Origin of the sequence: Mucilaginibacter terrenus (assembly GCF_003432065.1) — a bacterium.
GTDB classification, from domain to species: Bacteria; Bacteroidota; Bacteroidia; order Sphingobacteriales; family Sphingobacteriaceae; genus Mucilaginibacter; species Mucilaginibacter terrenus.
Window position 1 is genome coordinate 461,373 of record NZ_QWDE01000002.1, and the last position, 461,373, is coordinate 922,745.

400 protein-coding genes, 2 tRNA genes, 2 pseudogenes and 1 riboswitch (2 of these 405 running past the window's edge) are annotated in these 461,373 nt (G+C 44.4%); of the genes and pseudogenes, 207 read left to right on the forward strand and 197 right to left on the reverse strand.

Features of this window, described 5'->3' with window-relative positions; all coding sequences use genetic code 11:
- The 6 genes from DYU05_RS12715 to DYU05_RS12740 form a co-directional block, all read left to right on the forward strand.
- On the forward strand, positions 1 to 597 hold the 3' portion of the coding sequence (locus tag DYU05_RS12715; RefSeq protein ID WP_117383485.1) for an AI-2E family transporter. The gene continues 447 nt to the left of window position 1, outside the view; the window shows 597 of its 1,044 coding nt (coding positions 448-1,044); its start codon lies off the left edge, out of view; the stop codon is at positions 595 to 597.
- Positions 598 to 712: 115 nt separating this feature from the next.
- A complete protein-coding gene (locus DYU05_RS12720; RefSeq protein ID WP_117383486.1) occupies positions 713 to 979 on the forward strand; it encodes a YtxH domain-containing protein in 267 nt (88 codons plus the stop codon).
- Positions 980 to 1,024: 45 nt separating this feature from the next.
- On the forward strand, positions 1,025 to 1,363 hold the full coding sequence (locus DYU05_RS12725; protein ID WP_117383487.1) for a phage holin family protein: 339 nt from the start codon (positions 1,025 to 1,027) through the stop codon (positions 1,361 to 1,363).
- A gap of 5 nt (positions 1,364 to 1,368) precedes the next feature.
- A complete protein-coding gene (locus DYU05_RS12730) occupies positions 1,369 to 1,857 on the forward strand; it encodes a hypothetical protein (protein WP_117383488.1) in 489 nt (162 codons plus the stop codon).
- A 147-nt stretch (positions 1,858 to 2,004) separates the two neighbouring features.
- Positions 2,005 to 2,652 carry a tRNA (guanosine(46)-N7)-methyltransferase TrmB gene (gene trmB / locus DYU05_RS12735; RefSeq protein ID WP_117383489.1) on the forward strand — a complete coding sequence of 216 codons (648 nt, stop codon included), beginning with the start codon at positions 2,005 to 2,007 and terminating at the stop codon, positions 2,650 to 2,652.
- On the forward strand, positions 2,652 to 2,984 hold the full coding sequence (locus DYU05_RS12740; protein WP_117383490.1) for an MGMT family protein: 333 nt from the start codon (positions 2,652 to 2,654) through the stop codon (positions 2,982 to 2,984). The genes trmB and DYU05_RS12740 overlap by 1 nt, the downstream gene beginning before the upstream one ends.
- 15 nt (positions 2,985 to 2,999) lie before the next feature.
- On the opposite strand, the gene DYU05_RS12745 is transcribed toward DYU05_RS12740, so the two are convergent.
- The 3 genes from DYU05_RS12745 to DYU05_RS12755 all read right to left on the reverse strand — a co-directional run bounded on the left by DYU05_RS12745 (position 3,000) and on the right by DYU05_RS12755 (position 4,257).
- The gene (locus DYU05_RS12745; protein WP_133300225.1) at positions 3,000 to 3,404 is read right to left on the reverse strand and encodes a hypothetical protein; all 405 of its coding nucleotides are present in this window, start codon (positions 3,402 to 3,404) and stop codon (positions 3,000 to 3,002) included.
- Between the two features lie 113 nt (positions 3,405 to 3,517).
- On the reverse strand, positions 3,518 to 3,880 hold the full coding sequence (locus DYU05_RS12750) for a VOC family protein (protein WP_117383492.1): 363 nt from the start codon (positions 3,878 to 3,880) through the stop codon (positions 3,518 to 3,520).
- Complete coding sequence (locus tag DYU05_RS12755) at positions 3,877 to 4,257, reverse strand: VOC family protein (protein WP_117383493.1); 381 nt, start codon at positions 4,255 to 4,257, stop codon at positions 3,877 to 3,879. The genes DYU05_RS12750 and DYU05_RS12755 overlap by 4 nt, the downstream gene beginning before the upstream one ends.
- Before the next feature lie 104 nt (positions 4,258 to 4,361).
- Between DYU05_RS12755 and DYU05_RS12760 the strand changes: the two genes are divergently transcribed.
- From DYU05_RS12760 to DYU05_RS12780, 5 genes are all read left to right on the forward strand, one after another.
- A complete protein-coding gene (locus DYU05_RS12760) occupies positions 4,362 to 4,721 on the forward strand; it encodes a carboxymuconolactone decarboxylase family protein (protein WP_117383494.1) in 360 nt (119 codons plus the stop codon).
- 113 nt (positions 4,722 to 4,834) lie between these two features.
- The gene (locus DYU05_RS12765; RefSeq protein WP_117383495.1) at positions 4,835 to 5,389 is read left to right on the forward strand and encodes a DNA-3-methyladenine glycosylase I; all 555 of its coding nucleotides are present in this window, start codon (positions 4,835 to 4,837) and stop codon (positions 5,387 to 5,389) included.
- Between the two features lie 89 nt (positions 5,390 to 5,478).
- Positions 5,479 to 8,289 (forward strand): DNA polymerase I, encoded by a 2,811-nt coding sequence (polA, locus tag DYU05_RS12770; protein WP_117383496.1) that lies wholly within the window; start codon positions 5,479 to 5,481, stop codon positions 8,287 to 8,289.
- A gap of 171 nt (positions 8,290 to 8,460) precedes the next feature.
- A complete protein-coding gene (locus DYU05_RS12775; protein WP_117383497.1) occupies positions 8,461 to 9,885 on the forward strand; it encodes a glycogen synthase in 1,425 nt (474 codons plus the stop codon).
- The gene (locus DYU05_RS12780) at positions 9,882 to 11,144 is read left to right on the forward strand and encodes a glucose-1-phosphate adenylyltransferase (protein ID WP_117383498.1); all 1,263 of its coding nucleotides are present in this window, start codon (positions 9,882 to 9,884) and stop codon (positions 11,142 to 11,144) included. Before DYU05_RS12775 ends, DYU05_RS12780 begins: the two co-directional genes overlap by 4 nt.
- 32 nt (positions 11,145 to 11,176) lie before the next feature.
- Here the strand turns inward: DYU05_RS12780 and DYU05_RS12785 are convergent, their stop codons facing one another.
- From DYU05_RS12785 to DYU05_RS12795, 3 genes are all read right to left on the reverse strand, one after another.
- Entirely contained in the window at positions 11,177 to 11,854 is a 678-nt protein-coding gene (locus DYU05_RS12785) for a metal-dependent hydrolase (RefSeq protein WP_117383499.1), read from the reverse strand.
- Between the two features lie 32 nt (positions 11,855 to 11,886).
- Entirely contained in the window at positions 11,887 to 12,201 is a 315-nt protein-coding gene (locus DYU05_RS12790; RefSeq protein ID WP_117383500.1) for a YbaB/EbfC family nucleoid-associated protein, read from the reverse strand.
- Positions 12,202 to 12,295: 94 nt separating this feature from the next.
- Positions 12,296 to 13,504, reverse strand: a complete 1,209-nt coding sequence (locus DYU05_RS12795; RefSeq protein ID WP_117383501.1) for a serine hydrolase domain-containing protein — start codon at positions 13,502 to 13,504, stop codon at positions 12,296 to 12,298.
- Positions 13,505 to 13,618: 114 nt separating this feature from the next.
- On the opposite strand from DYU05_RS12795, the gene DYU05_RS12800 reads away from it, so the two are divergent.
- Entirely contained in the window at positions 13,619 to 14,635 is a 1,017-nt protein-coding gene (locus DYU05_RS12800; RefSeq protein ID WP_117383502.1) for a tetratricopeptide repeat protein, read from the forward strand.
- 369 nt (positions 14,636 to 15,004) lie between these two features.
- Here the strand turns inward: DYU05_RS12800 and DYU05_RS12805 are convergent, their stop codons facing one another.
- The 11 genes from DYU05_RS12805 to DYU05_RS12855 form a co-directional block, all read right to left on the reverse strand.
- The gene (locus DYU05_RS12805) at positions 15,005 to 15,499 is read right to left on the reverse strand and encodes a DUF3347 domain-containing protein (RefSeq protein WP_117383503.1); all 495 of its coding nucleotides are present in this window, start codon (positions 15,497 to 15,499) and stop codon (positions 15,005 to 15,007) included.
- Positions 15,496 to 15,942, reverse strand: a complete 447-nt coding sequence (locus tag DYU05_RS12810) for a low molecular weight protein-tyrosine-phosphatase (RefSeq protein WP_117383504.1) — start codon at positions 15,940 to 15,942, stop codon at positions 15,496 to 15,498. The genes DYU05_RS12805 and DYU05_RS12810 overlap by 4 nt, the downstream gene beginning before the upstream one ends.
- Before the next feature lie 78 nt (positions 15,943 to 16,020).
- On the reverse strand, positions 16,021 to 16,818 hold the full coding sequence (locus DYU05_RS12815; protein WP_117384000.1) for a S1/P1 nuclease: 798 nt from the start codon (positions 16,816 to 16,818) through the stop codon (positions 16,021 to 16,023).
- 1 nt (position 16,819) lies between these two features.
- The gene (locus DYU05_RS12820) at positions 16,820 to 17,353 is read right to left on the reverse strand and encodes a hypothetical protein (protein ID WP_117383505.1); all 534 of its coding nucleotides are present in this window, start codon (positions 17,351 to 17,353) and stop codon (positions 16,820 to 16,822) included.
- A 49-nt stretch (positions 17,354 to 17,402) separates the two neighbouring features.
- Positions 17,403 to 18,824 carry a class II fumarate hydratase gene (gene fumC / locus DYU05_RS12825; RefSeq protein ID WP_117383506.1) on the reverse strand — a complete coding sequence of 474 codons (1,422 nt, stop codon included), beginning with the start codon at positions 18,822 to 18,824 and terminating at the stop codon, positions 17,403 to 17,405.
- A gap of 162 nt (positions 18,825 to 18,986) precedes the next feature.
- Positions 18,987 to 19,373, reverse strand: coding sequence for a DUF5071 domain-containing protein (locus DYU05_RS12830; RefSeq protein WP_117383507.1), 387 nt, complete (start codon positions 19,371 to 19,373; stop codon positions 18,987 to 18,989).
- 75 nt (positions 19,374 to 19,448) lie between these two features.
- Positions 19,449 to 21,707: a GH92 family glycosyl hydrolase gene (locus DYU05_RS12835; RefSeq protein ID WP_117383508.1), complete on the reverse strand. Its 2,259-nt coding sequence runs from the start codon at positions 21,705 to 21,707 to the stop codon at positions 19,449 to 19,451.
- Between the two features lie 17 nt (positions 21,708 to 21,724).
- The gene (locus DYU05_RS12840; protein WP_117384001.1) at positions 21,725 to 23,800 is read right to left on the reverse strand and encodes an alpha-L-fucosidase; all 2,076 of its coding nucleotides are present in this window, start codon (positions 23,798 to 23,800) and stop codon (positions 21,725 to 21,727) included.
- A 4-nt stretch (positions 23,801 to 23,804) separates the two neighbouring features.
- On the reverse strand, positions 23,805 to 26,099 hold the full coding sequence (locus tag DYU05_RS12845) for a family 20 glycosylhydrolase (RefSeq protein WP_117383509.1): 2,295 nt from the start codon (positions 26,097 to 26,099) through the stop codon (positions 23,805 to 23,807).
- Positions 26,099 to 28,705 carry a glycoside hydrolase family 2 protein gene (locus tag DYU05_RS12850; protein WP_235854014.1) on the reverse strand — a complete coding sequence of 869 codons (2,607 nt, stop codon included), beginning with the start codon at positions 28,703 to 28,705 and terminating at the stop codon, positions 26,099 to 26,101. The genes DYU05_RS12845 and DYU05_RS12850 overlap by 1 nt, the downstream gene beginning before the upstream one ends.
- 89 nt (positions 28,706 to 28,794) lie before the next feature.
- On the reverse strand, positions 28,795 to 30,240 hold the full coding sequence (locus DYU05_RS12855; protein ID WP_117383511.1) for an alpha-L-fucosidase: 1,446 nt from the start codon (positions 30,238 to 30,240) through the stop codon (positions 28,795 to 28,797).
- A gap of 194 nt (positions 30,241 to 30,434) precedes the next feature.
- Here DYU05_RS12855 and DYU05_RS12860 point away from each other — a divergent pair, with 194 nt between their 5' ends.
- The 7 genes from DYU05_RS12860 to DYU05_RS12890 all read left to right on the forward strand — a co-directional run bounded on the left by DYU05_RS12860 (position 30,435) and on the right by DYU05_RS12890 (position 44,321).
- The gene (locus tag DYU05_RS12860; RefSeq protein WP_117383512.1) at positions 30,435 to 31,067 is read left to right on the forward strand and encodes an RNA polymerase sigma-70 factor; all 633 of its coding nucleotides are present in this window, start codon (positions 30,435 to 30,437) and stop codon (positions 31,065 to 31,067) included.
- Between the two features lie 50 nt (positions 31,068 to 31,117).
- A complete protein-coding gene (locus tag DYU05_RS12865; RefSeq protein WP_117383513.1) occupies positions 31,118 to 32,224 on the forward strand; it encodes a FecR family protein in 1,107 nt (368 codons plus the stop codon).
- Positions 32,225 to 32,460: 236 nt separating this feature from the next.
- A complete protein-coding gene (locus DYU05_RS12870) occupies positions 32,461 to 35,796 on the forward strand; it encodes a SusC/RagA family TonB-linked outer membrane protein (protein WP_205771874.1) in 3,336 nt (1,111 codons plus the stop codon).
- A gap of 4 nt (positions 35,797 to 35,800) precedes the next feature.
- Positions 35,801 to 37,393, forward strand: a complete 1,593-nt coding sequence (locus DYU05_RS12875) for a SusD/RagB family nutrient-binding outer membrane lipoprotein (protein WP_117383515.1) — start codon at positions 35,801 to 35,803, stop codon at positions 37,391 to 37,393.
- A 109-nt stretch (positions 37,394 to 37,502) separates the two neighbouring features.
- Positions 37,503 to 40,802 carry a VCBS repeat-containing protein gene (locus DYU05_RS12880; protein WP_117383516.1) on the forward strand — a complete coding sequence of 1,100 codons (3,300 nt, stop codon included), beginning with the start codon at positions 37,503 to 37,505 and terminating at the stop codon, positions 40,800 to 40,802.
- Positions 40,799 to 42,142, forward strand: a complete 1,344-nt coding sequence (locus DYU05_RS12885; RefSeq protein WP_117383517.1) for a vanadium-dependent haloperoxidase — start codon at positions 40,799 to 40,801, stop codon at positions 42,140 to 42,142. Before DYU05_RS12880 ends, DYU05_RS12885 begins: the two co-directional genes overlap by 4 nt.
- Before the next feature lie 13 nt (positions 42,143 to 42,155).
- A complete protein-coding gene (locus DYU05_RS12890; RefSeq protein WP_117383518.1) occupies positions 42,156 to 44,321 on the forward strand; it encodes a glycoside hydrolase family 3 N-terminal domain-containing protein in 2,166 nt (721 codons plus the stop codon).
- A gap of 272 nt (positions 44,322 to 44,593) precedes the next feature.
- Here DYU05_RS12890 and DYU05_RS12895 read toward each other — a convergent pair whose 3' ends face one another.
- From DYU05_RS12895 to DYU05_RS12985, 19 genes and pseudogenes are all read right to left on the reverse strand, one after another.
- Positions 44,594 to 45,610 (reverse strand): glycoside hydrolase family 16 protein, encoded by a 1,017-nt coding sequence (locus tag DYU05_RS12895; protein WP_235854015.1) that lies wholly within the window; start codon positions 45,608 to 45,610, stop codon positions 44,594 to 44,596.
- 194 nt (positions 45,611 to 45,804) lie between these two features.
- Positions 45,805 to 46,287: an ankyrin repeat domain-containing protein gene (locus tag DYU05_RS12900; RefSeq protein ID WP_117383519.1), complete on the reverse strand. Its 483-nt coding sequence runs from the start codon at positions 46,285 to 46,287 to the stop codon at positions 45,805 to 45,807.
- A 2-nt stretch (positions 46,288 to 46,289) separates the two neighbouring features.
- Positions 46,290 to 46,376: pseudogene (locus DYU05_RS21510) on the reverse strand (GH-E family nuclease); the annotation flags it as partial.
- A gap of 158 nt (positions 46,377 to 46,534) precedes the next feature.
- Positions 46,535 to 46,981 carry a hypothetical protein gene (locus tag DYU05_RS12910; protein ID WP_117383520.1) on the reverse strand — a complete coding sequence of 149 codons (447 nt, stop codon included), beginning with the start codon at positions 46,979 to 46,981 and terminating at the stop codon, positions 46,535 to 46,537.
- A gap of 500 nt (positions 46,982 to 47,481) precedes the next feature.
- Entirely contained in the window at positions 47,482 to 48,462 is a 981-nt protein-coding gene (locus tag DYU05_RS12915) for a YeiH family protein (RefSeq protein WP_117383521.1), read from the reverse strand.
- A gap of 67 nt (positions 48,463 to 48,529) precedes the next feature.
- Positions 48,530 to 49,156 (reverse strand): class I SAM-dependent methyltransferase, encoded by a 627-nt coding sequence (locus DYU05_RS12920; protein ID WP_117383522.1) that lies wholly within the window; start codon positions 49,154 to 49,156, stop codon positions 48,530 to 48,532.
- Positions 49,157 to 49,158: 2 nt separating this feature from the next.
- Positions 49,159 to 50,493, reverse strand: a complete 1,335-nt coding sequence (locus DYU05_RS12925; protein ID WP_117383523.1) for an MBL fold metallo-hydrolase — start codon at positions 50,491 to 50,493, stop codon at positions 49,159 to 49,161.
- An 11-nt stretch (positions 50,494 to 50,504) separates the two neighbouring features.
- Positions 50,505 to 50,915, reverse strand: coding sequence for a DUF6691 family protein (locus DYU05_RS12930; protein ID WP_117383524.1), 411 nt, complete (start codon positions 50,913 to 50,915; stop codon positions 50,505 to 50,507).
- On the reverse strand, positions 50,912 to 51,472 hold the full coding sequence (locus DYU05_RS12935) for a YeeE/YedE family protein (RefSeq protein WP_117383525.1): 561 nt from the start codon (positions 51,470 to 51,472) through the stop codon (positions 50,912 to 50,914). Before DYU05_RS12935 ends, DYU05_RS12930 begins: the two co-directional genes overlap by 4 nt.
- 1 nt (position 51,473) lies before the next feature.
- Positions 51,474 to 52,262 (reverse strand): sulfite exporter TauE/SafE family protein, encoded by a 789-nt coding sequence (locus DYU05_RS12940; protein ID WP_117383526.1) that lies wholly within the window; start codon positions 52,260 to 52,262, stop codon positions 51,474 to 51,476.
- A gap of 45 nt (positions 52,263 to 52,307) precedes the next feature.
- Positions 52,308 to 52,916 (reverse strand): Crp/Fnr family transcriptional regulator, encoded by a 609-nt coding sequence (locus tag DYU05_RS12945; RefSeq protein ID WP_117383527.1) that lies wholly within the window; start codon positions 52,914 to 52,916, stop codon positions 52,308 to 52,310.
- A 19-nt stretch (positions 52,917 to 52,935) separates the two neighbouring features.
- On the reverse strand, positions 52,936 to 53,832 hold the full coding sequence (locus DYU05_RS12950) for a LysR substrate-binding domain-containing protein (RefSeq protein WP_117383528.1): 897 nt from the start codon (positions 53,830 to 53,832) through the stop codon (positions 52,936 to 52,938).
- A 230-nt stretch (positions 53,833 to 54,062) separates the two neighbouring features.
- Positions 54,063 to 54,803, reverse strand: coding sequence for a substrate-binding domain-containing protein (locus DYU05_RS12955; RefSeq protein WP_117383529.1), 741 nt, complete (start codon positions 54,801 to 54,803; stop codon positions 54,063 to 54,065).
- Position 54,804: 1 nt separating this feature from the next.
- The gene (locus DYU05_RS12960) at positions 54,805 to 55,722 is read right to left on the reverse strand and encodes a molybdate ABC transporter substrate-binding protein (protein WP_117383530.1); all 918 of its coding nucleotides are present in this window, start codon (positions 55,720 to 55,722) and stop codon (positions 54,805 to 54,807) included.
- A 33-nt stretch (positions 55,723 to 55,755) separates the two neighbouring features.
- On the reverse strand, positions 55,756 to 56,214 hold the full coding sequence (locus tag DYU05_RS12965) for a DsrE family protein (protein ID WP_117383531.1): 459 nt from the start codon (positions 56,212 to 56,214) through the stop codon (positions 55,756 to 55,758).
- A 13-nt stretch (positions 56,215 to 56,227) separates the two neighbouring features.
- Entirely contained in the window at positions 56,228 to 57,274 is a 1,047-nt protein-coding gene (locus DYU05_RS12970; protein ID WP_229704640.1) for a c-type cytochrome, read from the reverse strand.
- Between the two features lie 152 nt (positions 57,275 to 57,426).
- Positions 57,427 to 57,939, reverse strand: coding sequence for a YidH family protein (locus DYU05_RS12975; protein WP_165852069.1), 513 nt, complete (start codon positions 57,937 to 57,939; stop codon positions 57,427 to 57,429).
- Positions 57,940 to 57,991: 52 nt separating this feature from the next.
- Positions 57,992 to 58,429 carry a helix-turn-helix domain-containing protein gene (locus tag DYU05_RS12980; RefSeq protein WP_133300226.1) on the reverse strand — a complete coding sequence of 146 codons (438 nt, stop codon included), beginning with the start codon at positions 58,427 to 58,429 and terminating at the stop codon, positions 57,992 to 57,994.
- A gap of 159 nt (positions 58,430 to 58,588) precedes the next feature.
- Positions 58,589 to 59,014 (reverse strand): MarR family winged helix-turn-helix transcriptional regulator, encoded by a 426-nt coding sequence (locus DYU05_RS12985; protein ID WP_117383535.1) that lies wholly within the window; start codon positions 59,012 to 59,014, stop codon positions 58,589 to 58,591.
- A gap of 653 nt (positions 59,015 to 59,667) precedes the next feature.
- On the opposite strand from DYU05_RS12985, the gene DYU05_RS12995 reads away from it, so the two are divergent.
- The 6 genes from DYU05_RS12995 (at position 59,668) to DYU05_RS13020 (ending at position 67,204) form a co-directional block, all read left to right on the forward strand.
- Positions 59,668 to 60,063 (forward strand): hypothetical protein, encoded by a 396-nt coding sequence (locus DYU05_RS12995; protein ID WP_133300227.1) that lies wholly within the window; start codon positions 59,668 to 59,670, stop codon positions 60,061 to 60,063.
- A 118-nt stretch (positions 60,064 to 60,181) separates the two neighbouring features.
- Entirely contained in the window at positions 60,182 to 61,573 is a 1,392-nt protein-coding gene (locus DYU05_RS13000) for a TolC family protein (RefSeq protein ID WP_117383538.1), read from the forward strand.
- 12 nt (positions 61,574 to 61,585) lie between these two features.
- On the forward strand, positions 61,586 to 64,819 hold the full coding sequence (locus DYU05_RS13005; protein ID WP_317127855.1) for an efflux RND transporter permease subunit: 3,234 nt from the start codon (positions 61,586 to 61,588) through the stop codon (positions 64,817 to 64,819).
- A gap of 4 nt (positions 64,820 to 64,823) precedes the next feature.
- Positions 64,824 to 65,906: an efflux RND transporter periplasmic adaptor subunit gene (locus tag DYU05_RS13010; protein ID WP_117383540.1), complete on the forward strand. Its 1,083-nt coding sequence runs from the start codon at positions 64,824 to 64,826 to the stop codon at positions 65,904 to 65,906.
- Between the two features lie 316 nt (positions 65,907 to 66,222).
- A complete protein-coding gene (locus tag DYU05_RS13015; RefSeq protein WP_117383541.1) occupies positions 66,223 to 66,585 on the forward strand; it encodes a response regulator in 363 nt (120 codons plus the stop codon).
- Positions 66,586 to 66,670: 85 nt separating this feature from the next.
- Positions 66,671 to 67,204, forward strand: coding sequence for a DUF892 family protein (locus DYU05_RS13020; protein ID WP_117383542.1), 534 nt, complete (start codon positions 66,671 to 66,673; stop codon positions 67,202 to 67,204).
- A 14-nt stretch (positions 67,205 to 67,218) separates the two neighbouring features.
- On the opposite strand, the pseudogene DYU05_RS13025 reads toward DYU05_RS13020, so the two are convergent.
- The 5 genes and pseudogenes from DYU05_RS13025 to DYU05_RS13045 form a co-directional block, all read right to left on the reverse strand.
- A pseudogene (locus DYU05_RS13025) lies at positions 67,219 to 68,316 on the reverse strand (ATP-binding protein).
- A 99-nt stretch (positions 68,317 to 68,415) separates the two neighbouring features.
- Complete coding sequence (locus tag DYU05_RS13030) at positions 68,416 to 70,113, reverse strand: ATP-binding protein (protein ID WP_117383543.1); 1,698 nt, start codon at positions 70,111 to 70,113, stop codon at positions 68,416 to 68,418.
- Between the two features lie 11 nt (positions 70,114 to 70,124).
- Complete coding sequence (locus DYU05_RS13035) at positions 70,125 to 70,565, reverse strand: response regulator (RefSeq protein WP_117383544.1); 441 nt, start codon at positions 70,563 to 70,565, stop codon at positions 70,125 to 70,127.
- 12 nt (positions 70,566 to 70,577) lie between these two features.
- A complete protein-coding gene (locus tag DYU05_RS13040; RefSeq protein ID WP_117383545.1) occupies positions 70,578 to 71,636 on the reverse strand; it encodes a sensor histidine kinase in 1,059 nt (352 codons plus the stop codon).
- A 264-nt stretch (positions 71,637 to 71,900) separates the two neighbouring features.
- Entirely contained in the window at positions 71,901 to 72,602 is a 702-nt protein-coding gene (locus DYU05_RS13045; RefSeq protein WP_117383546.1) for a sterol desaturase family protein, read from the reverse strand.
- 209 nt (positions 72,603 to 72,811) lie between these two features.
- Here DYU05_RS13045 and arsM point away from each other — a divergent pair, with 209 nt between their 5' ends.
- Together arsM and DYU05_RS13055 are read left to right on the forward strand one after the other, a co-directional pair.
- The gene (gene arsM / locus DYU05_RS13050; protein ID WP_117383547.1) at positions 72,812 to 73,783 is read left to right on the forward strand and encodes an arsenosugar biosynthesis arsenite methyltransferase ArsM; all 972 of its coding nucleotides are present in this window, start codon (positions 72,812 to 72,814) and stop codon (positions 73,781 to 73,783) included.
- A gap of 12 nt (positions 73,784 to 73,795) precedes the next feature.
- Complete coding sequence (locus tag DYU05_RS13055) at positions 73,796 to 74,785, forward strand: NAD-dependent epimerase/dehydratase family protein (protein ID WP_117383548.1); 990 nt, start codon at positions 73,796 to 73,798, stop codon at positions 74,783 to 74,785.
- On the opposite strand, the gene DYU05_RS13060 is transcribed toward DYU05_RS13055, so the two are convergent.
- Positions 74,769 to 75,362 carry a TlpA disulfide reductase family protein gene (locus DYU05_RS13060; RefSeq protein ID WP_394339611.1) on the reverse strand — a complete coding sequence of 198 codons (594 nt, stop codon included), beginning with the start codon at positions 75,360 to 75,362 and terminating at the stop codon, positions 74,769 to 74,771. The genes DYU05_RS13055 and DYU05_RS13060 overlap by 17 nt on opposite strands.
- On the opposite strand from DYU05_RS13060, the gene DYU05_RS13065 reads away from it, so the two are divergent.
- A complete protein-coding gene (locus tag DYU05_RS13065) occupies positions 75,318 to 76,010 on the forward strand; it encodes a TIGR04283 family arsenosugar biosynthesis glycosyltransferase (protein ID WP_117383550.1) in 693 nt (230 codons plus the stop codon). The two genes, DYU05_RS13060 and DYU05_RS13065, sit on opposite strands and share 45 nt — an antisense overlap.
- Here DYU05_RS13065 and DYU05_RS13070 read toward each other — a convergent pair.
- From DYU05_RS13070 to DYU05_RS13090, 5 genes are read right to left on the reverse strand one after another with little or no spacing between them, the layout of a single operon-like run.
- Complete coding sequence (locus tag DYU05_RS13070; protein WP_165852070.1) at positions 76,007 to 76,600, reverse strand: TIGR04282 family arsenosugar biosynthesis glycosyltransferase; 594 nt, start codon at positions 76,598 to 76,600, stop codon at positions 76,007 to 76,009. The genes DYU05_RS13065 and DYU05_RS13070 overlap by 4 nt on opposite strands.
- A 20-nt stretch (positions 76,601 to 76,620) precedes the next feature.
- Positions 76,621 to 77,283, reverse strand: coding sequence for an MIP/aquaporin family protein (locus DYU05_RS13075; RefSeq protein WP_205771876.1), 663 nt, complete (start codon positions 77,281 to 77,283; stop codon positions 76,621 to 76,623).
- An 11-nt stretch (positions 77,284 to 77,294) separates the two neighbouring features.
- Entirely contained in the window at positions 77,295 to 78,344 is a 1,050-nt protein-coding gene (arsS, locus tag DYU05_RS13080; RefSeq protein ID WP_235854017.1) for an arsenosugar biosynthesis radical SAM (seleno)protein ArsS, read from the reverse strand.
- On the reverse strand, positions 78,344 to 78,679 hold the full coding sequence (locus tag DYU05_RS13085; RefSeq protein ID WP_117383553.1) for an arsenosugar biosynthesis-associated peroxidase-like protein: 336 nt from the start codon (positions 78,677 to 78,679) through the stop codon (positions 78,344 to 78,346). Before DYU05_RS13085 ends, arsS begins: the two co-directional genes overlap by 1 nt.
- Positions 78,672 to 79,469 (reverse strand): DUF547 domain-containing protein, encoded by a 798-nt coding sequence (locus tag DYU05_RS13090; RefSeq protein WP_117383554.1) that lies wholly within the window; start codon positions 79,467 to 79,469, stop codon positions 78,672 to 78,674. The genes DYU05_RS13085 and DYU05_RS13090 overlap by 8 nt, the downstream gene beginning before the upstream one ends.
- A 39-nt stretch (positions 79,470 to 79,508) precedes the next feature.
- Between DYU05_RS13090 and DYU05_RS13095 the strand changes: the two genes are divergently transcribed.
- Positions 79,509 to 79,775, forward strand: a complete 267-nt coding sequence (locus DYU05_RS13095) for a hypothetical protein (protein WP_117383555.1) — start codon at positions 79,509 to 79,511, stop codon at positions 79,773 to 79,775.
- A 109-nt stretch (positions 79,776 to 79,884) separates the two neighbouring features.
- Here DYU05_RS13095 and DYU05_RS13100 read toward each other — a convergent pair whose 3' ends face one another.
- The 19 genes from DYU05_RS13100 to DYU05_RS13185 form a co-directional block, all read right to left on the reverse strand.
- On the reverse strand, positions 79,885 to 80,286 hold the full coding sequence (locus DYU05_RS13100) for a GlcG/HbpS family heme-binding protein (RefSeq protein ID WP_117383556.1): 402 nt from the start codon (positions 80,284 to 80,286) through the stop codon (positions 79,885 to 79,887).
- Between the two features lie 13 nt (positions 80,287 to 80,299).
- On the reverse strand, positions 80,300 to 80,593 hold the full coding sequence (locus DYU05_RS13105) for a putative quinol monooxygenase (RefSeq protein ID WP_117383557.1): 294 nt from the start codon (positions 80,591 to 80,593) through the stop codon (positions 80,300 to 80,302).
- A gap of 83 nt (positions 80,594 to 80,676) precedes the next feature.
- Positions 80,677 to 81,519, reverse strand: a complete 843-nt coding sequence (locus DYU05_RS13110) for a helix-turn-helix domain-containing protein (RefSeq protein WP_117383558.1) — start codon at positions 81,517 to 81,519, stop codon at positions 80,677 to 80,679.
- A 164-nt stretch (positions 81,520 to 81,683) separates the two neighbouring features.
- Positions 81,684 to 82,901: an efflux RND transporter periplasmic adaptor subunit gene (locus tag DYU05_RS13115; RefSeq protein WP_165852071.1), complete on the reverse strand. Its 1,218-nt coding sequence runs from the start codon at positions 82,899 to 82,901 to the stop codon at positions 81,684 to 81,686.
- Entirely contained in the window at positions 82,894 to 84,150 is a 1,257-nt protein-coding gene (locus tag DYU05_RS13120) for an HlyD family efflux transporter periplasmic adaptor subunit (protein WP_165852072.1), read from the reverse strand. The genes DYU05_RS13115 and DYU05_RS13120 overlap by 8 nt, the downstream gene beginning before the upstream one ends.
- On the reverse strand, positions 84,137 to 85,366 hold the full coding sequence (locus DYU05_RS13125) for a TolC family protein (RefSeq protein WP_117383561.1): 1,230 nt from the start codon (positions 85,364 to 85,366) through the stop codon (positions 84,137 to 84,139). The genes DYU05_RS13120 and DYU05_RS13125 overlap by 14 nt, the downstream gene beginning before the upstream one ends.
- A 4-nt stretch (positions 85,367 to 85,370) precedes the next feature.
- The gene (locus tag DYU05_RS13130; protein WP_117383562.1) at positions 85,371 to 87,263 is read right to left on the reverse strand and encodes an efflux RND transporter permease subunit; all 1,893 of its coding nucleotides are present in this window, start codon (positions 87,261 to 87,263) and stop codon (positions 85,371 to 85,373) included.
- Complete coding sequence (locus DYU05_RS13135) at positions 87,260 to 88,534, reverse strand: efflux RND transporter permease subunit (protein ID WP_117383563.1); 1,275 nt, start codon at positions 88,532 to 88,534, stop codon at positions 87,260 to 87,262. The genes DYU05_RS13130 and DYU05_RS13135 overlap by 4 nt, the downstream gene beginning before the upstream one ends.
- A gap of 49 nt (positions 88,535 to 88,583) precedes the next feature.
- Complete coding sequence (locus DYU05_RS13140; RefSeq protein ID WP_117383564.1) at positions 88,584 to 88,832, reverse strand: heavy metal-binding domain-containing protein; 249 nt, start codon at positions 88,830 to 88,832, stop codon at positions 88,584 to 88,586.
- A gap of 119 nt (positions 88,833 to 88,951) precedes the next feature.
- On the reverse strand, positions 88,952 to 89,320 hold the full coding sequence (locus tag DYU05_RS21550) for an HYC_CC_PP family protein (protein ID WP_449406638.1): 369 nt from the start codon (positions 89,318 to 89,320) through the stop codon (positions 88,952 to 88,954).
- A 341-nt stretch (positions 89,321 to 89,661) separates the two neighbouring features.
- Positions 89,662 to 89,991, reverse strand: coding sequence for a hypothetical protein (locus DYU05_RS20915; protein WP_133300228.1), 330 nt, complete (start codon positions 89,989 to 89,991; stop codon positions 89,662 to 89,664).
- 127 nt (positions 89,992 to 90,118) lie between these two features.
- Entirely contained in the window at positions 90,119 to 92,197 is a 2,079-nt protein-coding gene (locus DYU05_RS13150; protein ID WP_117383566.1) for a copper-translocating P-type ATPase, read from the reverse strand.
- Between the two features lie 12 nt (positions 92,198 to 92,209).
- Complete coding sequence (locus tag DYU05_RS13155; protein WP_235854018.1) at positions 92,210 to 94,759, reverse strand: multicopper oxidase domain-containing protein; 2,550 nt, start codon at positions 94,757 to 94,759, stop codon at positions 92,210 to 92,212.
- A 90-nt stretch (positions 94,760 to 94,849) separates the two neighbouring features.
- On the reverse strand, positions 94,850 to 95,350 hold the full coding sequence (locus tag DYU05_RS13160; RefSeq protein ID WP_117383568.1) for a DUF3347 domain-containing protein: 501 nt from the start codon (positions 95,348 to 95,350) through the stop codon (positions 94,850 to 94,852).
- Between the two features lie 72 nt (positions 95,351 to 95,422).
- Positions 95,423 to 95,815 (reverse strand): hypothetical protein, encoded by a 393-nt coding sequence (locus DYU05_RS13165; protein WP_117383569.1) that lies wholly within the window; start codon positions 95,813 to 95,815, stop codon positions 95,423 to 95,425.
- Positions 95,816 to 95,883: 68 nt separating this feature from the next.
- Positions 95,884 to 96,336 (reverse strand): DUF305 domain-containing protein, encoded by a 453-nt coding sequence (locus tag DYU05_RS13170; RefSeq protein WP_117383570.1) that lies wholly within the window; start codon positions 96,334 to 96,336, stop codon positions 95,884 to 95,886.
- A 52-nt stretch (positions 96,337 to 96,388) separates the two neighbouring features.
- Positions 96,389 to 96,910, reverse strand: a complete 522-nt coding sequence (locus tag DYU05_RS13175; protein ID WP_235854019.1) for a helix-turn-helix domain-containing protein — start codon at positions 96,908 to 96,910, stop codon at positions 96,389 to 96,391.
- A 65-nt stretch (positions 96,911 to 96,975) separates the two neighbouring features.
- A complete protein-coding gene (locus DYU05_RS13180) occupies positions 96,976 to 97,188 on the reverse strand; it encodes a heavy-metal-associated domain-containing protein (RefSeq protein WP_117383572.1) in 213 nt (70 codons plus the stop codon).
- Between the two features lie 18 nt (positions 97,189 to 97,206).
- The gene (locus DYU05_RS13185) at positions 97,207 to 99,441 is read right to left on the reverse strand and encodes a heavy metal translocating P-type ATPase (protein ID WP_117383573.1); all 2,235 of its coding nucleotides are present in this window, start codon (positions 99,439 to 99,441) and stop codon (positions 97,207 to 97,209) included.
- Positions 99,442 to 99,760: 319 nt separating this feature from the next.
- Here DYU05_RS13185 and DYU05_RS13190 point away from each other — a divergent pair, with 319 nt between their 5' ends.
- Positions 99,761 to 100,342, forward strand: coding sequence for a TylF/MycF/NovP-related O-methyltransferase (locus DYU05_RS13190; RefSeq protein ID WP_165852073.1), 582 nt, complete (start codon positions 99,761 to 99,763; stop codon positions 100,340 to 100,342).
- Positions 100,343 to 100,345: 3 nt separating this feature from the next.
- On the opposite strand, the gene DYU05_RS13195 is transcribed toward DYU05_RS13190, so the two are convergent.
- The 3 genes from DYU05_RS13195 to DYU05_RS13205 form a co-directional block, all read right to left on the reverse strand.
- Positions 100,346 to 101,395: a hypothetical protein gene (locus DYU05_RS13195; RefSeq protein ID WP_133300229.1), complete on the reverse strand. Its 1,050-nt coding sequence runs from the start codon at positions 101,393 to 101,395 to the stop codon at positions 100,346 to 100,348.
- 318 nt (positions 101,396 to 101,713) lie between these two features.
- Complete coding sequence (locus tag DYU05_RS13200) at positions 101,714 to 102,961, reverse strand: MFS transporter (protein ID WP_117383576.1); 1,248 nt, start codon at positions 102,959 to 102,961, stop codon at positions 101,714 to 101,716.
- Positions 102,962 to 103,005: 44 nt separating this feature from the next.
- Entirely contained in the window at positions 103,006 to 103,482 is a 477-nt protein-coding gene (locus DYU05_RS13205) for a rhodanese-like domain-containing protein (RefSeq protein WP_117383577.1), read from the reverse strand.
- A 48-nt stretch (positions 103,483 to 103,530) separates the two neighbouring features.
- Here DYU05_RS13205 and DYU05_RS13210 point away from each other — a divergent pair, with 48 nt between their 5' ends.
- Positions 103,531 to 104,151, forward strand: a complete 621-nt coding sequence (locus DYU05_RS13210; protein WP_117383578.1) for a class I SAM-dependent methyltransferase — start codon at positions 103,531 to 103,533, stop codon at positions 104,149 to 104,151.
- Between the two features lie 3 nt (positions 104,152 to 104,154).
- Here the strand turns inward: DYU05_RS13210 and selD are convergent, their stop codons facing one another.
- From selD to DYU05_RS13260, 11 genes are all read right to left on the reverse strand, one after another.
- Complete coding sequence (selD, locus tag DYU05_RS13215) at positions 104,155 to 105,195, reverse strand: selenide, water dikinase SelD (RefSeq protein ID WP_117383579.1); 1,041 nt, start codon at positions 105,193 to 105,195, stop codon at positions 104,155 to 104,157.
- Positions 105,195 to 106,229, reverse strand: coding sequence for a tRNA 2-selenouridine(34) synthase MnmH (gene mnmH, locus DYU05_RS13220; RefSeq protein WP_117383580.1), 1,035 nt, complete (start codon positions 106,227 to 106,229; stop codon positions 105,195 to 105,197). Before mnmH ends, selD begins: the two co-directional genes overlap by 1 nt.
- 450 nt (positions 106,230 to 106,679) lie before the next feature.
- Positions 106,680 to 106,895 (reverse strand): GDCCVxC domain-containing (seleno)protein, encoded by a 216-nt coding sequence (locus DYU05_RS21465; RefSeq protein WP_117383581.1) that lies wholly within the window; start codon positions 106,893 to 106,895, stop codon positions 106,680 to 106,682.
- A gap of 24 nt (positions 106,896 to 106,919) precedes the next feature.
- Positions 106,920 to 107,258 carry a YnfA family protein gene (locus DYU05_RS13230; protein WP_117383582.1) on the reverse strand — a complete coding sequence of 113 codons (339 nt, stop codon included), beginning with the start codon at positions 107,256 to 107,258 and terminating at the stop codon, positions 106,920 to 106,922.
- 71 nt (positions 107,259 to 107,329) lie between these two features.
- Positions 107,330 to 109,384 carry a heavy metal translocating P-type ATPase gene (locus tag DYU05_RS13235; protein ID WP_117383583.1) on the reverse strand — a complete coding sequence of 685 codons (2,055 nt, stop codon included), beginning with the start codon at positions 109,382 to 109,384 and terminating at the stop codon, positions 107,330 to 107,332.
- A gap of 100 nt (positions 109,385 to 109,484) precedes the next feature.
- Entirely contained in the window at positions 109,485 to 110,816 is a 1,332-nt protein-coding gene (rseP, locus tag DYU05_RS13240) for an RIP metalloprotease RseP (RefSeq protein ID WP_117383584.1), read from the reverse strand.
- Positions 110,817 to 110,854: 38 nt separating this feature from the next.
- Positions 110,855 to 111,277 carry a Fur family transcriptional regulator gene (locus DYU05_RS13245; RefSeq protein WP_117383585.1) on the reverse strand — a complete coding sequence of 141 codons (423 nt, stop codon included), beginning with the start codon at positions 111,275 to 111,277 and terminating at the stop codon, positions 110,855 to 110,857.
- A 3-nt stretch (positions 111,278 to 111,280) separates the two neighbouring features.
- Positions 111,281 to 112,456, reverse strand: coding sequence for an efflux RND transporter periplasmic adaptor subunit (locus tag DYU05_RS13250; RefSeq protein WP_117383586.1), 1,176 nt, complete (start codon positions 112,454 to 112,456; stop codon positions 111,281 to 111,283).
- A 10-nt stretch (positions 112,457 to 112,466) separates the two neighbouring features.
- Positions 112,467 to 116,801, reverse strand: a complete 4,335-nt coding sequence (locus DYU05_RS13255) for a CusA/CzcA family heavy metal efflux RND transporter (RefSeq protein WP_117383587.1) — start codon at positions 116,799 to 116,801, stop codon at positions 112,467 to 112,469.
- 82 nt (positions 116,802 to 116,883) lie between these two features.
- Positions 116,884 to 117,255: a DUF6660 family protein gene (locus DYU05_RS20920; protein WP_133300230.1), complete on the reverse strand. Its 372-nt coding sequence runs from the start codon at positions 117,253 to 117,255 to the stop codon at positions 116,884 to 116,886.
- Between the two features lie 4 nt (positions 117,256 to 117,259).
- On the reverse strand, positions 117,260 to 117,511 hold the full coding sequence (locus DYU05_RS13260) for a hypothetical protein (protein WP_117383588.1): 252 nt from the start codon (positions 117,509 to 117,511) through the stop codon (positions 117,260 to 117,262).
- A gap of 173 nt (positions 117,512 to 117,684) precedes the next feature.
- On the opposite strand from DYU05_RS13260, the gene DYU05_RS13265 reads away from it, so the two are divergent.
- From DYU05_RS13265 to DYU05_RS13305, 10 genes are all read left to right on the forward strand, one after another.
- Positions 117,685 to 117,900, forward strand: coding sequence for a hypothetical protein (locus DYU05_RS13265; RefSeq protein WP_117383589.1), 216 nt, complete (start codon positions 117,685 to 117,687; stop codon positions 117,898 to 117,900).
- Between the two features lies 1 nt (position 117,901).
- The gene (locus tag DYU05_RS13270) at positions 117,902 to 118,678 is read left to right on the forward strand and encodes a DUF4099 domain-containing protein (RefSeq protein ID WP_117383590.1); all 777 of its coding nucleotides are present in this window, start codon (positions 117,902 to 117,904) and stop codon (positions 118,676 to 118,678) included.
- Entirely contained in the window at positions 118,678 to 119,271 is a 594-nt protein-coding gene (locus DYU05_RS13275) for a hypothetical protein (protein WP_117383591.1), read from the forward strand. The genes DYU05_RS13270 and DYU05_RS13275 overlap by 1 nt, the downstream gene beginning before the upstream one ends.
- Positions 119,258 to 119,713, forward strand: a complete 456-nt coding sequence (locus DYU05_RS13280; protein WP_117383592.1) for a PH domain-containing protein — start codon at positions 119,258 to 119,260, stop codon at positions 119,711 to 119,713. The genes DYU05_RS13275 and DYU05_RS13280 overlap by 14 nt, the downstream gene beginning before the upstream one ends.
- A gap of 52 nt (positions 119,714 to 119,765) precedes the next feature.
- A complete protein-coding gene (locus tag DYU05_RS13285; RefSeq protein WP_117383593.1) occupies positions 119,766 to 119,996 on the forward strand; it encodes a hypothetical protein in 231 nt (76 codons plus the stop codon).
- A 250-nt stretch (positions 119,997 to 120,246) separates the two neighbouring features.
- Complete coding sequence (locus tag DYU05_RS13290; protein ID WP_117383594.1) at positions 120,247 to 121,197, forward strand: hypothetical protein; 951 nt, start codon at positions 120,247 to 120,249, stop codon at positions 121,195 to 121,197.
- Between the two features lie 135 nt (positions 121,198 to 121,332).
- Positions 121,333 to 121,515 (forward strand): hypothetical protein, encoded by a 183-nt coding sequence (locus DYU05_RS13295; protein ID WP_117383595.1) that lies wholly within the window; start codon positions 121,333 to 121,335, stop codon positions 121,513 to 121,515.
- Between the two features lie 70 nt (positions 121,516 to 121,585).
- Positions 121,586 to 122,719 carry a hypothetical protein gene (locus DYU05_RS13300; RefSeq protein WP_117383596.1) on the forward strand — a complete coding sequence of 378 codons (1,134 nt, stop codon included), beginning with the start codon at positions 121,586 to 121,588 and terminating at the stop codon, positions 122,717 to 122,719.
- 194 nt (positions 122,720 to 122,913) lie between these two features.
- Positions 122,914 to 123,078 (forward strand): hypothetical protein, encoded by a 165-nt coding sequence (locus DYU05_RS21140; RefSeq protein WP_165852074.1) that lies wholly within the window; start codon positions 122,914 to 122,916, stop codon positions 123,076 to 123,078.
- A 43-nt stretch (positions 123,079 to 123,121) separates the two neighbouring features.
- Positions 123,122 to 124,687 carry a recombinase family protein gene (locus tag DYU05_RS13305; protein ID WP_117384004.1) on the forward strand — a complete coding sequence of 522 codons (1,566 nt, stop codon included), beginning with the start codon at positions 123,122 to 123,124 and terminating at the stop codon, positions 124,685 to 124,687.
- On the opposite strand, the gene DYU05_RS13310 is transcribed toward DYU05_RS13305, so the two are convergent.
- A tRNA-Glu gene (locus tag DYU05_RS13310) sits at positions 124,650 to 124,721 on the reverse strand. The two genes, DYU05_RS13305 and DYU05_RS13310, sit on opposite strands and share 38 nt — an antisense overlap.
- A gap of 214 nt (positions 124,722 to 124,935) precedes the next feature.
- Here DYU05_RS13310 and DYU05_RS13315 point away from each other — a divergent pair.
- The 21 genes from DYU05_RS13315 (at position 124,936) to hisS (ending at position 145,337) form a co-directional block, all read left to right on the forward strand.
- Positions 124,936 to 125,217 carry a DUF427 domain-containing protein gene (locus tag DYU05_RS13315; protein WP_117383597.1) on the forward strand — a complete coding sequence of 94 codons (282 nt, stop codon included), beginning with the start codon at positions 124,936 to 124,938 and terminating at the stop codon, positions 125,215 to 125,217.
- Positions 125,217 to 126,605 (forward strand): mercuric reductase, encoded by a 1,389-nt coding sequence (locus DYU05_RS13320; RefSeq protein WP_117383598.1) that lies wholly within the window; start codon positions 125,217 to 125,219, stop codon positions 126,603 to 126,605. Before DYU05_RS13315 ends, DYU05_RS13320 begins: the two co-directional genes overlap by 1 nt.
- Before the next feature lie 5 nt (positions 126,606 to 126,610).
- The gene (locus DYU05_RS13325) at positions 126,611 to 127,567 is read left to right on the forward strand and encodes an ABC transporter ATP-binding protein (protein WP_117383599.1); all 957 of its coding nucleotides are present in this window, start codon (positions 126,611 to 126,613) and stop codon (positions 127,565 to 127,567) included.
- Complete coding sequence (locus DYU05_RS13330) at positions 127,564 to 129,132, forward strand: ABC transporter permease/substrate-binding protein (RefSeq protein WP_117383600.1); 1,569 nt, start codon at positions 127,564 to 127,566, stop codon at positions 129,130 to 129,132. Before DYU05_RS13325 ends, DYU05_RS13330 begins: the two co-directional genes overlap by 4 nt.
- Positions 129,133 to 129,136: 4 nt before the next feature.
- On the forward strand, positions 129,137 to 130,291 hold the full coding sequence (gene egtB / locus DYU05_RS13335) for an ergothioneine biosynthesis protein EgtB (RefSeq protein WP_117383601.1): 1,155 nt from the start codon (positions 129,137 to 129,139) through the stop codon (positions 130,289 to 130,291).
- A 17-nt stretch (positions 130,292 to 130,308) separates the two neighbouring features.
- The gene (locus DYU05_RS13340) at positions 130,309 to 131,301 is read left to right on the forward strand and encodes an L-histidine N(alpha)-methyltransferase (protein WP_117383602.1); all 993 of its coding nucleotides are present in this window, start codon (positions 130,309 to 130,311) and stop codon (positions 131,299 to 131,301) included.
- A 78-nt stretch (positions 131,302 to 131,379) separates the two neighbouring features.
- On the forward strand, positions 131,380 to 132,951 hold the full coding sequence (locus tag DYU05_RS13345; protein ID WP_117383603.1) for a hypothetical protein: 1,572 nt from the start codon (positions 131,380 to 131,382) through the stop codon (positions 132,949 to 132,951).
- A gap of 7 nt (positions 132,952 to 132,958) precedes the next feature.
- Positions 132,959 to 133,510 (forward strand): hypothetical protein, encoded by a 552-nt coding sequence (locus DYU05_RS13350; protein WP_133300231.1) that lies wholly within the window; start codon positions 132,959 to 132,961, stop codon positions 133,508 to 133,510.
- A gap of 310 nt (positions 133,511 to 133,820) precedes the next feature.
- On the forward strand, positions 133,821 to 134,102 hold the full coding sequence (locus tag DYU05_RS20925; RefSeq protein ID WP_165852075.1) for a hypothetical protein: 282 nt from the start codon (positions 133,821 to 133,823) through the stop codon (positions 134,100 to 134,102).
- Positions 134,103 to 134,690: 588 nt separating this feature from the next.
- The gene (locus DYU05_RS13365; protein WP_117383607.1) at positions 134,691 to 134,900 is read left to right on the forward strand and encodes a hypothetical protein; all 210 of its coding nucleotides are present in this window, start codon (positions 134,691 to 134,693) and stop codon (positions 134,898 to 134,900) included.
- Between the two features lie 49 nt (positions 134,901 to 134,949).
- Entirely contained in the window at positions 134,950 to 135,891 is a 942-nt protein-coding gene (locus tag DYU05_RS13370) for an SPFH domain-containing protein (RefSeq protein WP_117383608.1), read from the forward strand.
- Between the two features lie 22 nt (positions 135,892 to 135,913).
- Positions 135,914 to 136,471: a DUF922 domain-containing protein gene (locus DYU05_RS13375; protein ID WP_117383609.1), complete on the forward strand. Its 558-nt coding sequence runs from the start codon at positions 135,914 to 135,916 to the stop codon at positions 136,469 to 136,471.
- Positions 136,472 to 136,524: 53 nt separating this feature from the next.
- The gene (locus tag DYU05_RS13380) at positions 136,525 to 137,283 is read left to right on the forward strand and encodes a UDP-2,3-diacylglucosamine diphosphatase (RefSeq protein WP_117383610.1); all 759 of its coding nucleotides are present in this window, start codon (positions 136,525 to 136,527) and stop codon (positions 137,281 to 137,283) included.
- 123 nt (positions 137,284 to 137,406) lie between these two features.
- A complete protein-coding gene (prfA, locus tag DYU05_RS13385) occupies positions 137,407 to 138,480 on the forward strand; it encodes a peptide chain release factor 1 (protein WP_117383611.1) in 1,074 nt (357 codons plus the stop codon).
- Between the two features lie 173 nt (positions 138,481 to 138,653).
- Complete coding sequence (locus DYU05_RS13390) at positions 138,654 to 139,577, forward strand: FAD:protein FMN transferase (protein WP_117383612.1); 924 nt, start codon at positions 138,654 to 138,656, stop codon at positions 139,575 to 139,577.
- Positions 139,578 to 139,714: 137 nt separating this feature from the next.
- Positions 139,715 to 140,047, forward strand: a complete 333-nt coding sequence (locus DYU05_RS13395) for a hypothetical protein (protein WP_133300233.1) — start codon at positions 139,715 to 139,717, stop codon at positions 140,045 to 140,047.
- 21 nt (positions 140,048 to 140,068) lie between these two features.
- A complete protein-coding gene (locus DYU05_RS13400; RefSeq protein ID WP_117383614.1) occupies positions 140,069 to 140,977 on the forward strand; it encodes a hypothetical protein in 909 nt (302 codons plus the stop codon).
- 6 nt (positions 140,978 to 140,983) lie between these two features.
- Positions 140,984 to 141,661: a response regulator transcription factor gene (locus DYU05_RS13405; RefSeq protein WP_117383615.1), complete on the forward strand. Its 678-nt coding sequence runs from the start codon at positions 140,984 to 140,986 to the stop codon at positions 141,659 to 141,661.
- Between the two features lie 9 nt (positions 141,662 to 141,670).
- A complete protein-coding gene (locus tag DYU05_RS13410) occupies positions 141,671 to 142,999 on the forward strand; it encodes a sensor histidine kinase (RefSeq protein WP_133300234.1) in 1,329 nt (442 codons plus the stop codon).
- Between the two features lie 204 nt (positions 143,000 to 143,203).
- Positions 143,204 to 143,881 (forward strand): OmpA family protein, encoded by a 678-nt coding sequence (locus DYU05_RS13415; RefSeq protein ID WP_117383617.1) that lies wholly within the window; start codon positions 143,204 to 143,206, stop codon positions 143,879 to 143,881.
- A gap of 82 nt (positions 143,882 to 143,963) precedes the next feature.
- Positions 143,964 to 145,337, forward strand: a complete 1,374-nt coding sequence (gene hisS / locus DYU05_RS13420) for a histidine--tRNA ligase (RefSeq protein ID WP_117383618.1) — start codon at positions 143,964 to 143,966, stop codon at positions 145,335 to 145,337.
- Positions 145,338 to 145,341: 4 nt separating this feature from the next.
- Here hisS and DYU05_RS13425 read toward each other — a convergent pair whose 3' ends face one another.
- The 3 genes from DYU05_RS13425 to DYU05_RS13435 all read right to left on the reverse strand — a co-directional run bounded on the left by DYU05_RS13425 (position 145,342) and on the right by DYU05_RS13435 (position 149,899).
- On the reverse strand, positions 145,342 to 147,195 hold the full coding sequence (locus DYU05_RS13425) for a sensor histidine kinase (RefSeq protein ID WP_117383619.1): 1,854 nt from the start codon (positions 147,193 to 147,195) through the stop codon (positions 145,342 to 145,344).
- Between the two features lie 112 nt (positions 147,196 to 147,307).
- The gene (locus tag DYU05_RS13430) at positions 147,308 to 148,507 is read right to left on the reverse strand and encodes a DUF1501 domain-containing protein (protein WP_117383620.1); all 1,200 of its coding nucleotides are present in this window, start codon (positions 148,505 to 148,507) and stop codon (positions 147,308 to 147,310) included.
- A 15-nt stretch (positions 148,508 to 148,522) separates the two neighbouring features.
- On the reverse strand, positions 148,523 to 149,899 hold the full coding sequence (locus DYU05_RS13435; protein WP_117383621.1) for a DUF1800 domain-containing protein: 1,377 nt from the start codon (positions 149,897 to 149,899) through the stop codon (positions 148,523 to 148,525).
- Positions 149,900 to 150,016: 117 nt separating this feature from the next.
- Between DYU05_RS13435 and DYU05_RS13440 the strand changes: the two genes are divergently transcribed.
- From DYU05_RS13440 to DYU05_RS13465, 6 genes are all read left to right on the forward strand, one after another.
- A complete protein-coding gene (locus DYU05_RS13440) occupies positions 150,017 to 151,993 on the forward strand; it encodes a DUF3857 domain-containing protein (RefSeq protein WP_117383622.1) in 1,977 nt (658 codons plus the stop codon).
- A 52-nt stretch (positions 151,994 to 152,045) separates the two neighbouring features.
- Positions 152,046 to 153,929 carry a DUF3857 domain-containing protein gene (locus tag DYU05_RS13445; RefSeq protein ID WP_165852076.1) on the forward strand — a complete coding sequence of 628 codons (1,884 nt, stop codon included), beginning with the start codon at positions 152,046 to 152,048 and terminating at the stop codon, positions 153,927 to 153,929.
- 11 nt (positions 153,930 to 153,940) lie between these two features.
- Complete coding sequence (gene aat / locus DYU05_RS13450; RefSeq protein WP_117383624.1) at positions 153,941 to 154,585, forward strand: leucyl/phenylalanyl-tRNA--protein transferase; 645 nt, start codon at positions 153,941 to 153,943, stop codon at positions 154,583 to 154,585.
- An 11-nt stretch (positions 154,586 to 154,596) separates the two neighbouring features.
- Complete coding sequence (ruvC, locus tag DYU05_RS13455; protein ID WP_117383625.1) at positions 154,597 to 155,184, forward strand: crossover junction endodeoxyribonuclease RuvC; 588 nt, start codon at positions 154,597 to 154,599, stop codon at positions 155,182 to 155,184.
- 116 nt (positions 155,185 to 155,300) lie between these two features.
- A complete protein-coding gene (locus DYU05_RS13460; RefSeq protein WP_205771878.1) occupies positions 155,301 to 157,769 on the forward strand; it encodes a TonB-dependent receptor in 2,469 nt (822 codons plus the stop codon).
- Positions 157,770 to 157,771: 2 nt separating this feature from the next.
- Positions 157,772 to 158,935, forward strand: coding sequence for a PepSY-associated TM helix domain-containing protein (locus tag DYU05_RS13465; protein ID WP_117383627.1), 1,164 nt, complete (start codon positions 157,772 to 157,774; stop codon positions 158,933 to 158,935).
- Between the two features lie 26 nt (positions 158,936 to 158,961).
- Here the strand turns inward: DYU05_RS13465 and DYU05_RS13470 are convergent, their stop codons facing one another.
- The 6 genes from DYU05_RS13470 to DYU05_RS13495 all read right to left on the reverse strand — a co-directional run bounded on the left by DYU05_RS13470 (position 158,962) and on the right by DYU05_RS13495 (position 164,449).
- Positions 158,962 to 159,975, reverse strand: coding sequence for a ferredoxin--NADP reductase (locus DYU05_RS13470; RefSeq protein WP_117383628.1), 1,014 nt, complete (start codon positions 159,973 to 159,975; stop codon positions 158,962 to 158,964).
- Between the two features lie 6 nt (positions 159,976 to 159,981).
- Entirely contained in the window at positions 159,982 to 160,977 is a 996-nt protein-coding gene (locus DYU05_RS13475) for a zinc-binding dehydrogenase (protein ID WP_117383629.1), read from the reverse strand.
- An 80-nt stretch (positions 160,978 to 161,057) separates the two neighbouring features.
- Entirely contained in the window at positions 161,058 to 161,669 is a 612-nt protein-coding gene (locus DYU05_RS13480) for a superoxide dismutase (RefSeq protein WP_117383630.1), read from the reverse strand.
- A gap of 98 nt (positions 161,670 to 161,767) precedes the next feature.
- Positions 161,768 to 162,235, reverse strand: a complete 468-nt coding sequence (locus DYU05_RS13485; protein WP_117383631.1) for a nucleoside deaminase — start codon at positions 162,233 to 162,235, stop codon at positions 161,768 to 161,770.
- Positions 162,236 to 162,571, reverse strand: a complete 336-nt coding sequence (locus DYU05_RS13490; RefSeq protein ID WP_117383632.1) for a tRNA-binding protein — start codon at positions 162,569 to 162,571, stop codon at positions 162,236 to 162,238.
- 51 nt (positions 162,572 to 162,622) lie between these two features.
- Positions 162,623 to 164,449: an FAD-dependent oxidoreductase gene (locus DYU05_RS13495; RefSeq protein WP_117383633.1), complete on the reverse strand. Its 1,827-nt coding sequence runs from the start codon at positions 164,447 to 164,449 to the stop codon at positions 162,623 to 162,625.
- Between the two features lie 88 nt (positions 164,450 to 164,537).
- Here DYU05_RS13495 and DYU05_RS13500 point away from each other — a divergent pair, with 88 nt between their 5' ends.
- A complete protein-coding gene (locus DYU05_RS13500) occupies positions 164,538 to 165,074 on the forward strand; it encodes a YfiT family bacillithiol transferase (RefSeq protein WP_117383634.1) in 537 nt (178 codons plus the stop codon).
- 255 nt (positions 165,075 to 165,329) lie between these two features.
- Here DYU05_RS13500 and DYU05_RS13505 read toward each other — a convergent pair whose 3' ends face one another.
- The 4 genes from DYU05_RS13505 to DYU05_RS13520 are packed head-to-tail and all read right to left on the reverse strand — an operon-like array spanning position 165,330 to position 168,522.
- The gene (locus DYU05_RS13505) at positions 165,330 to 166,748 is read right to left on the reverse strand and encodes a hypothetical protein (protein ID WP_117383635.1); all 1,419 of its coding nucleotides are present in this window, start codon (positions 166,746 to 166,748) and stop codon (positions 165,330 to 165,332) included.
- A 5-nt stretch (positions 166,749 to 166,753) separates the two neighbouring features.
- Positions 166,754 to 167,551, reverse strand: a complete 798-nt coding sequence (locus DYU05_RS13510; protein ID WP_117383636.1) for a hypothetical protein — start codon at positions 167,549 to 167,551, stop codon at positions 166,754 to 166,756.
- Positions 167,552 to 167,572: 21 nt separating this feature from the next.
- A complete protein-coding gene (locus DYU05_RS13515) occupies positions 167,573 to 168,073 on the reverse strand; it encodes a heavy-metal-associated domain-containing protein (protein WP_117383637.1) in 501 nt (166 codons plus the stop codon).
- A gap of 56 nt (positions 168,074 to 168,129) precedes the next feature.
- Complete coding sequence (locus DYU05_RS13520) at positions 168,130 to 168,522, reverse strand: HYC_CC_PP family protein (protein WP_117383638.1); 393 nt, start codon at positions 168,520 to 168,522, stop codon at positions 168,130 to 168,132.
- Positions 168,523 to 168,741: 219 nt separating this feature from the next.
- Here DYU05_RS13520 and DYU05_RS13525 point away from each other — a divergent pair, with 219 nt between their 5' ends.
- From DYU05_RS13525 to DYU05_RS13555, 8 genes are all read left to right on the forward strand, one after another.
- Positions 168,742 to 169,713: an aldo/keto reductase gene (locus tag DYU05_RS13525; RefSeq protein ID WP_117383639.1), complete on the forward strand. Its 972-nt coding sequence runs from the start codon at positions 168,742 to 168,744 to the stop codon at positions 169,711 to 169,713.
- A gap of 4 nt (positions 169,714 to 169,717) precedes the next feature.
- Positions 169,718 to 170,530, forward strand: coding sequence for a helix-turn-helix domain-containing protein (locus DYU05_RS13530; RefSeq protein ID WP_117383640.1), 813 nt, complete (start codon positions 169,718 to 169,720; stop codon positions 170,528 to 170,530).
- A 154-nt stretch (positions 170,531 to 170,684) separates the two neighbouring features.
- Complete coding sequence (locus DYU05_RS21145; protein WP_165852077.1) at positions 170,685 to 170,852, forward strand: hypothetical protein; 168 nt, start codon at positions 170,685 to 170,687, stop codon at positions 170,850 to 170,852.
- 14 nt (positions 170,853 to 170,866) lie between these two features.
- Positions 170,867 to 172,039, forward strand: a complete 1,173-nt coding sequence (locus tag DYU05_RS13535; RefSeq protein ID WP_117383641.1) for a glycosyltransferase family 4 protein — start codon at positions 170,867 to 170,869, stop codon at positions 172,037 to 172,039.
- Positions 172,040 to 172,168: 129 nt separating this feature from the next.
- Complete coding sequence (locus DYU05_RS13540; protein ID WP_235854020.1) at positions 172,169 to 174,958, forward strand: TonB-dependent receptor; 2,790 nt, start codon at positions 172,169 to 172,171, stop codon at positions 174,956 to 174,958.
- A gap of 115 nt (positions 174,959 to 175,073) precedes the next feature.
- On the forward strand, positions 175,074 to 176,522 hold the full coding sequence (locus tag DYU05_RS13545; RefSeq protein ID WP_117384006.1) for a hypothetical protein: 1,449 nt from the start codon (positions 175,074 to 175,076) through the stop codon (positions 176,520 to 176,522).
- Positions 176,523 to 176,690: 168 nt separating this feature from the next.
- A complete protein-coding gene (locus DYU05_RS13550) occupies positions 176,691 to 178,031 on the forward strand; it encodes a histidine-type phosphatase (RefSeq protein ID WP_117383642.1) in 1,341 nt (446 codons plus the stop codon).
- A 105-nt stretch (positions 178,032 to 178,136) separates the two neighbouring features.
- Positions 178,137 to 179,399: a glycoside hydrolase family 27 protein gene (locus DYU05_RS13555; protein ID WP_117383643.1), complete on the forward strand. Its 1,263-nt coding sequence runs from the start codon at positions 178,137 to 178,139 to the stop codon at positions 179,397 to 179,399.
- A gap of 10 nt (positions 179,400 to 179,409) precedes the next feature.
- On the opposite strand, the gene DYU05_RS13560 is transcribed toward DYU05_RS13555, so the two are convergent.
- A complete protein-coding gene (locus DYU05_RS13560; RefSeq protein WP_205771879.1) occupies positions 179,410 to 180,405 on the reverse strand; it encodes a sugar phosphate isomerase/epimerase family protein in 996 nt (331 codons plus the stop codon).
- A gap of 122 nt (positions 180,406 to 180,527) precedes the next feature.
- Here DYU05_RS13560 and DYU05_RS13565 point away from each other — a divergent pair, with 122 nt between their 5' ends.
- Entirely contained in the window at positions 180,528 to 181,304 is a 777-nt protein-coding gene (locus tag DYU05_RS13565) for an NUDIX hydrolase (protein ID WP_117383645.1), read from the forward strand.
- Between the two features lie 2 nt (positions 181,305 to 181,306).
- Here the strand turns inward: DYU05_RS13565 and DYU05_RS13570 are convergent, their stop codons facing one another.
- The 3 genes from DYU05_RS13570 to DYU05_RS13580 all read right to left on the reverse strand — a co-directional run bounded on the left by DYU05_RS13570 (position 181,307) and on the right by DYU05_RS13580 (position 186,539).
- A complete protein-coding gene (locus tag DYU05_RS13570) occupies positions 181,307 to 182,206 on the reverse strand; it encodes a metallophosphoesterase family protein (RefSeq protein WP_117383646.1) in 900 nt (299 codons plus the stop codon).
- Between the two features lie 9 nt (positions 182,207 to 182,215).
- A complete protein-coding gene (locus DYU05_RS13575) occupies positions 182,216 to 184,114 on the reverse strand; it encodes an alkaline phosphatase (protein WP_117383647.1) in 1,899 nt (632 codons plus the stop codon).
- A 109-nt stretch (positions 184,115 to 184,223) separates the two neighbouring features.
- The gene (locus tag DYU05_RS13580) at positions 184,224 to 186,539 is read right to left on the reverse strand and encodes a family 20 glycosylhydrolase (RefSeq protein WP_117383648.1); all 2,316 of its coding nucleotides are present in this window, start codon (positions 186,537 to 186,539) and stop codon (positions 184,224 to 184,226) included.
- A 111-nt stretch (positions 186,540 to 186,650) separates the two neighbouring features.
- Here DYU05_RS13580 and DYU05_RS13585 point away from each other — a divergent pair, with 111 nt between their 5' ends.
- On the forward strand, positions 186,651 to 187,517 hold the full coding sequence (locus DYU05_RS13585; RefSeq protein WP_117383649.1) for a PfkB family carbohydrate kinase: 867 nt from the start codon (positions 186,651 to 186,653) through the stop codon (positions 187,515 to 187,517).
- A 34-nt stretch (positions 187,518 to 187,551) separates the two neighbouring features.
- Entirely contained in the window at positions 187,552 to 189,393 is a 1,842-nt protein-coding gene (locus DYU05_RS13590; RefSeq protein ID WP_205771881.1) for an ABC transporter ATP-binding protein, read from the forward strand.
- A 12-nt stretch (positions 189,394 to 189,405) separates the two neighbouring features.
- On the opposite strand, the gene DYU05_RS13595 is transcribed toward DYU05_RS13590, so the two are convergent.
- From DYU05_RS13595 to DYU05_RS13640, 11 genes are all read right to left on the reverse strand, one after another.
- Complete coding sequence (locus tag DYU05_RS13595) at positions 189,406 to 189,684, reverse strand: hypothetical protein (RefSeq protein WP_117383650.1); 279 nt, start codon at positions 189,682 to 189,684, stop codon at positions 189,406 to 189,408.
- Positions 189,685 to 189,686: 2 nt separating this feature from the next.
- On the reverse strand, positions 189,687 to 191,756 hold the full coding sequence (locus DYU05_RS13600; protein ID WP_117383651.1) for a prolyl oligopeptidase family serine peptidase: 2,070 nt from the start codon (positions 191,754 to 191,756) through the stop codon (positions 189,687 to 189,689).
- 79 nt (positions 191,757 to 191,835) lie between these two features.
- Positions 191,836 to 193,113 (reverse strand): MFS transporter, encoded by a 1,278-nt coding sequence (locus tag DYU05_RS13605; RefSeq protein ID WP_117383652.1) that lies wholly within the window; start codon positions 193,111 to 193,113, stop codon positions 191,836 to 191,838.
- Positions 193,114 to 193,116: 3 nt separating this feature from the next.
- Complete coding sequence (locus DYU05_RS13610) at positions 193,117 to 193,341, reverse strand: hypothetical protein (protein WP_117383653.1); 225 nt, start codon at positions 193,339 to 193,341, stop codon at positions 193,117 to 193,119.
- 2 nt (positions 193,342 to 193,343) lie between these two features.
- A complete protein-coding gene (locus tag DYU05_RS13615; protein WP_235854021.1) occupies positions 193,344 to 193,967 on the reverse strand; it encodes a TetR/AcrR family transcriptional regulator in 624 nt (207 codons plus the stop codon).
- Between the two features lie 704 nt (positions 193,968 to 194,671).
- Positions 194,672 to 195,985 (reverse strand): MFS transporter, encoded by a 1,314-nt coding sequence (locus DYU05_RS13620; RefSeq protein WP_235854022.1) that lies wholly within the window; start codon positions 195,983 to 195,985, stop codon positions 194,672 to 194,674.
- Between the two features lie 69 nt (positions 195,986 to 196,054).
- Positions 196,055 to 197,434, reverse strand: coding sequence for a M20/M25/M40 family metallo-hydrolase (locus DYU05_RS13625; protein WP_117383654.1), 1,380 nt, complete (start codon positions 197,432 to 197,434; stop codon positions 196,055 to 196,057).
- A 44-nt stretch (positions 197,435 to 197,478) separates the two neighbouring features.
- On the reverse strand, positions 197,479 to 199,587 hold the full coding sequence (recG, locus tag DYU05_RS13630) for an ATP-dependent DNA helicase RecG (protein WP_117383655.1): 2,109 nt from the start codon (positions 199,585 to 199,587) through the stop codon (positions 197,479 to 197,481).
- 10 nt (positions 199,588 to 199,597) lie between these two features.
- Positions 199,598 to 199,978, reverse strand: a complete 381-nt coding sequence (locus DYU05_RS13635) for a RidA family protein (protein ID WP_117383656.1) — start codon at positions 199,976 to 199,978, stop codon at positions 199,598 to 199,600.
- Between the two features lie 12 nt (positions 199,979 to 199,990).
- A complete protein-coding gene (locus DYU05_RS21150) occupies positions 199,991 to 200,137 on the reverse strand; it encodes a DUF6728 family protein (protein ID WP_165852078.1) in 147 nt (48 codons plus the stop codon).
- A gap of 72 nt (positions 200,138 to 200,209) precedes the next feature.
- A complete protein-coding gene (locus DYU05_RS13640) occupies positions 200,210 to 201,550 on the reverse strand; it encodes an OmpA family protein (protein WP_317127856.1) in 1,341 nt (446 codons plus the stop codon).
- Positions 201,551 to 201,797: 247 nt separating this feature from the next.
- Here DYU05_RS13640 and DYU05_RS13645 point away from each other — a divergent pair, with 247 nt between their 5' ends.
- Complete coding sequence (locus tag DYU05_RS13645) at positions 201,798 to 203,093, forward strand: aminopeptidase P N-terminal domain-containing protein (protein WP_117383658.1); 1,296 nt, start codon at positions 201,798 to 201,800, stop codon at positions 203,091 to 203,093.
- Here the strand turns inward: DYU05_RS13645 and meaB are convergent.
- On the reverse strand, positions 203,081 to 203,968 hold the full coding sequence (gene meaB, locus DYU05_RS13650) for a methylmalonyl Co-A mutase-associated GTPase MeaB (RefSeq protein WP_117383659.1): 888 nt from the start codon (positions 203,966 to 203,968) through the stop codon (positions 203,081 to 203,083). The genes DYU05_RS13645 and meaB overlap by 13 nt on opposite strands.
- 81 nt (positions 203,969 to 204,049) lie before the next feature.
- On the opposite strand from meaB, the gene DYU05_RS13655 reads away from it, so the two are divergent.
- From DYU05_RS13655 to DYU05_RS13665, 3 genes are all read left to right on the forward strand, one after another.
- Positions 204,050 to 205,003 carry a glycosyl transferase family 90 gene (locus DYU05_RS13655; protein WP_117383660.1) on the forward strand — a complete coding sequence of 318 codons (954 nt, stop codon included), beginning with the start codon at positions 204,050 to 204,052 and terminating at the stop codon, positions 205,001 to 205,003.
- Positions 204,996 to 205,973 (forward strand): glycosyltransferase family 9 protein, encoded by a 978-nt coding sequence (locus DYU05_RS13660; protein WP_235854023.1) that lies wholly within the window; start codon positions 204,996 to 204,998, stop codon positions 205,971 to 205,973. Before DYU05_RS13655 ends, DYU05_RS13660 begins: the two co-directional genes overlap by 8 nt.
- A gap of 70 nt (positions 205,974 to 206,043) precedes the next feature.
- Positions 206,044 to 207,876, forward strand: coding sequence for an ABC transporter ATP-binding protein (locus DYU05_RS13665; RefSeq protein ID WP_117383661.1), 1,833 nt, complete (start codon positions 206,044 to 206,046; stop codon positions 207,874 to 207,876).
- Here DYU05_RS13665 and DYU05_RS13670 read toward each other — a convergent pair.
- From DYU05_RS13670 to DYU05_RS13685, 4 genes are all read right to left on the reverse strand, one after another.
- Entirely contained in the window at positions 207,873 to 209,120 is a 1,248-nt protein-coding gene (locus DYU05_RS13670; protein ID WP_117383662.1) for a glycosyltransferase family 4 protein, read from the reverse strand. The genes DYU05_RS13665 and DYU05_RS13670 overlap by 4 nt on opposite strands.
- A gap of 8 nt (positions 209,121 to 209,128) precedes the next feature.
- Positions 209,129 to 209,788, reverse strand: a complete 660-nt coding sequence (locus DYU05_RS13675) for a glycosyltransferase (protein WP_117383663.1) — start codon at positions 209,786 to 209,788, stop codon at positions 209,129 to 209,131.
- A 13-nt stretch (positions 209,789 to 209,801) separates the two neighbouring features.
- Positions 209,802 to 210,866 carry a glycosyltransferase family 4 protein gene (locus DYU05_RS13680; RefSeq protein WP_117383664.1) on the reverse strand — a complete coding sequence of 355 codons (1,065 nt, stop codon included), beginning with the start codon at positions 210,864 to 210,866 and terminating at the stop codon, positions 209,802 to 209,804.
- A 113-nt stretch (positions 210,867 to 210,979) separates the two neighbouring features.
- Complete coding sequence (locus DYU05_RS13685) at positions 210,980 to 211,666, reverse strand: porin family protein (protein ID WP_117383665.1); 687 nt, start codon at positions 211,664 to 211,666, stop codon at positions 210,980 to 210,982.
- Between the two features lie 185 nt (positions 211,667 to 211,851).
- Between DYU05_RS13685 and DYU05_RS13690 the strand changes: the two genes are divergently transcribed.
- Entirely contained in the window at positions 211,852 to 213,570 is a 1,719-nt protein-coding gene (locus DYU05_RS13690) for a glycoside hydrolase family 3 protein (RefSeq protein ID WP_117383666.1), read from the forward strand.
- Positions 213,571 to 213,577: 7 nt separating this feature from the next.
- Here the strand turns inward: DYU05_RS13690 and metF are convergent, their stop codons facing one another.
- The 5 genes from metF to murQ all read right to left on the reverse strand — a co-directional run bounded on the left by metF (position 213,578) and on the right by murQ (position 221,132).
- Positions 213,578 to 214,534, reverse strand: a complete 957-nt coding sequence (gene metF, locus DYU05_RS13695) for a methylenetetrahydrofolate reductase [NAD(P)H] (protein ID WP_117383667.1) — start codon at positions 214,532 to 214,534, stop codon at positions 213,578 to 213,580.
- Positions 214,535 to 218,254 carry a methionine synthase gene (gene metH, locus DYU05_RS13700; protein WP_117384011.1) on the reverse strand — a complete coding sequence of 1,240 codons (3,720 nt, stop codon included), beginning with the start codon at positions 218,252 to 218,254 and terminating at the stop codon, positions 214,535 to 214,537.
- 129 nt (positions 218,255 to 218,383) lie between these two features.
- Positions 218,384 to 218,494: riboswitch (SAM riboswitch) on the reverse strand.
- A gap of 355 nt (positions 218,495 to 218,849) precedes the next feature.
- Positions 218,850 to 219,587 (reverse strand): Bax inhibitor-1/YccA family protein, encoded by a 738-nt coding sequence (locus DYU05_RS13705; RefSeq protein WP_117383668.1) that lies wholly within the window; start codon positions 219,585 to 219,587, stop codon positions 218,850 to 218,852.
- 91 nt (positions 219,588 to 219,678) lie between these two features.
- Positions 219,679 to 220,245: a hypothetical protein gene (locus DYU05_RS13710; protein WP_117383669.1), complete on the reverse strand. Its 567-nt coding sequence runs from the start codon at positions 220,243 to 220,245 to the stop codon at positions 219,679 to 219,681.
- An 83-nt stretch (positions 220,246 to 220,328) separates the two neighbouring features.
- Positions 220,329 to 221,132: an N-acetylmuramic acid 6-phosphate etherase gene (gene murQ / locus DYU05_RS13715; RefSeq protein WP_117383670.1), complete on the reverse strand. Its 804-nt coding sequence runs from the start codon at positions 221,130 to 221,132 to the stop codon at positions 220,329 to 220,331.
- Positions 221,133 to 221,238: 106 nt separating this feature from the next.
- Here murQ and DYU05_RS13720 point away from each other — a divergent pair, with 106 nt between their 5' ends.
- The gene (locus DYU05_RS13720) at positions 221,239 to 222,819 is read left to right on the forward strand and encodes a S41 family peptidase (protein WP_117383671.1); all 1,581 of its coding nucleotides are present in this window, start codon (positions 221,239 to 221,241) and stop codon (positions 222,817 to 222,819) included.
- A 75-nt stretch (positions 222,820 to 222,894) separates the two neighbouring features.
- On the opposite strand, the gene DYU05_RS13725 is transcribed toward DYU05_RS13720, so the two are convergent.
- Together DYU05_RS13725 and amaB are read right to left on the reverse strand one after the other, a co-directional pair.
- The gene (locus DYU05_RS13725; RefSeq protein ID WP_117383672.1) at positions 222,895 to 224,535 is read right to left on the reverse strand and encodes a S8 family serine peptidase; all 1,641 of its coding nucleotides are present in this window, start codon (positions 224,533 to 224,535) and stop codon (positions 222,895 to 222,897) included.
- 20 nt (positions 224,536 to 224,555) lie between these two features.
- The gene (gene amaB / locus DYU05_RS13730) at positions 224,556 to 226,097 is read right to left on the reverse strand and encodes an L-piperidine-6-carboxylate dehydrogenase (RefSeq protein WP_117383673.1); all 1,542 of its coding nucleotides are present in this window, start codon (positions 226,095 to 226,097) and stop codon (positions 224,556 to 224,558) included.
- A gap of 233 nt (positions 226,098 to 226,330) precedes the next feature.
- Here amaB and DYU05_RS13735 point away from each other — a divergent pair, with 233 nt between their 5' ends.
- From DYU05_RS13735 to DYU05_RS13745, 3 genes are all read left to right on the forward strand, one after another.
- A complete protein-coding gene (locus DYU05_RS13735; RefSeq protein WP_117383674.1) occupies positions 226,331 to 227,734 on the forward strand; it encodes a tetratricopeptide repeat protein in 1,404 nt (467 codons plus the stop codon).
- 177 nt (positions 227,735 to 227,911) lie between these two features.
- A complete protein-coding gene (locus DYU05_RS13740; RefSeq protein WP_117383675.1) occupies positions 227,912 to 228,676 on the forward strand; it encodes a phosphosulfolactate synthase in 765 nt (254 codons plus the stop codon).
- A 46-nt stretch (positions 228,677 to 228,722) separates the two neighbouring features.
- Entirely contained in the window at positions 228,723 to 228,962 is a 240-nt protein-coding gene (locus DYU05_RS13745) for a hypothetical protein (RefSeq protein WP_117383676.1), read from the forward strand.
- Positions 228,963 to 228,970: 8 nt separating this feature from the next.
- On the opposite strand, the gene DYU05_RS13750 is transcribed toward DYU05_RS13745, so the two are convergent.
- From DYU05_RS13750 to DYU05_RS13785, 9 genes are all read right to left on the reverse strand, one after another.
- Entirely contained in the window at positions 228,971 to 229,771 is an 801-nt protein-coding gene (locus DYU05_RS13750) for a carboxylesterase family protein (RefSeq protein ID WP_117383677.1), read from the reverse strand.
- A gap of 227 nt (positions 229,772 to 229,998) precedes the next feature.
- Positions 229,999 to 231,348: a glucoamylase family protein gene (locus DYU05_RS21235; protein ID WP_205771883.1), complete on the reverse strand. Its 1,350-nt coding sequence runs from the start codon at positions 231,346 to 231,348 to the stop codon at positions 229,999 to 230,001.
- Between the two features lie 12 nt (positions 231,349 to 231,360).
- Complete coding sequence (locus DYU05_RS21240) at positions 231,361 to 233,031, reverse strand: glucoamylase family protein (RefSeq protein ID WP_205771885.1); 1,671 nt, start codon at positions 233,029 to 233,031, stop codon at positions 231,361 to 231,363.
- Positions 233,032 to 233,124: 93 nt separating this feature from the next.
- A complete protein-coding gene (locus DYU05_RS13760) occupies positions 233,125 to 234,042 on the reverse strand; it encodes a LamG-like jellyroll fold domain-containing protein (protein ID WP_117383678.1) in 918 nt (305 codons plus the stop codon).
- A gap of 16 nt (positions 234,043 to 234,058) precedes the next feature.
- Positions 234,059 to 235,525 (reverse strand): RagB/SusD family nutrient uptake outer membrane protein, encoded by a 1,467-nt coding sequence (locus DYU05_RS13765; RefSeq protein WP_117383679.1) that lies wholly within the window; start codon positions 235,523 to 235,525, stop codon positions 234,059 to 234,061.
- An 18-nt stretch (positions 235,526 to 235,543) separates the two neighbouring features.
- On the reverse strand, positions 235,544 to 238,543 hold the full coding sequence (locus tag DYU05_RS13770) for a SusC/RagA family TonB-linked outer membrane protein (protein ID WP_117383680.1): 3,000 nt from the start codon (positions 238,541 to 238,543) through the stop codon (positions 235,544 to 235,546).
- Between the two features lie 263 nt (positions 238,544 to 238,806).
- Positions 238,807 to 241,695 carry a ligand-binding sensor domain-containing protein gene (locus tag DYU05_RS13775; protein WP_117383681.1) on the reverse strand — a complete coding sequence of 963 codons (2,889 nt, stop codon included), beginning with the start codon at positions 241,693 to 241,695 and terminating at the stop codon, positions 238,807 to 238,809.
- A 99-nt stretch (positions 241,696 to 241,794) separates the two neighbouring features.
- Complete coding sequence (gene trhO / locus DYU05_RS13780; protein WP_117383682.1) at positions 241,795 to 242,760, reverse strand: oxygen-dependent tRNA uridine(34) hydroxylase TrhO; 966 nt, start codon at positions 242,758 to 242,760, stop codon at positions 241,795 to 241,797.
- A gap of 141 nt (positions 242,761 to 242,901) precedes the next feature.
- On the reverse strand, positions 242,902 to 245,379 hold the full coding sequence (locus tag DYU05_RS13785) for a DUF5686 family protein (RefSeq protein WP_165852079.1): 2,478 nt from the start codon (positions 245,377 to 245,379) through the stop codon (positions 242,902 to 242,904).
- Between the two features lie 124 nt (positions 245,380 to 245,503).
- On the opposite strand from DYU05_RS13785, the gene kbl reads away from it, so the two are divergent.
- The 6 genes from kbl to DYU05_RS13815 all read left to right on the forward strand — a co-directional run bounded on the left by kbl (position 245,504) and on the right by DYU05_RS13815 (position 252,433).
- Positions 245,504 to 246,694, forward strand: a complete 1,191-nt coding sequence (gene kbl / locus DYU05_RS13790) for a glycine C-acetyltransferase (protein WP_117383684.1) — start codon at positions 245,504 to 245,506, stop codon at positions 246,692 to 246,694.
- Positions 246,695 to 246,735: 41 nt separating this feature from the next.
- On the forward strand, positions 246,736 to 247,770 hold the full coding sequence (gene pheS / locus DYU05_RS13795) for a phenylalanine--tRNA ligase subunit alpha (protein WP_117383685.1): 1,035 nt from the start codon (positions 246,736 to 246,738) through the stop codon (positions 247,768 to 247,770).
- Entirely contained in the window at positions 247,767 to 248,180 is a 414-nt protein-coding gene (locus DYU05_RS13800) for a Rieske (2Fe-2S) protein (RefSeq protein ID WP_117383686.1), read from the forward strand. The genes pheS and DYU05_RS13800 overlap by 4 nt, the downstream gene beginning before the upstream one ends.
- Before the next feature lie 3 nt (positions 248,181 to 248,183).
- Entirely contained in the window at positions 248,184 to 248,765 is a 582-nt protein-coding gene (locus DYU05_RS13805; protein ID WP_117383687.1) for a TetR/AcrR family transcriptional regulator, read from the forward strand.
- 377 nt (positions 248,766 to 249,142) lie between these two features.
- Positions 249,143 to 250,570 (forward strand): 23S rRNA (uracil(1939)-C(5))-methyltransferase RlmD, encoded by a 1,428-nt coding sequence (rlmD, locus tag DYU05_RS13810; RefSeq protein ID WP_117383688.1) that lies wholly within the window; start codon positions 249,143 to 249,145, stop codon positions 250,568 to 250,570.
- A 72-nt stretch (positions 250,571 to 250,642) separates the two neighbouring features.
- Complete coding sequence (locus tag DYU05_RS13815) at positions 250,643 to 252,433, forward strand: ATP-binding protein (RefSeq protein ID WP_117383689.1); 1,791 nt, start codon at positions 250,643 to 250,645, stop codon at positions 252,431 to 252,433.
- Here the strand turns inward: DYU05_RS13815 and DYU05_RS13820 are convergent, their stop codons facing one another.
- Positions 252,434 to 253,414, reverse strand: a complete 981-nt coding sequence (locus tag DYU05_RS13820; protein ID WP_117383690.1) for an NAD-dependent epimerase/dehydratase family protein — start codon at positions 253,412 to 253,414, stop codon at positions 252,434 to 252,436. It abuts the gene before it with no gap.
- 88 nt (positions 253,415 to 253,502) lie between these two features.
- Here DYU05_RS13820 and DYU05_RS13825 point away from each other — a divergent pair, with 88 nt between their 5' ends.
- From DYU05_RS13825 to DYU05_RS13835, 3 genes are all read left to right on the forward strand, one after another.
- Positions 253,503 to 254,684, forward strand: coding sequence for a formimidoylglutamase (locus DYU05_RS13825; RefSeq protein ID WP_117383691.1), 1,182 nt, complete (start codon positions 253,503 to 253,505; stop codon positions 254,682 to 254,684).
- A gap of 50 nt (positions 254,685 to 254,734) precedes the next feature.
- Complete coding sequence (locus DYU05_RS13830) at positions 254,735 to 255,910, forward strand: TlpA disulfide reductase family protein (protein WP_117383692.1); 1,176 nt, start codon at positions 254,735 to 254,737, stop codon at positions 255,908 to 255,910.
- 152 nt (positions 255,911 to 256,062) lie between these two features.
- Positions 256,063 to 257,190: a TlpA disulfide reductase family protein gene (locus tag DYU05_RS13835; protein ID WP_117383693.1), complete on the forward strand. Its 1,128-nt coding sequence runs from the start codon at positions 256,063 to 256,065 to the stop codon at positions 257,188 to 257,190.
- A gap of 119 nt (positions 257,191 to 257,309) precedes the next feature.
- Here DYU05_RS13835 and purD read toward each other — a convergent pair whose 3' ends face one another.
- The gene (gene purD, locus DYU05_RS13840) at positions 257,310 to 258,584 is read right to left on the reverse strand and encodes a phosphoribosylamine--glycine ligase (RefSeq protein WP_117383694.1); all 1,275 of its coding nucleotides are present in this window, start codon (positions 258,582 to 258,584) and stop codon (positions 257,310 to 257,312) included.
- Between the two features lie 208 nt (positions 258,585 to 258,792).
- Here purD and secA point away from each other — a divergent pair, with 208 nt between their 5' ends.
- From secA to DYU05_RS13865, 4 genes are read left to right on the forward strand one after another with little or no spacing between them, the layout of a single operon-like run.
- Positions 258,793 to 262,098: a preprotein translocase subunit SecA gene (secA, locus tag DYU05_RS13850; RefSeq protein ID WP_117383696.1), complete on the forward strand. Its 3,306-nt coding sequence runs from the start codon at positions 258,793 to 258,795 to the stop codon at positions 262,096 to 262,098.
- Positions 262,099 to 262,140: 42 nt separating this feature from the next.
- A complete protein-coding gene (locus DYU05_RS13855) occupies positions 262,141 to 262,605 on the forward strand; it encodes an SPOR domain-containing protein (protein ID WP_117383697.1) in 465 nt (154 codons plus the stop codon).
- Complete coding sequence (locus tag DYU05_RS13860; RefSeq protein ID WP_117383698.1) at positions 262,598 to 263,782, forward strand: M20 metallopeptidase family protein; 1,185 nt, start codon at positions 262,598 to 262,600, stop codon at positions 263,780 to 263,782. Before DYU05_RS13855 ends, DYU05_RS13860 begins: the two co-directional genes overlap by 8 nt.
- 36 nt (positions 263,783 to 263,818) lie before the next feature.
- Positions 263,819 to 264,760, forward strand: a complete 942-nt coding sequence (locus tag DYU05_RS13865; RefSeq protein ID WP_117383699.1) for a hypothetical protein — start codon at positions 263,819 to 263,821, stop codon at positions 264,758 to 264,760.
- Positions 264,761 to 264,908: 148 nt separating this feature from the next.
- On the opposite strand, the gene asnS is transcribed toward DYU05_RS13865, so the two are convergent.
- Positions 264,909 to 266,804 (reverse strand): asparagine--tRNA ligase, encoded by a 1,896-nt coding sequence (gene asnS, locus DYU05_RS21335; protein ID WP_235854024.1) that lies wholly within the window; start codon positions 266,802 to 266,804, stop codon positions 264,909 to 264,911.
- 267 nt (positions 266,805 to 267,071) lie between these two features.
- Here asnS and DYU05_RS13880 point away from each other — a divergent pair, with 267 nt between their 5' ends.
- The 4 genes from DYU05_RS13880 to DYU05_RS13895 all read left to right on the forward strand — a co-directional run bounded on the left by DYU05_RS13880 (position 267,072) and on the right by DYU05_RS13895 (position 271,364).
- Positions 267,072 to 267,929, forward strand: a complete 858-nt coding sequence (locus tag DYU05_RS13880; RefSeq protein ID WP_117383700.1) for a DMT family transporter — start codon at positions 267,072 to 267,074, stop codon at positions 267,927 to 267,929.
- Positions 267,930 to 268,006: 77 nt separating this feature from the next.
- Positions 268,007 to 269,926, forward strand: a complete 1,920-nt coding sequence (dnaG, locus tag DYU05_RS13885) for a DNA primase (protein ID WP_117383701.1) — start codon at positions 268,007 to 268,009, stop codon at positions 269,924 to 269,926.
- Positions 269,926 to 270,294 (forward strand): YraN family protein, encoded by a 369-nt coding sequence (locus DYU05_RS13890; RefSeq protein WP_117383702.1) that lies wholly within the window; start codon positions 269,926 to 269,928, stop codon positions 270,292 to 270,294. Before dnaG ends, DYU05_RS13890 begins: the two co-directional genes overlap by 1 nt.
- Positions 270,295 to 270,296: 2 nt before the next feature.
- On the forward strand, positions 270,297 to 271,364 hold the full coding sequence (locus DYU05_RS13895; RefSeq protein ID WP_165852080.1) for a glutaminyl-peptide cyclotransferase: 1,068 nt from the start codon (positions 270,297 to 270,299) through the stop codon (positions 271,362 to 271,364).
- A 12-nt stretch (positions 271,365 to 271,376) separates the two neighbouring features.
- Here DYU05_RS13895 and DYU05_RS13900 read toward each other — a convergent pair whose 3' ends face one another.
- Positions 271,377 to 272,246: a CPBP family intramembrane glutamic endopeptidase gene (locus DYU05_RS13900; RefSeq protein ID WP_117383704.1), complete on the reverse strand. Its 870-nt coding sequence runs from the start codon at positions 272,244 to 272,246 to the stop codon at positions 271,377 to 271,379.
- 241 nt (positions 272,247 to 272,487) lie between these two features.
- Here DYU05_RS13900 and DYU05_RS13905 point away from each other — a divergent pair, with 241 nt between their 5' ends.
- Positions 272,488 to 272,793 carry a GIY-YIG nuclease family protein gene (locus DYU05_RS13905; RefSeq protein ID WP_117383705.1) on the forward strand — a complete coding sequence of 102 codons (306 nt, stop codon included), beginning with the start codon at positions 272,488 to 272,490 and terminating at the stop codon, positions 272,791 to 272,793.
- 522 nt (positions 272,794 to 273,315) lie between these two features.
- On the opposite strand, the gene pgi is transcribed toward DYU05_RS13905, so the two are convergent.
- Entirely contained in the window at positions 273,316 to 274,962 is a 1,647-nt protein-coding gene (pgi, locus tag DYU05_RS13910; protein ID WP_117383706.1) for a glucose-6-phosphate isomerase, read from the reverse strand.
- A 262-nt stretch (positions 274,963 to 275,224) separates the two neighbouring features.
- On the opposite strand from pgi, the gene DYU05_RS13915 reads away from it, so the two are divergent.
- The 3 genes from DYU05_RS13915 (at position 275,225) to DYU05_RS13925 (ending at position 278,087) form a co-directional block, all read left to right on the forward strand.
- The gene (locus DYU05_RS13915) at positions 275,225 to 275,662 is read left to right on the forward strand and encodes a hypothetical protein (protein WP_117383707.1); all 438 of its coding nucleotides are present in this window, start codon (positions 275,225 to 275,227) and stop codon (positions 275,660 to 275,662) included.
- Between the two features lie 87 nt (positions 275,663 to 275,749).
- Positions 275,750 to 276,839 (forward strand): peptide chain release factor 2 gene (gene prfB, locus DYU05_RS13920; protein WP_117383708.1). Its coding sequence is split into 2 segments (ribosomal slippage): positions 275,750 to 275,809 and positions 275,811 to 276,839, totalling 1,089 coding nucleotides; the frame shifts between segments, so codons are not numbered across the junction.
- 336 nt (positions 276,840 to 277,175) lie between these two features.
- The gene (locus DYU05_RS13925) at positions 277,176 to 278,087 is read left to right on the forward strand and encodes an alpha/beta hydrolase (RefSeq protein ID WP_117383709.1); all 912 of its coding nucleotides are present in this window, start codon (positions 277,176 to 277,178) and stop codon (positions 278,085 to 278,087) included.
- A gap of 1 nt (position 278,088) precedes the next feature.
- On the opposite strand, the gene DYU05_RS13930 is transcribed toward DYU05_RS13925, so the two are convergent.
- On the reverse strand, positions 278,089 to 278,958 hold the full coding sequence (locus DYU05_RS13930; protein ID WP_117383710.1) for a transglutaminase-like domain-containing protein: 870 nt from the start codon (positions 278,956 to 278,958) through the stop codon (positions 278,089 to 278,091).
- A 52-nt stretch (positions 278,959 to 279,010) separates the two neighbouring features.
- Here DYU05_RS13930 and DYU05_RS13935 point away from each other — a divergent pair, with 52 nt between their 5' ends.
- A complete protein-coding gene (locus DYU05_RS13935) occupies positions 279,011 to 279,799 on the forward strand; it encodes an O-methyltransferase (protein ID WP_117384012.1) in 789 nt (262 codons plus the stop codon).
- Positions 279,800 to 280,029: 230 nt separating this feature from the next.
- Here DYU05_RS13935 and DYU05_RS13940 read toward each other — a convergent pair whose 3' ends face one another.
- On the reverse strand, positions 280,030 to 281,166 hold the full coding sequence (locus DYU05_RS13940) for a BamA/TamA family outer membrane protein (RefSeq protein ID WP_117383711.1): 1,137 nt from the start codon (positions 281,164 to 281,166) through the stop codon (positions 280,030 to 280,032).
- A gap of 112 nt (positions 281,167 to 281,278) precedes the next feature.
- Here DYU05_RS13940 and DYU05_RS13945 point away from each other — a divergent pair, with 112 nt between their 5' ends.
- The 19 genes from DYU05_RS13945 (at position 281,279) to DYU05_RS14035 (ending at position 300,825) form a co-directional block, all read left to right on the forward strand.
- Positions 281,279 to 282,259: a deoxyhypusine synthase family protein gene (locus DYU05_RS13945; RefSeq protein WP_117383712.1), complete on the forward strand. Its 981-nt coding sequence runs from the start codon at positions 281,279 to 281,281 to the stop codon at positions 282,257 to 282,259.
- Between the two features lie 254 nt (positions 282,260 to 282,513).
- Positions 282,514 to 283,791, forward strand: coding sequence for a c-type cytochrome (locus tag DYU05_RS13950; protein ID WP_117383713.1), 1,278 nt, complete (start codon positions 282,514 to 282,516; stop codon positions 283,789 to 283,791).
- 51 nt (positions 283,792 to 283,842) lie between these two features.
- Positions 283,843 to 286,887 (forward strand): TAT-variant-translocated molybdopterin oxidoreductase, encoded by a 3,045-nt coding sequence (locus DYU05_RS13955; RefSeq protein ID WP_117383714.1) that lies wholly within the window; start codon positions 283,843 to 283,845, stop codon positions 286,885 to 286,887.
- A gap of 23 nt (positions 286,888 to 286,910) precedes the next feature.
- Entirely contained in the window at positions 286,911 to 288,383 is a 1,473-nt protein-coding gene (gene nrfD, locus DYU05_RS13960; RefSeq protein WP_117383715.1) for an NrfD/PsrC family molybdoenzyme membrane anchor subunit, read from the forward strand.
- Positions 288,384 to 288,385: 2 nt separating this feature from the next.
- Complete coding sequence (locus DYU05_RS13965) at positions 288,386 to 288,922, forward strand: DUF3341 domain-containing protein (protein ID WP_117383716.1); 537 nt, start codon at positions 288,386 to 288,388, stop codon at positions 288,920 to 288,922.
- Entirely contained in the window at positions 288,915 to 289,490 is a 576-nt protein-coding gene (locus DYU05_RS13970; RefSeq protein WP_317127857.1) for a c-type cytochrome, read from the forward strand. The genes DYU05_RS13965 and DYU05_RS13970 overlap by 8 nt, the downstream gene beginning before the upstream one ends.
- A gap of 15 nt (positions 289,491 to 289,505) precedes the next feature.
- Positions 289,506 to 290,777, forward strand: coding sequence for a quinol:cytochrome C oxidoreductase (locus tag DYU05_RS13975; protein ID WP_117383718.1), 1,272 nt, complete (start codon positions 289,506 to 289,508; stop codon positions 290,775 to 290,777).
- 48 nt (positions 290,778 to 290,825) lie between these two features.
- Complete coding sequence (locus tag DYU05_RS13980) at positions 290,826 to 292,022, forward strand: cytochrome c oxidase subunit II (protein ID WP_117383719.1); 1,197 nt, start codon at positions 290,826 to 290,828, stop codon at positions 292,020 to 292,022.
- Between the two features lie 18 nt (positions 292,023 to 292,040).
- Positions 292,041 to 293,933 carry a cytochrome c oxidase subunit I gene (locus DYU05_RS13985; protein ID WP_117383720.1) on the forward strand — a complete coding sequence of 631 codons (1,893 nt, stop codon included), beginning with the start codon at positions 292,041 to 292,043 and terminating at the stop codon, positions 293,931 to 293,933.
- A gap of 146 nt (positions 293,934 to 294,079) precedes the next feature.
- Positions 294,080 to 295,144, forward strand: a complete 1,065-nt coding sequence (locus DYU05_RS13990; protein ID WP_117383721.1) for a COX15/CtaA family protein — start codon at positions 294,080 to 294,082, stop codon at positions 295,142 to 295,144.
- On the forward strand, positions 295,141 to 296,022 hold the full coding sequence (gene cyoE / locus DYU05_RS13995) for a heme o synthase (RefSeq protein WP_117383722.1): 882 nt from the start codon (positions 295,141 to 295,143) through the stop codon (positions 296,020 to 296,022). The genes DYU05_RS13990 and cyoE overlap by 4 nt, the downstream gene beginning before the upstream one ends.
- A 2-nt stretch (positions 296,023 to 296,024) precedes the next feature.
- Positions 296,025 to 296,603 carry a cytochrome c oxidase subunit 3 gene (locus DYU05_RS14000; protein ID WP_117384013.1) on the forward strand — a complete coding sequence of 193 codons (579 nt, stop codon included), beginning with the start codon at positions 296,025 to 296,027 and terminating at the stop codon, positions 296,601 to 296,603.
- A gap of 6 nt (positions 296,604 to 296,609) precedes the next feature.
- Positions 296,610 to 297,320 (forward strand): cytochrome c oxidase subunit 3, encoded by a 711-nt coding sequence (locus DYU05_RS14005; RefSeq protein WP_117383723.1) that lies wholly within the window; start codon positions 296,610 to 296,612, stop codon positions 297,318 to 297,320.
- Positions 297,321 to 297,341: 21 nt separating this feature from the next.
- Positions 297,342 to 297,695, forward strand: a complete 354-nt coding sequence (locus DYU05_RS14010; RefSeq protein ID WP_117383724.1) for a cytochrome C oxidase subunit IV family protein — start codon at positions 297,342 to 297,344, stop codon at positions 297,693 to 297,695.
- On the forward strand, positions 297,688 to 298,386 hold the full coding sequence (locus DYU05_RS14015; RefSeq protein WP_117383725.1) for an SCO family protein: 699 nt from the start codon (positions 297,688 to 297,690) through the stop codon (positions 298,384 to 298,386). The genes DYU05_RS14010 and DYU05_RS14015 overlap by 8 nt, the downstream gene beginning before the upstream one ends.
- 41 nt (positions 298,387 to 298,427) lie before the next feature.
- Positions 298,428 to 299,003, forward strand: a complete 576-nt coding sequence (locus DYU05_RS14020; RefSeq protein WP_117383726.1) for a DUF420 domain-containing protein — start codon at positions 298,428 to 298,430, stop codon at positions 299,001 to 299,003.
- A 10-nt stretch (positions 299,004 to 299,013) separates the two neighbouring features.
- On the forward strand, positions 299,014 to 299,289 hold the full coding sequence (locus tag DYU05_RS14025; RefSeq protein ID WP_117383727.1) for a hypothetical protein: 276 nt from the start codon (positions 299,014 to 299,016) through the stop codon (positions 299,287 to 299,289).
- A gap of 34 nt (positions 299,290 to 299,323) precedes the next feature.
- The gene (locus DYU05_RS14030; protein ID WP_117383728.1) at positions 299,324 to 299,986 is read left to right on the forward strand and encodes a DUF2461 domain-containing protein; all 663 of its coding nucleotides are present in this window, start codon (positions 299,324 to 299,326) and stop codon (positions 299,984 to 299,986) included.
- Between the two features lie 11 nt (positions 299,987 to 299,997).
- Entirely contained in the window at positions 299,998 to 300,825 is an 828-nt protein-coding gene (locus tag DYU05_RS14035; RefSeq protein ID WP_117383729.1) for an OmpA/MotB family protein, read from the forward strand.
- 6 nt (positions 300,826 to 300,831) lie between these two features.
- On the opposite strand, the gene DYU05_RS14040 is transcribed toward DYU05_RS14035, so the two are convergent.
- Positions 300,832 to 301,734, reverse strand: coding sequence for a hypothetical protein (locus tag DYU05_RS14040; protein ID WP_133300235.1), 903 nt, complete (start codon positions 301,732 to 301,734; stop codon positions 300,832 to 300,834).
- A gap of 248 nt (positions 301,735 to 301,982) precedes the next feature.
- On the opposite strand from DYU05_RS14040, the gene DYU05_RS14045 reads away from it, so the two are divergent.
- The 5 genes from DYU05_RS14045 to DYU05_RS14065 are packed head-to-tail and all read left to right on the forward strand — an operon-like array spanning position 301,983 to position 305,810.
- Positions 301,983 to 302,624, forward strand: coding sequence for an RNA polymerase sigma factor (locus DYU05_RS14045; RefSeq protein ID WP_117383731.1), 642 nt, complete (start codon positions 301,983 to 301,985; stop codon positions 302,622 to 302,624).
- Positions 302,621 to 303,844, forward strand: a complete 1,224-nt coding sequence (locus tag DYU05_RS14050; protein WP_117383732.1) for a hypothetical protein — start codon at positions 302,621 to 302,623, stop codon at positions 303,842 to 303,844. The genes DYU05_RS14045 and DYU05_RS14050 overlap by 4 nt, the downstream gene beginning before the upstream one ends.
- A 4-nt stretch (positions 303,845 to 303,848) precedes the next feature.
- Positions 303,849 to 304,391, forward strand: coding sequence for a YceI family protein (locus tag DYU05_RS14055; protein ID WP_117383733.1), 543 nt, complete (start codon positions 303,849 to 303,851; stop codon positions 304,389 to 304,391).
- Between the two features lie 25 nt (positions 304,392 to 304,416).
- Positions 304,417 to 305,367, forward strand: coding sequence for a DUF5777 family beta-barrel protein (locus DYU05_RS14060; RefSeq protein WP_117383734.1), 951 nt, complete (start codon positions 304,417 to 304,419; stop codon positions 305,365 to 305,367).
- A gap of 14 nt (positions 305,368 to 305,381) precedes the next feature.
- Positions 305,382 to 305,810: a QcrA and Rieske domain-containing protein gene (locus DYU05_RS14065; protein ID WP_117383735.1), complete on the forward strand. Its 429-nt coding sequence runs from the start codon at positions 305,382 to 305,384 to the stop codon at positions 305,808 to 305,810.
- Positions 305,811 to 305,852: 42 nt separating this feature from the next.
- Here DYU05_RS14065 and DYU05_RS14070 read toward each other — a convergent pair whose 3' ends face one another.
- On the reverse strand, positions 305,853 to 307,856 hold the full coding sequence (locus tag DYU05_RS14070; protein WP_117383736.1) for a beta-L-arabinofuranosidase domain-containing protein: 2,004 nt from the start codon (positions 307,854 to 307,856) through the stop codon (positions 305,853 to 305,855).
- Positions 307,857 to 308,000: 144 nt separating this feature from the next.
- On the opposite strand from DYU05_RS14070, the gene DYU05_RS14075 reads away from it, so the two are divergent.
- Positions 308,001 to 308,639 carry an START domain-containing protein gene (locus tag DYU05_RS14075; protein WP_117383737.1) on the forward strand — a complete coding sequence of 213 codons (639 nt, stop codon included), beginning with the start codon at positions 308,001 to 308,003 and terminating at the stop codon, positions 308,637 to 308,639.
- Positions 308,640 to 308,663: 24 nt separating this feature from the next.
- Here the strand turns inward: DYU05_RS14075 and DYU05_RS14080 are convergent, their stop codons facing one another.
- Positions 308,664 to 310,268 (reverse strand): PAS domain S-box protein, encoded by a 1,605-nt coding sequence (locus tag DYU05_RS14080; protein WP_117383738.1) that lies wholly within the window; start codon positions 310,266 to 310,268, stop codon positions 308,664 to 308,666.
- Positions 310,269 to 310,436: 168 nt separating this feature from the next.
- Here DYU05_RS14080 and DYU05_RS14085 point away from each other — a divergent pair, with 168 nt between their 5' ends.
- Together DYU05_RS14085 and DYU05_RS14090 are read left to right on the forward strand one after the other, a co-directional pair.
- Entirely contained in the window at positions 310,437 to 312,047 is a 1,611-nt protein-coding gene (locus tag DYU05_RS14085; RefSeq protein WP_117383739.1) for a GH35 family beta-galactosidase, read from the forward strand.
- Positions 312,048 to 312,440: 393 nt separating this feature from the next.
- Complete coding sequence (locus DYU05_RS14090; protein ID WP_117383740.1) at positions 312,441 to 313,262, forward strand: alpha/beta fold hydrolase; 822 nt, start codon at positions 312,441 to 312,443, stop codon at positions 313,260 to 313,262.
- A 200-nt stretch (positions 313,263 to 313,462) separates the two neighbouring features.
- On the opposite strand, the gene yiaA is transcribed toward DYU05_RS14090, so the two are convergent.
- Positions 313,463 to 313,930, reverse strand: a complete 468-nt coding sequence (yiaA, locus tag DYU05_RS14095; protein ID WP_117383741.1) for an inner membrane protein YiaA — start codon at positions 313,928 to 313,930, stop codon at positions 313,463 to 313,465.
- Between the two features lie 238 nt (positions 313,931 to 314,168).
- Between yiaA and DYU05_RS14100 the strand changes: the two genes are divergently transcribed.
- Positions 314,169 to 315,563, forward strand: coding sequence for a hypothetical protein (locus DYU05_RS14100; protein ID WP_235854025.1), 1,395 nt, complete (start codon positions 314,169 to 314,171; stop codon positions 315,561 to 315,563).
- 87 nt (positions 315,564 to 315,650) lie between these two features.
- Here DYU05_RS14100 and DYU05_RS14105 read toward each other — a convergent pair.
- Positions 315,651 to 315,724 (reverse strand) — tRNA-Met (locus DYU05_RS14105).
- Between the two features lie 104 nt (positions 315,725 to 315,828).
- Between DYU05_RS14105 and DYU05_RS14110 the strand changes: the two genes are divergently transcribed.
- The 3 genes from DYU05_RS14110 to DYU05_RS14120 all read left to right on the forward strand — a co-directional run bounded on the left by DYU05_RS14110 (position 315,829) and on the right by DYU05_RS14120 (position 319,023).
- Complete coding sequence (locus DYU05_RS14110; RefSeq protein ID WP_117383743.1) at positions 315,829 to 316,209, forward strand: START-like domain-containing protein; 381 nt, start codon at positions 315,829 to 315,831, stop codon at positions 316,207 to 316,209.
- A 90-nt stretch (positions 316,210 to 316,299) separates the two neighbouring features.
- Positions 316,300 to 317,724: an LptF/LptG family permease gene (locus tag DYU05_RS14115; protein WP_117383744.1), complete on the forward strand. Its 1,425-nt coding sequence runs from the start codon at positions 316,300 to 316,302 to the stop codon at positions 317,722 to 317,724.
- Between the two features lie 93 nt (positions 317,725 to 317,817).
- Entirely contained in the window at positions 317,818 to 319,023 is a 1,206-nt protein-coding gene (locus DYU05_RS14120) for a bifunctional 3,4-dihydroxy-2-butanone-4-phosphate synthase/GTP cyclohydrolase II (protein ID WP_117383745.1), read from the forward strand.
- Here DYU05_RS14120 and DYU05_RS14125 read toward each other — a convergent pair.
- Entirely contained in the window at positions 319,020 to 323,411 is a 4,392-nt protein-coding gene (locus DYU05_RS14125) for a translocation/assembly module TamB domain-containing protein (RefSeq protein WP_133300236.1), read from the reverse strand. The genes DYU05_RS14120 and DYU05_RS14125 overlap by 4 nt on opposite strands.
- A 206-nt stretch (positions 323,412 to 323,617) precedes the next feature.
- Between DYU05_RS14125 and tsaD the strand changes: the two genes are divergently transcribed.
- From tsaD to DYU05_RS14150, 4 genes are all read left to right on the forward strand, one after another.
- A complete protein-coding gene (gene tsaD / locus DYU05_RS14130) occupies positions 323,618 to 324,619 on the forward strand; it encodes a tRNA (adenosine(37)-N6)-threonylcarbamoyltransferase complex transferase subunit TsaD (RefSeq protein WP_117383747.1) in 1,002 nt (333 codons plus the stop codon).
- A gap of 12 nt (positions 324,620 to 324,631) precedes the next feature.
- Positions 324,632 to 324,823, forward strand: coding sequence for a hypothetical protein (locus DYU05_RS14135; protein WP_117383748.1), 192 nt, complete (start codon positions 324,632 to 324,634; stop codon positions 324,821 to 324,823).
- A 393-nt stretch (positions 324,824 to 325,216) separates the two neighbouring features.
- On the forward strand, positions 325,217 to 327,046 hold the full coding sequence (locus DYU05_RS14140) for a DEAD/DEAH box helicase (RefSeq protein WP_117383749.1): 1,830 nt from the start codon (positions 325,217 to 325,219) through the stop codon (positions 327,044 to 327,046).
- 348 nt (positions 327,047 to 327,394) lie between these two features.
- A complete protein-coding gene (locus DYU05_RS14150) occupies positions 327,395 to 329,872 on the forward strand; it encodes an FG-GAP-like repeat-containing protein (protein WP_262511262.1) in 2,478 nt (825 codons plus the stop codon).
- Here DYU05_RS14150 and DYU05_RS14155 read toward each other — a convergent pair.
- From DYU05_RS14155 to DYU05_RS14175, 5 genes are all read right to left on the reverse strand, one after another.
- Positions 329,866 to 330,195 carry a hypothetical protein gene (locus DYU05_RS14155; RefSeq protein WP_133300237.1) on the reverse strand — a complete coding sequence of 110 codons (330 nt, stop codon included), beginning with the start codon at positions 330,193 to 330,195 and terminating at the stop codon, positions 329,866 to 329,868. The genes DYU05_RS14150 and DYU05_RS14155 overlap by 7 nt on opposite strands.
- A gap of 45 nt (positions 330,196 to 330,240) precedes the next feature.
- Entirely contained in the window at positions 330,241 to 330,579 is a 339-nt protein-coding gene (locus tag DYU05_RS14160) for a hypothetical protein (protein WP_117383752.1), read from the reverse strand.
- Positions 330,580 to 330,605: 26 nt separating this feature from the next.
- The gene (locus DYU05_RS14165) at positions 330,606 to 331,613 is read right to left on the reverse strand and encodes an NAD(P)H-dependent glycerol-3-phosphate dehydrogenase (protein WP_117383753.1); all 1,008 of its coding nucleotides are present in this window, start codon (positions 331,611 to 331,613) and stop codon (positions 330,606 to 330,608) included.
- A 173-nt stretch (positions 331,614 to 331,786) separates the two neighbouring features.
- Positions 331,787 to 333,130 carry an efflux RND transporter periplasmic adaptor subunit gene (locus tag DYU05_RS14170; RefSeq protein WP_117383754.1) on the reverse strand — a complete coding sequence of 448 codons (1,344 nt, stop codon included), beginning with the start codon at positions 333,128 to 333,130 and terminating at the stop codon, positions 331,787 to 331,789.
- A gap of 31 nt (positions 333,131 to 333,161) precedes the next feature.
- Entirely contained in the window at positions 333,162 to 334,604 is a 1,443-nt protein-coding gene (locus tag DYU05_RS14175; RefSeq protein WP_235854026.1) for a TolC family protein, read from the reverse strand.
- An 85-nt stretch (positions 334,605 to 334,689) separates the two neighbouring features.
- On the opposite strand from DYU05_RS14175, the gene DYU05_RS14180 reads away from it, so the two are divergent.
- The 4 genes from DYU05_RS14180 to DYU05_RS14195 all read left to right on the forward strand — a co-directional run bounded on the left by DYU05_RS14180 (position 334,690) and on the right by DYU05_RS14195 (position 339,844).
- Complete coding sequence (locus tag DYU05_RS14180) at positions 334,690 to 335,313, forward strand: polysaccharide deacetylase family protein (protein WP_117383756.1); 624 nt, start codon at positions 334,690 to 334,692, stop codon at positions 335,311 to 335,313.
- Positions 335,314 to 335,367: 54 nt separating this feature from the next.
- Positions 335,368 to 336,177: an alpha/beta hydrolase gene (locus tag DYU05_RS14185; RefSeq protein ID WP_117383757.1), complete on the forward strand. Its 810-nt coding sequence runs from the start codon at positions 335,368 to 335,370 to the stop codon at positions 336,175 to 336,177.
- A 70-nt stretch (positions 336,178 to 336,247) separates the two neighbouring features.
- On the forward strand, positions 336,248 to 337,357 hold the full coding sequence (locus DYU05_RS14190; RefSeq protein WP_205771887.1) for a PQQ-dependent sugar dehydrogenase: 1,110 nt from the start codon (positions 336,248 to 336,250) through the stop codon (positions 337,355 to 337,357).
- A 219-nt stretch (positions 337,358 to 337,576) separates the two neighbouring features.
- Entirely contained in the window at positions 337,577 to 339,844 is a 2,268-nt protein-coding gene (locus DYU05_RS14195) for an aconitate hydratase (RefSeq protein ID WP_117383758.1), read from the forward strand.
- Between the two features lie 310 nt (positions 339,845 to 340,154).
- Here DYU05_RS14195 and DYU05_RS14200 read toward each other — a convergent pair whose 3' ends face one another.
- From DYU05_RS14200 to DYU05_RS14220, 5 genes are all read right to left on the reverse strand, one after another.
- A complete protein-coding gene (locus tag DYU05_RS14200) occupies positions 340,155 to 341,114 on the reverse strand; it encodes a Gfo/Idh/MocA family protein (protein WP_117383759.1) in 960 nt (319 codons plus the stop codon).
- Between the two features lie 84 nt (positions 341,115 to 341,198).
- Entirely contained in the window at positions 341,199 to 342,263 is a 1,065-nt protein-coding gene (locus tag DYU05_RS14205; protein ID WP_117383760.1) for a hypothetical protein, read from the reverse strand.
- A 99-nt stretch (positions 342,264 to 342,362) separates the two neighbouring features.
- Positions 342,363 to 343,250 carry a class I SAM-dependent methyltransferase gene (locus DYU05_RS14210; protein ID WP_117383761.1) on the reverse strand — a complete coding sequence of 296 codons (888 nt, stop codon included), beginning with the start codon at positions 343,248 to 343,250 and terminating at the stop codon, positions 342,363 to 342,365.
- Positions 343,251 to 343,359: 109 nt separating this feature from the next.
- Complete coding sequence (locus DYU05_RS14215; RefSeq protein WP_117383762.1) at positions 343,360 to 344,112, reverse strand: ABC transporter ATP-binding protein; 753 nt, start codon at positions 344,110 to 344,112, stop codon at positions 343,360 to 343,362.
- Positions 344,109 to 344,840 (reverse strand): MlaE family ABC transporter permease, encoded by a 732-nt coding sequence (locus tag DYU05_RS14220; RefSeq protein WP_117383763.1) that lies wholly within the window; start codon positions 344,838 to 344,840, stop codon positions 344,109 to 344,111. The genes DYU05_RS14215 and DYU05_RS14220 overlap by 4 nt, the downstream gene beginning before the upstream one ends.
- A 120-nt stretch (positions 344,841 to 344,960) precedes the next feature.
- Between DYU05_RS14220 and DYU05_RS14225 the strand changes: the two genes are divergently transcribed.
- The 6 genes from DYU05_RS14225 to DYU05_RS14250 all read left to right on the forward strand — a co-directional run bounded on the left by DYU05_RS14225 (position 344,961) and on the right by DYU05_RS14250 (position 351,770).
- Complete coding sequence (locus DYU05_RS14225) at positions 344,961 to 345,665, forward strand: SDR family oxidoreductase (RefSeq protein ID WP_117383764.1); 705 nt, start codon at positions 344,961 to 344,963, stop codon at positions 345,663 to 345,665.
- 26 nt (positions 345,666 to 345,691) lie between these two features.
- Positions 345,692 to 346,306 (forward strand): PspC domain-containing protein, encoded by a 615-nt coding sequence (locus DYU05_RS14230; protein ID WP_117383765.1) that lies wholly within the window; start codon positions 345,692 to 345,694, stop codon positions 346,304 to 346,306.
- Positions 346,307 to 346,308: 2 nt separating this feature from the next.
- A complete protein-coding gene (locus DYU05_RS14235; RefSeq protein WP_117383766.1) occupies positions 346,309 to 347,280 on the forward strand; it encodes a LiaI-LiaF-like domain-containing protein in 972 nt (323 codons plus the stop codon).
- 65 nt (positions 347,281 to 347,345) lie between these two features.
- A complete protein-coding gene (locus DYU05_RS14240; protein WP_117383767.1) occupies positions 347,346 to 347,990 on the forward strand; it encodes an RDD family protein in 645 nt (214 codons plus the stop codon).
- 157 nt (positions 347,991 to 348,147) lie between these two features.
- Positions 348,148 to 349,104: a GLPGLI family protein gene (locus tag DYU05_RS14245; RefSeq protein ID WP_117383768.1), complete on the forward strand. Its 957-nt coding sequence runs from the start codon at positions 348,148 to 348,150 to the stop codon at positions 349,102 to 349,104.
- Positions 349,101 to 351,770 (forward strand): TonB-dependent receptor, encoded by a 2,670-nt coding sequence (locus DYU05_RS14250; RefSeq protein WP_133300238.1) that lies wholly within the window; start codon positions 349,101 to 349,103, stop codon positions 351,768 to 351,770. Before DYU05_RS14245 ends, DYU05_RS14250 begins: the two co-directional genes overlap by 4 nt.
- A gap of 317 nt (positions 351,771 to 352,087) precedes the next feature.
- On the opposite strand, the gene DYU05_RS14255 is transcribed toward DYU05_RS14250, so the two are convergent.
- The 4 genes from DYU05_RS14255 to DYU05_RS14270 all read right to left on the reverse strand — a co-directional run bounded on the left by DYU05_RS14255 (position 352,088) and on the right by DYU05_RS14270 (position 356,443).
- Positions 352,088 to 353,425: a TldD/PmbA family protein gene (locus tag DYU05_RS14255; RefSeq protein WP_117383770.1), complete on the reverse strand. Its 1,338-nt coding sequence runs from the start codon at positions 353,423 to 353,425 to the stop codon at positions 352,088 to 352,090.
- Positions 353,426 to 353,427: 2 nt separating this feature from the next.
- A complete protein-coding gene (locus DYU05_RS14260; RefSeq protein WP_117383771.1) occupies positions 353,428 to 355,062 on the reverse strand; it encodes a TldD/PmbA family protein in 1,635 nt (544 codons plus the stop codon).
- A 70-nt stretch (positions 355,063 to 355,132) separates the two neighbouring features.
- Entirely contained in the window at positions 355,133 to 355,789 is a 657-nt protein-coding gene (locus tag DYU05_RS14265; protein WP_133300239.1) for an RDD family protein, read from the reverse strand.
- 27 nt (positions 355,790 to 355,816) lie between these two features.
- Positions 355,817 to 356,443: a DUF4159 domain-containing protein gene (locus tag DYU05_RS14270; RefSeq protein WP_117383773.1), complete on the reverse strand. Its 627-nt coding sequence runs from the start codon at positions 356,441 to 356,443 to the stop codon at positions 355,817 to 355,819.
- Positions 356,444 to 356,701: 258 nt separating this feature from the next.
- On the opposite strand from DYU05_RS14270, the gene DYU05_RS14275 reads away from it, so the two are divergent.
- From DYU05_RS14275 to DYU05_RS14310, 8 genes are all read left to right on the forward strand, one after another.
- Positions 356,702 to 357,697 (forward strand): AAA family ATPase, encoded by a 996-nt coding sequence (locus DYU05_RS14275; protein WP_117383774.1) that lies wholly within the window; start codon positions 356,702 to 356,704, stop codon positions 357,695 to 357,697.
- A 91-nt stretch (positions 357,698 to 357,788) separates the two neighbouring features.
- Entirely contained in the window at positions 357,789 to 358,670 is an 882-nt protein-coding gene (locus DYU05_RS14280; RefSeq protein ID WP_235854027.1) for a DUF58 domain-containing protein, read from the forward strand.
- Between the two features lie 70 nt (positions 358,671 to 358,740).
- Positions 358,741 to 360,222 (forward strand): BatA domain-containing protein, encoded by a 1,482-nt coding sequence (locus DYU05_RS14285; RefSeq protein ID WP_117383775.1) that lies wholly within the window; start codon positions 358,741 to 358,743, stop codon positions 360,220 to 360,222.
- Positions 360,215 to 362,320 carry a DUF4175 family protein gene (locus tag DYU05_RS14290; RefSeq protein WP_117383776.1) on the forward strand — a complete coding sequence of 702 codons (2,106 nt, stop codon included), beginning with the start codon at positions 360,215 to 360,217 and terminating at the stop codon, positions 362,318 to 362,320. Before DYU05_RS14285 ends, DYU05_RS14290 begins: the two co-directional genes overlap by 8 nt.
- Positions 362,320 to 364,095, forward strand: a complete 1,776-nt coding sequence (locus DYU05_RS14295) for a hypothetical protein (RefSeq protein WP_117383777.1) — start codon at positions 362,320 to 362,322, stop codon at positions 364,093 to 364,095. The genes DYU05_RS14290 and DYU05_RS14295 overlap by 1 nt, the downstream gene beginning before the upstream one ends.
- A gap of 37 nt (positions 364,096 to 364,132) precedes the next feature.
- The gene (locus DYU05_RS14300) at positions 364,133 to 365,770 is read left to right on the forward strand and encodes a TldD/PmbA family protein (protein ID WP_117383778.1); all 1,638 of its coding nucleotides are present in this window, start codon (positions 364,133 to 364,135) and stop codon (positions 365,768 to 365,770) included.
- A 2-nt stretch (positions 365,771 to 365,772) separates the two neighbouring features.
- Positions 365,773 to 367,104, forward strand: a complete 1,332-nt coding sequence (locus DYU05_RS14305; RefSeq protein ID WP_117383779.1) for a TldD/PmbA family protein — start codon at positions 365,773 to 365,775, stop codon at positions 367,102 to 367,104.
- Between the two features lie 64 nt (positions 367,105 to 367,168).
- Positions 367,169 to 368,173 carry a phosphotransferase enzyme family protein gene (locus DYU05_RS14310; protein WP_117383780.1) on the forward strand — a complete coding sequence of 335 codons (1,005 nt, stop codon included), beginning with the start codon at positions 367,169 to 367,171 and terminating at the stop codon, positions 368,171 to 368,173.
- Here DYU05_RS14310 and DYU05_RS14315 read toward each other — a convergent pair.
- Entirely contained in the window at positions 368,156 to 368,965 is an 810-nt protein-coding gene (locus DYU05_RS14315) for a hypothetical protein (RefSeq protein ID WP_117383781.1), read from the reverse strand. The genes DYU05_RS14310 and DYU05_RS14315 overlap by 18 nt on opposite strands.
- Positions 368,966 to 369,064: 99 nt before the next feature.
- Here DYU05_RS14315 and DYU05_RS14320 point away from each other — a divergent pair, with 99 nt between their 5' ends.
- Genes DYU05_RS14320 through ispG form a run of 3 tightly spaced genes read left to right on the forward strand, consistent with a single transcriptional unit; the run spans position 369,065 to position 372,791 of the window.
- On the forward strand, positions 369,065 to 369,841 hold the full coding sequence (locus DYU05_RS14320) for an SDR family NAD(P)-dependent oxidoreductase (RefSeq protein ID WP_117383782.1): 777 nt from the start codon (positions 369,065 to 369,067) through the stop codon (positions 369,839 to 369,841).
- Positions 369,842 to 369,848: 7 nt separating this feature from the next.
- The gene (locus tag DYU05_RS14325) at positions 369,849 to 370,706 is read left to right on the forward strand and encodes an NAD(P)-dependent oxidoreductase (protein WP_117383783.1); all 858 of its coding nucleotides are present in this window, start codon (positions 369,849 to 369,851) and stop codon (positions 370,704 to 370,706) included.
- Positions 370,707 to 370,763: 57 nt separating this feature from the next.
- Positions 370,764 to 372,791, forward strand: coding sequence for a (E)-4-hydroxy-3-methylbut-2-enyl-diphosphate synthase (gene ispG / locus DYU05_RS14330; protein ID WP_117383784.1), 2,028 nt, complete (start codon positions 370,764 to 370,766; stop codon positions 372,789 to 372,791).
- A gap of 58 nt (positions 372,792 to 372,849) precedes the next feature.
- On the opposite strand, the gene DYU05_RS14335 is transcribed toward ispG, so the two are convergent.
- Positions 372,850 to 373,143, reverse strand: a complete 294-nt coding sequence (locus DYU05_RS14335; RefSeq protein ID WP_117383785.1) for a hypothetical protein — start codon at positions 373,141 to 373,143, stop codon at positions 372,850 to 372,852.
- 236 nt (positions 373,144 to 373,379) lie between these two features.
- On the opposite strand from DYU05_RS14335, the gene DYU05_RS14340 reads away from it, so the two are divergent.
- The gene (locus tag DYU05_RS14340) at positions 373,380 to 374,519 is read left to right on the forward strand and encodes a sensor histidine kinase (RefSeq protein ID WP_165852081.1); all 1,140 of its coding nucleotides are present in this window, start codon (positions 373,380 to 373,382) and stop codon (positions 374,517 to 374,519) included.
- Positions 374,516 to 375,241, forward strand: a complete 726-nt coding sequence (locus tag DYU05_RS14345; RefSeq protein WP_117383787.1) for a LytR/AlgR family response regulator transcription factor — start codon at positions 374,516 to 374,518, stop codon at positions 375,239 to 375,241. The genes DYU05_RS14340 and DYU05_RS14345 overlap by 4 nt, the downstream gene beginning before the upstream one ends.
- A 32-nt stretch (positions 375,242 to 375,273) precedes the next feature.
- Here DYU05_RS14345 and DYU05_RS14350 read toward each other — a convergent pair whose 3' ends face one another.
- Positions 375,274 to 376,500 (reverse strand): multidrug effflux MFS transporter, encoded by a 1,227-nt coding sequence (locus tag DYU05_RS14350; RefSeq protein WP_117383788.1) that lies wholly within the window; start codon positions 376,498 to 376,500, stop codon positions 375,274 to 375,276.
- Between the two features lie 169 nt (positions 376,501 to 376,669).
- Here DYU05_RS14350 and DYU05_RS14355 point away from each other — a divergent pair, with 169 nt between their 5' ends.
- The 3 genes from DYU05_RS14355 to DYU05_RS14365 all read left to right on the forward strand — a co-directional run bounded on the left by DYU05_RS14355 (position 376,670) and on the right by DYU05_RS14365 (position 379,190).
- Positions 376,670 to 377,980 carry a gluconate:H+ symporter gene (locus tag DYU05_RS14355; RefSeq protein WP_117383789.1) on the forward strand — a complete coding sequence of 437 codons (1,311 nt, stop codon included), beginning with the start codon at positions 376,670 to 376,672 and terminating at the stop codon, positions 377,978 to 377,980.
- A gap of 8 nt (positions 377,981 to 377,988) precedes the next feature.
- On the forward strand, positions 377,989 to 378,789 hold the full coding sequence (locus tag DYU05_RS14360; RefSeq protein WP_117383790.1) for an alpha/beta fold hydrolase: 801 nt from the start codon (positions 377,989 to 377,991) through the stop codon (positions 378,787 to 378,789).
- Between the two features lie 92 nt (positions 378,790 to 378,881).
- Positions 378,882 to 379,190 carry a YMGG-like glycine zipper-containing protein gene (locus DYU05_RS14365; RefSeq protein ID WP_117383791.1) on the forward strand — a complete coding sequence of 103 codons (309 nt, stop codon included), beginning with the start codon at positions 378,882 to 378,884 and terminating at the stop codon, positions 379,188 to 379,190.
- A 71-nt stretch (positions 379,191 to 379,261) separates the two neighbouring features.
- Here DYU05_RS14365 and DYU05_RS14370 read toward each other — a convergent pair whose 3' ends face one another.
- Entirely contained in the window at positions 379,262 to 381,115 is a 1,854-nt protein-coding gene (locus DYU05_RS14370) for a PAS domain-containing sensor histidine kinase (protein WP_117383792.1), read from the reverse strand.
- A gap of 183 nt (positions 381,116 to 381,298) precedes the next feature.
- On the opposite strand from DYU05_RS14370, the gene DYU05_RS14375 reads away from it, so the two are divergent.
- Both DYU05_RS14375 and DYU05_RS14380 read left to right on the forward strand, forming a co-directional pair.
- Positions 381,299 to 381,661: a response regulator gene (locus tag DYU05_RS14375; protein ID WP_117383793.1), complete on the forward strand. Its 363-nt coding sequence runs from the start codon at positions 381,299 to 381,301 to the stop codon at positions 381,659 to 381,661.
- A 30-nt stretch (positions 381,662 to 381,691) separates the two neighbouring features.
- Positions 381,692 to 382,720, forward strand: coding sequence for an alpha/beta fold hydrolase (locus DYU05_RS14380; protein ID WP_117383794.1), 1,029 nt, complete (start codon positions 381,692 to 381,694; stop codon positions 382,718 to 382,720).
- Between the two features lie 63 nt (positions 382,721 to 382,783).
- Here DYU05_RS14380 and dnaK read toward each other — a convergent pair whose 3' ends face one another.
- A complete protein-coding gene (gene dnaK, locus DYU05_RS14385) occupies positions 382,784 to 384,688 on the reverse strand; it encodes a molecular chaperone DnaK (RefSeq protein WP_117383795.1) in 1,905 nt (634 codons plus the stop codon).
- 302 nt (positions 384,689 to 384,990) lie between these two features.
- On the opposite strand from dnaK, the gene DYU05_RS14390 reads away from it, so the two are divergent.
- Entirely contained in the window at positions 384,991 to 386,529 is a 1,539-nt protein-coding gene (locus tag DYU05_RS14390; protein ID WP_117383796.1) for an alpha-N-arabinofuranosidase, read from the forward strand.
- A 291-nt stretch (positions 386,530 to 386,820) separates the two neighbouring features.
- Complete coding sequence (locus tag DYU05_RS14395; protein WP_165852082.1) at positions 386,821 to 389,010, forward strand: response regulator; 2,190 nt, start codon at positions 386,821 to 386,823, stop codon at positions 389,008 to 389,010.
- Positions 389,011 to 389,019: 9 nt separating this feature from the next.
- On the opposite strand, the gene DYU05_RS21160 is transcribed toward DYU05_RS14395, so the two are convergent.
- The 3 genes from DYU05_RS21160 to DYU05_RS14405 all read right to left on the reverse strand — a co-directional run bounded on the left by DYU05_RS21160 (position 389,020) and on the right by DYU05_RS14405 (position 390,594).
- Entirely contained in the window at positions 389,020 to 389,181 is a 162-nt protein-coding gene (locus tag DYU05_RS21160; RefSeq protein ID WP_165852083.1) for a hypothetical protein, read from the reverse strand.
- 446 nt (positions 389,182 to 389,627) lie between these two features.
- Positions 389,628 to 390,128, reverse strand: a complete 501-nt coding sequence (locus DYU05_RS14400) for a hypothetical protein (RefSeq protein WP_117383798.1) — start codon at positions 390,126 to 390,128, stop codon at positions 389,628 to 389,630.
- The gene (locus DYU05_RS14405) at positions 390,103 to 390,594 is read right to left on the reverse strand and encodes a hypothetical protein (protein ID WP_117383799.1); all 492 of its coding nucleotides are present in this window, start codon (positions 390,592 to 390,594) and stop codon (positions 390,103 to 390,105) included. Before DYU05_RS14405 ends, DYU05_RS14400 begins: the two co-directional genes overlap by 26 nt.
- A gap of 200 nt (positions 390,595 to 390,794) precedes the next feature.
- On the opposite strand from DYU05_RS14405, the gene DYU05_RS14410 reads away from it, so the two are divergent.
- Positions 390,795 to 391,496, forward strand: coding sequence for a hypothetical protein (locus DYU05_RS14410; protein ID WP_117383800.1), 702 nt, complete (start codon positions 390,795 to 390,797; stop codon positions 391,494 to 391,496).
- An 11-nt stretch (positions 391,497 to 391,507) separates the two neighbouring features.
- Here the strand turns inward: DYU05_RS14410 and DYU05_RS14415 are convergent, their stop codons facing one another.
- Genes DYU05_RS14415 through DYU05_RS14425 form a run of 3 tightly spaced genes read right to left on the reverse strand, consistent with a single transcriptional unit; the run spans position 391,508 to position 394,020 of the window.
- The gene (locus tag DYU05_RS14415) at positions 391,508 to 392,497 is read right to left on the reverse strand and encodes an MlaD family protein (protein ID WP_117383801.1); all 990 of its coding nucleotides are present in this window, start codon (positions 392,495 to 392,497) and stop codon (positions 391,508 to 391,510) included.
- Positions 392,498 to 392,515: 18 nt separating this feature from the next.
- A complete protein-coding gene (locus tag DYU05_RS14420) occupies positions 392,516 to 393,289 on the reverse strand; it encodes an ABC transporter ATP-binding protein (protein WP_117383802.1) in 774 nt (257 codons plus the stop codon).
- A 2-nt stretch (positions 393,290 to 393,291) separates the two neighbouring features.
- On the reverse strand, positions 393,292 to 394,020 hold the full coding sequence (locus DYU05_RS14425) for an MlaE family ABC transporter permease (protein ID WP_235854032.1): 729 nt from the start codon (positions 394,018 to 394,020) through the stop codon (positions 393,292 to 393,294).
- Positions 394,021 to 394,349: 329 nt separating this feature from the next.
- Between DYU05_RS14425 and DYU05_RS14430 the strand changes: the two genes are divergently transcribed.
- Entirely contained in the window at positions 394,350 to 394,619 is a 270-nt protein-coding gene (locus DYU05_RS14430) for a hypothetical protein (RefSeq protein WP_117383804.1), read from the forward strand.
- Here the strand turns inward: DYU05_RS14430 and DYU05_RS14435 are convergent.
- The 9 genes from DYU05_RS14435 to DYU05_RS14475 form a co-directional block, all read right to left on the reverse strand.
- Complete coding sequence (locus DYU05_RS14435; protein ID WP_117383805.1) at positions 394,616 to 395,767, reverse strand: MFS transporter; 1,152 nt, start codon at positions 395,765 to 395,767, stop codon at positions 394,616 to 394,618. The genes DYU05_RS14430 and DYU05_RS14435 overlap by 4 nt on opposite strands.
- A 114-nt stretch (positions 395,768 to 395,881) precedes the next feature.
- On the reverse strand, positions 395,882 to 396,490 hold the full coding sequence (locus DYU05_RS14440; RefSeq protein ID WP_117383806.1) for a hypothetical protein: 609 nt from the start codon (positions 396,488 to 396,490) through the stop codon (positions 395,882 to 395,884).
- 108 nt (positions 396,491 to 396,598) lie between these two features.
- Positions 396,599 to 397,303 carry a DsbA family oxidoreductase gene (locus DYU05_RS14445; RefSeq protein WP_117383807.1) on the reverse strand — a complete coding sequence of 235 codons (705 nt, stop codon included), beginning with the start codon at positions 397,301 to 397,303 and terminating at the stop codon, positions 396,599 to 396,601.
- 78 nt (positions 397,304 to 397,381) lie between these two features.
- Entirely contained in the window at positions 397,382 to 397,594 is a 213-nt protein-coding gene (locus DYU05_RS14450; RefSeq protein ID WP_117383808.1) for a heavy metal-binding domain-containing protein, read from the reverse strand.
- A 4-nt stretch (positions 397,595 to 397,598) separates the two neighbouring features.
- The gene (locus DYU05_RS14455) at positions 397,599 to 399,032 is read right to left on the reverse strand and encodes a PepSY domain-containing protein (protein WP_117383809.1); all 1,434 of its coding nucleotides are present in this window, start codon (positions 399,030 to 399,032) and stop codon (positions 397,599 to 397,601) included.
- A 1-nt stretch (position 399,033) separates the two neighbouring features.
- Entirely contained in the window at positions 399,034 to 401,382 is a 2,349-nt protein-coding gene (locus DYU05_RS14460; protein ID WP_117383810.1) for a TonB-dependent receptor, read from the reverse strand.
- A 121-nt stretch (positions 401,383 to 401,503) separates the two neighbouring features.
- Entirely contained in the window at positions 401,504 to 401,875 is a 372-nt protein-coding gene (locus DYU05_RS14465) for a hypothetical protein (RefSeq protein WP_117383811.1), read from the reverse strand.
- A 113-nt stretch (positions 401,876 to 401,988) separates the two neighbouring features.
- Positions 401,989 to 402,351 (reverse strand): glycoside hydrolase, encoded by a 363-nt coding sequence (locus DYU05_RS14470; protein ID WP_117383812.1) that lies wholly within the window; start codon positions 402,349 to 402,351, stop codon positions 401,989 to 401,991.
- An 83-nt stretch (positions 402,352 to 402,434) separates the two neighbouring features.
- A complete protein-coding gene (locus DYU05_RS14475; protein WP_117383813.1) occupies positions 402,435 to 402,845 on the reverse strand; it encodes a hypothetical protein in 411 nt (136 codons plus the stop codon).
- Between the two features lie 252 nt (positions 402,846 to 403,097).
- On the opposite strand from DYU05_RS14475, the gene DYU05_RS14480 reads away from it, so the two are divergent.
- The 6 genes from DYU05_RS14480 (at position 403,098) to DYU05_RS14505 (ending at position 410,966) form a co-directional block, all read left to right on the forward strand.
- A complete protein-coding gene (locus DYU05_RS14480) occupies positions 403,098 to 405,128 on the forward strand; it encodes a glycoside hydrolase family 127 protein (RefSeq protein WP_117383814.1) in 2,031 nt (676 codons plus the stop codon).
- Positions 405,129 to 405,165: 37 nt separating this feature from the next.
- Positions 405,166 to 406,113, forward strand: a complete 948-nt coding sequence (locus tag DYU05_RS14485; RefSeq protein WP_117383815.1) for a dihydrodipicolinate synthase family protein — start codon at positions 405,166 to 405,168, stop codon at positions 406,111 to 406,113.
- Positions 406,114 to 406,115: 2 nt separating this feature from the next.
- Positions 406,116 to 407,687 (forward strand): aldehyde dehydrogenase (NADP(+)), encoded by a 1,572-nt coding sequence (locus DYU05_RS14490; RefSeq protein ID WP_117383816.1) that lies wholly within the window; start codon positions 406,116 to 406,118, stop codon positions 407,685 to 407,687.
- 36 nt (positions 407,688 to 407,723) lie between these two features.
- The gene (locus tag DYU05_RS14495) at positions 407,724 to 408,725 is read left to right on the forward strand and encodes a 4-hydroxyproline epimerase (RefSeq protein ID WP_117383817.1); all 1,002 of its coding nucleotides are present in this window, start codon (positions 407,724 to 407,726) and stop codon (positions 408,723 to 408,725) included.
- Between the two features lie 69 nt (positions 408,726 to 408,794).
- Entirely contained in the window at positions 408,795 to 410,039 is a 1,245-nt protein-coding gene (locus DYU05_RS14500; RefSeq protein ID WP_117383818.1) for an NAD(P)/FAD-dependent oxidoreductase, read from the forward strand.
- A gap of 45 nt (positions 410,040 to 410,084) precedes the next feature.
- Positions 410,085 to 410,966: an AraC family transcriptional regulator gene (locus tag DYU05_RS14505; RefSeq protein WP_117383819.1), complete on the forward strand. Its 882-nt coding sequence runs from the start codon at positions 410,085 to 410,087 to the stop codon at positions 410,964 to 410,966.
- Position 410,967: 1 nt separating this feature from the next.
- On the opposite strand, the gene DYU05_RS14510 is transcribed toward DYU05_RS14505, so the two are convergent.
- Together DYU05_RS14510 and DYU05_RS14515 are read right to left on the reverse strand one after the other, a co-directional pair.
- Complete coding sequence (locus tag DYU05_RS14510) at positions 410,968 to 411,906, reverse strand: hypothetical protein (protein WP_117383820.1); 939 nt, start codon at positions 411,904 to 411,906, stop codon at positions 410,968 to 410,970.
- A gap of 386 nt (positions 411,907 to 412,292) precedes the next feature.
- Complete coding sequence (locus DYU05_RS14515) at positions 412,293 to 413,309, reverse strand: fatty acid desaturase (RefSeq protein ID WP_117383821.1); 1,017 nt, start codon at positions 413,307 to 413,309, stop codon at positions 412,293 to 412,295.
- Between the two features lie 193 nt (positions 413,310 to 413,502).
- On the opposite strand from DYU05_RS14515, the gene DYU05_RS14520 reads away from it, so the two are divergent.
- From DYU05_RS14520 to DYU05_RS14560, 9 genes are all read left to right on the forward strand, one after another.
- Positions 413,503 to 413,916 carry an EamA family transporter gene (locus DYU05_RS14520; protein WP_117383822.1) on the forward strand — a complete coding sequence of 138 codons (414 nt, stop codon included), beginning with the start codon at positions 413,503 to 413,505 and terminating at the stop codon, positions 413,914 to 413,916.
- A gap of 154 nt (positions 413,917 to 414,070) precedes the next feature.
- A complete protein-coding gene (locus tag DYU05_RS14525; protein WP_165852084.1) occupies positions 414,071 to 416,548 on the forward strand; it encodes a TonB-dependent receptor domain-containing protein in 2,478 nt (825 codons plus the stop codon).
- Positions 416,549 to 416,669: 121 nt separating this feature from the next.
- Positions 416,670 to 416,858, forward strand: coding sequence for a hypothetical protein (locus DYU05_RS14530; protein WP_117383824.1), 189 nt, complete (start codon positions 416,670 to 416,672; stop codon positions 416,856 to 416,858).
- A 156-nt stretch (positions 416,859 to 417,014) separates the two neighbouring features.
- Positions 417,015 to 419,426: a TonB-dependent receptor plug domain-containing protein gene (locus tag DYU05_RS14535; RefSeq protein ID WP_117383825.1), complete on the forward strand. Its 2,412-nt coding sequence runs from the start codon at positions 417,015 to 417,017 to the stop codon at positions 419,424 to 419,426.
- A gap of 242 nt (positions 419,427 to 419,668) precedes the next feature.
- Positions 419,669 to 420,187, forward strand: coding sequence for a DUF2911 domain-containing protein (locus DYU05_RS14540; RefSeq protein WP_117383826.1), 519 nt, complete (start codon positions 419,669 to 419,671; stop codon positions 420,185 to 420,187).
- A 92-nt stretch (positions 420,188 to 420,279) separates the two neighbouring features.
- Positions 420,280 to 421,362 (forward strand): DUF3810 domain-containing protein, encoded by a 1,083-nt coding sequence (locus tag DYU05_RS14545; RefSeq protein WP_117383827.1) that lies wholly within the window; start codon positions 420,280 to 420,282, stop codon positions 421,360 to 421,362.
- A gap of 776 nt (positions 421,363 to 422,138) precedes the next feature.
- Positions 422,139 to 424,337: a penicillin acylase family protein gene (locus DYU05_RS14550; protein WP_117383828.1), complete on the forward strand. Its 2,199-nt coding sequence runs from the start codon at positions 422,139 to 422,141 to the stop codon at positions 424,335 to 424,337.
- Between the two features lie 44 nt (positions 424,338 to 424,381).
- Complete coding sequence (locus DYU05_RS14555) at positions 424,382 to 426,283, forward strand: DUF3857 domain-containing protein (RefSeq protein ID WP_133300240.1); 1,902 nt, start codon at positions 424,382 to 424,384, stop codon at positions 426,281 to 426,283.
- Between the two features lie 69 nt (positions 426,284 to 426,352).
- Positions 426,353 to 426,838: a hypothetical protein gene (locus DYU05_RS14560; RefSeq protein ID WP_117383830.1), complete on the forward strand. Its 486-nt coding sequence runs from the start codon at positions 426,353 to 426,355 to the stop codon at positions 426,836 to 426,838.
- 72 nt (positions 426,839 to 426,910) lie between these two features.
- On the opposite strand, the gene lepB is transcribed toward DYU05_RS14560, so the two are convergent.
- The 5 genes from lepB to DYU05_RS14585 are packed head-to-tail and all read right to left on the reverse strand — an operon-like array spanning position 426,911 to position 431,259.
- Positions 426,911 to 428,041, reverse strand: a complete 1,131-nt coding sequence (gene lepB / locus DYU05_RS14565; protein WP_117383831.1) for a signal peptidase I — start codon at positions 428,039 to 428,041, stop codon at positions 426,911 to 426,913.
- Between the two features lie 34 nt (positions 428,042 to 428,075).
- A complete protein-coding gene (gene dapB / locus DYU05_RS14570) occupies positions 428,076 to 428,822 on the reverse strand; it encodes a 4-hydroxy-tetrahydrodipicolinate reductase (protein ID WP_117383832.1) in 747 nt (248 codons plus the stop codon).
- Between the two features lie 21 nt (positions 428,823 to 428,843).
- A complete protein-coding gene (locus tag DYU05_RS14575) occupies positions 428,844 to 429,536 on the reverse strand; it encodes a DUF5683 domain-containing protein (RefSeq protein ID WP_117383833.1) in 693 nt (230 codons plus the stop codon).
- 2 nt (positions 429,537 to 429,538) lie between these two features.
- Positions 429,539 to 430,447, reverse strand: a complete 909-nt coding sequence (locus DYU05_RS14580) for a ParB/RepB/Spo0J family partition protein (RefSeq protein ID WP_117383834.1) — start codon at positions 430,445 to 430,447, stop codon at positions 429,539 to 429,541.
- A gap of 8 nt (positions 430,448 to 430,455) precedes the next feature.
- Positions 430,456 to 431,259 carry a ParA family protein gene (locus tag DYU05_RS14585; RefSeq protein ID WP_117383835.1) on the reverse strand — a complete coding sequence of 268 codons (804 nt, stop codon included), beginning with the start codon at positions 431,257 to 431,259 and terminating at the stop codon, positions 430,456 to 430,458.
- 241 nt (positions 431,260 to 431,500) lie between these two features.
- Here DYU05_RS14585 and DYU05_RS14590 point away from each other — a divergent pair, with 241 nt between their 5' ends.
- Positions 431,501 to 432,022 carry an NADPH-dependent FMN reductase gene (locus tag DYU05_RS14590; protein ID WP_117383836.1) on the forward strand — a complete coding sequence of 174 codons (522 nt, stop codon included), beginning with the start codon at positions 431,501 to 431,503 and terminating at the stop codon, positions 432,020 to 432,022.
- Positions 432,023 to 432,029: 7 nt separating this feature from the next.
- Here the strand turns inward: DYU05_RS14590 and DYU05_RS14595 are convergent, their stop codons facing one another.
- Complete coding sequence (locus DYU05_RS14595) at positions 432,030 to 434,009, reverse strand: gliding motility-associated C-terminal domain-containing protein (protein WP_117383837.1); 1,980 nt, start codon at positions 434,007 to 434,009, stop codon at positions 432,030 to 432,032.
- A gap of 124 nt (positions 434,010 to 434,133) precedes the next feature.
- On the opposite strand from DYU05_RS14595, the gene DYU05_RS14600 reads away from it, so the two are divergent.
- The 3 genes from DYU05_RS14600 to DYU05_RS14610 all read left to right on the forward strand — a co-directional run bounded on the left by DYU05_RS14600 (position 434,134) and on the right by DYU05_RS14610 (position 438,725).
- Positions 434,134 to 435,453, forward strand: a complete 1,320-nt coding sequence (locus DYU05_RS14600) for a PQQ-dependent sugar dehydrogenase (RefSeq protein ID WP_117383838.1) — start codon at positions 434,134 to 434,136, stop codon at positions 435,451 to 435,453.
- A 65-nt stretch (positions 435,454 to 435,518) separates the two neighbouring features.
- On the forward strand, positions 435,519 to 437,597 hold the full coding sequence (locus DYU05_RS14605) for a TonB-dependent receptor (RefSeq protein ID WP_117383839.1): 2,079 nt from the start codon (positions 435,519 to 435,521) through the stop codon (positions 437,595 to 437,597).
- A gap of 66 nt (positions 437,598 to 437,663) precedes the next feature.
- The gene (locus DYU05_RS14610; protein WP_117383840.1) at positions 437,664 to 438,725 is read left to right on the forward strand and encodes a proline iminopeptidase-family hydrolase; all 1,062 of its coding nucleotides are present in this window, start codon (positions 437,664 to 437,666) and stop codon (positions 438,723 to 438,725) included.
- A 36-nt stretch (positions 438,726 to 438,761) separates the two neighbouring features.
- On the opposite strand, the gene DYU05_RS14615 is transcribed toward DYU05_RS14610, so the two are convergent.
- Entirely contained in the window at positions 438,762 to 441,320 is a 2,559-nt protein-coding gene (locus tag DYU05_RS14615) for a family 20 glycosylhydrolase (RefSeq protein ID WP_117383841.1), read from the reverse strand.
- An 80-nt stretch (positions 441,321 to 441,400) separates the two neighbouring features.
- Entirely contained in the window at positions 441,401 to 442,327 is a 927-nt protein-coding gene (locus DYU05_RS14620) for a cobalamin-binding protein (protein ID WP_117383842.1), read from the reverse strand.
- A gap of 180 nt (positions 442,328 to 442,507) precedes the next feature.
- Between DYU05_RS14620 and DYU05_RS14625 the strand changes: the two genes are divergently transcribed.
- Positions 442,508 to 444,139: an ATP-binding protein gene (locus DYU05_RS14625; protein ID WP_117383843.1), complete on the forward strand. Its 1,632-nt coding sequence runs from the start codon at positions 442,508 to 442,510 to the stop codon at positions 444,137 to 444,139.
- A 76-nt stretch (positions 444,140 to 444,215) separates the two neighbouring features.
- Entirely contained in the window at positions 444,216 to 444,842 is a 627-nt protein-coding gene (locus tag DYU05_RS14630) for a LysE family translocator (RefSeq protein WP_117383844.1), read from the forward strand.
- 293 nt (positions 444,843 to 445,135) lie between these two features.
- Here DYU05_RS14630 and DYU05_RS14635 read toward each other — a convergent pair whose 3' ends face one another.
- Positions 445,136 to 446,200, reverse strand: coding sequence for a DUF2157 domain-containing protein (locus DYU05_RS14635; RefSeq protein WP_117383845.1), 1,065 nt, complete (start codon positions 446,198 to 446,200; stop codon positions 445,136 to 445,138).
- Positions 446,201 to 446,470: 270 nt separating this feature from the next.
- Here DYU05_RS14635 and DYU05_RS14640 point away from each other — a divergent pair, with 270 nt between their 5' ends.
- The 5 genes from DYU05_RS14640 to DYU05_RS14660 all read left to right on the forward strand — a co-directional run bounded on the left by DYU05_RS14640 (position 446,471) and on the right by DYU05_RS14660 (position 449,418).
- A complete protein-coding gene (locus tag DYU05_RS14640; protein ID WP_117383846.1) occupies positions 446,471 to 446,668 on the forward strand; it encodes a hypothetical protein in 198 nt (65 codons plus the stop codon).
- 257 nt (positions 446,669 to 446,925) lie between these two features.
- Positions 446,926 to 447,684, forward strand: coding sequence for an endonuclease III (nth, locus tag DYU05_RS14645; protein ID WP_117383847.1), 759 nt, complete (start codon positions 446,926 to 446,928; stop codon positions 447,682 to 447,684).
- A 111-nt stretch (positions 447,685 to 447,795) separates the two neighbouring features.
- On the forward strand, positions 447,796 to 448,803 hold the full coding sequence (recA, locus tag DYU05_RS14650) for a recombinase RecA (RefSeq protein ID WP_117383848.1): 1,008 nt from the start codon (positions 447,796 to 447,798) through the stop codon (positions 448,801 to 448,803).
- 74 nt (positions 448,804 to 448,877) lie between these two features.
- The gene (locus DYU05_RS14655) at positions 448,878 to 449,129 is read left to right on the forward strand and encodes a hypothetical protein (protein ID WP_117383849.1); all 252 of its coding nucleotides are present in this window, start codon (positions 448,878 to 448,880) and stop codon (positions 449,127 to 449,129) included.
- Positions 449,122 to 449,418 carry a type II toxin-antitoxin system RelE/ParE family toxin gene (locus DYU05_RS14660; RefSeq protein WP_117383850.1) on the forward strand — a complete coding sequence of 99 codons (297 nt, stop codon included), beginning with the start codon at positions 449,122 to 449,124 and terminating at the stop codon, positions 449,416 to 449,418. The genes DYU05_RS14655 and DYU05_RS14660 overlap by 8 nt, the downstream gene beginning before the upstream one ends.
- A 71-nt stretch (positions 449,419 to 449,489) precedes the next feature.
- Here the strand turns inward: DYU05_RS14660 and DYU05_RS14665 are convergent, their stop codons facing one another.
- On the reverse strand, positions 449,490 to 449,957 hold the full coding sequence (locus DYU05_RS14665) for a DUF4293 domain-containing protein (RefSeq protein ID WP_117383851.1): 468 nt from the start codon (positions 449,955 to 449,957) through the stop codon (positions 449,490 to 449,492).
- Positions 449,958 to 449,987: 30 nt separating this feature from the next.
- Here DYU05_RS14665 and truA point away from each other — a divergent pair, with 30 nt between their 5' ends.
- Together truA and DYU05_RS14675 are read left to right on the forward strand one after the other, a co-directional pair.
- Complete coding sequence (gene truA, locus DYU05_RS14670) at positions 449,988 to 450,884, forward strand: tRNA pseudouridine(38-40) synthase TruA (RefSeq protein WP_117383852.1); 897 nt, start codon at positions 449,988 to 449,990, stop codon at positions 450,882 to 450,884.
- 112 nt (positions 450,885 to 450,996) lie between these two features.
- Positions 450,997 to 452,751 (forward strand): ABC transporter ATP-binding protein, encoded by a 1,755-nt coding sequence (locus DYU05_RS14675; protein ID WP_117384017.1) that lies wholly within the window; start codon positions 450,997 to 450,999, stop codon positions 452,749 to 452,751.
- Here DYU05_RS14675 and DYU05_RS14680 read toward each other — a convergent pair whose 3' ends face one another.
- Both DYU05_RS14680 and uvrA read right to left on the reverse strand, forming a co-directional pair.
- Positions 452,752 to 453,003, reverse strand: coding sequence for a hypothetical protein (locus DYU05_RS14680; RefSeq protein ID WP_117383853.1), 252 nt, complete (start codon positions 453,001 to 453,003; stop codon positions 452,752 to 452,754).
- A 193-nt stretch (positions 453,004 to 453,196) separates the two neighbouring features.
- Entirely contained in the window at positions 453,197 to 456,022 is a 2,826-nt protein-coding gene (uvrA, locus tag DYU05_RS14685; protein ID WP_205771888.1) for an excinuclease ABC subunit UvrA, read from the reverse strand.
- A gap of 369 nt (positions 456,023 to 456,391) precedes the next feature.
- Between uvrA and DYU05_RS14695 the strand changes: the two genes are divergently transcribed.
- Positions 456,392 to 456,976 (forward strand): RNA polymerase sigma factor, encoded by a 585-nt coding sequence (locus tag DYU05_RS14695; protein WP_117383855.1) that lies wholly within the window; start codon positions 456,392 to 456,394, stop codon positions 456,974 to 456,976.
- Positions 456,977 to 457,063: 87 nt separating this feature from the next.
- Here the strand turns inward: DYU05_RS14695 and DYU05_RS14700 are convergent, their stop codons facing one another.
- The 6 genes from DYU05_RS14700 to DYU05_RS14725 all read right to left on the reverse strand — a co-directional run.
- On the reverse strand, positions 457,064 to 458,014 hold the full coding sequence (locus DYU05_RS14700) for a bifunctional riboflavin kinase/FAD synthetase (RefSeq protein ID WP_117383856.1): 951 nt from the start codon (positions 458,012 to 458,014) through the stop codon (positions 457,064 to 457,066).
- A gap of 54 nt (positions 458,015 to 458,068) precedes the next feature.
- Positions 458,069 to 458,785 (reverse strand): tRNA pseudouridine(55) synthase TruB, encoded by a 717-nt coding sequence (gene truB, locus DYU05_RS14705; RefSeq protein ID WP_117383857.1) that lies wholly within the window; start codon positions 458,783 to 458,785, stop codon positions 458,069 to 458,071.
- 152 nt (positions 458,786 to 458,937) lie between these two features.
- Entirely contained in the window at positions 458,938 to 459,738 is an 801-nt protein-coding gene (locus DYU05_RS14710; protein WP_117383858.1) for an undecaprenyl-diphosphate phosphatase, read from the reverse strand.
- 6 nt (positions 459,739 to 459,744) lie between these two features.
- The gene (locus tag DYU05_RS14715; RefSeq protein ID WP_117383859.1) at positions 459,745 to 460,014 is read right to left on the reverse strand and encodes a DUF3098 domain-containing protein; all 270 of its coding nucleotides are present in this window, start codon (positions 460,012 to 460,014) and stop codon (positions 459,745 to 459,747) included.
- Between the two features lie 46 nt (positions 460,015 to 460,060).
- Positions 460,061 to 460,939 carry a cell division protein FtsX gene (locus DYU05_RS14720; protein ID WP_117383860.1) on the reverse strand — a complete coding sequence of 293 codons (879 nt, stop codon included), beginning with the start codon at positions 460,937 to 460,939 and terminating at the stop codon, positions 460,061 to 460,063.
- Between the two features lie 163 nt (positions 460,940 to 461,102).
- Positions 461,103 to 461,373, reverse strand: partial view of an MBL fold metallo-hydrolase gene (locus DYU05_RS14725; RefSeq protein WP_117383861.1) — the end only. 626 nt of this gene lie beyond the right edge of the window; the window shows 271 of its 897 coding nt (coding positions 627-897); its start codon lies off the right edge, out of view — the gene reads right to left on this strand; the stop codon is at positions 461,103 to 461,105.

Here is a 461,373-nt window from a genome sequence, read left to right on the forward strand (position 1 = left end):
TTGCTCGTGATGTACTTTTTAATGTACTTTATGTTTGTGCAGATGCGCGCTTTTGAGACAGGACTGCTTAAGTACGCTCCTTTCCGTGAGCAGCATGCACTTAAATTTGCACAGGCACTTCGTGACTCTACGTATTCAAATGTTTTAGGCCAGGGTATTATTGCTTTAACGCAGGGTACCCTGTTAGCTATGGGCTTTTACGCTTTTCAGATACCTGATGCTATATTTTGGGGCTTTGTGGGGGTGTTCCTGTCCTTCCTGCCGGTGGTTGGTGCCCCCACAATGTGTATACCGGCCAGCCTTATATTCTTTGCGAACGGACAAAACTTTAAGGGCATATTATTGCTTGCTTACGGCTTGTTGTTTATAGGCAATGTGGATAATGTATTAAGAGTAATCATAAATAAACGGGTGGGTAATACGCACCCTATTATTTCTATCATTGGGGTATTTATCGGCTTGCCGCTATTTGGTATTCTTGGCCTTGTTTTTGGGCCCTTATTGTTATCGTATTTTTTATTATTGCTGGAAATATACGAAACAAACCGCATGGCGGCAGACCGGCTTGAGCGCATACGAACAGGCCCGGAGCTGTAACATTTTGTGCCGGCCAGCGTTTATAAGGTAATTACCAATTAAGCCAAATGTGTTCTTGCCTCACTTTTATTTAATAATTAATAAAACAAATATTCAACTTAAAAATTAATACAATATGAACGATAACACAAAAGTAGTTGTTGCATTGCTTGCCGGTTTAGCAGCAGGAGCAGCGCTTGGAATTTTACTCGCTCCAGACAGCGGAACAGAAACACGTGATAAGCTTTCTGAATCATTAAAGAATCTTGGCGACTCCATTAAAGAGACCGCTACAAAAGAGATTGACAACCTTGTGAACCTTAAGAGCAGGGTGGTTGATAACATCAAAGGAAAGATCAAATCTACCGAGGATGAATACCAGGATGACCTGGAACACGCTTAAGAATAGACATTTTACGGTATAAAGGCCGCTGGCAAAAAAATTGGTATGGAACAACAAAAAGAGGCTGCGCGCCCGATAATTGAACAGTTAAAAGAATACGTAGAAACACGGCTGAAGCTGTTAAAGTTAGAGGCTATTGAAAAAAGCACATCAGTAATAGCAAATGTTGTTGTTGATCTGGTGGTGGTGATAAGCCTGATGCTAACATTTTTGTTTGCCAGCTTTACACTTGCGCTATTCCTCGGGGAAGTATTCCATTCATACTGGAAAGGCTTTGGTTGCGTAGCGCTTATCTATTTGCTTTTGGCCGTAGTTTTGATTGTTGCTAAGAAGCCTATTGAAAGGCCGATTGTTAATATTTTAGTTAGAAAGTTATTCCGTTAGTACCTATGAGCATCCTCATCAATAATGTCAACGACCTTAAGGTTGAAATATCACGGCTCAAGAATCTGGAGCATGAGCAAGCTATAGCGTTGCGTGCACGTTTTCACAGTCCGGCTGCTATAATGCATACTGTAATGACTCTGTTTCCAAAGTCGGCAACGGCAGATGGTATAAAAAGTGCCGGGTTCTTCAACCAGGATTTTCTTAGCCTGATTTCTCGCATAGCATTGCCTTTAACCTTAAATAAAACTTTGTTTAAGCACTCTAACTTCCTTGTGAAAACGTTGGTAGGGATAGTATCACAAAAGGCATCTAACTACATTAGCGAAGATTCTGCTAAAGGCGTTTGGGAGAAGGCAAAAGGGTTCTTTAGTAAACTTACCAAGAAGAAAGAGGACAAGCCGCATAAAGAGATTATACCAGCCTATGCTAAGTACTACAAAGAGGGCGAAGCCCTTAACCATCAGGGTGAACCTGGTGAGTACAGCAGCTAGGTAGTTTTACATAATATTCGCCCTGTTGTGAAACACGGTTTAAAGGGATAGGCTTTTTGCTTATCCCTTTTTGTTTAAGAACTTGTTTGTGAGCAGCATTAGGCGAGTGGTAAGTAATTATTATCAAAATCTGTATTTTTGCCGCTCATGGGAAAAGATAAGTTAAGGCGATTTGCTGAGATAGCAACGTTTAATAATGTATTGCAGCTGGACGAAGGCAAACCTTTAAAAGGAAACTGGGCGCAGGAGTTTTTTAAAAATACTAATCCTGTAGTGCTGGAACTGGCCTGCGGTAAAGGCGAATATACCGTGAACCTGGCTAAAATGTTCCCCAGCAAAAACTTTATAGGTATAGACTATAAAGGCAATCGTTTATGGCGAGGAGCCAAAACAGCACTGGAAGAAGGTGTGAACAACGTTGGCTTTTTGCGCATACAAATTGAAACCTTGCTGGACTATTTTGCACTTGCAGAGATAGATGAAATATGGATCACCTTTCCCGATCCTCAGCCACAAATTAGCCGGGAAAAGAAAAGACTTACTGCACCGCGCTTCTTGGCTAAATATAAAGAGCTGCTAAAGCCAGGCGGCTTTGTAAATCTTAAAACGGATAACGACGGTCTTTACGCCTACACTGTGGAGAAAGCGACTGAACTCGGGCTACCCGTTGATGTAACTACTGATGATTTATATAACTCGCCATATGCGAATGAAGTGCTGTCGATAAAAACTTATTACGAAAAGAAGTACCTGCAGCATAATAAAAACATTAATTACATTAAGTTCTCGTTTTAATGCCCCAAAACAACTTTTACGATGATGTTTACCAGGTGGTCAGGCTTATACCCAGCGGGCGGGTTACGTCCTACGGTGCTATCGCTGCTTATCTTGGATCTAAGCAATCATCGCGGGTTGTAGGTTATGCAATGATGGCTTGCGGAACTGCCCAGCCTCCGGTACCCGCGCATAGGGTAGTAAACAGGCAGGGCTTGCTTACAGGCAAGTTTCATTTTGGTGGTGACACAATGGAACAGCTACTAGCGCATGAAGGCATCAAAGTAATAGACAATCAGGTTCAGAATTTTAAGGAGATTTTCTGGGACCCTGCAACTGAGCTGAACCTTTAACACCTGGGGAAGTTTTTAGGAGATAGTCCTCGCGCCGCGCAGTCTGGCAGATCCTCTGAATCGTTTTGGTGAGCTAAGTCCACCCGTATAATCTGTCACCAGGTATAATACCAGCAGCACCACTCCAAAAGTCAGGAAAAACGCTTTGTCGCGTTCATCATAGCGCAACTCTGTAAAGCATAATATCAAAACAATAACGCTTAGCGCCAATTCGATGGTGCCATGCAGCTTCATAGAAATAAAACGAAAAATACCGGCGTTGTTATTTGTGCAGGCAGTAATAAACAGGTGCGCAAAGCCGAGCAGGTAAACGTATTTTGCGGTATGTTCGGGCAAAACAAACGTGGTTGGTGCTATCCACAAGAATAAAACTAGGCAGTAGTCGATAATGCCATGCATCGCGGGCGATATTATCTTCATCTTAAATAGTTTAACAGAAATACTGTATTGTATTAATGCAGGTACTATTATATAAGATGAAAAGTAGCACTTAGTTTTAGAGCTTAGTGTAAAACGTACAACGTGTGGTGGTGCTATAGTATTTGCAGCAGTTCCATGCGGTTGCCAAACGGGTCTATAAAAGCAAATCGTTCACGCTCGGGTATTACCGGCTCCTCAACTATTTCCACACCGTTTGCTTCCAGGTGAGTTCTTGCAGCTTTAATGTCTGCCACCTCCATTGCCGTATGCCGTATAGTGCGAGATAGCGCAGGCTCTACACCAATATGCAGCTGTGCATCGCCGATATCAAACCAATACCCGGCAGACGAAAACAGATCGTCCGGTCTATAGATTTGTTTCAACCCTAATACACCAGCATAGAATTCCCGCGCCTCTTCCAGGCGTTCTGGTGAAACACAAACGTGGAAGTGATCTACGCGCTTAAAGGTAATCATGCGCCATGTTCTGCAAAAGTTATAACGTAGTTGTTGTTGTCCAATATCGAAAACTCTGTAGCGCCATAGAATGTTTTTTCCAGGCCCTTTAACACGGTTACTTTATCCTTAATCTGCTCAAAGTAGCTGTTTATATCCTTAAGTATAATATAAAGCAGTAGCGATCCGCCATCTGTACGGCTTATCTGTGGCAGGTCTTCTCCAAGGCTTTCATAGGTTTGGAGCATTATAGTTACTCCACCATGGCTAAGCATTGCCCACACCAAATCGGTGCCGTCTTCGGGTACGCTCATGGTTAGTTCAAAGCCAAGTGTTTGGTAGAATGCTACAGAGGCGTTAATGTCTGTTACAAAAATGTTAGGTGATAAGGATTCCATAATGTTAGAAGAAAAGGTTTGCTAATATTTTTGGTAAATCTAAAAACTTTAATTTAGATGCCAACACGAATGTTGTAATTTGCACAACGCAAACACACATTAATATGGGTAAGTTAATAAATGAATTTGAAGGCTATCGTACCAAAATGAACGATAGGATAATGGAAACTGCTAACACCAACATAAAGCGTTTTTTTGCGCTGGATACTACCAGCTATGCAGATGGCGCTCTTAATGTAAAAACCAAAGAGATGCTTGGGCTGGTAGCTTCAATGGTGCTCCGCTGCGATGATTGCATTAAATATCACCTCGGCAAATGCCACGAAGCCGGCGTGAACAGTGAAGAAATGAACGAAATATTTATGATAGCCAACCTGGTGGGCGGTTCCATAGTAATACCACACTATCGCAGGGCGGTTGAGTATTGGGATGAGTTGAATGGTGCGGTAGAAGAAAGTAAGTAAATAAATGCCAACCCGGCATTGCGAGCGTTAGCGCGGCAATCATCTAAATAAGCTGGCAAACCATTCTGTCGAAGATTGCTTCGTACCTCGCAATGACGTTATAATCTATATAGATGTCAACTCAAGAACCAACCCGCTGTAGCTGGTGCGGCACCTACCCGCTTTACATGCAATACCATGATGAGGAGTGGGGTAGAACCACTCACGATGAAAAGGTGTTCTTTGAATTTTTAACGCTTGAAGCTGCTCAGGCAGGTCTTAGCTGGATAACCATATTGCGGAGGCGGGAGAATTATCGTACAGCCTTTGCCAATTTTGACGTTCAAAAAGTGGCATTGTTTGATGATACAGATAGAGCACGCTTGTTAAACGATGCAGGCATTATCCGTAACCGCCTGAAGGTAGATTCTGCCATACGCAATGCGCAACTATTCATACAGGTGCAGCAGGAGTTTGGATCGTTTAATAATTACCTGTACAGCTTTATGCCCGAAGGCAAGCCTATTACCACTTATAATGGCCCGCAGGTAAGTACGTCCGAGTCTGACGCGATAAGTAAAGATATGAAAAAGCGTGGCTTTAAATTTTTTGGCACTACCATTTGCTATGCATTTATGCAGGCAACAGGTATGGTAAACGACCATATTCCGGAATGCGCTTTCAGATAATTTCGTTCGTGCTGAACTGCAATAATCGTATTTTTGAAAACACTAACAATCGTGCCTCTCAGTAAACCTGATGAACCGATGCGTATCTTATGAAAAAACTGTTTCTATTAGATGGTATGGCGCTTATTTACAGGGCGCATTTTGCTTTAAGTAAAAACCCGCGTTTTACCTCAGGTGGGTTTAACACGTCGGCAGTAATGGGATTTACAAACACGTTACTGGATGTCCTGCGTAAAGAAAAACCCACCCACATGGCCGTAGTGTTTGATACCGATGCACCTACCGACCGCCATACCGAATATGAAGCATATAAAGCGCACCGTGAGGCCATGCCGGAGGACTTGTCCAAAGCGTTGCCATACATATTTAAAGTGGTGCTGGGCTTTAATATCCCTTTGATTACATCAGACGGCTACGAGGCCGACGACATTATAGGCACGCTCGCAAAAAAGGCCGAGGCAAAAGGCTACCAGGTGTATTGCATGACCCCTGATAAAGACTTTGCACAATTGGTGTCTGAGAACATCCACATTTACAAGCCTGCCCGTATGGGTAACGATATGGAGATATTGGGTGTTAAGGAAGTACTTGCCAAATGGGAGATAGAACGGCCGGAGCAGGTGATTGATATACTTGGGCTTTGGGGAGATGCCGTAGATGGTATTCCGGGTATCCCGGGTGTGGGTGAGAAGACAGCAAAGACGCTCATCAAACAATATGGTTCCGTTGAAGAGATAATTGCCCACAGCCACGAGCTTAAAGGCAAGCTGCGCGAGAATGTAGAAAAGTATGCCGAGCAGGGCTTAATGTCTAAGCGATTAGCGACCATCAATCTTAACTCTCCTGTAGAGTTGGACGAAGCCGGGCTGGAAATGTGCGCGCCCAGCAAGGATCTGCTGGAGCCCTTATTTGCTGAGTTGGAGTTCCGTACGCTGGGCCGTCGGGTATTCGGCGACGACTTTAGCATTACGGAAACCCGTGCCGTTTCGGTGCAGACAGATTTGTTTGGCAACCCAACTGCCGAGGGCCGAACCACGCTTAATGTGGATGTCCAGGACATTTATGAAGCACCGGCACAGGCAGAGGCAAAAAATATTAATAATACCGAGCATGAGTACATCCTGGTAGATACGTTTGAAAAACGCGCTGAGCTCATCAATATATTAAAACAGGAGAAAAGCATTTGCTTTGATACCGAGACCACCGGTACCGATGCCAATCATTGCGAACTGGTGGGTTTGTCATTCGCTATCAAACACCATCATGGCTGGTACGTGCCTGTACCGCATGACGAATCAGAGACCAAAAAGATAGTCGCCGAGTTTAAGCCGTTATTTGAGAATGAGGCAATAAGTAAAATAGGGCAGAACCTGAAGTTTGACATCCTGATGCTGAAGTGGTATGATGTGGAAATGAAGGGCGATCTGTTTGATACTATGATGGCGCACTACGTGATAGACCCGGACACCCGCCACAACATGGATGTACTGAGCGAGAACTACCTCAACTACACGCCTGTTTCCATTACCGAGCTGATTGGTCCTAAGGGCAAGAACCAGGGCAACATGCGTGATGTGGAGATTGAAAAGATAAAAGACTACGCTGCAGAAGATGCCGACGTTACCCTGCAGCTACGGGACGTATTCGCGCCCAAGATAACAGCGGTAGGAGCAGATAAGCTTCTACACGAGATTGAGAACCCGTTGATATATGTGTTAGCAGATGTTGAGCACGAGGGAGTGCGCATTGACCATGACACGCTGCGCGAGTTTTCTAAAGAGCTGGAGACCGACCTGGGCCGTTTAGAAAAAACGGTATATGAAAAAGCGGGTGTGCGTTTCAACATAGCATCGCCAAAGCAATTGGGCGAAGTATTATTTGAAAAGCTGATGCTTGATCCAAAGGCGAAAAAGACCAAAACAGGGCAATACCAAACCGGAGAGGACGTGCTGCTGGCGCTTGCTTCTAAAAGCGACATTGTGCGGGACATATTGGATTTCCGCCAGCTGCAAAAGCTAAAATCTACCTATGTGGATGCATTGCCAACAATGGTTAATCCAAAAACAGGTCGGGTACATACCAGCTATAACCAGGCAGTTGCCGCGACTGGCAGGTTAAGCTCCAATAACCCTAACCTTCAAAACATACCCATCCGTACAGAACGTGGCCGCGAGGTACGCAAGGCCTTCATTCCGCGGGATGAGAACCACAGCATAGTTTCTGCGGATTATTCGCAGATCGAGCTTCGCATTATAGCCGAAATAAGCAAAGACGAGAATATGCGGTCGGCTTTTACCAACAATATCGACATCCACACCGCCACCGCTGCCAAAGTATATGGCGTAGGATTAGATGAGGTAGACAGCACGCAGCGCCGGAATGCCAAAGCAGTAAACTTTGGTATCATCTACGGGCAATCAGCGTTTGGATTGTCACAGAACCTGGGCATACCCCGCAAAGAGGCTGCAGAGATCATAGAGAACTACTTTGCCCAATACCCCGGCATAAAACAATACATGGCCGACACCATGAACTTTGCACGCGAGAACGGCTACGTAACTACCCTGATGGGCCGCCGGAGATACTTACGCGATATCAACTCTGCCAATCAAACTGTTCGCGGTTTTGCCGAACGAAATGCCATCAACGCTCCTATTCAGGGCTCAGCAGCCGACATGATCAAGATAGCCATGATCAACATACACCGGGAATTTAAATCCCGCAAGCTGGATGCACGCATGACCATGCAGGTGCATGACGAATTGGTGTTTGACGTGCCTAATCACGAAATTGAGATCGTAAAGCCCATCATACTGGAAAACATGAAGAACGCCATTAAAACCGAAGTGCCAATAATGGTAGAGATAGGTACGGGAGCAAACTGGTTAGAGGCGCATTAACATTTTTGCCATTTCGCAATAATGCGGGGAGAGACTTTATAGAAAATATCAATTCGGCAATTACGGGTTTACTTTCATTAAATTCTTACATCGTTCCAAACACATTTTTAGAATAATGTGTTTGTTCATGTGGGGAAATGTTTAGTACCTTAACCACTATATAGTCCTTAAATGAGAATCTACCACCTTAGTGCCGAATGTTATCCTATAGCTAAAGTTGGCGGGCTTGCAGATGTTGTTGGCGCGTTACCCAAGTACCAAAATCAGGCAGGGCTAAACGCCGCCGTGGTTATACCGTACTACAACCGCAAGTTCGTACACGAGAATACTTTCGAGGTGGTTTTCCAAGGACTTACATTACTGGGCGACCGGCGCATATACTTTGAAATTGTAAAGGAAACCACCGATAAACTCGGGTTCGAGCTTTTCATGATTAAGGTACCCGGCCTGCTGGATAGGGAGAACATCTACAGCTACCCTGATGAAAGGGAGCAGTTTCTGGCTTTTCAGATCTGTTTTCTGGACTGGATAAACTGGAGCGGGCAAACGCCGGATGTGGTACACTGCCACGATCACCACACCGGGCTGGTCCCGTTCCTGATGTACCATTCGGCGCTATACCGCAGGCTGGCGCATATACCAACCGTTTTTACCATTCATAACGGACAATACCATGGGGCATTTGGCTGGGAAAAGCTGAACTACCTGCCGGAAATAGATGCATTAAAGACAGGCTTACTGGAATGGGCAGGCGGAATAAACCCCCTGGCCTGCGCCGTAAAATGCTGCTGGAAGTATACGACGGTATCTCCCAACTATCTGCACGAACTAACCATAAACTCTAACGGGCTTGAGTATTTATTCTGGGTGGAAAGAGCGAAAGGCGTCGGCATCGTTAATGGGATTGATACCGACGTGTGGAACACGGAAAGTGACCCCATGGTGCTGAATCATTTTAATACGTCCTCTGTTGATAAAGGCAAGAAAGCTAATAAGAAAGAACTTTGTGACAGGTTTAACCTCGATATAAACAAACCGCTTGTTGTATTCATAGGCAGGCTGGTAGTAGAAAAAGGTGCCGACCTACTGCCCGAAGCTATCGAACGCAGCATAAGGCAGCACCCTAATGGCATAAACTTCCTGATACTGGGTACAGGTGACAAAGAAACGGAATTAGCCATGCAGGCGCTTAAGGGTGAGTTTCCGCAGAACTGTAATGTATTTATAGGGTACGATGAAGCTTTGGCGCACGTAATATATGCAGGCGCCGATTTCCTGCTTATGCCATCGCGGGTAGAACCGTGTGGCCTTAACCAGCTATACGCTATACGCTACGGCACCATACCTGTTGTACGTACCACTGGTGGTCTTAAAGATACTGTAATTGATTTAGACGAAGCTGGTGGCTATGGCATACGTTTTGAAAATGCCACAGCAGACGATATTACATATTCCATGGCGCGAGCTGTGGAGCTTTACCAGGACACAAAAAAAATGCAGCTGCTGCGAAAGCGGATGATGGGCCTCGACTTTTCGTGGGGGCGCTCGGCTCAAGAATATATAAATCTGTATAACAGTTTAATCCCTCAACCATGACATCGAAAGTGATCAGCATTGTACTTGGCGGAGGCCAGGGCAGCCGTTTAGCACCACTAACACAAACACGCTCAAAACCGGCTGTACCAATTGCCGGCAAATACCGTTTGGTAGATATCCCAATCTCCAACTGCCTGCACTCCAACATCAACAGGATATTTGTACTCACACAATTCAACTCGGCATCGCTTAATAAGCATATTAAGAACACGTATCACTTCAGCACGTTCAGTACTGCTTTTGTTGATATACTCGCTGCTGAGCAAACGCCGACCAGTGCGGGTTGGTTCCAGGGAACTGCTGATGCTGTAAGGCAAAGCTTACATCACCTGGCCGTGCATGAGTTTGATTACGTGCTTATCCTTTCCGGCGATCAACTGTACCAGATGGATTTTGAGGAAATGATACAGCAGCACGTAGAATCTAAAGCTGATATATCTATTGCTACAATACCGGTACACGAGCGCGATGTGCCCGGGTTTGGTATCCTGAAAACCGATGCCGAAAATAACATTACGGCTTTCATTGAAAAACCCAAGACCGGCTTTGAGGAATGGGTGTCAGAAGTTAGTCCTGAAATGAAGGAGAAGGGCCGTTTATACCTGGCATCAATGGGTATTTACATCTTTAACCGCAAATTGCTGTACGAATTGCTGGAAAGTAACGACCAGACCGATTTTGGTAAGGAGATTATTCCGCAATCTATACAGGGGCATAAAGTAGTGAGCTACCAGTACGAAGGTTACTGGACAGATATAGGTACCATTCCATCGTTCTTTGAAGCTAACCTCGGCTTAACGGACGATATACCAGAGTTTAACCTTTTCGATAAGAACCACATCTATACCAGGGCGCGCATGCTGCCGCCAACAAAGGTATCGGGTACACACTTAGAGAAGTCGATAATTGCCGATGGCTGCATTATTAACGCCAGCCTAATCAATCGCTCTATTGTTGGTATACGTACCCGCATAGGGCTTTATACCAGCATTGAGAACTGTTATATAATGGGAAGCGATAATTACCAAACCCTTGAGGAAATCGCTGCAGCGAAAGAAGCTGGTGTTCCTGCAATGGGTATTGGCGACAGGTGTACCATTAAGAATGCTATAATTGACAAGAACACTTACATAGGAGATGACGTCAAGATCAACTGCAATAAAAAACTTCCTGACGGAGATTACCCAACTTATACCGTGGTAGATGGTATAGTAATCATTAAGAAAAGAGCGGTGATCCCGAGCGGAACCGTTATTTAAACATAATAGAAAGGCCCCATGAGGGGCCTTTTTTACAACTCAATGCTTTCGCCTATTGCTGGTAGCTTAAGGTTGAGGCCTGCTTTAATAAACTTTTCCTGCACCTCGTCCTTATTAATTTCTATTACCGGGAAAGAATCATAGTGAACGCCTACAATATCCTTGCAATTGATAAAAGACGCAGCCTTAATGGCATCATCGGCACCCATTGTATAGTTATCGCCAATTGGCAGGATAGCCCAATCCAGGTTTTCGTCTTCCAGTAGCTTCATGTCATAAGTAAGCGCGGTATCTCCCGCAAAGTAAACCTTCTGCCCGTTAAACGTAATTACAAAACCTGCAGGGTTACCACCATTGCTGCCATCAGGTAAGGCACTGGAGTGTACGGCATTTACCATTTTAACGCGGCCAAATTCAAAATTGAATGCGCCGCCAATGTTCATGCCGTGAGCGTTATCAATACCTTGTTTGCCCAGCCAGCCAGCTATTTCGGCAATGCAAATAACCTTTGCTCCGCTTTGTTTTTGTACCTGTGTCAGGTCGCCAACATGGTCGCCGTGCCCATGCGATACCAGGATGTAATCTGGTTTCAATGCGCTTACATCAATATTTTTAGCCAAAGGATTTTGGCTGATAAACGGATCGAATAATAATTTGGTGCCGTTTGCCTCAAGTTCAAGGCAAGACTGACCGTAGTAAGTAAGTTTCATAGGTAATATGCTTTATAATACGATTGCCCAATCTATTTGCCAAACAGGCTTCCCAAGCCGCCCATGCCACCAAACATGTTGTTTGCCATGGATGCCATTTCGCTCTGGCTTACATTTTCTGCCTGCTCCAGCGCTTTATTAACAGCAATAGCCATTAGTTCTTCCAGTTCTTCCTTGTCGGCCTCTTTAAGAAAAGCCTCGTCTATGGTAATGGACTGAATAACTTTATTGGCATTAGCAGTAACGGTTATTTTGCCACCTTCAGCGGTGCCGGTTACACTTATGGTATCCAGGCGCTGTTTCATTTCGCCGGCTTTTTGCTGTGCTTCTAATATTTTGTCGAACATAGGTATTAAGTTAGTAGTTTATAAAGTTGATCAAGTGATTGGTTGTTCATTATTAATCAGTGTTAAAATAATTTACTACCAACCATTACTATCATCAATCCTCAGCCGTATCGCCGGCGCCATTGTAAGCACCTTTGCGCACTACCGGCATGCCCGTCATTTTAAACAGATCATCCAGGTGCAGCAGGCTGCCGTTTACCAAATTACCTAACAAAACAATGGTAACATCGTTTTTAAGATCGCGTAAATAAATGTGGCGAAAACCGTGCCACCAGCCGGTGTGGTAGACTACCTTTTCGTTAGGTGCTTCAAATATCCTCCAGCCGTAGCCGTAATTGAAGTGCCCGCGTATCATGGGGTTATGTGCTGTATAGGCTGAATCCTGGGTAGCGGGTTTCATGAGCTTGCCCGCGCGCAATGCCTGGTCAAATACATAAAGGTCACCTACGGTGCTGTAAATACCCTTATCGCCAACAGGGCCGTCCAAAAAGTTTTGAGCTACAGAGTACTTCCAGCTATTGCGGTCGTGCCCAACAACGTCCACAGGTATTTTATCATATACTGCTTTAGAGTAAACCGCTGTATGGGTCATGCCTGCAGGTTTAAAAATGTTCTGCATCATGTAATCGGCGTAACTTTGGCCGGTAACCTTTTCTATAATAGATCCCAGCACCATAAAGTTGGAGTTGTTGTACAGGAACCTAACGTTTGGTTTGTTAAAACGTGCCGGTTTGTACTGCGCTATCATAGCCATTGCTTCCTTGTTGGAAACGCCCTTGCGCTGGTCGCGATGCTCGCTCCGGAAAACGCCGTCAATAAAGTAAACGTAATTCATCATGCCCGAGCGGTGCGTAAGCAGCAAGCGAATAGTTACACCTTCATATGGGAAGTCCGGAAAGAAATCTCTTACATCCTGATCAAGCTTTATTTTGCCGCGTTCCCATAGCTGCATAATGGCGGTACCCGTCATGGTTTTAGTAACGGATGCCAGCTCGAATTTCGAGTCTAGTTTAAGGCTATCACGGGTAAGGTGGTTAGCCCAGCCATAAGAACCTTCATATAATATCTTTCCTTTTTTAGCGACCAGAACATTGCCATTAAAGCCACTTACCTTATGCAGGTGTTCCATAAAGGCAGCTATCTTTTTGTCGCCGTCTTTAGGGTCGTATTTTAAAAACTTAGCCGGATCAAATGGTTTTTCGGGATTGATGCCGTTCTTTTTATCAGCCGAGCCTGATGAGCAGGAAGTGATTAAGAATAAGGGAATTAAGAACGACAGTGTGCTTTTAAGAACAACATTCATATGCAAAACAGATCCAAGGGTAAATGCCGGGCGAAAATTAGAAATTATATAGGAGGTAAAAGAGAATTTTTTGAGTAATGTTTCAACATTATTAAAAGCGAGTTAAATTAGCGCATGAAAATCTACCGTTTATTGTTATTGGCTGTTGTGTTTATTGCAACAAGCTCTACTGGATTCTCCCAGGGTAAAACTGATAGTGTTTCAATATTTATAAAGCAGGGTATTGAATTAGGAAATCAGAAGGAATACTCTGGTGCAGTAGCAAAATACAAGGCAGCACTATCGCTGCAGCCGGAGAATGCACAAGCAAATTACCAAATGGCCTTCGTCCTCTTTTCATCGGGCAGGAGTGCGGATGCGGTAACTTATATTCATAATGCTATCAAGGGCAGTACCGACAGCAAGTTTGCTGCTGCCGCATATAGCTTACAGGGTAGCATCTATGGTAATTTAAACCGTTCTGAGGAATCTATTGCCGCCTACAAAAACGCCATAGCTGCGGACAGCTCCAACCAGCGGATCTACTATAACCTGGGCATTGCTTACTTTAAAGCAAAGGAGTATGCCGCGGCCGAACAGCAGTTTGCAGATGCGCTGAAGCGCGACATAAAAGATGCAGGCAGCGCAAGAATGTACGCCCTTGCTACTTTTCATCAGAATAAACGAACTGAAGCTATACTGGGTTTTTGCTACTTTTTATCGCTTGAACCTACGGGAGTACGCAGTACGGAAGCTTTCGGTAACCTGCAGAACATTTTACAAGGTGGCGCACTTAAACCGGAGCGGGGTTACAAAGCAGTTGCTACACCCTACATCACCTATCAAAATGGACTGATTGTAAAAGCTCTAAGCGTTTTCAAAACAAGGAAGTACGCCTCGCAGGCAGACCTGTTGGCTGCGCAGTTGGATGCCGTTATAACAAAGCTTGCTGCAGCACCGCGGGATAAGCACTACTTTTGGCACAGCCTGGCAGATCATTTCGGCAAGGTTAATGCTGCCGTGCACATGCCGGCGTTTGCGCGGTACATCAGCCAGGAGGCCCTAACGGAGAGTGCGAGATGGATAGCTACTAACGCCCCAAAGGTGGCTTCTTTAAACACGTGGTTAGCAGGGAATCACCCATCTATTTAATGGTGTTAACGCCTGAGACAAACGCTGGTATTTGGTGGAGAGAGCCAGAGGCGTGGGCAGTGGCTTTGCGTTCACTTTACCGGTGTAGTGTTCAAAAGTGTTCAGCTTTTTTTGTGCCGAAGCTGTTTTTTTGGCAATTTGAACACTTGTACGCTTATCCTCAAAAAAGTGCTATATCAGCATCAAAATGGCTGATTTTGCCTGGAAATCTTTACCTGAACCTTCAAAAACCACACCGATTTGAGCCGCTATTTTAAAATAAATTTGCATTTAATAAATCGGCCGTTTTAGAGATTTAGCTCCTGAACGCGCCAAAAAAGAAGCGGCTGTCCCCAAGAGAACAGCCGCTTCTTTTATATCTGTGGAGAGTTATTTTGATGCCGGATTTAGGGTTGCTTTTACAGTGCCGCACTCCAGCATTTCGTCGCCGTAATAAGGGTTGCGTATCTCTTCCGTTTCGCTTAGCCATGAAGCCTTTTTCATAGGGCAATACTGCTGGTAAAGCGGGCTGCTGTTGGTCTTGAGGGCGGACAACAACGCGTACATGTTTTTAGATAAGCTTGAGAAATGTTCACGCTGACGTGCAAGCACACTACTCTCGCTAATATGGCGACTGTCTAATTTCAACTTGTCAGCATACTTGCTGTATAGTAATTGCTGCGCAGGCTTTAAATCCGCCGGTTTAACTGAAAGGGTATTCAGCAACTCCTTAGAGCGGGTTTTAGCAAGCGCTGCATTGCTGCCTACAAGAGCGTTCTTCAATGCTATGTAAGATGTAATTACTTTGTCTGTACCGCTCACTTGCTGAGCGCTGGCAGCAAGGCTGCTAAAAACTATTACAAAACCGAGGAATAATGCTTTCATATCTGTTTGTCTTTATATTGCCTGATGATCTCTTTACACCCCGCCTCAATCAATTTATAAACTGGGGCAAACTGGGTGTCATCATAATACGGATCGGGTACTATATTATTGCCTAACAGCAGTTTTACTTTCTCACGATCTTCGGGACTGCGGGCTTTTGCCAGTATATCGGCCAGGTTACTGCGGTCCATCACCAGTATCAGGTCAAAGTCGTCAAAATCGCGCACGTTGAATAAGCGGCATACTTGTTTGCTAATGTCCACACCCTGCGCCAGGGCAGCTGCTATAGAGCGCCTGTCGGGCGGGCGGCCAACATGCCAGTCACCCGTGCCTGCCGAGTCAACTTCCCAGTCGAGTCCTGCTTTTTGTGCCTCATGGCGCATTATGCCTTCCGCAAGTGGCGAACGGCAGATATTGCCAAGGCAAACCATTAGTATTTTCATTGTTTCAGTATGAATGGTTGATTATGTTGATTAAGTGAGTAGTTAAACAACTATTCACCTAATCAACTACTCTCTTAATCAACCAAAAAGTTGGTTTAATACGCCAGCAAGCCTTACGCCGCCTTTTAAAAGCTGTTGGTTAAGCACGCCTATAAACTTAAAGTTGTAATTGTAACCGCTTACTTTGTCTTTGCCTTCTACATCAGCATAAATCTTTTCTGCCAGCTGGCTCGATTCAAATAGCCATTGACTTACCGGTGCTGCCTGCAATTCGGCGCGTTGCTTGGCCGTAGTGTGGTTTATCCAGGCTACGTACTCAGTAAAGCTCAACTGCTGCATATCTATCAGTTGGGAATCCCATATCGAGTGCAAATTGGTTGGCTGCGGGTTGTTGTTCCAGGTAAGTTTTACATCATTACCACCCTTGTCTGCAGTGTGTGCAGTGTGCATTGGCTGGTGAACGTCTTCAACAATATGTATCAGCATACGCAGGTACAGCACCTTGCTGGTTTTTGACAGGTTCTTTTTCTTTAGTTCGCCTATTAAAAAGTTCATCTTGGTATAAGCATCGGTAGTGGTATCGGCTTTCAGGTATGCCTGCATTTCGGGGTAGGTCATACGTTTATCAAAATCGACATAGTGCCATACCGAAAGGTAATTATAGGCCGGGTCAGACTTAATAAAATCGGCCCAATTGCTTGTCATGGCAATGCTTTCGTCACCCAGGATGGCTTTGATAGCGGCACGTGCCTTTGGCGTTAAGTAGCTGTCGGCTATTTGCCCGCATATACGGTGGCCGTTTGTTCCCCATGCCATGGTTTGTACAGGCAGGTACATGATGGCAATTGCAAGTAAAAAGATCCTGATCGATTTCATTTTAAAGTGGTTTTGGAATACAAGTATTTCGTTTAATGAGTCTGGCATTGAAAGGAAGTACGCTGGCCAGCGGTGCAAACCGCACAATTGAGTCTGTTTGTTTTTTTACTTTGAAGGCTTCCTGGTAGTTGCCGTACCGGAAACAACCGCCTTCTACCTTGTAGCTAAAGTTGGGGTTGCAAAACAAGCCCTTTAGTATCAGTGTATCGTGTTTTTGCTGGTAAATGCCTTTGGCAAACTCGGCCCAATGGCCGTTTTTTATGCAAGTGTCTGCACCTGCAACAGCCTTTGAGAATGAATTCATGCTTACAAAAAACGAATCACAGCTAAACTTCAGCCTGTAGGCCGTTGCGGTAACCAGCTGTTTTTGGAGGGCTGATGTATCCTGCAGCCATTCGCCCTGTAGGTACTGCTGCCCCTGCTCCTGGTAATCGGGGTTGAATTTGCAGCCCGGGAAGCTTAAAGCGGAAAGCAGAAGGCAAAAAGCCAGAGTTAAAAGAAAAGGCGAGCGGAAAAAGACGAAACGCTTTTGCATGGTATATCAAAAAGCCCCTTCTTTAATAAACCAGAAGGGGCTATGTGCATTATTGCTCCCCCTTTAGGGGGCTGGGGGGTAAACTGCCTATCATATCTTCAGGACGCACCCACTGGTCAAACTGCTCGCTGGTGAGTAAGCCCAGGCCTATTGCAGCTTCGCGAAGTGATGTGCCTTCTTTAAGCGCTGTTTTGGCGATTTTAGCAGCGTTCTCGTAACCTATGTGCGGGTTAAGCGCAGTTACCAGCATCAAAGAATTTTCCAGGTGTTTTTTAATGCCTTCGTAGTTCGGCTCAATGCCTACCGCGCAATGATCGTTAAAAGATACGCAGGCATCACCTATCAGCCTTGCCGACTGTAAAAAGTTAGCGGCCATAACCGGCTTAAATACGTTCAGTTCATAGTGGCCGTTAGAGCCTCCTATAGATATAGCCACATCGTTACCCATTACCTGCGCGGCAACCATAGTAACCGCTTCGTTTTGGGTTGGATTTACTTTGCCAGGCATAATAGATGAGCCCGGTTCATTATCCGGTATGTGTATCTCGCCGATGCCTGAACGCGGACCAGAGGCCAGCATCCTGATATCGTTAGCAATCTTCATTAAAGAAACCGCTATCTGCTTCAGCGCGCCATGGCTTTCTACAATAGCGTCGTGGGCAGCCAGTGCCTCAAACTTATTTTCGGCGGTGATAAATGGCAGGCCTGTAAACTCGGCAATGTACTGCGCTACTTTAACATCATAACCTTTAGGGGTATTAATGCCTGTGCCCACAGCGGTGCCGCCAAGGGCAAGTTCGCTCAGGTGGTCCAGCGTGTTGCGCAGGGCCTTCAAACCGTGATTTAATTGTGATACGTAACCGGAGAACTCCTGGCCCAAAGTAAGCGGGGTGGCGTCCATCAGGTGGGTACGGCCAATCTTTACTACGCTCTTGAACGCTTCGCTTTTAGCCTGCAGGGTGTCGCGCAGTTTTTCAATACCGGGGATGGTTACATCCATCAGTATCTTGTATGCTGCAATGTGCATTGCAGTAGGGTAGGTATCGTTTGAGGACTGTGATTTGTTCACATCATCATTCGGGTGGATAAAGGTTTTGCCCTCGCCCAGGGTGTTACCCTGTAGTACGTGAGAGCGGTTAGCAACCACTTCGTTCACGTTCATGTTTGATTGTGTGCCCGAGCCTGTTTGCCAGATCACCAGCGGGAACTCACTATCTAAAGCGCCTGTCAATATCTCGTCGCAAACCTGTGCTATCAGGTCGCGTTTCTCGGCAGTTAGTACGCCAAGGTCAGTATTGGTGTAGGCGGCTGCCTTTTTAAGGTAGGCAAAGGCATCTATAATTTCCTTTGGCATTGATGCCTCCGGGCCTATTTTAAAGTTGTTGCGGCTGCGCTCGGTTTGTGCGCCCCAGTATTTGTCGGCCGGTACCTGTACCGCGCCCATGGTGTCATATTCGGTTCTGAAACTCATAACGATAGTATGTTTTTGCAGCGGCAAAGTTATGGTTTTATGCGAAGTATGCTAAAGCCGAAAGGGTAATCTTTTTGGTACATTTTGGATGGCTGATTAGCAACGTGAATAACATATGCTTTATACAAGCACTGCCCCTTTTGTCACCACCAAATGTTTTTACTACACTTTGATGTTAAGCTTATTCAAGAGATCCCTTGCGACCTCATCTACTGTATCGTCAGCTTCCATAGCGGTTGGAGTTACGGCAATTATTTTTAGTGTATTAATGATATCATCAGGAAGTTTGCCTGGATAATAGTCTAACAAATTTAGAATGATCCAGTACTTCCACATGGTATCATCAGAATCTAAAACAGCTAATAGGTCTTGAGTTATTTCATTTAGGTGTGGCCTCAGATAAACGGCTATCGGTGGTGCAACAGGCCAATGCATATCTTGAAGCCATTCCAATAGTTTTGGGACATCATTCCTGATTGTGTCGAATGGTAAGCTATGAAGATACTGGGTTGCCCGCATATCTCTTGGATTATTAGGTATATAGTTCATTAACGTTCATTCTTTACTAATATAACCTATTAAATCAATTGAGCAAACCGCTTGGCTAATATTGCTCATTAGCGCCTAATAAACTGACTTCGGCCGGCTTGCAACGGATGTTCCAAAGCTTGTTGGCTTACCTGCCATGGTAATTACCAGTTCGCCGCCAGCAGCCAGCTCCCGGTGAGGAAGGTAGTTAAAGGTGTAGGGCTTGCCGTTGAGTGTAATACTTGCAATATATTTGTTTGCAGCGCTGTTGTTCTTAACCAATACATGGAACTTTTTACCTGCGGGTAAATTTATAGTTGCCTCATTAACGGTTGGGCTGCCAAACACGTACATGCCGTTAGCCGGGTTTACCGGATAAAAGCCTAAAGCTGATAATACATACCACGCCGACATCTGCCCTACATCCTCGTTGCCAATAACGCCATCAGTTTTGGTGGTGTAAAAGTTATTTAGGATAAAGCGCACTTTGTCTGCCGATTTCCACGGCTGGCCCACATAGGCATACAGGTAAGTAATATGGTGGCTTGGCTCGTTACCGTGCGCATATTGGCCAATCAGCCCCGAAATGTCTGGCGAGTGCTCTTTGCCCAGGTCGCCCTGCGCAATGAACAGCGAGTCGAGTTTTGTTATAAACTGCTTTTCGCCGCCCTGTAAGGCTATCAGCCCTTCTACGTCATGCGGCACCAGCCAGGTGTACTGCCAGGCATTACCTTCGGTAAAATCATCCTGCTCATGGCGCGATTCAAACGGGTTAAAAGGCGTGCGCCACTGCGTTGCAGACACCCTGCCCCGCATAAAGCCGGTTTGCTTATCAAAGTAGTTCTGGTAATTTTTGGCACGTTTGCTAAAGTATTCGTAATCGGCCTGCTTGCCCATTTTGCGCGCCATTTGCGCAATGCACCAGTCGTTTATAGAATATTCAAGCCCCATAGCAACGTTTTCGCGTGTGCTGTCTGCCGGTATAAAGCCCAGCTCTTTCACAAATTTAAGACCGCGCATATTTTGCATTTGAGTGGTTTTCACCGCCTCGTAAGCAAGGTTAGCATCAAAGCCTTTAAATCCTTTTAAATAAGCATCGGCAACTACAGCAACGGCGCTGTTGCCCACCATCGTGTTGGTTTCGTTAGCCATTAAATGCCATACGGGCAGCCTGCCCTGCTGCTGGTAAATAGCCAGCATGGTGTTGATCATATCGCTTACACGCTCCGGCTCCATAATGGTATACAGCGGATTGGCCGAGCGGTAGGTGTCCCACAAAGAAAAGGTAGTTAGATTTTTAAAGTTTGCCGCCTTGTGCACCTGTTTGTCGGTACCCCAATAGTCGCCATTTACATCATTAAAGGTAGACGGCGCTATCATGGTGTGGTACATGGCCGTATAGAACTTTTTCAGCTGCGAAAGCGAATCTGCCTTAATGGTAATCTTGTGCAGCTCTTTGTTCCAGGTAGCAGTAGCTGCTGCAGAAACTTTGTTAAAATCCCATCCGGGTATTTCACTGTTGATGTTGAGCAGCGCATTTGCCGTGCTCACGGGAGAGATACCCACTTTAGCGTAAACTACTTCGCCCTTTGTGGTAACAAAGCTTAGCGCACCTTTTACCTTCTTACCTGTAAGCATGGTGCCTTTGACGAGGGCTGTACTGTCGTAAACCGCAAAGTTGTTGATGGCTTTGGAGAAAACGGCTGTGAAGTAAATGCGCTGATCGCGTGCCCAGCCGCGTGAGTAACGATAACCCTCAATGGTGTGGTCATTCACTTGTTTTATATAGGTTTCCGTAGCGCGGTCGGCAATGCCTTCTGCAAGATCTATAATGATGTGCGCATCAGCAGCCTGCGGGAAAGTATACTTGTGCATTCCTACGCGGCTTGTTGCGGTAAGTTCTGCCTTGATGCCATAGCGCTTAAGCTTTACACTATAGTAGCCGGGACGGATCACCTCATCCTGGTGACTGAACAAAGAGAAATAGCCATTCTGCGGATCTTTTAACGTTCCCTTGCTCACGATCACCTGGCCGGTCGTTGGCATAAAAGAAACATCGCCCAGGTCGCCGATACCGGTGCCGCTCAGGTGCGTGTGCTGAAAGCCAACTATGGTAGAATCGGACACATGATAACCCGAACACCAATCCCAGCCCTGCGACAATTGTGTTGGCCCAAGCTGTACTGCGCCAAAAGGCAGGTTTGCCCCAACAAATACGTGACCGTGAAAGCCGGTGCCTATTGTTTGGTCTACATAGCGCGTAAGGTCAGTGTTAGCCGTAGCTTTTTTTACCTGTGCCGATACCTGGTTACTTAAAAACGCGAGTGCTATAAATGCTATAAGCTTGTTCTTCATTGGAGTGCTAAAATGTTCTACCGTACGCCTAATTCTGCTATGCTGATGCCTTCACCGCTGATTAGTTTGGAAGCTGTAAATTTAATATATCTGGCTTTTACGGCAGCGCGCAAAGGTACAACCTGTTCTACAGGGTTCGATTTGATGTTTGAAAATTCGCCGGTAGCCACGTCCTGCCAGGTATTGCTATCAGTACTTACGGCAAAGGTGTAGCCGGTAACCATTCCGGAAGTATTTTTGTCCTGCCTTGGTAGGTAGGTAAATGAACTGATATTACGCTCTTCTCCCATATCTACAACAAACGTGTTTGATGGAGCGGTAACGTAACTACTTTCGTTTTCGTCGATAGCGGCGGCTGCATTATCTGCTTTGGTTATTGCCTGCCATTTTTCTTTTGCAAAGCCGAACCGGGCTACGGTGCTTTCGCTCTTGCCTGTCCCTTCAAATGCGGCGGCCCTTACCTCGCCGCCGGCAGTCAACATAAAAGGTTTATTAAAAACATTGGATGAAATAGTTGGCGCAGAACCATCTGTTGTATAATGGATGCTGCTCACCGGTGCCTCGGTGTAGATGTTTACTTCGCCCTGCTTGTTACGCCTAATCACAGGTGCGACTAAATGTACAGGCTCTTTAAACAGGCCGAAGTCGCTTATTGCAACTGCCACAGGCGATTTGGTGATCCTCAGCCTTAATTTACTTGTAGTAATGTTGTAGGGTAAGCGCACCAACCGGTTAGCACCAATGCTGGGCACCGCTGCAATTTCTTTCCAGGCGCCGTTAATCCATGCGTCGAAGGCTGCGCCCTCTATCCGCTGGCCGAGTTTTATGTTTTCGCGTATGCGGATTACATTGAATGTTTTTGCGGTACGGAGGTCAATCTCCAATGTCGGCGTGGTAACTTTGTCATCCGTAGCCCAGTAGCTGTAGCGGCTGTTGTCAGTCAAAAACGTTGTGCCAAATTTAGCAGCACTGTTGCCGCGTACATTACTTGGCTTAAACGCTGCGCCTTTTGCCAGGTTAACGGCAAATGTCGCTTTTATAATGCCGCCGAAATCTTTAAGTATCTTAACGTCTTCGTTAGCTATTACACCATCTTTATTTGGCGACAGGCCAAGATCCAGGCAGGCGCCGCGGCCAACGCTCTTGTAATACAGGTCTGCCAGCGTATAAGCCGAGCGTGATTGCCCATCCTGCGATTCGTGATAGAACCAACCGCGGCGTAAGGGTACATCACATTCGGCAGGCATCCAGTACTTACCGTTTCGTGTGCCTTCAGTTCCCTCGTAATCTTTAACAAAACCGTTTGCAGGTACCTTGCCTTCTTCCGGTGCGTGCGGCGTGTAGGTTGCCCAATAAGTTTCACCAGCGTGACCTTCTTCATTACCCACCCAGCGTACATCAGGACCAACATCGCCGAATATAGACGCGCCCGGCTGCATTTTACGGGTAATGCCCCAGGTGGTGTCCCAGCCATAGTAGGTAGAGCGGTCTATCTTGCGCACCTCACGTGTGCCGCCGTAGTAACCGTCGCCGCCGTTGGCGCCGTCATGCCACGACATAAACAACGGGCCATAGTTTTTGTACAGTTCACGCAGTTGCTCGCGGTAAACTTTAGTTACATATTCGGGCTTGCCGTATAACGGGTTGTTCCTGTCCCACGGAGAGCAGTAAACGGCCATTTTCATGCCTAACTTGTTGCAGGCTTCTTGGTATTCCTTCAAGATGTCGCCTTTGCCGTTCTTGTAAGGGCTTTTGCTAATGTTGTGATCTGTAGTTTTTGTTGGCCACAGGCAAAAGCCGTCATGGTGTTTTGCTACTACAACAATACCCTTAAAACCGCCTGCTTTAGCAGCGCTCACTATCTGCATAGCGCTAAAGTTCTTGGGGTTGAATATGGCAGGATCTTCGTCGCCAAAGCCCCACTCTTTATCTGTATAAGTGGCCATGCTGAAATGCACTATGCAGTACATATCCGTTTCCTGCCATTTTAGCTGGCGTTGTGTTGGTAATACGCCATAAGGCTTTGGCGCCTGCTGCGCCGTTACGTTTAAACCAGCCGTCAGCAGAGCGGCAAATAAAAGACTTTTCTTCATTTGGTTAGTGTTGAAACCATGTTGACGGAACCGGCGCCGGCGCGCTGCCATTTACGCTATATTTTAATCCTAATGCAAAGCCACCTCCACCTTCAATAAAGTCGAGCGAGAAGGGCTGCAGACCTTTACTCAAGGCTACCTGGCCGTTCTTTTCAATTGCAGAGTGGTTGCCGTCGTTATCTACCACCATACGGTCGGCTATTTTTAGCACGCCGCCATCGTCGCAATTAAGATAAAAGGTATAAACGCCGGTTGAGGGTACATTGATGTAGCCCCGGTAGGTTATGGCAAATGACGGCGCGGTAACGGATGACGGTACTGCGATGGTGTTTGTAGTAAAGGTACTATCCGGCTTAGCCTTGCTGATAAGGCTGGTCTGTTTAAAGAAGGCCTTGTAATAAGTAGCTGTTAAACCGGGAACCGTTGCTGCGGCATTTTGTGCTGCGGCGTAAGGTTGCTTTTTGTAATTGAGGGTGTAAATATCGCCGCGTGAGCCTGATGGTGTAAAGGCTGCCACCTTTATGGTTTGCGGAGCTGTGATGATCAACTGATTGTTAAGGATGCGTGATGATGCCAAAGGCAGACTGCCATCTGTAGTATACCGTAGCTGCATTTCCTCCATTGGCTTTTTGATGCTCAATGTGTCTTTATCGGTAAATACATTTTCAGTAACCATGTTCGGCAGATCAGGCAAGCGGTAATGTACGTTAAGCTTATCTAATCGTTTGTAATGGATGGCAAGGCGCTTCAGATAGGAGTCATATCTGTCCGTATTGCTCGTCCATAGCCTTTCTGCAAGCGCGGTCATTCTTGGCATGTACATGTAATCGGCCCTTTGCTCGGTTGGGATGCGCTCACTCCAAAGGTTGGCCTGTGCGCCAATTATCGCTTTTGCTTCCTGCGCGTTCAACTTGGCAGGGATAGGGTTAAAATAATATACTTTTGAAACGGAATACTGGTCGGGCTGATTATCAAAATACAATGGCTCGCCAGGTGTCATAATCACCGTATTGCCGTTCTTAGCTGCCTTTACAGGTGCATCGGGCACCCAGCCCCGCCAGTACATGATAATAGCTGTCGGACTGATGCCGCCTTCAATTATCTCATCCCAGCCGATCAATTTGCGGCCTTTGGAATTGAAGTATTTCTCCATCCTGTTGATAAAATAGCTGTGCAGCCCGGGCAGATCTTTAATGCCCTCTTTTGCCATAAAGGCTTTTACCGCGTCGGATTTAGCCCAGTCGGTACGATCAACCTCATCGCCTCCAATGTGGATGTATTTGGATGGGAAAATAGCCATAATCTCATCGTATACATTCTGCGCAAACTCGTAAGTGCTCTCGTTTGCCGGGCAGATGGGTTTGGAGAACAGCTCGCCAAACTTGTTTTCGCCATTGCAGGTAAGGAAAGGGTAGGAGTTGATAGCCGCCATCATGTGACCGGGCATGTCTATTTCCGGAATAATATCGATGTGTTTTGCCGCTGCGTAGGCTACAAGGTCTTTTAGCTGTTGTTGCGTATAGAAGCCACCGTAAAGTGTTTTCCCGTTCTTATGGATGATGTGTTTCGGGTCGATCGCAAAATCAGGATTGTCTTTTGCCAGTTTCATGCAAGCCGAGTCCTGATTGTTGAAAGTTCTCCAGGCTCCTTCAGAGGTAAGCTTGGGGTATTTTTTGATCTCTACGCGCCAGCCCTGATCATCTGTAAGGTGTAAATGAAACTTGTTCATTTTATAGAGTGCCATTACGTCAATGAACTTGCGCAGGTAGTTTATGGAGAAAAAATGGCGGGAAACATCCAGGTGCATGCCACGCCAGGCGTAAGCAGGTTGGTCTGTAATGGTTAAAGATTGTAAACTAAGCTGTTTTACTTTTTCCCGATTGCCCTCTATGTTGACCGGCAAAAGTTGTCTTATTGTCTCCACAGCACGGAAAGCCCCTGTTGGCGTGCGGGCAGCTATTACAACATTTTGTTGGTCAATGGTTAGTTTATAACCTTCGTCTTCAGTAATCGCGGCATCGTACTTAAATGAAATTATATTACCAGCGGTTGAGGAGGCCTTCTGCAAAGCAATTCCAAGTCCCTGTTTCATCAGTTTGTTGAACTGCACCACCTCATTGCTGAATTTGCTGTCCGCTGATATACGTGTCGCCGCTGTAATGACAAATGTGCCGCTGCCGGCAGCAAGCGAAGTTGGATAGGGAATGATAGGGTACCGTGCATCCTGTGCTTTCAACGGTCCGTTAATTAAGCAGACGCTAATTATTACAATAGCAGCCTTGTAAAAAGGTATTTTCATCAGTTGGCTATATTGATAAGATGTGGGTTATTACCCGCGGTGTTCCACCCGTCTACGGTTACAGCAAGTTTATTCTTGCCTTTATTTGGGTAATCTATAATTATTTTCTTCTCTTCGCCGGGTAACACGGATATATAATTGTTGTTATAAAACGCAGGCAGTACCCTTTCTTTGGTCCCGGCATCTACCAGCGAAATGCGGTTAAAGAACGATATAACTGCGTTCTGTTTATTATGAAGTGTAACTTCTACCTGGCATGGCTTTACATAGCGTGCCGTTGCGGTCAGTTCGTCTTCCTTCATCTTTTGCAGGCCACTGTAATCGCCGTTTTTGTCAGCCATCCAGTACAAGTTCTCTGATAGTACTTTTTTATCAGTGTCTAACAACTGTAACGACAGGAAAGCGCCTTCTTTTGCAGCCATTTGGTCCATTGCGTTTTTAACGGATAGCACCCGCTTGGTTGATGCGGGTACAATGTCGCAAAAAACCTGCGTTATCAGCTTTTCTTTTCCGGCCATGTCATAAGCCTTTACCACCAGCATCATGTTGCGCATTGGTTTATAACCGTTGTTAGCCAGCGAGATCATGCCATTTACAGGATTGTACATTACATGCAATGGTTCGCTGCCATTGTGAAGGCCGTACAGGCAAGCATTCGGGTCAAGATAATAATCGTACATCTGCCCGCGCATGGCCGTCCACGGGTTTTGTGTTTTCCAGATAATAAAGCCTGTATACCAGTCCCACATATGCGAAGTAAATCCTTCAGCCAAGCCGCGGTATTGGTCGTAGTTTACCAGCTGGGCTTTTTTGGCGAAATCAGCAGCGCTTTTAACTTTTCCGTACTTGTTAATGCTGGTATCATAACCAATGTATTTGTGATAATCCCAAACGCTGTCCGTCTTGCTTTTGCGTGATGACTCGTCATACTCCGGTGCTATCATGTTTTTTGCCGGGATGAAGCGCTTAAGCGATTCATCGTCGTTTATGCCCACTGAACCCACCTCCGAGTTGAAAGGATAAGTTTTAAACTCCCAGAAAACAGATAACGGCTGTATGCCATAAGGGCCATCGCCATTGCCGCCTAAGGTGTTGCGCGACATTTCTTCCGAGTTGGAGTAATCTACAAACCAGCGGGTGTTATCCAGCCTTGGCAAAATGTCTTCTTTAAGCGCTACCAGGATGTCCTCAGGCGGTGTGATCTCGTTGCCGCCGCACCAGATAGCCAAGGAGGCATGATTGCGTACCATCTTGATCTGGTCTTCTGCAGAACGCAGGAACAAGCCATGATCATCGGGGTATTTGCGTCGGGTCCATTGGTCATCCTTTTTCATAGGATCTATCCAGCGGCCATTGCAGTCTCCCGATCCCCATAGGTCCTGGAAAACCAGTATGCCATAGCGGTCGCAAGCGTCATAAAACTCAGGGCGTTCTATCATAGCGCCACCCCAAACGCGTATGAGGTTCAGGTTCATATCACGATGAAAACGTACCTCGGCATCATAACGGAGATCTGACAGGCGCAGCATGGCATCAGATATTACCCAGTTGCCGCCTTTGATAAACACGCGCTGGCCGTTGACAGCAACTTCGCGGCTGCCGGTATGGTCATTCCAACTGGTTTGTATCTCTCGTACGCCAACTTTAATTGTTTGCTGGTCTGACGGCGCTTTACCTGCCGGAGTAAACCTTACTTTAACATTGTATAAGTTTTGCGGGCCATAGCCGTTGGGCCACCAAAGTTTGGGATTTTGCAAGGTGTAGTCCGGCAGTTTGATTGTTGCCGTAGAGTTGGGCTTTAGCGCCACACTTCTGCTGACAACCGTTCCATCGATCTCATAGCTTAAAGTACCGCTTACAATGGCGGAAGTGGGGTTGCTTAGCTCTGTTTCCAGCCTGATAGTGGCCGGTTTTTGTGGGCCTTCCGGTTGCCTGATGCCCGGAACATTGGTGATTACATGTGTGTCGTTAATGCGTATGGCGCCTGTTTTATGTATGGTTACTTTGTCCCATATGCCGGTGTTGCGGTCGCGAACAGGTTGTATCCAGTCCCAACCGGCGGTGTATTGCAGGCCTACGTTGCGCGCAATTGTACCATCGCCCCCCTGGCCGCCATTGGCATTGCCTACAACATCTGGTGGGTGTACCAGTACCGCCAGTTTATTGTTACCGCTTTTACTTAGATATGGCGTGATGTTGAAGGAAAACCGCAGAAACATGCCTTTCTGCACGCCTTTATTAAGCTTATGCCCGTTCAGGAAAATGTCGCAGCTGTAATTAACCCCGCGGAAGTCGAGGTATACCTGGTTGCCTGCAGCAGCAGTTTCCTTAAACTCTTTTACAAACCAATAGGTGTAATAGTCGGCTCCTGTTTTGTAGATGTCAGGAATGTACTCATTGTTCATCCCATAAAATGGGTCAGGGACTTTCTTATTGTTCAGGAGAGTTGTAAGCACTGTTCCTGGAACTGTCGCAGGCATCCAATTGGCTGTGTTTATTGCCGCGGTTGATAACCTGGTTCCGTCAGCACTTACCTCTTTTACCGGCGCGCATTTCCAGCCGGAGTTTAGTTCGTAACCGGATTGGGCTTGGGCACTGTTTGACAAGAAAATTATGGTGATTAAAGAGCTGATTAAAGCACTAAAGTACGTCCCGCGGGTGTTGTTATACATTATGACTAAAAGAGTTTGGAATATTAATAAGACATTTTAAAAACGGCAGCCTGTGTAAGGTTGTTTTTGGCTTGTAAGTTAGCCGGTATCGAAATGTTAACAACCCCGTTAGTTAGCTTCCACTTTAATTTTTGCTTGCTGCCAAGCAGTGTGACAGCTTTTATTTTGCTGATATCTTTTAAGTGCAGCGTAATAGTGGAGGGTAGCTCAACGACATCCCTTGTTGAGCTATAGAATGCATAAAGGGTGTTGTTGTTTAAAGCTTTAGTATAGTATACATTACCTTCGGAATATGGCGCTACAGAAGTAGAGTTGTAAATGCCTTCTCCGTTTATCTTCATCCAGTCACCAATTTGCTGAAGCCGGCTGTAAGCAACCGGATCCCAGTCGCCATCAGGCCCTGGGCCGATATTCATGAGCAGGTTACCACCCCGGGACACTATCTTGATCAGCAGGTTTATTACTTCATTAGCGGTTTTGTATTTGTCTCCCGGCACATAGCTCCAGGAGTTGCCCATGGTGATGCAGCTTTCCCATGGGTGGTCTAGTGGTTCGTTGGGCACCTGCTGTTCAGGGGTAGTATAGTTCTCATACTGCCCGGCTACTGTACGGTCTACCACTATTAAGCCTGGCTGTTTTTGCCTTGCCATAGCAGCTATCCTGGGCATATCTATATCCTGGTTAAAAGTTATTGCTTTTTGCCAGTCTACGGTTGTATCTATCGTGCTTTTGGGGCGTACCCACCCACCATCCAGCCAAAGTATATCTACCTTGCCATAGTCTGTCATTAACTCACCAATTTGGTTGTAGGTAAAGTCTTTAAACTTCTGCCATTTCTCGGGGTGCTTTGCGGGGGCATAATTCACATTGCGGTCTTTCGGCGGGAAGTAAGGCCACCAGTAATCTTCCGAGTGCCAGTCGGGCTTGGAAAAATATGCGCCTATCATAAAGTTATCTTTGGAAAAAGCCTTGAAGATCTCTTTGGTGACGTTGCTTTTAGGGTTTGACGAGAAGGCAGTTTTGGCACTTGTTACCTTATAGTCGGTTTGTTTAGTATCAAACATCGAAAAACCGTCATGGTGTTTGGTGGTAAACACCACATATTTCATTCCTGCATATTTAGCAGCTTTCACCCACTTTTCCGGATCAAATTTCACGGGGTTAAAAGTGGTTTGTAAATTTTCGTAGGCTTTTTTGTAGGTGTTATAATCGGAGCTGTAAGGGCCTTTGCGTTGTGTCCAGCCTTCATCCTCCGGGCAAATGCTCCAGCTTTCTACTACTCCCCATTGGCTGTAAGTTCCCCAATGCATAAATAACCCAAACTTTAGTCCCTGCCATTTTTTTAGGTTAGCTTTTACCAGGGGATCAGTTGGGGCTACATAGCCTTTAGACATTTGATGTTCCTGGGCCAGAGCGTTTCCGGTACAAAAAACCAGCATCAGCAAAAATAAGAATTGAGTTTTTTTCATGATTAGTAGTGAGGGAGCGAACACTGTTATTGACAATCCAGGCGGCTGTTTTGCCTACAAGCAATTTTAAAATATTTTAAAATGTTTAATCTCTTGTTGCTGTTTTTATAAAAGTTAAATAATTTTATCCTTTTTGTTATGGAATTGTTACATTGCATTTTAATTGTACCAAACACATTTAACTGCTGTATATCTTGAAAATAAACAGACCTGATATTTCAGAATTATGGATGCAAGTTTGTTCGACTGATGACCTTAAGGCTTTCGAATACATCTTTCATACACTGAACACCAAGCTGATAAAATTCTGTATATTTTACGTTAAACAAAAAGAAGCTGCAGAGGACATAGTGTCCGATGTGTTTATCAGGTGTTGGGAGGGAAGGAAAAATCTTGCTGATATCACCAGCCTCGAAACATACCTTTTTGTTGCAGTAAAAAACCAGTCGTTAAATTACATAAAAAAATATTCAAGTATCCACCTGGTTCAGGCGGAGGAGTCTGACGGTGTGGAGTTGGTGAATACCAACGACCCTGAAAAGGAACTGGAGCGCAAAGAACTTCATTTTATCCTGGATAGGGCTATTTCGTCTTTACCGCCACAGGCTTGCCTGGTTTTCCGCCTGATTAAGGAGGATGGTCTCCGGTACAAAGAAGTAGCAGAGATATTGAACATTTCTCCACGTACAGTTCAAACACAGCTTTTCAGGGCAATCAAAAAGCTGAGCTTAATATTGGTGTCACATCAAACATTTGCAAAACGCCTGTCAAAGAAGGGGGTCATAATTGATGCAGGTGCAAATGTTGACCATCAAAACATTTCTTAAATTTTTTTTCAAAGACTGTAGGCAATTTTCATCGTGAAAGTGTCTTAACTATGATCACGCTTGATGATCAGCAAATGGTTAACGAAAGATTCACTGAACTTCTTACTAAAAAGCTTACAGACGAACTTGATGAGAGTGAGCTGAAAGAATTTCATCAATTTTTGGCGGAAAGCCAGGTTAACAAAGAGCAATATAAATTTTTCAAGTCGTACTGGGTTCAGGATCAGGAGCAATATTCAAACTCCGATCTTATGTTTCAGCGTATTAAAAGTAAAATTACATTACCTGAACAGGCTGCCGACGAGATAGTTGAGGAGCCAACTGGCCGCAATGTGTTGGCTATGTGGATACGCGTAGTAGCGGCGGCTTTTATAGTAGCTGTGGGCGGCGGCTTATTATATTACATGATGGATCGTGGCCCGGGAAATGATTATGCCACGCTGCAACTTACCGAAACGCCTACCCGGGTTAAATCTAAACTGGTCTTAAGCGACGGATCTGAAGTAACGCTGAACTCTCAGACAGAACTTAGATACCCTGCCGAATTTAAAGGTAAAACCAGGGAAGTATTTTTGAGCGGGGAAGCATTCTTTGATGTAAAGAAAGACGCCCAGCACCCTTTCATCGTCCATGCAGGTAACATGAGCATAAAGGTTTTAGGTACCGCGTTTAATATAAGATCTTACAAAAACGATGCTGCCAGTGAAACTACGCTTATCAGAGGCGCTATTGAAGTAACACTTACAGACAGGCCTAACGACCGGATAATTTTAAAGCCTAACGAAAAACTTGTTCTTAAAAGCACGCCGCTTACAAAGGTAGCCCACAAAAAGCATAAGGTGTCTGTAAATCCTGATAGTGTAAATACCAGCTACGCCCTTACATCGTTAACCTACTTGCGGGCAAATGACAGCACTGTGGTAGAAACATCATGGGTGAACAACAAGCTTGTTTTTAAAGACAAGGAGTTTAGCGGTATTGCTACCCAGATGGAACGCTGGTATGGAATTAAGATTAAGTTTAAAAATGATGATGCAAAGGATTATCACTTTACAGGGGTCTTTGAGAAAGAAACCGTTTTCCAGGCGCTTAAAGCCCTGCAAATGATAGAGCCATTTACATACAAGCAGAAAAATAATACGATATATATTTATTAACCCTCTAATTGATTTTTAGCCGCCTATGGATTAAAGAAAGCTTTACAAAATAATAAACGGGGATCACCAATGGTAACCCCCGCTAAGATGAAGATCTGTTTAGTTTATTAACGCAACTTTCTCTGGTACAGAATTTTGCTTTTAACCAATCACCTTTAATTAATAAAAGTATGAAATATTTTAAACACCCTAAGGGTGTAAGAGATAAATATTGGCTATTAAAGTCCATATTGATAATGAAATTGACATTTATTTTAATAGTAGCTTTTACACTACAGTCGGTAGCGAATGTTTACTCACAGCAGAAGGTAACGTTAAACGTTCGTTCTGCTGATTTTACGAAGGTTATAAACGCCATTCAAAAGCAAACCAACTACCATTTCGTTTTCAGCGAAAGAAAGATCGCGGGAACCAAAAAGGTTTCGATGAAGGTTGAGAATGAAGATGTTAACGTTGTATTAGACCAATTACTGGACGGAACCGATCTTAAATTTACTCAGCTGGAAAACAACCTTATTGTAATTACTACAAAAGGCGAAGTTGTGAACGCTGCTGTTTTAACCGGTAAAGTAGTTGACGAGAATGGTTTGGGACTGCCAGGCGTTACTGTGAAAATTAAAGGAACATCAAACGGTACAGTAACTGATGCGAGCGGTGTTTTCTCTATTAACGCGCCCGACAATGCCGTTTTGGTATTCTCTTTCCTTGGTTATGAAAGCCAGGAAGTAGCCGTTGCTGGTAAGACTAACATCACTGTTAAACTTGCACTTGCAAGCAAGGGCCTAAATGAGGTTGTTGTTACCGCTTTGGGTATCACAAAAGATCAAAAGAAACTGGGATATTCTGTATCTACAGTAAACGGTGATCAGCTTAACAAAGCGAAAGAAACCAACGTTGCCTTGTCATTACAGGGCCGTGTTGCGGGCTTAAGCGTAGGTGCATCAAACGGTGGCCCGGGCTCATCTGCAAGGGTGTTGTTACGTGGTTTAACCAGCTTTTCTGCAGGCAGCCCATTATATGTTATTAATGGTGTGCCTATGGATAACACTCAGCGTGGCGCAGCCGGCGAGTGGGGCGGTGCCGATTATGGTGACGGTATTTCTAACATCAACCCCGACGACATCGAATCGATGACTGTTCTTAAAGGCCAGTCTGCTTCTGCACTTTACGGTTCACGCGCAGTAAATGGCGTTATTTTGATCACCACCAAATCAGGCAAGAAAAACTCTCCGTTTGGTGTTGAATTCAATACAAACGTTCAGTTTGACAAACCGGTTGATAATACCGATTACCAGCAGGTTTACGGCCAGGGTATACAAGGTGTTAAACCAACCACACTTGATGCGGCACGTAACTCAGGTAGCCTTGCATGGGGTTCTAAAATGGACGGATCTGACGTTATGCAGATTGACGGACAGATGCACAAGTACTCTCCGGTAAATAACTATATTGATTTTTACCGTACAGCACCAAGCTTTACCAACACGGCATCTTTTACCGGTGGTAACGAAACCGGATCTTTCCGCCTGTCAGCATCTGACTTGCGCGCAAACTCAATGGTGCCAAACAGCTACCTGGACAGGAAGACCTTCAACTTTAACGGTGGTCAACAAGTAACTAAAAAGCTGAACATTAATGTAGTTGCCAACTACGTTATTGAAAACTCAAAAAATCGGTCAGGCTTAAGTGACGGTCCGGGTAACCCTAACAACGTACAGTTCTTAGCACCAAACCAGGACCAGGCTACATTGGCTCCGGGTACTACTGCTACCGGTAAAGAATTAACATTTACTGACGACAGCTATGTAACCAACCCTTATTTTGCAGCTTACAATTTCGTTTCAAACGTAAACAGAACCCGTTTGATCTCTGCGTTATCTGCCAAATACGATTTCACAAACTGGCTTTACTTACAAGGACGTGTTGGTTACGATGATACCAATGATAAAAGAGTAAACATTGAACCAACCGGAACAGGTTACCGTAACGACAACGGTACCATGAATACTACCAACACGCACATTAACGAGTTTAATGCTGACGTTTTGGTTAACGCTAAACGCCCGATTGTTAAAGACCTGTTAAACTTAGACCTGTCTGTAGGTGGTAACATTCGTAAAAGCCTTCTCGAAGGAAACTTTATCAATGGCCAAAACGGGTTCATTATACCTTACTTCTACAGCTTAACCAACTTCAGCAGCCGTGATTCAGGTCCGCTGGTTGATCCGGCAAGCAAGAAGCAGGTTAACTCAGCTTATTACTCAGCAGATTTCTCAATTAAAGATTACCTGGTAATCAGCACAACCGGCCGTTACGATTACTATAGCAGTATATCAAAGGCTATTGGCCCGGGCATATTCTCACCATCGGTTTCTGGTAGCTTCATTTTCTCCGAGCTGCACCACATGAACGGTGTCGATCTGGGTAAAGTAAGGTTATCATTCGCGCAAACCAGTAATGATGCACTTGCTTTTGCTAATACTGTTTACTACAGCTTAAATAACTCTATTAACGGTACCCCGGCAGCAAGCTTCAGCAGCCAGTTGCCTAACTTATTCCTGAAACCATTTACGCTGAAAGAAATTGAAGCCGGTTTGGAAATGAAGTTCTGGGGAGACAGGTTTGGTTTCGACGTTACTTATTTTTCACGTAAAACCAATAATGAGATCATCAACGGTAACCTGGATTGGTCTGCTGGTTATACTAACCGCTATATAGGTACAGGTTCTACTCAAAACCGCGGTGTTGAGGTTGAGCTTCACGGTACTCCGGTAAGGAAATCAGGCTTCAGCTGGACTCCATCTTTCAACTTTACTTACGTAAAGAACAAGATCCTGCAAACTGATGGTATAACCAATAACAACATCGGTTTTGGTACTTTCCGCCCTGGTGCAAGTTCAGGTATTGCTGTTACTTCTTTAGTAGTAGGCTTAGCCGGGCCACAGATATTAGCTACCGATTACAAGCGTGATGCTGCCGGTAACATAGTATTTGACGCTTCGGGTCTTCCACAACGTGGCGATCTGAAAGCTCAGGGTTCAACCATCCCTAAAATCTACGGTGGTTTCAACAACACATTCAACTACAAACAATTCAATTTAGGTTTCCTTGTTGATTACAGGTTTGGCAATAAAGTGCTTTCGGCTACTGAAAACTATAGCATTTTCAGAGGCTTGAACAAACTTACGCTTGACGGCCGCGAAGGCGGTGTAGTAGGTGTAGGTGTTACCGAGTCTGGTACACCAAACACTACCAGTGCATCTGCACAAAGCTACTACCAGGCCCTGTCACGCAACGTTGGCGCGGTATCTGTTTTAGACGGCAGCTTTATCAAGTTACGCCAGATAACCTTAGGCTATACCTTCAACTCTACTTTCCTGAGAGGTACGCCGTTTAGCAGCATAGGTGTATCGGCAGTTGGCCGTAACCTTTGGACAATTATGAAACATACAGACAACATTGATCCGGAGTCTGGATTTTCAGCTGATCCAAGATATGCAGGTATAGAAGGCACCAGCTTGCCTTTTGCCAGGACTTATGGTTTAAACGTAAACTTTAAATTCAAAAACTAAACAGATGAAAAAACGATATATTTTTGGCTTCCTGGTAGCGGGTGCTACGTTCATGGCAAGCTGTACTAAAAACTTTGAGGAGATAAACACGCAGCCGGACAAAACAACCGACGCCCTTATCAATCCAAACTACTTTATGTCGCAAGCGCAAATCACATTTTCGCAAACCGGCTATGATCAGTTACTTTTCCAGAGCATGTGGACACAGTCTCTTGCTTCAACCTTCAGCTACTACAGCAACGGCGATAAGTATGTATATGGCGGCGGCGGGACCGGTTATTTCAACCGTACCTGGAACCGCGGATACAGCGCCCTTACTTTAGTTGACGAGATGAAAACGCTTATAAAAGATAAGCCTGAATACGCTAATCTTGACGCATGCGGCACTATTTTACGTGCAATGTTCATCCAGCGTATCACTGACTTGCATGGCGACGTGCCGTATTCACAGGAAGGGCAGGCAAAAAGCGGCGTGTTTGAACCAGTTTTCGACAAACAGCAGGATATTTACACCGCAATACTTACCCAGTTAGAACAGGCAACAGCTGCGCTTGATGTATCTAAACCAGGCCCTACTGCCGATATATTCTACGGTGGTAACGTTGCACAGTGGAAACGTTTAGGTTACTCTTTGATGTTAAAGGCAGCTATGCGTTTAACAAAGGTTGACCCTGCTACAGCTAAAACTTGGGCTGAAAAGGCTTACGCCGGCGGTACCATGAGCAGCATTGCTGATAACGCCAGAACAAATTCAACTACTAACGGTAACACCAGCAGCAACTCTGATGCATTACTGGTTACAGATGACTTTAGGGAAGTTCGTTGGGGTAAAACTTTGATCGACTTCATGAAGTCAACTAATGACCCGCGTATATCTGCTATTGCAGAGATTACCACAGGCAATGGACGTGTTGCCAATGAAGACCGTACTGTAGCTGGCAACAATACTGCTGCTTTGCAAATAGGTATGCCTAATGGTTATGATCTGCTTGGTGGCAGCACCGACATTTCTAAAGCGCCAGGCTACCCTGGGGCAACCCCTGCTGCATCAGCAACGGATGCTCCTGCGCCACTCGGCAAATATTCGCGCCCGCGTTTGCAGGTTTATGCAGACAGGGTAAGTGCTAACTTTATTTACACTTACGGCGAGTCTGAGTTGCTTTTAGCTGAGGCTGCTACCAGGGGCTGGAACACAGGTTCTGCTGCTACGCATTATGCTAATGCGCTAGCTGCTGATATGGCTACACTTGCGCAGTACAACCCATCAGCGGCAGCAACTGTAAATGCTGCAGACATTACTGCTTATGTAACGGCACACCCTTTGGTGTCTGCTAATGCCTTACAGCAAATAAACATGGAGTATTACGTAGCAACATCAACTACTTTCGACTTCAACGAAACATTTGCAAACTGGAGAAGGTCAGGATTTCCTGTGTTGACACCGGTAACATACACTGGCCAGTTCATCAGCGGACAGATTCCGCGCAGGATGCCTTACCCAACCACACTTATACAGACCAATGGTACCAACTATGCCAATGCTGTTAAAAACCAGGGTGCAGATAATTTTGCTACCCGTGTATGGTGGGATAAATAATGATAAACACCTAAATATAAAAAGTAGGCTTAGGCCTCCTTTTTATATTTTACTAAATTACTGCTCTGTTATTTCCCCTGATCTATTGACATAAGTAACAGCAAGACTTATGAAGCTATTTGGCCGATACTTACTAATATTTAAACACACCTGCATTGCAGTGCTTTGCTTACCTGCTTTAACAGTTGTTGCACAGCAGCCTTTGTTCAGGTTGTTGCCGGCTGCACAAACCGGCATTAAGTTCTCTAACGATATTGTAGAGAAGGAATCTCTCAACGTACTCTCTTACGAATACTTTTACAATGGTGGCGGTGTTGCCACAGGTGATATCAACAACGACGGCCTGCCCGATCTGTTCTTTACCGCCAACATGAAACCCAACAAACTTTACCTCAATTTAGGAGGCCTTAAGTTTAAAGATATCACTAAGGATGCTTCTCCGCTTATGGAAGGCCGCCCTGCCGGATGGAAGACCGGCGTTACCATGGCCGATGTAAACGGCGATGGCTTACTGGATATTTACGTTTGCTATTCCGGCAAAACGGATGATGATACCCGCCGCAACCAGCTGTTCATCAATAAGGGTAATAACAAGTTTAGCGAAGAGGCGAAGGCTTACGGACTGGACGAACCCGGCTATAGCACACAAGCGGCATTTTTCGACTACGATAATGATGGTGACCTGGATATGTTCCTCCTGAACCATAATATCAAAAAAATTGACAATATGGAGCTTGCCCGTTTTAAGAACGAGACGGATAAGCTGGCCAGCAACAAACTTTACCGCAATGATGACGGGCACTTTACCGATGTTTCTTCTGTCGCCGGCATTATACAAAACCCCCTCACATTTGGCCTGGGCATTGCTATTGCCGACATCAACAAGGACGGCTGGCCCGACATTTATGTAACTAACGATTACAACGAACCTGATTATATATATATTAACACCCACCACGGTAAGTTTGCCGAGCGCTCTAAAGAGATGGTACGGCACATGTCGCACTTCTCGATGGGAGTAGATATTGCTGACTTTAACAATGATGGCAACCCGGATATCCTGACGTTAGATATGATGCCAGCAGACAATCACCGTCAAAAATCTCTTCAGCTAGAGGAGAATTACGAGTCTTTTGAGCTGATGCAAAACCAAGGGCTGTACAAGCAGTACATGCGCAATATGCTGCAGCTGAACAACGGCGACGGAACCTTCAGCGAGATAGCGCAACTTGCCGGCCTGTCAAACACCGATTGGAGCTGGTGCCCTTTGATCGCCGATCTGGATAATGATGGCTACAAAGACATCTTCATCAGCAATGGCTACCTGCGCGATTATACCAATAAAGATTTCCTGCGTTACTGGGGCGATTATAAGATCAAGAAAGCTATGGCGGCGGAGCCGTTCCTGCTGATGGACCTGATACAAGCCATGCCATCTACAGCACTGCCAAACTACGTGTTCCGCAACAACCACGATCTTACGTTCAGCAATAAGCAGGCGGAGTGGGGTCTTGGTCAGGCTGGTATCTCTAGCGGGGCAGTATATGCCGATCTGGATAATGATGGCGATCTGGACCTGGTGATAAACAACATCAACCAGCCTGCATCAATTTACCAAAACACCGCTGCTGACGCAAATAAGTCTGGCTACCTCGCTGTAAAACTTCAGGGTAAAGGCAAAAACACCAATGCTATTGGCGCCAAGGTTTACGTGTATGCCGCAGGCAATAAGCAATACCAGGAAGTAAATCCCGGTCGTGGTTATCTTTCCAGCGTATCAACCAATCTAAACTTTGGTTTGAGTACGGCTACGATAGCAGATTCAGTGCGCGTTATATGGCCAGACCAATCATCGCAGCTGCTAAAAAGTGTAAAAGGCGGGCAACTGCTCACCCTAAAATACGAAAAGGAAAAGCCATATATCGAACCTGCCAACGCTGTTACATCAGTTTTCAGACCGCAGCCTGCGGCAATAGACTTTAAGCCCGAAGAAACAACTATAAACGATTTTAAGCGCCAGTTACTGATGTTGTTCATGTACTCGCGTACGGCACCGGTTATAGCCAAGGCAGATGTAAATGGTGACGGGCTGGAAGACTTGTTCATCACCGGCGAAAAGGACAGCCCTGGCAGGCTTTACGTTCAGCAGAGCGGCGGTAAGTTTACATCGCAAGACATTATCAGAGGGCGTACAGAAAACATCGGCACTACAGCCGCTGCGGTGTTCTTTGATGCAAATGGCGATGGTAAGCCCGACCTCTATCTGGCTAAAGGAGGATACTCCCTTTATGAGCCAAATACAGCCGACCTGCAGGACGAGATTTACATCAACGAGGGTGGCAATCGCCTTGTACTTTCGCCCGGCGCGCTGCCCGTCTTAAGTGCAAATAGCAAGGGATGTGTTAGTCCTGCGGATTTTGACGGTGACGGAGACACAGACTTGTTTGTAGGCGGCCGGGTGATCCCGGGCAGGTACCCGGAAACGCCGGAAAGTTATTTGCTGGTGAACGATGGTAAAGGCAAGTTCACCAAAGCACCTATTTCTTTCGATAAGGCAGGCATGGTCACTGATGCGCAATGGATAGACCTTAACGGCGATAACCGGAAGGACCTGGTGCTATGCGGCGAGTTTATGCCGATTACGGTATCCATCAACACCAAAGATGGCTTTATTAACGAAACTGAAAACTACTTTACTAATTCGCAAAAAGGTTTTTGGTTTAAAATGGCCTTTGCCGATGTCAATGGCGACGGCAAACCCGACCTTATTGCCGGGAATTTAGGGCTGAATACCCAGGTTCGTGCATCTGTTACCGAACCGGCAGAAATGTATTACGCCGACTTTGATAAGAATGGCTCAATAGATCCTTTCTTCAACTTTTATCTTCAGGGCAAAAGTTACCCATTTGTAAGCCGCGACGAACTTAACGAGCAGATCTATCCTATGCGCAGGAGATTTTCATCTTACAAGGCTTACGCCGATGCAACTATCAACGAGGTGTTCACGCCGGAAGAACTGAGCGGTGCGAGCAAGCTAACTGTTACTGAAACCAGGACGACCTTGTTCATCAACCAAAACGGCAAGTTTGTACCAGTTGCACTCCCAACGCAGGCACAGTTTGCGCCTGTTTCACAAATACTGGTGAATGATTTTGACCATGATGGTAAAGCAGATGTGATGCTATTAGGCAACCATACCGATAATCGCCTTAAATTAGGCAGTATAGATGCCAACTACGGCTGCCTGCTAAAAGGAGATGGTAAAGGCGGGTTTACGGTTGTAGAGCAAGCTGCGGCAGGTCTCTCCATTACGGGCGATGTTAAGTCGGCAATCCAGGTGAAAATAAATGGCATAAGCCAACTACTAATAGGTACCAGTGATGGTTCACTAAGATTTTACAAGCAATGAAGGTCCTGAAGATATATTTCGCCATTGCCTGCTTGTTTGCTGGCCACATTGCTAAGGCGCAGCAGCCTAAAAAAAGTGCTTACCCGGATTACTTACAACCTGACCATGCCGTGAATGCCGTTACTATGGTAATGGTGCATGATGTAGTAAGTCCTCCGGTAGCTGCCCGATATTACGCTTACGCCATGCTTGGCGCGTACAATATTGTTGCGGCAAATAATAGTGACATACCGGCCCTCGGTAGCATTATAAAGAGTTATACTGCAGGCCCACTTTCTCCCGCAGGTAAAAAATACGACCATAAAATAGCTGCGTATTACAGCATACTTGAAACATCTAAATTGCTGCTGCCCTCCGGATTTATGCTGAAGGACGATGAGGATGCCTTTATCCAGCTTTTACAAAAAACAGGTGTCGATCAGCAGATAATCACCAGCTCCGTTAAAGTAGCCGAAGATGCTTCCGCGGCAGTACTGGCTTTTTCTAAAACAGATAACTATGGTAAGCTAAGCGCCCTGAAACGTTATACACCATCTAAAGAGGACGGAAAGTGGTATCCTACGCCGCCGGCATATATGGAAGCCGTTGAACCCAACTGGAAGACCATCCGTACGCTGGTGATAGATTCGGCTCAGCAATATAAGCCCGCACCACTTACGCCTTTTAGCAAAGATACCACATCGACATTTTATAAGCAGGTAATCGCAGTCTACCAAGCATCTAAGCAGCTTACAACAGAACAGATAAACCAGGCGCTGTTTTGGGATTGCAATCCTTTCGCGGTAACTACATCAGGCCACATGGCCATTGGTTATAAAAAAATAAGCCCGGGCGGGCACTGGATGCACATAGCCGGGCTGGTAGCCAAACAGGCAAACCTCAGTTTTGATCAGTCGATCCAATTGATATCCCTTGAGGGAATTACCCTTATGGATGCTTTCATCAGCTGCTGGGAAGAGAAGTTTGCCAGCAACCGCATACGGCCCGAAACTTTTATAAACCGCTATATGGATGTTAAGTGGCAGCCGGTGCTGCAAACGCCACCATTCCCGGAGTATACCAGCGGCCATGCTGTAATATCAAATGCATCGGCAGAGTTGTTAACCTACTTCCTGGGCGATAACTTTGCTTACATAGATAATACCGAAGTACCTTTTGGAAGCAGCCAGCGTGATTTCAGATCTTTCAGGCAGGCTGCCGCGGAGGCTTCTATGTCGCGCTTTTACGGTGGCATCCACTATATGGATAGTATAGAGAAGGGAAATAAGCAAGGTAAAGATGTAGCAAATGCTATCATTGCAAGAATAAAGAAAGCAGGCATTCGCCCATTCACTAAGTAAAACATACAGTCATATGAGATTTACTACCCCGAAGAAAATATTATTAACCATTGCTGTTAGTGTTGCGCTGCTGCCACTAAAGTCATCCGCTCAAAACGCTTTCCGGAACGCTGCTTTGCCAATAGATACCAGGGTTAAAGAGCTATTATCTACACTAACGCTTGATGAAAAAGTGTCGCTTCTTGGCTACCGCAGCCAGGCTGTGCCGCGCTTAGGTATACCGGCCTACAATTGGTGGAACGAAGGCTTACATGGTGTAGCGCGCGCGGGTGAAGCAACTGTATTCCCGCAGGCAATTGCACTGGCGGCTACTTTCAACGAGAAGCTGGTACAATCTGTATCAGACGTGATATCTACTGAGGCAAGGGCGAAATATAATCTCTCCACCGCCCGTGACAGGCACCTGCAATACATGGGGCTTACTTTTTGGACACCAAACATCAACATCTTCCGCGACCCGAGATGGGGCAGGGGGCAGGAGACATATGGAGAAGATCCTTTTTTAACCGCGCATATTGGTGCTGCCTTTGTCACCGGTTTACAGGGGACTGATCCGCTGCATCTTAAAACCGCATCAGCTGCCAAGCACTTTGTTGCACACAGCGGCCCGGAGGCTACGCGTGATTATTTTAACGCCATTGTTGATGAAAAGGATTTGCGTGAAACCTATATGTATGCCTTTCATTACCTGGTAAATTCCGGTGTGGAGTCTATCATGACGGCGTACAACAGGGTTAACGGTGTACCTAATTCTGTAAACAAGTATTTAATAGGAGATATCCTGCGTAAAGACTGGGGTTTTAAAGGGCACGTGGTTACCGACTGTGGTGCGCTCGACGATGTGTTCCTGACGCATAAAACCATTCCTAATGCCACCGAAACAGCTGCCGCGGCCATAAAGGCAGGAATCGACCTGGATTGTTCATCGGTGCTGCAGCGCGATGTGCTTAACGCTATTAAGAAGAAGCTACTAACCGAGAAAGAGGTAGATGTTGCGCTTGGCTATATATTGAAAACCCAGTTCAAACTCGGCTTTTTTGATGAGGCAGCAAAAAGCCCTTACTATGCGTACCGAGCAGATAGCATCCACTCTGCGCCGCACATTGCATTGGCACGTACAGCTGCGCAGCAAAGCATGGTGCTGTTAAAGAACAATAACAACATACTTCCACTAAAGCAGGATAGTTTCTCCAGCATAATGGTGCTGGGGCCTAATGCAGCTTCTATAGACGCTATGGTGGGCAGCTACCATGGGGTAAGCAGCAAAATAGTGAACTTTGTTGAAGGCATAACTGCTGCCGTTGATCCGGCAACACGCGTTGAATACGACTTGGGCTGCGACTACCGCGATACCACGCACTTTGGAGGTATCTGGGGTGCTGGCAATGCCGATCTGACCATTGCAGTGTTGGGCTTGTCGCCGGTACTGGAGGGTGAAGCGGGTGATGCTTTCCTGGCAGAAAATGGCGGCGACAAAAAAGACCTGAGCTTGCCTGCCAGCGAAATAGCTTTTATGAAAGCGCTGCGTAAAGGTGTTACAAAGCCAATTATAGCAGTGATAACTGCCGGCAGCGATGTGGATGTATCGGCAATAGCCGAATATGCTGATGCCATTGTGTTTGCCTGGTACCCGGGAGAGCAGGGCGGCAATGCCTTAGCAGATATCGTTTTTGGCAAGGTGAGCCCATCCGGTAAGCTGCCACTTACCTTCTACAAATCAGTAAACGATCTGCCGGCATACCAAAGTTATAGCATGAAAGGACGTACTTACCGGTACTTTGACGGGCCAGTACAGTACCCGTTTGGCTTTGGGTTGAGTTACACAACCTTCGCCTATGAAATGGCCCAGCGCCCAAAGACGCAGTACACAGCTAAGGATAGCATCACCTTTACAGTAAAAGTAAGCAATAACGGCTCAATGAATGCAGATGAGGTGGTGCAGGCTTACGTAAAATACCCGGCCATAGACCGCATGCCCGTTAAAGAACTTAAAGGTTTTAAGCGCGTGTCGATTGATAAAGGTGATTCGCAAACTGTAAACATAACCATCCCGGTAAAGGAACTACAGAAGTGGGATCTTGCCAAACATCAGTGGAAACTCTACCCCGGCGAATACCAGCTGGTGATAGGTGGTTCATCTGCCGATGAGAAGGTAGTGGAAAAGTTCCGGATAAAATAGTATTTGCAGGCGTTTTGCCGGGGCTAATTGTCGTGAAAATCTTAGAAAGAAGTGTCCCGCCCAGGGTGTCCCAACTAAGTTAGCTAAAATGCTTGGAATATAGGTTATTTACCTGATAACGATATTGTTATTGGCTTTTGGTTGAACTGTTACTACTGTCCCGAAGTGTCCCGCCTGCTTCTGTCAACAAACTGATAAATAGCACATTAACAGTTTTGAGTGTCCCGGGTGTCCCGCTTTTTAACCGGGACACTTGCGCGTTTATTTGTGGGCTATTGTTTCTGGTAAACCCTCACGTAATCTACCTCAAATTTCTTCGGGAACTTCGTTGAACTTGGGTCACCACCATTGTCGCCTCCTACAGAAAGGTTAAGCAGGATATAATGCGGCTGATCAAAGGGGTTTATTTGGGTGCCGTCATTATTAACCAGCTCTTTCAATGCGACGCGGTTCAACAACTCGTCGTCAACATAAAGGCTGATCTCGGTTGAATCCCAATCCATTCGCCATACATGAAATTTCTTGCTCCAGTCAGGGTCATTAAAGGTGCTGAGCTCCTTTTTCTGGCTGAACCACTTTGGCTGGTAAGCTGTAGACGTACCTGTGGCGATATTGGCAAGCAGCATATTGCGGTAGTACTCCATAATGTCTATCTCACCATTGCTGGGCCATTCGCCATTTACACCCAGCGTCCAGAAGGCAGGCCATAAGCCAGGATCAGTATCTATTTTTCCCCGCATTACAAACCTTCCATATTTCCAGCTGTGCAGTCCGCGCGTATTTAAACTTGATGAGGTGTAATTAATGGTTTCAGGAGCAGCGCGCCAATCTTTACTTTCCGGGTTATAGTTTGGGTTTGGAAAGTTGGCCCTGCGTGCTTCAATTATCAATTTACCTTTTTTGCAGGTGGCGTTATCCGGCTGGTACCATTGTAGTTCGTGGTTGCGCACCAAACCATGTTCAAAGTTCCAGTTGGCGGTATCCGGAGCACCCTTTTTATCGAACTCGTCCGCCCAAACCAGTTGGTAGCCGCCTGTAGTTTCTTCAGACTGGCTCAGAGCAGGCAAATGACTTCCAACCATAAGCACAATAATTAAACAAAGATTCTTAAACATGTCTATTAATTGACGGCAATATAGCCGTTTTGTCCCGATATCAATAAGGTTGCCGTAATCGGCTATAAACAAAAAAGCCGCTCTACTTTCGTAAAGCGGCTTTAGTAGCCCGTAGGGGGAAATAACTTTAGGCGACTTTTGTATGCTTTGAGTGTTTTTGATATCAGTAAACATGTTTTGGCTTTATAGCGCGTAATCTGATTTTACCTATTTATCGCCCACCAGGAACTCCCTAATATTTACAGTGTAATCGCTTTTAATAGCGAATCTTACCAAAACCAGTTCTGTGTTAACTTCCAAACTTGCTGGCAAAGATAAGCCTACATCACAGCACGCTGCGGCGCGCATGCGCCAGCGAGGGGGTAGAATTACAAATCGAATATTTTTTCTAAATTTTTGTAGCTTGCTATTTTAACTATATCTAGCGGACTTTTAGCGACGTTATTTTGATGGTGTTTATCAGCGCCGTGACTGATAAAGAGCTCGATTAATTCTCTTCGGTCGTTCCGTCCCTTATCATTGAAAACAGCCGTCCACAATGGTTGATTCCCATAGTTGTCAGCTATTGATAAACTCGCATTGTTAGATAGTAAAATTTTTGCTATTTCTATTCGATTATATTCTGCAGTATAATGTAAGCATGTTTTACCATCCTTATTCTGAAGATTTGCATTGGCCCCCAATTTGATCAAATGGTGTGTCATTATATCGTAACCATGATATACCGCTAAGTGTAGTGCTGTTGATCCATTGTTGTTTAAAACATTAATGTTTGTAGGTATTAAACTTTCTAAGGTGATACTTGAAATTTCATTGCGTTCAACGTATTCGAAAAAGTTTATTGGATTCATATTTATTTTTTTGCCTTTTTCTTAGCTTCAAAACTATGAGACATATTTGCACGTGGACTTTCTGGTTGGTAATGATCTGAATTATTAAATTCTTTTTAAAACTGTCATTTTCAAGTTTATTTGCATTGTGACTTGTAACTACAGGTGTGAATCAGACGCCAGTGCGCTTGTAGCACACACGGCACGCGTGCGCCAGCGAGGGGATGCGGCAAGTTGCTGCAAGCGCTGCATAGTCGTGCCAAATAAACTATTTCGATATCAACCATTTTGTTCCAGAGTATATTCGCTGTCCGTTTTGATTAAAAAAACTAAAATCAGTAGGCTGCTTAGTTTTTATATTAAATCCAATTTTAACCAAACAGCTTTTATCTATTTGTTCCATGTTTTGGGAAACTTCATCTAAATCAAAGTCGCTGGTAGAATTATAGAAGCATACTAAGTCTATCGGTTTGTCTTTTTTTACTGTATCAATATAATTTTTTGCAAGGTTAACCATCATAATGCTATCAACACAATTTTTTGAAACGTTTTTTAAGAGCACATTGTGCATATAACTTATTCCAGTAGGCCCGTCTCCTTTCAAGGTAGATATGGTATGAAGTTCCTCAATTTCGCAATTTGCCTTGCATGAGATTATTAATGCAATTGCATTTAATGCGATTAAATACTTTTTCAATAAATTGATTTTTATCATTTTTTTCTTTCAGTTTTTATATTCCACATGAACGGCTTGTAAATGTCTGATATCTTAGGATTGAATTTCCAAGAATTGTGCTGAAGTCAATACATAGAGGGTAATCCGGGCAATATACTGTTTGCATCCTCTGTACCAGCACCAAAAATATCCCAAACAGTATATTGAACTATTATATGTTTTGATGAAATCATTTGGATTTGAGCACTTATTTGTTTAGTCCCCCCATTACAGAATGCATATAAAGAGATTTGTTCAAATTAGGCGGCACCACCAAAATTTACCTATAGCGAGACCCATAAAGCAAAAACGCCGATCTCTTGTAAGAAATCGACGTTTTTAGTAGCCCGTAGGGGAATAATCTCGAACCATTTTCTTAAAGATTTGAAGCGATTAGCAGGATAATTTGATTTTTAAAAAATCCCAAGGGGAAGTGCATAGAACCCAGTTTGGCGTAATAAATACAGATGAAATTTGTGGGCTGTACCACCACTCATCAGTTAGGCCAAGTGCATCACGGCATACAAAGCGGCACAGGAAATGGCGATCCAAAGCACGACTCCCTGGAACAGAGGTTTGAACCCAACTGATACCAATACTTTTCTGGATAAACCTGCACCAATTAAAAACAGGGTAAGTGTTAAACCAGCCTTAGCGATCATGATCATATAAGGGCTGATCAATTTAGTAGCAGGGATGTAAGTGTTGGCGATCATGGCCAGAACAAACAAACCGATGAAGTAAGGAATGCTGATTTTTTTTGATTTGTTTTTGAAAATGAAAGTCGACATAAACGCCACCGGGATGATCCATAAAGCGCGGGCCAATTTAACGGTGGTGGCTACTTCCAAAGCATGTGGTCCGTATTTGCTCGCGGCACCTACTACTGAACTGGTATCATGGATGGCAATCGCGCACCATAAGCCAAATTGCGTTTGTGACAGGTTAAAATGATGACCGATCATCGGGAAAATAAACAAAGCTATCGAGTTCAGTATGAACACACAGCCAAGGGCGACTGATATTTGCTTTTCTTCAGCCTTGATCACCGGTGAGATTGCGGCAATGGCACTACCACCACAGATGGCGGTACCGGCAGAGATCAGATAAGAGGTTTTCTTTTCAATATTTAACCACTTGCCCATGAAATAACCGAAAATCAAGGTTCCGGTGATCGAAGCAATTGTGAATAAAACCCCTTCTTTTCCGGCTTGCATGGCACTATGCACATTCATGCCGAAACCTAAACCAACTACAGAAATCTGCAATAATAGATGCGTAGCTTTATGATTGAGATGCAAGTAAGGATGCCCTGTAAATTGGGCGATCACTAAACCCATCAATAAGGCGATAGCCGGACTGATAAACGGGGTTAGACATAAGGTTACACAAATTATAAAAATAATCTTACGGCTGTTTTCATTCAAATTGATCAGTAGTCCGGCAGTTTTAGAAGTTAATGGATGTTGTTGAGTATGCATAATCTTGTCTTTTGATGCTCAAAGATCCATCATTCTTACAAGTCATTTTTATCATAAAAAGCGATGATCAATAACCAAAAGTTATTGTTTTTTGAAACGTACAATATAGAAATTGCTGTAAAGTAAGGACGGGAGTCGGGTGTTCTTTCTCAAAGCAATTTATCTTTGTGAAATAAAGGCCGAACACATCGAAGAGCGTTGATTCAGAAAACTGATGTACGGGCAAATTGCTGCACTTCTCAGGTCCGTCTAACGCAAATGTACTGACTATCAAATAGCCTTTCACTTTTAGATTTCTGTTTACAATATCTAAATATATATGCCGGTCTTGTAGGTCTGTCAGGAAATGAAATGTAGCGCGGTCATGCCAGAGATCAAATTTTTCAGATCCGGTAAACAGGAGCATATCCCTTATGATCCATTTAACTAAAGCGGCTCTTGGCCCTAAACGCAATTTTGCCCTTTCAATCGCTGCTGCTGATATGTCGAGCACTGTAATATTGGTATAACCCAATGCTAACAAATGATCAGCTAACAAACTGTCGCCACCACCAATATCAATGATGGCAGCATTTTTACATAATTTGAGACTGGCAATAATATTCAACGACGTTTCGGGTGCGGGTTCATACCAACTCACTTCGGTCAGCGATTTGGTTTGGTAAACCTTTTCCCAATGTTCTTTTTTATCCATTGCTATAAAAAATCTTTAATGGCTTCGCCCAGGTCATAGACTTTTGCTTTATTGCCAAAAGCATTGTTAATGATACTGCTGCCAGCCGCGCTGCGATAGCCACCCGCGCAATGTACAATTATGGGTTTATTAAAGGGTATTTCCGAAACTCTTTCCCTTAATTCGGGAAGCGGTATATGGATGGCATTTTTAAATACCGGGTGTTCCTTCACTTCTCCAGTATTCCTAATGTCAACAATGGTATATTCTGTTTGATTCGTTGAAAACCTACGTAAATCAGTAGTATCCATTATTGCTGTTCCTGCCTGAAAAACAAATGCCCGCTCTATAAAATGCTCATAGCCAATCTTCGCGCAGCGCAAAATCAGGCTTTCGAGAATTTGCTCATTTTCTGCAACCAGGTAAAAAGCTTCCTCCGGTGCAATAATGCTCCCCAGCCAGGTTTCAAACTTGCCGCCATTTTGCAGGTTAATCGACCCCGGAAGATGCCCTTTTTTAAATTCTTTTTCAGCCCGTGTGTCAATGATATAAATACTGCTGTTTAATACTTCAGGATGGCCAGTCGGAACATTTGCAATTTCCTGCGCCAGGTTTCCTGCGCCGTGTTTATTTAATTCTACATCAAACGGGAAATATTTTGGTACAAAGGGCTGATCCTGCAAAAGCATAGATATAAACTCCGATTCAGTCATATTTTGTAACGACCAGTTACTCAATTTTTCAGCGCCAATGGTACTGCTGTTGGCTTCACTTAATGCCTTACCACAGAGTGTTCCAGCCCCATGCGCAGGGTAAACAATTACTTCATTGTCCAGCACCATTAATTTTTCCCGGAGTGAATGATACATTTTTGCTGCCAATTCTTCCCTTTTAGCTGTTAGATTACCTGCACTTTCACGCAGGTCTGGCCTGCCGCAATCACCGATGAATAAGGTGTCACCTGTAAATACCGCTTTGTCTTTACCATCGTGTGTTAATACGATAGAGATACTATCGGGAGAGTGGCCGGACGTGTTTAACGCTTTTAATGTGATCTTGCCAAAACTGATACTATTCCCGTCATCAAAAGTTTGATGCGGGTAAACTGCGCCTACTAATGCAGAACAAAAAATAGTCGCGCCAGTGGTTTGATGCAATTCTAAATGCCCGCTTACAAAATCGGCATGCGGATGCGTTTCAATTACGCCGATAATCCTCGCTCCATTATTCTCAGCGTAAGCCAAATATTGACTTACATCCCTTGATGGATCTATCAAAACTATCTGGCGGTCACATTCACTCAAAATGGCATAGGAATAGTGCGATAGCCCTTTATCTTCAAATTGTTCGATTTTCATTTTATCTATTATTAATGAGGCAATTTCTCCCTTAATAAACCATAAGTCCAAGTTCCCGCAATCGCGCTTAACAGCGTAACTATAATTACGAAGAAGCCGCTGCCGATCTCGGCGAAAAGCGGTCCCGGACAAGCTCCGGTTATTGCCCAGCCTAAACCGAAAATCAATCCACCGTAGACATTACCCCAATGAAATGTTTTGTCAGCAATAACAATTTTTTCTCCGTGTATGGTCGTTAACTGAAACCGTTTGATGAGCTGAATTGAAATGATGCCTACGACTATGGCGCTACCGATGATCCCATACATATGGAAGGCTTGTAAGCGGAACATTTCCTGTATCCGGAACCAGGAGATCACTTCGGATTTGACGAGGATAATACCGAAGAGCATCCCTACTACTAAGAATTTGACATTTTTCATAACTGTAATAAATAAGGTAAAATGAACCAGGTCATCACAAATCCGCCGATCATAAAGCAACAGGTTGCCACTAAAGATGGCCACTGTAAAGAAGATATCCCCATGATGGCATGGCCTGAAGTGCAGCCTCCCGCATACCGGGTTCCGAAACCAACCAGGAAACCACCCACAACAATAAAAATAAATCCACGCAGGGTGAACAGCTGACTAAAGCTGAATATATCCTGCGGCAATAAACCGCTAAAATCCTTGACACCTTCCTGCTGCAGCAGCGCTGTCGTATGTGGATTGATATTTACCTGCCCGGCGTTTGACAGCAGGTAGGTAGCAATAAAGCCGCCTATAATAATTCCGGCTGCAAAAAAAAGATTCCAGCTCTCCTTTTTCCAGTCATACTTAAAGAATGAAATATTGGCGGAGATGCAGGCAGCGCAGACCTGTCTAAGCGTTCCGGAAATACCAAACGTTTTATTACCTAAAAGTAATAAAGCTGGTACGATCAACCCGATCAGGGGACCTGCCACATACCAGGGCCAGGGTTGTTTAATGATATCCATATTATTTTGTTAAAGTTGTGATCAATATAAATATGCCCATCAGCAACACAAACCCGCCAAAAGCAGGCTTTAGTTTTGTTTCGCTTATATATTTGGTTAAATAGCTGCCCGTTATAATTCCGGCTATGGCAAATGCTGAAAACAGCAATAAGAATTTATAATCGATTGGGGCATGCCGGCTTACGTCACCCAATACGCCTAACAATGAACTGATGGTCATTACCATTAAGGATGTGCCCACGGCTTTTTTCATGGACAAACCGGCAAACAAAACCAGCGATGGAATGATTAAAAAGCCACCGCCCACGCCTACAAAACCGGTGATGATGCCAACTATAATACTTTGGATCACCAATTTGGTATAGCTCAACTGTGAGTCGGAAACTAAAATTTCTTTTTTCTTCCTGATCATCGAAATGGAAGCGGCCAACATTAACATCGCGAAAACAAGCATTAATAAGACTGGCTTGGTAAGTTCAAACGAACCAATATTGAGCAAATGATGCGGCACAGCAGGCATCACCCATTTACGCATGATGAATACAGCTATTAATGATGGAATACCAAATACAAAAGCTATTTTAAAATTCATGTTACCTTTGCGGTAATGGCTTAGCGCACCTGCCGAGCTGGTTATACCAACCACAAAAAGCGAATAAGTGGTTGCTATCACGGGGTCTATCTTAAAGCAATAAACCAGGATGGGCACGGTTAAGATAGAGCCGCCACCGCCAATGAGACCTAATGATAAGCCGATCAAAATTGCCAATGCGTATCCTGCTATTTCCATGGAAACAAAAATAGCGCTTGCGCAGCTAACGGTTGGTGACCTATGTTACAGAGGGATATTTAAAGAGATCTTATTTCTGGAAAGCGTAATTAATTCCTGTTTTTCCATTTGTTTCAACAGTCGGGAAACTACCTCGCGCGTGGTACCTAACTCTTCGGCCAGTTGTTGATGGGTTATACTAAACTCATTCGATCCGTAAACATTCGCTTTTCTTTTCAGCAAGGAAACGATCCGGTCGTCTAACTTTTGAAAGGCAACCGCATTGATCACCTCGAGCAATTCTTCAAAACGCTTATGATAAAGTTTAAAGATAAAGTCGGCCCATTCCGGATATACCTTGATCCATTCACTGGCTTTGGCTATAGGTAGCATCAATACTTCGGAATCTTCTTCCACCACCAATTTGACTTTGCTGGTATCTTCATGTATCCCGGCTAAAAAAGACATAATGCAGCTTTCGCCTGGTTTGATATAGTAAAGCAATATTTCGCGGCCATCTTCATCTTCGCGCATTACACGCATGCTGCCGGATAGCACCACCGGAATGGATCGGATATAACTATTCGATTGCATCATCACCGTTTCGGCCGGCAGGGTTTTCAGCTGGCTGTTGGCACGTAAATCCTCTTCTAAAATAGTTCCAAATAATTTCATCGTGATAAAGATATGATGATCAAATCGCTTTATAGCTTTTCGTAAAACGCATGAATAATTCTGCCAGTGACGCTGGTTGGCCGTGCGGCTGGATAAAATAAAACGGGCGTTCAATGGTTAGGTCTTTAATATCTATTATTTTGAGGGAATTGGTTTTTAACTCGTTTAAAATGGATTGTACCGAAAGGAAAGCAAAGCAATTGCTGTGCATTAAATAAGATTTGATGCTTTCGGTTCCACCCAATTGCATTTCTGTTTGAAGATCGGCAATTTTGATATCAAAGGGTTTTAAGGCGTGGGCAATAACATCCAGCGTACCTGATCCCGGCTCGCGTAATAACAGCGGCAAACTTTTTAACTCTTCCGGTTTAATAGCATCTTTTTTGATCGTGTTATTTTTGATACTACACACCAACACCAGTTCATCTGCGATAAACTCCTGGTATTTAATCTGTGGGTTTCGGTGTATTCCTTCTACAATACCGAGGTCAATTTCCTTGTTTAACAGTGCCTGCTCTATTTGCTCAGTGTTGCCGGTAACCAAGTTGACTTGCACATCTTTGAATCTTTGATGAAACTGGGCTAAAACCGGTGGTATAACATACTGGGAAACGGTATTGCTGCCACCAATACGTAACGTACCCATATGTTGTTTCACCAACAAGTTCATGTCAAACTCCAATTCTTTGTAAATAGCTAAGAGTTTGTCTGCATATTGCAGTAACATATCACCCGCCGGGGTCAATATTATTTTTTTATTGCCACTCCGTTCAAAAAGGCTGGTTTTATATTCCGCTTCCAGTTCCTTAATGTGCTTGGTAACCGCGGGCTGGCTGATATACAATTCAGCTGAAGCTTTGGTGAAATTGAGCCGTTTGGCAACAGTATAAAATACCTGGAGGCGGAAGTCTAACATAATCTTAAAAATAGTATAGCAAAAGGAAATATCATAAATGCAAAAGCTGCTATGTATATGCTTACATTAATGATCTTTTCTCCTAAAGCAAAGGTTTGTTCTGAAAATTGGTAATGTGTTAAATTTTGTAAAGTTTTCATGATCTGTTTGATTTGTTGTTCAAAAATCAATCATGAAATCGCACTGTTTTCATCACCATTATAGATGATTGATAATGTAAAGTTATTGATTTATTCCCAACCCCATTTTTTAAATATCGTGTGACCTTCCGTACTTTTTAGGAACTGAACAAATTGTTTAGCCTGCGCAACATGCTTGCTGTTAGTAGTTATTGCTACCGGCGTACCCCGGTATAAACGCAATGATATCGGTAATTCTACTGTTTGAGTGATCGTTTTCAAATTTTCATGCCAAGATGCATAAGTGATCCAGGCGTCATAGGTATTATCTTTTTTCCAGGCCTCTATACCTAAAGCAGTATTGGCGAATGATCCTGCGATATTTTGTTGGATACTTCCGATTAAATCCTCTTTTCCGGCGACATCTTCCCACAATCCAAACTGCCCTGCGCCGTTCACATCTAAAATATGAACCCCTGGCCTCGTCAGGTCTTTCAGCGTTGCAATATGTTTAGGGTTTCCCGGTCTGACCAAAATGGCAGCTTTTCTTTTGTACAACTCTACTCTTGTACTGGCATCAACCATGCCCGGATGGGCCTGAATAAACTGCGTAAGCATATACTCGGCACCACCATAAATTACATCGGCATTTTGCCCGGCCTGCGCCAACCATTTAGGCTCTGGACCTCCCGCCACAATTACCGGGATGCCAGTTTTTGTAGTAAACACTTTAGCACAATCCTGCATGGCGGATAGCGGGCCACCAGGGCCATAAACATGCAGGGTATCGGTTTGGGCGAAAACTGACAGGCAACCTATGGTGGCGATCAGCAATAACATATATTTTCTCATCTTATTTAGTTGTAAATCCGTATTTGCGGTAAATCGCTTTGGCCGTCGGGCTGATCAAAAAATCCATAAAATCTTTCGCTGCCTGTGAATGCGGTGCATTTTTCATTTGCCCGGCAACGTAAGTGGCGTTGATGTTTTCTTTAGCAGGTATCTCTACCAGGTCTGTAGGGTGTTTGATCATCATTTGATAATAAGCCTCACTATACCATACGGGTGCCGCATCCGATTGGTTGTATAAAATGCGCATGGGTGTTTGGCGGTGGTGGATCTGCGTAAGGTAGGTAGTGCTATCCTTGACTTTGTCTTCCATGATCGTTTTACGCAAAGTTTCTGTTCCGGCTAATACATAGGCTTCTTCAATGCGCTTTCCAATACCTTCCCATTCCGGGTTCGGCATACTGACCCGTACATCCGCACGGCCCAGGTCTTTCAGTCCTTTTACATTTTTTGGATTGCCCTTCTGAACCATAATGGCCAAACGGTTATAAGCATAAGGTTCTGTTCTGCTGAAATATTCCGGCATCTGGTCGGTGCGGCTTTTACCAGCGGTATAAACATCCGGTTTTAAAGTGATGCGCATGTTGGCGATGGTGATGGAGCCACCGATGATCTGCTTGGCTAAAATTCCCGGCGGTAAAGTTTCCGCAAAAATGCGCTGGTATTGCGGGTGTTCCTTTTTAAAAGCTGCCATCAGGTCGTCTATGCACATGAACTGGTTCCCGGCAAAGAATACGACTAACTGCGGATCGATAATGTCGCCGAACAGATCGGGTACGTTATCTACGCCGGGCACGGTAAACATGACCTTACTTTCCGGCGGGGTATTCCACGGCGGATCAAAGCGGTGATCCTGTGCTTTTACCTGGCCACCCAGGGCGATTATTATGGCTATTGTGGATATTATCTGAAGATATTTCATGAGCTGTTATTTAAACTGAATTGGTGATATGGATTACGGGTGTACGGTCGCCCATCCTTCGTATTGACGGATAATGATCTCGCCATTGCCGCTGGGCACATAGGAAATAAAAGGGAAAAGATCGGCCTTGTCTATTTTACGTTCCCTGATCGTGTTGTTGCACTGTGCTAAGATTACCCCTTTGGCCTGCAGATCTTTCAAAGCCTGTTCGTAAGCACCGTTTTTCATAAATACGGCTACGCCATCACCAAAAGCGACCAGTTCGACATGCAGTTTACCTTTCAGCCGTGGATCTTCAATCGCGTTGTCGATATTACGCAGCGTCCCTTTGATCCTTTTCTCATCATTAGAGTTAAGGATGTATAAAGCATTATAATGTTTAAGTTTAGCTTCGGCACCGGTAAAGGTGGCTGGATCTGTTTGTTGCGCTGTGGCAGGTTTTACAAAAGCGATCAGCGCGAATGCTGCGAGTAGGAAAGCGTACTTTTTCATGTTTTCTATTTGTTTATGATTTTTTACTGGTTAATTCTTTTTGTGCGTCTTTGATGGGTTTAAAAGGACCGAGTTTGTGCTGCTTTTCGCTGAAGCCATCGGCATAAGGGCCAAACGGAAAATCGAGAGGTTTTTTCTTCAGGTCGGTCCAATCCCTGTGCTGGTCTTTATGCGGCCGGGGTTGTGTATTGATAAAGGCAGATACGTTCCAGGCTTCTTCATCTGTTAGTTGCGGGCTTTGATAGGTTGCTCCGAAAGGCATGTTGTTTTTGACAAATCCGGCAAGGTTGGTTAAGCGGTACATCCCGGCACCATCATTATAACTATGCTTCCCCCATAGTGGCGGGTTGGCATAGGTCTTTTTATCTGCGTTCAAAAGGCCTTCACCATTGGAGCCGTGGCAGCTCTGGCATTTCATTACAAATACCTCTTTACCTTTTGCAGGGTCGGCCGCATGATCCATGAAAGCAATTTTTTCAGTTGCACTGCCAAATAGCTTCTGGCCTTTCTTTACACTCTTGCCGATCCATTTCATATAGGCCAATATGGATTGTACTTCTTTACCTGCGGTATCGGGCACCTTGCCCGCTAAACTGCGTTCAAAGCATTCTGCAATGCGTTCCGAAGCTGGTTCAACCTTGCCGCTTCGGCCGCTCATCTTGGGGTAGCTGCTGATGAACCCGGCATAATCGTTACCGAAAAGTTTCGTACCGCCTGCCAGGTGGCAATTCTGGCAATTCATCCCGTTGGTGATCATGGCTACACTTCCTTTAGGCCCGAAGTATTGGGCGGTATGCGCGATCAGCTCCCGGCCGTACCGAATGGCATCACCTGCTTTGCCTGCCGGAATGGTACTTTCGTCAGGAGCTTTCCAGGCATCAGCCGAAATAGACCGCGGCGTAGTACCGGCGGAGGATTCAGTGGACGGGATAGTAGTACTAACGGGCGCTGTTGCTTCTATTACCGCCGGGCTGTTTGACCCCATGTTTGACAGGGAAACGATGACAATAACCATACAGGCGACCGCGATACAACTGATGTAGATTGTATAACGTGACATTTTAATTATCGTTTTAACGAGCTCTTTTTCTAAATCCGGGTCTTCCATTGTTGCTGTCCTCTTTGATTGATATATCAAAGGTACAGTCAAAATAGCTGCTTGTGATATCGCAAAACGTGATGTTCAATAACCAAAAGTTATGATTGACGATATTAAATACTTGGTAAAAGATAATAAATCAATAAAGCACTAATAACCAAAATGGAGGCTGTCAGGAAAACGGATAATAAAAAAGATGGTTTATAAGCGTGATCCAGCAATTGCTTTTCAGTTGAACGGTAGCGGAAAAATGACAGTAATGCCATAGCGGCACCAATGGCGACCAACAAGATACCGATCTCAGAGGAATACCCTTTGGTTGGTAAAACCACTTTACCGGGTAAAATCAAAGCGAGCTGCCGGATGAACAGGCTGAATTTAACCACCACAAAGCCGAAACCCATTAAAGCAATGCTTGTCCTGATCCAGGCTAAAAAAGTCCGTTCATTAGCCAGATGGTCACCGGGGTTGGCAACTGGCTTATCAATGTTATTTTGAGTAGTCATATCCACACTTAAAGTTATACAACCTTCATTATTAAAATTTGTTCCGTCAGGAGACTGGTGCGATACAAGCACTTTGTTCAATAACCTCGAATTGCAACAATTAATTTGATGGGCTACCATGTATATATCTTACGGATTACCGAAATCTAACTCAACGCAGGTTAGAAGCTTTTTATGGCTTTTTAAATTCATAACCAAGCAGTTTGCTTTTGAGGCTTACCTCTATCTGAACCATCTCCTTTTTAAACAAACTTAATCTGGATTCCCCAAGTTTTTCTTCTATGATCTTTTCAGCGGCGCTAACCGCCTCATGAATCTGAGGCATGACTTTTTTACCATTTTCGGCCAGCGAAAAAAGATACTCGTTCCTGCATTCGGGATCTTCCGTAGCAAGCAGGTAACCTATGTCCAGCAGCTCTTTTAGCATTGGCATCAGACTTCTCCGGTCAACTTCCATAAAATCTACAAGTTGCCTTTGTTTCATGCACCCCGCGCTGCCGGAAATAAATAACATTGCCTCAGCCATATATTCTGTGTGCGGTGGCGGAAGGTGTAAAGCAAGCACTTTTACATATAGCTTGCTTAATCTTCTGAGATCTTTAGCAATCATAAATTAATTTTTTATAGTATACGAGCGATCATTTATGAAAATAAACCACAGCATCCGATAATAATCACCCGGCATAATGCGTCAGTAAAGCTGCCTACTGTATACGTGCTCAGGGACTTCGACAGAAGTGATTACTTCTAACGCTCCTGTCGCTTACAGCTAAAGTGCGATGTCAACTAAGTTTGACTGCATCTTAAAAAGTGTTTCATAAAAATGATCCAAATGCGTTTTGTCGACTTGCTTGTTGATCATATGATTTACTTGCTCTATAGCTTCCTGTATCTTGGGTACACTTTCTTTACCCCTGTTGGTCAGATAGATAAAATGAGCCCTCCGGTCCGCTACATTTTGTTCCGTATAAACAAAGCCGTTTTTGGTCATCCCTTCAATGAGCACCGCAATACGCGACTTATCTACCTGAAATAATTCAGCAAGCTCCTTGTGGGTTGGAGTATGCTGCGTGGAGGCCAATAAAAGGATGATCTCTGCGTAATGTTCGAGGCGAAGATCAGGCAGGACTTTAACGATGGCACGGCTGTATAGCCTGCTTAAACGACGCAGGCTTTTCGATAATAAAATTTGCATAATAAATTCTTTTAGACAAACAGATTGAAACTTGACCGGAATGGACAGTTTGTTAAACGCTTATTACTAAAAGAATCAAATACGAAGGGCGAGCCGGAAAGGGAAAGTGGCCGAAAGGTAATGTGGTATCGGGGTAGGTGGCCTTAGTTGCCTTCCTGTCCGGGGAATTAAAAACAAGATCAAAAACACTCCGGCCAGTTGAACAAATAGGCTCTGCATATTTTGATCTTTATTTAAAACAGACTTGTCCGTACGGTGCATCATACTGGATGCCTGAGCGCTGAAATTATCCGGTTTCCTTTTGAAGATAGAATTGTAGCGTACTTGCGACTTATTTGAAACCAAGTGATGGTTAGGTAGCAAAAGAATATGGGTAAGCACGATAAATAAGTACGCCGTAGTCAGCAACAGCACACTCATTTTTTTACGATCTGGTACCCTCATAAACAAATATAAGTAATTTGGTTTATTTAATTCAAATCGCAAGGCCAGTCTTGAAGTGTTCTATAACTTTGCATTACTTTTCAGGTAATGGGCTTCAAGCGTGCAAAGTCCTCCACTGTAAGAATACCAACAAATAAAATTCAATTGCAACAATAATTTTGCAAAAAAACCTTTATTGTTTTGAGATATTTGCATACCAATATTTAAAGGTGAAAAAAAAGCAGGCCACATTTCCCAGGAATATCTTAGTGCTCGCGCTTGTGTCGATGTATTTTTTCACAGCATCTACCCACATTTTTTTTATTCCCTGCCTGACCCAAGGTACGCACCATGCGGCACTTTCCCATAATTCTATTTTTAAAAGAAAGCTGGAATATCGTTCGGCTGCCGGCAACCAGCTGAGTTTTATTCAGCGGCCTGATAAATCGATCTTCGAAGAGCGTAAAGCGGTATCGGATTCCATCAAATCCTTTTTAAGCTTTTTTACTATCCTGGCGTTTATCCCGCTGGTCTGGAAGCTCAAGCCTAAGTTGGCTGCTGAATTGTCCGGCAATATTTATCCACCAATTCATTCGTATTTATCTCTTTGCATGATCAGGATCTGATCGATACCACTTCTGCAATAGTGCCGTACCAGGCCTGTTACGCAATTTACATGCTTTTGTTTAAGGTATTGCCGGTATAATCGGCACTCACCATTTATTTCATTTCCGAAAAATTAATATGCAAAGTTCAAAAAGACAGCTAATTGTCGTCATTTGCCTTTTTATTGCAGGGCATACTTACGCTCAGCAAACAAATCCGCCGGTCAAATTAAAAGACCTGTTAAACCGGGTAAACGAAAAAGCACCCTCGCTCCTCACGGACTCTGCTGCCATTACGATCAGGCAAGCCCAGGCTACAGAAATCCGCAGCAACTGGCTCCCCAATCTTAAACTGAATTACCAGGCGGATATAGGCAGCAATAATAATGATGCCGGGCCTTACTTTGGCTTTGGTATCATCCCCTCTAATTCACGCGGCGTGAGGACTGAAAGCAACACCAGCGCGGTATTGACCAATCTGGGCATTGCAGCCCTCGACTGGGAGGTGTATAATTTTGGAGCCTACGGCGCCCAAAACAAAGTTGCTAAATCAGATATAAATGTTGAACAGAACAAGTTCGCACAATCTAAATACCAGTTGCAGGCTTATACCATCGGCAGCTACCTGCAATTAATGCGCCTGCAAGATCTCCTTGCTATTCAAAACAGGAATATCCAGCGCAATGAGCAGATCAGGCGCTCCATTCAATCACTTGCCAAAAGCGGGATTCGTCCGGGTGTTGATACGAGTATCGCCGAAGCCGAGCTTTCCAAAGCACGACTGAATTATATCGAACTGGACAACCAGCTAAAAAGAGTTCAATTACAGCTATCAGCCATCAGCGGAATGCCCTATCAAAGCATCATCCCGGACACTGCCGCTGAAAGCCATATGATCGGCCAGGCAGTAGCACCTGGAATGCTGAGCGCAGACACGGCCAACAACCCTTTGATCAACTACTATAAGTCGATCTATCAGGGCAGCCTTGACCGCGAAGACCTTGTAAGGAAACAGTACAATCCGAAGATCTTGCTGGAAGCAGCCGTTTGGGGCCGTGGCTCCAGTATAGATGCCAATGATAATTTCAACAGCCTGTCTACCGGCTGGGGGTTCAACCGAAACAATTACCTGGTCGGGGTGGGTATTTCCTATAACCTGTTTGACATCCGGCGCAAACAGCTCAAACTCCGCACCCAAAAGGCAGCGACAGAGTATGCGCGAAAACAACTGGATGAACAAAGGAGTACGTTGGCGCTAAATGTAAACCAGGCAGATGTGGAACTGAATACCGCTAAGCAACGTTTACAGGAAATCCCGAACCAGTTGAAGGCCGCCAATGCCGGTTACAGACAAAAGCTATCCTTATATAAGAGTGGCTTGACGGATATTATTGAACTGAATGCCGCTTTAAATATTTTATACCGGGCGGAAACTGATTATGTACAAGCCAAATCTGCTTACACTAATGCTTTGTTCCAGAAAGCCGTGACAGGCAACCAAGTCAATTCAGTTTTAAACCTTTTAAATTAATTAACTATGTCAATGGTCACATCTGCACTCAAAAGGCCGATCACCGTGGTGGTGATCACCATGAGCCTTTTAATATTTGCAGTGCTTAGTGCAATAAAAATACCGATAGATATTTTTCCGCAGTTAAACCTGCCTACTATCTATGTTATTGAATCCTATGGGGGCATGTCGCCCCAGCAGATGGAGGGCTTTTTCTCCACTCGTCTGCAGGATCAGTTCCTGTATGTTAATGGTGTTAAAACCATTACCAGTAAGAATATTCAGGGTTTAACGATGCTGAAACTGAGCTTTTACGAAAACGTAAACATGGCCGAAGCCCAGGCGCAGGTTGCCTTACAGGTAAACCGTGCCATGAAGTTCTTTCCACCGGGTGCTTTGCCGCCCCAGGTGGTACGATATGATGCATCATCCCTGCCGGTCGGCCAGCTGGTCTTATCCGCTCCCGGCCGTAGCTTAAAGGAGATTTACGATATGGCCGCTACCCGTATCCGTCCGATGTTCGCCTCGGTGCCCGGCCTGTCCGCGCCGCCGCCATTTGGTGCCAACTCGCGGTCAATCACTGTTAGCGTAGATCCTAATAAAATGCGCAGTTATGACCTGACCCCTGACCAGGTGGTAGAGGCACTGGCTAAATTCAACGCTATGTCGCCTTCGGGTAACCTCCGTATTAATAATACTATGTTTACAACGACAATCAACTCCCTGGTGAAAAAGTCAGAAGAGTTTGGTGATATTCCTATAAAAACCAAAAACGGGGTCTCGGTTTTAGTAAAAGACGTCGCTCGCGTAGCGGATGCAGCTGACATTACGGTAGATTATGCATTGATCAACGGGAAACGCTCGGTTTATATCCCGGTGGTTAAAACCGCCGATGCCTCTACATGGTCGGTAGTTCAAAGCCTTAAAAGCAAGATTCCGGAAATGCAAAGCTTGCTGCCGGATGATGTGAAGATCTCCTACGAATTTGACCAGTCTATCTTCGTAATCAATGCCGTAAAAAGTTTAATAACTGAAGGCGGTTTAGGTGCCTTACTTACAGGTTTGATGGTATTACTGTTTCTGCGCGACTGGCGCAGCAGCCTGATCGTAGTGATCACGATCCCGGTGTCGATTTTATTAGGCGTGTTCCTGTTGGGAATGTTCGGTCAAACCATCAATATAATGACCTTGAGCGGGCTGGCACTGGCCATCGGTATCCTCGTCGACCAGGCGACGGTAACGATTGAGAACATTCACCAGCATTTGGAAATGGGAAAATCAAAAAAACTGGCTATCTATGATGCCTGTGAAGAGATAGCGTTTCCACTACTCCTCATTCTACTTTGCATCCTGGCTGTATTTGCTCCATCCTTCCTGATGAATGGCGTACCTAAGGCTATGTTCCTGCCCTTATCAATGTCCATCGGTTTGACGATGATCGTTTCTTATGTTTTGGCACAAACCCTGGTACCGATATTAAGCAATTGGCTGATCAAAGCTGAGCAGTACCAGCACTATGTGCATGGCAAACTCCACGCTCATGCAGGCGAATCTTTAAATAAAAAAGAAGAAGCACAGGTTAACAATCACCTGAAAGAAGAACAGGATCATCCTGAAGACAACGACTTTTTCGAAAAAGTCAAAATGCGGTTCATGGGAATCATTACACGGTGGATGCCGAATAAAAAACTGATCGTACCTATCTATATCGTGGCCGTTATCGTGCTGGCCGGTGTCGGGTTTGTGGTCATCGGGAAAGACATGATGCCGAAGCTGAATAACGGGCAATTCCTGATCCGTATCAAAGCGCCCGACGGTACCCGTTTGGAACGCACGGAAGATAAATTTAAAGAGGTCCTGAACATTATCGATAAAACGGTAGACCATCATATCGCTATCAGTTCGGGTTATGTGGGTATCGTACCCAGCAGCTACGGTACCAGTAACCTATACATTTTTAATACCGGTACGCATGAGGCGGTATTGCAGGTGAACCTGGATGAACATTACAAGGTGAATATGGATGAGCTGAAGGACGCGTTGCGGAAAAACATCTCCCATCAGTTACCCGATCTGCGCATCACCTTCGAGCCCATCGATATGACGGAAAAGATCATGAGCCAGGGCGCAGCTACACCTATCGAGATCCGCGTAGCCGGCAAAGACATGACGCAGATTGAGGCCTATGCCAATAAAGCCGTGGCCAAATTAAAGCAGATCAGTTACCTGCGGGATGTGCAGATAGTTCAGCCCCTGCGCATACCTGTTGTAGCCATTACGCTCGACCGCCAAAAGGTGTCGCAATTTGGATTGAACGTGACTGATATTGCGCGCTCCGTTACTGCCAGTACCTCCTCCAGCCGCTTTACAGAAAAGAACCAATGGCTGGATGAAAAGGCCGCCTATACCTACCAGGTGCAGGTACAGATACCCGAGTACGTGATGAATACGATGGATGAGCTAAAAGAGATCCCGCTGTTAAAGGGGCAAAGCACCCCGACACTTGCAGATGTGGCCAATTTCAAGGTGATCTATTCGCCGGGTGAATATGACCGCTCGGGTCCGCGCCGCTTTTTAACGGTAAGTGCCAATATCTATAAACAAGATCTGGGCACCGCTACTGCCGATGTACAAAAGGCGATGACCTCACTGGGCGCACCGCCAAAAGGCTTGGTCGCCGAATTGAAAGGCATGTCGAGCTTGCTGACCGAAACCATGGGTAGTTTGCAAAGCGGTTTAGCCTTCGCGGTACTGGTGATCTTCCTGCTGTTGGCAGCTAATTACCAGTCATTCAAGCTTTCTTTAACCGTCCTCTCTACTGTTCCGGCGGTAATATTAGGTTCACTGACCGCTTTATTGCTCACCGGTTCTACGCTTAACCTGCAATCCTACATGGGGATGATCATGTCTACGGGAGTGTCCGTGGCAAACGCGATCCTGATCGTAACGAATGGTGAAAAACTGCGCCTGGAATTTAGAGATGCTACCCGCGCATCTATTACGAGCGCAGCTATCCGTTTGCGGCCTATTCTTATGACCAGTTTTGCCATGATGGCAGGCATGGTGCCGATGGCATCAGGTATGGGCGAGGCAGGTGAACAAACCGCGCCGCTGGGCCGGGCCGTGATCGGCGGCTTATTTGCTTCGACGCTTGCCGCCCTGTTCATTCTACCATTGGTATTTGCCTGGGTACAGGACAAGACCACTTATGAATCACCGTCATTAATGCCGGAAGAGACCACTGCTATTCAAACTTCAACGATATAAATACATGAAAACGAAAATAATCATCTTAGGCGCTGCAGCCTGTTTTTTAGCAGCCTGCTCCGGTAATGAAAAGCCGGTAGACCTGACCGGAGCGAAAGCAAGCGGTAACAAGAAATATGAGACCGGTACGATCACCGAAAAAGCTTTATCCAGCTACGCAAGGTTACCCGGACAACTAAATCCATATAACGAGGTTAACCTGTTTCCCAAAGCAAACGGTTTTGTAAAGCAGATCTTCGTTGACCGGGGTTCGCAAGTCACGAAAGGACAATTGTTAATAACCCTGGAAGCACCTGAAATGGAGTCGCAGCTACAGGCGTCTAATTCGCGCTATTTACAGGCGCAGGAAACGGCTAATGCCAGCAAGGAAAAGTATAACCGCTTGAAACAAGCCGCTGCTGAACCGGGTTCGGTATCCCCGCTGGACCTGGACAATGCCGTATCCAGGATGAAATCGGACATGGCCATTGCTAATGCTGAACGGTCCAATATGGAATCCGTTAAAACTATGCAAGGTTATCTTAAGATCTATGCGCCGTTTGACGGCACTATCGTACAGCGGAATGTATCGCCGGGTGCGTTGGTGGCGCCGGGCAAAGGCACAGACCAGCCAATGCTGGTTTTGCAGGATACCCGAAAACTGCGCTTGGAAGTAGCCATCCCAGAAGATTATGTTGATAAGGTCGACCTCAAACAAGCCGTTACCTTTACATTCAATGCGATGCCAGGCAAGAAACATACCGCGAAGATCAGCCGTTCGGCTAATGCCCTGGGCAATATGCGTTCTGAGGCAATAGAGATCGATGTTCTTAATAAGAACGGACAACTGAAACCGGGTATGTACGCGGAGGTTAATATCCCGATGCTTTCCGGTGCCAAGTCATTACTCGTGCCAAATACCGCAATTGTGCGATCTACCGAGCGGGAATATGTGATTACGGTGAGAGACGGTAAGGCGAAACTGGTCGATATCAAAGAAGGACTTGCAGGCAAAGACTCTACGGAAGTTTTCGGCGCTTTGGTGCCGTCTGACCGTATTGTTACCAAAGCCGGCGACGATATTAAAGACGGTACGGTTATCAATTAACTATCTAACCAACATGACCGATTAGCGCGGCCATGTTGGTTTTTAATTTTAAACACGGATAATGTGATAGTGCCCCTAATAATCAAATTCGCTAACTCCACAACTCATCCCCATATAATCATGCAATATTATAAACATGATTGTGGGCTATATTCCAAAATATCTGCAATTTAGTAAGTTGCGTAGAGCGCCTGAAGAAGTGGTTATTTACCAACCAACTGTTATTTTACAGATTTTAAGTTTTTAAACGTATCGTCAGGCGATAGTAATTAAATCAGAATCGGAACAAGTTTTGTTATGTTGTTTGAAAAGTGCTATGTCTAAAAGAATACTCGTAATTGATGATGACGAGGATATTCTGGAAATCCTGAATATCGTTTTCCGGGAAGAAGGTTATGATGTCGTATTGTCAAATACGGGGGAAGCCGCACAGCATATCCATATCATTCACCCTGACATCATCTTACTGGATGTTCGCATTGAAGGTTCCGCAAAGAGAGGTAACGAAATATGCGCGGAAATTAAACAGAAGTATAGAGAAAAAAAAATGCCGGTCATTTTGGTATCAGCGGAAACAGATCTGGAGATGCTGGCTAATGAATGCGGCGCGGATTTTTACATCAATAAACCTTTCGACATTTTTCAAATGCTTTCTCACGTTAAAAAGTTTCTTGTTTGAAGTTCCTATATAGTTGAAAGAGTAACTGATTTCGCTTTATTAACATTTGGCGGGATTATTTATATTTGACGTTTAAGCTGATCCGATGGAAGAAAATCCCAAAAATCCGAACCTCGATAATAAAATTAGTTTTGGCCCGAAAAAAATAAAAAAGTTTTTCGTTAATAATCTGGATAAGATCTACGCGGCTAAAACACACCTGGTAAGCCACCTACCGCAAATATCGAACGAAGCACACTTTTCCGATCTCCGCCATGCAATACTGGAAACCATAGAGGACGTTGAAAAGCAAATAGCGAGAATGGAAATTGTTTACAATATGCTGGATGCTGAAATAACACAAGGCAACTGTAGCGGATTAGCCGGACTTGTAGATGATGCTTTTGCTGATATTAAACTACACAGTTCCGAGCCCGAACTTCGGGATTTATCCATCGCGTTTTATATGCAAAACATTGAAAGCATGGAAATGGCATCTTTCCAGGTTTTACAAATGGCCGCCGTTAAGTTGAAAAACAAACAGATCAAGCAATTGATCAAAGAAAATTATGATGAAGCTAAAGCAGACCGTACCTTGTTGCTGCTGATTACCGCTAAATATATTATCTCCAAAGAATAATTTGAACCTGTTGTTTATAAAGGAAGTGTGAATTTAAAAGTACTTCCTTTTCCGATCTCGCTTTCCACCCAAATCTTCCCGCCGTGCTTTTGAATGATCTCGGAGCATAAGTAAAGACCGATACCAAAGCCAGCGATCTTTTCTGTCTCTTTACTTTCTACGCGGTAATGGGGCAAAAAAAGCTAATCAATGTCTTCCTGTGCTATACCAAGACCATGATCTGTCACATTTACCTCAACGGCTTCGTCGTGTACGACACAAGCTATTTCAATTGGGGCAGATTTATCAGAATATTTGGCGGCGTTGCTTAACAGGTTTACCAGTACTTGCTCTATTTTATCACGGTCGGCATTGATGTGGATTAAATTACAGGGAGCCATAGCAATGCTGTGGGTAGACGTGATGAACAAAGTCTCTTCAACTACTTCATTGATCAGTTCGTTCAATATAAATTCAATCTTATTCAGGTGGATCTTTCCGGCCTCTGCACCTGACAGGTTAAGCAGGCTATTGATCATGTTGAGCATTTTCCTAACCTGCTTGTCTACTTTGGATAAAGCCCCGATGGTGAAGTTATCTTTCTGCTTTTTAGCCCAGTTATTCAACATCTGAACATAAGCCTTCAAGGCGGTAAGCGGTGTTTTCAGCTCATGGCTTGCCATACCTATAAATTTACTTCTGCGGAGGTCATTCTGTTTTTGTTCAGTAATGTCCATTACAATTCCGGAAAAATAACTAATACTAACGTCCTGAGTGCTGAACCCGCCGGTAACGCTTAACCATCTGTTTTTATGATCGCGACGACCGTTTACGAGGTATTCTACGTAAAGATTATGCTGGTTTTTAAAGGCGTTTTCAAACGCTTTTAGAACGCTTTCTCTTTGTTTATCTGCCACTTGCGACATAGCATCTTCAAAGGACATTTCCTCTTCAGGTAAGAACCCGAATAATTCTTTAGTGCGTTTTGAAGGTAAAAAGTTTCTCGTGGCTACATCAATGATCCAGGTACCGACATTGGCGGATTCAAGGGCGACCTGCGCTATATCTAAAGCCTGAAAGGAGGGATTAGGATTATTATCTTTCGAAAATTCACTTTCGGCAATATTATTCATTGTTGTAATCTAATAGGTTTCCTGGTATAAAAATACTTGTTTTCTGACAACCTACCAGGCGAACCAGGAACTTGGTATAGGACACAATTATAAAAACGATTACAAAATCGGCAATGTAAACCAAAAGGCGCTCCCTATGCCGATTACACTGTCTACTCCAATTGTCCCGTTATGTTTTTTAATGATTTCGGAACATATGTAAAGTCCAAGCCCCAAACCTGTATAGCTGTTCCCACTGTGATCAACCCTGTAATAACGGTCAAATAGTGATGGTAGGTTTTCCGCTGGGATGCCATCGCCCTTATCAATGACTGAAACTTTCACTATTTCGGCAAACCGCTCAACGCGAACTATAATTTCTTTTGATTCAGGCGCATATTTAATAGCGTTAGTAACAAAATTAGTGACAACCTGCTCGATGCGGGAAAAGTCTGCATATATCTCTAATATGGCATCACCCTCAACTTTACATTTAAAGGCGCTATCTCTAAGCAGGGTATCACAACACTCAGTTATTGCGGTTAACAAATTATATTTTTGGGTGCTAATTTGAAGTTGACTTTCATTTACGCTGCTTGTATTTAATAGATCATTAATAAGCGTGTATACTTTATCTAAACTTTTATTAGCCTGCATGATCAGCTTAGCTAGCATGACCGGAGAAGGATTACTTTTCATCCTGTCTAATAATTGCAGGGAGGCCCTGAGACTGGTAATGGGGGTTTTTAGCTCGTGACTGGCAATGTTTATAAAATCGTCTTTTTGCTGCTGCATTAATCGCAATTCCTGTATATCAGTAGCAGTACCGACCCATTGCAGTAATTTACCTTCTCTATTTTTTATAGGCATCAAACGGATAAGATGCCATCTGTAAACGCCATCTGCGCGTTTGCCACGTATTTGGAATTCACCGCCTTCAAGGTTTTTGTGGAGATTGTTAAACTGATTTAAGCACGATTCCAAGTCCTCCGGATGAATTACTTTTACAAATCCATCTACCCTGCTTTGCGTAATGTCCAATCCAGTATAATCGTACCACCGCTGATTATAAAAGTCAACTTTACCTTTGGTCGTGATTGTCCAAGCGATTTGTGGAATAGTTTCCATCATGTTGCGGAAACGACTTTCGCTTTCTGCTAATGCTTTAGTGCGTGAGGCAACCCGGTTCTCCAGTTCCAAATTTAATTGAGATAACTCCTGATTGACCGATCTGACCTTTTCTTTCTCTTCAATGAGCAATTCATTCGACCTGATTAAACGCTGTGCGCTCTTCTCTTTTTCTTCGTTTTGAAAAAGGAGTTCACGATTGGCACTCACCAACTCGGTTGCCTGCGTTTTTAATTTTTCATCAGCGAGTAATTTTTCCAGTCTTATTTCAGTGTCCTTCAATGCACGCTGTATTTTTGCAGGAAGCGCGAAGAGGTTGTTTTTTGAGACAAAATCTGTTACGCCGCTATTTATAAGGCTAACAGCATTTTCTTCTCCGATAATACCGGAAACTACAATAAATGGGAGCAACGGGCGAACGCTTTGTTTGATATCAAAGGCAGTAACCGCGTCGAATGATGGAAGGGCGAAGTCTGAAAGGATAAGATCGGGATTAAAGCTTTCAAGGGCCTGCTCATAATCTATACGGTTTTGAACAACTTTGGAGGTAAAACGGATACCTGACCTTTTCAACTCACGGCAAAGCAGATCAGCATCCGAATCATTATCTTCAAGAATCAGAATTTTAGGATCGGTTATCATTGCGGCTATCTTTTCAGATGCGAGTATTTTATCAACATTTACAGGCATTTTTTACTTGTCTAATGCGCCGGCTGGCTCAGGATCATCCAGTATAAACCGATTTCCTTAATTGCGTTAAAAAAGTTGTCGCTATCTACCGGTTTAACGATATAACTATTAGCACCGAGTTCAAAGCATTTTTCTATATCCGGGCCTTCATTTGATGAAGTGAGCATAACCACTGGAATTGATTTGAGATCCGGGTCTGATTTAACGGTTTCCAGTACCTGGATACCTGATACTTTTGGCATTTTAAGGTCAAGCAGAACGAGTTTTGGGTATTGCTTGTTACTACGTCCCGCATAAATACCCCGGCAATATAAAAAATCAAGTGCCGCCGCACCATCTACAACATGGTGAAGTTTATTGGAAAAACCACTTTTGGAAAGTGCCCTTATCGTTAATATAGCATCATCAGAGCTATCCTCCACAAATAAAATTTCAACATCATCATAATTCATATATACTATTCTTTAAATTAATTTTGGTAAAGTAAAATAAAAGCAGGTACCTTCATTTAAAACCGATTCCGCCCAAACTTTACCTCTGTGCCTGTTTACGATCTTCTGCACAATGGCCAGCCCAATTCCGGTTCCTTCAAATTCTTCCTGCGAATGTAAGCGCTGAAATACGCCAAATAATTTATCATAGTACTGCATGTCGAACCCCGCACCGTAATCCCGCACAGAATAAACAACCATACTGTCATTCTCGTAAGCACTGATTTCTATTCGAGTTATTGGCTTATGCCTGGAATATTTAACTGCATTCGAAATTAAGTTAACCCACACTTGCTTAATTAAGGACTTATCTCCTTTAGCAGACAGGAGATCACTTATAATGAAGACAGGAACATTCTCCCCTTCATCAAAAATCAACTCGTCCCTTACAGTTTGTACAAGATCATTCATCGATACTTCAGAAACGGTAACCTGTTTTCTTCCCAGTTTAGAGAAAGCAAGCAGATCATCAATGAGCACCCCCATTTTTTTGGAGTTGTTTATGATAGATAGTAAAATTTTGTTCCCCTCGTCATCAAGCCTATCGGCATAGTCTTCAGCAAGTATCCTGGTATAGCCGTTAATGGCTCTAATCGGAGCTCGTAAATCATGAGATACCGAATATGAAAATGAACCTAACTCTTTGTTAACTGCTTCTAACTCGGCGGTACGATCAATTACCTTTTGCTCTAATTCTTCATTCAATTTACGAATATCATCCTCCGCCTTTTTTAACTCTCGATTCGCTGTTATAAGTTCATATGCCCGCTTTTCCTTTTCTGAATTTTGAAAAGCCAGCTCCTTATTGGCAATAATCAATTCTGCCGCACGGCGTTCTTTTTCTTCATTTTGAAAAGCAAGCTCTTTATTTGCAACAACCAATTCAGCTGCGCGTAGCTCTTTCTCTTCATTTTGAAAGCGAAGTTCTTTGTTAGCAATAATTAGTTCGGCTGCACGGTCTTCTTTTTCCTGATGTTGAAAAGCTATTTCTCTGTTGGCAATAGATAATTCATCTGAAGCGGTTTTTTTCATACCCTAAACTTGCAATCTTTAAAAATGATTATTTACAGGATAATAGCGGTGGAAAAGCCCCTGATATATAAGCTTATAAAGCTAACATAATATCCCGGTTATCATTCTAAACGTCACAACCAATGTCAATAATTGCATATTAGTACACTAACTTGATGAGGGATACAGCGAAATTCTATAAAGAGACTAATTTAAAGTGATCAGCTTTTTTAACTAAGAGTTTAGACATGCCGAAAACGGTAGATGCATTACAGCCCCCCAATATTACAAACCAAACTTAATAACACCAAGTGGCTTTTTCCTATAGCTTTTAAAAATCCGATCCCAAAGAGGGAATATCGAACCATAGTTGGAATTCGTCTCAACAATAATATTCGAGTGATGTATCCGGTGCATTAAGGGGCTAATGATTAATTTTCTCAAAACAAAATCTACCCTTTCATTGACCTTGATATTGGAGTGTACCAGCAAAACAACGGGAAAAAACAAAATTCCGTAGGCAAACAAGCCCGTCACAGTTGCACCTATCAATGTGAGAAATATCGCTTTCGCGATCACAGAGAAAAAAAGCTCTACCGTATGAAAACGGACTGCAGTTGTCGTATTCATACTTTCATCTTCATGATGAAATTTGTGAAATCTCCAAAGCATGGGTATCCGATGATTGACGCGGTGCCACCAGTACACAAAAAGGTCAATACAAAGTATTTGAAAAACAACGGACAGTAAGTTAGGTAATTTGGAGAAAGGAATCATCCCAAAATGGTTTGCGGAAGCATATACCATCAGCTTTTGTAAATAATATCCGCTTAAAAATGAAAACAGAAGGTTAACCAAACCCACCATGATGTTTTTCAAATCATGATTAGTTTTCAATAACTCTTGTCGTTGCGGAAAGAGATATTCCACAAGATAGGTTAGCAAAAACACAAAGCCAACTGCCACTGGCTGTAAAATATTATTCATGCAGAATAAATGTTTTGTCTCATAAAATCAAATGGTTCATGGAATTATTTTAAACTTCATAAATCCATTTTTAAGGTATATCTTCAATTCTTAAATTTACGATGAAATACTATTAAAGGGTTTTATTAGCTTAAAAACAGGACTGTATTTTGTAATTTAAAAAGCCGCCCTCTAATAAACAACGTATATCTTTTATAATTAAACGAACCATGGATAATTATCTTGATGAAACGGTCAACTTATATCGCAATGCCGCATTAAAACCTGATGTTGGCCTTTGCTGTACCACAACTCCTATGAACTCCTTTCCTGGCTTGGAGATACCTAAGATCATGCAGGAAATGAATTATGGATGCGGCTCCATAGTTAGCGCTAATGACCTGGCTAACGAACCAAAGATCCTGTATGTAGGTGTAGGAGGCGGTATGGAACTGTTGCAGTTTTCTTATTTCAACAGAAACGCGCAAGGTGTGATCGGGGTAGATATTGTGGACGAAATGCTTCAAAGCTGCGCTGCCAACCTGATTGAAGCTGAGCACATGAACCCGTGGTTTAAAAAAGAATTTATTGATCTGCGTAAGGGTTCTGCCTTGGCGTTACCTGTAGCGGATAATTCTATAGACGTAGCCGGGCAAAACTGCCTGTTTAATATTTTTAAGGAGAGTGACCTCAAACAAGCATTAACCGAAATATACCGGGTATTAAAACCAGGTGGTAGATTAGTGATGTCTGATCCGGTGTGCAACCAGCCCATGAATGAAGCATTACGTAACGACGACAGGTTAAGGGCTTTATGCCTTACCGGTTCGTTAACATTAAATGACTATATCAAAAGCATAACTGACATCGGCTTTGGAACCATAGAAATAAGAGCTAAAAGGCCATACCGCATTTTGGCTCCCGGACAATACCCTACTGAGGAATTGCTTTACATTGAGAGCGTGGAAGTCTGTGCCATTAAAGACTCTATGCCTGCCGATGGCCCTTGTGTATTTACCGGTAAAGCGGCTATCTATTATGGTGAAAAGGAATATTTTGATGATGAAAAAGGCCATGTTTTAATGCCTAACCAGCCTTTAGCTGTTTGTGATAAAACAGCCGGGAACTTAGCAGCATTGAATCGTGATGATATTTTTATATCAAACTCCACGTGGTTTTATGACGGTGGTGGCTGCTGCTAATTAATCCATCCGATGAAAATATTTATCACGGGCGTTACCGGTTACATCGGGCAAAAACTGGCCTTACAGCTGGCGGGTGACGGGCATACTATACATGCGCTTGTCCGTGATCAACAAAAAGGTAAATCGTTATTAGATCATCCTAATATCCTCTTATTTACCGGAGATATTTTAGATCCTGATTCCCTGCTAAGTGCTATGGCTGGTTGTGAGCAGGTTTATCACCTGGCTGCATTGGCCTCGGTGTGGCATCGGGATCCCCAAAGCTTTCATATCATCAATGTTAAAGGCCTTCAAAACGTTTTAGATGCCTGTTTGCAATTGGGTATTACAAACGTCCTATTCACATCTACTGCGGGGGTTGTGGGAGATTCAGTAGATGGTAAACCCGTGTGCGAATTGACCAACCCTAACCCCAAACTGGAAACCTTGTATGAGCAAAGCAAGGTGGAAGCCGAAAAGCTTCTGAAAAGCTATATTCCTAAAGGTATCCGTGGTATCATTGTTAACCCCAGCCGGGTTTATGGCCCAGGCATATTAACCGAGAGTAACGGCTTTACCCGTTTGATGAAAATGTATATTAACGGACAATGGAAGATCAAACCCTGCAACGGCAAAAGCATTGGCAATTACGTTTACATAGATGATACGATCAACGGGCTGATAGCCGCGATGGAAAAAGCAAAGCCCGGTGAGCGTTATTTATTAGGTGGCGTTAATGCCACCTACAATGACTTTTTCGGCTTGGTAGATGAGTTAACAGGGGTAAAGAGGAAAATGTACAATGTTCCCTTGCGGGTGATGCTGTTCCTGTCGCGTGTACAGGTGATGATGGCTCAATTGTTTGGAAAACAACCGATGATCACCCCCCCGTTTGTACGCAAATACAACAAAGATTGGATCGTTAGCTCTCAAAAAGCAGAACAGGAAATAGGCTATACAATAATGCCTTTACGCGAAGGTGTAAGCAAAACGCTCGACTGGCTTAATCAACCTGTTTAATAGCCGTAGCCAGTTCATCATAAGTATATGCCGCTTCGTGAAATCTTTTTTTTCCGTTCTTTACAATTAAGGTTCCCGGTAATGCGCCGGACCAGTCAGGGCTTATTTTTTCATTATATGAATTTGGTGCTTCGTTCAGCAGGTAAATTTCGCCGGTTAATTGATGTGTTTTAACAAAGGGTTGAACGCCGCTTTCCAGTTTAGATTTCAAGTCAGTGCTGATTAGGATCACTTTAACAGGCCTGCCCTTTACCGATGCCTTAAATTTTTCAAACTCGGGCAGTTCTTTTACGCATGGTTTGCACCACGTTGCCCAAAAGTTGACCAAGTAAATGGTGTCTTTCCCTTGTTTCATCCGGCTTTCTAATTGGGAAACTGAAATGAGTTTAACCTGTTGGGCTTTTAAACTTACTGATAACAGCAAGCAAAAGGCAATCGTATATAGAGTTTTATTTGTCATGACTTTAATTAACTTTAACGGGCACTGATTGATATACGTACATTTTAACCGATTAGATGCGTGAATTAAACGATGAAGATAAGCATTATCATTCCTGTTTTTAATGAAGCTGAACATATCGGCAAACTGGTGGACTACCTAACGCGCTTTGGTAAAGGTAGTTTGGCAGAGATCATAGTTGTAGATGGCGGCAGCAGTGATCATACTTTGTTAATGGCAAATAGTTCCGGCGCAAAGGGCGTTATTAGCCCTCAAAAAGGCCGTGCAGCACAAATGAATTTTGGCGCTTCGCTGGCTAAGGGCGACTTGCTTTACTTCGTTCACGCAGACACCTTACCGCCAGAGACTTACGTAACAGACATTACAAACGCGGTAAAAGCCGGATATGATCTGGGTAGGTATCTTTCTACCTATGATAGCAAAAGCTGGCTGCTCAAGTTAAATGCTGTGCTGAGCCGGCTGGATACGTTCGGCGGTATGGGTGGGGATCAAACCTTGTTTATCACTAAAGATCTGTTTCAAAAGACTGGCGGTTTCGACGGCACCATGAAAATTATGGAAGAGTTTGAGTTTTGCGCCCGCGCCCGCAAACAGGGTAAGTACAAAATTATCAAGAAGCCCGTATTGATTTCCGCCCGAAAATATGATACCAATGGCTGGCTTACGGTTCAAAAAGCCAACTTCACTATCGTCAAAATGTATCAGAAGGGAGCCAGCCAGGAAAGCATGGTATCAAAATATAAAGAAATGCTGAACTACCGCTAAAGGGATATTCCGTTCAATTCCAGATCGGCAGCTTCGTCGACATCATGCAATTTTTCAAGTAAGCTATGGTTCAGTTTCAATTGGCTTATTGTCGAAATCGTCTGGGTAGCGACCTGATCCGTACTCCAGTCCTTATGCGTGAACAATTCAGGAATATAATGGTTGCAGCCTAACAGGTAATAGCCGCCATCAAAAGTAGGCCCAACAACCACATCGTTATCATTCAGCGCGTCTATCCCTTGCTCCAATACGTGTGTCTGTAATTGATAGCAATCACTACCGATGATCATCACCCTTTCAAAACCCTGGTCAAATAATTCTTTGAACGCGTTGGACATCCTCGCGCCAAGATGCTCACCAAATTGCTGCCTTTTGGTATAACCGGGTAAAGTCCATATATCATGTTCTATGACCTGATCTGTGTAATAGATAAATTTTCGGCAGTTTAATGGAATCGTGATCTGCCGGGTATGGCCTAATAATAAATTGTAAACAGACAATGCTTTTTCATTTCCTATTCCTTTTGCCAAACGGGTTTTAACTTTCCCTAACTCCGGGTGCCTGACAAATATAATTAGCGCTGTCCTCATTAAGTTGTTAAACTCAGTCATTATGCTATCGTTTTAAGTTCAGGCGGTTGTTTAAAAAAATAACGCCAGCATGGCACAGCGAGTGCGGCTCCGGCAACGGGCGCTAATATGTAAATCCATAACGTGCTTAAATTCCCAGCGATTAGCGCAGGGCCAAAAGACCGGGCAGGATTCATAGATGCGCCGCAAATAGGCCCCGCGAAAAGCGCCTCGAATAAAACCACACCGCCAATGGCAAGTCCTGCAAACATACCCTGCTCTTTACTTCCTGTGGCTACGTTGATAATTACAAGCATTAGAATAAAGGTAAGTATGAGTTCCAAAATAAATGACTGTGCATTCGAGCCGGAAGGCACGGTCCAGCCCAGATCTGTATTTTGTGGGAAAAGAAATTTTAAGGTTAAACTGGCAAATGTTGCCCCCGTAAGCTGACTAATAATATAAGGTATAAGAGATTTAGCCGGAAAGCGTTTGGCCAGCGTAAACGCAATGCTTACCGCCGGATTCATATGCGCACCCGAAACGCTACCCAATGCATAGATCATGCTCATTACCACCAGGCCAAAGGTAACTGCAACTCCTAAATGGGTGACAGTATGTACCTGTTCATCAATAACGACCGCACCTGTGCCGCAAAAAACCATAATATAAGTGCCTATGAACTCGGCCAGGTATTTTTTCATTCGGCCAATATTTATTCAGCTACTGCACCGCCGCAACTCGAACCTGCCCCAGCCGTACAACCGTAGCAGTGTTGTTTCAAAATGATCTCACGATTTTGTAATAAACTCAAATCAAAATCTGCGAGGTGCTGTGATGTGGCAGGGGTAACTTTTAAGTCAAGCATCTGATTAAAATCACAATCATATAAAAAGCCGTCCCAGCCTACCGAAATGGTATTTCGGCACATCACATTGGCCACTGCTGCGGGATTAAATGCAGCAATAAGCTTATCCATGTATTTATCGTAGTTACCGGTCGTCAACAAGTAATCCAGATACCTGCTGATGGGCATATTGGTTATGGCAAAAAGGCTATTGAAACTAATGTTGTATTTCTTCATTAGTTCGAACTTATATTCTTTTTCAAGCGCATCCTGCGATGGTGGCAGAAAAGCACCTGCCGGGTTATAAACCAAATTTAACGTTAGGCCGGTATCTTGCATCCCGTATCCAACTGCATTTAACATTTGAAGCGCCTTAATAGAATCTTCAAAAACACCGTCCCCACGTTGTTTATCCGTTCTGTCCTGGGTGAAGCTGGGTAGTGAAGAAACCACTTCTATCTGATGGAGCTTGAAGAACTCCGGCAGATCATGAAAACGCTTATTGGCCAATATAATGGTAAGGTTGCAGCGGACAATAATATGCTTCCCCAATGCTTTGATCTGCTCCACAAACCACCTGAAATCAGGATTTAATTCGGGTGCGCCACCTGTCAGGTCAACAATTTTGATAGGCGAATTAGCTAAAACATTTAAACAAAGTTGCATCGTCTCCCGCGTCATGATCTCCTTGCGGTCTGGCCCGGCATCCACATGGCAGTGCTTGCAAACCTGGTTACACATCTTACCCATGTTCACCTGGAAAATATCTACACCACCGGCTAACAGTGGAAACATACCGGTTGCAGCAACTTTATCTTTGAACGAAGCATGCTTATGCGTGGGGCTATGTTCCAGAATATCCAGCTGATAAGAACTATTAGCTAAAGGGTTTTGCAGGACTTTTAAGGATTTGATCATTACATGCTGATTTCTTTCACCTTGTTCATCATCTGTACACCGTGTACCAGTACTGCACCTCCTTTAATGGCCGAGGCTACATGCACCGCTTCCATCATTTGCGCTTCGCTAAAACCCTTCTCATAGGCATCGCTGCTGTAAGCATCAATACAATAGGGACATTGAACGGCATGGGCTACCGCCAAAGCGATCAAAGATTTTTCTTTGGCAGTTAGTGCGCCGTCTTTAAATACTTCCCCATAATAGGAAAAGAATTTGTCGGCCATTTCTTTCTGATAATCTCCTATATTCCCAAATTTGCCGAGGTCTTCAGCGTTGTAATAATGATCAGCCATTGTTTTCAGATTTATAATTATTCAAATATAAACTCCAGTCGTACTTTTTAAAATGGATAGTTGGTTTGGTACCTTCGGGTATGATCTTATTATTGATTAAGATCTCCAGCATACCTTTTTTTCCGCCAAAATCGTGACGGAACCAGCCCATCAATGCAGGCACATCAACGGTATTAGCCGCTTTACTATAGGTTACCTCGCCTTTTAAATAGGTTTTAACCGCAACATTCAGTTGTTTGTCGATTTGTTCCGGCTCATAAAAAGCGATGGGCGGACAGCTTTTAGCTCCGCAGTTTAAAGCGAAATGAATGCGGTAATCCAGTTTTGCAACCCTAAACTTTTTTTCAAACCCCGAAGGGAAAAGTTTACCCAGGTAGCCCTCGCTCCATTTTACCTTGCTATGGCGTAATATCCCATGCTCGATCAGGTCAAGGCTTAATTCCTGACCGGCGATGTAGATTTGTTTACTGGAAAAAAAGGAACCGCGCGCTTTATACTGATCCGGATCTTTCTTCAAGATTACTTGTGTAAAACCGTTATACAGGTTTAACCAGAATGCCAGTTTTTCATGATCATTATTCAACTGCTCCGCTAAAATATTTGGATCTGAATTTTTTAAAGTATCAATAAATGCTGCGGTACTATCTCCTGTTTTGGCAGCATATAGGAAATTTTGTGACAGCTTGATATAGTCTGTGGCTTTGACATTTTTGGTTTGCGCACTGACCGATACCCCGAAAAGGATGAAAAGCAACATCAAAGCAGATCTGAACGAATGTTTCAAAAGCATATATAAATTACGTAATTTAATTTCTTATGGCTTTATTAAATGGAAATAAGAATTAATATAAAAACGAAAGTCATTAATTGGCATGGTGTAATATCGCGGAATAGTACCGTTGAAATATACCAGTCTATCTGCCTTCCTCTATTTGACTATTTTACGCGTCATATTGATCCGCGGCTATTGGAGCGGCGCGACAGAAATTATCCTAAGGGGCAGGCTGCTTATTTTCTTTCGCTGGTATTTGGTGTATTTGTTTGCTCACGGATTTATATGAGCGGTGCTGAATTAAAGGCTATAACAACAGCCTAACATGAAGACACAAAGCGTATGGGATCAACTCCCATACGCTTATTTTAAAGGATCGGCTATGTAAAGAGATTAACAAACTGCCGAAATGGATTTGTTCCAATAAATGTAACTATTGAACAACAGCTGCACCCGCCACAGCCACCTTGTAGTCGTCTTCTACCGTACTACCGGATACGCCGATAGCGCCTATAACTTCACCTTCCGTATTTTTGATCACCACACCACCGGGAAAAGTAATGAGGCCACCGTTGGAATGCTCGATATTATAAAGTGGCTGGCCGGGTTGAACCAGCGCGCTTAGCGCGGCGGTATCCATAGTAAACCACGCGGCAGTTTTTGCTTTTTTGAAGGAAATATCTACCGAGCCTAACCAGGCTCCGTCCATACGGGCAAATGCAACCAGGTTACTTCCTGGATCTACCACGCATATATCCATTTTTGTGTTGATCTCAGCTGCTTTAATCTTGGCGGCTGCTATGGCCGCTTCTGCCTGTGCTAATGTAATGTTCATGTATAGTTTTATATTATTTAATTGCTAAAAGGTCTACTTTCTCTATGATGGGATCTTTGGCTAAAAGTTCGGCCGCGTTGGCCATTAAGGCTTCAGCAATCTTCCCATCTAAATGGGCTTGCCTGCCTTCTTCGGTCTCAAAGGTGTCAAATATGCCAAAGGTTGACGGACCTAATTGCAGGGCATACCATCGTACCGTATCCGGTTCGGCTTCGGCCAGTGGTAAAGCGCTTTTCAAAAATGCCAGGACGTCTTGTTCTTTACCGGGTTTGGCTTCTACCCGTGCTAATAATGCGAATTTTTCCATGATGATGTTTTTTATGATACAAAGTAAACATCATCACATTAAAACTGTGTGGAAACTCCGGTTCAAAAACTTACGAAAAAAGGTCAATCTTCGATCACCTGGCTTGGGCTTTTACCAAATTGCGCTTTGTAGGCTGTACTGAAATGAGAGAGATTTTTATACCCGGAACTATTGGCCAATTCGGACGGCTTCGTTTTTCCGGATGCTAACAATTGCTTTGACCGCTCCAGCCTTTTGGTTTTAAACCAATTACCCGGCGTTTTCCCGAAGACCTCTATGAAATGCCTTTTAAAGGTAGATAAACTCATATTGCATAAAAAAGCCAGTTCTTCCGTGCGTAGGTTGGTGTATTTATTCGCTTCGATGGTGTTTTTAAAAGACAGGTCGCTGTCATTTTGAAGCGTATTCAATAAGAATGGACGCATCGTATCCTTATACCTGTCCAACAGGTAAATCATAATCTCCTCAAATTTTACTTCCAGCAGCTCTTGTGAAAGTGCCCGGTGAAGTTTAAAATGAACGGAAAGTGAGTTAATAAATGCTTTTACAAAATCGTCCTGTTCTACAGTAAAGTATGGCGTTGGTGGGTTTGGCCCTTTCACAGGCGGGCTGATCAATTCCTTTTTTAATAACAGGTTGGTGAGTTTCGCTTTGGAGAAAAAGATCAGGATGCTTTTATAATTTTCAGAGCCATAGCACTTTTCTGTCATCAGGTAGTTACCCTGCGCAATCATCAGCGCTTTGGTATTATCAAGGTGAATGGCCGAACCGGCATCGTAAATATCCTTTTGCCCCTGTATCAGAAAACTGATCACATACTGGTCGATGGTCACCTTACTGCGGTTCATGATATCTTTGATATCATAGTTATAGACCGACAGGTCACCGGCATTTTCCCCGAACAAATTTTGTGGTAATTTTGTCATTGGCCTAAAAACGTAATAGTGCTCAAATATATACAAACCGTACTAAAAGTTATTGGACTATCCCTTTTGATGGGAGAGTATCGCGTTATTTGAAAAAGTTTCTACCTCGGCCCCTAAATACTTTGGCCATTTCTAAATAAAGTTTATTAGGAAAGCGTTAACACTTACATTTTCATTCCAGCCATATTATCGCCGGTTCCATTCTTAAATATAGCCTCACTATTCAACAAATAAGCACCGTTGGTCACCACGATATCCCCTTTATTCAAGCCCGATAGTATAGCTACATAGTTCTGATTGCCATTACCGGGTTTGATCATTCTCGGTGAGAAACTACCATCCGTATTTTTAACCCAAACCCTGCTGCCTTTTCCATCCGTTAAAACAGCTGATGCCGGAACTGCTAATGATTTGTTAGCTGTGCTTCCTATGGTTAAATATGCCAGCATACCCGGTCTGATCGCGCCTTGCATATTAGAAATACTGATTCTGACCAGATCTACTTTGGATGCATCTGATAATTCAGGGTTTATAAATTCAACCTTTCCTGCGATGACCTGCCGACCAAGATCGGGAAACGATACGTTTACCCGGTCATTGACCTTGTAATTATTGGCTTCATTAGCGTAAAGTTGAGCCTCTACCCATAAATTGTTCAAAGACTGCGTTTTTAAAACAGTCATTCCCTCCGTTACATAGTCCCCCTCGTGGACAGCGATATCGCTTACGGTGCCGCTCACCTTGCTCAATATCACTGTTGAAGCAGATACTTTACCTGAGGCTGCTAAGCTATTGATCTGCGATGCTGACAAACCCCATAACTGCAATTTGCTTTCTGCCGCGTTGATCAGTTGCTTGTAATCCACATCCGGGTTATGCAGCAATTTTTGTTGCTGTTTAGCTAATAAGTATTCTTTTTCAGCTTCCTGGAGGTTTTCGCTGTAAATGGAATAAACAGGTTGGCCGATGGCTATCTTTTCGCTAATTGCCCTGACGAACAATTGCTGAACCCTACCGGCTGATCTCGCGCTCAGTTCCTGTGCGCCGGTCTCATCAGTGGTCACGGTTCCGTTAAGCGTTTTTTCGTTACCTGTATTTTGTTCCTTTACGGTATCTGTCTGAATGGCTGCCAGTTGAATCTGCGTTGCGGTCAGTATGATTTTATCGGTGGCCATATCGCCCATCGTACCGGTCAATTCAACTTTAATGAGTTTCATTGCGCAAATGGGGCAATTACCGTCATGGTCTTCATGAACCTGCGGGTGCATGGAACAGGTATAATAAGCTTTCGCTGTTGTTTTCGCCGCCATAACCTGCGGCTTCGGTTTGCAGGCTGACATAGCCAGCATAAACACTGTTATCCATATTTTGATCTTATTCATGGCCATTTGTTTTAATGAAGCTTTCACTGTCTGATAAATATTGCGCATTGGATGCCAGGCTATCGGTCGATGATAACCCTTTAGTGATCTGTATCTCCTTGTTATTTTTGATCCCGGTGTAAACCTGTTGCGCTTTATACAAGCTACCTTGTTTGAGCCAGACTATTTGCGTCTGTCCCAAGTTAAGTAAGGCAGATCGCGGTATCCATAAACCATTTGTTTCGCCGGTTTGAATGACCGCTTTAATCAGGCTGTTCACTTTTAATTCATGATCCATATTGTCGAGGTAAACCCTGATGCTCGTGGCCTTATCGCCCTCCTGTAGGGTTGGCTCGATAAAGTTGACTTTCCCGACAATCGTTTTGCCTGGCATGTCCGGCAAGTTGATCTGCACCTGTTGATTAAGTTTTAAACTTGAAACCTGTGAGCGATCTATTTTAATAATAGCCCAAAGCATGTGCGGGTTGACCACGTTGAATAAGGTTTGCCCTTTTTCTACATACATCCCCTCTTTAATAGTCAACGGGAGGTTGTTAGCAAAATCCGCAGTCGTTTTATTTTCTGTACTACCCGCCATTTGGCTATGTGCTACGTCATGTACATGACCTTCGTAAAGACTATAAACCGGCAGGCTATAAAACGCTTTACCTGTTTTAATGACCTGTTCTAGTTGTGTCAGCGTCATGCCTGATAGCAGCAGTTTTTGACGAGCCGCGTTGATCAGCCCCGTTTCCTGTGCGGAGTTTTTGCTAACGAATAGCAGATCCTGCTGCGCGGTTAACAGGTCAGGGCTGTAAATATCAAAGATGCGCTGCCCTGCGTGGATCTCCTGGAATGCGTATTTGATATACAGTTTTTCGATCCGGCCTGAAAAACGGGAGGCGATATTATTAAATGTCCGGGTATCAAAATCCAGGTAGCCGTCGCCGGAAATTTCGGTAGCAACCGTCCTTTGTTCCGGCATAACATATCCTACTGACGAAATAACATTGCTGTTTACCGGTTGCAAAACCGTATTCAGCTTGATGCCTGCACCTTCGCTGGCCTGGCCTGATTTCTTAACCAGGTTCATCCCGCAAATGGGGCAACTGCCCGGATGGTCTTCCATGATCTGCGGGTGCATCGGGCAGGTGTATTTGACATCGCTTTTTGCCTGAACCGCAACTGGCGCAGGTTTGGGATTTGAGCAGGCTGTTAAAAAAATCACCACAATGCCTAAGCCCATGAGTACAATCTTAATGTTTTTCATATTCCCTTTCATAAGCAACCTGTAAGGTTAAAAGTTCCTGGAGGCGATCTAAGGCCTCCATCCTTGCCGTTTGTAACCCTTTAATACCATCCAAAACGGATGGGAGATCGCCGGTATTCTGATCGTAGGCCAGCAAGGCTGTTTTATAGCCGTTTTGCAGGGCGGGTATGATATTGAGATCGAAGTTCTTCAACTGTCTTTTCTTACTGCCTATGTTCGCCCTTAAACCGCTTAATTGCCCCTGCGCCTGGTTAAGCATATCGGATCTTCTCTGCTGCAATTCTTCCACTTCGTAGCGGATACCTTTCAGGTTGGCTTTGTATTCTTTGGATGCCCATGGAACAATGGGTATGGTGACCGAAGCCATTAAGATATATTGATTGGGAAAGCCCCCATAACTGATCATGTGCGCTGCTTGTATACCGAAATCCGGCTTACGTTTGCTGTATTCCACCTGCGCATTCATTTGCTGTAGTTCTATACTACGGCTTATACCTTTAATATCGCTTCGCTGATAGGCAAGGGTAGCGGTATCGGTTATAACACCTTCGTAATCTTTTAATACGATACCCGTGTCCACGAGAAAAACGGTTTGCTTATCCCGGTTCATTAGCGTGTTCAGCATAATGTTCCGCTGGCTGATCTCATTATTTAGTTGCTCTCTCGTGTTATCCAATGCAAAGAGTTCGGCTTTTGCCTTATAAATATTAGGCAGCTTTTCTTTTCCGTAGATCAGCCGGATATTGGCATCTTTGAGCATATACTCCAACAAGCCTTTTGTGTTCTCCAATAAGGCCAGTTTCTTTTCCAGCACCACGCGCTCGTAATAGTATTGCTTCGCCTGGGCGATGAGTTGACTTTTTTGATAGTTTTTATCTTCCGCTGTTACTTTGGACATTCCCTTCATATAATCTTGCTTTGCACGCAGTTTAGCCGGGTTGGTAAACATTTGCTCTGCCTGAATCATAAAAGAACCGCCATTGGGATTGATCTGGTAAGGCGTTTGGTATTGCCCCGCGCTGATCTTTGGCGCATCGAAGCTTTTAGCACCGGTAGCGTAAGCGTCCTGCGCGCTGATCTTGGCATCGTAAGCCTGTAAAGCAGGATTACTGGCTACCCTAACTAAAACGCTGTCTAATGGCAGGGTTTGTGCCGGGGCCGTAAGGCCGGCAATACAAGCAAGCAGGGTCAATATGATTTGATTTCTTGTTTTCATGTTTTTATTCCTTTACCTCCAATACTTCCAGTTTACCGTATTTCTTTAACTCGTATTCCTTCACCATTAAAAAGATGAGCGGCGTTACGAGCAAAATATGGGTGGAAGATGTTAACACGCCGCCGATCATCGGCAGTACGATGGGCAGCATGACATCGCTGCCTGTCCCGGTAGCCCACAATACAGGCACCAAACCAAAAAGGGCAACGCAAACCGTCATCAATTTCGGGCGAAGGCGTTTCACTGCGCCATTCATGACGTAAAGCCTCAAATCTTCGCGGGTTATGGTTTCTTTGGAATTGCCTTTTAGAATTACCAATTGTTGCATCGCATCGTTCAGGTAAATGACCATCACGATACCCGTTTCTACGGCAATCCCAAAAAGCGCGATAAATCCAACCGCCACGGCAACCGATAAATGTACCCCGAAGAAATACACCATATATGCCCCGCCGATCAAGGCGAATGGGATAGAGATCAGGCTAAAGAAAGCTTCGCGGATTGAATGAAAGGCAAAGTATAAACAGGCAAAGATTATCAGGAGTACAACCGGTAATATCAGTTTTAAAGTATGCTCCGCACGGATCAGGTTTTCATACTGACCACTCCATTCAATGAAGTAGCCTTTCGGCAAAGATTTGACCATGGTGTTCAACCTTTCCTGCGCTTCCTGCACGGTACTGCCCAAGTCACGGTCACGCACATTAAATAATACCGTGCCACGTAACAACGCATTTTCCGATTGGATCATGGCCGGGCCATCACTGATCTTAATATCGGCAACTGAAGATAACGGCACCGGCCCGTAAGATGTTGTTTGCACCAGCGTCCGATTGATGGCCTCCAGGTTACTGCGGTAATCCTGCGCCAGCCTTACATTCACGCTGAATCGCTGCCTGCCCTCTATGGTGGTTGTTAAATTCATGCCACCCAACGCACTTTCCACTACTTCGTTTACGTCATCAACACTTAACCCGTACCTGCCGATGGCATCCTTGTTTACCTGTATATCTATATATTTATCACCGGTGATCGGATCAACATACATATCCTTCACACCAGCTAAGCCTTGCAGCGCCTGTTTCATTTGATTGGCCAAAACATTAATTGTATCGAGGTTTTGCCCATAAATTTTAAGCCCAACATCGGTACGGATACCCGTGGACAGCATATTGATCCGGTTAATGATCGGCTGAGTCCAGCCGTTCACCACGCCGGGTATTTGCAGCTTGGCATTCAGTTCATTGATAATATCCTCTTTTTTGATGCCTTTGCGCCACTGATCTTTTGGCTTTAACAGAATGATGGTTTCCGTCATACTGATCGGTGAGTTATCCGTAGCGGTATTCGCCCGGCCTGCTTTTCCCAACACATTCGCGACTTCGGGTATGCTTTTAATGATCCTGTCCTGCACCTGTAGCAATTGTTTGGCTTGGGCATTGGATACATCGGGCTGGGTAACGGGCATGAATAGGATCGTTCCTTCGTCCAAAGGCGGCATAAACTCGCTGCCGAGGCTTAATAATAATGGTATGCTGACCAGCAAGGCAATGATATTGATCCCGATGGTTGTTTTACGCCAGGTTACGCACCAATTGAGTATGGGACGATAGAGCCTTTCCAGACCCCGGTTTAGCGGGTTATGGTCGTCCGTCCTTAATTTCCCTTTCAGGAAAAACGAGATCAGCACCGGTGCCAGCGTTACCGCTAATATGGCATCTATCGCCAGTATAAATGTTTTTGTCCAGGCTAAGGGGCCGAACAATTTGCCTTCTTGTCCTTCCAGCAAAAACACGGGGAGGAATGAAGCGACGATGATCAGCGTGGAAAAGAACACGCCTCGGCCAACCTGTTTACAGGATGCTTCTATGATCCTGATTCTTTCTGCTGTGGTCATGATCTTTCTTTTTCTTGTGCAATGGCCAAATTGCGGTGTGAATTCTCTACCATGACGATACCGTTATCCACGATCACCCCGATAGCCAGAGCGATACCGGTTAAGGACATGATATTGGAACTGATGCCAAAGGCGTTCAGCAAAATAAAACTGGCCGCTATGGTGATGGGTATTTGAATGATGATGCTTAAAGCGCTTCGCCAGCTAAAGAGAAACAGGATAACGATAATAGATACCGTGATCATTTCTTCGATCAGCGTATGTTTGACAGAGTTAACGGCGCTTTCGATCAGTTCACTGCGGTCATAAGCGATTTTGAACTTTACGCCGGGCGGCAGACCTTTTTGAATGTCCGCCATTTTATCTTTGACCGCATGAATCACCTTATCGGCATTTTCGCCATAGCGCATCACCACGATACCGCCGACCGCTTCGCCTTCGCCGTTCTGGTCAAAAATGCCCAAGCGTTCATCACCCCCCATTTGAACTGTGGCAATATCCTTTATCCTGACGGGAACGGTTTTAATAACGCCGACACTGATGTTTTCAACGTCGGTTAACGATTTGATATAACCCAGGCCGCGCACAATGTAACCACTGCCGTTCATTTCAAACTTACGCCCGCCCACATCGTTGTTGTTGCTTTTTACCGCTTTCAATACCTGCGATAAGGGAATATTGTAATAATTGAGTTTATGCGGGTCGATGCTGACCTGGTATTGTTTTTCAAAACCACCGAAAGAAGCAACTTCACTTACCCCCGGAACAGTTTGCAAACCCAGCTTTACATACCAGTCCTGTAAGGCCCGTTGTTCGCCAAGGTTGATGCCTTTGGCCTCCAGCGTGTACCATAGCACATGGCCGACACCTGTTCCATCAGGCCCCAATGTTGGGGTGATGCCCGGCGGTAATAAACGCTGCGCATAGTTAAGCCGTTCCAGAACCCGGCTTCGCGCCCAGTACACATCAGCTTTATCTTCAAAAACAATGTAAACAAAGCTCATCCCGAACATGGAAGTGGCCCGGATGGCTTTTATCTTAGGGATTCCCTGCAAATTGCTGACCAATGGGTAAGTTACCTGGTCTTCCATGATCTGCGGACTTCGGCCCTGCCATTCGGTAAACACGATCACTTGGTTCTCCGACAGGTCGGGAATGGCATCGATAGGGTTTTCGCGGACCGCGTAAACACCCCAGGCAAAAAGCCCTATGGCCGCCAGTAGTACGAGATACCTGTTTTTTAAAGACAGGCTTATCAATTGATTAATCATCTTAATTGCTTTAATCAGCCCTCCGCTTGTTGGCGGAGGGTTGAATGAATTACATTTTCATTTTTTCTGCTGGTTTCTTTTTGTTGGTCTTTTTAACCAGCGTCATACCACATTTCGGGCATTTGCCGGGTTTGTCACTAATTACTTCCGGGTGCATGGTACAGGTGTATTGTACTTTTGCAACAGGTTTTACTTTTTTAGTTTTGGTAGTGTCAGAAACTGGATTGCCTGAATGTGCAGCAAAAGCGGTCGCGACAGAAAACAGAATGGCAATAGCCATCAGCATTACTTTTTTCATGTGGTTAAAATTTGAAAATGGATAAATAGCATAGGCAAAACCTATGCATGGTTATGAATTAAGATGGATTACGAAAGAATGATAGCCGGGTACAGAAAGTACGGGCTAAGAGAAACAGGTCAGATCCTGTAGGTGCAGTTTAAGGTATAGATCGGTATATCAGGTTCACCTGGTGGGGGATTTGCTTGATAGTTGGTATGATCAACTTGTTCGGTAGCGAAAGTAGCCAAAGTCCAATTAGCGGGTGCTGGTATAATTGCCGCGGAAAGTTCACTAAAAACAAATGAAGCGGCAGTTACATGGCTATCCTTTACCTTGAAGCTTTTAGTGTCGTGTTTGCAGCAATTATTTTGATCCGTGTGATCTGCCGAAGCATAGGTCAATGTAACCGAAGTCAGCTTACCGCAGCAATAAAAACGGTTTATCCCAATACCCACAAGGGATAAAAGATAAATGGCCGTTAGAAATATGAGTGTGGTACGTTTCACAATCGAAATTACTATTTTTATTTGATTAAAGACAGGTAAGCAGAGCCGCCCCGATTACGGGACGGCTACCTTTTTACTTATAACTTACACTTAGTCTTACATTCTCCTGAATCCTTACAGCTTTTACTGCAATAATCTTTGCAGTTTGGCCCGCATCCCTTTGCGCATTTAGAGCAGGTTATTTTGCTGTTGCAGCAAGGGGTATTGGCATAAGTAATAGATATAGCAGACAATAGCATCACCATGGTGATGAAAAGAAACTTTTTCATGATTTTGAATTTAAAGATTAATAATTAATTGAATAGCGCGGCCACGCAACGACCGATATGCAGATTGAATTATTAAACTTTCGGCGGGTTCCAGCCGTTATGGTGATAATCTGATAATTCACCTGTTTTAAAAGGATGGGTAGATTGCTGATGAAGATCAATAACTGCAAGTGAAAAATATACTGGCTGAGTTACGATAAAACCACACGTTCCGCAGGAAAGCATGGCGTTGCAATTTCCTTTGGCACAATCATCATCAGAACTATGTCTTTGATGACGACAACAATCTTTTTGCGTTTTTGCTACGCAACAAGATGCTTTTTCATGACGAATGTTTGTCATACCCGAAAACGAGGATAAAAGCAATATATTCAAAATGAGAAAAACTGCTAAAGACTTCATGCTCTTATAAAAACGCTTATTGTTTAAAATATTGCAGCATTGGCTGCTTAAATATTCCTCTGTAAATATAGGGGCAACCCTTATTGACCATTTATCTAATTCCGTTAAAAATTTATATCCTATTGTACTAAACTTTTACTTTTAACAAGCTGGCATTGATCGCTACGACAACGGTACTGACAGTCATTAAAACTGCACCTGCTGCGGGGCTTAGTACAATACCCTGATTGTAAAGTACACCGGCAGCCAATGGTAAAGCAATTACATTATAGCCGGTGGCCCATGCCAGGTTCTGGACCATCTTCCGGTAAGTCGCTTTGCCAAACAAGATCAAACTGGCAATATCCTTAGGATTACTGTTCACCAAAACAATTCCTGCGGTTTCTGCGGCGATATCGCTTCCCGATCCTACCGCGATTCCAATATCCGCCTGGGCAAGTGCAGGCGCATCATTCACACCATCGCCGGTCATCGCTACAAATTCACCTTTTCCCTGTAATTCTTTTATCTTCTCCAGCTTCTGATGCGGTAGCACTTCGGCGATAAAACTATCCATGCCCAAAGTTTTACTCACGCTGGCGGCTACTTTATTATTGTCCCCTGTAAGCAGGATAGATTTGATATTTTCATCTTTTAAGGTTTTGATAGCTTCCGCTGATTCGGGACGGATCTTATCTGATAAAGCGATATATCCGGCCAGTTTATTGTAGATCAGTACAAATACGACCGTTTCCGAATCATTGGCAGTAAATCCATCCGGCATAGTGAACTTGTGTTCTTTTAAATAGCCCGGACTAACCACCCTGATTTTTTTACCTGCTACCGTAGCCTCAACGCCCTGACCAGTGATGGCTTTAAAGTTTTCTGCCTTCGGAATAGTGATCTTTAAATCCTTTACTTTTTGCAAGATACCGGTAGCGATAGGGTGTTCTGAGTTTTGTTCAAGTGCCGATGCTAAACGGATAAGCTCTTTTTCGTCCACTCCTTTATCCAACAGCACAATCTTTGATACTTCAAATTTACCAACAGTAAGCGTACCGGTCTTATCGAACACAATGGTGGTGATCTTGCGGGAGTTTTCAAATGCCGTCCTGTTCTTGATCAGTAAGCCATGTTTCGCCGACAACGCAGTTGATTTGGCAACCACTAAGGGCACCGCCAGCCCTAACGCATGGGGACAGCAAATTACAATAACAGTCACCATTCGCTCCATCGCGAAAGCTAAAGTTTGGCCGGTTAAATACCAGTAAAGAAAAGTACCGATACCGGTTACCAAGGCGATCACGGTTAGCCATTTGGCTGCAGTATCGGCTAATAGCTGCGTTTGTGATTTTGACTTTTGCGCATCATCTACCAGTTTAACCACCTGCGATAGATAGGAATCTTTGGCCGCATGGGACACCGTAACTTTAAAGGAGCCATTGCCGTTGATAGAACCGGCAATAACTTTATCACCCTTTACTTTTTGTACCGACTTGGATTCCCCGGTCAGCATGGATTCATTCAAATAACTTTCACCCTCAAGTATAATTCCGTCGGCCGCAACTTTTTCTCCCGGCTTTATCAAAATAACATCTTTCTCCTTTAAGGTATCGGTTTTTACATCATGAATTTGATCGCCCATGACCATGTGCGCATCGGCGGGCATCAATTGAACCAATAGCTCCAGTTCATTTGACGCGCCCATCACCGAACGCATTTCTATCCAGTGCCCTAAAAGCATGATCAGGATCAGCGTAGCCAGTTCCCAAAAGAAATCCATGCCCTTTAGTCCAAATACTGTGGCCGCGCTGTAGGCATAGGCTACGGTGATGGCAAATCCGATCAGGGTCATCATACCTGGATTTTTAGCCTTCATTTCGCTCATCCAGCCGCTTAGAAATGGCCAGCCGCCATAAACAAAAACCACAGAAGCCAAAGCAAAAAGCAGGTAGGATGAACCACTGAAGTTAATGTCCAGGTGCAGCCATTGCTGAATTTGCATAGACAACATCATGACCGGAATAGTTAGTGCCAGCACCACGTAAAAACGCTTTTTAAAATCAGCGATCATCACGGCGTGGTGGTCATGCTCCGACATCCCCATGTGCGCATTGCTACCATGTTTTATTTTGCTGTGATCCATAACATCATCGTTATGAGCCACATGTTTACCGGCAGGCATTTTATGCCCTCCCATAGTATGATGTTCGTGTTGATTTTTCATAGCTGTAAAGTTTTAATAAGTAAATGTTAATCCACCGCCTAAACCCATATCGCTATCGTAATGCGTTGACAAGGAAAAGTATTTAGTAACGATGTATCTTAAACCTGCCGCGTATTCCTTATCGGTATTGACCATGATATTAAAGCGTAAACGACTTGAAACCGGTATATCATCCCTCCCTAACTGGAAGCGCAGTTTGCCATTGCCATCTATACGGGCATCAGCGACAAACAGCATCGGCAGTGTATAAGCCAAACCGGCTACGACCGTGTGGCGGTTTTCCTTATTGCTTACTTGGCCGAAAAGATTTTTAGCATCACTGCCAAAGATATTTTTTTCATCAGGATTAAATTTCTTGTAATGGTAATCAAAGCCCACATAAGGAAACAGCCATTGCATCCGGCCGATATAACGCCCGATCATGGTTTCACTTTCATAGCCCATCATGGCATCGGTGCCTAAATGCCACATCGTGCTGGCTTTCCAGCGGGTATTGGCCAACATGATCTGCCCGTCACTTCCATTGCTTTCCAGTCCGATCTTGCCCATCAGATGTGGCATTTGATCGTCGCGATTCAACATGCGCCGCGCCAGTTTAGGATCGGGTATTTCTGGATTTGGAGGCGAGTTTTCATAACTGAATACCCTACCCATTCCGCTCATCATGTGGTATAAAATATGGCAATGGAAAAACCAGTCGCCACCAACTTCGGAAGCATTGAACTCAATGGTGTCTCGCTCCATCGGCATAATGTCGACAACGTTCTTCATTGGCGCGTTTTCACCCTGCCCATTAATTACCCTGAAATCGTGCCCATGCAGGTGCATCGGGTGGCGCATCATGCTGTTATTGTAGAGGATGATTCGTAGATTTTCTCCTTTTTTGATTAGTATCCTATCCGATTCTGATACCGTTTTGTTGTCCAGTGTCCAAACATAACGGTTCATGTTTCCGGTTAGATCGAATTTTAATTCCCTCATCGGGCCTTTGGGTAGCGTAGTATTGTGAGGGTCACGGAGCATCCCGTAATTGAGCGTTACTATATCCGAATTGTCAGGTGCCATATTCATGCCTGCCATGCTTTTGTCATTCGGCATCTGCATACCCGGCATGGCTGTTTTTTTATCATCTGCTTGGTACTTGTCCGCACCGGTTATTTCCGGGTACATCACGGTATTCATGTCCATTGTTTGGTTCTGCATCGCCATGCCTTCCATCGGTACCATATTGCCGTTCATGTCCATCATCTCATTCATCATCTTCATGCCCGCGAAATATTTCAGTTTTGGCATTTTTTCGGCGGATACTTTCTGACCTTTCCCCAACCAAAGCGAGGCAGATTTGGTTCGATCTTCCGGGGCGACTAAAAACTCATAGCTTTTATTATCCGGAATAGTTACTACCACATCGTAAGTTTCGGATGGCGCGATGATCAGCCTATCAACTTCAACAGGTTCTACATCATTACCATCAGTTGCCACCACAGTGACTTTACCACCGGCATATTTGAGCCAGAAGTAGGTAGTAGCGCCGCCATTGGCGATACGCAGCCTTACTTTATCCCCGGCTTTATACTGGGGCTGTTCGTTTTGGTTTTTACCGTTGATCAGGAACTTATCGTAGTAAACATCGCTCACATCCATCGCGTTCATCCGCTTCCACTCATTCGCTACTTTGGTTTTAAAATGGCCTGATTTGATCGCCTCCAAATAGCTTTGTGTGGTGCCTTTTTGTATGGCGAACCAGTCGGATGCCGCGTGTAAACTGCGATCAACCTCTTTGGGGTTCATGTTTGTCCACTCACTGAGCACCACTGGCAAGGTCGGGATATTCCATTCCTTCCGCTTATTCATGATAAAAGCTCCGTACATGCCTATTTGTTCCTGCAAACCAGTGTGGCTATGATACCAATGGGTTCCATGCTGTTTGATTGGGAATTTATATAAATGGGTTTCACCCGGCATGATCGGCATCTGTGTTAAATTAGGTACGCCATCGTAACGGTTGGGTAAATAAAGTCCGTGCCAGTGCAGGGATGTTTCTTCCTTCAATTTATTATGCACGTAGATCTCGGCGGTATCGCCTTCGGTAAAAGTCAGGGTCGGCATGGGAATACTGCCGTTAACCGCGATAGCTCTTTTTGGTTTCCCGCCATAATTGACAACGGTATCTGCAATGTAAAGATCATAACGAACAGTGCGTGGCGGAACATTATTGATAAGTGTTTTAATCGGGCCTAACTTTGCTTTTGCACTTTTGATAGCATTGGTCGACTCCTTAACATCACTCATTTTCATTCCCTCCATTTTCATTGCATCCATATCGTTCTTGCTTGTAACGGTGTCTTTCATCGGAATTTTCATACCGGCTGACTTTTTTGGGGCTACTTTAGGTTTTTCTTTAATCAATTTCATCCCGCACTTGGGGCAGTTACCAGGCTTGGAATCATGAATTTCCGGGTGCATGGGGCAAGTATAGGTGACCGGCTGTTGCTTTTGCATAGCCGCCATATTTTGCATATAGGTTTGGGCAAACGTGATTTGCTTTAGACAGATCATCATCGCTACGAATACTATTTTTCTCATATAAAATAAACCACGATTTATTACACTGCCTTAGTGTAATAAATCGTTAATATTTAAATTGTTAATTTATTTATTCAGGGTTTCGGTAACCTTCCCGCAGGTCAGCATCTGGCTGCCGTAATATGGGTTTTTGATACCGGCTTCAGCCGACAACCAATAACTCTTTTTCATCGGGCAATATGCGTAATAAACCGGCTGCCCGGTCAATTTTACAGCTTTGGCCAGTTTGAAGAAGTTGACCGAAAAATTAGCAAAATGCTCCCTTTGATGAGCAATATCTCTGCTCTCTGAAATATGTCTCGCATCAAAAGCCAGCTTTTCCTGCAAATCCATAAACACAGTCATGTCGGAAGCTGGAAGCGATTTCATATCTACGCCTTTAACGGCTTTTAAAAATTCACCTGCATGGGTAGCAGCATCAGCACTGTTTGATTTGATCAAAGCGTCTTTGACGTCGTAATAAGAAGTAAGTAAGGGAGTTAGCGCAGTTGATTTAGTGTCTTGCGCAAAAAGTAATTGAGTAGAAACAGTTGCCATTACGGCAACTAATAAAAATATCTTTTTCATGATGATCTGATAATATGTTAAACAATAATTTTAGCCATGGCAAAGCCATACTCATTCATTGAATAATTTAAATCAAACCTGGAAACTTTGGATAATGATCCGGATACCGGGCGTAGGAGGCCGCTGTCGCTCATCAATTAAGGATCGATGAACTGTTTGCACAACGGGGATTGAAATGGATGTATAAAAATAGGGGGACTGAACAATAACTGCATCTACCGAAACCGAAACTTTTACCGGTTGAGGCACCAATTTGGCCAAGGAAGCAAAGTTATTAACCGCATCCTGGCAGCAAGGATCTACCTGAACGACAACAGTAAGTGACGGCTGGTCTTGTTGAATTAGTTTGGCTTGATGTTCTGCAACTTCCTCACAGCAGTCATCTTCTTTCTGAAGCGCACAACGCAATCCTACCGCGGAATTTAGCAGGAATGTGAATAAAAGTAATAGTGCTTTGATCTTCATCTTCAATTACAAACTTAAGGAATTTGCCTAAAAAGGTTTTACATAATTCCGTTTAAAATTTATAGCCATTATTTATTCATCCGGGCCAAAATTCTTTTCATTTGAGCAATCTCTTTCTCCTGAGCTGCAATTATCCCGTCGGCAAGTTTTCTTACTTCCGGATCTCTAATATTTGCGTTTTTACTGGTCATAATAGCAATGGAATGATGCGGTATCATCCCTTTCATGTATTGCACATCACCAACAAAGGTCTGAGTTCGTACGCCAATGAGTGAAAAAACAAACACCGCTGTACTTGATAAAATGATGATCAAATTTAGCTTACGATTTTTATACATCATCCGCATCATCGCCAACATCAATAAGGCCATGGCAGCAACCATCATTAACGTCATATAAAGCCGGGTCATACTTAGATAGATATGATCTGCCTGGTCAACATTCAAAAACATCACGCCATACATGATGATAAACGAACATAACAGCGTCAAAACAAATGTTTTGTAGTTTCCTTTTTCCATGGTTAACGTTTTAGTTTTTAACTAAAGGGAAATACTTTTTGTTTGATTTTGCTTAAATTTTGTCGATGGGCTTCCGTTCACCCTGCTTTAAAGCTTTGAACTGGCTCGGCGTTATACCGGAGATCGCCTTGAATTGCGCGGATAAATGTGAACTGCTGCTGTAACCCATTTTCCAGGTGATCTCGTTTAAATTCAGTTCACCGTATTCCAGCAATTCTTTTACTTTTTCGATCTTTTGCTGAATAATAAATTTTTCAATGGTGGTATCTTCCGCATCGGAGAACATACGGCTGAGGTAGGCATAATCCTTATTCAACCCCTCAGACAGGTATTGCGAAAAATTCAGGTGGGTATCTGAAAGGTCGGTATAATGTATCTTTTCAATGATCAGGGTCTTTATCCGTTCAACCATCTGGTCTTTTTCATTGTCAAGCAACTCAAAGCCCAATAATTTAAACTGCGAGGAGATCAGGCGCAGTTGTTCATTGTCGGGCCCGGGCTGAACATCAGCGCTGCCCAAATTGACCACACCAACGTTCAATCCCATGTTCTCCAACTGTTGCCTGACTACCATGATGCAGCGGTCACAAACCATATTTTTAATATGCAGGATCATATGTTTATTTAACAAAAATACGGTTAAATTTCCTCAGCGTTATAACCGTTGATTTTTAGTGCGCTGATAACGTCATTGGCAGTTAATCCATTATCCGATTTGACTGTAAGTATCTTATCCGGGTTGGTGGTGTCTACTTCCCATTTGGCTATACCTTCCAGATTATCTAAAGCCGGGGTTACGGTTGCAATACAGCCACCGCATTTGATATTTGTTTTGAATTTTAAAGTTTCCATATTTATTGATTTTAATAATTAAAGATTAAGTTTTGTAAATTTCAGCCGCAGGCTATTACTGACCACCGATACAGAGCTTAAAGCCATTGCCGCACCGGCGATCATGGGGTTCAGCAAGAAACCATTGACGGGATATAATATACCGGCGGCAATAGGTATGCCGATCAGGTTATATATAAATGCCCAAAAGAGGTTTTGCTTTATCGTGCGCACGGTTAGTTTGGAAAGCCTTAATGCCTTGGGTACCTGTTGAAGGTCTGACGAAACCAGGGTGATCTTGGCTACGTCCATTGCTATATCGGAACCTTTGCCCATCGCTATACTTACGTCAGCTTGTGCTAAGGCCTGGCTGTCATTGATGCCGTCACCGATCATAGCTACAATTTTACCTTCACCCTGTAGTTTTTTAATAAAGTCCGCTTTATCTGATGGCATAGTGTCGGCCTGAAAATGGTCAATCCCCGCTTCTTTGGCAATTGCCGCTGCGGTTTGCGCGTTATCGCCGGTCAACATATAAACGGCAATCCCCTGTCTTTTTAACTGGCTTACGGCTACTGCTGAGCCTGTTTTGATTGGGTCGGCTATGGCTGCAATGGCTAATACTTGCGTTTGATCGGCAAAGTAAATCACCGTTTTTGCCTGGTTTAAATAGGTGCTGACAGGCGCCTTTAACTCTTCCGGTACGGATATGTTTCTTTCCCCGATCAGTTTATGGCTTCCGGCAAAGTAATGCCGGTCCTCGAAATTCGCTTCGACGCCCCGCCCGGTTAAACTATTAAAAGAATTTACTTTTACTGAAACGTTTTTGCAGGGTTTAAGGTGGGCTACGATTGCCTCAGCCAAAGGATGTTCAGATTGCTGTTCCATCGCTAAAAATAATCCCTGTAATTGACCTTGATCATTTGGAAGGGACTTTGCCCAAAGCAGATCAGTAACTACGGGCTTCCCCTGTGTTATCGTGCCGGTTTTATCCAATACGACTGCGTTAACGCTATGTCCTAATTCCAATCCTTCCGCATCTTTAATTAAAATGCCGTTTTCGGCTCCTTTGCCAATACCCACCATAATGGCGGTTGGAGTAGCCAAACCCAAAGAACAGGGACAGGCAATCACCAGTACCGTAACCAGCGCCAGTAAGCCTTGTGTTAAGGCATGTTGCCCGCCAAATACCAGCCAGGCACCCAAGCTTAATAAAGCGATCAGCATGACGATAGGAACAAAAATGCCTGCGATCTTATCCACCAATTTTTGGACGGGTGCCTTAGAGCCTTGCGCATCCTGCACCAATTGAATGATCTGGGCCAGCAAGGTTTCGCCGCCAACTTTTTCTGCCGTAAACCGGAAACTTCCCTTTTGGTTTAAGGTACCGGTAAAAACAGAATCGCCTGCTTTTTTCTCTACAGCGACAGGCTCCCCTGTGATCATGCTTTCATCCACAAAAGAGTTACCTTCATCAACTATGCCGTCAACCGGGATCTTTTCACCTGGCCGAACCAACAGGCGGTCGCCGATCTGCACATCTGCAATAGCTGTTTCTTTTTCACCTACTGCAGTGATAAGCAACACTGTTTTTGGTTGCAGGCCGATCAGTTTTCTAATGGCGGATGAGGTATTGGATTTAGCCTTTTCTTCTAATAATTTCCCCAGCATAATAAAAACGATCACGACCGAAGCCGCCTCGTAATAAACATGCGGTTGCAAGCCCCGGCGATGCCAGAACTCAGGGAACAAAGTATTGAATACGCTGAATACAAAGGCGATGCCGGTACTCATGGCGACCAGTGTATCCATATTCGTACGGCCATGCCTGGCCTGCTTCCAGGCGTTGATAAAAAAGTTTTTGCCCGCTATAAAAAGTACCGGGGCGGTTAATGCCATCATGATATAATTGGCATAAGGCATGTCCATAAAGACCATCCCGATCAGTACCACTGGAATAGTTAAAATAATGGCCCAGGTCATATTTCGCTTCAACTGCCGGTAATGAGTTTGCTGCGCTTCCGCTTGTTTTTCTTTGCCATTAACTGTATCGATGATGAGGTCATAGCCGATTGATTGAACGGATTGTTGTAAACCGGAAGCCTGAATAATTTCGGGATGAAAGGCAACTTTAACGGATTGCGTAGCATAGTTCACCTCGGCCTTTTCAACGCCCTTTTGGGTGCCGATCATCGATTCTACACTGGATGCGCAGGCGGCGCAGGTCATACCGGTAACTGGGAACGTAAGAGTTTGTAATTGTATTGCTGCCATGTCTTTTGTTTAACAGCACAAATTTATACTGGGTTCAGGTTTTGAATTTTACAGGATTCTGCCTAAAATTTACAGAATACCGTATAATTCATTCCAACAAATCTTGAAATAATTTCCTATTATTGAATATTAGTTGATAGTATCACTTAATGTCTAAACACACGATTTCAACCTTTACGTTATGGACAATTATTTCCTTGTTAAAAAACCTTACGCCGTAAATGAGAAAAAACGCTCCGCGTTAATTGAGTTTGTTAATAAAGGACTGCGTTTCATGCAAACGGGCTACCAGGTAAAGCAGCTCGATACCAATATAGATATGAATACGCCCGAGCAGCGGATCAACTATTACCACTTGCTGGATTCGGTCATTTTTAACGGGGTTCCCGGTGACGTGGTAGAATTGGGGTGTTTCACCGGACAATGTGCGCTCATTTTTCAAAAGGTGATCGAGTTAAATGCCTCTGATAAGCAATTGCACCTTTACGATAGCTTTTTCGCCTCCTTCAAGGTCAAGGGAAGTGTTGAAGAAGAACTAAAGGCCAATTTTAACAAGGCGAAGCTAAAACAGCCGATTGTGCATAAGGGGGATTTTAAAACAACCCTGCCGGATGAATTGCCCGCTGAAATAGCGTTTGTGCACATCGACTGCGGTTTCGGCGGTGATAAAATCGAGCACAAGGCTGTGATGCTGCATTGTTTTGAAAGCATCTATCCCCGTATGCCGAAAAATTCGGTTTGTATCATGATGGATTATTTTGATGCTTCCACCGGAGTTGAAGGCCTCGATATTAACCCCGGTGTTAAAATGGCGTATGATGAATTTTTTGCGGATAAACCGGAAAAAATTGTTTGTCTTTGGGGTAACCAATATAACCATGCTTATTTTCGCAAGGTTTAGTTTTTAAATTTTTCGGAACCTGATCTGGTTGTTCTGTTCCCATACGAAAAGATTGCCGGTCGCGCTCAACTGCACCGCTTTCACATAGCCGCCGGTCCCGACCATCCTTGGTGTTTTTTGAGGGAAAGCGATCACATTCAGCGTATCACCTGTTTGATAAGTAATCAGTGGATTTTGTCCGTTACCGGCAATACTACAGGTCCTTCCCCTGGCCAGATAGGTTTCCGGCTTGCCGGGAGTTGCATAATAAATATTGCCTTTCCGTTGCCATACTGTCTGTACCGCGCTGGCCGGACTGATCCGCAGTCCCCCGCCATCCATCGGGCAGCCGTTCAGTTTCCAGGTATCCATGCCCATCTTTTCCGCTGCCCCGAAGGTTCGCCCCATGTCGGACGAACGGCTTACATACAGGTCGCGCGAACCGTTCAGCCAGTTGCGGAACATGATAGCAACCGAAGAACCCTGCACTGCTATGCTGGGTTTACAGCACTCACAAACGTGCTGGTCGGGTGATTGGTAGGCCATAGTATTTTTAATCCATTTGGCATTACTGCCTGATAAGGATGAAAAATAGATCTGGTTATGATTGCCGGTGCGGATGTCCAGCCATGCCGCATAAAAATGATCCTGATCGTCAGCGGCAATACTCATTAATCCCTCGGGAGCTGACCCACGCTGATCGTTGAGGATGCCCATGCTCTTCCAAATACCGGTAGCATGAGCAAGGCGATACCAGTGGATATTGCCGAATTTATCCATAGCGGTGATCACAGAAAAGCTTTTTGAACTTGCCAGTTGTGGGCCCCTGGCCATACCTAAGTGCATTTCGGGTAATTTGGCAACGAGTGCCGGGTTGCTGAACGATACGCCATGATCTGTTGAGGCAACACAAAATATCTGATCGGCAGATCCGAATATTACCCTAATTATCCCTTTGGTATCTATACTTACTTGTGGTTGCTGTCCCTCACCGATCAAATTCCGGTCGTCTGACAGTGAACTTAACGTTAGTAACATTGTAAGTGATAGTACAAAAAAACCTATTCCTCTCATTTTACTAATATATAAATTTTGGAAAGTTACTATATCAGACCTTAACGATGTAAATCAAAGTTAAGTGCCGGGGACAGAAATGTTTCCGTGTTTTTAACACCAAAGAATAACGATAATGCTTAAAAAGAACATACAGAAGGAACGCCTGCAGGGTTGCAGGTTTTGTTAGATCAGGAATTAGAGGCGAATGCGTTTTGCAAGCTTGTCTAAATCCTATAAGCAAGGTTATTGATTGGATAGGTTCAGCTAAACGGGATGATACCCGGAAAGTGAGACCCGATAAAGCGATGATCATGTTACTTAATAAACAGTAAACGCTTAAGACTTAATTTTAGTTTGCTTTTTCATTAAGAATAGCGCTATTCCTAAAAGCAGCATAGAGATCAGCCCGCCGTATAAAAAATCTTTACCGGCATAACGGCTGCCCAAAAATCCGGCTATCGGATAAGCGATGGCCCACCATAAATGAGAAAAAGCAAAATGCGAACCATAAACTTTGCCCTGTTCGTTTTCGGCAATGTTTTCACCGATCAACGTTTCCGAAGGCATTTCCGCCAGGCTTTGCCCTAAACCCGCAAAAAGCCACAATATCAACATCACGGGATATGCTACGAAATTCGTAATGGAAATAGTGACCGACAATACCAGGGCACCGGCTATCAAAGATAAACGCCGGGACTTCGTTTTATCCAGGCTACCGGCGACAAATGCAGCTATACTGGCACCGATACCAAATGCAGCCATCACCCAGCCATAATGCTTATCATCTAAATGAAATGCGCTTTTAATGTGACCGACGGTATTGACCAGTATCTGCGCACCGGCTATGGCGGAGACAAATTCGATAAAGAGTGCGAACCGGATCAACGGACTTTTAAATAATAGTTTAACCCCTTTGACCGCGTCATGCCAGGCCGTAAAAGTTTTTTCATTTTTCTTTACAGCATGTTGTAATTTATTAGTGGGAAGCAGCAATATCAAAACAGCGGCCAGCACAAAGGACGCCGCATCGATAAAAAAGATCTGCCTTGCGCCGAACCACACAGCCAGTATCCCGGCTAAACCCGGCCCTAAGACACCTAATATTTGAAAAGTTGCCGTAGACAAGCCTACCGCCTGCCTGTAGTGCGCATGGTCTACCACCTGCGGTATTACAGCGCGGTAAGTGGGCGTAAAAAAGGCATTAAATATGTTGAGCAAAAAGACAAGCGCATAGATCTGCCATTCCTGGGTAACAAAAGGCAAACAGGCGACAATCGCCATTCGGATAAAATGAGTAGTATATAAAATGGTTTTACGGCTCACACGATCAGCAAGCACACCGGCAAAAGGAGAAAAGAGAATGAATGCGGTAACCCGAAGGGTCAAAGCCGTTGCTAAAATAATGGCCGAACGCTCCCGGCCAAACTGGTAGGATAACAAGGCCAGGCCAACCCAGGTAAAAGCGTCCCCCAGCAGGCTGATAGATTCTGCGAAATATAATAAAGAGAAAAGACGGTTCTTTAAGACCTGAAAGGAATCTTTTAATGCGTTGAAGAATGATACTGACGCTGCCTTTTTATTCATTATTCTAATAAGATATGCATCTGATCTGCCTAAGTAAATTCCGATCAGCTTCCTGCCAATGGGTAACCTTTAGCAACCCAATTGGTTTGCAGGTTGACAGGCAGGTTTAATAATTCAACATGTGTAAACCCCATTTTTTTCATTTCCAGGAAAGCGGGCCTGATGTTAGGACATTTGCTAAACGGGCAGCAACCGCAATAAACCACGATGACCGTGTTTTTAGGCAGCGCGGCAACGGTCTTTCTCAGCAACTTCATATTTTCATCTTTGCTAACCGCGCCGATGTGTTTGGCTCCTTTTATATCTTCGACCGCGCCGATATTTAATATCATTGGCCATTTAGCCGGGGGCTCCTTTAAGTTAGCGGCTAAAACGGCAGGCGCTATTAACTCACTGTCCTTCCAGGGATAATTATTCAGGATAGATGGCACTGCTACGGGGGATGTTTGCGCTGTAGTTTCGGAAGGCCATAACCCGGCAATGAGCAGGCTGCAAATTGTTATTAGTATTTTATTTTTCATTTGATGATAATAATATAGACCTTTAAACTGTAAATATGTGGTTAATCCATGAAAGATAGTCAAAAAGCGCACTGGGATGATGTTTATACCAACAAAACTCCCGATCAGGTTAGCTGGACGCAAGCTGTCCCGCGAACATCCCTGGATTTCATTCACGGGTTTCAGTTATCTAAAAATGCCAGCATCATTGACATTGGTGGTGGGGACAGTAACCTGGTGGATTTTCTTTTACAGGAGGGCTTTGTCAATATCACCGTGCTGGACATATCAGCCGCCGCCATACAAAAAGCCAAAGCCAGGTTAGGTGCTAAAAGCGAACTGGTTAAATGGGTGGTATCTGACATTACCGAATTTAAAACGAATGAGCATTTTGACTTATGGCATGATCGGGCGACTTTTCATTTCCTGACCAGTAAAAGCCAGATCGCAGCTTACCTGCAAATCGCGGGCAGGGCGATCAATAATTATATGGTGGTTGGCACCTTTTCTGAAAACGGCCCGGATAAATGCAGCGGCCTGCCGATCAAACAATATACGGAAGTCCAATTGCAAAGCCAGTTAAAAAAAGATTTTGAAAAGATCCGGTGTATCAGTGAAGACCATATCACCCCCTTTCAAACCAGGCAAAACTTCCTGTTCTGTAGTTTTAAAAAGCAAAGTATCAATTAAACATCAAATCACCGTTATCAGCGCATCGTTGCCCGGCACCTTTAGCCAGCCGATAGGTGCTAAACTGTGTCCAAGGCTTTGTAGTTTTGCTTCAAAAGCCGCCGCACCTTCTTCGGCAACGGCTACCAGCAGGCCGCCACTTGTTTGCGGGTCGGCCAGTATATATTGCTGTTCTGCGGTTAGCGGCCCTATCTTACTCCCATAACTGCTCCAATTACGGCCGGTACCACCTGGAAAGCATTTTTGTTCGAGGTAACCTGCTAAAGAAGGGATCACCGCCACTTTATCAAATTCGATCACTGCCGACAAGCCGCTGCCTTCACACATTTCAGAAAGGTGCCCCAGCAAACCAAAACCGGTTACATCCGTCATGGCCTTTACATCATCCATCTTCCCGAATACTTCGCCCAGCTTGTTTAATGTGGTCATACTCTTTAGTGCAATAGCTGCATCTTCCGGTAATAATACGCCTCTTTTTTGAGCCGTTGACAAAATGCCAACTCCTAAAGCTTTGGTAAGATATAATTTACAACCGGGGGTTGCCGTGGAGTTTTGCTTCAATTGCGGGATATTAACGACACCGTTTACTGACAGGCCGAATACCGGCTCGGGGCAATCAATGCTATGGCCACCTGCTAAGGTAATACCGGCTTCGGCGCAGACGGCCCGGGAACCTTCTAAAACTTTTTGAGCTACTTCAGGTGGAAGTTTATCAATCGGCCATCCTAAAATAGCAATCGCTAAAACCGGTTTACCGCCCATCGCATAAACATCGCTGATGGCATTAGCAGAAGCGATACGCCCGAAATCGTACGCATCATCAACAATCGGCATAAAAAAGTCGGTAGTAGAGATCAAAGCGGTGCCGTTCCCAAGGTCTAACACTGCAGCATCGTCCCTTTTATCATTGCCAACCAGCAAATTCGGATCGGTAACCGAGGCGATATTACTATGCAGTATTTTATCTAAAATGGCAGGGCTGATCTTACAGCCACAACCCGCGCCGTGGGAATATTGAGTAAGTTTTATTGATGTCGTATCCATTATTTAGCTGGCGCGTTGATTGTGAAATTTAATACATTATTAGCCTGTGTGGCTATATCTGTATCATCAAGCTCAAGTGATGATACTTTGGAAATATCCCTTTTGCTCAAACCGGTCCGGTAGGTTTTATCATAATAGACCAACACGATTTTTACGAAATCTTTTATACGCCCCTCCATAATGGCCTCTATAGCGTATTTGGTTTGCTCCGGGCCAAGCCGTTTTCGGATACGTTCCGTGGATTCCATCAGAAAATCCTTATCTAAAGACCCGTATTCAGCAGCCAGGGAATTAACACGTCGCTGTACATCCACTTTAATATCAATTATCGCTGCATCCCGCATCTGATGCCAGAACGGGTTGGGTATAGACCGTTTACCAATAGTAAGGCTTTCATCTTCCACCCATACCTTTTTCTTTTTATCAATGTCTTTTAATTTCCCGGCCAGGTTGTTTTCAAACTGCTCCTGAGTAGGCTGTATCAGCTTATTCATACTGCCATAAGATGAACCCTGGTGTTGTGCAAGGTCTTCCAGGTCAATTACCTGCTCCCCTGTAACGCTAAGTTGTTGCAATAATTTTGTTTTACCTGATCCGGTCATGCCTCCAAGTATCTGAATCTTGTAGGGCTGTTCAAATTGCTGATGCACCCAGCCCCTATATTTTTTGTAGCCACCTTGTATCAAAAATACTTCAAAGCCGTACAAACCGAGTGCCCATGCCATAGCCCCGCTGCGCATACCACCACGCCAGCAGTGAACACCTATTCTTTTGTCAGGTGCAATAATCAAAGCTTCCTTAATAAAGGAAGACCATTTAGAACCGGTTAAGTCAAAGCCCAACAGTATTGCTTCTTCACGCCCGACCTGCTTGTAAGTCGTGCCTACCCTGACCCGATCTTCATTACTGAACAACGGCACGTTGAATGCGCCCGGCACATGGCCCTGTTCATACTCCGCCGGTGTACGAACATCGATCAAAGGAACGATGTCATGGAGATGCAGGAAATCATTGATTAAAATCGGCTTGGTCATTTAGGCAAAGATACATTACAATTCAAATAACGTTACTTGCTATCCTCAGATAGCAAGTAACGTTTATTTTTAAGACAGGACGGAGCTTAAAAAGTATCCTGGCATTTAAGCTAATAGACATAGCCAAGTGCGTTACGTTCTACGAAAATAAAATGTGCTTCAGGGCATGCCATCAGGACAATAGCTTTGCTAATATAGTTCGCGGAGAGGTTAAAATCCATCTTTGGGCATCCTGCGATAGATCGTGGCAGTTCAGGTCATGGTGGATATTCTTGCCGGCCATACCCGTATGGAATGGTTTCTTGCGAGGACAGCCTGGTGACGGATCGAAGTTTCTGATATGGAGGCTTTATCTGATATGGAGGCTTTATACTGTATGCAGACCACCGAAATTTTCCGGCACCTGACTCTATCGCTACCTCATTAAGTTCTATGAGATGATCCGGTGATCTATCTGCAGCAACTGCGTCCGTCCTGAACAGGCGGACATTTAACAGAACCATAACTGCAAAAAACACAACAATCGCCCGCTAAAGGCTTGAGCCTGGTTTTACAATTATCGCACTCATAAAAATATGTACAGGCATTTAACGGCATTTGTTCCTGCTTTTCAAACCCACACTGCGGGCAGGTAATCAAAGTGCTATTTAAGATACTATTAACCATTAAAATATTATTTAACCAGCTTAATTAAACTACGGGCTGACGTGGCATATAAATGATTATACATGCGCCGATCAGTGCGATGCCCGCGCCGATCATATCCCAGCGATCAGGTTTAAACCCATCCACTTTCCAGGCCCACAGGAGTGCAAGTACAATAAATACCCCGCCATATGTTGCATAAACACGGCCAAAATTGGCTGTTTGCCAGGTAGCTACAATGCCGTAAAAGGCTAAAATCACAGCACCTGCCAAGCCGTACCAATAGGGTTTGTCTTCCTTAAGCCATTGCCAGATAAGGTAACCGCCGCCGATCTCGAATATGCCGGCCAAAATAAATAGCAGTAAAGATTTAATGACTTTCATGGTAATGGCGATAAAAACCAAATATACTTATTCCCGCTGTGATGTTAAATGATGATCAGATGTGCTACGGATCATTTACGACCATTTTGATAAACCAGTAAGCGGAGGCCATTGAAAACCACCAACAACGTAGAGCCCTCGTGGCCTATTACCGCCGGGCCGATACCGGTTATGCCTAAAATAGTTACCGGTATTAATACAGCAACCATCCCCAGGCTTACAACCAGGTTTTGCTTGATGATCCTGCGGGATTGACGGCTTAAACCGATAGCAAACGGCAGGTTATCTAACCGGTCAGCCATTAACGCGATGTCAGCGGTTTCTAAAGCCACATCTGAACCTGCCGCACCCATAGCGATACCGACGGTGCTTTTAGCCATGGCGGGTGCGTCATTTACACCGTCACCGATCATAGCTACTTTCTTCTCCCTTTTGATCAGGTCCTGAATGGCCTTTACCTTTTGTTCCGGCAGTAAACCACCCATCGCATCGGTAATACCGATCTGTTTGGCCACGGCTTCGGCTACCTGCTGGTTGTCGCCCGTCAGCATGATCATGCGCTTTATGCCCAGATCTTTTAATTCCTTTAACGTCTTTTTAGCCTCCTTGCGGGGTACATCCATTAAGGCGATCAAACCGATGATTTCCCCTTCCTGTTCCACCAACATCGTTGTGTTGCCTTCCTTTTCCAGTTTTTCCACTTGTGTATGCACCTCATCAGCCAATTTTTTGAACAGGCTGCGGTTGCCGATAACGATCTTTTTGTTGCCTACTGTGGCTTTCACACCATGGCCGGTAACGGCCTGCAGGTTCTTGGCCGATGGAATATCCTTTTGCTTTAATCTTTCCAGGCCTCCTTTAACAATGGCTGCCGCTAAGGGGTGGTCACTTAATTTCTCAACGGCAATGGCGATCTCTAACACCTCATCTTCCGATAATTTAGCTAATGCCACTACACCTGTTAACTGGGGCTTGCCTTCTGTAAGTGTTCCGGTTTTATCGAACGCGATGGCAGTAATGCCACCCAGTTCTTCCAATGGACCGCCACCTTTGATCAATACGCCGCTTCTTGCGGCCCTGGCAATCGCGCTTAAAACAGCACTCGGGGTGGATATGGCCAATGCACAAGGACTTGCAGCGACCAGAACCGCCATAGCCCGGTAGAAACTTTTGCTGAAAGGTTCATCAATAACCAGGAATGCAAGTAGTAACAGCCCAACCAATGCCAACACCGCAGGTACATAATACTTCTGCAGCTTATCGGTAAATAATTGTGTAGGTGACTTCTGCGCTTCCGTGTCATTGACCAGCTTAACAAGTCGCGATAAAGTGGAATCAGCTGCCAGCTTGGTTACTTTTATCTCCAGTACCTGGCTGCCGTTGATCGTTCCGGCAAAGACTTTGTTCTCGGCTTTCAGCGTTTTATCATCATGATCCTTATCCGGGTCAACTACCGGGGATTTATCCACCGGCACACTTTCACCGGTGATGGGCGCCTGGTTCACACTACTTTCACCTTTGATGACCGCGCCGTCAGCAGAAATTTTGCTGTTGGGCTTAACGATGATGATATCGCCCAGCACCAGTTCTTCAATAGGTACCTCTGTTTCTTTGCCATCCCGGCGTACGATAGCTGTTTTGGGAGCCAGGTCGGCGAGCGCTGCAATGGACTTGGTCGCTTTACCCATCGCATAATGTTCGAGGGAGTGCCCGAAGCTGAACAGGAATAAAAGCAGCGCGCCCTCTGCCCACTGGCCCAGGCAGGCCGCGCCGACAGCCGCGACCAGCATTAAAAAGTCAATCTCGAATTTGCCCGTGCTGATAGCCTCGTAAGCTTCTTTCGTCGTGTAAAATCCACCAAAGAAATAGCCAATACCATAAAGTATGGTACTGGTAATCGGGGGAAGGGTGTGCACAAAAGACAATCCAAAACCCAGGGCAAGAAATAACCCGGACAACGCGGCAAAGTTCAGTTCGGTGTTTTTGCCGAACATGCCCCCGTGGTCATGGTCGTGGCCCGCCTCTTTTTCATCATGCTGATGTGCCTTTTCTTCTTTTTCTTTACTCGTAGAGATATCAACGCGGGGTTGTCCTTTAGTATTCTTTTTTGGTGCTTCCTTTTTCATTGTATGATGGGCTAGTGGGATGTATATTTTCAAACAAATTTAAGCCGGTTAGGGCTGCAACTGTATTGCAATCTTTTTACCGGCAGTTATTTTTCAGTGATCATTTCATAATCAGTCTCGCAATATCGTTGTAGACCACAAATAGGGATAACAGGCCTAACAGGATAAATCCAGCCATCTGGCTATATTCGATTACAACCGCTTTCAGTGGTTTGCCGCGAAAGGCTTCAATTGCTAAAAGCAGGACTTGCCCGCCGTCTAAAACGGGTACCGGCATCAGGTTAATAAAAGCAAGCGCTGTTGATAAAACCGCGATCAACCCCCAAAATCTTTTCCAGTCCGTGGCTTCGCCAAAAAGAAGAGCGATACCTACCGGCCCGGTAAGCGCATCAGCCGCTTTCACCCTGCCTTGAATAATGTCTTTAACGCCACGCGCATTTTCAGAAAACACCGACCAGGTGCGGCCTGCGCCGAAGGATACAGATTGCGGTAAAGTGGCCTGAACTGGCTTTGTTTCGGGCGGATGTACCGCTTCCAACGAAAACCCGATATGTCCGTCCTTATCTCGATGCGCTTCTACCTGGCTGGTCTTGCCGTCATGGACAACCGTCAGCAATAAAGGTTTGTCTTTATTTTCCCGAAGCTTTACCATGAACTCTTCATAGTAGTTTACCGGCTTTCCGTTAACCGCGGTGATCTTATCGCTTTTACTGAATCCGGCGGCTTTAAGGTCGCTGTTGGAATAAATGGAGTCGATCTTAAATGGTGTTCCTATCTTAAAAAACGCTGTAGGCGCTTTATCAGCGAGCAACCTGATCGTGGCAGGTGAAACATTGAGATGCAAATGAATACGCTCTTTTCCTTTCGAGCGCACCACCGTGAGCAGTGTATTCCCCTTCAAAATCCGGGTGCTCGTTAATTCATCCTGGTAATAAAGCGAATCTTCATTCACCTCTATAATCCGGTCACCGGGCAATAACCCGGCTTTTTTGCCAACGTCAGCAGGAATGATCCCAAAATCAGCTTTGATCTTCTGCATGTAACCACTTCCATATTTAACGGAAAGCGATGAAAAGATCAGTATAGCAACAGCCATGTTCATAATAACCCCTCCGGACATAACAACCAGGCGCTGCCAGGCCCGTTTGGTATAAAAACCATCACGGTCATCACCCTTCGTATTTGCACCTTCTGTATCTTCAAATACACCAGCCATTTTGATATACCCTCCCAAGGGAAGCCAGCCTATTCCATACAGGGTGCCTTTATAAGAAAATTTAAACAGGCTGAATCCCCAGGCATCGAAAAACAGGTAGAATTTCTCTACCCGTATCCCGAAAGCTTTAGCAGCCAGGAAATGCCCCAGTTCATGGACCACGACCAATAGCGACAGGCTTAATAAGAATTGTCCCGTAATGAGCAAAATGTGCATGTTAACAATTTAATTCATCAGTAATTTAACCTGTTCTATCAGGCATATGTCCTTTTGCATTCCGCGCAAACCCCTTTCACCAGCAGGCTGGTTTCCTCTCTTTCGTATCCTGCCGGAAGCCTTACCTCCGGTATCTGTGTTTTGGGTAAACAATGTGTTTCTTCGCAAACCGTGCAATAGAAATGTACGTGCAGGTCATGGTGCCCTTCTACCGTACAGGATGGCTGGCATAAGGCAAACTTGGTAATACCTGTTCCGTCATCTATCCGGTGGACCAAACCATGTTCTTCAAAAGTTTTAATACTCCTGTACAAGGTTACCCGGTCTGTTTTATCCAGGTTTAATTCAATATCCGTAAGACTGACCGCGTTTTCCTGTTTCACCAAAAAATCCAGCACAACGAGCCGCATAGCCGTCGGTTTGATCTGTTTTTCAATAAGCTGACTTTCCAGTTCTTTCATCACCTATTCTTCCTCCCCGGTATTCACCATTTTAGCCAGGACAAAGAATGTTTTTTTGATCACGATAATAGAACCCGGTTTCAGGTTCTTTACCGGCGTTATCTCGGTAAACCCGATATCGGAAACTCCCTTAGCTACCGGTACACGCTCAAAAAGCGTTTCTTTGGCGTCCTGTTTTTTTACCATAAAAATATAATCCTGCCCGCCGTTGCTCACGATAGCTTCTGAGGGCACTGCCGGTAAAACAGCATTACCGATACTGATAATGGCCGTTACATTCATACCTTCGATCAAACCTGTTTTATCGCCCATTACCACCGCATGAACAGGGATCGTTTTAGACTGGCTGGCAAAAGCTGTCCCGATAGAATAAATCTTTGCGTCGTACTCCTTACCCGCGCTGTTGGTGAGCGTAAAGTGGATGCGCTGCCCGGCCTTTACCTTCGGCAAATCTTTTTCAAATACAAAAAGATCGAGGTGCAGCTGCGAATTGTTAACGATCTGCGCAATGGGTGTGGACGCATCCACGTTGGAACCAATCTGTGCCGACACTTCGCTTACCGTACCGCTGATGGGGGCGACCACCGAGATACTGGTCACCAAACGACCGCTGTTCGTAGCAGATTGCGAGATCCCCATAGCCGACAGCTGCAATTGCTGTGACCGCTTGGTAGATTTTAATGCCGCCAGTTCGGCTTCGGCTTTCTGTAAGTTCTTTAGCGGTGCGGCATTGCCCGCCACCAGTTCTTTCTGGCGCTCATATTCCTGCTGCGCCAGTGTTAATTGGGCCTGGGTGGTTTGCGAAGCTTGTTGTAACTGAGCAATATCAGGATTTAATATGGTGGCGATAACCTGCCCTTTATTTACATAGTTTCCGGGCTGTACCGTCAGGGTTTTGATAGTGCCGTTGGTAACTGAAGTTACCAACGCCTTATTCTGATTAGGTACGGACAATAGCCCGTTGGCCTTAATGGCCGTAGCCAGGTTCTTCATTTCTATCTTACCCAATTCAATGCCGGCTGTTTTAATTTGGGCTGTAGTAAGGCTCACTGTATTTGCCTGTGCTGGAGCAGCTTCTTTTTCCGTATCAGCTTCTTTGGGCTTTTCCTGCTGCGTACAGGACGCAACCATTCCTGCCATAAGCATCAGGTATATATAGGGTTTAAATATGAGTTTCATGGGATATGTCTTATTTGCTGTTGGTATAATAATTCAGTTGAATAGCGCTCTGGTTATATTCATTGAGCACTTCGAGATAGTTGCGCTGGATATCTATAGCTTGGGTAAGGTATTGCGAAAGTTCTGCAAAACCGATCTCGCCGGAACGGTAAGACAGGTTGGCTGCTTTAATAATAGCATCCGCCTGCTTCAAACCTGTAGAGGTGTAATAGTCCAGCAGATCGCTGTTCTTTTGCAGCTGCTCCATTTCCTGGCGATAAGAAGTACTGAATGCCAGTTGCTGATCGCTCAGCATAGTTTGCTGGTAATTTTTTTCCAGTTGCGCAGCCTTGATGCTGTGGAGGTACTGCCCCCGTCCGAAAAGCGGGATACCTACGGTTACGGAAAACCCGGAATAAGGCGGGCTGATGCCGTACAAACGTTGCGAAAAGAACCTCCCCTCAAAAGATGGCATCTGGCTCTGCCCGGCTAATTTGAGCTCCGCCCCGGCAATATTTACCTGCTGCTGCTGGATTTTTAAAAGCGGGTGCGCAACGGTATCGGCCTCTGTGCCCGCTAATGCTACTTTATTCAACGGCAAGCTATCCGGCAACAGGGCTAAGGTGGTATTGAGCAATCGTTTTAAAGCTTCCTGCTGATTTTTGATATCCTTTTGGATAAGGCGCAATTGCACTTTGGTTTCTTTTGCTTTGGCCTGCGCGGCTATACTGTCCAAGCCCGCGTTCTCACCTGTCTTTACCCTTAACACCGCAGCTTTTGCTAATGTTCCGTAAATACTGTCCAGCCTTTGCCACAAGCTTTGCTTGCTTTGATAGTACCATAAATTATAATAGATCCCCGCAATATTCTTTTTCACTTCCATCACCTGCGCGTCGCGGGAATATTCTGCCGAGCGGGTTTGCTCCGCTAAAAGGTTTTTTCGGGCCTTATACAGTCCGGGCCAGTCGAGGCTTTGCGACAGCCCGATCTTCAGGATGCCTTTCTGATCCTGCGGGTTGATGTCTTCATTCTCTACAAACACGCCTGTTTTAGGGAGTGTAAACGACGTTTTGCCCAATTCCTTTCGCTGCTCGATCTTTAAGCCTGACGACCTCAGTTGTAAATTATTCTGAATAGCCAGCTCATAAGCCCCGTTCAGGGTGATCCGTGTCGCCGGCGGTGATGTCTGCGGGAAAGCGGGCAGCGTAAAACCGAAAACCAATAAGGTCAGTACAGTCTTTTTTACTTTCCCTGATGAATGGCCACCGGCTTTTGTAAAGATCAGGTAAAGCAAGGGCAGCACAACCAGGGTTAACAACGTCGCCGTTAATAATCCGCCGATCACCACGGTTGCCAAGGGTTTTTGAACCTCTGCACCCGCGCTGGTGGAAACAGCCATGGGCAGAAAGCCTAAAGAAGCTACCGTAGCAGTCATTAATACCGGGCGCAACCTGTCCTTCGTGCCCTGGTAGATCCGTTCCATAACATCTTCCACTCCATCTTTGGCTAACTGGTTAAACGTACCGATCAGTACAATACCATTCAATACCGCAACGCCGAATAAAGCGATGAAACCCACACCTGCCGAAATACTGAAAGGCATTCCCCTTAACAACAGCGCGAACACACCGCCGATGGCTGACATGGGTATCGCGGTAAAAATCAGTGTCGCTTGCTTAATGGATTTGAAAGTAAAATACAGCAAAATGAATATCAGCAGCAGCGCTGCCGGGACGGCGATCATCAGCCTGGCACTTGCCTGGCGCAAATTCTCGAATGTCCCCCCGTAGGTATAGTAATATCCGGTGGGTAACGGCACTTTCGTATTTAATTTGGCCTGCACTTCTTTCACTACGCTCTCTACATCCCTGCCCGTTATGTTGAAGCTGACCACGATCCGCCGGCGGGCATTCTCACGGCTGATCTGCGCCGGCCCGGTTTCATAGGCAACGGTTGCCACTTGCGATAAAGGAACCTGGTTTCCATCCGGTGTAGGAATAAATAATTCGCTTACATTCTCGATGGCGTTGCGGTGGGCGGAATCCAATCGTACAACGAGGTCAAACCGGCGTTCATTTTCATAAATAGAACCCGTCGTGTTCCCCGCAAAAGCGGTACTGATCACCTGGTTCACATCTTCAATATTTAACCCGTAATTGGCCATCCGCGCGCGGTCATATTTGACCGTGATCTGCGGCAGGCCGCTTACCCTTTCCACCTGTGGCTGGGTTACGCCCTTAACAGGCTTGATCGCCAGTGCTACTTTAGCCGCTAATAAATTCAGGGTGTCCAGGTTCTCGCCGAATATCTTTACCGCGACATCCTGTTTAACACCGGTCATTAATTCGTTAAAGCGCATCTGGATCGGCTGGCTGGGTTCTGCGATCACACCTGGGATATCTGCTAAGGTATTGCGCATATCGTCCGCCAGTTCATAAAAGCCTTTACCATCCGGCCATGCTGATTTATCTTTCAGGATCACCATCAGGTCAGATGCTTCGGGTGGCATCGGGTCGGTAGCCACATCGGCACTGCCTGTCTTGCCCACCACCATTTTTACCTGTGGGTATTTGCGCAGCATCCGTTCGGCCTGCATAATGGTTTCGGTAGTTTGGGATAAGGAGGTTCCCTGCGGCAGCACAAATTCAATAGCGTAATCACCCTCTTCCAGCTGGGGGATGAATTCACCACCCATTCGGGAAAAGATAAAAACACTAATGATCATCAGGACCACCGCGACTGCCACCACCTGGTATTTGAAACGGATAGCTGCTTTTAGGATGGGTTCGTACCTGCGCTGAAAAAAGCCGATCATGCGGTCAGAAAACGTCCTTTTAGGTTCAGCGTTTTTAGAAAGGAAAAGGGCCGACATCATCGGGATGTAGGTTAGTGATAAGAGCAGCGCACCTAAGATGGCGAAACCTACGGTTTGCGCCATTGGCCGGAACATCTTGCCCTCGATCCCGATTAGGGTCAGGATGGGGATATATACCACCAAAATAATGATCTCTCCAAATGCAGCGCTGTTTCGGATGCGGGATGCGGACAGGAATACTTCCTCATCCATTTCCTGCTGGGTGAAGCGGCCCGTAGTTTTACGCAATGCCAGGTGGTGCATGGTCGCTTCTACAATAATAACAGCGCCATCTACAATGAGCCCGAAATCAATCGCGCCTAAGGACATCAGGTTGGCCGAGACACCAAAAAGGTTCATCAATGAAAGCGCGAACAGTAGCGATAACGGGATAGCGGAGGCAACAATTAAGCCGGCCCTCCAGTTACCTAAAAACAGCACCAATACGAAGATCACGATCAGTGCGCCCTCGGTCAGGTTACGCTCCACCGTACTGATCGCGCGGTTGATGAGATTAGTACGGTCAAGGAACGGCTCGATGATCACATCATTCGGTAAGGACTTTTGTACCAGCTTCATGCGCTCTTTTACTAAGCCGACCACTTCGGCGCTGTTAGCCCCTTTCGTCATTAGTACGATGCCGCCGACCACTTCCTTTTCGCCGTTATAGGTCATCGCCCCGTAGCGTGGCGGTGAACCCAGTTGTATTTTGGCGACATTCTTTACCAGTATCGGTACACCATTAAGTTGGCGTTTAATGATCGTGTTTTCAATATCAGGGATGCCCGACATCAAACCCACACCCCTGATAAAATAGGCATTGGGTTTTTTGTCTATGTAAGCCCCACCCGTATTCTGGTTGTTTTTCTCCAAAGCGGTAAATACCTCCGGGATGGTTACATCCATTGCCTTGAGCTTATCCGGGTCGAGGGCGACCTCGAATTGTTTGGCCACCCCGCCAAAGGCAGTAACTTCCGCAACGCCCGCAATACCGTACAGCTGGCGCACTACGATCCAGTCCTGCATCGTGCGCAGGTCCATCGCCGAATATTTCTTTTCGCTTCCTTTTTTGGGGTGTAATATATATTGGTAGATTTCTCCCAGGCCCGTGGTAACGGGTGCCATCTCCGGCCTGCCGGTACCTTTGGGGATCTGCTCCTGTACCTCGTTCAGCTTCTCGGCGATCAGCTGACGGGCAAAATAAACATCCACGGACTCTTTGAAAACGATAGTTATGACACTCAGCCCGAAACGGGACATAGAGCGCATTTCGGTAATATTGGGCAGATTGGACAGCGAACGTTCTACCGGGTAGGTAATAAACTGCTCCACTTCCTGCGCGGCAAGCGTTGGTGCTTTGGTGATCACCTGCACCTGGTTATTGGTAATATCGGGTAAAGCATCTACCGGGATCTGAGAAGTGCTCCATATACCCCAGGCAATTAACGCCAGGGTAAAAAAGCCGATCACCAGTTTATTACGGATGCTGAACCGTATAATGGCATCTAACATAAAATAATTGCTGAAATGAAATAGATAAGACACATTCACTCCGTTTAAAGGAAGAATGCACAGTTAAATAAATAGGGGAAGATTATACGGATTGTGGGGGCTGCCAGACGGAGAGAGGCTGGTCCTGTAAAGCGGAGATTTTGCTGTCAGGATATTGACTTTTAACGATTTTGAAAAATACGATGGTCAGGGGCTTTGATGTAAGCGTTCTTGCCGTAGAACAGCACGAACAGGTACAAAAAGGCGGGCACACTTCCTGGCCGCTATGCTCTTTTGCCGAATGACTGCTATGAAAGGAAGTGCTGAAAATAAAATTGGAGGCAATATCTTCCTTATCCTGACAGGGCATCAGGGAAAGTAGAGTCATATAAATACTGAAGACGATCGCCAGGTACTTCATTTTTACAAAGTTAGTGAATAAATCATCATTAGCAATTACCCGTTTAACAGCCATTTTTTTATGTAAGATAAGCGATAGGCGCTACCTGCTTTTCTCTTTCATCAATTGGGATCATCCGGGCAGCCCCCCTCTTGCTCATTTGGATTGGAAAGGGGCCGGGCTGAATCCGCTGTATCTTCTCCCGAAGGATGCCGCTGCCATCCCTGCTGCATTCCCCTTGCCCTCCCATCAGGCTCATCCATTTGCTTTGCTGCATTCCTTCGCCAGATTCCGGGCCGCGCTGCAAGAGCCTGCCTGCCGTATGCCCCATCCGCTTTGCCGAATAAGACCGTACGCTCCGCTTAACCTGGCTTATTCATCCCGCTCATCCGGCAGGCAGGCACTTGCTTTCCCCTAGGCAATAAGTCTGACACATCTCCAATTCTGTAGGAGTTCTCTTTATAAACCAGGGAGGTTATACGAGCTGTTTTTGATTTAATTTTTATGCGAACGGGTAAAAAGATCGCCTACAACAATAACGTTTATAAAGTGCTGGATAAAAAAGGCAAAACCTTCACTGTAGAAGATATGGAAGGCGGCAAAACAAAGGTCAGCCCCAATGACGGCCTTTTTAAATCCTTAGTTAACGCTAAAAATAATCCTGAAGAGCAGCAGCTCATCGTACAGGAAGAGGAAGTTTCACATAGCATAGGAAGATAACATGAACCTGATCAGCTTTAAAGAAAAGGATCTCCCGTTCCGGGAATTGGAGACCATCGGTCTGGCGGCAGGAGGCCAGCTTTTGTTGAACGTCAATGACCTGAAAGCACTGCTTTCAGGTCGCAGGACTGGCCTGATGCACCTGGAAAACCTGGAAGCAGAAGGCATACAGATCAAGGCCATGGATGCCAAAGTATCCCTCCGGCAAAACGAACAGGGTAAAACGGATCTGTTGATCCATCCTATTTACAGGAAACCGGATACGCCGGATTTCCTGGATGACAACGAAGCCCGGCAACTTGAAAAAGGCGAAGTAGAGAACTTTCTGAAAACGACCACCGATAATAAGGGCAATAAAAAGGAGATCCTGGTGGAATACGATTCGGAAACCCGCGAGTTTATTGTTTCTGACACAGAAAAGATCATGGCACCCGATATGGTCAACAATGAATTTCTCACACCGGCCCAAAAAGAAAAATACCGCAAAGGCAAAGAAGTAGAACTGGCCGACAGGACTAAGTTTAATTATTCAGGTACGGACCTGAATGGTATCCGGTCTAACAAGCTGGCCCTGATCGCTTCTATTGTCATTGACGGCGGGCTTTCTTATATGGTTTACAAAGGGCTGAATGCGCTCTTTGGTGAGAAACGGGACGAAAAGGAAGCCGGTACTTTAAGCCCCGGTTATTACAGCGCTATGGCTGATGTAGAGGACCAGCGGCCCGTGGCAACGAATGAGCACATCCGTTTTGACAGTAAAAGCCGTGTGTCACGGTAATGAATCCGATTTTAACAGAGCTTGGAGTTCCCGGAGAACTCCAGGCTTTTTTTCAGGTAACCGACCTAGTGTTCAGTTATGGGCTGGATAGCGAATACTTCGATAAAGACTTCCACCGGGTTCCTGCTACCTCAAATTTATGGATGGCCGGTAATGACCTCACCAGGGAGGTGGTCATTACCTATAGCGCGATGGAGGCCATCGCGTATTTAACCCTTAACAAACACCGCTATTCCCGGATTGATACCCTGGCGTTTGTTGCCGTCGGCAACCTGCCCCATGACGGTCAGTTACAATGGATGCGGTCCGCCTGGCTGAAAAAAAAATATACACTCGTATTCGGCAATGACCTGTTAGGAAGGTTAGCCGATATTAAAGTAGCTGCCGGACTGGCTGATCGCCGGGTCCGGCTGTACTGGAACAGCCCCAATATTCGTATAGAAACCGAAAACTGCCATCATGAATTTGCGACGGATAACCTCTCACTGAATATTTTTGAGAAAGCATTTGGCATCCGCTCCGGTATCCGCACCTATAAACCAATCCGGTTCGACACCTTTTTAGATCAATTGAAACACAATGGAAAACAATGAAATATTATTAAAACCGGCAATGAGCTTTGCCGTTCTAAAAATCCTGCCGCTCATCTTTTTGGCCCTCCTTTTTTTACTGCTCGCCTGGTACCTGTCGCCTTTTTTTGTGTTTTTCAGTATCGGGACATTGGCTGCGGGATGGTATCGCTTGCTATATATCCGAAAAAGCATTTACCTCGTTACCCCGGAAGTCGTCAGGATCAGCCGGGGGATATTCTTTAAACGGACGGATATGCTGGAAATATACCGCGTTAAAGATTATGTTATAACGCAATCTTTTATCCTTCAGCTCTTGGGCTTGATGAACCTGACCTTAAAAAGTACTGATGCCGAAAATCCGGTGATCTGGATGGTTGGCATACCGGAATCTGACGTTATCGACACGATTCGGGACTATGTTCAGGAAGCACGAAAACACAACAGGATTTATGAAATTAATTGAATAAAAACTTTGATTTTACTAATCTAATTAGTATATTTAGGTATCAAACATCATGAAGACAATATTCTATTTTATCGCTTCCTGCTTCATCTCCACTTTCGCTTTTTGGGGCGCATTGGTAGCAAGAAACCCTTTCCCGCTTTATGGCGTAGGCTTCGGCATATGGGCGCTCTTCATATGGGGTTATAACCAGCGGTCAAAAAGAGAAGCGGATAAACGTTTCCACGAGCGAATGTTCCAGGACTATATGCGGTCTAAAAATCGTAATGCAAATCGCTGGTAAATGTTATTGATATAATCGTTTTTTAGTATGTTGCGCGCTACTAAAATCGTGGGCAACCCGCTCACAATTGTGATAAGGTTTAGGTTAAAATCCCCAGGCGGCGAGCGCTCTGGGGATTTTGTTATTATATCACATTTTAGTGATTTTTCTGATTGATTAAGTAACGATTCGGGGCATCGGCAATGCAAAAATACTACCGTTTAAAGCGGCTTTAATTTCTAATAAATCAAGTCTTTTTTACGTAAACATTGTGAAAAAAAAGAATAGAGAAAACAGGTTTCAGAAAAAGTTAAGCCATAAGGAATCCAATGGAGAGGCATCTGAATATGCGCAGGAATTTCTAAAAACGCCGGAAGACGGGCCGCTGGTTACTGATGATGCCTATGCAGAACTGGACGCATTAGAGTATTTTAATAAAAGAAGGCTTCAAAAATTCCGGCAACGCCTGCTCTCCTCAATGAGCTATTATCCTGATGATCTCAGGAAGATTGAAGCCGGCTTAAGTTCGTACGCCCATAGTGCCGTAATACACACAAGAGAACTTGCAGTACTGGTAAGGTCGCTATCGATGACTTTTGAAAATATCTTGCTGGAAAATTATGAAAGCTCGGACGATGCTATAAGGCAGGTGATAAAAGCGAGCTACTTTGATACTACTGACTGGACCAGTGAATTTGATTTAAAGCCGGAAGATCTGATCACGCCGGATGGATTAAGGCATTACCGTTCCAACGCCAATAAAATAACTATCTCTGCAATGAATCATTGGTTAAGTTATATGGTGAAAAAGGAAGGCGAAAATTCGCTTGCGCAGCATTACGATGAACTTTTCATACAGAAAGGCGTAAACCATGCCCGGTATTACCAGGAAGTTCAACTTAAAGCGGATATGTTAAGCGCCTATACCGGTTTGCATCACTTTCCTTTTTTTGAAAGTGATATATTATCGTCCTACTCAATATCTTTCGACGTGGCCGGCAAATTTATGGCAGGTACCATTAACAGCAAAGGGCAGCGCAGGTTGATGATTGATGGGCATCCCGAAATGATCGAAGGCAGGATTTTATCATCCTGGATGGTATCACCAAGTTTTATCGACGGGCAGTTTGAGATCCTTTGTTTACCAAATCAGTTTACACTATATGTTAATTGGAAGAACTATGATGAAATTGCAGCAGGATTTGGATTGTCCAGAACCTGATCAGGCTCCGGCCGCCAGGTAATACCGACGTATTTGGTTACTAAGCAGGATATGATTAAATTTGTTGTTATCCAATCGTTCAGCGTTTATACGCTATCCATCGCAAAATCGGTCACTTAAAAACCATTCAAAAAGATGGCAAAGCAAATTTTAGTTACAGGCAACCCCTTTATGGTCACTGCCTTTTACGGCTCTTTAGCAGAACACTTTATAGCCGGTGAAACGATCATCATCAGATCAGTTAACGGCTGGTGGTGTAAACGAAGTATCAGGCAGGTATTTGCCCGTGAATACGGTCAGTGCCTTGTTGATCTGTAGGTAAGTTCAGGTAATTGCGTTAAAGGCTCGGGAACGGGCCTTTAACTTTATCCCATATTGCGATATAATAATGATTAAAGTAGATTTTGAATTTGAAGCTGAAACAAATACGAACTATCCGATAATTTACTCTAAAGAAGCGTACAGTAAAGCTTATGAGGAAGCTGTAAAGTTCAAGACAAGCTTTTATGACGCGGCTTATTCCGACGCTGCAAAGGCACATCTGAGTTGGTACGTTGCATACATTGACGGGATCTTAAAAGGTAAGATATATAAAGATGAGCAGCTTGTGCCTCAGCTTTTTATCGTGGGAGCCATTCGTAAAGAACAAATCAGGGAATTTTTAAATTGTCATCTTTTTGCCGCTAAAGATTATTGCAATCACCTGATCGAAAACATAAAGCCTGCAACAGTTCGAAGATATGATCATACCCTCCGCAGCCTTGATGTGGACCTTGAACAGCTTCTTGTTCACTATGAAGTGCAGATCCGCAAATCCGTTGACCGAGTTGCGCCGACGAGCTGGCGTAAACCGGTGCTGAGTCCGAACGATATATTTTCAGCAGCTAAGGAATTATTTTATATTGAAGACCGTGATACAATCGAAGATCTTTACCTGAGAGACCTGAAACCGATGGTGATGTTCCAAATCAGGCAGATGGTAGAAATATTCGGAAGACAGATCATTGGTTATACCGATATAGTGGATAAAAAAGATATACCGGTAAAGAAATTCACCCAGGTAGCCTGGGAATTTATTGCAGAAGAATGCAAAAAAAAATCATCATCCCGGATCGTATTGCCATTTCCCGTGATCTTTATGAAAACATTGAACAGCTGGTCGAATAACTTTGTTCATACAAGTTATATCCATAGTGCTTACATTCAATATTATGCATTGCACATTCTTACACTGCTTTTAAAGGGTTCGGGCAGTTCATTCCGTATTTACAATGGAAACATGCAGCGAAAGGGACATGCTGATATAATGATAAGCAATTATGAAGAGTTGAAAAAAGATTTTGAAATTTATATTAATAGAAGGCAGCCTGGCTTAAAAGTTAATTGGCTTCCAATTACACAAATACAAGCTTACATTATTTCCTTGGGCTCAACAGTGCCGCAGTCATTATCATTCTGGGATAAAATCAGATTGTTTTTCCGGCGTGTTTTCGGGAATATTCTCGGGTTGTTCAACCGCTGATTAATAGGCGAACCCCGAGGGTTAATTATCTTTCTCGTTGAATTGATTTTACTGGTTTGAAACCGCTGATAAACAATACTCTTATCTTAATTTCCCGCAGGGTTGAGAAAGATTATTATTGTTCTGTAGTACCGAAACACTTGTCAATTTGATCTAAAAAAACACGGCATTATTGCAGCCTTACAGGCTTGATAATGAAACCGATCCTACCTCATAAAAGAAATATCACTCCCGAACAGGCAGTAAAAGTGCTTGCCAAAAATGGAATAGTTGCTGACGAAAAAGAAGCGAAGATTATTTTGGATTTCTTATATATTTTGGCTAAATTGACTGTTAATCAATACTTTAACGACACATAACGCGGTCGTATTGTAATGCTCTCTTTATCAAATTCTTACTATTATGACTTCTGCTTATTTATACGTCCGTGTAAGTACGGATGAGCAAAAAAGAAAAGGCTACTCCCTGCCTGAACAGGAAGACCGTTTACTACGCCACTGTGAATTTAACAACATCGAGGTAAAAGGTATTTTCCGGGAAGACTACTCTGCCAAAAACTTCAAAAGGCCGGAATGGAACAAATTGTTGACCGTCGTTAAAAACCGTAAAAAGAAAGACCGGGAAAATATCCTTTTCATTAAATGGGACAGGTTTAGCAGGAACATTGAATTTGCCTACCAGATGATCGGTATTTTAAGGGCGATCAATGTGCAGGCGATGGCCATCGACCAGCCGATTGATTTTAGCATTCCTGAGAGCACGGTAATGCTTGCGGTTTATTTATCTATCCCTGAAGCTGAAAATGGAAGACGAGCGTTAAACACCTCCGGTGGTATGCGCAGGGCCAGGAAAGAAGGCCGCTGGATGGGCGCGGCACCTAAAGGCTACCAAAACCTGGTGTATCCCGATGGAAGGAAGTATATCGCCCCAAAACATCCTGAAGCAGCTTTAATGAAATGGGTATTTGAGGAATTGTCTAAAGGTATTCTTGTTGCCGAACAGGTCCGCAAAATTGCTTGTCAGAGAGGCCTCAAATGTGAACGCAATAATTTCTGGAAACTCATCCGCAATCCGATGTATGCGGGTATCATCGTAGTTCCCCCATTTGAAAACGAGGAAATGCAGTTTGTAAAATCTCAGCATGAGGCCCTGATATCGCAAACACTTTTTTATGAAGTTCAAAACATTTTAAATGGCAATAAGCGCCCTATAGCTACCAAAGTTGTATCAAAGGATATGCTACCGCTACGTGGCTTTTTAGAGTGCCCGGATTGTAACCGGATGCTAACAGGCAGCGCATCAAAAGGAAGGCACGAACGCTATTATTATTACCATTGCACCGGCACTACCTGTAAATGCAGGTTCAAGGCAGAAACAGTCAATCAATACTTTGAGGATGAACTGATCAAGTTCAATTTAGCACCGGGTGTTGGCGAACTGTTTAAAATGGTGGTTATGGACGAATGCAGATCAACCAGCAGGGATGATTTAGATGAAAAGAAAGTTATCTCAAATAGGATTGAAGAGCAGGGATTAATCTTATCTAAGGCCAGGAAAAGGCTATTAAAAGAAGAGATTGATGCCGATGATTTTAAAGCGATAAAAGCCGAATGTAATGAAGAATTAAGGCTATTAGAAAGTAAACTGGCGGACCTTCCGGCTAAATCAAATGAGTTAAAGTCTATTGAGATGCTTTTAGACGTAGTAATAGCCCGATATTCAAATATCCTGCAACACTATAAAAATCAGCCAGTTGAGGAAAAGAGGAAAATTATTGGTTCGATGTACCCCAAAAATCTATGTTTTGACGGAACCCAACATCGAACCGCTTATTTGAGTGAACCACTTTCTCTTATCTTGCTGATAAACAGCAATTTACAAGGCAAAAAAAGAGGGGAAAAGTTGTCTTTTTACAACCTTTCCCCTCAAGTAGCCCGTAGGGGAATCGAACCCCTGTTGCCAGAATGAAAATCTGATGTCCTAACCCCTAGACGAACGGGCCTTATATAGTTGGCGGTTGTTAAAACCGTTTCCCTTATTTTGGGATTGCAAAGATATGTGTTAGCTTCTAATTTTAAAAGAATTTTTGAAGTTTTTTTTAATGCGTTGGTTTACAGCAACAAAAATTTCTTACGTCAAACAAAAACAATCCTTCTACATTATAATTGCGCCTTTGGTAAGTATATTTACAACACATCACCTAAGCATATTAACTCATGAAAGCAATCTGGAACAACCAGGTTATTGCAGAAAGCAATGAAACCATCGTTATTGAAAACAATCACTACTTTCCTAAAGAAAGTGTAAAACAGGAATACTTAAAAAACTCTGATACGCATACTACCTGTCCGTGGAAAGGTGTTGCCTCGTACTACTCGTTAGAGGTGAACGGCAGCCAAAATAAAGACGCTGCGTGGTATTACCCTGAACCAAAGTCAGCCGCTGCACAAATTGCTAATTACGTTGCTTTCTGGAAAGGTGTAAAGGTAACCGACTGATGAAGCAATACGACGCTATAGTAATTGGATCGGGTCAGGCCGGAGGCCCGTTGGCTAAAAAGCTGGCAGCAGCCGGGAAAAAAACTTTGCTGATAGAGAAACGCTATATAGGCGGTACCTGTGTAAACGACGGATGTACGCCCACTAAAACAATGGTTGCAAGTGCCAGGATAGCTTATTTGGCCAGCCGGTGCAACGACATGGGGGTAAAGATCAAAGGATATACGGTAGATCTTAAACAAATTAAAAAACGGACCCAAGGCATTGTGCTTAAATCGCGCAATGGAGGGCAAAAAGCTATAGAACAGACCAAAGGTCTTGACCTGATATTCGGTGAAGCGTCTTTCACGGGAGAAAAAACAATAACTGTAAACCCAAAAACTGGAAAGGCTCGCCAGTTTAAGGCCGACCTCATTTTCCTGAATACTGGCTGTAAAACCATCATCCCGCATGATATAGATGGCTTGGACGATATAGACTACCTCACGTCGACTTCGATATTAGAACTCGAAAGCGTTCCTGAGCACCTCTTGATCTTGGGTGGAAATTACATCGGACTGGAGTTTGGGCAGATGTTTAAACGGTTTGGCAGTAAAGTAACCATTCTGGAAAGATCAGCCCGGCTATTAGGCCATGAGGATGAAGATGTATCGCTTGAGCTTACCCATATTTTGGAGGAAGAAGGGTTGAGCATTCTCCCGAATACGAAAGCTATAAAGTTTAAAAATAAAGGAAAGAACCAGGTAACCGTAACTGTTAAAACCGGCGATAAAGAGCAGAAGATAAAATGTTCGCATGTGCTGGTGGCTATAGGCCGTGCGCCACAAACATCCAAGTTAGGCCTAAATACGACTGGCGTTGAAGTAGATGAGAAAGGCTTTATTAAGATAAACGACAAGCTGGAAACTACTAAGCCGGGTATTTACGCCTTAGGTGACGTAAAAGGCGGGCCTGCTTTTACCCACATCTCATATAACGACTATACCATTGTTTACCGCAACCTAATTGAGGGGCAAAATTTAAGCATTCAGGACCGTCCTGTGCCTTATTGCATGTTTACCGACCCCGAATTAGGCAGGATCGGGATAACAGAAGCAGAAGCCTTAAAAAAAGGCTTGAACTTTAAAGTAGCTAAACTTCCTATGGCTCACGTGGCCAGGGCCATCGAAACAGGAGATACACGAGGTTTTATGAAAGCTGTTGTAGATGCTGATACGAAGCAGATTCTCGGTGCCGCGGTTATAGGTACTGAAGGCGGCGAAATAATGACAGTGCTGCAAATGGCTATGGAGGGCGGCATTACTTACGATCGCATTCGGTATTGTGTATTTGCGCACCCAACCTATTCAGAATCGCTGAACAACCTTTTTATGTCAATAGAAGACTGATATTAATGATTAAGGTTGAGCATCTAAGGAAATCTTTTGGTGGCAACAGGGCTGTAGATGACGTGTCCTTTGAGGTAAAGGAAGGCGAGACCATGGCGTTGTTGGGTACCAGCGGTTGCGGCAAAACAACTACACTCAAGATGATAAACCGGTTAATTGAACCGGATAGTGGCGTGATATCCATCAACGGAAAGGATGTTTTTTCTCAACACCCGGAAGTATTAAGACGTAGCGTTGGCTACGTGCTCCAAAATAACGGGCTCTTTCCGCATTATACGGTGGCCGAGAATGTTGCCATAGTGCCAAATCTGCTGAAATGGGATCAGGCAAAAACAAAGGAGCGTATTAATCAACTGTTTGATAAACTGCACCTTGGGAGCGAATACCTTAATGCATATCCTACCCAGCTAAGCGGCGGGCAGCAGCAACGCGTAGGGTTAGCAAGAGCCTTAATGGCAGATCCGCCGGTGTTGCTTATGGACGAACCATTTGGAGCGCTGGACAATGTTACCCGGTCAAAGATACATGCGGAGTTTAAGGCACTTGACGAGCTAAAACGCAAAACCATAATACTGGTAACGCATGATGTGGGAGAGGCTTTTGAGCTTGCCGACCGCATTGCTGTGATGGATAAAGGCCGTATAATACAGATAGGTACACCTGCCGAACTCCTGTTTAAGCCTGCTAACGACTTCGTTAAAAGCTTTTTGGATGAGCAACGCTTGCAGCTTGAGTTTAAGGCAATAAAGGTAGCCGACCTGTGGGACTTACTGCCGGATAATGGCACAGAAAACCCCTCCCAAAAACTGCCTGCGAATACTGATGTATGGGCGGTGCTGGAGCAATACAAAGGCAAGGAAAACAGTGCGTTGCAATTTTACGACCATCAAAAATCTGCAAAAACCACACTAATTAAGGAGCTGGTAGACGCGTTTTTAAAATATAGATCACCAAACGCATGAATCAGCAACAAACCTTGTGGGAGTTCATGCAGCAGCAGGCAGATAAGCTGGCGGTGCAAACCATGCAGCACATCGGCCTTACTTTTATTTCGCTACTGCTGGCTGTAATGGTGGGGTTGCCATTAGGCATTTACATTACCCGAAAAAGAAACCTGTCCGGAGTGGTGCTGGGCATTGCCGGGGTACTGCAAACCATACCCAGCATTGCGCTGCTTGGTTTCATGATCCCATTGTTAGGAATTGGTGCAAAGCCTGCTATTGTTGCCCTGTTGCTGTACGCTTTGCTGCCCATCATCCGCAACACCTTTACCGGCATTACGGGGGTAGATCCATCTGTGAAGGAAGCAGCTGTAGCCATGGGCATGAGCAAATGGCAGGTGCTGTTTAAGGTAGAGCTCCCGCTGGCTATGCCCGTGATACTGGCAGGTATCCGCACTGCAACGGTGATAAACGTTGGTGTAGCTACCCTTGCATCCTACATAGCCGCAGGCGGCCTGGGCGAATTCATTTTTGGTGGTATATCGCTTAACAATACCAACATGATATTAGCCGGTGCCTTACCGGCTGCTTTACTTGCTGTATTGTTCGATTTTCTGCTGTCGAGGTTGCAAAAGCTAAATGCCAAAAAAATTAAAGGTGCGCTAAAAGTATTCGCGGTGATAGTAGTGCTGTTCTCGTGCTTCTACTTTATACCCTCTGCTTACGGCAGCAAACTTACCGCAGGTTTTACGCCGGAATTTATGGGCAGGCAGGACGGCAACCTGGGCCTGCGCAGCAAGTACGGGCTCAAGATTCACACCATCGTGATTAACGATGCTGTAATGTACAAGGCAGCCCAGGAGAAGGAGCTCGACGTTATCAGCGGATACTCTACCGACGGAAGGCTTAAGGCCTACGACCTTGTTGTGCTGGACGATGATAAAAAGATTTTCCCACCCTACTACGCGGCACCTATTGTGAGGGAAGACGTACTAAAAAAGTTTCCCCAACTGGAAAAAACGCTAAACATGCTTTCTGGCCTGATCACCGACTCGATCATGACAGAGCTGAATTACCGTACCGATTACCTGCACCAGCAGCCCGAGCGTGTAGCAAAGGATTTCCTGGTGTCTAAAAATCTGTACCGCCCCGAGCAGGGTGGTGGCGAAGGTGTCGTACGTATCGGTTCTAAGATATTTGGCGAGCAGTATATCTTAGCCAATATTTACAGCATGCTCATTAAAGGGTATACAAAGTACGGCGTAAGCACTAAAACCGGCCTTGGCGGCACCAAAATATGTTTTGATGCACTAACCAATAACCAGATAGACTTTTACCCGGAATACACCGGCACCGGCTTGCTGGCCATTTTGCAGGCTCCGCAGCAAACAGTGAACAGCCTGCAGGGAAACCGGGATGCCACTTACAATTACGTACAGCGCGAGTTTAAAAAGCAGTACAACATTAAATGGTTAAAACCAATAGGCTTTAATAATGCGTATGCATTAATGATGCGACAGGCACAGGCCAAACAGCTGCACATTAAAACAATTTCTGACCTTAAACGCTATTTAGATACCAACTGATACCATGGATTTAGCCGATTGTTATTTTAAGGTACGCCGGCGTACCGAAGAGATATGCGCCCCTCTGCAAACTGAAGATTACGTGGTACAGCCCACGGTGGATGTTAGTCCCCCAAAATGGCATATTGGCCACACAACCTGGTTCTTCGAAACTTTTATTCTTAAGCCTTATTTTATGGGCTACCAGGAGTTTGACCCTAACTACAACTATGTTTTTAACAGCTATTACGAAACGGTAGGAACAAGGGTTATACGTACCGACAGGGGAAACCTGAGCAGGCCTACGGTATTGGATATACAAAGATACCGAAAATATGTGGATGATGCCATGGAGAACTTCCTGTTGTGCAATCCGATAGGCGATGACGTAAGGGAATTGCTGGTATTAGGCTTCAATCATGAGGAGCAGCACCAGGAGCTGCTCATGACGGATATTAAGTACATCCTGGGGAACAATCCACTTTTTCCTGTTTATTCACCCACCTATGTAAAGCCTAAAGCTATTGCATCTGACAGTAACGAGTGGGTAGAAATGGGTGAAGGTGTTTATGAGATTGGCTTTACGGGAGAGGGGTTCAGCTTTGATAATGAACTGAACAGGCATAAGGTATACTTAAACGAATATTCAATCAGCCCAACGCTGGTTACCAATGCCGAATACCTGGAGTTTATAAACGCCGGCGGTTATCACGATTTCCGCCACTGGCATGCCGCCGGGTGGGATTGGGTAAATACCAATAAAGCAGAAGCGCCCATGTACTGGCATAATATAGATGGGCAATGGCATCAGTATACCTATCATGGGTTAGAGCTGTTGCACCTGCACGATGAGGTTTGCCATATCAGCTACTACGAAGCATATGCGTATGCTTCTTGGAAAGGTATGCGCCTGTCTACGGAGTTTGAGTGGGAGGCTGCCGCTACCAGGTTTAGCTGGGGCAACCGCTGGGAATGGACAGAAAGCGCGTACCTGCCTTATCCGGGCTTTGCCAAAGCGCCGGGCGCTATCGGCGAGTACAACGGTAAATTTATGGTTGGGCAAAAGGTATTGCGCGGCGCGTCTGAAGCTACTCCGCCGGACCATAGCCGCATCACTTACCGTAACTTTTTTCAACCCGAATTGCGCTGGCAGTTCACCGGCATAAGGCTGGCCAAATAGATAGATACAACTACCAAATGGATTGCAATACCCTTGACAACAAAATGCCCCAAATTGAACTGAACGACGCAAGCACGCGATTTTACGACGACGTGATGCGAGGCTTGTCTGCCACACCTAAACGGCTCGACTCTAAATACTTTTATGACAGTGTTGGTGATAAGCTTTTCCAGGACTTGATGAACTGTGACGAATATTATCCTACCAACTGCGAAATGGAGATATTTACACAGCAAACAGCAGAACTTGCAAAAGCTATTGTGGGCAGCGGGGATGCGTTTGACCTGATTGAGCTTGGCGCCGGAGATGCAACTAAATCATCTCACCTGCTCAGGTACCTGATACAACAGCAGGCGGATTTTACATACCTGCCCATAGATATTTCAGAGAATGTGATATCGTACCTCAACATTACGCTTCCGGTAACCTTACCTGGCATCGCCATCGAAGGCTTACAGGGCGATTATTTTGATATGCTGAAAAAAGCCGCGGCAATTTCGGGCAAGCGTAAGGTTGTTATGTTCCTTGGCTCAAACATCGGAAATATGCCCGTTGACGATGCGCATGGTTTTGTCCGGGTGCTGCGCGATCATCTTTCGGCGGGCGATATGGTGCTGATTGGTGTCGATCTTAAAAAGAACCCAAAAACAGTTTTAGCTGCTTATAACGATAAAGAGGGTATTACCAAACGGTTTAATATCAACCTGCTTAGTCGTATCAACCGTGAACTTGGGGGTAACTTTGACGTAGATAAATTTGACCATTACCCTACTTACGACCCTGAGACAGGTGCCTGCAGGAGCTTCCTCATCAGCCTGGCCGACCAGCAGGTGACCATCGGCAGCGAAGTGATCTCTTTTAAAAAGGATGAATACATCTACATGGAGATATCACAAAAGTACGCCATAGAACAAGTGGATGCTATGGCCAACGCAACTGGCTTTAAACCCGTTGCCCAACTTACGGATAGTAAGCAGTGGTTTGTGGATGCGGTTTGGGTAGCGAAATAGTTGCAATTATTTTTATTTCGATTGCGTAAGTGTTAATTGTAATTGCTATGTTGCGTTATAATTAACCTGACCAGCACAATGAAATATTTTCTCAAGAACAAGCCGCTTACTTTTGGCCTGCTGCTGTTTGTTATTGCAACTTGCTTTACGTTCTACAGCTGCCGTAAGGATAGCATGCACGGAGGGATGGCTGAAAGCGAAGAAGCATTAGCAACCCATGGTGTAAACTTAAAAGTAATTCAGCAAAAGTATAATAACAGTATTGCTCAAAACCTTAAAACGTCTTCTGTAACTCCAGATCAATTAAAAAATATAGTAGGAAGCATTGATGTTGACTGGAGCACCTTTGTGCTTTATAACAATGCCGACAGCAGCCAGACCATTGAGTTTAGCGTGCCAGACGACCACAGCCTTTTGCTGCCCGGAAGAGCTGTAGATACCGCGAGATACCGTAGTAAAACCAGCGCTGTTTTTATTCTGAAAAGTGATACCGTGAACGCTGCATTTTTTATGAAGACGGTTGAAAACGGAACCACCCCGGGGTATGTGTCTACGTTGACCGATTTTCACTACAAGCATATACCGGCAGGTTTTAGCGGTAACGTGCTTTATTTTACGCTCGGCCGTAATTTTATAAACGGTTATGCCTTTGTGGGTGGTAGCATAAGCAAAGCCCTGTCAGTAAGTGCAATCGTCGGTTCACAACAGGTAAATAGCACACGGCCAGTAAAAACTGATACTTATATGTACGTAAACTGTACCGAAGAAACTTGGGATATTTACTATACAACCATTTTTGAGGGTGTAGTTACACACCGCGATTATGCTTACAGTATTACTTTTACGTATTGCGATTTAGCAGATGACGGCGGAGGCGGCAGCTTTCCACCGGGTGGTGGCGTTACCGGAGATGGTGGCGTGAATCCCAATTTACCACCACTTTGCCCGCCAGCTCCCGCGGTGGCAGCTGTAAAAGGCAAAATTATTATAAACTTAATGCCGGGCGGCGGCGGAGGTAGTGGCGGCGGAGGCGGTGGTGGTACCACGCCGTGTGTGGTGCCGCAGCCGCCTGCACCGCCTACTACCGCCACGGTAACAAACAATATTAAAAATGCCTGTTTGAAAAGTATGGTAAACTCAACTATTTCTGCTGGTGTTAGTAATCAAATTAATACTTTAATTCAAAATGTTTTTGGTAGTTCTACAAAGATGAACTTGACTTTTGAGGAAAGTAGTACATTAATTGCTGAGGCTGATGGATTTACTGTGCCACCGCCGCCAATGGTAAATGGCGCTTTGGATGTAACTGTGCAGTTAGATGTTAATCATTTGCCAAGTTACTCACAAGAATATATAGCAAGGGTAATAATGCATGAAGCTTTACATGCTTATATGTTTGCTAATAGCATCAACTTAAACGTGCAGCATGAAGACATGGCCATCAATTACGTCACTAAAATGGGGGCAGCCCTTCAACAAATGTTTCCTGGGTTATCCTCTCAAGACGCTAAAAATCTATCGCTCGGTGGATTGCAATTAACAACTGAGTTTAAGAACAAAATTGCAAGTGATATGGGTTTGCTAGGTAGCTTTGAGGCTATAAATCTAGCCTATGCTATCGGCGGATCAGGAACAAGATGTAATAACTAGACCTTATATGAAAAATATTAAAAGACTTTTATTTAGCTCATTTATGTTGATGAGCTTTATTACTTTGGGACAGAATAATAATAATCACCTATCTAATCGGGTTGATTTAGCAGTTGACAAAAGTTTTAGAAAATCATATCCAGATAGTCTTTTAGGTGTTTTCAGCAACGCAGTGTATGCAGTTGTTTACAATCCAAGCTTTTGGAAGAATAATCTGACACAGACTATTACCTTTATTAAGGTTGATATAAATAAAAAAGGGGTAGTTCAAGGCATTAATTTTTCAGATAGTGCGGATACCACTTTTGTGAACGAATATGCGAGAAAGCTTGACTTTAACACTCTTGTCCCCACATTAAATAAGTACGCAAAAGCAATGTCCTATAAAAACCTGTCGTTACTGCTGCCATTAACCTACATCCCGCAGCAAAGAGGCAAACGTGCCATTGATCCTGACGCGCTCAATAGAGTGATGAGGTTTAATAATAAGTATTTCTCAGGTAAGGCGATTCTTTTAGAACCCTTGAGCATGGGGGTGCTGGCCTGGGGCAATAGCTAATATTAAGTATTGCTATTTGTGGTAGACATAAAAATGAAAAAACAAGCAGCTATATTATTGACATTCTTACTTCTATCAAGCATAACCGTTCACGGACAATGTACTATAAACATATTAAGGCAGGATAGTAAGGAAACAAAAATGCCAAAAAGTGTTTATGTTGACAGTACTACAATCAATTTAGAAGTTCCGTTTTTTAGGGTGTTAAATGATCCTCATTATTGGCACGATCTTCTTACCGAGACTTTTACCTTTATTAAGGTTGACATAAATAGTAAATGAATGGCTCAGGATATTAGCTTTTCGGATAGTGCCGAGGGTACATTTGTTAACGAATATTTACGGAGGCTTAATTTTACCAGTACAGTACCTGTATAATCGTGGGTGTAAACTCACCTTTAGCATACCCCAGAGTACCCTGGAAGACAGGTATAAAGCTGCGATAGGTTCTTCACAAGCCATTAGGAGCAGCCAGCATTATCTGGAAAGTATTTACCATGTGGCAGACTTTGGTGAACATGGCAATAGTAGTTTTGAATGTATCTTATTGAAGCCTTTGTATTTCGAAGAAAATGAGCCGCCCGGCTATTAAGCCCAGATTACTCTAAAAATTCGGCTAGATAAATTGCGATTACTAATAGATTGCATAAAGCGGAAACTCTAGGACAAAAGTGTAATCCTTAATTAATAAAATGAAAAAGCTCGTTTTAATCATAATCATGTTTTCTTCCCACCGAACATTAGCACAAAGCAACCGTTCAACTTACTTTTATATAGATAGTGCGCAAGTAAAAAATTGGGAGGTGTTTGATGATGCTCCGTTCAGATACTACAAGTTAACATCTCCTCTTTTACAAAATGGGGGACAACTTGTTTGCAGCTATAATGTGAACGATAAACGGTTGAAAATATCTAGAGCAAATTTAAGCATGTACCACTTGGCTAACACTGAGTTACTGATAAAAGTAGCTGAAGAAAGCATCCGATACAATAACAATCGTTCCCCAATTTATTTTATACTTGCTAAAGGAAATTGCCTGGTTCTGCATAAGGTTAAAGTTCAAAACACAGACAGGGGTGTAGATAACCCCGGGGTTCTGGTTCAACCGCCGGCCGCTATAAAGCAAAAACGTAAATAACGTCAGTATTGTGTGACTATAAAAAAATCGTTGCTGGCATCATGTTATTCGTTTTTGTAAATTGTAATAGCAGCAACTTAAACAGTAAACGTGATACTGTAGAAGTTGTAAATGGTGCATATCACTCGAGCAAGCTTGTAGACGACATCCCGGATACTATCAATTCCGTTATTATTGTTAAAAATAGCCTGGTAAACTCCTCGTGGCCGAAACACTTTCTGTTAGCCGCTCATCAAATACTTACTTTATAAAGGTTGCGCATCTGTTTATTAGCGCTATCTTTATTAAAATTAAACACCAATGTCGCCTGCATCTCTTATTGTATACGTTTTAGTTTTCTTTCTTATCATTATTATTCTTTCGTCTTTTGTAACAGTTAAGCAGGGTACAATTGTCGTCATCACCGTATTTGGAAAGTATCGCCGCATTCTTACGCCGGGGCTCAATTTCAAAATTCCGCTTATCGAGAATATTTACTCTAAGATATCTATCCAAAACCGTTCGGTAGAGCTGGAATTTCAGGCGGTAACGTTTGACCAGGCGAACGTGTACTTTAAAGCCATGCTGCTGTATTCGGTACTGGATCAGCAGGAAGAAACCATCAAAAACGTGGCCTTCAAGTTTGTAGATGAGCGCAACCTCATGCAGGCTTTAATACGCACTGTAGAAGGCTCTATCCGCGCCTTTGTGGCCACCAAAAGACAAAGCGAAGTATTGATACTCCGCCGGGACATTGTAGAGCACGTAAAGGAGCAACTGGATACCATACTGGAAGGCTGGGGCTATCACCTGCAGGACCTTCAGCTAAATGATATTACGTTTGACGACGTGATTATGAAATCTATGAGCCAGGTAGTGGCATCAAACAATCTTAAAGCTGCTGCCGAGAACGAAGGACAGGCGTTGCTGATCACCAAAACAAAAGCTGCCGAGGCTGATGGTAATGCTATAAAGATATCTGCCGAGGCCGAGCGGCAGGCAGCACAATTACGTGGTCAGGGTATAGCGCTGTTCCGTGAGGAAGTTGCCAAGGGTATGACATCCGCTGCAAAGGAAATGCAGACCGCCAATATGGATACTTCCGTTATACTGTTTACCATGTGGACGGAATCTATCAAGCACTTTTCGGAAAACTCCAAAGGCAACGTTATTTTTCTGGATGGATCCAGCGACGCTATGCAGCGCACCATGAAAGAAATGATGGCTTTAAACCAATTACATACCGACGCAGTCAAAAAGTAAATTATTTACTTTTTATGCTATAATGGAATTTAAACTATTAAGGATAAGCTGCGTACTTGTCCTGTTTATGCTTGCTGCTACGTCGCTGTTTGCGCAGCCATTCAGGCAGCTCACCCCGGCCGATTTCCGGGGCTATCCAAAGGTGAACAACCGCGGGGTGGTGGCTTATACCAATTGCACTATCGATTTTCATTTCCAGGCCTCACATGAGCATGGCCAATACCGGCTCAACTTCACAGTAAGGCTAAACATGAACAACGATAAATCGTGGATAAACCAATCACTTATCGGCGATAGGGCAAACCTGGCCGAAATACTGAAGCACGAGCAGGGGCACTACAACATAGCTTACCTGGAGCAGCAGGAGGTGTTACGTACCATGAGCCGCAGCCGCTTTACAGCAAATTACCAGCAGGAGGCAATGGCTATTTTTAACCAGATAGATGCCAAATACAAGCAGCTTAACCTTAATTACGATGCTGATACCGAACACAGTACCAATAAGCAGCAGCAAAAAAGCTGGGATACTTACTTTGCTAAACGACTGGAGTTTGCGCCGCCGGTAAATGCAGGTTTATAGCACGGTTGCTCCCGATTTGAAAGCTGTATATTATTGCCGTACTTTTGACGAATATGCCAGAGCGTAATAAGCTATATTTTGCATCCGACTTTCATTTAGGCGCTGTAAGTTACGAGTCTTCCAGGGAACGTGAAGACCGTATTGTTCGCTGGCTTAATGCAATTGCACCCGACGCTGCCGAACTCTTTTTAGTAGGGGACATTTTTGATTTTTGGTTTGAATATAAAACGGTAGTGCCAAAAGGTTATATCCGTTTTCTGGGAAAGCTGAGCGAAATGGCAGATGCGGGGATCAAAATCTATTTTTTTAAGGGCAACCACGATATGTGGATGTTTGATTACCTCGAAAAGGAACTAAATGCAACCATAGTTTCTAATGAACTAAGCATAGAACGTAATGGCAAGCGTTTTTACATCCATCATGGCGATGGTCTTGGTCCAGGCGACAAAAGCTATAAATTTTTAAAGAAGATATTTCGCAGCAAACTTTGCCAGTGGCTATTTGCAAGGCTTCACCCTAACCTGGGGGTTGGCATTGCAAATATGTGGTCTGGTAAAAGCAGGATGGAGGGCAATCGCACGCAACATTTGCGGGCACACGAACAAGAGTGGCTGGTGCAATACTCGAACGAGGTGCTCGCCAATAGCCATTATGATTACCTGATCTATGGGCACCGTCACTATCCGCTTGATATTACGCTTTCGCCACAAAGCAGGTATATAAACCTTGGCGAATGGGTTAACTACAGCACTTATGCGGTATTTGACGGAGAAAACGTTTCGTTGCAACATTTTGAGCCGGCAAGAAAGTAGGTGCGATTTTACAATACGCTGAGTACAGAAGGAAGTATTTTACGTATTTTTGCATGTTGTTCTGCGTATTTAGCTTATTGTTTTTAGCAATAGGTTGACGTTTGCAGATGATTAATTAAGAAGATGTTAGAGAAATTAGAAGCGATATTTCAACGCTGGAAGACAGTTGAAGGTGAGTTAAGCAGTCCTGATGCTATGGCTGATATGAAACGTTTTGCCCAGCTGAACAAAGAATATAAAGATTTGGCCAAGATTGTTGATGAGTACAACAAGTACCGAAACATCATGAGCAATATTGACACCAACAAGCAAATTCTTGCAACCGAAAAGGACGATGAGTTTCGCGAAATGGCCAAGATGGAACTTGACGAATTATTAGGTCAGCAGGAGGAGATGGAAGAAGCCATTCGCCTGATGCTGATCCCTAAGGATCCTGAAGATTCTAAGAACGCCATTATAGAAATCCGTGGTGGTACCGGCGGCGACGAGGCTGCACTTTTTGCAGGCGACTTGTACCGCATGTATATGCGGTATTGCGAAAAACGTGGCTGGAAAACCGAACTGGTAGATTATACCGAAGGTACATCTGGCGGGTACAAGGAAATTGTATTCAATGTAAATGCCGAGGACGCCTACGGGAACTTCAAATACGAATCCGGCGTTCACCGTGTACAGCGTGTACCGGATACAGAAACGCAAGGACGTGTGCATACATCGGCCGCTTCTGTAGTAGTGTTACCGGAAGTTGACGAATTTGATATTGATCTGCAGGTGAGTGATATTCGTAAAGACCTATTCTGTGCTTCAGGGCCGGGTGGTCAGTCGGTAAACACCACCTATTCTGCCGTACGCTTAACCCACATTCCGACAGGTATTGTTGCCCAGTGCCAGGATCAGAAATCACAGTTGAAAAACTACGATAAGGCTTTACAGGTACTGCGTTCACGTGTATACGAAATGGAGTTGCAAAAGCACCTGGAAGAAACCTCTAAAAAGCGTAAAACAATGGTGGCAACGGGTGACAGGTCTGCCAAAGTGCGCACGTACAACTACCCTCAGGGCCGTTTAACAGAACACCGTATCGGCCTTACCATCTACAATCTCCCGGGAGTTATGAACGGCGACCTTCAGGAGATTATGGAAGCGCTTCAGTTCGCAGAAAACGCCGAGAAGTTGAAAGAAGGTACAGTAGCTTAATGCAGCTGTAAAACTTATACTGAAAGGCGCTTAATAGCGCCTTTTTTGTTTTAACGGGCCTTTTCATCTCATTTTCATGATGCACCTATACTTTAGCAGGGTTAGGTTCCGGATGGTGTGTTTTCTTTAGCACTGTTTGTAACGTTTTTAGCTGTACGTAAATCTATAGGCATATGCTGGAAGTAAAGAGTTTAACTAGTAATAAAACGATATTCGGGCACTCTGCCGAACTGATGGGCAGTCGTTTTGAAATAAGTGTCGTTTCGGATGAGGAAGCTTTGGCCAACCAGCAGGTGGCGGCAGCACTGGACGAGATTGATCGTGTAGGAGAGCTGTTAAGTACCGTTGCTGATGACAGCAAAATAAACGAAATAAACCGGAACGCGGGTTTAAAGCCGGTAAAGGTGGACAGCGAAATATTCAGGCTGGTAGAACGTTCCTTGCAAATATCGGAACTTACTTATGGTACTTTCGACATTACCCATCCTTCAGAGCAACCAATAATAAATAATGCAAAACCAGCCAGGCGCAAAGCTAACGTTGCCAGTTACAAGAATATAGTACTTGATGCTGCCAAACAGACCGTATTTCTTAAGAACAAGGGTATGCGCATTGGCTTTGATGCTATTAGCCGTGGCTATGCTGCGGATAGGGCCAAGTACATTTTGCAAATGAGTGGTGTAAGCAGTGGTGTTATCAATGCTGGCGGCGACCTGCTTAGCTGGGGACTTCAGCTGGACAACACGCCATGGACAATAGGCGCTGCCGATCCTTCGCAGGCACACCAGCCCTTTGCGGGCTTAAACATAAGCAACATGGCCATTACAACATCTTTTAACAATGAAAGTGCTGATACTGTAGCCCCCAATAAAATAGCCGGCAATATCAATCCGGAAACAGGCTTTGAGGTAAGTAAAATTAAAAGCGTAAGTATTATTACACCTGGTGCGGAACTTGCCGATGCAATGGCGCTGCCTATTATTGCAATGGGCATTAATGCCGGCCTGTATCTTATTAACAAGCTTAATCAAATGGCTTGTATTATAATTGACGATCATCAGCGGGTATATACATCCAGGGCGGTAAGCCTTGCCTGATATAAAGCTCAACACGTTGGTTAATTGTTATATTTACCCCTACTAAATCAATTTTTATAGTTAAAATTTTACCGTAAATACTTCATTTACAAAGCGGCTTTGTGGCCCTTGTAAATAATGATTTTCTTTCCTTTATAATGATAAAGCGGCTCCTTTATATTGTGTTGTGTATTATATGGGTGCCGTGCCTCTTATCTGCAAAAAGCATTACTTTCACTAAAAATAATGTATCCGGCTATGCTATACGCCCGGGTACGTCGTTATTGCAGGATACCACCAACAAAGCCAAACAACACGACGACGATAAAAAGAAGATAAAGGAAGTAGCTAAAGCAAAAAAACAACCAAAGCCCGAAAAGATAGAAGAGCTTGACCCGCTTACCGGTAAGCCCAAGGTGAAACCTAAGCGGCAACGGCGGCCTGAAGGGCTAGAGCGCCCACCTGAAATACCAAGAAGAAATAATAATTAATATTAAGTTTACGCACTATTAATGAAATACTTCGGCATATTGGTTCTGTCTTTTATTTGCAACGCTGTAAATGCGTTAGAGCACCCGCTTGTGCCAGCTTTGGAAGCGCCGGTAACTAATGTAAGCGCCGATACAACCCGGAAAGACACGGTCGCCGAAGCTGCACCCGTACGAAAAAACTCACTTTCGGCTGGGATAAACTATGGCAGTGACGCACTGTTCTTTGGCCGTACAGGTCCTTACAAGTATCCATTTATGGCTGCCGATGCAGTTATCAATTACAAATCCGGGTGGTTTGTTTACGGTTCGGCACTTAAGGTTTTAGGTTATAATGCTGCCACAATAGATGAGGTTGATGTGGGTGGGGGGTACTACTACAGGGTATCAAAAAAAATTGCCGGTAACGTTAGTTATACTCGCTTTATATTCAATAATAAGTCTGAGATAATAAAATCAGCATCATCAAACGACATTAACTTAAAGAATGCTGTTGACTGGGGGCCGTTTAAAACAACCCTGATTGGAGATTACCTCTTCGGCAAGTCACACGATATTTTTGCAACTGTAAGCAATTCCAAATACTGGGAAAGCAGCTGGAATGTTTTTGATGATCAGGATTATCTTTCTATCAACCCTGCCTTTACTTTTATTTTAGGTACGCAAAACTTCGTGCAGCGATATTCCATCGATCATAAGTATAGATTAGAAGCAAATAACATTTACATCCGTAATGAGAACGGCGCCGGCGCACGGGCTAATGCGCGGTTTACCATGCTTAACTACAGCATAAAGGTGCCTGTAGCATATAACCGCCCACATTATACAGTAGAGTTTTCCTATAAATACTCTATGCCGGTAAATGTAGAAGGTGCTTTAATGAACCGCAGGGAATCGTTCTACAATCTTACCTTTTATTACATTTTTTACTGATACAGGATGAATGTTCTAATTATTGAGGATGAAAAAGCACTCGCTTACGAACTGGAGTTGTTCCTGTCAAAGAACAACTATATCTGCGAAGTATGTTTTAGTGGAAGTACCGCGTCTGAAAAGATAGCCGTAAACCTGTACGATTTTATTTTGATAGATTTAGGGCTGCCTGACTACGATGGACTTGATTTACTTAAGGAAGCCAAGATAAGCAGGCCGGAAGCAGCCTGCATTATATTAACAGCCAGGGCAGAGGTAAATGATCGTATAAAAGGGCTCGACCTTGGTGCAGATGATTACCTGCCGAAGCCTTTCTCGTTACTCGAGCTGCAAAGCCGTATGCAGGCTATTACCCGCCGCAAATTTGGTTTAGTTAACCAGGTTGTTGATCTGGACGGATTTATTGTAGACCTTACTGCACGCACAATTTCCTATTTAAATAACGCTGTCAATTCTATCACAAAAAAGGAGTTTGACCTGATAGCGTATATGATTCTTCATAAAAATCGTACGCTTACCCGAACGCAGCTTAGTGAACACATATGGGGAAGCGTGGTTAATGATGACTACGACAGCAACTTTATAGACGCACATATTAAAAACATCAGGAAAAAGTTAAGCGCATTTGCACCAATTGAATGGTTGGAAACTGTACGGGGATTGGGTTATCGTATTAAAAGCTAATTGCCAGTTGTGAAGTTACGGACCAAACTCACCCTGTTTAATGCCATATCTAAACTGGTAATTGTAACACTGTTTGTTCTGTTACTGCCCGCCATTATAGAGAACATCAACAAAAACTACACGGACAATCGCCTGGTTAAGCAGAAAGAAAAGCTGCTGCAGATTGTTAAGGAAAAGGGTATTAAATCTTACATCGAGAATGGCGAAAGTTACGGCAGTTACCTTCCGCTTAAAGAGGAATACATCAGTCTGGACGAGGTAGAGCCTGATTATTATGCTGATACCATACAGAATGAGCGCCGCCTTGTTGAACGGGATACTATAGATTACCGCATACTGAGCCACACATTTAAAGCGGGTAATCGCAATTACCTGCTGGAAATAGGTAAGAGCACAGAAACTATTGGCGAGACCACTAAGCCGTTACAGAACATTGCCTTCTCTGTTTTGGTTGGATTGATCTTGCTCACTATTCTGGCTGATCAGGTTTATTCTACCTATATACTACGGCCACTAAGCATCATCATCAAAACTAAACTGGTTGGAGCAAGGTTCCCCAGCTTTACCTCTTACAAAGAAGTCAAAACAAGTACGTCTGATTTTCAGCGACTAGATATCAGCATACATAAGATGATAGAAACGATAGAGGGGGCGTTTCAAAAGGAACGTGAGTTTATCTCAAACGCATCGCACGAATTGATGACACCTATTTCCATCCTGCAATCGAAAATCGAGAATATGTTTGGAGAGGAGAACATTACCGACGAGGTGAAAGTGCGGATGTTGGAGATGCAGAGAATACTCAATCGCCTTAAAACTATTACTAAGACACTATTACTTATCTCACAAATTGAAAACGAGCAGTTTCTAAAAGAGGATAAAGTTTCACTTAAAGAATTGCTGCAGGAGATTTATGATGAGATATCCATACGGTTGCAGGATAAAAATCTGAGCTTTGATATTGCTGCGGTACAAGATGTCGAACTTTCTGGGGTGAACAAATACCTGCTCTTTAATTTATTGTTTAATCTGGTTAATAACGCTGTTAAGTACAACAAAGTCGACGGCTCTATCAGCATTACCGGAGAAGAGCTGAATAGTTATTATGTGTTGAGTATCAGCGATACCGGCATAGGTATAGATGCTGCAGAGATCCCGTATATATTTGACCGGTTTAAAAAAATAAAACAGTCGCTTTTACAGGATAGCTTCGGGCTGGGTTTGCCTATAGTAAAAACAATCGCTACATTTCACAACATATCAGTTGATGTGCGTTCCACAAAGGGTGAAGGCAGTACATTTACGTTAATAATACCGGGAAAGCTGATTAGTAAGTAACGCTTTGTACTAAATTGCGGTCATTCATTTCGCCATTTACTGAACAAGCGCGTTTTGCATTATTGTAATCGTTGCCTGTTTATTAAAAAAGTATTGTTTGAGTTTTAATAATTAACCTTTGCGGCTGGCGCGAGTCAAACCTGTTATTTAACACGTTTTGGCATTTGCTTTGCAAATGATAAGCAAAACACTACAACATATATCATGAATACATTAAGATTAAAGATAGCTACTTTCAGTATTGCTATAGCTACGTTAGGCGTATTGGGCTCTAGCTGTAACTCGTTAACAAAAACACAAAAGGGCGCTGCAATTGGTGCAGGTGCCGGTGGTACAATTGGTGCCGTTATAGGTAAAGCAGCAGGTAACACTGCATTAGGTGCTATTATAGGTGGCGCAGTTGGTGGTACAGCCGGTGCATTTATTGGCCGTAATATGGACCGCCAAGCGGCAGAAATTAAACAAACCGTACCTGGTGCAACCGTTATCCGCGAAGGCGAAGGTATATTGGTTAAGTTTGATTCGGGTATCCTGTTTGATACAGACAAATCTGATCTGAAGGCAGCAGCACGCACCAACCTGCAAAATTTATCAGAATCACTTGTGAACAATCCACAGACTAACATCTTGATTGTAGGCCATACAGATAATACTGGTTCAGATTCTCATAACATGGATCTTTCTGTACGCCGTGCTGAGGCGGTTAAGGCTTACATTGCTGCGGGTAACGTAGCTAACTCCCGCCTTACCACTTCAGGTAAGGGCGAAAGTGAGCCAATTGCCGACAATAGTACAGTTGATGGCAGGGCTCAAAACCGCCGTGTAGAAATTGTAATTGTTGCTAACGAGCAAATGAAGAACCAGGCCCGTAGCGCACAGTAAGTTTATATAAGATCATTTAATAGTTTAACAGGCCCTTTGCTGATAAAGCAAAGGGCTTTGTTTTTTGTACCTTTGCGGCATTATGGCATCTGTTAAACCTTCTGTCCCAAAAGGCACTCGCGACTTTTCTCCGGCCGAGATGGCCAAACGCAATTTTATATTTGATACCATTAAGAGTGTATTCCGCAAGTATGGGTATCAGCAGATAGAAACGCCGAGTATGGAGAACCTGAGCACGCTTACTGGTAAATATGGTGACGAAGGGGATAAGTTGATTTTTAAAGTTTTAAACAGCGGAGACTTCTTGTCAAAAGCTAATGACCAATACCTTACAGAAAAGAACTCCAATTTGCTTACAGCTTCTATATCAGAAAAGGCATTGCGTTATGATCTTACAGTTCCATTTGCACGTTATGTAGTGCAGCATCAAAATGAGATCACCTTTCCATTTAAGCGTTTTCAGGTGCAGCCGGTTTGGCGTGCAGACCGCCCTCAACGTGGCCGCTACCGTGAGTTTTACCAATGTGATGCAGACGTTGTAGGTTCCACCTCATTGTTGAATGAAGCTGAATTTGTACAGATTTATGATGAAGCTTTAAGTAAACTTGGACTAAAGGACTTTACAATAAAGATTAATAATAGAAAAATACTATCAGGGGTTGCTGAAGTTATAGACAAGGGTGATAGTATAATTGATTTAACTGTAGCAATAGATAAGCTGGATAAAATAGGCTTAGACGGTGTAATTAAGGAATTGCTGGATAGGGGTTTTACTCAGGCTGACATTGACAGAATTAAGCCGGTGATATTGTTGCAAGGTACAAATGGCGAGAAGCTTGCAAGCCTCAGGTCGGCTTTGCAAGCTTCCACAGTTGGCCTTCAGGGATGTTATGAGCTTGAAACTGTTTTTAGGTACTTACAATATACTCCGCTAAAAAGAGCAACGCTTGAATTAGACATTACCCTGGCAAGGGGCCTGAATTATTATACCGGTGCCATCTTTGAGGTTAAAACCAACGAAGTAGCTATGGGTAGCATAGGCGGCGGGGGCAGATATGATGACCTAACAGGGATGTTTGGCTTGAAGGGACTTACCGGTGCAGGTATTTCTTTTGGTGCCGACCGTATATATGATGTGCTGGAGGAACTTAACTTGTTCCCGGCATCAGCAGTAGCAGGCACTAAGGTATTAATTATTTGCTTTGATGAAGCCGGAGAGGCTTATGCATTACCATTGCTGCAGAAATTGCGCAATTCGAATATTAGTGCAGAGCTTTATCCAGCAGGTGCTAAGATTAAAAAGCAAATGGATTATGCAAATAACAAGCAGATACCTTTTACCATTTTAATAGGCAGCGATGAGATGCAAAGCGGTCTGCTTACTTTAAAAAACATGGAGAGCGGCGAACAGGAAAAGCTTACCGGCGAAGATATTCTGGCAAAGCTAATTGCCTGACCATTTATGTTAGGTATACTTTAAAAACTGAGCCTTCTCCCGGGGTGCTATTAACATCTATTTTACCACCAAAAGCCTCAATTTGGTTTTTTGTGATAAAAAGCCCCATGCCCTTTGCGTCGCGATTGCCGTTGAACGTTTTGTACATTCCGAAAAGCTCACTTCCGTGTCTATTAAGGTCAATACCAATGCCATTGTCTTTAATGGTGAATCCTCGTTTACCAGCTGCTTCGTTAAAATAATCTATAGATATCTGGGGCTGTCGTTCAGGTGAGCGGTATTTGATTGCGTTACTTAAGAGGTTGTGTACTATGCTTTCGAGATAAGCGGGACTATAGTTAACCGTTATCTCGCTCGGGATATAGTTGTTCACCTTAGCGCTACATTTATTTATTTCATTTTGCAACAGTAAAATAGCACGTTGAAAATAGTCGTGAAGGTTAAGCTCAACAGTTTGTATATCTATATTGCTTTGAATAGATACTACTTCATTAAGGTTATCAATCGTTTCATTAAGTTGTTCTGACACCTTACCCAGGTGGTCAGTCATTTCTTTCTTTTCCTGCTCTGTAGTTGTAGGGTCAGATACAACATCCATCAACATTTTAAAGTTGCTTGCATGCGTGCGCAAGTTGTGAGACACGATGTAGGCAAAGTTTAATAACCTGTTATTCTGGCCACTGATCATGTCAAGTGTATCGCGTAATTGCTGCTCCTGCTGTTTTTGGCTGGTGATGTCGGTATGTGTACCAATTATACGCGCAGGCTTGCCATCTTCGTCATACTCTATAACCTTACCTCTATCTAGTATCCACTTATAGGTGCCGTCTTTACAAAGTATCCGGTGTTGGTTTTCGTATGATTGGGTAACTCCATTAAAGTAGTTATGCGCATCAGCTAAGAACTTTGCCTTATCATCCGGGTGCACCCGGCTTGTCCAATCACCTATAACATTGCCAAAGTTTTCGTTCTCCATACCTATCATACGTAAGCACTGCTGCGAATGATAAATGGTTTTATTTCTTAGGTCGAGGTCCCAAAGCCCCCCGCCGGAACCTTCTATAGCAAAGCTCCAGCGTCTTTCGCTTTCGCGTAAAGCATCTTCCGCAGTTTTTCGTTGCGTTATGTCTTTTATCTGAGAAACAAAATATAAAGGAGTGTTATCGTGATCGCGCACTAGCGAGACGTTTAGCAATATCCAAATGGTGCGGCCATCTTTCCTGAAATAGCGCTTTTCCATTTGGTAGTTCTTCCGATCTCCCTTCAGCGTCTGGTGCATCAGTTCCAGGTCAACTTCAAGGTCTTCAGGATGAGTGATCTCCTGAAACGTTGTACTCATTAGCTCATCGTTGGTATAACCCAGCATGTCGCAAAGGCTTTGGTTTACTTTCATAAACTTACCATCAGTAGACACCAGAACCATACCGATCGAACTCCACTCGAACGCATTTCTAAAACGTTGCTCACTTATTGCAAGTTCAAGTTCAATTTGTTTGCTTTCTGTGATATCAATATGGCAGCCTACCATCCGTATTGGAAGATTGCCCTCCCATTCAATTACCTTCCCCGAGCTCTTTATCCATATAATAGAGCCATTTTTATGTTTGTATCTTACCTCAACATTAAAAGGGATTTTGCCTTGACTTGAAAAGTGCGCCGCTACACACGCATCCATTTTAGCCCGGTCTTCATCTACTATTAGCTGCGACCACGTTTCGGTAGAACCGGGCAGTTCAACATCGTCATATCCAAACAAGGCTTTAAAGGCAGTGCTGTAAATTACTTTATTTTCCTGGACGTAATAATCCCAATATCCGGCAAGATTTTGCTCAAGAATTACTTTAAAAATGTCGTCCATTCGTGATAGGGGCTGTGTCCGATAAGGGCAATTAAATTTACAATAATTTATTAGTTATTGAAATTATAGACTTACAGGAGGAAAAGTATTAGTCCACGAGTAACAACATGTATTAAATAAAGTTTAGCCTTGTAAAATTCTTATTTAAAACCTGTGCATTATCAACCTCTAGCCACTTATCTAATACGGTAGCATACACATTTCTAAAATCTACTTCATATTTCAAATCTCCGTTATCCAACTGTGAAAGATTTGGTGCGTTGTTATAAATCCCGGCTTTCTGCAATTTTCCTCCAAATAGCATCACATTGTTTGCGGTTCCGTGGTCAGTGCCGTTACTTGCATTTTGTTCTACTCGTCGACCAAATTCAGAAAATGTCATTACTAGTGTATCATTCAGTTTGCCGGTCTGTTTAAGGTCCTTGATGAACGCTGCAACCGCATCGGCATAAATTTTTAGTTGGCGGCCCTGTTGATTTTGCTGGGTAGTGTGTGTATCAAAACCACTTAATGATACATAGTAAACCCGTGTTTTTAGTCCGGAGTTGATGAATTTTGCTACTGTTTTCAGCTGATTTGCAAATTGCGTTTGCGGATAAAGGGCAGTGGTGTTGTATGTTTTTGATGTTTGTTGAATGTAATCTGCTGATGAGTAGGTTTCTATCATTGTTTTATACAGATAGCCTAAGTTGTCTTCATTAAGGTGCGCTTCATTATGTTCATGAACTAACTGTTTAAAAAATGGCTCACGAGTAGAACGGTATAGCCTTGCAGGGTCTTCTACCGCAATGCCTTTCATTTTGGCGCCCTTCATAGCTAACGATAATGTATCATCAACTTCAACCGCAGTGTATGGGTCTTTGCAGGTGCTGCAATTCGAATCAAGATATCTCCCTATCCAGCCAGTGGTAAGAAATTGGTTAGCATCACTCCCGGTTTGCCATATATCCATCGAGCGAAAGTGCGAGCGGTCCGGATTAGGATACCCTACCGAATTAACAATACTCATCCATCCCTGGTCATATAAGTCCTTTAAAGCAGCTAAGTTTGGGTTTAAGCCTTGCATGTCGTTCAGCTTTATAACATCTGCTTGTTTAATGCCAATGGTAGGGCGTTTTTGATAATAGATGTCGTTGCCAAATGGCACAATGGTATTTAGTCCATCGTTACCGCCAGAAAGTTGTACAACAACCAGGTTCTTATAGCCGGTAAGTTCGTCTGAAGCCACTGCTTCAAATGGCTTCAGGAACGAGGGCAGCAGGAAGGCTCCCGATGCAAGTGCTGTGTTCTTTAAAAAGTCTCTTCTTTTCATGGTTATATCTTTTGGCTAACAAAGCTGGTATTCCGGGGTGGATACTAATTCTACCAATAAAGTTTTTGTATCAGCTGTTGTATTTACAATCGCTGTAAGATTATTATTAAGTGCTGGCGCAAGTAAGGTTTGGGCAAGGGCGTTTTTTGTAAGATGCTTTATACTGCTTAAAACTTTATCCCAGTCGGCACCTGCCTGTACTTTGGTTACTACAGCTTGTTGCTGCTTATGTGAAGAGGCGATAAAAGCCTCATCTTCCGGGTCAACTTTGCCGCTAAAATCTATTACGCCGCCATTAAGTACTGTAGATGGTATTTTAATACGATACATTAGCGACGAACTATCTATCCAGTTCCTGCCACCCGGCCAACCAGCAACATTAGGAGGGTAGAACAGTACCTGCCCGAGTGCCCGCTCAAATTGAAGAACTACATCGGGGTTTTGATAGGTAATATAAAACTGCCTGTTTAAACCAACTATAAAGTCTACCGGAGATTTAATAAGATTGGCCATGTTTTTTTCAGCATAAAACCAATCGGCATTGAACAAAAATAATAGTAGCGGTTTAATCTCGTAATTACTGTTAAAGAACGTATTTGCCATTGCATCTACATGGGCCGGATCGGGTGTTTCATTCACGAAGTTTCTGTACAGTTTGTTGCATATAAAATGCGCCGTTTCCTTTTTTGCCAGTAACATATCTATGACGTCTTCCCCTGTAAAGTTGCCGCTTTTACCCAAAAAAGTTTTTGACCCGGTATCATGCAGGTTTAGCCGGTTTACGAATTTTCCATCTTTGTTAAACCCCCAGCCTGTAAAAGCCCTTGCCGATTCTTTTACGTCTTGTTCTGTATAATTACCTCTTCCAATAGTAAAAAGTTCCATCAGCTCCCGGGCAAAGTTTTCGTTAGGGTGATTTTTTTGATTTTGCTGATTATTCAAAAACTGCAGCATAGCTGGTGACTTTGCTACCTCAATTAACAATGTTCTAAAATTACCTATGGCATGCTCTCGCTGAATATTGTTGAGTTGCTGTGCATACCAGGCATTTTGTGTACGGCAGGCAAAGTGGTTATGCCAAAACAGGGTCATCTTCTCCCGAAGTACAGCCTTTGTAGTGCTCATCTTGTTAATCCAATCTATATTCAACGCTTTTTCCTGTTGGCGTTGCTCTTGCAAGAACATTTTCTTGGTGCCTTCATTTGCCTGTAAAAAATCTTTGTAGCTAATATTTCCAGCTATAATGTCAGCTGGCTCGCTGATCTCAGCCTGAAGAAGCAATTTATTTACGGCTTGCTTTATAGTGAGGTTTGCTGTTTCATTTAACTGGTCAAACCTTAGCCCAAAACCAGCCCTGGAATATAGATGCCTGATGTTTTTTACGTCAATCATATTAATGGTTTGACTCCAATGTTATCAACTGGTTTAGTTTCAGGTAAATTGCTTAACTGATTTTAATAATTGATTATCTTATATTATATTCGGGCTACCCAAACCCTATTTAATTATATGAACCGCCTTTTCGCTGTGCTACTGGCTTGTTTGCTATCGTTTGTAGCTAAAGCCCAAACCCCCGTTGTACCCCAAGTTCAACCTTTCGGAAAAATATCAAATGCTGATCTTGAAATGAAATCCTGTGATTTCGAGCCTGATGCAAATGCACTGGTTTTGTTTAATCAGGGAGAAGCATACTATGATCATAATGTTGATCTGTCTATGACCATTCACAAGCGTATTAAAATATTCAATGATCACGGCAAAAATGAAGCTAATATCAGGATAGAATACGTAAGTGGCGGTCACCGTGAGTACATAACCGGGCTACAAGCACAAACCATTAACCTTGTTGATGGTAAGCCGGAGATAATCAAACTTGATAAGAAACAGGTATTTACAGAAATCGTTGATAAAAACCGTTCAGCGCTTGTCTTTAGTATGCCAAATGTAAAAGCCGGTTCTGTAATAGAATATAAATACGTGTGGAATTCTAACGACATAAGCGACTTTCCTGATTGGTATTTCCAGGAGAGCATTCCCACTCGTTACAGCGAGTTTGTTACCATGATACCAGACTTTATGGAGTTCAAAATAAAGGCGAACATTACTAAATCACTGGTTAAAATGGACAGATCAAGCGAAGCTCGTAGCACAGGAACCGGCAGCAGCGCCATTTCTTACTCGCTTGAAAAGGAGACCCGTGCAATGGCTATGGTTCATTCCTTGCCCGATGAGCCCTATATGTCGGCAAAGGCTGATAATCTGGAATCGATAGTGCACCAGCTTACAGCTGTCCGCCCGTTTGGCACGTTTACTAAAAGCTTTTCAGATACCTGGAATAAAGTTGCCGGTTACCTTGTAGATGATGAAGATTTTGGCGCGCAGTTTAAGCGTAAACTAACGGGTGAGGAAGCAATTATAGCTAAAGCAAAGTCGATGGCTACTGATGAGCAACGTATGGCATACATTTTTAGCGAGGTAAAAAATGCTATGAAGTGGAATGGCGTTGATCGCTGGTACACCAACGACGGAACTGTTAAAGCCTGGGAGAAGAAGACAGGGAACTCCACAGAGATCAACCTGATACTTTACCACTTGCTTAAACAAGCAGGACTTAAGGTGTACCCGATGATTGTAAGCACACGCGACCACGGTAAGGTTGTGCCTTATTATACGTTTTTATACCAGTTTAACAGAACAGTAGTGTATGTTGAGGCGCCTGATGATAAAACCTTTGTGCTTGATGCAACAAACAAATACAACGCTTATCACGAAACTCCATCTAACATACTTAATGGCATGGGGCTGTGGGTAGATAAAGAGAAAAAAACATTTGATAAAATATATCTGGCGCATACTGCACCTGTTCGTAATGTAATCATGCTCAATGCCGCAATTAAGCCGGGAGGTAAAATGAGTGGAACCGCCCAGATCAACAGCTTTAGCTATAATCGTACAAGCGCGTTGGACCACTATAAGACCGACGGCGAAAAGAAGTACATAGAATATCTTACAGATAAGAATAACAGTCTTAAAATATCAGCATTAAAAATTGAGAACATGGAAGCTGATACACTTCCACTTGTGCAAAATGTTGACTTTGATATGGACCTGACCGGTTCTGATGAGAACTATATATACTTCGTTCCCAACTTATTCTCCACCCTGCGCACCAATCCATTCCTTGCCGAGAACCGTTTCACTGATGTGGAGTTTGGGTACCGTAATAACTACATGCTTAATAGCACCTTTTCAATTCCTGCAAATTACAAAGTTGAAGCCTTGCCAAAAAGTGTAAGTATGATGATGCCTGACAGCAGCATTGTTTTTAGGCGGTTTATAGCAAATGACGCTGATAAAGTAGTGGTTAGATATACCATTGATTATAAAAAGGATACTTATTCAAAGGGAACGTATCCTGAGTTCTTTGAATTCTGTAAGAAAATGTATGAAATGCTTAATGAGCAAGTAGTGTTAAAAAAGTCCTGATTATATGCAAAGCTCATTTAGTAAAGTATTATTTCTTGCATCAGTCGCTTTGATGCTTTCAATTATCAGTGTTAAAGCTCAGCAGGTTCCTAAAGATGCTTACCTCGCGGCCGCCATTCCCGATTCGCTTAAAGAAGAAGCAAACTCTGTGGTGCGCTACAGCCTGGAGGAGATGATTGTTAAAGGGCCCGGTAAAGCAACTATAAAACAACATACAATAGTAACGGTGTTAAACGAGAAAGGGAACGATGAGGCATCTATAGCGCTTTCGTACAATCGCAAATTCAACACTGTTGGCTCCTTTGAAATGAAAGTGTTCGGGCCTATGGGAAACTTGCTCAAAAAATATCATAAAAGCGATATGTATGATCATTCTGCTGTAAGCGGTGAAACCATAGTTACCGATGACAGGGTACTGCTGGTTGGCCATACTATAGCTTCTTATCCATGTACAATAGAGATGACTTATGATGAAGACTTTAAAAGCCTTACTGATCTTAGTTCATGGCTTATACAGGATGAAGAGCAGTCTGTGCAAAATGCCTATTGTCGTATTAATGTTGCCAGTAATGCGGGATTTAGGTATAGTTTAAAAAACACCACTATCAAGCCCGAGAAAGCCGTTGACGGAGAGAGCGATGTTTACACCTGGAAGGTGTCAAATTTGAAAGCCTTCAAGCTTGAAGAAGGTGCACAATCATGGCAGGTGCTACCCCGCATACGTTTTGCATGTGGTAATTTTGACTATTACGGAGTACCCGGAGATATAAGCAGCTGGCAAAATTTTGGCAAGTTTATACAGATGTTAAATGCCGATGTTTGCAACTTAAGCCCGAAACGTATTGAAGAAATAAGGACTATGACTGCCGATCTGAAAACTGATAAGGAAAAAGTCATGTTCCTGTATAACTATCTTCAAAAAAACATGCGATACGTTAGTGTGCAGCTTGGTATTGGCGGACTAAAACCGTTTCCTGCGAGTTTCGTAGACGAAAAGAAGTATGGGGACTGTAAGGCGCTTTCCAATTACATGTACGCGCTGTTAAAGGCGGTAGACATTCCTGCTCATTATGCAATAGTAAGGGCAGGGACAAACGAAGAACCGGCAGATGTAAGTTTTCCTTACAATTCATTTAATCACGTTATTGTGTGTGTGCCATTGAAAGGAGATACCACTTGGTTGGAATGTACTAGCACCACCCAGCCATTTGGAAAGCTAAGTACTTTTACTGAGAATCGAAACGCCTTGCTAGTAACGCCCGATGGTGGTAAACTGGTTAATACACCGAGGAGCAAAGAAGCGGATAACCAATTTAACAGCGAAGTACATATAAGTTTATTAGCAGATGGCGGCGCAAGAGCCAAGGTTAAGATAATGAGCAGCGGCGTCTATCGCTCAGACTATATCGAAATGGCATCCCTTAAAACAGATGAGCAAAAAGAATATCTGATAAGGGTAATGAACATGAAACAGCCATCAATGCTGGAGTATGCCCCTGGGAAAGATGCAGATGGAGTTAAAGAGGTAGAGCTGAACCTGGAATATGACAAGTTTTGCGATATAACAACAGGAAGTAAGCAGTTCTATCGTCCGCGGGTATTTGACTTGTGGAGATTGACGTTGCCCCCTGCCGAAAAACGCCGGTCCGCCTACTTTTTTGAGCAGCCGATGCAAAAGGCATGTGTAACAACTATAGACTTACCCGAAGGCTTTGAAGTAGAAATGTTACCGACAAACCAGACACTTAAATTTACTTATGGGAATTACGAGGTAAATTACGGATACAACTCTGCAAAGAACCAGGTTGTAAGTACCGCAAAGTTTAATCTTAGTAATCAGGTAATACCAGCTGCAAAATATAAAGAGATGCAGGAGTACATTGAAAATATTGCAAAAGCTCAGAATAAAAAATTGGTGATACGGCGCAAAGCCTAAATTAGCGCCTGATGATATTCAGGTTAGATGAGCGTTTGTTATTTCCCGATCCAGCGTTAGCCGAGGAGGATGGTTTACTGGCTGTCGGTGGTGATCTTTTACCGGAAAGATTGCTGCTGGCTTACAGCAAAGGCATATTCCCCTGGTACAGCGAGGAGGACCCAATTCTTTGGTTTTCTCCTCACCAAAGATTTGTACTCTTTCCCGAAAGGTTGAACGTCTCAAAGTCCATGCGGAAAGTGATCGGTTCCGGGGAGTTTAACATTACTGTCAATAAAGCTTTCGAAAAGGTAATAGAAGCGTGTTCACTTATCCCTCGTGAAGGGCAGGATGGTACTTGGATTACTGATGAAATGAAAGAAGCTTATATAAACCTGCATGGGTTAGGGCATGCACACTCTGTTGAAGCATGGAAGGATGGCCAGCTAGCAGGTGGGCTTTATGGCGTGCAAGTAGGTAATGTATTTTGCGGGGAGAGTATGTTCAGCAAAGTAAGCAATGCCTCCAAAGCTGCCTTAATATGGCTTTGCCAGTCAGGTAAATTCGTTATGATAGACTGCCAGGTACATACACCGCATCTGGAGAGCATGGGTGCAGAAATGATAACTAGAGAAGAATACCTCAATATCTTAAATAAAGCCACCCCTAAGCTGTAACTTTGCAGCAGATGGAACAGCTGAATAATAAAGAGCGCATAATTTTAGGGATTGACCCGGGTACAGCTGTTATGGGTTATGGCCTGATTATAGAAAAGGGCGCTAAAATGGAACTGATGAGCCTGGGTGTGGTTAAGATGGAAAAGATAGACGACCACATGCTTAAGCTTCAGCGTATCTTTGAAAAGACTGTTGCCCTTATTGATAATTATAAACCAGACTGTTTAGCTATAGAGGCTCCCTTTTACGGAAAGAACATTCAGGTGATGCTTAAGCTGGGTAGGGCACAGGGGATGGCCATTGCTGCGGCTTTATCCAGGAATATAGAAATCACTGAGTATGCCCCTCGTAAAATAAAGCAGTCCATTACAGGTAACGGAAACTCCACAAAAGAGCAGGTGGCAGCAATGCTGCAACGGTTGCTCAACTTTAAAGAAACCCCAGAGTTCCTGGACGCTACCGATGGCCTTGCTGTTGCTGTTTGCCATTCTTTCCAACGCATGCCTGTAACCTCGTCAGGTAAAGCCAAAAAGAGCTATTCGGGCTGGGAAACCTTTGTTAAGGATAACTCATCACGAATCAAATCCACTAATAAGTAGCAGGTTATTTATAATTGTTCTAAATAATTTGGAACTATAGTCATTGAAGTGTACTTTTGACGCATTATTTATAATTAGTCTTAATAAGTATACGACAGAAACTATATTCTTACCACATGACAAATCCCCTACCTTTCTCTTTAAAAGTTTTTTTGTTCTCGATAATTGCGGTACTATGCAGCTTGCAAATGACATTTGCGCAAACACGCGGCACCCTTAAAGGCAAAGTGGTATCCTCTAAGAACGAACCTGCAGCCAATGTATCTGTTGGTCTTGAAGGGACTGGTTTTGGTTCAACAACCAACGACCTTGGCGAGTTCTCTTTTAGGGCTCCTGCCGGAACATACAAAATTATTATTTCTTATGTAGGTGTAGAAACTGTACAAGTACCGGTAACTATTACAGCTGGCGCGGTTACAGACGTATCCGAAATAAAAGTTAATGCAAAGCTAAGTCAGCTTACCGAAGTAAACGTTATAGCGAGTCGCGCTAACAAGTTCACAGCGAGAGTTAGTACAGATGCTGCAAAAATACCGTTAGCACCTCTTGAAAATGCTCAGAGTTATACTACTGTTACCGGTGAACTTTTAAAAGAGCAGCAGGTTTTTAATGTTGAGGACGCCTTGCGCAACGCGCCGGGTATTCAAAAAATGTGGGATGCAACTGGTCGTGCCGGCGATGGTGGCGGCTACTTTACACTACGTGGTTTTACAACACAAACGCGTGTACGCAACGGCATAGCAGGTTTGGTAACCAGCGGTATTGATGCCGTTAATCTAGAGAAGATAGAAGTAATAAAAGGCCCGTCGGCTACTTTGTTTGGCAGCAACGTAACTTCATTTGGGGGGTTGATAAACAGGGTGACCAAAAAGCCTTATGAAAGCTTTGGTTTAGAAATCGGCCACACTGTAGGTAATTACGACCTGAACCGTACCAGCATAGACCTGAACACACCACTCGGCGCAAACGTTGCTTTCCGTTTAAACTCTTCTTATAACTACGAGGGCAGCTTTCAGAATTATGGCAAGAGCCGGACCTTTGCGCTTGCACCAAGCTTAGCTATTAAGGCAACCGATAAGTTATCATTCCTTTTAGAGAGTGAAATGTTCTTTAGCCGTACTGCAGCCAAACCGTTCTTCTTCTTTTATGATTCGCCGAAGGCAATGGGTATCACGAATGTTAGTCAGCTTAACATAAACTATAAAAATGCGTACTCCAACGATGATGTAACATCTTACAGTCGCAGTTTAAACTACTTTGCAACTGCTAATTATAAGTTTTCGGATAAATTTACCTCACAAACTGTATTCTCCTCATCCAACAGTTTTTCTAACGGACCGAGCCCATATTTTTACCTGATAACCGATGCCACAGCTGCTACGTTGGCACCCGGCACACCAGATCTTCCTGGAAATAACAATTACATTTTCCGCAACGATCAATCAACCTTTAACAGTAAGCTGAATGCTATCGAGATTCAGGAAAACATTAACGGAGATTTCAATACAGGATCACTGCGTCACCGCTTTGTTGTAGGATTGGATTTTCAACGCCAAAACTCAAATCAAATATTCTATGGAAATGCTTATGGTGTAGTGCCAATAAACGATCCCAGCTTTGATTATGGCTCTTTTAATAAGCTATTAGTTGACAAGACTAATGCTGCAAACCCAATTTCAGCTGCTACCGTTTATCCTTACATATATAGAACCAACACTTATAGTGCTTACGCGTCCGACGTAATTAATCTTACTGAAACGTTAATTGCCTCTTTGGGAGCACGTGTTGATCGTTACGAAAATAAAGGAAATTACAGCTACACAGGTGATCAAACAACTGCACCCTTTAATCAAACCGCATTTTCACCAAAACTTGGTTTGGTGTATCAACCGATAAAGGATCAATTATCTTTGTTCGGCAACTACCAGAATGGATTTGTTAACCCGGGCGTTTACAATAACAGCGAAGGTACGCCACTTGTAGCCAAACTACAGAACGCTAATCAAATTGAGGGCGGTGTTAAGCTTGGGCTATTTAACGGAAAGCTAAACGGTACGTTAAGTTACTATCGTATAAGATTGACAAACGTGCTGCGTGCAGATCCAAATTCTCCAGTTTTTGGGCAGATACAGGACGGTATCCAAATAAGCAAGGGTTTCGAAGCTGAGATCATTTCTAATCCTATAGCATCCATTAATATTGTTGCTGGTTTTGCATACAACAATTCTAAGTTTACTGCCGGCTCTCCAGATGTACAGGGCCTGCGTCCTAACACCGCCGGCTCGCCTTACCTGGGTAACTTTTACGTAAGCTACCGTCTGCCTGGCAGTGTAATCAAAGGCATGGGTTTGGGCATTGGCGGTAACTATGCAAGCAAAAACAAAGTTATAAATAGCGTGAGCCAGGGTACTTTCGAACTTCCGTCATACACGGTGCTGAACGGCAACGTATTTTTCGACAGGGCTAAATACCGCTTTGGTTTAAGCGCTAACAATTTTACCAACAAGCATTATTATACCGGTTTTACCACCATTAACCCACAGAAGCTGCGCCAGTTTGTATTAAGCGCATCTTATAAGCTGTAAGCATGTCCCCTATAAAAAAGGTCATATTGTTTTGCCACCGCTGGCTCGGATTAATTTCCGGGCTTGTGGTGTTTATAGTTAGCATTACCGGTTGTATCTTTTGTTTTCAGGATGAGATACAGGACGCCATGTACAGCTACAGACATGTGAATACCAAAGGGGAGTACCTGCAGCCAAGCAGGTTAGTAGCTAATGTTAAAAAGCAATACCCCAAGGGCTCGCCGGATTACATTTACTACTACGGTGTAAATCGTCCCGCAGGCGTATTGACCAACATGGGTAAAGATGGTTTCGAATATGTATTCCTTAACCCTTATACCGGTGAAATAACCCACCACGAAAAGCCGCAAACTAATTTCTTCATTATCGTAGAATACATTCACCTTTATTTGCTGCTGCCTCCAGCAATAGGTAAATGGGTGGTTGGTGTATCGGTTATTATATTTATGGTGATCATGATAACGGGGCTAATCTTGTGGTGGCCTAAGCGTAAATCAGACCGCAAACGCAGCTTTACTATTAAATGGGGCGGCAGATGGCTCAGGGTAAATTACGACTTGCATAACGTACTTGGATTTTACGCTACATCTATTGCTCTGATATTAGCCATAACCGGCCTGGCAATAGCTTTTGAGCCTGTAAGCAAAGCTATTTACAAGGTGGCAAATTTGGGAACAAATGTTAAAAATGAAGTTGTTGAGCCAAAGTCTGATTCGTTAAAGAGAGCAGGAGTTTCCGATAAACCGGTTATAGATATTGCATTTAGTTATGCCAGGAAACACGCACCGGATGCGCAGATGTTCCTGATACATAATGATCCATCTGTGGCCGGAGCCATAGGGGTGGGTGCCTACGCGAAATCTATGCACTATTCTCATGCAAACGGATGGGAGTTTGATAAGTACAATGGCAAGCTGCTTAAGGCTTATATCTATGATAAAAAGAGCCCCGGTCTTAAGCTTACCGAAATGAACTACGACATCCACGTAGGCCAGATACTTGGCCTGCCCGGTAAGATCATCGCGTTTTTAGTAAGCTTGATTTGCGCTAGTTTGCCGGTTACGGGATTTATTATCTGGCTTGGTAAACGTAAAAAGCCCAGGGGTAAAAAAGTAAAAGTAGCGGTACATCGTAAAACTCACAAAAAGCAATTAGCTGCTGTATAAATAACAATGCGGAATAGTTCGCCTTATTATTTATATTCTATTACCACATCATCAGTAATAGCATGCCCTGTACAGGTGAGTATCCAGCCTTGCGACAAATCTTTTTCTGTAAGTACATCATTCCTTACCATTTCTACTTTGCCGCTTTTGCAGTAAGCTACACATGCTGAGCAAACACCGTTGCGGCAGCTGTAAGGAAGTTGTATTTTGTTTTGCAGGGCTGCCTGAAGTATAGATTGATCCTCCCCTTGCTGCACATCGTGCAGTTCGCCATGTATAGCGATCTTAATGTTTTTGGGAGGAAAGTTTTTGTAGGTTTTACTCACCGAAACGGCATCCACCACAAAGTTTTCTCTACGGATCTTATTATCTTCAATGTGCATATAATGCAGGCTAAGCCTTATCATACGCATGTAGGTAAATGGTCCACACAGGTAGAATTCTGCCCTGCCTTTATCAAAGCACATCAGTTTATTTACCAGTTGCTCCACTACAAGGTTATTCAGCCTTTTTGCTTCGCTACTCAGCAGGTGTACTAAGTTAAATCGGTCTTTAAAGTTAATGGCAAGCTCCTCAAGTTCGTTCCTGAAAATAATGTGTGCCACGCTTTGGCTGCTGTAGATCAGATGTACTTTGCTTGCACCCGGACGGTTAAGAATGTACTTTAATTGTGAGAATACCGGTGAAATGCCACTGCCGGCAGCAAAAAGAAAAATATCTTTCTGATCATCGTGATTGCTCACCGTAAATTTTCCTGCTGGTTCGGCAGCAAACAGAATGTCGCCGGGATGAACCTTGGTAAGGAGGAAACGGGAAATTTCGCCGTTCACTACCCGCTTTACGGTTATGGCTAGAAGCTCCTCGTCCGGTGATGAGCTTAATGAGTAGGAGCGCCTGATCTCCTCGTTATGATGCTGGAATATGAGCGTGAGGAACTGCCCTGCCGAATACCTGATTTTTTCTGCAGATGTGGTACTTAAATAGAAAGTGGCTGTGTCGGGTAATTCCCTTTTAATACTGTCAACCCTTAACTTGATCATGATTAATTACGACACCTGTAAAACCAACTTGCCGAATTGCGACGACTTACCCATCTTGTCGATAGCCTGTTTAGCTTCAGCCAAAGGAAATACTTCGTCAATTACCGGGGTTATTTGATGTTCTTTAACAAAGTTCATCATTGCGGAAAACTCGTTGTTTGTACCCATAGTAGTACCTAGCAACTGGAGTTGCTTCCAAAATAAAGGCCTCGCGTTTATCTCAGGGATATCGCCTGCCGTTCCGCCGAAGAACACAATACGCCCGCCTGGATTACAAAGGTCCGGAATTTTAACGAAGTTAGGACCTAGGGCACTGTCAACCACTATATCAAAGCCGCCTGCTAATTGTTTAAGTTGCTCTGCCCAATCTTGTGCTTTATAACTTACGCCTGCGGCTGCACCTAATTGTTTAGCCTTTTCAATCTTTTCACCACTACCAGAGGTGACAAAAACCTGGCATCCTGCAGCTACAGCCCACTGCAGCAGGAAGGTTCCTGTTCCGGCACCTACTCCAACAACAAGCACTTTATCGCCTGCTTTCGCATGCGCCTTACTGAATAAAGCACGATATGCTGTTAAACCAGCAAGCGGAAGCGCTGCAGCCTGCTGCCAATTTAAGTGCGCAGGTTTACTATGCAGTTGTGCGGCACTTACCTTAACGTATTTTGCTAGCGTGCCGTCATCCGGCAGCCCCAGTATTTTAAATTCTTTTGATTGAAACTCGGCGTGTTCGCCCCAGTTAATGGACGGATTTATAATTACCTCTTTATTCAACCATTCTTCTGCGCCGGCGCCTGCTTCGGTGACAATGCCTGCTCCGTCGGCACCTAAAATGGTTGGGTACTTTATACCAGCGTACTTGCCAATAGTTATCCAATAATCGCGACGATTGAGTGCTGCGGCTTTTATTTGTACCAGCACTTCACCTGCCCCGGGCACAGGCTTATCAACATCTTTGTATACCACAGGGTTTTCGGCAGATTCGAGAACGATAGCTTTCATATTTTAAAAATAAAAAAGCGGCAGTATTGTTTCCAATCTGCCGCTTGTATTTCAATATTTCCCCTAAAGGAACAAGATAATTATGCGGTTGCTTTTGTGTACAACTCAGACACGTGTGCCCAATTGATAACATTCCAGATAGCAGCTAGGTAATCCGGACGGCGGTTCTGGTATTTCAGGTAATAAGCATGCTCCCAAACGTCAATCCCTAATATTGGAGTGCCTTTTACTTCGGCAATGTCCATCAACGGGTTATCCTGGTTAGGAGTTGATGTAACCGCTAGCTTTTTATCTGCAGTAACAACCAACCATGCCCAGCCAGAGCCGAAACGGGTAGCACCTGCTTCAGATACTTTCGTCTTGAAATCGGCAAAAGAACCAAAGGTGCTCTTAATGGCGTCAGCTAATGCGCCGGTAGGTTCACCACCGCCATTCGGCGACAATAAGGTCCAAAATAAAGTATGGTTATAGTGGCCACCGCCATTGTTGCGTACAGCAGCAGGGTACTTAGAGATGTTTTTGATAATGTCTTCTATTTTACCATCAGCTTCAGGCTTGCCTTCAAGTGCTTTGTTAAGGTTGGTAACATAAGCCTGGTGGTGTTTGCCATGGTGAATTTCCATGGTTGCTTTATCAATATGCGGTTCCAGTGCATCGGTAGCGTAAGGTAACGCCGGTAGTGTAAATGCCATAGTGTTTTAGTTTAATGGTTAACAATGTGTTGCCCAGCAAATATAAGCGGCGAAACCAATTATTGTTCTAAAGAAATGTCATTTAATGGTTCAACTAGCTATCTCTTGCTCTTAAAAAAATCTTTCACCAATTGTGAACATTCGTTCTCAAATATGCCCCCGGTAATGAGGGTCTTGGGATGGGTGATCTTTTGATTAAGCCTGCCGAAACCCATGCGGGTGTCATAGGCACCAAATACTATTCGGCCTATTTGAAACCAGTAGCTTGCTCCGGCGCACATTACGCAGGGTTCCAGCGTCACATACAGTGTACACTCTTTAAGGTACTTGCCCCCGATATAATTGGTTGCAGCGGTAAGCGCCTGCATCTCTGCATGGGCCGAGACATCGTTAAGCCGTTCGGTTAGATTATGCCCCCGGCCGATGATCTGACCTTTACATACAACTATTGCCCCAATAGGAATCTCGTCTTCTTTAAGTGCCAGTCGCGCTTCTTTAAGCGCCTCGTTCATAAAAAACTCGTCGGGCGATATAGCTGGTTCGTCGTCGAAAGTTACGTATCTCATTTATATAAGCTTACTGCCGTTTGGTACTGGTTTATCAACGGCTGCTAACACTATGTCGCCATTTTCGTCAGCAAATCCCGTCACCAAAAACTCCGACATGAAGTTAGCTATCTGTTTTTTAGGAAAGTTTATTACACCTACAATTTGTCTGCCGGGCAGTTCTTCTTTACTGTAATGCTTGGTAATCTGGGCGCTGGATTGCTTTATGCCAAATGGGCCAAAATCAACGGTTATTTTATAGGCAGGTTTACGCGCCTGGGGAAAATCAGCCACTTCCAATATCGTACCTACGCGTAGTTCTACCTTTTCGAAGTCGTGCCAATTAATGGTGTCCATACACGCAAAGGTATCAAATCGCCTTAATCAATAACAAACGTCACAGAGCACTTAATTAACCAGTTTCCCTGTGAGATCTACTTTTCGTGCAAAAGGGCGGAGATACCGATTGGCCAGAACTGCAAACTCACGACGAGTAACCGGTCTGCTCACATCAAAGGTGGTACTGAACTTGTACTTGGTTTTCCAGTTCGCCTGCATAACCCTTAAAAGCGTTTGCGGATCAGTAAGTGACATCTCGCTAATGTAGGACAGCAAATTTCCTAATGTGAATTTTTCGCCAGGGCTGGTCCGATTAAACCAAAGAAACGAACGCGTGTAAGCGTCGTTCAAAAAGGGTTTTACTTCCGCGGTATACACAATGGTATCCGGCATAAAAAGTACCTGTGCGCTATTGCCGGTAATCTTGAGAATGCCTTGAAGCATGCCCGTAGCGCCAATTTGCTGTACGTCCCGGTAAGCCGAATCTGTTTTTGGAATATCCGCGAACGGCATTATCGAACCGCCGTAAATCATGATCTCCTCCTGGATCTTACGCGCATCAATTTCTTTTGTGGTCTTTTTAAAAAAGGCGCACCATGCCGCAGACGCACCAACACCTTGGCCGAGCGTCATTTGTACCGAAGGGTACATAGTGCTGGCATTTACAAGGTGAGTTACAGACAGTGCCTTTTCGGTAACGAATAGGTTTTCCTGATCTTTGGCGATTACTGCGCCTAACGGAATAGTGTACCCGGGAAATGGCGGGTACTTTATCTTAGGCGCTCCGGGTGTAATGTAACTCTGCCCGGGCATAGCATCGCCTATGCCGATAGATGTGCGGTAAAGTTTTGAGCCTCGGTCATAAGGGGTATAGATATCATCAAGCACCATGCGCACCAAGCCCATTGCACGCCGGTTCTCCCGAATGTATGGGATAAGCGGCAGGTGATCTTTGGTTGGAAACTCATCTGACAGGCCAAAGTTCTTATACCCAAGCTCTGTTTGCAAGTAGTAGATTAACCCTAGCGTACGGAGACGTGCTTGCTTAAAAGTATTCTCCCGATCTTCGGGTAACAAGTCGTTTGAAGTTACAGAATACTGGTTGCCACAATCCGCCCAATTAATCATGTATTTGTCGTTGATAAGTGCGCCGCTTGCCAGCAGTTTAGGGATAGAAGCTTTTTTTAAACAAGTATATAACGATGGATTGTAACCTTCTGGTTTTGCTATGGTCTTGTTAGCTGCCTTGCCAAAATCTTTGAGGATAGCTATCCAACTAATATCTTGTATCTGGTTGGTGGCATTGTCTGGTGCCTGCTGTTCGCCGGTATCTTTTCGGCTGTCAAACCCGCTATTAAATAGTACACCCGCCTTTGCAGCTGCATCACCAAGCTCGGTTGCATCCACTAGTGCGCGGGCCTTTACGATATCGGTTTTGCCGTTAATGGTGATGGCAACTTCCCAGCCTGTACCGTCTTTTTTTACTGTGGTAAAGGGGGTACTTAGTTTAACTGTCAGGTTTTTAACTGTATCCGTCCATTTTTTCAGGATAGAAGCGCCTACTGAAGGTTCAAATGCAAGCACGGCATTCCTGGTAGTGTCATATCCCAGCCTTGTTTTGTAAAAGTTATTCACTCGTCCCCTGAATTCAGCATAAATGCCGGATGGTAAATTGCGGTTGGCTTCCAGTATGCACATGCCGCCGCTAGTCATGCTGCCGCCTAACCATGGTCCTTCTTCTACGAGCAATGTTTTTACGTTACTTCGGGCGCTTTGTATAGCCGCCGCAACTCCGCTGGCTCCGCCGCCAAGTACCAGCACATCGGTTTTAATAGTTTCGGCATGGACGTATGTGGAGATGAAAAACAGTAGGAGGGGGAGGATTTTTTTGATCATCGGTTAGCAAAACAACTACAAAACGCTAAATTAGGGCAAATCCTTATCAGGACTGTATAAATTAATTCTCCTAACCTAACAAAAAGACATGACAGACGAGCAAATGAAATACCCTATCGGGAAGTTTGTACCGCCGGTAACCTATATAGCTGAAGATAAGCGCAAATGGATAAGTGAACTACGCACCCTGCCCGGCAAAATGCGCAATGCCATAATGCCCCTGAACGATCGTCAGTTAGATACACCCTACCGTACCGGGGGATGGACGCTGAGACAGGTTGTACACCACGTAGCAGACAGCCACATGAATTCGCTTATGCGGTTTAAACTTGCACTTACCGAGGAAAACCCAACTATAAAGCCCTACGAGGAAGCAGACTGGGCGCTGTTACCCGACTATCGCCTGGCATCCGAGCCTTCGCTGAGGATGCTGGAGGGCATACACATACACATGGTGGCCTTGTTTGAGACGCTTACCGAGGAGCAATGGGACCGTACTTTTTATCACCCAGCTTCCGGTGAGGCCGTAACCTTGAAGAAAGGTTTGGCGCTTTATGCCTGGCACGGAAAGCACCACCTGGCACACCTTACCGAGACCATTAAGAAATTTAACCAAGTGCAGTAAAGTGTTCAAAAGTGTTCAGCTTTTTTGAGTACATGCTGATTTGAACACTTTTGAACAGCTCGGCAAAACTCTGAAAAATCGTTGTAAATAGCATCAATAAGCAGGTTTTTGGCAGGAAATCTTAACAGCAACCTGCAAAAACCACACTTATTTTACAGGCTATTTTAACATAAATTTGCAAGTAATAGTATTTATTACAGGTGTAAATGCCAAGCTGTGGTTAACAAAAAAGGCGGTCTGAAAAGACCGCGTTTTTTACATGTTCATGGTGTTCATGCTGCTTCGTTTGCCACCCATTTTCATGAGTGCGGGCGTGATGCGGAGGTACACCTGGAACCCGATAGGAGCAGACCCATACAGCGGCCTAAGCACCGTTGGCGATGCATTTACCGTAGCCTGCAGCCCTGCAGTAAGGTTGGTTTGCTTAAAGGTTGTTAGGATGTGGTTAACTCCAAGCGTGATGGCATTTATGTTGAACCTTGGGTCGCCGGGGTACTGGGCTTCAAGATCCAATTCTTCTGCATCCTTCTGTACAAATTCATACCGGCCATAAATCGCCGTCTTATGCAGCTGCAAGCTGCTTTCCAGTAACACGGCGGGCTCGGTGCGGCCATCATGTGAGTTTTGCCCGTACACCAGTGTGGTGGAAATGTAGCTGTCGTCATTCAGCATTTTTGTATGGATGGCTGATGCCGAAAAACGGTCCACATCCTCCTGCGGCTCTGCTTCTTCGGGGCTTTTGAGCCACCCGTTAGACACCTGTAAAGCCCATTCTTTTGTCGGGTTTACAGATAAGCGTACCGAGTAGGAATCAAACTTTGCTTTGTCAAACCCATAACGGTACTCGTCAGGCTCACGTCCGGTAAAAACGGACCCTTCCAGCTTTACATTCTTGTACCTGAAGCCCAGCGTTGCTGTTCCAAACGTAATATGCGTTGCATCCGCATAATGATGGCTCAACGGTGCGTCGGGGTTGTTCATGGCCGAGATGCGGTGCATAAACACCGGCGGCCCTAAAGCAGGTTCGCCTGGGTAACCTACAGATAGTGATACATCCGTGTTTTTCGCAACCCTTTGCGTGTAACCAATGTTCAGTTCTGCAAAAAGGTCATGAGGGTGCTGTCTGTCCACCAGTTTGTTCCCTTTGTATGATTCGCCTGTTTGGTAAAGCAGCGGATAACCACCCGCGCCAACCGTAAAGGGATCAAACGAGAACATGGTGTTTATGGAAAAAAGACCGTTACTGCCAACTTTGCGTTGCGCCATGTACATAAACCAGTTTGGCGCATCAAATTGCTTGCCTCCGCGGCTGCCTTTGTTGAACAAGTCCTGGTTGGTATAGCGTGCAAACACACTTCCGTGTACCATGTGCATCCACTTTTTGCCATGCATCATATACATGTACATTGGGGTTTCGTCAGGCATCCATGATGTGCCGGATCCGTCACGGTTCATGGGCAGGTCCAATGAAAACTGGCTGCTCATCATCATGTGTTTGGCCGTATCTGCATGTGCCATGCCGGGCATATGCATATGATCATGCTGCATAGCCTTTTTTGGCGCAGGCTTATTTGTTGTAGTATCATGCTTCATGTGTTGCATGTGTTCCATATTCTGCGCGTTGGCTGTTAAGGCCCAGGCGCAAAGCAGGAGGAGTACTATATATCTGTTCATGACTGTTAAAGGTTAAAAAAGTTATACTCGAACCGCAGCAGGTACATATTCTTACTGTTGCGTTCCATCGAATTGAACAGTGGTGCGCGATAGGAGAAATCCAGCCGGCAAACACTGTTGAAAATGAATTGGATGGCTGGCGCTACGTCCAGGTAGCTTTGCCCATAGCCGGGATTTGCTTTGCCCAAGAACTCCGCATAAATGTTCATGTTTACCTGGTCGAAACTTTTGTATTGCTTTGGGAACAGAAGGTAACCGGCAGAAAAAGTGTAAGCCAGGGCGTTTTTAGCGCCCGTTACCGGCGTCGCGTCACCCGGATTATCGAACGCGCGCAGATAGCTTGCCGAACCCGATAGCGCCAGCTTGTGCATCAGCTTTGTAAAAACCATCCCTCCCTGCAGACCGGTATTATCGCCCTCCAACGCAATTTCCTGCAGGCTGTAAGGATTACGGCTGATGGCCGCCTTCCCGAACACGGCCCCGCGAAAGTGCGCGTGAACAGTGTCCTGCGAAAAGAACCGATACTTGGCATAAAAGCTTCCGCCCTCGAAGGATTGTTTCGGCCGGTAAAAACCAGACAGGTAAGCCGCGCCGTGCAGCATCAGTTTGCCGCTGGCGCCATACATAGCCTCCAATGTGGTGCGGGTTTTAAAATCCGGAGAAAAGAACCCCTGGTTCTCTATCCGTACACCAAGAGAACGGGCCGCCATATTGCTGGCAGGCTCGGTATTTACATATAACTCCTGCCCAAAAACAGTACATGCCATGGCCATCAGGCAAATAGCCAGTAAAATGCGTTTCATAAAATAGAATTTAGGAAGCGCTTAAATAGCCAGGTGGTAAACTTTTCCGGATGCCGGTGCAGCTGTTTCGGCTGCTTTCCCCAGGTACTTTTTAGATACCGAATTTGGCAGGAACCCTTTATCTACAATCATCAGGGATACTTCTCCGCTTAACGGCTTTTCGGCATTTAAAACCTTGTAGGTGTCTCCGCCATAGGTAAAGGCGTTGTCGGCAAGGGTAGTATTGCTAAAGTTGAAAGTTGGCTTTAAGTAGTTCACAAAAAAGCCGGAACCTTTCACTTTTTTACTGATCTGATCAAAATCTACCGGTACGTCGTTTTTAAAGGTAATAACGTAAACGTTACGGATGAGGTCAGTTTTTATTTCGCCGACAAACGGAAGGGCTTTTAAAGACTTTTCGGTGGTTTTAGCGCACAGCGAGCAGGTAAGGCCGCTTACTTGTAATTCGGCCTTGGTGAACTGAGCTTTTGCAACAGTAACAGTTGCTATAAAAAGAAGGATATAGATTTTTAAAGTTTTCATGAGATCTTAAATTGATAATTTATTAATAAGTGAATTGCAGGAGAGCATTCAACTTATCAGATCCTGAAAACGCAATTTTTTAGGAGCACGGAAATACCCTCGGCCGGAGAGCCCGGTGGAGGGCCGCGATAGCTTAACTTTTCAAGCAAGGCTTGTTGAGCGGCAAGCAGGAAATCGGTAACAGCAAAGCGCGGGAGCTCGAACGTGAAAATGCGGGAGAAAAAGGAGGTAGACTCTTTTTGATGGTCATCCTTAACTTTTACGTCAAGCTTGCTGTCTTTACAGCATTTCATTTTGGCTTTCGCCATCGGCTTTACGCAACTTTTAGCGGGAGCGTTCACCTTAACATCTGCCACATGATCTCCGCAGTAGTGCAGGTTCAATGCAAAGCCAGCCGCTGTAATTGTATACAGTAGCGCCATTAACATTGCTGCGGACCTTTTGATCATATATGCAAATATAGAAGTTAAGTAGGTCAGTTCAAACAAATTAACATTAAGAAAAAAGTATCGCCATTTACCTCGTTGTTTTGAGTAACGAGCGGAACTCGTAATAACACCTATATAAAGCCTGATTTTGGAGCAACTCTAATTTAGTGAGCTGTACAAGCATGATATTTGAGCCGTAGAAGAAACCTGGCGTAGCCTTGAGCGTTGATATTTGTGTTTATGAAAAACATCTCAAAAATACAATTAGGTAAAAATGGCCCGTTGGTATCCGGCCTCGGTTTAGGGTGCATGCGGATGTCGTCTATATGGGGCGGCTCTACGCCCGACGAAACAGAGAGCATCGCTACCATACATGAGGCTTTGGACAATGGCATCAATTTTCTGAACACCGGCGACTTTTACGGCGCTGGTCATAACGAAATGCTGATAGGCAAAGCCATTAAAAACAGGCGCGATGATGCCTTTATCAGTGTGAAGTTTGGTGCTATCTTTCACAACGGTCAATGGCTGGGTTTGGATCTGCGCCCGATAGCTATAAAGAACTTTATAAACTATTCGCTAACGCGTTTAGGTATAGAAACCATCGACCTTTACCAGCCCAGCCGTATGGACAACAGTGTACCGGTAGAAGATATTATTGGAACCGTTGCCGACCTGATTAAAGAAGGTAAGGTGCGGTATATCGGTGTATCAGAAATTACGGCAGACCAGCTTCGCCTAGCGAATAGCGTACATCCGATAAGCGCGCTGGAGATAGGATATTCACTGGCCGACAGGCAAATAGAAGCGGAACTGCTGCCTGCAGCAAAGGAACTAGGTATAGGTGTAGTAGCTTTCGCTAATACAGCCGAAGGCTTACTTACCGGTGAAATGAAGGCGCCGTTACCGCAGAATGACTATCGTAATCATTTCTCCCGCTTTCAGGGTGAAAATCTTACACATAACCTGCAGAAGGTTGAAGTATTAAAGCAGATAGCAGCCAATAAAGGTTATACGCCAACACAAGTTGCAATTGCCTGGGTAAAACAGCAAGGAGAGTACATTATGCCGTTGGTGAGCATGAGCCGCAGATCGCGCTTGCCGGAGAACATTGCTGCAATGGACATTGTGTTTACGCCCGAAGAAATGAACAACTTAAACAGTACTTTTACAACTGGTGCTATACTTGGCGGCACTTATTTGCAACGCTAACCGAATGATCAGTCCGGAAGAAATTCTCCCAGGTGTAATTTTCTATTCGTACCTCTCTGCAGAGCGTAAAGAGAAGATCTGTATCTGGAACCATCATACTTTAATATTGCAGGTGTCGGGCCAATTAACCCTGGAAACTTCGGAGCAAAGCATCTCTATGAGTGGGGAAGAAGTACTGCTGATTGGCAGGAACCAGGTGGGTACGCTTTCTAAAACGCCACTGCCCGGCGGGAACTATGAAACTATAGTGATATCGCTGCAGGAGGACCTCTTAAGGAAGATAGCATTGGAAGAAAAGATTGAGGCAGAACGGAAGTACGTTGGCCCGCCAAACATCCTTATACCTTCTAACGACTTTCTGCAGGGCTATTTCAGGTCCATCATTCCGTATGCCCGTAGTTCCGGAGCAGCTATGACAGACGAAATGGGTATCCTCAAGGTAAAAGAAGGTGTAAAATTGCTTTTACTGGCGTTACCGGGGCTTCGTAATTATTTATTCGACTTTTCGGAGCCGCACAAAATAGACCTGGAAAGATTCATGCTCAGCAATTACCAGTTTAATGTTCCCGTAGAAAAATTCGCGCAGCTTACCGGGCGTAGCCTGGCGGGTTTTAAGCGCGACTTTCAGAAAACCTTTGGCGCCCCGCCCCGCCACTGGCTACAGGACAAGCGACTGAACGCCGCTAAATACCTCATCGAAACCAAAAAACAAAAACCCTCTGCTGTCTATCTTGATCTGGGTTTTAAAAGCTTGTCGCATTTCTCTCATTCTTTTAAAAAGAAGTTTGGCAAGTCGCCAATTACATTGGTGGGTTGATCAGGCAGCTAATTAACTTGCTAGTTATATAAGTAAATGAACCATAATATAAGCGGCCCTCTATGGGCTGCTTTTATTATGGCGGGTTTGATAATACAGCTTTAACATTATTGTTAAATACCGCGCCTAGCTTTACATCAACAAAAACATCACTATGGAAGCGGGCTACACTACAATTGATTTGGTTATGCTTATGATAGCAGCATTGGTGATATGGATGACCATGCGCACCCCTAAGCTTAAATACACAGGCAAACAAACGCTAACCGATGCAAAACAACGGGAGCGTAACCATCAGCAATACCCGTCAGCCTCGATGTAATTTATCATACCCCTATGCAGCATAAGTTAAGGGTGGCGTTTTTTGCCGAAATACTTACGCCCGAACTGGACGGCGCCGTGCGTACCATGTACCAGCTGATAAACCGGATTGACAGTGGCCGTTACGAGTTCTTATTTATATACGGCGAAGGGCCCGTTAACATTAGAAGCTTCAAAAGCGTGCGCGTACCCGCCATAACCGTCCCCATTAACGCAGGCTATTCTCTGGCATTGCCGGTATTCGCTCAAGCCAGGCTCAGCCAGGAATTAGAGCGCTTTAAGCCCGAGGTTGTGCATATAGCTACACCATCTATACTGGGCGAGTTTGGCCTGAATTATGCGAAACAGCATGGCTTACCAATCATAACGATTTATCATACGCATTTCATATCCTATATAGCGCACTACTTTAAGCATCTGCCTTTTCTTATTGACGGTGCCCGGCAATACCTTATACAACGGTACAACAGTTTTTACAACAGTTGCGATCTGATATATGTACCATCGGAAAACATCAAAGCTGAGTTACAGGCGGTAGATATTGAGCCTGAACGAATGCAGATATGGAAACGTGGAATAGACAGTAGGCTTTTTTCTCCCGCAAAGAAGGATGTGAATGCGATTAGCAAACTGACAGGTAACCACCACCCCACTATCCTGTTTGCCAGTCGCCTGGTTTGGGAGAAGAACCTGGAGACGCTTTTTGAAATATATGATGAAATACAAGAGGGTGAACCGAAGGTGAATTTTCTGATCGTAGGTGACGGTGTAGCTCATAAAGCTTGCAAAGCGCGGATGAAGAACGCAATATTTACCGGCAAGCTGAGGCACAGTAAACTTGCTGCACTTTATGCCTCAGCAGATGTTTTTCTGTTTCCTTCCGTGTCTGAAACCTGCGGCAACGTGGTGCTTGAGGCCATGGCTTCGGGCTTGCCCTGCGTAATCGGTAATGGCGGCGGCTCGCGTGATTTTATAAGGAATGGAGAAAATGGCTTTGTTTGTGAGCCGTTTAGCGCTTTGGAGTATGTCGGCAAAATCAGACAGATTTTATATGATGACAAACTTAAAGCATCAATTGTAGAACAGGGTTTGCTTGATAGTAGAACTTACGACTGGGGAGAACTGGCCTCCCGGTACTTTGCAGACCTAAACATGCTTCACCAGCAGCAATCCTTAATTGCTGTTTAACTGTTGATTAAGATCAGCTTATCTCCGGCACTTAACACAGACTTAACACAAAGACGATGTTATGTTAATTCATACCTAACATTGTGCTAACAGTAGGGTAATAGTTTTGTGGCGATAAAAATCCGCAACGTGAAAAAACTCATATCTGCAATAACTATTATCTTATTTACCGCACTTATCCAGGTTGCCAATGCGCAGACCACAGGCAAAATAGGCGGTAAGATTATTGATCAAAAAACAAGCGAAACATTAATTGGTGCCACTATTAATATAGAAGGCACCACCAAAGGCGCCGCTACAGACGTAGAAGGCAAATACTTGCTAAGCGCAGTTGCGCCGGGCAGGTATACCATTGTTGTTCGTTACATAGGCTACCAAAGCAAATCGGTATCAGACATTGTTGTTAAGGCCGGCGAAGTAACCAATCTTGACGTTACACTAGCCCAGGCAACAACACAAGCGTTAAAAGAAGTTGTGGTAAGGGCCACTTACCGCCAGGCTTCGGTAGCATCGCTTTATGCGGTACAAAAAAACGCTGTATCTATATCAGATGGTGTTAGCTCGGAAGTGATTAAGCGCTCACCTGACCGTAACACTGCAGACGTTTTGAAACGTGTAAGCGGTGCAACCATACAGGATAACAAATTTGTGGTTATCCGCGGGTTGAGCGATCGTTACAACACGGCTACGCTTGACGGTGGTTCACTGCCAAGTACAGAAAATAACCGCAAAGCTTTTTCTTTTGACATTGTACCGTCGAACCTTGTAGAAAACCTTACGATTACTAAAACTGCTTCTCCGGATCAGCCGGGCGACTTTGCCGGTGGTTTGATCCAGATTTCTACAAAGGACCTTCCAGATCAGAACTTTATTTCCTTTGGTATTGGTGCAGGTTATAACACTGCCTCTACCTTTAAGGACTTCATCAGCGGTCCTCGTAACGCAACCGACTACTTCGGTTTTGACAATGGCAAACGCCAGTTGGCAAACGGTTTTGCTTCGTCTGCCCAGGTAGCTAATGGCCTTACCCCCGAGCAGAACCTTAACATGCTTCGTTCATTACCAAATGACTGGAACCGGTACGTAAATACTGCATTGCCAACTCAAAATTACCAGTTCTCTATTGGTAAGGTTAAAAATTACGAGAAAAGCGGCAACCGTTTTGGCGCTATCCTCTCGCTTACTTACCGCAACTCACAAAATATTTACAGCGATATTCAGCGCGATTTTTACGGCTACCAGTACAGTGACGACGCGTACAAGTTCAGCACAAACGTTGGTGCTTTGTTAAACCTGGGTTACACCTTCGGTAAAAACAAGATCACCTTTAAAAACGTGTACAACAGGATATTTGATGACCAATACCTTGGCCGCGACGGGCATAACAACTCTGGTTTCGACGTAAACTATTACGCGTTTGACGTACAGCAGAAAGCGCTTTTCAAATCAACCTTAGAAGGTAATCATCCCCTTGGCGAGAAGGGTGCAAAAATCAACTGGAACTTAAGCTACGGCAATGTACTTAATGATCAGCCGGATCAGCGTAAAGCATTGTACACCCGTCAGCAGGGTACAGATAATCCGTTCCTGGCAGTGTTATCATCCCTTACTAAAGAGAACTCGACGCTGTTTGGTAAGTTAAACGAGAATTCATATTCAGGTGGTGTAAACTACAGCACCCCGATAAAGATGTTTACTCAGTCTACCTTTAAGGCAGGTTTAGCCAGCTTATACCGCGACAGAGCTTACAATGTACGGTTCTTAGGCCCGTTGCTTAGCGACCAGGTATTGAACGACCCAGACCTTACCAGGCAAATAGAAAGCCTTCCGCTTAACCAGATATTTTCAAGGAATTTGATCAACGCGGGCTATTACGATCTGAATGAGATCAGCAACATCCCGTCGGATTCTTATAATGCTAACTCGCTTACCAATTCAGGATACCTGATGTTGGATAATAAGTTAACAGAAAAACTTCGTTTAGTTTGGGGAGCACGTGTAGAACAGTTTAACGTAAACGTTACCCCAACCGAGTATAGCAACCCAACTGATAAGGTTCACCAGAATTACACTGACGTATTACCATCTGCAAACTTGACTTATAGTCTTACGGATAAGATAAACCTGCGTGGCTCTTACTCCCGTACGCTTGCAAGGCCAGAATTCAGGGAATTGGCAACGTCCTCTTATTACGATTATGAGCTGCTGGCGTTCCAACAAGGTACACCTACACTTAAACGCACAAATATTGATAACTTCGATGTTCGTTTTGAGCTTTTCCCTTCTGCCGGACAAATCTTCTCCGTATCAGGTTTTTACAAGAAGTTTAACAATGCGATCGAAGCGTATAATGACGACGCTACTTCTACCCGTACTATCCGTTACTTTAACAGCGATTATGCAAAAGTTTACGGCGTGGAGTTGGAGGTACGTAAATCGCTGGACTTTATACAGGCGAGCGATTTCCTGAAGAACACTACCGCTTATGCCAACATTTCGGTTGCAAAATCAACAGCACGCAACCCGGTAAACTCAGGGCTTAACCTTAAGTATGCGGAACGCCAGCTGATCGGCCAGGCGCCATACGTGATCAACGCGGGTGTACAGCATGCCTTCTTCCAAAATAAGTTAACCTTTAATGCGCTGTTCAACCGCGTAGGCCAGCGCCTGAGCGTTGCCGCAGGTGGCCAATATGCCAACGTTTACGAAGTGCCGCGCAGTGTGATAGATGCACAACTGGGCGTGAAGGTTTTAAAGGGTAAAGGCGAACTTAAATTTAACGCCGGCGACATACTTAACCAGCGTATAGGCTTTTACTACGACCAGAATGAAAATAAAAAATATGATAGCGGAGATTACACTCAAAGCAGTTACAAGCCGGGGTCAAACTATTCACTTTCATTTACTTACACCTTATAAGTTAACATAGTATTAACAAAGTCTATTGTTATTTAACACTTATTTAAACGATACGTAATGTTGAGTTTAAGAGATAAGAGTTCCTTTGGACACAGAAAAAAAACAAATGATCAAGATGAAAAAATTTTTATTCATTGCGGCTTTAGGCACTAGCCTTTTCGTAGCAAGTTGCTCTAAAAACACAGTTGACAACGGCGGCGGCCCTATAGTAAATCCTACTGACGGCAACGTTGTAACAGTTAGCGGCGATATTACTACTGCCACCAGCTGGTCAGCAGATAAAATCTACTTATTAAAAGGTAACGTATTCGTAACTAATAATGCGGTATTAACTATTGCTCCGGGCACTATCATCAAAGGTGATAAGGCTACTAAAGGTGCTTTGATCATTACCCGCGGTGCTCAGATTCAAGCTGTTGGCACAGTAGATAAGCCAATTGTATTTACATCTAATGTTGCTGCCGGCGGCCGTTCACAAGGCGATTGGGGTGGCGTTATCCTTTTAGGAAAGGCTCCTAACAATGCTGGTACTTCTATCTCTATTGAAGGTATATCTGATGCTACCGACAAAGGTAAACATGGCGGTACCGAAGCTGCTGATAACTCAGGTACTATGAAGTACGTGCGTATTGAATATGCTGGTATACCATTGAGCCCTGATAACGAGATCAACGGTTTAACTTTTGGTTCAGTTGGTTCAGGTACTACTATTGATTATGTTGAAGTTTACCGTTCAGGTGACGACTCTTTTGAATGGTTTGGTGGTACAGTTAACTGCAAGCACTTACTTTCAATTGATAGCTGGGATGATGATTTTGATACTGACAACGGTTTCTCAGGTAAAGTACAATTCGGTCTTGCACAGCGCTTGGCAGCAACTGCTGACGTATCTGGCTCGAATGGTTTTGAGTCTGACAACAATGCAACCGGTACAAACGCTACTCCTCAAACTACAGCTGTTTTCTCAAACATGACCATTTTAGGTCCAAAAGAATCGGCAACTTTCACAGCAATCAATGCTAACTTCCAGCATGGTGCTCAAATACGCCGTAACTCATCTATCAGCATTTTCAACTCAGTAATTGCTGGTTATACTGAAGGTGTGTTTTATGACGATGCCTTACCAGCAGGTGGCGCAGAAAATTCATCTGCTAACCTGGTAGCTGGCCGCTCAGTTTTTTCAAACAACGTTATAGTAGGCAGCAATAGCAAAGGCAATCAAATTAAAGCTTCTAATGCAACAGCTTTAGGCGTAATTACTCCACTGCTAAGTGCACCTAATAACACGTTCCTGCCTGATTCTTACGCCGCTGCTATCTACACAGATCCATATAAATTCGGAGCTGATCTTGCTCCTGCAGCAAGGGCTGGCGTACCTAACTTTATACAGGTAGCGTCTTCACCGGCTTTAATTGGTGCTTTATTCACCAATACTAAAGTTGCTGATGCATTCTTTGAAAAGGTTGCTTTTAAAGGTGCTATTGGTACTACTGACTGGACTGCTACATGGGCTAACTTTAACCCACAAGTAACTCCTTACACTACTCCAGGTACTGTAAACTAATAAACATATAAAATACATAAAGGTGGCTGTTCGCGATAAGCGGACAGCCACCTTTGTTTTGTAGACAGTTACCAATACGAAGAGCATAAACCTTCAAAAACCGCAGTTTTTATCGCGAACTGTAGCTGTCTTTCCATAGTAGCAATTATCTTTAACCAGTATTATCACATGATCGCAAAAGCCATTTTTTCCGTTGCTCTTTTTACTGTGGTGGCAACATCCGCGAAAGCCCAGGAATGTACCACCGATTTCCTCGGAACCAAAACCCTGTACTCAGCGCCACTTGCAGATAACGTTAAAATACCTGACGGTTATAAACCGGTGTTTGTTAACTACGTTGGCCGGCATGGGGCAAGGCACCTTACCAAGTCGCCGCAGGCAGCCTACATTTACAGGCTTATTGCGAAAGCCGACAGTGCTAATGCGCTTACCACATTAGGACAGCAATTGAAGAAAATGGTAGGAGTGTTGGATAAGGTAGAAAAAGGTAACACCAAAAGCATTTCTGTAGAAGGAGCAACCGAACTAATGGGTATTGCCGGGAGGTTATATAAGAACAACCCCAGCGTATTTACAGGCAGGCCTAAGGTAACTGTGGCAGTCACTAAAGAGATACGCACACGCCAGAGCGCAGATGCTTTTCTGAAGGGATTGAAACCACTCTTAAGCAATAGCGAGATCATTGGGACGGGCATTAACGATACTACGCTGAGGTTTTATGACCTGTCTCCGGCTTACCTTGAATTTGAAGAAAAAGGCTCATGGAAGAAAGTTCTTGCCGATCTGAAAAGCTACCTGAGCATACCTGAACTAAACGAGCGTATTGCAGCTCGCTTTTTTACAGCTGATTATGTGAAAAACCTTTCGGCTGATAACAAAGACGTTTTTGTAAGCGACCTTTTTGGCTTTGCCACTATTGTATATTCGCTGGAGCAGGAGATAAAGCAAGCTGGTTACCGCCGCCAGGATGTTAGTTTTCAAAGTTTTTTTACCTGTGATGAGCTGGCTACCCTTAGCCGGATTGATGTAGCTGAAGATTTTTTCAAGAAGGGGCCTGGCACCGACATCAACGGAATACAGGTTAAAATAGCTGCGCCGCTTTTGGTGGATTTTATACAAACAACGGATAACTACATTGCAGATAAAAAGATCAGCGCGAACCTCAGGTTCTCTCATGCGGAGACCATATCTCCCCTGGCGGCATTACTTAACCTAAATACCACAGCCAACATGGGGACTTACCTGCAGCTTATAAACAAGAACTGGCAATCCGGCAAGGTAATACCACTAAGTGCTAACATACAATGGATACTTTACCGCAACAATGCAGGAAAATACCTTTTACGCTGCTTGCTGAACGAGAAGGACCCGAGCATTCCCGGGTTAAAACCTGCTTATACTAATTTTTACGAGTGGAAAGATGTAAAAGCTTACTACATCAAGCGATTGAAAGCAATAGGTGCTAATCCCAAAAGCAACATGCTTAGCTATCTTAAAGAGGTAAAGTAATCATCAAAAAAGGTAAAGAAAGTACTAGCGGTACCTGGTTTATCCTGCTATTTTTGAGTTGCTCAGAGAGTATATAGCATCTATCAATTTAGCGAACCAATTATCATGAAATCTTACCTACTATCCGGCTTGGCTGCACTGCTTTTGTCTGGTTTAACCGGCTTGTCTGCTAACGCACAGGATGCTGCTGCCCCTGTTGCGGTTGCAAAAGCAAAGCTGCAGACCGGTAATCTTGCACCTACACCGCCAATGGGTTGGAACACTTGGAACACCTTTCAAACTCGGATAGATGAACCTTTGCTAAAAGGTATGGTTGATGCGTATGTATCGTCGGGTATGCGCGATGCCGGATATAAGTACTTTGTATTGGACGACGGATGGATGACCATGGAACGCGATGCCAGCGGCAATTTAGTTGCCGATCCTAAAAAGTTCCCGAACGGTATGAAAGCCTTGGCCGATTATGTGCATAGCAAAGGGTTAAAGTTTGGTATATACAATTGTGCCGGCTGGAAAACCTGTGCCGGTTACCCGGGTTCGCGCGGGCACGAGTACCAGGATGCTTTGCTATATGCATCATGGGGCGTTGATTTTTTGAAATATGATTGGTGTAATACCGATAGCCTGAACGCGCGCGAAGCTTACATTACAATGAGTGCGGCTTTAAAAGCAACCGGTAGACCAATAGTGTTTAGCTTGTGCGAATGGGGGAACCATAAACCATGGCAATGGGCCGGCGGTGTTGGCGAACTTTACCGTACTACCGGAGACATTACTGCTAATTTTGATAAAGACAAACATATGGGTACCTGGAGCGCCCTTAGTGTAATGCATATTTTAGATCAGCAGGTTAACATTCGCCAGTTTAACGGACCCAATCACTGGAACGATCCGGACATGCTGGAGGTTGGCAATGGTATGAGCTACAGTGAGGATAAGGCGCATTTCTCTATGTGGTGCATGCTGTCTGCTCCGCTTGCTGCCGGAAACGATCTTAGGAAAATGTCAGACCAAACTAAATCCATCCTGACCAATAAGGAAGTAATTGCCATTGATCAGGATGAATTAGGTATAGCGGCGTATAAAAAAGCATTGCCGGACAGTATAGAAGTTTGGGTTAAGCCTTTAAAAAACAACGATGTAGCCGTTTGCTTTCTTAACAGATCGGCCAAATCGCAAAAGCTGGATATAAAATGGGCCGACCTTAACCTGGAAGATAAAACCACCGGATTAAACATCAGCTTTAATACCAGGCAATACGCCGCCCGCGATCTTTGGACAAAAACAGCCACAGGTACAACCAAGGGCAGCTTTAAGCAGGAAATTCCGATGCATGATGTAGTGATGCTCCGGCTAACTGCGAAGTAACGCAATATTGCTAAGCCATTCTGCCTGCTTTTTCTACCAGGTTTTTAACTGCTGTGGTGCCGGCATAATCATCCAGGTACTTGGTGTCTTTGCTGTACATCTTTAGCAGGCCGCCTTCGTACTCGATACTCACCCAGCCTTTAAAGCCAGACTGCTTTATTATCTTAAACATCTTATAAAAGTCGGTTTCTGGGTCGTCGCCATTGGCAGCAAATACATGCGATTTAGCGTGTACTCCTTTAGCAAACGGCATTAGTTCAGTAATGCCTTTATACTTGTCGTACTCTTCCAGGCACCTGGTTTCCATATACCCGGCAATGTCGTTTGTTTTCGGCTTAGTGCGGTTTATGCAAAAGTTACCAAAATCGGCTAACGTACCGCAGTGCTCGCTGTTCACCTGTTTCATAACACCGGCCAGCCAATCTCCGTTGCAGGATATACCTATGTGGTTTTCTACTATAACGTCCACCTTGCTCTTACTGCCATATTCAATAAGGCGGTTAAGGCTGTCAGCTGCTGCCTTAGCTACTTCGGCAGGGTCGCCATCCCCCTCAACGTTCACGCGTATCATAGGGCATCCAAGCGCGGCGGCAGCATCTATCCATTTATGATGATTGTCTACGGCTTTCAACCGGGCGGTTTCGTTTAAGTCGCCTAAAACACCTTCACCATCAATCATTATCCGCAGGTTGTAGCTGCCGGCATCTTCCGAACGCTTTTTAAGCTCAGCTAAAAAGACGCTGTCTTTAGCTTTATCTGCAAAAAACATAGAGCAGTAGTCTAACCCTGATATGCCAAGCTCTTTTGCTTTTGCAGGGAAGTCGAGCGCTCTCAATTGCCCCGACCAGAACTGGCTGGCGAAAGAGAATTGTGACACTGCTATTTTAAAGAATAGTTCTTTACTGCTTTCAGCATACAGATACTGCGGCACGGATGCGGCAACGGCTAAGCTAGCAGTGCCAAAGGCAGTTTGCCTTATAAAAGCTCGTCTGTTAGTTTTCATCATAATTGGTTTTGGCTAATTGGTGGTTTGTAAATTGAAGGTATTAAATAAAGTGTTACAAATAGTAAATTTTACTAAATAAAAATTTCACCAGGAGTTATAATAAGGATTAGTATTTTTAACCGATGATTACACAAGCGGAGATTGACGAGTTTGTACTTAATGGTGCCCGTATTTACATTCCGCATGTGTCGTTAGATTGTGCCATTTTTGGCTATCATGAGCAACAGTTAAAGCTTTTGTTGATAAAACACAAAGCTGTTGACGGCTGGTGCCTGCCCGGCGGTTACATAAAGCGGACGGAAAAACTTGCGGATGCAGCTGCCCGGAACGTAAAAGAACGCACTGGTGTGGATGGCCTTTTTCTGCAGCAATTTAAAACGTTTGGCGACCCCAACCGTGTAAAGTTTGAAGAAATTGATGAGCAGCTTTGGTACCGTATAATGGGCGTGAAGATTACCAAAGACAACTGGTTGATAGATCAGACCATATCGGTAGGGTTTTACGCCATTACAGATTTTTCTCGTACCGTGCTCGAGCCCGGCTTTCTTGCTGTAGAATGCGCATGGTTTGATATAGATGCCTTACCCAAACTGGAGTTTGATCATGACGAGATGGTGCGCGAGGCATTACACACCATGCGTATACAGTTGTACCATTACCCAATAGGTTACAATATGCTGCCGGGCAAGTTCACCCTATCAGAGATCCACGCGCTGTATCAAACAATGCTTGGCAAAAAACTGGATGTAAGTAACTTTACAAAAAAGCTGATTGCCTTGGGCTTGTTGAAGAAGCTTGACGAGAAACGGAGCATAGGGGCGCACCGATCGCCACATTTGTACAGCTTTGTTAAAGAACGTTATGAAGAAGCCCTTAACGAGGGTATCGTGTTAAGCTAAGCCTAGTAATTAACATAACTTTCTGTAAAGCTGCCGTCGCTGTAAAGGTCTATTAACCCGTAGCCGGGGGCAGTTTCGCGCCGGTTGCCTTCCCACCATGCACCACTTACGGCGCCATCGCAGATGTAAGTAACATTGTTATAAACCAGTTTCTCTTGCAGGTGGATGTGCCCGCTTAGGCAGAGTTTAACATTAGGATGTTTGTAAAACAACGAGATGATCTTCGATGTATCGGTATGCATATCTCCGCCAAGCATAACCCATTTGTTTACAACATCATCTTCAATAAGGTTGGTAGCCGTAAGAATAGGTATGTGCGACATTATCAGAACAGGTGTATCAGCGCTTGTGGATTTCAGTTCGTTTTCAAGCCAGGCGAACTGCTCATCACCTAACTTGCCAATGTACCACGTGCCATCAACATCAAGATGAACACTGTCGAGAATAATAAATTTCCAGCCGTTCTTTTCGAAGCTGTAATAGGGTACGCTTAAGCCAAGCTGATCCATAGCGTATTTCTTACCATAAATTGCCTGGCCCTTAGTGTTCTCGTTCCACCAGATATCGTGATTGCCTAAACAGTATTTTACGGGGAGGCTGCATTCTTTATGTAGAAGATCTTTGGTGAGTTTCCATTGTGCATCAATTACACCAAGGTTCTCTTTGTTCATGTCAAACACAATGTCACCACCGTTCAGGATCATGTCTACACGCGGCGCTTGCTGCTGTACATGATGCAGGCACCGCGCGTACCTTGCAGGGGCGTTAAATTTATCTTTCAGGTGTACATCTGTAAGATGCGCAATACGCATTACTTTTTTAGCACCTGTGTTTTGCTGAAGTGTGAAAGCAGGGGCAAGCAGCAGGCCCCCCAGGTTTTTTAAAGCAGATCTTCTTTGCATGTCAAATCGCTATTTAGCGGCTTTAAGAAGGTTTAAAATTTTATAGAACAGCGCCGTATTGGGATACGTGCCGGTAAAGTCCTGCGCGTGAGGCCCATAAGCAAATACCGGTACGTTAATGCTGGTATGGTCGTTTGTGCTAAAAGAACCCAGTACCATGCCGTTGTTTGCTGATGCGTCAAGCAGGGTAAGACCGCCCGTCTCGTGATCTGCTGTAATGATTACAAGCGTTTCGCCGTCCTCATCTGCAAATTTCAGTGCTTCAGCTACAGTTTTATCCAAGTCGTGAAGTTCGGTAACTACATAGGGCAAATCATTAGCGTGACCGCCATAGTCAATTTGCGCACCTTCGGCCATAATAAAAAAGCCTTTTTTGTTGCCGGACAATAAACGTATTGTTTGCAGTATCGATGTTTTAAGCATATCGCCCCGGCCGTCTTTTACCGGGCGGGTATCAGCATCGCTTAATAGCACCAGCTGTTTACCTCCGTTTGCCTTTTCAAGTTCGTTTAATTTTAAATGCAACTGATAACCGGCAGCACTTAACTTGTTCATCAGGCCTTTATCCTTGTTTTGAAGAAAGCTTTTTTGATTAGAGCCAATCAGTACATCAACATGACTTGTCAGCAGATCGGCAGCTATTGCGTTGGATGAATCACGGTCGGGCTGGTGTGCGTAAAACGCAGCAGGTGTGGCATCAGTAATGTCGCCGCTGCTTATGATACCTGAACGGATACCGTGTGCTGAAAGTGCATCGGGCAGGTTAGCTAACGGTTCGTCGTTTGGCCCTGTACCAATTGCGCGGTTGTTGGTCTTGTGACCGGTGGCCATAGCGGTAGCACCTGCTGCCGAATCGGTGTTGCCAGAATTGCTTGCAGCCGTTTGTGAAAAGCCAATGAAGCGGCACTGTGTGATATTAAGCTGGCCATGGTTGGCGGTTTGCCCCGCCTGTAATTGCGCCGGCCCCATGCCATCACCAATTATCAAGATAACGTTTTTCACTTTCTTGTTAGCACCATCAATCTTGTAGGCTGGCTTATACACCTGGTAAGGTGAAGGGTTCGCAAACAGAAGTTTCTTACGGTTAATGTAAAAGTCATGCAGTTGCTGCGGGTGGTCCGTGTTGATCCAATCGGCGCCAAGTTTTTCCAGTTGTATCCAACTGTTAGGGCTGTCGGGCGTAGCCCAAAACCTGAAAGGCTTATGCCGCTGATGAGCGGCTTCAATCATCTGCCGTAACTTAACAGAGTCCTGCCGGGTTAACGTTCCTTTACCGTTCCACTTTGTATATTCGGTAATTGCATCACTGATCATAGCAACACGACTTATCTGTTGGTCGGTATATTTGGTATAGGGCCGTCCGTCAAAAAGAATGTAGCTTGGGTAATCTGTAAAATGTGCCGGCTCGGGCATGTCGCCGCTTAATACAACACGTACGCAATGTTTATTTGCAGGATCATTGAAAACGCGCTGATAAGGTGCCAGTTCGCGCAGCAACTCAGGTATCACATGTTCATGGTCTTCCTTAATGTCAATAACCAACTGCAGCGAGAAAGATGAATCAGCATACGGGCGGCCGTTGTTCTTAGTGAAAAGGGCAACTAAAGGCCTTAAATAAACACTATCAAGTGTAAAGCCATCCCTGATCTCCTCCTTAGCATGGGCCACATATAGACGACCGTTATGAAAATACACATCAGCTTCTATAGAGCCCGCGCCTGAATAATAGGCCTGTAAAAAAGGTATGTTCTGCCGGTAATCATTATGGCTATGACCACGGTTTACAAGCGGGCGGATGTTGGCTGGTGCGATATCGCTGTTTGTTTTATTAGTTCTCGGCTGCGCGAAGATGGTGGAGGCGAACCCCAGCAAGAACAACAAACCACTGGTAAATACATGTAGTTTCATAAGGATATACCCAATATGCTTAGAACATTATAAACCGCAATGGTAACAATTGATTAATAAATTACAATTCAGCCTACATTAAGCTTATGTTACAACGAGCTAAATGGTTTTAATAGAACAAGCTTTCAGCCTGAAGTTCCTCTTTTGTGCCGCCGGGCGCTGTAACATAAATCTTGAGCGGTGTTTGCCTCACGCGATACTGCCCCGGTACCTGTACAGGAGTACTGTAAATGTACTTTACCTGCATTTTATGTAGGCCTTTTGCCAGTGGTAAAACAGACTCGGCTTCAGTAATTTTCTCGCCATCTACAAATACCTGTGTATCGGTGTATGATGCTTGCCCAAAGTTGTAGCTTCCGTCCTGATCAATGTTGATGAAGCCGTTGTACACCACACCAAAGTAAGGAGTGTCTTTTTTAAACGCCTCTGAATTAAGCTGTGGTGTAGTTGCTGAATCAGTCAGCAGTACATAATCCAACTGATCGGGTGAGGTAAAGCGGCCCTTTACCAGCTTGTATTTCAAGCCGGGCTTAGCAGCAGTAATATTTATTGCAGGCATAACAGCACGGTTTACCAGCAGTACACGCGTCGCTATACTGCGCCTGCCTTTAGGTGTTATTACCCTGGTTTTAAACTCCCTTTTTTCATTTGCAGGAACTATAATGGTAACAGGCGAGGTATACTCCCAATCGGTATCTAATGGATCTCGACCGTTAAGGGTATAGTAGATCTTAGCGCCCGGTACAACTGACTTTGGTTCAAAAGTAAATTTGCTGCCAATAAGTATGGTGTCCAGCGTGGGCAATGCCGTTGGCACCCGGTAATTGTAACCCATATACTCTAAACGGTTAAAGTGTTTTGCAAGCCGCACGTTGGCAAAGTTGTCGTAGTTTTTATTGGCAGGTTTGCTCCATGCAACTTCTGCCAGGGCAAACAACCGCGGAAAGATCTGGTATTGCAGTTTAGCTACGGTAGGCACATATTCCGTCCATAAGTTACCTTGCGTGCCTATCACATATTTTTGCTCGTCTGGTGTAAGTTGTTTGGATACCGGATCATAGTCGTATGTTTCCTGCAGTACGGCATATCGGCCAAAAGATACCGGCTCCTGGGGAGAACCGCTCTGGTAATGGTCAAAGTAATTGCCCGTTGTCTGGGGTGTCATAATAACGTTATGGTGCTGGCGCGCGGCTGCAATACCACCTTCTTCGCCCTGCCAGCTCATCACGGTTGCATTTGGCGCGAGGCCGCCTTCCAAAATTTCATCCCACCCTATGATACTGCGTCCTTTGGAGTTAATGAACTTTTCCATCCGCTGGATAAAGTAACTTTGTACCTCTTTTTCATCTTTTAGGCCTTTTTCTTTCATCAGGCCCTGTACAAAGGCCGATTCTTTCCAGGGCTGCTTGTTGGCCTCATCGCCGCCTATATGAATGTATTTGCTCGGGAACAAATCCATCACCTCGGTAAGCACGCCTTCCAGGAAGGTGAAGGTTTCTTCGGTAGGGCAGTAAATGCCGTTAATACTGCGTGCCGGTGCTTTGGGGTCTGCAGGCTCACAACGTAATTCGGGGTAGGCTCTTAGCGCCGCGTCCGAGTGTGCGGGCATCTCAATTTCGGGAATTACATTTATGTAGCGCGCTGCTGCAAATTTTACTACATCGCGTATCTGCTCCTGTGTGTAAAAGCCGCCGTAGTTAAGGCTGTCCGGCCAATCGCGGTTGTTGCCGAACATGGTTTGCTGGCGAAAGCCGCCTACCTCGGTAAGCTTAGGATACTTTTTTATCTCAATGCGCCAACCCTGCCCATCCACCAGGTGCCAATGAAAATTGTTGAGCTTATAATACGCCATCATTTCTATCACTTTCTTCACCTGCGGTACAGTAAAGAAGTGGCGGGATACATCCAGCATCATACCGCGATAGCCAAATCTGGGGGAGTCTTCAATAGTTACACATGGTAATAGTTCTGCAGCAGACGGCTCTACCGGGAGCAACTGTAAAAGCGTTTGCACGCCATAGAACAACCCGGCGTTTTTACCGATGATAGTGATCTTTTTTGGAGTGATTGTAAGCTTGTAGCCTTCAGGGGGCAGCTTATCGGCACCAACAGTAGTAAGCACCAGTCCGGTACTTGCCTTGCTTTTTTTGTTGTATTTCGCTACTTTATTCTTGAAATGACGATTAGTTAAAAGATAATCTTTAAGAAACAGCACAGCTTTATCTTTTGGGTCATCGGCTTTAATCAGCGTTGATTCGTTTAACTTAAAATAACCAGCAGCCGGTATAACGGAGGCAGGCGCCGGGATAATGCCCATATAAGGGTCTGCCGGTGCCTGTGCTTTGGCTTGCCCTAAGAATAATGCACCCAGCAATATTAAGATTATACAGGAAAGTTTGTGGCGTTGAGAGATGTAGTAGTTCATTATAAAGTAAATGTGAGATAAGGCAAGTTAAAAATTATCCCTGCTAAAATGCGGCGGCTATGGTAACAATTAGTTGACAAGCTTATATTTACCGTTCATTAAATTTTTGTGATGGTTGATATTTGCTGCATAGGCCACATTACCCTCGATAAAATTGTCACCCCGCGCGCTGTAAGGCACATGGCCGGTGGCACTGCTTTTTACTTTTCGCATGCTATGCGGCACATGAATATAAACTACAGCCTTGTAACGGCACTTGCAGAGAGTGAAATGCAGAGTGTTGCAGACCTCCGCGAGTTGGGGATATCTGTAAAAGCGTTGCCCAGCAAGCATACCGTTTACTTTGAGAACATATATGGCGATAACCAGGATAACCGCACCCAGCGGGTTTTGCAGGTTGCTGATGCGTTTAGCGTAGAGTCTCTGAAGGATGTTGAAGCGACGATATTTCATCTTGGCCCGCTATTGGCGCATGATGTACCAACCAGCCTGATAAAGGACTTGTTTGGCCGGGGCAATGTGTCTGTTGATGCACAGGGCTATTTGCGTGAGGTGGTAGACAAACAAGTTAAGGCGATTGACTGGGCCGATAAGCGTGCGGCGTTGCAATATGTAGATATCCTGAAAGTAAATGAGCATGAACTGGAGGTACTGACAGGTAACGCCGACATCCGTGAAGGAGCTAAGATACTGGCTGAGTGGGGCGTAAAAGAGGTGGTAGTTACCCTTGGCAGCATGGGTTCGGTAATTTATGCGGACAGCGTGTTTTACGATATTCCACCGTATACGCCTACCGAGGTTGTAGATGCTACAGGTTGCGGCGACACCTATATGGCTGGTTACCTTTACCGCCGAGTTAAAGGTGATGATATTGCAGATGCCGGAAGGTTCGCGTCGGCAATGGCAGCCTTAAAGATTGAGAATGCCGGACCGTTTAGTGGCACAGAAGATGACGTTCGCGCGATCATGGCAAAGTAGCCAAACCCTTATCTTGCGGAAACGTTAAAGCTACATGCCTTTAAAAGACCGTCCGCCTGTAAAAGCTATTCCTACACTAACCCTTAAGGAACGGCTGGCAGCATTGCGCAGCTTGCCTGCATTTTTCAGGCTGGTTTATCAAACGAGTCCGGGTATGACGCTGGTAAACGTCTTACTGCGTTTTATACGATCTGCCCTGCCGTTGCTTATCCTGTATGTAGGTAAGCTCATTATAGACCAGGTGGTGCTGGCCACAAAGACGAGCGGGACCAGCCCACACCCGTATATATGGGAACTTGTCGGGCTGGAGTTTGGCCTGGTAATTTTTAATGATGTACTTGGGCGCGCAATTACGCTGTTTGACAGTTTGCTTGGCGATCTCTTTTCTAACCATACCTCTGTAAAGATCATGAACCACGCGGCCACGCTGGACCTAGACCAGTTTGAGGACGCGGTTTTTTACGATAAACTTGAAAGGGCGCGACAGCAAACCGTTGGCCGGACAATACTGCTTTCGCAGGTAATGAGCCAGGTGCAGGACCTGATCACTATGGGCTTTCTTGCTGCCGGGTTAATGGCTTTTAATCCCTGGCTTATTCTGTTGCTGCTCGTAACCATACTCCCGGCGTTCTTGGGCGAATCTTATTTTAACGACCAGACTTACGCGCTCAGTAGGCGACAAACGCCCGAGCGCCGTGAACTGGACTACCTGCGCTACCTGGGTGCCAGTGATGAGACTGCAAAAGAAGTGAAGATGTTTGATCTTTCGGCATTTATCATCGATAGATTTAAGGTTCTTTCTAACAAGTTTTATTTCGATAATAGGCGCATTGCTATTCAGCGATCTGCCTGGGGTACCGGGTTTGCTTTGCTGGGTAGTTTAGGCTACTACGGCGCTTACGTGTACATTATTGCGCGTACGGTTAGCGGGCACATTACCTTGGGAGAACTTACCTTCTTGGCAGGCTCATTCAGGCAGCTGCGTTCTTTGCTCGAGGCGATACTTACCCGTTTTACCGCCGTATCGCAAGGCGCGGTTTATCTGCAAGACTTTTTTGAGTTCTTTGATATTCAGCCGAAGATCCATCCTCCTGCCAATCCGCTGCCATTTCCTAATCCAGTTATACAGGGCTTTACTTTCGAGGATGTTGGCTTTAAATACATCCACTCTGAACGCTGGGCCAACCGGCATTTAAGCTTTACCCTGCACCCCGGAGAAAAACTGGCGTTGGTAGGCGAAAATGGTGCGGGCAAAACCACCCTGGTTAAGCTGCTTGCCCGGCTTTACGACCCGACTGAAGGACGGATTTTACTTGATGGCCGCGACCTTAAGGAGTACGATCTTACCGAGCTTAGGCTCAACATAGGCATCATCTTTCAGGATTACCTGCGGTACCAGATGACGTTCTCACAAAATATTGCTACAGGTAACATCGCCCATAAAGAAAATGCAGAGCTGATAAAAGCAGCTGCGAAACAAAGCCTGGCCGATGAGCTGGCGCAAAGGCTGCCGGGCGGCTACAATCAAATGCTTGGTAAACGCTTTTTCGAGGGTGTAGAACTCTCGGGCGGTGAGTGGCAAAAGGTGGCCGTTGCCAGGGCGTATCTGCGTGACGCGCAGTTACTGATACTTGATGAACCAACTTCCGCTTTGGACGCACGGGCAGAGTTTGAGGTATTTGAACGGTTTGCAGAACTTACGAAAGGACGTATGGCAGTGCTTATCTCGCATCGTTTTTCTACCGTCCGCATGGCCGACCGCATCCTGGTACTCCAGCAAGGGCAGATTGCAGAAGTTGGGAACCATCAGGAACTGTTGGCAAAAGGCGGCCGTTATGCAGAGCTGTTTAATTTGCAGGCGGCGGGGTATAAGTAAGTAGAACGATTATCAATTAATCAAAATAGTTAAGCCAGCAGCTTGTTCTAATATTGTTAAATCCGGGTCGGAATGCGATAAAATATATAATCCAATACGAAATATTCCTTTGATGTTAACCGCTTCTACTGAACTAATACTGTAGCTAAATTTTTCATCGTCAGAAACTAACTCAAAGGTATCCCCTTTATTTAGTTCACCTTCAATCAATGTACCGATGATAACTTTCTCGCGATTGATCACGTCGAAAATAGTACTGATGTTGAACTTAGCCTTAGTGTTGTTGGACATGCTTACATTCCTAGCTGGTTCATTACATACTCAAACGTAAATGTCCAGTTTTTGATGGATTGCTCGGTGCTTTGCCCGCTGCCATGGCCGCTGTCAAAATCCATGTGAAGAATAACCGGGCTTACCTGGCCCGGGTTGTTTTGTACAGCTGCCACAAACTTCTTGGCGTTCATTGGGTCCACGCGTGTATCGTTAGCGCCGGAGGTTACCAGCATAGGAGGGATGTTCACACCTGCCCGTATATTGTGGTATGGCGAATAACGCAGTAACCATTGAAATTGCTCAGTATCTTCAGCTGCACCATATTCAGGTATCCAGTAGCGTGCTATCAGGAACTTATGGTATCGTAGCATATCTAATAAAGGAACCTGGCACACAATGGCTTTAAACAGGTCAGGGCGCTGGGTTGCCGCAGCACCCATCAGCAAACCACCGTTGCTGCCGCCCATGGCTACAATCCTGGTGGTGTTGGTGTACTTTTCTTTTACCAGCCACTCGGCACAGGCATAAAAATCGTCAAAGCAGTTTTGCTTTTTAGCCAGCATGCCATCCAGGTGCCATTGTTCGCCAAACTCGTCGCCACCGCGTATACCCGGCTCAACCAAAATACCACCAGCATTAATGAAGGGCGCATAAAAACCCATATAGCCCGGCTTTATGCCCGACTGAAAACCTCCGTAAGCAGTAAGCAATACGGGATTGTTACCATCCAGCTTAATGTCTTTACGGTGCACCACAAACACAGGCACACGTGTGCCATCCTTGGAATTGTAGAATTTTATTTCACCAACAATATTGCTCATATCCACAGGTAAATGCCTTTGATAGAACAAGCGCCACTTGTATTCTTTCGGCGAGGCAACGTAAGTTTTTGGTGTGGAAGTAAACGTTACAAGCGATATATAAACAGAATCTAACTCCCGGTCGTAACTAACGCTGCCGATGCTGCCTTTTTCGGGCAGGGGCATAGCACGCAGCTTTTTACCGTTTAGGTCATAGATAGTAAGACGGCTCACCAAGTCCAGCTTATCTTGTACAATAATGCTGTTCTTAGTTACTACGCAATTTTCCATTACTGTTTTGCCTTCAGGTATAAGAGTTTTCCAGTATTTGTAATCTGGCTGCGCCTTGTCGGCTATCATGAGTTTGTAGTTCGGCGCATTGTCATTTGTCATTATGTACAACTTATCGCCAATGGCATCCGGGTATGCCGCAAACTTTTTGCTGCTGTATATCTGCTTTCCTTCTTTAGCGCTGCCGGTGGGGCGTATTTTAAGTGTGTTTGAGTAAAAGTCACTTTCGCCGCTGAAGGTAACATCGCTGTAGCGGTTATCGTAAATGTAGTAGCTGTTCTTGGCGTCGGCTACGGTACCTATAAACACGGCTTTCTCAACCGGATCGCCCACCTTCAGCAAATAGGTTTTAAGCGGATTTTGCTTGTCTACATCTTCCTGGCTGCGCAGGGTAATATAGGCATGCTGCTGGTCACGCGTCCATTGAAAGCCGAAAATGTTATGTAAGGGCGGCAATAGCTGCTTGCCTGTGCGGGTATCAATAAAATATACTGTGTTTACTTCGGCACCACTTTTTTGCGCGTTTACCGCGGCGCGCTCACCATCATAAGTATAATTGATGCCGGTAGTAGACGTCTTACCCGTACTGTCCAGCTGTACCGGATCCCAGATCAATATCTTTTTACCATTAAGAATGGTGTAGGTTTTAGATTGTTTATCGCCTTTAAGTTTTACCGTTTGGAAAACGCGTTTGCCCACATTGTTCAGCGGGCCTTCATAGTCCATGTTGATGTAAGCTGCTATTTGTTCCTGCAGGCCTGCATGTACCTTTTGAGTTTTGGCCAGGTATTCAACACCATAATCATGTTGTTTTTGGGTCCACTCTATAACTTTTTCATCTTTCTTGTCTTCCAGCCAGCGGTAGTTATCAGTAAGGACAACGTTGTGCAGGGTGTCAACGACGGGAATGGCTTTGGTTTTAGGCGGATCGAATTTAGTTTGGGCGTTTGCGGCCATAGAAGCAGATATAATGGTAGTAACAAGCAGAAGCTTTTTCATTGTTTAAAGCATTAAGGGATGAGGTAGCTAAATATAGGTATTTAGCACAACAAGGTCCCTTAATGCTGCAACAAAAAGCCTATAGCGCCTCGTGAACCGCTGTTGCTTCCGGTATTACTACTTTATCGTTTGATCTTTTCTTTTTAGTAAGATTATCTACTCTTCTCAATAAGAAGATGCTCACTACCGAGATCAGTACTATGGCATAACCAACCCAATTGTAGTGTTGCAATGGGCTTCCCTTAGATGCCTGTACTACAATTGAACCACTGATAACCGCGCCAACACCACCAGCTATTTGCTGCATAGAGGCGTTTATGCTCATGAAAGCACCACGATCGCTCATCTCTGGTATAGCGCTCACAAGGGCTCCGGCAGGAACCATACGGCTCATTATACCCATCATCATCAATACGTTAAATATAACCACTTGCCACAAAGGGGTACGACCTAGATTCGTATAAAGCACACACATGATCATCATCCAAACGGATGCGATAGCGTATATGGTGAATTTATCTTTCTTATCGCTCATTTTGCCTATCATCGGCATTACTATAAGGCCGCTTATGCCGGCAACCATTAGCAATATGGTAAGCTGATCGTAGCTAACACCCAGGTTATTCACCGCGAATGCGCTTCCAAAAGGCATCATCATGTAACCGCCTATAGACATAAGGGCTGTAGCTGCAAAGCCAACACGGTAGTTGCTTTTGGCTACAGTATGCCACAAATGTTTAAAGGCCGACCTGTCCTGCTGGATAGCTAAATGCGCGGTAAGCGGCTTCAGGTAAACAGCAATCGCGATAAAGATAAGCAGGCTTATTGCAGCAACCATCCAGAAAGGTGCCTCCCAGCGCCAAAGTGTAGCAATATAAATGCTGATAGGCACGCCCAATACCTGGCTTGCACCAAACCCCATCTGTGTAAAGCCCATCACGCGTCCACGCTGCTGTAACGCGAAAATGTCAGTTATAATAGCCATAGATATAGAGCCGATAACACCACCAAATAACCCAGTTATGATGCGGGCGGCCAACAACGCAGGGTACGACTCTGCAAAACCGCAGAATATAGTGCCGATAATAAATCCACTGTAAAAAAACAGCAGGAGCTTTTTGCGGTCGAATTTGTCTGCAAAACCGGCTGCCAGCAAGCCGGACAGACCCGCGCTGAAAGCATACGCAGATACAGCCACACTAAACGCAGCAGGTTTAAGGTTGAGTGATTTCATGAGCATATCGCCCAGCGGCGACATTACCATAAAATCGAGTATAACTGTAAAGCCGGTTATAGCTAATATAAATATTACGAATTTTTGGTACCTTGTAAATGGTACCGCTTGTTGTTGTTCCATATGTTAGATTAATTCACAGCAATTGTAGCCGTGTTGATTTATCAATTTAATTATTTGCTGGTGGTTTAAGGTAGCAGAGACAACCCTCAGCACCCTGTCCTCATCTTCCAGGTCGACACTTAATTGCTCAACGCCATTTAAATTGCGCAGCATTGCACATACCGCAGTCTTGTCGGCCTCGCAGCTGATGTTGGTTTTAAATAGCAATATGTTATCGAAGTTTTCCATACCTACTTTTTTAAAGCTTTTATAACCATTTCAAATGTCTTCCAAAGCACCTCGTCAGTCATTTTAAAAGGCATCCCGCCGAGGCTTTGGCCTTCATAGTCAAATCTGGCAAGCGAGTAAAGCGGCGAAAACGCAATGGACCAGTAACATTCAAACGGCATCTTTTCTATTTCGCCTCGTTCTATAATATTGTGCATGAACTTGCTCATTACCTGTTTAAAGTCCTGAAGAAAACCTGTCAAAAACTTTTCCTGGTAGCTTGAACTGCGCAACTGATCAAAAAACATATTTAGCTGAGGATGCTCTTTCATAAAGCGGTAACGGTTTATCCATTGTACGCGCAAACCTTCTTCAAAAGACATCTCGGGGTCGAAGTCGCGTATCAAGGCTTCGCTGAAAAGTGAACCTCCATCAGCGGCTATGTTGATGATTAGGTCGTCCCGGTCTTGGTAATAGATGTATAAGGTAGCTACAGAGATGTTGCAGGCTTTAGCTAGCTTATTCATGCTAAAGCCTTCCAAGCCGTTATTTACGATCAGCTCAATGGCTTTTTGCTTTACAAGTTGTTCTTTGTCGATATTTCTGGACCGCATAGCTATTGCAAAGATAAATGAATATTCATTCATTTATAACACTTAAGAAAAAAGATTTACGCTAAAGGATCGTGGATGATTTATGGATATATAGCAGCAACAAAGGAGTTGTTGTGCTATTACATTTTGTGATAAGGTTTAGGATTGATGTAAAGATATGGCGACAGGGCGGATAATCATATACGTATAACTACCTGATTTTCCCCTCTTTTTTTAGGGTGAAAACACCTGTTGTATAAAGGTAATTTGATTTGTACGTAATGGTGGTACAATAACTGTGAGCAAAGTTTGGGATGTACAATGACTGCGGAATTATTTGTCGATATCCCGTATTGTAGCTGTTAGCTAAACTGTTAGTGCATACAAACCTAAGCGCCCTGTATCCGACTGGTATAAGATCCTATGACATAAGATTTTTTAAAGCAGCTACGGCATTCATATCTTTTGATTGGAAGCCAAAATAGCAATGTTTTCATCCACAAAGGTCTGGCGGTGCGATAGGTAAGTATACCATTGGCGCATTTTGGGCATTTGCCTTTACTGTTGTTGTTTGTTTGCATAAGGGGTCTTGTAAACAGTTAACGTATAGCAGAGGAGTAATGCAGTATCCTGAAGTTTACAAGCTGCAAAACCGTTGATCAAATATAACCAATTATAGCTTTTGGGAATAAAAAAAACCTATAAACTATTAGTAATAAGTAATTTACTTGAGTATAGGATACTTTGATAATTTATAATTAAGAGTTTTGTGCAATTTGAGGGGCTTGTATTTCTTGTAGCGAAAGTGGAATAAGTTTTTTGGTTTTTAAAAAAGTAATTGTTACGATCAGCAGGGTCATGCTTCCGCCAAATATTACCGCAGGTATAGTTCCAAATAGCTTTGCCGCCATGCCAGACTCAAAATCGCCGATTTCGTTTGATGAACCAATAAACATAGAGTTTACGGCAGATACCCGTCCACGCATCTGATCAGGTGTAAGCAGCTGCATTAGCGTACCTCTTATAATCACACTCACACTATCGAAGCTACCTTGCATAAACAAAAAGGCCAGGGATAGGTAAAACTCACGCGACAAGCCAAAGCCAATTATAGCAACTCCAAAGCCTGCAACTGCTATCAGCAGATTTCGCCATGGCCGTGTAACGGGAGAGAAGCGAACCATAATGAGCATTGTAAGCGCAGCACCAAGAGACGAAGCCATACGCATTACACCAAGACCTTCGGCACCTACATGCAGTATATCCAATGCGAATACTGGTAATAAAGCCACCGCTCCGCCAAAGAACACAGAAAAAAGATCCAGGCTCATGGCGTAAAACATGATCTTATTGGTGAATACAAAATTGAGGCCTTCTTTAAGGCTTTTCCAGATGTTTTCTTTTGGTACAAATACCGGCGGAAACTTACGAAGCCTGTACACAAGTATTAAAGAGATAAGCATAAACAACAAGATTATGCCGAAGGTTGCAGTTATGCCGCTTAACCCTTTAATAATATGTGGCGCAAAGCCGTAAACAAAGCCTCCAACAAAAGGACCAAGTATAGATGCTATTTGCCAGGTAGAGCTGCTCCAGGTACTACCGTTAGGATAAAGCTCCTTTGGAATACTTTCCGCGTAGATAGTAAAGGTTGCCGGTCCGTAAAAAGCACGAGCCACACCATTGCAAAATATCATAGCATATAGTACGGGCAAGATCCAGCCGGGATGAATGTAGCTGTGCATGTTGTTAAGCGTAACCAAGAACATGGTAAGTGCGGCCAAACATACCCCCGAAAATATCAACAGCAACATTTTACGCTTTTCATATTTATCAGCCACATAACCACCGTAAAGCGCTATGCCAACTGCGGGAACTGCTTCTGCAAGACCGATAAAAGCCAGGGCAATTTTGCTGTGTGTTAGCTCGTAAATATAGAAGCCAAGCACCGTTGTTTGCATTTGATACGCAAACGTGAAAAAGAAGCGCATGCCAACGTAAGAGCGGAAATCTTTATAGCGTAGAGCGGCAAAGGAGTCCACCTTTGTTTTTTTGTCTGTATCGTCAGCCACGTGGTAGAATTTATGGTGCGGCGCAATTTACAAACCAACCCTTAAAATAAGTAGGTATACTTTATTTAATTACAGCCCGTGCTGGTCTATAAGATATACCATTGCCGCTATAGATGCTGCACCAAGTTCCAGCTCGCGTTTATTTACATTTTCAAAAACGTCATTAGGAGTATGATGAATATCAAAATAGCGCTGGGAGTCTGGTCTGAATCCCATAAGAACAATTGAAGGGATGGTTTCTTTAAGCGGGCCAATATCTGTACCGCCACCACCTGAAACAAGCCGGTCTGCTTCGTAAGGTTCTAAAAGTGATTTGAAGTTGTTATTGATGTCCTTTAGCTTGGCTGCAGTTACCCCCTGGAAGCTAAAGCCGCGTGGCGTGAATCCGCCCTCATCTGTTTCTAAAGCTACAAGGTGGTCTTCTTTGTTTTGAGCGGCAACTTCCGCATACTTTAACCCCCCTTTATGTCCGTTTTCTTCATTCATAAAAAATACTGCCCGTACGGTGTTCTTAGGTTTATAGCCTACAGCTTTAAATATCCTGAGCACTTCTACTGACTGCATTACGCCGGTACCATCATCATGAGCACCTTCTGCCAGGTCCCACGAATCCAAATGGCCTCCTACGGTTATGATTTTATTAGGTTTTTCAGTTCCCGTGATTTCGCCTATTACATTGTACGATCTTACATCAGGTAGCAACTCGCAATTTTGCTTAAAGAAGAATTTAATCTGTGGCAGCTTGCGAAGCCTAAGCATATTGCTCAGCTTGTTAGCTGCAAGGGTTGATATTGCTGCTGCCGGTATTTTACGGCCGCCTTCTTCATAAACGGTTCCGCCGGTGTGCGGGTAATCGTCTAGCGCAGGGGTGATAGAACGCACAATAGCGCCAACTGCGCCCAACTTAGCCGCTGCAGAAGGACCGGCAAACCGTTGAACACCCGCTGCTCCGTAACCTTCACCAGTCTCTATATATCGCTGATCAAACGGCCCGTTAAAGAAGACTATTTTACCCTTTACAACACTTTCTCCAAGTGTCTCAAGTTCCTTTAGGCTTTTTACTTCAACAATCGTTGCGGTTACTCCGTCCTTGGGCGTTGCAACAGACATCCCCAACGCAGCTATAGGTACAGGTATGCGTGTTTTGCCATCAATGATAAAGCCTTGCTCTTTGGCGCCGCGTACCCAATGCGGCACCATAACCTCCTGGAGGTAAACTTTATCGAAGCCGTAACTGTCCATTAGCTTTTTGCTCCATTCTACCGACTTTTGCGCGTTAGCAGAACCACTTAACCGCGGACCTATCTTTTTGCACAAATAACGTAGGTTCTCGTAAGATTGACCGTTTACCAAAGCTTCGTCAAAAAATTTACGTATGGTAACGGAGTCCTGAGCTTTAACAGATGTTACAACAGAAAGTAAGAGAATAGCGGAGAAGAACTTCTTCATGATGTGTAATTAACCAATTTGGTAATAGTTCCCTAATATAGCTGTCAGGAAATCTTATCCCAACTTAAACCAGCATTTTTTGACTGAAAAGCAGCTTGTAATATGTGGTGCTCGGGTAAGGCGAGCTGAGGGTCTCGGGCAAAGATGTCTTCCACACACTGTCGGGCTTGAATTAGCAACTGCTGATCCGTAGCCAGATCGGCTACTTTAAGGTCGAGCACGCCGCTTTGCTGCGTGCCTTCAATATTGCCCGGACCACGCAACTGCATGTCAATTTCGGCAATTTCAAATCCGTTGTTCGTTTTTACCATGGTGTTAAGGCGTACACGGCCATCGTTGCTAAGCTTATCTTTGCTCATTAATATACAAAACGACTGCTCGGCTCCTCTACCAACACGCCCGCGCAACTGATGCAGTTGAGACAGCCCAAAACGTTCGGCATTTTCAATAACCATAACCGAGGCATTAGGCACATTTACGCCTACTTCAATAACTGTAGTAGCCACCATTATATGCGTTTCGCTCTTTATAAAGCGTTGCATTTCAAAGTCTTTATCGGCAGCAGATAGCCTGCCGTGTACCACGCTAATGCGGTACTGTGGCAAAGGAAATTCGCGGGACATGATTTCCACCCCATCCATAAGGCTTTTCAAATCCAGTTTCTCACTCTCCTCAATTAACGGGTATACCACATAAATCTGTCGACCTTTTGTGATTTCCTGCTTCATCATGCCAAACATGCGAAGACGCTGGGCTTCATAATAGTGGCGAGTCTCTATCGGCTTGCGGCCGGCGGGCAGTTGATCTATGACAGACACGTCCAAATCGCCATACAGCGTCATTGCAAGCGTACGGGGGATAGGGGTAGCTGTCATTACCAATACATGGGGAGGAATGATGTTTTTTCGCCAGAGCTTTGCCCGTTGTTCTACACCGAAACGGTGCTGCTCATCAATTACTACCAGCCCCAAATTTTGATATTGTACTTTGTCTTCTATTAGGGCATGCGTACCTATCAGTATTTTTAGGCTGCCATTTTCCAGCTTCTCATGGATAATCTTACGTTTTTTTTGTGGGACGGATCCTGTCAGCAATGCAATTTCCAGGAACTTATCTCCTATAAGCGAGCTAATAGTTTGATAGTGCTGGTTCGCCAAAATTTCGGTAGGTGCCATTATGCATGCCTGAAACCCGTTGTCTATAGCTATCAGCATGCTCATTAATGCAACAACAGTTTTACCACTGCCCACATCACCCTGCAGCAAGCGGTTCATTTGTACGCCCCGCTGCGTATCGATGCGAATTTCTTTTAGAACTCTTTTTTGAGCGTCGGTAAGTTCAAAAGGAAGTTTGTTGCTGTAGAAGTCATTGAAATAGTGCCCAACACTCGCGAAGACGTTCCCTTTGAATTTTTGAGTGCGTAATAGTTTGTTCTTAAGTAGTTTTAATTGCAGGAAGAAGAGTTCTTCAAACTTCAGGCGGTAAGTTGCCTCATTAAGCTGGGTTTGATTGTCCGGAAAGTGGATGTTCTTGTAGCTCTCTGCACGACCAGCAAGCTTAAATTTGTTAAGAATATACAGCGGAAGATTCTCTTGAATGTCCTTCGCATGCATGTCAAGCAAAGAACTAATTAGCTTTTGCAGGCCCTTGCTGTCAAGGCTAAATTGTTTAAGCTTTTCTGTAGAATTATATGCAGGCTGCAGGGTAAGATTGCCCTTTTGTTTAAACTCCTTTGATGAGTATATTTCCACTTCCGGGTGAGCCATCTGTGGCTTTCCATTGAAAGATCCAGGCTTTCCAAATAGAACGTAAACTTTGCCGGGTACCAGCGTTTTCTCAATCCATTTTATTCCCTGGAACCATACCAGTTCTATATACCCGGTATCGTCTTTGGCTTGCACCACCAGCCTCTTTGTATGTTTCTCTCCAAGTACTTCCTTGCTTACCAATCTTGCAAGCACTTGTACATAAGGCATTTCCGGATTAATGTCCCTTATCTTGTAAAAACGGGTTCTGTCAATATATTTATAAGGGAAGTGCTTAAGCAGGTCTTCAAAAATGAAGATGCCTAACTCTTTTTTTAACACTTCGGCACGGGCAAGGCCTACTCCTTTTAAATACTCAACCGGAGTTTGAAAGTGCTGGCTGTTCAACGCGGGTATTTTAGGATTTTGCTGCTACTACAGAAATCTCAACATTTACACCTTTTGGAAGACCAGACACCTGTACTGTTTCGCGCGCAGGAAAGTTTTCAGTGAAATAAGAGCCATAAACCTCATTTACCTGAGTAAAGGTTTGCATATCTGTAAGGAAAATGGTGGTTTTAATAATATCATCGAAGCCTGCGCCAGCTTCCGTTAAAATACCTTTTAGGTTTTCCATTACCTGCCTGGCTTCATCAATAATCCCGGTGTTAATGATCTCGCCTGTTGCTGGATCCATAGGTATTTGCCCCGATACGTAGAGCAATCCGTTAAAAGCAACCGCCTGGCTGTATGGACCTATAGGTGCAGGAGCATTTTGGGTATTTATAATGGTTTTCATGATTGTGCTTAACTATTGCTTGTGAAGGATAAAGTATTTAATTAACACCCATATTATACCAAGCAGAAACATGATAATAGCGATGGCATTAATGGTATGCATCACTTTAAGATTAAAGTTGGTTGGCCTGTTAGGGTCTTTTTTCCTGAAGAAGTACATATCACAAAATTAGTAAAAAAAAGAAAGCCCCGGGTTATCCGGGGCTTTCGATAATATTATTTGCTAATATTATTATTTCTGTTTGAAAGATACACGACGGTTAAGTACGCGACCTTCTTCAGTTGAGTTGTCAGCAATTGGGTTAGTTTCACCGTAACCTTTAACTTTCAATTTAGATGCAGATACACCAGAGTTAACTAAGTAAGTTTTTACAGAGTTAGCACGGTCACGTGATAATGACATGTTGTGAGCAGCAGTACCTTCAGATGAAGCGTAACCAGCAATCTCAACAGTTTTACCAGATGAACGTAGGTCAGCTGAAGTAGCATCTAACACAGGGTAAGATGAAGTACGTAATACTGAGCTATCGAATTCGAACTGAATGTTGCTGTAAGCAGCACCACCGTCAGTAGAAGCAGTAGAGTCTTTAGGGAAGTTGATAACGCAACCAGCACCGTCAACTACGCTACCTGCAGGAGTGTTAGGGCATTTGTCAAATTGATCAGATACACCGTCACCGTCAGAATCTTTCTTAAGATCATTAACTGCGTTTTCAACGTTAGTTACACGAGTTTTAAGAGCTTCAACTTCCTGGCGAAGAGCAGCATCGTACAATTCGTCATACATCATAGCTACTGGATTCACCCAATCAAGGTTCGGTTTGCTTTTGCTACCGATAGTCCATTCTAAACCACCGTAACCGTAAGACCATTTGTCTTTAGTAAAGCCTTTAGTGTAAGTAGCGTCAAAGTTATCACCGTCAATGAAGTTCATAGTATAACCTAAGTTAAGAGCCCATGAATCGCTCAGGCGGAATTTAACACCAGCACCAACTGGAATAACTAATTCTTTAACAGTTCTCAGGTCAGCGTTTCCATTGTCTTGTTGCGCTGGGCCAGGATTTCCGTTTGCATCATTAGCAAAGTAGAAATAAGATGAAGATGGACCATTTTGAGCAACTGCAGGATCAGCAGTGAAACCTGGTTTGTAGAATACTAAACCAGCACCAGCTGTTACAAAGAAGTTAACTGAGTTTTTACGACGAAGGAAGTCGATAGTAGCAACGTTAACAACGCCGCTTAAAGTTGCATCGTAAAATTTGGTTGAAAAACCAGCTCTCTGACCAAATGCAACATAGTTGTCATTTGCATCTTCGTTGTGGCCTTTTACTTTACCACCGTGTCCGTCTAATTGTAAGCCGAAAGAGTGGGCCAATTGCCAGCGTAATGATACACCGTAACCGTAAGAGATGTTGTAATCTGTCCAGTCGTTAGTTCCGCCGATAGCGATGAATGGTGAAGTAACACCACCATTGATACCAATGCTGAAAGTTTTGTACTGTCCCCTACCGCCAAATACCTTAGCGGTGGTTGTGCCAGATGACATTGTAGTGTCGGTTGACATTGTTGTCATAGTAGTTTTGGTAGTGTCAGTTTGAGCACTAGCAATTCCAGCAGTCAACAAAGCAGCGAACGATAATGCAGCTGTTTTCTTTAATGTAGAATAATTCATAGTTTTTAGATTAAACGATTTAATTGTGATTTTTTTCAAAATTAGTAATTATGTTTGAAACGATTACCAAACTTTGTTCCAAAATTCACAATATCTACTACAATCAATAAAAATAAATTGTTTTTATTAAAATTAATAATTTGTAATAATGAAATATCTGCCTGTAAATGAACAGCTATTTACAAATAATAGAAAAAATTTCGTTTCGCGATTAAAGCCCTCCTCTATAGCTATATTTCACTCCAATGACGAATTTCCCCGCAGTGGTGATCAAAACTTCATTTTTAAGCAAAATCCTGACTTTTTTTACCTGTCTGGCATCGATCAGGAGCAAAGTATATTGGTATTGTACCCTGATTGTCCTAATCCGCTATACAGAGAAGTACTATTTTTAAGACAAACCAGCGAACATATAGCTATTTGGGAAGGACACAAGTATACCAAGGAAGAAGCAAGGCAAACATCGGGTATACAAGCTATTTTTTGGCTGCAGGATTATGAAAGTATATTGCACGGCATAATTAACTATGCAGACAATATATATATAAACAGCAACGAGAACGACAGGTACAGCCACACAGTTCCATATCGCGATATGCGGATGTACCAGGAACTTCGTCTGAAGTATCCACTACACCACTACGAACGCTCCGCACCAATATTAAGGGATCTCCGGGTAATAAAGTCTGATATCGAAGTTGAGCTCACGTCTAAAGCATGCGCCATTACACGTGACGCTTTTATAAGGGTACTTAAGTTTACCAGACCTGGTGTTACTGAGTACGAGATAGAAGCAGAAATCATCCACGAGTTTATACGACAGCGTGCCACCGGGCACGCTTATAACCCAATTATTGCGTCTGGTAACAATGCTAATGTGCTTCACTATATAGAGAACAATCAGGCCTGCAAGGATGGCGATGTAATACTGTTGGATTTTGGTGCAGAATATGCCAACTATAATGCAGATATGACACGCAGTATACCCGTAAGCGGCCGTTTCTCTGAACGTCAGCGTGCGGTGTACAATTCTGTTCTTCGCGTTATGCGTGCTGCAACTCAAATGATAGTAGCCGGTACAATATGGAATGATTATCATGACGAAGTCGGCAAAATTATGACAAGCGAGCTAATTGGCCTTGGCTTGCTTGACCGGCACGACGTTGAAAAGCAAGACCCTAAAGCGCCTTTATACAAAAAGTACTTTATGCATGGCACATCACACCATCTTGGTTTAGACGTACATGATTATGCCAGCAGGTACAAACCATTTGAAGTTGGTAATATACTAACCTGTGAACCAGGAATATATATACCGGCAGAAGGGTTAGGTATACGTCTTGAAAATAACATTTTGATTACCAAAGACGGAAATATAGACCTGATGGCCGACATTCCGGTAGAGGCCGATGAAATTGAAGAGATTATGAATCAGGGCAAGTAGTTGTCAACAAAACTATAAAGATTAAACTCCTTTTTCTTTAAAGCTTCAGCAATATCTTGCTGGAGCTTTTTTTTGTCTATTGCAGCCATTAACCGTTGCTGTATTAGGGTGTATGCTTTTTCAGACAGTAACAGTTCCCTGCGGGGTGTTGAGCGTTTGTTACTGCTTATAAAATCAGTAATCTCCTTTATACCCTCCTGCTTTGAACCGATGGCTTTTATTATGGGTGTTTTGCTATTGTTTTGATGAACGATCTTGGTTAGATTGTTTATAAACATATCAGCACCGTCTCGATCTGCCTTATTAACTATAAATGCATCGGCAATTTCCATCAGTCCCGACTTTATATTCTGGATCTCGTCGCCCCCTTCGGGCACCAACACCACAAGCGTCTTGTCTGCCAGGCCGGCAACTTCAACTTCAGATTGCCCAACGCCTACTGTCTCAATTATGATATGGTCAAAACCAGATGACCTTAGTACATCTGTCATTTCAATGGTTTTAGCAGATAATCCACCAAGAGACCCACGGGTGGCGAGAGATCTTATAAAAACGTCCGGATGGTTAAAGTGTGCAGACATTCTTATCCTATCGCCAAGTAATGAGCCAAAGTTGAATGGTGATGTGGGATCAATCGCCAGCACAGCAATCTTTTTACCTGCTTGTAACAGAACGCTGATTACAGCATTAACCAACGTGCTTTTTCCAGCACCCGGAGGGCCGGTAATACCCGTTATAGATACCTTATTATTATAACTAAGGTTCTTGAGGATGTCGTCAGCGCCACTAAGGTCGTTTTCGACAATAGTAAGTGCACGCGCTACCTTTTTAAAATCGATAGGATTTGATGTTAATTTGGTAGCGTCGGTGTTCATCCCTGATATTGTTGTCTAAACAAAAGTATCATCTATTTGCAAAAGTTTGGCTTGCCATATAGTTATATTTGCCAACTGTCAATGTCATTTGGAGGAAGTATCAAAAAAGTTAAGGCATTTTACTACGTAAAAAATATTTTACGGCAGGCAGTACCTTCTGTATTTTACCGGAGCACTTTAGCAAGCAAACTGAACAATCAAAGGTTTGATGAGCAGGTGTTGATTAACCGTCTGAATTATTATAATAAACTGAATAAGATTACACCTGTAGGTTCATCAGCAATAACGCTGAACGAGATGCCGATATTTAAGAGTCCTAAGGCTTACAACTTTGATACATATGAGTTTACCAGGTACTTTAATAAAGGATTTAAAGCTAACTTTTTGTTTGGAGACGTCACCCATGTTGCAGATGTGCCTACCATCCAAAAAAGCAGACCTATAGGGCTGGACAACCACAACGCGGTGTTATTAAAGCTTGATAAGAACCGGCATTTTAATTTCATAAAGGATAACAAACCATATTTAGAAAAAAAAGACCTTTTAATTGGCAGAGGAGCGGTAACTCAACCGCACAGAATTTTGTTCATGGAAAAGCATTTTAACAACCCTTTCTGCGATTTAGGTCAGGTAAACAACGCCGGGGGAGATGCGAGATGGATAAAACCAAAGTTGAGCATAAAACAGCATCTACAGTACAAGTTTATCCTAAGCCTGGAAGGAAATGATGTAGCAACAAACTTGAAATGGATAATGTCTTCAAACTCTATTGCTGTTATGCCTAAGCCCAGGTACGAAACCTGGTTTATGGAAGGTAGGCTGATTCCTGACCATCATTACATTTTAATTAAAGACGACTACTCTGATCTCGATGAAAAGCTTACTTACTATTTGGCGCGACCACAGGCTGCTTTGAATATCATCGGCAATGCAAAGAGCTTTGTTAAGCAATTCCTTGACAAAGAGCAGGAAGATATCATTTCGTTATTAGTACTTGATAAGTACTTCCAATATACCGGGCAAAAGGGTGAATAAGCTTTCTCACATATTAATAAGCCGTACCGATGCTATCGGCGATGTTGTTCTAACACTACCTGTTGCCGGATACCTAAAGGAGCTATTTCCAGGTATTCGGGTATCCTTTTTAGGAAAGGCTTATACAGGACCTGTAATTAAGTGTTCGGCATATGTAGACGAATACATAGATTATACTGATCTGCTTACAATGGCTGCCGACGAACAGGTAAGCATTCTTAAATCTAAGAACATAGATGCAGTAGTACATGTATTTCCTAATAAGCATGTTGCCCATCTGGTAAAAAAAGCTGGTATAAAATTAAGAATAGGTACTACAAACCGCGTTTTTCATTGGTTTACCTGCAATAAACTGGTAAAACTGAGTCGTAAGAGATCTGACCTGCATGAGGCACAGTTAAATCTGATATTACTAAAGCCACTTGGACTTAAGTTGGTGCCAACACTAAAAGAAATAGTAGCTCACAATTTGTTTAAACCGACCGTACCACTACCTGAAACGCTGGCAAGCTTATTAAGTACATCAAAAAGGAATGTCATTTTTCATCCCCGTTCTAACGGTAGTGGAGCTGAGTGGAGTTTGGAAAAATTTAAGCAGCTTGCAGCCATATTGCCTCAGGACAAATTTCTAATTTTTATTACCGGGTCTGAGAAGGAGAGTGTTCTGCTTAAAGAATGGCTAAAAACGTTACCGTCAAACGTGACGAACGTTACCGGACAAATGTCATTAGATGAGCTAATAGCATTCATTTCTAAAGTTGATGGCCTCGTGGCGTCGGGCACGGGGCCGTTACACCTGGCAGCTGCCTTAGGTATAAATACCATTGGCTTATTTCCCGCAAAAAGGCCAATCCATGCTGGCAGATGGGCACCACTGGGCAAAAAGGTTTCTGTGATAGAAAGTGAAGGGGATACACTTGATAGTATTCAGGTAGACACGGTGAGTGAAAATATAACGTCGTGGCTATAATTTATGGGGCAACAAGCGTTATTAAAGCAACGCGCAATTATTTTGTAACTTTGCTCACTTATTCTTTTTAATGAAGACCTATTTTCGTCTGCTTTCGTTTGCAAAACCAATAAGCAGATTTGCCGTACCCTATATTGTTTGTACACTATTATATGTAATTTTTAGTACAAGTGTTGTTGTACTCATCGGCCCATTGTTGAATACGCTTTTCCATATTGGAGTTGACAACACAACTGCTGTGCAGCCCTCTGGTGAGTTGTCTTTATTGGATCTTTCCGGATGGTTTAAATACTACTTACATCACTTTTTGACTGTATATGGTGAATGGACCGCGCTTAAGTTTGTTTGTGCTGTTTGTGTAGCCTCGGTTTTCTTGGGTAATTTGTTCCGGTACCTCTCGCAGCGTATAATGGAAAACCTGCGTTTATACACCCTCTTAAATTTACGTAAAGCAGTGTTCAGCAATGTAATGAACCTGCACTTAGGGTTTTTCAATAACGAGCGTAAAGGGGATATCATCACAAAGGTAGCGTCTGATGTTCAGGTTGTACAGTTTTCAGTCACCAGCACATTACAAGTGGTATTTAAAGAACCGCTGCAACTCATCGGTTTCCTGATAGCGTTGTTCTCAATGTCAGTAAAGCTTACTCTTATATCGTTGCTAGTGCTGCCACTCTCAGGTTTTATAATTTCTCGTATTGTAAAACGTCTGAAGGCTCAGGCTATAGCGGGTCAACAATCTTACAGTAATATGATCAGCTATCTGGATGAGGCACTATCCGGCATGAAGATCGTTAAAGCATTTAACGCTACAGATTTTGTTAAAGATCGCTTTAATGAGGAAAACATTCGGTATTCCCAAATAGCCCGTTCCATGGCTAAGCGGCAGCAATTGGCCTCTCCCGTGTCTGAGGCACTCTCTATAACAATGGTATCTGTAATTATGCTTTATGGCGGATATATGATTTTTAATCATACGTCCGGTCTAACTCCCGGAGGGTTTGTTGCTTATATAGCGGTGTTTTCACAGTTAATGCGACCAGCCAAGGCCATAACAGATTCATTTAGTAACATCCATACCGGGATAGCCGCTGGCGAGCGCGTGCTTGAGTTAATTGATATTAAGCCCCAGATAACAGATGCGCCCGACGCTGTTGAATTAAATGATTTTCAAGACGCAATAAGATTTGAAAAAGTAAGTTTTTCGTACGGTGAACGAACTGTTTTATTCGGGGTAGATCTAGTTATACCTAAAGGCAAAACAGTTGCATTGGTAGGTCCTTCTGGCGGTGGAAAGTCTACGATGATGGACTTAATACCGAGATTTATGGACCCACAAGAAGGTTGCATAACTGTAGATGGCAATGATATTAAAAGAGTGACGACTAATTCACTTCGAGCATTGATGGGCGTGGTAAATCAGGAGTCAGTATTGTTTAACGACACTATTTATAACAACATTGCGTTTGGAAAAAAGGGGGTAAAGTCTGAAGAAGTAGAAGCAGCTGCAAAAATTGCTAACGCTCATAACTTTATTTTGGAAACTGATAAAGGGTATGACACTAATGTTGGTGACCGCGGCGCCAAGCTATCCGGAGGGCAAAGGCAACGAATTTGCATTGCAAGAGCAGTTTTGAATAATCCTCCCATAATGTTGCTGGATGAGGCTACGTCGGCATTGGATACAGAATCTGAAAAGCTGGTGCAGGAGGCGCTAAACAACTTAATGAAAAATCGTACTTCGGTAATTATTGCACACCGTTTAAGTACCATTCAAAACGCGGACATAATTGCCGTTGTAGAAAATGGCAGAATTGTCGAGACTGGATCACATAACGAGTTGATCAGCGCTGATGGCCTTTATAAACGGCTGATTGACATGCAGACCTTCAACGCTGATTAATTACTTTCAGTTATGTAGTTGATCGCATTATTAAACTTTTCCTTTACGACAGGCCAGGTGTAGTTGTTTTTTACATACAATCTCGCACGTTCCGCTAACACCGTTCGGGTTTGGTTGGAGTCGTTTAGTTTATTTACCGCGGAGGCAAATTCAGTATAATTGTAGTAGGAATAGCCGGCTTTACTTGCGTTGATATGGTCGTTGAGTACCTCACAATGTCCATTTACAATAACCGGAATGCCATATGCCATGCTTTCCAGTGTAACCATAGAAAGGCTTTCGTAGAAGGACGGCATAACAGACGCCAAAGCGCCTTTAAGCAGGTTGATCTTCACATCTTCTTCGGCAAAGCCCATGGTAACAATATCAGGATGTGACGGAATCTTCATAAATGCCTGTCCAACCAGCACCAACTTGATGTTACCGGCATACTCTTTTTTATATCTTAGAAAGTGGTTAAACATTATCTGGCAGCCCTTTCCTCCATCAACTCGTCCTATGTAAATTAAATAATCAGAGTTTGAGCCGATCAGCTCCCATGGAGATAAATGTTGGGCCGGTTCATGCGCCTCTATACCGACGCCAGCAATGTCAGAGTAAATAGCTTCATTACCGAATAGCCGATTAACAAAGTTTTTTTCACTTGCAGTATTATAGATTATCGCCTTTGGCATTTCAAAGAACTTCCTGAATAAAGGAAAGTAAATTGGCGGTTCGTCATGCGCTGTTGGTACCAGGATTGACTTTTCCGGAGCCACCCTTATTCCGAAAATAGTTGGATAATACAGGTAAGTGAAAAATATAAGCGCGTCATAGCCAGAGTGGTTGTTTTCCAAATAGTGAACAAGTCCAGGTATATACGGGCCTTGCCATTTTACCCATTTCTCATTGTCTTCTTCGGTCACTTTTTCCGGTAAAATCCTTTCATAAAATGGGAGCAACCCTAAAAACCGCAATACTTTTTGATATGGTTTACGCTTTTTTAACTTTCGTGTAAGTGATCGAAATCTTTTCCAGTCTCTGATAGTGTTGGATGGGAACCTTTTAACCGGAATCCCATTAACGATAGTTTCACCTTCTGGATATTCATCTGCCCAGGTAAGATAGTTCTTTGCGCATGAAGTAAGCACTTCTACGTCATAATCATCTGCAAGGTGTTCGGCCAATATACGGCAGTGATACTCGGCACCGCCGTTTACTTCCAACCCGTAGCGTTGTACAATAAATGCTATTTTCTTTTTCAAGGTTGAGGTTATTGGCTAATTATTTTACTGTAAAGCTGATCTTGAGCTACTTGCTTGCCGATACTTTTAACATGAACTAAACACCACTCCTCAGTTTCCGAAGGCAGGTGGTATGACCTTGTAAAGCCTTCAAGTTCCTCATGTATTTTGTTGCGCCACTTTATACGACCGTCTAGCTTAAATATTCTAAACTGATGATCAGGATAATTAGCTCGGTTTTGCGCGTCAACCGTCCAGTTCCAATTTTTTATATGATCTGCAGTGAGCCCTTCGACGATGTTTATTCTTGGCACCAAGAAACAATCGGCTTTATACTTCTTTCTAAGTACTTGCTTAATTCCCTTTATTAATGATGGCTTCGGTAGTTCATCTGCATCTATCTGAAACAGGTAATCGCCCGAGGAAGCAGATATCAATTTGTTTTTAAATGTCGAAAAGTCGCCGTTTAGCTTGGCCTTGATGTGCTTTATCTTATTGCCATAACTGGAGATCAAGCTTGTAACCTCTTCGTCTTCTAGTGTAATGTCCTGTAACAATATAATTTCATCACGCTTATCAACGATCGGGAGTAGCGTATCCATCAACAAGCGAAGTTCGTGTACTTCGTTGCACACGGTTATTCCATAGCTTATCCGTATGCGCCTGAATATGTTGTAAATTATCGACATCTCCGAGGTGTGCTTATGTTAATAGCTCTTCATATACTTTCAAGTACTTGCTTGCAGTGTCGGCCCATGAAAAGCTTTCAGCTCGTTTTATACATCTTTGCGCCATATCACCCTCCACGAACTTTTTCATGCCGGATGAAAACACATGCTGCATGTGCTCTGGTGTAAAGTCTTCAAAGTAAAAAGCTGCATCTCCGCCAACCTCTGGTAATGAAGTTTTTGTTGATAAAAATACGGGTTTGCCAAACCCCATGGCTTCAAGAACCGGTAATCCAAACCCTTCGGCTAACGAAGGGAAAGCAAACGCGGCGCAGTTTTGATAATACCATGTCTTTTCATCGTCGCTAACAATACCCGTCAGCTTAATTCTGTCGGTAACCCCATGCTTTTCTGCCTCTGCAAACAAAAGATCAGTATAAGCCGGTACGGGAGTTATCCCGGAAATTACCAGTTCGAAATTGTTGTTTTTGAGCAAAGCGGGGAGCACATGAAAGTTTTTCTTTTCGTTTAGGGGACCTAAAGTGAAGATAAATGGTCGCTGAGGTATGTACCTGGGGGTGAATCCTTCTTTCGGCAATAACTTATCTACTCCATTGTGTATAACGCTAACTTTATGAGCATATTCCGGAAAGTTAGTACGTACATCATTCGCTACAAATTCAGATATAGTAATGATTCGGTCGCAATTACTTATACATTTTGATATGCGTTTTTTATATTCCCTTTTAAATTTTTCGGAGTATATAGTTTCATGTAGCTGATTAAGATCATGAATAGTTAGGACTTTTTTGCCCATAACTTTCCACGGCCTTAAGCGGCAATTTTGATCGCTAATATGGACTATATCAAACTTAAAGAACTGAGGAAAAAATGCTTTGTGGTATTTGCGCAGATTTATCAAGCTCAAGCTTTTATCAAAAAAACCGGTATCATCCTTTACATAAAAGTTTAGATCAAAACGATTGTTGTTGAAAGTGGTGATGTTTTCAAACAACGCCTTCCCAAAATAAAAGAATCCTGTATTTGGATCTTTCATAGAGTCGAGTGTCAATAAAAGGGAAGGCTTGCGTATCTTCATTTAAGGTGCAAAGGTATTAAACGTTTCAATAAGTACGTTTAATGTAAATCGTTTGAAACACGCAAAACAAAAAAGCCACCAATAACGGTGGCTTTTTTAGTAAAATGTTATCGCTACTGGAACTTAAATCCTATACCAATCTGGAATACCTGGTTGCGGAAATCCGGCAGGCTTGAGTTGTAATCTCCGCGGTTTTGATCAAGGTCGAGTGCATACCTAAAGCGCAGTTCGGTATTGCGGTTCAAGTCAAAGCCAACGCCTATTAAGCCAGATATATAGCTCTTGTCGGCCACATTATCATAATTATCCTTGTAAATAGTACGAAAGCCGTCATCATAAGTATTACGGGTTGAGGTTTGGAAAGTAAGCTGCGGGCCTACTACAATGTTAAAACCTCGGGTAAAACGGAATTTAGCTAATAACGGGATGTCTATAAAGTTTGTGCGCGAGCGGAAGGTTCCATCCACAGTTTCTGCCTTATAGCCTTTCTGGGAGAACAGGAATTCCGGTGCAAATGAAAACGGATAGGCGATAGGCACTTCAAAGGTTAAGCCCACGTGCGCGCCTGCAATACTGCTGGTGCTAAAATCTGAGTTGTAAGCGTCTACAGTGTTTGTGATGTTGATACCACCTGCGATGCCTATTTTGGGCCTAGACCAATCGTCAACATAGCGCACGCGTTGATGTTGTGGAGGCAAGCGCCGTACAACACGGCGTGGATAACGGCGTGGGCCATCCTGGGCGTTTGCAGCGCCGGCAAGCGTAATTAGGCCTATCGCTAACAAAAGTAATTTTTTCATTGCGTTTAATTGTTTTTTGGTGATGGACAAATTTTTGGCAAACACTGCTTGCCCATACTGTCCGTTATTAGTTATACCACATAGAGTGTTTTAAAATGTGAAGGTTTATTCGTTAACTGGCTAAATTATTAGCGACCAAAAAAAACAAATAAGCTGAATAATGATTTAAGCTACATTTACACTTAATGAAGACCTGTCGACTTTTCTTTCCGGCCTTGTTGTTTCTGATTGTGCTTTCAGCAGAAAGTGCTTTTTCACAAGGCAGTTTTATCGATTCCATCAGTAAGCAAAACCACTGGGTCGATTCAGTTTACAACAAACTTAACCGTAGGGAAAGGATAGGGCAGTTATTTTTTGTAAGGGCACACACCAATCGCGGCAAAGCCTACTCAGATTCCGTAGGGAAGGTTATTAAAGATGAGCATATTGGTGGCTTAGTGTTTTTCCAGGGTGGCCCAGGCAGACAATTAAACCTCGTTAACCAATACCAGCAAGTAGCTCGTCTACCATTGTTAATCGCGATGGATGGCGAATGGGGCTTAGGTATGCGACTGGATTCTACCATCTCCTATCCTTACCAAATGACACTTGGTGCAATACAGGATAACAACCTTATTTATAAAATGGGTCAGCAGGTTGCTTATGACTTTAAGCGCATCGGTGCTCACATTAACTTTGGTCCTGATGTTGACGTGAATAATAATCCAAACAATCCTGTGATTAATTACCGGTCCTTCGGTGACAATAAGTATAACGTAGCGCGAAAGGGCATTGCTTACTTTAAAGGTATGCAGGATGCAGGGCTAATTACTTTCGCAAAGCATTTTCCCGGCCATGGTGATACTAACGTTGATTCTCACCTTGATCTGCCCCAGCTTCCTTTTACACGCGAGCGGCTGGATTCACTCGAGGAATACCCATTTAAAGAGGCTATAAATGCTGGTGTGAGCGGAGTTATGATTGCACACATGAATATTCCGGCTTTAGATACTACTAAAAATCTTCCATCGACATTATCAAGGCCTATAATAACTCAATTGTTGAAAGATTCACTATCCTTTAAGGGTATTGTAGCCTCAGATGCAATGGAAATGAGAGGCGTTACTAAATTTTTCCCCGAGGGTGAGGCAGATCTACGTGCTTTCTTAGCAGGAGTGGACTTGATTGAACTTTCGATGAATTCTAAGAACGGAGCTAAACTGATAAGAAAGGCTGTTCGCAAGGGAAAAATATCTAAAGAAGAGTTTGAAGCAAAGGTGAAGAAGATATTAGCTGCCAAGTATTGGGCTGGATTGAGCCATTATAAACCGGCCAACCCGCAGAATTTGAATGCTGATTTAAACAGGGCTGCTGCAAATGAGTTGGTACAACAGCTTAGTAATGCCGCAATAACAATGATTAAAGGCGATAGCCGCTTGCTTAAACAGGATAGCACTAAACGAACCGCTATCGTGAGCATCGGTGTAACCGACAGGACTGTGTTTCAGAAAGAGCTTTCAGCACATTATCCAAATAGTACCCTGTTTTTAGTGGGTAAGAATACGCCGGTGCCTCAGCTTAATCAAATGCTTGCATCTCTAAAGCAGTATGATCAGATATTTATTGGCGTGCATGATACCAGGTTACGCCCCCAGAGCAAGCTGGATTATAGCAGCGATGTTAAATTGCTTATTGCAGACCTAGCGGCCAAGCCCAACTCCGTAATCAGCGTTTTTGCAAATGCTTACACCATCGCGGGATTGCCCGGTATAGAAAAAGCGGGAGCGGTACTTGCCTGTTACCAGAAAGAAGACCCGCTGCAACGCGCCGCCGTTAAAGTTATTACTGGTCAAATTAAGCCAATAGGCCGCCTGCCGGTAAGCGTAAATATGTTCTTTACTACCGGAACGGGAGCAAGCTTATAAGCTGCTGTTAGAAAATGGCTTCTGCAATACGCTTTGTAGGGCCAGGGTTGCCCATAGTGTAAAAGTGTAATACAGGTGCGCCAAACTTTACCAGTTCTTTGCATTGATCGATCATCCATTCAATCCCTATGTCTTTTACATCCTTCTCTGACTTTGCGTCCTGTATGGCATCGCTCAGGCCCTCGGGGATATCAATATGGAACGTTTTTGACAAAGTTACCAATTGCTTGGATGAGGTAATTGGCTTTAATCCCGGAATGATAGGTACGTTTATACCATTATCACGACACCCGTTTACAAAATCAAAATAACGCTGGTTATCAAAAAACATCTGGGTAACAATAAAATTGGCACCCATATCTACCTTTTGCTTAAGGTATTTAAAATCTGTTTTAAGGTTCGGCGCTTCAAAGTGTTTTTCAGGGTAGCCAGCTACGCCGATGCAGAAATTGCTCTTCATGATACCTTCATGGTGCTCATGCAGATAGACGCCATTATTCATATTTACCACCTGCTGCAACAGATCTGTAGCATAACAATGACCATTGGGCGTAGGCACAAAAGAAGCATCTCCTTTTCGCGCGTCACCACGTAATACCAAAACATTTTCAATGCCCAGGAACTGGAGATCAATAAGGCCGTTCTCGGTTTCATCCTTAGTAAAACCGCCGCAAAGCAGATGTGGTACAGTATCAACTTTATACTTGTTCATAATAGCCGCGCAGATTGCTATTGTACCAGGTCGTTTACGGTAAGCAAGCTTTTCCAGCAAACCATTGTCATGCTGTTTGTAGATGTAGTCCTCGCGTAACGATGTGACATCGATAAATGGTGGATTAAACTCCATCAAAGGATCAATGGCGTTGTAAATACCCTGTATGCTTTCACCCTTTAAAGGTGGTATCAATTCAAACGAGAATAAGGTTTTCCCGTTCGCGCTAGCGATATGTTCGGTTATCTTCATTTAGTAATTCAAATTAGGCCCCAGCCATCTTTCTACTGCGTCTACAGACATGTTTTTGCGCTTTGCATAATCTTCTACCTGATCTTTACTGATCTTGCCCAAGCCAAAATATCTTGCCTGTGGGTGCGAAAAGTAAAAACCACTTACCGATGCCGCCGGCAACATTGCCAGGCTTTCGGTAAGGTGCATATGTGCATTGCTTTCTGCTTTTAGTATTTCAAACAACGTGGTCTTTTCAGTATGATCAGGGCATGCAGGATAACCTGGGGCTGGCCGTATTCCCTGGTATTTTTCATGGATCAGGTCATCATTGCTAAGTTGCTCCTGCTTAGCATAGCCCCAATAGTCCTTCCTTACCAATTCGTGCATTTTCTCTGCGAAAGCCTCTGCTAACCGGTCGGCAAGTGCTTTCGCCATAATGCTGTTGTAGTCATCATGATCTGCTTCAAACTCAGCAACTAATTCATCACAGCCTAAACCAGTAGTTACCGCAAAGCCGCCCCAATAATCCGGAACGCCGCTCTCTTTAGTCGCGATAAAGTCTGACAAGGCATAGTATGGTTCATTCTTAGCTTTTTCTGCCTGTTGGCGTAAAGTATGAATACGTGTTAGCAGCGTCCTGCGGCTGTCGTCAGTGTATACTTCTATATCATCGCCAACACTGTTAGCCGGCCAGAATCCTATAACACCACTCGCCCGTAAAAGCTTTTCATTCAATATTCGCTTTAGCAGCACCTGCGCATCGTCAAATAATTTTTTAGCTTCCACGCCTACGTATTTATCCTCGAAGATTTTTGGATAGCTGCCCCGCAGTTCCCACGTGTGGAAGAAAGGAGTCCAGTCAATATAAGGCACTAACTCTTCCAGCGGGTAGTTCTCTATCACCTTTGTTCCCGTGAAGGATGGTTTTGAAGCAACATCGCCGTCCAGGCTGATCTGAAACTTATTATTGCGCGCTTCCTCTATGCTAACAAAGCGTTTGTCGTTCTTTTTATTTGCGTGTGCTTCCCTTGCTTTAGCGTATTCGTCTTTTATACCTTGGATGTATCCGTCACGCTGGTCTTTATTCATCAGGCTGCTGCAAACAGTAACGCTACGCGAGGCATCCAACACGTGAATAGCAGGACCGGAATAATTTGGAGCTATCTTGACCGCAGCATGTATGCGTGATGTTGTAGCTCCTCCAACAATGAGCGGAATGGTAAACTGCTGCCGTTCCATTTCTTTAGCGAAATGTACCATCTCATCGAGCGATGGCGTGATAAGGCCACTCAGTCCAATTATATCTACTTCCTGCTTTTTAGCTTCTTCAATAATCCGTTGTGCAGGCACCATTACACCAAGGTCTATCACCTCAAAGTTGTTGCAGGCCAGTACTACGCCAACAATGTTTTTGCCAATGTCGTGCACATCGCCTTTAACTGTAGCCATAAGCACTTTGCCTGCGTTAGCCCGGCTGCCGCTGCTGTCTTCGCCGGCATCTATAACACGTTGCTTTTCCAGTTCAATGAATGGTAGCAGGTAAGCCACAGCTTTTTTCATCACACGTGCAGATTTTACCACTTGTGGCAGAAACATTTTGCCGGCCCCAAACAGGTCGCCAACCACGTTCATCCCGTCCATTAATGGGCCTTCTATAACTTCCAGTGGCCGGGCAAATTTCTGACGTGCTTCCTCCACATCGTCGTCAAGGTATTCAACAATTCCTTTTACCAGCGCGTGTGAAAGCCGATCTTCTACAGGAGCTTTGCGCCACTCCTCATCACGAACGATCTCTTTTCCCTTAGATTTTATAGTATCAGCAAATTCTACCAGTCGCTCGGTAGCATCGTCTCGTCGGTTAAGCAGTACGTCTTCTACCAACTCCAGCAAGTCTTTTGGAATTTGCTCGTAAACTTCAAGCATGCCGGCGTTAACGATACCCATATCCAGGCCGGCGCAAATAGCATGATAAAGAAATGCCGAGTGCATTGCCTCCCGCACTACATTATTGCCGCGGAACGAGAAAGATATATTACTTACTCCGCCACTTACTTTGGCATACGGCAGATTTTGTTTTATCCAGCGGGTAGCTTCTATAAAGTCAACGGCATAATTGTTATGCTCTTCAAGGCCAGTTGCAACAGTAAGGATGTTTGGATCGAAAATGATGTCCTGCGGCGGAAACCCAACCTCATCAACCAGTATCCGGTAGCTGCGTTCGCAGATCTCCTTACGGCGCTCGAGTGTATCTGCCTGGCCTCTTTCGTCAAAAGCCATCACCACGGTGGCCGCACCATAGCTTAGTATCTTTCTTGCGTATTCTTTAAATTTATCTTCACCTTCTTTTAGTGAAATAGAGTTCACAATGCCCTTGCCCTGTAAGCATTTTAAACCGGCTTCTATCACAGTCCACTTGCTGGAGTCGATCATGATCGGCAGTTTGGCAATATCCGGCTCGCTTGCAACAAGGTTTAGGAACTTCACCATCACCGCTTCCGAGTCTATCATTCCCTCGTCCATATTGATGTCGATCACCTGCGCGCCGCCTTCAACTTGCTGTAAAGCAACAGACAGAGCCGCCTCGTAATCTTCAGCCAGAATAAGTTTAGAGAATTTTGGTGAGCCGGTGATGTTGGTACGCTCGCCAATATTCACGAAGTTGGTTTCCGGTGTAAGTGTTACTGCTTCCAGGCCGCTCAGGCGCAGGTAAGGCTCAATCTCCGGTTTTTTGCGCGGTGGATATTTAGCTGCTTTCTCGGCAATGCAGCGGATATGGTCCGGGGTAGTACCGCAGCAACCGCCTACTATGTTAACTAAACCGGCCTCCATAAAGTCATCTACCTGGTTGGCAGTTTCGTGCGGGGTTTCATCATAAGCGCCAAACTCATTTGGCAAACCGGCATTAGGATACGCCGATATGTACACACCTGCCTTAGCTGAAAGCTCTTCCAGGTGCGGTCGCATTTCCTTAGCACCTAAGGCGCAGTTCAGTCCTACCGATAACAAGTTGGCATGACTTACAGAATTCCAGAAAGCTTCTACAGTTTGCCCGGAAAGCGTACGGCCAGATGCATCAGTAATAGTACCGGAGATCATTACACCACCGGTAGGTCGGAATGCCGCCATGTCTTTGCCTGCAGCTTTGCATTCATGCCTGTAACGATCAATGGCAAACAGTGCAGCCTTGGCGTTCAATGTATCAAATATGGTTTCTACCAGCAATACGTCCGAGCCGCCATCTACTAACCCGCGTACCTGCTCGTAGTAGGCTTCTGCAAGATCATCAAAGGTAACGGCACGATAGCCAGGGTCATTAACATCAGGAGACAAAGAAGCTGTACGGTTGGTAGGCCCAACAGCACCCGCTACAAAACGAGGCTTTGACGGGTCTTTAGCAGTATATTCGTCAGCTGCTTCTCTTGCTAAGCGGGCACCTTCGTAGCTTAACTCGTAAGCCAGCTCTTCCATATGGTAATCAGCCAGAGAGATACGCTGCGTACTGAAAGTGTTGGTCTCTATAATGTCTGCACCAGCCTCCAGATACTCGCAGTGAATAGCTTTAATAACATCAGGGCGCGTAAGGTTAAGCAAGTCGTTGTTACCCTTCAGGTCGCTTGCATGATCGCGGAAGCGCTCACCGCGGAAGTCATCCTCCGTAAGCTCGTAGCGCTGTATCATGGTGCCCATAGCGCCATCAATCACTAATATCCTTTTCTCCAGTTCTTTTCTAATATCCATTGTATCAGTGAGCAGTTGACAGTTAACAGTATGCAGATACGCATGTTGCATTGGCAATCACTGCTTGCTGCAAACTCGAAACTGCATATACGGCTTATATCGAAAAGTCAGGTGTACGGTATTGACTTTCGCTTATCTTTCCCGGCCATTGTTGTTTGGGCCAAGTAGAATGTAGCACCTTGTAAGCACAGGTTGCTAAGACATCGCAGGGTCTAATCCCTCCGCCTTTCTCCATAAGCACTACAAATATGAAAATTAATGTTGTATTGTACAAGGCCGCACCTGCCGGTATACAGGAAGTTGCCTTAGGATAATTTACCCTTCAAAACTGCAAAAGTGTTCAGCTTTTTTTGTGCCCGGCTATTGAACACCCGTTTTTGAACACCCGGATAAAACCTGTAAGAAATGCTGAAATAAGCACGCGATAGCAGTTTTTCAAGAAAAATGTGATGTATGTTCTTTAAAAACCACACTGTTTTGCAACGCTATTTTCAGTTTTATTTGCAAGTAATAGGATAAATTACAGGTTAAAATTTGTCATAAAAAAGGCTGCCCTTTTTGAGGAGCAGCCTTTGTAAATAGCGTTGATAAAATGTTACCTGCGGTTGCCGCCGCCAAATATGCGCAGCATGAACAGGAACAGGTTTACAAAGTCGAGGTAAAGGGTTATTGCACCCATAATGGCCATCTTTTTGGCGTCGTTGCCGGCGTAGCCAATCTCGGCACCAAGGCGCTTAAGTTTTTGAACATCATAAGCGGTAAGGCCTACAAACACTGCAACACCTATGTAGCTAATGATCACGCTTAGACTGTCGCTGTGCATGAAAAAGTTAAGTACACTGGCTACAATGATGCCTACAAGCAGCATCATCATAATAGAACCAAATTTGGTAAGGTCCTGATGGGTAATATACCCGCCTATTGCCATAACGCCGAACACTACTGATGAGGTAATGAACACGGTAGAAATAGTACCGATAGAGTACCTGTAAAATATGTAGCTAAGGCTGATACCCATTACTGCTGAAAATGCAATGAAGAGAACGATGAGCGAAGTAAAGCTCATTTTATGAAAGCGTGAGCCTGCAACGATAATAAATATAAGCGGGGCAAACATAACGGCTATGCCTAGCAGGTTGCTCTGGCCGGTAACGTTGTTCCTCAACATCGAGCTCAGGTCGGGGTTAAAGGCGAAGATATAAGAACATACCGATGATATCCCCAGCGCCACAAACATCCACATAAATACATTTGCAATGAATTTACGCGACGCTTCGGCATCCTCTATATGACTTACGCTATCGTAAACGTAATTTGTTGTTTTGGTTTCCATTTTCTTATTGAAATGTTATTTGAGTTTAAAACGTGATAATTGCTGTAAATGTTGTAATACTTTTTAAAGCTTGCAAGCGGATGATCAATTATTAATTGAGCCGTTTTTGGAGCTGTTCCTCTACCTGTTTAAATACTTGCAGCGGTTTTAATGTGCGCCAGCCGAGGTCGTCGAGCCTACCGCCAAAGTTAATGTAGTAGTCAACATTGCTGTGCCTGAACTCGTCGCGCACATGTTCCCTAAAGTTTATGCCTGCTATCCATCCATCCTCAACATCCTGAAACCATTCTTCATAGTAACTATCGTCAGAGTAATGGTAGTTCAAAACGTTCTCGCCTATCAGCACAAACTTGTTCACCCCTTCATCCATCATCAGCTCCAGTATTTCGCGTTTGAGCATCATAATGTCGTTGTTAATGGCATCGTTCCATTCGCCTATCATTTCTATGATGGTGTAGCCGCGGTCGTAGTCTACGTACAACACCTTTATATATAACGTGTTAGAGCCAAACGAATCCCATTGCGGGTGCAGCAGGTAGTTGTATATCTGCTTATCGTACTCAAATTCGTTATACTGTGTGGCGTAAAAGGGCGAATGCTCGTCCTCCGATGCTATGTAATCATCGCGCCATTTATAATATGGTTCTATCTCGTGCATTTACCCTAAGCCCCCACCAAACCTCCCCTGAAGGGAGAGGCTTTAAGTTTTTTAATCATTTATTGAATTTGCATATCTGCGTACTACCTTGCAGCTTCTACAGCTTTACGTACACTGCCGTGTTCTTTTAACAGCCTGGCGGCGGTTTGCTCGTCTAAACCAGTCTCGTTCATCACCATCCGGGTCCCCCTGTCTACCAGCTTATTATTGCTTAACTGCATATCTACCATTTTATTACCCTTAACACGGCCCAATTGTATCATTACGCTTGTGCTCAGCATGTTCAGCACCAGCTTTTGTGCCGTACCTGCCTTCATTCGGGTGCTTCCGGTTACAAATTCTGGTCCGGTTACTACTTCTACGGGGTATTGTGCCACGCTTGCTACTGGGCTGCCGCTGTTACAAACAATGCATCCTGTTGCTACCCCTTTTTCGTTGGCTGTTTTAAGGCCGCCTATCACGTACGGGGTAGTGCCCGATGCCGCTATGCCAACCACTACATCGCTTTTGTTTATGTCAAAAGCTTGCAGGTCGCGCCAGGCTTGCTCTGTATCATCTTCGGCAAATTCTACTGCTTTACGTATAGCGGTATCCCCTCCTGCGATAATTCCCACTACCCAGTCAAACGGAACGCCGAAAGTTGGCGGGCACTCCGAAGCATCAACCACGCCCAGCCTGCCGCTGGTGCCCGCGCCAATGTAAAACAACCTGCCACCAGCCCGCATTTTCTTGGTAACAACAGCAGCAAGCGCTTCTATTTGGGGCAGCGCCTTTTCTACTGCAAGCGGAACGGTCTTGTCTTCGTTGTTGATGTTGCGCAGCAGTTCGCCCAGGGGCATATGCTCCAGCCCGGTGTAATTAGAATCCTTTTCGGTAGTGCGTTCCATTAGCAGGTATTTTTAGCAAAATTGAACAAAATTACACAAAGCAACGAAGATGATATAAATTATAGGTGCTGAAGCGTAATGATTAAATTTGTCGTAGATACATCTGATGAAACACACGGCAGCGGTAATATTCCGCACTCTTATTTTACTGCTTATTGGTATTGGCCTTGGTATTTTCATTACCGACAAACGGTCGGGCCGCCGCTTTTTTACCACCTCGTCCGGAGAAGATAAAATATCAAAGGTGCTTGGCCTGGTAAACAGCAGTTATGTAGATAGTGTGAATACCGACAGTATTGAGGGCGTTACCGTAAATGATATGCTGCAAAGCCTCGATCCGCATTCGGTTTACCTGCCTGCGCAACAGGCACGCAACATAAGCGAGCGCCTGCAAGGCGGGTTTGATGGGGTAGGGCTGGAATACCAGTTACTGCGCGACACCCTGGTAGTTACTATGGTTTACCCTAACGGGCCGGCAGCACGCGCGGGGGTACAAACAGGTGGCAAAGTGCTGGAGGTAGACGGAAAGCCATTCTCTGGTACAGGGCTTACACTTGCACGGGTAAGTAAAAATTTCAGGGGAGAGAAAGACTCAAAAGTAAAGCTCACGGTGCTTACACCAGAGGGGCAGTATAAGGATTTTGTAATTAAGCGCGGGCACGTTACACTAAGCAGCCTGGATGCGGCGTATGTAACGGGCAATACGGGGTATATAAAAATAAGTAAGTTTGCTTCTACTACAGATGCTGACTTTAGACTGGCTTTAGCCAGGTTGAAGGTGGAAGGTATGCAAAAACTGGTGATAGACCTGCGCGGGAATGGCGGCGGGTACCTGAACACTGCTACAGCACTTGCAGATGAGTTTTTACCCAAGGATAAGCTTATTGTTTATACCATGGGCGCGCATGAACCACGCACCGACTATACTGCTACCGACTCGGGTGTTTATGAGGAAGGGGCGCTAACTGTTATAATTGACGAATATTCTGCATCGGCGAGCGAGATATTGGCGGGTGCCCTGCAGGACCTTGACCGCGCTACAATTGTTGGTCGCAGATCGTTTGGCAAAGGACTGGTGCAGCAGCAATTCCCATTTGGTGATGGTACAGCCGTAAACCTCACCGTAGCCCGCTATTATACCCCATCAGGTCGGTCTATTCAAAAGTCGTATAAACATGGGGCGCAAAGCTACCGTAATGAACTGGCCGAAAGGGTGCGTAAAGGCGAGCTGCTTTCTGAAGAAAGCAACTTAACGGATAGCGCTTTTGTTGGTGCGGAAACCTACCATACCACAAAAGGCCGTAAGGTGCTGAGCGCCGGCGGCATAATGCCTGATGTTTTTGTACCTGACGATACTACACGCGAAAGCCGGCTGGTAGGCGCGCTGCTGGTTAACCAGCTATTTAGCGCCTATGTTATTGATGCAATGCAACCATTGCTTAAAAAGTACCCTACTGCAGACAGCTTTATAAAAGACTACCAGGTGAACAGTGCTACGCTATCGCACTTTTTATCGTATGCGGAAAAAGCGTCTAAGGAGGTTAAAGCCAAAGATGTTGGCGCCGATGCTCCGGCTATTGCCACATTGCTTAAGGCAAATGCCGCCCGTTTTAAATGGGGCATTAACGCTTACTACCGGGTGGTTAACGAGAACGATGAAACGTTTAAAAAGGCGATTACGATCTGATAGGCTATACTGCATAAAATGAGAAAGCCGGGTTCGTTTTGAGCCCGGCTTTCTTATTATCGCGCATTCGGTGCGTTAGATACTTCTTTCGCCTTTAAGTTTTGAAGCGATCATTAAAGCTTTGTAAGCGTTAACTATGCCGCCTGTTTTAGATAGGGTGGTAAAATCAACCTTTTCTTTAGTGCCAGGTTTAAGTACCATGGTGCCATTAAGCGGAGAGGCCGACTCCAGTATTACTTGCTTAAGCTGTTTGGCAGTTAGCGTTGGGTAGTACTCCAGTACCAAAGCAGCCACACCTACGGTAATTGGCGAGGCAAAGCTGGTACCATCGGCGGTGTTAAACTCGGCATCCTTATCAATTGAGGTTACTTTTACGCCCGGTGCAAAAACATCTACGTTCTTTTTGCCATAGTTGCTGAAAGAACCTGCAAGATTCTCGTCCAGCTTTGCGGCTGATGCACCCACGCTAATCACGTTATCCGCATCTGTACCGGAGCCATCTGCAAAAATATCATTCGGGAACTCCGGTTTGGCGTCCACATCCTGGTTATCGTTGCCGGATGCCTGTACCAGTAACACGTCCTTAGATGCCGCGTATTTAAATGCTGCATCTACCCATTCTTTGTGGGGAGATAGCTTTTTACCGAAGCTCATGTTGATCACACGCGCGCCGTTATCTACAGCGTAGCGTATAGCGTTGGCAATATCCTTGTCGTACTCGTCGCCGTTAGGGACAGCTTTAATAGCCATTATCCTGACATTATCCGCCACGCCGTTAATTCCATAATTGTTGTTGCGTGCAGCGCCAATCAGGCCGGCAACGCCTGTACCGTGTGATGCATCTTCAAATTTAAGGATGTTGTTACCGTAAGGTTTACCATCCTGTACATTAGGGTCGTCGCCTACTATGCGTTTACGCGCATCCAGATCGGGGTTAACATCATTGTTCAGTTTTGCCAGGTACTCGCTCAAGTCGTTAATTACCTTGGCATTGTCAGCAGCGCCGCCTTCCTGTTCGAAAACAGACTGCCAAACATAAACGCTGCGGCTAATGGTATCGTTACTGCTTTTTATTTTTGCCAGGTCTTTAACGGTGAAAGTGCCGTCCGTTTTAAGGTTAAGCGCGCGTTTAATGTAACCGCTTGTTGCCATCAGCGCGTTCATAGCAGGTTGGAGGTCGTTCAGCTCCTTGGTAGATTTGCTTACCGTTTCATCATACTGCAACTTTACCTTTTCCCAGTAGGCAAATTCTTTTTCGCTGCCTGCGGGTGCTGTGGTTACGCTGAGGTATTTGCCCTTTAAACGGTTGTATTCGCGTACTTCTTCGGTAGTCTCGGTAAAGTCGCACTTGCCACCCGGGCCTCCTAAAAAGTCCCAGCCATGTACGTCATCTATATAGCCGTTCTTGTCGTCGTCGATACCGTTGCCGGGAATCTCTTTGGTATTTACCCAAAGTACAGGTTTAATATCTGCCTGGGCGGTATCAATGCCGCTGTCAATGGTGGCAATAACTACCTGCTTGCTCTTTTTGCCCGCTACCAGCTGGTAAGCTTGTTTAAGGCTGATGCCAACATAGCCGTCGGTCTTAAGGTCCATGGTATGCCAGCTTTTTGGCAGTTCGGCCGGGGCAGGTGCTTTTTGTGCAACGCTGTCGAAGCTAAGGAAAGTAGCGCCGACCATTGCGGCTGCGAGTACAAACTTATTGGGTATAGACATATTTGTTTCTTAGTAATTTATTATAGGTCGAATTTGATGCCTTGTGCTAAAGGCAACGTTTTAGAATAGTTTATAGTATTGGTTTGGCGCCTCATGTACACTTTCCAGGCATCAGAACCAGACTCCCGGCCGCCGCCGGTTTCTTTTTCCCCACCAAACGCGCCGCCAATCTCTGCGCCGGATGTACCTATGTTTACGTTGGCTATGCCGCAATCAGAACCCGCCGCCGATAGAAAAGTTTCCGCTTCGCGCAGGTTGGTCGTCATAATGGCTGATGAAAGTCCCTGCGGAACACTATTCTGCAATGCTATAGCTTCGTCAAGATCGGTGTACCTGATCAGGTAGAGGATAGGGGCAAAGGTTTCGTGCTGCACAATAGGGTAGTGGTTCTCCACCTCAGCTATGCAAGGCTTAACATAACAGCCGGATGCATAAGCTTCGCCTTGCAGCTTGCCGCCTTCTACCACAAATTTGCCGCCCTGTGCTTTACACTTCTCAATAGAATCAAGATAAAGTGCAACCGCATCCTGGTCTATCAGCGGCCCCATATGGTTGTTCTCATCCAGCGGGTCACCAATTTTAATCTGTCCGTAAGCATTAACAAGCTTTTGCTTAAAGGCTTCGTATACACTGTCATGAATAATAAGCCTGCGCGTGCTGGTACAGCGTTGCCCTGCTGTGCCCACCGCGCCAAATACAGCGCCAATTAACGACATATCCAGATCAGCATGCTGACTGATGATAATGGCATTGTTACCGCCCAACTCCAGCAGGCTTCTGCCTAAGCGGGCAGCCACGGCAGCAGCCACGGCTTTACCCATACGGGTAGAACCGGTTGCCGACACCAGCGGCACACGAGCGTCGTTAGACATTAGCTCGCCTATATTTCGGTCGCCAATTACCAGGCAGCTTACGCCATCTTCTATATTATTGGCTTTAAAAACCTGCTGCGCAATGTGCTGGCACGCAATAGCGGTTAAAGGCGTTTTTTCGCTCGGCTTCCAAATGCATACGTCACCGCATACCCAGGCAAGTGCTGCATTCCAGCTCCATACCGCTACCGGGAAGTTAAACGCGGAGATGATCCCCACAATGCCCAGCGGGTGGTACTGCTCGTACATCCTGTGCTCGGGCCGCTCGCTTTGCATGGTAAGCCCGTAAAGCTGGCGGCTCAGGCCAACAGCAAAGTCGCAGATGTCTATCATCTCCTGCACCTCACCGTAGCCTTCCTGCAGGCTTTTGCCCATCTCGTATGACACCAATGCGCCAAGTTCTTTTTTGTTGGCGCGTAATTGCTCGCCTATTTGCCTTACAATCTCCCCACGCTTTGGCGCAGGCACGGTTCGCCAGGTTTTAAAAGCATTAGCGGCGGTTTCCACAACGGCGTCGTACTCTTCAGCGGTAGTATATTTTACCGAAGCGATCTTTTTACCATCCACAGGAGAGAATACATCTTTAATCTCCGCGTCGTCACTGCTGCCCCAGGTGCTGCCTGTACTAAAGGCGTGGTTAGTGTCGTTAATATGTAAATGATGAAGGATATCAGCTATTAAAAGGCTCATAATTTGTACTTTTGTCAAAGGTAAAAATCTTTAAGGCAATTAATACCTCTCACCGCCGTCCGCTCCAAATGCTTCCTATTTATTATCAGGCACTTGTATAAAGGGGTGTTAACAATGTGTGTATGTTGAAAACTTAATTGCTTCAAAGCGTCTTATTATTGTAATTTGAACTCAATAGAGCCTTGCGGATCGCAACCTGTCCGAAGGAACATGTGTTCTTCAAATAAACTTGAATGGAAGAAGATTTTGAATTTGGTTTTACTGAGGACCCAAAATTCTCTGTAGAACGGTACGAGGAGATGATCCGAAATCACGACCAGTACTTTTTTGATGCGCAGGCTTTTGAAAATATTATAGATTACTACATCGAGAAGAATGACCCGGCTAAGGCCCTGCAGGTTACCGAGTACGCCCGCAACCAGCACCCTTTCGCAGCCATCTTCCTGATAAAGCAGGCCCAGCTGCTGGTAGTAAGCAACAAGCCCAACGAGGCATTCGCCGCGCTTGATAAAGCTGCCATGCTGGAAGCAAGCGATGCCGACATTTATATTATCCGAGGGAACCTTTACGAAAGCATGGAGCGCAACACAGAAGCGCTCGAGAACTACGAGAAGGCCCTGGAGCTTGCAGAAGAAACCGACGAAATACTGCTGCATATAGCTTACGTTTACCAAAACATGGGCGATTATGACACTGCCATAACCTACCTTAAGCTTTGCCTTAAGCAAAATATGGAGAACCAGGATGCCTTGTACGAACTGGCGTTTTGCTATGACGTACTGGATAACCAGCAGGAGAGCGTGCAGTTCTATATGCAGTATATAGATAACGAGCCATATAGCTATGCAGCCTGGTATAACCTGGGTAATGCTTACACCAAGCTGAGCTTGTTCGAGAAAGCGATAGATGCTTATGACTATGCTATTTTAATAAAGGATAATTTTGCATCAGCCTACTTTAACAAAGGCAACGCGCTGGTTAATCTTGAAAAGTACGCCGAAGCAATAGAAGTTTATCGCCAGACATTCGAATATGAGCAGCCCAATGCTGATACGTATTGCGCCATTGGCGAATGCTACGAAAAGCTGGAGCAAATGGATGACGCGCGGTCATTTTATAAGAAGTCGGTTAAGATGGACCCTAAACTGGCAGATGCCTGGTTTGGTATAGGCGTAACGCTTGATTTCGAGGAGCGATATTTTGAGGCTTTGCACTTTTACAAAAAGGCGCTTGATCTGGATATTGCCAACGCCGATTTCTGGTTTGCCATTGCTGACGCTGAGTACAAGCTGGGCCACATCACCGAAGCGGAACACGCCTACGAAAAGGTGGTGGAATTAAACCCGCTGGATGTAGACGCCTGGCTGGATTATTCGTCCATTTTGTATGAGCAGCAAAATCTCTCCGGTGCCATAGAGGTGATCGCGTCGGCCATTAAAAATAACCCGGAAGCCGCAGAATTGTACTACCGTATGGTAGCTTATCTTTTTGCTAAAGGGGAATATAGCGAAGCGCTTAACCAACTTGAGATAGCCTTAACAACTGACCCTGAAAAGCATTACATCTTGTTCGACTACCTGCCTCAATTACAGGAAAACAAGGTTATTATCGACATTATTAACAGGTATACACGTTAATTTACTGCATAGCTAATAAACATGAATGTGCAAGTGAACTTATTACCTGCACATTTTTTGTTTTACAGCACTTGATAAGCGTACAAGGGGCTGATAAACATCATTTGCACATCTGCATATCATTAGCGACCTTTACGGCGTTAAAACTTTTAGTTATAAGCTATAACTCGCCTGCACATGAATTACCACATAAACAATCTTCCTGAACGTACTGCCAAACCCCGCAACGCTGGCCTTACCATGGTGATGGATAAGGGCCTGAGCACACGCCAGGTAGAAGATTTTATTGAGGTAGGTACACCCTTTACAGACCTTGTAAAGCTGGGATGGGCAACCTCTTATGTTAGTGCAAACCTTGATGCAAAGCTTAAGCTTTACAAAGAAGCAGGATTGCCGGTGTACTTCGGCGGGACATTATTTGAAGCGATGATTGTGCGTGGCCAATTTGACGATTATTGCCGGATATTGGACAAATATAAGATGGAATACGCCGAAGTTTCCGACGGCTCTATCACCATTGAGCACGACGAGAAATGTGAGTACATCCAAAAGTTAAGTAAGCTGGTTACCGTTATATCTGAAGTTGGCTCTAAAGACGTTCAAAAAATATTTGCTCCCTATAAATGGATAAAGCTGATGAATGCTGAAATTGAGGCTGGATCCTGGAAAGTTATAGCAGAAGCACGTGAGAGCGGAAATGTAGGTATCTACCGTGATTCCGGAGAAGTGCGCCAGGGATTGGTTGATGAGATACTAACCCAAATACCTGAAGAAAAAATTATCTGGGAGGCGCCGCAGAAAGCACAGCAGGTGTGGTTTATAAAACTTATTGGCGCTAACGTAAGCCTGGGTAACATTGCACCGGCAGACATTATCCCTTTAGAAACCCTTCGCCTGGGAATTAGAAGCGACACTTTTGAGCACTTCTTGAAAGTTCAATAGTCCAAACATCCTCAATCCTTATGCGTTGCTTATAAAAAAAGCAGCCATGAGCGATCCAAAAAACAAAGCACCTAAGCAGGATGCCAATTTCGACAACAATGTTGAATCAAACCAGCAGGATGCTGTTACCAACACCGAAGAAAGCAATAAAGTTGTAAATCAAGATAACGTTGTCGCTGATACAGAGGCGATAGAGACCACCTTAAGCGACTCCGAACCTTCAACAGCTTTAAATGCCGATCACGCCATCACTAATAATGATGATGCAGGCAGCCGGGTGTGGTAAACTAATCACTACTTGCTGTGCGAGAAAAGCCATGGCATCAGTCCGGGCTCTGCAAAGGCGTTAACCCAGCTGTTATGATCTGCATCAGGGTAGGAAGTAAATTTCGGATCCCCGCCAGCTTCTTTGATAGCAGCAACCATCACTACCGAGTGGTCGTAAGGTACTACGCTGTCTTTTACACCATGGAATATCCAAAGCGGCACCTTTTTGGCGTAACGTTTAGCGTTATTGGTGTTGTCGCCCCCGCATATGGCAAAAGCTGCGGCAAACACGTTTGGCTTGCGGCGCAGTATCTCGAAAGTACCCATGCCTCCCATAGATAAACCGCCTATATATACCTGCTTGTTGTTTACGTAAGGCTTCTCTAACATTTTATCTACCAAGCCTATTAGTGCAGCCATTGCCCTGGTAGGTTCGCCACCTTCGCGGAAATGGAACTGTCTTTTACCGGTGCTATTAGTATCTATCAGTACGTTACTCCAGTAGCTATCTTTCGGGCACTGCGGATAAATTACAATGGCCGGAAACTTCTGCCTTACAGTATCATTAAGGAATAACTCAGGGCCATAAGCCAGTTGCGCATTATTGTCGTTGCCACGTTCGCCTGCTCCATGCAGCACAAATATGATAGGGTACTTTTTCCGGGGATCGAGACCCTTAGGGAACAGTATACGGTAGGGTAAAGTATCTTTTTTGGTAATGAAAGAACCCCTGTCAAAAGCAGAGTTTACCTGAGCCTTAACACCGTTTGAGAGTGTTAAAAATAGTACGCCAAGGAAAGTTATTGTTAGTAATCTTTTCACGGTCATGTTGATGGATGTAGGTATGCAATGGTGTAATTGCTATAACGCAAGAAGAGCTCAAATCGTTCGCGGTGCCTGAAGTTTTTTCTAAGTTGGTGAACCGGCTGTGATCAAAAACCATCAAAAACCACACAAAAGTTTATGCCCTGGGAATAGATACGGCATGTACTTAAAACAAAAGGGCCGGTATAGCAAATGCTGAACCGGCCCTTTTTAAAAACGCGTATTAACGCTTATTTTTTGCTGATGTACGGACTTTGAAAGTTGAGCTTCCTCAACCCTTGCTGGATCTCCGGAGAGCTCATGAAAAGTTTCCATAACAAGCCGCTGCGATAGTTCTCAATCATAACTACAATAGGTCCCTGGTCAATAGCAAGGTATGAATTTGCATACCAGTTTTTGCTCTCACTAAAGGCATCAGTAAAGCCGTATTCGCCCCATATTTTATCACCCAGGTCATAGTAGAAGTGACGAAGCGCCTTCATAGACTGTTTGGGTGTATAAGGGAATGCAGATAACGCCGCCGTAGGTGTAATTACGCCCAGGTCGTTGGTTGGGGAGTGTGCGTTATAGCCTTCGTAATTATCACTTGCTGTTAGGCCCCAGCAGTTTTCGCCATACCCTTTAAACTTCTTAGGATTATCTACACAGTAGTCGTAATTTATTAGGGTGTGGTTTTGGTTCTGCTCCCAGTAGTCGGCATATTGATCTTTTAAGCCGGTTGGGTCCAGCGCCATAAAGGTGTATTGTGAAAAGAAAAGCGGGCCGCCATAATCAAAGCCTAAAGGTAGTTTGTGGCCGTAAAAAGTTCTGCCGTTCTTGAAGAAGTCGCTTTGCGCCCAGCCACGTTCATAAATTTCGGCCTTTACCGGATAACGCTGAGCCGACTCGGCCATGATATAGGTGATCATGCACTCGTTAAAACCACGGATAGGGAAGTTCATGGCCCAGCCGTTGTTCGGGCTCCAGTGCCAGTACAGGTTGTCGCGGCCGCCCTGGGTATACCAGTCCCACTCTATTTCGCCCCACATCCAGCCAATTACATCGCGTATGCGGCGTTCGCTCGCAGTATTGGCAGTGAAGTATTGGCGTGCACAAAGCAGGCCCTCAAACAAGTAAGAGGTTTCTACCAGGTCGCCGCCATCATCCTTACGGCCAAAGCGAATGGTTTTGCCGGTTTCGCCATTAAGCCAGTGCGGGAACACGCCATGGTAAGCATCTGCTTTATACAGAAAGTTTACAATTTTCACCATCCTGTTAACAGCCTGCTCGTGGGTTATCCATTTACGGTGATCTGCTGCAATAAGGGCCATAATGCCAAAGCCTGATCCGCCGGTGGTCACTACTTCGTTGCCATAGTCAAACGATGTATTGCTGCGCTCACGGGCAAGGCCGCTTACCGGATGACCAAAATCCCAGAAGTAGCGGAAGGTTTGACGCTGAACAACGTCAAGAAGGGCGCTGTCATTTAAGTTTTTGATGATGCCGACAGGCTTTATGCCATCGGTGCTTTTTGCCTGCTTTTGAGAGAAGCCCTGCAATGCTGTCATCAGTAGCAGCGCAAATACAAGTATCTTTTTCATTAAGTTAATCTGTTATAAATTAGGGCTGGTAAAGCCCAGCTTGCGCATACCGGTTTTAATTTCCGGGCTGCTCATAAATAAATTCCATATCAGGCCGCTGCGGTAGTTCTCTATCATCACTATCTCCGGTCCCTGGTCAATTGCCAGGTACGAGTCAGCAAACCATGGGTCAGTCAAATTAAATGCGTCCTTAAGCCCGTAATCGCCCCACATTTTATCGCCAAGCTTGTAATAGAAGAATTTAAGTGCAGCTAACGATTGAGTAGGGGTGTACGGCAGTGAAGATATAGCGGCGGTAGGCGCAATTACCCCAACATCATTGGTTGGAGAACTTGCGGTATAGCCATTCTCGATATCGCTGGCGGTTAATCCCCAGCAATTTGCACTATAGCCGTTCTTGTTAGCAGGATTTGCCACACAGTAGTTGTAGTTAATTAAGCTGTGTGCTTTAGTTTGCTCGTCGTAGTTGGCGTAGGTGTCTGCCAACCCGGTGGGATTAATTCCTAAGAACGAATAATGCTCAAAGAACAGCGGCCCGCCCTGCGGAGGTCCCAGCGGCAGTTTTACACCATAAAAGGTGTTGCCATTACGCATGGTGCCATTCTGTGCCCATCCCTGGTCGTAAACCTCTTTGGGGATGCTGTGTGTTGGTGATGAGGCAGCAAGCGCGTAGGCTATAAGGCCTTCGTTCCATCCACTTATTTTCATGTTGATAGCCCATCCGTTACTTGGGCTCCAATGCCAGTAAAGCACGTTTTGGTTACCTTGCCTAAACCAGTCCCACTCTACCCCCTGCCAAATAGAATTGATGTCTGCACGTAATGCAGTTTCCTCTGCACCCGCGCCATTGAAGTACTGGCGCGCAGTAAGCAGACCTTCCATCAGGAAAGATGTTTCTATAAGATCCGCACCGTTATCCAGCGTGCTGAAAGGTTGTACAGCGCCGGTAGCGCCATTGAGCCAGTGCGGGAAGGCACCATGGAATTTAGCGGCAGTGTTCTTAAGGAAACCTACAATCTTCTGCATGCGGGCCAAACCATCTGCCCGGCTGATATAATTGCGGTTTACGCCAACCACCAGCGCCATAATGCCGAAGCCTGATCCGCCTGTGGTAACAATGTCTCCGCTGGTATTGCGTTCGCGAGCAAGGCCGCTTACCGGATGCCCGAAGTCATAAAAATATTTAAACGTTTGTTTCTGAACCAGATCCAGCAGGGCATCGTCAGATATCAGCGGGAACTTATCAGCCTGATTAATGGCGGTAGTTAGCGTTACGCGTACACTGCTTTGCAAAGTGCCGCCCTTTACGGATTTTAAGCCGGTGCTTACATCAAGCGTGTATTTACTGATGTAGTTAAGGGCAGGGGCAATAACAATTGTGCTGTCGCTGTTCTCGTAAGTTACCGTGTAGGGTACTGCGGAGCCTGCCTTATCTTTTAACGTAACTGTTGAAGAAACACTGTTGTGATCTATGGGAGCCAGGAAGGACAGCTTTACAACAGGTGTTGTATTCACATTGACGTAAGTAAAGCCGTTGTAAGTGCCGTTCACCTTTAATGAATTTAGCGCGAAGGATGTCGCCGCCGGAGGTGCCGGTGGCGTAGGGGTGGGCGATCCTCCTTTTCCGCAGCCCATTGCACCCAAAAGCAGGCACAGTCCGGTATATAATTGCAGGTCTCTCATTCTCATCTTTTTCATCATAATTTACCAGCGCCTTAAGTCATAAAAAAAGGCTGCCTGGTTTAAACCGCGACAACCTTTTTACTCAATCAATGTTTATCTTCCGGCCTTCTCAAGAAGGTAAAGTGCTTTTACCTCTTTTGCCGACAGCGATTTGCCGTATATTCTAAAATTGTCCAGTCCGCCTGCAAAACCTTGCGCCCAGGTTTGAGCGGAGGCTGATGTAGTTTGCGGCGGAGTAGTTTGAAATTGCCAGCTGCCCATAACCATGGCGCTTGCGTTCACAAACTTTAACGGTCCGTATGGTACGTCTCCTTTGGCGGGATCATCGCCGTGCAGTTTAGGGCCAATTACCGTGCTGTTGCCGGCACTGCTAACCGCAACGGCTTCTCCATTTGCATATACATTAAAAACCGATGTAGTATCGTTGTAAGTTGCAGTAATATGCGTCCACTTACCCCATGGGTTTGCGATAAGCGCATTGGTAAATTGGCCTTTCCAGTTTACGGCATCATTGTTAATATGCACCTTAATGTTCATGGTGTCCAGGCTGCGGTAACCGTCCAGGTACACATCCAGGTTACCCCAGAAATCTTTGTTGTTATTTAAAGAAAATATGCCACGTGCCGGATCGTCCTTACCTGGTTTTTGAGCATTCACCCAAAAAGACAGTGTGAAGTTCTTCATTGCAGGTATGGTAGCGCCCGGGCTGCCATAAATTATGAAACCTGCAGCATCACCTTTAAAGCCCTGGCCTTTAACGCCGGCATCAAAAGTGGTTTTGGTGGCGGTACCGGTCAGGTTGCCAACGCTGTCGGTAACGGTGCTGTTAAACGGCCAGTAGCTCACCAAATTTGGCGCGGCAACTTCTGCAGCACTGTTGTAACCTTCTATTTTAGGTACGGGTTTATCAGGGCGATAGTCATTGGCTTTTTCCTGGCAGCCTGTAAGTGCCACACAAGCAGCAGTACCGCAAAGCAGTATAGCGCCAATTGTTTTTGTTATATTTTTCATTGTGCTTAGGTTTTAATTAATAACCAGGATTTTGTGTTAATAGTCCGGCGCTCAGGTCAATCTCGTTCTGTGGTACCGGCCAAACTTCGTTCTTGTTAGGTGTCCAGCCTTTAGGGCCAAAAATGGCTTGCGCACGACCCTGACGGATAACATCAAAGTAGCGGTCAAACTCCATTGCCAGCTCCACCTGGCGTTCGTGCCAGATAGCGGTACGTAGTGCACCCTGGTCTGTTGTAGTCACCTTAGGAAGGATAGCGTTGTTTCCGCCCCTTGCACGTGCCCTTACCATCTCTAATGACGATAATGCCTGTGAGGTGTTGCCGGTTTCGTTTGCCGCTTCGGCATTCATCAGCAACACTTCTGCATAACGAATAACTCGCACGTTCTGGTCTTCACCTTCATTCTGCAGGAACGGCCGGGTAAATGGCACGTATGATTTTTGATTGTAACGCGGGTTGTCACCGGTAGCAGCTACCACATCGCCTTCTGGCGTAGTTTCACCACGGAAGATGATAGTAGCGTCTCTGCGTGGGTCGCCTGCTTCAAAGGCATCAGCAAGCGCCTGTGTAGGTACGTTGAAGCCCCAGCCACCACCAGACTGGCCACGTACGCCCTGTACTTGTGAGTATTGGCTGTTAGCCGCACCGCCCGGAAGGCTTTGCGCCTGTATTTCGAATACCGACTCAGTGCTGTTTTCATTAGCTATCCTGAACTCCTGTTCGAAGTTCGGGAACAATGAGTAACCCATACCCATTACCTGGTTGGTGTAGTTAAGCACATCTGCCCATTTCTTTTGGTACATAGCAACCTTGGCATGCATAGCAAGCGCTGCGCCTTTGGTAGCCCGGCCAATGTCTGCAGGTCCGTAGGTTTGTGGCAATACTGCAGCAGCCTCAGTTAAGTCTTTCTCGATAAAAGCATAAATCTGATCTTTTGCTGTGCGCGGCAGATTGTATTCCGAAGCATCCTTTGGTACATGCTGCCTTAATACTACATCGCCAAATGCACGCACCAGCCTGAAGTAATTGTAAGCGCGTACAAACTTAGCTTCGGCCATGTAACGGTTCTTTAACGACTCGTCCATCGAAATAGCCGGGATATTATCCAAAACCTGGTTACACAGGTTTATGCTTTGGTACTGGCCGTTCCAAAAATCCTGCAACTGGCCGTCGGAAGCCGTTACTGTAAAGTTGTCATAGCTGTTGAAGAATGTAGCGTCGCTTTCGCTGCTGCCTTTTTCTGTTTCGTCGCTGCCTACACTTTCAATAGCTATAGGTGCAAATGCAGTTTGTTTCCACTCGCGAAGGTTGGCGTATATAGAGTTGACTGCTTTTGTAGCGTCGTCCTGAGTCTTAAAAAATTCCACGCTGGGCTGCTGCGCCTGAGGTGGCACATCCAGGAAGCTTTTCTTGCATCCCTGCGCAATCATCAGCACTGCACATGAGCTAAAAGCCAGTGCGTATTTAAAGTTATTGTTAAACATGTCCTTTAATATTTTATGTTAAAATGTAACGTTCACACCAAAATTGTAAGTAGCATACAGCGGGTAAGCGCCATTGTCTATACCTGCGTTTGTTGGTGAACCGCCAATCTCAGGGTTAAAGCCGCGGTACTTGAATGAATTATAAACGTTTTGTCCGCTTGCGTAAACCCGTATGCCTTTCATGTATAGTTTAGAAGCTATTGAAGCTGGAAGGGTATAGCCCAACTGTACGTTGCGAATCCTGAAATAGGCGCCGCTTTCTACGAAGAAACTGTTTGGCTTGTAGTTTTCGCCACCACCAATGTTTGCAGACGGGTAGGTAGTTGACGTACCTGCACCATGCCAGCGGTTATTATAGAAATCTTTAGTGAAGTTTTCTGCACCGTAACGCAAGCCCAGGTTAGCGTTGTAAACATCAACACCTGCTACGCCTTGCAAATCTACAGCAAGATCAAACTGGCGGTATTTAAAGCTGGTGTTTAAGCCATAAAGGTACTTAGGGTTAGGGTTGCCAATAACGGTACGGTCTTTAGCGTCGATAACTTTATCGCCGTTAAGGTCCTTGTACTTGAAATCGCCTGGTTTAGCATTCTTTTGCAAAGATGAAGCAACTTCTTCAGGTGTTTGGAACACACCGTCAACAACTAATCCATAAAACTCGCCAATAGGCTGACCAACAATAGTACGTGTGCTTAACTGGCCACCTGTAGCAGCAGCGCCGCCAGCATAAATTGGGTTGGCGCCGGTTTGGGTAGATAATACTTTGTTGTTATTGATGCTGAAGTTACCGCTAACAGAATAAGAGAAATCTTTATTGATGTTATCTCTCCAGCTTGCAGAAAACTCGAAGCCGTGGTTATCAAAAGTAGCCTGGTTACCTATAACGGTGTTGCCGGTTGTGCCTAATGAGCCAAGGATTGGAATAGCAAAGATTGCCTGCTCGGTTTTCTTTTTGTAATAATCGGCTTCGAAGCTAAGCTTATTGTTAAGGAATGCCATTTCTACACCGAAGTCGGTACCTACACCGCGTTCCCAATAGGTTATTGGAGGCACTATGGTGGTGATGTTGGCACCCGTTGCCGATGTTCCGTTATATACCGCTATAAAGTTGGCGCTTTGTGTAACGGTTTGCGTTGAAAGGTTTGCAGGCACTGATGCGTTACCTATTTTACCCCAGCTACCACGGATTTTCAGGTTATCGAAAATGTGCTGATCTTTCATGAACTCTTCATTGCTGATCACCCAGCCTGCACCTACAGATGGGAAATAACCCCAGCGTTGGTTGCCGATGAATTTAGAAGAACCGTCTGCACGGAATGATGCGTTCAGCAAATATTTATCGGCGAATGAGTAGTTCACCCTGCCAAAGAAGGATTGGAACGTGCTAAGAGCGCCACCATCAGTTACCGAACGCGGATTAGTAACGTCGTTAGAACCTAATGTTAAATAAAGGTCACCGTCGCTGGTGTAAGGCACGTTTTGCGCGGTGCCGGTAATGCTGTAAGATTTGTAGCGTTGAGCTGACTGGCCTGCCAGAACTGTTAAATGGTGCTGACCGAAGGTCCTGTCGAACGTTAAGGTATTTTCCCAAATCCAGTTACGAACATCTGCACGTGAAATGCTCAGGTCGCTTATTTTATTAAATTGTGTAGTTGTCGCCTGGTAAACCGGATTATAGCTGCGTACTTCCGCTTGTCCGAATTCACCACCAAAGCTGGTCCTGAACTTCAGGAATTTGGTGAAGTTAACATCGGCATAAACGTTACCTGTAAAACGGTAGTTGTTTGAGCGCTGGTTAAAGAAATCTAACGACGCTTGCGGGTTGCTCGGGATATTACCAACCGGGTAATCATTAGGGTCACCATAGCTGCCGTTTGAATAAAACGCAGGTACAACCGGCGCTGCTGTAAATGCCTTGTAAATAATGTCGCCCGGGATGTCGCGCGATTTGCTGCCCTGCAAAACTGCATTGTAACCTAATTTAAGGAAGTTGGTTGCTTGCACGTCCTGCTGTAAGTGAGCAGTTACACGGTCATAGTCGTTGCCAGACACTACACCCTGTTGTTTTAAGTAGCCGCCTGAAAAGCTGTAAGAAGATTTTTCTGTACTGCCACTAACGGTTATATCATGCTTCATGGTAAAAGCATCACGTAAAACAAGGTTCAGCCAGTTGGTGCCTTCACCAAGGCTTGCCGGATCGCTGAAAGTGTTGGTGCGGTTAAGTTCATTTACTAAAGTAGCATACTCGCTTGCATTAGCAAGTTTAGGCTGATTGGTAACTTTCTGCCAGCCCGCGTAAGCGTTGTAGCTAATGCTTGGAGCGCCTTTACCTTTTTTAGTGGTCACCAAAACAACACCATTAGCAGCGCGTACGCCATAAATAGATTCGGCTGACGCATCTTTAAGGATGCTGATGTTCTCAACATCATTAGGATTAAGAAAGCTGATGTCATCAAACCATACACCGTCTACCACATAAAGCGGGTTAGCGTTACCATATACAGTACCTAAACCACGTATACGGATCTCCGGAGATGATCCTGGCGAGCCGCTGTTGGTTATTTGCACACCTGCAACTTTACCCTGCAGTGAACTTACCGCGTTGGTAGATGGCTGCCTGGAGATGTCTTCTCCTTTAACTGAGGCGACAGAGCCGGTAACGTCAAGCTTGCGCTGTGTGCCGTAGCCAACTACAACTACCTGGGCCAGCTCATTTGCTGAAGTAGCCAGTTTGATATCAATTGAAGTTCTGCCGTCAACAGCTACTGTTTGAGTTGTGTAGCCTATGTACGACACTTGTAATGTTGCGTTTGATGCAACGCTTACTGTAAAGTTGCCGTTAACATCCGTCTGGGTGCCGTTTGATGTACCCTGAACTCCAACAGTTACGCCTATAAGCGCTTCACCTGTTTTTGCATCGCTTACCTTACCTTTTACGGTAATGTTTTGTGCAAAAACAGCTGTGGAGAAAAAAGTAAACAATAGCAGTAACCCCGAGATCTTGTAAATTCTCTTCATAGTGGGTGATTAAATTTGTTAGTACTTGAGATTAATTGGTTTTTCGTAGGGTCGAAGTTGCGGAGTAAATAGATTTTTAGCAAATAATGTTCCTCTACATTAATACATCACAGGTTAAACGGTTTCTCATTCAATTTTAATCAGAAATGTAACGAATTGAAGAATAATCGTTTGTGACGATAGTAGTGTATCAAATACATACTACAAACTTCTTAAAGTACATACGATGGCGAAAAGAGCTTATGAGAGGTAATGATGTAGTGTTATAGCTCCATGAGAAACTCGCTAAGGTTCTTATCGTGCTCTAAATTGAGCTTTTTTCTCAGTCTGTAACGTCTTATCTCTACACCCCGCAAAGAAATGTTCAATAACGATGCCATTTCTTTACTACTCATATTCATGCGGAGGTAGGCACACAACTTAAGATCGTTAGGAACCAAATCTGGATGGTCGTGTTTCAGTTTCTTAAAAAAGTTCTCATGGGTTTCGTTAAAGCTGCTTTCAAAAACGTTCCAATCCCGTTCGTCATTCATCCCTTCATCAATTACCTTGTGAAGTTTTTTAAGCTGATCTTCCGGTAGCTTTTTACCGGTGCTGTCACGAAATTTGTTTATCTCATCACTGATCTTCTGAAGCAGTTCGTTCTTATACACAATATTCATAGCACTGTTTGCCAGCTCACGGCTCTTGCTGGCTAAGTCGGCTTGCAGTTGCTCGTTTTTCAGGGTAACAATGTGCTGCTGGTTGGCTATGGCTTCCCTTTGCAGGAACTCCTCTTTTTCGCGCTGTAGCTTCTCCTGTATTTGTCGTTGATGCTTATCCAGGTTAAGTAGGTAGTACTTCCTGATAAGGTAGCAGGTTAGTATAAACAGCAGTACATAAAAGGCTAATGCAATTTTACTGAAGTACCATGGCGGCAGTATCTCAAATGTAAGCTCGGTAGTTTCTGAAACGTTTTCATCGTTTATCTTCGCCCTTACCTTAAAATGGTAAATGCCGTGATTAAGGTTTGTAAATTCTTTTTGACTCTGGAGGCTCCAGTCTGACCATTGTCTTGAATAGCCTTCCAGGTAGTACTGGTACTGTATTTTTACTTGCCGGTAGTAAGGCAGAGCGTAAGCAATACGAATGTTGTTTTGATTATACGGGAGGTTAATTTCAGTATCCGTACTGCTGTGCATATCATTTATTACGGTTACTTTATCGGTAATATTCTCAATTTTACGGATAAGTACCTGGGGCAGGATTATCTTACCGCCACGGCGCGCGTCAGCATCATTTACAATCACAAAGCCATCATCTACACTTATCAGGTAAATGCGGTTATTTATCAGGCTGATGTTCTCGTAGTTCTGTACCATTTGCCCGTTCAGCATGCTGAACCTGTTGCTATCAATGGTAAGTTTCCCTGGAACAGACAAGTCCGCCAATGCCACGCGCCCATGGTTGATAAACCAATACTTTTTACCTATGGCTGATATTACCTTATTGCTGAATGCAAAGGTTTTTAGCCTTGAATTAAGCTGGTTGTAACGATAGAAACGATCTGTTATGTCATCATAAACATAAAAACCGGAGTCGGAGGAGAAAACCACCCTGTTATCAAGGTTAAAAACGCCCACATTGTAGCTGTCTGGCAGGCCGGATCGTTTATCGTAATATTTTTGAGATGCTACACGCTTCTTATCAGCCGTTAACGTCACTTTGTAAATGCCTTTGTAGGCGTGGCTAACCCATATCTGTCCTTTGTTATCCTGTTCTACATAACGCGATGGTTCGCCAAAACCTTCTATCTTGTGGTCGAAGATCCAGTTTCCGGCAACATCTTTACGGTAGATAATAAGCCCCGTATAACACCCTTGTATAAGTTGATCTGTGCTGATTTTCTTTATTGTCCAGCCGCCGCTAAGGGATGTTATTTTGGTTATAGTGCTGCCGTTTACCTGAAAGGTGCCATCGTTATGGCCGCAAAGTAGTTTACCATCTTGCAGGGAAAGATCCCACACCTGGCCCTGTGATCCTGGTATCAGCTTGAAATCGAACGATTGGAGGAGTTGATTGCCGCTACCCTTAAGCCAGTCGCTGTAGAATAAACCTTGGTTAGTTCCCAAATAAATTTTATCTCCGTAGATTATACTTGAGTATACCGTGCCGAAACGTCCTGTTTTATCGAAATAGAAGTATAATGGCGAATTTACTTCAATGCGGTCTACGCCATTATCTAACCCGGCCCATAGGTTCTGCTCCGCATCGGTATAAAGGCTCAGTACAGTATTGTTTTGCATACCACTAGCCTTGTTAATATGTTGCACAACGTTGCCTGCGGTATCTATAATTACAATGCCGTTTAGTATCGTGCCAAAAGCAAAGTACTTATTGGGAATAACCGCCCCATTATTAAGCTGAAAGTTCTTTAGAAACTCGGTAGCCTGGGTTTTCCAGGGTGTAATATTAATGCCATTGAAGATGAACAAGCCGTTATTTGCGGTGCCGATAAGATAACGCCCGTCAGCGAAAGGTAATACAGAGAGTACCCGGCTCCCTAAAATATTGCTGCCCGGGATCAGCTGTAGTTTAGTGCCTTTTAACTCAAAAAGACCAACGCCAACCCGTTCAACAAAATAACGCTGCCCTGTTTTAAACAGGAACAAAAAAGGGGTAGGTGCCTTTACAACCGTTATTTTACCATTTGCATAAATATAAATAGCACCGAACGACTGAAAAATAACGTGATCCGTGTCGACATATATCTTCCATATTTCTTCTTTTACAGGCTGGTACTGTCGTGGGATAAGCTTTGTTAGCGAACGATATTTCAAAAAGCCGTTGCGGTTTTCCCAATAGCCAAATTCTCCAAACCCACCGGAGTAGATCTTCCCTTTTTTGTCGGCAGCTACAGACCGCACTATAAGGCCGTTGGGCATGCGGCTCAGTTGCCAATATTTCCCGTCAAAGGAGAGCAGGCCTTCGTCGTTGCCAAAGTACATTACGCCGCGCTCATCCTGCGTTACCGACCAGTTTTGATTGCCCGATTGGTACTGTGCCTTGGTATAATTTTGCACATAGGGTACACCGATGCTTTTGATGTCAGCAGCAAAAGCAAAACACTTTACAAATAATAGAAACAGTAATAACAGAACTGGTTTACGCATGGATGATCTAAGTGCCTGGCAAACACTTTTGTATACGAAAGTACGCTTTGGCAGGGGTTAAAAGAAATAAGCCTACCCGCAGGTAGGCTTATCCATGTATTATTCGGCAGTTGCCGACTGTTTTGAGGCTTTTTTAGCGGTGTTAACAGGCTGGGGCACTTTAACGTAATATCCCGTTCCGTCATAAACGCGTTTACGTGGGTGCTCCTTGCACTCAGCACTGCAGCAACCATCCATAGCAGTACCGCATTCATCGCATTGGGTAAAGTGCTCGTTGCACTCGGGGTTTGCACAGTTAATCATTTTAGGCGTCACTTTGCCGCAATTACGGCAGGTAGATATCACTACCGGATTTACGCTATTCACATCAACCGAAAGGCGATTGTCAAAAACGTAACACTTGCCCTCAAAATCCTGCCCGCCTGCTTCTTTACCGTACTTAATTATACCGCCATGCAACTGGTAAACATCTTTAAAACCTTCATGCAACAGCAGAGCAGAAGCCTTTTCGCATTTGATCCCGCCGGTACAATAGGTGAGTATCTTCTTGTCCTTGTACTTCGAAAGTTCATTGATCATCGCCGGGAAGTCGCGGAAATTCTCGATATCCAGCGTAACCGCGTTCTTGAACTTACCAAGGCTATGCTCGTAATTAGAGCGTACGTCAAGCACTACAACATCTTCACGGTCCTTCATTTCCAAAAACTCTTTCGGATCGAGGTGTTTACCTGTTTGTTTTTGTGGATTGATGATGTTAGGATCACGCAAGCCGGAATGCACGATCTCTGATTTATAGCGGCAGTGCATCTTTACAAATGATGGCTCATCTACTTCATCAACTTTAAAGTCGATGTCGGCAAAGCGGGCATCGGCATGTAAAGTGTTCATGTAGGTCTCGCATGCTTCAGGCGTGCCGGATACGGTGCCGTTTAGGCCTTCATCTGCCACTATAATGCGGCCGGTTAAGCCTAAGCTTCTACAAAATTTTAAGTGATCGGCAGCAAATTGCTCGCCGTTTTCTATTGTTGAATAACAATAGTACAGTAGTGTGTTGTATTTTGCCATAACTCATTGATGCCGCTGCAAACGGCGTTAAATGAGGCGCAAAGATAAGTATTTGAGCTGAGAGGTAAAAGTATAAAGCAGAAAGCTAAATTTTCCTAACCTCCTGCTTTTAGCTTTGGCCTTTCAGCTTTTATCTTTCCGCTATCTTATACCGTAAAATATTCTTATGCCCTGTATGTATTTGTTATTGCCTGTGTAAGATATACCATAATCCACACGGAAGATCAGGCGTTGCAAGCCTACGTAAAACTCGCGGTAATTAGGATTGCCTCTGGTGGTCAGGAAGTTTGCACCGATAAGCTCTTCAAGTTTAAGCTTACGCATGAACGGTATTTTATTGAGTATGGAACCGGCAAAGTTGTGCTGATAATGAGCCTCGAAGAACGCGCCGTAGGTGCTATAAGTATAGAATGGCAAAAAGTGAAAGCTACCTATGTACAATGGATCGAACGTGGTGCCCTGGTTCCCCAAATAGTGATAGTAATCCATAAAATAGAGCTTATGGTTATTGATGAAATCGCCACCTGTAAGTTTAAAAGACGAATAACCTGATAATCCTATCCTGATATTTGATTGTGATATATCTGCCGAGACGAAGTCGTAGTCCACGTCAGAGCCAAATACTTTATTGATCCCTTTACGGTAGTTTAAGGTAAGTGTAGGGTATTTGGACGGGAGGTTGAACTTACCGGTTGGCCGGGTAATATACTGTTGATCAAAAGTGAAAGCAACCGAGGTGTTCAACGAAAGTGCCTGGTGGGTAGGGAACAGGAACGATTGGTCATCCGCAGGGGTACCTGCAGGAGCCAAAGGATTATTAGAGGTAAATTCTTTATTCTTTACATCCCTTATTTTACTGAACGATGTATTGTACAACTGCCGGCGACCAGAATAACTTAAACTGCCGCTCCACATAACACCATTAGCCAACTCGCGCTGGTAGCCAAAACCTCCATATTGTGAACGGTAGTACTTCACATAGTTGTTTTCGTAAAGCAGTGTACTAAGCGTGTTGAAGTATAAGGATCGTGTACCTACGTTGTTAAGATCGAGCACGTCGCTGCCAAAGTTTACCCAGAACTTTGAGTTGTGAAACGGATCATTAAGGTACTCACCGAGCATGTTAGCGCTGAAGAGCTTATTTGAGAATCCATAGCGAAGAGCAGGCGTAATTTTCCATGAATGAAAGTCATCTACCTTGTGCGTGTAAGTTACCTTGGCATTTATACCAAAACCTTCAACCGTATTATAATAAAACGTTTGCAGGAAAGGGAAGATGTATAAAGAGTCCCGCTCATCGCGGCTGCTGGCATCATAGCCAAAGATGAGGTAACTGAAGTAGTTAATGTTGTTCTTCTTATGCTGATTAACTTCTTTCCAAACATCGGTTTTGTGGAAGGCTTCAGCGCTGTCTTTCTTAACGTAATCCCTTGCTTCGGACTTGGTTAATGGAAGCGGGCGGGTAGCTGCCCAGTAATTGGATGTTTTAATGTTGGCAGCAGTATCAACCCTAAGTACCTCTCCGTTGAAGTATTTATCGGGAAAGGTCTGGTCGATGCGGTAATTGTTGTAAATACCCAGGTAGTAACCACCAAACTCAAAGCCAAGTACATTTCCGTTGTAACTGTATTGTATAGCTGATGGCAGCCAAACACTGTCACGAATAGGTATATATTGCTGACTAATGTTAAGCGTATCTATCAGGTTAAGGTTATCATTCTTTTTGGTCAGCATCAGGTCTGCGCTGTAAATACGCCAGTCGCCGTCTACTATGTAAATATTACCCTTAAAGGTAGGGGAGTGCTTGTGGTTGGGCAGTAATTGTATTTTATGTATGGTACGCCCGTTGGTTACCGTTGTACCCACCAGCTTGTAGTTGTAGTGGCTTAAAGCGTTTGATGCCACTGGTGAAACAAAGCCGTGAGAGCTTAACCCATTAATAGCAAATACATCATTATAGATGTTCAATTGCAGATCCGAAGCTTTATTATAGCTGAACGGTGGACTCGCGCCAACCGTTTTGGAGGCTATTGTTATCTCTTTAAATTTAGATGGCTGCTCAAAGTTGAACTCCGACAATGATTCTGATTGGTAAAGAATGCCGCGACCAACAGAGTCAAGTTCTAGCTGGCGGCTTACCGTTTCGCCCATGAGCCCTTTAGGTGCGCTAATGAGGCGCTGTACGCCTTTAATGTATACAGTAGCCTTATAGCTTTTAAATTCCTGCATGTGCTGCTTACGTGCGGCTATCACCTTACGCATTATATCCATGCCAGGGTCGGTCTTTTCGTTGTATGCTGTGCTGTCTTTTAGGGTAAATATTTCTTCCTCCAGTTGGATGTCGAGTCGCTCGTCATGATCGCCTATGGTTACATCGTAAGCCTTCTCGCGGTAGCCAACCATTCTGTATACAACTTTATAGCTTCCCGGTGCAAGGCGGAACTGGTAGTTGCCATCCTCGTTGGCTGTGGTACCATAAGTAGAGTTGCGTATGTAAACGGAAGTAAAGGGTATCAGCTCGTTTTTTGGCCCGGTAATATGGCCGGAAAGCAAGTGTTGCTGGGCCGAAACCGCGGAAGCGGTAAGCGTAAGAAATAGTATAAGGAGGTATCTTTTCATATAGCTGTTAACTAAATACATTTTATGCCTAAAAGGTTTGTTCATGCAGCAATATATTTAAAGTTGAACGGTTTTGCGTGCATTTGCCTGTAATGCTTAATTTTGCAGGCTAACATCTGTTATTATGTACAAAACCTTACAGCCTGTGTTGCAGCAGGAACTCGCATCGATAGAAGAAGCCGGATTATATAAACGTGAACGCATTATTACCTCACCGCAAGGTGCTGATATTACCGTGCAGGGCGGCCAGGAAGTGATTAACTTTTGCGCTAATAACTACCTGGGCCTGTCTGGTAACCCTAAGGTGATAGAAGCCGCCAAAGCTGTAATGGATACCCATGGTTACGGGCTTTCGTCAGTGCGTTTCATTTGCGGTACACAGGACATACATAAACAGCTGGAGCAAAAGATCTCGGAGTTCCTGGGTACTGAAGACACCATCCTGTACGCTGCTGCCTTTGACGCGAACGGTGGTGTGTTTGAACCGTTGTTTAATGAACAGGACGCGATTATTTCTGACGAGTTGAACCATGCGTCGATAATAGACGGAGTTCGCCTATGCAAAGCGCAACGCCAGCGTTACAAGCACGATGATATGGCCGACCTGGAAGAGAAACTTAAAGCTACGCAGGAGCTTCGTCACCGTATTATAGTTACGGACGGTGCTTTCAGTATGGATGGTACAATTGCTCAGCTGGACAAAATATGCCAGCTTGCAGAGCAATACAACGCGTTGGTAATGATTGATGAGAGCCATTGCAGCGGATTTATGGGTAAAACCGGCCGCGGCACGCACGAGCATCATAACGTAATGGGCCAGATAGATATAATTACCGGCACACTGGGTAAAGCTCTTGGTGGTGCGTCTGGTGGTTTTACATCAGGCCGTAAAGAGATCATTGATATGCTGCGCCAGCGCTCTCGTCCGTACCTGTTCAGCAACACACTGGCACCGGCTATTACAGGCGCATCTATAGCCGTGCTGGACATGTTAAGCGAAACTACTGATCTGCGCGACAAGCTTGAGCGTAACACTAAATATTTCCGCGAGAAAATGACCGCTGCAGGGTTTGACATTAAGCCGGGCGTTCACCCCATTGTGCCCGTGATGCTGTATGATGCTAAGCTGGCGCAGGAGTTTGCCGCTAAAATGCTGGAAGAGGGTATTTACGTGATAGGGTTTTACTACCCGGTAGTGCCGCAGGGCAAGGCCCGTATACGTGTGCAAATATCAGCCGCGCATGACACCCATCACTTAGATAAAGCTATTGCCGCTTTCACCAAGGTGGGCACAGCACTGGGCGTGTTAAAATAATAGCCTTATATTTGTAGTTCAGTTTTTTACAAGCAAGATAAATGCAGGAGCAGATAGATAAATATACCAGCGAGATAAAAGCCTTTACCGCTGCAAAAGCAGAGGAGCTGGAAGCTTTTCGTATTAAGTACTTGGGTACAAAGGGGATCATAAAAGACCTTTTTGACCAGTTTAAAACCGTTGGCCCCGAAGAGAAACGCACCTTCGGTAAAGTGCTTAACCAGTTCAAACAACTCGCTGAAGAAAAGTACAACGAATTTAAAGAAAGCCTGGATTCTGGTGTTAAAAGCCATGATTCTTCACAAGACCTTACCCTACCGGGAGACGGTTTTGAAGTAGGCTCGCGCCATCCGCTATCATTGGTACGTAACGAGATCATCGATATTTTCAAACGCCTGGGTTTCGTAGTAGCAGAAGGGCCTGAGATTGAAGACGACTGGCATAACTTCTCGGCTTTGAACTTCCCGGAGGAACACCCTGCACGCGATATGCAGGACACTTTCTTCGTGCGTAAAGGAGAGGGGAACGACGATATTGCCCTGCGTACCCATACCTCATCCGTACAGGTTAGGATGATGGAGAGCGGCAAACCACCGTTCCGCGCTATAATGCCCGGCCGCGTTTACCGTAATGAAGCAATATCTGCACGTGCACATTGCTTCTTCCACCAGGTAGAAGGTTTATATGTGGATGAGAACGTTTCTTTTTCTGACCTGAAGCAGACGTTATACCACTTTGTGCAGGAGCTTTACGGTGAAGGAACCAAGGTTCGTTTCCGCCCGTCTTATTTCCCGTTCACCGAACCATCTGCCGAAATGGATATTTCCTGCACCATATGTAAAGGTTCTGGTTGTAATATGTGCAAATACAGCGGCTGGGTAGAGATACTAGGCTGTGGTATGGTTGATCCTAACGTATTGGAAAATTGCGGTATCGATAGTAAAAAGTACACCGGCTTTGCCTTCGGAATGGGTATAGAACGTATTACCAATTTGAAGTATGTTATCCGCGACCTTCGGTTATTTTCTGAAAACGATGTGAGGTTCCTGAAACAGTTCCAGACAGAGATCATATGAGGAAAGCAGTTTTTGTTGTAATTACTGCTATAATCTTCTTTTCCTGTGGCAAAGCGGAAAACGCAGTGCCCAGTGTGCCGGTTAACTTCCGCGCCTCAAAAACAGACCCACGTTTGGCTGCGCTTAACAGCCCGGGCGGGTCTGTAGCTATATCAGGTTATGGCGTTGCAGGCATTTTAATTTACAGGCGAGCTGATGGTATCTATGTTGCTTACGACCGTTGCAGCAGCTATCAGCCAGAAAAATTATGCGCCGTTTCGCCCGATGAAAGCGGGTTTACCGCTACCGATCCATGCAGCGGGGCTAAGTTCTCCCTGTCAGACGGCAGCCCTGTAAAAGCCCCTGCTACCAGGTCTTTACGTGTTTATAGCGTAAATGTGAGTAATTTTGAGATATTTGTATCTAACTGATACATGGAAGCCGATAAAATTAAAGACAGCATAAAGAGGGCATCGCAGGAACTGTTCCGAAAATTCGGCTATCATAAAACCAGCGTTAACGAGATTGCTAAGCGGGCAAAAATTGCTAAAGCAACCATTTACAAATACTTCGACAGTAAGGAAGCTATACTACATGTATTGCTGATGGACTATATAAAGGTTAGTGTTGATGAACTGATAAACACCGACGCGCCGGAGATGGATGAGGAGAAGCATCTGAGCAACCTCATCATGAAAACCTGCCGCCTCAGCTATACCGTTTGCAACGAGTTTATAGGCTGGGACTTTATTCGCGAAAGCACCAACTCACAGGATTTTCTTAAAAACCTTTCTAATGAATTAGAGGAACTGCTGGTGCAATCTTTTACCCAGCTTGCAGGCATCCGCAAGCACGAGACCTATCAGCAGCGGCTACGCTTCCTGATAAAATGCAGTAAGAACATCGTATTTAGCTTTGCATTCACCTCCGTAAGCGACAGCGACGTACGCAAAAATTTCGTATCCTTCCAAAAAGAGATATTGCCTTACCTCGTAAAAGCGGCTATACTGGTTTAAACCATGTGGTGAAATGATACCTAAAGAACTGACGTCCCAAATAAATCAAAATACCGTTTTGGTTTTTGGTATAGTATTTACTATGTTTGCATAGTAAAACATCACTACCATGAGCCAGGAACTAATAGACTTTTCAGACCAGATAGACGAGCAGGTTGAAATAGACAGCTTTATTATTGAAGTTTACTTTGATAAGCTGCTAAGCTTTTTCTTGTAATTCTTTTTTAAATGAGGCCGGTGAAAGGTTAATGTGATTAGCCTGTGTTGGTGACTTTTGCCTTTAAATTCCTGTAGCATTTGCTTTAAATGCAACGTTGAAATTCTGTCTATTCTAAAATTCTGAAAATTCTGATTCAGACATGTACCTTTGCATCCTTATGGGCAGAGGCGGAAAAAAATTCAGCAACAAGTTTTTCGAGAACGTACAGGTAATTGATATTGCCGAAGAAGGTAAAGGAGTGGGCAAGACCGATGACCTTGTACTTTTTATTGAAAAAGCTGTTCCCGGAGATATTGCCGATGTTGAGGTATACCGCGCTAAAAAGAACTTTGGCGAAGCAAAGATAACCCGGCTTGTTCAACCATCTGAGCACCGTACCACACCCTTTTGCGAGCATTTTGGTACGTGCGGTGGCTGCAAGTGGCAGCACATGACGTATGAAGCCCAATTAAAATTCAAGCAAAAAGCTGTGCACGATGCTTTGTCGCGCCTGGCCAAGATAGAGGTGGCCCATATGGATGCCATAGTACCATCTCCTGCCGATCGCTACTACCGCAATAAACTGGAGTTTACCTTCTCTAACAAACGCTGGTTGTATGATGGCGAAAACAGGGAGGATGTACAGCTGGATATGAACGCGCTCGGCTTTCATATCCCGGGCAGGTTTGATAAGATATTAGACGTGAAGCATTGCTACCTGCAGGGCGACCCATCTAACTATCTCCGCAACAGCATAAACCTTTTTGCCAGGGAGCAGGGCATTAGTTACTACGATGTACGCGAACATACCGGCGCATTGCGCAACCTGGTAATTCGCACTTCTTATACAGGTGAGATCATGGTAATTGTAGTGTTCGCCCATGCTACCGAAGATGAGGTTAACGCGGTGATGGGTTTTGTTGATGCCAATTTTCCGCAAATAACGTCCCTGTTATACATACTTAATACCAAGAAGAACGACACCATATTTGACCAGGAGGTAATCAGCTGGAAAGGGCCCGAATACATACATGAGGAGATGCCGAACGGAAATGGCGACGTCATTAAATTTAGAGTTGGTCCTAAATCTTTTTACCAGACCAACTCCATACAGGCGCTGAGGTTGTACCAGATTACCCGCGACTTCGCCGGGTTTACAGGAAATGAGTTGGTTTATGACCTTTACACCGGTGCAGGTACCATCGCCAATTTTATTGCAGCCCACGTGCGGCAGGTGGTAGGAGTAGAGTATGTCCCTTCGGCCATTGAGGATGCGAAAGTTAACTCGGCCATCAACAACATCACCAACACTAAATTTTACGCGGGCGATATGAAGGATGTACTGGTGCCGGAGTTTGTTGCCGAGCACGGCAAACCGGACGTGATCATTACCGATCCGCCGCGCGCCGGCATGCACCCTGATGTAGTGGCCCGCCTGATGGAGATAGAAGCACCAAAGATTGTATATGTAAGCTGTAACACGGCCACCCAGGCCCGCGATTTACTTGTACTTAAGGAAAAGTACGACACTGTTAAGATACAGCCGGTAGACATGTTCCCTCATACTCAGCATGTAGAGAACGTTGTCTTGCTGATTTTGAGGTAACTATGTAATTGTATTTTCTTTTGATACCTTTGTTCGTCAATGGCGTATGTCGCCCAACCTAATTAATGACGAATGGATTCACAATTACCTTTTTGGAATTTTTCGCTTAAAAGGGTTGTTGATCGCGAGCCTGATTCTCTCAAACGGGCACGGATTCGTATTGTATTAGTTACGCTGGTGCTTACATTGTTAAAGCTGGTGATAGGCGTTCCGCTGGTTGTTCACGGGATGTTAGACCATCAATTGCACCGCTCCATTTTCATCTTCGTGATGTTTGCGTTTTTAACCAAATATGTGCTTTGGCGTCCTCAGCATGTGCTCCTGGTATCGCACATCATTATCTTATCCGGTTTGTTCGCGATATGGACCTCGGTGGTAATTTACGGTCAGGTACTCAACTTGCTTACCGTTCAGTTTGTATTTATGGTGACGTTTGTGGGGTACTATCTCATCAACAACAGGTTTGCTGTAGTTTATAGCGTAGTAGCTATCGCACCGGTGATGATGTACCTTGTTGCCAATCATGATCCCACATGGCGGCTGGACCGTGTTCCGCAAGGGTTGCCCTCCCCGGGTTTTGAGATCATCGCGTTGATGAACTTTTCTACTATGGTGTACATCCATTACCTTTTCTACAGGGCGTTTAAAGACAACATTGCGGAAAAGGAGGAGCTTAATAAACAACTGGAAGCCACCATTGCAGAAACTAAAGCGCTTGCAGAATCAAGGTCTGTTTTCCTTTCTACCATGTCGCACGAATTGCGTACCCCGTTGAATGCTGTAATTGGTATGGCCAATTTGGTAATGGATACAGCTACCAAAGAACAGGCAGAGAATTTAGATATTCTTGAGTTTTCGGCTAACAGTTTGCTGACCCTTGTGAATGACATTTTGGATTATAATAAAGGTGAGAACGGTAAGATAGAGCTGGAGGCAATCCCGGTAAACTTAACCGGGCTGATCCATGGGGTATGCTCGGGGCTTCAGCATAAAGCAAAAGATAAAGGCTTTCAGTTGGTGATGGACGTTGATGAACAGCTGAAAGGACAATGGGTAATTACCGACCCAACAAGGCTAACACAGATTATTTACAATTTAGCAGGTAATGCAATAAAGTTTACCGAAGAGGGTAGCGTAACTGTGCACGCAAGTGTGGTTTCTGAAGATTTTGGTACGCTAAAAGTTCGTTTTTATGTAGCCGATACTGGTATCGGCATTGCACCGCAAAGGCAACAGGCCATCTTCGATCCCTTTGTTCAGGCATCTTCAGACACTACCCGGCACTATGGCGGAACCGGGCTAGGGCTTGCCATTGTTAAGCGGCTCCTCAAGCTGTTCAATACTGATATATTACTGGAAAGCGTTCCGGGTGAAGGGTCTGTTTTCTCATTCGAAATAGCTTTTGAGTCTTATTTAGGGGCAGTTAAGCCGGTGTCTTCCAAGCCGGTATCAATGGGAACGCTTCCCGGTCTCAATATACTTATAGCAGAAGATAATCCAATAAATGCATTGTTAATCAATAAGTTGCTATCCAAATGGGAGGTAACTGCTGTAGTCACCCGTAATGGGCAGGAGGCTGTTGAACAGGTGTCAAGCCATACCTTTGACGGCGTACTGATGGATCTGCATATGCCGGTAATGGACGGTTATAATGCTGCTTTAGCTATAAGGGCAATGAGTGACCCTATTAAAGCAGGGCTGCCAATTATTGCATTAACCGCATCAGTTGCTATAAATGTTTATGATAAGATAAATGCAGCAGGAATGAACGATTATCTTTCTAAGCCTTTCCAGCCGGCAGCACTTTATCAAAAACTATCGCTTTTGCATGCTACAAAGTTAGGTTCAGCCATGACGGGGTAACTAAACCTGCACTCCGCTCCTGTAGCTTTCGCATATCTCCCTGATAGAATCGCTTAGCGGTTTAAACTCAAAGTTTACCGCTTGTTTTATCTTGCTGTTATCAAAGTTACGGCTTACTGATGCGGCCCGAGCGCTTGTTTTGTCTATAGACGGATCGCTCCCGGTAACTTTGCCCCATATTGATGCCCCGCGCCAGGCTACTTCCAGCATCCAGGGCCTGGCTAGTTTCTTGGGCGGCTCAACGCCCAGGCAAGTAGCTATTTCATTAAATATTTGTTGATAAGCGCGGTTTTCAGCATTTATGATAAAGCGTTCTGCCGTTATGTTACTCTCCATCAGCAATATCATACATTTAGCAACATCCTGTACATCAACAAAACCCATAATACCGCCGCTATAGTATTTCAGTCCTTTACGGATGGTCTCAAATAATTGGCCGCTCCCTTCTATTCCGGCGCTGGTGCCAATTATAATGCTTGGGTTTACAATTACTGCATCTAATCCTTCAGCTATGCCGCGCCAAACCTCCATTTCGCTTTCCAGCTTAGATATAGCGTAGCCGTCCTCTTCGGTGGTGGGGTCCAGGTGATGGTTTTCTGTAATTTGTTCGCCGGGCTTAGCTTCACCCACGGCAGCAACTGAGCTGGTGTGTACCATTCGGATGTTACGTTCAACGCAAAGGTCTACCAGGTTAGCTGTGCCTTTAACATTGGTCAGTATCATCGGCTCTTTATCAGCGGCTTTTAGTGATACCCAGGCAGCGCAATTGTAAACCTGAGTAATTCCCTCCAGCGCGTTTTCCAGCGCGAAGAGATCCATCAGATCGGCCTCAACCCATTCTATCTGTGCCGAATAAGGTAGCAGTATCTCCGGGAGGGTTGACGAAGCCCTTTTTGTACAGCGCAAATTGTTGCCACGCAGCAGCAACTCTTTAGCCAGTTCTGCACCCAAAAAACCCGTAGCGCCTGTAACCAATATCATTCGTCAAATATGCACATTTGCTCATCAATACATCTGCACATCAATAAAAATCTGCACATTTGCACATCACCACAGCTGCATATTAAACATGTCTTTAGCCGATTTTTTCACACCGATTGACTTAAAAAAGATGCTGCCAAAAGGGGGCTATTTTACCAGCCAGCTTGGTGACAAGATCAACCATCATTCAGTAGCTTTCCCTGATTTGGAAGAAAAAACCGATATCGCTATTATCGGTGTAATGGATGACCGCAATGCCGTTAATAATTCCGGCTGTGCGCTGGCGCCCGACTATGTGCGTGAGAAACTTTATCAATTACACGAGGGCGCTTACAAGACAAATATTGTAGATCTCGGCAACATAGTAAGGGGTGAAAAGGTAACCGATACGTATTACGCACTGAAGACGGTTGTTGAGGAATTACTTAAAAAAGATATTGTTCCGCTAATAATTGGCGGAGGGCAAGACCTTACCTATGCGCAGTATTTGGGTTATGAAAAGCTTGAGCAGAAAGTAGATGTGCTGGTTGTTGATGCACAGTTTGACCTGGAAGACGATGGTTTTCACGACAGCATCGAGACCACCTCGGCCGGATACCTGAACAAGATTTTCCTTCACGAACCAAATTACCTGTTCAACTTTAGTAACTTGGGTTATCAAACGTATCTGAACAGCCAGGATAGCCTTACGGTTATGGGTAAGCTGTACTTTGACGCGCACCGCCTTGGCGAACTTGCGGGGAATATTACGGTTACAGAGCCTGTTATCCGTAATGCAAATATGGTAAGCTTTGATATGGGTGCCATTCGTTCGTCAGATGCTGCCGGAAATGCAAATGCTAAACCCAATGGTTTTTACGGGGAAGACGCCTGCCAAATATGCCGTTATGCGGGCTTTAGCGACAAACTTACTTCAATAGGTTTTTATGAGTTCAACCCCGCTTACGATAGTAATGGACAAACTGCCATGCTGCTCTCCCAAATGGTGTGGTATTTTATAGACGGCTTTTATAACCGGAAGAAGGATTTTCCGCTTAATCCAAAATCACAGTACCTCATCTATAAAACCAGCCTTAAGCATGAAGACCACGAGTTGGTGTTTGTAAAAAGCAAGAAAAGCGACCGTTGGTGGATGCAGGTACCTTATCCAACAGGCGGATCTAAAAACGAGCGTTTTCACCTGGTACCGTGTCGCTACGAAGATTATAAGACAGCCCGCTCCGGCGAGATGCCCGACCTTTGGTGGCGCACTTACCAAAAGTTGAACTAAGCCGCAATCTGCTGGCTGTTTAGCCGTTATAAAAATTTACTTATTAATACATGAAGAACTTTTTCCTGGGCCTGATTGCCTTATTGCCTGCGGTGGCATTTGCACAAAATTCACAACCATTTACCGTAAAAGGGAAGGTTGGTAATATAAATGCGCCCGCTATGGCTTACCTGGCTTACCGTTTAGGTGCAAACACGGTTACCGACTCTGTAGTGCTTAAGAACGGCGAGTTTGTATTTACGGGCGAAGTAATGAACCCGGTAAATGCTACATTGATGCTGGACTATAAAGGGTTAGGGTTTCAAAAATATGTTCAGCAAAACTTTCCTCAGGGAGGAATGCCTATTGCCGGTGCAGATTACCTCCCGTTTTATGTAGAAAAAGGCATCATTAATCTTGTGGCTACCGACTCTTTGAAAAACGCAAAAATCACCGGTTCTAAACTGAATGATGATGATGCAAGGCTTAAAACGCAGCTTAAACCTATCATAGCAGAAGCGCAAACAATAAGTAAAGAAGCACAGAAAGCTACTGCTGCACAGCAGCAATCAGCAGCTTTTCAAAACAGTATGCAAAGCAGGTTTAAAGCCTTGCAGGACAAACAGAAAACCGCGCTCCGCTCGTTTATCACGGCTAATCCTGATAGTTACCTGAGCTTGCTTGCGCTTACCAGCGTAAGCGGCCCCTCTCCGGACGTGAATGAAGTAGAACCATTGTTTAACGGGTTGTCTGACGAGTTAAAGAACTCAGATCAGGGTAAGCAATTAAAATACTCCCTGGATAAATTACGTATCACGGCAATTGGCAGCATGGCTCCCGACTTTACCCAGGAAGATGTTAACGGTAAACCGGTTAGCCTTTCTTCGTTTAAAGGGAAGTACGTACTTATTGACTTTTGGGCATCATGGTGTGGCCCTTGCCGCCAGGAAAACCCCAATGTAGTGCGTACCTATAACAAATACAGAGGCAAAAACTTTACCGTACTTGGGGTGTCTTTAGACAGAGAAAACGGTAAAGCAGCATGGCTGGCCGCGATTAAAAGTGATGGATTAAACTGGACCCAGGTATCTGACCTTAAATTTTGGGACAACCTTGTGGCGAAACTTTATGGTGTCGAATCTATTCCGCAAAACTTCCTTATAGACCCACAAGGTAAAATCATAGCTAAAAATCTTCGCGGCGACGATCTGGATGCTAAATTGGAACAGCTATTCGGTAAGATATAGCTTTATGTGAAATAGAGTTGTATAGTATTGGTTGGGCATAACCCTTATGCTTGCGTCTTCGCATTGTCGATTATGTCACCCATTAGTTATATTAAAGCAAGGCTTTGATTTTTAAGCTTAAAGCACCATATTAGGCCTTAAAATACATATACATGAAAAAACTTACACTAAGCGCTTTAGCATTGTTGCCAACAATGCTTTTTGCACAGGATAAAAAATTTATAATACAGGGGAACGTCGGCAAGATTGGTGCGCCTGCGAAGGTATATCTGCAATATCGTAAAGAGGGTAAGACTATTTCAGATTCAGTTTCTCTTACTGATGGTAAATTTAAATTTACCGGTGAAGCTGCTGCCGTGCCTGCAAGTGGTTATTTACTGTTCAATCCGCAGGGGTCTGGCATGAATTCATCACGCGATTATAAACAGTTGTACATCGAACCCGGCACGATTACAATTGTAACTGCAGATGAGCTTAAAAACGCTAAAGTTGACGGTGGTAAAACTAACCGTGAAAACCAGATGTACCAGGCTGCTATGAAGCCGGTTAACGAAGGTTATGAAGCAATGGAAGCCAAGGAGAAGGCTGCCGGTGATAAAGCGTCTTCACCGGAGTTTCAGAAACAGGCCAAAGCAGATGAAAAGGCGATAGAATCTAAAGAGAAAGCAATTAATCAGCAGTTCATTAAAGATCATCCTGATTCTTACGTTAGCCTTAACGCTTTACAATCATTCGCTTACAGTGCTGACTATGTTGATATAGCACCATTATACGAATCTCTGTCTGCTGATGTTAAAGCATCTGCAGGTGGTAAGGCCTTTGGCGAAATATTACCCAAGCTAAAAGCTGTTGCTTTGGGAGCAACAGCGCCCGAGTTTGCCGAGGCAGACACTGCTGGAAAAATGGTGAGCTTATCATCATTCCGTGGGAAATATGTTCTGATAGATTTTTGGGCATCATGGTGTGGCCCTTGCCGTGCCGAAAACCCTAATGTGGTAAAAGCATTTAACAACTATAAGGATAAGAACTTTACCGTTCTTGGTGTATCGCTTGATCGTCCAAATGCAAAGGACAAGTGGCTGGCCGCAATCAAAAAGGATGGTTTAGCCTGGACGCAATTATCTGACCTTAAATTTTGGGACAGCAAAGCAGCAGGTATGTACGGCGTGCGCGCTATTCCGCAAAACTTCCTGATAGACCCTAACGGAAAAATAATCGGCAAAAACCTTCGGGGCGATGACCTGAACGATAAACTTGCAGAGCTGTTCGGTAAAATATAATTTGAGGGAAAGCTAAAGTCGTAAAGACAAAATTGTAATAAAAGCAAAAACCTCGATGTTCTACACATCGAGGTTTTTGCTTTTATACTCACGGACTTTCTGTCTTTCGGATTACACGACTACAGTAGATCAAACCCTATGTCCTTGCGAAAGTAAACACCATCGTAATAGATACGGCTCGCATCGGCAGTAGCTTGCTGCAGGGCATCAAACATGTTGTCCTGTAAGGATGTAATGGCCAGTACGCGGCCCCCGGTATTTATCACATCTTCCCCGCTAAAGCTTGTTCCTGCGTGGAAAACGTGCGAGTCTCTCACGTTTTCTATTCCGCTGATAGCTTTATTCTTTAAGTATTCACCAGGATACCCGCCGGAAACGCATACTACAGTGGCAGCAACTTTTTCAGATATCTCCAGTTGTTTTTCTACCAGGTTGCCTTCTGCCACACCTTCAAGCAAATCAATAAAGTCAGAGCTTATGCGCGGCATTACGCTTTCGGTTTCCGGGTCGCCCATGCGGCAGTTGTACTCTATAACAAAAGGCTCGCCGTAGCAGTTCATTAAGCCAATAAATATAAACCCTTTGTAAGGTATGCCTTCCGCTTTCAGTCCCTCCACAGTTGGTATAATTACGCGCTCTTCAACCTTCTGCATAAATTCTGCATCGGCAAATGGCACTGGGGATACTGACCCCATACCACCGGTGTTTAAACCGGTGTCGCCTTCGCCGATGCGTTTGTAATCCTTTGCTTCAGGCAATATTTTATAGCTGTTGCCATCCGTCATCACAAAAACGGAAAGTTCAATGCCCTGCAGAAATTGTTCTATAACTACTTTAGAGCTGGCATCACCAAACTTTGCTTCAGTAAGCATTTCTGCAAGTTCCTGCCGCGCTTCTTCAAGTGTAAGGCATATCAATACTCCTTTGCCTGCAGCAAGCCCGTCTGCTTTTAGTACTATAGGCAATCCTGCTGTTGCCAGGTAATCAAAGCCTTCTTGTAGAGTGTCACGGTTAAATGTTTTTGATGCAGCTGTAGGTATATTGTGGCGCTGCATAAATGCTTTACTAAAATCTTTACTTCCTTCCAGTTGGGCGGCTTCCTGCTGCGGGCCAACCACTGGGATGTGCTTTATCTGCTCATCAGCCAAAAAGAAATCATGAATGCCTTTAACCAGTGGTTCTTCCGGGCCAACCAGTACAAGGTTTATAGAGTTGGTAAGGCAAAATGCTTTAATGCCTTCAAAATCAGTAACCTTCAAATTTACATTAGTGCCATACTGACCGGTACCGGCATTACCCGGAGCAATAAATAACTGTGAGCACTTTGGGCTTTGTGATATCTTCCAGGCAAAGGCGCTTTCCCGCCCGCCCGATCCAAGGATGAGGATGTTCATGGCGGTAAAGATAAATTAATGTGCGGATATGCAGATGCGCCGATTTGCAGATAGTTAATTGACCAATAAACAATCAACCTGTTATATCGGTCGTGCTTTAGTCTTTTGCCTTTCAGCTTTAAGGCCAAAATTGTACCTTTGTCTGTCAAAATGACCTTGAAATTACCATGGCGCAATTATTGAGTTTGTGGTATCATAATAAAATAACATGTTAGAATTTTTCAGTAAGCTTTTCGGAAGCAAGTCAGAGCGGGATGTAAAAAGCATACAACCAATGGTCGAGAAGATCAAAGCGGAGTATGACAAGTTAGGCCAGTTGAGTAACGACGAGCTCCGGGCTAAGACCATATATTTTAAAGAAACAATTGCCCAGGGTCTTTCAGGCATTGATGCAGAGATACAAGCTATTAAGGATCGTACTGAAAACGAACCTGATATGGACGTAAGCGAGAAAGTTGGCCTTTATACCCAACTGGATAAGCTGGAAAAAGACCGTAATAAGGAACTGGAAGACATCCTGATTAATATATTGCCGCAGGCATTTGCTGTTGTAAAAGAAACATCAAAACGTTTTGCGGAAAACAAAACTATTGAAGTTACGGCCACGCAGTTCGACCGCGAACTTGCCGCACGCAAGAACAACGTTATTATACAAGGCGATAAAGCTATTCACCACAACACCTGGATAGCTGCCGGAAACGAGGTTACCTGGAACATGGTGCACTATGATGTACAGCTGATAGGCGGTACAGTATTGCACCAGGGTAAAATCGCCGAGATGGCCACAGGTGAAGGTAAAACGCTGGTAGCTACGCTGCCTGCTTACCTTAACGCACTTGCAGGCCAGGGTGTACACATCGTAACCGTGAATGATTACCTCGCACGTCGTGATAGCGAATGGATGGGGCCATTGTACGAGTTCCACGGCCTTTCTGTTGATTGTATAGACAGGCACGAGCCAAACTCGGAAGAACGCCGAAAGGCTTATTTGGCCGATATCACGTTTGGTACTAATAACGAATTTGGTTTTGACTACCTGCGTGACAATATGACACGTAGCCCTGAAGAGCTGGTGCAGCGCAAACTGCATTTTGCCATGGTGGATGAGGTTGACTCGGTGTTAATTGATGATGCCCGTACACCGTTGATCATTTCTGGTCCGATCCCACGTGGTGACGAGCACGAGTTTTATGAGCTGAAACCGCGTATAGAGCGATTGGTGAATGCCCAAAAGACTTATGTGAATACCGTTCTGAACGAAGCTAAAAAAGCTATAAATGATGGCAAAAGCGGTGTTGATGAAGGTGGTCTAGCTTTATACCGTGCTTATCGTGCATTGCCAAAAAGCAAAGCATTGATTAAGTTCCTGAGCGAAGGCGCCAATAAATCTGTCCTGCTGAAGACGGAAAACTTCTACATGCAGGATCAGGGTAAGGACATGCCTAAGGTAGATTCGGAGCTGTTCTTCATTATCGATGAAAAGAACAACTCGGTTGAGCTTTCTGAAAAAGGTATTGAGCTGATCACCGCATCTGGCGAAGATCCTAACTTCTTTGTAATGCCTGATGTAGGCACCGAGATAGCCAACATTGAGAAAGCAGATTTGCCGGCAGATGAAAAAGTTGCCCGTAAAGATGCTTTGATGCGCGATTTCTCTATTAAATCTGAACGTATCCACTCCGTTAACCAGTTACTTAAAGCTTACACCTTATTTGAAAAGGACACCGAATACATCCTTGACGATGGTAAGGTAAAGATAGTTGACGAGCAAACCGGCCGTGTGCTGGATGGCCGCCGATACAGCGATGGCTTACACCAGGCTATTGAAGCTAAGGAAAACGTTAAGGTAGAGGATGCAACGCAAACCTTTGCTACTATCACCCTTCAAAACTATTTCAGGATGTACCACAAGCTTTGCGGTATGACCGGTACAGCTGTTACAGAAGCAGGCGAGTTCTGGGAAATATACAAACTGGATGTGGTAGAAATACCAACCAACACCAAGATTACACGTGATGACCGCCAGGATTTGGTTTACCGCACCGTACGTGAGAAGTACAATGCAGTTGCTGATGAGATTACCAAGCTTACACAAGCAGGCCGTCCGGTATTGGTAGGTACAACATCAGTAGAAATATCTGAATTACTGAGCCGTATGCTTAAGCTGCGCGGCATCAAACATAACGTATTGAACGCCAAGATGCACCAGAAAGAAGCCGACATTGTGGCTGAAGCTGGGCAGAGTGGCACGGTTACCATTGCCACCAACATGGCCGGCCGTGGTACGGATATAAAATTGGGCCCAGGCGTAAAAGAAGCCGGTGGTCTGGCTATTGTGGGTACCGAGCGCCACGAATCGCGCCGTGTAGACAGGCAGTTGCGTGGCCGTGCAGGTCGCCAGGGCGACCCGGGTTCCAGCCAGTTCTTCGTATCTCTTGAAGACAACCTGATGCGTTTATTTGGTTCGGAACGTATATCCGGCCTGATGGTGCGTATGGGTATAGAAGAAGGTGAGGTGATCCAACACTCTATGATCACTAAGTCTATCGAGCGTGCACAGAAAAAGGTTGAAGAAAACAACTTTGGCATACGTAAGCGTTTGCTGGAGTACGACGACGTGATGAACTCACAGCGTACTGTTATCTACTCAAAACGTAAGAACGCGCTGTTTGGCGAGCGTTTAGACGTAGACCTGAACAATACCATTTTTGATGTTGTTGAGGACGTAGTAACCGAGTACAAAGAAAGCAACAACTTCGAAGGCTTCCAGATGGAAGTTATCCGGTTGTTCTCTGTTGATCCGGAACTAACACAAGAAGAGTTTGCAGCTACATCGCTAAACAACCTGGTAGACCGCACCTTTAACGAGGTAATTGATTTTTACAAGCGCAAGCAGGAGTTTATCGCTAACCAAGCTTACCCTGTTATTAAAGACGTTTACGATACACGCGGCCAGTATGTAGAAAACATTATGGTTCCGTTTACTGATGGTGTACATGGTATACAGGTAGCAGTTCCGCTTAAGAAGGCAGTTGAAACCAACGGCACTGAGGTGTTTAAATCGTTTGAAAAGAATGTTACCCTGTACCTGATAGATGACGCCTGGAAAGAACACTTGCGCGAAATGGACGAGCTGAAACAATCAGTACAAAACGCCGTTTACGAACAGAAGGATCCATTATTGGTGTATAAGTTTGAAGCATTTGAGCTGTTCCGCCAGATGCTTACCAATACCAATAAAGAGTTAGTTAGCTTCTTGTTCCGCGGTGGTATAGCCGTACAGCAGGAGCCGGAGCAGGTTAGGGAAGCTAAACCTGAGCCCAAAATGGATTTAAGAAATATGCGTACATCTAAACCGGAGCTAATAGATTCTAGCGGTATGCCGGTAGATGAAATGCAGGAAGCACCGAAAATTACTCCTGTACGTGTTGAACAAAAAATTGGCAGGAACGACCCATGCCCTTGTGGTAGCGGTAAAAAGTTTAAAAACTGCCACGGAGTAGGGCAGGGCTAACCGTCCAATCCCCCGTTGATAGGGAATTTTAAATATTCAAATATGAAAAGAGCAACATTTGATAGTACAGCTTTAACACGCCTAATCAAATGCTGCTCTTTTTTTATGCTGATGTTATCAGCTACTATAGCTTCTGCGCAGAAAGGCAAGGTTACCGTTGTACGCGATCCGTTGTTTGATACGCTACTCGCAAAACGCGCTTTGCTTAATAGAAAAGGTGGATCGTCCGTTGCAAGATTTACATCATCTTATGGTTATCGGTTGCAGATATACAACGGCAGCAATCGTAGCGCAGCCTATGCGGCACAAGCCAGGTTCAACCGTGAGTTTCCCGAAATGCGTACCTACATCAGTTACCGGGAACCCAACTTTAAAGTACGGGCAGGCGATTTTCGCACGAGATTAGAGGCAGAGCGGCTTAAAAGCCAACTGGGCAATACCTTTACGGCCATGTTCATCGTTTCAGAAAAGATAAACCCTCCAAAAACTGTCATCAATAATGATTAAGGACAAGATACAACAGCTTTCAGCAGAAATATTTGACGAGGTGGTTGCCAACAGGCGCCACTTGCATGCTCATCCCGAACTTTCTTTTCACGAAGTAGAAACCTCGGTGTTTGTTGCAAATAAGCTGGAAGAACTTGGCCTGGAGTACCACAAAATGGCGGACACTGGCCTTGTCGCTCTCATCAAAGGTGACAAGCCCGGAAATGGCGTTGTTGCGCTCCGTGCAGACATGGACGCGTTGCCAATACTGGAAGCTAATGATGTTCCATACAGGTCGCAGAACGCTGGTGTAATGCACGCTTGCGGACATGACGCGCATACCTCATCCTTATTGGGAACTGCAAGCATTCTCACCAAACTCAAAAGTGAATTTGCCGGCACTGTTAAGCTGATCTTTCAGCCGGCTGAAGAAAAGCTGCCGGGCGGCGCCAGCTTGATGATACAGCAGGGCGTATTGGAGAACCCGAAACCGAATGCGGTACTTGGTCAGCACGTAATGCCGTTGATAGATGCCGGGAAAGTAGGTTTTCGTGCAGGCAAGTATATGGCCTCTACAGACGAACTTTATGTAACCGTTAAAGGTAAAGGTGGCCATGGTGCCCAGCCACAGCAGAACGTGGACCCGGTAATTATTACCGCGCATATTCTTACCGCATTACAGCAGGTGGTAAGCCGCTTTGCGGATCCAAAGAGTCCGTCGGTACTGTCCTTTGGTAAGGTTATCGCTAATGGTGCCACTAACGTTATTCCTAACGAGGTATACCTTGAGGGTACTTTTCGCACCATGGATGAGAAATGGCGCGGTGAGGCACATATCAAAATGAAAAAGATGGCTGAAGGTATTGCCGAAAGCATGGGTGGTAGTTGCGAGTTCAATATCATGAAAGGCTATCCCTTCCTGATAAATGAAGAAAAGCTTACCGCAGCAACACGTGGCCATGCCGAAGATTACCTGGGTAAAGAGAACGTGCTCGACCTGGATATATGGATGGCTGCCGAAGATTTTGCGTACTACTCACAAGCTGCAGACAGCTGCTTTTACAGGTTAGGTACGCGTAATGAAGAGCGTGGCATCACTTCATCGGTACATACACCAACCTTTGATGTAGAAGAAGACGCTTTTAAAATAAGTACCGGCTTGATGGCCTACCTGGCACTAAAGCAGTTGGGTAATTGATTTCAAATCCCTCCTCAAAGAGGGATTTAAACTTTCATGAACAAAAGTAAACTCCTCTTCTCTTTCTGCTTTATCCTTTCCGCTCTTAGCTTAAAAGCTCAGCAGATTAAGCGTTATAACCCCGATACGATACGAACAATCGTAATTGATACCGCGGTAGCAAACATCCGCTCTCATAGGTTAAATGCGCAGGACTTTATTGATGCCGTATTGGCTGACACCAGCTTTTACAAAGCCTTTCAGAATATGAAGCGGTACAGCTTTGTTGCCGAAAACCGCATTTACACCTATGATAAGCACAACAAAGTAAACGGACGCATTTACCGCAAGATACAGCACAGTAACGAAGCCGGCCGTAATAAGATAACCTATTTGGCCAAACAGGATACAGGCAGCGTTTACAAGAAAAACGGCAAGTATCAATTGTATACTGTAGAAATGTTCGATTACATTTTCGGGAATGCTTACAGTTCTGATTTCGGCAGGACCGGCGGCTTGCCTGGCGATGCCAAAGGCAAAAATGCAGGCTACAAAGCCAAGTTAAAGCAGCTCATTTTTACTCCCGGAAGGAAGATTACAGGTATCCCGTTCCTAAGTAGTAAGACGGAGATCTTTGGTCCGGACCTTCGTGACTATTACCTGTACCAGTTTGCAAGAGGGACTTATCTGGACAGTATTCCTGTATATCGTTTCCGCGTGGTAAGAAAGCCCAGCACGGCTGATGGCGACACAATGATCAAGGAAATGACCACCATCTTTGATGCACGCGATTTTCAGATACTTGGCCGGTATGTAGACATGAAGTATAGTAATATGCTGTTCGACTTTAATGTACAGATGAACATCGAACTAAACCGCTTTGGTGGAGAATTGCTGCCAACAAAAGTTACCTACCAGGGGAACTGGGACGTGCCGCTGCACGCAGAGGAACGCGCCAGCTTTCTGATCGTGCAGAAGGGGTATACTCAAGCCCCCTAACCCCCTAAAGGGGGAACAGAAAGAATCAGGACAACAAGAGTCAGGAGTCAAGATTTAAAGCAAAAGGCCGGAATTACTTGATAATTCCGGCCTTCACATTTTATTTTTCTTAATCTTGATTCTTGGCTCTAGAGGTCCTGAATCTCAGTTAAAACTCCGCGTTCTTCGGGAACCTTGGGAAAGGTATTACATCGCGTATGTTACCCATGCCGGTAACAAATAGTACCAAACGCTCAAACCCTAAACCAAAGCCTGCATGCGGACAAGCGCCAAACCGGCGGGTGTCCAGGTACCACCAAAGCTCCTCTTTAGGTATGCCCATTTCATCCATACGTTTTTCTAAACGGTCCAGTCGCTCCTCACGTTGCGATCCGCCCACTATCTCACCAATTCCAGGGAACAATATGTCCATAGCACGTACGGTCTCACGGCCTTGTGCATCCGGCTCGTTCTGGCGCATGTAAAATGCTTTAATTTCTTTCGGATAATCGGTAAGGATAACCGGCTTTTTAAAATGCTTCTCTACCAGGTAGCGCTCATGTTCCGACTGTAGATCGGTACCCCAACCCTCCACCCGGTACTGGAACTTCTTTTTCTTGTTAGGCGTCGACTCGCGCAATATCTCAATGGCCTCTGTATAGGTAAGGCGCTCAAAATCGTTATCCAAGCAAAACTGCAGTTTATCAAGCAGGCTCAGTTCCGAGCGCTCATTTTGCGGCTTTTGTTTCTCTTCATCAGCAAGGCGCTGGTTCAGGAACTCCAGGTCCTCGCTGTTCTTTTCCAGGGCAACCTTAATAACGTACTTTAGTAAACCTTCTGCAAGGTCCATGTTGTCGTGCAGGTCGTAAAAAGCCATTTCCGGCTCTATCATCCAAAATTCTGCAAGGTGGCGTGTAGTATTGGAGTTTTCCGCACGGAAGGTTGGTCCGAATGTATAAATATCGCTTAGTGCCATAGCGCCAAGCTCGCCTTCCAACTGTCCGGATACAGTAAGGTTGGTAGCACGCCCAAAAAAGTCCTGTGTGTAATCGACGTGACTGGATTTGGATACTCTCAATTCTTTCCTAACAAATCTTATGTTATAAAAGCAAAATCCTAAATGCGGGTAGTCGGATAATGTATATTCTCTTGTTAATTTGTATTTGGATATATTTTTATTAACGCTCTCCAATAGCCAATTGGGAAGATAGACCCCATCTTTTGCATTAGGCACTCCCCAAAAACCGTTTCTTTTTACACTTAAGTAAAATTTCTTAATCAACGGAGAGAGTCTAACCAATTCAAAGTTATCCGCTAAGATATCTAGAGTGTGTTCATCAGCTACTATCAAACCTTTAAAGTCTATTTTTGACACTTCTAAGCCTAACATTTCAGGATTAAGCGCTTTAAGTATAGAATCAATTTCCTTGTATTCGTTAAGTAGATTATGCTCCTTAACAAAGGTGATTAGCTTGTTAAAATATAATTCTTTAGCAGCTTCAAATTTTTCACTTTTCAATGGTACCTTGCCAAGGTCAAAGTTGGTTACATGGAATGTCTCGCCCGCACCTTCAGCATCAGATGCTGTAATTACAGGCGTATGCAGGTATACAAATCCTTTTTCCTGGAAGAATTGGTGAACGGCAAAGGCCAGTGTGTTGCGTACACGGAATATTGCCCCAAAGGTGCTGGTGCGGAAACGCAGGTGCGCAATCTCGCGCAGGAACTCCAGGCTATGTTTTTTAGGCTGAAGCGGATATTTTTCAGGATCGCTGTCGCCCAGTATTTCTATTGTTTCGGCAGTAACTTCCACACTTTGGCCCTGGCCTAATGATGGTACCAGTTTACCGGTTATAGCCACAGCAGCACCAACAGTAATGCGCTTAAGTACAGCAGGGTCTTCTTTCTCAAAATCAACAACAACCTGTAAGTTGCTATTGGTAGAGCCATCATTTAAAGCAATAAAACGATTGGAGCGGAATGCTCTTACCCATCCTTTTACGGTTACATCAATGCCGGTTTCCTGGCTTTGCAGTAGTGCTTTAATTTTTGTGCGTTGGCTCATATAATATTTCTTTTGAGCGCCAAAAATACGATAAATTGATGGTTGTCTGAACTTGAATTTGTGGAAATGTCTGAATCAGAATTCACAGTATCGGAGAATTTTCAGAATGTCTGAACTAATTAAACTACTACTAGGAGCCGGTATTGTATTAATTTTTAAATTCTTTATTTGATTCAGGCAACTTACCATATGATATAATCCATCCTGTAAATTCTCTAATTCTGAAAATCCTGATCCAGAAATGTAAGTTTGCTCCCGCAAACCGTTATGAACCCAAAGCTCAGCCTTGTAATTGGCATTCTGTGTATATCTTTCTCGCCCATCTTTGTAAAGTTGGCAGGTGTATCGCCCGTCGGACTGGCATTTTACAGGGTGTTTTTTGCATGGATATGCCTGGTGCCTTATTGCATCATCAAAAACAAGCTCAAGATAGAACGGAAGCAGCTAATAATAGCGGTACTTGCCGGGATAGTATTCGCGTCAGACATTGCAGTGTGGAACATCTCGCTGCTAAAGATCAGCGCAACCGTATCTACTTTGCTGGCTAACCTTGCGCCTGTTTGGGTTGGCCTGCTGAGTTTTCTCATCTTGCGCAAGCGCTCGGGCTTAATGTTCTGGATGGGTACCTTCGTAGCAATTGCGGGTATGGTAGTGCTGGTTGGTTACAATCATATACTTCACCTTGAGTTTAATATCGGTATTGTGCTTGCCCTGCTGGCCAGTTTTTTTTATGCCACTTATATCATGATCACCAAGAATATAATGGGAGGCATAGATGTGTTTACTTTTATGTTTTACAGCATGCTGAGCTCAGGTATTACCCTGCTCATCATCAGCGCATTTTTAGGTAACGATCTGGTTCATTTCTCACTTAAAGTATGGTTGTGTTTTGTGGGTATGGGAATCATTTGCCAGTTAATTGGCTGGCTCACCATAAATTACTCGTTAAGATATCTCGAGTCTACCAAGGTGGCTATTGCATTGTTGAGCCAAACCGTTTTTACCGGCTTACTGGCAGGTGGCTTGCTCAACGAGCATTTGTCGGCTAACGAGATTATCGGCAGCATCATTGTACTGATTGGAATTGGGATTACGTTTATTAAGCAGCGCACGCTATCTGCGTAAACAGATACTTTCCAATATTTTCATATCTTTAAACGAAAGGTATCTCTTACTTTTGTATCCGCCCATTTTCTAACTGAATGATAACGAAGCCCACCATAGACCGTATAATGGAAGCCACAGATATTGTGGAGGTGATAGGCGAGTTTGTACAGTTAAAAAAACGTGGTGCTAATTACGTAGGCCTGTCACCCTTCGCCAATGAACGGACGCCATCGTTCACGGTATCACCGGCTAAGGGTATCTTCAAAGATTTTTCATCGGGTAAAGGCGGCAGTGCTGTTACCTTTCTGATGGAGCTGGAAAAGTTTACCTATCCCGAAGCGCTCAAATGGCTGGCAAAAAAATACGGGATTGAAGTAGAAGAGACTGTAGAGAACAAGGAGGACCGCGAAGAAGATAACCGCCGCGAGAGCCTCATGATCGTGTCCGGCTATGCCGCTAAGTTCTTTCACGAGAGTTTACTGGATACCGAAGAGGGGCAGAACATTGGCCTTAGTTATTTTAAAGAACGTGGGTTCACCAACGAGACCATCAGGAAGTTTGAACTGGGTTACTCGCCGGATCAGTGGGAAGCGTTCAGCGCTCAGGCTGTTAAAGAAGGCTACCAGGAAGAGTTTTTAGTGGAAAGCGGGCTATCTGTAAAGCGCGACAACGGTAGCCTGTACGACCGTTATCGCGGCCGGGTAATGTTTCCTATACATAGCTTTACAGGGCGCGTTATTGCGTTTGGCGGCCGTACACTCAAGACAGACAAGAACGTACCTAAATACGTTAACTCGCCAGAGTCGGAAATTTACCATAAATCAAACATTTTATACGGGCTATACTTTGCAAAGAAAGCCATTAGGGAGCAGGATAACTGCTACCTGGTAGAAGGTTATGCTGATGTATTATCGGTACACCAGGCCGGTATAGAGAACGTGGTAGCCTCGTCTGGCACCTCGCTTACTGTTGAACAGGTAAAGCTGATCAGCAGGTTTACCAAGAACATCACTATCCTTTATGACGGCGACGCGGCGGGTATCAAGGCTTCCCTGCGCGGGCTAGATCTGATTTTGGAAGAAGGCCTCAACGTAAAGGTGGTATTGTTTCCTGATGGGCACGATCCCGATTCCTATGTGCGGAAGATGGGGACGGCGGCTTTTAAAAAGCACATCGACGAAAAGAAGAAAGACTTTATACTCTTCAAGACCGATATCCTGCTTAAGGAAGCCGGTAATGACCCTATAAAAAAGGCCGACATCATCCGTGATGTGGTGGAAAGTATTGCCAAGATACCTGATTCTATCAAAGCATCTGTATTCATTAAAGAATGCAGCCATATTATGCAGATAGATGAGCGCGCGTTGTTGTCTGAACTGAACAAGATGCGGCTGGCGAAGGCTAAAAAAGGGGAGCAGCAACAGCAGCCGCGCCCGGTACCGGACGAGCCCCAGTTTTTTGACGAACCGCAGGAAAAGAAGATAAAGGAAAGCGACACGCAGGAAAAAGAGATTGTTCGTTTGCTGCTGTTGTATGGTAACCGGATGATAGATTGGGATGGCATTGCAAATACCTACATAGGGCCGTTCATGATAGCGGAGCTAAGCGATGTAGAGTTTGACCAACCGGCCTGCAAGCAGTTTGTCGATATATACCGGGAAGAGCTGGAGAAGGGCGTGCTGCCTGAAGAGCAGCAATTTATACATTATCCGGATAAGGAAATTGTGGACCTTGTGGTGACCTCTATTGCCACTAAATACATGCTGAGCGAGAACTGGTATGAGATGCACAAAATATTAGTGACTGACGAGACGGCTAATATGAAGGCTACGATCCTGGGCGCTATATTTCACCTTAAAAAGCATAAGGTCGCTAAAATATTGGAAAACTTGCGTGGCGAACTGCAGAAAGCTACCAGCGATGCTGACCAGGACATACTGCTGAACCAGTACATGCACATGAAAAAGGTAGAAAAGCACATATCCGATTACCTGGGCTCTGTTATCCTAAAATAATGGCTACCCACAACGACCTTGGCCGCAGGGGAGAAGCCCTTGCCAAAGCACACCTGGAAGCTTCTGGCTACGAGATAATGGATGAGAACTGGACCTTTGGCAAAGCTGAAGTCGATCTAATAGCTTACAAAGACCGTAACATTATTTTTGTTGAAGTAAAAGCCCGCAGCGGTACCGGCTTTGGCCAACCGGAAGATTTTGTCGACGCACGCAAGCAGCGACTGCTTGTAGAAGCTGCCGACGAGTACATTTACCTCATGAACCACCAGGGCGAAGTGCGGTTTGATATAATATCCGTACTTTTCGACCGTAATAACAACTATAAACTTAAACACATTGAAGATGCCTTTTGGCCATCTGCTATATGAACATGAATAAGCGACTACTCTATTTACTGGCCATAGCCCTGTTTGCTGCTGGCTGCAATGGCTGCAAAAGCAACAAAAGCGAAGAAGGCCAGGATATAACCATCACCCCCGAAGCGGGAACTACTTACAAGGCAGGAGATGCGGTAAACATCAGCGTAAAATACCCTGCTGAGGTAAAACCCGATTCTGTTGTATACTTAATGGACGACAAGCGCATTGGCAGTGTCAAGGATTCATCTGCAGTGCAGCTTAAAACAGATACCCTGGTGCTGGGGGCGCGCGTAATTACCGCCAAGGTTTACCAGTCAGGCAAAAGCCAGGATGTAACAACCAATATCGTATTGCTGGCGGCAAAAGCACCTGAAGAGCTGGCCTTTACAGTAGAAAAGGTTTTTCCGCATGATACATCATCTTACACCGAAGGTTTACTTTACCAGGATGGTGTGCTTTATGAAAGCGATGGCGGCCGTGTGGCTGAAGGCAGTGGTCAGTCCAGCTTGAGGAAGGTTGACCTTGCTACCGGAAAAGTATTGAAGAAAGTGGATATCGACCCCACCATCTTTGCGGAAGGGATTGCTATTGTAGGTGATAAAATTATTCAGCTTACGTACACCGAACGAAAAGGATTTGTTTACAACAAGAACACCTTTGCGCTGGAAAACACCTTCACCAACAACGTAGGTATAGAAGGATGGGGCTTGTGCTTTGATGGGCAAAAGCTGTATATGGATGATAAGACCAACCGTATCTTCTTTTTAGATAAAGATGATTATCATCAGACAGGGTTTATTGACGTTTACGACGACAAAGGTCCGATTAACCAGGTGAACGAGCTGGAATATATAGACGGCAAGCTATACGCTAATGTATACGAAACAGACGAAATTATTGTAATAGATCCTAAAACCGGGGCGGTTTTACAGCGTGCAGGTATGGTAAGCCTTTATCCAAACCGTAACCCGGGCGCCGACTACTTTAATGGCATAGCTTATGACAAAGCAACCGGCCGCATCTTCGTCACCGGTAAAAAATGGGATAAGCTGTTCCAGGTAAAATTTACTAAGAGATAGCCCCGGGGCAGATCACAGGTCCAGTCCCGGGCGGTCTTCCATCGGGATCTCTATTTCTTTAGGAGCAGGTTTATAAGGATTGATCCACCATTTAGGGTCATAGATGATTACAGCTATTGCCATAAGCAAGTATATCGCGCTGGCAGCAGTCCATGCGTTTAGTATGTCGTGCTCCTGTCCTGTTCCTAGCCTGCCTTCAAAAAAAGCTTCGGGAAAGTTAACTGCTGCGTGTGCAACGGCTAAAACAAACACGTTACCATTTACATGATGCCAAAAACGTGTAAGAATTATTGATAATGCCAGGCACGCCATTAGGAAAGGAATAACAACGCGGTACCCTGATAATAATACAGGTAAATGCCATATTGCCCAAATAGCAAAAACAATCAGCGTTGCTTTTGCGGGTGTGCTGTCCTTAATTAAGCGGGGTAACAGCCATCCGCGCCAGCCAAGCTCTTCGCCAATGCCTATCAAGAGTACTGCGCCTAACAGATGCAGTACCAGTAACAACGGGCTGCTGGCGGTTATCAGTACTATGATACTCGGGAAGCTGGAACCTGCGATGATAAACGAAATCATTGTTACAACAAAGCCGCCGGATAGGAGCGCCAGCCACCAAATAATGTGCTCAGTATCGGGCAAAACTTTCTTTAGCAAGGCCCTAAGCTCACCGTTTTCATTATCAGCGCTGGTTACAATTACAGCTGCAAGTGCAGGTGCGAATACTACGAATATTTTGGAAAGGTAATTTAACCCGATTTCTGATCCTTCCAGTGCTTTGTTCAGTACATAGAGCTTCAGCGGCAACCCAACAAGGTAGCTTATAGCAAAGGTGAGCACAACAAATGCGGCTACAGGATACTTATTTATAGCGGACTTCACTTAGGGAAATTACGCCGTAAAGGTATTAATTGTTTGCAATTGTTAGAGTTGTTGTTCAGGTAACTTTGTTGTGCTTATTACGGTATTCAGTTGGGGATAAACCCGTTATCTTTTTAAAATTGTTACGGAACGCTTTGGTATTAGGGCATGTGTCCGCCGGCAATCCTGTCAGCGTCATTGCGAGGTTAGATAGTTGAACATAAAATTTATTTATAATTCGGAAACGTTTATAACTTGATGCATGGTTTTTCAACGCGGAGGTCACGTTTATATATTAGCTAATAAATACAATTCGGTGCTGTATATTGGTGTCACTTCAGAACTTATCAGCCGAGTATGGCAGCACAAGAACAAGTCAAATCCCGGTAGTTTTACATCAAAGTACAATTGTAATAAGTTAGTTTACTATGCAGGCTTTAACCACATAGAAGAAGCGATTGCCGAAGAAAAGCGACTAAAAGGGAGTAACCGCGAGTACAAGCGAAGGCTCATATCTGAATTCAATTCCGAGTGGAAAGATCTTTATCAGGGCTTAATTGATGAGTAAGAGTTCGTCAAAAACAACAAACCGCGTCATTGCGAGGTACGAAGCAATCTCCAAACTATTCATAGCACATATTCATACGCGAACTTTCCTAGCGGTGAGATTGCTTCGTACCTCGCAATGACGTAGAGAGTACACAAGCTTAATAAAGGGTATACAGAGTCCTTGTCAATTGCAGCTTCGACAAACTCGTCATTGCGAGGAACGAAGCAGTCTCCCAACTATTCATAGCACACATCTATACGCGAACTCTCCTGGGGGTGAGATTGCTTCGTTCCTCGCAGTGACGCAGAGAGTTACACGAGCTTAATAAAGAGTGTTCAGCGTCCTCGTCAACTGCAGCTGCGACAAAGTCGTCATTGCGAGGTGCGAAGCAATCTCCGAACTATGATAGCAAACATCCATACATGTCCATTTCTGACGGTGAGATTGCTTCGTTCCTCGCAATGACGTAAAGGGATTATAGCAATGCTTAGTTAATATGTACAAACCTGTCAAATCGCATACCGCGTGATCCTGATAGGATTACCTCCAGGCTTTATACTGATTGATCAATCCATTAGTGCTGGAATCATGTGAGCTGATCTCTTCACTGCCTTTAAGCTCAGGCAGTATCTTACCCGCTAATTGTTTGCCCAGTTCAACGCCCCATTGGTCAAAGCTGTAAATGTTCCAGATAATACCCTGTACAAATATCTTGTGTTCGTACATGGCAATCAGCGACCCTAAGGTGCGTGGCGTAATCTTTTTAACCAATATGGAGTTAGTTGGGCGGTTGCCTTCAAATACCTTAAATGGCGCTATCTTGGCTATCTCCTCGTCGCTCTTACCGGCTTTCTTTAGTTCATCAATTACCACTTCCTCTGTTTTGCCGTTCATTAGTGCCTCGGTTTGGGCAAAAAAGTTAGAGAGTAACATGTTATGATGTTCGCCGAGCGGGTTATGGCTTTGTGCTGGCGCTATAAAGTCGCATGGGATCAATTTTGTGCCCTGGTGTATCAGCTGGTAAAAGGCGTGCTGGCCGTTGGTACCCGGCTCTCCCCAGATGATAGGGCCGGTAGAGTAGTCCACCGGGTTCCCGGCACGGCTTACATATTTGCCGTTGCTTTCCATATCGCCCTGCTGAAAGTATGCTGCAAAGCGGTGCATGTACTGGTCGTAAGGCAGTATGGCCTCAGTTTCCGAATCAAAGAAGTTGTTATACCAAATGCCTACCAATGCAAGTATTGCAGGCAGGTTCTCCTCAAACTCTGTGCTTTTAAAGTGATTGTCCATGGCGTGTGCCCCGGCAAGCAGTTCCGTAAAGTTTTCAAAGCCTATGCTAAGCGCAATAGACAGGCCAATGGCGCTCCACAAAGAGTACCTTCCGCCTACCCAATCCCAAAACTCGAACATGTTTTTTGTGTCAATACCAAACTTGGCCACGCCTTCGGCATTGGTAGAGAGGGCTGCAAAGTGTTTAGCTACGTCCTCGTCTTTAGCACCGGCAGCTATGAACCAATCGCGCGCGCTGTGGGCGTTGCCCATAGTTTCCTGCGTAGTAAAAGTTTTTGAAGCAATAAGGAACAACGTGGTCTCCGGGTTAACACTTTTAAGTGTCTCTACTATATGCGTACCATCCACGTTTGATACAAAGTGCATTTTCAGGTGGTTCTTATAGGCTTTTAGTGCTTCGGTGACCATTACCGGCCCCAGGTCGCTTCCGCCAATGCCAATGTTTACTACGTCAGTTATCGGCTTGCCGGTGTAACCTTTCCACTCACCTGAAATAATAGCTTCGCTAAAAGTTTTCATTTGGTCAAGCACACGGTTCACATCAGGCATTACGTCCTTACCGTCAACAAGTACGGGGGTATTGCTCCGGTTGCGCAGGGCCACATGCAGTACAGGCCGACCTTCGGTAACGTTTATTTTCTGACCAGAAAACATGGCATCTATTGCATCTTTTACACCACACTCGCGGGCTAACTGTATAAGCAATGCCAGGGTTTCCTCATCTATACGGTTTTTAGAGTAATCCAGCAGGATTTCATCAAACTGCAGCGAAAACTTTTTAAAGCGTTCAGCATCAGCATCAAATAAATCTTTGAGGTGTTTTGGCGCAATATCCACATAGTGGTCGGCCAGGTATTTATAAGATTGGGTGGTGGTAAAATCAACGTTAGGCAGCATAGTTGTAATGTTTTTAGTAAAAGTAAGAAGTTAATTTACCCGAGTAAATTAAAATTGAAATTATGGCTTTTAAGTGTTGTAGAGTGTGTTTTTTACACCCGTAACATAGTGTAAATCATACACCTGATAATTGTCATTTTTTCAACATAGTTCGCCAATTATTTTACTTTTCAAAAAATTATTTTGTTATATTTGTTTTGTTGATAAACAAGTCCCCTGTTCGTCATCAATCTCTCAATCTACTTATAAAACTTTAATTGTTATGTTCAGCAAACTGTATACCCTTGTTAAAAATAACGCCGGAGAGGCTGTTATTAACAACCCTGCTGTGGATGCAAAATACCATGAAGCGGTGATGAATGATGCCTCAAGTACTATTATTGAAGTGCTAAAAGGCCAGATGGAAAATGGTAAGCTTAAAGAGCTTGTAAAATACTTCCAGTTCACGGGTATTTACAACAGCCCGCTTATTAGCAGCGCCGTTAACAAGTTTGCCAATAAGCTTGATAAATTTTACCAGATTTCTCCTGCCCAGGCAATGGAGATATCTAAAGCGCTTATACCGCCGGTAATGCAGGAGATGATAAAACAATCTAAAAGCGAGCAGAACAAGGATTTTGCTTTAAGATCTATACTGACCAAATTGGGCGGCGACGTAGCAGACATGGGCATGCTGCTGGCCCAGCTTAAGATAGCATAATACAAAACTAAATACTGATGGCCTGCGTTGCATTGCAAAGCAGGCCTTTTTTGTGGAGCGCTTTTTCCAATTTTATATATTTGCGGCATGACTAAAGAGAACGTTCAGGATTTAAGGGACAGAGTAACGTCCCTGAGGAGGCATCTTTGACATCGATAATAAACTCGATGCAATGCAAAAAGAACAGGAGATAACCATAGGTCCAAACTTTTGGGATCATCCGAAAGAAGCCGAAAAGGTGCTGGCTTCCATAAAAGTTAAAAAAATATGGACCGACGCTTTCCAGAAGGTAGAGTCGGTTGTTGAAGATACAGGTGTGCTTTTTGAATTCTTTCAGGCAGGCGATGCTACCGAGAAGGAAATGCAGGAGCAGTTTAACCAGGCGGTTACCGCTGTTGAGGAGCTGGAGTTTAAGAACATGCTGAGCGCCGAGGAAGACCAGCTGAATGCCGTATTGCAGATAACTGCCGGCGCGGGCGGTACCGAAAGCTGCGACTGGGCAGGTATGCTTATGCGCATGTACATTATGTGGGGCGAAAAGAACGGCTACAAGGTTACCGAGCAGGACTACCAGCCGGGCGATGTTGCCGGTGTAAAAACCGTTACCCTGCAGCTGGAAGGCGATTTTGCGTACGGTTACCTGAAGGGGGAGAACGGTGTACACCGCCTGGTAAGGGTTTCTCCGTTTGATGCAAATGCCAAGAGGCACACTTCTTTTGCATCGGTATATGTATACCCACTGGTAGATGATACAATAGAGATAGACATAAACCCTGCGGATATAGAATTTGAAACCTTCCGCTCGGGTGGTGCCGGCGGGCAGAACGTAAACAAGGTAGAAACAGCCGTAAGGTTATACCACAAACCGTCGGGCATTATCATTAAAAACCAGGAGTCGCGCTCGCAATTGCAGAACAAGGACAATGCCATCCGCCTGCTTAAATCGCAGTTATATGAAATTGAGATGCGCAAGCGTATGGAGCTGACCAATGCCATTGAAGGTAACAAAAAGAAGATAGAGTGGGGTTCGCAGATACGCAACTATGTGCTGCACCCTTACAAGCTGGTGAAAGATTTGCGTACCGATCATGAAACCTCCAACGCGGCCGCCGTGCTGGACGGCGACCTCAACGAATTCCTGAAGGCTTACCTGATGGAGTTTGGCGGCGATAAATAATCAACCGAAAATGCTTTAAGGCTGCCCGTAAGGGCAGCCTTTTTTGTTGGTGAAAAGTGCTGGAATTTAACCTGTATTTTATACTATTCAGTGCAAATAAAATTGAAAATAGCCTTTGAAAAAGCTGCGGTTTTTGAAGATTGCTGAATAAATTTTTGGCGTAAAACTGTGCCGGCGTGGTTAATTTTGCGGTTTTTACCGGAAAGATGATGTTGGGTTCAACAAGTGTTCAAATGCATCGGGCACAAAAAAAGCTGAACACTTTAGCGTTTTTGGTGGTGTTTAATCAGTGTCTATTTTATACATTAGCTTTTATAACCAGCTATACCCATCTTCATGAAAAGTGTTAAACTCATACTGCTTGCCATGCTATTTTCATCAGCCGTTTTAGGGCAGGAAAAGGCCATTCCGTTGTACCCCAACGGCGTGCCCAACTCCAAGCCAACGCCTGCAACCTATAAAGAAAGTATCAATGAAACCTCGTGGATAGCCAAGGTGAGCAGACCTACATTAACGGCCTATATTCCGGCCAAAGGCACCGCAAATGGCACTGCCGTTATTGTGTTTCCTGGTGGTGGGTATGCCGGCCTTGCATCGGCGCATGAAGGTGTGGCGATAGCACAGGAGTTCAATAAAATAGGCGTAACAGCTTTTGTGCTGAAGTACCGGCTGCCAAGCGATAGCATCATGAAAGACAAGGCTATAGGGCCACTGCAAGATGCGCAGCGAGCCATTCAAATGGTTCGGCAGGATGCTGCCAAATGGGGGGTAAGTACCAATCGCATAGGTATAATAGGCTTTTCAGCAGGAGGTCACCTGGCGTCAACCGCGGGTACACATTTCGATAAAGTGGTAATAGACAATAAGAACAACATCAGTGTCCGCCCGGACTTTATGATGCTGATATATCCTGTTATTACCTTCGGAGAGAAGACACACGCAGGCTCTAAAGAAAACTTAATAGGTAAATCACCATCGCAGGACATGGCAGACCTGTACTCTAACGAGAAGCAGGTTACCTCAAACACACCGCCCACCTTCATCGTCCATGCAGAAGATGACGATGTAGTACCCGTAGAAAATGCGCTGATGATGTACGAAGCGCTGGTAAAAAACAAAGTAAAAGCGGAGTTGCACATAGTGCCATCAGGCGGTCACGGTTTCGGTTTAAAGAACCCACGCAGCACAACCAACTGGTTTGATTGGGCTAAGATCTGGATGAATGATAACGGTTGGTTGAAGCCCTGATTTAGGGAGTAAGCGGATCAAGTATATTAAGTAACTCCTGCAACTCATCAACCTTTTCCGATGCGCCTGCATGCTCGTATGCGCTGATTAGGTTACGAATAACACGTTTTATTATATCAGTATTCGAGCATGGCTCGTAAAACTGCCTGTCAAATTTCAGGTTAAGCTGCTTTAGGAACATGTCTACATCCCTGCGGCCGAATATGAAACCCTTATTGAACGCATTAATGTAGAACAATATACCGCCCTCAAAGTCGGATTCGCGGCTTTCATCCATATAAGCCAGTATAAAGTGCTGGGGCAGGTTAACACCGTATACAGGGATATCCAGCTTTTGGGCAATAATGGAGTAAATGATTGCCAATGAGATCTGGTTACCCTTTTTACTTTCCAGTACCTGGTTAATATAGCTATTCTGAGGATCGCGGTGGTTGCTGGTGTTACCGCTAAAACCATGGATGCTATAAAAAACATGGTTCATGAGCTTTATCTGCTCCACCGGGCTGCCTTCATTGTTCATTTGCAGCCATATATCACGCTTTATCGCTTCAATTTGGTTTATAACCTTTTGCTCATCAAGATCGGGGTATTGGTAGCGGTTAACAATAAGTATACCCTGCAGCAGGTCGAACGCGCCCCCCTGGTACCACAACTGTAAGTCGTTTTTTACCGTACCGAATTGTATTTCATGCACCAGGTTTGCTATTCGTTCTTGTTGTATAGGGTCAAAGGCTTGTTCCCAGGCGCTCTCCAGGTACTCTATAGCTTCTGCACCATAGGAAAGCAGCTTTTGATGCACATGACCAAAAATTTCTGCATCCGGATCGTCCAGTAAACGTATAAGGGAATTTACTTCTGTTGGATTGATCATATCTCTATCTGCTAAAATAATAAAGTTTGTATACTTTTACAGCATTATACTGATGTCTAAACTAACGTTCACCAAGGATTTTCTGTTGCACAGGCTAACGTCAAAAAACCGTCATGGTTTGCACTCGCCATTCGTTTACAAACTGGTAGATGAAGTAATTTACGATTTAAAGCCTAAAGCTGCTTACGATAAAATAGAACAGGAACGCGATCAATTACTGGTTGATGATCGCTATATCAACGTAACCGACCTTGGTGCAGGTTCGCGCGTTAACAAAAGCAATCGCAAAAAAATTAGCGATATAACAATTAACGCGCTTAAACCACCAAAACTTGCACAGCTGCTTTACCGCATAGCTGCCTTTGTAAAGCCGCGCAATATTGTAGAACTGGGCACCTGCCTTGGCATAACATCGCTTTATCTGCACGAGGCGGCTCCGGAAGCGAAAGTATTCACGCTTGAAGGTTGCCCTCAAACCGCTGGTGTAGCTAAAGAAGTTTTCGAACGAGCCGGCGTGAACGACATCGAGTTGGTAACAGGCAACTTTGACGATACACTTGATAGCGTTTTAAGCAAACAAGAACAGCTTGACCTGGTATACATAGACGGTAACCACACTAAAGCGGCCACTTTAAACTACTTTAACCAATGCTTGCCCCGCGTACATGAAAATACGCTGCTAATATTTGACGACATCTATTGGAGCGACGGGATGAAGGAAGCTTGGGCGGAGATAAAGGCGCATCCCCGAGTGATGATCACCGTTGATCTTTTCTGGATAGGGCTGGTGTTCTTTAAAAAAGACCGAGCTCAAAAGGAGCATTTCAAAATCAGATTTTAAAAGCGTTTTGTAAGGCAAGGTGTCCCGCTTTATGAGTGGGACAGGTGGGACACTTTGGGACACATCATTGTTGACTATCAACTATTTACAATGTTTTATTTTCGAAAGCGGGACAGTTGTAAAACTTTATCTGACCTTAGTTAAGTATCTTACATTCAATATTATAAAGACAGAATCAGCCTTTTTCTGATCAGCCATTGGGACACCCAAAACGAGACAATGTGGGACACCTAAAACGCTTCTCCCAAGCCAACATAAAAACCGCTTTGCCTGCTCTCGCCGGCGCGTTTTTCGCCAACTCCGTAATCAACACGGATGCTCAAGCCTTTTTCGGTATCGAAGAAATAGCGTAGACCTCCGCCGTAATTGGGTTTAAATTCGTCGAAACTGAAGGTCTTGTTGAACACCTGGCCGGTGCCTGCAAAGCCAACAATCCCAAATCGGTCGCTAAGTCGGTAACGCAGTTCTGTTTGGGCAGCCAGCAGGTTACGATCCCGAAAACGTCCGTTGTAATATCCACGCATCATTTCATCACTTCCCAAAGCGGGCAATAAGTAAAAAGGAGATTGCGCCCCGGTCGTGCTTTGTTCCTGCACATCAAAGCCAAGTACAAATCTTTTGCTTAGCTTGAAAAATTGGGCATACTCGAAATTGAATAACCCGCCGTTATAGCTGCTGTTGCTGCCTGTACCTTTTCTAAAATCAAAATAGCTGGTTATTATGGCTCCCTTGGTGGTGTAAGTATTGTTATTCCGTCCGTCATAAACAAAGCTTGGCCCCAGGTAAAGCGTTGTACCGCCGTGCCGCCCTTCAATAGTAGGGTCGGTCTCAAAAATTCCGGCATTATCAACATCATTAAAGCGATAGTCTAAAGCTCCGCCTACAATGCCTATGTAAACGTTTGTTCCTATGCTTTTTTCAGCAGTAAAAGCAAAGCGGAAGCGTTTCTGCCCCAGCCTGTCAGCATTGGCTTTTCCTGTGTTATTGCCGATGCCATAAAAATCAAAAGGAAAGTTAATGTAACCCACAGCGGCAGTAATATGGTATTTGTTGCCGGGCAGCCAATAGTTGGTGCTGAGGTTTATGCGGCTTTGTCCCTTGCTGGTTAGCGTGCCGTAGGCAAAGATGTTAGATACGCGGGTGAATGCGTTAATAGTATCGGTATAAAAAGAATACAGCGCAGATCCGCCAAGTTCAAGGCCTGTTTCCGGTGCCGAACTGATAACCGGCAGTAACACAAAACTGGGCTTTTTTGTACTGTCCTTCTCAAAGTACATACGGTAAATAACTTTTTTAATACTCTTAATCTGAGAAAAGGCAGGTATAACGCCCAAGGCAAGAAGTACTGTAACGACAAATTTTTTCATACGATAAGGCGGCTAAGATAGCTTGAAAACCGCCGTTACGTTCAAATTGGAATTTAAAAATATTGGTGTGCTCAAAATGCCTACTTTTGCAAAATAATTAAGAATTAAGAAGATGAGTACAGAAAGAGGCCCTATATCTGAGTTTATTGAGAAAAATTACCTGCACTTTAATGCTGCTGCTTTAATGGATGCGGCCAAAGGATACGAAACCCACCTGCTGGAAGGCGGTAAAATGCTGCTTAGCCTGGCCGGTGCTATGAGTACTGCCGAGTTGGGCATCTCGCTTGCCGAGATGATCCGTCAGGGTAAGATAGATATTATTTCATGCACAGGTGCTAACCTCGAAGAAGACATCATGAATCTGGTTGCTCACTCGCACTACAAACGTGTGCCAAACTATCGCGACCTGAGCCCGCAGGACGAGTGGGACCTTTTAGAGAACCACTACAATCGTGTTACCGATACTTGTATACCGGAAGAAGAAGCTTTCCGCCGTTTGCAAAAACATATTCATAAGATATGGAAGGATGCTGATGACGCAGGTGAGCGCTACTTTCCGCATGAGTTTATGTATAAGATATTGCTTAGCGGAGAGCTGGAGCAATATTACGAGATAGATCCTAAGAACTCATGGATGCTGGCAGCTGCCGAGCGCAACCTGCCAATAGTAGTACCCGGATGGGAAGACTCTACTATGGGTAATATATTTGCATCGTACGTTATAAAAGGCCAGATGAAAGCCAGCACCATGAAGAGCGGTATAGAGTACATGGCATGGCTTGCTGATTGGTACGTTAAAAATTCGGACGGTAAAGGTCTTGGCTTTTTCCAGATAGGTGGCGGTATTGCCGGAGATTTCCCAATTTGTGTTGTGCCTATGCTTTACCAGGATATGGAGATGGAGAACATTCCGTTCTGGAGTTACTTCTGCCAAATTTCAGATTCCACAACCTCATACGGCTCATACTCAGGTGCAGTACCAAACGAAAAGATTACCTGGGGCAAACTCGACATCAATACCCCTAAATTTATCGTAGAAAGCGATGCGACAATTGTTGCACCACTCATTTTTGCGTGGATATTAAAACAATAACGATTTTTTTGAAAAAATCAAAAAATCTGAAGTTTTCTTTTAACGATAAATTTCTTTCAAAAACCCCCTTTACGATATGTTTAGAGGGGTTTTTTGATTTGTTTAGAACGATTATAAATTAGAGTTTAGTGTCACTAATTTGTCAGTCGTACTGTAATAAATCATACTTTTGTGGCTGAAAAATTGGGTAAAACATACATCTTTACGTCCGTTTCACACATTAATAATATAATTATTTAGCATAAATACACTTTATGAGAAATATCTCATTGATCTTTAAACAATTCTCAAAATCGCTTTTACTGGTTGCCGGTTTGGCTATTTGCAGCCTAAGCGCAAATGCCCAGGCAGATGCAGCAAAAGGAGAAGCAATTTTTAAATCTAAATGTACCGCCTGTCACAAGATCGAGACCAGGATGACCGGCCCGGCACTTGGTCCGCAGGTTACCCAGGAAACGGACGACAAGTACCTTACTAAATGGATCCAGAACAATCAGGCGCTTATTGCGGCTAAAAATCCAAAGGCACTGAAGATCTACAACGAGTACAACCAGGCCAACATGACGGTTTTTGCCGAGCTGAGCGATGCTGATGTTGCTAATGTGCTTACCTATGTACGCGGTGAATGGAAGAAAATGCAGGACAAGCCTGCTGCCGGCCAGGCTGGTTCTACAGGTGCTGCAGCAGAAAGCGGCCCAAGCTCGTTATTAATATGGGGACTGATTGGCGTAATCGTTATTGCCTTCATCGTTATACTTGTATTAAACAAGGTAATTGCCACACTGGAGCGCTTATTGCTTAAAAGAGGTGGTTTAGCGCTTGAAGACGAAGAGGTTACTGAAGTTGAAGCTGTAAAAGCTGACAGGCTTGCAGACGTAAAACGTGCTCTCAAAAACAAGAAACTGGTATTCTTTATAGTGCTATGTGGTGTTATTGGCTTAGGCAGCTGGAGCTGGGTTACTATGTGGAATACCAACGTTCACCAGGGTTACCAACCAGTACAGCCTATCAAGTACTCTCACAAACTGCACGCAGGTATCATGAAAATTGAGTGCCAGTACTGCCACACCGGTGCATTTAAATCAAAGAACGCAGCTATCCCATCGCTTAATGTTTGTATGAACTGCCACAAGGTGGTTAAAACAGAGTCTCCGGAGATACATAAGATTTATGATGCTTTAGGTTACAATCCTGAGACACAGAAATACGACAGCACTAAGGCTCGGCCTATCCAGTGGGTGCGTATACACAACCTGCCAGATCTGGCTTACTTTAACCACTCACAACACGTTAAAGTTGGTGCAATAAAATGCCAGACTTGCCACGGCCAGGTGCAGAACATGCAGGAAGTTTACCAGTACTCGCCACTTACAATGAAATGGTGTATACAGTGCCACAAACGCACCGAGATCAACTCTAAAGGCAGCGCTTACTACGACAAAATACTTGCTGCTCACGATAAGATCAAGAAAGGCGAGAAAGTAACCCCTGCAATGCTGGGTGGCCTTGAATGCGCTAAGTGCCACTATTAATAACAAGATCACAACACAAGAGAACTTAACATTACAGTTTATATAGCTTAAATGGATAGCAATAAAAAATACTGGAAAGGTTTAGAGGAACTAAACAGGACGCCAGAATTTGTTGAGAAGAACAAACATGAGTTTGCCGAGCCTATACCTATCGAAGAGGTATTAAGCGGTGGTGGCTTATCCAGCAAAACACCGCGCCGCGATTTCTTAAAGGCGCTTGGTTTTGGTGTGGGTGCGGTAACATTGGCTGCTTGCCAAAAAGTACCGGTACATAAATCTATACCATACCTAATAAAGCCTGAAGAGGTAACTCCCGGTGTAGCTAACTATTATACATCTACTTTTGAAGGTAATGCTATACTGGTTAAGACACGCGAAGGCCGCCCTATTAAAATAGAAGGTAACCCTAATGATCTTTTGTCTAAAGGTGGTTTAAGTGCACAGGCGCAAGCATCTGTACTTGAACTATACGACAATACACGCGTAAAAGAGCCAATGGTTAACGGCAGCGAAACTGGCTGGACACAGCTTGACGCTTTGGTTCGTAACAACCTGGCATCTATAAAAGCAGGTGGTAAAAAGATACGCATCATTACGTCAACTGTACACAGCCCTTCTACTTTAGCGGTTATTGCTGATTTTATTGCTGCTTATCCGAACACTAAACACATTAACTACGACGCGGTATCATATACCGGTATTATACAAGCCAACCAAAACAGCTTTGGTAAAGCAGTTATCCCTCACTATGATTTTGGTAAAGCTGATGTTATTGTAAGCTTCGGTGCAGACTTCCTGGGTACCTGGATCTCTGGCGAAGAATTTAGCAGCCAGTACGTAACTAACAGAAATAACAAATCGCTTGAAGGCAAAAAGATGTCGCGCCACATCCAGTTCGAAACTGGTATGAGCATGACAGGTACTAACGCTGACGTGCGTATGCCAATAAAGCCGTCTGAAGAAGGTATTGCACTGGTTAACCTTTACAACGCTATCTCCGGAACTACACTACCAGGTTCAAAAAAACTGACCAATGCTAGTGCAGATAAGGCCATTATCCTGGCAGCTAAAGAACTGGTTGCAGCAAAAGGACGCGCACTGGTTGTTGCCGGCAGCAATGATGTGGCAACACAAGTATTGGTAAATGCAATCAACTCTTTACTGGGCAGCTACGGTACTACCATTGATCTGGACAATCCGTCACTACAATATAAAGGTAACGACGCGGAACTTGTTGAATTTGTAAATGAAGCAAAACGCGGCGAAGTTGACGCGGTATTCTTCCTGGACGCTAACCCGGTATACGATTACTTTAATGTAAAAGACATACAGGCAGCTTTAAAGAAAGTTAAACTCCGTGTATCATTTGCTCATCACCTGGATGAAACAGCTAACACCTGTAATGTTGTTGCACCTAACCACCACTACTTAGAAGGATGGGGTGATGATAACGCTGTTGCCGGTTACTACACTATACAGCAGCCAACTATCAACCCGGTGTACAATACACGCCAGGCCGAGCAGAGCATGCTGTTGTGGAGCAATAACCCTGTAAAAGATTACTACACTTACGTTAGAAATAACTGGAATACAAACCTGTTGGCTAAAGGTGGCTTAGCAGGACAGGCAGGTTGGGAAACCGTGTTGCAAAATGGCTTTATTAAAGCCCCTGCTGCTCCGGCCGGTACTTACACGTTCAATTTAGACCTGAACGCTGTAGCACAAACCATCATCAACCATAGCAACCAACTAGCATCAGGCAATAAGGTAGAGCTGCAGATTTACCAAACCGTAGCAATGCGCGATGGTAAAAAAGCAAATAACCCATGGTTGCAGGAGCTGCCAGACCCGGTATCTAAAGTTACCTGGGATAACTTTGCAGCCATGTCTCCGTCTGACGTTAAAAAACTTGGTTTAGAAGAATTTGAAGTAGTTACAATAGATGCCAATGGCTATTCTATTTCGCTACCGGTATTATCACAGCCAGGCCAGGCACAAGGTACAGTATCTGTGGCTGTTGGTTACGGCCGTACACATGCCGGATTAGTTGGTAATGGTGTTGGTAAAAATGCATTTCCTTTCCATAGCTTCCGCAATGGTACATTCCAAACCAGCGCGCCGGCTACGGTAACTGCTACAGGTGATGTATTCCCGCTTTCGCAAACACAAACGCACCACTCTTTTGAGGGACGTAACGTTATCCGCGAAACTACGCTGAAGGATTACTTAAAGAACCCTGCCTCTAACAGCGGCAAGGAAGAAGAAAAAGAGACATACGATCTTTGGGACGAGTACGAGCGCCCTGCATACAACTGGGTAATGGCCATTGACCTGAACGCTTGTACAGGTTGCGGTGCCTGCGTGGTTGCTTGTAACGTAGAGAACAACATCCCGGTTGTAGGTAAAGAAGAAGTTGGACGCCGCCGCGAAATGCACTGGATCCGCATCGACCGTTACTACAGCTACGATGATGGAAAAGGTAACCTTGACGTAACCAAAGAAAAAGATATTGATAAGCTGGAGAACTTTGACAATGTGTCGGTAGTGCACCAGCCAATGCTTTGTCAGCACTGCGATCATGCGCCTTGTGAAACTGTTTGCCCGGTATTAGCTACCGTACACTCATCAGAAGGCCTTAATCAAATGGCTTACAACCGTTGCGTAGGTACACGTTATTGCGCTAACAACTGCCCTTATAAAGTTCGCCGTTTCAACTGGTTTAACTACTGGAACGATTCACGTTTCGACAACTACCTGAGCAACGAGCATACTCAACTGGTACTAAATCCTGATGTTACTACCCGTTTCCGCGGTGTAATGGAAAAATGTACTATGTGCGTACAGCGTATACAGGCTGGTAAGCTTAAAGCCAAAATAGAGAAACGTCCGCTTAAGGATGGTGATGTACAGGTTGCCTGTGCGCAAACCTGCTCGGCTAAAGCGATCATATTTGGTAACGCTAACGATCCTAACTCTGAAGTATCAAAAGCGCTTAAGAGCGAAAGAACTTACTACGTGTTAGAAGAGCTTAACGTGAAACCAGGTATTGGCTACCAGGTTAAAGTAAGAAACACATTATCAGAATTACAGGCTTAATTATTACAAGAGATTTATAATATATGGCATCTCACAGTGAATCGATAATCAGGGAACCGTTAATTACGGGCAAGGACATCACCTATGCCAAGATTACTAACGATGTATTGTACCCTGTAGAAAATAAACCAAATAAAGCCTGGTGGATAGGTTTCACCGTAGCCAGCATGGGCGCTTTACTTTGGGTAGTGGCTATCAGCCTTACCTTTTGGTATGGCCTTGGCGAATGGGGATTGAACAAGACAGTAGGCTGGGCATGGGACATCACCGGTTTCGTATGGTGGGTAGGTATCGGGCACGCCGGTACGCTTATCTCTGCGGTACTCTTGCTGTTCCGTCAAAACTGGCGTAACTCAATTAACCGCTCTGCAGAGGCGATGACCATCTTCGCGGTAATTTGCGCCGCTACATACATTGTAGCGCACATGGGCCGCCCTTGGTTGGCATACTTCACACTGCCGCTTCCTAACCAGTACGGCTCACTTTGGGTCAACTGGAACTCGGCACTGATGATGGACGTGTTTGCGATCTCTACTTACTTCTCTGTATCATTAGTATTCTGGTACACTGGTTTGTTACCTGATATCGCATCTATCCGTGACCGTGCAACAGGCTTACGCCGCCGTATATATTCGGTAATGTCATTCGGCTGGACAGGTTCAGTAAAAACCTGGCAGCGTTTCGAGACCGTGTCACTAATCTTGGCAGGTATCTCTACACCACTGGTACTTTCAGTACACACAATCGTATCCTTTGACTTTGCAACTTCACTGGAACCGGGATGGCATACCACCATCTTCCCTCCATACTTCGTTGCGGGTGCTATCTTCTCTGGTTTCGCAATGGTGCAAACGCTGCTGCTGGTTACCCGTAAGGTTTTAGGACTGGAAAACTACATCACCATGTTCCACATAGAGTCGATGAACAAGATCATCATGTTAACCGGTTCTATCGTAGGCGTGGCTTATATCACTGAGTTCTTCATTGCCTGGTACTCTGGTGTAGAATACGAACAATATGCTTTCATCAACCGTGCTACCGGTCCGTACTGGTGGGCATACTGGAGCATGATGAGCTGTAACGTGATCTCTCCGCAGGTATTCTGGAGCAGCAAGCTGCGCAGAAACATCAAGTTCTCCTGGTTCTTGTCTATCATCGTGAACATAGGTATGTGGTTCGAACGTTTCGTGATCATCGTAACCTCTCTTCACCGCGACTATATCCCTTCAAGCTGGGTAATGTTCTATCCTACATGGGTAGATGTGGCCGTGTTCATCGGCTCTATAGGCTTGTTCTTTACCATGTTCCTGCTGTTCATCAGGGTGCTGCCATCAGTGGCAATGGCCGAAGTGAAACTGTTGCTGAAATCATCAAGCGAGCAGGCCAAGAAAAAATTAATTGACGACGGCCACCTGGAACCTGCAGAAGTGCAGTACTATAAAGAGTCGCTGGTTAAGTTTGACAGTGTTGACATGTCTGATTACGAAAAAGTATAAAAATGAGTAGCACAAAATTTATATTAGGCTTATTTGATGATCCCGATGATATGATGCACGGGATAGAGAAGCTACAGAAAAATAGCATCCCGATTTATGACGTGTACACCCCAATGCCTATCCACGGTATTGAGGATAAGCTGGGCGTTAAGGAGTCTCGTTTGGGCTACGCCGCTTTTTGCTTTGGCTGTCTGGGCGCAACCGTAATATTTAGTATCCTTTATTACACGCTTGTGCATGACTGGCCGATGAACGTTGGTGGTAAACCGCACTTTGCAATGCCTAACTTTGTCCCTTTTACATTTGAGTGGACAATTTTATTCACCGCTTTTGGTATGACACTTACCTTTTTCGCAGCAACACACCTTTTCCCTGGCCGTGCGCCAAGGGTAATGGACCTGCGTGCTACCGATGACCGCTTCGTGATAGCAGTAGACGCTAAAGGAAACGTACCTCACGAGGATATAACCAATTTATTAAAAGAAGCAGGAGCTGTAGAAGTAAAGCATAACAACAGAAAATATGTTAGCTATGAATAAAATAAAAATATTGGGTACAACGGCTTTCGTTATCGCTGCATCGATCGTTATCACGTCGTGCAAGGATAGGCGCAGCACGGGCTGGCAATACGCTCCCAATATGTACGAGCATATCGCATACGAATACGACCAGGCTAACCCAAACTTTAAGGATGGGAAAACCGCGCAGGTACCACCGGCGGGTACTATACCTATCGGCTTCAAACGTTTTGACTATCCTAATAATAACGCAGGGTATCAGTTAGCGAGCACTGAAGTAACTAATCCGCTCGCTGCAAATGCACAAAACCTTGCAGATGGAAAAGCACTGTTCACCACCTTTTGCTCTCCGTGCCATGGTGTAAACGGTCAAGGTGATGGTACAGTTGTTCAGCACGGATATCCGGCCCCGCCGTCGTACTCGAAAGGGCAATCATCACGCGGTGGCGCCATGAAAGACCTTACCGATGGAAAGATATATCATACCATTACTTACGGTGTAAATGCCATGGGCTCTTACGCATCACAGGTGGCTCCGGAAGAGCGCTGGAAGATAGTAATGTATGTTCACCAATTACAACAACAATAAGATCTTATCAAGAAAATGGCTCATCATAATACAATAGAAGAAAAATTTGAATTTGGCGGTACAGCCAAAACGTGGAGTTTGGTTGCCATTGTAATTGGTGTTATATGTATTGCGGCCGGCTTTATCATGGGCGGCGAGCATGTGCAAACCACTTATAGCAACCTGCTGCTGATGTCATACTACTTTGTATGCGTATGTACTTGCGGCGTATTTTTTATGGCGTACCAGTATGTAGCCCAGGCAGGTTGGTCTGCATCGGTTATAAGAGTGCCCCAGGCATTTGCAAAAGTGCTGCCTATAGCTAGTGTTATATTGATCATCGTTGTTACTTTAGGTCTTATTAACACACACGAAGTTGTAGAACATGGTAAAAAGGAGATGGTTCCTTACCTGTATGCACATTGGGCTACGCACGGCTTAACCGATCCGGCGTCAGAAAACTATGATCCTATTATTGCAGGTAAAGCCCCTTTCCTTAATATACCATTCTTCTTCGGTATGCTTGTAGTGTTACTAGCTGCATACAGCTACTTCGGCTGGGCTTTAACAAAAGCATCAAATGACGAAGACTCAGAAGGTGGCATGCGCAATTATGACAAAAGCTTTAAGCTGTCATGTATATTCCTGGTTATTTTCGGTTTTACCTTCCCAATATTTGCTTTTGGTACCATTATGTCCCTTGAGGCACACTGGTTCTCAACTATGTTTGGCTGGTATAACCTTGCTGCTATGCACGTTGTAGGTTTAGCTATCATGGCGCTTACTATTGTGCTGCTACAGAAAAAGGGCCACTTTACATGGGTTACTGAAAACCATCTTCATGATTTTGGTAAACTGATATTTGGTTTTTCAATATTCTGGACTTATGTATGGTTTGCACAGTTCTTCTTAACCTGGTATGCTAACATGCCTGAGGAGTCTGTATATTTCTACAAGAGGTGGGAGCCTGAGTACAAATGGTGGTTCTGGCTTAACATTGTCCTTAACTTCCTTGCGCCTTTGCTGTTGTTAATGTCAAGAGACGCCAAGCGTTTAATGAACCGTATGGTACTTACCTGTATCGTGCTTATCATCGGCCACTGGTTAGATTATTACCTGATGGTTATGCCGGGCACTGTTGAAGAGGGTACAATGAACATTGGTAAATCAATTGTAGAAGAGTTAGGTACATTTATTGGCTTTGCCGGTTTATTTACTTTCTGCATGCTTACTGCGCTGAGCAAGTTCAGTTCCCTGGTGCCTAAAAAACATCCGTTCTTACAGGAGAGTCTGCACCATCACATATAATAATTGTTAAATTTGCAAACTGAAATACAGCATCAAAAAACCAATAAAATGGGATTCAAAAGTTTAATAAGTTCTAAAAAAATGCTTTCGCTGTTAGCTGCGTTTATGCTGTTGGGCACAAACCTGCTGATGGCTCAGGACGCAACCAAAGATCCGGGCGCTACCACTCTCAAGGGAGATGCTGCACCAAGTGTTTGGCTAGGCCCGGGCTACTACGTATTGCTGTTTATTGTAGTATGTTTTGTAATAGGCATTGTAGGTAAAATATTGCGTGTTTATGATCTTACCCAACAGATCCAGAATAAAAAGCCAATTAACTGGAATAATGTAATGGGTATTTTTTGCCTGGTATTCCTTATAGCTGGTTTATACGGCGCATATTGGTCTCTTACTGTACAGGGTAGCCAAATATTACCAGAATCAGCATCAGCACATGGCGTTAAAATAGATCAGATGTTCTGGACTACTACTGGTATTACACTGGTTGTTTTCTTTGTAACTCAGATATTGCTGTTTACTTTCTTATTCCGTTACCGCTACTCAGAGAAGCGTCGCGGCCATTACCTTCCGCACAACAATACCATAGAAAAGATATGGACCATTGCACCTGCAATTGTGCTTACCGTGTTGGTTATCTTCGGTTTCTTCACATGGCAGCAGATCATGAACACTGTTGATGCTAAAGGTGAGCAAGCTTCTATCAATATTGATATCACCGGTCACCAGTTTGCCTGGGAACTACGTTACCCAGGTAATGACGGACGATTAGGCAGAACTGATTACAAATTGGTAAGCGGTACGAATAAAGTTGGTGTTGATTTCAAAGACAGATATAGCATGGACGATTTACAGGCTGATACTATGTATATGCCGGTACGTAAATCTATAAAACTAAATATTCACGCACAGGATGTTATCCACAGCGTTTATATACCGCACATGCGTGTTCAGCTAAATGCTGTACCGGGCTTGCCAACCTACTTCAAATTTACACCAACTATTACAACGGCAGAAATGCAGCGTAAACTTGGTGACCCTGCCTTTGAATATGATGTGCGTTGCAATAAGATTTGCGGTGGTGCACATTATAACATGAAAAAGATAGTTCGTGTGGTAACCGAGGCTGAATACCAGGCATGGTTGGCTCAACAAAAGCCTTACCTTACCGATCAGATCAAAAAAGATCTGAAATTTGCTGAGGTAAAGCCGGTAGCACAAAAAAACAGGTTAGCGTTAAACAATTAAGACTAAAGATTAGCGAGTATGTCAACATTATCAGTTCACGATCACGGAGTAGCACATCACGAAGACGATCACGGACACCATCATCATAATGAAACGTTCCTGACCAAATATATATTCAGCCAGGATCACAAAATGATTGCCAAGCAGTTCCTGGTTACAGGTATTACCATGGCAGTTATAGCGATGGTTTTATCTATACTTTTTAGAATTCAGTTAGCTTATCCTGATCAGGCTTTCCCTTTTATGGAGACCCTTTTAGGAAGGTTTGCTCCTGGTGGCCGTTTAGATTCTAACTTCTACCTGTCACTGGTTACCATTCACGGTACCATCATGGTATTCTTTGTACTTACTGCGGGTTTGAGCGGTACTTTCAGTAACCTGCTTATCCCATTGCAATTAGGTGCCCGCGATATGGCATCGCCATTCATGAACATGCTGTCTTACTGGTTCTTCTTTTTAGCCAGTGTTATCATGCTATCATCATTTATGGTTCAAAAAGGCCCTGCCAGCGGTGGTTGGACAATTTACCCGCCATTATCTGCACTACCTAAGGCAATGCCTGGTTCAGGTATGGGTATGACGTTATGGTTGATCAGCATGGTGTTCTTTATCGCCTCGTCATTGATGGGCGCTATAAACTACGTTAGTACCGTATTGAATATGCGTACTAAGGGTATGGATCTTTGGAAAATGCCGTTAACTATCTGGGCGTTCTTCCTTACCGCTATCTTGGGTATCCTCGCATTCCCTGTACTTGTTGCAGGTGTGGTATTGCTTGTGTTTGACCGTAGCTTTGGTACAAGTTTCTACCTTTCAGAGATTGTGTTAAACAGCAGCCAGGTTCAGCCTTATGAAGGTGGTAGCCCAATCTTGTTCCAGCACTTGTTCTGGTTCCTGGGTCACCCTGAGGTATACATTGTAATTATGCCTGCTATGGGTATATCATCAGAAGTAATGTCTGTAAATTCGCGTAAACCAATCTTTGGTTACCACGCGATGGTTTACTCCCTGATAGGTATTACAGTACTGTCGTTCATTGTTTGGGGTCACCACATGTTTGTGACGGGTATGAACCCGTTCCTGGGTGGTGTGTTCATGATTACCACCCTGATCATCGCGGTACCATCAGCTGTAAAGACTTTCAACTGGCTGGCAACATTGTGGCGCGGTAATATCCGTTTCACCGCTGCTATGCTGTTTGCAATCGGTATGGTGTCTTTCTTTATCTCAGGTGGTTTAACAGGTATCTTCCTTGGTAATGCTGCGTTGGACATCAACCTGCATGATACCTATTTCGTGGTAGCTCACTTCCACCTTGTAATGGGTTCCGCAGCTATATTTGGTATGCTTGCCGGTGTTTACCACTGGTTCCCTAAAATGTATGGCCGCATGATGAACGAGCGCTTGGGTTACCTGCACTTTTGGCTTACCTTTATTGGTGCTTATCTAGTGTTCTTCCCAATGCACTTTATGGGTCTTGATGGTGTACCACGTCGCTACTACGCTTTCACAGAGTTTGAGTCGATGAAGCGTTGGTTATCTGTAAACACATTTGTTACATGGGCAGCTATCATGTCAGCAGTAGCTCAGGTTGCATTCTTGTTCAACTTCATCTACTCCATATTCTTTGGTAAGAAAGCAACTCAGAACCCTTGGCAAGCAAATACATTGGAGTGGACAGCACCTGTTGAGCACATCCATGGTAACTGGCCTGGTGAAATACCAACTGTTTATCGTTGGCCATATGACTACAGCAAGCCCGGCGCAGAAGAGGATTACATCCAGCAAACTGTACCGCTATCACAAACTATGAGCTCTAACCTTCCGCATGACTTTGAGGACAACCCTGTTGGCCTGGAAGCACACGCAAACTGGGTAAGTACTCAAAAGAGCAACGAAGAAGTAAAGTAATAATATACTGATCTGATCTTTTAGGGTAGCTGTTCAAGTCGGTAGCCTCAAGTCAGGAGTTCTAAGTCAGACATTCGGGCTTAAGACTTTTGAGCAGGAACTTCGGACTTACACAGTTACCCTAATTTTTTAGTAAGGATTTTTGAATGAGCAGTAACGCATCCGGTAGTAAGTTTCTAAACATAAATCTCGCAACAATAATCCTGCTGTTTATACTGATATTAGCAGGAGGCGTGGTGCGCAGTACTGGTTCGGGAATGGGATGTCCTGACTGGCCTAAATGCTTTGGGCAATATATACCCCCGACAGACATTTCTGAACTGCCTGCCAACTACAAAGAAGTATATGCAAACGGACGCATGGCTAAAAATCAGAAGTTCGCTAAAATGCTTGATGTTTTTGGATACAGCCAATTGGCTATGCGTATTCGCAACGATAAATCTATACTTGTCCCGGAAGAGTTTAACAGCGCACGTACCTGGACAGAGTATATCAATCGGTTGATAGGCGCAATATCAGGTATATTTTTGTTGTTAACTGCGGTTTACTCTTTCCGTTACTGGAAGAGCAGCAAGTTCATCGTTATATTAAGTATACTCAACCTTATACTGGTAGGCTTTCAGGCATGGTTAGGTTCTATCGTGGTGTCAACAAACCTGGTAGCCTGGATAGTAACCGTACACATGTTATTGGCCCTGGCCATATTGGCTATATGCATAGCAACATACCATATGGCCAAAACAAACGGAAGGTATAAACTTACCGTTAAGCCACTGCTGGCGGTAGTTACGTTAATAGTACTAGCATTAAGCATTTTGCAGATAACTTTTGGCACTGAGGTGCGTGAGAAAATAGACGCTGTAGCCAGCCACCTCGAAGGTAGCTACCGCGACAGCTGGACCTCGCGCGCCGGCGAGATCTTCAATCAGCACCGCGATATGGCGTTGGTTGTACTGGCACTTAACATTGTGTTGTACGCGCTGGTTCGGCGCAACTTTAGCAGGCACTCTATACAGCAGCAACTCATGAGCTTTACGTTCCTGATGATTATGCTGCAAATTGTAACTGGCATACTGCTTTCATACTGGTCGTTGCCTCCATTTGCGCAGGCTGCGCACATTGTACTGGCTAGCTTGGTTTTTGGCGCGCAGTTTTACTTATTGTTAAACTTGTTTAGTTCGGTGAACAATATACAGGAGGCGCGCAGATGAAGTGGAGCGACTTTAGCAAACTGATAAAACTGCGGCTTACCTTTTTGGTAACCTTCTCGGCGTCCATATCTTTTGTAATCGGAAGCAAGGTAAACGGCCCTATTGACTGGGGCGGACGTGATTTCTGGACCAAATGGTTGATGCTGATCGTAGGTGGTTTCCTGGTAACATCCGCTGCAAATACTTTCAACGAGATAATCGAGAAAGACCTTGACCGGCTAATGAAACGCACATCAGACCGCCCGATGCCGGCTGGCCGTATGACGACCGGACAAGGATTGGTGATAGGGTTATTTATGGCGCTGTTTGGCACTTACTTGCTGGGCAAGCTCAACCTTACCACTGGTTACTTGTCGGTATTCTCCATAATCCTATATGCTTTTGTATATACACCACTGAAACGCAAATCGCCTATTGCGGTGTTTGTTGGTGCTATACCGGGTGCTTTGCCACCACTTATTGGATACGTTGCTGCACATCCTAAGATTGATGAGATAGCGCTGATTTTGTTCGGGATACAGTTCGTTTGGCAGTTTGTACATTTCTGGGCAATTGCCTGGGTACTGGACGACGACTATAAGCTTGCCGGCTTCCGCTTGCTTCCTACAGGCAAGCGCGATCTCACAAGCGCCATAGTTACGTTCATATTTGCCGTGATCATGTTCCCGGTAAGTTTACTGCCAACTATTTATGGTTACGGCGGTTACTTGGTAGGGGCGGTATCTGTAGTTATGAGTACCTTATTCTTGTACCAGGCTTATAACCTTCTAAAGATGCGCGACATCAAGGCAGCACAGAAGCTGATGTTCGGCTCTTTTTATTACTTGCCGGTGGTGCAACTTATGTTTTTGTTTGATTTTATAGGAAAAGTAAAATGATAATGGCTAAGATAGAACAGGAAGATAAACTAAACCTGGCCCCAAAAAAATTCAATATGTGGATATTCGTATTCACATCATTTATGTTCTTTGCTGCTTTAACCAGTGGCTTTATTGTATACAGCGGCGGTACAGGCCATGCGCTTGGTATGAAGCTGCCTTCAGCGTTTATATACAGCACCATTGCAATCGTTGTTAGCAGTATAACCATGCAACTGGCATCCAAAGCAGCGCGCGAACTACAGTTTGCAAAACAGCGCCTGTTGTTAGGGATAACCATCGCTTTAGGTGTAGCGTTCTTCGTTATACAGATCTATGCATGGTCTTACATGGTGAACCAAATGGGTGTGTACTTTACAAACCCTAACGCGTCGCAGTCTTTTGTTTATGTATTCACCGGAATGCACCTTTTGCATATCCTGGCGGGCATTTTGTTGCTTGCCAATACCATGTGGGGAAGCTACAGCGGCATACCACAAGTTAAGAACTTATTTAGAATGCAGATGTCCTCTATTTTTTGGCATTTTGTCGATATTATATGGATTTATCTGTATGTTTTTTTACTTTTGAACCAACAATAAAAACTCATGAGTGCACAAGTATCACCTATTGATGAAGTAAAAACCACGCCGTGGTCTGGCGGCAGCTCGCCGTTCAAAGTGGAGTATGGCAAAATGATGATGTGGTTTTTCCTCCTGTCGGATGCGTTTACCTTCTCTTCGTTACTAATCTCTTACGGCGCGTTACGTTTCAGCTCTAACAGCTGGCCTGCTGCCGATCTTATATTTCAGTCGGTTCCGGGTATGCTGGATAGCGGAGCACCTTTGGTGTTCGTAGGCTTAATGACCTTTATCCTTATCATGAGCTCGGTTACCATGGTACTTGCCGTTGAGGCTGGTCACCGTATGGCAAAGAAAGAAGTTACCATGTGGATGATCTGGACCATTATAGGTGGTTTTACCTTTTTAGGTTGCCAGGCATTGGAGTGGACACACTTACATCACGAAGGTTTTTGGTGGGGCACAATCCCGCACGAATTAAAAGAGTACTTTAGAGAAGGTGCTGCATTGTCTCCAACATATACGCAGCAGTTTGCCAACCTGTTCTTTACAATTACTGGTTTCCATGGTTTCCACGTGTTTAGCGGCGTTATTATCAACATCATCATTCTGGTGAATGTTATTGCTGGTACTTACGAGAAACGCGGAAGCTACCTGATGATAGAGAAAGTGGGCCTTTACTGGCACTTTGTAGACCTTGTGTGGGTGTTCGTATTTACCTTCTTTTACTTAGTTTAAAACAATCAACTGAACAAAGATATGTCAGCAGAAAAAACAGAAGTTCACCACGAAGAGCATGGCGAACACGAATCAATGACCAAAGGGAAGATCTGGAGAGTATTTTTTGTACTGTTGGGTATTACCGTTGTTGAGTTCTTTATAGCATTGGTGTTGGTACCAAGAGGTGTACCGCAGCACATAGCTAACCCTATTTACATTATTTTAACGCTGTTAAAAGCGTTCTACATTGTTGCTTATTTCATGCACCTTAAATTCGAGAAGGTAGGTTTAATGCTGGCCATTATTGTTCCTATCCTTTTCATCATCGGGCTTATACTGGTACTTACAAACGAAAGTCATTACTGGGTAGACCTTAAGATATTTAATGCTTAAAACAAGCCTTCCTAAAAAGATAGTAATCCTGGTAATGATATTAGCATTACCGGGATTTTTATATTATTTACTAACCGCAAAGGGCAAAAACCGGTATAAACCGCTGCCATTTTACGGCCCTAAAGAAGTTGCTAAAACCGGCCATAAGTTTCATGGCAAGTACATACCAGACACCATTTACCACAAGGTTGGCGACTTTAAGTTAACAGACCAAAACGGCGCTGGAGTTACAGCTGCTACTTTCGACAAAAAGATTTTTGTCGCTAACTTTTTTTACACCAGCTGTGCTGATGTATGTAAAACGGTAAACACTAACCTTGGTGGCTTGGTGAAAAACTATCGTAATAACAAAATGGTAAACTTTGTTACAGTTACCATTGATCCTGAACATGACAACGTTGCCGCACTGAAGAATTATGCATCACAGTTTAGGGAAGCCGGCAAGTGGCTTTTTCTTACCGGTGATACTACAAACATCTACAACCTGTCACGCAATGGTTTGCTTGTAAATGCTTTTAAAACGGCGGATGGCTCTTTCGCGCTCGACGATAAATTAGTGCTGGTAGATGCAGAAAAACGCATACGCGGGTATTATTCGGGCACGTCAACTACGGACATGGTTAAGCTGAATGACGAAATAAAAGTGCTGATATCTGAAGAGTTGCGCAAGGTAGACAAAGCCTTATATTAATAAAGGCGGCCTTCGTCTCGCCGCTTACTTATCTTACTGTTATGACTGATAAATTCATCTTTCGTTTTGTAGCTGTCGTTACTGTTTTTGTGATCCTGGTGGTTATTGTACTTAACCGGCATTTGATACCCGGCCCGGAAACCCCACCTGCTTTTACACCTTACCTGCCCATGCTTAATGCCATACTTAATGGTACCTGCAGCATATTACTTGTTACTTCGTTATATTACATAATGCACGGTAATGTAAAGGTTCATAAAAGGCTAAATATTACAACGTTCATACTTTCGTCGCTATTTCTTGTATCATACATCTTGTTTCATTATTTAATGAGGAGAGACACCCTTTACGGTGATGCTAACGGAGATGGTGTTTTATCAGCTGAAGAACGTACTGCTATAGGTGGCTTGCGTACACTTTACCTCAGCATACTTACGCCTCATATTATACTGGCAGCAGGAGTATTGCCGTTGGTACTGCTAAGTTTTAACTACGGGCTTAAAATGCAGGTAGAAAAACATAAGAAACTGGTAAGATGGACGTTTCCAATATGGTTATTCGTTACAGTTTCAGGAGTAGTTGTATATTTGATGATCTCTCCTTATTACCACTTTTAATATAGGTAACATGAAAAAATTCAAATTTATCCTGATTGCGCTTGTATTTTCTTTACTGTCAGCATCTACCATTGATGTTAAAGCGCAGTGTGCTGCCTGTACCGCATCTGTAGAATCAAGCGCGCAAAGCGGCAGTAAAACTACCAAAGGCTTAAATGCAGGCATTATGTTTTTATTAGCTGCCCCATACCTGGTAGTAGCAGTCGGTGCCTATGTATGGTACACCAAATATCGCCGTAAAAACGTGGAGCTGAACATCCGTCCGGAAAAGCTTAACTTAAACTAACAGCCACACCTTAGAATTATATTACAGAGCAGGGATGATAAACCCAACTACGCTTGAATTTTTAAAAGATCTTGCAGAGAATAACGAACGGGATTGGTTTGAGAGCAACCGACCGCGTTACGAAGATGCACGCCAAAACCTGATTGCCTTTACCACAGATCTGCTTGCCAAAATTCATAAGATAGACCCTGGTGTAAGCGACTCGCTTGATCCGAAAAAGTGCGTGATGCGTATTTACCGCGACATCCGTTTCAGCAAGAATAAAACGCCCTACAAAAACAACTTTGGGGTAAGTATTCCGTCACATGGCTCCAAACTGGGCGGCGTGGAGTATTACCTGCAAATACAGCCTGGCAAAAGCTTTATTGCGGGTGGCTATTGGATGCCAGAAGCCGAGCATCTTAAAGCTATACGCCAGGAGATAGATTACAATGCTGCCGATCTTAAGAAAGTAATTGATGAACCTTCATTCGTAAAGCTCTTCGGTGATTTCCGTAAGCAGGAACAATTAAAAACAACGCCTAAGGATTACACATCAGATAACGAGAATATAGATCTGCTTAAACTTAAAAGCTTTGTGGTGTTCCATCAGCTTAAAGACAAAGAAGTGATGAGTGCCAAAGCCGTTGACGAAGTTGCTGCGCTTTGTGCCCGAATATATCCGCTAAATGTATTTTTAAAGAACGCCATAAGTTAACCTTGCACCTCATGAAAATTAAGTACTTGTTGTTAGTTGCCGTTATAGCCACTTCGCTGCACTCTTGCGTGGTACTATCTCCAAAAAAGTATAAAGCATTGCTTGCTCAGCGCGATTCGCTGGCAACCCGCGCCAGTAGTCTTGATGAGGAGAGGGTTAGATTAATGGCCGACACCGCCAGGATGCACAGCGACCTTGCCGACCTTACCAACAATTATAATGCGCTTAATGGCAAGTACAATTCGCTGGATAAAAACTATAGTGCTACCTCATCAAAGGTTACACAACTATCAGATGCCCTGAAGAAGCGTGAAGCCAGGCTAAAAGAAGTTGAAGAGATTTTGCGCAAGCGCGACGAAGCTACCAACGCGCTTAAAGACAAGTTACAGAAAGCCTTGCTGGGCTTCCAGCAAAGCGGCCTTACGGTGGATATCCGCAACGGCAAGGTGTATGTGTCTTTAACTGATAAGCTGCTTTTCCCATCGGGAAGTATTGTTATTGATGAAAAAGGTAAGCAGGCATTGAAGTCTCTTGCAGGAGTGCTTAACAAGGAGGCCGACATCAACATTGCAGTGGAAGGCCACACCGACAATAAGAAGATTAAGAATTTGGGCCAGATAAAAGATAACTGGGATTTAAGTGTGCTGCGCGCTACATCAGTAACGCGATATTTAACCGAGGTTGAGAATGTAGATCCAAAGCGCCTTACCGCTACCGGTAAAAGCGAGTTCCAGCCAATAGAGCAGGGCGAAACTGCAGATGCGCTGGCCAAGAACAGGCGCATAGAGATTGTGCTGACACCTAAGTTAGATGAGCTGTATAATCTGATCACCAAGTAAGGATTGCTACTGGGCTATCCGGTGGTCGGCTTTGCCAATCAGCCGGATAACCTTTTCGTTATACCGTTGTTCCATCCAGTAAGAAAAACCGGCATGCTCTGGCTTTTTAAAGTGCTTGCCCCAATTACTTTGGCCGGCAAGCATGCCAGTTGGTAAGCCCTTTTGTTTGCACCACGCAGATATCCGCATCAGGAAGTTATCCAACTTATTGCCTGCCCTGTTATCAAATAATTTTTCAAACCATAGTTTACAAATAGTGCTGCTTAACGGAGTTGCGGAAGAAACACGCATCAGCTTATTTGGTAGATATGACCTCACCCAGGCATTAGCGGCGTAAAATTTCTCGAAAGTAATATCGCCTTCCAGGGGAACAAGCATATTTATAGCTACAGCTGTATGGAGGTTTTTATCCCTCAGTTCCAGCTCTTGTTCATCTATGTAATAACTAAGTTGCAAAGCATTTTCCTGTTTGGGGAACGCGAATAACCTGTAGCAGTTCACAAGCATGCGAGCTATCCATAACCGGTTTTTAGATGTGATGATGAGCATATCGGCATCAGCACGCTCTTCCCATAAATTCTTATGAAAGGTGCCGGATACCCCAACGCCGCGCACAAAAGGCAGCCTGATTAACCATTTTGCCCGGGCACTTGCTTTAGTGATGAACTTGCGGGCCGCCATTGTCACCTTGCGACGTTCCGCAATGATCAGGTGATCGTTCCGTAATGAATAAAACTTGTCTAGTTGGTAGATCCTTCTTTCGGTAACAAGATTATGAATAGCGCAACTCACATCTTCCTCACGATGTTTGTAAAACAAGAACCTGAATATCTCCTGGCGTGTGAGCGGATACTCGAACATATCAAAGTAGGCCAGGGTAGCTAATATATTTGTATGGATGCTGGACACGTTGTTGCAATTACAAGTTATGTTAAGGTTTATGACCTTACAACCATGACGGAGTGGTTAGCTTAATGGTTGCCTGTATGCCAAAGAAGAGTAAAGGCAGGACTTGTAAAAGAATTTTTCGTTCAAATAATCAGTTACTTACAACCTGGCGGCGTTTTTTTAATTTTAAAAGGCAACCTTTAAACCGTTGCTTTCGTGATGTAGGTATAAAAGGTTGAACTAAGCGTCACATCACAGCATTAACCCCTATGGGCGAAGAAGAGTTACACCATTTGATAACGGGTTGTATAAACCACGACAGGAAATGTCAGAAGATGCTGTATAAGGCATTTTATGGCTTTTCGATGGGGATATGCCTGCGGTATGCAAATAACCGTGAGGAAGCCGCTGAGGTAATGAACCAGGGTTTTTTAAAGGTGTTTACGCACCTGGACAGGTTTGATACACAGCGGCCGTTTAAAGCCTGGCTTGGCCGCATTATGATGAATGTGTCTATAGACTACTACCGGGCTAACCTGAAGATGGCCTATACAGATGATCTTGATAAGGCCGAGCACCTGAGTGACAGTGAGCCGGTAGACCATAATTTAAATTACGAGGACCTGTTGAAGATGGTGCAGCAGTTGCCCCAGGCTTACCGTACGGTGTTTAACCTGTTTGCTATAGATGGGTACTCGCACGAGGAGATAGGAGAGATGCTGAACATCAGCACCGGTACATCAAAATCAAACCTGCATAAAGCACGACACAAGCTAAAGCAGATGATCTTAAAATCGGAGGAGAGTGCAAAAAACAACAATTACGACAGAGGCATGGATTATAACCCGATAGTGGCCATTTGCGCTATGGATGTTAATGCTTCTTTCTTTACAAACGGTATCAGAAAATGAACGAGGAGCAGGACAATATAGATAAACTATTCAGGAGCCGGTTGGAAGACCCGGGCGACAACCTGGCTTTCAACGATGCCGACTGGGATAGCCTGGAAGAAATGCTGGACAAAGGCAAAAAGCCTAAGATACTTTCGTTGCCAATCATCAGCGCTGTTGCTGCTCTGTTGCTGTTGTTTTTTGGATGGATGTTGTTTAAACCACAAACAAATAACCAAACGGAAAACAAGGCGGATCAAAGCCAGGTGGCAGTTAAGCCGAAACAGCAATCAGTACCGGCTACCGGTGATACTGTGAACAAAGTTGCGGGTACTTCCTTTACTAGTCCAGTTGCTGCGAAAAATGAAGGAAATGGCAAGAACCGCAGTGGCTCACGAGCTACACCACCCGTGGTGATATACATACCGGTGATCCCGCCATCATCCGGGAACGTGGAAAAAGATACCTTACAACAGGTATTGGCTGGCGCTTTCAAGACAATTGATAACACCATACAGCAGGATACTACGCCGCCGACAGCAGTAGCGGGTACAACTGCAGGATCACAAATAGCTGCCGATGTTACTACTCCTGCAGCGGTAAAAAGCCCCACTGTAAAGGTTAGAAAAGCCGCTGGTATACGTCCGCAGTTTGCGTTGGGTGTTATTGCATCGTCGGATATAAATGGCGTAAACTCATTGTCACAGAATAAAGTAGGTAGCAACTTTGGTGTATCATTCTCTGTAACGGTTAAAAAACTAACTTTTATTACCGGTGCGGTTTACGCTATTAAACCTTACGCTACCAGCTTCAGTAATTATAATAGCAACTCGGGGTACATGTTTCCGGAGAACCCGCTTAATATTACAGCAGATTGCCGCATGCTTGATATCCCGTTGAACGTAAGTTACCAGGTATATAAAGGCGGCCGCAATAAGTTCGCGCTGGGGACTGGCTTGTCCTCGTACGTGATGCTGCACGAAAACTATAAATACACTTACGCATCGGGAAGTAGCGCCGGGCCTGCTAACTACGTAGTGCCAAATCCGCAGAGTTACCTCATGAGTGCGGTTAATTTTAACGCCACCTTCGAGCGGCAGTTGAGCCCTAAATTTAGCCTGAGCGTGCAACCTTACTTTAAAGTACCGCTGAAGGCAGTAGGCTACAGCCAGGTGAATTTGCATACCACCGGTGTTGCCATCGGCTTCAACTGGAACATAAACTCCTTTACAAAACCCTAGTAGCATGAAGTACATAGTTTTTATTTTACTTACCTGGTTAAGCTTAAACCAGGTGGGGCAGGACCTCTATGCCTGTAAAAACGCGAAGATCAGCCTGTTTTCAAGCGCACCGCTGGAGGATATACAGGCATCAACAAACACCGGTACATCGGTATACAACGCGGCTACTGGCGACCTGGCATTCAGCGTGAACATCCGCTCATTCAAGTTCCCGAAGTCGCTTATGCAGGAGCACTTTAACGAGAACTACATGGATAGCGACAAGTACCCGCGAGCCACTTTCAAAGGCAAGGTGAACGAGAAGGCTGACGTAAGCAAGAATGGTACATACCCGGTTACCGCTACGGGCGACCTTACCGTGCACGGCGTTACGCAAACCCGCACCATCCCTGGAACCATAACCGTAAATAATGGTACACTGAGCATGACATCAGAGTTTATGGTGAAGTGTGTTGACCACAAAATAGATATACCCACACTGGTATTTAAACACATAGCTGAAACAATAAAGATGAACGTTTCGGCAACTTATACCCCTGCAAAGTAGTAACTAAAAACCCCACACAACCCTTATGAAAAAGCTGATTTTATTTGCATCTGCAGCCCTCGTCAGTACCGCCCTTAGGGCTCAAACAACTCCTGCTACCGGTAAAACATCGGCCGACTCGCTGCTGAGCAGTATGGAAGGTACCGAAAAGGCCGAACCTGTTATTGCAACGTTCAAGTCTACCCGGCTGATACTTGGCGCCACTACCGAGACCGTAAAAAAGAAGAACCTGAACTTTCTGGTGATACACCGCTTTGGCGACATCGGCGGATCACAAGGCGGAGGCAAAACCCTGTTCGGCTTGGATAATTCCAGCGATATCTACATCGGATTTGAGTACGGCCTTACCGATAACCTGGACATTGACTTTGGCCGCAGTAAGTTTAACCAGCAGGTTGATCTGGGGCTGAAGTATGCCATTCTTCATCAAACATCAGATAACAGCATGCCTTTCGCAGTTACACTGCTGGGCAAGGCAGGGGTAAAAGCCTATAACGATAATGCCGCTTTCCCAACCTTTGAAGACAGGTTGGCTTACGTTGCGCAGGCTATTATTGCACGTAAGTTCTCATCAAAGTTCTCGTTGCAGGTAACGCCCACGTTCGTACGCAATAACTCGCCCTTTCCATTCCTAAACGGTAACGAGAACAACTTTTTTGCTATGGGTGTTGCCGGCCGCCTGAAGGTGACTAAACGGATGGGCATCGTGGTAGACTACGCGCACCCGTTCTCCAAGTTCAGGGATAATGCCACCGGCGATAACCGCTTTTACGACCCGCTGGGTGTAGGGATTGAAATTGAAACGGGCGGCCACGTTTTCACGGTGATCTTCAGCAATGCTAAGGCCATAACGGAAAGCAGTTACCTAAGCGCCACCCAAAGCGACTGGGGCAAAGGGCAGTTCAGGCTGGGCTTTACAATATCAAGAATGTTCAGTTTCAACGGCAAGAAAAAGGAAGCATCAAACAAATATTAAACACAACAACAGTTATGGAAAGACAAGAATTTTTAGCAAAGTTTGGCCTGGGCCTGGCAGCGGTATGCGCCGGGTGCGGCATAGCATCATGCGGCAGCGGTGCAAAAAACAGCGACCCTACACCAACCCCGGGCAGCGGCGCGCTGTTTAGCGTAAACCTTGATAGTGAATTACTCACAGTAGGCAGTCAAAAGGTTTCTAATGGAGTTATTATCGCCCGTATAGCAGCCGGTAACTCTGCCGATTCCTTTTCGGCTGTGCAGGTGGCTTGTACACACGAGGGTACGGCAATACAATACCACGGAGATCAGGGAATTTACATCTGCCCGCTGCACGGTTCCGAATTCAGCAAAACCGGCGCAGTGGTACAAGGGCCTGCAGTAGCCAGCCTTAAAAAATATAACGTCGCCATAAACGGCACTTCGCTTACTGTGTCGGCGTAATTGTTGGGGGAGAAGAGGCACCCTGGTATGGGGTGTCTCTGTTTATCTTACCTGGGGGAACTGCGAAATGCGCAGCCGTGTACAGCCGTAGGGTACCAGTATAATGTCCTCGGGTTGTTCGGCATCTGATCCCCAGATGAAAGTGTAGGGGATAGGCCCTGCCATATCGTTATACAACTTCCATGATGGTATGCGCCTCCCTTTGGTCTTAATTGTTATCGGTGCGTTCTGCAAGTTCCATGGGTATGATGATACGGCCGATGTCTCTACCTTATAGTTCTCATCAAGTTTGTTGTCGGGCTGGTCAATCAGCGCGTAGTTCCACGGCGTAGTAGGGCGGATCTCATCATAACTGCTGCCATAATCTATGGGGTCTTTGGTATTCTTTACACGGGTAACTTCTTCACCAATTTTGAGCGCATACACCAGCGGACCTCGTTCTATAGATATCGAGTTTTCGTACCAGTTGTTCTTGCTGATGTGCATAGGCAGGGTAAGTTCTACCACATCGCCGTTGTGCCATTCGCGGCCCAGCTTCACAATCTCGCCGGCAGTTGCCTGCTGCATCACCTTGCCGTTTATTTTGATGGATGCATTGTTGCACCATTTGGGTACGCGTAAATGGAACGGAAAGATGAGCTGCTTGGCTTTCCCCAGGCTCATGGTAAATTTCACCGTTTCGCCAAAGGGATAGTTGGTTTCCTCTTTCACGCTGATTTCTTTTCCATCAGCAACCAAAGCTTTTACTTCGCTTGGCGAGTAAAGCAACGCAGCAATACCTTTATCAGCGGTAGCGTAGAAAAGGTTTTGGGTGAATTTAGGCCAGCCCTGGTGCATGTTTGATGTGCAGCAAGGGTAACCTGTAAGCAGGCCATAGCAAACATCGGTGCCGCTGTGGTTTACATCAAAGTTGCGGGTTTGGCGGGTAAGCATCACCTGGTTGGCTTGCTGGAAATACTGGCGGTCTACAAAATCGTCAGACACCTGGGTAGGCAGGGCATTAAAGGCAATGCGCTCCAGCTTATCGGCATAGTTTACATCGCCGGTCACGGCCAGTGTGCTTTCAAGCGTAAACATCATTTCCACAGCGGTACACAGTTCGGCACCCTGCGTGGGGTTATTACCATGCAACGACTCGTCCCCGCCAAACAGCCCATGCGCCATATCGTCGTACTTGCGCAGGTCTGTGTGCGCTTTAACGGTGGCATCCAGATACTTTTGTTCGGGATGCTGCTGGTAGTATATCAGGGGCTCTTTCATACCTTGTGCCAGGTTTACACCGTGTATGCTGCCGTCGGTAGAAAGCAGCGGTGTGTTCAGGAACGCATCGGTAAAATCATAGGTTTGCTTATGCAGCAGGTCTGCCAATTGCAGCAGAAATTTATCGCCGGTTATGTTGTATAACCAATACACCACCATCAGGTTATCGCCCGCGCGGTACCTCGCCCAAAAAGTATACTTATCCAGCGGTACAGATGGTAACTCCTTCAACTGGAATTTGAAATAGTTGGTCATGAGGTTAATCACGCGCTTGTCGCCGGTGGCAGAGTAGTATTGCTTTAGTATCTTCAGCATCACCATTTTTGGCCACCAGTCGCGCGTATTATCGCGTTGTATGCCCGGCTCCTCACTGTAATCTTTTGCAGGCCCAAAGTAGCCGTCGGGTTGCTGGCTTTTTATGCTCCACTCTACCCAGGGCTTTACTTTTGCTATCAATTCTTTATCATCCAGAATATAAGCCAGTGGCAGCAGGCCATCTACCCAGTATGGGCCGCGCTCCCATTGGTCGCCGTCTCCACCAAGCCAGCCATTGCGCTTGCCCATTACAATAGGGTACAGCTTATCCAGGTTACCTGTAGCACCATTCTTTTGGCGAATAAGCATTTCGCGCAGCCAGCCGTTCGGCTTTATAGCCCCCAGCGGCAGTTCTATATAAGGGTTCTGGCGTAGCGGTGCGCGGTTGTTAAGGTAAGTGCCAGTTTGCGCAAGTGCCAGGTTTACCATAAAGGCAAATGCCACAACAAAAGGAATAAACTTTAATTTCATAGAGGCTTACAGATGGTAAACAAACTTAATTAATGTGTACCTAATTATATCAAACTTTTAACAAGTGCATAATTGTGTCATAATTAACAGCGATCAAATTAAGATTAAGTTGGATATTATAGTTTTGCCGTAAGTTAATTTCAGATGTATAAATATTTATTAGGGTTATTGCTGCTGTTTTTAGCCAATAACGTTTCCGCGCAATATAACTGGACGCTCAAGTCCGACAAAGATGGTGTTAAGGTGTACACCAGTTTGGTTACAGGGTCTAAAATAAAGGCGGTAAAGGTAGAGTGTGATGTAAATGCCAGGGCATCGCAGTTGGTAAGGGTGTTACTGGATGTTAAACACTGCCCCGAGTGGGTTTACAAAACCAAGTCTTGCAGCCTGGTAAAACAGGTGTCCCCTTCAGAGCTTTACTATTATTCGGAAATTAATGTGCCCTGGCCGGCAACCAACCGTGATTTCGTTGCGCACTTAACTGTTAGCCAAAATCCGGATACTAAGGTGGTAACTGTAGACGGACCCGCAGTTCCAGGTATGGTTCCTGTTAAAGATGATGCGGTAAGGATATCATCCTCAAAAGGATTATGGGTGATAACTCCGCTGGATAAAAGTAAAGTGCACATAAACTACACCCTTCAGGTTGATCCGGGTGGTAATATACCGGCCTGGTTAATAAATTTATTTGCAGCCGAAGGGCCAATGCGCAGCTTTGAGGGCTTAAAGGCGCAGCTTAAGAAAACCGAAAAAGAAGAGGGTGTGGCTTTTATAAAAGACTGATAAAAGCACGGGTTATTGTCGCTGTTACTCCAGTATGCTTTTAGTTGTACTTTCTGTGATTTTTAAGATCACATCATTCAACTCGTTGGCTGATTGTTTAAGGTATTCTTGAATCTCTTCCCGTTCGGCGTGTTCCTGGGCCGAATCCAACAAACTTACAAGGCCCATTATACGGGCTAGCGGAGCCCTCACCAGGTGCGATTGCATCCACGATATATCCCTGAAAACTTTGTTTTGCTGCTCAATTTTACGGGTGTAGTTTTTTCGGTTGCTTATATTTTGCCCGGTGACGCAAACGCCGCAAATTTGGTCGTCCTCGTACACGGGGCTTAAAGTGTATTGCATCCAAAGGTCATCTGCGCCTGCTTTTGGGTAATTGCGGTCGTACTGTATTATGGCACCCTTCAAAACCTGTGCAATACTGTCTTTAAAGTAGCTTACACGTCCGGGCTCCAGTATGTCAAATATGTTTATGCCTGTTTTAAAATCGGAAGTAAAGGAATTTAATTTGATGTATTCCTCGCCTTTTTTATTGAATGCTTTTATATTACTCCCGGCATCCAGCAGTAGAAAACCTTCCGTTGCGCTATCAAATATAGCCCGTAAGTTGTTTTCCGATTCCCTGAGCTTGGCTGTTGCCAGTGCGAGTCCCCGTTCATTTTTTACTTTTTCGGTTATATCAGTTGCCAGCACCAGTCTTACTTTACGACCGTCAAGTACAATCAGGCTGCTTTCTATTCTTACATTTATCTCAGTACCATCTTTTTTGATGTGATCTGCCCGGTCATTATAGAAGTTTCCGGTAGCGGCATTTTGCCTTACTATTTGTTCTAAAGCCAATACCTTATCAACCGGGCGTAACTGCCTGATCGTCATCGACAGAAACTCTTCGGTGCTGTATCCGTAATGTCTAACTGCAGCTTCGTTCACATCTAAAAACCGCAGGGTCTCGGTATCAAATAGCCACATGGGCAAGGGGCTGAGCTGAAAGATATTTTTGTATCGTTCCTGCAGGTTGTCCTTGGATTCGATGGTGTTTTGCAGGCCCCTGAAAATACGCTCGATAAGCAACACAATAACAATGCTCAGGAAAGGAAGGTTAGAACTGAATGCTATCCACTGCCCCGGAGAATAAACATTGGTAAGCGCGCTGTTGAAAGGTTTAAAGGCGATAACGGCCGCAAAAGCAAGTAGTGTAACTGTATTGCATAAAATAGACCAGTAAGCATAACGTGTTTTAAAAAGTAACGCCATTAAAATAGTTATGACAAACAGGTAGAACACGCCAGGCCCAACGTACCCAAGGGTGTTAATAAGGCAAACAGCTAATAAGTAAAAGACGGCAATAATTACGATTTTGCGCGTGCGGAAAGATAACTTATTAGAGTAGGTAGCGAACGCCACACCTAAAAGGGCAAGCAGATCTATAACAGCTACAAAAGTGTAGCCGTCTTTTAACGCCATAAAAACACCCGGAACAACAGCTATAAAACTTACCGGCAGGCAGTATACCAAGAAATTAAGAAAAAGCTTGTTTTGCCAAAAACGGAGATCAGACTCCTGGTGGTTGAAGTGTATGGATAGCCTGCTTTTTAAAGCACGTTCGTAAGCTGGCCACCATATTTTCATGCATTGAAAGGGTTTAGTTAGTGGTGTTGTACGCAAAGTAGCTTATTTAGTTTGAAGAACACCTTTAAACATGCACTTTATACGTGTTATAAATAAAAATAAACGTAAAAGGTGATAAATGTACAACAGACAGTATATTGCAGAATCAAAAGATATTACCTGTACTTTATGAAAATCACAAGAAATTTACTACTGGGGCTTTGCCTGATGATTCCCGGACTAAACAGCCTGGCGCAAACCACGGCTGTACCGTCGCTGATTCATAAAAATGGCAGGCATGCTCTGCTGGTAGATGGAAAACCTTTCCTGATGCTTGGCGGCCAGGCGCACAACTCCAGCGCGTGGCCAGGTATGATGCCGCAGGTTTGGCAGGCTGCAAAGCTGCTTCACCTAAATACCCTGGAAGTGCCCCTGTACTGGGAGCAGATAGAGCCTGCGCCGGGCAAGTTTGATTTTTCTGTAGTGGATACGCTGCTAAAACAAGCGAGGATACATAAAGTAAGATTGGTATTCCTTTGGTTTGGTACCTGGAAGAACGGCAGCAATCATTACATGCCGGAGTGGATGAAACAGGATGCAGCAAAATACCCCAACGTTGTTGGTAAGAAGAACAACCCGATAGACTCTCCTTCACCGCATGCAGCAGCAACTTTGGATGCCGATGTTAAGGCGTTTAGTGCTGTAATGCGCTATCTGAAAAAGGCGGACGCCGCACGGACCGTGATAATGGTGCAGGTAGAGAACGAGCCTGGTACCTGGGACAGCGTGCGCGATTACTCGCCCGTAGCACAGCAACTATTTGAGCAGCAGGTACCCGCCGCATTGCTAAAACCCGAAGTATTAAAACAACTGAATACGGACCTAAACGCGAAAGGTACCTGGAAGCAGGTGTTTGGCGACCGTGCCGACGAGTATTTTCACGCGTGGTCGGTAGCCTCTTTTATTGGTAAGGTTGCTGCAGCAGGCAAAGCCGAGTACCCGTTGCCATTCTATGTGAACGCCGCCTTGCGCGACCCATTAACAAACCCTATGGCCAACACCTACGAAAGTGGCGGACCTACAGATAATGTAATTGCCATCTGGAAGGCAGCGGCTCCGGCAATGGACCTGCTGGCACCTGATATATACCTGAGCGGAAGCGAACGGGTGCTTAAAGTTATGGAACTATACAACCGGCCTGACAACGCGCTGTTTGTACCCGAGGCCGGCCTGCTACCGGAGAATGCCAAATACCTTTACGATGTGATTGCTAAAGGCGGCATAGGATTTTCACCATTCGGGATAGATGCCAACGGACAAGCCGCCGCTACCGCTAAAGTTGCGGAACGCTTGTCGGTTTACGGCCGCGAATACGAGGTTGCCGCTACCATGATGCGGGAACTGGCGCAGTGGGCGTTTGAAGGAAAGATAAAAGCCGTGGTTGAGCACGATGACCATGCCGAACAAAGTATTGACCTTGGCGACTGGACCGCGGTAGTCACGTTCGGACAGCAAAGTGTAGGAAGGTTTCAGCCTAACGAGAAACCCTTTGGTGCACTTATGGTGGTGCAACTTGCCAAAGATAAATTTTTGCTGAACGGTGCCCTTACCCATGTTACTTTTAAACCGGCCGGAAGCAATACGGCAAAAGCCTGGCAGTACCTTAAAGTAGAGGAGGGCACGTACCAGAACGGGGTATTTAAACCGTTGCGCATCCTTAACGGAGACGAGACAGATTCCGGCGGGCCAAACTTTGGCACCGAGCCAAAAGTGCTAATGGTTACTTTGGTAAAAAGGTGAAAAACGTTCGCTAAATTGCACTTTGCAAAACCGGCAGTAATTAGTGCAGCTACTGATTATTACCTACCAAGGCACGTTTAAAATGTGGTTTTTGCAGATTTTTGAAGCGAAAACCGCCTTCATATATTCAAAAACCCATAAAATGGCAAAAGTCAGTTTATGATTATTTCGCCAGTGTTAAATTTTTGTGAGGTGGTAAAACAACCAAAATTTATTTACTAGTTTTGAGTTTCGACCAGGTTTCGGTCCTTAGTTTTTAATTTTAGTTGGCGGCAGTTTAGGCCACATTTAAGGGCCTTTGATGGAGTAATAAAGTAATTTATATCTGCCATTACTCTATGCAAGCGGTATTGCGTTTCCACTTTTTTATTCACTACCATAATCAGAAAACAGATGAGCAAAATTACAGTAAAAGACGGAACTGAAATTTATTACAAGGATTGGGGAACCGGTCAACCGCTTGTATTTCACCATGGTTGGCCGCTATCCGGCGACGATTGGGACACCCAGATGATGTTCTTCCTGGAGAAAGGTTACAGGGTTATCGCTCATGACCGCAGGGGCCATGGCCGGTCAAGCCAGACCGATAAAGGCCATGATATGGACACCTATGCAGCAGATGTTGCCGAACTAACCCAAGCACTTGACCTGAAAGATGCTATCCACATCGGGCATTCTACCGGTGGTGGCGAGGTAATACGCTATGTTGCAAAGCATGGCAAGAGCCGTGTAGCTAAAGCAGTATTGATAAGCGCTGTTACGCCACTTATGGTACAAACAGAAAACAACCCTGACGGTATCCCGATAGCTGTTTTTGACGAAATACGAGAGAATACAGCGACTCAAAGGACACAGTACTTTAAAGACTTTACTATGCCTTTCTACGGTTACAACCGTGAGGGCGCAAAAGTGTCTGAGGGCGTTAGAGAAAACTGGTGGCGTCAGGGCCTTATGGGCGCAATAAAGGCACATTACGACTGTATAAAGGCATTTTCTGCAACTGATTTTACAGAGGATCTCAAGAGCGTAGATGTGCCGGTACTAGTGCTGCACGGCGAGGACGACCAGATAGTACCGTTTGCAAATACCGGTGCAAAAGCTGTTAAGCTTCTTAAGAACGGTAAGTTAATCTCTTATCCGGGGTTCCCGCATGGTATGCCAACAACCGAAGCAGCAACCATTAACGAAGATTTGCTGGAGTTCATACAGTCTTAATCTACTAACTAAAATAAAAAGGAGCTGACAGTTATGTTAGCTCCTTTTTGTTTTGATCTTGAAATAGCAGCATAGTTACCTTACATACGTAATGTAAGTTGCCCTTGCTCAATTTTACATGTGTAAGTTTAACTTTGTAGGCGTATGTAAAAACCCCGCAGGCCTGCCTGGCAAGGCGCTACGGGGTGGCAACCGCTACGTTACAGCTCTTTATCTCCGATCAGTTTTGCGTCGCGGGTATTTTTTTGTACAGCAATTGCCGAGAATATACTTAAACAGAACGCCATGGCGTAAAAGCCTTTCTCGCTGCGGGCAAGTCCTGCGTTCCAAAGACCAACTGTTAACAGCACCATAGCTGCAATAGTAGCAAACCAGCTTAACCCGTAGTATAGATCTGTAACGGCAAGCCCTTCGGCTCTGTCTCTTACACTTTTTTGTACAGATATTACTGCGAACAGGCCAAATAACAAGATGGTGAAATAGTAGCCTTTTTCGTTCAATTGCATTTCAGCATTCCATAATCCAATGCAATAACCCACTACTCCTGTTAATAAGGCAAACCATGATGCACCTATAAATGCACCTGTCGGTTTAAATGGGTTTCTAACATTTTCACCGTATTTTAATAAGGGCGAATTTTCGTCTGTTTTGTGTTGTAGCGATTCCATGTTTGTTTTATTTAAATGATTAACATGGAGCAAACTTGAGAAGTAAATCACCTTTAAAAAAGTCAAATTATTGGAAATACTGACGATATTTAATGCTATTATGCTAGCTTTAAGGGAATAATATATCATCATGGATTCACTTTCAGAACTACTTAACCTGCTTACTGATGCTGATAAAAAGCTATTCAGACAGTTTCTACGTTCAAAAAATACCAGGAGTGATGTTAAAAATTTGCAATTGCTTAAATTAATAGAAACTGACGATATATCCGCCTTAGAAAAACTTTACAAGCCAGGGCAAAACAGAGATGCATACCATGCATTGCGTAAAAGGCTGCACGATAACCTCCTGCTATTTTTATCAAAGAAGACATTCGAGAGCAACCATTCCGACAGCTACGAAGCATTACGGCTGCTGGTAGTAGGACGCTTTTTGTTGGAGAATGATGTAATAAAGATCGCATTTAAATGTTTGGAAAAGGCTGAACAGCTGGCTGAACATCTGGAGCTTTTTAACTTAATAAATGAACTTTTGCTTTTAAAATTACAGTACGCACATCTGCCCGGTGCAGAGAATCTGGACGCATTGACTGCCCGCCTATTAGATAATCAGGCTCAAATGCAACGTGAAGCCAGGCTCAATATGGCTTATGCTTTTTTAAGGCAGCAACTGCAAGAGATACATTTAAAAGGAAAGGTTGTTAATCTTACAACCCTGATGTTGACAACGATCCGTAAATATCAAGTTTCCCGCCAGGACTTAATGACCTACAAAGCTATTTACCAGATTCTTTTCATCGCCAACGAATATGCTGCAATACAGCACAATTATGGGTTGATAGAGCGTTACATCAAGCGAACAGATTTGTTTATGCAGAGTAATACAGATACAAAACAGTCTTATGTATTTCATCATATATCCATCCTGTATTTCATGGCAAACTTTCATCTGCGGCAAAAAAGTTTTACAAAAAGTGTCCCGCTGCTGCAGGAAATGATGAGTTTGATGACAACGGATGGCCGTTATTATTCGTTGTTTTATTTACGCTATCAATTACTTTCCGCGCTTAACTTGTTCTTTACCGGTTTTTCTGATGATGCTGTAGCATTATTAAACAAGTCGATATCTGAGGTAAAGCATAGGTCGAAATTGGAAGATGTAGAAGACTTACGAGTTTGCCTCGCTATGTTTTTAGCTATGGTTGGCGACCGGACAAGTCTAAAGCAGATGGCTTTATTGACGCGCTCTGATGCCTGGTATGAGAAGAAAATGGGTATGCTGTGGACAATCCGGAAAAACCTGATGGAAATCTTAATTCAGGCACAGTTCTCTAACATCGAACTTTCGATGTCCCGGCTAAATAGCTTTCGGCGTCGTTATAAGAAATATTTGCTAAAAACATCCGAGGAGCGCGTACTGAAATTTCTTGCCCTGGTCGAAAAATACCTGCTAAAACCAGATGTTGTTTTTGAGAAGCCTTATAAAAATGCGGTTTTGAACCTCTTAAATAAACCAGAGAATAGCGATATTTTCACATTAAGCTTTATAGCGTGGTTAATAGCGCTATGGGAAAAAACAACAGCGTATGAGGTTGTACTGGCAATTATTCAGGACAACAAATATGCGGAGTAGAGGGATAAGAGTTTAATGGACTGGATCTATCAAGCTTTGGCAAAAAAAATAGGCAAATCAAGTTAAAACTCAATTTGCCTATTGTAGTAGCGGGGAGCAGGATCGAACTGCCGACCTTAGGGTTATGAATCCTACGCTCTAACCATCTGAGCTACCCCGCCAGGTTGATGGTCCGAAAAAGGTTTGCAAATATAGCAGAAATTCGTTTTCTTTAGAAAAAATGTTAACATTTACGCCCTGACTAGTTGCCAACTATAAACCCACAATGCCAGAAAAGAAAAAATTCAATATAGAATACGAGATAAAATCTTCTCCAAGGATACTTTATAGCTTCCTAAGCGAAGCTAACGGACTGAGCCAGTGGTTTGCTGATGATGTTACCGTTCGGGACCAAACTTACACCTTTACCTGGGACGACGAAAAGCAGGTTGCCAAGCTGATAGCCATTAAAGAAAATAAGCTGATACGTTTTAAGTGGGTAGATGATGAACCACAAACCTATTTCGAGATGGAGATTGTTCAGGATGAGCTTACCAATGATGTGGCCTTAAGCGTAACCGACTATGCGACTGAAGATACCCTTACTGAACGTAAACAGATTTGGGACAACCAGATAGATTACCTAATTAGCGTATTGGGCGCCTAACTCGGCTTAAAACTCTATTTTTGCGCTACTTGTACAATAAGCATACTTAATTATAGTTATGCTTACGCGAGTATTGCGCAATTTCAGGTAATGAAGAAAATACATCTTTTGCTGCTAAAATCATTTATAAGGCCCTTCGTGGTAACCTTAGTTATAGTGATGTTTGTGCTGCTGATGTTGTTTCTGTTCAAATACATCGATGATCTTATAGGCAAAGGTTTCCAGTGGTATATTATCCTGGAGCTGATGATGTATAACTCTGCCACCAATGTGGCAATGGCCCTGCCGCTCTCCGTACTGTTATCTTCTATCATGACGTATGGTAGCCTGGGCGAGAATTACGAGTTGGTGGCTATTAAGTCTGCCGGTATTTCACTTCGACGGGCCATGTACCCTATGATGGTTGTAGTTGTATTGTTAAGCATTGCCGCGTTCGCCTTTTCGGACTGGATGTTGCCACGTGCGAACTTGAAATACTACTCGCTATTATACGATGTACGCAAGCAGAAGTCGGGTAATTTGCTGCCTGAGAACGTGTTCAGCAATCGTTTCCCCGGGTATTCTATCAGGGTAAAGAAAAAAGACCCGGATGGCCAGACACTTTATGGAATTATGATATATGAGCGCGGCTTGCTGCAAATAAACCATATCGTCACCTTTGCTAAGTCAGGATTAATGTACCGCTCAAAAGATGATCTTTATCTTATTTTGAAACTAAAAGATGGAGTGAGATACGAGGAAAGGGAAAGCGAAAACCATTATTTCCAACGGCAAAAACTTACCCGTTTCAGGTTTAAAGAAACTGAGCAACGGTTTGATCTGTCCGAGTTTAACATAAAGAGGACTGATGAGAACGAGTTTAGAAGTGCATCAATGATGATGAATCTTAAGCAGATCAAACATTACGTGGATTCAGCCAGTCATACCGTAGATAGCACAGTTAATACAAACTTCCAGCTAATTAAACCATACTTTAAGTACTACACCATACCCACAAAACCTACAACTGAAGGCTTAAAGGCTGCTTCTGCCAATGTAAGTAAGCTAAATGGTTTTAACGATCAGTTGAATGCGCTAAATAACGCGGCAAGCGAAGTGCGGCAAGTGCAGGATATGTTGCGCAACCGTACCGACAATTATAAGGACGCAACTAAAAACATCCGAAGGTATATACTGGAGTATCAAAAGAAATTTACCCTTGGGGCTGCTTGCATTGTGTTGTTTTTAATAGGTGCCCCTCTTGGCGCCATTATCCGCAAAGGTGGGTTGGGTTTACCGGTTGTAGTTTCCGTGATCTTTTTTCTCATCTACTATATTATTGGTACAATAGGTGAAAAGTCGGCCAAGGAGGGCGACCTTTCGCCACTGGCAGGCTCGTGGATGGCTATTGCTGTACTCTTTCCCATCGGTATTTTCCTGACTTATAAAGCCGCTACTGACTCTGCTTTGTTTGACATGGATCTTTATAAACGCTTCTTTAAAAAGCTGCGTATCCGTAAAAGGCACGCCGTTTAACTTTACAAAATGCCGACCTTAATGCCGCAACTTACACGTAAATTTGTGTGTGCTGAAGGCTTATAGTTTTACAGCCTTACTAATTCTAACGAAATGCTTAACACCATACCCGAAGCTATAGAGGCTATTAAGGCCGGCCATACCATAATTGTTGTAGATGACGAGGACCGCGAGAATGAAGGTGACTTTCTTACGGCTGCGCGCAATGCCACGCCCGAAACTATAAACTTTATGGCACGCTACGGAAGAGGGCTTGTATGTGCGCCAATCACAAAGGAGCGTGCTAGGGAACTTGACCTTGAGCCTATGGTAAGCCGCAATACTACTTCGCATGAAACCAATTTTACCGTTTCTGTAGATTTGCTGGGACATGGTTGTACTACCGGTATATCCGCGACGGACCGCTCTAAAACCACGCTTGCGTTAATAGATCCATCTACGCGCCCTGAAGACTTAGGTCGTCCTGGCCACATTTTCCCGCTTATAGCAAAAGACGGCGGTGTGCTGCGCAGATCGGGTCACACCGAAGCTGCGATAGACCTTTCGGTGCTGGCAGGTTTTGAGCCGGCTGGTGTTATCTGCGAAATAATGCGTGAAGATGGCGAAATGGCGCGCCTGCCTGAGCTGTTGGTAATGGCCAAGGAGTTTGATCTGAAGATAATTTCTATAAAAGACCTTATTGCGTATCGTTTGGATACAGAGTCAATGGTACAGCGCGAGGTGTCTGTTAAAATGCCAACAGAGTGGGGCGACTTTAATATGGTAGCCTATACGCAGCTGGATACCGGCGAAAACCATTTAGCTTTAGTTAAAGGGGAGTGGCAGCCTGGCGAACCTGTGCTGGTGCGTGTACACAGCTCCTGCGTAACAGGCGATATATTTGGCTCCTGCCGGTGCGATTGCGGCCCTCAGCTGCACAAGGCAATGGAGATTATAAGCAAAGAAGGTAAGGGTGTCATTGTTTACATGAACCAGGAGGGACGCGGCATCGGGCTTATTAACAAGCTCAAAGCTTATCACCTACAGGAAAACGGGCTGGATACTGTAGAGGCCAATATTAAACTTGGCTTCGGCATGGATCAGCGGGATTATGGCATCGGCGCGCAAATACTCAGGAGCCTTGGGATCACCAAAATGCGATTACTTACCAATAACCCAAAGAAGCGTGCGGGATTGATAGGTTATGGCTTGGAAGTAGTAGAGAATATTCCTATTGAAATCGCATCAAACCCCCATAACGAGGCGTATTTAAGAACCAAGCGCGACAAAATGGATCACGCTATCATGCGCGAGCACTAATCCTCCGGATTGTCCTCATTATTCCTGTCATCAGAACCACCGCTTACCACTGGTGTTGTTGTGGTTGGGGGTACAGGTAACGGGTTTACCGGTGCTTGATTACGTCTGCTTTGCCTGAAGATATTTCGGATAAATTCACCGAAAGTGTCAAAATCACGCTGATAAACCAAACCTAAACCGTTTACATATTGCACATCCAATAATTGGTCATTTAATGTATTTAATGTGGTGCTGTTAAGCGCGCGATAAGAATATCGGGCTCTCAAGTTGCCATCTTTACGAATAAGGTATTGTATCTCAAAATCCTTATTAAGCGAGCGGAAATCAGCATCAAAAAAGCTGTTGCGGTTGTTGAAAATATTACTGTTACCAGTGTTGGAGTAGAAGCTCGCGTTGATCAAAAAACGTTCGTTGTCGAACCGAAGCCCTACACTGGCATCGCTCAGTCCGCGTATGTTAAGGTCAAGGTTTTTGATATTTGATTGTGATATAAGGTTATTTAGCTTATTGAAAGCAAATTCACTTACCGCTTCCTGGGCGGTACCTAACACCTGGTTAGTTATATTACTGCCCGTACCCGATGCAAAATTGCGCCGAACGATGATGCTAAGCGCCTGCTGGCTGCGATTAGCATTATCTGACAGATATGTACTTAATTCGTCTTTGATAGAGGGATCTACAGGGAAGTTAAAGCTAAAATCGATAGTAGGCTGAATAAGGGATTTGGTGATCAGCAGCTCTGCTTGTACCAACACCTGCTTCGGCCCATATGGCGATTGCAAGCCGGCAGCATTATATAATGGCGCAATGTCTGTACGTACCTCGTAAAGGGCTTTCAGGTTTATTTCCGCGTTATTTGGGCTGCCCGTCCACTTGATAGTACCACCCTGACTTACAGTAAAATTCTTGCTGATAAAGTCCTTGGCAGTAAACTCAAATTTACCTGACGTGATCAGGAAGTCGCCAAACATCTCAAAATCGCCAAGGCTGTTGATCTTCAGGTTGAGATTACGTGCCTGTCCTGAGCCTTCCAGCACGCCGTAGTCGGTACTAATCCGCACAATAGTCTTCTCATCAACTGAGAGGTCAAAATTCAGTGTAACACCGTTAAATCTGTTTATTTTTGTTACCTCTTTGCGGGTTGTGTCATTATGGTCCACAAAGCGAATGAAGTCATATTCTGCAGCTGTTGAAGACGTATTTAGGGGAATATTGAAGATAGTACCCGCTTCGGTACTTGCGGTAATATCAATCTTCATGTTATCAACCGGTCCGTTGAACTTGAAAGTGCCGGATCCGTAAGCGGTACCGTAATACAGGTGATTATCTTTAAAAGTAGTATTTAGCGCCAGCAGGTTTTTTGCCTGCAAAGTAATGTCAATATTAGGGTTTGATGGATTGGCCAGGTCTACTTTGCCGTTTGCCGTACCGGTACCGCCACGATTATCCTTTAACACCAAGCCGTCAACATTAATAATACTATTGTTTACTGTAAGCTTATGCTGTACGGTATAAGCAGTTTTTAGATAATCTACAGTTAACCCGGTGTTATTTAATGTAACATCTCCATTTAATTCCGGGTTAGATGGAGAGCCTGACATTTTAAGGTTTGCGGATACAGTTCCCTTCAGGTCTGAAACTAACCCTTTTACAAAGGGCTCAAAGATGATGGCTTCCGTGCCGTCCATCTTTATATCAAAGTCCAGGTTGTCGCCAGCCCCGTGCCCCATGGTATAAACACCGGCAATATTCAACGTCTCCAGGCCTTTATGTGTTATGTTAACCTTTACATCGGCTTGCTCGCGGGCATTGTCCAGCTTCGACTTTATATTCACGTCACCTACCAGGGTCTTATTCATGGTGAGCGAGTCGATGGTTAGATTGGCATCCATACCCGGCTTCTTCAATATCGATGTAACAACAACATCGCCGTTTAAGGCGCCTTTTAACAATATCCCCGATGGTTTGGTTAACTGATTCAACGTCGCCATATTGAACCTGTCGAAAGTTACTTTCAATTCATCGGCAGGATTATCAGATATAAAGCCGTTTATCTTAACTCTTTGTTCTCCATTGGAGAGTTCGAAACCTTGTACATGCGTTTTTCCGTCCAGCAATCGTATGCGCACCTGCTCCTGTATCTTCCAGTTCTGCCGTTCAAGCACCACATCAGAAGGCAGTAATTTTAATTTGGCTGTAGTATCCCTGCCAAACTCTACCAGGCCATAAAGGTCCAGCTGATTGGTCGCATCTTTATCAGATAGTTTCACGTTGAAGTTTAAACTGTCTTTCTTTAAAAAGTTGGCAATGCTTATATTCTTAATATATAGGCTATCAGTGAGGTCTACGCGGCTTAATGATACGTTGAGATTAAGCATATCATCGCTTGTGCTCTCATCAATAATAAAATCGTGAAACACGATCTTGCCATACTTAAAGGTTTTAACAAAGCCGTTCAGCGTAGCTGTTTTGTCATCAGAATTAAACTTGCCCACAAATGTGCCCTGTTCCGGAATTTTAAGATCCGGCATAAACATCGCCAGCGCAGGATCTGGGTTCTTAAGTGTTAAGTTAAAATCAAAATGCTGCGGTTTGGGCGTTGTGATATCTGTTTTGAGCGATGGTATATACTTCTTGGCAATAGTTTTAAAATAGGAGGGCAGCGTAGCCAGGTTAAAGCTACCCTTAATACTACCATCCGCCACGTCGGACTTTAAGGATATTGTACGGTCGTTACCTGCACCGCCAGCATTTATCGCTACCGTATCAACAGCGTAATTATTTCTCGGGTTTACTATTCTAATTTTGGTAAGTAAGATGCTCCCGTTTAAGTTCTCAAGGTTATTACCAGAAAAATTGGTGTTCATTTGAGTGGTAAACGTGATGGTATCTTTTAAAAGATGAAGCTTTTGAAGGCGGGCATTTTCAATGTTCCCAACAAAGTCATAAATCGGCAGCTTAGGATTTAAGTTGATGCCGCCGGCAATGTTAAGTTTGACATTCTTGTCGTTTATGGCAACTTTCCCCTTAGCTATCTTTTTGGCAAAGGTGCCGCTTGTGGTTAGGTTAGTGTAATTATACCCTTTATAGCCTATGTAAGCAACACGTGCATCTCCTTTAACAGAAAGAGTGCTTAGGTTGTCGCCGCTGCCTGTCAGGTTTCCTGATAAGGTAGTACGCCCTAGTGTACGGTCGTCAATAAGTTTGCCGACGTCAAAGTTAGTAGCCTTGAGTTTGCCGCTATAGCTTGGAATGCCTTTTTTGTTTATTTTCAGGTTAATATCAGGATCCAGCCTGCCTAGTGCTGTTTTAAATGTACCAAAGGCAACAAAATCGTTTTGCAAACCGGTAAAGCGTCCGTTAAAGTTAATGTTACCGAATTTGCCCACAATGGCCGGCGTTTTTGCGTTTGGTCTGCCTGTGAAATGGCTGTAGAGATAATCAAGGTCTCGCTTGTTTGTAGCAATCTGATCAAAATTTAATTGCAGAAAGGTATTATCCCAATCCGGTAATCCGGTCAGGTGAAAATCTCCTTTTATATAAGTTGCCTTTGCGGCTGTAACCGTAAGATTTTTAGCACGCAAGTTGTTTACCATCCCCCGAATTCGGCCGTCTACACCGAGTTCGAAGTTTATTTTTCCTAACGAACTGGTGAAATACCCAACGTCTTTTGACGACAAGTGCGACGACTTAAAATCTCCATCCATGGTCACTTTGTTTTCAAAATCGTCAAAATCATCAAAGCTTTTAAAACGCATATTGAAGTAATTCCGGACGTTTGAATTAGGTGTTAAAAGATTGAGGTCCTGCAGCAGCACCTGTGTTGTATCAATAGTAGCGTTCGCATTAAAGTTTCTAACAAAGAAACCGCTTTTTTCACGAAGCGTAAGACCGGTTACATTTGCTTTAAACAGGTGGTTTTTAACATCCATATTGCGCACCACTATACTAAAGCGGTTTACATCAATATCGTCGAAGTTCACGCCACTCATTACCGTATCACGCAGCTTGTTTTTATACCTGAAATGAAAGTTGTTTACCGCTATCTTGTCAAAGTTCAGCGACCACGGCTTACTTACTTTGGTGGTTTTCGTAGTATCACCACCCGAGTTGAAGTAGTCGAGTATAAACTTCAGATTGGTGGTACTGTCTTTTTGTTTTTTTAAATAAAAAGAGCCATTATCCAGCTGAATGGATTGAAAGTTGATCACGCGTTTTTTAAGGCTGTTGAAAACAGAAAATCCTGTTACCTCTACCGCTAACTTAGGGGTGCTTAAAAGCGTGTCGCGCTGTTTGTCCAGAATGTAGAAGCCTTCGAGCACTACAGATTTAAAAGGCACAAAGTAGAGGCTCTTAACTTCCACGGTGGTGTTAAGTTCCTTTGACATGTATTTGGCCGCTTTTTTAGCTGCCCATGTTTGTACCGGCTTGTATTGAATAACAATTAACACTGCGCTGACGAACAGCAGGAGTATCAAGACAATGCTAAGCGCTATTTTGAGTAGTTTTTTAATAACTTTGCGACTTGGGAAGTTCAGAAGTACAATTCAAAAAAGCTTGAACTGTTTTACTTCTTACTACATTTATTAATAAAGTGCCTGTAATATTAGCTATCGAATCTTCTTGTGATGAAACATCTGCATCTGTTTGCGTGAATGGTCAGATATTGAGCAATGTTATTGCCAATCAAACCATTCACGAAGCTTATGGAGGTGTTGTGCCTGAGCTTGCCTCCAGGGTTCATCAACAAAACATCGTACCCGCAGTACAACAAGCTTTATCTAACGCAAAAGTAAGCAAAAATGATATTGATGCAGTAGCTTTTACGCGTGGCCCTGGCCTTTTAGGTTCATTATTAGTTGGTGTATCATTTGCAAAAGCATTTGCGCTTGCCAGAAACTTGCCGTTAATAGAGGTAAATCACATGCAGGCGCACATTCTGGCACATTTTATTGCGGATAAAAAGCCGTCGTTTCCTTTTATGTGCCTTACCGTTTCGGGTGGGCATACACAGATCGTGCTTGTGAAAGACTACTTTGATATGGAGATAATTGGCCAAACCATGGATGACGCAGCAGGCGAAGCTATGGACAAAACCAGCAAGATACTTGGTTTGCCTTACCCGGGTGGCCCTTTAATAGATAAGAATGCCAGAAATGGTAATCCGGACGCCTACAAATTCCCTGAACCGCAAATACCCGGATTCGATTTTAGCTTCAGCGGGTTAAAGACATCTATACTATACTTTATACGGGATAATGTAGGCAAGAACCCGAACTTTGTACAGGAGAATATGAATGATATTTGCGCCTCGGTAGAGAAGCGCATCGCTACAATCCTTTTGAACAAACTTAAACGCGCGGCATTACAGTACAATATAAAAGAGCTTGCCCTTGCGGGTGGTGTGTCTGCAAACACAGGTTTACGACTAGGATTGCAGCAGTTATGTGCGGAGAACGGTTGGGGTTGCTTTATCCCTAAGTTTGAATACTGTACAGACAACGCAGCTATGATTGCTATTGCGGGGTACTATAAGTACCTAAAAAAAGATTTTGTAGGGCAGGATGTTGCACCAATGGCAAGAATGATATTTTAATTACAAGTAATTATGACCGCTTCCGCATTAATCTTTTGGGCAATATTTGTTCTTCCACTTATCGCATTTATGATCTGGCTGATGCGGCAGGACAAGCGCAGCGGTAAATTAGGCTTGATAGTTCTGCTGTTGCTGGTTGCCGGTGTAATAGTTTACATGTACCTGCACAAGCAGTTTGATACCAGCGCGGTAATTACGGAGTGAAGCAGTTCCATGTATTTCTGGAATGTGTAATTTCTTCTGTTTGCAAATAGATGGCCTCAAAAGACTTTTAGGGTGTTACCTTGTATATCATAGCAATTGTTCTTGCCCATAAAAGTTAAGTTGCAAAATGTTAATTGCGATGAAAGAATCAGTTGTTTTCGATGTAATGGAAAGTTCTATTACTTAAATGTAATGCTATTACTGCAAAGTAATGAATTTATAACAGCTGTTGTTTATTATCGTTAAATTTGTTGATTATTAGTCACTTATGCTGTTAATGGCAACTATTTATTGTAATTCTTTCAAAAGTAAAGATTGCTGTTGTTTTATAAGTTAAATAACTATACCTTTGCAGCCGCTTTGGCGATGTAGCCGAAGACGTTATTTTAATTCATGAACAACCCATTTATTGAACTGGGGATCCGTCATGATATTGTTAATGCCATCTCTGAGTTAGGATTTGAAAATCCTACACCAATCCAGGAACAGTCAATTCCGGTATTGTTAACAGGCAGCAACGATTTTGTCGGATTAGCCCAAACCGGGACCGGTAAAACAGCTGCTTTTGGACTGCCGCTATTAGAACTGCTCGATTTCGAAGAAAATCATCCGCAAGCTCTTGTTTTATGCCCAACTCGTGAACTTTGTTTACAAATCACGAACGACATTAACAACTACGCTAAAAAAATGAGCAACGTACATGTTGTTGCCGTTTATGGTGGTGCAAGCATAAGCGACCAGCTGCGTACTATACGCCGCGGTGTGCAAATTGTTGTTGCAACTCCAGGCCGTATGCTTGACATTATTAACCGTAAAGCGATAGACTTTTCGCAGGTTAAATATGTTGTGTTAGACGAGGCTGATGAAATGCTCAACATGGGCTTTCAAGAAGACATTGACAACATCCTGTCCACCACGCCCGAAGAGAAAAAAACCTGGCTCTTTTCGGCTACCATGCCTTCTGAAGTAAGGCGCATTGCAAAAAAGTACATGGACAACCCTTTTGAGTTGACCATGGGCGAAAAAAATACAGGTAATGCCAACATTGATCACGAATACTATGTAGTACGTGCCCGTGACAAGTACGCAGCATTTAAACGTATTGTTGATTTTAACCCCGAGATATTCGGTATAGTTTTCTGCCGTACCAAAATAGAAACGCAGGAAATTGCGGAAGCGCTTATTAAAGACGGCTACAATGCTGATTCTTTGCACGGCGACCTTTCTCAGCAACAGCGTGATAAGGTCATGAAACGCTACCGCGAGCGCAGCCTGCAATTGCTTATTGCAACTGACGTCGCCGCACGTGGTATAGACGTTAATGATGTTACACACGTTATTAACTACTCGTTACCTGACGAGATAGAGAACTACACCCACCGAAGCGGCCGTACGGCACGTGCAGGTAAAACAGGTGTATCTATCGCTATTATCAACAGCAAGGAACTTGGTAAGATACGCCAGATAGAGCGTGTTATTGGTAAAAAGTTTGTTAAAGCAGAGATACCGACAGGCTTTGATGTTTGTGAAAAACAGCTTTTTGCCTTAGTACATAAAGTACATAACGTAGAAGTTAACGAAAGCCAGATAGAGCAGTACATTCCACGTATAATGGATGAGTTTGCCGAATTGAGCAAAGAAGAAGTAATCAAACGCTTTGCTTCATTGGAATTCAATCGTTTCCTTGATTACTATAAGAACGCGCCAGACCTTAATGCCCCTGCTGACGACTTCCGTCGTGCTGAAGGTGCAAGAGGCGAAAGCTTTAACCGCGATGGCATGCGTTCAGAATATACACGCTTGTTCATCAATTTAGGTTCTGTTGATGAGTTTAACCGCGGCGATTTGCTGGGTTATATTTGCAACAACGCTAAAATAAGCGGCCGCACGGTTGGTAAGATAGATGTTAAAGGTGTTTACTCTTTCTTTGAAGTGAACAACGGCGATGTAGATCAGGTAATGAACAACTTTAAGAGCGTTGAGTTCAAAGGTCGTCCCGTTAGGATAGAGATATCCGGCGAAGGTGTTAGCACAAGCCGTAGTGGCGCTGGTGGTAACAGGCGCGAGGGTGGCTACCAAAAACGTGAGGGCGGATTTAACCGCGAAAGACGTGAAGGTGGCTCCCGTGAAAAAAGCTTCTCGGGTGGTAACACTGGTGGTGGTTTCCGCGACTTTAGTGGAAAGCGCCGCGAGGATAAACCCGAACGCCGCAGAAGGTCTTAATTTAGAAGTTTAGTTTAGTTTTCATAAGAGTTTCCGGAGTAGTTAACCGGAAACACAGTTTTAGTTTAGTTTTGTTTACAAAGCCTCTCGTCTGCCAAGCATTCGTGAGGCTTTTGTTTTATCTGGTAAATTCAAGTTTTGTAGAGTGAAATGCTAACTCTGCCATATTCATCCATTCACCGGAGAACTTAATTTGACGCAAGCACAAGTGTTGTTGTCATACATATGTGTGATAGGTTTTTAAAATAGGTTATCTAACAATAATTTATCATATTAGGTTGTAAAAAGTAGATAACTGTGGCAGTTTACAGGAGTTTGTTATTTTTAATACTAAACACGTTTCTGCTTGTGTGTTATGTTGGTTACCCAACATATTGCCAGGTACCGCTTATTGGATCCTTTAGTCCAATGAAAGGGCCGGTGGGCACAATTGTAAATATTAATGGAGTTAACTTTGGTAGTGCGCCTGTGGTTTATTTCGGTGCTACGCGTGCTGAAGTACTGTCTGCAAATAACTCTGCGTTATCTGTGGAAGTGCCTGCTGGGGCTACATTTCAGCCCCTGTCGGTATTAAATACAGCAAGCCATTTAACGGGATATTCAAAGTACCCCTACCATGTCACTTTTTCTTCTACTGGTAAGATAACTGCACTTAATTTTAATGGCCGGTTAGATATTCAAAGTGGAGAGGGTCCTACGTCGCTTGGTACAGCAGATCTCGACGGTGACGGCAAGGTTGATCTGGTAGTGGCGAATGGATTAAGTAACACGATCTCTATTTACCGGAACATCAGTGTTATGGGGACAATCAATGCCAATTCCTTTGCTCCGAAATTCGATATTCCAACAGGATTTTTACCCAATAACCTTGATATTGCCGATCTTGATGGGGACGGAAAACTAGATATTGTTGTTGCTAATTATGTAAGTAACACGTTAAGCATCTTTAAAAATCAAGCAGTTGCAAATGTTTTATCAGCGGCATCGTTTAAGCAGCGTGTAGATATACCAACAGCTATTTATCCATATGTAATTAAAATGGGTGATCTCGACTTAGATGGCAAACCTGACATAACAATTGCACATAGTTATGTAGGGGTTGCATTATCTATTATCAAAAACTCAAGCTCATATGATAATATAGCAGCAGCAGGATTTTCCACGACCTCTGAATTGGCTAGCGGTAACGGTTATTATTCCGTTGCTGTGGCTGATCTTAATAACAATAACAAGCCAGACATCATCTTAACAGACGTATTGAAGAACAATCTATCTATATTCGACAATATTGGTTCAAATAATTGGGGCTTAGATTTGTTTAATTCACCAAAGGTCTTTAACACACAGCCGACCCCATTGGTAGTGAATACCGGTGATATGGATGGAGATGGAAGAACAGATTTAATAACCTCTAACTTCGGGGACAACCTTGGCCCTAATCCTAAAAGCAGTTTCTTTCTGGGAATTTTGTTAAATAAAGATGCTGAAGGCGGTATATCGGCTAATAGTTTTGGTCCTGTTCAGAATTTTGAGACTGGTCGTATTCCGCAAGGGTCGGCAGTTGGCGATATTGATGGCGATGGGAAACTCGATGCAATAACAACTAATTACGACGAAAGTACTATATCTATATTGCATAACACATCAACAGTCGGCTCTTTATCTTTTGATCCACGGGTAGATCTTCCGGTCGGGATTAATCCACAATCAGTCAAGATAGTAGATTTGGATGGTGATGGCAAGGCTGATATTGTTACAACAAATAACTTAAGCAATACTATATCTATTTACCGCAATAATGCAGAGGAAAAGCTGACGCTGGATTTTCCGTTGTTAAAAAGTGTAGTTTACGGTGCCGCTGATTTTGACCCCGGAGCTGTCACTAACGGCCAGCAGAGTGCTATAATTTATACTATAGATAATCCAGCTGTAGCTGATATTACCAGTGATAAAAAAGTTAGGATCTTAAGTGTAGGACAAGTAACTATAACGGCTTCATTACCTCTTGATCCACTTATTGCTACCCCAAAACCCATTAAGCAAATTTTAGTTGTAATGCCTGCTCCATTACTAATTAAAGTGAATAACAGTTCACGACCATACGGTATAGAAAATCCTGACTTTAGTTTTTCGTACAAAGGTTTTGTTAACAACGAGACCGCTGATGTGATAGATACACGTAACATGTCTGTCTCTACAACGGCAAACAAGCAAAGTTTGCCAGGGCGCTATCCCTTAACTGTAAGCGGAGAGGCATTGTCACCGAATTACACTTTTAGTTATCAGAACGGAGATCTGATAATCAATAAGATTAAACAAACAATAAATTTTGATCTCCCGCCGAGCGCAACTGTAAATGAAAAAAAAATCGAGATCAACGCCACAGCAAGCTCTGGTCTTCCGGTTGCGGTTATAAGCCAGGCTGATGGGGTTGTAAGTGTTAGCGGGAACACTGCAAATATTTTTCAAGTGGGGAAAGCCTTATTAATTGCAACACAAGCCGGTAACGACATTTATGAACCTGTAAGTGAAGCTAAAGAGATTTTGATATTACCTGCTGAAGTTATTATCAGTTCAAATACGTTTACACCTAACAACGACGGAATCAATGATTATTGGAACTTGGAGGGTTTGGAATTTGATTATAAAAGCACAGTAGGTGTATATAACCGACTGGGCAAGGTTGTTTTTCAAAGCAGAGGTTATGCTAAACCGTTTGATGGTAGCTATAACGGAAAGAAACTGCCGGCAGGTGTTTATTATTACGTAATAACTTTTACGGATGGCAGAAAGCCACTATCGGGGAATGTTACTATCATTTATTGATATCGAGTAAACTCAACTGTAACAGAATCTGGAAACAACAAGTTCAAGTTCTTTTCGTCGGCTTTTTCAATTACAAACCTGGTGTAAGGCTGGTTACCCTCGAAGGATGTGAAGATAGTATCGCCTTTAACAAAGTAATCTTCCGGAACGGGAGATTCATTATCCAGCGTGAATTGCTTATCGGTAATCTTCAAGGTGGTTGTTCCATCTTTAGATTTCCAATCACCTTTTATTTTAGACGTAGAATCGTTCTTATGGCACGCTGCCATGAGCAACACAATTGCACAGGCAATGTGGATGAAAGTGAGTGCGAAGGTCTTCATAGGTAATTAAAAAGTACGGAGGCACCTGAGTGCCTCCGTAAAATATTAAGGTTTGCTTATAAGTGCAGACTCTTTTACATAAACATGGCCGCCTTTTTTACTTACGTAATAATAGCGCGATTTTCCGTCAACATAAACTGTTTGTCCGCCGGGAGCAACTTTGTCTTTAACTTTTTGGTCGGCAACGGCAGATGCTCCCTTTGAGGTTACTTCAGCAGTTTTGTTACCTACCTTACTGGCTGTTTTCTTGGTAGCATGCCAGCCTTTTTTTGCTGTGCTGCCAACTTTCTGGCCAAGAGTGGTGTCTTTGTGTGTTTGTGCAAAGGTGGTTGATGCGGCAAATAAACCAGCCGCAAACAGGGCTGTGGTGAATATACGTTTCATGGTAGTTTTATTAAGTTACTTAGCTATTAACTCAATTTTTCTGCCAGTTTACGCATTTCTGCCGCTGGTGAGCTTTTTTTATATAAAATGGCATAAACCGCTTCGCAGATGGGCATAGGAACGTTGTATTGTAAGTTCACCTGCTGTAGGCAATTTACTGCATAATATCCTTCCGCAATCATATTCATCTCCAACTGGGCCGACTTCACCGTATAACCTTTTCCTACCATATTGCCAAAAGTGCGGTTACGGCTAAACTGTGAATAAGCAGTTACCAGCAGGTCACCTAGGTAGGCAGATTCTTTAATGTCTCGATCAATAGGATGTACAGCATCTACAAAACGCTCCAACTCACGTATCGCGTTTGATATCAATACCGACTGGAAGTTGTCGCCGTAGCCAACGCCGTGGCAAATACCACTGGCAATAGCATAGATGTTTTTAAGTACTGCGCCGTACTCGGTGCCGTATATGTCGTCGGACACAATGGTCTTAATGTACCTGGTGTTTAGCATGCTGGCAAACTCTGTTGCAAGCGCAGTATCCTGGGAAGCAATTGTAAGATACGATAACTTTTCCAGCGCAACTTCCTCTGCATGGCATGGCCCGCTGATAACCATAAAATCGTCGAACGATACCCTATATTTTTCGTTCATGAACTCACCGATGATCTGATTTTCATCGGGTACTATGCCTTTTACTGCCGAAACAACCTTTTTACCTTCAAAATCTTCCGGAGTTATACCTGTAAGTGCCTCTTTAAGGAAGGCGGCCGGTACGTTTAATAAGATGCAGTCTGACTGGTTGATTAGCTGTTTAAGATCGCAGGAGATGTTTTCTTTTGGAACTTTTATTTCTACAGAACTTAGATAATTTGGATTATGTCCAAAATTTATGATGTGCTCGGCGGCCTGCGCGTTGCGCATCCACCAAAATATCTCCTTTTCTACCGTGTTATCGGTAAGCATTTTGATGTTGGCTGTAGCCCAGCTGCCACCGCCTACTATAGTTATCTTGTTGATTTGCTTTAGCATTAATAGTACAAAGTAATAGCGGGCACATTGGTTTGCCAGCCACAACAAATTAATGAATTATAAAGCACAATTACAGCTACCTGAATTACAAAGTAAAATTGAGGCTCAAACAGCTGTAAAACAAAGAAGGGCAATGGAATCTCCATTGCCCTTCCTGCGTGTTGTATACGGGATTAATCCTTTTTACCTTCGGTATTAAACAGTTTAGATTTGTCTACTTTCTCAACTACTTCTCCGTCTTTAAGCGTTTTGGAGATAGCAGCAAATGGTGCCGATACTACTTCTTCGCCGCCCTTTAGGCCGCTTAGTATTTGTATGTTGGTATCGTCCTGTATGCCGGTAGTTACCTGTACCTGTTTCACTTTGTTGCCTTTGTCAAGCACAAATACATATTCTTTGGCGATAGGTGTACTTGCGGTACGTTTATTATCATCCTTGTTATTGTCTGGTTTAGTTTCAGCTTTCTTTTCGTCGCGGGTAGTAACTGATTGTATAGGAACGGCTAAGCTTCTTACGTGATTGGTTTGTATATCCACAGTTGCAGTCAATCCCGGGCGGAAGGGAGAGTGGTTGGCAGCATTCTTTTTCAATAGATCAATGTATGACTGCGCAGTTATTCTCACCTTAACGGTGAAGTTGGTAACCTGGTCGGCGTTGGTGCCAACTACGTTTGCCGAGCTGCCTATCTCTATAACTTTGCCTTCAAATTTCTTACCCAGGAAAGCGTCTATCTCTATTTGAGCAGGGTTGCCTGTGTTAATACGGTTGATGTCGTTCTCGTTCACATCAACATTTACGTCGATGTTATTCAGGTCGGATAAGGTCATGATCTCGGTACCGGCAAATTGCTGTGTACCCAATACGCGTTCGCCTTTCTCGATAGAAAGTTTGGAGATAACGCCGTCAACCGGAGCGTATATAGTGGTTTTTGCCAGGTTATCCTGCGCTTCTTTAACAGACGCAGATGATTGCTCCAATCCGAATTTAGAGCCAACTACGTTTTGCCTTGCTGCTTCAAGAGAAGCTTTGGCACTTTCGTAGTTTGCCTTAGCCTGTTCAAACTCGGCAGTGGTAAGCACTTTATTTTTGTAAAGCTCCTGACTGCGTTTGAAAATAGAAGCCTGGTTGGTGAAAGTAGCTTCGGATTGCTTTAACATTTGCGCAGAATTACCAACGCTCGCTTTTTGGGTATTGTATGATGCCACTGCACGCTCGTAGCCGGATTTTAAGATGTCCGGGCGGATACGGCAAAGCAGCTGTCCCTTTTTAACCACGTCGCCTTCCTTTACAGGTAACTCAACAACCTCGCCGCTTACCTCGGGGCTTATTTTAACTTCCAGGTGGGGCTTAATTTTGCCGCTGGCAGATACGTTCTCGTTAATGTCGCGTGTTTCGGCCTTTTCTACGGCTACCTGCGTCAGTTTAGGTTTGCCAATTACACCGGCAGCCTTAAGTACAAAAAGCAGTACGATAACACCGCCAATGCTAAAAAGGATATATTTAGTAGTCTTTCCCATGATACTTAATTTCAGGAGTTTATTAGTTAATTTATAGTGTTATAGGGTTGCCAAGGTAATAATCTATCACTTTACTTCTGAACACCACTTCGTAACGGGCATTGATCAGGTCGAACTGTGATTTGTTAAGGTTGGTTAATGATGTGTTATAGTCAAGCGAGTTCACCAGGCCTACGTTAAAGCGTTGTTGTACGGTGTTAAACGCATCTTTATTTGCCTGGTAGGTTTGTGTTGTGCTAACCAGTCTTTTCTCTGCGGCACGCAGGTCATACACTGCCTGGATGATTATTTTGCTCAGGTTGTTTTTAGCAATTTGGGTGTTTACAGCCGCATTCTCGTAATTGATTTTTGCTTTGCGAACATTCGTACGGGTTTGGAAACGGCTGAAAATCGGTATTTGCAAGCTAATCCCTACTGACTGATAAAAGTTATCGCTAATTTGACGGAAAAAAGGATATTTACCTTGTATCTGATCGAATCCTGGAACCGTCACCGCCTGATTATTAGGTTGTACAAATCCCACGGTATCTGTTCTGCCGTTTGGCACAACGCCACCAAATAGCCTTCGCGCATCAGAAAAGTTAGAACCCGCTGATCCAAACAAGGCCAAGCTTGGATAATAGCCTCCTTTGACTATCTTGATATATTGCTCGGCAGCAAGTTGTCGCGTTTGGGCAAGTTTTACATCCGGATTTATCTCGAGCGCACTTTTTAGCAGGTCGGCCTCGTTGTAAACCGTTTTAATATCGTTTAATTTGCTGATGTCGGGCTTCTCTACCGTGATTTCTTCCAGTGGGTTCATTTCCATGTACTGTTTTAATATCAGTACCGAAAGGTCTAGTTGGTTTTGCGCATTGGTAAGGTTAAGCTCATTGGTAGATTGCTGCGCTTTCGCCTGCGACAGATCGGCCAGCGTTTGGTTACCTGCGTCATATTGTTTTTGCGCCCTGTCAAGCGCCAGTTTAGATATTTCTATCTGTTGTTTAGCAGCTGTAACCAGGTCCTGATTGGTTAAGATGGTCAGGTACTGAGTAACCACGCTCAATATCAAGTCGTTCTTGATCTTGGCAGTGTTGCTTTTATCTACATCTACCAAAATACGATTCTGAATAATCTGATTTCTTAGTTGCCCGCCTTGAAACAGTATAACCTGGCCATTCACGCTGCCATTAACGGTAAGTGTCTTTTGGTTGGCAAATTGATTAGTAGATGGGTCGAGGTAACGCCCGAAATTGTAAGATGCCTGCGGGCCGGCGCTAAAAGCGGGCAACCGGTTGTATTTAGATTGCTTGTAATCTTCGGTGCTCAGCGCCTCGGTAAATTGAGCTTGTTTAATGGTGAGGTTGCGGTCCAATGCGCGGTCAACAGCCTTTTGCAGGGTAATAACCTCCTGGGCATTGGCTTTAATGTTTACCGTGGCAAGTAAAACTAAGCAGGCAATGGTTACTTTTGCGGGTAAGTATTTTAGTTTCATAATTAGTGGCGTACGATAATAAGTAAAAGATATTTGCCTTTGCATATATCTTTGTTAGCGGACCAGATCATTTCAAACTGCAGAAATGTACCTTATAAAAACTCCCGGGCTGCTTAAAAAGCTTTATCCCTCACTTATTTGGGACGTTAAACCGGCTGCCCGTTCTATTTTTTTGACGTTTGACGACGGCCCTATACCCATTGTTACACCGTTCGTATTAAAAAATTTAGAAGCCTATAAAGCTAAGGCTACTTTCTTTTGTATTGGCGATAATGTTACCCGCCACCCTGACGTATATAATGAGGTAAAAAATGCCGGCCACGCCATAGGTAACCACACTTACAATCACTTGCGTGGTTGGGATACGGATAGTGAAACCTACCTCGATAATTTTTTAAAGGCTGACTATTTGATGCAGTCTGCTCTTTTCCGTCCACCCTATGGCCGCATTAAACGGGAGCAAATAAAAATGCTTCGCGACAGCCGCCCGGGACTAAAAATAATTATGTGGGATGTGTTAAGCGGGGATTTTGATACCAACCTCGACCCGGAGGAATGCCTGCGTAAGGTAATCAAGTATACGAAACCAGGTTCTATTATTGTTTTTCACGATAGCTTAAAGGCTTTCAAGCGGCTGGAATATGTATTACCCCGGGCGTTGGAGTATTGGAGCAAAGCAGGTTATAACTTTGAAGCACTAACTTTATAACGGAAGTACAAAAGAACGGAACTGATCGGCGGCAGATATTTCTTATCTTACATTATGTTTAAATCTTCAAAAATCGTGTTACTAGTAGCCTGCATACTGTTAAGTTTTGGTGCAAAGGCGCAAAACACAGCTGCAGATACCGCCCGCATTATCACCTTTAAAATAAACATTTCGCAGCTTAAGCGCGAGCGCACTATAAGGGTTTACCTGCCTGCCGGGTACGCGTCATCAAAAAAGAAGTACCCTGTTATTTATATGCATGACGGGCAAAATCTTTTTAGCGATGTTAAGGCACCTTATGGTAATTGGTATATTGATTCTGCAATGAAAGCTGTGCCTGCCAGTAAGCAGTCTATAATAGTAGGCATATACCATGGAGATAAATATCGCATAACTGAGTACAGCCCATACGACAGCAAATACGGCAAGGCTGAGGGTGACGCCTACCTGGAATTTATGGTAAAAACGCTGAAGCCGCATATAGATAGCCTGTACCGCACTCTTACGGGCGTTAAGCATACCGCTATTATTGGCAGCTCTATGGGCGGATTGATATCTATGTACGCTATTATTAAGTATCCGGGTGTGTTTGGTACTGCCGGGGTGTTGTCGCCTTCATTTTGGCTTAATCCACGAATATATCAGGTAGCGGCCGGGGTAAACAAGAAAGCAAAAATCTTTTTGTCTTGTGGCGATCAGGAGGGCAATGAGGTGGCAGATGTAATGAAGATGGACACTGTATTACTTGCCGGCGGTTTAACTCGCATTAATGTGCCTGCGCCGTTGATAATAAAAGGCGCCAAGCACAACGAAGCACAATGGCAACAGGTTTTTGTAAAGTTTTACGCCTGGCTAATGCATTAAGCAGCTGTTGTATGTAACATTTAAGGCAATTGCCTGTTCATCAATCATAAACCATCTTAAACTTACGGATATGAGGAACAGGATTACGCTTGCCCTGATGGCTGCCGTGATGCTTTTTAATGCATGCGGGAAAACTTCTGATGAAAGTACCGGCGGCAACCCGCCCGCCGATGCAAAACTCACCGATGTTGTACTAACGCAAAACCTTACGTTCCCCTGGGAAATACTCTGGGGGCCGGATAATAAACTGTGGATAACCGAACGTGGCGGCAAAATAAGCAGGGTAGACCCGGCAAGCGGTACTATTACGCCGTTAGCCACACTGCCTGATGTAGTGTCGCAGGGCGAAGGCGGCTTGCTGGGAATGGTGTTGCACCCTGATTTTAGCGCGACGCCCGAAGTGTTTGTTGCCTATAATTATAACAAAGGAGGAGCTTACACCAAAAAGATTGTGAAGTTCACCTATAATGGTACCACGCTGGTTAACCCCGTGGTGCTGCTGGACAATATACCTGCTGCCGGTATACACAACGGAACCCGCCTTGCGATATCTCCTGATAAAAAGCTGTACATTACCAGTGGCGATGCTTCTGTATCGTCCCGGGCGCAGGACCAGACGAATATGGCAGGTAAAATACAGCGGATTAATTTAGACGGCACGATACCGGCGGATAACCCTATTGCTGGTAGCGCGTTGTGGTCCTTTGGTCACCGCAACCCGCAGGGGTTGGTGTTTGTTGGCGACAGGCTCTATAGCTCTGAACATGGTAACACTACTGACGACGAGATAAACATTATCCAGAAAGGCCGTAATTTTGGCTGGCCGAATGTAGAGGGATTTTGTAGCACCAGCGCTGAGCAGGGATTTTGCTCGGTAAACAACGTTGCCGAACCTGTTTATGCCTGGACGCCAACCATAGCTCCCTCCGGAATAGATTATTATAACAACGATGCTATACCGCAGTGGAAGAACTCGCTGCTGCTTGCTGTACTTAAAGATTCGGAACTGCTGCAGCTAAAGCTAAGTGCCGATGGCAGCAAAGTGGAGGCGGTGAATACCTTTTATAAGGGTACTTACGGCCGGATGCGCGATGTAGCTATAAGCCCGGCAGGGGACGTTTACATTATCACCAGCACCGGCAATAACGACAAGATAATAAAGGTAACCAGAACCCCCTAACCCCCTAACCCCCTAAAGGGGGGGGGACTTTAGTTAGCTAAGTAAATGTTAGTTTATTTAGTTCCCCTTCAGGGGGCTAGGGGGCGTTTATTTAGAACATATCCAAATAAGAATTGTACAAACCCCTGACTGTGAATAAATGTTATAATTTGTAAATTCGCGGCTGACCGCCGGAATGGCTGGCCAACCTCTTTTTCACCACTAAAAAAATCAAACAATATGGCTTTTGATTTAGATATGATCAAAAAGGTTTATGATCGCTACAGCACCCGCGTGGATGCTGCCCGTAAAGCGACCGGTAAACCACTTACGTTAACTGAGAAAATACTATATGCCCACCTTTCTGAAGGTGATGCATCCAAAGCTTTTGAACGCGGTACCGACTACGTAGATTTTGCACCGGACCGTGTAGCTATGCAGGATGCAACAGCGCAAATGGCTTTACTGCAGTTTATGCAGGCAGGCCGCCCGCAGGTTGCTGTTCCGTCTACCGTACATTGCGATCACCTTATACAAGCTAAAGTTGGTGCCGACGCCGACTTAAGCACTGCTAAAGACATCAACAAAGAAGTTTACGATTTCCTTTCTTCTGTATCTGACAAATACGGCATTGGTTTCTGGAAAGCCGGTGCAGGTATCATCCACCAGGTAGTGTTAGAGAACTACGCTTTCCCTGGTGGTATGATGATAGGTACCGACTCGCACACGCCTAACGCGGGTGGTTTGGGTATGGTTGCTATCGGCGTTGGCGGTGCCGATGCCTGCGACGTTATGGCCGGCTTACCTTGGGAGCTAAAGTTCCCTAAATTGCTTGGCGTAAAACTTACCGGTAAATTATCCGGCTGGAGCTCTGCTAAAGACGTTATCCTGCGTGTTGCCGGTATACTTACCGTAAAAGGTGGTACAGGCTTTATAGTAGAATACTTTGGCGAAGGTGCACGTTCTATGTCAGCTACTGGTAAAGCTACCATTTGTAACATGGGTGCAGAAATTGGCGCTACCACTTCGATATTTGGTTACGACCAAAAAGCTGCCGACTACCTGAAAGGTACCAAGCGTGCTGAGATAGCTGAAATGGCTGATGCAATTGCAGAACACCTGACCGGTGACGAAGAAGTTTACGCTAACCCTAACCAATACTTTGACCAGGTAATTGAAATTAACCTGAGCGAACTGGAGCCACACATCAATGGTCCGTTCACACCGGATTTGGCCTGGCCGATCTCTAAATTTGCTACGGCGGTTAGAGAAAACAACTGGCCTACTGAGCTGGAAGTTGGACTGATTGGATCATGTACCAACTCCTCTTACGAAGACATTACCCGTTCTGCATCTGTTGCGCAGCAGGCTATTGATAAACACCTGCAAACCAAAGCGGAATTTACGGTAACACCAGGTTCAGAACTGGTACGGTATACGGTAGAACGCGATGGTTACCTGGGTACATTTGAAGCCATGGGCGGTGTTGTGTTAGCTAACGCTTGCGGACCTTGTATTGGCCAATGGGCACGTCACACAGACGATCCTACACGCAGGAACTCTATTATTACTTCCTTTAACCGCAACTTTGCTAAGCGCCAGGACGGTAACCCAAACACACACGCGTTTGTGGCATCACCGGAAATTGTTACAGCTATGGCTATTGCAGGCGACCTTACCTTTAATCCGCTTACCGATACCCTGACCAATAAAGATGGCGAGCAGGTGAAACTGGATGAGCCAATGGGTATAGAAATGCCGGTAAGAGGTTATGCGGTTGAAGATGCAGGTTACCAGGCACCAGCCGAGGACGGCAGTGCAGTAGAGGTAATTGTAAGCCCTACATCGGCACGTTTGCAATTGCTTGATCCGTTTGCTGCTTGGGAAGGTACCGACCTTACAGGCCTTAAATTGCTTATTAAAGCTAAAGGTAAATGTACTACTGACCACATCTCTATGGCAGGCCCATGGTTGAAGTTCCGTGGCCACCTGGACAACATATCTAACAATATGCTGATAGGTGCCATAAACTACTTTAACCTGAATGCTGACAGCGTTAAGAACCAGCTTACCGGTGAGTACGGCCCTGTGCCTGCTACCCAGCGCGATTACAAGGCGCACGGTATAGGTTCGGTTGTAGTGGGTGACGAGAACTACGGCGAAGGCTCATCACGCGAGCACGCTGCAATGGAACCACGCCACCTGGGTGTACGTGCCATACTGGTAAAATCATTTGCCCGTATACACGAAACCAACCTGAAGAAACAAGGTATGCTGGCCATTACTTTTGCAGATAGCAACGACTACGATAAGATATTGGAAGACGATACCTTTGATATAGTAGGTTTAACAACTTTTGCACCGGGCCAGCAGCTGACCGTTGTGCTGCACCACGCTGATGGTACAACCGACCAATTCCAGGTGAACCACACTTACAATGCACAGCAGATAGAGTGGTTTAAAGCAGGCGGGGCGCTTAATATCATCCGCAGGCAAATGGTGTCTTAATAAGCCGGAAACGCTATAAGTAAAAGTCCCGTTGTGTGATAAACGCAACGGGACTTTTTATTTTGAAAGCAATGATGTGCTGCTGCTTTAAACATTTCGAAGTGTTTCGGTCTGACTGTTTCGCTTTCTGAACTAAAGTTCGACTTTTATCATAACGTATTGACAAACAATGTTTTGATATTTTTGTGTGTATTAGTAATGCTGTTTCGCTTTGTTTCGCTCTAAATTGTAATGATTTAACTGTTAGATGATTATAGTTTTTAAGTGTTTCGGGTGTTTCGCTTCTGCTAACTGAAACAGTTTAGTAAACCTATTCACCTTTAAATTTCAGGCCTACAATTTTCCGAGCCTCATCTATCATCGAGATCATACCGCGAGACATTTGGTGAGGTATAATCGGGCTCTCCAACTCACCCGCGCGAAAAAGATCGGCAAAGTGCTGTATCTCGTAGTTTAGTCCTCCATGGGTAAACGGCTCATCGATAACAACTGTACGGCCATCAAGATAGTTGATGGTCGCTTTTGCAGGATTCCACCAATTTTTGTGAATAGTGATGTGGCCCAGGGTGCCGCATATTAGCGCATCGCCCTTGCCATGCAAGTCAAAACCGGTGTAAAATTGCCCATAGCCGTGCTCGTGCCTGGTTTGAAAAATGCCGAACATATCTATCTCCATACCGCTGAAGCGGCCCATCGCCTGCACTTCATGAGTCGCACCAAGCCAATCCAACCCGAGGAAAGCTTCATATATGCCGATACCCATGAGGCTGCCACCGGCAAGCTCATAACTGAAGTTAGGATGGTCACGCGGAATGTCTGCAACTGATGAGCCTGCCCGTACATAGCCAACCGGCCCTATAGGGTCTTGTTGAATGTACTCCTTCAGCTTGGTATACAGCGGGTAGAAGGGTGGCTTCATGCCTTCCATAAACAGCAGTTTCTTTCCGCGGGCAACAGCAAGCACGGTGTCTAACTGGGGCAGGTTTACGGTTGCAGGTTTTTCGCAGAGTACAGGTTTACCGGCGTTAAAGGCTTGGATGCAATAATCTGCATGGCTATTCGGGAGGGTAGCAATGTAAACCGCGTCGATATCACTTGCCAGCAACTCCTGTGCAGTACTGCAAGCCTTACCGCCGTATTGCGCTACAAAAGCGTCAACGGTTTCTGCCCTGCGGGACCATGATGCCGTAAGCTGCATGTCCTGCAAAGCACTTAATCCTTGCATAAAGCGATGCGCAATGCGCCCGCAACCAATAATACCCCACTTCATATTAACTGTACCATTCTAAAATATAAAACTAAAAAGAAGCCCTGAGTTGTTTAACTCAGGGCTTCAAATTTCCTACATCCATGACTATTGGTATTGGATGTAAATTGGATATGGCTTGTAGCGCGATAACACTTCTTCCGGTGTAAGCATGTGGTGCGGCGCTTTTTTAATGTCGTTTTTGTAGAACAATTTAAAACCTGTGAACTGTACAGGCTCCTGGTTGATGAAGTAGCGGTAAGTGCCGGTCTTCAGGTCTGGTTCGCCCCAGCCATCCATATCCATAACCACCTGTACTTCGGGGCGCAGCTTGATGTTCTTGTAGTTGGTTACCATCTTTTTAGTAAAGCGGTGTACTACCAAGATCTTTGGCGGTAAGCCATTCTTCCTTACAATATTCGCCAAATAGTTAGATACATAGTTAACGTCGGCTGCATCGTAAGTGCCTATTTTTCTACCAGGCTTGCTGCCATCTTTCATAGAGAACTCAGGGTCCATGCCAAAATGTACCTGCGGCATTTTAAGATATTTTTCAAATAAAGGTAATTCTGCCTGTATGTTGCTTAAGGCCACCTGCACATCCAAAAACACAATTGCATGAGCTTTTTTAGCAAGCACCAATACGCTGTCTATCTGTTTAAACGGCATACGATAACGGAATTTTCCATCCTTACCCCCGTCGCCTTGTGCAACTACAGCGATGTAGTGCAGGGCAGGCTGTACAGGTGTTTTAGGATCGGCTTTCTCCCAGTGTTTTACTTCGCCTTTTAATTTAGCGAGCATTTCGTTAGGCGGAAGCTCTCCCAAAATACCCATCTTTTTAGAGTATAGGTTACCGTAAAACGCAACTACACGTTTGTATGGCAAAATAGCACCACCTAGTGGATAAGGTGCGCCCTTTACCGGCCAACGGCCTGATGTATCGCCATGAGCGTTGAATTTTAATAAGGAATCATACTGAGCCTTATCTGTTGGCGGGTAACTTGATTTTACCACACCAAGGGTGTCCGGCTGGTCTTCGTCTTTCTTGGCGGTGGTATCACCGGGTTTTTTTGCATCGGCTTTTTTGCCTGTGTCTGATGTGCAATTAGTGAAGAAAACGGCTGTGCAGAGCACAAAAAGGGCAGGAAAAAGCGCGCGGTTGAATTTCATAGGTAAGGTAAAGTTGCTTAAGTTGAGGTATTAATAACCCGGTATGTTTTTCTGTTTAGCTAAATATTATTCTTGTAAAGATATAAATTGACCCGACTATCATGCCTTATTTTTATAAAATTTACCAAACACGCCTAGCGGTAATTTAGGGCCGGCAGTGGCTTGCAGGTACAGTTCACCAATCTCCAGGTTTTCCACTTTCGGGAATGCGCTTTTAATCAGGTTTTCTATGATCACACAGGAGAAACCCAGCGAATAAGTGTTCAGTATTAAAAAATGTTCCTCAGGATCCAACAGTTGGATCACGTCGTGGATCATCTCGTTTATGTTATCTTCCAGCTTCCACTTTTCACCGTTAGGGCCATTGCCGTAAGCGGGTGGGTCAAGTATGATGCCGTTGTATTTTTTGCCGCGTTTTACTTCGCGCTTTACAAACTTTAAAGCATCCTCCACCATCCAGCGGATATCTTTTAAACCACTTATCTCCTGGTTTTCGTTTGCCCAGGTGACTACTTGTTTAATTGAATCTACGTGTGTGGTTTCGGCTCCCGCGGCATTTGCTATTAATGAAGCACCACCTGTATAGGCAAACAAGTTAAGCACCTTTGGAGCAGGCGTTTTAAACTTCTTTATGTTGCCTGATATATAATCCCAGTTAACTGCTTGCTCAGGGAAAATACCTACGTGTTTAAACGAGGTGAGGCCCAACCGGAATTTTATAGCTGCATCTTTATTTTTGTATTCGATGTGCCAGCGGTCAGGCGTTTGCGGACTTTTCTTCAACCATTCGCCTGACGTTGCAGAACGACCTTTGAACTTAATATGGTGCAGCTTTTGCCATTCAGCTTCGCTTAAGGCTTTACTCCAAACAGCTTGTGGTTCTGGTCGTATGAGTATAGTGTTACCAAACCGCTCCAGCTTTTCAAAATCGCCGCAATCTATAAGTTCGTAATCTTTCCAGTGGGTTGGTGTAAGGAGTTGGATCATTGTTCAGTTTGCAGTTGCCATTTGCCGTTACGCTTTTGGCTCATTTAAAATGCAAATATAGCTAATCTTATATGATGCCTGTTGTAAACTGTATACCGCAAGTTTGATGCTATAGCTTACTTTTTGCAGCTTGCATAAACTTACTGGCGAATACAAAATCATTAAGCTCCTGGTTATCTGTTTTAGATATTTCCTGGTTGCTGCCTTCCCACCATTTTTGGCCCTGATGCAAAAAGATGATATGATCACCAATACCCATCACCGAGTTCATATCATGCGTAACCACAACGGTTGTCATGTTATATTCGGTGGTAAGATCGTTTATCAAGTCGTCGATTAAAATAGAGGTCTTTGGATCGAGGCCCGAGTTGGGTTCATCCACAAACAGGTATTTAGGTTGCATGGATATTGCCCGGGCTATACCTACACGCTTTTTCATACCGCCGGAAAGTTCCGCCGGAAAAAGTTTGTTCTTGTCCTTCAGGTTTACGCGTTCAAGGCAAAAGTTAGCCCTGTCGCGCTTTTCCGCTGCTGATTGGTTTGTGAAAAGATTAAGTGGGAACATGATGTTCTCCTCAACGGTCATGGAATCAAACAGTGCCGAGTTCTGGAAGAGCATGCCAATCTGGGTGCGTATAGGTACACGCTGCTCAAAGTCCATCTCGGTAAAGTTCTCGTCTTCAAAAAACACCTGTCCTTTAGTAGGTTCGTGCAGTCCAACGATGCATTTTAAAAGGGTTGTTTTACCTGACCCTGAACCACCTATAATAAGGTTGTTTTTCCCGGTGTGAAATGTGGCACTGATACCTTTAAGCACATCGTTATCACCAAAGGTTTTGTAAATGTCTTTTACTTCTATCATAACATTAATCGGGTGATCATTAAATCGGCAAATAAAACCATAACACAACTATAAACCACACCCCTTGTAGCCGACTGACCAACTTCAAGTGCGCCGCCGGAGGTATAAAAACCCTGGTACGCACATATAGAGGATATAATGAAGCCGAAAGAAAAGGATTTAACAAGCGCAACCTGGATAGTAACCGGATCAAAACCATCATGTAAGCCCATAACAAATTCTGCGGGAGCAATATCGCCGCTGAACACACAAGCAAGATAACCTCCCATCATTCCTAACACAATAGAAAGCACTACAAGCACGGGAAACATTACTATAGAGGCTAATATTTTAGGGGCAATAAGGTACCCCGGAGCATTTACGCCCATTATTTCTAATGCATCAATCTGTTCAGTAACCCGCATAGTGCCAATTTGCGACGCAATGCTAGAACCAACACGGCCTGCAAGCACCAGTGCCGATATAGTAGGGCTAAACTCGAGAATGGTAGAGTCTCGCGCTATGCTGCCTGCAATACTTTTTGGTACCAGCGGACTAGCCAGCTGGAACGCAACCTGTATGGTGGCTACCGCGCCAATGAATACTGAGATAATAGATATGATGCCTAATGAGCCTACACCTATAGAGACCATCTCGCGCATTACTTCTGCCCAGTAAACACTGAACTTCTCGGGCTTTTTAAAACTTAAACGAAGTAGAAGTATATATTTTCCTAAACTGTGGAACATCCTTGGAGGCTAAGTTGGGTTAAAAATACGGTTTTTAATTTTAAGCTTTACGGCTTGTTATAATTCAATTACTTTTAATAGCACACACGTTATTCACAGCAAAACACATTATTTATCATCATGACGAACGCATTAATAACCGGAGCAACAAAAGGCATGGGCCGTGCCACAGCCATCGCACTTGCTAAACAAGGATTAAACTTGTCAATTTGTTCTCGTAACGCGCAAGAATTATCAGATTTTAAAGCGGAACTAAAGCAAATCGCTCCCCAAATACAAGTGTTTACCATGGTAGCAGACGTAAGTAAGCGCGATGATGTAAAAAACTTTGCCGAATTCACCGACAAAAACATGGGTTTTGTCGACATTTTAGTGAATAATGTAGGTATGTTCAAGCCCTCTTTTATACTTGATGACAGCGAAGATTCTTTCCAAAAACAGATAGATACCAACCTTATGCCGGCCTATGAACTATATCGTTTCTTCGGTAAACGCATGGTTTCTGTCGGTAAAGGGCACATCTTCAATATTTGCTCTATAGCAGCACTTGCACCCGTACCCGAGGCAGGGGTGTACACAGTAACAAAGTATGCGTTATTAGGTCTTAATAAGGTAATGAAACTCGAAATGCAGCCACACGGAGTAAAGGTTACGGCTATAATCCCGGGCTCGACATTAACAGACTCATGGCGCGGTGCTGATGTAGATAAGAACAGGATGGTTTTACCGGAAGATATAGCCGACGCAATCCTGACCATTTACAAAATGAGCCCGGGCGCCAATGTTGATGAGATGATCGTTACACCGAAGTACGGACAGATCTAATTATTAACACTATAAAACTAAACAAAATGGAAAAGAAGCTCTATAGAAACGAACACAACAAGATGATAGGTGGTGTTTGTTCCGGCCTGGCCGATTATTTAAATATTGATGTAACCATTGTACGCCTGGTGTTCCTGGTGTTGTTCGTAACTCATGGAGCCGGCTTTTTGATGTACATCATTTTACTGATAGCGATGCCAAAACGCCCGTTTGCGTATCAGGACCCCAACTTTAATCCGGGAGTAGATTACCGTGTACCACCATTTCAGCATTTTAGCGGAATGGGTACGCCGCCACCCTTTGATCCTAATTTTAAGGTGCCTTTTCAACCTAAAAAGCCTTCAAACGCAGGCATGGTGTTCGGCTGTATACTTATAGCACTTGGCTCATTATTCCTGGTGGACGAGCTAAACATTATTCCTGACTGGGACTTTGACAAACTTTGGCCCGTGTTGCTGGTAGTAGCTGGCATAGCAGTAATATATGGCGGCCAAAAAAAGCAGCCATGGGAAAAAGAAGGCTGGAACAAGACAGTTGAAACCGATGTTCCTGCCGCCGATGAGCCTACAGAAAAAGGCGGAGGTATAGACCTGAATAAAAAGAGCGAAGAACCTAACAACGATAACCCTACAACTATATAATCATGAAAAGTAACAAAATAATGCCGGGCATTATCCTGGTTTTAATAGGCGCAATATTCTTGTTGAATAACTATAATGTTATCAACTTTCACTGGGGCAACGTTATTTACCTCTGGCCTGTGTTCCTGATCATGGGCGGCGTTAATCTGGTGCTCGCAAACAACCACACCGTTTGGGCAGCGGTGGTTAAGGTGGCGGTAGTTATACTTGCATTTGGCCTGCTGATATTTGCTCCTGAAAGGAACCATGTGTACTGGAACCATCATAACGGCAACTTTAATTTCAGCGATCATGATTCAGACGGAGATGATACCGCCAGCTCTAAAGGTGTAATTAAGGTAGAAGGAAGCAGTAAGTTTAATGAACCCTTCACTGCAGGCACTACTACTGCACGTTTGAATATTAACGGCGGCGCTTCTGTATTCGACTTGAAAGACACCACAAGCAAGCTGTTTTCTGCAGAGACCAAAGAGTTTGTTAACCGTTATGAGTACGTTAAAACCATGGATGGTAACATACCGGTGATAGATTTTAGGATGAAGAACAGGAAGAATAATAGCTTCAACTTCGACAGCGACAAAACAAACACCGCTTACCTGAAACTGAATACAACGCCGGAGTGGGAGATAAATATTAAAACAGGTGCAAGCGAAACAGACTTCGATCTGAGCAAATTCAAGGTGAAATCGCTTAATATCAACGGGGGGGCAGCATCTTACGACATCAAAATGGGAATGCCGCTTGCAGCAACCAACATCGAGGTATCAACCGGCGTATCTGAGGTGCACATCCGCATACCAAAAGGTGCCGCTTGCCAGATCACCACACAATCAGGCCTTTCATCAAACGATTTTGACGAGTTCGATAAAAAAGAAGATAACCGTTGGGAAACCCCGGGTTTTGCTACAGCAACTAATAAAATGTACATCAAACTTAAGGGCGGAGTGTCTGACTTTAACGTGAACAGGTACTAAACTTTACCCCACCTAACCTTAAAAGCCGGGAGGGCATAACAGTTAAATTGATTAGATTTGACCTTATGCAACCTTCCGGCTTTAACATTTCTGAACCCTCCATAGATACCTACATCCTTGTAGTTAACGGTAAGCCCGAAGGCCCTTATTCTATTGATGAGCTTAAGGCGCGTAAGGTCAAGCCTGGTGATTTTGTACGTAACGGCGCTATGGACGATTATAAAGAAGCTCATGAAGTTGCTGAACTACGGCAGCTTTTCGGCTTTAAAAAGCAAGCGTTGCCGCTGCAGTACTTTGGTAGTTTCGATCAAAGGGCAATTGCTGCGGTGCTGGATTGGTTGATTGTTTCGGCCGGGTTTGTGTTTATTGCGTTTGCAGCCATGCTCATTATTCCTGATAAATTTATTAGAGCTGTTGTCACAATTGCTATTATAGCACTAATACCTATCGCCAAGATCATTTATAACACCAAAATGGAAAGTGGACCCAAGCAGGGGACCTATGGCAAACAACTGCTCGGCATCCGCGTGTGCGACATATATGGTGAACAAGTCAGTTTATCCAAAGCCCTGAGCCGCAATTTGGCTAAATACGTTTCTACCCTTACGCTGTTTATAGGTTATCTTATGTGCTTTTTTAACAAAAAGCAGCAATGCCTGCACGATCTAATGGCGGACACTCTGGTGATAAAAGGCCGGCTTGATGGCTAGTGTTCAAATAACAGCTAAATTCTGATACAAGGTCTCACTGAACCATCTGTTAAAAACTGTTAAATTCTACGAAACTATCGTAGTTTAACTAATCGGATAGTTATATTTGGTTTGTCGTTAATGACTTTCAACCTTAATTCTACAATATCACTAACAAATGAAAAAGTTCAACCTGTTCCTGATGTGCTGCTTTGCGGCGGTTATTGCAAAAGCACAAACACCCGAAATGGCTAAAGCAATTGTGCACTACAAATTTACGCATGTGCGCGACACAACCATGCGCGATAAGCCCTACACTGAAAACATGGTGCTGTTTTTAGGAGAAACATCCAGCGCTTACAAAAGCTTTGATAAGAAAACTCAGGACGCCCTAATGCGCAAACAGCTGGAACAGCAAATAGCCGAGCAAAAGGGCAATGCTAATATGAATTTTAAGATAACCAATAACAAACCTACAACCCGGTCGGAAATATACCAGTTCCCTGCAGTGGGTAAACTGATGCGTAAGGAGTCGCTGATTACACCCTACTTGATAGAAGAAACAATGCCAGCCATTAGTTGGAAAATAACAGCGGACACAGCTACTCATGGTACGCTCAAGTGCCAAAAAGCAACGGGTCATTTTCGCGGCCGTGACTATACGGCATGGTTCTGCCCGGAGCTGCCTTTCCGCGCGGGCCCGTGGAAACTCAATGGGCTGCCTGGATTGATTGTGGAAGCTTATGACGCTAAAAAAGAAGTTGAGTTTAAGTTTGATGGCTTAGAGCAGGTTGACGCAACAAAGCCGGTTGCTAAGGTAGCCGATCAGCCTTCCCCAACAGGCGCTTTTATGAAGTTTAATGGCGATGATGAGGGCGACCCTAATTTAATATCCGTGCCCACCAATGCCGTTAAAACTACCGAGAAGGAGTTTAACAAACTGCAGGATGCTATGCGTAAAGACCCGCAAGCTTTTATGGCAGCAATGGGCGGCGGTGCTGGTCCGGGTGGTAATATGGTGCGCTCCGGAGGTGGTGCAATAACGGGTGGGCCGGTGCGTACGGTTATAAACGTTGGGCCGGGTTTGGGTGGTCCTCAAATGAACAATCCAATAGAACTACCCGAAAAGAAATGATACGGCCTTATAAAATGAGTGTAGTATGCATTTCATGCATGCTATGCTCCGGCTTTTGCCTGGCCCAAACCTTAAAAGGCACCGTTGCAGATAGCTTGGGGAAGCCATTATCCTTTGCAAGTGTAAACCTAAAGGCGGGTAACCTTATTGTTGCTTATACCAACACCAACAACAAAGGCACCTACAGCATTAATATTCCTGCTGATGCAGATAAGGCAAACTTGCTTATTGAGGCCAGCCACCTCAGCTACAAAAAGGATGTGCAAAAGGTAAGTGACTTTGCCGTTGCGTATAATTTTAAACTTAGTGGTGCTACCAATCAGTTAAAAACCGTGGTGGTAAAAGATAACAGACCTCACTTGCGGACGCATGGGGACACGCTCGACTATAAGGTTTCGGAGTTTTCTAGTCCTCAGGATAGAGTTATAGGTGATGTGATTAAAAAGCTGCCGGGTGTAACGGTTGATAAGGATGGTAAGATCAGTTATAACGGCAAAGCTATATCCAACTTTTACATAGGCGGTGATAACCTGCTGGACGACAAATACAACATTGCAACAAGTTCTATCCCGAACGGCGTTGTGGACAAGGTTCAGGTGATGGAGAATCACCAACCTGTAAAAATGTTACAAAATAAGGTGGTAAGCGACGATGTCGCCATGAATCTCACCATTAAAAAGGATGCAAAACTACAGTTGGTAGGGCAGGAGACTATTGGAGCCGGTTTGCCGGACAAGTATTACGCTGACCTGAATGCCATGATGTTTAAAGACAAGTACAAAGCTATCAATGCGCTGAAGGTAAATAATACCAGTCTCGACCTGGCTAATGATGTAATAGCCCACAACAAGGGAGGCTTTATGTCGCGACTGGATAATGATAAGCCCGGATCTGTTTTGTCCCTTGGTACTGCAGGAGATCCCGATCTGCCAACAAACCGTTACCTGTTTAACCAGGCAGCTATGCTCAACCTGAATAACTTAGTGAACTTAAAGAACGACGTTCAACTGCGTGCCAACGTATCTTACCTCCATGATACTCAAAAGCAGAAGTACACCAAATTCAGTGAGTTTTACCTTCCTAATGACACTGTACGCTACGCTGAGGTGCAGGACAACCGACAAAAGCCCGATCTGTTGCATAGTTTATTCTCGCTTAACATCAACAAAAAAGAATACTATCTAAGCAACAATTTTGTAGCGGATTACGCCAAAAATACCGGTTACTCTGCACTTGTGACAAATGGTACTCCCGTGAACCAGGTATTGAAAGACAACTTGACAGATATCTCAAACGAGTTCAATTACATGAAGACTTTTAAAACCAACAATATAATTGAACTCTACAGTTATCTTAACCGATCTACCGAGCCTGAAAACCGTATAATAGAGCCCGGCCTCAACCCAGATATATTTAACAACGGTGTTCCATACAAGCAATTAGTGCAAAATGTAAATATACCAACCTGGTTCACCAACAACTACATTTCTTACAAGGTGCCGGGTAATAAGCTAACCCAAAGCTACAAAGCCGGCTTTATGCTGCAATCACAAAACCTGACATCTAATTTGAGCCTTTTGCAGCAAAACAGTACAAGTGCTCTCCTGTCAGACAGTGCGGTGAACAACCTCGACTGGACCAAAAGGAAATTGTATTCCGAAGCACGGTACGATATTCCCGGCAGTATACTTAAGCTTACGATCATCCTTCCGGTCAATTACCTGAACATCGATTATAAAGACAGCTATTATGGTTTGAAAAAAAATCTTGAACGCTTGTACTTTAATCCACAGCTGAACATCAAGTACCAAACGGGTATAGAAGACTATATATCCGCAGGATACAACTTTAACAATGACATCGGCAATATACAGGATGTATACCGTGGCTACATTCTGCAGAACTACCGTGGTTTGTTTGCCAACAATGCCGATCTTACCGAACGCAAAACACAGTCGGCTTCTCTGGGCTACAACTATCGCAAGGCCATTTCGCTGTTCTTCTTTGGGGTGAACGCATCTTACACGCACCAGGATGCTAACAGCATATCATCAAGTATTGTTACAGATAACATACAGCAGCGTATTGTATTACCTTACGATAACAACATTGATTCGTGGTCGGGTAACGGGGTGGTAAGCAAGTATGCCTTTAGCCTGCGTACAACGTTTAGCGCGGGGTTAAGCTATCAAACAACCAGGCTCAACCAAATACTTAATAATATAGTGCTACCTTATAAAACCATCTCTACAGGTGCGAGTTTTGGCGCCGATACCAAGTTAAGCAACAAGGTAAACTTTAGCTATAAGGCCGCTTATGACCGTACCAGGAGTAAGTCTACCGTAACTGATTCTGAAAATAAATTTGAGCGACTTACACAGCAGGGATCGGTTAATTATAACATCAGCGATAATTTGTTCCTGAAGGTTGCGGGAGATCACTACTATACCCACCAGCAACGCGCAAACGATTTGGTTTACATGTTTGCCGATGCCAGCATCCGGTACAAGTTTAAAAAGATAAAAGCCGATGTAGAGATAGGGGCGCAAAACCTGTTCAATATCAAAACATACAGCGCGCTGTACTTATCGGCAAATACGTTCACGTCCAGTGCTTACACCATACCCGGGAGGTTCCTGCTGGCGAAGTTCACTTTTAATATCTAGTTACAGATGCTTTTTACAACAAGAATTTAACAAGTGTTTCGGTTCGGAAAAGCGAAACACCCGAAACAGGTAAATTTGGTATAGTGCTGATTGGTAATTAGTTGCAAAACCGGGCGAAACAAACCGAAACACTTCTAAAAATGAGTGTCATTAATCAACTATTTGAATACAGATGTTTATGAAATCAAGCCTATTTTATTGTCTAAAAGCGAAACAGTCCGCTTGAAACACTTTGCATGCTGACCCGTCCTAATAAAAAAGGGCGCGGAGTTCATCACTTCGTGCCCTTTCTAATTACATCATTAATTCTTTTATCCTTACACCGCGTCAGACAATGAAGAGAATGTAAATTCCCTTATGCGCATAGGCGGTATCATCGCATTCTGGCTGCTTTCGCCGCTCACCGTTCGTTCGGTTCTGCCCAGCGCGTCCAGGTTATTCAGCATGATTACCGGGCTCTCGTTAAAGCGCAAGTTTTTAATCGGGAACTTTATCTGGCCGTTCTCTATGTAAAAAGTACCATCGCGGGTAAGGCCGGTGTATAGCAAGGTTTGCGGGTCTACCGGGCGTATGTACCACAAACGGGTAATTAGTATGCCTTTCTCTGTGCCCTTTATTAGTTCATCAAGGGTTTGGGTGCCGCCTTCCATTATAAAGTTGCTTGGGTAAGGTATTGGCTGTACTCCCTTTTTCTGTGCCCAAAAGCGTGAATAGTTAAAGTTCTTTACCACGCCTTTTTCTATCCAGCTCATCTTTTTAAGGGGTTGCCCGTCGCCGCTCCAGTTTGCAGTAGGCAGGTCCGGGTAAGATGGGTCCGAGTAGATGTTCACCCGCTCATCAACCAGTTTTTCGCCTAAACGGGTTTTACCACCCGGCTTGCTTAAAAAGCTGCGCCCTTCGTCTGCACTGCGTGCATCAAGCGATCCATAGAGTTGCTCCAGCAGTACTATTCCCGCTGCAGGTTCCAGTATCACGGTGTATTTACCAGGTTCAATGGCACGCGCGTTAGCTGCACCGCTTGCTTTTTGCGCGGCAATTTTTGTGAACGCCGTAGTATCCATTTTAGCTACATCGTTATATCCTTTTGTAGAATACCCGGAACCCTGGCTGTCTGCCGTACGCAGCGTAACCGAAAAATTGATGTCTGTAGATGTATTATACGCAAACAGGCCTTTGGAATTCATCATTGCAGAAAAACCCGCGCTGTTTTGCAGGAAGCCGGCGGCAGTAAGCTTGTTTTGCTTGGCTATGTTAAGGCTTTGCTCTACCATGGTGGTGCGCTGTGCGGGCGTAATAGCTGCAGTAGCGGGAACAAACGTTGCGGCAGCAGGGCCGTAGGTTTGCGGGCCAAGCATTGGCATGTACTCCGGGTTCTCGGGTGCTAGCTGCGCCAGTTCTTCAGACCTTTTTACGGCTGCGGATATTGCCTCGTCTGTATATTCGTTAAGGGTAACAATGCCCAGCTTTTTACCAAAGGCTGATGATATGCCCATGCTGGTTGAGCTAAGCGAGCCGCTGGTAGATACCGAGTTGCGCGCATAACGTATATTGGCCGAATTGGAGCCGTTGATGCTTACCTCGCATTCGTCGGCTTTGGAGTAGCTCAGCGCTTTTTTAAGCAGCGCTTTGCATTCGTCTTCTGTAAGTATAGCCATTTTTAAATCTTTCTTGCTGTGTTAATAACGTTTACGCCTTTAAACAATGCGGTTGACGAGCCGTGTGATACCGCGCTTGACTGCATAGGCTGCCCTTTACCGTCAAAGAAGGAGCCGCCCAGGCGGTAATCGCTCTTATCGCAAACAGCAGCGCAGGAGTTCCAGAACTCCTGGGTGTTGGCCTGGTAGGCAACATCGTTAAGCATGCCGGTTATCTTTCCGTTCTTTATCTCGTAATATAGCTGCCCGCTGAACTGGAAGTTGTAGCGCTGCTGGTCTATAGAGAATGAGCTGTCGCCGATGATGTATATGCCGTTCTCCACATTCTTAATCATCTGGGCTACACTCAGCGGGGTTTTACCCGGCTGTAGAGAGATGTTGGGCATGCGCTGGAACTGTACGTCCTGCCAGCTTTGCGAGTAGCAGCATCCCTGTGACTCTTTAAGGCCAATAATATGTGCCTGGTCGCGTATGGCCTGGTAGTTTACCAGTACACCATCTTTGATAATGTCCCATTGTTTTGTAGCCACACCTTCGTCGTCGTAACCTACTGCACCCAACGAGCCGGGCTGCAGCTTGTCGGCCACAATGTTCACGTTCTTGCTGCCGAAGTTAAACTTCTTTGATTCCCATTTATCCAGCGTCAGGAAGCTGGTGCCTGCAAAATTGGCTTCGTAGCCCAGTACGCGGTCCAGTTCGCTTGGGTGCCCTACCGATTCGTGAATGGTCAGCCACAGGTGGCTTGGGTCCAGCACTAAATCGTATTTGCCGGGTACCACGCTTTTTGCCTTCAGCTTTTGCGCTGCCTGCAAAGCTGCGGCAGCGGCATCCTCGTGCATATCATAACGGTCGCGGTAAAGGGTGGTCACACCATGTATCTTATCGCTTTCGCGCGGCATCAGGTATTCATATCCCATTCCGCGTGGTGCGCTTAAGCTGCTGCGGGTTTCAAACTTACCGCTCTTATCGTCAATTTTTGTAACGCCAAATACCGGCCAAACGCGGTGTATATCCTGATCGATGTATGACCCATCTGTACTGGCAAAATACTTTTGCTCATTAACAAAGAACAGGATAGAGTTTACGTAGTTGGCGCCGTTTTTAAATGCAGCATCGTTTACCGAAAGGAGCAGGTCTGTCTTCTCCTTCATCGGCACCTCAAAAGCGTTCTTTTCTATCGGTGTTTTCCAGCTTACCTCGCCGTAGCCTTTTTGCGGGGCCAGTTGCACCGGCTCGCTTTGTATGCGCGAGTTCTCTTTAGCAATGGCAACAGCTGTTTCGGCTGCGCGTGCAATACTGTCGTTATCCAACTTGTCTGTAGCGGCAAAGCCCCAGCAGCCATTGGCAATAACGCGTATACCCATCCCGTACGATTCGGTATCAACAACATTCTCGATGTTTTTATCGCGGGTTACCACAAACTGGTTAAGGTAGCGACCGATTCGTGCATCGGTATAAGTGGCGCCTTTAGAGCGGGCGGCGTTCAGGGCAACATCGGCCATGCGTTTTTTAAGCGCCACATCTACATCCCTAAGTACCGTACCCGGAACCCGTGGCGAGCCCACGGCCGTAAAATTGCTCAGCATAGATGCACTAATGCCCATGCCGGTGAGGTAAAGGAAATCTTTTCTTTTCAAAGTGATATGATTATTTGACTAATATAAACTATAAGTACATCAAAGTAGCTGGAGGACCTAATTTTAATACCTAACTCCTGCGGATTACGTACGTTTTAGCAATTGAATCATGCCAGGCCTGGTTGTGGTCGTCCCATAATATACGCAGGAACCCTATCCCCAGCACAAGACTGGATAGTAACTTACCCGCATTACGTGAGAAGGCCTTGCCAAATGTAAGCCGGTTGCCGTCAACGTCAACAACGGAGAGCTTGCATGCTACTTTACCAATACCGCCACGCAAGGTAGTAGCCTCGCAAACAGAATGGTAGATGATCATCAGCGCAATACCTATTATGTTATAAATTCCTTCGTTTGCTGCATTATCTTCTGCTGTTATAGTACCGCCGGCAAACGCCTTTATGGTGAAATATATAACACCTAAAATCATGGCACCGATAATGATCATGATATAATCTATAATATAAGCCAGCAGGCGCCACCAGAAAGAAGCTAGATTGGCTTTTCTCGGGAGGTAAATACCACGGTTCTCAAAATAATAAGCGAACTCTGGCAGTTCAGACATGTCCTGCCAATCGTCTGCCAGGGGCGACAGGATGAGGGTATTTACATCAAGGTCCATATCCATTAATTCATATTGGGTATATGGGCCTGTTTTTTCGTTATTGATAAGGAGGTAATAGCTATTGATCATTCCCGAAAGATAATGAATTTTAGATTTAGCCAATCAGAGATTTAGCGTATAAGCGGCAGCTTAAAGGCTCATCGCGTAAACAATAATGTTCACACCAAACTTGGTATTATCCTCGGCCATAAAGCGCTTGTTGCGGAAGTCGTAATCCCACTCGCAGCCATAATCCTTGCTGCTATATAAAACGCCTATTCGTCCGTTCACCTCAATCGCTTTCAGGTAATCGTGAACCAGGTCGTCGCCCCAGCCATTCAGTTCAAAGGTAGTGGTAGGCGGCCCCTTATCAAAGCTGAAAAAGGAGTGGTACAGCTTATGGTTGTTGGGGATCTTTTTTAAGGCTGATGCACCGAACAACGCCGCCATTTGCGCCTCGAACGATTTAGCAAAAAGCCCGTCAATATCATGGTTGCAGTCGTCTACAAAAACAAAGCCGCCGTTCTGTACATATTTTTTGAAGTTGGCCCTCTCTACGGTATCAAACTGTACCAGCTTGTGGCCGCTGAGGTATAAAAAGGGATAGTTAAATATATCGTTACTGCTTAGCGGCACCACCTTTTCATGCGGCTCAACGGGGATAGTAGTGTACTCGATAAGCGAGTTGAGCAGGTTAGAGGGCATGCGCTGGTCGGTGTCCCAGTCGCCGCTGTGGTAGCTTAATCTTGCAAAAGTAAATTTAGACCCGTAACCCATCTGTTTCAAAACTCTAAAATTAGGATTAAATTTTATCCGGCGCAGTGGCTTAGTTAGCCGGGCTTGTAAAGTTTTAGATACTTTATTGAATTTTTGTTAAAATAGATGGGAATTAGTTAAAAGGGTAATATCTTGGACTCACATCCGGCTCAAGACTATTTTAGCTAAATGGAATTTATCTTGACCTTCTTTGCGAGTAACGGAGAGCGAAGCAATGCCGGGGTGAGTAGAAGCTATTAATATAATTGAACCAACATATTGGAACTTACAGAAGCTAATATAACGGCATTGCTTGCGAAGCTGCCGCTGCTGAAAACAGAGATACAAAAGGTAATTGTTGGGCAGGATGCCATACTGGATGAACTACTGGTAGCTTTCCTTGCAGGCGGGCATTGCCTGCTGGAAGGAGTACCCGGGCTGGCTAAAACGCTTATTGTAAAAACCATGTCGCAAGCGCTGCACCTGGCATTCAGGCGCATACAGTTCACGCCCGACCTGATGCCGACAGACATAATTGGCACCGAGATATTGGAAGAGGACCACGCAACAGGCAAACGCTTCTTCAAGTTTAACAAAGGGCCAATTTTTGCCAACATTATACTGGCAGATGAGATCAACAGGACGCCGCCTAAAACACAGTCGGCCCTGCTGGAAGCCATGCAGGAGTTCGAGGTGACCTACGGCGGCCAAACCTATCCGCTGGATAAGCCGTTTTTTATCCTGGCGACACAAAATCCCATCGAACAAGCCGGCACATACCCTTTACCAGAGGCGCAACTGGACAGGTTCCTGCTGCTGGTGAAGATAGGCTACCCTACCGAGCAGGAGGAGTTTGAGGTATTAAACCGCACTACAGGTGCAAAGAAAAACGAGATAAATGCAGTGATCACTGCAGAAGAAATTACCCAGGCGCAGGCACTGGTTAGGCAGGTAACCATAAATGAGGCCCTTACCCGTTATGTAAGCCACATTATCCGCGCCACCCGGCCAGATACCACAACCATCCCTTATATAAAAGAATGGGTACGCTGGGGCGCTGGTCCGCGGGCGGGGCAAGCACTTATACTTACTGCCAAAGCGCGGGCATTGCTAAAAGGCAGGTACACCGTGCTGATGGAAGACATTCATGCAATGGCACCCGCAGTACTCCGCCACCGCATCCTGATGAACTTTAAAGCGGAAGCAGAGGGTATTACATCTGACAAAGTAACGGCAGAACTGATAAGAGTTATCGAGAGGAAAGGGGCCTTGTAAACCCCACCCAACCCTCCCCTGAAAGGGAGGGCTTTAAACATTAGATACAAACACAGAAGTTCCCTCCTTTAGGGGAAGATTAGAGAGGCTCATGCTGGATCCGAAAACATTAATGACCATTAAAGATTTGCCGTTGCTGGCTAAAACGGTTATTGACGGGTTTATGAACGGGTTCAACAAAAGCTCAGTTAAAGGCCCCGGACTGGAGTTTAGCCAATACCGCAGCTATCAGCCGGGCGATGACCTGCGCTGGCTGGACTGGAAGATGTTTGCCCGCAGCGACAGGTATTATATCCGCGAGTCGGAAGTGGAGACCAGTATCTCCGTGCGTTTCCTGGTTGATGCCAGCGCCTCAATGGATCATGTAGATAACAACGGCGTTAAAAAGATAGACTACGCTCGTTTTCTTACTGCTTCGCTGGCTTACCTGGCCAATTTGCAGGGAGATTCGGTTGCGTTGAATGTATTTAAAGAGGGCGGGTTATTTTCACTGCCATCCAAAGCTGACCCGCAGCATTTACAACGATTGTTCTACCATTTAAAGCAGGTAAGTCCGGCTGGTGTGTTTACCCAACCAGTTCACTATAAAGAACTGTTCGCCGGTAACGGCCGTAAGGAATTACTGGTCTTCGTAACCGATATGTACCAGGCAGATGGCGAGATAAATACCTTGCTTGATTCGCTTGCCGCGCTAAGGCATGAAGTGATCGTATTTCACCTGATGGGGCAAAATGAACTGGACCTGGATTTTGAAGGTTACAGCACTCTGGAAGACCTGGAAACCGGCGAAGTGGTGCAGGTAAACACCCGCGCCGCGCAGGCCGAATATAAGCAGCGCCTGCAAAACTATATTGCCAGCCTGCGCCTAAGCCTTGCGGGTAAGCACATTGCCTATCGCATGATCAGCACCGGGCAACCGCTGGATGAAGCGTTGCGGGAGTTCTTAGTACAACGTAAGAAAGGGTTTATTTAAGTCGGGATGTCCGTAAGTCAGAAAGTATAAAGTTTTAAGTCGCAAGTTTATCATTAACTACTAACCATCCATGTTCCTTTCCCCCATATGGTTTTTTGCACTGGCTGCGCTAAGCATCCCGGTGGCAATACACCTGTGGAACATCCGCCCGGGAAACACGCTCAAAGTAGGCAGCATATCGCTCATTACAGAAGCCTCTAAAAGCACGCGCCGCAGCTTCAAACTGCTGGATATTTTGTTACTGATATTACGTTGTTTACTGCTAGCGCTCCTTGCCGTTTTCCTCGCGCAACCAATTTGGAGAAACAACGCACCTGCAAAGCAGGCAAAAGGCTGGGTGCTGATCCCCTACGCAAACTTTAATGAAACCTATCAACACTTTAAACCCGGTGTAGATTCTTTACTGGCAAAGGGTTATGACCTGCATTTTTTTCAGAAAGGGTTCGCAATTCCCGATCTAAAGAAAACGCCAATTGCGAAATTGGTATCAGACAGTATAAAAGACGATGGCAGTCTTAACTATTGGGAGCTCATTAACCTGGCTAATTCACGTGTGCCTGCAGGTTTGCCGGTGTATGTATTTACTCCGAATAGCGCACAGTATTTTAGAGGACAAAAACCAGCAACAGCACTGCGTTTAAAGTGGAGGACCTATACTCAAAAGGATTCTACAGCTCGCTTTATCTCCGGCGCTCAGCTCAACAGAGATGGTGATATCCTCCTTTCTGAAGGGAATAGTTCCCCATCCGGAACTGTTTACACCACAAGGGTTATAAAGCCCGGCGGTGACACACAGACAGAAGTGACTGTAAACAATGGCAAATCTTTCATTTCTTTAAAAAATACCCGGCAGGAAGCCGTAATTGTGGATACCTCAACGCTGCGTATCGCGATCTATGCCGGCGAGAACACGCTTGATGCAAAATATCTGAAAGCAGCGCTTGATGCTGCTGTGAGCTTTACCGGCAGAAAGGCAATAATAAAAACGTATAATGAAGCAAGTTTTATACCTTCTGCACAAACGTGGTTGTTTTGGTTATCTACCAGGCAAATTAGCAGCGCGTTAATGAATAGCTCCGCCAACGTTTTCAAGTATCAGGCGGGTAAGCCGATGGATGTTGCTACAAAAATTTACCCCGGGGGGACGAAAATCAACAAATTGATCATACCAAAACAAACAGGCGAAGCAGTGTGGACGGACGGTTTTGGCAATAGCGTGTTAAGCATGGCAAAACAAGGTAAAACCAGCGTTTACACTTTTAGCAGCCGTTTCAACCCGTCATGGAGCGACCTTGTTTGGAACGATGCATTTCCTAAACAAATGTTAACTTTAGTAACTGGCGAGAACCATCAGGTACCTGCAAAATACGACCGTGGCATACTTAGCCAACAGCAAATACAGCCGGATTCTACATTGGGTAGTTCTGTGCCGATATCATCTGCTAAAGAACTTCCGGTAGATGTCTCCCGATACTTTTGGCTGGCGCTTGTAGTAGTATTCCTGGCAGAGCGTATTGTTGCTTACAAAACCAAACAGGCAAAAAATGGCTGAGCGGGGTATACATATCATTAGCAACTTGCGTAAGCGGTACCTAGCTTACCAGCTACTCGCCAATATTTTGCTTGCTGCGGCCATAACACTTGCTGCGGGTGCGCTTTTCTATTTACTCGCCTTTTCGTTGGTATGGTTGGGTGTAGTTTTCCTGTTGGTGCTGGCTATATTATCATCTGTACGGCGTCCCTGGGCTATAAGGTATGAAAATATTGCTGCCTATCTCGATAAAGAGCTTCCGGAACTGCAGGAGAGCACAAGCTTAATTCTTCTGCCACCAAGCGAGCTGAACATCTTGCAAGGCCTTGCACGAGCGAAAGCAGAGGATGCGTTATCCAGCTTAAACATCGGTTACAATCATTTTGCCGGGGTACTGGTGAAACCGGCTATAGCACTATTAATATGCACCTTCTTTTACATCGGAACGGTAAAGTTTTACACCAAAGTCGGGCAAAAACCTGCAATAATCACACATGACGGCAAGCCGTTACCACCGGAGAACATACTTCCTCAAATAGAAGGGGTGAAACTGATTATAACTCCACCGGCGTACACCGGTAAGCCCAAGCGCACACAGGATAAGTTTAATTTTTCCGTTGAAGAAGGCGCTGCCGTAATCTGGCATATCAGCACCAACGTGCGCATCAGGAACGCTTACCTTTTATTCAATAATAAGGAGCGGGTAAGTTTAAAAAGTAAGGATGGGAGGGAATGGTCAGCACAAAAACTCATTAACACCTCTGGCTTTTACCAGGTAAGTATCAATGGTAAGCTGTCAGACCTTTACCAGGTACAGGCTATTAAAGATGCTGCGCCGGTGGTTCATGTAAAAACGCCCAAGCAGTACACTTATATAGATGCCGGTGAGCCGCAGCAGGTGAATATTAATGCCTCCTTAACGGACGATTATGGCGTAGCCGGGGCACAAATTATCGCTACAGTGGCAAAAGGCCGGGGAGAAGGCGTAAAATTTAAAGAGTACAAGTTAGCCTTTAACAGTAACTTCAGCTCGCATTTACCACAGTATACCGCTCAAAAGCTGGTCCAGCTAAAGCCACTTAACATGGAGCCCGGCGATGAGCTCTACTTTTACGTTAAAGCGCAGGACACCCGCAACCAGGAAACGCGCACTGACGTGTTTACTGTAGTGCTGCAGGATACAGCCGAGTTATTAAGCATGGATGGGATTGTTACCGGCGCAAGCCTGAAACCTGAATTCTTCCGCAGCGAACGGCAGATCATTATAGACGCGGAAAAGTTGATCAAGGACAAAGACACCATCAGCGCGGAAAAATTTAATGCCCGGAGCAATGATCTCGGCATAGACCAAAAGTTGCTTCGCCTTCGCTACGGTAAGTTTTTAGGTGAAGAGGACGAAGTGGTAGAAGGCCCAAAAGGCAACGACAACCTTTCGGCTCCGGAAGATTTCAGCAATGGGGCGAAAATATTAAAGGAATATACCGACGACCACGACAAAGCCGAGGATGCCCAATTCTTCGAACCGGCAGTAAAGGCCCAGTTAAAAGCAACTTTAACAGAAATGTGGAAGGCCGAGCTGCAGTTGCGTTTGTACAAGCCGCAGGCTGCCTTGCCGTTCGCCTATAAAGCCCTGCGCCTGCTAAAAGACCTCCAGCAAAAGTCGCGTTCTTTTGTGGCTAAAACATCTTATAACCCTCCGCCGCTAAAACCCGAAAAGCGCTTGAGCGGAGAGTTGGATAAAGTTTTACAACCCATGAACAAGGAAGCTGTTAAACCGCCTGCCGACCGGTTACTCGCCTTAAAAAACGCTATTGCGGTGCTGGAGCAATTAAAGCAGCATACGGCAATTACAGCTAGTCAAAAAGGTTTATTACAAGCCGGTTATCAGCAATTGGCAACTGTAGCCTCTGGTTCGCCGGGTGCGTATTTGCCAGGCCTGAATGCTGTAAGGCGATTGCTGTCCGCAAAGCGTGCAGATATCCTGGATGTAAACGAGGCGGAGCAGGCGATACAAAGAACGCTTACACCTGTAAAAGCCGCTCCCGTACCCGTAGAGCAGATGGATGATATGGGCTTGTCACGCAGTTATTATAAACAACTAAAAAGCAAAATGCAATAATGGCAGGGCAGTGGACATATATTGTTATTGGCGTTGGTGTATTGCTTACTATAGTATTGCTTTGGCTGGAAGTAAAACGTGCCAACAGTGCCCGGTTGGTATGGCGCATAATTGCCGTTGTGGTGGCTACCCTGGCACTTGCTTGTATTGCACTGCCGTTGCGCTACCAGGGTGATGCCATTAAAGATACAGGTAAAATTATACTGCTTACGGAAGGTTTCGATACGGACAGCCTTAAGGCTCAATCGGGAGCGGCCGTTTATACATTAGATAAGAACATCAAGGCGGCGTACAATAAAGCAGCGCTGCTGAGTGGGATAAGCCAACTTACAGACACCCTGCATGGCGCTGAACTGCATATTTATGGAAATGGCCTTCATCAATATGATCTTGATGAACTTGGTGAAGTACCGGTTGTATTTCATCAATCGGGAATGATTCAGGGTGTTATTTCAGTCAACTGGCCCAGGCACCTTAAAGCCGGAGAGCCCTTACTGGTGCAGGGGCGTTTTCGGAATTCAGCATCAGGGCAGGTAAAGCTGGTACTTAAAGGGCTGAACACCGTTGCCGCAAGTCAGTTCATAACTAACGAAGGAGTTTCTGATTTTGAACTGTCAACAATTCCTAAAACAACCGGCAGGCTGGTGTATACCTTACAGATAGTAACGAATAAAGATACCTTACCCGCTGGAGAGTTACCGTTTGAGGTAGAGCCCGTAAAACCGCTGAACGTATTAATGCTTTCTGCATCTCCGGATTTCGAAACACGGTTTCTTAAAAACTGGTTAAGCGAACAGGGGTATGGCCTCGCTGTACGATCCGTCATCAGTAAAGAAAAGATCAGCAGCGCGTACATCAATATGCCACAGATTAGCCTGGTCCGACTTACAGCCGGCACGCTGAATAAGTTTGATGTAGTTATTGGTGATCTTTCGTCATTTAACAGCCTCAACGATGGTGAAAGCGCGGCATTGAAGCAAGCCATTATGGATAACGGTACCGGTATTGTCGCACGGTTCGACAGTACTGCCAAAGTAAGCTGGCTTCAACAAAGGTTCCCGGTAGAGAAGACCGTAAACTCTCAAACTGCATCATCTTTAATTATTGGAGCAAATAGGTCAGCTTCCACTAAGCTTAATACAGGAGGCTTGCATATTCGGCGTATTGAAGACACGCAACCCCTGGTGACAAATTCTAAGGCCGTCTTATTGGCAGCAAGTACATTGACTGGCGCCGGGAAAGAAGTTTTTACCACGCTTAATAATACTTATAGTTGGGCATTGGCCGGCGAGCAAAAGGACTACTCAACTTTTTGGTCGGCCCTTATCAGCAACGCTGCAAAGAAAAGTAATACGGCGTACCCATATATCGATCAAACAGCGATTAACTACACTAATGAACCTGCAGAACTGCTCTTGACAAAGGCACGCGTCGGGAGTTTTAAGGTTGATGGCGTGCCGGTTCCTCTTCAGCAGCATATGGCTATTCCTTTTCAATGGTCGGCAAGGTACTGGCCTGCTGCCGCGGGGTGGCACCAGGCAGATATAGATGGCCTTAAAAGTTGGGTTTATACTTACGGCGCCAGATCGTGGGCGGGCATTGCAGCGGCTGAGCATATACGGGGTACATACCGCTATGTATCTGAACATACGGCCGCAAACCTTGTAACAAAACAGATACACCAAAAAGTTTGGATGACCGTACCTAAATTATATTTTTATATCCTGCTGCTTGCAGCATGCACTTTCCTGTGGATAGAGAACAAGTTTTCATGATAGATACATCAAAGCATAAACAAACGGAGGAACAACGTTGAGAAGAAGAGATTTTATTTACCTGACCGGGCTTGGCGCAGGAGCTATGGCACTGCCAAACCTGTCGGCATTTGGCCGGGAGATAGATGCACAGCAGGCGCTGGAGTATGTAGACCCTAAGATTAAAAAAGCACTGGCAGATGCCGGCCTTAATGCGGCTAAGAGCGCAGGCGCCAGCTACGCCGATGTGCGTATTGGCCGCTACCTTAATCAGTTTGTAATAACCCGCGAAAACCGCGTGCTTAACGTTGCCAACACCGAATCATACGGGGTAGGCATACGTGTTATTGCTAACGGTTGCTGGGGCTTTGCCGCTACCAATGAGGTAACTAAAGAAGGTATAGCTAAAACAGCGCAGCGCGCTGTTGCCGTGGCAAAAGCCAATGCTAAGCTGGGCAGTGCGCCGGTGCAACTGGCACCGCAAAAAGGATACGGCGAGGTAAGCTGGAAAACACCTATAGAGAAAAACGCCTTTGAGGTGCCCATTAAAGAAAAGGTAGATCTGCTTTTAGGCGCTAACGGCGCAGCAATGGCGGGCGGAGCAAACTTTGTAAACTCCAACATCTTCGCTGTAAACGAGCAGAAGTACTTTGCTTCTACAGATGGTTCTTATATAGACCAGGACATCCACCGTATCTTCCCAAGCTTTACGGTAACCAAGATAGATTCTGCTAAAGGTTCTTTCGAAACCCGTGGTGCCCTTAGCTCCCCGGTTGGTATGGGTTATGAGTATCTGATACCGAAAGCATCTGAGACGGTACAGGGCATCACCCCGCGTTACAAGCAGCGTTACGACATGCTGGAAGATATTAAGTTTGCTACTAAGCAGGCCGGAGAGAAGATCGCTTCTAAGTCGGTAGATCCCGGCAAGTACGACCTGGTGCTAGATCCAAGCCACCTGTGGCTCACCATACATGAATCAGTAGGTCACCCTACCGAGCTTGATCGCGTGCTGGGCTACGAGGCAAACTATGCAGGTACCAGCTTCCTTACGCTTGACAAATGGAAGTCTGGCAATTTCAAGTTCGGTAGCGACAAGGTAAATGTTGTTGGCGATAAGCTGCAGCCGGGTTCACTGGGCGCAGTAGGTTACGACGACGAAGGTGTAGCCACCAAAAAATGGGACATTATTAAAGATGGTGTGCTGGTAAACTACCAGGCCACGCGCGACCAGGCACATATTATCGGGCTCAAAGAATCGCAGGGCTGCAGCTATGCACAAAGCTGGCAGGATGTGCAATTCCAGCGCATGCCTAACGTATCATTACAGCCGGGTAAAACCCCGCTGAGTGTGGATGACATGATCAAGAACGTAGAAAAAGGTATCTATATCATAGGTAATGGCTCATTCTCTATAGATCAGCAACGCTACAACTTCCAGTTTGGCGGCCAGTTGTTTTACGAGATAACAAACGGCAAGATCACCGGTATGCTTAACGATGTAGCCTATCAGGCCAATACCCGCGAATTCTGGAATTCGTGCTCTGCCGTTTGCGATGAACGCGATTACCGTTTAGGCGGTTCCTTTAACGATGGTAAGGGACAGCCAAGCCAAAGCAGTGCGGTATCGCACGGTTCGTCTACAACAAGGTTCAACGGCGTTAACGTCATCAATACAAAAAGAAAGATCGGATAATTATGGCGATATATACAAAAGAACAGGCACAAGCTTTATTAAAGAAGGTGCTTAGCTATTCAAAGGCCGATGAGTGCGAAGTAAGCCTTGGCGGCAGCGAAGGTGGTAACGTCCGTTACGCCTTGAACGCGGTATCGACAGCGGGAGACATCAGCAGTGTTGGTTTAGCTGTTACATCGGTTTACGGCAAAAAGGCGGGATCCGCAACCATAAATGAGTTTGACGACGCCGCACTGGAACGCGTGGTGCGCCGCTCAGAAGAACTGGCGCAACTGGCACCGGAGAACCCGGAGTACATGCCGATGCTTGGCCAGTCGGAATTTAAAGAAGCAATAACTTACAACGCTAATACTGCTGCCATGACGCCGGAAAGCCGTGCCGAAATGGTTGGCAAAAGCCTGGCCGTAACCAAAGCCGCTAACCTGAACGCTGCAGGCTTTTTGGAAAACTCTACGGGCTTTAACGCGGTGATGAACTCAAAGGGATTGTTCGCCTATAATAAAAGTAGCGATGTTACTTTTTCGGTAACCACCCGTGACGAGGCAGGCACCGTATCAGGCTATGCGGCGCGTGGCTTTACCGATGTAAACAAGCTGGATACTGCTGCAGCAACGCGCGTAGCTACCATGAAGGCCAATGCTTCAAAAGGCGCGCGCGCCATAGAACCCGGTAAATACACCGTTATACTGGAACCTGTCGCTGCCACTTATATGCTGGAGAACATGTTCCGTTTTGATGCGCGCAGCGCGGAAGAAGGGCGCAGCTTTTTGAGCAAGAAGGGTGGAGGTACACGCCTTGGCGAACAACTGATGGACCCTAAAGTGACCATATATTCTGATCCGTTCAACGCAGACCTGCCCGGCTCTACCTGGGGCGGTGAGGGCCTGCCACGTGAGAAGACCATGTGGATAGACAAGGGCGTGGTGAAAAATCTTTCTTATTCTCGTTACTGGGCACAAAAGAAGGGCGTGACTCCTGTTCCCGGGCCTACTAATATCATTATGGAAGGCGGCGACGCTACGCTGGAAGACCTGATCAAAAGCACCGAGCGCGGCATTTTAGTTTCAAGGCTATGGTACATCCGTATGGTTGACCCGCAGTCGTTACTGCTCACCGGCCTTACCCGCGACGGTACATTCTATATTGAGAATGGTAAGATCAAGTTCCCGGTTAAGAATTTCCGTTTTAACGAAAGTCCGGTGATCATGCTGAACAACCTTGAAGCCCTGGGTAAGCAGGAACGCAGCATCAGCGTAGAAAGCTACCGAAGCTACCTTATCCCGCCAATGAAGATAAGGGACTTCACTTTCAGCTCCCTTTCAGACGCCGTATAAATTGAAATCCCCCGCATTGGGGGATTTTGTTTTTTAGTACCTTGCGCCCCCTTAAAAAACTGTCATGGAAACCTTCCCTGTTATCAGCTCCATTCTTTCGGCTACGCATTTAACTGAATTTTTCAAGGATAAATATGCCTTGTCAGCCGGAACTACCTGCAAGTTGCTCAAAGCAGGCATCAATCATACTTACCTGGTAACTGATGGCAATGCTAAGCAGATATTCAGGATATATGATCTTAACTGGCGTACTGAACTGGAGATAGCAGAAGAAATAAGGTTGCTGAGTTTGCTCAAAGAGGGCGGGATTAACGTTTCCTACCCGGTTGCAGATGCTGGTGGTGCATTAATCCAACAGTTAAACGCTCCCGAGGGGATGCGGCATGGAGTAATGTTCTCTTTTGCCGAGGGTGGCAAGATGCTTAACTTTTCGGCCGATCTGCATTATCATGTCGGTAGTGTTATGGCGCAATTACATAAGCTTACCTGCAATGTACAACTGCAGCGGGTTACCTACACGCCCGATGTTGTGCTTACTGAGCCATTTAACTATCTCAAGAACTTCCTTGCTGAAGATAATGCAGACATGTTGTGGTTAAGGTCAGCTCAAAAGTATCTGCTGCAACAGATTGCCGGTGCCGATGACGCATTGATGCGCAAAGGTGCCATTCACCTGGATATATGGTTCGACAATCTCAATATTACCGGGGATGGGCGGGTAACTTTGTTCGACTTTGACTTTTGCGGCAACGGCTGGCAGGCATATGATGTTGCGTACTACATACTGCAGCTGCACAGTACCGAAAAAGATCCTGCTGAGCTGAACGAGAAAAAGAAGAGTTTTCTTGCCGGTTACGAGTCGGTGACCAAACTTACTGATGAAGAGCGGCGGATGCTGCCGGTGCTAGGTGTATCCTTGTATTTCTTTTACCTTGGCATACAAAGCCGTAGGTACGATAATTATTCCAACGTGTTTTTCAACGAGGTTCACTTAAGCAGGTTTATCAATCTGCTGGTACGTAAGTTCTTCGAGGATAACGTGTACGCCGGATCACTTAGCACGTACTAAGCTATATTTTAGCTTGCCCATAGTAAGTAGCGTTTGCTTGCTATTTGGCTTTACCTCAAAAAGGCTGAGCGTGTTGTCCTTAATAACGTAAGCGAATGTCTGCTCATGGCTGGTGAAAGAATCGAACGTGAGCTGATCCACGTTCTGCATGGTGCCGTACTTCATATCGGTATCTACCTGGAAACTTTTTACCCCTGGTAAACCAACCACCTTGCCCTCGGGTGTAAAAGTTACTTTTTCGTTCTTTTCACCGGTTTTAAGAAGATAATCGCCGGTCAGTAAAGCTTTATTTATCGCGTAATTGATGGCATAGCTTAAGTTTTCTTCAGGACTGGTCTCGAAAACCTTACGGTATGGGGTCTTGTAAAGCACGCCTTTGTATACCTGGTACAACAGGAGTGTAGTGTCGCCGTTAACGATTGAATAGCCGAGTTCATCTTCACCAAACTGTAGCGTATTAGGCTTTTTTCCGGGATAGAACTTGAGCGACACCTCGCCATTGTTGTGGTTATCCCAGCTAACGTTTACTAACATGCTGTCTCCGCGAAGCAGGTTGGTGTCGATATTTATTCCGCTCATTCCGGTCACGAGGTCCACCGATGCCAGTACCGACTTGGTTCTGGCTACTTTGTCGATGTAATCGCTTTTTATCCATACGCCCTGGTAAACAGAAGATAATTTTGCTTTCAGCGATGGGGTAGAAATCGCACCGTTGGTGCTTGAAGGCGCTTTACCGCCGCCACAAGAGGCTAGTATAATGGCTGCCAAAAGTAGTAAAGCGGTGTTCCTCATGTCCGGCTAAAATAAGTATAATTGTCAGTAAACAGCCATTTGTAAATACGGCACATCTTTTTTGCTGTTACATTGTTTAAACGGTAATCATCTAATATTATGGCTAAAATATTCATAACCGGTTCGGCAGATGGCTTAGGCCAAATGGCAGCAAAGTTATTGGTTGGCGAAGGACACGAGGTTACACTCCATGCACGTAACAGCAAGCGCGGTGACGAAGCAATGGCTGCTGTGCCGGGTGCAGCCAGCGTAATACTCGGCGATCTTTCGAGTATTAATGAAACTATTAAGATAGCCGAGCAGGCTAACAAACTAGGTGCCTTTGATGCTGTTATACACAATGCCGGTGTGGGTTACCAGGAACGTAATCGCATAAATACACCGGACGGCTTGCCGCATGTATTTGCGGTGAATAGTTTAGCACCTTACATTCTTACCAGCCTTATGGAAAAACCTAAAAGGTTGATCTACCTTAGCTCGGGCTTGCATCGTGACGGCGATCCTACTTTAAACGATCTTGCTTGGCAGGAGCGGTCATGGAATGGCTACAGGGCGTATTCAGACTCTAAACTCCACGATGTGTTGCTGGCGTTTGCCGTTGCCCGTATATGGCCGGATGTTTACAGCAATGCTTTGGAGCCTGGCTGGGTTCCTACTAAAATGGGTGGGCCAAGTGCACCTGACGACCTGGACAAGGGCGCCGAAACACAAGCCTGGCTTGCAGTAAGCACCGATCCAGAAGCGTTAGTAAGCGGCAAATACTTTTATCATAAAAAAATTAAGGCTAACCTGAAAGCCGCCGACGATTTGGATACACAAGACCTGTTCTTATCCAAATGCGCGCACTTTTCGGGTATAAAGTTCCCATCAAAATAATATAACAATGAGCACAACACACATCGGCTGGATAGGCCTTGGTTTAATGGGCATACCTATGTCGCAGCAACTTCTAAAGGCTGGCTACCCGGTAACCGTTTATAATAGAAATAAAGATAAGGAGGCCGCCCTTAAAGAACAGGGTGCGCAAACAGCTTCAACGCCTGCGGAACTCATACAGCAAACAGATGTGGTAGTCATCATGGTGACTGATGACAAAGCCATCAATGAGCTGTTTAATGGCAACACAGGCCTGCTAACGGCAGGTGTAAGCAACAAGATCATCATTAACATGAGCACTGTTTCTCCTGCTATAAGCAAAGAAATGGCCGCAAAAGCCAGGGAGCAGGGTAACCATTACCTGGATGCGCCGGTATCCGGCAGTGTTAAACAAGCGGAGACTGCCCAATTGGTGATTATGGCAGGCGGCGAAGAAACTGTGTTTGAGCAGGTAAAACCCATACTGGAGAAGATGGGCAAAGCTGCCGTGTACTTAGGCGAAACCGGTGCAGGTAATACAGCAAAGCTGGCAATAAACACGTTGCTTAGCTTACATGCACAAGGGCTTGCAGAAGCAATTTTACTCGCTAAGAACAATGGTATACAACTAGAGGTGCTGCTTAGCTTACTTAACAACGGCGCGCTGGCTAACCCGTTTATGAAGATCAAAGGCGAGGCTATTATTAATGATAACTACGCAGCGGCATTTTCGCTTAGCAATATTGTAAAGGACCTTAAACTAGCAAAAGATATAGGTTTAAAAACACCAATGGGCGAGGCTGCCCTTGACACGTTTTCATCTGCGGCAGAGCAGTATGGCGACGATGACCTTATTGCGGTGATGAAGTATTTGGAAGGGCGATAGGGTGCCTGCCTTTCCAACATTATCATTAAATTTGCATCTTATTAATTCAAATTGTGCATGAATGCTGATGCTGTTAAAATGTTGCCGGGCCGCTATTGTAACTCGCTGACCGAATACTCCCGATTTGTTACCCGCGAGGTGTTCATCGGCGATGTACCTATAGGCGGCAACAACCCCATCCGCATACAAAGCATGACTACTACCGATACCATGGACACCATTGGTACGGTAGAGCAAACCATCCGGATGGTAAACGCGGGGTGTGAATACGTACGTATTACTGCTCCAAGCATTAAAGAAGCCAACAACCTTGCTGAAATAAAGAAACAATTGCGTCAGCGTGGCTATAATGTGCCCTTGGTGGCAGATATCCATTTTACACCCAACGCTGCTGAAGTAGCAGCGCGCATTGTAGAAAAGGTACGTGTAAATCCCGGCAATTATGCAGACAAAAAGAAATTTGATCAGATAGACTATACTGACCTGGAGTACCGCGCCGAACTGGAGCGTATTTACCAGAAGTTTGCACCGCTGGTTAATATCTGCAAAGAATATGGTACCGCTATGCGCATCGGCACCAACCATGGGTCGTTAAGTGACCGTATCATGAGCCGCTATGGCGATACACCGCAAGGGATGGTAGAAAGCGCGATGGAGTTTATCCGCATGTGCGAAACACTTGGCTACTATAACCTGGTTGTCTCCATGAAGAGCAGTAACCCGCAGGTTATGGTACAGGCTTACCGTTTACTGGTGCAAACTATGGTTGCTGAAGGAATGAATTATCCGCTGCACCTAGGTGTAACCGAAGCAGGTGACGGTGAGGACGGCCGCATTAAATCTGCCGTAGGTATAGGCACGTTGCTGGAAGATGGCCTTGGTGACACTGTCCGCGTTTCGCTTACCGAAGAACCGGAGGCCGAAGCACCTGTTGCCATTGCGTTGGTGGAGAGATACACTAGAAGGAGTCAAGAGTCAAGAGTCAAGAGCCAGGGGTTAGAAACCACCAGTCAAAACTCAAATGTGACTTTAGACTCTGTACTTCAGACTTCAGACTTATACAGCCCCTACGAATATAAAAAACGCGAAACATACGAAGCCAACGCTTTTATTGGCGGACATATGGTGCCGAGGATAGTGATAGATCTGTCTGCTGCTAACCTTAAAGATCCTGCGGTGCTGAATGCGGCCGGGTATCTTTACTCGCCTATATTGGATAAATACAACATGGCCGAGCAATCGGTTGATTTTGTATACCTGGGCGATAGCTTGCCTTCGTTCAGTTTGCCGGGTAACTTAAAGCAGCTATACAACTACGCTACCTGGCAAAAGTTGGGTAATAAAACGCTTTGCCACCCGGTATTTACCTTAGGCGAGTACGTTGCAGATAACGCGGACCGCACATCGGCCCTTAACCTTGTGCGGATTACTAATGCAGATCTGGATTCGGAAGCTTTCGGGTTAATTCCTCTAGATAAGACACTGGTTTTCGTGTTGGAAACCCACGAATTGCATGGGATGGCCGATCAGCGGCAGTTTTTCCTTAAGTTGGAGGAAATGCAGCTGGATGTACCTGTGATAGTAAAAAGGAGCTACAATTTTGAAAGCCAAGACTTAGAACTTCAAACGCAGAATTTACAGCTATTTGCCTCAACTGATCTGGGCGCATTGCTGGTTGATGGTTTTGGCGACGGCATTTGGATAGATGCTCAACAGCTTCCTGCCGGAGTTATTACCTCTACGGCTTTTGGTATACTGCAGGCTACACGTTCGCGTATTTCTAAAACAGAATATATATCATGCCCAAGCTGCGGCCGGACCCTGTTCGATCTGATGATCACCACGCAGATGATCCGCAGCCGTACCAGCCACTTGAAGGGATTGAAGATCGGCATTATGGGCTGCATCGTGAATGGCCCCGGCGAAATGGCAGATGCTGACTACGGCTATGTTGGGTCGGGTCCCGATAAGATTACCCTCTATCGCGGCAAAGAAGTAGTAAAAAAGAACGTAAATACTGATAATGCACTTGATGAACTGATCGGTATCATCAAGTCCGACGGTAACTGGATAGAGCCCGCCTAAAACAGAACAGGGCGGCCTCGCGCCACCTTGTCCTCACTTAACGTTGTTACTAAAAAGCCTATCTGATGTTGATTGCAAGTAGTGCTGGCCTGCCTTCTTTGTGCCGGTATAGCTCCTCGCATATATTGTTCAGCATTTGCTGTGTCGATTTCTTTTTTATGTTCACGGGCTTGGTAACCATAGCCGTGTAAATTAGTCTCGAGTTGTCGTTATAAAACTTAATTACCTGCAACTTAGGGGTTTCTTTGTTGCTCTCGGCTACCCAAAAGCCGTGTGTAGGGTTGCTGGCTGTTTGCGCCTTGCTGCCAATTGCAGCAAGTATGATAATGGCTGTTGTGATAAATTTTCTCATGGTCTTATTTTAAACAATGACCGAAAGTATACCGCAGTTTTTATTGTTAATAATACTATAGCTACACGGTAAGTTATTGGATGTAAACTGTCACTAAATACAGGCAGGCAACGTCTGTATGTTTAAACGCTGCATTTATCATTCAGAGGATGCGGTTTGTCGTATTAACCATGCTGTTGGTCGCACAATGTTAAGGCACTCATCCTCATAACAATACTATGCGTTATTTTAGCGATATGAAAAATAGTGTAGGCTCGTTTGCACTGCCGGATATTAAAATACCCCGTGTGGTGCAGCATGTTATTTTTTGGCTTATCGTGTCGCTTGCACTCACTACTGTTTATTCCGTACAGATAGACTTTGTGACTTCTCTGCGAAACAATGCGTTTTACATGCCCGTGCAGTTTGCTTATTATTATACACTGGCATACTGGCTTATACCCCGGTTTTTATTTACCGGGCGTTATCTGCTCTTTGCTTTATTGCTGCCTGTTATAGTGGCAATATTTGTACTGTTAAGCCGTACTGTCGGCGTACTTTTCGTAATCCCTTACCTGATTGAACATTTTCACATCACCGATCAGGATTATCTCAAGCATAATCAGGGCCCTTTTCTTTATAAGTTGTTACAAAGTGTTTACCTGGTCAATACGCTAAAAGGCACCAACCTGGTAATTGGTTTTGTGCTGGCCATAAAGCTGTTTAAGATGTGGAACGAGCGTAAACGTGCCGCCTTAGAGGCTGAGCTGACCGCCCTGAAAGGTCAGGTACACCCGCATTTTCTATTCAACACGCTAAATAACTTATATGCCCTGAGCCTTAATCAATCGCCAAGGTCGCCGCAATTAATTTTAGGTTTGTCGGACATCCTGCGTTATATGCTTTATGAGTGCAATACTGATGAAGTGCCGCTGGAAAAAGAGATATTTATGATGCAGCAGTATGTAAAGCTGGAAAAACTGCGGTATGAGGACCGAATCGATATAAGCTTTAATATATCCGGAGATCTGCAACATAAGCTTGTAGCTCCGCTAATGATACTGCCGTTTATAGAGAATGCTTTTAAACATGGTGCAAGCAAACAGACAGGCGACAGTTGGATCCATATAGACATAAACGTTCGCGACGGCTTTTTTAAACTTAAGGTAGCTAATAGTAATCCTGGTAAAGACGCCGGACAGAATAGTAGCGAAGCAGGGCACATCGGCCTGAAAAATGTAACCAAGCGGCTTGACCTGCTTTACCCCGGCGCATACAACTTAAAGATCATGGACGAGGAAGACACCTTTTTGGTGGTACTCGCGCTTAAACTAAAAGTGCTGGCACATCCGGCTGTTGCAGTACAGCAGCCCGTATCTCAATTAGCAACAGCATGAGATTACGAGTGTTAATTGTTGACGATGAGCCGCACGCCATTAGCGTACTGGAAAACTACCTGGCAAACTTCGCAGGGATGGAGATAGTAGGCAGGTGCAGCAATGCCATACAAGCTTTTCAGTTATTGCAGCAAAAAGGAGTTGACCTGATGTTCCTGGATATAGAAATGCCCGGAATGAAGGGTACCGAAATGCTGAAGAGCCTTAAGCATCCGCCGAAGGTGATATTTACTACGGCCTACAGCGAGTATGCGTTGGAAGGTTTTGAATTAAATGCGGTAGATTACCTGTTAAAACCAATTTCTTTAGAACGTTTTCTGCGTGCTATTGACAAAATATACCAGTTGCCTGCAGCCAAAGGGTTGCCCCAGCTAACGCATGAAGCCCCGGTGAGCGACGCGGCATCATACATTTACTTAAAGGTAGACCGCCGCACTGTCAAAATAAACATTGCAGATATTCTATGGATAGAAAGCCTCCGCGATTACGTAAAAGTTGTAGTTGCCGATCAGGTGTATATAAGCCGACAAAAAATAAGCCTGCTGGAAGAAATGCTACCCGAACACAAATTTGTCCGCATCCACAGGTCTTTCATTGTGGCCGTCGCTAAAATAAATTCCTTTTATTCATTCAGTATTGATGTAGGTGGGCATGAACTGCCTATTGGCCGTAATTACAAGTTGGAGGTTCAAAAGAAGTTGAAGCAACTTGCCACAACTTAACAGCCGGCACTATAAGTAATAAAAAGAATTAATTAATGCGCTGCTACCGCTGCGCCCTCCTTTACTTCCACTTTTTCTTTAATGTTCCTGCGGCCAGTTATCAGAACTACAAAGGCGAGTGCTGATGCCACCAGCATGGTAGCCGCCATAGGCACAGCCGATTTAGAAACAAATAAACTGATGCCAATAGACACCGCCGAACCAACCGCCATCTGGAAAGCGCCGGTAAGTGACGAGGCAACACCTGCATTATGCTCAAAGGGCGCCAGTGCTAATGCGGTCGTATTTGGGAACATTAGCCCGACGCAGCAAAGCACAAGATAAATCATCAGGATAGTGCCAACCAAACCAAGCCAGCCCTGTATAGAGCCTATTAAGAAAACAGCCGCGAAAAATATCATGGCTATTAATGCACCATTAACAATCTGCTCGCTTTTGTAGCGCTTCATGAGTAAGTTGTTTAACTGACTTGAACCGATAAAGCCGGTAGAAAGCAGGGCAAATATCCACCCGTAAGCTTTACTGCTTACCTTAAAAACTTCCATAAACACAATTGGAGAGGATGATATATAAGCGAATAATCCTGAGAATCCGATAGCACCGCACAACGAGTAAGTATAAAACTGAGGGGTTTTCAACACTCCCCAAAAGCTACCGAGTATAGGCCCAGGCGCCAGCGAATAAGTTGGATCTGGTTTGTAGCTTTCTGGCAGGAATAGTATTACGGCAATGAGTATCAATATAGAAATAACAGCCAGTATCAGGAAGATAAGCTGCCAGCCAAGCTCGGCACTAATATAACCGCCTACAGTGGGAGCTATCAACGGGGATACGCTTAAAACCAGTACCAATTTTGAGAACACATTAGCGCTCTCTTTTACCGGAAACAGATCTCGCACCATAGCCATTGATGTCACCGTTGCCGAACAAGCACCTATTGCCTGTATAAAACGCATAGCTATAAGCAACTCGATACTTTTAGCGAAGTAGCACCCCGCAGAAGCAACAATGTAGAGCACTAACCCGCAGTATAAAGGCAGCTTGCGGCCAAACCTGTCCAGTAACGGGCCATAAAGTAATTGCCCGGCAGAAATGCCAATTAAAAAGCTGGATAGAGAAAGCGCTACCTGCTCCGTGCTGGTATTCAGCGATTTTGCAATCGCGCCAAAGCCCGGCAAGTACATATCTATAGAGAACGGTGCTAAGGCAGTAAGCGAACCCAGTATAAGGATTAGGAAGAAGTAGCGTTGCTTTGTCATTTCGGCTGCAAAGAACGGGGTTTGCCGCCACACCTGATCGTGCAATTGAAAATATTACCTTATGCTAACCTGCTTATTATTATTACCAGCCATACCACTTTACATAAATGTTGCTACTTTAGGTGCACCATAGGGCCGCAAGCCCATTTAAACCCATCAATACACAACAATGCTGGTTATATTCTTTTGCATCATATTCCTGATATTGCTGGTAAGCTGGGCAAAGGTGAACCCTTTTCTGGCGTTCCTGATCGTTTCCATAGTGGCGGGGCTTTGTTTAGGTATCCCACTTAACAAAATAAACGCCTCGGTACAAAAAGGCCTTGGAGATACGCTGGGCTCACTGGCCATAATCATATGCCTTGGTGCTATGCTGGGTAAACTGGTAGCCAATAGTGGGGCGGCTCAAAAGATATCAGAAGTGCTGGTGAGCGCTTTCGGAATAAAGTATATACAGCTGGCTCTGGTAGCAGCTGCGTTTATTATTGGTATTCCTTTGTTTTATGGTATAGGGTTCGTGTTAATGGTTCCTTTAATATTTTCGGTGGTTTATAAGTACAAACTGCCTGCTGTATATATTGGTTTGCCCATGATTGCCGCGCTGTCTGTCACGCACGGCTTTTTACCGCCGCATCCTTCTCCATCTGCCTTAGTGGTAATGTTTCATGCCAATATGGGCGTAACGCTGCTGTATGGGCTTTGTATAGCTATTCCTGCCATCATTCTTGCAGGCCCGGTGTTTTCACTATTCCTAAAAAAAATACCGTCAGAGCCGCTGGCTACTTTCCGGGCAGAAGAGTTGCCTGCTGACAAAGTGCCCGGCGCGGCAAATAGCTTTTTTACGGCGTTGCTTCCTGTAATATTGCTGGCAGTCACCGCGGCAATTCCGTTTATTAACGGCATTAATCTCCAAACGCAAAAGATAGTAGCCTTTGTTGGCGATCCGTCAATAGTAATGCTCATTGCATTGCTGGTGGGCACCGTTACCCTTGGTATTAAGCAAGGTAAAACGCTTAATCAGTTAGGCAATACCTACGCCGAAGCCATAAAGGATATATCACTTATCCTCCTTATTATTGGTGGTTCCGGCGCGTTTAAACAAGTACTTACCGATAGTGGTGTAAGCAACGAGATCGCTTCAGGGTTACAATCTTTCAATTTGCAGCCGTTGTTTCTGGGATGGTTAATAGCGGCTATCATCAGGGTAAGCCTTGGCTCGGCAACGGTGGCGGGTCTTACGGCTGCAGGGATAGTGGCGCCGTTACTTATTGCAAATCCGGCTATCAACCCAAACCTAATGGTGCTTTCTATAGGGGCAGGCAGCCTGGCTTTCTCTCATGTAAATGACTCGGGCTTCTGGTTATTTAAAGAGTACTTTAACCTTACTCTAAAAGATACTTTTTTGTCGTGGTCCATAATGGAGTCGCTGGTGGCAGTTATTGGCCTTGCGGGAGTATTAATACTTAACTTATTTGTTTAATAATAATAATGAAGAAGAATCTTTCCTTGTTGATACTGCTGACCGTTATCAGCACAAAGTTGTTTGCACAAGCACCTGCCGATGGTGCTTACTACACGTCGTTTGATGGAACGAGGATCTACTACGAGGTAAAAGGTGAAGGATTCCCTTTGGTGATGCTGCATGGCTTTACCAATAATGCACAAAGCTGGAAGAACGGACTACTCTACGGAAATTTGTTGAAGGAAGGATTTAAAGTGATCCTGCTGGATATGCGGGGTAATGGCCGGTCAGACAAGCCACATACGGATGCAGGCTATTCGCATGATGCAGAAGCTAAGGACGTAATAGGCCTGGTAACTAGCCTGGGCATCAAATCGTACGATGTAGTGGGTTACTCACGCGGATCTATCATCACCTCCCGCGTGATGGTGCTGGATAAACGGGTGCACAAAGCCGTGATGGGCGGTATGGGTGCCGATTATACTAACCCAAATTGGCAACGTCGGATACATGCATGGAAAGCTCTGGAAGGTGATACGACGTTGCATGATGTTGACGAGATGATGGCTTGGATACACAAGAATAACTTTGATAATGTTGCTTTGGCGTTGCAGCAAAAGTGGCAGCCCAGCACCAGTCCTAAAGAACTTTCGACGTTAAAAATACCAGTGTTACTGATAGATGGAACAGAGGATAAAACCAACGGTGATGAAACCGTATTGCAGAAACTTATACCAAATTCTAAGCTGGCGCATGTACCGGGTGATCACAACAGTGCAGGGAAAACTATACAGTTTTCTGATGCTATCATCTCCTTTTTGAAATAAATATTAAACTATCCGCGTTTTTAAGGCTCTTACAATGGTATAAGCTTTACGGCTTAAGATTTGTATAAATAGTAACATTAGAAATTATCACTATGAAAAAGATCCTGATATATGGCGGACTTGTTATGGCATTAACAACTTCCATAAATTTAAAAGCCGACGCGCAAATAAGTAAACAAGGTAAAGGTGCCATTATAGGTGGTGCCGGTGGCGCTGTAGCCGGTGGTTTAATTGGCCATGGCGTAAAGGGCGCCGTAATTGGCGGTGCACTGGGTGCAGGTGGCGGTTACATTATTGGTAACGAGGCGCGCAAACGTGAAGAAAAGAGAAAACGTGCTGCTTACCTGGAACGCCGCAGGGCATGGAAAAGAGCACATCCTGGTAAGGCATATCCTTATTAATCAATAAAGGTACTATAAGAAAGCCGCGGCATTGCCCGCGGTTTTTTTGTTTAATAATATTTGTTGAAGAGCTAATTAACAGGAAGTGTAAAATAAAATCTTGAACCTTTACCCTCAACGCTTTCCACTCCTATAGTTCCCTTGTGGAGTTCAATAATTTCTGCCGAGAGGTACAATCCTATCCCAAAGCCAGAGAACCCTTTGGTACTCTCATCCTCTACGCGGTAAAATCGCTGAAATATATATTGCTGGTCTACTGTTTTTATACCAATGCCTTTATCATACACGTCTACCCGTACGTGGTCGTAAAATCTTGTTACTGTCACTGTTACCTCAGTTTCCTTTGGTGAATATTTGATAGCGTTGCCAATTAGGTTATTTACCACCTGGCTTATTTTCTCCGGATCGGCATGTAACATCAATGGTTCTCCCAGCTCAAACGTAATATGATGGTTTTGGGCAATTGGCCGGTTTTCGGCACAAACTTCCTCAACTACCTGCACCAGATCAAAATCTTGTTTTTGCAACCGTAGTTTACCTGCTTCCAGTTTAGATAGGTCCAGAAAGCCATAGATTAGATTGGTCATCCTGTTTATCTGGCTTTCTGCTTTTTTCAGCGCATTAGTAAAAAAGCTGTCACCCGTGCGCGCCGAAGCAGCCAGCAGGAGCTGTATGTAGGCCTTTAAAGATGTAAGCGGCGTTTTAAGCTCATGACTAGCCATCGCAATAAAATCGTTCTTGCGTATCTCATTTCGCTTATTTTCGGTGATGTCCAATACAGTTCCAATAAACCTAACAGGTACGTCATGCTCATTAAAGTATACTTTACCCTTAGCCCTTACCCAGCGTAATCTGTTATCTTTGGCAATGGTACGGTACTCAACATCGTAGTCTCCGTTGGTAAGTTCACGCTCAAACGCAAGTTTTACCGCTTGATCTGTTTTCTCGCGGTCATCCGGGTGCAATCCTTTTAAAAAAGCATTGTCGTAAGTTACAGGTACATCTTCACCAAGGCCGAATAACTCGCGGCAGCGTTTATCCCATACCATGCTGCCATTTACCAGGTCCATATCAAAGGTGCCCAGCTCGGCCGATTGTATGGCTAACCTCAGCGTTTCTTCGTTTTTTGTAAGCTCGTTAAGTATGTGCTTTTGTTCGGTAATATCCATTAAGGTACCCAGCATCCGCAATGGCACACTAGCGTCGCTATAAACTATTTTGCCCGTGGTGCGTATCCAGTGTATAGTTGAGTCGGGCCAAACCACCCGCGCCTCGTAATAATACAAGCCTGTTTGCAGGGCTGTATCAAAAGCTTTTATTACTATCGGCAAATCGGCAGGGACTATCATGTTCCGAAGGTCCTGATGGCTCACGGCTTCTTTACTGCTTAGCCCGAATATTTCTGACAAGCGTGGGGAGTGTATGATAGCTCCGCTTTGCAGGTCCAGGTCAAACGTGCCTAGTCCGGTTGCTTCGGTGGCAAGGCGCAAGCGTTCTTCTGCGTCTTCCAGTTTTTTACGGGCATAAACCTGCTCGCTCACATCGGTGGCAGTCACCATTATGCCGGTGATCAGCCCTACATCATCTCGAACGGGTTGATAAACAAAGTTGAAGTATAGAAGGGCTAGCTTTCCCTCCCTTGTTAGGTTTACCTCGGCTTCGTAACCGTAATATGCCTCACCGGTGCGGTAAACATTGCTTAAAAGCCCAAGGTAGGGCTGTCCTATTATCTCTGGTAATCCCTCGGCTAGTGGCAACCCAATAACGCTTTCGTCTTTATCCCAAATGGCAAGCAAAGCTGCGTTAGCCGATTGAATGACAAAGTCTTCCCCTGTTAACACCCCGATAGCTACGGGTGACTGGGCAATAAGCTGCTGAAAGCTATGCCTGTCAAAATTGACGGGTGAATTAGGGTTTTGCTGCACAGTTTAAATTATAACAATAATAATACAAATTCCTGGGAAAATTCGGGAGGCCATATTTATTATTTTAAATTATTGTGGTATTTTTGCCCAGCAATTCAATAGTACCCAAGCCCTGTCCCTTCTTCTAATTTTTTTGTTTATTTGTATATAGTTTTTCTTTTCGGCTTTTGGTAGTTATTATTTATGGTTAAACGTATTTTGGTGCTGGATGATAACCAGGACATACTCGATATAGTGCATGAAACCCTCACTTACGAAAATTTTGAGGTTAAAAGTGTAAGCGAGGGGGACGATGTAATGCCACTTGTAGAGGAGTTTGCACCGGACCTAGTGATACTTGATTACCGTGTTGCTGGTACCAACGGCGGTGAAATTTGCCGCAACATTAAAACCAACCCTAAATACAGCAATGTGCCGGTTATCCTTTTTTCAGCATACATTAACCGCAATGCCGAACTGATGGCTTATGGCTGCGACGCGGTGATAAGCAAGCCTTTTGACCTTACCGAGCTTGTTGAAAAAGTAAACGCACTGATAAACTCCTGAAATTAAATACGGATAAGCGCTTGTCTATTGATGATCTGCAGATACTTATCGATATTCCTCTTCTTCTCACTGTTTTACAATAGTATTGCTACAGCTCAGCCGCAATACACCACCACTGATTACCTCGTTCAAAACGGCGACTTGCAATTGCAGGTGCGTAAAGTTACCGAGAACCTTTACTCGTCCCGCAGGAAGATACCTTTACTGCTGGTACACGGTGGTACGGGCGCGCTTACATCCTTTGATCTGGATGTAGCTGATGCTTCGTTCGCGCAATCGCTTGCTGATGCAGGCTTTACGGTTTACCTCATGAACGTACGAGGATGGGAACGTTCTACCGCACCTGTATACGATCTTGCTGATACCAGCCTTGTAGCGGGTTCCTGCCAGGAAGCTGCTGCCGATATTGATGCCGTAGTAAGTTCGATCCTAAAGGATGCACCTCAAAGTAAGGTAAATCTCTTCGGCTGGGCAGCAGGCGGGCATTGGGCATCGTATTATGCTACGTTGCATCCGGAGAAGATATCGCACCTGGTTGTTCTGAATAGCTTGTACGGCGTTAAAGCGCCATGGAGTTTTAATGGGGCCTTTGCCGACCTTGAAGATTCATTAAAGTTTAACAACAGCATACCCGCAATGCGGCAGTCAGACGAGCAGGGAATGCTAAACGTTTGGAAAACCGAAGCGGAAAGCGGCGCGCCTACGCCCGCTGATTCAGTTATAATGAAGACCTTCGTCAGTCGCTCTGTGAGTTTTAACAGTGAACACTTACTTAAGGTACCGGGTGGTTTTCGAAAGGAAAGCTTTTATATGGCTAACGGCCGCAAATATTGGGACGCAAAGGACATCAGCGTACCAATCCTCCTGATCCGCGGGGAGCATGATTTTTGGTCGAGGCCGACAGATATTGATACTTATTTTAATGAGTTGCCGGCTGGCATAGTTAAGAAGAAAGTAGTTGTACCAGGCGCCGGGCATTTTGTGTTTCTGGATGTTAAAGGTTCAGGCCGGCGAACGCTGGTTATCGCCATTAATAATTTTATTAAGAAGAACTTATAGGCACATAAAAAAGCCGCTCCGGATAACGGAGCGGCTTTTGCTGATATATATAGAGTTCGCAGATTATTTAACTTCTTCGAAGTCAACATCTGTTACGTTATCGGCATTGTTCTCTGCCGCACCACCTGCATTACCGGCATCAGCGCCTGGTTGCTGGCCTGCTTCTGCAGATGCCTTGTACATATCCTCGCTTGCAGCAGTCCATGCGGTGTTCAATTCAGCTTGTGCTGTTTCAATTTCTGCAAGGTTTTTAGCGCTGTAAGCAGCTTTCAATTTTTCAAGGCCCGACTCGATAGGTGCTTTTTTGTCAGCAGGTATCTTATCACCGTATTCTTTCAGCTGCTTTTCAGTGCTAAAGATCAGGGCATCGGCAGAGTTCAGTTTTTCAACTTCCTCTTTAGCTTTACGGTCAGCATCAGCGTTAGCTTCAGCTTCGTCCTTCATTTTCTTGATCTCGGCATCAGTTAAGCCCGAAGAAGCTTCGATACGGATCTTCTGCTCTTTACCGGTTGCTTTATCCTTAGCAGATACATGCAATATACCGTTGGCGTCAATATCGAAAGTAACCTCGATCTGTGGTACGCCGCGAGGTGCCGGTGGTATACCGTCCAGGTGGAAACGGCCTATGGTGCGGTTGCCCGATGCCATCGGGCGCTCGCCCTGTAATATGTGGATCTCTACAGATGGCTGGCTGTCACTGGCAGTAGAGAAGGTTTCTGATTTCTTGGTAGGGATAGTTGTGTTAGACTCGATCAGTTTGGTCATTACACCGCCCATGGTCTCGATACCTAATGATAGCGGGGTAACGTCTAACAATAACACGTCCTTAACTTCACCTGTAAACACACCACCTTGTATAGCAGCACCAATAGCTACCACTTCGTCAGGGTTAACACCTTTTGATGGTGCTTTGCCAAAGAATTTCTGTACGGCATCCTGTATAGCAGGGATACGGGTAGAACCACCCACCAAAATAACTTCGTCGATATCTGAAGTGCTGTAACCTGCATTTTTCAAAGCGGTACGGCAAGGCTCAATAGTACGTTTGATCAGGCTGTCGGCCAGTTGCTCAAATTTAGCACGGCTTAAAGTTTTAACCAAGTGCTTAGGGCCTTCGGCACCAGCGCTGATGTATGGCAGGTTGATCTCTGTTTGGGTAGAGCTTGATAACTCAATCTTAGCTTTCTCAGCAGACTCTTTCAAACGTTGTAAAGCCATAGGGTCTTTACGCAGGTCAATACCTTCGTCGTTCTTAAACTCATCTGCCAGCCAGTCAATAATTACCTGGTCAAAGTCGTCACCACCTAAGTGGGTATCACCATCGGTAGATTTTACTTCGAACACGCCATCGCCAAGTTCCAGTACAGATACGTCATGTGTACCACCACCGCAGTCAAACACGGCAATTTTCATGTCCTTGTGTGCTTTGTCCAAACCGTAGGCAAGGGCAGCAGCAGTAGGCTCGTTTATGATACGGCGTACTTTAAGGCCAGCAATTTCACCGGCTTCCTTAGTTGCCTGGCGCTGTGCATCGTTAAAGTAGGCAGGCACGGTAATAACCGCTTCTGTTACTTCGGTACCTAAAAAGTCTTCGGCAGTTTTTTTCATTTTCTGCAGGATCATGGCCGAAATTTCCTGCGGAGTATATTTGCGGTCGCCAATTTCAACACGCGGAGTGTTGTTATCGCCCTTCACCACATTGTAAGGTACACGCTCAGCTTCTTTAAGAACCTCGTTGTACTGGTTCCCCATAAAGCGTTTTACCGAATAGATAGTTTTGGTTGGGTTGGTGATAGCCTGGCGTTTTGCCGGATCGCCAACTTTACGTTCGCCATCGTTAACAAAAGCTACTACTGACGGCGTAGTACGTTTACCTTCGCTGTTTGCTATAACTACAGGTTCATTACCCTCCATTACGGCAACGCAGGAGTTGGTTGTTCCTAAGTCGATTCCAATTATTTTAGACATATGATATGATTGATTTATTAGTAATTAAAGTTTTGCTTACAACCCTATTTAACAAGGGTTGTGCCAATATGTATTTGGCAGTAAAATGGGGTTTGGCGTGGCAGATAACGACCAATGCGGCAGGGGTGATTACTTTGTGGTGACAGGTTGGCAGAATGCAAGAGCGATATTAAGCCACAACATACTGATAGCTCGTTAACGACAACCAGATTAATAAAGAGCATCATTTAATAAAATTTATTTGTGGCTATTAAAATTTCTCTTACATTTATAACTGTAATATATACAGTTATAAACCTTTTATGAGAAAATACCTTTTACTAACCCTCGTTTTTGCGCAATTAAATGGGTTTGCGCAAAGCACCGGCAGTATTACCGTGAGCGGTAATACCGGCCAAACCATTAGCAAACACCTTTACGGGCAATTTGCCGAACACCTTGGCCGTGGCATTTACGACGGCTTTTGGGTGGACAAAAGCCTGCCTGTAAAAAAGCAAGGCCGCATTCGCCTGGATGTTGTTGAGGCTTTGAAGCGCATTAAAATACCTAACCTGAGATGGCCCGGTGGCTGTTTTGCCGACGAGTACCACTGGCGCGATGGTATTGGCCCGGCGGCAAACCGCCCGCGAATGGTAAACAGCAATTGGGGCGGCATTACCGAGGACAATAGCTTTGGTACGCATGAGTTTCTGGAACTGTGCGGCCTCCTGGGTACCGAGCCTTACATTGCCGGCAATGTTGGCAGCGGAACCGTTGACGAGATGAGCAAGTGGATAGAGTACCTGAACAGCAACAGCACCAGCAGCGTTGTACAAATACGCAAACAAAATGGCCACCCTCAACCATTTAAAGTATCGTTTTGGGGCGTAGGTAACGAGAACTGGGGCTGCGGCGGCAACATGACTGCCGATTTCTATAGCGACCAGTATCGCCGGTATGCCTCTTTTGCTAAGGATTACCCGGGCGCGAGCCTGAAAAAGATAGCCAGCGGTGCCAATGCCGATGATTACAATTGGACAGAAACGCTGATGAAGAAAATACCGCATGGCATGATGTGGGGCGTATCTATGCATTATTATACCATACCAACCGGCCATTGGGGCAAGAAGGGTTCGGCTACGAGCTTTACCGAAGACGAGTACTTTAATACCATGAAGAACTGCCTTAAGATAGAAGAGCTGGTAACCAAGCACTCTGCTATTATGGATAAGTATGACCCGGAGAAGAAGGTTGCACTGGTAGTAGACGAGTGGGGGATATGGACTGACCCTGAACCTGGTACCGACCCGGGCTTTTTGTACCAGCAGAACAGCCTGCGCGATGCGCTTATTGCAGGTACTACCTTAAATATTTTCAATAATCATTGCGACCGCGTTAAAATGGCCGAACTGGCGCAAACGGTAAATGTACTGCAGGCCCTTGTACTTACCGAAAAGGACAAGATGCTGCTTACCCCAACCTACTACATATTTGATATGTATAAGGTGCACCAGGATGCTGCTTACTTAAATATAAAGCTCAATTCTCCTGAATATACCGTAGCCGGTAAAAGCCTCCCCGCGGTAAACGCTTCGGCATCTCGCGACGCTGCCGGTAAAGTGCACATATCACTGGTAAACCTTGACCTTAGCAAGCCGGTTACAATAAGTACCCAGTTAAAGGATATTAATTGGAGCAAGGTGAGCGGAACAATACTGACATCAGAAAACATTACAGACATTAACACCTTTAAACAACCCGGTAAAATACACTTGGCTGCCTTTAACGGAGCAAAAAAAGATGGCGATAAGCTATCCGTAACTTTGCCTGGTAAAAGTGTTGTTACCCTGGAACTGAACTAACCAGAGTATGTGTTTTAAATAAAGAAAGCCGCCTAACAGGGCGGCTTTCTTTATTTAAAAACTAATGCAAACAGTATCAGCTGTTAATTGTGTGCTGGCACCTACAACTGCATACAATTGTGTACGAATTACACAAGCAGGAAATTGCCTTATCCGACAATTAGGTACTGAGGGTTAAAAAGCAATTCTAATAAGGAATAAAACTGTCGTTGGCATTGGCATTGCACCCGGTGTATGGGCAATTGGGAGCCTTTATTAAATGATCAACATCAACCAACCTCAATATACTATATGATATCCGGTGCAAAAAGAATCCCCCTGATGCGCTATGGCCTTATTGTAATGCTTATTGTAGTACTATTTGGCAGTGCCTTTTATTTATACCTCCATTACAACAAGGCCGAGCAAACCCGCGTGATGGTGCAAAAGCTGATCTCCTCGCGCGAGAACTCGGCCCTGATAGACAGCTCTATTATTGAGATTTACAATGCGGATAACAGCAGCCGCATGTACGCGCTTACCGGCAAAAAGCAATACGCCAGTCAGTTGGCAAAGCAGCTGCGATCGGTACAAACCATATTGGATACCATTGCCCGCCGCAGCAACAATGCCGAAACCATTGCGGATGTGGGTAAGCTATCTAAACTCATTAGTCAAAAATCAATAAAAACAGAGAATTACATAAAGCTAATGGGGCTAACAGACAGCTTGCTGCAACAGGAACATAATACCGCGCCTGCAAAGCCGGTGCGTGTACAGGTTGCGCCTAAGCTGACAAGGCGGGTGAAAACCGTTGTACATATAGATACCATTAAACCAGCTGTGGTAGCGCAGCAGCCAGTTAAGCGTAAAAAATTTTTAGCGCGGCTGTTTGGCGGTAAAGACAAGCAACAACAGCCTGTACAGGCTGCCGCTGCGCCGGTAGTAGTAAAACGTACTACTGATACAACTATAACGGTTATTACACCCGCCACCACCAAGGTAGTTACACCGGTTGTAAAGCATAACTATGCCCGGTTGTATACAGCTAGCAGTAAGCTGCGCAAAAACGAGAAGGAAATACTGGAGCTGAACAGCGAATTGATAAGCCAGGTGGTAACCAGCCTGCGCAAATATAAAATTGTAGAGCAAAAATATTTGGCGGGAAGCAAGTCGGCATTGAAGAGTAATGTGGCCAATGTGCTATACGAGTTCAGGCGCCTTGCGGGGATGATGTTCCTGCTGCTGACCACCCTGGTTGTGGTAATCTTATACAATATCTGGAAGATATTCCGTAACGAGGAAGACCTGGTTACCTACACGGAAAAGGCAGAAGTGCACGCGCAGGCCAAAAGCCGTTTTATGGCCAATATGAGCCATGAGATACGTACGCCGTTGAACTCGATAGTAGGCTTTGCTGAACAGTTGAGCCAGAGCGAACTTACCGATGCCCAGCACGAGCAAACCCGCGCCATACGCAGTTCGTCAAAAATGCTGCTGGAAGTGGTAAACGAGATACTGGACTTTAGCAAATACGAAACCGGAAAAATGAGCTTTGAGGCGGAACCATTTCATCCACATGAAGCCATAGAGGATGTAATTACCAGTTTGCGCGTACAGGCCGGCAAAAAAGGGCTGGCATTAAGAAAGCAAATAGATTTTAAGCAGGATGTATGTGTAAAGGGCGATGTACACCGGTTTAAGCAGGTGGTAATGAACCTGGTGGGCAACTCCATTAAATTTACAGCTAAAGGCTCGGTTACTGTAAGGGCTTTTGTTACCGACAGCGAAAAGCCTGGCCAATGCGTGCTGAACGTGATGGTTAAGGATACTGGTGTAGGTATTGATAAAGAGCACATGCCTTACATTTTCGACGAGTTTTCGCAGGTAAAATCTGCACAAAGGGTGGCCCATACACCGGGTACTGGTTTGGGGCTGGCCATTTGTAAAAAGATAATTGAACTGCAGGGCGGTTCAATTAAAGTAACCAGCCAGGTAAACAGGGGAAGCATTTTTAGTTTTAAGCTGCCTATGGAAGTTAGTACTGCCGACGCCTGTATACAGCAGCATACCCATATTAACCTGATGGAGCAACATGAAATGGTTGCAGGCAAACATGTGCTTATAGCGGACGATAACAAGCTAAATGTATTGCTGGTAGGCACCATATTAAAAAAGTGGAACATAACTTATGATGTTGCTTATGACGGGCGTGAGGCCTTGCAGTTGTTTGAAGACGGCGCGTACGATGTTGTACTAACAGACATTGAGATGCCTGAGATGGGTGGTATAGAACTATGCCAGATGATAAGGACAAACGGCAGCGAAGAAAAAAGCAGCGTACCTATCCTGGCGCTTACCGCCAACGTAATGAAAGAGGATCGCGACAAATACCTGGCGGTGGGCATGAACGGTGTAGTGCTGAAACCTTTTACCGAACAAAGCCTGGTAGACAGCATAGCAGCAGCGCTAAACAATGTAAATATGCTGCTGCAGGATTAACTGTTGCTGTTACTTATTCTTTTTAGCCGCTTTGCTCATTTCCTGCTCGGCGTGTTTCACCTCATCTTTTTCGCTGATGGGGCCTTCGGTTTTAATTTCCTGGCTTTTGTTAGATGCCGGCATAGTGCCGCTGCTTTTAGCTGTGTCTTTCTTTGATGATGAATCTGCCATGAGATAATGCTCCTTTCTTGCTTTGATAACTTTGCGTTGCTAAAAAGGTTTACATTAATGTTAATATTATAATAACCGCATGCGCGAAGCGAACACAGGAGTGATGCGAAACAGGTGCAACAATTGCGGCACCAATCAACCGGAATGTTGTAGTCTGTACGGGGTTGTCAAAAAATGTGGTTTTTGAAGGTTTTGGAACGCTGAGCATGGTGTAAATATAATCAGCAAAACTGCTGTAACACGATTTTAAACCACGTTAAGCAATAATTGTTTACCAATTGATAATCAGTAAATTAACTAATCAGCTAATTTTTGTAAACTGTATCACCATTTCAAAACTGTAACATGGTTTTTTGTTAACGCATTTATTGTCAGTTAAATAAGTGTTTTTCGGCAGGAAAAAGTGTAACAGGTGTAACACCTTTTCGTGTTACAGTTACAAGCCCTTATTTCTTGAACTGCCTAAGTTCGGTCTTCAGCTCGTTGATCTGCTGCTGAGCCTGCCTGTTTTCCAGGTAAAAGTAAATAGCACAGCCAAGAAATATCTTACCCAGTACAAATACAGCGGCAAAAACCCATTTCCAGCTCTTGTGAAGCTTCATATGGCTCGACTCCGACTCTACCTCTATAAAATGTGGTCCGCTGTGGTGGTTAAAATTGCGGTGATTGTTGTCTTCTCGGTCGGTCTTAAACTGCTCAGGATCAAGCTCCGGGCGTAATATTAGTTCGTCTATCGTGTCGGAGATCTTGTCCCAGGTACTTTCAGGCGGCGATAAGGCCATTTGCCGGGCAATGTGCTCCATATCTAGTTCCAATTGCTGAAGTGCAAAGTTTACCTCCGGATACTTGGCTTTCATGTACAGCAGCTCCTGTACTTCGGCTTCAGTGGCCGAGCCCGTAACATAGGCTTCTAAAATGCCACTATCTATGTACTGTTGCTGTATCATTCCGTTGATTCCTGATTAATATAAACGACTGTTTCAGAATACGTTTTATTTCGTCTTCCGGTTTTTTTAATTCTAAGGATAATTTCGAGATAGTTTTACCATGGTAATGCACTCCGCAAAATACCTGCTGCTGCTCGGCTGTCATTAAATCCGTAAAACGGTTTCTCATAACAACGGTACTTTTTGAGGTATCGTCTGCCTTTGATGAAGTAAAAGCAGCCACTTTATTTCGGGCGAGTTGCTGTAGTCGGCAATACGTGTTAACGCCTGGTTTGGTAATGGCCGCTATGTCTGCAAAGTTCAGTTCGTTAAATATCTCCACCAGGTATTGTTCAGCTACAGATTTGCTTTTTACTACTTCATAAATGTAGCCAAGTAACATGTCTGCATAGCTATTGTACAAACCTTGCTTGGTAGGTACTGCTGTCAGCGGCGAAGCACTTGTAGATTTTAACTGCGGTTTCAATGGGATCAGATATTAATAACGGGGGACTGATATCAATAGACCATAAATGTACATATAAAGCATAATAGTTCAGTTAAAAAACTTTCGCCTAGCATATATGCTACTTAAGCAGGTTTAAATTCATGTGCTCCGGTTGTTAAATTTAGTTAAATTAAAGGCCATAGTCCATCACGAATTACGAAAAACACTAGTTTTAACCTATGCTGAAGTGCTTATTTGTAGCTTGTTTGTGTCTGTTTAGCCTGGTAACGAAGGCGCAGTTTAAAGGTAGGGTATTAGAAAATAATACCAGGATTGGCCTTTCAAATGTATGGATAGAAAACCTCAGGAATAAACAGAACACATTATCAGACAAGAACGGCAACTTTAACTTGCCGGCCAAAGTTGGGGATCTGGTTTTATTTAAAGCCTTTGCTTATCAAACAGATACTTTGTTGGTGATCAAGTTAAGCAACACAGAAGTGTTTTTAGAGCCCCAGCAAATTCAGCTCAACCAGGTTAATGTTGTAACAACGGAGGTTAAGAAGATATTGTCATCCGACCCGCTATTGCAGAATGAAACGGTACGTTACCACCGTGATGCTAAAGGCAGATTAGATGGCGGGCTTACTTTCCGATTGTTCTACTGGAAGAAACCTGAGCGGGATAGAGCTAAACTGGAAAAAAAGCTGCATGAGTTTGAAGTAGTGGATCGTATTAATGCGGTGTTTACCCCTCAAATCATCTCCAGGTATGTGCCACTAAAAGGGGAGGAACTGGACAACTTTATTAATCTGTATACTCCAACTGTAAAAGTTTTTACCAATGAAGAGTTTAATCTGCTAAACTACTTAAACACGAGTTACAAGAAGTTTCAGGAGCTCTCTCCCGACAAGCGTAAACCACAACCGCTGGGTAACTGACGCGGGTAGATTTACATTTTACCCTTTAAACTGTCCTGTTTAGCTTTTTCTTTTTTCTTGAAAAAGCCACGCAGTAAAAAGTTGTGTTGTACGGCTTCCAGGTCGTCGTTTAATTTAATAGAGCTTTGCTGCAGGTAATTGATGGTGCTTCGTACCTGTTTTGCTCCGTTAGGATCGTTCAGCAGCACACCCAAGATATTATCATTGCTATTGAGCTTATTGCTGGCTTTATTCAAATTGTTGGTTAAGATAGTAGCATTATTTGCAGCTTCTTTAAGCTTAGCTACAGATTCTTGTATCCGGTTGTAAGCCACTGTATCGGTTAACAGCTTATCAGCCAAGCCGCCTTTAGTATTCATTTTTTGGCTAAAAGCATTAAGCTGATTGGCCATTTTTGAAGCAGTAGAAGTAGTGGTTTGCAGGTTACGCATGGCAGCACGTAGTTGCATGCCCATGCTGCTGTCGGCTAATAACGCTCCAACAGTACCTTTGCCCGCTAAAATCTGGTGACCAAGCGTTTTAAAATCTGTAGTAATTGCAAGCAGGTTTTCGTTGTTTTTCTGCAGCGTTTTCATGATATCGTCTGTTGACAACAGTTTTTCTGCCTGAAGAATATCACCGTCCTGCACTATTGGGGCCTGCGGGCTGCCGCCATCAATTACAATTATCTTATTACCTATCAAACCGTCGCTGCTGATACGTGCAACCGCGTTGCGGTGGATATATTGTTGTGTTGACGCGTCTACGCTCATGTCAACATCTACCTGCGCGTTGCCTGTAAAGCGAATGCTTTTAATTGTACCAACCTTTACGCCTGAGAACCAAACGTTGTTGCCTTTTTTTAATCCCGCTACGTCTTGAAAAATCGCACTGATGCGTATGCTTTTTACAAAGCTTTTATTTTGACCGCCGAGGGTAAGTATACCTATTACAAATACTGCCACACCGAGCAATACGAATACGCCTACTATAATTGATCTCCTGTTTTCTGATGCATCCATATTATAATGGTGATAATATTATTCAATAAAATTGTAGTCGTAAAAAGGTTTAACGCGCGTATCTTCAGTAGCAAACACTTCGTCAAAAGTGCCCACCCGCTGAAACTGCCCGTCCAGCAGCATTGCTATCCGGTCTCCGGTTTGCTTTGCGCAGGTAAGGTCATGCGTTATAATGATAGATGACGTATGAAAGTTCTGTTGAACCTCGTTTATCAAGTCATTTATCTCGATACACGTTATGGGATCCAACCCGGCTGTTGGCTCATCATACATCATTATTTCCGGGTTAAGAATGAGCGTACGCGCAATACCTATACGTTTACGCTGGCCACCGGATAATTCCGACGGCATTTGATTTATGGTTTGCGATAAACCTACAGCATCCAGCACGCGTTCTACACTGGTGTTTATTTCCTGGCGTGTTATGCCTTTGCGATTGCGAACCAATGGAAATTCCAGATTTTTGCGCACCGTCATACTATCATATAAGGCGCTGTTCTGAAAAGAAAAGCCAATCCTGATGCGTAAGGCCTCTAACTCTCTGTCGCTGATGTTTACCACATCCTGGCCAAGTACTTCTATGCTTCCAGCATCTGGCCTAAGCAAACCGGAAATGAGCTTTATCAATACAGATTTACCCGTGCCGGAACGACCTAAGACCACCAGGTTTTCTCCCTGGTAAAGGTCAAGATCAATGCCACGAAGCACGTCATAGTCCGCAAAAGACTTTTCCAGTCCGCGTATTTTAACAACTTCGTTGTTCTTATCGATATTTACCTGTTTCTTTTCCATAATTAACGGAACCAACCGGCTATTTGCACTATCAATACTTCTTCAATAAACACCAGGAACATTGCGGTAACAACTGCACCGTTTGCTGCCTTGCCTACACCCTCGGTACCTTTTGTAGAATTGTAACCCTGGTAGCAGCCTACAATACCTATAGTAAAGCCAAATACAATAGCTTTTGACAGCGACGCCCAAAAGTCTACAAATGTAAGCGGTTCAAAAGCCTGCTCCATAAAGGTGGCATAGCTTGTTCCTTCGTTTTGACTAACATTAAGATAGCCTCCTAAAAGGGCTATTATTGCGGTGTATGTTGCAAGCAGGGGTATAGTAATGGTTGTAGCAATTACGCGTGTACAAACCAGGAATTTAAACGGTTTAGTACCGGATACTTCCATTGCATCTATCTGTTCCGTAACCCTCATAGAACCAAGCTCGGCACCAATGCTGGACCCTACCTTGCCTGCGGCAATTAATGCGGTTACCAACGGTGCAAGGGCTTTCATGATGGCTATGGAAACTAAAGAAGGCAGCCAGGAAGTAGCACCAAAATCTGTAAGTGAAGGGCGGCTTTGTTTAGTAAAGATAACCCCAACTATAAAGCCGGTAAGTGATATTAGGGTAAAGGAGCGTACACCTACCTCATAGCATTGGCGTACAACTTCTTTAAACTCGTAAGGCGGAAGCCATACCTCTTTAAAAAAGCGTATTAAAAATGCCCAGACCCTGTGCAGCATCAGGAAAAAGCCGGTTATGCTTTCTTTTGTCCTGCTAAAGCGGGAAGGGCGTGCATTCATTGTACTTTTAATAGAGCTCATGAGAGGGGGCAAAGGTATAATTTATACAAGATATAGAATGAGCAACCATCTAAATTGTTTTTAGCTGCAGGTGCTATTTTACAAAGAGAAGACTATAACACGCAATATAGCTGTAATTGGAGTAGCCTCATTATTTTAGACTTACCTGCAACTGCTCTGCTGCTAACAACGCTAAAGTATAAGAGAGAAGCCGTTGTTAAAACTTAATATGGATGCGCATGTTTTTAGGGAACATAAAACTTTAGCTTATGAACCCGTATCAGCAGAAATGGATAGACGTTTTGACTGCAGCAAACTTAAAAGATTGGAAAATTGAAGTGGTAGATGATGGCATCAATATAGAAATGCCACGTATTACTGACCTGAAATTAGTAAGGGACAATCTGCCGCAAACATTGGCGGCAATATCGTTAGATATAGAAGTGCCAAAACAGCGGCTCAAATTTCATTTTCATAACGGTTACGAAAATTTTGAGTACGTACTTAACCCTAATGATACCGACCTGAATAATGGTTAGATACGTGCTTTCGTGGAGATGATTACCACGCAAGCACCCATCATGGCTATAATGGAAAAGGAAGCGCGCAGTGTTGCAATGCCGGCCACAAAGCCAATTAGAGGCGGACCCACCAGGAAGCCAAGGAACCCGATTGTAGAGACGGCTGCAAGGGCTACGCCGGGCTGCATGGTTTTAGATTTACCCGCAGCACTGTAAACCATAGGTACTACCGACGATACACCGGCGCCAACCAGCAAAAAGCCAAGCAAGGCAGTATAGAGTTGCGGAAAGAACACAGCAACTAGCAGCCCTGTAGCTGTTAAAGTACCACTGAGTTGCAAGGTGCGTTTGAGGCCGAACTTATGTGCGAACCAGTCTGCTATAAACCTGCCGCAGGCCATAGTAAGCATAAAGGCGGTATATCCTGCACCCATCCATGCACCGGTTGCTAAAACTACTTTTTTAAAGTAAATAACGCTCCAGTCGAACATAGCCCCTTCGCATATCATTGAACAGAATGCAATAGCGCCGAGTTTTATTAGAGAGTTATCGGGCATTACGAAGGCCGGGCCTGCATTTGGTGTTTTATCGTTTTTTAAATATCCGGAACTTATAATAACGGCCACTGCAATAATGGCTAATATGATGGCAAAGTGATGCAAAGGGATAATTTGTTTACCAATCATCACCGTGCCGATAGCGGCACCTGTAAAACCAGCCAGGCTCCATAGCCCATGGAAAGATGCCAAAATTGGGCGCTGGTACAATTCCTCAGCAGCCACGGCCTGCGTATTCACAGATATGTTTACCGCATTGCTGCTGAAGCCAAATAACAACAAGCAGCAAATTAGTTGAAAAGTGTTTTGTGCTAACCCAAGTGTAACCAGCATTACAGCGTATAATACAATAGAAGAGAGAAGTAAATTACGACTGCCTATTTTGGTGATGATCCACCCTGAAAATGGGAGCGAGCACATCAGGCCAACCGGTATTGCAAATAATACGCCGCCAAGTGCTGCATCGGAAAGGTCGAGTGTTTGCTGTATAGTTGCTATACGCGATGCCCAGCTTGCAAAGCAAAGCCCTGCCATAAAAAACATAGCAGCCACTGCAGCCCGCAAGGTTGTTTTTGAATAATTGTATGTTGAAGCGGGTGTCTCCGGCATCTTAATCGGTTGGTGTAAAAGTTACACTAAGGTGCAAATGTAGCACTTGCATCTTAGTAAACGAAATTACACTTAATAACTGTAAAGCATAGTTAAGGTTTACAGTTGAATCCTTTATTGCTTAAGATCAAATACTCCATTGGTGATGTGATGCACATCGCCTGTTGTGAAGTCAGTGGCATCAAAGCTGAAAGTACCTTTAAGGGAGCCTTTTACTCCGGTTTTGTCTACACTAACAGTGGTAAACGTTGCCGTTCCCTCGCCTAAAGAAAAACCTTCAACACCAATGTCTATTTTGTAGGTACCAGCTTGGTAGCCGCTGCAACTAAAACTAATACCTGTTGTGCCGCCAAAGCTACCGAGAACTTGTATATTACCGTCAGTAACGCCCATGTCTGGGGTAATCACCTGAAAACCTGAGAATGTACAAGTTTTTTTAACACCATCATAATTGTAACTTAAGGTACCAGCACTTTTGGTGGGAGTGATCCCGCCGGGGGGGCTTCCGCCTCCAGGGTTCGTTGTTCCGCCGGGGGGGCTTCCGCCTCCAGGGTTCGTTGTTCCACCAGGCGTGCTTCCGCCTCCAGGAGTTGTTGTTGTTCCACCAGGCGCCGTTGTTCCAACACCGGTGCCATCCGGATAAACAGGTGCATCTAATTTACAGCTGCTGATAGCTGATGTTAGGAATAATATGATAATTGTGAAGTAGTAAAGTTTCTTCATATTTGAGCTTAACAGTCTAAATTTTAGAGGTATAAAGATAAATAAAATATTACTCTGTAAATGTAATAATGTTATTATATCAATGTTCTCAACTGTTGAAGCTGCTCTTTAGCAATCGCCATCTGGCCCGCAGGCCGGTCCGTTCGCTGTCTTTAGCAAAGAATTCCCCTCCGCAGCTGACCACTCGCTAAAAGCTGTTTCTAATGTTTGTGTAAATACCGGAACGGCTTGCGCGCCAGACACTGCATACTTGCCATTCATTACAAAAAATGGAACGCCCTGTATGCCCAGATATCCTGCTTCTGCTATGTCCCTTTTAACGTCGTCTGTGTAGGCATCTGTTGCTAATACAGCCAGTACTTCGTCGCGGTTCAGTCCCATATGCTCACCTATATCTGCAAGAGCGTCCTTGTCATCGATGTTCTTGGCCAGCGTAAAGTAGGCTTCGAACAAAGCTTCTTCTGTAGCATCACCCAATCCTTCGGACTTTGCGTAGTGGCTAAAACGATGCGCGTTGAAGCTATTAGCTACTACCGCACGATCAAAGTCATAGGTCAAGCCAACCTCCGCTGCCATTTTGGTAACATGGTCATTCATATTCCTGGCGTAGTCCAGCGTCCAGCCTTTAGCATCTGCAAGATATTGGCTAATATTAACTGAAGTGTCGGTTTTCATGTCCGGATTCAGCTGATAGCTTTTCCATTCCACTTCCACCTGGTCCTTGCCGGCAAACAACTGCAATGCTTGCTCAAACCTTCGCTTGCCAATATAGCAGAACGGGCACATCACGTCGCTCCAAATCTCAACTTTCATAATGATATCAATATATTTAAGTAAAGATAGTAGTACCCCAGTTGTACACAGTTAGTAAAACGTCATAATAAAACACAGTTATTTGGCAGTGGTATCCCTCTCCACCAGGTCCATGCCGCATTTTGAGCATGTACCCGGTTTATCTGACGTGATATCCGGGTGCATTGTGCAATAGTATTTGCCTTTTGGCTTAGCCGCTTCTGTAGCTTTAGCATCTTTATTAGTAGTGTTATTGCATGCACCAAGCATGATGATAAGGCTAAATGCAATTGATGTAAAAAGGACCTTCATGATACTATTTGTCTTTGATAAATGCGGCAAAACCGAACAGCGACACTACCAGCACACCTAAAGCGGCCAGCATGCTTACGATGTCGCGGGCGTTTTTACCGGCCCAGGTCATACCGAAGTATTTATGTAAAATTATGAAAGAAAAGCCTTCCGTACGGTCTAAGCCGCCAACTTTAGTGGCGAGTTGGGCAGTTGTCGTTTCTATATACCAGTTTTCGCCATTTGCATAAGCTACCTTTTGTACGGGCAGCCTTTTGTTTATGAAACCATATTCATTATCAAATTGGCGTATTTGGGTTACCGTGGCATTTGGAACGGCACTCTTGTCAGAATGGTAAAAGTCAGCAAGTGATTGAGCATACAGTACATCGCCATCTTTCAATTCGTCTCCTGTAGCGCTATCGAAGTACAGTACATTTTTTTGGTTGTTTGTTACCTGATAATATGGTTTGTGGTTGAAAATTACAATGCCAATTTTCTTTACAGTACTGTCTGTTACGGGTATCTGCAGAGAAGACAGTTTAAGATCTTCACTATTTATCAGTTGTGTGTAGGATTTATGTGCCGGGTTGTTGTTATGTAGTTTAACGTATAAGTGAAAAGCCCCGCTGAATAAAAAAGTGAACATCACAAATGAAACTATAAGTCCCCACTGTCGGTGAAAGCGATGAACAAACCTCTTGTCCTCACGGCCGTGTTCTTTTCTTTTTTCGGTAACAGCTTTAAACTGTTTCCAAAAAAAACCATAAACCACGAGTCCGCTTAATAAAGCCATAAACAAGATGCTGACCACAGTCAGTAACACAATTATTCGAAACTGTTCGCCCCCGATACTTGCCAGGAACTGCCATGTATGCAGCTGCTCAAAAACTTTCAGCATCACTTTACGCGTATTGTTGTTGAACGTTCCCATGCGGCTTTGACTAGTTTCCACATAAACATCCATGCCACGCGCATTATCAAAGCTTACCTTCCATACAGGTAGCAGATGGTTTATTGGCTGATAGCCGCTGTCGAATTGCTTTTGCAAGGTGATGCTTTTAATGGCCGACGAAGAGTCTTGTGTAAAGTACCTTGCCAAATAGGTTGCGTAAAGTTTATCACCGCCGGTAAGCAAGTTGCCGGTGTTAGCTTCGTAATAATTGAGGGTGCTGTCTTTCCCAAGTACCTGATAATAGCATTGGTTATTAAACTTTACAATACCAAAGTTTCGGAACTGGTTGATGCCATTTTTGTGCAGCATTTGCTGAAGCGAAAGGCCAAACGACATTTCGCCGATAGCTGGTGCTTTGTATACCTCCTGCGCTATAGAAGGCCTGAACCAGTTAGACATGAAAGGATGTGAAAGGCCGCTTAATGTCCAGCATATAACCGGGATCAGCGCAGTCAGGCCAATTATCCGGTGCCATTTGTAAAACTTTTGTTTTGCTGATGCCATGTTAATGTTTTGCTATGGAGTAACTTATTCCGATTGTATAAAGCCTTGGAGGCACAGCGTTGTAGGTGTCGCCATATTGATTGCTTGTAACTGTAGTAGCATAAAGCTGGTTGGTTAAATTTAGAACATTAAACCAGATCCCGGCACCCTTCAGAGGGCCGCCTTTAGCATCATACCCGAAGCGAAGATTATAGATATTGTACCCACTGTATGTTTTTGTATTTGCCGGATTAGTAAAGTAATGATTGATATGCTGCCACTCCGCGGCCACTCTGAATCCGTTTAGGTACGCTGGTTTATAGGTAAGTTCGGTATTAGCTATCCATGCAGGAGCATTATTCATGCGATTACCGTTGTAAACAATAACCGTATTAGCGCCTGTGGCGTAGTTGGTGGTTACTTCGCTGTAGTCTACATAAGTATGCCGGGCGTTAGTGCCGCTAAAACGAAAGCTTAGTTCATTTATAGGAGCGTAGTTTACCGAGTATTCGATGCCACGATGGCGGGTTGCCCCGGCGTTTTGGTTCTGGGTAGTATTATCAGGCAGCAACTGGTTAATGATCTCGTTACGCCCTTCCAGGTCATACAAGCTTACCTCTACGTACATCTTTTTATTTAGCAGTGCCAGCCATCCGCCTACCTCGTAGTTGTTAAATGTCGCTTGTTTTAATTGCACCTGCTGGCGTGAGCTATATAAGTCGCCGGTTTCCGGCGGTTGAAAGCCGACGCTGTAATTTGCATATATACCATTATTGTTGCCGAAGTTGTAAGTAAGGCCAAGTTTCGGCGCTACGATGTTGAAGTCATTCACCTCGTGCTGCTTGTATTTAGTGTCACTTGCGGGTAGGTTATTGGTAAAGTTGTAGTGGATACGATCATACCGCAACCCCATTACTAGCCTGAGTGCATCGGTTGGGCGTATCTCATATTGGGTGTAGGCAGCGGTGTTAAACAGTTTAATACGGTAATCATCTATAAAGCGGCCGGTATTGCTGAAGCCGGTATAGTAGTTGTTTGCGACATCCTTCTGAATGTCCAAAAACTGTGCATAGTAGCTGCTCGGGCTGTTATCTAAGTAAGCTCCTACAATCAGCCTAGAACGAAGAAAACTAAAGTCGGTACGGTGCTGAGCCAGCAAACCCAGGCTGTGAAAACTTTGATCATTTACCTGTCCGTTTGAACTGATGTAGTTTCCGCCGGCATCCCGCACATCAGAAATAAAGTAGCTTGGCAATTGCGCTGTTGAGTTGTTCCTGTAAAAGGCTGTTAAGAAGGTATTACTTTTATCATTCCAGCTATGCTCAAGGCGTGCATTGGCCCTAAATGCCTCTACCTTGCGATAAGTAAAGCGCTGGTTAGAGCCGTAGCTTCGGCTGTAAAAGTGTGCACTGTCCAAAGTGCCGGGCGTTTGGGTATTCAGGTAATTGTATGTGGCTGCGACCGTCAGTTTGGTAGCGTTGTTGAAATCGTATGTGGTTTTTATGTTTGCCGAATACTTATCAAAATCGGTGTAGTCCTGCCAGCCATTGGTTTGGTGTGCAACGTATCCGCCGGCGTATAAACCAAACATGCCGGAGTTAAAACCACCATCAGCATCTACCCTACGGTAATGGTAATTGTCACCCTGGACAGAGACGTTGGCTGCATAGCCGGAAGGTGCGCCTTGTGTAATAAAGTTCACGGCGCCACCTATAGCGTTACTTCCGTACAGAGAGGATGCAGGGCCTTTAATTACTTCAATGTCGCGGATGCCGCTCATGTTTATCTCATAAAGTGAGTTGTGGTTGAATATCCCTGTTGGGCGGATAGGCAGGCCATCCTCCATATACAGATATAAGGCATTGTAGGTAATTGGCTGCCTTATGGCCATCGTATGCTGTTCGTTCCCCAGATCTACCATGTAAACGCCGGGTGTTTTATTCAGCAGCTGATAAAGCATGGTAGCTTTAGTGTCATGTATCTGCGTAGAATTTATCTTGCTGATCGCAATAGGTGCGTCCTGCCTTGCCTGTCTTTCGCGACTGGCAGAAACTACCACCTGTTGCAGGTTCACGGTAGAGGGCTCGAGAGCTATATTAATATCGTTGCTATTTGCAATAGTGTAAAATTTGGATGTATACCCAACAATGGTAAAACGGAGGGTGGTAGCGCCGCTTCCATTTACAGAGAAGCGCCCATACCTATCGGTTTGCCCCAGGTTTTGAGAGCCATCCCCATTGCTGATCATTACAGCGGGAAGTGGCTCGTGAGTACGTGCGTTGGTAACGGTTCCGTGTACGTTATTTTGCGCCATAGCGGCGGCAGAGAAAAGAAAGTAAAAAAGTATATAGAGGAGGTAAAAGCGTTTCATAAAACATATATGTGCACCGGCAGCATACCGGGCAGGTAAAAACTAACACCACGCAAGTTGATACGCGTTGCTATGCTTGCGCTTATAAGACGCAGCAGTAATTAATTATTTTGTAGTTGTTTTATGATTGCCGTGGTGGCTGAAAGATGGTGTTTGTACGCTCCAGGGCAGTGGAGTTTGCGAATGGATGCAGGATAACTGCTAAAAGTATAGGATGAAAACTAACATCGGCAGTTTTGTGGAAAGCTGCTTCCTGGAAAAGGTTCTTTTGAGCCTGCTTCTCCTCTGCGTTTTTGTTCTGCTCTGCCTGCTTAATCTTTTTCATGAAGTAGCACTTACCGTTGCAATTCATCCAGGGTTTATCCCGGTTTTCGCAAAGCTTTTCGGCAATATAGTTCCGGTTAAGCTCAAACCCCGCGTATATAAATAAGCGGGTAAAGTTCACCGTAACAAGCGAAAATATAAGTAAGTATGCAGTTATACGTTGCAGCATGCGGGGGCAAAGGTAATACTTGCACTATTAACATGCTTCTATTAAATTAAGTTTCAGTCATCAAACGAAAAGCCCCGCCTTGTAAGGCAGGGCTTTTATTGCTTTAAAGGAATTTACTTTACGCGTTTCACAACAAAGTGCGATGAGCTTCCACCAAAATCAATGTCCATTGCACATGAATCCGCGTAAGCTTTTCCAGTGTGTGGGTAATCGGTTCCGTTAACATTTACCGAAAAGCTAAAGGCATCACCTTTTATTTTTCCGTTCTCTAGTTTTACATCACCCATGGGCGATACTGCGGTTCCGGTAAGTTTCTCGCCATCAACTTTAAAGTCGTAGCTCACATTTATAGTGTTGCCGTCTGGTGTTGCAATAACGCCGCCCCATTTTCCGTCAAGGCTTGCAAATACGGCAGCAACAGCCACTATAACACCTAAGCATGATAATAATACTGTAGTAAAGATCTTCTTTTTCATATTGATTAGTTATTTGTCGTTATAAAAATAAGAGTTTTTTAACAGCTAAATGTTACAGCAATCTTACATAATTGTTATGCGCGCTATTCAAATTTATCTGCTGTCACCTGTATCTTCTTGCCCGGCATTTCATCCACGGTAAATGTCAATGTCACCTTGCCTCCTTTACCTTCAATAATAATGGTGGCATGCATTTCACGGTCGTTGTCTGCCAGTAAGGATTTGAAAGTGGTTTTACCTTCTTTAAAAGGAACAGTCCAATTACAAACATAATCGGTAACTGCGCCTGTCATGGTATGATCGCCGGGGGCAATGCTAACCTCTGTTTTAGAAAGTTTAATGACGGTCTCCTCGTCCTTAGACTTCTCTATTTCTCCTTTGTCGTTCAAGTAATTGGTAGTCGATGAGTGGAATGTGACTGGTTTATCACACTGTGCAAAACTTGCCGCACTTGCTGCAAATACAAACGAGAATAGTAATAATAACTTTTTCATAAAATTCGATTTAAAGTGTTCATGTTAGTTAATTTAAGCAAAGTTAATAATTCATATAGTATTATGCAATACAAAGTACTATGTAATTTATAAATAGTTGATAGTTGTTAAATTTTATCTTGTATATTGTGTGGTATATAATTAGGAAGGTAAAATATGGTTAATATCAGCTAAAAATCATTTATCCTCGCACGATTTTAAAACATAGTTTTGATTAGATTTACATTCCGTCTCATCAAACGATTCAACACTATGATAAAGGTTTGCTTTCTACTGCTTACTTGTGCCAGCTTAACTGCTACGGCACAAAAGCAGGATTACCCAATTCAGCCTGTAGCATTTACTAAAGTGAAACTGGCTGACCGTTTTTGGACATCGCGCATAGAGACAAATAGAACGGTTACCATCCCTGCATCATTCGAGCGGTGTAAAGCCACTGGTAGAGTTAAGAACTTCGAAATGGCTGCGGCGCGCAGCGGCAAGTTTTGTACAACCTACCCCTTTGACGACACAGATATCTACAAAACAATAGAAGGCGCATCTTATTCGCTTGCCGTTCATCCCGATAAAAAACTGGAATGTTACCTGGACTCTCTTATTACCATTGTAGGTAAGGCCCAGGAACCGGATGGATATTTATATACCGCACGCACGATAGACCCATTGCATGCCGGACCATGGATAGGTAAAGAACGTTGGGAAAAAGAGCAGGAGAACAGTCACGAGCTATATAATGCCGGCCATATGTACGAAGGTGCTGCAGCACACTTCATGGCAACAGGTAAACGCAATTTTCTGAACATTGCTTTGCGCAACGCCGACCTGCTGGTTCAAACTTTTGGTCCGGGTAAACGCCACGTAGCGCCCGGTCATGAGATAGTAGAAATGGGGCTGGTGCGCTTATACCGCATTACAGGAAAAAAGGAGTACCTGGAGCTGGCTAAATTTTTCATAGATGAGCGCGGCAAAAAGGAGTATAACAAGAAGAGCAAAAATGTTTGGGAGAATGGTACTTATTACCAGGATGACAAACCTGTAATACTGCAGGATGAAGCTGAAGGACATGCGGTTCGCGCCATGTATCTGTACTCGGGCATGGCTGATGTAGCCGCGCTCACGGGAGATAAGCAATATCTTGCTGCCATAGATAAAATATGGGACAACATGGTTGGTAAAAAAATGTATGTACAAGGGAGCATCGGCGCGGTAGGCGATGGCGAACGCTTTGGTGGTAACTACGAGCTACCTAATAGTACTGCATATAACGAGACCTGTGCTGCAATTGGCAGCGTATTCTGGAACCAACGGATGTTTTTACTGCATGGCGATTCAAAGTACATTGATGTAATGGAGAAGACCCTCTACAATGGCCTTGTCTCAGGCGTAGGGCTAGATGGGAAGTCGTTCTTTTATACCAATGCTATGCAGATACAGGACAACTTCACCCATACAGATATTGAGCGCGAGCGTTCTGGCTGGTTTGTCTGCTCTTGCTGTCCAACTAATGTTGCAAGGTTAATACCATCTGTACCTGGCTACATTTATGCTCAAAACGGGAAAGATGTTTATGTAAACCTGTTTATTAGCGGTACAGGCAACATGTTGGTGAACAACAAAGCGTTGAGTATTACTCAGCAAAATAACTATCCGTGGAATGGTGGACTAAACTTTATAATCAACCCGGCTTCGGCAACGGACATGAACCTGAAGCTACGAATACCCGGATGGGCGCAAAATCAAGCGATACCATCAGATCTTTATTCATATCAGCAACCGTCCAATCAAAAGGTGGAGATAAGAGTGAACGGAACGCTTGTTAACTACAGCACAGAGCATGGCTACGCTGTATTAAGCCGCAAGTGGAAAAAAGGAGATAAGGTAGAAATGACCCTTCCGATGAATGTTCAACGGGTGGTGGCCAGCGAAAAGCTGCCTGATGATGCAGGTAAAATAGCTCTACAGCGCGGCCCGCTAATGTATTGTGCCGAGTGGAAGGATAATGGAGGCAAGGCAGCCAACATCATTATCCCGAAAACAACGGATTTCGAGCCAACGTATCAGCCAGAACTGCTTAATGGCTTAACTGTGCTTAAAGGTGAAGTAAAAGCGGTTAACATTGACGCAGACGGGCAAAATGTAAGCACCGAAACCAAAACTATGGCAGCCATCCCCTATTATGCTTGGGCAAACCGTGGTAAAGGAGAAATGATGGTATGGTTCCCTCAGCAGGTAAAATACGTGGATTTAGGTGCCGCAGTACTGGTAGAGCCTGTAAAGAAATAAATACACATTAGCAATTAGTTTAAACACAACAAACAATATGAGCATACAATGGAAAGGGGTTTTCCCTGCGGTAACAACCAAGTTTACCGAAAATGACGAACTTGATTTCGATGCATTCGATAAAAACATCGAAGCCCAGATAGATGCAGGTATACAGGGCATTGTTATCGGCGGTTCGCTTGGTGAAGCAAGCGTACTCACCAACGAGGAAAAACTAAGCTTGCTAGAGCATGCCGTAAAGTTGGTTGACAAGCGTATTTACGTAGTATTAAACATTGCAGAGCAAACAACTAAGGCTGCTATACAATGTGCTAAAGACGCGGAAAGTTATGGAGCCGACGGTTTAATGATGCTGCCGCCGCTACGTTATAAAGCAGACGATACCGAGACCACCAAGTATTATGCAGATGTTGCCAAAAGCACGCACCTGCCTATCATGATCTACAATAACCCGTACGACTATAAGATAGAAGTTACGTTGGATATGTTTGAGGAACTTTCCCAATATCCTAATATACAAGCAGTGAAAGAGTCCACGCGCGACGTAAGCAATGTTACCCGCATGATCAATCGTTTTGGCAATCGGTTCGCAATACTTACCGGAGTAGATACGCTTGCCCTGGAAAGCTTGTTTATGGGAGCAGATGGATGGGTTGCCGGTTTGGTAGATGCATTTCCTAAAGAAACTGTTGCAATTTACCGCCTTGCGAAAGCAGAACGTATGCAGGAGGCACTTGCTATTTACCGCTGGTTTTTGCCTGTGCTGGAACTGGATATTCATCCAAAGTTGGTACAGTACATTAAGCTTGCAGAAACTGTTACAGGCTTGGGCACCGAGACCGTACGTTTACCACGCCTCGCAATTACTGGTGCAGAAAGAGAGAAGGTATTAAACATAATAACAACTGCAGTTCAAAATCGCCCGGAGTTACCGCGCGATAGTTGGGGTGTTGAAGAAGAAGTGGACGTTACAGGCGTTAGTTAATAATGGAGACAAGAAATTTAGTAGGTTACCAGCATGTTAAAGGCGGCAAGGCATTTAGGGCAATAAACCCGGCCAGCGGTTTGGAGTTAGATGCAGAATTTAATGCCGCAAGTTTAGCAGATGTTGATAAAGCTATGCAATTGGCTGCAGAAGCATTTGAAATATATAGTTTAAAAAGCGGTGCCATAAAGGCTGCTTTCCTGCGCAGCATTGCACAAGAAATTGATAATCTTGGTGATCAGCTGATAGAACAGGCTATGGCGGAAAGTGGTTTGCCTGCTCAGCGGCTGCAAGGCGAGCGGGGCCGTACTACCGGCCAACTTAACATGTACGCCGATTTGTTAGAAGAAGGCAGTTGGGTAGAAGCCGTAATTGATACCGCTATACCAGACAGGCAGCCTTTGCCCCGTGCAGATATCCGTAAAATGATGGTGCCGATAGGGCCCGCAGTGGTATTTGGTGCCAGTAATTTTCCTATGGCATTTTCTGTTGCCGGTGGTGATACTTGTTCTGCTTTGGCATCTGGTTGCCCGGTGGTGGTAAAAGCCCATCCTGCACACCCGGGTACAAGCGCGCTGGTTGCAGAAGCCGTAAGAAAAGCTGCCGAAGCTAACGGCCTACCAGAAGGGGTGTTCTCTCACTTGTATGATGACGGATATGTTATTGGCGAAGCATTGGTTAAGCATCCTAAAACCAAGATCGCAACCTTTACAGGTTCTTTTAAAGGTGGAATGGCGTTGGTGAAAATGGCGCAGGAACGTGAAGAACCTATCCCGGTTTTTGCTGAAATGGGCAGCATCAATCCAATACTTCTACTTCCGAAAGCCTTGGAAAACCGCACAGCTGAACTGGCTAAACTATCAGCAGCAATAACAAACAACGCAGGTCAGTTTTGTACACAACCAGGGTTACTGCTGGCTATAAAGTCGCAGGCACTGGACAACTTTAAAACACAACTTGCTTCTGCAATTACCGAGATCGGTTCATCAACAATGCTTACACCAGGTATTTACCAGAACTTTTGTAAGCTGACCAACGGAGTGCTGGCCGATGATGCAGTAAGCGTTTTGGTAAAGTCAAATAAGGTTGATGCTGAAAAATCAAACCAAGGCACTCCGCTGGCAACAGAGATAAGTGCGTCGGCTTTCCTGGCTAACGACAAGTTTAAAGAAGAGGTTTTCGGCCCATACACCATGTTGGTTGTGGCTGATAATGCAGCACAGTTGGAGCAAATAGTAGATTCTTTGCAAGGCCAGTTAACGGCTTCTATTATGGCCGAGAAAGAAGAACTGGCGAGTTACAAAAGCATAACAAATAAACTTGCAAAACTTGCAGGCAGGGTGATACTTAATGGTCCGCCTACGGGTGTGGAGGTGGGTAACGCTATACAACATGGTGGCCCGTTCCCTTCTACGTCAGATAGTCGCTTCACTTCTGTAGGTACGGCAGCTATCAAGCGTTTTGTGCGGCCTGTATGCTGGCAGAACTGGGAGCATGATCTTTTGCCCGAAGAGTTACAGGACAACAACCCGCTGAATATTTTGAGGCTGGTAAATAATGAATGGACCAGATAGCCGATAATAATTAATACGCTTTCATCACCCTCTAAAATGAATAAAACCTTTTTCTGTATAGATGCCCATACTTGTGGCAATCCTGTGAGGCTGGTTGCCGGCGGCGGACCAAACCTTGAGGGTGCTAATATGAGCGAAAAACGCCAGCATTTCCTGCGCGAATACGATTGGATACGCAAGGGATTAATGTTCGAACCCCGCGGGCACGACATGATGAGTGGAAGTATTCTTTACCCGCCGCACGATCCACAAAATGATGTTGCCGTGCTTTTTATAGAGACAAGCGGCTGTTTGCCTATGTGCGGGCATGGCACAATCGGCACCATTACCATTGCCGTAGAAGAAGGCCTGATCACACCAAAAACACCAGGTATTATCCGTATGGAAGCACCTGCCGGTTTGGTGCTGATCTCTTATAAACAGGAGGGTAAAAAGGTAAAATCGGTTAAGTTGGTAAATGTGCCATCGTACCTGGCAGCGGAAGGGTTAGAAATAGAATGTCCAGACCTGGGCATGTTAACCATTGATGTTAGCTACGGAGGCAATTTCTACGCGATTGTTGATCCGCAGGAGAATTTCCCGGGGTTGGAGAACTACACTGCAGATCAGTTAATATCGTGGAGCCGGGTACTGCGTCAGCGGATCAATGAGAAGTACACTTTTGTTCACCCGGAGAACCCAACTATTAACACCTGCACGCATTTGTTATGGGCAGGCAAAACCATTTCTCCCGAAGCTACAGCACGTAACGCGGTTTTTTATGGCGACAAAGCAATTGACCGTTCACCATGCGGTACGGGAACATCGGCCCGTATGGCTCAATGGCATGCAAAAGGTAATTTAAAGAAAGGAGATCAGTTCATTCATGAGAGTATCATTGGCAGTCAGTTTATTGGTACAGTAGAAGATGAAGTGACTTTAGGTGGTAAACCGGCAATTGTACCCGGGATAGAAGGGTGGGCCAAGGTATATGGATACAACACGATCAAAATTGATGATGAAGATGATCCGTATGCATTCGGTTTCCAGGTAATATAGTTATCACATCACATCATAGAGCAAGAATTTAAATAGATAAACAAAGTGGTTCCGAGGCGGGACAAACGCATGAAAGCAATAATAATTGGTGGCGGTATAATCGGACTTTTTTCAGCATATTATCTCAATAAGGCCGGGTGGCAGGTAGAGGTTTTAGAACAGGGCGATCTGGCCGATAATGCCTCTTATGGCAACGCCGGGATGATCGTACCCAGCCACTTTGTGCCGCTTGCTGCACCAGGCATGGTAGAGCAGGGGATTCGCTGGATGTTTGATAGTAAAAGCCCGTTCTACGTAAAGCCCTCGTTGGACCCTGCGTTGATAGGCTGGGGATTAAAGTTTCTAAAGGCAGCAAATAAAAAGCATGTGGAGCGATCTGCTGAAGCGTTGCGTGACTTGTCTCTTCTAAGCAAAAAGCTTTATCAGGAGTTTGATGCAGAAGCAGGTTTTAATTTCGGACTTGAGGATAAAGGCATTATGATGCTTTTTAAGACAGCTAAATTTGAGGATGAAGAACGGCATACAGCCGAGAAAGCTCAAAAGCTGGGCTTAGATGCTCAATATTTATCTGCAGATGAATGCCGTGCATTGCAGCCGGAAGTTGAAATGGATGTATTGGGTGCCGTCCTCTATCACTGCGATGCGCACCTTTATCCTAATAAGCTGATGGAAGGGTTGGTAAAGCTTCTTGAAAACTCAGGCGTAATCATTCACCGCAACACCACCATTACAGAGGTTAAACACCAGAACGGTAAAATTACATCGGTAAATAGCGGCAATAACACGTTTACTGCCGATAAATATGTTTTAGCCGGCGGGTCGTGGTCGGCAGCATTGGGTAAGCTGGCAGGTATTAAGGTGCCGTTAATGCCAGGTAAAGGATATTCATTTATGCTGCCTGAGCCTAAACAGCGCATGAGCATTCCATCACTGCTTTGCGAGGCAAGGGTATCTGTGACACCTATGAATGGCAGTATACGTTTTGGTGGTACCATGGAAATAGGTAAGCTCAACAACAAGATTAACATGAACAGGGTAGAAGGTATTGTACAGTCAATACCTAAATACTTCCCGCAGTTTAAACCAGCCATTCCGGAGCAGAAAGATATTTGGTATGGTTTCAGGCCATGCTCGCCTGATGGATTACCGTATATAGGTCGCACAGCTAAGTACAGTAATTTGGCAGTAGCTACAGGACACGGCATGATGGGGCTTAGCCTGGCACCCGCAACAGGTAAATTACTGGCCGAGACACTGCAGGAGCAAGCACCTTCGGTAAATATCGGTCTGTTTTCCGCGGACCGTTACAATTGATCAGCAATATCAGTTCATGAATATCTTCAATAATTTACCCGTCTAATGAAGGTATTGCCATTTACCATTCCTGTACCTGATGATAGCAGCATAATTGTGCAGGAAGAATTGTTACCGCATTTTTACCCGCACCTGCATCGCCATTCAGAAGTGCAGATAACCTGGGTAATAAAAGGGGAAGGCACACTGTTGGCTGGTAGCAGCATGCATAGTTTTACCGGAGGAAAGATATTCGTGTTAGGGACAAACCAGCCCCATCTATTTAAAAGTAGTCCGGAGTATTTTAACGAGCAGCCGTCCCTGCAAATACATGCGCTTACCATATTTTTTGATCCTAACGGAAAGCTTTCCTCATTATTTAATCTGCCGGAAATGAAAGCGCTTAAAGTTTTTGCAGACGGGTGGCAAAGCGGGTTTACAGTGCCGGCGGAGAGAACGCATGTATTAACCGATCAAATGCTTGCTATTCAGCATGCATCAGGTGCTTCGCAGTTATCCATGTTTATCAGCATGTTAAAAGACCTTAGTTCGATATCAGAACCAAAGATGTTGTCGCCAATGGTTAACAATTACCCGCTTACAGATCCGGAGGGTATGCGCATTGCATCAGTATATAACTATATAATGCACAACTTTAGCCGCGAGATAACGCTTAATGAAGTGGCAGCGTTAGTGCATCTTACACCAAATGCCTTTTGCCGGTACTTTAAAAAGCATACACGTACAACTTTCGTGGCTTTTGTGAACAAGGTTAGGGTAAACGAAGCTTGTAAGCTGCTGGTAAACGGTGGTAATAACAACATAGCAGATGTTGCGTATCATTGTGGATTTAGCAGTATTACTAATTTTAACTACGTTTTCAGAAACACAATAGGTAAGGCACCAAGAACTTACGCCAGCGAGTATGCAGGTGCAACCAAAGCCTAAATTAATTAGGTACGTTGTAATAGTAAATGGGTGAGAAAACCCCCTCGCTAATGGTATAGTAACCTTTTCCGTCGGGGGTAAAGCCAATAGCTTCACCTTGTTTTTCTTGTTTATACGGTAGTTCTAGCGGCGGCCGGCGCATTGCTTGCCAAACTGCTTCGTTAGGGCGACGTGTCCAGTAGTAGACCTTTTCGTAGCTTTTTAGCAGAATCTTCTGCCCGTCTTTAGAGATGTCGCCGGCGGTTATCCATTTAAAGGGCTTAATACCTTTAAAGAATAGCCTGGTGCGAAACGTCATCTTAACGGTGTCATCGTTTTTATAGGCGAGCGGAGACGTATACACGCTTACAGAATCGTACCGTTTAGTAACGATGTAAAATAGCTTCTCTATGGGGTCTACCATCATGGCTTCAGCGTCTTTTGGTGCATCGGGGTATTGCAGGTTTATGGGCGATGGCACAACATGCGCTACAGTATCCTTCAACCAGCTGCGCTTTTCTTCCGCACGGTAGATGGTGATGAACTTTCGGCTGGCACCGTTATCTCCTATGTCGCCGATATACACGTAGCTTTTGCCCTTTACAGGACCGGGACCGACGCTAATATCTTCACAATCAAGTGCGCCAAGATGTTGCTTGTGACCTTGGTAATAGATAGTGGTATGCAGTTTACCATCAGGTGTGATGGCAAAAAAGCGGCTTGTGTCACCGCTGTCATTATGTATGTAGTAGATGTCGGGATTAATGGAAGATGCTGCTACGCCTGAAGTTTCGTCCATTACCTTATCCTGAAGATGGCTTTCGGGTAGGCTTTTTCTGTCGATAAAATGATGTTTGGCGTAAGCGCCGATAAACATCAGGATAACAACTGGCAGCAGGATATTTAACTTCTTTCGACGGCTCATTCGTTTATATGCATTTATAACACGCAAACCTTTCATATATTATAAAATTGGCAGTGTTGTTTGCACTTTGTTACAAAAGTACTATTAATATTCTTCTTAAATGGACATTGATATCGGCTCTTTATACAAGCGCGATTTTGGCCCGGGTGTTCAAAAGTGTTCAGCTTTTTTGTGTAGGTTGTGTTTGAACACTTTTTTTAACGCTCTATCTATTATCAAAAAAACAGCGAAAAAAGCACCAGTAAGCCTGTTTTTAGCAAAAATAATATGCAGGTACCTTTAAAAACCACACCAATTTACCATGCTATTTTGAAATAAATTTGCAAGTAATAGGGTAAAGTACAGGTGTAAAATAGCATATGTACTAACACAAAAAGGCCGCCCTTTTTGGGACAGCCTTCGTGTATTTTTAAACGGTTGGTTTAAGCTACCGCTTCTTTTGTTTGCATGGTAAGTTCAGCATCAGGCTTGCTTACGTCGGTGATGGCTACACGACCACGGTCCTTACGCAGTATCCGGTTGAACAGGGAGATCTCCCTGTCAAAAAGAAAACGGAAGAATAGCTTTGTCCATGATGTATGGTAGTGCAGTGTTTCGTAATACTCAGGCGCTGTCTTCTTAATCTCCGGAAGCTTGTTCCATGGGATAGAAGGGAAATCATGGTGTTCGTTATGGAAGCCTACGTTAAATGCTACAACGTTAAGGTTGCCATAGTAGCTGTAAGTTTCCTGTTCTGCGCTGTGGGTAAGGTAATGTTCCTGTATCCAGCGTGCACCCAGCGGGTGAAGGCCAACCGAAAAAGAGAAGCTCAGCAATAAAAACGTTAATGAATGCCAGCCCATAAAGTACCATATTGCGGTAGTAAAGGCCACCTGTATAACAAAGTTGGTTATTATCCAACCGTCAATAGGGTGTATTTCGCGCAGACGGGATAAACGGAACAACTGGAAAACCGGGAAGAATAACAACCAGATAGCTTTACCCACAAAAGAGTTGCTGATCAGTTTTGCTTCCCAGCGGTTCGGAAGATCGGCATCCAACTCGTGAATACCCTGGAACGAGTGGTGCTTAATGTGGTATTTTTCAAAAGAAATAGCGCTTGGCAATATTTGCGGTAGGTTGGCAAACATAGATGCCCACCTGTTTGCGTTGCGGTTTTTAAACAGCAGCTGGTGCGTACACTCATGTATCATTACAAACAATGCATGATCTGCAAACGCGCCCAATAAGTAAGCCGCACCTACAACCAGCCACCACGACTGATCACGAAGGAACCAGGCCATAACAACCTGGAAAGTAACCAACCCAATAATAGCCCATATAGTATTAGGGTTTTTACCTATCAGTTTTCTTAACTGCGGGAATTGCTTAAGTATTTTTTTTGTACGGATCCGGTGTGGTTCGGACTCCTCTGAATATACAAAATCTGTTCTTTTCATATTAGGGTTAAAACGATGAAGATACGTAATTAGCGCTAAAATATAAATTTTGATGCGAAAAACTTTATCAGTTTATTCATGCAGGGTTAAATGTCTTCTACTTTAAAGATAATATTTTTCGTTTAAGTATTCTAGTAATCAAATATTTATCAGTAAAATAGATTATTGATACTCACGTCTTAAACAAAAAATTATGTGGTGGATATTCGCGCTTCTTTCTGCGCTGTTTGCAGCGCTTACAGCTATTTTCGCTAAAGTAGGCATCAAAGGTGTCGACACAGATTTAGCAACTGCTATACGCACGGTAGTAATACTGATGATGGCATGGGGAATTGTTTGGTTTAAAGGCACGGCAAGTGGCTTTGCGGGCCTCACTAAAACTAATTGGACGTTCCTGATTTTATCCGGATGTGCTACCGGCTTGTCCTGGATATGCTATTTTAAAGCACTGCAGCTGGGCAAAGTAACACAAGTTGCACCGGTAGACAAGCTGAGCGTGGCTTTAGCCATTGTGCTTGCAGCAATGTTTCTTAAAGAACCATTAACCCTTAAAACGGGCATGGGGGCATTGCTTATTATTGGCGGTACATTCGTATTGATATTCTAATAAGTGCATTTAGCGCAGGGTTTTTGTAAATATTCTATTACGAATGTGTGATAGCTAAGTGTATATGTAACAATAATGAAACGAGGCTTTTAAAAACTCGTTCAAGCCGAATATTCTTGGCACTTTTGCAGTTCGTACCAAAATGAGCCAATATATGCGGACCGCAATTTACCTTCTACTTGTTTTCTCTTTGTTTTCTTTACGCCTAAACGCCCAAACAGGTACTAAGGGTAAAATTAGCGGTAAAGTTATAGATGCGGTGAGCAAACAACCGGTAGACTACGCAACCGTATCAGTATTTAAACAAGGGGCAACAAGTCCGTTCAACGGCATGAGTACAGATGTTAAAGGAACCTTTAATATTGAAAACATACCAGCCGGCGATTATACAATTACCGTTGATTTTCTTGGGTATAAAAAGAGCACGATAGATCACGTTGTTATTACTGATGCGGGTAATACCGCCCAGGTAGGTACCATATCATTGCAGCCGGTATCCAACCAACTGCAGGGCGTTACAATTACCGCAAAAGTGCCCATTATAGAAAACCGTATAGATAAGATGGTGTATAACGCGGCTAATGACCTTACCGCGCAGAACGGCGCCGCTATAGATGTGTTAAAGAAAGTGCCTCAGGTAACTGTGGACCTGGACGGTAACGTGGAGCTGCAGGGACAGTCCAACGTACGTTTCCTTATCAATGGGAAACCATCAAGCATTTTCGGGGCAAGCCTTGCAGATGCCTTGCAGGCCATTCCGGCCAGCCAGATCAAAAGTATAGAGGTGATCACCAGCCCGGGTGCCAAGTACGATGCGGCCGGTACCGGTGGTATCATCAACATTATATTAAAGGATAGCAAGGTGCAGGGCATTAATGGGAGCGTAAATGCATCAGGCGGTACCAGGTTCCAAAACGGATCATTCAACTTTAACGCCCGTAAAGGCAACTTTGGCCTGAACGCTTTTTTTAGCGGCAACGCGCAGCTTAAAACTACCGGTACAAACAGGAACGAGCGTAATTCCAGCAACCCTAATGATAGTACAACCAGCCACCTTGTACAAGACGGCAGCAATACATCAACACGAAGTGGTTATCAGTCAGGCATCAGTCTAAATTGGAGCATTACACCAAAAGACGAACTGACCGGTACAGTAGGTTTTAATCATTTCGGCAACCATAATTACGGGTTTACTGATCAGCAAAGCGAAAAGTTTAATGCTGACGGTGATTTAATATCCAATTTGTTAAGCACACGTAACTCGGATAGCCGTTTCAAAACCAATGCTACCGATGTAAGCCTTAGCTATAAAAAGACTTTTAAAAATGAAGGGCAGGAACTTGATGTATTATATACCACCAGCTACGGTAAAAACACTTTCTCCTACTTTAACGAGCAGGATTATATAACAGGTGGTTACCAAAACAGCGGCAGCAGGAGTAACAACCCGGGTAACGACAGAGAAACTAACATCTCGATAGATTACACCCACCCTTTCGGCAAAACATTAACGCTTGAAGGTGGCGCTAAAGCTGTGATAGAGAACTTAAAGAATGTTGTAAATACCGACACCTTACTGGCAGATGGCAGCTACGTTAACAACGCTGATCAAACCTACGCGTTTAACTACAAGCGCCAGATATATGCTTCATACTTTTCGGTATCTGCATCCTTGTTCAAAAATTTTCTGGATGTAAAAGGTGGCTTGCGCAACGAGTATACCAAAACCTCTACAGACTTCTCGGGTGTTACCATACCTAGTTACAACATATTAGCACCTTCTCTTGTGTTCTCGCATAAGATTGGCGGAACGCAGTCTGTAAAGCTGAGCTATTCTTACCGTATAGAACGCCCTAATTATGGGGATCTTAACCCGTTTTATAACATTGCCGACCCTAACAACATCAGTACAGGTAATCCCAATTTAAAGCCCGAAAAAGGCCAGCAATTTGAATTGTCGTACAATAAATCTTTCGACGGTGGCGCCAACTTCTCTGTAGGTAGTTTTTACCGCCATAACACAGCCGATATACAGCAGTTCACAACCAGGTACGACACGCTTGATGTTAACGGGCGCGATTACTCTAACGTGCTGTTAACCACACGTGCCAACATTGGTACACAATCATCTGTTGGGGGTAACTTGTTTGCATCTGTACCAGTTACAAAAAAATTAAGCTTACGCACAAACATGTTTTTTGTTAACCGCACCAACAATAATCCTATAATTGGTTCGGTAAGCGGTTTTACCTACCGTATAAACCTTAATGCCAGCTACCAGTTCCCGCATGACCTGGCGGTGGAGGGCTTTCTTAATTACAACGCATCACAACGCAACTTGCAGGGTGTACGCCCATCCTTTATGTTCTACAACCTCGCTTTGCGTAAGCAGTTCATGAACAAAAAGGCCAGCCTTGGCCTGGTTGCCGCAAATCCGTTCACCCACTATATTAATCAACGATCAACCACAACTGGCGATGGTTTCGACCAGGTAAATATCAGGCGTTTCCCGCTGCAATCATTCGGTATATCGTTCAGCTACAAGTTTGGTAAACTGGAGTTCTCCAAAAACAAGGACGGAGAAAAAGACAGGGAAGAAGGCGGTGGCGCTCCGGTACCGGCCGATAGATAGTACGGCTTAATTATTTGTCCATATCGGGGTAAGCTTGTAAATACATGCGGGTAAAATACGTGTGTACTAAAACAAAACGGCATCAGTTTATATTGTAGAGGTACAAAGCAATTCAGAACCCATGAATACTGCTGACAAACATTATAAGCTGATCAATAGTAAAACAGACTATGTGATCTACTATCACTCTTTAAGTGCCGATCTCACTACGGAGCAAATTAAAGCCGAATTGGAGCGTATTAAAGAACAGGTTGCAAGTTCAAACGGTATATATAACGGCACCCTTTATTGGGAAGAGGTTAAAAAGTAGCCTTTTACGTGCTCTGTTTATCATCAGCGGTAAGCAACTGCAAATATTCTTTCTAAAATGTTTGTGTAAAGCATCTGTAAATCAGTACATTTATTTGCCAATTATAAATCCGGATTTCCTGTTTTCGGATCTTGTAGTACAATTAAACATCATCTGATGAAAAGATCATTATTCCTGCTATCTGCAGCATTTTGCCTGCACGTGCAATTGTTTGCGCAAAACAGCCCCGCAAAGCCAGTTTCCATGGGCGAAATAAACAGCAAGCTGCAGTCGTGGCAGTCGGCAAGGGTAATTGAGAAAGCATATTTGCACTTTAATAAGCCGTATTACAATGCGGGCGACACCATCTACTTTAAGGCTTATGTTACCATGGGCGAAAAGAACGAGTTATCTAAAATAAGCGGTGTGCTGCACGTAGACCTTATCAGTAAAAATGATTCGCTGATGCAGAGTATGGTGCTGCAGCTAAATAACGGGCTCGCCTGGGGCGACTTTGCTTTACCTGCTTATACGCCAAGGGGCAACTTCAGGGTAAGGGCTTATACGCAATGGATGCAGAACAGCGGCAGCAAATACGTTTTTGATAAAATAATTCCGGTAAACGGAAAAAGCATATCCCCGTTGAATACTGCGGCTAATACCAACGTAAAACAAGCGGATGTACAGTTCTTTCCGGAAGGCGGCACCTTTGTTAACGCAGTGCCCTCAAAAATGGGCCTTAAGGCAATTGGTCCGGATGGTTTGGGAATAAACATTAAAGGAACTGTTGTAGACGAGCAGAATACGGAGGTTGCCAAATTTACATCAGCCCACCTGGGCATGGGGCAGTTTTATATTACCCCGCAAACAGGTAAAACATACAAAGCCAAAATAACCTACCCCAATGGTACAACAAGTTCTGTTGCCCTGCCTATAGCTGTAGAAAAGGGCATTACGCTGGCGATAAACAATGAATCAGATACTAAACTATCAATAGAAATAAACGCTAATAAGCCATATTACCTGGAAAACAAGAACAAAGAGATAAATATAGTAATGTTCTCAGGTGGTGTTATCAAGTCGGTAAAAACCGTATTGGACAACCAGGTAATAGGGTTTGATCTTCCGAAGAAAGATCTTAAAACAGGTATTTTGCAGGTAACGGTGTTCTCGGACACGGGTATGCCACTTAACGAGCGGCTGGTATTTATTCAAAATGGGAATAACATACTTAACCTTTCGGTTAATACTGATAAGGCCGTTTATGCTGTAAATAGCGATGTAAAGATGAGCTTGAATGCAATGATCGGCGACAAGCCATCTGTCGGTAGTTTTTCGGTAGCAGCAATAGATGGCAGCAAAGCAGGTTCAGATGCAGAAATGGGCCGTAATATACTATCGGACCTTCTGCTGTCAACTGATGTAAGCGGGTATGTCGAGCAACCGGGCTATTACTTTAATAATGTAAACGGCGACACGCGTGCCAATTTGGACATACTGATGCTTACACAAGGGTACCGCCGCTTCGCCTGGAAAGACTTTTTAACCGAAAGTGAATCGGTAACGGCCGGTGTGCCTGAAAATGGATTAGTAATAAGTGGCTATGTAAAGGCTAAGGACGGTAAGCCGTTTTCTAATGAGAAAGTGACGCTGTTACTATCCAACAGCGGCCAATCCCTAACACAAGCAACAGATGCTAACGGCAAATTTGCCTTTGAGAACTTGGGTTATACAGATAAAACAAGGTTCCTGTTAAAGCTGGAGAACGCTTCAATAAAAAACAAGGCCGTAGTTACGCTGAATAAAACCATTACGACGCGGCCAATAAATGCTTACCAGCAACCTATAGAAGCTATCAGAGACATGCCTGCCTTATCAGGTAACACAGGAGCTGAAATGGTTAACGCTGGTGGCAGTAAGGTAACGGAGCTAAAACAGGTAAATGTTAATGATAAAACAAAATACCGTACCGCAAGCCTTAGCGGCAGCGGTAATGCTGATCAGGTGATATTTAGAAATGATATAAAAGATGCCACAAATCTTACACTAGCCTTATCTGGCAGGGTGCGTGGCGTAAAATTCTCGAACGGAGCAGGCTACCTTACCAATGGTACTGTGCTTACACAAGCCGGATCCGGCGTTTCTCCAATGCTTGTAGTAATAGATGGGGCTATTACACCAACAAATTTGGACAACATTAATCCAAATGATGTTCAGTCGGTTGAAATTTTAAAGGGCGCAAATGCCAGTATGTACGGCGTAGATGGTGCTAAAGGCGTTATTGTGATAACCAGCCGCCAGGGAAGCGACAATGATAACGACACACAGACTACTGTAATGTCTCCGGGTATACTGGCCATCAACCCACAGGGTTTTTACGCCGCCCGCGAGTTTTATACTCCGCGTTATGAAGCAAGTAGAAATGATTTATCTGCTGCATACTGGAAACCAAACGTTGTTACAGATAAAGACGGCAAGGCTACGCTCAACTTTAACACTACCGGTGCGGGCAATTACGTAATTATTGTTGAGGGGATGGATAGTGCCGGTAATATTGGCAGATCTGTCACTAAATATAAAGTGCAGTAAATAAAAAAACCCCTGCCATAGGCAGGGGCAAAAACTCACAACAATTGTTTAACCTTTCGGCTATTCCTAACTGCAATGTGCGTTCGTATGTATAACATCTGCAGTTTGTTAAAGTTTTTGACTAGAAATAATTTTTAGTTGTAGATGCTTTAAACTTATATCAGACAACAATCGGCGTGGTCAGCTATATTTGTGAGCAATAAAAAACCTTAAAAACGTTTATTAATAAAAATTAACTAAGTATGAGAAAAGGATTCCAGTTTAAAGCGTTAGCATTTTTTGTTTTCGCACTTTTAGTATCTACCGTAACTTTTGCACAGCAAAAACCAATTGCAAGTCCGCGCGATAGCGTAAGTGCAACAGTGGCCGGATCAAAAATCACCATCAATTACGGCAGCCCGTCGGTAAAAGGCCGGAAAGTATTTGGCGAGTTAGAGCCTTATGGAAAAGTATGGCGCGCAGGTGCTAACGAGGCAACTGTATTTACTACCAGCAAAGACATCATGGTTGAAGGTAAAAAGCTGCCTGCCGGTACTTACGGCTTATTTGCTATACCAACTGCCACTACCTGGACGATTATTTTTAATAAAGTAGCTAAACAGTGGGGTGCGTTTAAATATGATGAAAGTAGCGATGCATTGCGCGTAGTTGTAAAACCTGTTGCTTCAGCAATGAACGAGCGTTTGGTTTACAAAATTACAGCTAAAGGTTTCTCGCTAAGCTGGGACAAGTTATCAGTACCTGTTTCAATAAAAAAATAACTTAAGCAATAAATAGCAAAGCCCCGGAAAACTTCCGGGGCTTTTGTTTTTGCAGGCACTCGTTAGTTGCATGCATTATATTTACCACCTGAATGAATAGGTACTTATCCGACAAGCCATTATTAAAGCGAGGAATTGCCATATTGGTGCTTACCCTGGCTATAATCGTGCTGATGATTTTTGCAGGGCATCCCTATGCGGTGGAGAAGTACTACTCGCAGGGGCTTTACTCGGTAATATGCTATATACTACATCCGGTGTTGAATATTTTTCCTTTCAGCATCGGGGATGTGATGTATATTGGTGTTATCGGGTATCTCATCTACCTTGTAGTTTTGTTGATAAAGCACTTGTTCAAAAAGCATTTTGCCCGTGCAGGGAGTTTAGTGCTAGGGTTGATTATAGGTGTGCAGGTGGGTATACTGCTCTTTTATTTGCTTTGGGGCTTAAATTATTTCCGCCCTTCCGCTGCTGAACGGCTTAACCTAAAGGCTGAGCGATTTACTGTTGCTGAGCTGCAGCAGGTAACTACTACATTAATAGATAGTGCCAACACTACCAGGTCAAGGCTTTCGGAGGCTGACCTTAGTCAAACTAACGATACCATCTATAACCGTGCTAAAGAAGCTGTACTGCGCTTGAGCGGATCTTCTGTAAACTATCGAACGTACCGGCCGGGTGTCAAGCCGTCATTACTAACCCCATTATTAAACTATATTAGCACATCAGGGTATTATAACCCATTTACTACTGAGGCGCAGGTTAATTATGAGCAGCCGTTATTCGCCCGGCCGTTTGTAGCATGTCATGAAATGTCGCACCAAATGGGCTTTGGTGCCGAAGATGAGGCTAATTTCGCCGGCTTTATGGCTGCTATAGCATCAAAAGACAAGCTTTTGCGGTATTCTGCTTATCACTTGGCAGTAGGCGAGTTCATGATTACCCTTCGTGGGGCAGACAGCACTGTACATAAACAACTTAAAACACGGGTTTCCGCAGCTGTTAAGGCCGATTTTAAAGCAGAGCGGGAATATTGGCTGGCTTATCAAAATAAAGCGGAGGTAATTACCGGGCTATTTTACGACAGGTTTCTGAAGGTAAATAATCAGCCACAGGGGCTGGATACTTACAACCAGATGGTAACGCTTGTTATGGCACTCTATCGTAAAAAGTAGTTAAATAAAGCATTCCTTTTTAATTTTTTTCGAGAATGGTTGCTGAGAGGTGTTCCAAAACCTGCAAAAACCACATCAATTTAAAGAAGGCTGATTTATGTTGCTTTCCGAACAGTAACCGGAAAGCAGAGCAACAAAAAAGCGTTCCGTATCTCACCCCGGAACGCTCTGCAACATCATCTCTCAAATAATGTTGATCAACTAAATCTCAGATAACATGTTAATTTACCCAAGCTCTTATATACAGCCCATCGCGGGATGATAACATCTTATTTTTGATACCTGCTAAGTACAAACATTGTACCCAAAACTTTTTAAAGGTCTTAAGGATGTGTCAAATATACACATTGGACAACATGCCTGGTTAAATGTTACAACTGTTTTTATTTAAAATGACGAAACTTTTATAATTTTCGTTACAGAAACTATCTGATTTAACTTTTAAACAATCAAATTTGTTACGCAATTAAATAGTTGTCAGTGCATTAACATACTTAATTGCGGCACTTGAGGTAATCTCTACTTCTTAAACCCTTTTACTGAAGTATACTTTTCTATACAGCGGCATCTCGCTCGTGGAAAAAATAGCTGCGTTTCACGTACTTAAAGGCAGGTATTTACAAAAGCAGCTCAACTTGATTGTTTTTAAGTACAATTATTGAACTGTCAAATATACATTAATAATTAATTTTCTTATACGCCTTGGATAAAAGCAGGTAAGATTTAACATTTTTAGCATTTATTATTAATTTACGTCTACATACATCTGTAAGCATATGCCGTTTACCAAAAAGTGGTTAGTTCTCATAATAATTTCTCTGCCTTTTACAGTCATAGCCCAAAAATTTACTTCGCAGGAGATCATTCGCTATAAAAAGCAGGCGGAGGCGGTAAATATTATACGCGATAATTACGGAACACCCCATATTTATGCTAGAAGCGATGCGGGCGTGGTGTTTGGGCTGATGTACACGCAATGTGAGGAAAACTTTAAAGGCATCGAACGTAATTACTTGTATCAGCTTGGGCGGCAAAGCGAAGCAGATGGCGAAGGGGTGCTGTACACCGATCTGCAACTGCAAATGATAGCGGATAGTGCAGATGCAATAAAGGACTATAATGCCAGTAACCCTGCATTTAAAAAATTGCTGGATGCCTTTGCCGATGGCGTGAATTATTACCTGTATAAACATCCGGAAGTAAAACCGCTTGTATTTAAGAAGTTTAAACCATGGTTTGCCCTGATGTTTACCGACGGGAGCGTGGCTGCTACAGAAACCGGGGATATATCTCCAAAAGAAACACAAGCATTTTATAATGATGGCGGCAACAACACCGGAGTTTTAAGTAATCCGTACAGCTTAACACATGCAAACCGCGATCGCGAAATAGGTTCTAATGGTTTTGCTATATCTCCTAAGCGTTCGGCAACCGGGCATGCCATGCTGTACATTAACCCGCATGTGCCGTTTTATTTCCGCAGCGAAGTAGGTTTGGAGAGTGAGGAAGGCTTGCATGCCTATGGCGCGGTCACCTGGGGACAGTTCTTTGTTTACCAGGGTTTTAACCAGCATTGCGGTTGGATGCACACCAGCAGCTATGCAGATGTTGGGGATGTTTACATGGAGAAAGTGCAAAAGCAGGATGGCAAGTGGTTTTACGAGTATGACGGAAAACTAATGCCCGTAACAGAAAGAAAGCTCGAGCTAAGTTTCAAAAATGGCAATCAGCTTCAGCATAAAACAATAACAGCCTATTACACGCACCACGGGCCTGTGCTTGCCGCGCGAAATGGTAAGTGGCTGGCGCTGCGGCATAATAACCGGTCGTACAAAGCACTGCTCGAGTCGTGGCTCATCACTAAAGCCAATACGTTCGGCCAGTACAAACAGGCCATGTCGCTGCTGGCAAATACCAGTAACAACACCGTTTATGCTGATGACCAGGGGAATACTGCCTTTTGGTACGGAGACTTTATGCCACGCAGGGATAAGGGTATCGATTGGAATGTTCCGGTAGATGGAACCACATCAGCTACCGAATGGAAAGGCTTGCACCCGTTAAATGAGTTGGTGCAGGTAATTAATCCTTCTACAGGGTTTATACAAAATTGCAATTCGTCAATATTCAGTTCGGCCGGTAGCGCCAGTCCCGACAGATCAAAGTTCCCGAGATACATGGCACCCGATGATGAGAACTACCGCGGCATTAACGCGGAAAGGCTGTTCAGCGGAACCGAAAAGCTAACAATTGATGGCTTAATTGCAAAAGGCTACGACCATTACCTGAGTGCCTTTGACGATATGCTGCCTGCCCTGTTCAGCGCGTATGACAAAGCTCCTGATAGCTTAAAAACAAAGCTGGCGGAGCCAGTTGCTTTGCTAAATAACTGGGACAAACGTAGTGCTGCCAATTCGGTAGCAACTACTCTGGCTGTGGAGTGGGGTACTTTATTAATGCGTAACATGTCACCACCCGCACCCGGCGAGAGCAGCTTCCAGGTAAAGCGGGTTAGGGAGATGCTAAAAACCATCTCGCCCGAATTACAGCTGACCTTACTAAGCAAAGTAATGTCTGATTTGCAAAACAGGTACGGAAACTGGAAGATGCAGTGGGGCGATATCAACCGGTATCAGCGCCCGGCAGACGGTATCACGTTTGATGATAAACAAGCCAGCTTGCCGGTTTGGCTAACTGCATCAAACTTCGGGCAATTGCCTTCGTTTCAAAGTAAAATCATGCCCGGCACCCAAAAGCGCTATGGCTTTTCCGGCAATAGCTTTATTGCGGCCGTGGAGTTTGGTCCAACTGTAAAAGCAAAGAGCATTATCACGGGCGGCCATTCGTTTGATGCAGCCTCGCCAAACTTTACCGACCAGGCAAAGGGATATCTTGACGGGAAGTTTAAAGATGTACTGTTCTATAAGCAAGATGTGCTTAAGCACGCGGTGAAAACCTATCATCCCGGATTTTAACGGGCCGCTCTTTTTTCATAGCTTAGTTGGCCAAACCACATCATTTGAAACGTTTTTACTTACTGTTGTTCCTGCTGTACAGTTCCGGCATAACACTTTATGCCCAAAAAGCCGCTTTTGGCCAAATTGATACCGCCGACCTGAAACTAACCTCATGCAGTTTTGAAAAGAATGCCAGCGCTATGGTATTGTTTAACACCGCCAAAGCAAGTTATACCAAATATGATGGCATTGATATGGAGGTACACCGCCGCGTAAAGGTGTTTAACGAACAAGGCACTGTAACGGCTAACGTTAAGTTGCAGTACTACAGCGGCGGCCATAATGAGGATATAAAGAACATACAAGTAATATCCCTAAACCTTGTAGACGGTAAAATTGCGATAACGCCGCTTGATCCCAAACTTATCTACGTGCAAAAAGTGGATAAAACACAAAAACAGGTGGTGTTTACTGCGCCTGCTGTAAAGGCCGGCTCTGTAATAGACATTAAGTATACGTGGCATACATCGTTGTCATACAACTTTCCCTCCTGGCTTTTTCAGGAACTGATTCCCACGCGTTACAGCGAGTACCAGGCCGAAGTTAAGTATGGCTATAGTTTTAATGTTATTAAAAAAAGCACACAGCCTTTTGTAACAGACACTGCTTACCTGGTAAAAGAGCAGCGCCTGAAGAGACACGTTTACGCAATGTCTAATATACCCGGGTTTAAGTTAGAAGCCTATATGGGTTCTGTTGAAGATAACTTGCAAGGTGTATATTTTAAACCGGCTCAATCTGAGATGGATTGGAACATGATTGGTTTAAGGTTATTATTAACCACGGATTTTGGTGGACAGTGGAACTTACCCTTAAAAGGCGAAAAAGATATCATAAACGAAGCCAAAGTTTTAAAAACAGATGAAGATAAAATTGCCTACATCTTTAACACGGTTAAAAACACTGTAAGGTGGAATGAAACCGATCTTGCTTATTCAGAAAAAGGAATTCCTGCAGCATGGGCTTTACATACCGGGAATTCTACTGAAATAAATTTGATGCTGTACCGGTTGCTTATGCAAAGCGGAGTTAAGCCAACACTGCTGATGCTAGGCACCCGCGACCATGGTGAGATTGAATTTAATAACCCGAGTTTTGACAGGCTGAATAAAACGGTGGTAAGGGTACCGATAGATTCGTTGCAGTATTATGTGTTAGACGCGAGCGGCAAGTATAATACCTATAACAGCACTCCTTATGATTTGCTTGGTATTAACATGCTTACAATAGATCCGGACAAGAAGGACTTTCAAATAGTAAAACTAAAAACCGCTTTACCATCAACAGAGATAGTATTGGTAGATGCATCATTAAATCCAACAGGTAAAATGGATGGCAGTGTACAGGTAGCCAGTTCTAATTACAAGCGGATAAGCAAGCTGGAAGTTTATGATAAAATTGGCGAAAAGAAATATTTAGAAGCCATTAAAGATGACAACAATAACCTGCAGCTAAGCGACTTTAAATTTAGCAACCTGGAGGCAGACACCTTGCCGCTAAGAGAGGACTTTAACTTTAAGCTGGAACTTACGGGCAGTGATGACAACTATATATACTTTAGCCCTAACCTTTTTACCGGGATTGGTGCAAATCCATTTCTAAGTGAATCCAGGCTGGCAGATGTAGATTTTATATTTCCATCTACTTATTCTATAAACGGCAATTACAAGCTTCCTGTGGGCTTTAAAATAGATGCTTTACCAAAATCAACTATCTTATCAATGCCTGACCAAAGCGTAACTTTTAAACGTACAACCGGCGAAAACAATGGTGCAGTAGTAATACACTATGTAATTATCTTTAGAAAAACGAAATATACCCGCGATGAATATCCCGCTTTGCGCCAGTTTTTCAAGACCATGTATGAAATGCTTAACGAACAGGTAGTACTTAAGAAAGGGTAAATGAGTATTCTTCACAGCTATAACGCTTGTATTACAGTCGATTAAAAATCATTTATATTTGTGTGATAAATGAAAAAGTACCTATTAATACTATTGCTGATAAGCTCGGGTGCAATTGCCCGTGCGCAGGCTATAAGTTTTTACGATCTTACTAATCTGGCCAATCTTTCTAATGGGGAAGCGCATAACTACCTGACATTAGGGAAGGTTTTTAAGCACTTGTACCTGGAAGAAAAAGATGGCAAGAAGCTGGAGCGTTTCCGCTCAGTAAACCCAAAGCAAAAGGAGCAAACTGTTACTATAGGTGTGAATACCGTATTGTCAAGCGGAGGCGTTTTACGAACAGTAACCTATACTACGCGGGACCCGCAGCACATTTACAACCTGATAGCGCAGGCAAAAAGAAACCGTATGGAAATGCGTTTCGAGGGGGCAGATGCGGATAACAACATCTACATTTTTGATAATGATTTTTACCACGTAGCTATGTATGTGAGCAATAAGCACGGCAATGGCCTTATACGTGTAGATCAAAAGGAATTCGTAGCTTACTAATCAAAATATAAGAAAGTAAAAGGCCCGCCTCGATTTAACGTAGCGGGCCTTTTTACTTTAACAGGCTGCTTGTTAATTTACGCCCCTGAATATGCGGCTCCAGCGTATTTTGCTAAAGAATGATCCGTTATCGTCCCAGCTCATCCATATGAACAGCGCCTTGCCCACCACATGATCTTCCGGAACAAAGCCCCAGTAGCGTGAGTCGGCAGAATCGTGGCGGTTATCACCCATCATCCAGTAGTAGTTCATTTTAAAAGTATAGCTGTCGGCTTTGGCACCGTTTATAAATACCTCATTGTTTTTTATCTCCAGCTTATTACCCTCGTATACCTCAATAGCACGTCCGTAAATCGGCAGCGTAAGGCTATCCAGCTTAACTGTCCAGCCTTTTTTAGGGATGATTATAGGCCCGTAGTTATCCACGTTCCATTTAAAGTCCTTATTAGCAGGATTAAGCTTGTATTTTGGGTATGCAGCGGGGAATACCGGATTAAGCGGATCGGCGTAGCCACGCGGCTTAATGTTTGGAGTTATAGATTTTACGTTTGAGAACGACTTTAACTTAGCGGCAGAAGCCTTGGTCATTGTTGGGTAAGGGATGTTCTCGTAGTTGGATACCTGCAACTCGTCGTATACCTCAGGGTTAAGGTCGGTACCGTTTGTAGTAATACTATAATCGGTTTGTTCGCCCGGCGGGTTTGGAGCAGGTTTGCCGTTAACATATACCTGCGCGTTCAAAAGCGCAAGTGTATCACCGGGCGCGCCCTGGCAGCGTTTGATATAGTTCTCGCGTTTATCAACGGGACGGTAGTAGGGCGAGTCGGCCTCCATGGGATAATTAAATACAACCACATCGCCCTTTTTAATTTCGCTGAAACCAGGCAGGCGGTAATAAGGTAGTTTCACGCCATCCCAATAAGCCTTGGTACCAATAATGGGCATTGTGTGGTGCGCAAACGGGAAGGATATAGGTGTCATTGGTGTGCGTGCCCCATAATTAACCTTGCTTACAAACAGAAAATCGCCCACCAGTAACGACCGCTCCATAGATGGGGTAGGTATGGTATAGGCTTCTATAAACAGGGTACGTATAAGCGTAGCGGCAACAACGGCAAAAATTATAGCATCCGTCCACTCGCGGGCGGCGCTTTTCTTCTTTTTGTTTTCTTTATCCTTTTTGCTCCAGAATTTCCAGTTCATTATAAAATAATATCAGCAGTAATTTAAATACTTGTTAGTTGAAATTGAACATATCTTCTACCGGGTAGAAGCCTTTTTTATCGTGCAGCCATTCTGCAGCCAGTACAGCACCAAGGGCAAAACCATTGCGGTTATGTGCGGTGTGTTTAAACTCTATACTATCAACTTCCGAGTCGTATATAACAGTATGCGTGCCGGGCACACTTTCTATCCGGTGGCTTTCAATTAATAGCTGGTCTGCCGGGATGTTGCTGTCATCAGCAGTTTCGCCGCCTGTAAGAATATTTATCCAGCCTGCTTTACGCTCCAGGTTTTCGGTAATGCCTTCTGCTATTGTTATCGCGGTTCCGCTTGGCGAATCAAGCTTTTGCGTATGGTGTATCTCTTCTACCTGCACCTCATAGTACGGGTACTTATTCATCAACCTGGCCAGTACCTTGTTTACGTGAAAAAAGATATTTACGCCTACGCTGAAGTTGGTGCCGTATAAAAGCGAGTGGTTTCCTGAAAGGCATTTTTCTTTAATGGTACCAAGCATGTTATGCCAGCCGGTAGTGCCGACTACAACAGGTACATCGGCATCAAGGCAGGCAGTTATATTGTCCAGAACAGTACCCGGGGTACTGAATTCGATCACAGCATCCGCAAGTTGCAGGTTTTCTTTTGTAAGCTCGTGCAGGTTGTTGCTGCTAATTTTCAGTACGATCTCGTGTTGGCGGCTAAGGGCAATCTGTTCAATAATTTTGCCCATTTTGCCGTAGCCTAATAATGCGATCTTCATTTTTTGGCGCTTATTACCTTATTATTTTAGCGTAAAGGTAATTTTTATCCCCGGAATATAACTGCCAAAATTTGAGGCGTAAGTAGGCCCGTTTATAAGGCCCGGTGCAACGCGCATGGAGAGGTCGTTGTCAACCGTATAGGAACTGATGAACTTCGCATCAATATAGGCGTCAATAGTCTGTATGCCCCAAAAAGCCAGGGCGCCCAGTATGCTGAGGTCGCGGTTGCGCAGGTACCCGTCAGATGCATCGGCCAGTGCCTGGTAACCAACCTTGGAGTATAGCTCGTATTCGGCTTTATATTTTACATACAGTGGGTAAAGCGTGGTGCCGGGCGCAGGCACCTCAGCGGTTTTGGCAATTTTAGCAAGCGCCAAAAACTGCTTGTGGTACTTTTGGTTGTAAACAATAGCAGCGCCAAACAAGCCCAAGCCGGTATAAATAAGTGGTACTTTCCAGTATTTACGGTTGTAAACCTGTCCCCAGCCCGGTATAAACAACGAGCGTTTAACGGCCAGACTGGGTATGTGGGTGCTATCGGGGTGGTAAACCTTTTCCTTTTTTATTTTAGGAGCAAAGGAGCTGCGTACGGCAGTATCGCGCTTAACAACTGATGTTGTATCCTTACGTTTTGCAAGCGTATCGGGGTTCTGTGCCATTGCCAGCGATACCATCCCGCAAAAAAATAAAACAGCAAACAGTTGTTTAAGCATAATTACCAATCCAGCATTTCAAGTATACGGCCAAGGTCGTCTTCAGACAGGAACGGTATTTCTATTGATCCATTGCCCTGTGCGTTAACTTTTACCTTAACCTTAGTGCTGAATTTTGAAGCCAGGTCATCCTGAACCTTTTGTATGCGGTAGGGTAGCTGCTCGGGTTGTTTACCTTCTTTCTTTTCCGGGGCGTACTGTATTTCGCGTACCAGCTCTTCTACTTTGCGTACAGACAGCCCTTCTTTAACTATTTTTTGATGTATGTACAGCTGTGTTGCCGGGTTATCTACAGATAACAAAGCTTTGGCATGCCCCATGCTGATCTCGCCATCGCGCAGGGAGATCTGTATGGTCGGCGGCAATTTTAGTAACCTTAAATAGTTGGTAACGGTAGAACGGTTTTTGCTTACGCGGCCGCCAAGTTCTTCCTGCTTTAGCTTCAGCTCGTCTATCATCCGCTGAAAGCTAAGGGCAACTTCAATGGCGTTTAGGTCTTCGCGCTGTATGTTCTCTATCAACGCCATTTCCAGCATTTGCTGGTCATTGGCGGTACGGATGTATGCCGGTATTTGCACAAGCCCTGCCAGTTTGCTGGCGCGCAGCCTGCGCTCGCCGGAGATGAGCTGGTATTTGTGCGCGTTGATGCGCCGTACGGTAATAGGTTGTATCAACCCCTGTAGCTTTATAGAAGCAGCAAGGTCCGAAAGGGCCTGCTCGTCGAACTCTGTACGCGGCTGGAAGGGGTTTACCTCTATCTCGCTCAGCTTAACTTCGCCTATAGAGCCCAAAGCTGAAGATTCGGATAACTGTCCCCCAGTATTATTATTCTTGTTCGGCATAACACTTGCCGAGTCGTTCAATAACGCGCTTAAGCCCTTACCCAGGGCGTTTCTTTTTTCTGCACTCATAGTATAGCTTAGGCGGTTACAGTAGTTGCCAGTTCTTCGTCTTTAACAAGGCCGTTTTTCTTAATAATCTCGCGGGCAAGGTTAAGGTAATTAACAGCGCCTTTACAATTAGCATCGTGCATAATTACAGATATACCAAAACTTGGCGCTTCGCTTAAACGTGTATTGCGTTGGATAATGGTATCAAAAACCATATCCTCAAAGTGTGTTTTAACCTCATCAACTACCTGGTTAGATAGGCGTAGGCGAACATCATACATGGTAAGCAAAATGCCTTCTATAGCTAAAGTAGTGTTAAGACGCGTTTGCACAATTTTGATGGTGTTAAGCAATTTGCCTAAACCTTCAAGCGCGAAGTACTCGCACTGTACCGGTATAATAACAGAATCCGCAGCAGTAAGAGCGTTAATGGTAATCAAGCCCAATGACGGAGAGCAGTCAATTATAATAAAGTCGTACTGATCGCGAACACTATCCAGCACGGCTTTCATTTTAAACTCGCGGCTGGCAAGGTTTATCATTTCAATCTCGGCACCTACCAGGTCAATATGAGCAGGCAGAAGGTCGAGGTTGGGGGTATCTGTCTTTTGTATAGCCTCACGTACATCAATGTCATTAATGATGCACTCGTATATACTGTTCTTAATATTGCGGGGATCGAAACCTATACCTGATGTAGAATTGGCCTGAGGGTCGGCATCAACTAACAAGGTTTTATATTCAAGCACGGCCAAACTTGCAGCCAGGTTTATAGACGATGTTGTTTTCCCGACGCCACCTTTTTGATTGGCTAAAGCAATAATTTTACTCATTCTGTATATTCAAAATAAATTATCCGGTTTATTCAGGAACGAAAAAGCCATGTATAAATTTTTAAGTTTGTACGGTTTTTCTCCGGCGATAAAGATACGTATTTAACCATGCGGATAATCCACAGGAAATGCCAACTTACAAACAATATTGTGAGTAGTATGACGAACAGAAGCAGGTAAGTGGTTTACAATCTTTACTTCTTTTTATCGAACTACCAACTCACTATTCACTACTCACAACATGATCACCATTATATCAGGTACCAATCGTCCAAATAGTTCAACCCTAAAGCTGGCTAAATATTACCAACGAAAGTTTGCCGAAAAAGGTGTAGAAGCCAGGGTCTTCCCGCTAACCGATCTTCCCGATAGCATTGTTGCCACTGACCTTTATGGTAAGCGTAGCAAAGAGTTTGAACCTATACAGCGGATGGTAACAGCAACGGAAAAGTTCTTGTTTATGATACCTGAATACAATGGCAGTTTCCCCGGCGTATTAAAGGTTTTTATTGACGCGTGTGATTTTCCTACAAGCTTTTATGAGAAGAAGGCAGCATTGGTAGGAGTGTCATCCGGCAAGTATGGCAATATCCGCGGGGTAGACCACTTTACCGGCATCTGTAACTATGTGCACCTGCATGTAATGCCGCTTAAAATTCATATAGCAGCCATAAACAAGGAACTGGATGAAGAGGGGAACCTTTTCGCAGCGGATACGGTAAAGTTTACTGATGAGCAGATAGACAAGTTCATCAGGTTTTAAATGCATTTTACCTCACCATCATTACCCACCCGGACCACAATGGTGTGTTATTCCTAAGATCAATTACGTAATAATAAACCCCGGCGGGCAGTTGCTTTCCGTTGTAGCTGCCTGTCCAGGGTTTTGCGTAGCCATTACTTTGATACAGCAGCGTTCCGCTGCGGTTAAATATTTTTACCACAGCTTCAGGATAGGTATATAATTGATTAATGTTCCATACATCGTTTATACCATCTCCATTGGGTGAAAAGGTGTTAGGAATAGTGATCTTTTTATAAACCCTTACAAATACATCATCTGTATATTCGCCGCAGTTGGCAAGCGACTCTACATGCAATGTGTAAATTGTGTTATCAGAAGGATTTACCACAGGCGTGGCGGAAAGCGCATTATCTATGTTGCCTGCTGGTGTCCAATAGTATCGTATGCTATCGCCCGTTATAGTACCGGTAAGCGTAACAGACTCACCTTCCTGTATGGCAACGTCTTTACCTGCATCAGCATGCGGAAGCTTAAGCACGCGTACCGTTACCTCCTGAGTTTCATCGGTACAGGCGCCATTATCAATTTTAACGTGATATGTAGTAGTTTCTGTAGGGGAGGCAATTGGGTTTGGTATGTCGTCCCGGTTTAAGCCTGTTGATGGTGACCATTTATAGTTTATGCCGCCGCCGGCAAGCAACTGTGTAGTGGCTCCGTAACAAATAATGGTGCTGCTGCTAATGCTTGGATTAACTTTAGGCAATACACTTACGTGAGTACTCCCGCCGCGGGTACAGCCCTTATCTGTACTAACAATCACGTTATACGTGCCATTCATGCTGTTATCCGGAGTGTAGCTTACCACCGGAGACTGCTCAGTGGAAGTAAAGCCATTTGGGCCTGTCCAGCTATAAGTGGTGCCGCCCGTAGCTGTAAGCCGCAGTGCGGTACCCTCACAAACTTTTGTTTCCGGCGCTATACCAACTATCGGCAACAAGTTTACATAAATATTAAGCGGTTTTGAGTAAATGCGGCAAGCGAGCGATTTAGAAGGCCCATCCAATATGCCCACCCGGTACTGGTACTTGCCTGCTGCAGGATTAGAGAGTGTAACATCAGCATTATTAGCAGTAGCGCCGGTAATATCTATCCAACCTTTACCGTCGTTCTTATTTACCTGCCATTGATAGTAGGGGTCGTTGTACCCGGTCTGTTTGGATTTTAGATTAAAAGTTTGCGTACCTACGCTGCCCTCACAAAAGTTGAGGTCTGCTGATGCGTCAACACTTCCAAAGCCGGTTTCTATAATTGGACCGCATGGCCGGAAGGTTATGTCATCCAGTATAAGATCGTTTCCGTTTCCGCCGGGAGCATTGTTGATCATTTTAACAACAATGTCTGCCCCGTCTGACGGAGTGGTAAAAAATGTACCGTATTGCCTAAATTTTCCATCGGCAAAATTAGGATTGCTGTATAGTTGTGGTATGTTGCCGGTGTTGTATGGTGGTGCTAATTGCCGGCCATCCACGGTTTCGATAATAAAAGTTATGTTGGGCTGAATGGTTCCTTGCGTTTGCGGGCTGTCGCGCATTACGTTCATTATCCAGGCTGCAAATTCATACGTGGTATTAGGGCAAAGTTGATCACCTTTAACGGTTTGAGTATAGAACAAGCCAGGATCATACGAGGCATTGATAATCATCATATAACCATTACGGTCGCCGGTATGGTCATGCGGAACTATCTCCCAGGTGGCACCAAAACAATTGGCTGTGCCGCTGGCAATGGTATAGCTACCATCGGCAGGGCAGGTGTTAGACACAAAATTGTAAGTGGTTACGTTACGCGGTAATGCCGGGCCATAGGTGCCAAAAGTAGTGCCTGCGCCAAATGTTTCGTTAATAACAGGGTCTCCCAGGCTGCCTGTACAGGTTTGCCCCCGGCTTTGCAGCCAGGGTAAAAGTAACAGGATGAGGATGAGTTTGGCAGATAAACTAGGATGCATTGGTATACTGCTGTAAAGCAGCGGTTTTCAAATTTAACTTTTTTAAGCAGATGTTTAGCTCCAAAATTGCATAGGGCACAATACTTGCTTAATTCTGTCTTTTAGACAACTACTACCAAAATTTATGAAATACAAAGTCTTTCCGGTTATTGCCGCTGCGCTGATTATTTTTAGTTGCGGACAAAATGATAAAAAAGTAAACCACAGCAAAGCCGATGGTGTAAGCACGCCTGAAAAGCAGGCTGTTGATTTACCAGCCCCTTATCAAAGTAAATCTGTAAAAAATTACTGTAAGGTAATTGGCTGGCCTGCGGGTAAAACGCCGGAAGCGCCATCCGGATTTACCGTAAGCCTATTTGCCGACAGCCTCAGGAACCCCAGAAACATTTACATAGCACCTAACGGCGACATATTGGTTTCAGAAGCAAATACCGAAGCTACAGGCATAAAAAAGGTAGGCGCTGCAATAAAAGGGGTTGCTAAATCGCAGAATCTCGGGCAAAGTGCTAACCGCATAACGCTGCTGCGGGACAAGGATGGAGATGGTGTGCCGGAAACTAAGACCGTGTTTTTAGAACATTTAAACCAGCCTTACGGTATGCTGATTTTAGGCAACAGCTTTTATGTGGCCAATACAGACGGTATATGGAAATACCCATATCAGCAAGGGCAAACAAAGATAACGGTACCCGGTAAAATGATCTTGTCATTACCTACGGGTGGGTATAACAACCACTGGACACGTAACCTGCTGGCTAATGCTGACAATACTAAGATATTCGTTTCGGTAGGTTCGGGTACTAACGTGGCAGATCAGGGTATGGAGAACGAAAAACGGCGCGCCAATATTCTGGAAATTAACCCTGATGGCACCGGTGAACGTATTTATGCCAGCGGGCTGAGAAACCCCGTGGGCATGTCGCTGCAGCCGGGCACTAACAGGCTTTATACGGTGGTTAATGAGCGCGACGAACTGGGCGACGAACTAGTACCCGATTATCTTACCGCAGTAAAGGAGGGTGGCTTTTACGGCTGGCCGTGGGCATACTTCGGCAAACACGAGGACCCAAGATTGAAAGTGAAACGCCCTGACATGGTGAGTAAAACCCTCACGCCCGACTTCTCCTTAGGACCGCATACAGCATCTTTGGGTCTCGCCTTTTATAGTGGTAAAAAGTTCCCGTCGCACTATGCTAATGGTGCTTTTATTGGTCAGCACGGTTCATGGAACCGTTCTAAATTATCTGGTTATAAAGTAGGATTTCTGCCGTTCAGCAATAATGCAGCGTGTGAAAAAATGGAGGATTTCCTCACAGGCTTTGTGGCCAATGCTGAAAAGAATGAGGTATACGGTCGTCCTGTTGGTGTTACTGTTGCGAAGGACGGATCGTTACTGGTTGCAGACGATGCAAGCAACCGCATCTGGCGGGTTGCGGCTAAATAATACTTGTGAAATTTTGCGTGAAATAGCCCTTTAGCTAATAAAGGGCTATTTTTGTTGACTATACTATGAACAAACATCTACTTTTTACTTCGGTAATATCGTTCTCTTCCATAATTGCTGTTGCGCAGCAAAAACCCGCACCTGTCAAAACAGATTCTGTAAAGCAACTGCAAACTGTAACTGTAAAGGGTTATTTAAGCGAGCAGCCGGTGCTTAGTGTACCTGCATCGGTAAGTGTGTTGGGTGCTCAGCAATTAAAGCTACAGCCGGATAACTCGTTTGTTACCGCGCTGAATACCATACCAGGAATACGGGCCGAAGAGCGTTCACCGGGCAGTTACCGGCTAAGCATCCGCGGAAGTTTACTACGGTCGCCGTTTGGAGTGAGAGATGTCAAAGTTTATTTCGATGAAATACCACTAACTGATGCCGGCGGCAATACTTACCTGAACGCGATAGACGTCAGCAACGTCAGGCACATCGAGATACTCAAAGGTCCTGATGGTAGTTTATTTGGTGCAAATAGCGGCGGCGTGGCACTGCTCAGCCCGGTGAACCGGCTGGATAGCAGCTACCTTTCGGCAGGTATAAACGGAGGCTCTTATGGCTTGTTCCACCAAAAGGTATCATTGCAAAAAAGCTCTGGTAATAACCGTTTCAATTTTAATCAATCCTATCAACATTATGACGGTTACCGGCAGAATAGCCGCATGTACCGCACCTACCTTCAAGCAGGGGATGCTTACCAATATGCTCCAAAGAGCGAGCTGCGTGCTACCGCTTTATACTCCGACCTTGATTACCAAACGCCGGGAGGGCTAAACTTTGCGCAGTTGCAGGCTAATCCGCGTGCGGCAAGGCTTGCCACTGCCACACTTCCGAGTGCTATCGACCAAAGAATACGCATCAACACTAAAATGCTTTTGGGTGGGTTAGTGAACGACGCGCAATTAGCCGACGGTGTACGAAATGTACTCACCGTTTTTGGTAACCATGTGGATTTTGCCAACCCGTTTATTACCAATTACGAAGAGCGAAACGAAAACACCTACGGTTTGCGCACCTACTTTGGATTTGCAGGCAAAACAAGCGAGAATTTTAGCGGCAAACTAAACGTCGGGATGGAATGGCAGCAAACCAATTCGCTCATTAGTAACTTCAATACCAATAAAGGCGTAAAGGCGGATACGCAACGAGTAGATAAGATCAACACCAATCAGCATTTCTTTTTCGCCCGGTATGCGGCAGACATTTACAAACGCCTCCATGCCGAAGCTGCTGTAAGTTTAAACTATTATCGCTACAAATTCCGCAACAGTTTTCCTTTAAAAGAGAACGACTTTAATGACCGTGATTTCTCGGCACAAGTAATGCCGAGGCTGGCACTTTCATACCAGATCACTAACGATTTTATATGGAGGGCTTCTGTTAGCCGGGGATATTCTACACCTACCACTGCGGAGGTACGGCCAACCAATAATATTGTAAATACCGGCTTACAGGCTCAATATGGCTGGAATTACGAAACAGGTTTCCGGTTGCGCAATAAGGACGAAAGTATGCTGCTGGATGCCTCTGTTTTTTACTATCGCATAAGTAACGCTATTGTTCGCCAGCTAAATCCCGACGAAACAGAGTATTACACCAATGCGGGCGGTACCAAACAGCCAGGGATGGAGCTGTCGTTCACCGATTGGCTTATCCGCAGGAACAATGTAGGCTTCATTCGCGGGCTGCAGTTTAATACAGCAGTGAGCGTAAGCCGTTTTAATTTTAAGGATTATAACGTAGCCGGCAACAATTACTCAGGCAACAGGCTTACGGGCGTACCTCGCGAGGTTATCGTATCATCAATACAGGTTTTACTTCCTCAAAGCTTGTCACTATTTGTTCAGCATAACTATACCTCTAAGATCCCGCTTAATGATGCTAACACGGTTTATGCAAACAAGTATAACCTGTTGCAGGCAAATGCTTCCTGGGCGCATAGAGTTGGTAGGAGCAGGTTAGAGGTTTACTTTGGTGCAGACAACCTGCTGAATGAAAAGTATAGCTTAGGTAATGACCTTAATGCTGTAGGTAACCGTTACTACAACCCTGCACCACCAAGAAATTACTACGCCGGAGTAGGAGTGGAGCTCTAAATCGGCGGGCATTATCTATGAACCTATCGTTTACTTTTTTGTAGCTTTGATATACAACCAATTATCATGAAATTAAAAAACCTGTTTATCCTGGGTGCTGCTTGTGTGCTTGTTACTATCTGCTCTTGTACAAGCCCAGCAGCAAAGCAGTACGAAGCACCCGAACTTGCCGAATACTTTAAAGATACTACAGCAGTACCAAAAACCGGCGGTGTAAAAATGGTAACCATTAATACTCCCAAAGGAAAGTTTAAGGTTTGGACCAAAACGTTCGGCAACAGCCCAACCATGAAGCTGCTGCTGCTTAACGGCGGACCAGGTGCTACACACGAGTACTTTGAATGCATGGAGAGCTTTCTCCCGGCTAAGGGGATAGAGTTGATCTATTACGATCAGTTGGGTTGCGGCAACTCCGATAATCCTAAAGACACTGCCATGTGGGACCTACCCCGCTATGTGGAAGAGGTGGAGCAGGTGCGGCAAGCATTGCATTTAGATAAGGACAACTTTTACTTGTTGGGACACTCATGGGGAGGCATACTAGCTACAGAGTATGCGCTAAAATACCAGCAGCACCTTAAAGGCCTTATCATTTCAAACATGATGATAAGTTGCCCTGCTTACGGCAAGTATGCCAATGAGGTGCTGGCAAAACAGTTTGACCCGAAAGTACTGGCACGAATCAGGGAGATAGAAGCTAAAAAGGATTTTGCAAACCCGGAGTATATGCAATTGCTGATACCTAACTTTTACGAGAAACATATTGTTAGAATGCCGCAAGCGCAATGGCCCGAACCGATAAGCAGGGCAATGGGCAAGCTAAACGAATCGTTATATGTTACCATGCAGGGGCCAAGTGAGTTTGGAATTTCGGGAAAGTTAACCAACTGGGACCGCACAAAGGAGATTGCAAAGCTTACTGTACCAACCTTGAGTATAGGAGCACAGTATGATACCATGGACCCAAAGCACATGGAATGGATAGCTAAACAAGTAGAGAATGGTAGCTACTTGTATTGTGAGAACGGCAGCCACATGGCTATGTACGATGACCAGAAAACCTACATGCGCGGCCTGGGTAAATTTATTACCGGCATTAACAACGGCCAAAAGAAAATAGAATTGTAGTTTAATAATGGCCTGTTTAACAGGTCATTATTAAAGTTATAGCGCTGGTTTAGTCGACTCGAACCCGGCTTCGGCTACGTTGCCTCCGCGACCTTTGTTGTCAAACGCGCGGAACTTCACCACTCCGCTAGCATCTACCGGCCCGGTATAGATCTTGCTTTTCGCGTCCGGCTCTTTACCGTTGGTAGTGTACCGGATAGTAAGGCCTGGGTATTGAATATTGGCTACATACTGGCCGCCCTGGTTGATGACGCCGGGTTTTGGTAACCGGAAATCAAAACCGCCGCTGTAATAGTTTAACCTCGGTAGCTCGCGTTTGCCAAGCACGTTCATAAAATGGTTCCAGTCGTCCTGGTAAAGCTCTTTGCTTTTTACAGGGTTTTTTTCGTTGGCCCATTCCGGATCTTTAGCCCAGGCGCGTTCGGCCAATGCAAGCAGTTTTGGGAAGATCATGTATTCCATCCGCTCGCCTGATTTTACCGTTTCGGCCCAAAGCGCACCTTGTAGGCCCAGTATGTTACTCTTTCCATAATCGGTAAGTCGCTGCTTCCCTGTAAAAATAGCCCGGTTAATAGGCTGGCCACTCTTGTCTACATCTGCATTCTTGAAGTAATCGAAAGGTATAAAAGAGAAGAATTTGTCTATCCCTAAGTAAGCTCCCCAGTAATAACCTGGTTCATCAAACGACTTATAGTTGGCCATGTCAAAATAAAGGTTGGTTACACAGGTAAGCACCACCTTGTAGCCGCCATTCGCAAGTTTGTAGGCAAGATCCTCCTGTCCGTCACCCAGTACGTTGTTCCACACATCCATACGCATACCTTCGTTGGCGAAGGCAGGATTAGGTACATAAGTGCTTTGCCCGTCTACAGATGTTTTCAGCAAGCCTACTTCCTCCCAGCCTGAAAGCGCCAGGCCGCGTTTTTTCAGCATATCGTTTAAGCGTCCGTAAAAGTAGTACCATACATCACGTGCTTCTTTTAATTCCGGGTGCGATGCTTTAAGCGTGAGCCACGAAGGCGATTTTTCCCAAACGCCTGCCGGCACTTCGTCGCCGCCAAAGTGAATGGTTTCTAAAGGCGCACCGGCTTGTTTGTATAAGGCAACCAGGTCGTTGGTCACCGTTTCCATAAAGGCATAAGTGGATGGTATCGAAACGTCAATCACGTTATCATTCCAGTACTGTACCGAGCGATACTGGCTTTTATCGTTAAGGTCGCGCAGCAGATATTTTTCAGCGCCTGCTTTATCGCCAGCCGCAAGCATCCGCTCGTAACGTGCGTCCATAGCCTTTATAGCGGCCCTTGCATGGCCGGGTGCTTCTATCTCGGGAATGACGTTAATGTGCCTGTCTGTAGCATACTTTAATATTTCAATGTAATCTGCTTTGGTGTAAAAGCCTGTTCCTGCAGTGTTACTAAAATCTGGCCCTGAGCCATGTGACGGGGGCAAGTGGGTTTTACTGTCTAGAGTATGCCCCCGTTTGCTTCCTATTGCGTTAAGCTCTGGCAGAGATGGTATCTCAATACGCCATCCTTCATCGTCAGTAAGGTGCAGGTGCAATGTATTTAGCTTATAAAGCGCCATGCCGTCTATCAGCTTCATCACTTCTGCCTTGTTCTGAAAGTTACGGGCAACATCAAGCATAACCGCGCGATGCCCAAAACGTGGTTGATCGGTCACTTCAACGCAGGGTACCTGTATTGATGATGCGGGTTTAGTCCATGCAGATGGCGGTATTAGTGTCTTAAAAGATTGTATCCCGTAAAATATCCCAACCGGTGTAGATGCGGTTATGGTCACTTTATTGGGTGTAACGCTAAGCTTGTAAGCTTCCGCACCTAACGATGCGTCTTTAGCAATCAATATCCCTTTGCTGGCTGTGCCTTTTCCGGTAACCGGTTTGCCAAAAAGCTTGGTGAGATCGGCAAACAGGCTGTTAGCCTCTCCATTGTATTCTGGTTCGTAAGTTACGTCTACAGCCGGGGTTAAAGTAAAGTTGCCGCCTGTTTCCTGATAGCTTACAGGTGTAGGGAATACCTTTACCAGCTTGTTGTAGGGAATATCCTCAATGGTCTTATTCTGGTTGAACAGTACATCAGGGGTGATCAGTCCGGGGTAGGTGGGATTAAAAGATTTCACTACGAAATCTCCCAGGGCGTAACCTTTAGCAGGTTCTGCATCCCACACCAGGTAAGGGTTTTCTATGGCGTCTGTAAAATTAACAACAATAGATTCGCAAATGAACTCTATCCTGCCACTTTCGCCCGGCTTTATCTCTGTGAATTTTGTATTAGGAGTAAAGCTGTAAAGGTCGCCGTTAAGTTGTTCTACACGGGCGTTGCCGCTGGTAGCATCTGCAATAAAGTTACGTGAGGAATTAAAATATAGCTTCCAGCCGTTAGACGGGAAGGTGGCCTTACTATGGTTGGTAATGGTAATAGCGGTAAGTGCCTGCTGCTTATTCTGATAATTGTTATCTACAACTTCCCAGGTTATGGTTAGGTCACGTGGATTGATTGTTGGTTCGGCGGCTTTGGTGAAAGCTTTTACATTCACTAGTAAGGCAACGATCAGTATTGCAAGGCGGTTCATTTAATTATATTTAGGTGCTTGGTGCGTAAATATAATTAAATATCTATTTAGGATGTCAGCTTAACTTTTTAAAATAGTTATTAAAGTGCAAACTTGATCCATCCGCTGCCTTCATACCCAAATATGAACTGTTTTGGGTAAATGATTTCGGCAAGTATCTCCAACGAATCTACAATGCGCGGCCCGGGGCGGTTAAAGTATTGATTGCCGTCGGCAATGTACAGGCGGTTGTTTTTTATGGCTTTCAGATCAGCAAAACCCGGCTTTTGCAGCAGCAGATCTATTTCCTGCATGGTGCGCTGGATGGAGAACCCGCAAGGCATTAATACGATTACCTCCGGGTCTTGTAGTTGTATATCGGTCCATTCTACATACGGCGAATGTTTGCCTGCTTGCGCCAGTACAGGTGTGCCGCCCGCAATACTTACCAGTTCAGGTATCCAATTACCGGATATCATCATTGGTTCCAGCCACTCTATACAGGCGACTGTCGGCTTATTTTCAATAAATTTTAGCTTGTGGCGTATGATGTCCACACGCTCCTGGAGATCTTCAATCAGCTGCGTTGCAGCAGCAGTTGCATCCAGAGATTGTGCGATATTTTCAATATCACTAAACACGCCGTTCAAGCTGTTTGGCTGCAGGGAGATTATCTCAGTAGGTTTGTCGAGATAACCCGCAAGCGCCTGTTCCACCTCGGGTAATGATACTGCACAAGCTTCGCACTGCGCCTGGGTGATCACCACATCAGGGGCAAGTTCTTTTATAACCTCCCGTTTTACCTCATATACCGACAATGCATCGGCAAGTATTTCTTTTACTTTGCTGTCTATAGCCGCGCTGCTTAAACCTTCGGGGATATGGGCTTCGGTACAAACAGGTAAGGACGTTATGCTTTCAGGGTAGTCGCACTCGTGAGAGCGGCCAACAAGGTCTTGTTCGAGGCCAAGGGCACAGATGATCTCAGTAGCGGCAGGTAAAAGCGAAACGATTTTCTTAGCAGACATAATATGCAGTGTATTTAAAGAACGCTGCAAATATGCGAAAAATGACCGCTGAAATGTTTGCTAAAAGGCATAATCATATTCTGCTCCCCCATCGGGTGCCCTTAAACAATATGTCAATCAAATACCTGTAAATGCTGATTAATGAATAGCTTTGAGAGCCATTTGTTATAAACATAGTACATGAATAACACGTTTCAAAAGAACATAATAGCAGAAAATGAGAAGCAACGTTTGATTGCGCTTCGGCGGTATCGGATATTTAATACAGAGGCAGAGCAGTCGTTCACAAGTACGGCTCGGCTTCTGGCAGATATATTCAGTGTGTCTATCGCTATGATAACCTTTGTTGATGACGAAGAAGTATCGTTTCAGGCGCAAGTGGGCTTAACTTCAACCATTGCGCCACGTGGCGAAAGCTTCTGCTCATTAACGGTATTAACAGACGAAGTAACCGTTGTTGAAAATGCTATTGAAGATGCTGTTGTAGCACAAAATCCGTTGGTTTGCGGCGATTTTGGGTTGCGTTTTTATGCGGGTGCTCCCTTAATAACCTATGATGGTTACCGGATTGGTACCCTTTGTATAGTTGATACAAAGCCAAGGACATTCAGCGCTCATGAGCGATCCATCTTACAAGGTATTGCCCGGATTGTAATGGAGCAAATAGAGTTGCGCCTGAAAAACCTTGACGAGGCCGATAAGCAGGATGTCACAAATGAGCAGTTGCAGCAAAGCAACAATCAACTGATAGCAAGCGAAAAACACTTCCAGCACATTTTAGACACCATGGCCGAAGGTGTAGGTATTATTGATCTTTCGGGCAGGTTGGTATATGCTAATGCCATGGCGCAAAAGATACTAGGCTTAACCCAGCACGAGATCAAACAACGCACATACTATGATGCAAGCTGGAAAAACCTGCGTATAGATGGTACAGAGCTTCCCGACAGCGAGCACCCGATGTCAATCATGATGCAGACGCAAAAACCTGTTTTTGATTACGAAATTGCTGTACAACCTGACAAGGGCGAGCGTTTTTATATTTCGATAAATGCCGCTCCTATTGTTGACCCGGAAACGAATGAACTTACAGGCGGTGTGGGTACATTTATGGACGTAACCAACCGCAGAAGAGTGCTCCAGCAAAAAGATGAGTTTATAAACGTAGCAAGCCATGAGCTTAAAACTCCGGTAACTAGTTTAAAAGCCGCCATGCAAATAATAGAGCGGTTAAAGGAAAAGCCTAATCCTGCAATGTTTGATAAGATGATCGCCCAGGCTAACAAGAGCCTTGAAAAGCTGGCTACCTTGCTAAACGATCTGCTAAATAGTAACAGGATATCTCAGGGGCATCTCCAGTTGCGTAAAACAAAATTTCTAGTGTCTCAACTGGTAGACGACAGCTTTTCTCATATACGCTCAGACGATAAGCATGAGATTATTTACAAGGGAGATCTTGATATTGAAGTTTATGCAGATGAGCAGCAGATAGATCAGGTTTTAGTTAACCTGGTGAATAATGCAGTTAAATATGCTCCTGATTCCCCAAACATAGTTATTGCTGCCGAGCGCCTTCAAGACGCTGTAAGGATATCTGTTAAGGATACTGGTCCGGGTATCCCGCCGGAGCACCTGCCGCACATTTTCGACCGTTATTACCGTAGTGATCACAGCAGCTACCAGTTTTCCGGGCTTGGCCTCGGGTTGTATATCTGCGCGGAGATCATTAAAAAACACAATGGTGAAATAGGCGTTGAAAGTACGTTTGGAGAAGGGACTGAATTTTGGTTCACACTGCCTACTAAAGATTAATTCGATGTTACGCTGCAACTGCCCATTGCGGTATTTAAATGTAATTATTACATAAGTAAACTTATCTTTGCTAGCGATGATATTCCTAACCTTTTTCATCGGCATCATCGCCAACTTTATCGGCTACATTCCGCCGGGCAATATCAACCTTACTTTAGTACAAATCACTATTAACCGTGGCATTAAACAAGCGCTGCAGTTTATTATAGCCTTTTCCTGCGTAGAGTTCTTTTTTACCTACCTGATCATGCAGGGTGCGAAATGGCTGTCAGAACAGGTGAGGCTGGATACCCTTATCGACTGGGTTATGGTAGTGCTATTTACCACGTTGGGTACCATTACATGGCTAAACCGCAACAAGCCACCTAAAACTACCTATTCCGAGCACGCCAGTATAAAATACGGCATCCTGCTGGGCTTTCTTAATCCTATGCAGATTCCGTTTTGGATGATAACCGGGACTTACCTGATCACTCACGAGTGGATAGAAGAGAGTCGGCTCGCGCTAGCTATATTCAGTGTAGGTTCCGCAGCTGGAGCATTTCTGGCACTGTTCTTATATGCCAGGTTTGCTAAGTTTTTACAACGGAGATTCGAATTGAGCACACGTATAATAGATACCGGCATTGCAATTCTATTCTTCGCGTTAGCTGCATACCACATTTTTAAGCAGATATACCTGGTGTATTTTAAAGCACATTGACCCCCTAGCCCCCTAAAGGGGAAACCGGAACTCAGCTATCTAATACAATGTAAGGGAAACTACTTAAGTGTTTCGGTTGGCTAAAGCGAAACACCCGAAACAGTTATTTTATCTAACTGCTTAATTATCAACCATCCACAAAATAAACCGAAACAACCCGAAACAGTAGCTAAAGTACGCCAATGTGCGTTAAAGCGCTGCTTTACAGTTGGTTGATTTTAAGGTAAGAAATTTCAAGTTCAAGCCGAAACACTCTGGACCGAAACAGTAGGTGACAGTAAGTTCAATTAAGACTAGCCCTCAACTGCCGGGGACGGTTGCTTTGTGCTGATGTTCCATATCTTTTCCGCCTTCCTGCCTATCAGCCAGAACGACAGCCCTAGTATACCAAAGAACACCGTTTTATCGGTATGGTCCCAAAGGTATTCGAAGTACTTGGTGTAAAGCGATATGATCAGGAACGTTACGCCGAATTCGCGGGCGATAACGTCTTTGGTTTTCAATCCATATAGCAGGAAACCGCCGGCAACAGAAGCAGCAATTATTCCCCAATAAAACAGGCTGATCTGCCGTATTTGCCACCATGCATCCAAACTGCCGTAATTGCCAAATATACTCAGCAGCCATAACGACATAAACAGGTAAAGCATACCTACCACATAAGTGAGCTCCCAAAAACGGGCAAACCCTTTTTTGTTCTTTAATAAATAGCAGGCACCCACCAGTAACAACCCAAATAACACAAAACGCAAAGGGTAGTTCATGCCTAAAAAGTAAAGCGCCCAGTTGGTTTGATAGCCAGTTTCGGTGCCGAACCAACTGCCCAAAGAAACCAGTGCAAACAGCCATATTAGCCTCGAGTTCATACGCCAGGCCAGGAAGCCATACACGATAACGGAAAACAGGAACAACAATGAATAATGGCCCGAGCCATTATCGAAAGTTTTACCCATGTATGCTATGCAGCATGCAGTAAAGAAAACGCCGAGGAAAATAACCGCTTCATTACTGAATATCTGTTCGGGATAACGTTTCTCGCGTTTGCGGCCCAGGAAGAAAAGCCCCGCAGCTGCCGCGCCCGAGATGATAGCAATAACAATATCAGGCGTATCGTAGAGTTTGCTTATCCATTCTATAAGTGCTTTATCTACAATAAGCGACCCAATGGCTATTGCGCCGCAAAACAGCGCTACCCACATGGAGTACTTGGCAAGACGCATCCAGTCGAAGCCCTTTACCTCATACGAGGCACGCAATTCTTCTGCTTTTACAGCATCTATCAGCCGCTGCTCTTCCCAATGAGCAATCGTCTTGTTCAAAAAATCGCTTTCTTGCCTGTCCAGGTTAAGCTTGGCCATTTGAGTTAGATGGTAACGTTTTTAACAAAGTTCAAATCTATTAATTTGTAGTTATATTAAAAGGCAACTGTTTTCGTTAGTGTAAAAGTAACGCATTTGCCCGGGTTAAATTATGCCACTCTGATGTGTCGTAATTACGCAATGACTATGCTGCAAATGTTAACATTATCAGGCAGTTAAATAGGTGAAGAAAATTTCATTTAATTTTCATGTTGATGAAATAATCTAAATTAAACATCGTTATTTTTATAATTCAAACAAACACAGCTTATGGGTGAAACCTTTACAACAACAATTAATGCGTTCACTAACAAAGCTCCTATGAAAGAGGCAGAGATACAGGACAACCTGGAGGCGGACGACGTGATATTTTATCACTCCATCCGTGCAGAACTTGACCTTCTTAAGAAGAAGCCCAAACTGCAGACCATTCATGCCATCCTGGATCACTCGAGGAGCCTGCGTTAGTTAATTAAGCAACGCGAACCAAAGCGAACTGGTTCATGGATCATACCGCAGGCGCGAGCCATCGGCATGGTTCATGAACCTTTCTAGTTTTGTAACCTGCTGAGCCATCAAATGAATTTGCCATTTACCGGGTAGAGCTTTCGTTTACGGCTGGCTTGTAAAATCATTTACTTTACCCTTGCCCGCCACCTTATAATTAAAGACTTTTGTAGCCGTTATTTACAGGCTTTAATATGCCTGGTAACGTTTAGATAATCATGTTAAAAGCCGAACGCTATCGCCATTTTGTAGAATACTTTAAGGAACACCAGCCTGATGCCGTTACCGAGCTGCATTATAACAATCCGTACCAGTTGCTGGTGGCGGTGGTGCTGTCTGCCCAATGTACAGACAAACGCATCAACCAGATCACGCCTGCCTTGTTCCAGCGTTTTCCGGATGCCGCCGCTCTTGCTGCGTCAAACGCTGATGAGATCTTCACCTACATCCGTAGCGTGAGTTATCCAAACAACAAGGCCAAGCACCTGGCTGGTTTGGGTAAGATGCTGGTAGAGCGTTTCGGTGGCGAAGTGCCTGCCGGACACGACAAGTTGCAGATGCTGCCGGGTGTAGGTAGGAAAACGGCAAACGTAATAACTTCAGTAGTATTTGATGCTCCGGCCATTGCAGTGGACACGCACGTGTTTAGGGTGGCCAACCGTATAGGCCTCACTAAGGCCAATACACCGCTGGCAGTAGAAAAGCAATTGATGGAATACCTGCCCAAAGAAACCCTTGGGGTGGCGCATCACTGGCTGATATTGCACGGGCGCTACGTTTGTGTGGCCCGCACGCCTAAGTGCGAGATTTGTCCGCTAACGTTTTTTTGCAAATACTATCAGCAAAATAACACAGAGAGTGCCCTGTTGCGGGCCGAAGCTGCTAAACAGCGCAAAGCTAAAGAACTTAAAAAGAGGAAGGTACTTAATGCTATTAGTAAGGAATTGCTTAGCAGGAGTGTTGATAAGAATACTTGATAAGCTTATTGTTGTTAGGTAAGTTTACATCAGCAGCTAACCAAAAATAATTGCTAAAAAAATTAGTAATTTATAAAATAATTATTATATTTGTTTCACGAAATTAATAAAATGAGCAATACAGATAAAATGAAGGCACTGCAGCTTACTTTAGATAAGCTGGAAAAATCATACGGTAAAGGCACCATCATGAAAATGGGTGATACTGCCATTGAAGCTACCGAAGTAATATCAACCGGTTCGCTTGGTTTGGACATTGCTTTAGGAGTGAACGGTTTGCCTAAAGGAAGGGTGATAGAAATATACGGGCCTGAGTCGTCAGGTAAAACAACGCTGGCTATACATGCAATTGCAGAATCGCAAAGAAAAGGTGGCATAGCAGCATTTATAGATGCGGAGCACGCTTTTGACAGGTTTTACGCCAAGAAGTTAGGTGTAGATGTGGAGAACCTACTGATCTCTCAGCCAGATAACGGCGAGCAGGCGTTGGAAATTGCAGATAACCTGATCCGTTCGGGCGCTATTGATATCCTGGTAATTGACTCGGTTGCGGCACTGGTGCCAAAGGCGGAGATTGAAGGCGAAATGGGTGATTCTAAAATGGGCTTGCATGCTCGTTTAATGTCACAGGCGTTGCGTAAGCTTACAGGTACCATTAGCAAAACAGGATGCTGCTGTATTTTCATCAACCAGTTGCGCGATAAAATAGGTGTGATGTTTGGTAACCCCGAAACAACAACCGGTGGTAACGCTTTGAAGTTCTACGCTTCGGTACGTTTAGATGTTCGCCGTATATCGCAGATCAAAGATACAGACGAGGTATCTGGTAACCGGGTTAAGGTGAAGATTGTAAAGAACAAAGTCGCGCCGCCTTTCCGTATAGCCGAGTTTGACATTATGTTTGGCGAAGGTATATCTAAAGCAGGCGAGATTATAGACCTGGGTGTTGAATACAACATCATTAAAAAAGCAGGGTCGTGGTTTAGCTACGGAGAAACCCGTCTTGGTCAGGGTCGTGATGCGGTTAAGCAGTTAATAATGGATAACCCGGAACTGGCTGAAGAACTGGAGACCAAAATAAAGGAAACCGTTACCGGTGAAAGCATGGTAGAAGCGTAAGCCTAATATTAAATGTGTGACAAAAAGCCTTTCATTTATGAAAGGCTTTTTGTTTATATAAGGTATATTTGAGTATGGAAGAAACTGCGATTAAAGCTGATCTGCTCGATAAGATTGAGCATGCTGATGGCGAGCAACTTCAGCAAATTTACGGGATGGTGCTTAATTATTTCAATGCCGTGGTGCCATCTGAAGAATGGATCACCATGCCTGAAGCTATGCAAAGCCGTATTATTGAAAGTCTTGAACAGGCCGACGCTGGTTTGATGAGACCTGCTGACAATGTCTTAAAGGAAATACGTAAGAAGTATGACCTAAATGGCTAAAACAGTGTTCATGACCTCCTTGGCTGAGGAGAACTTTGAAACTGTAGTTAAGTACTTACTAGCTAATTGGAGTGAGAAGACGGCTAAGAACTTTGTTGTTAAATTTGAACGAATATATCAGTTTATCTCTGATACCCCAGCTTTATACCCGTTTATAAATAAAGAAAAGAGGGTACAAAAGTGTGTGTTGACAAAGCACAACGTCCTATACTTTCGTGAAGATGAAAATGCAATTATTATTCTTGATGTTTTTGACACAAGGCAATCCCCTGAAAAGTTAAAGATTTAGCCTAGTCATTTAAGCGGATGTAACAAACCTTTAAGTTTCTATACGAAAAAAAGCTTCGTCTTTAGCTTAGCCTATCTCAACCTGTCTGCCGACTTTACCAGCTTTTCATCTTTATTTATAGACTTTGCTGCAAAGATTAGAAGCAATATACTGAGAGATGTTAAAAACAAGCCAATACCCATGTTGGAGTACCCAAGCGTAATTGCACCTACAGCTTTTTTAACCGTTTGCGCCATCCAAAAGCTGTAACCTATAAGCACCAAAATGCAGCTGTAGCAAAGCGTAGCCTGGAGCTTGCGGTTTTTGTAAAGAAAAATTATAAATATCGGAAGGAATGCTACAACAGCCGTAACAATAGACAAAGCCGCAAAGCTTTCAGTTTGTGTGATCTTTCCATTTACGTTTTGAAAAAGGCCGCGTATGGTAACGTCAATATCTTTACCATCTATATAAATGTTATGTGCCAGTGGGAACAGGAATAATCCGAAGAGTACCAGGGATGCAAAAAGTAAGTAAACACTTTGTATACGTTGAAGCATAATTGTTTTGCTGTAAGTTGAAACAAAGATATGCGCGCAGGTGGTAAATTTAAAATCGTAAATGATGTTACCTTTGCAGCCGTGGCAGATACACAGCGCTATTTTATTGAACTGGCTTATGATGGTACAAAATACCATGGCTGGCAAATACAACCTAATGCGGTTACCGTACAGGAGTTGTTGAACAAAGCTCTGTCTACACTGCTGCGCCAGCCTATAGAAACTACCGGCTGTGGCCGTACAGATACCGGCGTACACGCCAGGAAATTTTTTGCGCATTTTACCTCCCAACCCTCTGAAGGGGGAGCCGGGAAGGAGCTTCAACAGTTCCCCCTTCAGGGGGTGGAGGGGGCTTGGGTTAGAGGGCTTAATGCTTTATTACCTCATGATATTGCCGTAAAGCGCATTATTCCTGTACAGCCAGATGCTCATGCCCGATTCGACGCTACTTTGCGTTCTTACGAGTACCACATCCACTTTAATAAGGATCCATTTGTACATGGCTACTCGTGGCTATTGCGCGATAAACCGGATGTTCAGTTGATGAACCAAGCTGCGGCTATTATGATGACCTATACGGATTTTAGCTGCTTTAGTAAATCGAACACACAGGTAAAGACGAATAATTGTAAAATAACTAAAGCAGTATGGGAGGAGACCGCGCGGGGCATCGTCTTCAAAATATCTGCCGACCGTTTTTTGCGTAACATGGTGCGCGCTATTGTAGGCACGTTACTTACCGTTGGCCGGAAAGAAATAGAACCGGAAGGCATCCGCAATGTTATAGAAAGCAAGGATCGCGGCAGCGCAGGTACCAGTGTGCCTGCATGCGGGCTTTATCTTACAGAAGTAAAATATCCGTATCTGATGATAGCCCCCCAGCCCCCTGAAGGGGGAGCAATTGTGGGTGCAAGGAATTTTAAATAACTTTAGACTAGTGAGCGAGAAAAAAGATAATAACAATACCAAAGGCACCCCCGCAGGAAGTGGAGCTAGTGTTACCGGCAAGGCTTTCGACTGGCACCTGCTCAAACGCATAATGCATTATGTACGCCCGTATATGGGTGTGTTTGTGTTAGCGGGTTTCCTCACGATCTTTTTGGCAGTAGTCGCTATCATTCAGCCGATACTGATACAGCGTACATTGGATAAGTACATCCTGGCTAACGACTACCATGGGCTGGTATTTATGATAGAGCTGATGATAGCGCAATTGGTGGTTCAAACCATTGCTCAATACTATCAAACTTATCTCACCAACTCACTGGGGCAGTCGGTAATACGCGATTTGCGTAAGGATGTATTCAATCATATCACTAGCCTGCGCCTGCGCTATTTCGACCGCACGCCGATAGGTATGCTCATTACTCGTACGGTGTCTGACCTGGAGACCATCGCTGATATCTTTTCAGAAGGCCTTATCTCCATAATGGGCGACCTGCTGCTGGTAGTTGCTGTAATTGGCATTATGCTTTGGCAGGACTGGAAGCTGGCGCTTATTACCATGATACCTATGCCCTTCCTGTTTGCCTCCACATACGTGTTTAAAGAGGCCATAAAATCGTCCTTTCAGGAAGTGCGTACCCAGGTAGCGCAACTGAATACTTTTCTAGCTGAGCATATCAGCGGTATTAGCATTATCCAGTACTTCGCGCGGGAGGACCAGGAAATGCGGAAGTTTAAATCGGTAAACCAAAAATATCGGGACGCTAATATCCGCTCCAATTGGTATTATTCTATCTTTTTCCCGGTTGTGGAAATACTCTTCGCCATTTGTATGAGCCTACTGGTTTGGTATGGTTGTAAAAGGATACTGAACGATCAGCAATTGCATGCTTTATCCGCACATCCCGGCGGCGTTACACCAGGTGTTATCACAGGGTTTATTGTGCTGCTAAATATGCTGTTCAGGCCTATACGACAACTGGCCGATAAGTTTAACACCCTGCAAATGGGCATGGTAGGCGCCGACCGTATTTTTAAAGTGCTGGATACTAACGATGTGGCTGTTGACGATGGGAAACTTGCTCCGGCTGCTTTGCAGGGCGAGATAGAGTTTAAAGATGTTTGGTTTGCTTATATAGAAGAGAACTGGGTGCTGAAGAACATTAGCTTCCACATCAAACCTGGTGAAACCCTGGCCCTGGTAGGAGCCACAGGTGCCGGCAAATCATCTACCATAAATATCCTGAACCGTTTTTACGACATCGGCAGGGGCAGCGTAACTGTAGATGGACACGATATTCGCGAGTACAGTGTAGACTATCTGCGATCAAAGATTGCTACCGTAATACAGGACGTGTTTCTGTTTACAGATACTATAGGGAACAACATTAGCCTGAGCAACCCTGCAATTACCCGGGAAGAGATCATTAAGGCGGCTAAAGATGTAGGTGCACATGAGTTTATAGAACGGCTTCCCGGCGGTTATGACTACAACGTGATGGAACGCGGTGCCACGCTATCGGCTGGGCAGGCGCAACTGATATCATTTATCCGTGCGCTGGTTTATAACCCTTCAATATTGGTGCTGGACGAAGCAACTTCATCCGTAGATACCGAAACTGAGCTGCTGATACAAAATGCCATAAATAAGCTAATGCAGGGCCGTACGGCTATTGTTATAGCCCACAGGTTATCTACCATCCAAAATGCAGACAAGATCATCGTGCTTGATCATGGCGAGATAATGGAAATGGGCACCCACCAGGAACTATTACGAATAGAAAATGGCTATTACCGCAAACTGTACGATCTCCAGTTCAACTCCGCGGGAATAGCCAAAGCTATTTAATTACTTAGACTCCAGTCTGCGCGCGTCGTCGCTTGTAGCGTCCGGCTGATCTTCTTTCGGCGGCGTCTTTAGCGGTGTTACCGGTTGCTCGCGGTTTTCGTAATAACCTGCAACATCTTCCTGCTGCGGCTCGTCGGCGTGATATTGTTTGTCGCGTTGTTTAACAATGCTTTTATGTCCTTCATCGTTCGGCCTGTCGGTAGGCGTATCCGATGGCGAAGGTTTATCGTGGTCGTTTGCTGGTGTGGTCATGATAATATAACAGGGCCACCGGAGATTTGTTTAGCCCGGCTAGAGGGTCTACCCCAGCCGGGGTGGCAATTTTTTAAAAGCTGCGTTTTTAGCACCAATAATGCAGATTTTGGCCGAAAATTCATGCAGAAATCTTCAAAAACCACATTTTTTCAGAGCCTGAAATCAAAATAATTTCGGAGTGCAAGAAAATCTACTTCACCTCGAACCGTTCTTTCAAAAACTCTCCGGTAAAACTTCCTTCCTGTTTGATCAGGTCTTCCGGTACGCCTTCAAATACCACATTGCCGCCTCGGTTACCACCCTCGGGGCCGATGTCTATCACCCAGTCGGCGCATTTTATCACATCCATGTTGTGTTCTATTACAATAATGGTATTACCGTGTTCAAGCAGGGCGTCAAATGACTTAAGCAGCTTCTTGATATCGGCGAAGTGGAGACCCGTTGTCGGCTCATCAAAAATAAATAGTGTTTTATGCGTGTTGTTGCCTTTTACCAGGAACGACGCTAGCTTAATACGCTGTGCCTCACCACCTGACAGCGTGTTTGACGATTGCCCCAATTGCACGTAGCCCAAACCCACATCAACCAGAGGCTTAATCTTAGCAACGATCTTGGCTTCTTTGGCAAAGAACTCGAGTGCCTCGTCTATTGTAAGGTCAAGTACTTCAGAAACGTTTTTCTCATTGTAAGTGATGTCAAGAATGTGCTGCTTAAAGCGCTTGCCGCCACAAGCCTCGCAAGTCAGGAAGATGTCCGCCATAAACTGCATCTCTATTTTTACCTCGCCTTCGCCCTGGCAAACGTCACAGCGGCCGCCTTCTACGTTAAAAGAGAATGCCGAAGGTTTTAAACCGCCGGCTTTGGCTGCTGGCTGAGAAGCATAAAGGTTCCGGATATCGTCCCAGGCTTTTACATAAGTGACAGGGTTAGAGCGTGACGAACGACCAATTGGGTTCTGATCTACCAATTCCACCTGTTCTATTTTAGCGTAATCGCCTTCCAAACTATCAAAACTGCCCGACTGCTCGCCGGTGTAGTTGCCCAACGTTTTTTGCAGTGCCGGTGCTAACACCCGTTTAACCAGGCTGGTTTTACCGGAGCCCGATACACCGGTAACTACCGTAAGTACACCCAGCGGGAATTTCGCGCTTACATGGTTCAGGTTGTTTTCTCTTGCACCTTTTAGTTCAATAAAATCGCTCCATTTGCGGCGTAACTTTGGAATAGCAATCTCTTCCCTGCCGCTCAGGTATTTGCCGGTAAGGCTATTATCATCAACTATAATTTGATCATAAGTGCCTGTAAATATCAAATTGCCGCCATGAGTGCCCGCTTCCGGGCCAATGTCAATGATGTGGTCGGCTGCTTTCATTATCTCTTCTTCGTGCTCAACAACCAAAACGGTGTTGCCAACGTCGCGCAAAGATTTTAATACACCTACCAATCGTTGGGTATCCCTTGGATGCAGTCCGATACTGGGCTCATCTAAAACATATACCGACCCAACCAGGCTGCTACCCAGCGAAGTGGCGAGATTGATACGCTGTGACTCGCCGCCTGATAAGGTATTTGACAAGCGGTTCAGCGTCAAATAACTTAGACCCACATCATTTAGAAACCGCAACCGGTTTGTTATTTCCAACAGCAGGCGTTTGCCTATTTTGACGTCATTAGGACTAAGGGCCAGACTGCCGAAGAACTCTAATGCTTCGTCAAGCGGCATCAGTACAATGTCGGTGATCGAGCGGCCTTCGATTTTCACGTAAGCAGCGTCCTTACGCAACCGGCTGCCTTTACATTCAGGGCAGGTGGTTTTACCCCGATATCTGGACAGGAGCACCCGGTACTGTATCTTATACGTTTGCTCCTCCATTTCCTTGAAAAATTCGTTTAAACCACGGAAGTATTGGTTACCCGTCCACAGCAGCTGTTGTTGCTCTGGTGTAAGCTGGTTGTATTGGCGGTGTATAGGGAAATCGAACTTAATGGCGCTTTTTACGAGTTTGTCGTTCCACTCGCGCATTTTTTCGCCGCGCCATGGTGCTATGGCTCCTTCGTAAACTGTTTTGCTCTTGTCAGGAATAACCAGGTCTTCGTCAATGCCGATTACTTTCCCGTAACCTTCGCAGCGTTTACATGCGCCGTAAGGGTTATTAAAACTAAAGAAATTGGCTGTAGGCTCTTCGAAGCGGATTCCGTCTAGTTCAAACCGGTCGCAGAAAAACTTTTCAATTTCGTTGTCTGCCTCTGGTTCACGGTAGCGCACAAAAACATCTCCTTTACCTTCAAAGAAGCCTGTTTGCACACTATCTGCCAGGCGGCTTAATGTTTCCTCTTCAGTGTTTTTGGTGATCCTATCTATAACAATCCGGAGGGCTGTATCGCTTATCTGTGCAACGTTGGCTATAGATTCATCCTCCAGCATACTTTCTATGCGGTTCAGCTCGCCGTTATACTCAACACGGATAAAGCCTTTTTGCATCAGCACCGCTAACTCTTCTTTAAGGCTGCGATTATTGTGGGGATGCAGCGGGCATATTATGGTGACCTGCGTTTCATCTGCAAGGCTGGTTACAAAGTTTACCACATCTGTAACCGTATCCTTTTTAACCACCCCGCCGGAAACAGGGGAGATGGTTTTGCCAATGCGCGAGAACAGCAGCTTAAGATAATCGTAAATTTCTGTACTGGTACCGACGGTAGAGCGGGGGTTACTGGTAATAACTTTTTGCTCAATAGCAATTGCGGGCGCTATGCCTTTTATATAGTCTACATCAGGCTTGTTCATCCGGCCCAGGAACTGGCGGGCGTAGGATGATAAACTTTCTACATACCTGCGCTGACCTTCGGCATACAGCGTATCAAAAGCAAGAGAAGATTTGCCCGAGCCCGACATGCCGGTAACTACCACCAGCTTGTTTTTGGGGATGGCAACATCCATGTTTTTAAGGTTGTGTACCCTGGCGCCTTTTATTATGATATGCTTTTGCGGATCTTTTTCTGCTTCTTTGATCATTATACTGATGTGGCTGAACTGTTTTGCAGCTGTACTATAAATAATATCAACCTGGCGTTAAACCTTTTGCACTAGCCTTAGGTCTAACAAAACAAAACCGATTATGGACCGCAAAAATCCTAAAAATTTTAGCGTTATCCAAACGGACCAGAGTATTGCTATAGTGTTTAACGGAGTAGATAACTATCTTTTACCAACACAAATAATATTTGGTCGAAACATAAGATACCCAACTAAAAAATATTTGTTTTTATTTTTTAAGATCATTATATTTGAGGGTAAGATTTATCACCCTAAAAAGAAACGCTATAGATAGAACTCTACTTTAATAACGACGAAAAATTTAATTTAGTTTATTAGTAGCTTTCTATGGATTTTCAATTGAAAAGTGATCAGGATCTAATCCATCTATATGTAGCCGGTGAAGAAGCAGGACTTGTGGAACTCATCAGGCGCTACCAATCCAAAATTTACACTTCTATATATCTGCTTGTTAAAGACGAAGCTTTAGCTGAGGATATTTTCCAGGATACCTTCATCAAAGTAATCAACACGCTTAAGGCTGGCAAGTACAACGAGGAAGGCAAGTTTTTGCCCTGGGTAACCCGTATTGGCCATAACCTTGTTATTGATCATTTCCGCCGTGAGAAACGCGCGCCAATGGTGAACAATGGTGACGACTTTGATATTTTTGAAGTACTGGGCAATTATGACGAGAGCGCCGAGGACCGCATGGTACGCGAGCAAACTCATCGGGACCTAAAAGCGTTGATACAGCTTTTACCTGCCGAGCAAAAGGAAGTATTAATTATGCGCCACTTTGGCGACATGAGCTTTAAGGAGATTGCGGAAGTAACAGATGTAAGCATTAACACAGCTTTAGGCCGTATGCGGTATGCATTAAACAACCTTCGTAAGATGATGCAGACTAAAGAGCTTAGCCTTAAAAACTAGCGATTACACCTCAATAGAGATTAGATAAAAAGGCAGCTATAAAACTATAGCTGCCTTTTTTATTGCTCCAGTATTGCGCTCAACTCATTAAGTATTGAATTGCGGGCTGTTGAGGATGAGCAGCGCTTGCACGTCTTCCTTGTCTTTGCCTAGCTGAACGGTTAATTCCTCCAGTGATGCAAAATGTATATCATCCCTTACAAAGTGCAGGAACTCCATACGCAGTATTTTGGTGTAGATATCCTGATTGAAGTTGAAAATGTTTACTTCTATGTTACGCGTCATACCGTTAACGGTGGGCCGGTTGCCTATGTAGGCCATACCATCATAAACCTGCTCTTCTACCCGCACTCTTACAGCGTATATGCCATTTTTGGGTATCAGTTTATACTGCTCTTCTACCATTAGGTTAGCAGTAGGGTAGCCAAGCTGCCTGCCTATCTGGTCGCCGCGAATAACCTTGCCTGTTATGAAGAACGGATAGCCAAGGCAATCGTTCGCAACGTTTATTTGCCCGTCCAGCAAAGCTGTACGCACCCGGGTTGAGCTTATCGCTACGTCATTAATGTCCTGTTCAGGTATCTCCAGTACTTCAAAGTTGTATACAGGCGCTAGTTTAAGCAGGTCCTGCAGGCCGCCCTGCCTGTCTTTGCCAAAACGGTGATCGTAGCCGATAACAATAGTTTTGGTACCTATTTTATCAACCAGGATATCTTTGATGTATTCCTCTGCAGACTGGTTGCTGAAATCCCTTGAAAAAGGCGTGATAATCAGATGATCGACACCCAGGCGCTCCAATAACCCAGCCTTTTCTTCAATTGTTGTAATCAGCTTAATGGTTTCATCCTCGGGATGAAGGATCATGCGCGGGTGAGGAAAAAATGTAAGTATCACTGTTTCGCCGCCGCTTGCAGCAGCAAGCTCTTTTAATCTGGCTATGATCTTGCGATGCCCGATGTGTACGCCATCAAAAGTGCCTATGGTAACCACGGCATTTTTAACGGTTGTAAATTCATCAATATGATGATATATTTTCATAGGAACTGCAAATGTAAATGTAGAAAGCGTAAACTGGAAATTACTTGAGGAATGCTATTCTATTGGCGGGACATTTTTTAATTCACGGATGCTGGTTACCAGTTCCATCACCTCGTGTGCATTCTCGATACGGAAACTGCCGCTGCGCGTTCGGCGGAGGCGTGACAGGTAAGCGCCGTTATTAAGTGCCTTACCAAAATCATTTGCCAGCGATCGGATGTACGTGCCTTTGCTGCACACTACTTTAAAGTCTACTTCGGGGAGTTCTATCCGGGTTATTTCAAACTCTGTAATAGTAACCGTTCGGGCTTTAAGTTCCACCTCTTCGCCGCGGCGTGCTTTTTCATAGAGGCGTTCGCCATCTACCTTTATGGCCGAATGCGCAGGCGGGTATTGCTGTATCTCGCCGGTGAATTGCGCGCAGGCCGCTTTGATCTGTTCTTCGGTAAGCTGACTTAGGTCGAAACTTCCTTCGGGTTCGCTCTCCAGGTCATAAGTTGGGGTAGTGGCGCCTAATACAAGTGTGCCGGTGTATTCCTTTTCTTCGGCCTGAAAGGAGTCGATCTGCTTGGTCATTTTACCCGTGCAGATAATAAGAAGCCCGGTGGCGAGAGGATCCAGCGTACCCGCGTGGCCTACTTTAATCTTCAGCGGCTTAAAAGCATTCCGGATTTTGCCGACAACGTCAAAGCTGGTCCATTTGTACGGTTTGTTCACAAGCAGCAGTTGCCCGTCTACAAAGTGCTGTATATCGGTAAAGTAAGAGGTCAAAGCAAAAAATTAAGCAGCAAAGGTACGCGTCTGAATCAAAATTCTCAGAATCAAAGAATTTACAGGATGCTTTGCAGTCTGTTATATATTTCGTCTTACAATCAGGATTAAGAATTTTGTAAATTCTAAAATTCTGTAAATTCTGATTCAGACTACACCATTTGCAAATTGTGGCCGGTCATTAATAGCACTATAATAACCCCACCAACTAATATGCGGTACCAGCCAAACAGCTGAAATCCCCTTTTCTCAAGAAAAGTAATGAAAGATTTTATAGCTAGCATAGCCACTATAAACGCAATAATGTTGCCTACTACCAGGAACTTAATCTGCTCGCCGGTGAACATTTGCTCGTGCGTTTTGTGGTAATCCCACACCTCTTTTAAAGTAGCGCCAAACATGGTAGGCACGGCTAAAAAGAAAGAAAACTCTGCAGCGGCAGTACGGCTAAGCTTTTGGCTCATGCCGCCAACTATTGTAGCGGCAGAACGGGATACACCCGGTATAACTGCAAGGCACTGAAAAAGGCCAACCTTCAGAGCTGTTGGGTAAGAGATGTTCTCTTCTTTTGTGACAGCTGTGTCCTGATTAAACCATTTGTCGACAAACAGCAGGATGATACCGCCTACCAGCAGCGAAATAGCCACCACAAGTGGGCTTTCCAGCAATTTATCAATGTGCTTTTTCAGCAATACGCCAACTATTACTGCCGGAATAACACCAACCACTAATTTAAAGTAGAAGTCGATAGAGCGGAAAAAGCGTTTAAAGTAAAGGATAACTACAGAAAGTATAGCACCAAGCTGTATCACTACCTCAAACAGCTTTACAAAGTCATCAGTAGCTATGCCCATAACAGACGATGCAATAACCATGTGACCTGTAGAAGAAACAGGAAGAAATTCGGTAAGGCCTTCTATTATCGCGAGAACAATTACGTGGATAAGGTTCATGGTAGGTTATGCAGTTGGTTTTTTTAGGATAGCAAAAAAACCAAGGGCAAATCCCGCAAGTACAACTACCGGGGCAATAACAATTTTGGTGGTGCTGTAAATATCTGTAGTGCCGCTCATGAGAAAGAAACCGATGGCTACTACCACAATGCTGATGATGAGTAAGCGGTAGTTTTCTTTGCCGAACACGAATTGCACCGGCTGAGTATCTGCTACCGGCTTTGTTGCGGTAGTGCTTGTTTTTACTGTTGCAGCAGTCTTTTGTTGCTGTGCCATATATCTTTAAATTAATGTTGTTAATGAATGTAAAAGGACCTGTTAATTATCTGTACAGGTCGTATATTTTTAAACGTAAGAACTTGTTAACCGCAAGGTAGGTGCTAACGGCCGACATTAAAATGCCAAGGCCGATGACCCCTAAAAATACAATGCCGAACTCTGTATAGTTCTGTAAGATAACCAGATCAGGGACCTGCTTGTAAGCCAGGTATAAGGTAAGTATCAGTATCAGGATAGCTATTAAGCCACCAAGCAAACCATGCCATATACCATAAAGCAGGAACGGTTTACGTATAAAGCCCTTTGTGGCGCCTACCAGCTGCATAGACTTAATTAAGAAACGCTGTGAGTAAATAGCCAGCCTGATGGTGTTATTTATCAGTGCGACAGACAGCACCACGAATATACCAGCGAAGGCCAGTATTACCAGGCTTATGGAGGTAAGGTTCTGGTTCATCTGGTCAACAAGTGACTGCTGGTATTTGACCTCTTTTACTAAAGGGTTCTTCAATAGATCCGCTTTAAATTTGTCTATGCCCGAGTTGTTGGCGTAGTCTGCCTTCAGGTAAACATCCAATGACTGCGACAGGGGATTGTAACCCAGGAATTTTACAAAATCCTCCCCAAGGTCTTTCTGCAGGTTGCGTGCAGCAAGCTCTTTACTTACATACTGGGTTTGCTTCACCATAACGTTGCCGTCCAGCTGTTTTTGCAGTTGCAGCACATCCGCCTCGTGGGCGGCATCGTCCATGAAAATGTTTAATACGATGTTCTCTTTTACGTAGCGCGAAAGGTTATTGGCATGTACCAATATCAGCCCCAGTAATCCTATCATCAGTAATACCATGGCTATACCAAAAACCGTAGAAATATATATGGTCTTGGTTTTTTTTGCCGACGCGCTTGTTTCGAATTCTTCCATTCTTGATCAGATATAAGATGCACAGCTGATAACGGATTAATACGCAACCAGTCTAAATCAACCTATTATCCTGCGAAAATAGCAAACCCCTGCTAAAGCTGAAAGGATATGCAGGATAATTAACAATTATTAACGATCCTGCATACCTGCCAAGTGATATAGATTACGCCGTCAACTCCTCGTAAGCTGCGGTTAGTCCGCGTTCTATGCCGCCACCTTGAAATTCGGTTACTCCGGGAATACTTTTTGCGGCAAGTATCTCCTCTTTGGTTTTGCCTGCTTTTATGCTGCTTTCTACGTAGGCTACCAGTTTCACTAGGAAGTCCTGCATTAATTTAAGGTCTTCTGCTGTGCCGGTAACTTTAACGGGGTCGAACGCGTGACCAAAAACATACTGTGTTTTACTGTCAAATGTCTTTAATGATGATTCCAGC

Excerpts from the sequence above, each read along its gene's own strand:
- DYU05_RS12720 (WP_117383486.1), top strand. The coding sequence starts at position 713 with ATGAACGATAACACAAAAGTAGTTGTTGCATTGCTTGCCGGTTTAGCA.
- DYU05_RS12725 (WP_117383487.1), top strand. The coding sequence starts at position 1,025 with ATGGAACAACAAAAAGAGGCTGCGCGCCCGATAATTGAACAGTTAAAA.
- DYU05_RS12730 (WP_117383488.1), top strand. The coding sequence starts at position 1,369 with ATGAGCATCCTCATCAATAATGTCAACGACCTTAAGGTTGAAATATCA.
- trmB (WP_117383489.1), top strand. The coding sequence starts at position 2,005 with ATGGGAAAAGATAAGTTAAGGCGATTTGCTGAGATAGCAACGTTTAAT.
- DYU05_RS12740 (WP_117383490.1), top strand. The coding sequence starts at position 2,652 with ATGCCCCAAAACAACTTTTACGATGATGTTTACCAGGTGGTCAGGCTT.
- DYU05_RS12745 (WP_133300225.1), bottom strand. The coding sequence starts at position 3,404 with ATGAAGATAATATCGCCCGCGATGCATGGCATTATCGACTACTGCCTA.
- DYU05_RS12750 (WP_117383492.1), bottom strand. The coding sequence starts at position 3,880 with ATGATTACCTTTAAGCGCGTAGATCACTTCCACGTTTGTGTTTCACCA.
- DYU05_RS12755 (WP_117383493.1), bottom strand. The coding sequence starts at position 4,257 with ATGGAATCCTTATCACCTAACATTTTTGTAACAGACATTAACGCCTCT.
- DYU05_RS12760 (WP_117383494.1), top strand. The coding sequence starts at position 4,362 with ATGGGTAAGTTAATAAATGAATTTGAAGGCTATCGTACCAAAATGAAC.
- DYU05_RS12765 (WP_117383495.1), top strand. The coding sequence starts at position 4,835 with ATGTCAACTCAAGAACCAACCCGCTGTAGCTGGTGCGGCACCTACCCG.
- polA (WP_117383496.1), top strand. The coding sequence starts at position 5,479 with ATGAAAAAACTGTTTCTATTAGATGGTATGGCGCTTATTTACAGGGCG.
- DYU05_RS12775 (WP_117383497.1), top strand. The coding sequence starts at position 8,461 with ATGAGAATCTACCACCTTAGTGCCGAATGTTATCCTATAGCTAAAGTT.
- DYU05_RS12780 (WP_117383498.1), top strand. The coding sequence starts at position 9,882 with ATGACATCGAAAGTGATCAGCATTGTACTTGGCGGAGGCCAGGGCAGC.
- DYU05_RS12785 (WP_117383499.1), bottom strand. The coding sequence starts at position 11,854 with ATGAAACTTACTTACTACGGTCAGTCTTGCCTTGAACTTGAGGCAAAC.
- DYU05_RS12790 (WP_117383500.1), bottom strand. The coding sequence starts at position 12,201 with ATGTTCGACAAAATATTAGAAGCACAGCAAAAAGCCGGCGAAATGAAA.
- DYU05_RS12795 (WP_117383501.1), bottom strand. The coding sequence starts at position 13,504 with ATGAATGTTGTTCTTAAAAGCACACTGTCGTTCTTAATTCCCTTATTC.
- DYU05_RS12800 (WP_117383502.1), top strand. The coding sequence starts at position 13,619 with ATGAAAATCTACCGTTTATTGTTATTGGCTGTTGTGTTTATTGCAACA.
- DYU05_RS12805 (WP_117383503.1), bottom strand. The coding sequence starts at position 15,499 with ATGAAAGCATTATTCCTCGGTTTTGTAATAGTTTTTAGCAGCCTTGCT.
- DYU05_RS12810 (WP_117383504.1), bottom strand. The coding sequence starts at position 15,942 with ATGAAAATACTAATGGTTTGCCTTGGCAATATCTGCCGTTCGCCACTT.
- DYU05_RS12815 (WP_117384000.1), bottom strand. The coding sequence starts at position 16,818 with ATGAAATCGATCAGGATCTTTTTACTTGCAATTGCCATCATGTACCTG.
- DYU05_RS12820 (WP_117383505.1), bottom strand. The coding sequence starts at position 17,353 with ATGCAAAAGCGTTTCGTCTTTTTCCGCTCGCCTTTTCTTTTAACTCTG.
- fumC (WP_117383506.1), bottom strand. The coding sequence starts at position 18,824 with ATGAGTTTCAGAACCGAATATGACACCATGGGCGCGGTACAGGTACCG.
- DYU05_RS12830 (WP_117383507.1), bottom strand. The coding sequence starts at position 19,373 with ATGAACTATATACCTAATAATCCAAGAGATATGCGGGCAACCCAGTAT.
- DYU05_RS12835 (WP_117383508.1), bottom strand. The coding sequence starts at position 21,707 with ATGAAGAACAAGCTTATAGCATTTATAGCACTCGCGTTTTTAAGTAAC.
- DYU05_RS12840 (WP_117384001.1), bottom strand. The coding sequence starts at position 23,800 with ATGAAGAAAAGTCTTTTATTTGCCGCTCTGCTGACGGCTGGTTTAAAC.
- DYU05_RS12845 (WP_117383509.1), bottom strand. The coding sequence starts at position 26,099 with ATGAAAATACCTTTTTACAAGGCTGCTATTGTAATAATTAGCGTCTGC.
- DYU05_RS12855 (WP_117383511.1), bottom strand. The coding sequence starts at position 30,240 with ATGAAAAAAACTCAATTCTTATTTTTGCTGATGCTGGTTTTTTGTACC.
- DYU05_RS12865 (WP_117383513.1), top strand. The coding sequence starts at position 31,118 with ATGATCACGCTTGATGATCAGCAAATGGTTAACGAAAGATTCACTGAA.
- DYU05_RS12870 (WP_205771874.1), top strand. The coding sequence starts at position 32,461 with ATGAAATTGACATTTATTTTAATAGTAGCTTTTACACTACAGTCGGTA.
- DYU05_RS12875 (WP_117383515.1), top strand. The coding sequence starts at position 35,801 with ATGAAAAAACGATATATTTTTGGCTTCCTGGTAGCGGGTGCTACGTTC.
- DYU05_RS12880 (WP_117383516.1), top strand. The coding sequence starts at position 37,503 with ATGAAGCTATTTGGCCGATACTTACTAATATTTAAACACACCTGCATT.
- DYU05_RS12885 (WP_117383517.1), top strand. The coding sequence starts at position 40,799 with ATGAAGGTCCTGAAGATATATTTCGCCATTGCCTGCTTGTTTGCTGGC.
- DYU05_RS12890 (WP_117383518.1), top strand. The coding sequence starts at position 42,156 with ATGAGATTTACTACCCCGAAGAAAATATTATTAACCATTGCTGTTAGT.
- DYU05_RS12895 (WP_235854015.1), bottom strand. The coding sequence starts at position 45,610 with ATGTTTACTGATATCAAAAACACTCAAAGCATACAAAAGTCGCCTAAA.
- DYU05_RS12900 (WP_117383519.1), bottom strand. The coding sequence starts at position 46,287 with ATGAATCCAATAAACTTTTTCGAATACGTTGAACGCAATGAAATTTCA.
- DYU05_RS12910 (WP_117383520.1), bottom strand. The coding sequence starts at position 46,981 with ATGATAAAAATCAATTTATTGAAAAAGTATTTAATCGCATTAAATGCA.
- DYU05_RS12915 (WP_117383521.1), bottom strand. The coding sequence starts at position 48,462 with ATGCATACTCAACAACATCCATTAACTTCTAAAACTGCCGGACTACTG.
- DYU05_RS12920 (WP_117383522.1), bottom strand. The coding sequence starts at position 49,156 with ATGGATAAAAAAGAACATTGGGAAAAGGTTTACCAAACCAAATCGCTG.
- DYU05_RS12925 (WP_117383523.1), bottom strand. The coding sequence starts at position 50,493 with ATGAAAATCGAACAATTTGAAGATAAAGGGCTATCGCACTATTCCTAT.
- DYU05_RS12930 (WP_117383524.1), bottom strand. The coding sequence starts at position 50,915 with ATGAAAAATGTCAAATTCTTAGTAGTAGGGATGCTCTTCGGTATTATC.
- DYU05_RS12935 (WP_117383525.1), bottom strand. The coding sequence starts at position 51,472 with ATGGATATCATTAAACAACCCTGGCCCTGGTATGTGGCAGGTCCCCTG.
- DYU05_RS12940 (WP_117383526.1), bottom strand. The coding sequence starts at position 52,262 with ATGGAAATAGCAGGATACGCATTGGCAATTTTGATCGGCTTATCATTA.
- DYU05_RS12945 (WP_117383527.1), bottom strand. The coding sequence starts at position 52,916 with ATGAAATTATTTGGAACTATTTTAGAAGAGGATTTACGTGCCAACAGC.
- DYU05_RS12950 (WP_117383528.1), bottom strand. The coding sequence starts at position 53,832 with ATGTTAGACTTCCGCCTCCAGGTATTTTATACTGTTGCCAAACGGCTC.
- DYU05_RS12955 (WP_117383529.1), bottom strand. The coding sequence starts at position 54,803 with ATGAGAAAATATATGTTATTGCTGATCGCCACCATAGGTTGCCTGTCA.
- DYU05_RS12960 (WP_117383530.1), bottom strand. The coding sequence starts at position 55,722 with ATGAAATATCTTCAGATAATATCCACAATAGCCATAATAATCGCCCTG.
- DYU05_RS12965 (WP_117383531.1), bottom strand. The coding sequence starts at position 56,214 with ATGAAAAAGTACGCTTTCCTACTCGCAGCATTCGCGCTGATCGCTTTT.
- DYU05_RS12970 (WP_229704640.1), bottom strand. The coding sequence starts at position 57,274 with ATGTCACGTTATACAATCTACATCAGTTGTATCGCGGTCGCCTGTATG.
- DYU05_RS12975 (WP_165852069.1), bottom strand. The coding sequence starts at position 57,939 with ATGGTAGCCCATCAAATTAATTGTTGCAATTCGAGGTTATTGAACAAA.
- DYU05_RS12980 (WP_133300226.1), bottom strand. The coding sequence starts at position 58,429 with ATGATTGCTAAAGATCTCAGAAGATTAAGCAAGCTATATGTAAAAGTG.
- DYU05_RS12985 (WP_117383535.1), bottom strand. The coding sequence starts at position 59,014 with ATGCAAATTTTATTATCGAAAAGCCTGCGTCGTTTAAGCAGGCTATAC.
- DYU05_RS13000 (WP_117383538.1), top strand. The coding sequence starts at position 60,182 with ATGCAAAGTTCAAAAAGACAGCTAATTGTCGTCATTTGCCTTTTTATT.
- DYU05_RS13005 (WP_317127855.1), top strand. The coding sequence starts at position 61,586 with ATGGTCACATCTGCACTCAAAAGGCCGATCACCGTGGTGGTGATCACC.
- DYU05_RS13010 (WP_117383540.1), top strand. The coding sequence starts at position 64,824 with ATGAAAACGAAAATAATCATCTTAGGCGCTGCAGCCTGTTTTTTAGCA.
- DYU05_RS13015 (WP_117383541.1), top strand. The coding sequence starts at position 66,223 with ATGTCTAAAAGAATACTCGTAATTGATGATGACGAGGATATTCTGGAA.
- DYU05_RS13020 (WP_117383542.1), top strand. The coding sequence starts at position 66,671 with ATGGAAGAAAATCCCAAAAATCCGAACCTCGATAATAAAATTAGTTTT.
- DYU05_RS13030 (WP_117383543.1), bottom strand. The coding sequence starts at position 70,113 with ATGCCTGTAAATGTTGATAAAATACTCGCATCTGAAAAGATAGCCGCA.
- DYU05_RS13035 (WP_117383544.1), bottom strand. The coding sequence starts at position 70,565 with ATGAATTATGATGATGTTGAAATTTTATTTGTGGAGGATAGCTCTGAT.
- DYU05_RS13040 (WP_117383545.1), bottom strand. The coding sequence starts at position 71,636 with ATGAAAAAAACCGCTTCAGATGAATTATCTATTGCCAACAGAGAAATA.
- DYU05_RS13045 (WP_117383546.1), bottom strand. The coding sequence starts at position 72,602 with ATGAATAATATTTTACAGCCAGTGGCAGTTGGCTTTGTGTTTTTGCTA.
- arsM (WP_117383547.1), top strand. The coding sequence starts at position 72,812 with ATGGATAATTATCTTGATGAAACGGTCAACTTATATCGCAATGCCGCA.
- DYU05_RS13055 (WP_117383548.1), top strand. The coding sequence starts at position 73,796 with ATGAAAATATTTATCACGGGCGTTACCGGTTACATCGGGCAAAAACTG.
- DYU05_RS13065 (WP_117383550.1), top strand. The coding sequence starts at position 75,318 with ATGAAGATAAGCATTATCATTCCTGTTTTTAATGAAGCTGAACATATC.
- DYU05_RS13060 (WP_394339611.1), bottom strand. The coding sequence starts at position 75,362 with ATGTTCAGCTTCATTAAAAACAGGAATGATAATGCTTATCTTCATCGT.
- DYU05_RS13070 (WP_165852070.1), bottom strand. The coding sequence starts at position 76,600 with ATGAGGACAGCGCTAATTATATTTGTCAGGCACCCGGAGTTAGGGAAA.
- DYU05_RS13075 (WP_205771876.1), bottom strand. The coding sequence starts at position 77,283 with ATGAAAAAATACCTGGCCGAGTTCATAGGCACTTATATTATGGTTTTT.
- arsS (WP_235854017.1), bottom strand. The coding sequence starts at position 78,344 with ATGATCAAATCCTTAAAAGTCCTGCAAAACCCTTTAGCTAATAGTTCT.
- DYU05_RS13085 (WP_117383553.1), bottom strand. The coding sequence starts at position 78,679 with ATGGCTGATCATTATTACAACGCTGAAGACCTCGGCAAATTTGGGAAT.
- DYU05_RS13090 (WP_117383554.1), bottom strand. The coding sequence starts at position 79,469 with ATGCTTTTGAAACATTCGTTCAGATCTGCTTTGATGTTGCTTTTCATC.
- DYU05_RS13095 (WP_117383555.1), top strand. The coding sequence starts at position 79,509 with ATGGAAATAAGAATTAATATAAAAACGAAAGTCATTAATTGGCATGGT.
- DYU05_RS13100 (WP_117383556.1), bottom strand. The coding sequence starts at position 80,286 with ATGAACATTACATTAGCACAGGCAGAAGCGGCCATAGCAGCCGCCAAG.
- DYU05_RS13105 (WP_117383557.1), bottom strand. The coding sequence starts at position 80,593 with ATGGAAAAATTCGCATTATTAGCACGGGTAGAAGCCAAACCCGGTAAA.
- DYU05_RS13110 (WP_117383558.1), bottom strand. The coding sequence starts at position 81,519 with ATGACAAAATTACCACAAAATTTGTTCGGGGAAAATGCCGGTGACCTG.
- DYU05_RS13115 (WP_165852071.1), bottom strand. The coding sequence starts at position 82,901 with ATGAATAAGATCAAAATATGGATAACAGTGTTTATGCTGGCTATGTCA.
- DYU05_RS13120 (WP_165852072.1), bottom strand. The coding sequence starts at position 84,150 with ATGAAAAACATTAAGATTGTACTCATGGGCTTAGGCATTGTGGTGATT.
- DYU05_RS13125 (WP_117383561.1), bottom strand. The coding sequence starts at position 85,366 with ATGAAAACAAGAAATCAAATCATATTGACCCTGCTTGCTTGTATTGCC.
- DYU05_RS13130 (WP_117383562.1), bottom strand. The coding sequence starts at position 87,263 with ATGACCACAGCAGAAAGAATCAGGATCATAGAAGCATCCTGTAAACAG.
- DYU05_RS13135 (WP_117383563.1), bottom strand. The coding sequence starts at position 88,534 with ATGATTAATCAATTGATAAGCCTGTCTTTAAAAAACAGGTATCTCGTA.
- DYU05_RS13140 (WP_117383564.1), bottom strand. The coding sequence starts at position 88,832 with ATGAAAAAAGTAATGCTGATGGCTATTGCCATTCTGTTTTCTGTCGCG.
- DYU05_RS20915 (WP_133300228.1), bottom strand. The coding sequence starts at position 89,991 with ATGAAGTCTTTAGCAGTTTTTCTCATTTTGAATATATTGCTTTTATCC.
- DYU05_RS13150 (WP_117383566.1), bottom strand. The coding sequence starts at position 92,197 with ATGAAAAATCAACACGAACATCATACTATGGGAGGGCATAAAATGCCT.
- DYU05_RS13155 (WP_235854018.1), bottom strand. The coding sequence starts at position 94,759 with ATGATGATCTGTCTAAAGCAAATCACGTTTGCCCAAACCTATATGCAA.
- DYU05_RS13160 (WP_117383568.1), bottom strand. The coding sequence starts at position 95,350 with ATGAAAAAGATATTTTTATTAGTTGCCGTAATGGCAACTGTTTCTACT.
- DYU05_RS13165 (WP_117383569.1), bottom strand. The coding sequence starts at position 95,815 with ATGAAGATCAAAGCACTATTACTTTTATTCACATTCCTGCTAAATTCC.
- DYU05_RS13170 (WP_117383570.1), bottom strand. The coding sequence starts at position 96,336 with ATGGAAAAAGGAAACTACAAAACATTTGTTTTGACGCTGTTATGTTCG.
- DYU05_RS13175 (WP_235854019.1), bottom strand. The coding sequence starts at position 96,910 with ATGGTAGTCAGGCAACAGTTGGAGAACATGGGATTGAACGTTGGTGTG.
- DYU05_RS13180 (WP_117383572.1), bottom strand. The coding sequence starts at position 97,188 with ATGGAAACTTTAAAATTCAAAACAAATATCAAATGCGGTGGCTGTATT.
- DYU05_RS13185 (WP_117383573.1), bottom strand. The coding sequence starts at position 99,441 with ATGGCAGCAATACAATTACAAACTCTTACGTTCCCAGTTACCGGTATG.
- DYU05_RS13190 (WP_165852073.1), top strand. The coding sequence starts at position 99,761 with ATGAATACGCCCGAGCAGCGGATCAACTATTACCACTTGCTGGATTCG.
- DYU05_RS13195 (WP_133300229.1), bottom strand. The coding sequence starts at position 101,395 with ATGAGAGGAATAGGTTTTTTTGTACTATCACTTACAATGTTACTAACG.
- DYU05_RS13200 (WP_117383576.1), bottom strand. The coding sequence starts at position 102,961 with ATGAATAAAAAGGCAGCGTCAGTATCATTCTTCAACGCATTAAAAGAT.
- DYU05_RS13205 (WP_117383577.1), bottom strand. The coding sequence starts at position 103,482 with ATGAAAAATAAAATACTAATAACAATTTGCAGCCTGCTCATTGCCGGG.
- DYU05_RS13210 (WP_117383578.1), top strand. The coding sequence starts at position 103,531 with ATGAAAGATAGTCAAAAAGCGCACTGGGATGATGTTTATACCAACAAA.
- selD (WP_117383579.1), bottom strand. The coding sequence starts at position 105,195 with ATGGATACGACATCAATAAAACTTACTCAATATTCCCACGGCGCGGGT.
- mnmH (WP_117383580.1), bottom strand. The coding sequence starts at position 106,229 with ATGACCAAGCCGATTTTAATCAATGATTTCCTGCATCTCCATGACATC.
- DYU05_RS21465 (WP_117383581.1), bottom strand. The coding sequence starts at position 106,895 with ATGGTTAATAGTATCTTAAATAGCACTTTGATTACCTGCCCGCAGTGT.
- DYU05_RS13230 (WP_117383582.1), bottom strand. The coding sequence starts at position 107,258 with ATGAAAGTCATTAAATCTTTACTGCTATTTATTTTGGCCGGCATATTC.
- DYU05_RS13235 (WP_117383583.1), bottom strand. The coding sequence starts at position 109,384 with ATGAAAAAGGAAGCACCAAAAAAGAATACTAAAGGACAACCCCGCGTT.
- rseP (WP_117383584.1), bottom strand. The coding sequence starts at position 110,816 with ATGCACATTTTGCTCATTACGGGACAATTCTTATTAAGCCTGTCGCTA.
- DYU05_RS13245 (WP_117383585.1), bottom strand. The coding sequence starts at position 111,277 with ATGAAAGAACTGGAAAGTCAGCTTATTGAAAAACAGATCAAACCGACG.
- DYU05_RS13250 (WP_117383586.1), bottom strand. The coding sequence starts at position 112,456 with ATGAAACTCATATTTAAACCCTATATATACCTGATGCTTATGGCAGGA.
- DYU05_RS13255 (WP_117383587.1), bottom strand. The coding sequence starts at position 116,801 with ATGTTAGATGCCATTATACGGTTCAGCATCCGTAATAAACTGGTGATC.
- DYU05_RS20920 (WP_133300230.1), bottom strand. The coding sequence starts at position 117,255 with ATGGCTGTTAAACGGGTAATTGCTAATGATGATTTATTCACTAACTTT.
- DYU05_RS13260 (WP_117383588.1), bottom strand. The coding sequence starts at position 117,511 with ATGGGGCATACGGCAGGCAGGCTCTTGCAGCGCGGCCCGGAATCTGGC.
- DYU05_RS13265 (WP_117383589.1), top strand. The coding sequence starts at position 117,685 with ATGCGAACGGGTAAAAAGATCGCCTACAACAATAACGTTTATAAAGTG.
- DYU05_RS13270 (WP_117383590.1), top strand. The coding sequence starts at position 117,902 with ATGAACCTGATCAGCTTTAAAGAAAAGGATCTCCCGTTCCGGGAATTG.
- DYU05_RS13275 (WP_117383591.1), top strand. The coding sequence starts at position 118,678 with ATGAATCCGATTTTAACAGAGCTTGGAGTTCCCGGAGAACTCCAGGCT.
- DYU05_RS13280 (WP_117383592.1), top strand. The coding sequence starts at position 119,258 with ATGGAAAACAATGAAATATTATTAAAACCGGCAATGAGCTTTGCCGTT.
- DYU05_RS13285 (WP_117383593.1), top strand. The coding sequence starts at position 119,766 with ATGAAGACAATATTCTATTTTATCGCTTCCTGCTTCATCTCCACTTTC.
- DYU05_RS13295 (WP_117383595.1), top strand. The coding sequence starts at position 121,333 with ATGGCAAAGCAAATTTTAGTTACAGGCAACCCCTTTATGGTCACTGCC.
- DYU05_RS13300 (WP_117383596.1), top strand. The coding sequence starts at position 121,586 with ATGATTAAAGTAGATTTTGAATTTGAAGCTGAAACAAATACGAACTAT.
- DYU05_RS21140 (WP_165852074.1), top strand. The coding sequence starts at position 122,914 with ATGAAACCGATCCTACCTCATAAAAGAAATATCACTCCCGAACAGGCA.
- DYU05_RS13305 (WP_117384004.1), top strand. The coding sequence starts at position 123,122 with ATGACTTCTGCTTATTTATACGTCCGTGTAAGTACGGATGAGCAAAAA.
- DYU05_RS13315 (WP_117383597.1), top strand. The coding sequence starts at position 124,936 with ATGAAAGCAATCTGGAACAACCAGGTTATTGCAGAAAGCAATGAAACC.
- DYU05_RS13320 (WP_117383598.1), top strand. The coding sequence starts at position 125,217 with ATGAAGCAATACGACGCTATAGTAATTGGATCGGGTCAGGCCGGAGGC.
- DYU05_RS13325 (WP_117383599.1), top strand. The coding sequence starts at position 126,611 with ATGATTAAGGTTGAGCATCTAAGGAAATCTTTTGGTGGCAACAGGGCT.
- DYU05_RS13330 (WP_117383600.1), top strand. The coding sequence starts at position 127,564 with ATGAATCAGCAACAAACCTTGTGGGAGTTCATGCAGCAGCAGGCAGAT.
- egtB (WP_117383601.1), top strand. The coding sequence starts at position 129,137 with ATGGATTTAGCCGATTGTTATTTTAAGGTACGCCGGCGTACCGAAGAG.
- DYU05_RS13340 (WP_117383602.1), top strand. The coding sequence starts at position 130,309 with ATGGATTGCAATACCCTTGACAACAAAATGCCCCAAATTGAACTGAAC.
- DYU05_RS13345 (WP_117383603.1), top strand. The coding sequence starts at position 131,380 with ATGAAATATTTTCTCAAGAACAAGCCGCTTACTTTTGGCCTGCTGCTG.
- DYU05_RS13350 (WP_133300231.1), top strand. The coding sequence starts at position 132,959 with ATGAAAAATATTAAAAGACTTTTATTTAGCTCATTTATGTTGATGAGC.
- DYU05_RS13365 (WP_117383607.1), top strand. The coding sequence starts at position 134,691 with ATGTTATTCGTTTTTGTAAATTGTAATAGCAGCAACTTAAACAGTAAA.
- DYU05_RS13370 (WP_117383608.1), top strand. The coding sequence starts at position 134,950 with ATGTCGCCTGCATCTCTTATTGTATACGTTTTAGTTTTCTTTCTTATC.
- DYU05_RS13375 (WP_117383609.1), top strand. The coding sequence starts at position 135,914 with ATGGAATTTAAACTATTAAGGATAAGCTGCGTACTTGTCCTGTTTATG.
- DYU05_RS13380 (WP_117383610.1), top strand. The coding sequence starts at position 136,525 with ATGCCAGAGCGTAATAAGCTATATTTTGCATCCGACTTTCATTTAGGC.
- prfA (WP_117383611.1), top strand. The coding sequence starts at position 137,407 with ATGTTAGAGAAATTAGAAGCGATATTTCAACGCTGGAAGACAGTTGAA.
- DYU05_RS13390 (WP_117383612.1), top strand. The coding sequence starts at position 138,654 with ATGCTGGAAGTAAAGAGTTTAACTAGTAATAAAACGATATTCGGGCAC.
- DYU05_RS13395 (WP_133300233.1), top strand. The coding sequence starts at position 139,715 with ATGATAAAGCGGCTCCTTTATATTGTGTTGTGTATTATATGGGTGCCG.
- DYU05_RS13400 (WP_117383614.1), top strand. The coding sequence starts at position 140,069 with ATGAAATACTTCGGCATATTGGTTCTGTCTTTTATTTGCAACGCTGTA.
- DYU05_RS13405 (WP_117383615.1), top strand. The coding sequence starts at position 140,984 with ATGAATGTTCTAATTATTGAGGATGAAAAAGCACTCGCTTACGAACTG.
- DYU05_RS13415 (WP_117383617.1), top strand. The coding sequence starts at position 143,204 with ATGAATACATTAAGATTAAAGATAGCTACTTTCAGTATTGCTATAGCT.
- hisS (WP_117383618.1), top strand. The coding sequence starts at position 143,964 with ATGGCATCTGTTAAACCTTCTGTCCCAAAAGGCACTCGCGACTTTTCT.
- DYU05_RS13425 (WP_117383619.1), bottom strand. The coding sequence starts at position 147,195 with ATGGACGACATTTTTAAAGTAATTCTTGAGCAAAATCTTGCCGGATAT.
- DYU05_RS13430 (WP_117383620.1), bottom strand. The coding sequence starts at position 148,507 with ATGAAAAGAAGAGACTTTTTAAAGAACACAGCACTTGCATCGGGAGCC.
- DYU05_RS13435 (WP_117383621.1), bottom strand. The coding sequence starts at position 149,899 with ATGATTGACGTAAAAAACATCAGGCATCTATATTCCAGGGCTGGTTTT.
- DYU05_RS13440 (WP_117383622.1), top strand. The coding sequence starts at position 150,017 with ATGAACCGCCTTTTCGCTGTGCTACTGGCTTGTTTGCTATCGTTTGTA.
- DYU05_RS13445 (WP_165852076.1), top strand. The coding sequence starts at position 152,046 with ATGCTTTCAATTATCAGTGTTAAAGCTCAGCAGGTTCCTAAAGATGCT.
- aat (WP_117383624.1), top strand. The coding sequence starts at position 153,941 with ATGATATTCAGGTTAGATGAGCGTTTGTTATTTCCCGATCCAGCGTTA.
- ruvC (WP_117383625.1), top strand. The coding sequence starts at position 154,597 with ATGGAACAGCTGAATAATAAAGAGCGCATAATTTTAGGGATTGACCCG.
- DYU05_RS13460 (WP_205771878.1), top strand. The coding sequence starts at position 155,301 with ATGACAAATCCCCTACCTTTCTCTTTAAAAGTTTTTTTGTTCTCGATA.
- DYU05_RS13465 (WP_117383627.1), top strand. The coding sequence starts at position 157,772 with ATGTCCCCTATAAAAAAGGTCATATTGTTTTGCCACCGCTGGCTCGGA.
- DYU05_RS13470 (WP_117383628.1), bottom strand. The coding sequence starts at position 159,975 with ATGATCAAGTTAAGGGTTGACAGTATTAAAAGGGAATTACCCGACACA.
- DYU05_RS13475 (WP_117383629.1), bottom strand. The coding sequence starts at position 160,977 with ATGAAAGCTATCGTTCTCGAATCTGCCGAAAACCCTGTGGTATACAAA.
- DYU05_RS13480 (WP_117383630.1), bottom strand. The coding sequence starts at position 161,669 with ATGGCATTTACACTACCGGCGTTACCTTACGCTACCGATGCACTGGAA.
- DYU05_RS13485 (WP_117383631.1), bottom strand. The coding sequence starts at position 162,235 with ATGAGATACGTAACTTTCGACGACGAACCAGCTATATCGCCCGACGAG.
- DYU05_RS13490 (WP_117383632.1), bottom strand. The coding sequence starts at position 162,571 with ATGGACACCATTAATTGGCACGACTTCGAAAAGGTAGAACTACGCGTA.
- DYU05_RS13495 (WP_117383633.1), bottom strand. The coding sequence starts at position 164,449 with ATGATCAAAAAAATCCTCCCCCTCCTACTGTTTTTCATCTCCACATAC.
- DYU05_RS13500 (WP_117383634.1), top strand. The coding sequence starts at position 164,538 with ATGACAGACGAGCAAATGAAATACCCTATCGGGAAGTTTGTACCGCCG.
- DYU05_RS13505 (WP_117383635.1), bottom strand. The coding sequence starts at position 166,748 with ATGAACAGATATATAGTACTCCTCCTGCTTTGCGCCTGGGCCTTAACA.
- DYU05_RS13510 (WP_117383636.1), bottom strand. The coding sequence starts at position 167,551 with ATGAAACGCATTTTACTGGCTATTTGCCTGATGGCCATGGCATGTACT.
- DYU05_RS13515 (WP_117383637.1), bottom strand. The coding sequence starts at position 168,073 with ATGAAAACTTTAAAAATCTATATCCTTCTTTTTATAGCAACTGTTACT.
- DYU05_RS13520 (WP_117383638.1), bottom strand. The coding sequence starts at position 168,522 with ATGATCAAAAGGTCCGCAGCAATGTTAATGGCGCTACTGTATACAATT.
- DYU05_RS13525 (WP_117383639.1), top strand. The coding sequence starts at position 168,742 with ATGAAAAACATCTCAAAAATACAATTAGGTAAAAATGGCCCGTTGGTA.
- DYU05_RS13530 (WP_117383640.1), top strand. The coding sequence starts at position 169,718 with ATGATCAGTCCGGAAGAAATTCTCCCAGGTGTAATTTTCTATTCGTAC.
- DYU05_RS21145 (WP_165852077.1), top strand. The coding sequence starts at position 170,685 with ATGGAAGCGGGCTACACTACAATTGATTTGGTTATGCTTATGATAGCA.
- DYU05_RS13535 (WP_117383641.1), top strand. The coding sequence starts at position 170,867 with ATGCAGCATAAGTTAAGGGTGGCGTTTTTTGCCGAAATACTTACGCCC.
- DYU05_RS13545 (WP_117384006.1), top strand. The coding sequence starts at position 175,074 with ATGAAAAAATTTTTATTCATTGCGGCTTTAGGCACTAGCCTTTTCGTA.
- DYU05_RS13550 (WP_117383642.1), top strand. The coding sequence starts at position 176,691 with ATGATCGCAAAAGCCATTTTTTCCGTTGCTCTTTTTACTGTGGTGGCA.
- DYU05_RS13555 (WP_117383643.1), top strand. The coding sequence starts at position 178,137 with ATGAAATCTTACCTACTATCCGGCTTGGCTGCACTGCTTTTGTCTGGT.
- DYU05_RS13560 (WP_205771879.1), bottom strand. The coding sequence starts at position 180,405 with ATGATGAAAACTAACAGACGAGCTTTTATAAGGCAAACTGCCTTTGGC.
- DYU05_RS13565 (WP_117383645.1), top strand. The coding sequence starts at position 180,528 with ATGATTACACAAGCGGAGATTGACGAGTTTGTACTTAATGGTGCCCGT.
- DYU05_RS13570 (WP_117383646.1), bottom strand. The coding sequence starts at position 182,206 with ATGCAAAGAAGATCTGCTTTAAAAAACCTGGGGGGCCTGCTGCTTGCC.
- DYU05_RS13575 (WP_117383647.1), bottom strand. The coding sequence starts at position 184,114 with ATGAAACTACATGTATTTACCAGTGGTTTGTTGTTCTTGCTGGGGTTC.
- DYU05_RS13580 (WP_117383648.1), bottom strand. The coding sequence starts at position 186,539 with ATGAACTACTACATCTCTCAACGCCACAAACTTTCCTGTATAATCTTA.
- DYU05_RS13585 (WP_117383649.1), top strand. The coding sequence starts at position 186,651 with ATGGTTGATATTTGCTGCATAGGCCACATTACCCTCGATAAAATTGTC.
- DYU05_RS13590 (WP_205771881.1), top strand. The coding sequence starts at position 187,552 with ATGCCTTTAAAAGACCGTCCGCCTGTAAAAGCTATTCCTACACTAACC.
- DYU05_RS13595 (WP_117383650.1), bottom strand. The coding sequence starts at position 189,684 with ATGTCCAACAACACTAAGGCTAAGTTCAACATCAGTACTATTTTCGAC.
- DYU05_RS13600 (WP_117383651.1), bottom strand. The coding sequence starts at position 191,756 with ATGAAAAAGCTTCTGCTTGTTACTACCATTATATCTGCTTCTATGGCC.
- DYU05_RS13605 (WP_117383652.1), bottom strand. The coding sequence starts at position 193,113 with ATGGAACAACAACAAGCGGTACCATTTACAAGGTACCAAAAATTCGTA.
- DYU05_RS13610 (WP_117383653.1), bottom strand. The coding sequence starts at position 193,341 with ATGGAAAACTTCGATAACATATTGCTATTTAAAACCAACATCAGCTGC.
- DYU05_RS13615 (WP_235854021.1), bottom strand. The coding sequence starts at position 193,967 with ATGAATGAATATTCATTTATCTTTGCAATAGCTATGCGGTCCAGAAAT.
- DYU05_RS13625 (WP_117383654.1), bottom strand. The coding sequence starts at position 197,434 with ATGAAGAAGTTCTTCTCCGCTATTCTCTTACTTTCTGTTGTAACATCT.
- DYU05_RS13635 (WP_117383656.1), bottom strand. The coding sequence starts at position 199,978 with ATGAAAACCATTATAAATACCCAAAATGCTCCTGCACCTATAGGTCCA.
- DYU05_RS21150 (WP_165852078.1), bottom strand. The coding sequence starts at position 200,137 with ATGTACTTCTTCAGGAAAAAAGACCCTAACAGGCCAACCAACTTTAAT.
- DYU05_RS13640 (WP_317127856.1), bottom strand. The coding sequence starts at position 201,550 with ATGACAACAATGTCAACCGACACTACAATGTCATCTGGCACAACCACC.
- DYU05_RS13645 (WP_117383658.1), top strand. The coding sequence starts at position 201,798 with ATGAAATATCTGCCTGTAAATGAACAGCTATTTACAAATAATAGAAAA.
- meaB (WP_117383659.1), bottom strand. The coding sequence starts at position 203,968 with ATGAACACCGACGCTACCAAATTAACATCAAATCCTATCGATTTTAAA.
- DYU05_RS13655 (WP_117383660.1), top strand. The coding sequence starts at position 204,050 with ATGTCATTTGGAGGAAGTATCAAAAAAGTTAAGGCATTTTACTACGTA.
- DYU05_RS13665 (WP_117383661.1), top strand. The coding sequence starts at position 206,044 with ATGAAGACCTATTTTCGTCTGCTTTCGTTTGCAAAACCAATAAGCAGA.
- DYU05_RS13675 (WP_117383663.1), bottom strand. The coding sequence starts at position 209,788 with ATGTCGATAATTTACAACATATTCAGGCGCATACGGATAAGCTATGGA.
- DYU05_RS13680 (WP_117383664.1), bottom strand. The coding sequence starts at position 210,866 with ATGAAGATACGCAAGCCTTCCCTTTTATTGACACTCGACTCTATGAAA.
- DYU05_RS13685 (WP_117383665.1), bottom strand. The coding sequence starts at position 211,666 with ATGAAAAAATTACTTTTGTTAGCGATAGGCCTAATTACGCTTGCCGGC.
- DYU05_RS13690 (WP_117383666.1), top strand. The coding sequence starts at position 211,852 with ATGAAGACCTGTCGACTTTTCTTTCCGGCCTTGTTGTTTCTGATTGTG.
- metF (WP_117383667.1), bottom strand. The coding sequence starts at position 214,534 with ATGAAGATAACCGAACATATCGCTAGCGCGAACGGGAAAACCTTATTC.
- metH (WP_117384011.1), bottom strand. The coding sequence starts at position 218,254 with ATGGATATTAGAAAAGAACTGGAGAAAAGGATATTAGTGATTGATGGC.
- DYU05_RS13705 (WP_117383668.1), bottom strand. The coding sequence starts at position 219,587 with ATGGAAACCAAAACAACAAATTACGTTTACGATAGCGTAAGTCATATA.
- DYU05_RS13710 (WP_117383669.1), bottom strand. The coding sequence starts at position 220,245 with ATGCACGAGATAGAACCATATTATAAATGGCGCGATGATTACATAGCA.
- murQ (WP_117383670.1), bottom strand. The coding sequence starts at position 221,132 with ATGGAACGCACTACCGAAAAGGATTCTAATTACACCGGGCTGGAGCAT.
- DYU05_RS13720 (WP_117383671.1), top strand. The coding sequence starts at position 221,239 with ATGAAACACACGGCAGCGGTAATATTCCGCACTCTTATTTTACTGCTT.
- DYU05_RS13725 (WP_117383672.1), bottom strand. The coding sequence starts at position 224,535 with ATGTCTATACCCAATAAGTTTGTACTCGCAGCCGCAATGGTCGGCGCT.
- amaB (WP_117383673.1), bottom strand. The coding sequence starts at position 226,097 with ATGAGCCTTTTAATAGCTGATATCCTTCATCATTTACATATTAACGAC.
- DYU05_RS13735 (WP_117383674.1), top strand. The coding sequence starts at position 226,331 with ATGGAAGAAGATTTTGAATTTGGTTTTACTGAGGACCCAAAATTCTCT.
- DYU05_RS13740 (WP_117383675.1), top strand. The coding sequence starts at position 227,912 with ATGAATTACCACATAAACAATCTTCCTGAACGTACTGCCAAACCCCGC.
- DYU05_RS13745 (WP_117383676.1), top strand. The coding sequence starts at position 228,723 with ATGAGCGATCCAAAAAACAAAGCACCTAAGCAGGATGCCAATTTCGAC.
- DYU05_RS13750 (WP_117383677.1), bottom strand. The coding sequence starts at position 229,771 with ATGACCGTGAAAAGATTACTAACAATAACTTTCCTTGGCGTACTATTT.
- DYU05_RS21235 (WP_205771883.1), bottom strand. The coding sequence starts at position 231,348 with ATGAAAAAGATACTTGTATTTGCGCTGCTACTGATGACAGCATTGCAG.
- DYU05_RS21240 (WP_205771885.1), bottom strand. The coding sequence starts at position 233,031 with ATGAGAGACCTGCAATTATATACCGGACTGTGCCTGCTTTTGGGTGCA.
- DYU05_RS13760 (WP_117383678.1), bottom strand. The coding sequence starts at position 234,042 with ATGAAAAATATAACAAAAACAATTGGCGCTATACTGCTTTGCGGTACT.
- DYU05_RS13765 (WP_117383679.1), bottom strand. The coding sequence starts at position 235,525 with ATGTTTAACAATAACTTTAAATACGCACTGGCTTTTAGCTCATGTGCA.
- DYU05_RS13770 (WP_117383680.1), bottom strand. The coding sequence starts at position 238,543 with ATGAAGAGAATTTACAAGATCTCGGGGTTACTGCTATTGTTTACTTTT.
- DYU05_RS13775 (WP_117383681.1), bottom strand. The coding sequence starts at position 241,695 with ATGCGTAAACCAGTTCTGTTATTACTGTTTCTATTATTTGTAAAGTGT.
- trhO (WP_117383682.1), bottom strand. The coding sequence starts at position 242,760 with ATGGCAAAATACAACACACTACTGTACTATTGTTATTCAACAATAGAA.
- DYU05_RS13785 (WP_165852079.1), bottom strand. The coding sequence starts at position 245,379 with ATGAAAAGATACCTCCTTATACTATTTCTTACGCTTACCGCTTCCGCG.
- kbl (WP_117383684.1), top strand. The coding sequence starts at position 245,504 with ATGTACAAAACCTTACAGCCTGTGTTGCAGCAGGAACTCGCATCGATA.
- pheS (WP_117383685.1), top strand. The coding sequence starts at position 246,736 with ATGCAGGAGCAGATAGATAAATATACCAGCGAGATAAAAGCCTTTACC.
- DYU05_RS13800 (WP_117383686.1), top strand. The coding sequence starts at position 247,767 with ATGAGGAAAGCAGTTTTTGTTGTAATTACTGCTATAATCTTCTTTTCC.
- DYU05_RS13805 (WP_117383687.1), top strand. The coding sequence starts at position 248,184 with ATGGAAGCCGATAAAATTAAAGACAGCATAAAGAGGGCATCGCAGGAA.
- rlmD (WP_117383688.1), top strand. The coding sequence starts at position 249,143 with ATGGGCAGAGGCGGAAAAAAATTCAGCAACAAGTTTTTCGAGAACGTA.
- DYU05_RS13815 (WP_117383689.1), top strand. The coding sequence starts at position 250,643 with ATGGATTCACAATTACCTTTTTGGAATTTTTCGCTTAAAAGGGTTGTT.
- DYU05_RS13820 (WP_117383690.1), bottom strand. The coding sequence starts at position 253,414 with ATGATATTGGTTACAGGCGCTACGGGTTTTTTGGGTGCAGAACTGGCT.
- DYU05_RS13825 (WP_117383691.1), top strand. The coding sequence starts at position 253,503 with ATGTCTTTAGCCGATTTTTTCACACCGATTGACTTAAAAAAGATGCTG.
- DYU05_RS13830 (WP_117383692.1), top strand. The coding sequence starts at position 254,735 with ATGAAGAACTTTTTCCTGGGCCTGATTGCCTTATTGCCTGCGGTGGCA.
- DYU05_RS13835 (WP_117383693.1), top strand. The coding sequence starts at position 256,063 with ATGAAAAAACTTACACTAAGCGCTTTAGCATTGTTGCCAACAATGCTT.
- purD (WP_117383694.1), bottom strand. The coding sequence starts at position 258,584 with ATGAACATCCTCATCCTTGGATCGGGCGGGCGGGAAAGCGCCTTTGCC.
- secA (WP_117383696.1), top strand. The coding sequence starts at position 258,793 with ATGTTAGAATTTTTCAGTAAGCTTTTCGGAAGCAAGTCAGAGCGGGAT.
- DYU05_RS13855 (WP_117383697.1), top strand. The coding sequence starts at position 262,141 with ATGAAAAGAGCAACATTTGATAGTACAGCTTTAACACGCCTAATCAAA.
- DYU05_RS13860 (WP_117383698.1), top strand. The coding sequence starts at position 262,598 with ATGATTAAGGACAAGATACAACAGCTTTCAGCAGAAATATTTGACGAG.
- DYU05_RS13865 (WP_117383699.1), top strand. The coding sequence starts at position 263,819 with ATGAACAAAAGTAAACTCCTCTTCTCTTTCTGCTTTATCCTTTCCGCT.
- asnS (WP_235854024.1), bottom strand. The coding sequence starts at position 266,804 with ATGAGCCAACGCACAAAAATTAAAGCACTACTGCAAAGCCAGGAAACC.
- DYU05_RS13880 (WP_117383700.1), top strand. The coding sequence starts at position 267,072 with ATGAACCCAAAGCTCAGCCTTGTAATTGGCATTCTGTGTATATCTTTC.
- dnaG (WP_117383701.1), top strand. The coding sequence starts at position 268,007 with ATGATAACGAAGCCCACCATAGACCGTATAATGGAAGCCACAGATATT.
- DYU05_RS13890 (WP_117383702.1), top strand. The coding sequence starts at position 269,926 with ATGGCTACCCACAACGACCTTGGCCGCAGGGGAGAAGCCCTTGCCAAA.
- DYU05_RS13895 (WP_165852080.1), top strand. The coding sequence starts at position 270,297 with ATGAATAAGCGACTACTCTATTTACTGGCCATAGCCCTGTTTGCTGCT.
- DYU05_RS13905 (WP_117383705.1), top strand. The coding sequence starts at position 272,488 with ATGGTTTTTCAACGCGGAGGTCACGTTTATATATTAGCTAATAAATAC.
- pgi (WP_117383706.1), bottom strand. The coding sequence starts at position 274,962 with ATGCTGCCTAACGTTGATTTTACCACCACCCAATCTTATAAATACCTG.
- DYU05_RS13915 (WP_117383707.1), top strand. The coding sequence starts at position 275,225 with ATGTTCAGCAAACTGTATACCCTTGTTAAAAATAACGCCGGAGAGGCT.
- DYU05_RS13925 (WP_117383709.1), top strand. The coding sequence starts at position 277,176 with ATGAAAAGTGTTAAACTCATACTGCTTGCCATGCTATTTTCATCAGCC.
- DYU05_RS13930 (WP_117383710.1), bottom strand. The coding sequence starts at position 278,958 with ATGATCAATCCAACAGAAGTAAATTCCCTTATACGTTTACTGGACGAT.
- DYU05_RS13935 (WP_117384012.1), top strand. The coding sequence starts at position 279,011 with ATGTCTAAACTAACGTTCACCAAGGATTTTCTGTTGCACAGGCTAACG.
- DYU05_RS13940 (WP_117383711.1), bottom strand. The coding sequence starts at position 281,166 with ATGAAAAAATTTGTCGTTACAGTACTTCTTGCCTTGGGCGTTATACCT.
- DYU05_RS13945 (WP_117383712.1), top strand. The coding sequence starts at position 281,279 with ATGAGTACAGAAAGAGGCCCTATATCTGAGTTTATTGAGAAAAATTAC.
- DYU05_RS13950 (WP_117383713.1), top strand. The coding sequence starts at position 282,514 with ATGAGAAATATCTCATTGATCTTTAAACAATTCTCAAAATCGCTTTTA.
- DYU05_RS13955 (WP_117383714.1), top strand. The coding sequence starts at position 283,843 with ATGGATAGCAATAAAAAATACTGGAAAGGTTTAGAGGAACTAAACAGG.
- nrfD (WP_117383715.1), top strand. The coding sequence starts at position 286,911 with ATGGCATCTCACAGTGAATCGATAATCAGGGAACCGTTAATTACGGGC.
- DYU05_RS13965 (WP_117383716.1), top strand. The coding sequence starts at position 288,386 with ATGAGTAGCACAAAATTTATATTAGGCTTATTTGATGATCCCGATGAT.
- DYU05_RS13970 (WP_317127857.1), top strand. The coding sequence starts at position 288,915 with ATGAATAAAATAAAAATATTGGGTACAACGGCTTTCGTTATCGCTGCA.
- DYU05_RS13975 (WP_117383718.1), top strand. The coding sequence starts at position 289,506 with ATGGCTCATCATAATACAATAGAAGAAAAATTTGAATTTGGCGGTACA.
- DYU05_RS13980 (WP_117383719.1), top strand. The coding sequence starts at position 290,826 with ATGGGATTCAAAAGTTTAATAAGTTCTAAAAAAATGCTTTCGCTGTTA.
- DYU05_RS13985 (WP_117383720.1), top strand. The coding sequence starts at position 292,041 with ATGTCAACATTATCAGTTCACGATCACGGAGTAGCACATCACGAAGAC.
- DYU05_RS13990 (WP_117383721.1), top strand. The coding sequence starts at position 294,080 with ATGAGCAGTAACGCATCCGGTAGTAAGTTTCTAAACATAAATCTCGCA.
- cyoE (WP_117383722.1), top strand. The coding sequence starts at position 295,141 with ATGAAGTGGAGCGACTTTAGCAAACTGATAAAACTGCGGCTTACCTTT.
- DYU05_RS14000 (WP_117384013.1), top strand. The coding sequence starts at position 296,025 with ATGGCTAAGATAGAACAGGAAGATAAACTAAACCTGGCCCCAAAAAAA.
- DYU05_RS14005 (WP_117383723.1), top strand. The coding sequence starts at position 296,610 with ATGAGTGCACAAGTATCACCTATTGATGAAGTAAAAACCACGCCGTGG.
- DYU05_RS14010 (WP_117383724.1), top strand. The coding sequence starts at position 297,342 with ATGTCAGCAGAAAAAACAGAAGTTCACCACGAAGAGCATGGCGAACAC.
- DYU05_RS14015 (WP_117383725.1), top strand. The coding sequence starts at position 297,688 with ATGCTTAAAACAAGCCTTCCTAAAAAGATAGTAATCCTGGTAATGATA.
- DYU05_RS14020 (WP_117383726.1), top strand. The coding sequence starts at position 298,428 with ATGACTGATAAATTCATCTTTCGTTTTGTAGCTGTCGTTACTGTTTTT.
- DYU05_RS14025 (WP_117383727.1), top strand. The coding sequence starts at position 299,014 with ATGAAAAAATTCAAATTTATCCTGATTGCGCTTGTATTTTCTTTACTG.
- DYU05_RS14030 (WP_117383728.1), top strand. The coding sequence starts at position 299,324 with ATGATAAACCCAACTACGCTTGAATTTTTAAAAGATCTTGCAGAGAAT.
- DYU05_RS14035 (WP_117383729.1), top strand. The coding sequence starts at position 299,998 with ATGAAAATTAAGTACTTGTTGTTAGTTGCCGTTATAGCCACTTCGCTG.
- DYU05_RS14045 (WP_117383731.1), top strand. The coding sequence starts at position 301,983 with ATGGGCGAAGAAGAGTTACACCATTTGATAACGGGTTGTATAAACCAC.
- DYU05_RS14050 (WP_117383732.1), top strand. The coding sequence starts at position 302,621 with ATGAACGAGGAGCAGGACAATATAGATAAACTATTCAGGAGCCGGTTG.
- DYU05_RS14055 (WP_117383733.1), top strand. The coding sequence starts at position 303,849 with ATGAAGTACATAGTTTTTATTTTACTTACCTGGTTAAGCTTAAACCAG.
- DYU05_RS14060 (WP_117383734.1), top strand. The coding sequence starts at position 304,417 with ATGAAAAAGCTGATTTTATTTGCATCTGCAGCCCTCGTCAGTACCGCC.
- DYU05_RS14065 (WP_117383735.1), top strand. The coding sequence starts at position 305,382 with ATGGAAAGACAAGAATTTTTAGCAAAGTTTGGCCTGGGCCTGGCAGCG.
- DYU05_RS14070 (WP_117383736.1), bottom strand. The coding sequence starts at position 307,856 with ATGAAATTAAAGTTTATTCCTTTTGTTGTGGCATTTGCCTTTATGGTA.
- DYU05_RS14075 (WP_117383737.1), top strand. The coding sequence starts at position 308,001 with ATGTATAAATATTTATTAGGGTTATTGCTGCTGTTTTTAGCCAATAAC.
- DYU05_RS14080 (WP_117383738.1), bottom strand. The coding sequence starts at position 310,268 with ATGAAAATATGGTGGCCAGCTTACGAACGTGCTTTAAAAAGCAGGCTA.
- DYU05_RS14085 (WP_117383739.1), top strand. The coding sequence starts at position 310,437 with ATGAAAATCACAAGAAATTTACTACTGGGGCTTTGCCTGATGATTCCC.
- DYU05_RS14090 (WP_117383740.1), top strand. The coding sequence starts at position 312,441 with ATGAGCAAAATTACAGTAAAAGACGGAACTGAAATTTATTACAAGGAT.
- yiaA (WP_117383741.1), bottom strand. The coding sequence starts at position 313,930 with ATGGAATCGCTACAACACAAAACAGACGAAAATTCGCCCTTATTAAAA.
- DYU05_RS14110 (WP_117383743.1), top strand. The coding sequence starts at position 315,829 with ATGCCAGAAAAGAAAAAATTCAATATAGAATACGAGATAAAATCTTCT.
- DYU05_RS14115 (WP_117383744.1), top strand. The coding sequence starts at position 316,300 with ATGAAGAAAATACATCTTTTGCTGCTAAAATCATTTATAAGGCCCTTC.
- DYU05_RS14120 (WP_117383745.1), top strand. The coding sequence starts at position 317,818 with ATGCTTAACACCATACCCGAAGCTATAGAGGCTATTAAGGCCGGCCAT.
- DYU05_RS14125 (WP_133300236.1), bottom strand. The coding sequence starts at position 323,411 with ATGTCAAAGGAACTTAACACCACCGTGGAAGTTAAGAGCCTCTACTTT.
- DYU05_RS14135 (WP_117383748.1), top strand. The coding sequence starts at position 324,632 with ATGACCGCTTCCGCATTAATCTTTTGGGCAATATTTGTTCTTCCACTT.
- DYU05_RS14140 (WP_117383749.1), top strand. The coding sequence starts at position 325,217 with ATGAACAACCCATTTATTGAACTGGGGATCCGTCATGATATTGTTAAT.
- DYU05_RS14155 (WP_133300237.1), bottom strand. The coding sequence starts at position 330,195 with ATGAAGACCTTCGCACTCACTTTCATCCACATTGCCTGTGCAATTGTG.
- DYU05_RS14160 (WP_117383752.1), bottom strand. The coding sequence starts at position 330,579 with ATGAAACGTATATTCACCACAGCCCTGTTTGCGGCTGGTTTATTTGCC.
- DYU05_RS14165 (WP_117383753.1), bottom strand. The coding sequence starts at position 331,613 with ATGCTAAAGCAAATCAACAAGATAACTATAGTAGGCGGTGGCAGCTGG.
- DYU05_RS14170 (WP_117383754.1), bottom strand. The coding sequence starts at position 333,130 with ATGGGAAAGACTACTAAATATATCCTTTTTAGCATTGGCGGTGTTATC.
- DYU05_RS14175 (WP_235854026.1), bottom strand. The coding sequence starts at position 334,604 with ATGAAACTAAAATACTTACCCGCAAAAGTAACCATTGCCTGCTTAGTT.
- DYU05_RS14180 (WP_117383756.1), top strand. The coding sequence starts at position 334,690 with ATGTACCTTATAAAAACTCCCGGGCTGCTTAAAAAGCTTTATCCCTCA.
- DYU05_RS14185 (WP_117383757.1), top strand. The coding sequence starts at position 335,368 with ATGTTTAAATCTTCAAAAATCGTGTTACTAGTAGCCTGCATACTGTTA.
- DYU05_RS14190 (WP_205771887.1), top strand. The coding sequence starts at position 336,248 with ATGAGGAACAGGATTACGCTTGCCCTGATGGCTGCCGTGATGCTTTTT.
- DYU05_RS14195 (WP_117383758.1), top strand. The coding sequence starts at position 337,577 with ATGGCTTTTGATTTAGATATGATCAAAAAGGTTTATGATCGCTACAGC.
- DYU05_RS14200 (WP_117383759.1), bottom strand. The coding sequence starts at position 341,114 with ATGAAGTGGGGTATTATTGGTTGCGGGCGCATTGCGCATCGCTTTATG.
- DYU05_RS14205 (WP_117383760.1), bottom strand. The coding sequence starts at position 342,263 with ATGAAATTCAACCGCGCGCTTTTTCCTGCCCTTTTTGTGCTCTGCACA.
- DYU05_RS14210 (WP_117383761.1), bottom strand. The coding sequence starts at position 343,250 with ATGATCCAACTCCTTACACCAACCCACTGGAAAGATTACGAACTTATA.
- DYU05_RS14215 (WP_117383762.1), bottom strand. The coding sequence starts at position 344,112 with ATGATAGAAGTAAAAGACATTTACAAAACCTTTGGTGATAACGATGTG.
- DYU05_RS14220 (WP_117383763.1), bottom strand. The coding sequence starts at position 344,840 with ATGTTCCACAGTTTAGGAAAATATATACTTCTACTTCGTTTAAGTTTT.
- DYU05_RS14225 (WP_117383764.1), top strand. The coding sequence starts at position 344,961 with ATGACGAACGCATTAATAACCGGAGCAACAAAAGGCATGGGCCGTGCC.
- DYU05_RS14230 (WP_117383765.1), top strand. The coding sequence starts at position 345,692 with ATGGAAAAGAAGCTCTATAGAAACGAACACAACAAGATGATAGGTGGT.
- DYU05_RS14235 (WP_117383766.1), top strand. The coding sequence starts at position 346,309 with ATGAAAAGTAACAAAATAATGCCGGGCATTATCCTGGTTTTAATAGGC.
- DYU05_RS14240 (WP_117383767.1), top strand. The coding sequence starts at position 347,346 with ATGCAACCTTCCGGCTTTAACATTTCTGAACCCTCCATAGATACCTAC.
- DYU05_RS14245 (WP_117383768.1), top strand. The coding sequence starts at position 348,148 with ATGAAAAAGTTCAACCTGTTCCTGATGTGCTGCTTTGCGGCGGTTATT.
- DYU05_RS14250 (WP_133300238.1), top strand. The coding sequence starts at position 349,101 with ATGATACGGCCTTATAAAATGAGTGTAGTATGCATTTCATGCATGCTA.
- DYU05_RS14255 (WP_117383770.1), bottom strand. The coding sequence starts at position 353,425 with ATGGCTATACTTACAGAAGACGAATGCAAAGCGCTGCTTAAAAAAGCG.
- DYU05_RS14270 (WP_117383773.1), bottom strand. The coding sequence starts at position 356,443 with ATGGGTTACGGGTCTAAATTTACTTTTGCAAGATTAAGCTACCACAGC.
- DYU05_RS14280 (WP_235854027.1), top strand. The coding sequence starts at position 357,789 with ATGCTGGATCCGAAAACATTAATGACCATTAAAGATTTGCCGTTGCTG.
- DYU05_RS14285 (WP_117383775.1), top strand. The coding sequence starts at position 358,741 with ATGTTCCTTTCCCCCATATGGTTTTTTGCACTGGCTGCGCTAAGCATC.
- DYU05_RS14290 (WP_117383776.1), top strand. The coding sequence starts at position 360,215 with ATGGCTGAGCGGGGTATACATATCATTAGCAACTTGCGTAAGCGGTAC.
- DYU05_RS14295 (WP_117383777.1), top strand. The coding sequence starts at position 362,320 with ATGGCAGGGCAGTGGACATATATTGTTATTGGCGTTGGTGTATTGCTT.
- DYU05_RS14305 (WP_117383779.1), top strand. The coding sequence starts at position 365,773 with ATGGCGATATATACAAAAGAACAGGCACAAGCTTTATTAAAGAAGGTG.
- DYU05_RS14310 (WP_117383780.1), top strand. The coding sequence starts at position 367,169 with ATGGAAACCTTCCCTGTTATCAGCTCCATTCTTTCGGCTACGCATTTA.
- DYU05_RS14315 (WP_117383781.1), bottom strand. The coding sequence starts at position 368,965 with ATGAGGAACACCGCTTTACTACTTTTGGCAGCCATTATACTAGCCTCT.
- DYU05_RS14320 (WP_117383782.1), top strand. The coding sequence starts at position 369,065 with ATGGCTAAAATATTCATAACCGGTTCGGCAGATGGCTTAGGCCAAATG.
- DYU05_RS14325 (WP_117383783.1), top strand. The coding sequence starts at position 369,849 with ATGAGCACAACACACATCGGCTGGATAGGCCTTGGTTTAATGGGCATA.
- ispG (WP_117383784.1), top strand. The coding sequence starts at position 370,764 with ATGAATGCTGATGCTGTTAAAATGTTGCCGGGCCGCTATTGTAACTCG.
- DYU05_RS14335 (WP_117383785.1), bottom strand. The coding sequence starts at position 373,143 with ATGAGAAAATTTATCACAACAGCCATTATCATACTTGCTGCAATTGGC.
- DYU05_RS14340 (WP_165852081.1), top strand. The coding sequence starts at position 373,380 with ATGAAAAATAGTGTAGGCTCGTTTGCACTGCCGGATATTAAAATACCC.
- DYU05_RS14345 (WP_117383787.1), top strand. The coding sequence starts at position 374,516 with ATGAGATTACGAGTGTTAATTGTTGACGATGAGCCGCACGCCATTAGC.
- DYU05_RS14350 (WP_117383788.1), bottom strand. The coding sequence starts at position 376,500 with ATGACAAAGCAACGCTACTTCTTCCTAATCCTTATACTGGGTTCGCTT.
- DYU05_RS14355 (WP_117383789.1), top strand. The coding sequence starts at position 376,670 with ATGCTGGTTATATTCTTTTGCATCATATTCCTGATATTGCTGGTAAGC.
- DYU05_RS14360 (WP_117383790.1), top strand. The coding sequence starts at position 377,989 with ATGAAGAAGAATCTTTCCTTGTTGATACTGCTGACCGTTATCAGCACA.
- DYU05_RS14365 (WP_117383791.1), top strand. The coding sequence starts at position 378,882 with ATGAAAAAGATCCTGATATATGGCGGACTTGTTATGGCATTAACAACT.
- DYU05_RS14375 (WP_117383793.1), top strand. The coding sequence starts at position 381,299 with ATGGTTAAACGTATTTTGGTGCTGGATGATAACCAGGACATACTCGAT.
- DYU05_RS14380 (WP_117383794.1), top strand. The coding sequence starts at position 381,692 with ATGATCTGCAGATACTTATCGATATTCCTCTTCTTCTCACTGTTTTAC.
- dnaK (WP_117383795.1), bottom strand. The coding sequence starts at position 384,688 with ATGTCTAAAATAATTGGAATCGACTTAGGAACAACCAACTCCTGCGTT.
- DYU05_RS14390 (WP_117383796.1), top strand. The coding sequence starts at position 384,991 with ATGAGAAAATACCTTTTACTAACCCTCGTTTTTGCGCAATTAAATGGG.
- DYU05_RS14395 (WP_165852082.1), top strand. The coding sequence starts at position 386,821 with ATGATATCCGGTGCAAAAAGAATCCCCCTGATGCGCTATGGCCTTATT.
- DYU05_RS21160 (WP_165852083.1), bottom strand. The coding sequence starts at position 389,181 with ATGGCAGATTCATCATCAAAGAAAGACACAGCTAAAAGCAGCGGCACT.
- DYU05_RS14400 (WP_117383798.1), bottom strand. The coding sequence starts at position 390,128 with ATGATACAGCAACAGTACATAGATAGTGGCATTTTAGAAGCCTATGTT.
- DYU05_RS14410 (WP_117383800.1), top strand. The coding sequence starts at position 390,795 with ATGCTGAAGTGCTTATTTGTAGCTTGTTTGTGTCTGTTTAGCCTGGTA.
- DYU05_RS14415 (WP_117383801.1), bottom strand. The coding sequence starts at position 392,497 with ATGGATGCATCAGAAAACAGGAGATCAATTATAGTAGGCGTATTCGTA.
- DYU05_RS14420 (WP_117383802.1), bottom strand. The coding sequence starts at position 393,289 with ATGGAAAAGAAACAGGTAAATATCGATAAGAACAACGAAGTTGTTAAA.
- DYU05_RS14425 (WP_235854032.1), bottom strand. The coding sequence starts at position 394,020 with ATGCTGCACAGGGTCTGGGCATTTTTAATACGCTTTTTTAAAGAGGTA.
- DYU05_RS14430 (WP_117383804.1), top strand. The coding sequence starts at position 394,350 with ATGAACCCGTATCAGCAGAAATGGATAGACGTTTTGACTGCAGCAAAC.
- DYU05_RS14435 (WP_117383805.1), bottom strand. The coding sequence starts at position 395,767 with ATGCCGGAGACACCCGCTTCAACATACAATTATTCAAAAACAACCTTG.
- DYU05_RS14440 (WP_117383806.1), bottom strand. The coding sequence starts at position 396,490 with ATGAAGAAACTTTACTACTTCACAATTATCATATTATTCCTAACATCA.
- DYU05_RS14445 (WP_117383807.1), bottom strand. The coding sequence starts at position 397,303 with ATGAAAGTTGAGATTTGGAGCGACGTGATGTGCCCGTTCTGCTATATT.
- DYU05_RS14450 (WP_117383808.1), bottom strand. The coding sequence starts at position 397,594 with ATGAAGGTCCTTTTTACATCAATTGCATTTAGCCTTATCATCATGCTT.
- DYU05_RS14455 (WP_117383809.1), bottom strand. The coding sequence starts at position 399,032 with ATGGCATCAGCAAAACAAAAGTTTTACAAATGGCACCGGATAATTGGC.
- DYU05_RS14460 (WP_117383810.1), bottom strand. The coding sequence starts at position 401,382 with ATGAAACGCTTTTACCTCCTCTATATACTTTTTTACTTTCTTTTCTCT.
- DYU05_RS14465 (WP_117383811.1), bottom strand. The coding sequence starts at position 401,875 with ATGCTGCAACGTATAACTGCATACTTACTTATATTTTCGCTTGTTACG.
- DYU05_RS14470 (WP_117383812.1), bottom strand. The coding sequence starts at position 402,351 with ATGAAAAAGAAGATCTTTACTACAGTATTATTATCATGCTTAGGTGTT.
- DYU05_RS14475 (WP_117383813.1), bottom strand. The coding sequence starts at position 402,845 with ATGAAAAAGTTATTATTACTATTCTCGTTTGTATTTGCAGCAAGTGCG.
- DYU05_RS14480 (WP_117383814.1), top strand. The coding sequence starts at position 403,098 with ATGATAAAGGTTTGCTTTCTACTGCTTACTTGTGCCAGCTTAACTGCT.
- DYU05_RS14485 (WP_117383815.1), top strand. The coding sequence starts at position 405,166 with ATGAGCATACAATGGAAAGGGGTTTTCCCTGCGGTAACAACCAAGTTT.
- DYU05_RS14490 (WP_117383816.1), top strand. The coding sequence starts at position 406,116 with ATGGAGACAAGAAATTTAGTAGGTTACCAGCATGTTAAAGGCGGCAAG.
- DYU05_RS14495 (WP_117383817.1), top strand. The coding sequence starts at position 407,724 with ATGAATAAAACCTTTTTCTGTATAGATGCCCATACTTGTGGCAATCCT.
- DYU05_RS14500 (WP_117383818.1), top strand. The coding sequence starts at position 408,795 with ATGAAAGCAATAATAATTGGTGGCGGTATAATCGGACTTTTTTCAGCA.
- DYU05_RS14505 (WP_117383819.1), top strand. The coding sequence starts at position 410,085 with ATGAAGGTATTGCCATTTACCATTCCTGTACCTGATGATAGCAGCATA.
- DYU05_RS14510 (WP_117383820.1), bottom strand. The coding sequence starts at position 411,906 with ATGAAAGGTTTGCGTGTTATAAATGCATATAAACGAATGAGCCGTCGA.
- DYU05_RS14515 (WP_117383821.1), bottom strand. The coding sequence starts at position 413,309 with ATGAAAAGAACAGATTTTGTATATTCAGAGGAGTCCGAACCACACCGG.
- DYU05_RS14520 (WP_117383822.1), top strand. The coding sequence starts at position 413,503 with ATGTGGTGGATATTCGCGCTTCTTTCTGCGCTGTTTGCAGCGCTTACA.
- DYU05_RS14525 (WP_165852084.1), top strand. The coding sequence starts at position 414,071 with ATGCGGACCGCAATTTACCTTCTACTTGTTTTCTCTTTGTTTTCTTTA.
- DYU05_RS14530 (WP_117383824.1), top strand. The coding sequence starts at position 416,670 with ATGAATACTGCTGACAAACATTATAAGCTGATCAATAGTAAAACAGAC.
- DYU05_RS14535 (WP_117383825.1), top strand. The coding sequence starts at position 417,015 with ATGAAAAGATCATTATTCCTGCTATCTGCAGCATTTTGCCTGCACGTG.
- DYU05_RS14540 (WP_117383826.1), top strand. The coding sequence starts at position 419,669 with ATGAGAAAAGGATTCCAGTTTAAAGCGTTAGCATTTTTTGTTTTCGCA.
- DYU05_RS14545 (WP_117383827.1), top strand. The coding sequence starts at position 420,280 with ATGAATAGGTACTTATCCGACAAGCCATTATTAAAGCGAGGAATTGCC.
- DYU05_RS14550 (WP_117383828.1), top strand. The coding sequence starts at position 422,139 with ATGCCGTTTACCAAAAAGTGGTTAGTTCTCATAATAATTTCTCTGCCT.
- DYU05_RS14560 (WP_117383830.1), top strand. The coding sequence starts at position 426,353 with ATGAAAAAGTACCTATTAATACTATTGCTGATAAGCTCGGGTGCAATT.
- lepB (WP_117383831.1), bottom strand. The coding sequence starts at position 428,041 with ATGAACTGGAAATTCTGGAGCAAAAAGGATAAAGAAAACAAAAAGAAG.
- dapB (WP_117383832.1), bottom strand. The coding sequence starts at position 428,822 with ATGAAGATCGCATTATTAGGCTACGGCAAAATGGGCAAAATTATTGAA.
- DYU05_RS14575 (WP_117383833.1), bottom strand. The coding sequence starts at position 429,536 with ATGCTTAAACAACTGTTTGCTGTTTTATTTTTTTGCGGGATGGTATCG.
- DYU05_RS14580 (WP_117383834.1), bottom strand. The coding sequence starts at position 430,447 with ATGAGTGCAGAAAAAAGAAACGCCCTGGGTAAGGGCTTAAGCGCGTTA.
- DYU05_RS14585 (WP_117383835.1), bottom strand. The coding sequence starts at position 431,259 with ATGAGTAAAATTATTGCTTTAGCCAATCAAAAAGGTGGCGTCGGGAAA.
- DYU05_RS14590 (WP_117383836.1), top strand. The coding sequence starts at position 431,501 with ATGATCACCATTATATCAGGTACCAATCGTCCAAATAGTTCAACCCTA.
- DYU05_RS14595 (WP_117383837.1), bottom strand. The coding sequence starts at position 434,009 with ATGCATCCTAGTTTATCTGCCAAACTCATCCTCATCCTGTTACTTTTA.
- DYU05_RS14600 (WP_117383838.1), top strand. The coding sequence starts at position 434,134 with ATGAAATACAAAGTCTTTCCGGTTATTGCCGCTGCGCTGATTATTTTT.
- DYU05_RS14605 (WP_117383839.1), top strand. The coding sequence starts at position 435,519 with ATGAACAAACATCTACTTTTTACTTCGGTAATATCGTTCTCTTCCATA.
- DYU05_RS14610 (WP_117383840.1), top strand. The coding sequence starts at position 437,664 with ATGAAATTAAAAAACCTGTTTATCCTGGGTGCTGCTTGTGTGCTTGTT.
- DYU05_RS14615 (WP_117383841.1), bottom strand. The coding sequence starts at position 441,320 with ATGAACCGCCTTGCAATACTGATCGTTGCCTTACTAGTGAATGTAAAA.
- DYU05_RS14620 (WP_117383842.1), bottom strand. The coding sequence starts at position 442,327 with ATGTCTGCTAAGAAAATCGTTTCGCTTTTACCTGCCGCTACTGAGATC.
- DYU05_RS14625 (WP_117383843.1), top strand. The coding sequence starts at position 442,508 with ATGAATAACACGTTTCAAAAGAACATAATAGCAGAAAATGAGAAGCAA.
- DYU05_RS14630 (WP_117383844.1), top strand. The coding sequence starts at position 444,216 with ATGATATTCCTAACCTTTTTCATCGGCATCATCGCCAACTTTATCGGC.
- DYU05_RS14635 (WP_117383845.1), bottom strand. The coding sequence starts at position 446,200 with ATGGCCAAGCTTAACCTGGACAGGCAAGAAAGCGATTTTTTGAACAAG.
- DYU05_RS14640 (WP_117383846.1), top strand. The coding sequence starts at position 446,471 with ATGGGTGAAACCTTTACAACAACAATTAATGCGTTCACTAACAAAGCT.
- nth (WP_117383847.1), top strand. The coding sequence starts at position 446,926 with ATGTTAAAAGCCGAACGCTATCGCCATTTTGTAGAATACTTTAAGGAA.
- recA (WP_117383848.1), top strand. The coding sequence starts at position 447,796 with ATGAGCAATACAGATAAAATGAAGGCACTGCAGCTTACTTTAGATAAG.
- DYU05_RS14655 (WP_117383849.1), top strand. The coding sequence starts at position 448,878 with ATGGAAGAAACTGCGATTAAAGCTGATCTGCTCGATAAGATTGAGCAT.
- DYU05_RS14660 (WP_117383850.1), top strand. The coding sequence starts at position 449,122 with ATGGCTAAAACAGTGTTCATGACCTCCTTGGCTGAGGAGAACTTTGAA.
- DYU05_RS14665 (WP_117383851.1), bottom strand. The coding sequence starts at position 449,957 with ATGCTTCAACGTATACAAAGTGTTTACTTACTTTTTGCATCCCTGGTA.
- truA (WP_117383852.1), top strand. The coding sequence starts at position 449,988 with ATGCGCGCAGGTGGTAAATTTAAAATCGTAAATGATGTTACCTTTGCA.
- DYU05_RS14675 (WP_117384017.1), top strand. The coding sequence starts at position 450,997 with ATGCATTATGTACGCCCGTATATGGGTGTGTTTGTGTTAGCGGGTTTC.
- DYU05_RS14680 (WP_117383853.1), bottom strand. The coding sequence starts at position 453,003 with ATGACCACACCAGCAAACGACCACGATAAACCTTCGCCATCGGATACG.
- uvrA (WP_205771888.1), bottom strand. The coding sequence starts at position 456,022 with ATGATCAAAGAAGCAGAAAAAGATCCGCAAAAGCATATCATAATAAAA.
- DYU05_RS14695 (WP_117383855.1), top strand. The coding sequence starts at position 456,392 with ATGGATTTTCAATTGAAAAGTGATCAGGATCTAATCCATCTATATGTA.
- DYU05_RS14700 (WP_117383856.1), bottom strand. The coding sequence starts at position 458,014 with ATGAAAATATATCATCATATTGATGAATTTACAACCGTTAAAAATGCC.
- DYU05_RS14710 (WP_117383858.1), bottom strand. The coding sequence starts at position 459,738 with ATGAACCTTATCCACGTAATTGTTCTCGCGATAATAGAAGGCCTTACC.
- DYU05_RS14715 (WP_117383859.1), bottom strand. The coding sequence starts at position 460,014 with ATGGCACAGCAACAAAAGACTGCTGCAACAGTAAAAACAAGCACTACC.
- DYU05_RS14720 (WP_117383860.1), bottom strand. The coding sequence starts at position 460,939 with ATGGAAGAATTCGAAACAAGCGCGTCGGCAAAAAAAACCAAGACCATA.